Raw genomic sequence first — 461,373 nt, 5'->3', positions numbered from 1 at the left:
GGCAGGATCGTGACGACTTGGCGATTGAGAGTATTCAGAAGCTGAAACAGCTTGGTCTGGAAACCGGTGCGAACTTATGGCCTAACCACGATATGGAATTCTTCAAGAAACATAACGTTTTCCCGAACTTCTTTGAGTGATTGCGATGCAACTTAAAATCTTTAAAACCCTTTGGGGGTGTGACTTACCGATTGAACAGGCGGTTGCGCAAGCAATCGAAGCCGGGTTTCAAGGAATCGAAGGACGGGCGCCATCCGATACGCCGACACAATCGAGATGGTCAGCAGCTTTTGAGCAGGCCGGTCTGGATTACATTGCGGAAATCGTGACCGGAGGCGATTATGTGCCGCATGCCAACGCCACACCGGAACAGCATCTGCGCGATATTAAAGAAGGCATTGAGAACAGCTTGCCTTTGAATCCTTTGTTTGCGACGTGTATCGGCGGCTATGACGCTTGGCCGGAAAGCGAGAGTATCGATTTTTTCAAGGCGGCCATCGCTCTGGCGGACAGTTACGATTTACCAATCAATTTCGAGACGCATCGCAGCCGTTCGTTGTTCAACCCTTGGGTGACGCGGCGCATTGCCGAGGCGATTCCGGAGATGCGTTTCACGCTGGATATCAGTCATTGGTGTGCGGTCTGTGAGCGTTTGATGGATTCGGAAATCTCCGTCATCGAAACGATTTTACCTCAGGTCAAACACATTCATGCGAGGGTTGGATATGATCAAGGGCCTCAGGTGCCGCATCCTGCTGCACCTGAATATGCCAATGCCTTGCATTCGCACCAGGCCGTTTGGTCTTTGGTGTGGCAGACCCAGCAAGATGCAGGGGCTGAGCTGACGACTATGACGCCGGAATTCGGCCCGGACGGTTATCTGCATCTGTTGCCTTTCACTCAGGCGCCGGTCGCCGATCTCTGGGAAATCAACCAGTGGATGGGGCGGACCGAAAGAGCGCATTTCGAGAACTTCTCAAAACGATAGTCCGTTTTTAATTATTCCATTCGATAAGGAAAGAGTATGAACGCTTTGCCTGTGGTGGTGCTTTTTGGTGCCTCCATTCTTTGGGGGTTGACCTGGTTACCTCTTAAATATCTAAATCAATTAGGGTTTGACGGCATTCCGCTGACGATGTTCGTCTATCTGTTAATGTTTGTATTGATTGTACCTTTTGTTTGGGGGCAGCGTCGTTTTGTAACCAGTAACTGGAAAGCGTTAGTGGGTGTTGCTCTGTTGGGCGGCGGCGCTCAGTTGGCTTTTAATACCGCTTTGATTTACGGTGACGTCATTCGAGTGATGGTGTTGTTTTATCTGGTTCCGATTTGGGGCGTGTTGGGCGGCCGTATTTTTTTGCGTGAACAGGTCGATAACTGGCGTTGGTTAGGTGTGGGGCTGGCCATTATCGGTGCCTTTTTGATCGTGGGCGGATTCAATGCCTTCATTACGCCGCCTTCATGGATTGATGTTCTGGCTCTAATGTCCGGATTTCTGTTTGCGATGAACAATGTGGTGTTCAGGGCTTCGCAGAACGTACCGGTAAGACTCAAATTAACATCGATGTTTTTGGGGGCGTCGGTACTTGCGGGTAGCGTGGTCGCATTTCAGGGTGAAGCGGTTAATATGAATCAGGATTGGGAATCCTGGGGAGTTCTATTTTTGTACGCCGCGGTCTGGATGATGGTGGCGAATTTCGGAACCCAGTGGGCCGTCACGCATATGGAGACGGGACGCTCTTCTATTATCGTTATCATGGAGTTGGTGACGGCGGTCGTTTCAGCCAGTCTGATCCTTGGAGAGACGATGGCGTCGGTCGAAATGGTTGGCGGAAGTCTGATTTTGTTGGCGGCATTTATTGAAGCGCGCAGGGCGAAATAGTTTTTTTCGCACCAATGTGGCTTTTTGAACCAATTTGGACAATTTTTTTCGGGTTAATTTAAGTGAAAAAGTCTTAAAAAATGCGTTACATGTTGTTTTTAAAGGTTTTTTATTCATGTTGGCATGTAAACTGATTACTAATTATTACCTTTTGTGTAAATCGTAATAATTTTTTAGGAGGTACGATTATGTTGGGTGGCAAAAAAATTCTAGGTGCTTTGGCTGGATTGTTTCTTTCAGCTCAAGCGATGTCTGTAAGTGCAGAACCATTGAAAATTGGATACAGTGACTGGCCTGGCTGGGTTGCTTGGGAAGTAGCTGTTGAGAAAAAGATGTTTGAAAAAGAAGGTGTGGACGTTCAATTCGAATGGTTCGACTACGTGGCTTCTATGGACGCTTTCGCAGCTGGTCAGATCGACGCGGTTGGTATGACGAACGGTGACGCTTTGGTAACGGGGGCAACCGGTGCGAAAAGCGTTATGATCATCATGAACGACTACAGTAACGGTAACGATATGGTTATCGGTGCGCCGGGTATCAATTCCGTTAAGGACCTGGCCGGTAAGAAAGTAGGTGTTGAAGTAGGTTTCGTAAGTCACTTGTTGCTTTTGAATGCACTTGAAAAGAACGGTATGACCGAAGCGGATGTTGAATTGGTAAACGTACCTACAAACGAAACGCCTCAGGTTCTGGCTTCCGGTCAGGTTGATGCGATCGTTGCTTGGCAGCCAAGTTCCGGTTCTGCATTGCAGTTGGTTCCTGGTTCTAAAGCGATCTACACCAGTAAGAACGAACCTGGTTTGATCTATGACTTGTTGGCGGTTTCTCCGAGCAGCTTGGCTTCTCGTCGTGCGGACTGGGAAAAGGTTGCCAAGGTTTGGTATGAAGCGGTTGACTATATCAAGGATCCTAAGACTCAAGCGGATGCGATCGCAATCATGGCGTCACGTGTTGGTTTGTCTGCCGATGAGTACAAGCAGTTCATCGACGGTACTAAGATCCTGACTTTGGAAGAAGCAAAAGCGCACTTCAAGAAAGGCGACGGATTCGACTCTATTTACGGTTCTACCAAGATCTCTGACGACTTTAACATCGCCAACAAGGTCTACGATACACCGCAGAGCGTTGATGCTTATATCGATCCTTCAATCACAATGGGCTTGAAATAATCCCAGGGTTTGAAGTAAAGCTTTTAGCTTAAATATTTTCTTAATCCAGTCGTCGTGGTTCTCACGACGGCTTACTCCTATTAACCCCAAAAGCATGATGTACCTGACGACCTTATGGAGGTTGTGTGGTTAGGTGTATCTTGATTTTATTGCTCACAGAAGAGCGGGGAGAACAGTATGAATCAATGGCATCAAATGACATGGGAAGAGGTCGGCAAGCTAGTCGACTCAAACATGGATGCGGCCTTATTGCCAATCGGAGCAACCGAGCAGCATGGCCCTCATTTGGGTTGCGGCATGGATACGGAGATTGCCCATCAACTGGGTCTCAAAGTAGCCGAGAATACCCAAATCGCTTTATTGCCGACTTTACCTTACGGATGCTCGATCGGGCACTCACGACGCTGGCCTGGAACAATTGCCTTACAGCCTAAAACCATGATTGATGTGATCAAAGAGATAGGTGACTGGGTTTATGCTTCCGGTTTTAAACGACTGTTTCTGCTGAATAGCCACGTTTCCAATTTTGCGCCTTTGCGCTGTGCGTTGGAGATGTTGCGAGCGGAGCACGACGACTTCATGGTCGCGATCATTAATTCGGCTTCAATCAGTGAGCGTGTTAAGCAGAGGCATTTCGAAGATGCCGACGATTGGCATGCCAATGAAGCGGAAACCTCGTTGATGATGGCGGTAGCGCCGGAGTTGGTTCGGGAGGATCGACTGAAAGACAGTGACGATCCGGATCGAACCGAAGAGTGCGTGTTTTCGCATCCGGTCAACCGTACCAGTCTGAATGGCGTTACGGGCAAGCCGAGTCTAGCAAGTGTAGAGAAGGGCGAAGAACTGTTCGCCTGGATGGTAGAAGATTTAAGTGGAGTTGTGACGAAGGGTATGCAGGAAGAGCCGCCTTTGGCACACGGTTATTTTGAAAAAGTTAAAAGTTGAAAGAAGGTTGAGAGACAGATATGAACAGTAAATTTGATGTAGAAGATACGAAACGTAAATTACAGGCAGCGGGAGTTAAATATTGTATCGGTGCTTATGTTGACATCCATGGTATTCCAAAAGGGAAATTCGTGCCGATCGAGCATCTTGATCACATGGTTAAGGGTTCTGAGCTGTATACCGGTTATGCGCTAGACGGTTTGGGTCAGGAGCCTAACGAAGACGAGATTGCATCGGTTCCGGATCTGGATAGTTTGATCCAGCTGCCTTGGCAGCCTGAAGTGGCTTGGATGGCGGCGGACAACACGTTGCATGGCGAGCCGTATGAAATCAATACCCGTGTCGCACTGAAGAAAGTGTTGGCGGAAGCGGAAGAGATGGGCTTCGGTTTCAATTTGGGTATCGAGTGTGAGTTGTTCGTTCTGAAAGAGGAAGAAGACGGTTCTTTGTCTGTACCGGATAAGGACGATAAGTTGGTCAAGCCTTGTTATGACGTGCGCAGCTTCATGAACCGTTTCACTTGGTTGGACAAGATGGCGACCACCATTAATGATCTGGGTTGGGATTTGTACTCGCTGGATCACGAAGATGCCAACGGTCAGTATGAGTTTGACTTCCAGTACAGCGATGCCTTGACGATGTGTGACCGTTTCATTTTCTTCCGTTACATGGCGAAGCATTACGCTCAAGAAGAAGGGCTATTGGCGACCTTTATGCCTAAGCCTTTCGCGGATAAGACTGGTAACGGTGCACACTTCAATATGTCTTTGTTCGACAAAGAGACTGGAGACAACGTCTTCAAGTGTGATCCTAAAGACGATCCACGCGGATTAGGTTTGACCGAAATCGGTTATCAGTTCATCGCCGGTGTGTTGAAGCACGGTCCGGCACTGTGTGCCGTGTTCTCACCGACGGTCAACAGTTATAAGCGTTTGGTCAGACAGGGTGCGATGGCGACTTTCTCTTGGGCGCCGGTATTCAACTCGTTCGGCTCCAATAACCGTACTAACTCGGTACGTGTTCCGATGGGCGGTGGGCGTTTTGAATCTCGTAACGCTGATGGTGCTGTTAACCCTTATTTGGCAGCAGCCTTGGTATTGGCAGCCGGTCTTCAAGGGATTCGTGAGAAGTTGGATCCGGGCCAGGCTCAGGAAGAGAACTTGTACGAGTATACCGAAGAGCAGTTGGCTGAAAAAGGAATCGAATTCCTGCCTCAGAACCTTGCAGAAGCGGTTGAAGCGTTCGACAGTGATCCGTTTGTTGAAGAAGTGCTTGGGAAAGGACTTAAGGACGAATTCGTCAAGTACAAAACCATGGAATGGGAAGAGTACCACCGTACGATTTCTGCATGGGAAATCAAGCGATACAGCCACATGTTCTAAGTGTGATAATCGTTTGATTGTTAAAAGCGGCCATTATGGCCGCTTTTTTTGTATGTGGATCCCAGTAATTGATGAACCGCTTAATGTGATGCTCGGTGATGCTCGGCGTTTGGATTTTTCTGGGTGTTTATCTCAGCTCTATTTACTTCTTGCTAAATCTAAATAAGTTTAAGCTAAAGCTTATATAAATAGCATTGATTTGGCGTAAAAATTACTTAGTAGTATTGCGTATAAAGTTTTTGGTAGTATTTCATTGAAGGCTGTATCTGGTCTCTTTGGTATTCATGGCTCAGGCTGTTTTTAACCCGGGTTTTTTAACTAACCAGTATAAATTAAGGACGCAATGAATGAAAAAAATAGCTTTTATAGCCGTCAGCGCAACCATGTTCGGTTTAACTCTATCAAGTAGCGCTATCGCTAGTCCGCAGAAGGATGATCGTCAAATGTTGATTCAAGAGCAAATGGAGCTTCTGGCTAAGTCACAAAACTTGATGCAAGTAGAAATCCAGTCTCATTTCAAAAGGGCTCAAGCGATTCAAAGATATCAAATGTGTATCCAGACTGGGGCAAAAAAAGACGACTTTAGAGTGTGTAAAATGAAATTTAAAAAAGATCAAAAATTGCTGGATACTGAAGTGGCGAGTTTAAGAAAGCTCGATCAGTAAAACGTTGCATTTTAATTTTTTAAAAATTAATTTTATTGTAATCTTGCCCTGCAATTTTTCTATTGCGGGGCTTTTTTACGTTCGTGATATCTTATCTGTACAATGAAGTTCCTTCCGCCTTCTCGTATGAAGTTCTCCGGTTGATTAAAGTGAATTCAAATGTAATATCGTCTAGCAATGCTTAAACCGTAACGTGCCATTTTTAATAACTTATTTATTGAGAATTGACACGTTAGGCAAGTTTGGGCCTTGTATTTAAAGCCATGCGGTGTTGTTTGGATGGAGTTGATGGGCGTGTATGTCAGTTGTGACTGTCGGTGAATTGAAGTTAAGAATAATTCCCCTGTTTTTCATCATTTTTTTTGTCATAAAACTATAAACAAGTTTGAGGTGAGCTAGAATGGTATCTGGTTTACAATAGTACTTTCTATAAGGTTATATACAGTGAATCCGTCTGCATCTATGGTCAATTTGGTTTCCTCTCTTCGAACGTTTGTAAACACCCCCTCTCTAGCTAAATGGATGACGTATCTTCTGCTGGTGTTATTGGCTTGGCAGACAGGTGTGCTCGTAAGTGCCAGACTGAATGTGGTTGAGACTCCTACCTTACCTCAAATATCCATTGCTCCTCAGAAGGCCGTCAAGGTTCGCGGGGATGAATCTTTATTGTTTGGCAAACCGGAAGTGGAGTTGGTACAACCGGCCGGTGTGGCCGATGATGGCTTGTCTCCCTCCGAAGTGGATGCCAGTCGTTTACGTTTGAAACTGGTTGGTGCAATTGCGACCGAAGGCAAAGGCGTGGCGATAATCGAATCTTCGGGCAAGACCTTGGTAGTTGGTGAAGGTGAAGAGATCATGAGTGGCGTGGATCTTCTTAAGGTGTTTTCGGATCAGGTCATTATTCTGAATCGAGGAAAACGGGAAAAATTGATGATGGAAGAGGGCGGATCGAACTTGTTTGAGAAAGCCGGTCCTTCATCGAAAACCCAGCAGGCCTCTCCGGCTATGAGTTCGGCACATAAAGAATCGTTGAGACAGATTGGCGAGAACCTGCGTAGCAATCCGGTAAGCATTTCCAAATACATTCGTTTTCAGCCGATTAATGAAGGTGGTAAATGGGTCTCGGTCAAGATTTGGCCAAAGGCCGAGCCGGAACTTTTTAAAGAAATCGGATTTAAGGCAGGAGATTTGCTTAAGTCGATTAACGGGCGAACGATTAATGAGATGGCGCAAGAACCGAGTCTCTGGCAAGCTTTTTTGAATGAGAGCCATTTCTACCTCACGGTTGAGCGTGGCGGGCAGTTGGTTGATCTTTCAGTAGATTTATATTGATGCGTTTCCGCATCGAACGAAGACAAATGGGATGATGATGAATAAGTTAAGAACGATAGTAATGTCATTTGGATTGGCAAGCATGATGGTGGTTTCCGCCATGTTGTTGCCGGCGAATTCAGCTTATGCGGCGGAAGGGTTGAAACAGAACTTCAAAGACGCAGACATCTCCACCGTGATTGAGGCAGTCGCCAAGATCACAGGGCATAATTTCGTGATTGATCCGCGCGTCAAAGGTAAAGTTACTCTGATTGCTCCCGAACCGATGGCGCCGGATGCGCTTTATGAAACCCTTCTGACCATCCTGAATGTCCATGGTTATACCGCCATTCCAAGTGATAACGTTATTAAGATCGTTCCCGCTAATTTAGCTCGAGATCAGCTGCCTTACCGTTTGCCGGGTGAAGGCAATGAAGCTTGGGTGTCGGAAGTCATCACGGTAAAGAATGTCTCCGCTTCCAAGTTGGTTGCCGTGTTGCGTCCGTTGGTCGCCAAAGAGGGGCATCTGGTCGCTTTGGCGGAGAGCAATAAACTGATCGTCACGGATACGATCGCCAATATCAAACGTATCAAGAAAGTGTTGGCGCGTGTGGATGTGGACACGCAAAGCGGATATGAAATTATTGAATTGAAGCACGCTTCTGCGGAAGAAGTGGCCAAGACGTTAAGAAACATTTTACCGAAAGGCGCGGGCTCAACCGGTGCCAGAGTCAGTTATGACGAACGTTCCAACCGGGTTATTCTGGTTGGGGACGAAGCCAAACGTATGATGCTGCGTACGATGGTGGCGGATCTGGATGTGCAGGTCCCAACGCAAGGACGTGTCCAGGTGATTTATCTGCACTACGCCAAGGCCAAGGATTTGGTTCCGGTATTACAGAATCTTTCTACGAACCGTTCGCTTTTGTTGAGCGATGACGGCAGTCAGATTTCGATGGGTGACGTGGCGGCGCCTGCCGAAGGCGCGCAGGCTGCTGCAGTGGTCACTCAATCTTCCGGAAGTAAGGATAAAAAAGATCTTCAGGAACGCATCAGTATCGAAGCCGATGAACGAATGAATGCCTTGGTCATCAGTGCACCACCGGCCATGGTCAACGCGCTGAAAGACGTGGTTAAACAGTTGGATGTACGCCGTGCACAGGTGTTGATTGAGGCGATTTTTGTCGAGTTGACCGAAACCAAGGCCGCAGAACTTGGCGTTGAATGGGGGGCGAATGGACCGAACGGCGGCGGACTGGTTAATTTCTCTGGCACCATTCCTGCATTGTTAAGTGGAGATGTAGCGACACAGGTATCCGCAATTGGACGTGGTGTGACGACGGGGTTGGGCGAAATCGAATCCAATGGTTACGGTTGGGGAGCTTTGATCCGTGCGTTAAACAGCGATACCAACGCAAATATTCTGGCCACGCCGTCTTTGGTGACATTGGATAACGAGGAAGCCGAAATCGTGGTTGGTAAGGAAGTACCTTTCCAGACAGGAAGTTATACCAGTACCACCACCAGTGTCAGCAACCCGTTCACTACCATACAGCGTAAGGATGTCGGTTTGAAGCTTAAGGTCAAACCGCAAATTAATGAAGGTGATGAAATCTATCTGGATATCGATCAGGAGATTTCAGATGTCATTCCGAAGGCGGAAGCGGTCGATGTTCAGACATCAAAGCGTCAGATTAAAACACGCGTTATTGTTGGTGACGGTAACGTCATCGTATTGGGGGGGTTGATTCAGGAACGTGAAAACGAAGTGGTTTCCAAAGTGCCTGGGTTGGGTGATATCCCAGGTCTGGGCGCTTTGTTCCGTTCTAAACAGAACGAGCGTGAAAAGGTTAATCTGATGATCTTCCTTCGACCGGTCATTGTGCGTGATCGTGCGACCAGCGATTACTACAGCCATAAGAAATATACTCAGATCCAGAAAGAGCAGGATCATTTGGTGAACAAGTATGATTCCGAGCTGTTGAATGGCCTGCGTCCTCGTTTGCCGAGTATTGAACAATGGAAAAAGATGGAGCCAGCGACGCCATACGGTTCTCAAGACAGTGCCAAGAAGGATAAAGAAGAGTCCAAGTCGTCCGTGACCAGTATGTCGACCGAATCGATGCTTGAGAGAGATCTATGAACACCGAACTGGCTTTTTCGTTTGCCCGTACCAACGAAGTGGTGATGACGCCGCTGGAAGATGGTCGTGTCGGGGTTTTCTACACTCAGAAAACTCCAACATCGGCCTTTTTGGAACTGCAGCGTAGAGTCGAACAGGCCGAGAAGGCGGAGCAGTGCGACATCGTTTTCCAGCAACTTGATGAGCAAACGTTTGAACGCAAGCTTCAATCCGCCTATGCCGGAAGCGGTCAGAGTTCGATTGCTACGATCGACGAGTTCGAGAATGAAGACCTTGCAAGTGTCGTTGCCGAATTGGGCGAACCGGAAGATTTGCTGAACAGTGCCGATGATGCGCCGGTCATCAAGTTGTTGAATGCGATTCTGGCCGAAGCGATTCGTGCCAATGCGTCCGATGTGCATATCGAACCATTTGAAAGCCAGTTACGAATCCGCTTCCGTATCGACGGACGGTTGAGTACGGTACTGACACCCAAGCCGGGTATCGGAAGCATGTTGGTTTCCCGTATCAAAGTCATGGCGCGTTTAGACATTGCGGAAAAACGTTTGCCGCAGGACGGTCGTATTGCCTTGAAGCTGGGTGGCCGTGCCGTGGATTTGCGTGTTTCGACTATTCCGTCCAGCTTTGGAGAGAGGGTGGTAATGCGTCTGTTGGACAAGAGTGCCGGGCGTTTGAATTTGAATCAACTTGGGTTGTCCGAACCGATTTATGCCGGCATCCAGAAGTTGTTGAATAAGCCGCACGGCATTTTTCTGGTAACCGGGCCGACCGGTTCCGGTAAGACGACAACTCTGTATGCGGGACTGAGTCGCCTGAACGATACCCAGCGCAATATTATGACGGTTGAGGATCCGGTCGAATACAACATCGACGGCATCAGCCAGACACAGGTCAATACTAAAGCCGATATGACGTTTGCTAAAGGACTGCGTGCGATTCTGCGTCAAGATCCGGATGTGGTGATGATTGGTGAGATTCGTGATATCGAGACGGCGGAGATTGCAGTTCAGGCTTCGTTGACCGGACACTTGGTTTTATCGACCCTGCATACCAATACCGCCGTAGGTGCGATTACCCGTTTGCGGGATATGGGCATTGAGCCGTTTTTACTGTCATCCAGTTTGATTGGTGTTTTGGCTCAGCGTCTGGTGAGAAGATTGTGCCCTCATTGTAAGCAGGAGCATCAGGCTGATTCTGCAGAGTGCGAAACCTTGGGTGTCGATCAGGCCTTGATCTATCAGCATGTCGGCTGTGATCACTGTCAGCATACCGGGTATCAGGGACGTATGGGATTATATGAACTGGTCACGATTGACGATCAGGTTCGCCAGATGATTCATGCGGACGAATCCGAGTTGGATATCGAGCGTTATGTGCATAAGGATTCCAAATCGTTGCTGGAAAGTGGCTTGGATAAAGTTTTGAGCGGTGAAACCAGTCTGGAAGAAGTATTGCGCGTTACCCAGAACTAACGCTTTTTGAAGACGGATAAAGAGACAGATAGCATCCATGGCTGCATTTGAATACAAAGCGATGACCCCGGCGGGTCAGATGAAGAAAGGTCTGATGGAGGGAGATTCCGAACGTCAGGTCCGTCAAATGCTGCGTGAACAGAACCTGACTCCGGTTGAATTGAAGTCCATCGAACAGAAAAAGAATACTTCAAAAGGGGCGGTCTCTCAGTCACTCTTCGCACCGAAAATCCAAACTTCCGATCTTGCCTTGGCAACCCGTCAGCTGTACACGCTGTTGGATGCGGGTACCCCTTTGACTCAAGCTTTACAGTCCATTTCACAGCAGGCTGAATCCAAATTGATGCAGCGTTTTCTGGCCAATCTCCACACCCGGGTTTCGGAAGGTTATTCGCTGGCACATGCTCTGGAGAAATCGAATTACCGTGTCGGACAGGATTTCATCGCCACAATCCGAGCCGGTGAGGAGAGTGGCCATTTGGATAAAGTGTTGTCGCGTCTGGCGGATGCGATCGAACAGCGTGACCAGCTCAATAAAAAGATGAAAACGGCCTTGATCTATCCGATTCTGATGGTGGTCGTGGCTGTCATCATCGTCTTTTTCCTGATGGTTTACGTGGTGCCGAAAGTCGTTGGCGTATTCGATAACATGAACCAAACCCTGCCGCCTTTGACTCAAGGTTTGTTGACGGTCAGCGAATTCATCCAGGCACAATGGGGATGGATTCTGGTTTTACTGGCGGCTGCGATCGTTGGATTTAAAATGATGATGCGGCAATCGGCGTGGCGTTATAGAGTGCATCAACTGTTGATGCGGACACCTGGAGTGAAACGTTTTGTGATTTATTCAGCCACGGCGCGTTGGTCGAGAACGGTCGGTGTTCTGTTGTCTAGTGGTGTAGCGGCCACCGATGCTTTGAAGATTTCGGCGGAGGTCATGAGCCTTGATCCAATGAAACACGCGGTGGAAAAAATGGTCTCGCAGGTCAGGGAAGGGAAAAGAATCAGTGTGACCATGCAAGAAGCCGGTTTCTTCCCGCCGTTGTTGCTGAATCTGGTGCAGACCGGCGAAAGCGGTGGAGAGTTGGACAACATGTTATTGAAAGGTGCTGTGCATTACGAACAGGCGGTTGAAAACGCGGCCGGTACTTTGGTCAGTGTTTTAGAGCCGATGTTGATCATTGTCATGGGCGGTGTGGTTTTGACCATCGTTCTGGCCATTATGATGCCGATCTTTGAAATGAACCAAATGGTTGGTTAAAGCGTATTATTGAAACAAGACAGACATTGTTAGGAGAAAAAAATGGAAAACACACAAACACGGATTGAGGCGGTCAAAATCAACCGCCGAGCAGGGAAACAGAGCGGTTTTACCTTGATCGAGTTAATGGTGGTCGTGGTCATTCTGGCCGTGTTGGCGGCATTTGTGGCACCTAAGTTGATGGATCGTCCGGATGAAGCACGTATCGTCAAAGCCAAGCAGGACATCAGTTCGATCTCTTCGGCATTGAAGTTGTATAAGCTTGATAACTACGTCTATCCGACGACCGATCAGGGAATCGAAGCCTTGGTGAAACAGCCGACTACCGAGCCGCAACCGAAACATTGGAAACAGTATTTGGAACAGATGCCTATGGATCCATGGGGTAACCCTTATCTGTACCTGAGTCCGGGGGAACACGGTGATTTTGATCTGTTTACCTACGGTGCCGACGGCCAGGATGGTGGTGAAGGTGTGAATGCGACCATCGGTAACTGGAATATCCAATAATCCTTACGGGGATTGAAGCCTGTCATGACCGGGAAACGCGTTTCGCAAAGAGGCTTCACCCTGATCGAATTGATGGTGGTGGTCGTCATCATCTCGGTGGTGGTGAGCGTCGGCATGATGTCGCTAGGTTCCAACGAACAGGCGACGTTAAGAGCTGAGGAACGCAGCGTAAAAGCTTTGTTGAGTTATGTTCGCGACCAGGCCGCGATGAAGCAGAGACTGTACTTGGTGGCCGTTGATGAACAGGGGTTGAGCGCCTACAGTCAGCAACGCGGAAAGTGGGAGTTGGATTCGGACATCGCTCCGTTGAAATGGTCGGAGTCGCTGGTGGTCGAATGGAAAATCGACAATCAACAGTTCGCCCAGCAGCAGAATCTGCCTAAAGAGGGCTGGGTGTTCTGGCCAAGTGGCGATGTGATGGCGGGTTCGATCTTACTGAACATACGTTCCGATGCCGTCAATACACGGGAGCAGAAGCCGTCTTCCTATAGCGTACATTGGAATGGATTGTTGCAGTTCGACAGCAAGCCAGAAGATGGAGGAATGTAATGAACAGGCCTGCTCGGTTTTGCAAATGTAAACGTAATTGCCAAAAGGGATTCACTCTGATCGAAGTCATGGTGGCTCTGGCGGTGGTTTCGATTGCACTGGCTGCTTTGTCGCGGGCGATGGGGTTGACGGTCAGTAATCACAGTGCGCTGGACGAGCGGATTGTCGCCACTTGGGTGGCGGAAGACGAACTGGTGAGGCTGCAGGTTTTGCCTTCTAGCCGTCCGGAAGCCAAGCGTAAAGTTGAGATGCTGAACTGGAGCTGGGTGACCGAATTGAAAACCGAAGATACGCTGATCCCCGACATCAAGAAAGCGACCATGACGGTGACTCCGGAAGGTCAAAAAACGCCGGCAGCAACTTTGGTGACGGTGGTCGGCCAGTGAAAACAGATATAAACGGCGCCCGCTGCAACAAAGTAAAGTCGATGAAAGGATCAACATCAAGGCAGGCGGGATTCACTTTGATTGAACTGCTGATCGCTCTGACGATTTCCGCGGTGATCGCGGTGATTGCCTATCAGACGGTCAGTAGCGTAGTCACATTGCAAGACCGCACCGAGAAGCATGCCTCCGAGATGGAGCAGTTGCAGCGTGCGATCTGGTGGATGGAGCAGGATTTTATCCAGTTAGCGCCCCGCACGGTTCAGGATGGCTTGGGTGGTACCTTACCGGCTTTTCAGTACCGTCGCGATTTAGGTGTGGAGCTGACGCGCATCGCCGAATTTCCCACGCCTTATGGGATGGGCGGTTTGTTGCGCGTCGCTTACCGTTTGGAAGACGGAGTACTGTACCGTCTTGTATGGCCGGTTCTTGACCGTGCTCCAGATACGCAGCCGACCAAATTGCCTGTGCTGGAACATGTCGAGCGTTTTGAGATTCGGTTGTTGAACGCCAACAATGAATACGTGCGAAGCTGGCCGACTGAACAACAGGTGTTGACGGCACTGCCGAGATTAACGGAAGTGAGCTTGGAAATAGAGGGAATGGGTGAGGTGACTCGTCTGTTCATGGGGGCTGAGGCTGAAATCAGTGCGGTCGGTGTGCCATCGCAGGCGACGGATGCCGGAGAGGAAGAGAATCCATGAAGCCGGTTATCCATCCAATCCGAAAAGGTGACCGAAGCCGACCACAGAAAGGTTTTGCATTGTTGACGGTCTTGCTGATCGTCGCATTAGTGGCGACACTTTCGAGCCAACTGATTTACCAGCAGCACCTGACCTTGAGCCGCAGTACCAATATGTTGCATCAGGCCCAGTCGCTGTCGGTTGCTTGGGGGCTGGAAGACTGGGTCAAGAAAGGGCTGTTGTTGGATGTGAAAAACAACCAGACCGACCACCTGAACGAACTTTGGGCCCAGCCTATGTTTAAGGTGCCGTTTGAAGGGGGCGAGATTTCAGGGCAGCTTTACGATCTTCAAGCACGCTTGAACCTGAATAACGTTCAGGAGAGCGATAAAGAACAGCGTAAAGTTTGGCAGGCTATCATCAATCGTTGGGCTCTGTTGGTCGGTTTGGATGCGCCGCCTGCTGAGGTTTTGACCGACTGGGTGGACTCGGATGACGAACGTTTGCCCGGTGGCGCTGAAAGCGATACCTATTTGTTGATGCAACCGCCTTATCGTGCTGCCAACCAGCCGTTGGTGATGCTGGAAGAATTGAAGAACATCCAGGGATTGCAAAGCATAGATTACAAGGTCTGGCAGCAGATAAAACTCACGGCGAGTGTTTTGCCGACGGTGACAACGGTCAATGTCAATACAGCGGATAAAGTGGTGTTGATGGCTTTGACGGATTGGATGACAGAGTCAGTGGCCGATTCCTGGATCGCACAGCGCAAGAAGGAACCGGCCAACAGCGTGGAAACATTCAGGAGCTTCGTCGGACAGCAGACCGGAATGGAAGCGGAAGCAGTCAGTAAGGCGTTGCCGGATTGGATGCTGAGCGTCAATAGCGAGTATTTTTTATTGGATGGCCGGATCGACTTTGGCGAGTCGTTGCAAGGCGTATCGGCGATATTTTATCGGCCGGATAAGAAGCAAGTTAAGTTAGTGCAAAGGTGGTTAAGTGTCGCAGAAACACCCTGAAAAACAAGGATTGCAAGCTATGGAAGGATCCGAGATGCCGGTTGCGTTTCAACAGGTTCGGTTTGACCTGAGCGGAAGATTGCTGTTGGAGACTCCGGACGGAGAGGTTCAGGAAGCCGCTTTGTTCATCCAGGCTCAGGAAGGCCGAGAAGGCAAAGAGTCGTTGAAAAAAGCGTTCGCGGACGTTTCCGTGGTTTGGGTTCCAACCGAACAGGTTAGCCTGATGCAGCGCTTTGTGCCCGGAAAACGCCGCGCCGATTGGATGGCTGCCTTACCTTATGCGCTTGAAGAGTCTCTATCTGAGCCGGTGGAAAGTTTGCATTTTGTTGCTTTGGACCGTAATCCGGAAGACGAGGTCAGTGTTGCGGTGATCACTAAGGAGCGTATGCGACTATGGGTGGAACAATTGCAGCAGGTGGGGCTGGATCATGCGTTACTGGTGGCGGATTGTTTCCGGATTCCGCCGGTGGATGCGTCTGCAACCGAAGAAAATCAAAATGAACAGGCCTGGTCGGTTTATCAACAGAATAATCAGCGTCTGTTGGTACGAAGCGGAGAATTTCAAGGATTTGCCGCCAGTCAGTGCTGGTTTGATCAACTTAAACAACTGCACGTACAGCAGCATGGTGAAGTAAGGATTGAGTCTGTCGATGAGACCGTTTTGATCGAGGATTGCGCCACCGGCATCAAGGGTCAACGTAACCCTTGCCGGGCATTCAACCTACGCAGCGGGGAGTTTCAGGCGAAGGCGCAATCGAACGGTAACTGGAAAATCTGGCAATGGTCGGGGATTCTGGTCGTTGCCCTGATCTTCATCTATCTTTTGAGCCTGTATTTGCAGACCCAGCAACACCGGGAACAGGCTTCCGTGTATCAGGCTCAGACCGAAAAACTCTTCAAACAGCGCTTTCCGGAAGTGAAACGTATCATCAATATCCGTACCCAGGCGAAAACCGGTTTTGAACAGGGCGCTGCAGGCGCAGCGGCTATGGTTGGGCCGAGCCGGTTGATCAATCGAATCGAACCTGTATTCGCCCAATTTTCGAAGGTTAAGGTGGTCGGAATGGACTGGAAGAGCAGTGGCCGGCTGAGTTTTGACGTTCAGTCGCCGCAGGTGAGTGAACTGCAGGCGTTGGCACAAACGGCCGGTAAGGATTTGAAAGTGGAATTGAAAGTGAAGAACGTTTCACAAACTCTTGCAGAAGGAGTGTTGTATGTGGACGCAAATTAACCAGGCCTGGTCACAATTGGCGCAACGGGAACGCGCGATGATTGCCGGTATGATGGTGTTTCTGGCCGTTGTTCTGTTTTATTTGCTGGTTTGGTCGCCGATTCATAAAGGCTACGTCCAATCCATGCAGGGTGAACAAAAAGCGATGGCGGACTGGCAATGGTTGAACGAACAGGTGGTGAAACATCCTCGTACGCAATCCGCTGGAAGTGGATTGGTTTTTACGACGCAGTCGCAATTAATGGGAAGTATTCAGAAGACGTTACGTGATGAGAATTTACTGCCTTTTATGGAGAGTATCACGCCGAATGCTAAAGGGATCAATGTCGGCTTCAAGGAAGTTCCGGCGCCGCGTTTTTTCCGCTGGCTGTCTTTGTTGGAAAAACAGGGGTTGGTCAGTAATCGTTTGCAGGTAACGCCGGTTAAACAAGGTATTGTGCAGGCAACGGTTGGTTTCGAGGTGGGTAAATGATTCAAAAGCTTCTGAAAACGATTTCTTCAGCCGCTTGGCCGCTTCTGGTTTTTCTCTTGGTGTTGATTGGGTCTTTGCTGTATCACCTTCCTGCAAGTTGGGTCTTCAAGCAAATGGATATCCAGTCGCAATTGCCTAAGTCGATGCAGTTATCTGAGCCTCAGGGCACTTTATGGAACGGCCGAACTCAATTGCGTTTCTCGCAGTCTCCTCAAAGTGTGTTTTCTGCGGAACTGGATTGGCAGCTTAGTCCTTGGGCATTGTTGATGATGAATGCGAATTTAAGCATATCTTTGAACAATGCGCTTGGCGGAGCAAGCTGGAAAGTGAATACGGGTTTGTTGGATCAAAACCAAATCGAATTGAGCGACTTGGACGGGCAGTGGCAGTTGGCTGCTCTACAACCCTTTTTACCGAATGCCGTTCGCGGTTTCGGTCAGTTGAAGGGGCAATTGACTCTGCAGAAACTGGCTATGATTTGGGACGGAAAGCAGAATTGGTTGACGGCAGTCGAAGGTGAACTTCAAATCAGCGGGATGGACTTCATGGGAATGAAAATTCCAAGTTTGAAGGTTAAGCCGGAAATGAAGAATCAACAGGTTGCGTTGAATCTGATTGGTGGCGGAGCTGGCTGGGAATTGAGCGGCAATTCGCTGCTCGGTGCGAAAACGTTCCAGCATGATTTGAAGATTCAGGCCGACAATGCTAAGAGCATGCCGGATTGGGTCGATTTGATGATGCGAAAGAAAACGCCGGTTTTGGCGACCTTGGTGCAAAAAGGACGGTGGTAAGATGAAAATCCGGCGCGGTTATGTCTCGACTCTGTTTCTAACCGGCCTGCTTGCCGGGTGCGGTGGCGGAGGTGGTTCGGATACGCCGGTCGCGCCTGCGCCAGTTCCGGTTCCTGATGAGCTGATCAGCGCTATCAACGATCCGTTTGTCCAACATCAGTGGTATCTATATAACTACGGACAGGCGGCACTGAGTACTTCAAATACCGGCGGCACGGTAAACGACGAAGGTACCTATGCCGACATTCGGGTATTTGACGGTTCAGTGGATTCGGCCGCAGCCTATGCGAAGGGATATACCGGGGACGGTATTCAGGTTGCCATCATCGATAACGGTGTCGACATTGCTCATGAAGACCTGGCCGCCAACGTTCTGTTGGGTGCTTCCTATAACTTTTATTCCAGCAGTAATACCAAGGATCTGCATGATCCGACGCCACCGGCTACTGTAGCGAATCCGAGCGGTTATCACGGTGTGTCCGTCGCTGGGTTGGCAATGGCCCGGGGCGGGAATGAACTCGGCATCTGGGGCGTGGCACCGCAAGCTGAACTGGTTGGATATAACCTGTTGTATTCAAGTTTCGATCTGAATATGGAACTGGCGGCCATTGGATACTCAAGTGCGGTGTCCGCTTATCCAGAACTATATAGTGATCAAAGCATTGATGTCTTTAATATGAGTTACGGACGTAACCCATATCAAGGGACCAATGAAAACGCTTCGTATGATACTGCGATGATTGACGGCTATGAGTGGGGAACACAGAACCTGCGAGGTGGAAAAGGAGCCGTTTACCTCAAGGCTGCAGGGAATGAATACGCCGGCGGGACGGTATTCACATCATCTTGGTGCAAACAGGCAAACGACAATGGCCTGACCTGTTACAACGTCAATATGGAAAATCAGAACGTGAACCCTTTCCTGATGGTTATCGGTGGTTTTAATGCAGACGACAAGCGTTCAAGTTATGCCAATACCGGCTCGGCGCTATGGATGGTTGGTCCGGCGGGTGAATACGGTGTGGATCATCCTGCACTGGTCACCACTGACATGAGCGGATGCACTTACGGTTTCAGTCAGAACCAATCTACGGCCGATATATTGGGTTATCTACCTTATACTTCCGATTTCAATACCGGTGTGAACGGCACCGGCAACGAACAGTGTAATTATTTCTCTGCGTTTAACGGCACCTCGTCTTCGACGCCGGTCATGAGTGGTATTGCCGCTTTGATGTTGCAAGCCAATCCCAACCTGACTTGGCGAGACGTCAAATATATCCTGGCGACTACGGCACGGAAGCTTGATCCGAATCTGGCGGCTAAAACGCTCCTGCTTGGTGGGCAATTGGTCACGTTGGAACAAGGGTGGGTCAGTAATGCGGCAGTTAATCCGCATACTGGAAATCATTATCTATATAGTAATGCTTATGGCTTCGGAGCACCGGATACCAATGCCGCAATCCAAATGGCGCTGGACTGGAAAACCAATGGTACGACTATGGCGGCTCTGCAAACTACTGCCGATATTGTCGGTCCCGTTCCTACCGCAAATCAGATACCGGATAACAGCGCTGTTGGTTTGGTGCCTGCACCGTATGTAAATGTTGCAGATAACCTAGTTGTAGAGAGTGTGGAATTGACCTTGAGTATTAAAGACGTTGGTGATGTTTTATCCGAAGGCACGGCCGATAACAAAATTGATATGAGCGATTATCAGGTAGTCCTGCGATCCCCTTCAGGAACGGAAAGTATTTTACTGACGCCGTTTAATGCCTACAAAGCTGGTTACGATATGAACAGCTTGAAATTAATCAGTCACGCTTTTTACGGTGAGAGCAGTGCGGGTGATTGGACTCTGATAGTACGTGATTTAGATGGTGATGCTATCCTTTCCGATAAAAATATAATAGCGGACTCTGGTACCGGGAAGTTAACTGGTTGGTCGTTGAAGTTCTATGGTCACTAAGACAGGTAAAGAGTGAGTTTAAGTATGAAAAAATCAATTTGGACAGGCCTGTTGGTGGCAGCGGCGATATTACCGGCAAAAGGGTTTGCGTTTACTCAGCCATGTCAGTTAGTCGCTAAGATGGCGGGTCCTGCATATGAAAATCAGCCGAAACGGATCGCGAGTTTCACTCAGATGAAAGAGATGCCGGAAGAGTGGAATCTGACCCTGTTGGAACAAAACGGTGGTTGGTTCGTCTATGAGACCGACCAGAGTTGGTTTGACAAGGAGACCTGTGCCCCTGTGAAGAAATGGCATAACAATCAGTCCATCGAGTTCTCACCTGTGTTGCTTAACCGTTCGACCGGACGAAATGCGGTAATTACGCCGAGCTTCATCGTCAAGACCTATCAGAAATCTGATATCGATAAGATTTCAGCACGTTATGGTTTCAAATTGCTGACGATGTTGCCAAGAGGCGGTTCGGCTATTTTCGATGTCAGTGGCGTGACGTCTTACGACCGTATGTTGGAAGAGCTGGATCGGGACAAGGATGTGCAAGTAGCGGCGCCGGTGCTGTCGGAGCCTCAATACCGTCTGCGTTAAATCCGATTATTGAATAGGGATAGATTCCGGGCAGGCCTGCCCGGAATGCTCGATGTTTTTGAGTGCGGCGATTAGATTCCGTCGCTCTCTTCTACCAGCTTGTAGATGTCCAGGCGCTTCTTATTGCCCAGCTTCTCCAACGCTTCGTTGATGCGTTTTTCCAGATTGGCCGGATAATGTTCTTCCAATGTCAGACCGATGATCGGTTCTGCAATCTGTTCACCTTTGCTGTTGTAAAAATGCGTGGTTGGCGCCACCACGATGCCCTGACTAGGACCGAAAGTTTTCATTTCGACATCGTTTCCGGCGAAGTCTTTCATCATCCAGTGTTCCTTATCCAGAAGCACTTGTTGAAATTGGGCGTATTCCTCAATCGGAGTGGTTTCCAGAAGAGGGGTGATGATGTTCTCTTCCAGCATTTTACAATAGTTACACCAAGTTGCCGTGTAGAAAATGACCACAGGGACTTGGAATTTCTCTGCCACTTTGCCGGTTTTTTGCAGGTCCACCGCCAATGGCAGAACTTCACCCGCCTTGCCTGGCAGCGGTGCCAGAAGAAGGGCGGATACAATCAGTGTGAAAAATGTTTTCATTTTATTCTCCATGTCACTGCCATCATCGGTAGCGTTTTGGGTTTCGGCAGTTTGAGTTGAGTTCTTCAACATAAAACTTCATACCCTTCAAAGCTTCATGTTTGGAAAACTGGAAGCTTTGGCGGCTTTCGGCGCCGCACTCCCAGCTTCGATCACGTAACAGCGCGATATAGTCATTGTTATAGTGACTCGGATGCGATAAATAAAGGTATATACCGGTTCCATCCGGATTATATTTCAAATAAGCGCGTTCACGGTGGTTGTGATGTTTGTAATCGCGCATCTGTAGATCGATTTCCTTGGTCTCTCCACGGGCGATTAAAGTAGAGAAAGGTTGCAGTTGATAAATCTGTTTTTTGTAGCGGTATTCGCCGCCGTAGATGTTGAAACGTACAACATCTCCGCCGCCAGGGTGGCTGTACAAACGGTTGAGGCGTTCCTGTTCCTTGAGTTCCAATTGCTTATCAAGTTCGCGCTGTCTGGCATTGGCTTTGATGCTTTCCAAACGCTGGGTTTCACGGTATTCCTGCTGTTTGAGTAGCATCGTATGGCGTTCTTCTGGAGTGAGTTTCTGCCATTGTTCTTCACTCATGTTGAGCGGGTAAGGGCTGCTTGCGCAGGAAGCCAGTAACCAAGTGGAGAGGGATAACAAAACAATCTTTTTCATGGCAGCTCCATTACTCTCTAGAGTGTTGAATTGTGAGACTATTGCGTTTTAAAGCTTCATTTTTTAGCGATGAAATAACCGCCAACAACCAAAAGCCCGATTTGTGCCCATAAACCGTATGTCGGCTCAATTGGCGGCAGCATGCTCAGCGGTAGGAACAGTCCGGTGAGAACCAATCCAAGGCCAATCATGCGTTGCCGCTGTTGACGGTTTTGGGTACGAATTTCATCTTGCAGGGCGGTGATCTGTTCGGATTGTACGCCCACTCCGTTGTGCGCTAGCTTGTTTAGAGTGCTGTGAAGCAATCCTGGCATTTGCGGCGCCTGTTCGATCCAGAAAGGTAGGTTGGCTTTGATGTTTTTGATCAGGCTTTGCGGCCCGACACGATCCTGCATCCATTCTTCCAGGAATGGTTTAGCAGTATCCCACAGATCGAGTTCGTCATCCAGTTGGCGGCCTAAGCCTTCAATATTTAGTAAGGTTTTTTGCAGTAAGACTAACTGTGGCTGCACTTCCATGCCGAAACGACGTGCGGTCTGGAACAGGCGCATCAGGAATAGGCCGAAAGAGATTTCCTTTAACGGACGATCCCAGATCGGTTCGCAAACGGCGCGGATTGCAGATTCCAATTCGTTGACACGGGTATCTCGCGGCACCCATTCCGATTCAATGTGCAGTTCCGAGACGCGCAGATAGTCACGGTTGAAAAAGGCCAGGAAATTTTCTGCCAGATAACGCTGGTCTTCCGGCGTCAGTGTGCCCATGATCCCGAAGTCGATCGCTGCATAACGACCGTCCGGCAGGACGAAGATGTTGCCCGGATGCATGTCGGCATGGAAGAAATTATGCTTGAACACCTGGGTGAAGAAGATGGTCACGCCTTTGGCGGAAAGGTCGGTCAGGTCGATGCCTTGTTCGATCAGTTTTTCGGTTTCACTGATGCGTGTGCCGTAGATGCGTTCCATGGTCATGACGTTGTCGTTGGTGTGTGACCAGTAAACTTCCGGCACGTACAGCAGGTCTGAATCTTCGAAGTTGCGGCGTAGCTGGGTGGCGTTGGCTGCTTCACGCATCATGTCGAGTTCGTCGAGAATGGTCTTCTCGAATTCAGACACCACTTCCACAGGATGAAGCCGACGGGTTTCCTTCACCGCTTTTTCCAGCAGGCCTGCTAGGCTGAACATGATGCTGACATCTTGTTCGATGACCGGCTTGATGTCTGGGCGCACAACCTTGACGACTACGTCGATGCCGTTGTGTAGCGTTGCTGCATGCACCTGGGCGATTGAAGCCGAAGCCATAGGAACCGGATCGAAGCTGGCGAAAGCGTCTTCAACCGGCTTTTTCAATGCTTGTTCGATGATTTGTTTGGAGTGTGCCTCGTCAAACGGTGGGCAGTCGTCCTGAAGTTTGGTTAGTTCCACGGAGATGTCTTGAGGCAGCAAATCTTTTCGAGTTGATAACGCCTGTCCGAGTTTGATGAAAATCGGCCCTAACTCTTCTAGCGCGAAGCGGATGCGCTCGCCGCGGCTGGCTTTGGATTTGCTCCGCCAATTCCAAGGCAGCAACTGGTTGACGAATATCAGCCAGGCGTATCGGCTGTTGGACAGCACCATGCGGTCGATCTGGTAGTGCGTCAGCACTCGGTTGATTTTGATGATTCGCGACAGTTGTTTCAGTAGTTTCATTGAGTCGTGTTCTGTTAATGTGAGGCCGTCGTGGCGGATTTCAGTAAAGTGTCGATGCGGTTTTCCAGTGCGTCAACCGATTGATGGATTTGAACGACCTGTTGATTGAAGCGTTGCACTTGCGATTTGGTCGGCAAGGCGTTGATCTCGAATTGCAGGTATTCCTTTAAAGTGTCGCCGGCCTGTTGTTTGATGCCCTGTTTGGTTTGCATCACAGAGCGTGCGGCGTGACCAACCTTGAAGGCGATCAAGTCACCTGTGTAGTGCGACAAGTGTTCTTCCCAATCGATTTCCAAAGAGTTCAAAGCGTCGACGAACTGTTCCGCCAGCGGCTCGTCTCCATGGAAAACGGCTCCTTTCAGTTCTGAGGTCTGAGGTAGCGCCAACAGAGCGACCAGAGAGGTTTCGATCGTGGCATCGGCATCGCCTTGCAGATCGCTTTGCACACTGACGCCATAAGCCGTGAACAGCAGATGTGAGGTCGTTCCCAAGTCATTAAGCGTCAAGGTGAAAACCTTGTCCTCCAACGGTTTGAAGGCGGCGCCGTGTCCTTCATCAAGACGGATGGCTTCGTTGAGAATGAATTCCAACGCCTTATTGAGCATCATCAGTATTTCCAGCCTCGGTGCAATGCGACGATACCTTCGCTCATATTGAGGTATTCAGCCTTGTCGAAACCGGCATCAAGCATCATCTGTTTCAATGTGTCCTGATCCGGGTGCATACGGATCGATTCCGCCAGATACTGATAACTGGCTTCGTCGTCGGCAATCAGCTTGCCCATCTTTGGCAGGATGTTGAACGAGTAAAAGTCGTAAGCTTTGGCCAGCAGAGGCTGGGTGACTTTCGAGAATTCGAGCACCATCAGTTGTCCGCCCGGTTTGAGAACACGGTAGAGTTCTTCAAGCGCCTTGTCTTTATTGGTGACGTTACGCAATCCGAAGGCGATGGTCGCCAGGTCGAACGTATTGTCGGGAAAGCCCAGGGCTTCCGCATTGGTGATCGTGTAATCGACGTTGCCGGCGATGCCCTGGTTGATCAAACGGTCGCGTCCGACACGCACCATACTCTCGTTGATGTCCGCCAGCACTACGCGGCCGCTCTTGCCGACGCGTTTGGCGAACTCCTTGGTCAGGTCGCCGGTACCGCCTGCCAGATCCAGAACACTGTTGCCCGGACGGATGCCGCTGAGTTCGATGGTGTGGCGTTTCCACAGACGGTGAATCCCGAAAGACATGACGTCGTTCATGACGTCGTATTTATCGGCAACCGAGTCGAATACGCCTTTTACTTTTTTGACTTTCTCTTCAAGCGGTACTTCGCTAAATCCGAAATCAATGGTTTTCTTCTGCTGACTCATAATGGTTGCCTATGTTTGATAAGAGTGTTGTTCGGTTTATCGGCTTTGCGCCTTGAGACGCTGTAAATCTTCATGGTCGTGACCGGCACGCATCAATCTGCGCAGGTAGTCCACCCAGTATTCTTCTTGGTGTTTCCCCAGATCGTAGAGGCGTTCCCAGGTATAGATGCCGCTGTCGTGGCCGTCGTTGAAATGCAATTTCACTGCATAGTTGCCCACCGGGGTGATGTTTTCGATGTTGACGTCCTGCTTACCGACTTGAAGTACTTCTTGCCCAGGTGCGTGTCCGGTGACTTCCGCCGACTGCGAGTAGACCCGCAGGTACTCGCATGGCAGTTTGAAGGTTTCGCCGTTGTCGAAGGTGATTTCCAATACCTTTGACAGCTGGTGGAGTTTGATGTCGGTCGGATGCGGCATGACAGCGTCCTGTTCTTACAGAATGTACTGCGACAGGTCTTGATCCTGCGCCAGTTCGCCAAGACGTTCCTCGACGAACTCCGGAGTGATTTCGATAGCGGTACCGACTTTATCCGGAGCTTCGAAAGAGATCTCTTCCAGCAGTCTTTCCAGAACCGTATGCAAGCGGCGGGCACCGATATTTTCCGTGGTTTCGTTGACCTGGAAAGCGATTTCCGCAATGCGTTGGATGCCGCCGTTAGTGAAGCTCAAATCGACGCCTTCGGTTTTCATCAGGGCGATCGCCTGAGTGGTCAACGCCGCTTTCGGTTCGGTCAGGATTCGCACAAAATCTTCGACTTTCAGCGATTGCAGTTCGACGCGGATTGGTAGACGGCCCTGCAGTTCCGGAATCAGGTCGGACGGTTTCGCCAAGTGGAAGGCACCGGACGCGATGAACAGGATGTGATCTGTTTTGATCATGCCGTATTTAGTTGACACCGTCGAACCTTCGATCAACGGCAATAGGTCTCGCTGAACCCCTTCACGGGAAACGTCACCGCCACCTGCATCCTGACGCTTGGCGACTTTGTCGATTTCATCTATGAAGACGATACCGTTCTGTTCGACCGCTTCAATCGCTTGGGTTTTGATGTCTTCTTCGTTGACCAGGCGCTGTGCCTCTTCTTCGGCCAGTGCTTTAAGAGCATTCTTGATCGGCATCTTGCGCTTCTCTTTTTTGCCCTGGTTCATGCCTTCGAACATGTTCTGCAACTGCTGGGTCATGTCTTCCAGTCCCGGTGCTCCGAGGATTTCGACATGCGCTGGCGTCGCGCTGATGTTGACTTCAATTTCTTTGTCGTCCAAATCACCTTCACGCAGGCGTTTTCGGAATTTCTGGCGGGTTTCGGACATGTTGTCGTAACTGTCGCCTTCGCGACCGCGGGCCGGCGGCAATAGAATGTCCAGAACGCGTTCTTCGGCGGCATCTTCCGCCTGACGTTGGACTTTCTGCATCGCTTGTTCGCGGGTCATTTTGATGGCGTTCTCCATCAGATCTCGGATGATGGAATCGACGTCTCGCCCGACGTAACCCACTTCGGTGAACTTGGTGGCTTCGATTTTCAGGAACGGTGAATTCGCCAGCTTCGCTAGACGGCGTGCAATTTCGGTTTTACCGACACCGGTCGGCCCGATCATCAGAATGTTTTTTGGGGTGACTTCCTGGCGCATCTCTTCGGAGAGTTGAGTTCGACGCCAGCGGTTACGAAGTGCGATGGCCACTGCACGTTTCGCCTCACTCTGACCAACAATGTGGGTGTCTAAACTGTGAACAATCTCTTTTGGAGTCATCATGGGGTAAATCTATCCTGAATGTTTAACGATAATAGATGCATTATAAAGGAAAATGCTCTGGTTTGCGTATTCCCTGTGCGCGTGATAGATTTGCGTTTATAATCATTTGAAAACGTAATAACCATAATAAATATAAGGTGCCTGATGGGCTTGAAATTCACCAAAATGCATGGCTTGGGAAATGACTTCATGGTCATTGATGCCATACATCAAACCGTTAACCTTTCTTCCACTCAAATCAAGCGCTGGTCTGATCGACATTTTGGCGTGGGGTTCGACCAATTGTTGGTCGTTGAATCCACGGAAACCCCAGGAGTGGATTTCCGTTACCGCATCTTCAATGCTGATGGTTCAGAGGTTCAGCAGTGTGGTAACGGCGCACGCTGCTTCGCAAAGTTCGTTTATGACAAAGGTTTGACCGACCGGACCGAAATCCGAGTGGAGACCGCATCGGGTATTATCGTGCTGTATGTGGAAAATAGCGGTTGGGTGCGCGTGAATATGGGCGCGCCGCATTTCCTGCCACAAAAACTGCCTTTCGATATGCCGACTGAAAAAGAGGTCTATGATTTGGAAGTGAACGGTGAGGTGATTGAGATTGGCGCGGTTTCGATGGGTAATCCGCATGCCGTCGTCAGGGTTTCGGATATCGGTCAGGCGCCTGTTGCCAGTTTGGGTTCGGCAATCGAATCGCACGATACCTTTCCAGAACGTGTGAATGTCGGTTTTGCAGAGAAGGTGGACGCCGCTCATATTAAATTACGTGTTTATGAACGCGGTGCCGAAGAAACGTTGGCATGTGGGACTGGTGCTTGTGCGGCGATGGTGGTGTACCGTAACTGGGGTGAAGTGGGAGACGAAGTGACGGTTTCTCTGCCGGGCGGCGATTTGAAAATCGCTTGGAACGGTGATCGAGAATCGCCTGTTTGGATGACCGGTCCGGCCGAAACTGTTTTTGAGGGAGAAATCGAGAATGTCTAGCTTGTTGAACGACATCCATGAAGAGGATGTTGCAAACTTCCTGAACCGCAACCGCGAGTTCTTTCATGTGTTCCCCAACCTTCTCGACGAGTTGAGCATTCCCCACCCTGAAACCGGTAAGGCGGTTTCTCTTTTGGAAAGGCAGATCTATCAGTTGCGCAAGCAGCGCGATGAATTGCAAGTGGAAGTCGACACTTTGATTAACATCGCGGGTGAGAACGGCCAGTTATTCAACAAGGTCAAGGAATTTACCAAAGCCTTGATGGCCGCACGCAGCGAACAGCAGGCGGTGGACTGTATCATTGAAGAGATGCAGCAGCGTTTTCAGGTCGAAGAGGTTGCCTTGGTCTCCTGGGACGTACCTTCGACCAGTCTGCACGGCATTACCCAGCTGGGGATCAGTCAGACTTGGGTGGAGACTTTGAAGTCGACCTTGCAACCGGAAGAGCCTGCGTGCGGGCTGTTGGAAGATTCATGGCAGAAGGGCTTGTTCCATACGGACAAACCGATGCAGTCAGTTTGTTTGTTGCCGCTCGGGGAAAAGCGTGTTTGGGGCGTGTTGGCCTTGGGCAGTACTACCGACCGTTTCCACCCGAACCTCGGTACTTATTTTTTGAGAATCATGGGTGAAATGGTCACAGCCCGTCTTTCACACCTGTTTATCGAGTAATTCATCATGCAAGCCCTGGAAGCGTTTTTGTTGAATCTGAAACTGCAGAATCGCTCGCCTCACACCATTTTGAATTATCAGCGTGATATCGAAGCGTTTCTAGGTTTTTATTTTGCCGACGACCTGAGTGACCTGGACGAGAATCTTCATGACTCCAGTCGGAATTCCGGGCTTGAACAAACCTTGGCTAAATTCGACGGCTGGAACCTGGTCGATTCGGAAGCCATTCGTGCATTTCTCGGTTATCGCGTACAACAGGGCGTCAGCGCACGCACGGTCGCCCGTCAACTGTCTGCGATTCGTTCTTTTTATGATTTTCTGTTGGAAGAGGGGCTGGTGGCCAAGAATCCGGCGAAAGGCGTCAAATCGCCCAAACAACCTAAACCGTTACCGAAAAGCCTGGATGTGGACTGGACCCGTAAATTGTTGGAACAGCCTTTGAAGACTTGGCAGGATGTGCGTGACCAGGCTATTTTCGAACTGCTGTATTCTGCCGGCTTGCGTGTTTCGGAATGTACCGAACTGGATCTGACGCCGGGACTGGATCAAGTTCGCTCCGGTTGGGTATTTGTGTTGGGTAAAGGTCAGAAGGCTCGGTTGGCTCCGGTTGGCTCTAAGGCGCAACAGGCGATTGCCGAATGGTTGAAGATCCGTTCGGATTATGCCAAGGAAGACGAGCCGGCCGTGTTCGTCAATCGCAGCGGCCGTCGCTTGAGTGTACGAAGTGTACAGAAACGCTTGGACGAGCGTACGTTACAGGCAGGGCTTCCGACCAAAATGTCGCCGCACCGTCTGCGTCATGCCTGCGCGACCCACGTACTTGAATCAAGCGGGGACCTGCGTGCGGTTCAGGAGATGCTCGGCCATGCGAATCTGTCGACTACTCAAATCTATACCAAACTGGATCTTCAGCATTTAGCACAAGTCTACGATCAGGCGCATCCGCGGGCTAAGAAAAACAAATAAGTACAGTTCTTTTCTTTTCAAAGGAACGGGGCTAGTGGACGTTTTAAAAGCGGACAGGCCTGCCCACTTTTAAAACATCCAAATCGCTCGTCTATTCGACGGTTTTCATTTAGAATAGCCGCCAATATAAATGTAAATTTAAAGAATTTAAGGGTTTGAATATGTCATTTCATGGAACGACGATACTATGCGCTAAACGCGACGGTGAAATGGTCATCGGCGGTGACGGTCAGGTGACACTGGGGCACGTGGTAATGAAAGGCAATGCGCGCAAGGTGCGCCGCTTGTATAACGGCCAAGTGCTTGCCGGTTTCGCAGGTGCGACGGCAGACGCTTTTACATTATTCGAACGTTTTGAAGGCCGTTTGCAAGCCCATAACGGACAGTTGATGCGTGCGGCTGTGGAAATGGCTAAGGATTGGCGCACCGATCGTGCTTTACGCAAGTTGGAAGCGATGATGTTGGTGGCGGATCAGGAGAATATGTTACTGATTTCAGGAACCGGAGACGTCATTGAACCGCAGCACGACTTTATCGCCATCGGTTCAGGCGGCAGTTACGCCCATTCGGCGGCGCAGGCTTTGATGGAAAATACCGAATTGTCGGCGCGTGACGTAGTTGAGAAGTCGCTGAACATTGCGGCGGAACTTTGCATCTATACCAATCATAGCCTGACGATCGAATCGTTGAGTTCAAAAGAATAATTTACAAAGGAGTAATTTGGATGGAAGCCAATAAAACGGAATGTCAGTCTGAGCATCGACCTAGTAAGGCGGAAAGAATGTTTGAGTCTGCATTGTGGAACAGTCGTTTCGTGGTGTTGATTGCGGTCATTGCCAGTATGATTACGGCATTCGGGATTTTTTACCTGACGTCGGTGGATATTTTCTACACCATTTCTCATCTGGCCCATTATCACGAAATGGATGACGCGGGACGTGCATTATTGAAAGCACAGACAGTTGCGCATGTGGTCGGTTCGGTTGACGGTTTCTTGTTGGGGGCGATCATGTTGATTTTCTCCTTGGGGCTGTATGAGTTGTTCATCTCCAAGATCGATATTGCGGAAAGCCAGCATGGCGCGAGTAATATCCTGTTCATCAGCTCTCTTGACGATTTGAAAGACCGTTTGGCGAAAGTGATCGTGTTGATCCTGATCGTTATGTTCTTTGAACAGGCGATTTTCCTGAAGCCGACCGAGCCTTTGGAATTGCTTTATTATGCTTTGGCAATCATGATGGTGGCTTTGGCGTTGTATCTGTCGCATAAGGCTTACCACTGAGCTGTTTCGATCCTGCTGTTAGGAATGATTAAAAAAGCCCCTTGATTGGGGCTTTTTTATTGTCTAAGAAAACCGGGTGGTTGGAATTTGAAAGCCTAAAAGAAGGTTAGTCCAGAAGCGGTTTGATTTCGGCCAGTAGTTTTTTCAAAGCACCGGTGTTGTGTTCAAATGCCTGATGGGCTCTTTCTCCTGCGTTTTTTTGCAACTCAGGGTTGGAAGCCAGTTCGGTTAGAGTTTGCCCGAGGGCTTGCGAGTCGTCGACCAGAGTGATGGCGTCTTCTGTGATGAAGGTCTGGTAAAGCGCATTCAAGTTGGCGAAATGCGGGCCGGAAATAACAGGTTTGTTCAAGGCGGCTGGCTCCAGAATGTTATGGCCTCCGAACGGCACCAGACTGCCGCCGATGAATGCGGCATTGCAGGCTGCAAACCATTGCATTAATTCACCGACTGTATCGGCAAGATAGACCTGTGTGTCTGAATTAATGGCTTGTTTCTGGCTGCGGCGAGCCCATTTGAACGTACTTTGGTCGAGTTGTTCCGCAATCTCCCCGAAACGATCCGCGTGGCGAGGAACTAGGATAAGCAGTGCATCTGGATGGGTTTTAAGGAGTTGACGATGTGCCTGCAGCATCTTGTTCTCTTCGCTCGTCTCGAATTGTGACGGTGAATTCGGGTCGGCATGAGTGCTGGCGGCCACCCAGACGAAACGCTTCTGCAGTTCGTTTTGAGCTTTCCATTCGTTGGCTTTTTCCAACAGGCCTGCTGGGATTTCCATATCGAACTTGATGTTGCCAAGTGTCTTGATCTTCTGTGGTTCTGCTCCGAGCGCTTCAAAGGATTGGGCGTCGACTGGAAATTGTGCAGCGATGAAGCGGGCTTGGTTCAAGGCGTCCTTGAGCATTTTCCCGCCCCACTTTTTGTAGGCCTGAAAAGACTTCTCTTTAAGGCGTGCGTTAACAAGCACAATCGGAATATCGCGTTCTGAACAGGCCTGGTATAGATTGGGCCAGATTTCGGTTTCCACCATGATCACCAGTTTGGGTTGCAGTTGATCGAGAAAGCGGTTGACTGCAAACTTGAAGTCGTAAGGAATCATTTGATGTTGAATTTCGACCGGCGCGAACTGCAGCGCTTGAATGGCACCTTGGGTTGAGCCGTTGGTAACGGTCAAAGGTAGATCAGGGTGGGCTTCTTTAAGTGCATTGAGTAGAGGGAATATCGAACGGGTTTCGCCGACGGAAACCGCGTGGATCCAGATTCCACCGGTCTGGTATCGTTGGCGATTACGTCCGAAACGGGATGCAAAGCAGTCGTGAATTGGCGGCAAATCCGGGTATTGTTTGCACTGCGACTTGTGTTTTTTGCAGCGTTTCCAGCCCGAATAGGCAATCAATGGCAGTGCCACGGTGGTCAGGAAACGGTAGACGCCAAGTCGCATGGGGTTGCCCTAGCGGTTCAGATCGTAAATCTGGATGACGCCGACAATCTCGCCCGCTTCCTGAACCAGGAGTGAGGTGATTTTATACTGGTTCATCATCTCTTCTGCTTCGTTCAATCGTGCCTCACTGTTGATGGTCTTTGGATTCGTGGCCATCAGGTCGGCAGCTTTCTTGTTCATGAATTCACCGGGATCCTGTTCCATGTGACGACGCAGGTCGCCGTCGGTAATGATTCCTCGCCCTTGGTCGACGATGCACAATCCAAGGCGTCCCTCGCTCATGGCATGGATGACTTCGGTCACGGTTGCCGATGAAGGGATCATCGGAAGGTTGGCGGAAGTCATTTCGTGTTTGACGCGTACCAGCAGTTTGCGTCCCAGACTACCGCCCGGATGGAAGCGTGCGAAATCGTGCGGTTGGAAACCGCGAGCTTCCATCAAAGCCACCGCCAACGCATCGCCCATCACAAGTGTGGCGGTGGTAGAGGAAGTAGGCGCCAGTTGGTGCGGGCACGCTTCCTGGGGAACGGATATATTTAAATGGAAATCGGAATTATTCGCCAGGGTCGATTCAGGACGTCCGGTCATAGAGATCAGGACATTACCGTTGTCTTTAAGGAAAGGCAATAGACGGATGACTTCTTCGGTTTCACCGGAATTGGAAAGTGCCAGAAAAACGTCGTCCGGCGCCACCATTCCCAAGTCGCCGTGGAAAGCTTCGCCGGGATGCATGAAGAAGCAAGGGGTTCCTGTGCTGGCGAAGGTCGCCATGATTTTCTTACCGATCAGGCCAGATTTTCCCATGCCGCAAATGACGACACGTCCCTGAGTTTTAAGAATGGCCTCGACACTGCCATTGAAGTCGTCATCCAGAAGGTTTTTCAGGTGCAGTACCGCTTCGGCTTCGATGTCGAAAACGCGTTTTGCGATGGCTTGGTAATCTGTAGACATGGCTGTTCCGTTTAACGTTTAAATGGTTCTATTCATTGCTTTAGAAGCGATAACCTAGGTGAATGTTGTGAAAATCGGTTCCAGGGTTTGGTATTTCAATCCCTGCATTTGATATATGCAGATAACGGTAACCGAGTTCGAATTGCTTGTTCTTTATTCCAAGGCCGAAAATGTCGCCGAACTGGAATTGCGTGGATTTGAATTCGTTTTCGATCGTAGCGTCGTTCAAGAATTGTAGTCCAGCACCGGTTTCCATATAAAGATCGAATTTCGATAGTTTGTAGCTGTACTGGAAGACCGGTGTGATTCCCAGGATGTATCCGTCTTTGTTGTCCGCGTTTGAGAGTGAAGAACTCCAGCGGTTGGCGTTGATCTCCCAGCGGCCGCCGATTTCAAAGTTTGGAGATTCATAAAATTTCTCTTTCCAGTCGGCACCAAGGGCTATGCGGATGTGATCGATGGTGTTATCGGACCCTTTGTCCAGACTGAATGTCAGTTGGTCGGTATCGATGCCCGGAGACAGTGAACAAGGTGCTTTACCTTGATAACACGCCATACCGAACGAAATGATCGAACCGGCAATTGCCAATGTCATAGGATCGTTGTTCGATTGGCCTGCGGATGCATTCTGTGGGCCGATGAGGCAGAGAAATGATAATCCTGCTAGAAATAATTGCTTGAAGCGCAAAGAAATCTGTTTTTTCCAACTGTGCATTTAAGGCTTTCCTGATAAACTAACGCCCATATTCTAATCGATTTAACAAGGCCTTTGGGTAATTTAGAAGCGAATTTAAGGTCCTTGTAATTTGTAAATTAATGAGTTGTTTTTAATAAATATGATGCATGATTTTTCACAATCAAAAATATTAGTCGTGGGGGATGTGATGCTGGACCAGTATTGGACTGGTCGAGCAGGTCGCATCTCTCCGGAAGCGCCGGTTCCAGTCGTGAAAGTGGCGGGTGACGAAGTCCGAGCCGGTGGCGCTGCCAACGTCGCTTTAAATATCGCCGCTTTGGGCGCGCAGGCTCATCTGATGGGGGTGATCGGTAAGGATTCCCATGGCCAGCAGTTGGAAAACTTGTTGAGTGATGCTGGTGTGACTTTAGATTGGGCTTATTCTGAGAGCGGCACGATTTGTAAATTGAGAGTGTTGAGTCACCATCAGCAATTGATCCGTATGGATTTTGAGAATCCCATTCCGGTCGAACCGGCCCAGGAACTTGCCGATAAGGTGGCTCAGGTCGTTGGAAAATATGATGTTTTGGTTGTTTCAGATTACGCCAAAGGGGCGCTGCAGTTTGTGGAGCAAATGATTGCGGCAGCCAGAAAAGCAGGTGTTCCGGTATTGATCGATCCGAAGGGATTGGACTTTTCGAGATATCAGGGGGCGACTCTGATTAAACCAAACCAGGGTGAGTTTGAAGCGATTGCCGGAACCTGCGTCGATGAACAGGATTTAGTGGCCAAAGCCGAGCAGACTTTGAATGCGTTGGATCTTCAGGGCTTGTTGGTGACCCGTAGCGAACACGGTATGGCACTGGTTACCAAAGGCGAAAAACCTTATTTGTTGAAATCTCAGGCTCAAGAAGTATTTGATGTAACTGGCGCCGGAGATACTGTGATGGCGGCCCTGGCGACCGGTTATGCCAGTGGGATGACGATGCAGAATGCCGTACACTTGGCGAATCAAGCCGCGAGCATTGTAGTACGCAAGGTTGGAACTTCTACAGTTTCCAAGGCTGAGCTGGACGAAGCGATCAAGGCGTCGATGCGTCATCAAGGGTATGTGGCGATGAACGAGGATGAACTGTTGGAACTGGTTCAGTTGGCGCAAAATAACGGCGAGCGTGTCGTGATCACCAATGGATGTTTTGATCTGCTGCACAGCGGCCATGTCCGTTATTTGAACGAAGCTGCCAAGTTGGGCGAACGTCTGATTGTAGCGGTCAATACCGACGAGTCGGTACAAAGATTAAAAGGGCCGAGCCGTCCGATTGTGCCACTGGAAGGGCGGATGGAATTGCTGTCAGCATTGAGTTGTGTTGACTGGGTGGTGCCGTTCGATGAAGAAACTCCGGAGCGTCTGATTTGCAAGCTGAAACCGGATGTCCTTGTAAAAGGTGGAGATTATCGGCCGGAAGAGATTGCAGGTTCGCAGTGTGTTTGGCAGAATGGAGGTCAGGTTGAGGTATTGTCTTTCTGGCAAGGATATTCCACGACCAATATTGTAGAACGCATCCAGGAAGCGGAGCGTCAAGAAGCGTTGGATGAATAGAGAATTGTCATTGAAGGACGATAAACAGATAAGAATCGATTTTGCTCATGCGCTTGAAGAGCATCGGCGGGCGATTGACTCGGTGTTGGAGCAGTCGCAACAGATCGAACGGGCCGTTGAGGAAATTGTCACGGCAATCGAAGCTGGCGGCAAGGTCATTTGGCTTGGAAATGGTGGCAGCGCGGCAGATGCCCAGCACATGGCCGCGGAGTTGATGGTGCGTTATGCAAAGAATCGGCGTCCGCTTGCGTCGATCGCCCTGACTACTGACAGCTCTATTTTGACGGCTCACAGTAACGACTATGAATTTGAAACCGTGTTCGCTCGACAGATAGAAGGGTTGGCGAGCCCGGACGATGTGGTGATTGCAATGTCCACATCAGGAAAAAGCGCCAATGTCGTCAAGGCGATTGAGGCGGCCAAGCTCAAAGGGTGTTTTACGATTGTTATGACAGGCCGTTCGGATAGCCCTTCAGGCGCTTTGTCCGATATCTGTTTTCAAGTGGATACGGTGGAAACCGCCCGGGCGCAAGAAGCCCACAGTTTGATCAGTCATTTAATTTGCGAAGGGTTGGACTCGGTCTATGCGACGGAATAGGAATCTCATTCTCATTCCTTGCCTTGTGGATCGGCGATGGCATGACCCTGATAGGCATATGGAGGTCTAGATGTTATTTCTGGCGGGAGATATCGGGGGAACCAAAGCACTGCTTCAACTGATTGCATTTCGGCCAGAAACGTCTGAACGCACTCTGCTCGGACAAAACCGCTACCTCTGCCAAGACTTCGATTCCTTGGAATCGATTATTCAAACTTTTCTTTCCAGTCTGAACCTTTCTTCCAGTTTTATTGAATCCGCCTGTTTCGGGCTTCCTGGTCCTGTGAACGGGCGTATTGTGCAATTGACGAATCTGCCGTGGATTGTCGATGCCGATCAAATTGAACAGGCCTGTTCAATTCGTAAAGTTTCTTTTATTAATGATTTTCACGCCGCAGCGCTCGGCGTTCCGGCACTAGAACCGGATCAGGTGTTGCCGCTTTATATGCCGCCACTGCAAGAACAGGGGGCTCAATGCAAGATTTCGAATCATTTTCTGGTTATCGGAGCCGGCACCGGTTTGGGTGTTTCCCCCGTGTTTTACGATGGTGTTCATGTCCATCCGGTCGCTTCGGAAGGCGGACATTTCGATTTTGCGCCAATTTCCCAAACTCAGCAGCTTCTTCTGACGTGGCTCTGGCAACAATACGAACACGTTTCTTACGAGCGTGTGTTGTCGGGGCCCGGACTGGAAACCCTCTATTGTTTCTTTGAATTGTTCGATTGTCCAACGACCTATTCGCTGGATGATTCACAAAACCTTAAAAAAAATCGACTTGAAAATACGCAAAATAACCAAGTAGGTTTATTTATTGCTCAATCTTTAAAGCAGAGTGGATATCCTACAACCCCGACTGCGGCGGAAATATACCGTGCCGCGGAGCTAAATGACCCAATTGCCGTGAAGGCTTTGACCGAGTTTGTAACGATCTACGGTGCTTTTGTTGGTGCGTCTGCACTATTTTGGGGTGCTTCACAGGGAGTTTATCTGGCTGGTGGAATCGCAATCAAGATTTTTGATTGGATTAGAAAGCCTTATTTTCATCAGGCCTATATCGAGAAAGGCCGCATGTCTAAAATCGTTGAGAGCCGACCCGTCTATCTGGTTTCCGACGACACTTTGGGATTAAGGGGGGCAATGCAGCACAATTTGACGGATTGAAAACGCGCTAGACCTAAATAAGTTTCTGAAGTTCAATTCTAAATGGTAACCAGTTGGATTCAAGAGGGTATCTGCATGAAGTATTATTGTGAGACGAAATCGGCAACCGAATTAACGCGTAAGACGTTGGCCGTTGTTTTGGCTGGTGGGGAAGGGAGCAGGCTAAAGGATTTGACCCGGTGGCGGGCGAAACCTGCAGTTCCTTTTGGTGGCAAATACCGGATCATCGATTTCGTTTTGTCTAATTGCGTTAATACGGGTATCCGAAAAATAGGGGTGCTTACTCAATATAAGTCTCACTCTCTGATTCGCCATATTCAACGTGCCTGGAGTTTCATGCGTTACGAGGTTGGTGAATTCGTCGAATTGTTGCCTGCACAACAACGTATCGATAAGGATTGGTACAAGGGCACTGCAGATGCGCTTTATCAGAACTTGGACATCATGCGACGCCATACCCCTGAATATGTCCTGGTGCTTGGGGGCGATCATATCTATTCCATGGACTACAGTAATATGTTGGTGAAACACGCCAATTCCGGTGCGGATGTGACTATCGGCTGTATTGAAGTACCTAAAGAGGAAGCCAAGGGTTTTGGAGTCATGTCGGTGGATGAAAACATGAAAATCACCAAATTTACCGAAAAACCGTCTGACCCCGATTCGATGCCGGGCAATCCTGACGTGGCCTTGGCTTCAATGGGAATCTATGTGTTTTCTACTGAATTCCTGTATCAAAAATTGATCGAAGACCGTGACAATCCCGATTCATCGCACGATTTCGGTAAGGATATCATTCCATCAATCATCGAAGACTGGCACGCGCGTGCTTTTCCTTTTGTGAATGAAGAAGACGGAGAGCCTATGTACTGGCGGGATGTGGGAACGGTGGAGTCTTTCTGGAAAGCAAATTTGGATCTGTGTTCAATCGAACCTGACCTGAACCTGTATGACCGGGATTGGCCGATCTGGACCTATCAGGCACAAATGCCGCCGGCCAAATTCACGTTTGATGACGAAGGGCGACGCGGTGAGGCGATCGATTCTCTTGTAGCCGGTGGATGCATTATTTCCGGGGCTCGGATTAAACGATCAGTGATTTCCAGCGGTTCTCGCATTCATAGTTATTCTTTAATTAAAGATTCCGTATTGCTACCGCGAGTCGAGGTGGGGCGTAACTGTCGTATCCAGAATGCAGTGATTGACAAGGGAACCGTGGTTCCTGAAGGCACGGTAATCGGAGAGGATCCGGTTGAAGATGCGAAACGTTTTTATGTGGAAGAGTCGTCGGGAATTGTGTTGGTGACCCCGGACATGCTGGGTAGTCGATTACACATGATCCGATAAGCGGTTTTAATAAAGGTGGTGGCGGAAATGAAAGCGAAAAACACCAAAAAAATTAAAGTTGTGCTGTGTTGGCATATGCACCAGCCGCACTATCGAGACGGTTTGGACGGGGTTTATCGACTGCCTTGGGTGTATCTGCATGCAATCAAGGATTACACCGATATGGTGTGGCATCTTGAGAAGTGTCCAGAAGCAAAAGTGGTTGTGAATTTCGCACCGGTCTTGCTGGAGCAGCTCAGCGATTACGAGCAACAGATGCAGGCGTGGTTGGATTCGGGTACTCCGATGCAGGATCCGTTATTGAACCTGTTGGCTGGCGTTACACCGGTTCCGGACGACCTTAAGATGCGAGAAGAATTGATTGCGACCTGTCTGCGTGCCTATGCCCCGACCATGATCAATGTATTGCCGCACTTTCGAGAATTGGTGGAAATGGTGCAATCTAACAGTGCACCCGAAGGTATCGACTCTATCTGTGTCGGTTATCTGAACCAACAATTTTTTACCGATCTTTTGGTGTGGTATCACCTGGCGTGGATGGGTATCAGTCTGCGTCATGAAGACGCGCGCGTGGATCAATTAATGGCTAAAAAGCACAACTACAGCCTGGAGGATCAACGCCAGATCATTGAAATCATGGCCGATGCGGTTGGGGGAATCGTGCCACGCTATCGAGCCTTGATGGAAAACGGTCAGATTGAGATTTCGATGACGCCATACGGTCACCCGATCGTGCCTTTGATGATTGATTTTGCGAGTATGCGCGATGCTTTGCCGGATGCTCCTGCACCGCATTATCCAAGCTATCCAGACGGTTACGAGCGTTCAAAGTGGCATATGGAACATGGCTTTGAGGTTTACGAGCAACATTTCGGCTGTAAGCCTCAAGGGATTTGGCTGTCAGAAGGTGCGGTGAGCAGTGCGGCTGTTGGTTTGTTAGATGAATATGGAATTCGTTGGACTGCCTCCGGTGAGGGGGTATGGCGTCACTCCTGTGAAGCCTCGCACATCAATCAACACGATCTTCATAGTAAGAGGGCTCTTTATCAGCCCTTGCAGCATGCAGATCAGGACTGCGCCTTATTTTTTAGAGATGACGGCCTGTCGGATCTGATCGGTTTTCAATACAAGGATTGGCATCCGGATGATGCGGCGGCCGATTTTGTCCAGCACATGGAGAACATCGCCAATTTCCTGGGTGAAGACGCCGAAGAACATGTGGTGAGCGTCATTCTGGATGGTGAGAATGCTTGGGAGTATTACCCGGATAACGCGCACCATTTTTTATCGAGTTTATATACGGCTCTGAGTGAACATCCCCGGGTGCAGATGACCACATTTTCGGAAGCGTTGGATCAAGGCGCCAAGGTGCGTCATCTCCCGATATTGAAGGCGGGAAGCTGGGTCTACGGTTCATTTTCGACTTGGATCGGGGAAAAGGATAAGAATAAAGGGTGGGATTTGTTGGTCGAGGCCAAGCGTAGTTTTGACGAGGTAGTTAAGAGTAAGCGGTTGACACCCGAAGAAGTCGTTTTGGCAACGGAGCAACTGGCAATTTGCGAGGGTTCCGATTGGTTCTGGTGGTTCGGTGACTACAATCCGTCGGATTCCGTAAAGGATTTCGACCGGCTGTACCGGCGTCATCTGACCAAGCTTTATCAAATGTTAGGTGAAACGCCGCCCGAGGTATTGCATGTACCAATATCGGAAGGTGGCGGTAGTATGGAAAATTCAGGAACGATGCGACGTAATTAGGAATAATCTTCTGGCATGAGGTGAGCCCGTGAATAAAAGACAAGCAGGTGTATTGTTACATCCTACCTCTCTTCCTAACGAGGAGGGTAAGCCGGGACAGTTAAATGAACAGGCCTGGCGCTTTTTGGATTGGATGGAAACCTCCGGCCTGTCGATTTGGCAGATGTTGCCTTTGGGGCATCCTCATGAAGATCGTTCTCCGTATCAAGCCGTGTCAGCTTTCGCACTGAATCCGGCGTTGTTGCCGGATGACTGGCAGCTGTTGTGTGATGAGGCAGGGTTTACATCCTATCTGCATAACCCGCCGCACTGGCTGGAAGATTACGTTTTGTTCATGACTATTCGCAAGGAGCATCATTTAGCGAGTTGGATCGATTGGCCGCACGCTTTGAAAACGCGTGAACCGGAAGCGTTGCAGGCCTTTTCAGAAAAACATCAGGCAGCCGTTCAGGTTCTGAAACGGCAGCAATATGTATTGCAGAAAGTTTGGCGAAATCTGAAAGCGGATGCGAATCGTAAAGGGATTCAGTTGTTTGGCGACATGCCGATTTTTGTTGCGTTTGACAGTGCTGACGTCTGGGCGAATCCTAGACAGTTTAAATTGGATGAAAATCTCAATCCGACCGTGGTGACCGGTGTTCCACCAGATTATTTTTCAGAAACCGGGCAACGTTGGGGAAATCCGCACTACGACTGGGAAGTGATGCGGGCTGATCATTTCAGTTGGTGGCGAAAGAGGGTGGCGACAGCGCTTGAGGATTTCGACCTGGTTCGAATCGACCACTTCCGGGGCTTTGAAGCGGCTTGGGAAATCGATGCCTCTGAAGAGACGGCCATTAACGGACGATGGGTGGAGACTCCCGGTGTGGCCTTGTTGGATGCTTTGCATGAGGACTTTCCCAGCATGCCGTTGATTGCGGAAGATTTGGGAATCATTACGGAGGGTGTCATTGCGCTAAAAAACCGTTATCACCTTCCTGGAATGTCGGTATTACAGTTTGGTTTTAACGGCTTGCCGGATAATCCGCATTCGCTTGACGAGCAGGTGGAAAACTCAGTGACCTATACCGGTACGCATGACAACGATACGAGTTTGGGATGGTATGAAAGTCTGGACTCTGGAGCTCAAACTTGGGTGAAGGAACAGCTAGCCTTTCGGGTGGGAGATAAACTGGAAGCGTTAGCGTTGCCTAAGCAGATGCCCTGGCCATTGATTGCGGCGGCACTGGAGTCTGTGGCTCAGCGCGTGGTCGTGCCAATGCAGGACTGGCTGATGTTGGGGTCGGGGCACCGTATGAATATTCCCGGTGTGGCCGACGGAAACTGGATGTGGCAGTTTCAGTGGGAACAGGTGCCGGAAACGTTAGAGCGAGACATACGGGTTTTGGTTGAGGATTCGGACCGGTTATCGGGCGAATGAGAGAAATAATAACGGACGGATTTAAATAGCAGATGCAACTAATATCAAAGACGGTTCAAGCGGTATCAGAAGATGAAATCCTGTGTTTGCAACAGGGGCGGCATCATGACCCTTTTTCTTTGTTGGGGTGTCATGAGGTGCAGGGTGAATCGGTAACTGAACAGGCCTGGTCACTTCGTGCTTGGTTGCCGACAGCTGAAGAAGCTTGTGTATTGACACTTAATGATGAAGAGATTGAATTACAGCGTATCGAAGGCAGTGATCTTTTTGTCGCACGGATCGATGCCGAGCAGAAGTCGAATTTACCTGTCCATTACAAGGTGATGTGGAAGGAGGCGGACGGTTCCCGTCACAGCATGGTTTCCCCTTATACTTTTTTGCCTCAGGTGGGAGAGTTGGATTTGCACCTGTTTGCCGAAGGGCGGCATTGGCATGTGTATGAGGTGTTGGGGGCTCACCCTCGTTCGGTTGACGGTATCGCCGGCGTGCAGTTTGCCGTTTGGGCGCCGTCTGCGGAGCGAGTGTCCGTAGTGGGGGACTTCAACGGCTGGAATGGCCTGCGTCATCCGATGCGGGTTCGAGGCGGCTCGGGTGTGTGGGAGCTTTTCATCCCTGGGCTGCACAGGGGCGATATTTATAAATTCGAGATTCGTAACCGCCACAGTGGGCAGAGCTTTACCAAAACCGACCCTTACGCACAATCGATGGAATTTCGTCCTGCTACCGGTTGCATCGTGTGTGATTCGAAATATAAGTGGAATGATCAGGCCTGGTTGGATTACCGATCAAGCTTCGATTGGCAGTCATCGCCGATCAATATCTATGAGGTACATCTTGGCTCTTGGCAGAAAGCCGAAGACGGTGGGTTTTTAAACTATCGAGAGATTGCCCACCGGTTGGTTGAGTACGTTCAGTGGATGGGGTACACGCACATTGAGTTGTTGCCTGTTTCGGAGCATCCTCTGGATCAGTCTTGGGGATACCAGACCAGCGGTTATTTCTCGCCGACCAGCCGATTCGGTTCGCCGGACGATTTTCGGTATTTTGTGGATCACTGTCACCAGCATAATATCGGTGTTTTTCTGGACTGGGTGCCGGCGCACTTCCCTAAAGACGAATTTGCGTTGGGACGTTTCGACGGTACGGCGCTTTATGAACATGAGGATCCCAGAAAAGGGGAGCATCAGGATTGGGGGACTTATATCTTCAACTTTGGCCGGAACGAAGTGCGTAACTTCCTGTTGGGCAACGCTCTATATTGGATCAAGGAATTGCATATAGACGGTTTAAGGGTGGACGCAGTCGCTTCAATGCTGTACTTGGATTATTCTCGTGATGACGGGCAGTGGGTACCGAACGAGTTTGGTGGACGGGAAAATTTGGAGGCGATTGAATTTCTGCGTGTTCTGAATGAGGAGGTTCACGGTCAGTGTCCCGGCGCATTGGTGATGGCGGAAGAGTCGACCTCTTGGCCGATGGTTTCCCGACCTACCTGGATGGGTGGGTTGGGCTTTTCCATGAAGTGGAATATGGGGTGGATGAACGATACATTGAACTATTTCGAGAAGGAGCCGATTTATCGTCCTTACCACCATAACGAGCTGACATTTAGTCAGATGTACGCCTATTCTGAAAATTTCGTCTTGCCGTTGTCGCATGACGAAGTGGTGCATATGAAACGCTCTCTGATCGGCAAGATGCCAGGCGACGATTGGCAGAAGGCGGCCAACCTGAGGTTGTTGTTGTCTTATCAGATGTTGCATCCTGGGAAGAAGTTATTGTTTATGGGAGGGGAGTTTGCCCAGTGGACCGAGTGGAATGATTCGCGCGCGCTGGATTGGTATTTGTGCGATATGCCGCTGAACCGTGGTATTCAACTTTTGGCCAAGCAGCTGAACCATCTATATAAGAGCCACCCGGCGCTTTATGAACGGGACTTCGTCAGTGAAGGGTTTGAATGGATCGACTGCCATGATTATCAGCAGTCTATCTTGAGTTTTATCCGTTATTCGGAGTACGAAAAACTGGTATGCGTGTTCAATTTCACGCCAGTGCCGAGAGAGAATTACCGTATCGGATTGCCGCAACAAGGTACTTATGTCGAACTCTTCAATTCCGATTCAGAGGGATTTGGAGGGAGTAACATGGGCAACGGCGGTTATGTGCATACACAAGATCAACCATGGATGAATCAGCCGTGTTCGGCCGAATTGACGTTGCCGCCGCTGGGTGTGCTGGTGTTATCCGTGGAATGAAACCGTCGAACTTTGACGGGATGTGTACGGATTGTTCAGGATTATCAAACGATTAAATTTTAGGATGATGCATGAAAATACTTTTTGCTACTTCTGAGGCTCACCCACTGATTAAAACCGGCGGTTTAGCAGATGTTTCAGGCAGTTTGCCGAATGCATTGGCGGCCTTGAAGCATAAGGTTCGACTTGTCTTGCCTGCTTATGGTGATGTGATGGTCAAGGTTTCGAAGAAAAGCATTCGAAAAGTGGCTGAACTGGAAGCAGGCGGTTGTGGCCGAACATTCAGCGTGACCGTATACCAGTTAAAGGCGGGGGCGTTTGACGGTATTGACGTGCCTGTCTGGTTGGTGGATATTCCCGAGTTGTTCAGTCGGGACGGAAACCCCTATTTGGCAGATGACGGAACCGATTGGTGGGATAACGGAGAGCGTTTCGGCGTATTCTCCAAGGTAGTCACCGAGTTGGCGATGGACCGGGCCGGTTTGAAGTGGAAGCCGGATGTGGTGCACGTCAACGACTGGCAGACCGGCTTGGTGTCGGCATTGCTGAGTGTGGAAGAAGCTCGGCCTAAAACCGTCTTTACGGTTCATAACATGGCGTTTCCGGGGAATTTTCCGGAGTCACTATTTTGGCAGTTGGAGCTACCGTTTTCTTTGTGGAATATGGAAGGCGTCGAGTTTTGGGGGCATTTCTCCATGCTTAAGGCCGGTTTGGTCACCGCAGATTGGGTGACGACAGTCAGCCCGACGTATGCTAAAGAGATCTGCTTTCCGGAGTTTGCATACGGCTTTGAGGGTGTCTTGCAGAAGCGCCAGGAAGAGGGGCGTTTGCTAGGGATATTGAACGGTATCGATACCCATGTGTGGAATCCCGAAGAAGATGAGTTGATTCACCGTAATTACTCAATGGAAAAAGGCCGAGTCGCCGCCAAAAAGCAAAATAAGGCATTTTTGTTGAATGAAATGTCGTTATTGGACGGCCTGGATGAAAAGGTCGTTGCGAGGGATTTGCCGAGCTGGCTGGAAGCACCTTTGGTCGGCATGGTTGGACGCCTGGTTGAACAAAAAGGAGTAGACTTAGTATTAGACATCCTGCCCGATATTCTTGAAGAGACTAATGCCAATTTCATCTTTGTAGGAAGTGGTAACAAATATTTGGAAAAGGCTCTTCAGGAAATGGCGAAAATTTATCCCAAGCGCGTTTGGGGGTTTGTCGGGTATTCGGAGTCTTTGGCGCATCAGGTCGAAGCGGGGGCGGATATGTTTTTAATGCCGTCGCGTTTCGAGCCGTGCGGTTTGAATCAAATGTATAGTTTGGCGTATGGAACGCCTCCAATCGTCCACCATACCGGAGGACTGGCAGACACAGTTGTCAATGCCACGGATGAAAACCTTAAACGGGGTACGGCAACCGGTTTCGTTTTTTACGATCCGAGCCGTTATGCCCTTAAATCGACTTTGTTACACGCTTTGCACCTGTATGGCAAAAAACGCAGCTGGCAACAGTTGCAAAAAGCAGGGATGCAGCAGAATTTTGGTTGGAAAGCCAGTGCGAAGCACTATGTGAAACTCTACTCGGAGGATGTTTGATATGCCTACGTCACTGGAAGCGAAACGAATCGAAGTGGTTTCCGATATGTTGCACCATGTCGGAATGGAAAAAGAAGATATCGAAACCGATTTTCTTAAATATCTGTGTCATACGCTCGGGCGTAATATCAGCTCGGAAGATTATTACCTGTTTAAGGCCCTGTCTTATGCGACGCGTGACCGTTTGATGACGCATTGGAAGGCGACTTGGGAAGCCTATAACGAGAAGAAGCTTAAGAAGGCTTATTATCTGTCCATGGAGTTTCTGATAGGGCGTTCATTGACCAATAACCTGTTAAATCTGGGTGTTGAAACCGAAACCGAGCAGGCTATGTATGACTTGGGTCTCAGCCTTGAAGAGATCGAGGAGACTGAGCGAGATGCCGGTTTGGGTAACGGCGGTTTGGGACGTTTGGCAGCGTGTTTTATGGATAGCTGCGCGACGCTGCGATTACCTGTGATGGGGTACGGCTTGCGTTATGAATATGGGATGTTCCGTCAGATCATCCAAAACGGTTATCAGGTGGAAGAGCCTGATCACTGGCTGGGGATGGGGCCTTATCCTTGGGAGATACAGCGTGCAGAATACACCCAGGTGGTTAAGTTCGGCGGGGATTCTCGACAATATGTCGATCCGGTTACCGGAGAGATGACAGTTCACTGGGAGCATGCCGAGGTGGTATTGGCGATTCCGTACGATGTGCCGATTCCGGGGTTTAAGAATGAAACTGTAAACACGCTTCGTTTATGGTCGGCCATGGCTAAAGAAGGTTTTGATCTTTCCGAGTTCAATGCCGGTTCTTATCATGAGGCCGTTGCAAAGAAAGCGTCTGCGGAAAATATTACGATGGTACTTTATCCGAACGATAGTAGCGAGAACGGTAAAGAGTTGCGCCTTAAACAGCAGTATTTTCTGGTGTCGGCCAGTTTGCAAGATGTGGTCGGTCAGTGGAAGTCCCGTTATGGCAGTTTTGAGGATTTTGCTGAACACAATGCATTCCAGTTGAATGATACCCATCCAAGCCTTGCTGTGGCGGAGTTGATGCGTATTTTGGTTGACAAGGAAAAGCTGGGGTGGGAAGAGGCTTGGAAAATCACCTCCAGTACGATGGCCTATACCAACCATACTTTATTGCCGGAAGCGTTGGAGAAATGGCAGGTCAGTCTGTTCTCTAAATTGTTACCTAGACCGCTGGAAATCATTTATGAGATCAATCGACGCTTTTTAAGCGAAGTGGCGATGAAATGGCCGGGAGACACAGATCGACAGCGTCGAATGTCGATTGTTGACGAACACGACAATGTTTGCATGGCCTATCTTGCGATTGTCGGCAGTCATTCCGTCAACGGTGTAGCGGAACTGCATTCGACTCTCTTGAAGGAAGGTCTTTTCAACGACTTCTATCAGTTGTGGCCGGAAAAATTCAATAACAAGACGAATGGTGTTACCCAGAGACGTTGGTTGGCTGGGTGTAATCCAGGATTGCGTGCTTTGTTGAAGGAGCATATCGGTGAAGACTGGATCACCAACCTGACCGAGCTGAAGAATATTGAGCCATTGGCGGAAGATCCTAAATTTCAACAGGCCTGGTATGAAGTTAAGCAGGCTAATAAACAACGTTTGGCGGATATGGTTAAAAGTGAAGCCGGTGTTGAGTTAAACGTGGAATCCATGTTTGACGTTCAGGTGAAACGTATCCATGAATATAAACGCCAGTTGTTGAATGTCTTGCACGTGATTCATCTCTATTCCCGTATCAAGCGAGGAGAGATTGAGAACTGGACCAATCGCTGTGTGATTTTTGGCGGTAAAGCTGCTCCGGGTTACGCGATGGCGAAGAAAATTATTAAATTGATCAATAATGTCGCCCAAGTCGTGAATGCGGATCCAGATGTTGGAGACAAGCTCAAGGTTGTGTTCTTCCCGAATTATCGTGTTTCCGCTATGGAAGTGATTTGTCCGGGAACGGATCTTTCTGAGCAGATATCTACAGCTGGTAAAGAAGCGTCCGGAACCGGAAATATGAAATTCATGATGAACGGGGCCTTGACCATTGGTACTTTGGATGGTGCTAATGTTGAAATTCACGATGCTGTTGGAGAAGAGAATTTCTTCCTGTTCGGTTTGCACACTCCGGATGTTGAAGCGTTGCGAAGAGATTATCATCCGCAAAGTTATATTGACCAGAATTATGACCTGCAAGCGGTAATGGGATTGCTCGAATCCGGACATTTTAATCAGTTTGAGCCTGGTATTTTTAACGAGATCATCCATTCGTTGAAAAGTCCGACCGATCCATGGATGACATTGGCTGATTTTCAGAGTTATGTTACCGTCCAAGAACACGCGGCAAAAGCTTATCAGGATCGTTCGGGTTGGTTGAAAATGAGTATCGTTAATTCGGCTCGTAGCGGGATTTTTTCAACGGATCGCACCATGTTGGAATACAACGAAGGTATATGGCATCTTGAACCGATTGGTTAATAGTTAATTAAATAAAGGATTCTACGTATAATTAATTATGTTTTTTTGTGTGGTTAATAATTAATTTCGTAAGTTTATGCTATACTCTTTTGTTTTATTAATGGCTGTAATTAGGTTAGTTTGAGTCTATGTGTGGAATTGTCGGTGGCGTTGCCGAACGTAATATTGTTCCGATTTTATTAGAAGGTTTGAAAAGACTTGAATATCGTGGCTACGATTCATCCGGAATGGCTATTTTGGATGGAGGGCAAAGTATTCAACGAGTTCGGTCTTTAGGGAAGATCAAGCAATTAACTCAGAAAATTCAGGCGTTCGATAACGAGTTTAGCGGGCAGGTAGGGATTGCCCATACCCGTTGGGCCACACATGGCGTACCGGCCGAAAAAAATGCCCACCCACATATCTGTAATAATCGCGTTGCCGTTGTTCATAACGGTATCATTGAAAACTATGCCTATCTAAAACAATTGCAAGTAGAGCAGGGTTATCGTTTTACTTCCGAAACCGATACTGAAGTCGTTGCACATAGTATTCACTATTACCTGGATAAAAGTGGCGACCTTCTTGATGCAGTATCAAAAGCTATTAAAACTTTTGAAGGAGCCTATGCGATTGGGGTTATTGCTTTGGATGATCCCGATACATTGATTGTCGCTCGTAAGGGTAGTCCGTTAGTGATCGGTGTCGGGATTGGCGAGCACTTCATCGCCTCCGATGTGTCTGCGTTGTTGCCGGTTACCCAAAGTTTTATTTTTCTTGAAGACGGCGATGTTGCCAAGGTAACGCGCGCTGTGGTTGAGGTCTTTAATCAAGATGGCGAAAGCGTCGAACGACCGATTAAAGTGTCGAGTTTGACTTCTCATTCCGTTGATTTGGGCGAACATCGTCATTACATGCACAAAGAGATCTTCGATCAGCCACAATCCGTGATTGATACTTTAGAAGGTCGAATCACTCAAGATCATGTTCTTGTCTCTGCATTCGGTTACGAAGCGGAAGCTGTTTTCAAGTCGATAAAGCAAGTTCAAATTATTGCCTGTGGTACCAGTTATCATGCTGGTTTGGTGGCCAAATACTGGTTTGAAGATATTATCGGTTTGCCTTGCCAGGTAGAGGTTGCTAGTGAATATCGTTATCGAAATCCTGTCGTGTTGGATAATACCCTGTTTGTCACAATCAGCCAGTCTGGCGAGACGGCCGATACGTTAGCGGCCCTTCAACAAATAAAAGCCATTTCAAAGATTAGAAATATCCCCACATTGACGATTTGTAATGTACCTGAATCGAGTTTAACGCGAGAATCCGATTTTACCTTTCTGACGCATGCGGGGCCTGAGATTGGGGTGGCTTCCACTAAAGCGTTTACGACGCAATTGGTTGCCTTGTCTTTATTGCTGACCGCAATCGGGAAGTCTTTAGGTGTGATGTCTGAAGCGCAGGAACAGAAAATTGTTCATGGATTGCAGAAACTGCCTGGACTGGTTAAAAACGCACTTGAACATGAGAAGAAAATTAAGAAGATCGCGCAGTGTTTTGCGGACAAGGAAAGTGCGCTTTTTCTGGGGAGGGGTACTATGTATCCAATCGCACTTGAAGGGGCTTTGAAGTTAAAGGAAATCAGTTATATTCACGCCGAGGCCTATCCGGCCGGTGAACTTAAGCATGGCCCTTTAGCATTGATTGATGAACAGATTCCGGTTATTGCTATTGCTCCGAAAGACGACCTGTTAGAAAAATTGAAATCTAATTTACAGGAAGTTAAGGCTCGTGGCGGTCAGATGATCGTGTTTGAGGATGAAGAGTCGGATTTGAGCTCAGAATCCGAATTTAAAGTGATTAAAGCGACGACAAATGTCGGACGTATTACTGCACCGATTACCTTTAATATTCTTTTACAGCTTTTGAGCTACCATGTGGCTCTTATTAAAGGAACGGATGTGGATCAGCCTAGAAATTTAGCAAAATCGGTAACCGTAGAGTAAGTGTGGTAAAGGAAGTTGTATTGGTTTGAAAAATCATTCTATTTTGATAATCAAACGTTAAAAATAGTTTCGGTCTTGTATCCTTTTTAGAAAGTCGGTTTTGTTGGTGGTTTTAAAAACAGTGTTTGGTAAATGAAGAGTTGCGTGAATATGTTCAGAATAGGAACTGTCAAAGAGATAGATTGAGGTTAATGGTCAGGTAAATTGTATGAGTTCATTTCTAATAAAAACTACTTACGGTAACACGTTTAGTTCAATTCAAGGCGGTAGTGTTTTAGATTCCGCGTTAAAAAATAATTTGGTTTTTGAGTATAGCTGTAAAAATGGGCAATGCGGTGTTTGCAAAACTTCCTTGTTGAGCGGGAAAGTTGCTGAGTTAAAGCCTCAGTTGGGATTGTCATTGGAAGAGCAAGAGGATGGAAAGTTTTTAACTTGCTGTTGTGAAGCTAAAAGCGATATCTTGATTGACAGTGAAGACTTGAGTGCGCTGCATGGAATTGAAGTTAAGACTACTCCTGCTCGCATTAATAGCTTGAAGAAACTTTCACCAAACGTTGTTGAGGTTAGGCTTAGACTGCCTCCTACCGCTAATTTTAAATTTCTTGAAGGGCAATATATTGATGTCATCGGGCCCAATGCTGTTAGAAGAAGCTATTCAATCGCGAGCAGTTCTTTTGAAAAGGAAATTACACTTTTAATTAAAAAAGTAGAAGGTGGTGTCCTTAGTGAGTATTGGTTTAATCAGGCGAAGGGCAATGATCTATTAAGATTGGAAGGGCCGAAAGGTACTTTCTATGTGCGTGAGAATAAGACGGATATTGTCTTGTTAGCAACAGGTACAGGGATTGCCCCAATTATCTCGATATTGGAAAGACTCGATGCTGACGATAGTTTTGAACAAATGAATGATATATATCTGTTTTGGGGTAATAGGCACTCTGAGGATTTTGTATGGAAACCGGAATTTAAAAGGCTTAAGGTAAATGTGTCCTTAGTGCTTTCTGGTGAAAGTGATGAGTGGGAAGGAGATCGGGGTTATGTGCAAGAAGTTGCTTTGACCAAAATCGACGACTTTCAGCAAAAGCATGTCTATGCATGTGGTTCGAATGAGATGATCCTGACAGCAAAAAAAATGTTGATGGAGCAAGGGTTGCCTGAAAAACAATTTTATTCAGATGCCTTTGTGCAAAGTTTTTAATAAGAAGTAAATAGGAATTAATTTAATGAAAGCAGTGATTCTAGCCGGTGGACTTGGTACTCGTTTAAGTGAAGAAACAAGCACACGCCCAAAGCCAATGGTTGAGATTGGTGGTAAGCCAATTCTTTGGCATATTATGAAAATGTATTCTTCCCATGGTATTAACGATTTTGTTATTTGTTGTGGATATAAGGGGTATGTGATTAAAGAATACTTTGCGAATTATTTCCTACATCAGTCTGACGTAACCTTCAGTATGAAGGATAACCGTATGGATGTTCATGAAAAGCGTGCTGAGCCATGGACTGTTACTCTTGTGGATACAGGAGATGAATCAATGACTGGTGGACGTTTAGGTAGAGTCGCAGAATATATCCAAGATGAGGAAGCCTTCTGTTTTACTTATGGTGATGGCGTAGGTGATGTTGATATTAGTGCAACGATTGAATTCCATAAGAAGCATGGAAAGCAGGCTACCTTAACAGCAACCTATCCTCCAGGACGTTTCGGAGCTTTGGATATTCAGGACGGTCTTGTAAATAGTTTCAAGGAAAAACCTAAGGGTGATGGCGCCATGATTAATGGTGGATTTTTTGTTCTATCACCTAAGGTCTTAGAGCGTATTGATGGCGATGGCTGTGTTTGGGAGCAGGCACCATTGATGGGCTTGGCTAATGATGGTGAATTGATGGCCTACGAGCATCAAGGTTTTTGGCAGCCAATGGATACGCTTAGAGATAAGCACCATTTAGAGGATCTTTGGGATTCTGGCAAAGCTCCATGGAAAAGTTGGGAATAGTCTGATGGTCAATAAGAACTTCTGGAGTGGGAAAAAAGTTTTTTTAACGGGGCATACAGGCTTCAAAGGAAGCTGGCTTTCATTATGGCTGAGCTCCATGGGGGCGAAGGTAAAGGGGTATTCATTGGCTCCACCAACCACTCCTAGCCTATTTGAAGAGGCCAGAGTTGCTGAGAAGATCGAATCTGAAATTGGGGATATTCGAGACTTTGAAAAACTAAGTGCGAGTATGGTTGGTTTCGATCCGGATATTCTTATTCATATGGCCGCACAGCCTCTAGTCAGGCTTTCATATAAAGAGCCTCTGGAAACCTATGATACAAATGTAATGGGGACGGCAAAAGTACTGGAGGCGGCTAAAAGCTGTTCCAGCTTGAAAGCAATTGTTAGTGTAACTACTGATAAATGTTATGAGAATAAAGAGTGGGTGTGGGGATATCGAGAAGATGAACCTATGGGTGGTTATGATCCATACAGCAGCAGCAAAGGTTGCGCTGAGTTGGTTACGGCAGCTTATAGAAGATCCTTTATGCAAGAGAAAGGCGTAGCGTTGGCATCTGCACGTGCTGGGAATGTAATCGGTGGTGGCGATTGGGCTGATGACCGTTTGATTCCTGATATCCTTCGCGCTTTTGAAAAAGGCGAACCAGTTATTGTACGTAACCCCATGTCGACACGACCTTGGCAACATGTTTTGGAGCCATTGTCTGGATATTTGGTTTTGGCTCAAGCGCTTTATGAAAATCCGGAAGAGTATGCGGAAGGCTGGAACTTTGGTCCTTATGAGGAGGATGCAAAGCCTGTAGATTGGATACTGGATCAGATGGTGTCTTTATGGTCGGACGCAAGCTGGGAGTTGGATAAAAACTCGCATCCTCATGAGGCTGGTTACTTGAAATTGGATATTTCAAAGGCTAAATTTAGGTTGAATTGGCAGCCTACTTGGCGCTTAAAGCAAACATTGGAAAAAATTGTTAAGTGGCATCAATCTTGGTTGAACGAAGAAGATATGCAAGTTATATGCCTTGATGAAATTAATGAATATATGAGAGAAATGAAAAATGCAAACAACTGATGGTCTTAGAAAAGAGATTGCTGAACTTGTTAAACAGTACGCAGAACTGCAGTATGCTGAAAAAGCTTTTGAACCCGGCACATCGGTCGTTCCGCCATCCGGAAAGGTCATTGGAGAGACAGAGCTTCAGTATATGGTTGAGGCGTCGCTTGATGGTTGGCTGACTACAGGTCGTTTTAATGATCAGTTTGAGAAAGAATTGGCAGAGTTTATCGGTGTAAAACACTTGATTACAGTCAATTCAGGCTCTTCAGCAAATTTGGTAGCGTTTAGTGCATTAACGTCACCAAAGCTTGGCCCTAGAGCGATTAAGAAAGGTGATGAAGTAATAGGAGTGGCTGCAGGTTTCCCAACAACTGTAAACCCGATCATTCAGTTTGGTGCTGTTCCTGTATTTGTTGACGTTGATTTGAGTACCCACAATGTGAATGCAGATTTGATTGAGGCGGCGATTACGCCAAAAACAAAAGCAATTATGCTCGCTCATACTCTGGGTAACCCATTTAACCTAGCAAAAGTAAAAGAGATTTGTGAGAAGCATCACTTGTGGCTTATTGAAGATTGTTGTGATGCTTTAGGTGCTAAATTTGATGGTAAGCATGTGGGTACTTTTGGTGATATCGCAACCTGTAGTTTTTATCCGGCTCATCATATAACAATGGGTGAGGGCGGTGCTGTATTTACGAATGATCCAAAGCTCGCCGTAATTGCGGAATCGTTTAGAGACTGGGGTCGTGATTGTTATTGTAAGCCTGGATGTGATAATACATGCGGTACTCGATTTAATATGCAATTAGGCACTCTGCCGCAAGGTTATGACCACAAGTACACATATTCTCATCTTGGGTATAACCTAAAAATTTCAGACATGCAGGCCGCTTGTGGTTTGGCTCAGTTAAAACGTTTGCCGGAGTTTATTGAAAAACGAAATGCTAATTTTGACTATCTGAAAGAACGTTTGGCGAGTTTGACGGATTTTATTGAAATTACAGATGCAACTGAAGGTTCTACACCTTCTTGGTTCGGCTTTCCAATCACAATAAAAGATTCAGCGGGTGTAGACAGGGTTGATCTTACGAAGTATCTGGATCAGAGCAAGATTGGTACGCGTCTCTTGTTTGCCGGTAATTTAATTAGACAACCTTATTTCCAGGATGTAGAGCACCGGGTAGTTGGTGAGTTAACGAACACGGATATCACGATGAACCAAACTTTGTGGTTAGGGATTTATCCTGGTCTAGGTAAAGAGCAGTTAGATTATGTCGCAGAGAAATTAGAAGAATTTTTTGGTGTGAATTTTTAATGCAAGATTTGCGAACTATTTTATTAACAGGTGCGACAGGGTTTATAGGCAGTCACTTGCTTGAAACACTCTTAAACCAAGGACATAAGGTGATCGTTCTTAAACGATCATCGTCTAATTTATGGCGGATTGAACATTTGTTAAATCAAGTAAAAACCTATGATCTAGGAGTCGATTTACTTGAAAGTATTTTTGAAGAGCAACAAATTGACGTAATTATTCATTTGGCGACACTTTATCGTAAGTTCGATAATGGGCAAGAAGTTGATGAGATGATTCAAGCAAATGTTTCTTTTCCGCTTCAACTTGTTGAGATAGGTGTTCGAAAAGGTGTAAAAGCTTTTATTAATACTGGAACTTTTTTTGAATATGATTGTTCAATTCTACCTGTTAAAGAAACCTCAGAAGTAAGCCCTTATAATCTTTACGCAAAAACCAAAATTATTTTTGAAGAGGCTTTAAAAACCTATTCAAGTCAAATAGCGATTAACACATTCAGGCTGTTTTCACCTTATGGTGAAAGGGATAACCATAAGCTTGTTCCAATGATTATCAACAAAGCGATAAATGATGATGTTATTGAGTTATCTGAAGGTCTTCAGAAAATAGATCTGATTTATGTTAAGGATATTGTTCAGGCTTACGTTAAAGCAATTGAGCGATTACATTCTCGTGACTGGGACGCAGAATATGAAGTGTTCAATTTGGGATCTGGAGTTGCTTTGAGTATCCGGGATGTAGTTTCCGTTGTTGAAGAGTGTTTAGGCCAAAGTGTAAAGAAAAAATGGGGCGAACCTTCGCTTTTGGATATTCCAATTGCATTTGCCGATACTTCCAAAATACGTCAAGTATTGGACTGGGAACCTGAATATACAATTCATAAAGGTATAAAAAATACCATTTCTTATTATAAAGAGAATAGTCTGCATGGAAATTAAAGAAACTAATTTAGATGGGGTTTTTGAGATACAAAGTAAAAAATTTGAAGACCAACGAGGGCTTTTTGTTAAAACATTTCATTCCGATTTATTTAATGAGTCTGGTTTAGAGTGCGATTTTAAGGAAAGCTTTTATTCCGTCTCTAAAAAAGGTGTTTTAAGGGGAATGCATTTTCAGCAACCCCCGCATGACCACGCAAAATTAGTTTATGTCACTGACGGTGAAATACTCGATGTAGCGGTTGATATACGTAGAGATTCAGATTCCTTTGGAAATTTCTTTTACACGAAGCTTTCAAGTGAAAATGTAAAGTCTTTATATATGTCAAAAGGATTTGCACATGGTTTCTTAACTCTCTCAGAGTCTGCAACAGTGACGTATTTAACAACGACAGTTCACTCTCCTTCTTCCGACTCAGGGATAAGATGGGATAGTTTTGGTTTTGATTGGGAACAGATTTTTTCAAGAAATGAACTAGTAATATCTGATCGTGATTGCGCCTTTCCAAGTTTGTCTGAGTTTGGCGTTAGCAGTTAAAGATGGTTAGATTTTCAAAGAATATTTTGGCAAGTCTATCTGTCTTGACACAGGCTCTTGTCTTATTACTGTTAGTTATTTTTCATGGAACTAATACAGAAACCGATTTCTTGTTTCTTGCCTTGTCAATAGTTACGATTTCCCAACTTATTATTTTGATGCCATTTGATCAATTTATTGTCTATTTCAATAGAATCAAGTCAAGAGTTGGAATAAATTCGGCTATTGGTTTTTATTACAAAACATTTGTTTCGTCTGTTTCGACCAGTGTGGTTGTTGCCTTTTCTGTTTTTCTTGGACTTCAATTTTTTGTTAATTCGGGATTAGCTGACTTCATAAGTACAGGAGTTATGCATGGTTTTCTATTGGCGTTACCGGCCTATGCAATAATTGCGCTTAATGACAGGTTTTTTAACGCTGAAGGGGCAATTTTAAAGTCATACCTATTGGTTCTTATACCAAATATTGCGCTACTGGTAGGAGTGACTGCCTGGACGTTCGGGCAAGATTTAAGTGTTTATATTGTCAGCATTATTTATTCATGCATTATGTGGCTCGGAGCTATTGTTTCAACTATTTATGTTTGGAAGAGTAATGGCTTTTATTTCAAATGCGAATCCTGCGAGATAAAAGCTTTTGTAATTAACAGCTGTTTTATGAGGTTGGGGCACAACTTTTATACCATTTCCTTTCAGCTTATTACTAATTTCGTATTGTTAGGTTTTCAGGAAGGTGCTCTAAGTTTATTCAATTATGCATACAGGTCTATAATCGCTTTGTTTACCGTTGCTGTTGGGCCATCAAATAGAGTCTATATGTATGAGTTAGCCAAAAAAGCGGCCAATCAGAAAGTTTCAAACTACAGTGAAGTTGCAAATACTTATCTCAAAGAGTCGGTGAGTATTTATATATTACTTTTATCGTTCTTAATGATTCTAGTTTATTTGTTTGATTATTTTGATTTACAGTCTAATTTTTCTAATCTGAATTTAGATATGATTAATTACTTAGTCCTGACGGGAATAATTGGCGCTTGGCAGGCGATAGTAATTTTTGAATCAGTTTTTGTTGGAGTGTTAATTACTTCTACTAAAGCGAATGTATTTATTTTTGTGAATATTGTCTTTGCTTTGACTTTCTTTACACTGACTTTTTTTACTTCAAGGTTTGAGGATGTGATTGTATTTTCACTTTCAGGACTAACGGCTCAGGTAGCAAGTTTCTTGATGTATAAGTATTATGTGAAAAAAAAATTGTTTAGTGAGGAGGCCGTGTGTACCAACCGAAAGTAAGTGTCTGTATACCTGTTTATAATGGAGAGAATCACCTTCAAGAAACGGTTGAGAGTGTGCTGAATCAGTCGTATAGAAATATTGAAGTATTAATTCAAGATAACGCTTCTTCTGATGGAACGGGAATCATATTGAATGATTTATGTGATCTTGATGAAAGGGTTATGGTTGAAAGAAACGATTCTTTGGTAAGCATGGCTGCTAATTGGAATTTAGTGGTAAAAAGAGCTTCTGGCGACTATTTGGTCCTACTAAGTGCTGATGATTTGATTGAATCAAATTTTATAGAAGAATGTATCAGTGTTTTTAGAGATGAGCCGAATGTAAATATAGTATCTACTGAACATTTGTTGTTGACCCAAAAGGGGCTTAGAAAGAGGAAAATGCGCGTTCATGGTGGTAAGAGGCTAATGTCGTGTTCTGAGATTTTATTAAAAAACCCTTTTTCAATTAATTTCACTATGTTTGATCGGAGTTTTATAAAAAATAATCTTATGTCTAGAGGCGTTTTATTTAGAGAGCCTTATTTTACTTGCGATTATGATTTGTGGATAAGGCTCGCTTTAAATAATTCGGTTATATTTTTTATCGATAAGCCATTAGCAAAATATCGTGTGCATGAAGGGTCTTTATCCAGTAACGCTTTAAGGATGATAAAACATACATTGTTGGTTCTGTCAGCTAATAAAGAGGCTTTGAGTGAAAGATGTTCACCAGTATACAAATTAACCTTGTTTAGGTTGTTCCTAAGGACTGTAAAGTTGTACGTGAAAATCAAATGCTACGATACAAGAATATGGCGACTAATTTTTAATAGGATTATTCAATAACATGGAAGTGCCAATCACGGGATTGATAGCGATACTTTTATTGTTCCTTGCTTTATTTATTGGGCACAAGGCTTTGTTGGTATACGCTGTATTTTTTATGCCATTTTCAGCAGTTGCTGTTATAAATTTTACTGCATCGGAAAATACGATTTCATACCCGTTGTTTTTTTCATTAGCATACCTAATATCATTTTTAATAATAAAACTCAGGGTTGTAAACGTTATAAACTATAAATTTAGTTTGTTTGGGATGTTTTTTATTCTATATTTAATTGTTAGCAACCTATTTGTTCCGTACGTTGATCCCTCAAACTATTATGTAAATGAATTTTCTTATTTCCAAGTGGTTTATCTTGTTATTGGTGTGTTGCTGACGATTTCTATTGGCCTGGATGTTTATAAGTACGGATTTTATAAGGCAATATTAACAACGATTGCATGGTCCATGTTGGTAGTTAGTTTGATTGGAGAATACCAGTTTTTATCATTTACCTTTGATTTGTACTACCCTTCAGAAGTCTTCAATAATAGCGTAAATCCAAATGCACAAGGCTATACTGCCGTTCTTGAAAATGGGATGAAAAGAATATCATCTGTCTCTACTGAACCTTCGATATTCACACAGTGGTTGGTCGTTTGCTTTTCATTGTTTATTTTTATGAAAATATATGGATATAAGCTCGGCTTATTCACTAATATTGTGCTTATAAATTCATTTATAGTATTGATGCTATCAACTTCAGCGTCAGCATATTTGGGGTTGGTCAGTATGGCTTTGATTTCTGTTGGGTTATATGTATATAAAAGTAGAAGTGTACTGTTACTTGGAATAGTACTATTTTTGACTTTATTTTTAGTCTCAGCCTTAGCTCCATTTATATTTGATTTATTGGTGGTAAAGCTAGAATCATATTCTTTCATTGAAAGGTTTGGTTCAGTTGCTTTTGGGTGGGAGCAGTTCATTGAAAGTCCTCTGTTTGGCATGGGGTGGGGTGTTGTTACAGTACATAGTTTATTGGTGGGGCTGCTTGCGAATTCAGGAATAATTGGTTTTATGATGTTTCTGTATTGGACGCTTCGAGAAATGGTAGCCTCGATAAGGTTTTCAAAAGAAAAACTGGTATTGCTCCGGGCACAATCTGTATTGTTATCAATTCTCGTAATGATGTTTCTTCAAGTCGTGACTGGTTTCGTGTATACCTATTCATTTTTTTGGATAATTTTGGGGGTTTTAGTGGGAGAAAATTTACTTGCGAAGTCTTATAGGGTGCAGACAATAAAATGAAAGTATTGATGTTAACGGGTTCAGTTCCGCCGGAAGTGTGTGGTGTAGGAGACTATACAATGAACTTATCATCTTCATTGATGGCGAGAGGCTGTGAAGTTGATGTTGTAAAGTTTGACTTTTTTAGTTTTTTTAAAGTTTTAAAAAACAGAAAAAAATCCATTGTGCATATTCAGTACCCATCAATAGGTTATGGAATGAGTTTGTTGCCTCAATTGATGGCGGTCTTATCTCGTCCAGTTGTTACGATTCATGAATTTAGTCAAGTTCACATTTTAAGAAAGCTGGCGGAGTTACCTCTGTTGTTTTTTGCAAAAAAAATAATAGTGACGACAGAGCATGAAAAATTGTCGATTTCTAAGGTGTGGTCAAGATTTGGACGCAAAATAATTGTGATACCAGTATTGCCCGCATTTATGCCTAAAGAGGATGTGATTGAAGAGGCTGAACGAGAGGGTATTGCGTTCTTTGGCCTGATGCGTAAAGAGAAAGGTGTGGAAGAGTTTATCGAACTGTCCCGAAAACTTAATCAAAATTTTCGTTCTTTTCCTATCAATATATATTCTGCTATACCGAAGGGGAGTGAGGATTACTTTGATGAGATTAAGTCAATTTCAGGAGATTTAGATATCAACTGGCATTTAAATAAGCCTTTAGATGAGGTTTCTGAGGGGCTGATTCATAGTAAATATTCTTATTTATTTTTCCCCGATGGCGTAAGTGAACGGAGATCGTCTTTTATTGCAGCTCTTGGGCATGGTGTATTGATGTTGTCAAACTCTGGTGAAATGACATCGTCAAATTTACGGGAAGCATTTATTGATGTTCAATCTCCTGAAGCTGCATTAGGTGAACTTGTATCTCTAGAGGCTGACAGTAATAGGTATATAGAACTGCGACGAAGAGGTTTGAAGGCATTTGAATTTTATTCACCAATCAATATTGCGGATATGCACGTTGATATCTATAAAGATTTTCTAGGGGAAAAATGAAAGTTGCAATCATTCATGACTGGTTAGTTACTTATGCTGGTGCTGAACGCGTTTTAGAACAGATGATTAAGGTTTATCCCGAGGCTGATTTGTTCAGTATGGTGGATTTTATACCGGAAGAAGAACGTGGATTTATTTCGCATAAGGCAGTCCAAACCTCTTTTATCCAGAACTTACCTTGGGCTAAATCCAAGTATAGAAGTTATTTACCGTTAATGCCTCTAGCCGTAGAGCAATTTGACTTATCATCTTATGACCTTGTCATTTCATCTTCTCATGCCGTAGCTAAGGCTGTAATTACCGGCCCGGATCAATTGCATATCAGTTATATTCACTCGCCGATTCGTTACGCTTGGGATTTACAACATCAGTATTTACGTGAATCTGGTTTAAACAAAGGCTTGAAAGGCTGGGTAGCCAAGTATTTGTTGCACAGAATTCGAAAGTGGGACGTAGGGACATCTAATCGGGTTGATGTATATATCGCCAACTCAAATTTTATCAAACGTCGAATCGAGAAAGTCTATCGTAGAGATTCGGTTGTAATCTATCCCCCAGTATCTGTAAAGGATTTTTCATTTTGTGATAAAAAGGAAGATTATTATTTAACAGCGTCTAGGATGGTTCCTTATAAAAAAATGGATATGATTGTTGAAGCATTTACCAAAATGCCGAATAAAAAGTTGCGCGTGATTGGAACAGGCCCAGACTTTGCTAAAATTCAAAAGATAGCGAAAAATTTTGAAAATATTCAGTTGATGGGGTACCAGAGCTTTCCTGTTTTAAAAGATTCTATGGAAAAAGCGAAGGCATTTGTTTTTGCTGCCGAAGAGGATTTTGGTATTACACCTGTTGAAGCCCAAGCTTGCGGGACGCCTGTTATTGCTTTTGCAAAAGGAGGGGTGTTGGAGACGGTTCAGGGGTTAGATGAAGCAAATCCAACAGGTGTGTTTTTTAAAGAGCAGACCTCTTCTTCGTTATCTGAAGCGATAGATGTTTTTGAGGAAAACGCGCATAAGATTTTATATGAAAACTGTGAAGTTAACGCATCGCGTTTCAGTAATAAAAGATTCAGAGAAGAATTTAAAGAATTTGTAGAGAAAGAATATAAAAATTGGAAAGAAAGGGTATGAAAAAAGCAATTATTACCGGGATTACTGGTCAGGATGGGGCGTATTTAGCAGAGTTGTTGTTAAGTAAGGGATACACTGTTTACGGTACTTACCGTAGGACTGCATCAGTTAATTTTTGGCGAATCGAAGAGTTGGGAATTCAAAAGAATCCCAATTTACATTTGATTGAATATGATTTGACAGATGCGACTAACACAATCCGAATGGTGGCTGAAATTCAGCCTGATGAAATATATAACTTAGCTGCGCAAAGTTTTGTTGGAGTTTCATTTGATCAGCCGTTAGCAACTGCACATATTACCGGTTTGGGGGCTGTTCACTTGCTAGAAGCAATTCGAATTGTGGATCCGAAGATTAAATTTTATCAAGCTTCAACCTCTGAGATGTTCGGATTGGTGCAAGAGGTTCCGCAAACAGAAAGAACTCCATTGTATCCTCGTAGTCCTTATGGCGTCGCGAAATTATATGCTCACTGGATGACCATAAATTATCGCGAATCGTATGGCATTTTCGGATCTAGTGGTATTTTATTTAACCATGAGTCTCCATTGCGTGGGAGAGAATTTGTTACGAGAAAGATTACAGATACTGTTGCCAAGATTAAGTTAGGCATGCTTGATTGTTTGGAATTGGGAAACATGGATGCGAAACGTGATTGGGGCTTCGCTAAAGAGTATGTAGAAGGCATGTATTTAATGCTTCAAGCGGATAAGCCAGATACCTTTGTTTTGGCTACAAACAGAACTGAAACTGTCCGTGATTTTGTTCGTTTAGCATTTAAGGCTGTGGATATTGATTTGGAGTTTAAAGGCAAAGACGAAGATGAGGTTGCAGTTGATGTTGCAACAGGCAGAACGGTCGTTAGAGTAAATCCAAAGTTTTATCGCCCGGCAGAAGTGGATTTATTAATTGGCGACCCTCAAAAAGCCAAGGATGAACTGGGATGGGCACCGAAAACAACACTGGAAGAGCTTTGTGCAATGATGGTTAAGGAAGACGTGAGAAGAAATGAAGCCGGATTCTCATTTTAATAATAAAGTTCTGGTAACAGGTTTAGATGGTTTTACTGGGAGGCAGTTGGAACTATATCTGATTGAATCGGGCTATGAAGTTGTAGGGTTGGGTTCGGACTTAACTGATCGTGAATCAGTATTTAAAGAAGTTATATCGGCCAACCCAAATTTTGTAGTGCATCTAGCTGGAATTTCTTTTGCTGCGGAGTCGGACCACGAAGCAATATACCGAGTAAACGTTATCGGTACGATGAATTTGTTGGATGCTTTATGTCAGTTGCAGCAGCCTCTTAATAAAGTTGTGCTTGCTAGTAGTGCAACGGTCTACGGTAATGTAGAAAACGAGGTTCTGTCTGAATCATTGTGCCCGAAGCCTTTGAGCCATTATGGATGTAGTAAGTTGTCGATGGAGCATATGGCTCAAAATTATTTTGAAAAACTGCCAGTTTTGGTAGCTCGACCATTCAATTATACCGGGGTGGGGCATGCAGAGCAGTTTTTAGTTCCAAAGATTGTTAATGCATATTTAGCAAGAAAGAATGTTATTGAACTGGGAAACTTAGATGTGTCCCGAGAATTCAATGATGTACGGGACGTGTGCAAAATTTATATGGACTTGCTTGAATGTGATTTCCGTTCAGATGTAGTAAATATATGTTCAGGAAAAACAATAAGTTTATTACAAATTATTGAATTGATGAACCAGATTGCAGGCTATGAAATTAGTGTGAATATAAATCCAGACTTTGTTCGAGATAATGAAATTAAGAACTTATCTGGTGATGTAACCAAATTAAAAGACTTAGTCCAACCAACTTTCAGATTTCAAATTGAAGATACCTTGCGTTGGATGTATGGGAGTGCAAATGATTAATATTATTCTCTGTGGTGGTTCTGGTACACGACTATGGCCGTTGAGTCGAACGATGTTACCAAAACAATTTGTTCGACTGTTTGATGGTGAATCTCTTTTTCAACAAACGGTAAAGCGCAATGAACCTATCTGTTCTCGATTTCTAATCGTATCAAATACGGATCAATACTTTTTAGCTGTCGACCAATTGAATCAGATGATCAAAGAAAGTCCTGCTCATTTTTTATTGGAACCGGTAGGGCGTAATACTGCACCAGCTATAGCACTGGCATGTTTGAGTTTGGATGAGGATGATTTGGTATTGGTGACTACCTCAGATCATTTGGTTAAGAATCGTGAAGCCTATGAGGCTGCGGTAAGACAGGCAAGATCTCTGGCTGAAGAAGGGAATTTAGTAACGTTTGGTATTCATCCGACTTATCCTGAAACTGGATTTGGTTACATTGAAGCATCCGGAAATGATGTACTGTCTTTTAAAGAGAAACCTTCCGAAGAAGTTGCTCAGACTTATATTAATCAGGGAAATTATTATTGGAATTCAGGAATGTTTTGCTTTAAAGCTGGCGTTTTTTTGAATGAGTTAAAGAAGCATTCCCCTGAAATTTATCAAGCCTGTTTAAGTGCATTGCCTGACACTGATTGTGATTCTGAGATGAAAATTGATTTGGACCTAATGCGTATGATTCCTGAGGACAGTATCGATTATGCAGTCATGGAAAAATCGGACAAGGTTAAGGTGGTTGCTTGTGATATGGGATGGTCTGATTTAGGCAGTTTTGATTCACTGTATGATGAATTAAAGTCAGAATCTGCTCAAAATGCTGTTTTGGCTAGAGTTGAAAACTCTCCTGAGCCAATCTGTGTGGACTCGACCAATAATTTATTAGTTACGCGGGATCGTCAAATTGCTTTAGTTGATGTGGAAGATTTATTGGTTGTAGATACCACTGATGCGATTTTAGTTTCTAAAAAAGGCAGTTCTCAAAAAGTAAAACAAGTAGTTGCCCAAATTAAAAAACAAGCTCCTGAATTGGCCGAAATTCATCGTCTAGCTTATCGCCCATGGGGAACTTATGAGGTTTTGATTGATTCAGAGCAGTATAAGGTAAAACGAATAGTTGTTAAGCCAGGAAGCAAACTTTCTTTGCAGAAACATTTCCACAGAAATGAGCACTGGATTGTCGTTTCGGGTACCGCTACGGTTACCGTGGATTCAGATGTGTTTTTAGTTCGAGCTAATGAATCGACTTACATTCAAATGGGACAGGTTCACCGTTTGGAAAACCAGGGGAAAATTGACTTGGTCATGATTGAGGTACAAGTCGGTGAATACACTGGTGAGGATGATATTGTCAGAATTGAAGATATTTACGGAAGATAAAATGACAAAACTTTCATGTTTTAAAGCGTACGATATTCGAGGCAAGGTGCCCGATGATTTAAATGAAGAGTTGGCTTATAAAATTGGTCGTGCTTTTGTTGCTGAATTAAAAGCAAAAACGGTAGTCGTTGGTTACGATATTCGTCTAGAGAGCGAAGGGTTGGCAAGAGCCTTGAAGAGTGGTTTGACGGATTCAGGCGCTGATGTATTGGATATAGGTCTGTGTGGTACTGAAGAGGTCTACTTTTCAACATTCTTCCATAATGCAGATGGTGGAATCATGATTACCGCGAGTCATAATCCTAAAGGCTACAATGGAATGAAGTTAGTCGCTAAGGGCTCAAGACCTATTTCAGGTGATTCAGGTTTGAAATCGATAGAGTCTAGAGTGATTGCTGATGATTATGGTTCTAAACCTGAATTACAAGGTCAGATTACATCGCTCTATGATAAAAGTGACTATATTAGGCATTTACTCACTTACGTGGATCTCAACGCGTTAAAACCCCTGAAAATAGTGATGGATGCCGGGAATGGTTCTGCAGGCGTTGTCGTAAAACAAATTGCCGATAATCTACCTTTTGAGTGTGTCTTTGTTAATGAAACGCCGGATGGTAATTTCCCTAATGGTGTGCCGAATCCATTGATTCCTGAAAATCGATCGGTTACGGCGAAAGCTGTTAAAGAGTTTGGAGCAGACTTTGGAATTGCCTGGGATGGGGATTTTGATCGATGCTTTTTGTTTGATGAAAACGGAGAGTTTATAGAGGGGTATTATCTTGTGGGGCTGTTGGCAGAAACTTTGTTAGCGAGGCACCCAGGTGAAAAGATTATTCATGACCCTCGTTTAACTTGGAATACGATAGATCAAGTATCCGATGCAGGCGGTACTCCGGTGCAATCCAAAACCGGTCATGCATTTATTAAAGAGCGTATGCGTTTGGAAGATGCCATTTACGGTGGGGAAATGTCGGCTCATCATTACTTTAAAGATTTTGCTTATTGTGATTCAGGAATGATCCCGTGGTTATTGATTGCGGAGTTAATGAGTAAAACCGGAAGATCATTATCCTCTCTTGTGAACGAGCGAATGCAGGCCTACCCATGTAGTGGAGAGATTAACTATACTGTTTCTGACGTCCCTGCGGTTTTGGAGCGAGTGATGAGTTACTACTCCTCTCTATCCCCTCAAATAGATAAAACTGATGGTGTGAGCTTGGACTTTGGTGACTGGCGCATGAATATCAGAGCCTCCAATACTGAGCCTTTACTTCGCTTGAATGTGGAAAGTAGGGGAGATAAGGACCTAGTTTGGAAGAAGGTTAAAGAGATTGAAGGCTTGATCGTTTAATTTTCAGGTCTGTTGTAATGAAGCGCCTACGTTCTTAGTAGGCGTTTTTGTTTATAAAACCTTTAAAAATTGTTAATACGATGATTTTAATATCGAGCCATAATGACCAGTTATTAATATAGTGCAGATCGTATTCGACCCTTTTTTCCATTTTTTCTAAAGTATCGGTTTCACCGCGCCAGCCATTGATTTGAGCCCAACCAGTAATGCCCGGTTTGACCAGGTGGCGTTGCATGTATTTTGGAACCAGTTGACGGTACTCTTCGTTATGGGCCACAGCATGTGGCCTAGGGCCGACAATACTCATTTTCCCTTGTAACACATTAATAAACTGAGGCAGTTCGTCTAAACTGGTTTTTCGAAGAAACGCGCCGATAGGTGTGAATCTTAGATCGTTCTTAGTTGCTTGTTTTACTTTCGCTCCGTTGTCTTGTGTCGTCATTGAACGAAATTTATAGACTTTAATTTCTTGCCCATTATGGCCGTAGCGTTTTTGCTTAAAGATGATTGGGCCTGGAGAGGTCACTTTTACTGCTATGGCTAAGATAATCATCATTGGACTGATTAAAAGTAAAATTATGCTGGAAATAACGAGATCTTCCATGCGCTTTAATAGTTTTGCAGTCGTACTATTTAGTGGTGTGTCATAGACACTGATGACTGGAATTCCTTTAAGATCTGTCCATTTTGCATGCATTAGATCAAATGAAAACAGGTCTGGAATGTATTTGACTACCGTTGTGGTATCGGTAAGTTGATTCAATAACAGTTTGATTTTATTTTCCGCTCTCAATGGTAGGCATATATAGAGTTCATCAAATTTTCCACTTTTAGCATCGTTGTAGACTTGTTCAATTGTGCCTAAAACAGGAGTACCTACAATTTTTCTGTTCTTTAGTTCAGTGTTGTCGTCATAAAAACCGATTACTTTGTAGCCCAGCCACAGATTCTTCTGGATAACTGCGGCTAAATGTTGTCCAACTTTGCCTGCACCAACTATTGCGACTTCTTTATAGTTGTTGCCTTGCATGCGGTAGTAACTTAAAACTAGGCGGAGAAATAACCGGTATCCGATTAGAACCAGTGGTGTTGCAATTGCCCATAAAACAGTCAGCATTCGGGAATAGTTGCTGGCATCTTTGTATAGGAATGCGACGATAATAAGAATTCCCCATGTTATTACCCAGGCCTTTAGGACAAGCTGCATGCTGTTAAAAAAAGGTCTTCCCCGCCAATTTTGGTAGGTTCCTACCATTTGTGCAGATGTAACAAACACAAATCCACCCAGTATGCCCATTATGGTGTAGCGATCATGTATTGGGACATCGAAAATGTAGTTGGCAATCGCCATTAAAATGAAATATGGGATTACTAAGTCAATGAAACGGTGCAGCCATACAAAGCCTGAGGAGTCAGTTTGGATGTTCATGAGTATTCTTTGTTTTTATAGTTCTATGGTTAGGTTGTACATTGTACTTTTGAATAGCTTGCTGTTGTTAGAAAAATATATATTAGTATTTGTTGTTTTAAGCGAATCGTTAAATTTGAAATTTGGCTTGAAAGTCGTAATTTTCATGACGTTAAATAATTGGAGAATAGGGTGGGTATTGATAGTAATACTTAGTGAGTAAGTTGTAGTTCTGGCGTTGGCTGTCGGAATTGAATCTTTTAATAAAAAATTCAGATAAACGCCATAAAAATTCCAGATAATTGTTAGGTTTTTTCATAGAATAATATTACATTTTCTTTTGAATTTATTTGAAAACTATTTAGCGCGGAGAACAGTTACTGGTGTTTATTTTTGGGGAGAAAAAATTAAGGTGCGCGGGAGAAGTGTTGATTTTGCTTTTTATAAGCGTGTTTTGTTCCGTGTCAATGGCTGCAACTCCAAATTTGGAGCAAATTGATGTTTTTAAATCTCTGCCTAAAGAGCAACAAAAGAAACTTTTAGAGTCTCAAGGAATCGAAAGCGATGTTCTTAGCGGTCAGTTAAAACAACAACCTAAGCTTGAACCGGTAAAAGATACCGTAAAACCTCTAAAGCCTAAAGACTCGTCCCAAGACGATGCTCTGAAAAATACTACCTTTGATCTAAAACGATTTGGTTCGGAACTTTTTGCTGGTCAACCGACCACATTTGCTCCCGTTAATGATATTCCAGTTCCGACTGATTATGTGTTGGGGCCGGGGGATCAGCTAAAAGTTCAGCTTTATGGCGCGAAAAGTCAGATGTACGACTTGGTTGTCGATCGTAACGGTCAGGTAAACTTTCCGGAAATTGGGCCTGTAAGCCTCGCAGGATTAAGCTTCTCAGAGGCTAAATCAGTTCTTGCCAAGCGGGTAGAGAATCTTGGAATGGGGGTGAGTTCCAGTATCACCATGGGCGATTTACGCTCATTTAGAATTTTTGTGATGGGTGAGTCAAGAACGCCAGGGTCATACTTGGTAAGTGGGATGGCGACCATGACGCATGCACTGTATGTGAGTGGCGGGATTTCAGATATTGGTTCTTATCGAAATGTTCAGTTGAAGCGAAATGGACGTCTGATCGCGACTTTGGACCTTTACGATTTACTCGTGAACGGTGACACCAAGGATGACAGTCGACTTCAGCCGGGGGATACCGTTTTTATACCACCGGCAGGCAAGCTGGTTTCGATTGATGGTGAGGTTAACCGCCCGGCTATTTACGAATTAAAAAATGAAAAGAGTTTGAAACAGTTGTTTAAATTAGCGGGGGGCATTAAGCCAACGGCTTATTTGGACGCTGTCAACATTACTCGCATAGATCAAGCTGGTAATTCAATTGTTAAAAGCGTTGATGTTTCTATGTCAGAGGGAATGAAATCGGCACTTTCAGACGGTGATTCAGTGTCAGTGAAACGTGTCTCAAAGCAATTTGATAAGGTCGTAGAAGTTTTTGGTGAAGTTATCCATCCCGGTGTGTTTCAATGGGAGAAAGGCCTCACAATAGGGCGTTTGTTGTCTGACTATCAGGAATTTGAAAGGGCTGCGGACTTGACGTATCAAATTATTTTACGTCAAAAACAGGTTGGAGCTCCTTTTGAAGTAATCTCGTCTAACTGGAGTGCTATTCATAAAGGGTTACAGAAAGATGTAACTCTTTGGCCTCAAGATCGTGTGTATATTTTACCTCGAGATGATGCCGATGAAAGAAAAGAGGTGGTGGAAGAGGTTTTAGACAAGCTTAAACAGCAGTCAACTAAGAAGAATGTCGCTAAATATATTTCGGTCAGTGGAATGGTTCGTTTCCCAGGTGTTTATCCTCTTAGTGATGGTGATCGTGTTACTGACTTAGTAAGAGCGGCCGGTGGCTTGAAAGCCCAAGCTATGGTAAACGGTACGGATTTGGTTCGTTATGAAGTAGTTGATGGTGAAAAAAGGGCTATTGAGCGTATACATTTCAACCTTTCTAAGGCTGAGGAAGGGGACGCTAAGCATAACTTCATTTTGAAGCCTTATGATCAGCTAAGCGTTAAGCAAGTGTCCGACTGGAGTGATGCGGCACAACAAGTCACTATAAAAGGTGAGGTGCGATATCCTGGAACTTATACGATTGCTCCTGGTGAAACAATGGGATCCGTTTTGGAAAGAGCGGGCGGTTTTACCGAGTGGGCCGCACCAAACAATGCCATTTTTACTCGCAAACAGTTGAAAGAGCAAGAGGCTAGAGAGCTTAAGCAGCTGGCAATGGAATTAGAGAAGAATTTATTGTTAGCGGCTAGACGAGATGCGGGAATCATGGAAAACAACACAGCTGGTCCGGCTATGTTGGAGATGGGTGAAGCGTTGATTTCCAAAATTAAAGAGACGCCTGCAATAGGTCGATTGGTGGTCGGTTTTGATCCTAAAAATTATGAACGCTATAAATCAACCTTAAATGTTGAGATGCGCGATGAAGATGTTTTGTACGTTCCAAAGCGTTCCAATGAAGTAGTCATCATGGGAGAGGTGTCCCGTACGATATCCGTGGTTCATGAAGCTGGTAAGAGGGCAACGGACTATATTGCGATGAGTGGGGGCCTTAGCAAGCGTGCTGATAGTGATTCAATTTACATTGTGCATGGTGATGGTGCCATTGACCATCTTAAGTTAGGTTGGTTTTCAACTGGCAATGATATAGATATCTTACCGGGAGATACCATTGTGGTTCCAATGGATGTTGAGCGAATGAATCCGTTGATCACTTGGTCGAGTGTTTCAAAGATCCTAGCCAACTTTGCCGTTACCGGAGCAACGATGAAAGCAATTGGAGTGTTTGATTAATATGAATACTTCAAGAGATGTTCATAATGTTGAAGCAACACAACTGATGAGAAATCATCATATGCAAGTCAATGAAGATGAAATTGATTTGGCAGAATACTTCCAAGTTCTGTGGAAGTATAAATGGTTTATTTTATTGGTTAGTTTTGGGGTGGCTTTGGTTACAGCGATTATTTCGTTTCAAATCCCTAATCAATATCGGGCTCAAGTTGTTATGGTGCCTGTTAATTCGGCTTCATCTGGGGGATTGTCTAACCTTGCTTCCAAGTATGGGGGCCTAGCCAGCATGGCCGGAATCAGTTTGCCGGATTCAGGCGATGACCGAACAAGTCAGGCCCTTGGTGTTTTAAAGTCGAGAAAGTTTATTAATGATTTCATTGGTCGTCTGCAGTTAAAACCTGCTCTGTTTCCTGAAAGATGGGATGAAAAAACGTCTTCATGGAAGGTTGAAGCCCCGGGAGTGACTGAGCGATTAAGAGACTATATGGGCATGCCTAAGGGGCAGGCATTGAGTTACGATGGTCAGGAGTCTCTTGAGTCTGGTGAACCGTCAATGTGGGAAGCTTTTGAGGTCTTTAAGGGGCGGATTATGACGGTTTCTCAGGATAAAGAATCTGGTGCTATCACGTTGTCTATTCAGTGGTACTCTCCTGTTGACGTAAGAAACTGGGCAAATAGGCTTGTCGATGACCTTAATGACCGTTTACGGAATGAAATGATTGAGAATTCCGAAAGAACTATCAGGTATCTAAAAGAACAGATAAAGCAGACTAATTTATTGGAGTTACGTGAGATATTGTTTGGATTGATTGAGGAGCATGTAAAAAATATTACTTTGGCCAAGACAAACACCGAATATGTATTTAAAGTGATTGATCCGGCAGTCGTTCCCGAGGAAAAGTCTAAGCCTAAACGAGGGTTGATTATAGCGGCTGCGTTCTTTTTAGGTTTAATAATATCTTCTTTTATCGTATTTTTTAGAAATTGGAAGAGAAATACTTGCAACGCGACTGAAAAATTAGAGTCATAAGTTTTATTATTGGTTTCATATAATTCTGTTTTTTGCATCTTTAACGCGACTTCGTTAAAATTAGTTTACGCAATTTTACTTAATTGTGTGAATTGAATGAATAAGTGAGGGTGCTATTATGAATGTAAAAGTTTTGGCTTTGATGGGTGGTTTGCTGTTTTCCGGTATAGTAATGGCTAGCCCGGTTAATGTTAATTCGGCTTCTGTAGAAGAAATCGCTGCTGCATTGAAGGGCGTTGGGCCTGCAAAAGCTATGGCTATCTCAAGCTACTGTAAAGAGCAAAAATGTTCCAAGCCGGAAGATTTGTTGAATGTGAAAGGAATTGGGCAGGGAACCCTTGAAAAGATTAAAGACGACTTGCGCTTTAAATAACTCGATTTAATCCTGTCTTAAATTTAGCGTTAAGCGGTCCAAATGAAACTTTCAGAATTAAGATGTTTGATGCATCAATTTAGAGGCCTGGTAATTTTACCGGGCCTTTTTTGTTTTTGGCAGTTAGCAGTTGAATCTGTTTATGCATCTGAAAAAACTGATTTGCTTGAGCTTTCCACCTCTCATGCGCCTAGTTTGTTGCTTTTGAAAAGATATGAAAAAGGTAGAAATGTTGATGGGTGGTTGGTGAGTGAAAAGCTGGATGGTGTTAGGGCCTATTGGGATGGACATCATTTGATAAGTCGTCAGGGGAATGTTTTCCAGTCTCCGGAATGGTTCACGAAGAAATTTCCGCCTTTCGAGTTGGACGGCGAACTTTGGCTGGGTCGGTCTCGTTTTGAAGAGACCGTTTCCATTGTTAGGCGGAAAGAGCCGCATGAAGGATGGAGAAAATTAACCTATCAAATTTTCGAGGTGCCGAACCAGAAAGGAGGCTTACTTGAACGTTTGCAGGTATTGAAAGACTTTCTTAATGAATTTCCTTCCACTTATATTCAAATTATTCCCCAAGTAAGAGTGGACTCTGAGTTTGAGGTTGATAAACGTTTGAAGGCTGTACTTGTTGTTGGTGGTGAAGGGATTGTGTTACGAAACCCGGATATGCGGTATGAGGCCGGACGGTCTGATTCTGCACTGAAGGTGAAGTCTAAAGATGATGCAGAGTGTCTTATAACTGGCTATACAGAAGGAAAAGGGAAGTATCAGGGGCAGGTCGGCTCGGTACTTTGTAGGTTATTGGATGGGCAGTTTAAGGCATTGCGCACGGTGGAGGATCGTACCATTCGGATTGGAAGTGGTTTAAGTGATGCGCAACGAAAAAATCCGCCTGTAGTTGGTACGGTTGTAACCTTTCAACACAGCGGTATGACTAAGCGTGGCTTGCCAAGGTTCCCGGTATTTTGGCGAGTTAGAAAGGACTGGAATAAAAGCGAAAACAGAGAATTAAATCAACAAACCGAATGAGAAAGGAAAGTTGGTGTTTTTTAGTTTATGTTCGTTCCATATGAAAAAGCCCTGAAAATTCAGGGCTTTTAATTTTAAACAGGCCTGTTCGGATTTCTGGAATTTTTAATTGGCTTGCATGAACGCATCCATTCTGTCTAGAGCGTTTACCAGATTGTCCATGCTGGTCGCAAATGAAATTCTCAGGTGCTTATCCGCACCAAACGCGGAACCCGGAACGGCAGCGACCAACTGATCTTCTAAGATAGCAGCCGTGAAATCGGTGTCAGTGTCATAGCCTTTTATTTTCATAGCTTCAGAGACATCCATAAATGCATAAAAAGCACCAGCGGCGTGGATGCATTTGAATCCAGGGATCTGATTGATACGTTCAACCACAAACTCGTGTCGCTTTTTAAACTCTACCAGCATGGTTTGAATACAGTCTTGTGAACCGTTCAAAGCTTCGACAGAGGCCGCTTGTGAAATCGAGCATGGGTTGGACGTGCTTTGAGACTGTACCTTGCGCATCCCGGCAATGATGTCTACCGGACCGCCCGCATAACCGATGCGCCAGCCTGTCATCGAATAGGCTTTAGAAACGCCGTTCAATACGACGGTACGGTCATACAGGTCAGGACAAACTTCAAGAATGTTCGTAAAAGGCATATCACTAAGCAAAATATGTTCGTACATATCGTCCGATGCAACGATGATGTCAGGATGTTTCATCAATACGTCCCCCAGCGCTTTTAATTCTTTCGCAGAATAAACGGCTCCGGTCGGGTTAGACGGACTGTTGATGACGACCAATTTTGTTTTTGGAGTAATCGCCTGTTCCAGTTGTTCCGCTGTGATTTTGAAACCTTGCTCGATACCTGCCTCGACAATAACCGGTTCACCACCCGCCAGCAATGCCATGTCAGGATAAGAAACCCAGTAAGGTGCTGGAATGATGACTTCGTCGCCATCATTGAGGATCGCTTGGCACAGATTAAAGAAACTCTGCTTTCCACCTGATGAAACCAGGATCTGATTTGCTTGGTATTCGATGTGGTTATCACGTTTGAATTTAGCGATGATTGCCTCTTTCAATTCCGGCGTTCCGTCAACGGCTGTGTAGCGCGTCTGACCGCTTTCAATCGCACGAATCCCAGCCGCTTTAATGTGGTCCGGCGTGTCAAAATCAGGCTCGCCCGCACCTAAGCTGATGATGTCCTTCCCAGCACGTTTCAATTCGGCGGCTTTGGCGGTGATGATGAGTGTTAATGAGGGTTGTACTCGATTGACGCGATTAGATAGGGTTGCCATGTAATGTTTCTCTCGAAATAGGTGGAGCTTGTATAATAGATATTTGGATTTCGGTCTTATTTTATCTGTCTCTCAGAGACATTTCATAAAACTGTCATTCTACTGGATTTTAGCGAACTTTTTAAAGGATTTGTTGTGGCAAAAGCATTTGAATTGGTATCTCAGTATCAGCCGGCCGGAGATCAGCCGACCGCAATTGCGGAATTGGTTGAAGGTTTGGAAGATGGAGAGGCGTTCCAGACGCTTTTGGGGGTGACCGGTTCCGGTAAAACCTTCACTGTTGCCAATGTGATTCAGACCGTGCAACGTCCTACAATTATTCTTGCCCACAACAAGACATTGGCGGCACAGCTCTATGGCGAAATGAAGGGGTTTTTCCCTAATAATGCCGTGGAATATTTCGTTTCCTACTATGACTATTATCAGCCGGAAGCCTATGTGCCGGCCTCGGATACTTACATTGCTAAAGATTCCTCTGTCAATGAGCAGATCGAACAGTTACGTCTTTCGGCAACCAAGGCGTTGATGGAGCGTGAGGATGTCATTCTAATCGCCACGGTTTCAGCCATTTACGGTTTAGGGGATCCGGAAATGTACCTGAAAATGATTTTGCAGGTACGTTTGGGAGACGGTATTTCTCAGCGCGATATTCTCGCCAGACTGACTTCGATGCAATATAACCGGAATGATATTGAGCTTTGGCGCGGGACTTTCCGGGTTAGAGGCGATGTAATCGATGTATTCCCGGCTGAGGCCGAGGAGTATGCGGTTCGAATCGAACTGTTTGATGATGAAGTCGAAAGCATTTCCTGGTTTGATCCTTTGACGGGAGAGGTCGTAGCACGTCCAACTCGCGTGACTGTTTATCCTAAGTCGCATTATGTTACACCGCGTGAACGGGTCATGGAGACGGTAGAGAAGGTCAAGGTCGAACTGAAGGAGCGTTTGGAAGAGTTACGTTCGATGCATAAGCTGGTCGAAGCGCAACGTTTGGAAGAGCGAACCAAACTGGATATCGAAATGATGTTGGAGTTGGGATATTGCACCGGAATCGAAAACTATTCGCGCTATTTGTCCGGTCGCGAAGCTGGGTTTCCACCACCAACCTTGATGGATTACTTCCCTAAGAACGCTTTGTTGGTCATTGACGAGAGTCACGTCACGATTCCGCAGATTGGCGGTATGTATAAAGGCGACCGCTCCCGAAAAGAGAATTTGGTCAGTTACGGCTTCCGATTGCCGTCGGCATTGGATAACCGTCCTTTGATGTTCGACGAGTTTGAGCGTTTGATGCCACAGGCTATTTTTGTCTCGGCTACACCAGGTAAATATGAGGCGGAACATTGTTCGCATATGGTCGAACAGGTGGTTCGTCCGACAGGCCTGTTGGATCCGGAAATTGAAGTGCGTCCGGCCTTGACGCAGGTGGATGATTTGCTTGGTGAGATTCGTCCAAGAGTGGAGATGAATCAGCGTATTCTGGTAACGACCCTAACGAAGCGTATGGCGGAGAACCTGACCGAATACTTGGAAGATCATCAGGTTCGGGTACGCTACCTGCATTCCGATATTGATACGGTGGAACGTATCGAGATCATACGGGATCTGCGCTTAGGTGAGTTTGATGTGCTTGTTGGAATTAACCTGCTTCGAGAAGGTTTGGATATCCCGGAGGTGGCGTTGGTCGCGATTTTGGATGCAGATAAGGAAGGGTTCCTGCGTTCGGAGCGTTCTTTGATTCAAACCATTGGTCGAGCTGCTCGTAATGTTAACGGTAAGGCGATACTGTATGCAGATAAGATCACTAAATCGATGAAGACCGCAATTGACGAGACTGAACGCCGTCGTGCCAAACAGGTTCAGCATAACGAAAAACTCGGCATTACCCCGCAGGCTTTGAACAAAAAGGTCAGTGACATTCTTGAGGATTCTCCATATGCTGGAAAATCGAGTAAACCGTCTGCCCAGAAGAAGGTGGCTGAATCAGAAGGGAATTATAATCCAGAGTTGAAGCACCTTAAGCCAGCTGAGTTGGCAGGGCAGATCAAGAAACTTGAGAAAGAGATGTATAAGGCTGCGAAAGCGTTAGATTTTGAAGCAGCAGCTTCGCTTCGAGATCAAATCAAGACCATGAAAACGGCTATGGTCGGCGTGGGCGATCTCCGTTAATTTGGAAGTGGATTTAGTTACGGAGCCATACCATCCCAACAGGCCTGCTGAGATGGTGTGATGCTCTTATTATTCTTCGGTTTCTTCTTGCACCTTGAAATTCGCATCCAACAAATCTTTTTTAGCGATTTCAGGAATCGGAAGTTTACTTTCCAGTTTGATTTTCAGACGAAGGTTGTTCATAGAGTCTGCGTTTCGCAGAGCTTCTTCATAGCTGATCTTGCCGGCTTCATAAAGATCGAAAAGCGCCTTGTCGAAAGTCTGCATATTTTGATCTTCGGACTCTTCCATCAGCTTTTTGATGCCGGTGATGTCCGCTTTGAATATCAAGTCCTGCATACGCGGGGTGTTAATCATGACTTCTACCGCCGCGACTCGACCTCCTCCGATTTTCGGAATCAGACGCTGAGAAACCATAGCCTTTAAGTTTAAGGAAAGGTCCATCAGTACATGGTTGCGCTGAATCGGCGGGAAGAAATTGATGATACGGTCCAACGCCTGGTTGGTGTTGTTGGCGTGGAGTGTCGAAAGACAGAGGTGACCGGTTTCTGCAAATGCAACCGCATGGTTCATCGTATCGTCGGAACGGATTTCCCCGATCAGGATAACGTCCGGCGCTTGTCGTAAGGTGTTTTTCAGGGCCGCATCGTAGCTCTCGGTGTCTACACCGACTTCACGCTGGGTCACGATGCTCTTTTTGTGAGAGTGCACGAATTCGATTGGATCCTCGATCGTGATGATATGCCCGTCCGTCTCCATGTTACGGATATCGAGCAGACTTGCCAGTGTGGTTGATTTACCGGAACCGGTTCCCCCTACGATCAGAATCATGCCGCGTTTTGTGAGGATCAAATCTTTCAGGATCGGTGGTAGATCCAAGTCGTCGAAGTGAGGAATGTCGGTTAGAACCGAACGGATAACCAGTCCGGGTGTCCCTCGTTGAACAAAGACATTCACACGGTAACGCGCCGTTCCGGGAATGTGGTAGGCGAAGTTGCACTCGTGAGTTTCTTCAAATGTCTGCTTTTGATCTTCGTTCATCAGCGCGACGGCAAATTCTTTTGTCATTTCCGGCGTCAATTTCACCTCGGTGAGATGATGTAGACTCCCATCCTTTTTCATGATTACGGGACTGCCTGCCGTGATAAACAAGTCCGACCCCCTGTTTTGGGAGAAGTGGATGAGTAGTTTGTGCAGTTCTTCTTTTAGCTCGTTGGACATAGGTTTCTCCTATTTTCAGGCTAATGTTCGAGGGGCGGAATTTAAGCCATAAAACTTTCTTTATTAGCCGCTTTGGCTCTTGCCGTTTCCAGTGTAATCTTATGTTCGGAAACCAGGCGTTTTAAGTCTTGGTCTAATGTCTGCATACCTAATTGATTGGAAGTTTGGATGGTCGAATACATCTGCGCGACCTTGTCTTCACGAATCAGGTTTCGGATAGCGGCGGAGCCGAGCATGATTTCATGAGCTGCGATACGACCGCTTTCAACGCGTTTCAATAACGTTTGGGAGATAACCGCTTTTAAAGACTCGGAAAGCATGGCGCGAACCATTGCTTTTTCGTTAGCAGGAAAGACATCAATGATTCGGTCGATGGTTTTTGCGGCCGAGCTGGTGTGGAGCGTACCGAATACCAAATGTCCGGTTTCTGCTGCAGTCAGGGCTAGGCGGATAGTTTCTAAATCACGCATCTCACCGACTAGGATGATGTCGGGGTCTTCACGTAACGCCGCTCTAAGAGCATTTGAGAAACTGTGGGTATCACGATGCACTTCACGTTGGTTAACCAGGCAGCGTTTGGACTGGTGAACGAATTCGATTGGATCCTCGATGGTCAGAATGTGTGAGTTCTTACGTTCGTTGAGGTAGTCGATCATAGCCGCAAGGGTGGTCGACTTACCAGAACCGGTAGGCCCTGTGACCAGTACTATGCCTCGAGGGGTTTCAGCGATTTGTTTAAAAATCGAAGGGGCGGCAAGGTCGTCCAGTGTTAGAATCTCACTAGGGATTGTGCGGAATACTGCGCCGATACCTCGGTTTTGCATAAAAACGTTTGTACGAAAACGTGCAATATTAGTCAGTTCAAATGAAAAATCGAGTTCTTGGTGTTCTTCAAAACTTTTTCGTTGATCGTCATTCATAATGTCGTAAATCATTTTATGAATGGCTTCAGGTTCAAGGTCTGGAGTGTCTAAGCGCTTGATATCGCCGTCCAGTCGAATCATAGGTGGAAGGCCTGCGGAAAGGTGTAAATCCGAAGCGCCCTGTTGCGCACTAAACTCTAATAGTTGGGTGACATCCATGGGTTTGTTTCCTCAACACTGGTTTTGAATAGGTATGATTAAAATTCATTATAGAGAATAATGGTATTAAAGAGAATTCAATAATCTTATAAGAGTTTTTATATTTCCTATAAAAAATAAAAACCTTATACTGCGTAGCGAATTCAAATAACTGTTAAAATAGTATGCACTTATAGTAAAATGACGTATTAACGATATAAGAATAATAACCAAGCAGGTACTGGGAATAGTTTATGGATGATGTATCACGACCGATTGACAACTCATTAAATCATATGAAAGGAAGCGGTCAGATTAGGCAGGATGCCGATGAAATTGATCTGTTTGAATTGTGGAACAATTTGCTAAAAGAGCGTTGGTTGATCATTGCAATCACCGGTGTTGTGACGCTTGTAGCAGGTATGTATGCGTTTTTAACCACGCCTGTCTATCAGTCTCAAGCCTATTTTTTGCCGCCTTCTGTGGAAGATGTGCAGGAGATGAATGCGCTTAACTTGTTGACGAAAAAAGACTTTTATCAGCCAGACGATGTTTATGAGGATTTCATTAAGTATTTGAATTCTCGTGAAGTTCTAAAGCAGGTATTTAATCATTACGGTTTGGCTTCGCTGTATGAAAGTAAGCTGGATCAAGATGGCGAAGTTGATAAAACAGCACTTCTTAATAAGGCTTTTGAAGAATTCTCACAAGATCTTCAGCTGAAGTTGCCGAAAAAAGATGAATCGATAGAGGAAATTTCAGTTAATTTATCGTTAAAGTCGTCTCCTGAGAAAACGGCTGATATTTTGAATGCGATAGTAAAGTTGGCCGAAGAGAAGACGATTGCTCAGTATTTGAGAGATATTGAATCAGAACTGAATATTCGTAAGCAACGCATTAATGATCAAATTTTCAGTTTGCGTCAAATTGAGAAGGAGCGCCGTTTGGATCGTATTGTGCGTTTGCAAGAAGCGGCGAGTATCGCACATGACCTAAAGCTTTCCGAACCGGTTTCTATGGGCCCTCAAGTTAGGGTTCAGGGGGTTGCTAACCAGGGACTACCACTTTATTACCTGGGCTATAAACTTTTGGAAGCCGAGTTGGATGCTTTGAAAGTGCGCAAGAATGATGATCCGTTTATTAAGGATTTGCGAGGTCTTCAGCAGGAATTGGCCGAATTGAATGGTTTGAAGCTGGACGCTTCAAAGTTTGGTGTTGTAACGCTTGACCAGGCAGCTGAACCAGCAGCCAAACCCGTTAAGCCAAAGAAGACGCTAATTGTCTTGGTCGGGCTGGTGTTTGGATTAATGTTCGGAATATTTATTGCGTTAATCCGAAGCGGGTTAAAAAATCGTCAGGTTCAAGCTTAAACATTGAATTAAACAACGTAGAGTTTGAGATTGCATTGATGATTCACCGATGCATAAAAAACCGGCTGAAAGCCGGTTTTTTATGCATAAACGTCAGGCAAAATCTAATTGAATCCGATTTTATGAACGGTTGGTTCAATTCCTCTGGTCTTATAAGCTTTCCAACGTTCCCGTCCCATTTGCACTAGATATTCAGTTTGATCCAGAATTTCAATGGTTCTTTGATAGTAGGAAAAATCGTCCGAAAAGGTAGTATGAAGATTAATCAACACATCCTTGCACGGATGTTCAATTGTCTCACCATAAAGCTGTATGGGGGCTGGCACAGCGTTTCTGACACTGTGCACGATGAAGCTTTGTGGTTGATAATCCCATAGCGTCAGATCATAACGTAACGCCTCCTGTTCGTTTTTGAACCGCACGTCACAGCGACGTTTCTCGGATTGGATTTTCTTCAGAAGCTTGCTTAAAAAGAGCTCGCGTTTTTCAGGTTCCGTGCTGTTTAGGACATAAAACAGCACGTCCTTTTCACGATTTCCTTCAGTAGTTGTCTGCATCGTTGTTTTCCAGCTTCGAGCGAAGGTTTTCAGTTTCTGTTAGCAGGTACTGAACCACGGCCGGTACCGGGCGGCCGGTTGCACCTTTTTTATCTCCGCTTACCCAGGCCGTACCCGCAATGTCCAAGTGCGCCCACTTAACTTCTTTAGTGAATCGTGCCAAGAACTGTCCTGCTGTGATGGTTCCACCGGCGCGACCGCCGATGTTAGCCATGTCTGCAAAGTTGGATTTGAGCTGTTCGTCCCATTCTTCTCCTAGCGGAAGCTGCCAGAATCGATCATAGGTTTCCTGACCGGCAGCGAGCAGAGCATCAGCCATCGACTGGTCGTTTGCCATCAATCCAGAGACGTGATTTCCAAGTGCGATGATACAGGCCCCGGTTAAAGTTGCCATGTCGACGATTTTTTCAGGTTGATAAGTCTGCTGTGCGTAGGTCAATGCATCGCATAGAATCAGGCGTCCTTCTGCATCTGTATTCAGGATTTCAATGGTCTGTCCTGAAAGAGAAGTGACGACGTCACCTGGCTTGATGGCGTTTCCGGATGGCATGTTTTCGGTGGCAGGAATGACACCGACTACATTGATGTTAGGTTTTAATTCGCCGAGTGCTTTGAAAACACCTAGTACGGTCGCAGCACCGCCCATGTCGTATTTCATTTCGTCCATGGCTGCACCGGGTTTCAATGAGATTCCACCTGTATCAAAGGTAACGCCTTTACCAACCAAGGCAATCGGTGCTTCATCACCGGCTCCTTTATAAGATAAACAGATCATCTTAGGAGGGGTTATTGTTCCTTGAGCCACAGCCATGAAAGAGCCCATGCCCATTTCGATCATTTGTTCACGATCCAGAATATTGGTGTCAAAACCGTAGGTCTTACCAAGTTCGATCGCTGTATCGGCTAGATGCGAAGGTGTGCAAAAGTTGCTTGGCATATTGGCAAGGTCTTGGGTTAGCCCCATTCCAACTGCGGTGGCTTGACCTTGTGACGCAGCATTGGCCAATTCAACGGTTTCGGTTAACGGAAAGGCCATGCTGTTCAGTTTAGGCTCTTTGGGGTGATGCTCGCCGCGGCTTTCGTGAGCATAATCATAAAAACTCTGCTGGAAAATCTGGCTGTTTTGGCGAACCGACCAGGCCTGTTCAAAATTTTGAACGGAAATCAAAGCGAGTGCGTTCAATACATTCTGTGCACCGCTGTTTTCAATTGCTACGGCCGCGGCTTTCGTGGCTTCAAGATAGGTTTTGGTGGTTAAGCTTTCCGCTTTTCCAAGGCCAACAAGCAGGATGCGGCTCGGCGCAGAACCTGATGGCTGCATGACCATGAATGTTTTAGCGGCTTTGCCGGTGAAGTCTGCAGACTCATTTAATTGGACGATCATTTGGCTCAGGTTGGACTCTTTATCCAATTCTGTACAGGCTTCAGCTAATTGGCCGTCTGCAAATACCGGTAGGATGATTGTGTCGTAAGAGTTCAGTGTCGTGGTAGCATCAAAGCTAAAAGAAATACGTTTCATCTTGTTAAAAAGCCTTTGTTAGAGATTATTAATGACTTTGTTTTGTATAATGCGGATTATAACAGGCCTGTTGGGTTTTCAAATGTGCTGAAATTGCCGCTGAAAAAGGCCGAAAAATTATATTAATTCTACCATTGTAATGTTTCAGGGGATGCTTTTGCGAATTCTCGATCGATATTTGTTAAAAGAGTTGTTTGCGACCTTTTTCGCCGTTTTGGCGGTACTGTTGCTGATCACCTTTGGAACAGAAACCACTAAGCTACTGGCGTTGGCGGTAGAAGGTAAATTACCCGCTTCTGTCGTATTCCAAGTCCTGCTATTGAAAATTCCTCCCGCTTTGGAAGTCATTCTGCCTTTGGTGGCGTTGTTGAGTGTCATGTTAGCAGTTGGAAGGTTGTATCAGGATCACGAGATGGTGGTGATGAACAGTTGCGGTATCTCTCCCCGCTATTTTCAGAAGATGGTTTTCTGGTTTTTACTGCCGGTCGCGCTGTTAACCGCGTTGATTACCTTATATATCACGCCCTTGAGCTACGAAAAAGAATTGTCATTGGTCAAAGAGGCGCAAACCAGTGCACCGTTTGCCGGATTGGTCTCCGGAAAATTTAATGAACTTCCGAATAATAAAGGCGTGCTTTATGCACGTAAGATTGATGCGGATGGTCGCATGCTTGATGTTTGGATTCAATATAAAGGCGAGGATAAAGACCTGATTCTAACCGCACCACAAGGGCAGTTTGAGTGGATTAAGGAGCGTTTGGCTTTGGTGTTGTTGAAGGGCAAAAGTTATGAAGGCCTTCAGTCTAATAAAGAGACATTGACGGTTCAGCATTTTGATCGTTTTGAAGGGTATTTGCCGGAACTGGAAACCGCGGCCCAGCAGAAGGTCAAAGGCATCTGGGCGCCGACCTCGGTTTTGTGGAATTCAGAACGTTTAGAAGATAAGGCACTGATCCAATGGCGTGTGGTCGTGCCGATGGGGGTTTTGATTCTTGGCTTGCTCGGCTTGCGTTTGAGTAAGACGGGACCAAGAGAAGGGCGATTTGCCAAGTTGTTTATTGCGATCGTGCTGTATGTGATTTACAACCAATTACTGGTTACAGCGCGAGATGGCCTTTCCAGCGGAAGTATTCCTTTGTATATCGGGCTTTGGCCGATTCCGCTATTGTTCCTCTGGTACGCTTTGTATCTTCCGGGAAAGAAAAAATCAAAGAACGTTACCGCAACGAATGATATGAAGCCGCATGGGGGCCAAACTTTATGAACCGTATAGAGCGTTATCTGGGTCAGGTGGTGTTTACCCATACTTTGTTGGTTCTGTTTGTGTTGCTGGTGATTTTGGGATTCTCCGAATTTATGATTCAAGTCGGTAAGTTGACCGAGGAATACACGCTTGCGAAAGGCACGCTTTATACGCTGCTGAAATTGCCGGTTTATGCTTATGAGATTTTTCCGGTTGCCCTGCTGATCGGTTCCCTGATGGGACTCGGTGCTTTGGCGAATCAATCGGAATTGACGATATTGAGGGTCACAGGGTGGTCGGTAAGACGGATTTTGTTTGCGGTTCTAAAGACTGCAATGTTGATGTGGCTTGTGATGGCGTTAATGGGAGAGTTTATTGCGCCCGGCAGTGAGGCGTATTCTAAGAAGGTTCGTAGTGAAGCTTTACAGAAAGGCTTTTCTGTTGGTAGTGGCAGTGGGTTTTGGTTGAAAGATCTGAATCGTTACATTTATGTCGGTCAGGTGATTTCGAGTACAGAATTGAATCATGTTGAGATTTACACACAGGATTCCGGTGAGATCAGCCAGTTTCTTCAGGCGCAAAAGGCGACTTATTCCGAAGGGCATTGGGTACTTTCCGGGATTCTTCGTCAGGACATTCAGCTAAAAACCGTTGGAAAAACGAACGATGAGAAGTTGCCTTTACTTGATTGGCAGGATCAACGCATCAAATCGGAAACGTTTGACTTTCCTTTACAGCCGGAAGTGTTGGAGAGTTTGAATATAGAGACTCGGTACATGAGTCTTTTTGACTTGTACGGTTATATATCGTTTTTGAAGGAAAATGAGCTGGATTCCGAACAGTACCAATTGGCATTCTGGCGTAAGCTGGCCATGCCCTTGGTTGTCATTGGAATGATTGCAATTGTCTTCCCGTTGATCTTTGGTTCACAGCGCCAGGTGAGCATGGGGCAAAGGGTGTTTGTGGGGATTCTGATCGGTATGGGCTTTCACTTGGCGAATCAGATGTTTGGAAACCTGAGTGTGGTCTATCAATTACCGGCCGTAGTAGGAGCTTTTTTACCAGCCGGATTGATGTTGATGATTGCTATGGTGTGGTTAAAGAAGGTACGTTAACCGGATTCAATCGCTTTATTCTTCTACTAATTGACGGATGCTGTAAACGCCGGCTTTGCCAGCAAGTTTCTCCGCTAGAAAGGGCAGTGCCGTTTGCATTTCCTGCATGAGTGTCCAAGGTGGGTTGACCAGGATCATACCGCTTGATGTCATGCCTCGTTCTTCAGTATCCGCTTGCAGTCCCAGTTCAAACACTTGGATATTTCGGATGCCGCTGTTTTTGATTGAATCCAACATCTTTTCGATTTGTTTGCGTTTGACCACTGGATACCAAATGGCATAGGTTCCGGTTGCAAAGCGCTTATGGCATTGAATCAGTACCTCCACCACGCGATCATAGTCGGTTTTGACTTCGTAGGGCGGATCGATCAGAACCAATCCTCGACGCTCTTTAGGCGGCATTGCGCCGATAGCGCTTTGAAAACCGTCTTTGTTGAATATTTTTATACGGCGATCGTGTTTGAAGTTGCTGAGAAGTGTTTGCTGTTCACGCGGATGCAGTTCACAAAGCGACAAACGGTCGTATTCACGAAGAAGATGCGCCGCAAACCATGGCGAGCCGGGGTAATGCGATAAGGTTTCTGAATTGCTCTGATGTTGTCTATGGAACTCTTTGACACACTCGACGTAGTCATTGACCGATTCCGGCAGGCCTGTTTGTTCCCATAGAAGTCCGATTCCGTTTCGGTATTCGCAGTTTTTTTGCGCTTCATCCGAATCAAGACTGAAGCCTCCGGGACCGGAATGCGTGTCCAGGTAAAAGACCGGTTTCGGTTTTACGGTCAGGTAATTTAGAGTATGAACCAAAATGGTGTGTTTGAGTACATCGGCGAAATTACCGGCGTGAAAAGAGTGTAGGTAGCTTAGCATAACGCCTCAAAATGGCTGAATAGGGGAGTTATGTGAATTATAACGATTTGCATGGAACCGGGATTGAAAATCAGTGTTTTAGTTTCTTTTTTGCTATGTCGTCAATCAGGAATTGTTGAAAATCATCTGCTGTTAAAGGGTGGCTGAAATAGTAACCTTGAATCTCTTCGCATTGTTCCTGCTTTAAAAACTCCAACTGTTCAATTGTCTCAACCCCCTCGGCAATCGTCATTAATCCCAGGTTCTGCGCCAGGCTAATGATGGCCTTGACGATTGCACGGTCTTCCGCGTCGATGGTTAGGTCACGCACAAAGGAACTGTCAATCTTGAGTTTGGTCGCATTGAAACGCTTTAGATAGTTCAATGAAGAGTAACCGGTTCCGAAGTCGTCGATTGCAATTTTGATACCGTGCGCGTTCAGCTTGTTGATCATCTCGATGGCGGCTTCCGGATCTGACATGGCAACGGTTTCTGTCAGTTCCAGTTCCAGATATTTCGGTGAAACACCGGTTTCGGCGAGAATGTGTAGGACTTGATCCGGCAATTCTTTTTGGCGGAATTGGACTGCTGATAGATTGACGGCCATGACAAGAGGTGGGAACCCTTGATCAATCCAGGTTTTAAGTTGTTGTAGTGCAGTACGCAACACCCATTGCCCTATGCTTAATATCTGTCCGCTTTGTTCTGCAACCGGAATGAATTCCATTGGCGAAATGTTACCCAATTCCGGGTGGTGCCAGCGGATTAGAGCTTCTGCGCCAACGATTTGACCGGTTTGGGCACAGACTTGCGGCTGGTAATGCAGTTGAAATTCATTTCTAATGAGCGCCATGCGTAAAGCGCTCTCAATCTGCATTAAACGAGAAGAGTGTGCTTGCATTTCTTCTGTGAAGAACCGATAGGCGTTGCGTCCGTCTTGTTTGGCTTCGTACATGGCTGCGTCAGCATTTCTAAGCAGTGTATGAATGTCGTCACCATCTTGCGGGAAGACTGCAATACCAATCGACGGGGTGATGAATAGCTCATAGGATTCCACTTTGATTTGATCTGAAACGGAGTGAAGGATTTTTTCGGCAACGTGAGCGGAGCCGTCTTCTCCCGTCCCTGGCAGCACGATAATAAATTCGTCACCGCCCTGGCGGGCCAGGGTATCTTCCGCACGTAAAAGTTTGGACATGCGCCTACCTGTTTCGATCAGCAGTTCATCCCCTATGTGGTGGCCTAACGTATCATTGACGTTCTTGAAGTGATCCAGATCAACAAACAGTAATGCCAAAGGTGTATTGTGACGTTTTGATTCACTGATGGCATGTTGTAGTCGATCCATTAACAGTTGTCGGTTGGCAAGGTTGGTCAAAGGGTCGTAATGCGCCAGATGTTGAATTTTTTCTTCGGATTCTTTGACTTTGGATATGTCTGTAAACATGCCGATGTATTCGGTGGTATTGCCACGTTCGTCAAGTCCTCGGCTAATGGTCAGCCACTCCGGAAACACTTCTCCGTCTTTTCGGCGGTTCCAGACTTCGCCCTGCCAATGCCCCTGGTTATCTACGGTTTCCCACATGTTTTTATAGAATTGCTCAGAATGCTTGCCGGAAGCAAGGAATCCTGGAGTTCTTCCGAGTACTTCATTCGCGCTGTACCCGCTAATCTCGGTGAATGCCTGATTCACCAGAAGAATGGTCTTATCTGGATCGGTAATCATGATGCCTTCGCGACTCTGTTCAAATACTTTGGATGCCAGTTCGATTTGCGCTTCGGTTTTTTTGTGTTCGGTGATGTCCGAGGTGAATCCGTGCCATAGAACTGAACCATCAGGTTCTTTTTCGGGCATGGCGTTGGCGGATAACCATTTTATGGTTCCATCTTTGAATAAAACCCTGTATTCATGGTGCCAATGGGTCAAAGTGTCTGCGGATTTTTGAATGGTATCAATTACTTCTTGCCTATCGTCGGGATGCACAATTTCGAAAACTTTACTGGCATCTTCCTTTACATCTATCGGGTGTATTTGGAAGAGATCATAAAGGGCGTCGCTAATAAATGGAAAGCTGACATGACCATCCGGAGTCATCCGATACTGATAAATCATTCCAGGAAGGCGTTCTGCCAATTTTTTCAAGCGATCAAAGGCTTCCTGTTTGGCAGTTTCGGCTTTTTTACGGACTTTTTCATGTGCAAAACTGTTTAGAGCAAAACCGATGTCGGTCGTCATTTCGATTAATAGGTCTCGTGCGGGTTCGTCAAATGCTTCGAGCGTATCAGAGTAGAGGTTGAGCGTTCCTATGATTTTGTTATTTTGGTGAAGAGGGATAGCGGCGGAAGATTGCCAGCCAGCCTGAGAGCCTTTTTCATGCCAAGCGGAAGTTCGTGAATCATTGAGGAAATCCTGGCACCAATAGGGCCGATTTTCACGGAAAGCGATGCCTGTAGGCCCTTGGCCGGATGGTTCGTTTTCATCGATTGAAATTTCCAGCTCTTTCAGGTATTCGGAGTGTGCACCATAATAGGCCTTTGGATGAATTTTTTGAGAAGTTTTATCAATTATTCCAACCCAAGCCATCTTCATGCCGCCGTGTTTTACAGCCACTTCGCAGATTTTGTTATACAGGTCTTCTTCGTTGTTGCAACGGACGATCGCTTCGTTGATTTGGCTCATTGCGGAGTAGAGGAGGGTCAATCTTTCAAGTTGTAGTTCCGCTTCTTTACGTTTGGTGATGTCACGGGCGACTCCGAGAACTCCGATGACGTTACCGGAAGCATCTTTTACAGGCGTTTTGACCGTTGAGAAGAGCCCCTTGTAACCAGTGTCTGAAAACGTAAGCCATTCTTCGTTTTCTGTCGGTTTGTCTTGGTACATTGCATTGCGGTCGTGCTCTCTAAAGAAGTCCGCTAGTTTTTCGTCTACAAAGTCATAATCGGTTTTGCCGACGATTTCATGTTCTTTAGCGCCAAAGAATGATTCGAAGCTAGGGTTGCAGTTTAGATAAACGCCGTTGATGTCTTTGAGCCAAACTAAATCGGGTATGGTGTGAATTAACGTTAATAATTGATTTTGATTAGCGAGATTCTGTTCGGTTAGGTTAGTGAACTCTGTAATGTCTTGAATGGTCGCAAGGAAAAACTGAACGCTGCCGTCTTCATTTCGAATGCATTTGACATCTATAACTCCAAGGAGGGGACAGTCATCTTTGCATCTCAGGTGAACTTCTTGAATGAACCCGTCATAGTTTTGTTCTGTGATTAGAGAGAACTTTTCTTCTAGCAGAAGATGATTTTCAGGAGCAATAATGTCCGAAAAACGTTTTATGATCAACTCCTTGGATTCATATCCCAGCATTTCGGCAAGGTGTGAATTGAACCTCAGCCATTTTTCATGGTCGGGATCAAGGATGGCCATTCCGATAAAGGGAAGTTCGTAGAAATGTTGGAGTAGGTGTTCGGTTTGATTTTTTTCCGCCAATAGCTCCAAGCGTTGAGCTTGTCTTTGTTTCTGTAAAACCATAATGAAAGCGATTCCTACAATCACGATGGAAAGCAGGGTGATTAGACTGATCCAAAAGACTAGGTCATGCAGCGATCGTGTGGCTTCTTTTAAGTCCATTTTTGAAATCAGCATCCAGTCGGTGCCATCAACAGGATGGTACGCAGCGAGTACCTCAACGCCACGATAATCCTTGCCGGTCATTGTTCCTGAGTTTCTGTTTTGCAGCGCGATTGCGGCTGGAAGGTTGGGGTCTGTAATGGTGTGGTGCTTTAAATCCGCTTTTCTTTCAGCGGTTAGCTTTTTTAGTGGTGTTAAATGTTCAACTTTTCCTTGGTTGTTTCTAACTAAAATGGTCTCGCCGCTTGCGCTGTTCGTTGGCCAGTGCTGAAGGTACGGAAAAATGAACTGGTTCGGATCGATATGAATAAGTACAAGAGCAATAACTGGATCTTCAATTTTAGATTCATCGATTAGAGGTATGACATAATCCATATGAGCAGGATGGTTTTTGTCCATAAGGATGCCTGTATGTTCGATGGTTTTAAGCGTTAAACTTTTATCTTGTACTCTTAGGCTCTCTATGGAAGGTTCGTGAGGTTCTCCCACTTTAACCAATACTTCTTTATACGGAGATATTAAGATGATGGAGTTGTATTTATAAAGCTGATGTAACGCGCTGAATAATTCAGCGATCACCATTTTCTGTTCGGTTACTTTATTACCGTTAAGCAGTTGTTCGGTATGGTTAAGCAAGACTTTATTGGATGCGATAACCTTGGCAATATTGTTTTGTTCATGAAGCCAGTTTTCGATCTGACTGGCTTTTAAATCGGCAATCGCTGAAAGTTTGTTTAATGCTTGCTGCTGCATTTTAGGGCCGTGATTTGTAATGACGGTAACGGCGAATAAAGGCACCATTAGAATCAATAACAAAAATACCAACCAGGTACGAGACGGTTTTTCTCTGTTTTGCGATGTTGTACCAGGGGATGAAGCAGCCATTCTTTGCCTTGTGAATTCAATCTAATAAATACCAACATTATTATCTTAAATTAAAGTCTGGTTAAGTGTGTGGTTTTTGTTATTGATTGGGTTGTGATTTGTGTTGAAAAATTTGATCAGTTAGATTGGAGAGGGGAAGTATGTTAAAGGTGCGAGAGGTAAAGACAGAAGATATTCCTGTATTGGTTGAAATGGTGGGAGCGTTGTTGGATGAAATCATGTCGACGATGAACCAAGTGTATTTCAAGTTTGAGTATGAAGCTGCATTGAAACAGGCTAAAGAACTGATTGGTAAAGACAAGTATTTTGCATTGATAGCTTGGTTGGAAGGTGAGCCGGTAGGCATGATCGCAGCCTATGAAAGTTATGCACTCTATGCGCAAGGCGCATACGGCACAATCCCCGAGTGCTATGTGTCATCTAAATTCCGAGGAAAAGGCATTGGTAAGGCTCTGATTGATTCCGTGATCAAATTAGCAAAACAGAAGGGCTGGCACAGGCTGGAAGTGACAACGCCACCTTTACCGGAGTTTGAGTCCTCACTCCATTTTTACGAGCAGAATGGCTTTGAAATCTCTGGTGGAAAAAAGCTCAAACTATCTTTGTAAAAAGAAAATGGACCTTAAAATAAAAAAGCCAGGTTTCAAAACACTGTAAGTGTATGAAATACCTGGCTTTAGAATATGGCTCCCGATGCTGGACTCGAACCAGCGACATACGGATTAACAGTCCGGTGTTCTACCAACTGAACTAATCGGGATTAGTCGTTCAAGCAATCGCTTGATGTGTGCGTATTATAGGGAAATATCTTTCCCCTGCAACCCCTTTTTTAATTTTTTTTCATTTTTTGACGCTGATCTGCATTGGAGCCGTAGGCTTCAATATTAAGGTAAATATAGGCCACCTTAAATTCAAAATTATTCATATTCGTTTAGATGCTTGTTAAGTGTTATTAATTGCACTGTAAATCAAGCTTTTACTGGCTAAGTTTCCATTTGGATGGATTTTAAGCCGTTATAATGCATCTTATTTTCTTTGAATTTGTAAGGGTATTTAGGTGATAGGCTTTCGATCTAAGTTTTTTGTTGGATTGACAACATTTTCCACTTCATTTTTTTGCGCGACCTCTTCTGGCGCAGACATCTACCAAAACAGCGGAATGAGCTTTAAAGGAACGACAGGGTTGTTGCTTGTGCCGACAGCTCAAGTGATTGAGTATGGGGCTTTAGGTTACGGCGTGAATAACTTTTTATTTCCGGGTTACCCAAAAGACCTGGAAGCAGAAAATTATTATGTAACAGCAGGCGTCTGGAAAGGGTTTGAGGTTCAAGTTGGTCTTAATGAGTCTCATAGGCAAGGGGCGGATCCTAATAGATATAATGATTTTTATAGACGGGACTTGGTTGGAAATGCCAAATACAGTTTTGAACTATTCAGTCCTCATTTTAAAGTTGCCGTTGGTGGACAGGACATAGCGGGAAAGGTGATTAATTCTCGTCGGTATTATGCGGTTGGAACGTTGGCTAACGAACTTGGCTCAATCAGTTTAGGGTACGCTCGTAATCCGGACTCCAGCAACGCCAGCCATTTGGATGGGGTTTTTGGTGGGGTGCAATTGGAACTGCTGTATGGTTTCGCCGCTCTTGCTGAATATGATGGTCTATATAAGCGTGCTGGACTACGTTATCGTTTATCGAATCTTTTCGGCAGTCATGCTCACCTGAATGCACAAGCCAGTTTATTGAGCGATGCGCCAGATGAGGATTCCGTTGTTGGACTGTCACTCGTAGTTCCGCTGGGAGCGAAAGCTTCCGAAGTGGCCTCATCCATGGATGTGGAGAGGCCTGTTGAAAACGTTTCGCCTAAGAACGTGGATTCAGTCCCGGTTAAATATAAAGTGTTTCCAGAGGACTTTGCGAAAAGTAAACAGGATAAACCGGATTTGGACTTTTATCGGGTAAGTCTCGAAAAGAAGGAAGATAAAATTGAGAAAGACCTTGCTGATGAAGTCTCTTCAAATAAGGTAGGTATGTTTGCGAAAGCGGACTCGGTTTCAATCCAGACTTTGGTAAAAGACCTTGAGGATGCCGGGTTGCAATTTGTGGCGGCGAAGCAGGATGCAGACACATTATATATACGTTATCAAAACCGTGCTTTTGATTGGAGTGAGCAAGATGCTTTGGCTCAAGTTATTGCTTTGAGTTCTGGGTATGCAGATCAAAATAAGATCGCCAATTTGCAAATAGAGGTTTGGAGCGAGCAAAACCCGGTGCTTAAGGTTCAGTTAAGTCCAAATTGGGCTTTGGAAAAACCGGCAAATAATCATAAGTCTAGGTATTTTGAGCCGCACTTTGAACAGCTTGGCCTGTTTTCAGACCGCCAGTCTGATTGGGATGTTGAAAAGGGGCGGACGGAATGGGTCTCTGTGAAAGTGTCCCCGGTTCTGAGTAATACAATCGGTTCCGAGGTTGGCGTTTATCAATATTCCCTCGGGCTTAATACGGAAGTCAGTTCCGAGCTGTGGAAAGGTGGTCGAATCAGTATCAATCGTATGGATTTGCTGCATAACAGCTACCATTATGAATCAGGCGGATTCTTTGAAGGCTATGCTGTTCCTTCTGACTACATTCAGGCCGTACTGCAGCAGACATTGGTTCCTTTTAAAGGGTTTGTCAATACGGTTTCATATCATCACCCTTTGAAAGAGGGGTTGAATACCTATCAGTTGATTGATGAATGGCGTTATTACGGATTTGGTGGGCGTCATCAGATTTATGGCTACGGAGCTTATAGCTGGAGTGATAAGGGAGCCGCAAATTATCATGATGATTACTTTTACGGTTTTAACGGTTATGAGTATTTCTGGCCGGAACAAGGTATGTCTTTGAATGTAGAGCGAGGCACTTATGTTAATGAGGATTTGACCACTAAGTTTACGTTGAAATCCTATGTTGGTGATTCCCAGTTTAGGGCAAGTTTGATTCGTGAAGATTCCGGATATGAAAAAGTGTATGTTGCTTTGACTGTTCCACTGACACCAAGAAAAGCACTTTCTTTGGGACCTGTGACCGTGAGAGGAGAGGGTAAATGGAGGTATGGAATTCAGACGCTTACAGATGATCCGTATGATGCCGCATACAACCCGAATATCGGGGATTCGAAGTATAAACCTTTTGGTTTTTATGCCGCTCAACCCTACGAGCCACACGACTCTGTAATGGATTCCGGAAGGTTGACTCCTGTTTATTTAAAAAATACAAAAAAACAGTTGAAATCATTAGTAAAAAAGTGGTTAAAATAGGTAGAAATTTGAATAACAGCTTTTGGTTATATTAATTATGGGGAATGTCATGAAAAAAAGTTTAATTTCAGCAGCTATTTTGGCCTCTTTGGGGTCATTGACTTTGTCTGGTTGTTTCAGTAGCTCAAGCAGTTCTACAACTGCCGTAACTGGTACGGTAGTGGATTGGAATATTACAGATGCAACGGTGTGTGCCGATGTTAATAAAAACTACATTTGTGACGCCGGTGAGGCGAGTACTACTTCTGGGGCAGATGGAAAATTCACGTTGAATGTTCCTAATGATGTGACAGTCTATAACCTTTTGGCAAAAGGTGGTACTGATACTGCTACTAATCAGGCGTTTAATGGTGTTTTAGCGGCTCCGTCTACTTCACAATACATCACTCCAGTTAGTACACTCGGTGTAGTATACGGTTCTGGAGCTTTGGAACGAGTCAACTCTTTTTATGGTACGACTTTTACTAGCTTGGATGTTAACCCTATTGCTGATGCGGGCTTGTTTAGGGTTTCTCAGCAAGTTGCAACCATGTTGTCGTCTATGGCTGAGATTACTTCGAGAGTCACAAATGCCGGTACTTTGGATGGTACGGCGCAAGAGGAACGTTATAACTTCTCATTGGCTACTAAGGCTTTTGTAAACTATCTTAAAACGGACACGACTGGGACGAACTCTACCCAAAACTATGTGTCGGAAACACTTAAGAACGTTGCCTCTCAGCTAGTTACAGATACTACGTCAACTGCATACACTAATTTGCAGTCGACTCTTGTGACGACAAGCAGCACAGTGTATAACGCTGTGAATGATGTAAACGCGGCTTTGGTTAGCTATACGCCTCCAACTGACTCAACCATTCCAACGGTTGTTGTTAGTGCGCAAACAACGGCAGCGGATGCTGCGAATACGGCAGATGATAGCCTTCCGGCAACATTTACTGCAGTAACCATTACGGTTCCGGAAGATGCGGTAACTGTATCTGGTACTTCTGGTACTTCTGGTACTTCTGGTACGACGACTGTCTCAGGCGCACAGTAATCGATTCGAATTTCAAATTTAGAAATTTTGAATATAAGAAACCCCGTCATTTTGGCGGGGTTTTTTTATGTCTGAAAAAAGTGTTGGGGATAAAAATGGGAATGTATGGGTTGTAAATATAGAAATGATACGAGAGTGTGTAATCGTAATGAATTTTGAAGCGTTTTTGATGTAAAAGATTGGTACGACCGAGTGGACTCGAACCACCGACCCCCACCATGTCAAGGTGGTGCTCTAACCAACTGAGCTACGGTCGTACAATAGAAAGTGTATTTTTAAGTTGAGAACTTAAAAATGGTACCAGTGGGCGGACTCGAACCGCCACGCTATCACTAGCATCGGATTTTGAATCCGACGTGTCTACCAATTTCACCACACTGGCTTGTTGTGAAGATGCGCATTATAGGATCATGGAAAAGCAGTGTCAACCCAGTCAGACACTTTTAATGACTTTTTTGTTTTTATCCGTTTTTCGTAATTCCCTATTTTGCTATTGGCAATTTTAGTGGGCAGATAAAAATTAGTGTTTTGACTGATTTATAGGAATTATTAATAATCCATGTTCAAAAAAAGTTATAGGGCTAATTCCCTGTGGATTAAGGAAACTGCGAATGGCGATATTCAATACTATTGAAAATAAGGATAAATGGATGATCTATATCAAGTCGATCATTCTGGGAGCGGCGTTTATCATGCCGTTTGCTTATATTCAGTTTACGCAGATTCAGGCGGAGATGCGTCTTTCTTACTTTGTCATGCCGACACTTGCGACTCTCTTTGTAGCCATCCTGTTGATTAAGGTCAATCTGCTGCAGGCCAAGGTGATGAAAGAGCGTTCCTTGTTCAAGGCTGCCGTTGATTTTTCATTGGAGTTCACCTATATCCGTACCCTTGAAGGAGAGTATGAATACGTTTCACGAGCGGTGATGGATGTGACCGGTTACACGCAGAAAGAGTTTTATGACAATCCCAACTTTATGGATCGGATTATCCATCCGGATGATAAAGCGTATTGGTATGGCCACGTCCACAACGTGAATCACCATGGTGAACCGGAGAATATCGAGTTCCGCATCGTAACCAAAACCGGTGAGGTTCGTTGGATTCAGCACTTGTGCGGTGCCGTTCATGGAGCCAGCGGTGAGATTATCGGAATCCGTTCCACCAATATTGATGTAACCGAGCGCCGTTTGACCGATGACAAATTGAAGAAGATGGGGTTTTATGACCCTTTGACCAATTTGCCTAACCGTCGTTATATTTCCGATCATATGGCCGAATTGATCCTTCAGGATCAACTTGCGGAGGAGCATCAGGAGTTTGCGGTGATGTTCCTGGATCTGAACCGTTTCAAATACGTCAATGACGCGCACGGACATACGATTGGCGATGAGCTGCTTAGACAGGTGGCTGAACGCTTCCAGAGTGGTTGGGCGCAGAAATACAAGAGTGTGATCAGCCGTTTCGGCGGGGATGAGTTTGTGATTGTAAAGCAAGGCGGCGTGACGCCGACGGATATACAGAATTGCGTGAATAATCTGAACCAGCTGCTCGAAGAGGCGTTTGTCATTCAGGGACACAGCTTGAGTATCGGTACTAGTGTTGGGGTGGCCGTGTATCCACGTGATGGTATGACCTCGGAAACCTTGATCAAAAATGCCGATGCGGCGATGTTCCGTGCTAAGAACGAAGGTTTGAGCATGAAGTTCTTTTCACATGAGATGGCGGAGCATGCGTCGAATATGGTTGGATTGCAGTCGCAGCTTAAGAATGCACTGCAGGACGGGTTGATTCAACCTCACTATCAGCCTTTGGTGGACATGAAAACCGGCCAGACCATTGGTGTCGAAGTGCTGGCGCGTTGGATTACGCAAGACGGCAGTCAAGCGCCTTCACCGGCTGTGTTTATTCCGGTTTCGGAAGAAACGGGGTTGATCTGGTCGTTGAGTGAGATGATGATCTCGCAAGCGGGCCGTCAAATCATCAAGTGGCAGGAGCAGGGCGTGAAGATGAAGTATTCGATCAACGTGTCTGCCCGTCAGTTTGCCGATGACAATTTCTGTCATCAGGCAATCAACCAATTCAAGCGTTTGGGGGTGGATCCCGAGTCGGTTCAGATTGAATTGACGGAAACCATCCTGTTGAACAACATCGAGCGTAGTATTGAGAAAATCCAGCATCTGAAGGCCGAAGGGTTCTCGATCGCGCTGGATGATTTTGGAACCGGCTTTGCGTCTTTGCACTATTTGACGCTCTTCCCGTTGGATACGTTGAAGGTGGATCGCGCGTTCGTGGTCAATATTCTTGAAGACAAACGCCAGTATGCGATTGCCAAATCGATTATCAATCTTGCTCATGATCTGGATTTGGTGGTGGTGGCCGAAGGGATCGAGACCGAAGAACAGCGCAAACTTCTGGCGGATCTGGGATGTGATATCGGTCAGGGGTATTTATTCAGCCGTCCGGTTGCACCGGAAAACATTTCGTTAAGCCACATAGGTGGCGGCGGCGACAGCTTCATTCCTCAAGGTACCCGTATTCAGTAGCGCCTTTCGCGTTTGGGTAGGTGCTTTTACGAAACTGAACAGGCCTGTTTGCAATGAACGGGCCTGTTTGTAGGTCTATATCCTCTAAGCGCTTGAAAGCAGGTGGGAATTAGGCGAAAATAGCACGCTTTATTTTATGGACACCGTTTCGGTTTGGGTTCTCTCCGGCCGTGGTGATTTTCCCTGCGTGAAAAGACAAGACTTTTTCTTTGAATTACCGGACGAATTAATCGCTCAGCAGCCCGCCCAAGAACGACGCGGTAGCCGTCTGTTGGTATTGGATCCCAATGCCGAGGTTGACAGCAGCGTCGCTGATGCCCGGTTTCCCGATCTTTTGAACTATCTGAAAGCGGATGATTTGTTGGTGTTCAATAACACCAAAGTGATTCCCGCTCGTCTATTTGGCCAAAAATCGACCGGCGGTAAGGTTGAGTTGCTGATTGAGCGTGTTGTCGATGAGCACACCGTTTTAAGTCATGTTCGTTCCAGCAATGCGCCGAAACCCGGTGCCAGACTGATCATTGAAGATGCGTTTGAAGTGGAGGTGCAGGGACGTCAGGATGCGCTGTTTATCCTTAAGGTCTTGTCTGATCAGACCGCACTTGAACTGGTTGAAGCGCATGGTCATATGCCTTTGCCGCCTTATATCGAGCGTCCTGAAGATCAGCAGGAGGATAAAACGCGCTACCAGACGGTCTATTCCAGTAAACCGGGTGCGGTTGCCGCTCCGACGGCCGGACTGCATTTTGATGAAGCCTTGTTGGAGGACATTCGAAATAAGGGCGTTGATATCGGGTTTGTCACTCTGCACGTAGGTGCCGGTACTTTTAAGCCGGTACAGGTGGACGATATTTCCGAGCATGTGATGCATTCCGAGTATCTGGAAGTGGACGAAACGTTGGTTGAGCAGGTCAGGCAGGCGCGTGCGAAAGGCGGGCGAGTGTTTGCAGTGGGAACGACTAGTGTACGTTGTCTGGAAAGTGCCACGCTGTTCAGCTGCAGCGGTGAAATCGAGCCATATCAGGGGGAGACCGATATCTTCATCACGCCGGGCTATGAGTTTAAACAGGTGGATGGTTTGTTGACGAACTTTCATCTGCCGGAATCGACATTGATTATGTTGGTGTCTGCATTGGCTGGGTATCAACATACGATGCATGCCTATGAGCATGCGGTTGCGGAAGAGTATCGCTTTTTCAGTTATGGCGACGCCATGCTGATCTTGCCGAAGAACCCTTCGGCGGAAGTCTAAGGTGTTAAACCTGGGCAATAAGGAATAAGAATGGAATTTGAATTAGACAATACAGACGGTCGTGCTCGCAGAGGCCGGCTGAAATTTGAACGCGGGATAGTTGAAACACCGGCTTTCATGCCGGTTGGAACTTACGGTTCGGTCAAGGGGATGACGCCGGAAGAAGTTAAGGCGACCGGTGCACAGATCATCTTGGGGAATACGTTTCATCTGGCGTTGCGTCCAGGTACCGATATCATCGAACTGCATGGCGATTTGCACGACTTCACACACTGGGAAGGTCCGATTTTGACCGACTCTGGCGGATTTCAGGTGTTCAGTCTCGGAAAGATGCGCAAAATCAAAGAGGAAGGTGTGACCTTTAACAGTCCTGTCGACGGCGCCAAGATTTTCATGGGCCCGGAAGAGTCGATGGAAGTACAGCGCAAGCTCGGTTCGGACATCGTCATGATCTTTGATGAATGTACGCCTTACCCAGCCTCTCACGAAGTGGCGAAAGAATCGATGCAGTTGTCTCTGCGTTGGGCGAAACGTTCCAAAGATGCGCACGGTGACAGTCCGTCGGCTCTGTTCGGTATCGTACAAGGCGGCATGTATGAAGATTTGCGTGTTGAATCGATCGAAGGTTTGAAAGAGATCGGTTTTGACGGTTATGCGATTGGTGGCCTTTCGGTGGGTGAGCCTAAGGAAGAGATGATGGCGACGCTGGATTTCACCGAGCCGCACATGCCGAAGGATAAGCCTCGCTACTTGATGGGAGTGGGTAAGCCGGAAGATATCGTGGAGGCGGTACGCCGCGGTGTCGATATGTTCGATTGCGTTATTCCGACCCGTAATGCCCGCAACGGATTCCTGTTCACCTCGCAAGGCGTGGTTAAGATCCGTAACGCCAAACATAAGACGAGTCTGGAGCCGTTGGATCCACAGTGTGATTGTTATACCTGTCAGAACTACACGCGGGCTTATTTGCACCATCTGGACAAGTGTCATGAAATCCAGGGGGCTCGCCTGAATACGATTCATAATCTGCACTACTATCAGACGTTGATGCGCGGGCTGCGCGATGCCATCTCCGAGAATCGTCTGGACGAGTTTGTCGAGTCGTTTTATGACGGTATCGGCGAACCGGTTCCTGAACTGTAAGCAGGGTGATTGCAGGTCGTTGGAAACGAATTGCAATAAAATGAACAGGCCTGGTGATTTTTAGCAGATTTTTACAATAAGCTGTGCCACAATATGTGCCACAGCGAAACGCTTTTATATGATTTAGTTAGGAGGAAAACAGATGAGCTTTTTTATTAGCGATGCAATGGCGGAAGGTACAGCAGCGGCACAAGGTGGCGGCTGGGAAGGTTTGATCCCACTAGTATTGTTGTTTGTGGTGTTCTATTTCTTGTTGATTCGCCCACAGCAGAAAAAAGTAAAAGAACATAAGGCGCTGGTAGCATCGATGAAAAAGGGTGACGAAGTCGTTACTTACGGCGGTTTGGCCGGTAAGATTCGTGACTTGGGTGAGACTTTCTGTGATCTGGAAATCGCCGATGGTATTCTGGTCAAAGTCGAGCGTCAGAACATTTCACGCCTATTGCCAAAAGGTACATTGAAAGGCGAATAAGTTTTCGTGATTTTAGAAGAGGGGCAAACGCCCCTTTTGTTGTTTCATAATCCTTAAAAACTGGATTTTAACTATGTTTCAAGCACAACAAAAATTGATTGCAAACCGCTATCCGGCATGGAAATACGTGCTGTTGGTTTTAGCCACGGTCATCGGTTTGATTTATGCCATGCCGAACCTGTTCGGAGACGATCCTGCGGTTCAGATCTCACCGGCTAAATCCGTGACATTTACCTCCGAAACACAGCAGCAGGTCAGTCAAGTCCTTGCCTCGGCCGATCTGGCAATCAAGTCCTCCGTGTTTGAAAACGGTAATTTCCTGATCCGTTTCGAGAACACCGAAGACCAGTTGAAAGCGAAATCGTTGTTGAAAGATGAATTGGGGCGTACCGCTGTAGTGGCCTTGAACCTTGCACCTGCAACACCGGATTTCTTGACCGCATTGGGCGCGAAACCGATGTATCTGGGTCTGGATTTGCGAGGCGGGGTTCACTTCTTGATGGATGTTGATATGGACGCGGCGGTCGGCAAGGCCTACATGCGTTACGTGGACGAAGTCAAAGGCGTATTGCGTACCCATAAGGTGCGTTATATCGGTGCGGATTATGAAAACGAAAAGTTGTGGGTCAAGTTCAAGGATGTTGAAACCATGCAGGCCGGTTTGCAGGTTCTTCAGAATGAATACTCTGAAGATTTGAAGGCAACGGCCAGCCCGGACACCGCTTCTCCGATGGTGGAGTTGAGCTTGTCAGCGAAAGCGATCGCCGACACTAAGAAATTTGCGTTACAGCAGAACATCACAACTTTGCGTAACCGTATTAACGAATTGGGTGTGGCCGAGCCGGTGATTCAACAGCAGGGTGATCGCCGCATCGTCGTTCAGCTTCCGGGTGTTCAGGATACGGCACGTGCCAAAGAGATTCTTGGCGCGACGGCAACGTTGGAATTCCGTTTGGTTGAAGAGCGTGGCGATGCTCGACGAGCAGAAGAGACCGGCTATGCACCTCATGGTTCGAAACTGTACAAGTTCCGTGACGGAACGCCGATTTTGTTACAGCGTAGTGTGATTGTCAGCGGTGAAAATGTTATCAACGCCCAGTCCGGTATCGATCCTCAGCAGGGTTCTGCGATGGTTAACGTTACCTTGGACGGTGCCGGTGGACGTAAAATGTTGGCTACCACCAAGGAGAACGTCGGTAACCGTATGGCGGTGGTTTACATCGAAAATCGCGTCGAGACGATTGAACAGAACGGTGAAAAAGTCAAAAAGCGCATTACTACTAAGGACGTAATCAATGCGGCGGTCATTCGCGGACAGTTTGCGAACCGTTTCCAGATTACCGGTTTGGATTCGCCGCAAGAGGCACAAGACCTTGCGTTGTTATTGCGTGCGGGTGCTTTGGCCGCTCCGATGGAAATCGTCGAAGAACGTACGGTCGGGCCTAGCTTGGGTCAGGACAACATCGATCAAGGATTCATGTCGGTTGTCGTCGGATTTATTCTGGTGTTGATCATCATGGCATGGCGTTATAAGACTTTCGGTATGGTGGCCAATTTGGCGCTGACGTTGAATCTGGTGATTATCGTTGCGGTCTTATCCATGTTGCAGGCCACTCTGACGTTGCCGGGTATTGCTGGTATCGTTCTGACGGTGGGGATGGCTGTGGATGCCAACGTTCTGATCTTCGAGCGTATCCGTGAAGAATTACGAAACAGTTCCATTCAAACCGCAATCTATGCTGGTTATGAAAAAGCGTTCGTCACCATTGCCGATGCCAACATCACCACGTTGTTGGCGGCGATTGTACTGTTCAGTTTCGGAACCGGACCGATCAAAGGATTTGCGATCACTTTGTCCATCGGGATACTAACCTCAATGTTCACAGCGATATTGGGAACTCGTGCCATCATTAACGTCATGTACGGTAATAAGCGCGTTGAGAAACTGTCAATTTAGGATGCCGACATGAGTGAAACTACAATGGAAAAACAGATTGATTTTATGGGAAAACGTCATCTGGCGATGGCGTTTTCAGTGCTATTGATCATCGCCTCTTTTGCGGGGCTTTGGATTAAGGGATTGAATTTCGGTATCGACTTCACTGGTGGTACCTTGATTGAGCTTTCTTATCCGGAAGCGGTTGACCTGAATGAAGTGAGAACCGATCTAAGCAAAGCCGGATACGATGAGGCTGTCGCACAGCACTTCGGTTCCGCAACCGACGTGTTGATCCGTATTGCGCCACGAGAAGGTTTGAACTCGGCCCAGTTGAGCAACCAGGTTATGGATGCTTTGAAAGAGAGTACGGATGGCGACATCACTTTGCGTCGTGTCGAGTTCGTTGGACCTCAGGTGGGTGATGAATTGACGGAAGATGGTGCTTTGGCCGTACTGTATGCGTTGATCGGGGTTCTGATCTACGTTGCTTTGCGATTCGAGTGGCGTTTCTCGCTGGGCTCGGTTGCTGCTTTGGTTCACGACGTGATCATTACTTTGGGTGTCTTTGCATGGACTCAAACCCAGTTTGATTTGACGGTGTTGGCGGCGATTCTTGCGGTTATCGGTTATTCCCTGAACGATACGATTGTTGTGTTCGACCGTGTGCGTGAGAATTTCCGAACCATGCGTGAAGGTGAGCCTGTGGGTGTGACGAACACCGCGGTGAATCAGATGCTGTCGCGTACCATTATGACGTCCCTTACCACTTTATTAGTGTTGTTGGCGTTGTTCTTCCTAGGCGGTGAAATTATTCACGGATTCGCCTTGGCTCTGATTGTCGGTGTGGTCGTCGGTACTTATTCTTCGACTTACATCGCCAGTGCGATTGCAATCCTGTTGGGCGTGTCCAAAGAAGACTTGATGAAAGCGCCAAAAGAGGGTGTGGACAAAGAAGCTGAGGAAGCGGAATTACAGCGCTTGTTCCTTGAGCAGGAAGCGAAGCGCGAAGCCCGAGAGTTGGCGGCGAACGCAAAGAAATAAAGATATGAACAGGCCTGGCGGGTTTGCCGTCAGGAGCAAGCCAGGTAGCCTGCTACCTGGCTTTTTTATTTGAGAGAAAGCAAGATGTCATTACAATTGGAAACCAGTAAGCGCAGAACCTTTGCGATTATTTCCCACCCGGATGCGGGTAAAACCACCGTTACGGAAAAATTGCTGTTATACGGTGGCGCCATTCAGATGGCGGGTGCGGTCAAAAGCCGTAAGACCGACCGTGCCGCGACGTCCGACTGGATGAAGATGGAGCAGGAGCGTGGTATCTCGGTCGCCTCTTCTGTCATGCAGTTCCCTTATAAAAACGTGATGATGAACTTGTTGGATACTCCGGGTCACGAAGACTTCTCGGAAGACACTTACCGTACACTGACAGCAGTGGATTCGGCTCTGATGGTCATCGACGTGGCGAAAGGGGTTGAGGATCGTACCATCAAATTGATGGAAGTTTGCCGTCTGAGAGATACACCCATTCTAACGTTCATCAACAAATTGGACCGTGAAGGGCGTGATCCGATCGACCTGATGGATGAAGTGGAAGAAGTGCTGAAAATCAACTGCGCTCCTATGACTTGGCCGATTGGGATGGGCAAACGTTTTAAGGGGATTTATCACCTTTATAACAATACCATCCGTTTATTTGCACAGGCAGACGGCCAAAGAGCAGCTGAAGGTGAGCTGATTGAAGGTTTGGACAATCCTCGTCTGGATGAGTTGTTGGGCGATCAGGCTGAGGAATTACGTGATGAGGTTGAACTGGTTCGCGGAGCAAGTCATGAATTCGATTTGGACGCTTTCTTAAAAGGTGAGCTGACCCCTGTGTTTTTCGGCTCGGCTGTAAACAACTTCGGATTGCAGGAATTACTGGATGGATTTGCCCAGTATGCACCGCCGCCTAAAGATCGTGAAACCGAGACACGTCTGGTCAAAGCGGATGAAGGTAAGTTGACCGGTTTTATCTTCAAAATTCAGGCGAATATGGACCCTCAGCACCGAGATCGCGTTGCGTTCATGCGCATCGTTTCCGGAAAGTATGAGAAGGGGATGAAGCTTAAGCATGTGCGTATTGGTAAGGATGTGAAAATCGCCAAGGCGATTACCTTCCTGGCGAACAAGCGTGAGCAGGCAGAAGAGGCTTATCCTGGTGATATCATCGGTTTGCATAATCACGGTACGATCAAAATTGGTGATACCTTTACAGAAGGCGAAGAATTGAAGTTCACCGGTATTCCGAACTTTGCACCGGAACTGTTCCGCCGTGCCCAGTTGAAGGATCCGATGAAGATGAAAGCACTTCAAAAGGGGTTGACCCAGCTTTCGGAAGAGGGGGCGACCCAGCTGTTCCGTCCGATTGCCAACAACGATCTGATTTTGGGTGCGGTTGGTATCCTGCAGTTCGAAGTGGTGGCGCAGCGTTTGAAGGATGAATACAACGTGAGCTGTATTTTCGAGCCTGTGAATGTCAACACGGCGCGCTGGGTGATCGGCGATAAGGCGGAGATTGATAAGTTTCTGGCGAAAGTACGCGACAACGTGGCGTATGATGCGGCGGATCAGTTGGTTTATATCGCTCCGACACGCGTGAACCTGTCTTTGACGGAAGAGCGTTGGCCGAACTTGCAGTTCGTTGCGACACGCGAACACTGATCACAAAGTATAAATTCGGCAATAAAAAAGCCCTGCAGGATGGTTCTTGCAGGGCTTTTGTTGTTTTAGGCCTTTATGAATTCTCAGCAGGCCTGTCGAGAAGCATTAGATTTCGCTAATCAAGAACGTAACACGACGGTTTTGACGTTTGCCTTCAGGTGTTGCGTTACTGGCAATTGGACGCTCTTCACCGTAGCCATACGTGGTGATTCGATTGCTAGCGATACCGTTACGCATCAAATGCAAGGCGACACCTTTGGCACGGTTTTCAGATAGCTGTTGGTTGTAGGCTTTGGAGCCGTCCGAGTCGGTATGCCCCTCAATGTATACGCGAGTATTCGGGTGCTTGTTCAATGCATTGATAACCGGAGTTAAACGAGTCAATTCATAGGGTTCAAGATCTGCAGAACCTGAGCGGAAGTTGACGTTTTGAACGTTAACCTGAATGTATTCCTGATCCCCGATTTTAACGGCTTCGACATTTGTATTTGGGTCATTCGCTGTATCGGCATATACTTCGTCGTACACCGCTCTGGCAGTAATCCCTGTAATCGCACCGACGGCTACTTTACCGACGTTATTGTCTACGCCTAGCGCGTTAGCGGCCAATATGCCTCCAATACCTGCTGCTACGGTAAGAATGTTCTTTTCTTGTTCCCGCTCTTCGGCTGTCTTATTCGGGTTGGTTGAGCAGCCTGACATTACGCTTAACGCGGTGGTTGCCGCAACGGCGGCTAATAGTTTTTTATTCATGACGTTCTCCCGTAATGAAATGATTGTCCTGGTGGACGTAGATGAAATCTGTTGCCCTTATTTATAAGTAATTTTCGGAAATATTCAAGGGGGGCGGCTGAAATCTTAATTGTATTTAAAGGTTCTTGAGAAGCGTTTAGGCCATATGTCTTATCGATTTCGATATTGGGCAGGCCTGTTGGTTTTGTTTGAGCGGTTTACAAAAGAACGATTGTGGCTAAGCCGAGGAAAACGAAGAACCCAAGGGAGTCTGTAACGGTGGTTAACATGAGACCCGAGGCTAGGGCTGGGTCGATACGCATGCGTTGTAAAATCAATGGAATGCTAGCACCTGCTAAAGCGGCGGCAATTAGGTTGATCATCATGGCTGAAGCAAAAATTAGGCTTAGGGCTAGGTCCTGGAACCAGATAAGAACAGCAGTGCCGGTCAATACAGCCCAAATGAGACCGTTTAAGGCACCTACGGTGGTTTCCTTGATAAGTAGCGAGCGACTGTTGTTGCTTCCCAGTTTTCCGGTTGCTAAGGCACGGATTACGATGGTGGCGGTTTGAGTCCCGGCAATGCCGCCCATGCTGGCAATGATGGGCATCAATACAGCCAAAGCGACGACTTTCTCGATGGATGCGTCGAAAAAGCCAATGACGATTGACGCAAAGATGGCAGTAAGAAGGTTGATGCCGAGCCAGAAAGTTCTTCGTTTGGCGGCGCGGGCGGCCGGGGCGAAGATGTCTTCGTCTTCATTCAAACCGGCGCTTGCCATTTGGACGTGTTCACCTTCTTCACGAATGATGTCGACCACATCATCGATGGTGATGCGCCCAAGGATTTTGTTGTGATCGCTGAGCACGGCGATCGAGATCAGGTCGTGCTTTTCGAACAGGTAAGCGACTTCTTTTTCCGGAGTAAAAGCGCGAATGGTTGGTTTTTGAGTGTCGACTAAATCCGAAACTAAAGTGTCCGGATCGTGTGTAATCAGTGAGTTGATTTTGAGTGTACCGACATAGTGATCTTCACGGTCACGAACAAACAGGTCTACCATGGAGGGCGGCAATTCTCCTAGTTTGCGTAAATAGCGGAGTACAACATCTAGTGTGACATCGGCTCTTACTGCCACAAAGTCGGTACTCATTAATCCGCCGGCGGTGTCTTCCGGATAAGACATCGCCATTTCGACTGCTGTACGATCTTCCTCGTTTAAGGATTCAAGAAAGGTCTGTTGGTTTTCATCCGTGAGCGATTGAGCGATGTCCGCAATGTCGTCGGTTTCAAGATTTTCGGTAATCTCGGTCAGTTCATGGGGTTCGAGCTTCTCAAGTAAGATTGCTCTTACTTCGTCATTGGTGTGAGCTAGGATTTCCCCTTGTGCGTCTGGTGTGACATGTTGCCATAAGAAATGGCGTCCCTTTGGAGGGAGCGATTCTAGGATTTCAGCAAGATCTTCTGCGACCAGTTGCGAAATCAAATTCGGAATTTGAGCGGGGTTTTGTTCCTGTACTGCAGCAAGGATTTGTTCGGTAAGTTGCGCTTTGTTTGAAACAGTATTGGTTTGTACCATGGCGCCTCCTTGCTCGAATCGGTTGTTGAGTAACGGTTTTAATGTATTTTAGCAGGCCTGTATAACAATTAAATGAAAAAAATTGCAAGAGTACGATTTGTGTTAGCGGAACAGTGAGCCTTAAACGAAAAACGCCCAACTTAATGGGCGTTTTACAAGACAAAACCTAAAACGGTTTAAGCATCTAAGTGCTTATGCCATGTTCTTGACACCGCCGGATTTCTTGTTGTGGTCGCTCATCTTCTCTTTGTGTTTGATGATCTGGCGATCCAGTTTATCGACTAATCCATCAATCGAAGCATACATGTCTTCCGTGTCATGTTGGGCAAATAAATCCGCACCTGATGCATGAACAGTTGCTTCTGCTTTCTGCAGTTGTTTCTCTACTGTCAAGATAACGTGAACGTTTGTAACGTGGTCGAAATGACGTTCCAATTTACCAACTTTCTCAGTTACGTAGTCACGAAGTGCATCAGTTAGGTCCATGTGGTGACCGGTAATATTGATTTGCATTGTATCGCTCCTTTGTTCTTGTAATGCGATGTCGAATGTAACAAAAGCATTTTTTTATAAACCGAAATTTTCGATTTTTTGTCAAAACCACTTTTGTCTAAGTCAATTTCAGTATAACACCAACTTTGTTCAATTCAGCACTTATTGAAGGAAAATTATCCAAGAATAAGTTAAAGAAATTGACGGGTATTTATTTGTGACCGGAATGCTTAACGGAAGTCTTCGCCAAGATAAACGCGACGTACGTCTCCGTGGCTGAGAATCTCATCGGGTTTGCCTGATGCTAAGATCGTACCTGCATGGAGGATGTAGGCGTAGTCGCATACTCCAAGGGTTTCTCTAACGTTGTGGTCGGTTATAAGGACGCCGATTCCCTTGTCTTTAAGATGAAGAATAATGCTTTGGATGTCTTTGACCGAAATTGGATCAACTCCGGCAAATGGCTCGTCTAGGAGAATGAAGGTCGGTTCCATTGCCAAAGCCCTGGCGATTTCAACACGGCGTCGCTCTCCACCCGAAAGAGCCTGGCCGGGTTGTTCTAGAATATGACCTATCTGAAGGTCATCGATCAGGTGTTCGAATATTAAGTTGCGTTGGTCGGAATCGAGTTCCGGACGCATCTCAAGAATAGCGCGGATATTTTCCTCTACGGTCAGTTTACGAAATACGGAGGCTTCTTGTGGTAAGTAACCTATGCCCCGTTTTGCACGTTCGTGAATAGGAAGTTGACTGATTTCTTCATTGCCAAGGTAGATTTCGCCACTGTCGTTTGTTACAAGGCCGGTCATCATGTAGAAAGTGGTGGTTTTCCCTGCGCCATTAGGGCCTAAAAGTCCGACGACCTGTCCGTTGTACACATCAAGATCCACCGAGGTGACTACGGAACGTTTTTTATAACTTTTCGCAAGGTTTCTGGCATAAAAATGAGACACGAAGCGGATCCCTATGTTGTTTTCTGTTTATTTGGATTGAGCCGATTCCGGCATGATCGTGACCGAAATGCGTTTCTTTTCTTCTGGCGTGCTGTTGGCTTGCAGAGTTTTGTTTTTCATGTCGTAAAACAGTTCTGGTCCGGTTATCAACTGTTTGCCGGGCTGTTCCACCTTGGCGTCGCCTTTGAGTAAAACTGTTTTGGTGTTTGCTCGATAATCAATGAAGTCTGCTTTGCCATTAATCCAGGACTGCTCAGCTTGATCAAAACGCTTGAATTTGGCTGGTTTACCATCCACCTGAATCCATTCGATTTCACGTTTAGGGTGATGAATGGTGATTTTGTCGCCGTTTAAGGTCAGGCTGCCTTGAATAACCTCAACGTTTCCGGTGTAGACACTAATGCCTTGTTGATCCTGTATGTCGAGTGCGTCGGCTGTAATGTGGATCGGTTGCTCTTCATCAGGTGTGTTGGGGGTTGGTTGTGCTAAAGCGCTTAGGCTGATAAGTGAAAGGCCTGCGGCAATGGTCCAAAATGATGAAAAGGATTTTAACTGAATCATATATTGTCTTGCTCTATTGTCCCTGCGGATACTGTGGGTCGTATTGCCCTTTGACATTCGATAAAAGCTGGAATTGCTTCTTTTGAATGTCTGCTTTCAGTCCCGTTCCTGTGGTGATGGCACCGGGTTGAGTGATGGTTACGTCCTTTGGGCTTGAAATCTTTTGTGTATTCGCATTATAAGTGATGAATTCTGTCTGTAAGGTTTTATTTTGTGACTGTGTATTTACCTTGGCGTAAGGCAAATCGTATTGGGTGATAACGACGTTGCCGCTGAGGTCGATTTTGGATTCATTATAAGTTTCGCCGGATTGGCTACGGATCGTAAGTGTTTGTTGCGGTTGGCTGATCAGGATTCTTGGTTCAGCAAGTTCACTCTTCTTCAAAGCTTCCTGGTAGAACATGCTTTTGGCTTGGGTGATGGTGTTCTTGTGGTTATCGGTTTTATCCAGTTGCCAGGTGGTGGCGTTGAAAAGTTGCCAGCTGTAGTCGGTGGATTGCAAAGAGGAACCTTTGCTTGCGGTTGTTGTTGAAGTGTTTTGCTGAAAAGCAATCCAAAGAGCCAGTGCTGAAAGGAGGAGGGTAAAAAAGATAAAGCGGCTGTTAAGCATTTGTCTCTCCCTGTCCGTTCAGTCCGTTTTGGTTAATCTTGGATAGGTCTATTCTATACCTAATTACAGTGTTTCTCTCAGGAAAAAATCCATGTGTTGTTGCCAGGAACCCTGAGATTTCATGATGAGTTCGCAAGTTTCGCGGACACAGCCTTGGCCGCCAGGGAATTCCGATATGTGGTCGACTCTTGATTTTACCTCTGGGTCTCCATCAGCAGGGGTAACCGATAGGCCGATTCGGGTCAAAATCGGCAGGTCGAGAATGTCATCACCAATATAGGCGATTTCATCAAATTCCAATCCGAGTTCTTCAATGAGTTTTAAAAAAGTCGGAAGTTTGTCTGGCACACCTTGGTAGACGTGTTTGACTTTCAGGTCACGCATTCGGTTGGCAACCAGTTGGGATTTTCTGCCGGTGATGATGCCGATATCGATATTGGATTTCTGTAAGAGCACCATACCGTGACCGTCACGTGTATAAAAGGCTTTGTGCTCTTGGCCGTCATCGCTGTAATAAAGGTAATTGTTGGTAAGTACGCCGTCGACATCAAGAAGCAAGAGTTTGATTTTTTTGGCCTTGGCCATCAATTTTTCCGAAAACATGGCAATCCTTTTATTGAAAAGCTTAGGTTAAACGTTGGTTGAGCGGAAATAAAGTGAAACGAGGTAAGCGATAAAACCAAGAGTGAGTAAAACGCCTTTTGGAGTACTGATCACAGCTTGGCCTTTGCGGGGAATGGCAAGTAGTAACATGGCTAAGGTGAAGGCGAGCATTACCGGAATGTCCTCGCTCAGCACGGAATTTTCCAGAACCGAAGGCGCCAGTAGGGCAGGTACTGCTAAAACGGCCAGGATGTTGAATAGGTTTGAACCTACGATATTACCGATCATCAGGTCAGCTTCGTTTTTACGTGCGGCGGTAATGGCTGCGGCCAATTCCGGCAGGCTGGTGCCGATGGCGATGATGGTCAGACCGATGACGACTTCGGGAACTTCAAAATAGTGTGCGATTTCAACCGCGCCCCAGACCATCAGTTTGGCGCTCAACATTAAAATGATGAGGCCGCTAATCATCATTAGAACGGCTTTGCTGAGAGGGAGGTCAGGCATGGTGTCGACAGCTTGGCTGGTTTCGCTTGCAATCGGATCCTGAGGGTCAACTTCCTTGTTTACCTTGATCATCCATGCCATGACAATGACCAGGGCGCTGACGAGAATCAAGCCGTCAATAAAATCGAGATGGCCGTCAAGCAGTAATAGGTAGGCACCGACTGAAATTGCAAGTAGCACAGGTAATTCACGTTTGATTAATGTGGACTTAACCAGGACGGGTGAGATGATGGCGGTAATACCTAATACAAGTCCGATGTTGGCAATGTTGGAACCGATTGCATTACCGACGGCCAGTCCGGGACTGTTGTCTAGAGATGCGAGGGTGGCGACTACAACTTCCGGCATCGAAGTTCCGAAGCCTAATACGACAACACCTATGACCAATGGAGAAATTGAAAGGTGGTTTGCAGTACTGGCCGAACCGTCGATGAAAATGTCAGAACTCCATACCAATAGTGCGAGACCGACTATGAGAGCTATTCCGGGAATTAATAGGGATATTGCCATTTCGTAGTTCTTTAGTTTAAGAAAATATTAACCTTTAATTATAACGAATGTGGTTGCGATTGATAAAATTATTTTATAGATGGCGGAGGTCGTCGCATAGGATGTTAAACTATTCTGTGTTAATTTTTTATCCCGTTTTTTTGTGTTAATCGGAGCAGGTTGTGGATAATTTGCAAATTGGGACTTTTGGTTGGTTGCACGAGGATTGGCAAGGTTCATTTTATCCGGATGACATGCCGGAAGAGTGGCAGTTGGATTATTATAGCAATGCTTTTCGAGTGGTGTTGGTTCCTCAAGAGCAGTGGTTGAACCTGACTGAAGAAGAGTTGGAAGAATACGCTGACTGTGTTGAAGGTGAATTTGCGTTCTATCTAGAATTGCGGGAGTCTATGTCGCCACAAAAACAGCAACAGTTAGGTTTGATGAAACACGTGTTGGGCAGTTTGTTGTCCGGAGTTGTGGTGTTTTCGGAATCTTGGTTGCCGGATGCGTACTTGGAAGATGTTCCCGTTACTTTGGTTTCAGAATCTCTAGTTCTGCCGGGTTGGCAGTGGCAGGCGGAAGGTAAAATGATTTCGGGCGAGCCATTAGGTTTTGTCGGGGATTTGCAAGAAAGTGGGAAGTGGCAGACTGAATTGTTGAAAAGTTTTGTTGGTACTCTTCCCGAACAACTGCTTGGAGCACCGTTTTTTGTTGGAGGGGATGTTATCAACATGTCCCGAGTAGCCAATTTAAAAGTGGTGGGTGAAGTGTTGGGATATTAAACTTGGCCCAGCCGTTTCAAAATAATTTAGAATGTTGGTTCGTAGAATTGTTTATTTGGATCAGGTGATCCTGTTATTGAATGAAAATAGCCTGAAAATGGCGTGCCGCAAGTGGAGTGAAGATGCAATCTGAAACACTGATTGACATTCAGGGCCTGAGTTTTTCCAGAGGTTCCCGAAAGATTTTTGATAATTTGGATTTGGCGATTCCAAAAGGCAAGGTGACTGCGATTATGGGGCCGAGTGGAACCGGGAAAACCACCTTGCTAAAGTTGATCGCTGGGCAGCTCAAGCCAGAGTCGGGACAGATTTTCGTTGATGGCCAAAACGTTCATAAGTTAAGGCGCAGTAAGCTTTATGAATTGCGTCAGAAAATGGGGATGCTGTTTCAAAGTGGCGCATTACTCACGGACTTAAGTGTGTACGATAATGTCGCTTTCCCTCTTCGGGAGCATACTGATCTGCCGGAATCAATTATCTACCCATTGGTTTTGATGAAACTACAGGCAGTCGGTTTGCAGGGCGCGCGTGATTTGATGCCATCGGAATTGTCTGGTGGGATGTCGAGACGTGTCGCTTTGGCGCGTGGAATTGCCTTGGATCCCGAGATGATTTTCTATGATGAGCCATTTGTTGGACAGGATCCGATTACCATGGGTGTTCTAGTGGACTTGATTCGTAAATTGAACGACAGCTTAGGTTTGACCAGTGTGATCGTGTCGCATGATGTGCATGAAGTGCTGTCAATTGCCGATTTCGTTTGTGTGTTATCTGAAGGACGTATCATCGCACAGGGAACCCGTGATGAAATTTTGAATAGTGATTCCGACTATGTAAATCAGTTTATAAAAGGCCTTCCTGATGGGCCTGTTCCGTTCCATTATTCGAAAGAGAGTTATCAGCAGGCCATGCAGAATGGAGCGGTGAAATAATGAAATTGTTCGATCTTTTCTTTATGCGCCTCGAAGGAATGGGGAAACGTTTCATTGGCCTGTTGTCCGGATTGGGGCGAATGGCATTTTTTGTCTTCTCCATCATTCCGGCGATGCCTTTTGCTTTTATTCGTTTTGAATTACTGGTTAAACAAATTTATGTGGCGGGGGTTTTATCGCTCCCGATTATTCTGACGGCAGGACTGTTTGTAGGAATGGTGTTGGCCCTTCAAGGGTATAATATCCTTGTGGATTTCAATTCTGAAGAGATCGTTGGAACCATGACTGCGCTTTCCTTGTTGAGGGAGTTGGGTCCAGTGGTCGCGGCTCTGTTGTTTGCCGGTAGGGCTGGATCAGCTCTGACTGCTGAAATCGGTCTAATGAGATCGACGGAGCAACTTTCCGCCTTGGAGATGATGGCGGTTGATCCATTGAAGTTTATTTTTGCTCCGCGTTTCGCTGCCGCTTTGATTACCCTGCCGATGCTTTCGCTCATGTTTATTGCGATGGGTATTCTTGGCGGTTATATGGTTGGCGTTGGTTGGTTAGGTGTGGATGAAGGTTCGTTCTGGTCTCAGATGCAGGATTCGGTCGATTGGCGGGATGATGTGATGAACGGAATCATAAAGTCGGTCGCGTTTGCGGCGTTGATTGCGGTGATTTCGTTATTCCAAGGGTATGATGCGATACCAACTTCTGAAGGAGTTAGTAACGCTACTACGCGTACGGTGGTACATTCATCCTTGGCGGTTTTAGGTATGGATTTTATTTTAACTACTATGATGTTCAGCTAAAGGCATTGGAAATTAAAAAGGAATTATGGGAATGAAACGGCAACTGACAGTTGAAATTTGGGTGGGTGCATTTGTATTAATGACTCTGGTTTCCCTCGCCGTCATCGCTTTTCAGGTAAGCAATTTTAATAGCTGGAAAGAGAAGCCGAGCTACCAGATTTCCGGGTTGTTTAATAATATTGGTGGCCTAAAAGTACGCGCTCCGGTCAAAATTAGCGGCGTGGTGGTCGGAAGGGTAGTTGGAATCAGTGTTGATACAAAGACCTATCAAGCTCGTGTGCAAATGGATATCTACAAAGAATATAACGATTTACCGATTGATACGTCTGGTGCCGTTCTTACCTCCGGTTTGTTGGGTGATCAATATGTCGGCTTGGTTCCAGGAGCGGAAGAAGAATATCTAAAAAGTGGGGATCAGTTGGATATCACTCAGTCGGCACTTGTCTTGGAAGATTTGATCGGTCAGTTTTTGGTTAAGTTTAGCGGGGGAGAGTGATTATGTGCCGTTCCGGAATTTTAAGATTTAGAGAGTTGTTGATTCAGTCGATTGTTGGATTGACTTTGATGTTTGGTTTGACGGCATATTCTCAGGCGGAGGGGGCGATTCCACAAGATGATCCAGAGATTATGATCTCAGAACTTTCAAAGACTGTTGTCGCAGCATTGAATGAACAACGGAGTCAGCTTGAGGGCCATCCGGCAAAAATCAAGGAATTCGCGAACCACTATGTATTACCGTATGTGGATACCGAGAAAATGGCGCGTTATGTTATGGGGCGCTATTGGCGCACCACTTCCGACGAACAAAAAAACGCGTTTGTTAATGAGTTTACAACGACGTTGATGCGCTCTTATTCACAAAGTTTGTTGAAGTTGAAGATCAATTCGGTGACGGTCAAACCTAAGGTTGAGGAAAAGCCAGGAAGGGTGACGGTCTCATCTGAGGTGGAGCAGGCTGATGGTAACAAAACGGATGTCATCTACCGTGCCTATTTGGATAAGCACACACAAAAGTGGTTGATTTACGATGTGACCGTTGAAGGCGTCAGTATGCTGTTGAACTACCGTAAAACGTACGATTCCGAATTTGGAAAAAATGGTGTGGATGCCGTGATTGCTGCAATGAAAGAGAAAAATAAAGAATTCAATGGAGCGCTCGATGGCTGACACACCGCTAAGCCAGAATATCACATGGCTAGATTCTGAGACCTTATCGCTTCCTGCTGTGGTGACAGTTGAGACGGCTCCCGCTATCTTACGTCAGGTAGAGCGTGAAAAAAAGAATGTGATGGGTGTGGATTTCAGTAGTGTTACTCAAGCGGACAGCGTTGCATTGGCAATGTTGTTGGCTTGGCAGTCGAAGATTGAATCCGCTTTGAATATTACCGCTCTTCCTGATGAACTTAAAACCTTGGTCCATCTCTACGATCTAGAAGGCGTGTTGCACGTTTAACTGATTTTCCGCAGCAATATTTGACTATTGACGCCGGCTTCTGTGTAATGCGTTCGTTTTTATATTTATGTCACTCATAATTTCATCGATTAATAAGGTATTGAAAAGACAATGTCATCTGCAGTGCAGTTTCAACAGGTAGCTAAACAATATGGCGACTTTGAGGCCCTTAAGGGAATTTCTTTCGAGGTTGAAGAAGGGTCGTTCTTTGGTCTTTTGGGTCCGAACGGTGCGGGAAAATCCACTCTGATTAATGCCATGTCGGGGTTGTTGGTTCCATCTTCCGGTTCGATCAAGGTTCACGGGCATGATGTGGTGCAGGATTATCGAAAAACCCGTCGTTTATTAGGGCTGGTGCCTCAAGAGTTGATTTCAGACCCGTTTTTTAATATCCGTCAGTTGTTAGAGTTGCAGTCCGGTTATTTTGGGATAAAAGGTAAGTCACAAAAGTTGTGGATTGATGAGTTGCTGGAACGTTTGGCATTGGCGGATAAAGCCGAATCGATTACCAATGAGCTTTCAGGTGGCATGAAAAGACGCGTATTGATTGCGATGGCTTTAGTGCATAAGCCTCAGGTGTTGGTGCTCGACGAACCAACGGCAGGGGTGGATGTCGATTTGCGACATACCCTTTGGGAGTTTGCAAAGGAGTTGCATCAGAAAGGACACACGATCATTCTGACGACGCATTATTTAGACGAGGCGGAAGCTCTGTGTGAGAAAGTAGCGATCATGCAAAGGGGTGAAGTCAAAGCACTGGATACGACGGATGAGTTGTTGTCCAGTCATCCGTTCCGTTATGTTCGTGTGTCGGTGGATGAAGAGTCTGCGCCGCTGAACGACCAGTTGCAGTCACGTTTGGTTGAGTCCGATGCGTCGGGCTATCTATTTAAATTGGAAAAAGACATGGGAATGTCGGATATGTTAGGCATGATCCACCAAAGTGGTATTTCAGTAAAAGATATTCGTAGTCGTGATGCATCCTTGGAAGAAGTCTTTATGGAATTAACAGGAGCGGCTCAAGGATGATGGAGTTTAATTTTGCCGGTTGTTGGGCGCTGTTCGTTAAAGAAGTAAAGCGTTTTTATTCCGTTGCGGTGCAAACCATCTTCGCGCCGGTGGTTTCAACGTTATTGTATTTGTTGGTGTTCGGTCAAGTGATCGATACTCAGATTGAAGTGTTCAGCGGCTTGAGTTATAGCCAGTTTCTGATTCCCGGTCTGGTGATGATGGCGATATTGCAGAACGCGTTCTCCAATACCTCTTCAAGCTTAATTCAGTCGAAAATGCATGGAAATCTGACGTTTGCTCTGTTGAGTCCAATTTCACCTTTGGAGTTTTATTTGGCGTTCATTGGCGCTTCGGTAATTCGTGGTCTTGCGGTAGGAGCGGGTATTTTAATTGTGGGTATGTATGGGTTCGGTATTACGATTGATTCCCCAGCCTGGGTATTGCTGTTCGCGGTTTTAAGTGCGGCGATGATGGGCGGGCTAGGCATGTTGGCTGGGATTCTGTCGGATAAGTATGATCATTTGGCGGCGTTTCAAAACTTTATCATCATGCCGTTGACGTTCCTGAGTGGTGTGTTTTATTCAATTCATGCGCTGCCGGGTATCTGGCAGACAGTTTCACACTTTAATCCGTTCTTTTATATGGTGGATGGATTCCGTTACGGCTTTTTTGCCCAGTCCGATGTGACAGCATTGATGAGTTTGTGGGTTACGTCCGGGTTCCTGATCCTAATATCCTCGATAAATCTGATTTTATTGAATAAAGGCGTTAAAATACGCAAATAATTTTTTTGGAAGAGTGAAATGTCACCAGATAAGATCAAAGAACTGATTCAGGCAACCATTCCGGATAGTCAGGTTGAGACGTCCGGAGCGGATTGCAATTTTTCGATTGTCGTTACAAGCTCTGAATTCGAAGGGAAATCTCCGATTCAGAGGCATCGAATGGTAAATGATATTTTTAAGACTCAGTTTGAAACAGGCGAGCTGCACGCTTTGTCGATCAAAACCGAAGTGAAGTGATTCTGTTTAAGTTAATTGAGTTTTGTTGAATAAAGTATGGATAAATTAGTTATCAACGGTGGCGGACACCTGGAAGGGAAAGTCGAAATTTCAGGTTCCAAGAATGCGGCGTTGCCGATTCTGATGGGGTGTCTGTTGGCTGAAACGCCGGTTTCATTGTCGAATGTTCCTCATTTGAAGGATGTGACCACAACGATTCAACTGCTTGCATCGATGGGTGTGCAGGTGATGTTCGACGAGCGTTTGAATATTGAAATCGATGCTTCTGAAGTGACCGTTAAAGAAGCCGAATACGAGTTGGTAAAAACCATGCGTGCGTCAATCCTTGTTCTGGGACCTTTGTTGGCGCGTTTTGGTGAGGCGAGAGTTTCTTTGCCGGGAGGGTGTGCAATCGGTTCCCGTCCAGTCAATATCCATATTGAGGGGATGCAGAAGATGGGAGCGGACATTACTGTTGAGCAAGGGTATATTGTTGCGAAGTCCGGCCGCTTGAAAGGCGCAGACATTACCATGCATCCTGTTACTGTGACAGGGACAGAGAATCTGTTGATGGCTGCCGTTTTGGCTGAGGGTACCACCTATTTACGTAATGCGGCTCGCGAACCAGAAGTCGTTGATCTGGCCGAATTTTTGAATGCTATGGGCGCCAAAATTTCGGGTATCGGAACCGATGTGTTGGTGATCGAAGGTGTGGATCGTCTTACGGGTGTTGAATATGAAGTAATTCCGGACCGTATCGAAGCCGGAACGTATTTGGCGGCAGCGGCGGTAACCCAGAGCCGGGTTACCGTGACCAAGGCGAATCCAGATCATTTAACGGCTGTTTTGGATAAGTTCCGCGAAGCGGGTGCATTGATTGAAACCGATGGCGATAACATCACTTTGGATATGCGTGGCAAAAAGTTGAAACCGGTCAATATTGTTACCGATCCGTATCCAAAGTTTCCTACGGATATGCAGGCGCAGTTTTTGTTGATGAATGCCCTGGCCGAAGGTGAGTCGAGTATTAAGGAAACGATCTTTGAGAATCGTTTTATGCACGTATCGGAATTGATTCGTATGGGTGCCGATATCCGTGTTGAGGGTAATACCGCTCACATCAAAGGGGTTGAGAAGCTGAAAGGTGCGCCGGTTATGGCGACCGATTTGCGTGCTTCGGCCAGTTTGATTCTGGCAGGCCTGGTAGCGGAAGGCGAAACGGTTGTGAACCGTGTATACCATATCGATCGTGGTTACGAACTGATCGAAGAGAAGTTCCATAAGCTAGGTGCCCATATCTACCGCCTGACAAGTTGAGTTGGCGGTAACCGATAGAGAACAGAATTTTAATTTTAAGTTGTTGATGTCATTATGAAACAAACTTTGACCATAGCCCTTTCCAAGGGGCGTATCTACCAGGATACGGTTCCGTTATTGGAAGCGGCCGGAATCGAGCCGCTCGAGGATCCAAGCAAGAGCCGAAAATTGATCATTCCAACGAACCATGACAATGTTCGTTTGTTGATTGTACGAGCAACTGATGCACCGACCTATGTTGCGCATGGCGCTGCGGATATCGGAGTGGCCGGTAAGGACGTGCTGATGGAAGCGCCGGCAGACAATCTTTATGAATTGTTGGATCTGCAGATTGCAAAATGTAAGTTGATGGTTGCTGGTCCGGAAGTAGAAAAACCGCACGGTCATCGTTTGAAAATCGCAACCAAATATTTGAAATCCGCCCAGGCATACTATGCCGAGAAGGGTGAACAGGTCGATCTGATCAAGTTGTATGGTTCAATGGAAATCGCACCTTTGATTGACTTGGCCGACCGAATTGTAGATCTGGTGGATACCGGGAATACGCTTCGTGCCAACGGATTGGTGCCAATGGAGCACATTGCGGACATCAGTTCGCGTTTGATTGTTAACCAACACGCATATAAAACCAAATTTAAACAGATTAATGAAATTGTTAAACAATTCCAAACAGTGATAGAGAGTCAAAATGCTTAATATTCGTCGTTTATCTGCTAACGCAGCAGGCTTTAGAGAAGAATTGGATACTCTTTTGGCATGGGAAACCGTTTCGAATGATTCGGTGAACGATATTGTTAAAGAGGTTGTTAATAATGTTCGTACGCAGGGCGATGCGGCACTTTTGGAGTACACCGAGCGTTTTGATCGTTTGGCACTGAAGAGTGGTGCCGAGCTGGAAATTCCAATGGAGCGAATCAAGAAAGCGTTGGAAACTATACCGGCTGATCAGCGAGCAGCATTGGAGCTGTCTGCCGAGCGCGTCAAGGCGTACCATGAAAAACAAATTACGGAATCATGGAGTTATAGAGAAGCGGACGGAACCATGTTGGGTCAGCAGGTCACGCCTTTAGACAGCGTAGGGCTGTATGTTCCTGGCGGTAAGGCGGCTTATCCATCATCCGTTATCATGAATGCGATTCCGGCTAAGGTGGCGGGTGTTGAAACTTTGATCATGGTTGTTCCGACGCCGGACGGTGAAGTGAATGATATGGTCTTGGCGGCTGCAGCGATTTGTGGTGTTGATCGTGTGTTCACACTTGGTGGAGCTCAAGCGGTTGCCGCATTGGCATATGGAACGGAAACCGTTCCAGCCGTGGATAAGATTGTTGGTCCGGGGAATATCTTCGTCGCAACAGCCAAGCGTATGGTGTTCGGTACGGTTGGTATCGACATGATTGCCGGACCTTCTGAAATTCTGGTTTATTGTGACGGTAAAACCGATCCTGACTGGATTGCGGTTGATCTATTCTCACAGGCCGAGCACGATGAAGATGCCCAGTCGATCCTGGTTACTCAGGATGCCGAGTTTGCCGAGAAGGTCTATGAGAGTATGAACCGTCTGTTGCCAACTATGCCGCGTCAAGAAATCATCCGCAAGGCTTTGGATGATCGTGGTGCGATCATCGTAGTAGACGATGAATCTCAGGCTTTGGAGATGATCAATATCATCGCTCCAGAGCACTTGGAGTTATCGATTGAAGATCCTGAAGCTTTGTTGCCTAAGATTCGTCACGCCGGTGCGATCTTTATGGGTCGTTACACGGCCGAAGCTCTTGGTGACTACTGTGCTGGACCAAACCACGTTCTACCTACTTCACGTACAGCACGTTTCTCTTCACCATTGGGCGTCTATGACTTCCAGAAGCGTTCCAGCTTGATCATGTGCTCTGAAGAAGGTGCAAATGTTCTAGGACAGGTTGCCGGTGTACTTGCCGACGGTGAAGGTCTTCAGGCTCACGCAGCTTCAGCACGTTACCGTGTGAAAAGTTAATTTTCGACCCTTTGGTCAGATTGAAAAAAACCACCAGGCCTGGTGGTTTTTTTTGGGTAAAAGAAAGTGCCTGGGGAAATATTCTATTAAAACAGGGGAATCAAAGATGTTACGTGAAGAGTTAACGAGTTATCTGAACGATTATTTGAAGGTTTCGGAGTTTAAGGATTACGCACCAAACGGCTTGCAGGTCGAAGGTAAGTCTGAAATTCGGACGATTGTAACCGGAGTAACTGCTTGTCAGGCACTGATTGATGAAGCGGTACGTCTGAAGGCGGATGCGATTCTGGTTCATCATGGATATTTCTGGAAAAGCGAACCGGTTGAAATCGTCGGTTTCAAACAAAAGAGAATCAAGTCATTACTGGTCAATGATGTCAATTTGTTTGGTTATCACTTGCCGTTAGACGCCCACCCTGAACTGGGCAACAATGCCATGCTAGGTAAACTTTGGCGGTTACAGGATATCACACCTGTGCCGGGCCTGGTTCGCTTGGGGCGTCTGGATGCTCCCCTGTCCATAGATGACTTCAAGCAGCGGATTTCCGAATCATTGAACCGGGATGTCTTGCACTTGTCCGGCGGACCACAAGAAATCAATACGGTTGCTTGGTGCAGTGGTGGTGCGCAAAATTATATTGACCAGGCGCTGGCCTGGGAAGCAGACGTTTATATTAGTGGCGAAGTTTCGGAACAAACCACGCATTTAGCAAGGGAAGGTGGCATCCATTATTTTTCTGCTGGACACCATGCTACAGAGCGTTTGGGTGTTGAGGCTTTAGGGAAACATTTGGCTGAAAAATTCGATTTGGAGTGTCATTTTGTGGATATTGCCAACCCTGTGTAAAAGTTCTTATAAGATTATGAATTCCCTCATAGATAAAATTTATTTGGTGTCATATAAATAGATAATGATTCAAGTTTTGCTCTTATTTGGGTAAAATAAGCGGCATTTGCTTGTGAATAATAGGAAGACAAATATGTCGACGAAAGTACATAAGAGTAAAGGTGTTGATATTCAACGCCGGAAAATCCTAACGGGTGCGACAGGCGTTGTAGGCGCAGCGGGAGCTACCTTCTTGGCGGTTCCATTTGTCAGTTCTTGGCAGCCAAGTGAAAAAGCAAAAGCGGCCGGAGCGCCGGTTGATGTTGATATCAGCCAGCTTCAGCCGGGTCAGATGTTGACCGTGTCTTGGCGCGGTAAGCCGGTTTGGGTTGTCAGACGTACGCCAGAAATGCTGGAGAAACTTCCTATTTTGGATGCGCAGTTACGTGATCCTGCTTCTCAGCAGTCGGAACAGCCGGTTTATTGCCAGAACGAGACTCGTGCAATTAATCCGGAGTATCTTGTTGTTGTCGGAATCTGTACGCATTTAGGTTGTGCGCCTTTATATCGTCCTGCGATTGGTTCTCCGGATGTCGGAGCGGACTGGCAAGGTGGATTCTTCTGTCCATGTCACGGTTCGCGTTTTGATTTGGCCGGCCGTGTTTTCCAGTCGGTACCCGCTCCGACTAACCTTGAAATTCCTCCACACCATTTCATGACAGAACATTTGATTCGAATTGGTGAAGATCCACAGAAAGAAGGAGTTGCCTAATGTCTATTAAACATTCCGCAGATCAGGCTCCAGAACAAAAGAAAGGTTCCTTGTTAGGGTGGTTGGACCGTCGTTATCCGATCGTCAGTACATGGAACGAACACGTTGGCGAATATTACGCGCCTAAGAACTTTAACTTTTGGTACTTTTTCGGTTCCCTAGCATTATTGGTGCTGGTTAACCAGTTTATTACTGGTATCTGGCTAACCATGAGTTATAAGCCAAGTGCCGCCGAAGCATTCAATTCCATCGAGTACATCATGCGTGATGTCGAGTGGGGTTGGTTAATCCGTTATATGCACTCCACCGGAGCCTCTGCATTCTTCATTGTCATCTACCTGCATATGTTACGCGGGCTGCTGTACGGCTCCTATAAAGAGCCACGCGAGCTGGTGTGGCTGCTGGGTATGTTCCTGTTCCTGGTATTGATGGCTGAAGCTTTCATGGGTTACCTATTGCCTTGGGGGCAGATGTCTTACTGGGGTGCCCAGGTTATCATCTCCCTGTTCGGGGCTATTCCAGTGGTTGGACCGGATCTGGCTCTTTGGGTGCGTGGTGACTTCGTTATTTCGGACGCAACCTTGAACCGCTTCTTTGCACTGCATGTTATTGCTTTGCCATTGGTCTTGTTGATTTTGGTCTTTATGCACATCGTCGCATTGCATAAGGTTGGATCGAACAACCCTGACGGTATCGAAATCAAGAAATATAAAAATGAAGCCGGCCTGCCGATTGACGGGATTCCGTTCCATCCTTACTACTCGGTGAAAGACTCTATGGGCGCGGTATTCTTCATGGTGTTGTTTGCCTTTGTGGTGTTCTATTGGCCTGAAGGTGGCGGATACTTCCTGGAACCGCCTAACTTCGAACCGGCAGATCCGCTGAAGACACCGGCTCATATCGCACCGGTTTGGTATTTCACTCCGTTCTATGCGATTCTTCGTGCCGTACCGGATAAGTTCCTGGGGGTTGTCGCAATGGGTGGTGCAATCGCTGTATTGTTTGCGATGCCTTGGCTGGACCGTTGTAAGGTCAAGTCAATCCGTTACCGTGGCGCTTCGTACAAAATACTGTTGACCATGTTCGTAGTGAGTTTTGTTGTGTTGGGTTATCTAGGTACCCAGCCTGCGACACCTGAATTGACGAAGTTGGCTCAGTTGTTTACAGCGTTGTATTTTGGTTTCTTCTTCTTGTTGCCGTTCACTTCGGTTCTTGAAAAAACCAAGCCAGTACCGGAGAGGGTTAAGTAATGAAAAAACTTGTATGGATATTCAGTTTCTTTTTAGCACTACCGATTGCCGCACAGGCTGCCGGTGGTCCCTCTATTGAATTGGAACCGGCTCAGAACAATCTACGTGACCAGGATTCCCTGAAGCGTGGAGCGATTTTGTTCTCGAACTACTGTATGGCTTGCCACTCTATGAAGTATATGCGTTATAACCGTATCGCAAGGGATATCGGGTGGAGCAATGAAGAGATCGTCGAGAAAATGGCCTACAACATGAATAAGGTTGTCGACGATGTTAAAACTCGAATGTTGCCTGGTGTGGCCATGGAAGTATTGGGTGTGGAGCCACCGGATTTGTCTTTGATGGCGCGTTTGAGAGGTACTGATTATATCTATACCTTCCTACGCGGTTACTATCAGGATGAAAATGGTAAATGGGATAACCATGCTCTGGCAGGTACTTCTATGCCGAACGTCCTTGAAGGCATTCAGCGTCATGCTTCGGCGGAAGATTACGCTCAAGCGGCCCGTGATATTGCCAACTTCATGGAATACGCCGGTGAGCCCGCCAAGCTACAGCGTACCGAGCTAGGTTGGAAAGTAATCGCTTTCTTGCTAGTGCTGTTGGTGCTGACTTACTTCTTGAAGAAAGAGTATTGGAGAGACATCAAGCATTAAGCTTTGTTATTCCGAAAACGAGCCCGCATTACGCGGGCTTTTTTGTTTCTAGGGAAGTAAAATGGGGTGGTTAAAAATGAATGAATCGTTCGATAGGTGGTTAGATGGCGAAAGTTAAGAATGCTTATGTTTGTACCGACTGTGGTGCGGAACACAGTCAGTGGCAGGGGCAGTGCATGGCGTGTAAAGCGTGGAATACGCTGAAAGAGATCAAATTAAGTGCCGCCAAGAGTAAAGTCGCCAAAGCCGCTTCGGGTTATTCCGGGGCGACAGAAAACCAGGTCAAAGCCATTCATGAAGTCAATCTCGAAGAAGTACCTAGGATCACGTCCGGCATGTCTGAATTGGATCGGGTGCTGGGCGGCGGGATCGTGCCGGGATCGGTTGTATTGATTGGTGGGGATCCAGGGGTCGGTAAATCATCGATACTGCTACAGGTTATGTGTGAATTGAGTACACAGCAAAAAGTCCTCTATGTAACGGGTGAAGAGTCGCTTCAACAGGTAGCTATGCGTGCTAAGCGGATGCAGTTGCCGGACGAACAATTACGCCTGTTGACTGAGACGGATGTCGAGGCGATTGCGCAATCCGCACAGGACGAGCAACCTAAAGTGATGGTTGTCGATTCGATCCAAACCATGCAGTTGGCTGAAATCGCCAGCGCTGCCGGCGGGGTTTCGCAGGTACGTGAGACGGCGGCTTTTTTGACCCGTTATGCCAAACAGAACAATGTGGCGATCTTTCTGGTCGGCCACGTGACCAAGTCCGGTGAGGTTGCCGGTCCGCGAGTGTTGGAGCATATCGTGGATACGGTGGTGTTTCTTGAGGGTCAGTCAGACAGTCGTTTTAGGACCTTACGAGCAATTAAAAACCGTTTTGGTGCCGTTAATGAACTCGGTGTTTTCGCGATGACCGATAAAGGTATGAAGCAGGTCAAGAATCCTTCGGCTATTTTTCTTTCTCGCGGGGAAGAACCCGCTCCGGGTTCGGTTGTGATGGTGGTGTGGGAAGGTTCTCGACCTTTGCTGGTTGAGATTCAAGCGTTGGTCGATGAGTCCCCTTACGGTTCGCCAAGACGAGTGACGGTCGGTTTGGATCAGAATCGTATCGCTATGCTACTGGCGGTGATGCATCGTCATGGTGGGATTCAGGCTGGCGATCAGGATGTTTATGTCAATGTTGTGGGTGGCGTGAAGGTAAATGAAACCAGTGCCGATTTGGCGCTATTGTGCGCGATTCTTTCCAGTATGCAGAACCGAGCCCTGCCTCAGGATCTGATTGTGTTCGGAGAGGTCGGATTGGCGGGAGAAATCCGTCCTGTTCCTAGCGGGCAGGAGCGTATTTTTGAAGCGGCCAAGCATGGTTTTAAACGGGCGATCGTGCCGATCGGAAATGTCCCTAAAAACGGCGTTCCGGGAATGGAGATCACAGGGGTGAAAAGCTTGCAGCATGCGTTGGATGTTTTGTAAGTCCGGAATTTTATTGTGAATTGTAGGGTTGTTTGAAAGTGAGCAGGCCTGTTGGAAATGTAAAGTAGGCAAAAGCGCTATTTATTCCCTTTATCGGCCTTTCGGAATATTCAATCGACTTGGGCTTTTAGGGTGTTAAAATTTCGTAGTTTTAATTTTTTTACCCGTTGGAGTTTATATGATGTCTCTTCGATTTCCGTCAGCGATGACTGCCGTAGCCACTTTATTAACCCCTGTTGTTGCAGGAGCCTCAGGCTTTGCATTGATTGAGCAAAGCGCAAGTGGTCAGGGGATGTCTTATGCCGGTGCGGCAGCCAATTCGGAAGACGCCAGTGTCATGTGGTTCAATCCTGCCGCTCTGACAGATATCAAGGGGCGCCAACTGATTGCCGGTGGCCACGTCATTATGCCCAAGACTGAATTCACGAATAACGGGTCTTATGCCTTTTCATCGGGAAACTTGATTTCAGGAGACGGTGATAACGGCGCGACTGTGGGGTTTGTTCCCAATCTGTATTGGACGGACTCAATTGGTGATTATCAGGTTGGTCTGGGAATCAACGTGCCTTTTGGACAGCATGTTTCTTATGATTCGGATTGGGTTGGCCGTTACCATGCGACTGAAACCGATTTGAAGACCCTTAATATCAATCCGAGTGTCGCAAGAAAGGTAAATGAGAAGCTATCACTTGGCTTTGGATTGAACGCCCAGTATCTGGAAGTGGTGTTGGAGCAGAAGTTAAACCAATCCGCTTTGGGTGATGCGGATGCCAACGCCAAGGTGACCGGTTCTAATTGGGCGTATGGATATAACCTGGGCCTGATGTATAAGCCGACTGATAGAATCAACCTGGGATTGGCCTATCGTTCCGCGATGAAGCATGATGTGAATGGGCGTGTAGACTATACTGGGGTCAACAGTACCACGCCTTTGCCTTTGACCGGTTCTCCGACTCTGGCCGATATTTTCTATGATGCCGGCGTTTCGGCGAAGGTGAGTCTCCCGGCGACGGCCAGTCTGGCAGTCGATTATGAAGCGAGCTCCCAACTTCATCTGTTAGCCAGTTCCACTTGGACGGGATGGGGCGAGTACGATGAGTTGGTATTGTCATTCGACAATGGAGCACCCGATTCCGAAACCAATCAGAATTTCAAAGACAGTTGGCGTTTTGCATTGGGTGGTTATTATCAGCTAAATGACCGTTGGAAAATCAGAACGGGGGCGGCGCTCGATAAAACCCCTGTTCCCGACAAGTACAGCCGCTCCCCTAGAACGCCAGACAGCGATCGTACATGGATTTCTCTGGGTACAAACTACCGATACAGTGACAAGTTGTCGGTGGACGTCGGATACAGTCACCTCTTTGGTAAGAAAGGGGATGTTGAATACTCAACCGGTTCCAGCCCTCTTGGACCGAACGTACTCATAGGTTCTTATGATACGACTGTTGATATCGTCAGTGCCCAACTGGTTTGGAAGTACTGAGTTGATCGAATCCGGTCATACGGTTTTGAACAGGCCTGTTGAGTTTTATGGGCCTGTTCTGAACGTTTTATCTGGGTAAACTATTCGGCATATATTTTCGCCGAATCCAATAGTCCACACTGACGTATCTCCCACCGCCCAAAAAGAATAAGGCCAGTAACATGATGAAATAGGTGGCCGCCCATTCGATCCCGTTATTACTAACCACAAAATTGCCGTACTCGGTCAGCCAGTCATAGTGACCGTGAGTTTGAAGAATTTCCTTCGCTTTTTCAAGTCGTTCCATTGCGCCGGTTGCATGCTCGTTTGCCCAGGGTGAGTGCAGGTCGTGTATCGCCTGCCAGCCATGTTGCCAATGAACTGTTGTTGCGGCAACGATCATGGTAATCATAAGTGGGATGGTGGCCCAGCGCACGGCAAAGCCTAGAATGAGTGCGCAAGCTCCGAACAGTTCCGCGCCGGTCGCAAGAAATGCCATGACTGTGGGAAAAGGCAGTCCCAACCCCCATTCCTGATTGCCGAACCATTGTACGACATTGGAAAAACCGTTGGCCTTATGCATGCCCGCCATCAGGTAGATTGGGGCGAGGTAGAGCCGCAAGCTTAGCGATACGATGCTTTGAAGTGTCAGTGATGTGTGCAGTTTGTCCATCAGGGATTGTGCAAAAACGAATGGATTGATCATGTTTCTTCTCCCTAAGAGTCAGGTTTAGAAAGATCGATGTTGATCGTCTTGTTTTATGTTGACTTAAAATGGAGAGGAAAGCGAATTGAATGTATTAAGCGGGTGTATGAAAAATTCAATGAAATAAAACGGTTAGGTGTTCGGTCTGTTTCATTTCAGGGGGGATGGGGGAGGGAGTGTTGGGCTCCCTTTAAAAGTTAATTTGAAGCGTTTTGCAGGTGATTCTGCCACTCTGCAAACAGTTCCGGTGTGGTGGCCGCAAGTGCCGAACGTTTGACGACTTGCGGCACGACGACGACTTCATTCTCCAAAGTGCTGCTTTTTCCACCGGCTTCTTCAAGAATTAGCCAGCCTGCCGCGTAGTCCCAAATGTTTTGGGCGCCATGCAAATACACTTGACCGCGACCTGCTGCAATCCAGCACCAGTCGAGCGCCACCGACCCAAAGCTTCGCTGCGAAGCATAAGGGGGGAATTGTGCAAGGTTAGTTGATAACGGAGCTTTCAAGCGTTTGAAGTCGACGATGCTGCTGCATTGTTTCAAGCTGGTTTTAGCTGTGGTAGCTTTTAGTGTTTCGGTGTTAAGTTCCGCGCCCATTCCTTTGCGGGCCGAGAACATTTCATCCCGGCTTGGATCGTAAACCAGTCCGGCGACAAGTTCGCCTTGAATGATTAATGCCAGTGAAACAGAGAAGAAGGGGATTCCGCAGGCGAAGTTGCTGGTACCGTCAACTGGATCTAGAATCCAGCATCCTTGTTCGCTTTCCATGGCCGCCTGTTGTTCTTCAAGGGAAGATTCCTCCCCCAGAAATGCGAACTGAGGCCAATTTTGCATAAGGAATTCGGCCGTTTTGAGCTGCATCTGGGTGTCGGCTTCGGTGAGTAATGAGCCATCGTCCTTGGTTTCGGCGGAAACTTTTTCGAAACGTGATAGAACTTCCTGTTTGGCAAGTTCAATGATGCCTTGTTTTAGTTGGTTCCAAGTTTCATTCTGTTCAAAAGGATGGGACATGATTACACTCTTTTAATTTCTGGATACGTCGATCAATCTGATTTTCTCGATGGCGTTGGAAGACGTTTCAAGTACTTCCAAGACGTAATCGTCGATTCGGATACAGGTTCCGATATTCGGTAGGGACTCTAACTCTTCCTGAATCAGGCCGTTCAATGTTTTGGGGCCGTCGGTAGGTAGATCGAAGTCGTATTCCTTGTTTAGATCGCGGATGAATTCGCTGGCGTCGAATGTCCAAGAACCGTCTTCGTTGACGGCAATCATTTCAGGCTGTTTCGATTTTGCATCGGTTGACAGTTTCCCGACGATCTCTTCCAGCAGGTCTTCCATGGTCAAGAGTCCCTGGATGTCACCGTATTCGTCAACGATCAGTGCCATTCGACGTTTGTTCAGGTTGAATTTACCTAACTGTATATTGAGCGATGTCGTTTCCGGAACATAGTAAGCAGGCCTGGTCAGTTTCACCAAGTCTTTCAGGGTGACATCGTTGCGCATAAGGGTTGGCAAAGCTCTTCGAAGGTTCAATATCCCGATCAAGTCGTCATCGATCGTACCTCGGTAAATAGGGATACGAGTATAAGGGGATTTTTGAATCGCTTTTAAAATGCCATCGATCGGCTGGTCGATGTTGACGCCGTAAACTTCCTGTTTAGGGATCATGACATCTTCAACCGTTACGCTTTCCAGTTGCAGGATGCTGGTCAGCATTGAGCGATATTCGCCGGGTAACTGTCCGGTTGCCTCATCGATTAGAGTTTGCAACTCCTCTTGGCTGAGCTCGTGATGGTCGCTTTCCTTCAATTTGATACGGAACATTTTCAAGAATCCATTGGCGAAGAAATTAACGAACCAGACGATCGGTGACAATAGCTTTAGTAACGGTTCGAGGAAATAGGCGGCCGGGTAGGCGATCTTTTCCGGGTAGATGGCAGCGAGCGTTTTCGGCGCGACTTCTGCAAAAATCAGGATGACCAGAGTCAGTAAGCCGGCGGCAAGGGCGATTCCGGCTTCTCCTAGTAGGCGCATGGCGATGATCGTCGCAATCGAAGAAGCGAAGATGTTGACGAAGTTGTTACCCAGCAAAATCACGCCTAAAAGACGGTCTGGAGATTTAAGCAGTTTTTGGGCTTTTAAGGCCGCTTTGTTTCCGGATTTTGCTTGGTGTTTCAGTCGGTACTTGTTAAGTGCCATCATGCCCGTTTCAGAGCTTGAAAATAGAGCAGACAAGATAATGAGTAGCAATAATATGCCAAACAGTATGGGGAGTTCTAGGGAGTTCAATTGGGTTCAATTAGTTATGGATCGGATGAGAATTATAACTATTTATGAATATATAAAAAAGAGTTTATCGAAATTTTGTAGGGGGTCGGAATTAAAAAAAACGATTCTAACTCCCTATTTTTAAATGGATTCTTTATTTTACTGAGTCAGTCTGTAGAGGATGAGTTCCGTGCCGATGTAGCTGAGGATCAGAAAGATATAAGCCCAGATGGCGTATTTGGCAGCTTTTTGTCCGCGCCAGCCGCGTTGAAAGTGACCGATTAGAAAGGTCGCGTAAACTAGCCATGCGACGATGGCGAAAAAGGTTTTGTGGATCAGGTGTTGCGCGAACATGTCTTCGATGAAGAAAACACCACTCAAAAGTGCGAAACTGAGGAAGACAAAACCGATGATGATTAACTGGACCAGTGTTTTTTCCATGGTTTGCAATGGTGGCAGCGCATTCAATAGGGTGGACAGCTGCTTTTTGCGGAAACGTCTTTCCTGAATGCTGTATAGGATGGCTTGCGCGGTTGCCAGTCCCATGATGCTGTATGCAGAAACTGAGATCAGAACATGGCTTCCCAGCTGGTATGGCAGAGGGTGCATTTCATGCAGGCCGAAGGGCAGTAAAGTGGTCAGGGCGGCAAGTGGAAAAATGAAGATGCCAAGCGTTTCGGTCTGTTTGTTGATGTTGGTAATCAGTAGTATTGAACTGCCCAGCCAAGCGATCAGTGATAGACCGTTGCCGAACCCGAATTGGATCTGGGCACCGTGAAGTAACGTCGCGCTTAATGCCACGGCGTGGAAAATCACGGCCAAGGTTGCCAAGCTGAGAATTTTTTTACGTAACGGTTGAAGGGTCTGAGGTTGTATTTTCTGCCAAAGCAAGAAGCTGACGTAGAGGTAAAGTAGACTCGCTAACAGTGCGCTGAAGCCGCTTAGGATCATGAAGTTGCAACCTTAAAAATGAGTTGATCTGGTTTGGGCCGATTTCGAAACCGCAAAACAATACGGAGTCGAAATATTGTATGCCCCACTTTTGAGCATAATATTCGTTATAATAGCGGAATTAAAGTTTGAATAGAAGACTGCGCCGGTTTTACTGTTTTGGATTCGATTAGAATCCGTTGTGAACTTATCCGGCTGTCTGTGTTAGGAGTTGTTACGTCATGTTTGACAATCTATCGGATCGTTTGACGAAAACCTTTAAGGCCATAAAGGGCCAAGGTCGTTTAACAGAGAATAACATTAAAGATGCGTTGCGTGATGTGCGTCGCGCATTATTGGAGGCGGATGTTGCCTTGCCTGTGGTGAAGAGCTTCACCACGAAAGTGCAGGAACGTGCCGTTGGTCAGGAAGTCTCCACCAGCCTGAATCCAGGGCAGGCGTTCATTAAGATCGTTCGCGAGCAATTGACTGAAATCATGGGGAGCGAAGCGGAACCCCTGAATTTTAATGTCGAACCGCCAGCAGTCATTATGGTGGCAGGTCTACAGGGTGCGGGTAAGACGACTTCCGTAGCCAAGCTTGCTAAATGGCTAAAAGAGCGTGAAAAGAAAAAAGTGATGGTTGTGTCTGCCGACGTCTATCGTCCTGCGGCAATCAAGCAGTTGGAGACACTGGCTGAACAGGTGGATGTAATTTTCTATCCGTCTAGCGCCGAACAGGATCCGGTTGATATCGCCCGCAACGCACATCAGGAAGCGCGTAAGCAGTTTGTTGATGTATTGCTTGTGGATACAGCCGGTCGTTTGCATATCGACGACGAGATGATGCAGGAGATCAAGCATCTTCATAGCAACATCAATCCATGCGAAACCCTGTTTGTTGTCGATTCCATGACCGGTCAGGATGCTGCCAACACGGCTAAGGCATTTAACGATGCATTGCCTTTGACTGGTGTGATTCTGACCAAGACCGACGGTGACGCCCGTGGTGGTGCGGCGCTTTCTATCCGTGAAATTACAGGTAAGCCGATCAAATTCATCGGTGCCGGTGAAAAGACTGATGCACTGGAGACGTTCCATCCGGATCGTATGGCTGGCCGTATTCTGGGCATGGGGGATGTACTGAGCTTGATCGACGAGGCTGAAGCCAAAATTGACAAGAAGAAAGCTGAGAAGTTCGCCAAAAAGATTCAGAAGTCGGGTCAATTCGATCTGGAGGACTTTTTGGAGCAGTTGCAGCAGATACAGCGTATGGGTGGTGTCGGAGGCCTGATGGGCAAACTTCCTGGAATGGGACAGTTGAAAGGGCAGCTGGACAGCGAAAAAGCCGAGGGGGAGTTCCGTCGCCTTGAAGCCATTATCAATTCGATGACTCGTCATGAAAGAACTTTTCCGGCTGTCATCAAAGGATCGAGAAAACGTCGTATCGCCATGGGGTCTGGAACATCGGTACAGGATGTGAATAAGCTTTTAAAGCAATTTACCCAGATGCAGAAGATGATGAAGAAGGTTTCCAAGGGCGGTATGAAGAATATGATGCGTGGTATGGCCGGAAAATTGCCGCCGGGAATGGGCGGTATGGGCGGTTTACCGCCGGGAATGCGTTAATTCGGGCCTGCTGTTCGGACAATTTGACAGAATTTGGCCCTTTGCGAAATCTTTCAAGATTCGTAAAGGGCAAAAAAGCGGTTTAATTTTATGGATAACTGTTTGAAAAAGCAGTTTTTTGTCTGTATAATTCCGCTTTTCGCTCGTTTGTGGGTGAAATTTTAACTAGAAGAAATTGTTGGAGAGACTCCTCTTCATCGCCTGATTTAAATATTGGAGAATAAAATGGTTGTTATCCGTTTGGCCCGTGGTGGTTCTAAAAAGCGTCCTTTTTACAAAGTAGTAGTAGCTGATCAGCGTAATTCACCGACTGGTCGTTTCATCGAGCAGGTTGGTTTCTATAACCCAATCGCACGCGGCAATGAAGAAAAAATCCGTTTGGATCAGGCGCGTATCGATTTCTGGGTTGCTCAAGGTGCTCAGGTTAGCCCACGTGTAAAAAGTGTTATTAAAAGCGCTTAATTGCCACTAAAAAGAGCCGATAATTCATGTCTGACACTCAGGACGAGAAAATAATTGTTGGCCAAATCAGTGGTATCTTTGGTGTCCATGGTTGGGTGAAGATTTTTTCGCATACCGACCCGAGAGCCAATATCCTGTCCTATTCGCCATGGTGGTTACGCTGTAAAGGCGAATGGAAACAGGTAAAAGTTTTAGACAGTAAGGTACAGCAGGGCGGAAAGGCTCTGGTTGCGTTACTGGAAAATGTCCAAGATCGTGATATTGCCCGTGAGTACATGGGGTGCGATATCGCAATCGAGCGTTCCCAGTTGGTGAATCCAAGTGAGGAAATGTATTGGATCGATCTGATTGGTTGCGAAGTGTATACCGAATCGGGTGAGCTTCTAGGTGAAGTCAGCGGTCTGATTGAAACCGGCGCTCACGATGTACTGAGAGTGGAAGGTCCGCATAATGAATTGATTCCGTTTGTAATGGATGAGTTCATTCGCTCGGTGGACATCGAAAATAAAAAGATTGTGGTCGACTGGGAAGTGGAAGCGGAACAGTGAGATTTGATGTAATTACCTTATTTCCGGAAATGTTTCAGGCATTGACGGAGTCGGGTGTGAGTCGACGGGCACTGCAATCTGGATTGTACGATTTAAAAACCTGGAATCCACGTCAGTTTACGACTGATAAGCATAAGACGGTGGATGACCGTCCTTACGGGGGCGGACCGGGTATGGTGATGATGTATCAGCCACTTAAAGATACGATCAGCGCCATTAAGGCAGAGAGTCCGGGGAAACCTCATGTGGTGTATCTATCGCCGCAAGGGCAGCCGCTGACTCAGGATAAAGTCGCACAGTTGCTCCATTATGATCAGGTAACTTTGTTATGTGGTCGGTACGAAGGGGTTGACGAACGATTACTGATTTCAGAAGTGGATGAAGAGATCAGTATCGGTGATTTCGTGGTGAGCGGCGGAGAGCTTCCGGCGATGATGTTGATGGATGCCATCATACGTCTGATTCCGGGAGCACTTGGTCATAACCAGTCCGCCGAACAGGATTCGTTTTCGGACGGCCTGCTGGATTGCCCTCATTACACCCGCCCTGAAGTGGTGGATGAGATGACGGTTCCCAGTGTGTTGCTAGAAGGCAATCACGCAAAAATAGATGCCTGGAGACAGGAACAAAAGTTAGAGCGAACGAAAAAACGTCGCCCTGACTTGTTAAACAATTAGGGTTCAACCTCTGGCCGGCTTGCCCGGCGAATGTTGGATGAATGCAAAGGGAAATGGTATAGAAATCCCATTTCCACGTTCGGGTCCAGGGAGATTCGGACAAAAAATCGGAGAGCTTAAAGATGAGCGATATCATCAAGCGTATTGAAGCGGAACAAATGACTAAGGAAATTCCTACATTTGCTCCTGGTGACACAGTGATTGTTAAAGTTAAGGTTATCGAAGGAAAGAACGAACGTCTTCAGGCATATGAAGGTGTTGTTATCGCTAAGAAGAACCGTGGTATTAACTCTAACTTCATCGTGCGTAAGATTTCACACGGTGTTGGCGTTGAGCGTACTTTCCAGACTTACAGCCCATTGGTAGACAGTATTGAAGTTAAACGTCGCGGTGCTGTACGTCGTGCGAAGCTTTACTATCTACGTGACCGTTCTGGTAAATCAGCGCGTATCAAAGAAAAAGTGTAAGCCTTTTCGCAAAGCGATTGAGATTGAAAACGCCCTTAATTGGGCGTTTTTTGTTTCTGGGTGAAGCGAATAGTTACCGTGTCCTGTTATACTCCAACTTATGAGCACTAAAGAGTTTTCAGTCGAGCCGATTTCGGTATTCAAGGACTTTTTGAATTTCCTTGCCGTTTCAGAGGGATTGAGTCCCAATACCATTGCCGCCTATAAAAAAGATCTTCAGATCTATCAGGCCTGGTGGCAAAAGAGCCTCGAGAATCATGATATTCAGCGGGCGACTAAGTCGCAGATTGAAGGCTTCTTGTTAGATTTGCAGGCGCAAGGCCGTAAAGAAAAAAGCAATGCACGTCTGTTATCCACTTTAAAACGTTTCTATCAATGGGGCGTGGTTTACGGTCATTTAGATGCCGATCCGACAGGCCTGTTGAAAGCTCCTAAAATTCCAAGAAGTATTCCGAATGTCATCAATGAGAATCAAGTCGAGGACCTATTGAACCGACCGGATACCACGACGCCTTTAGGTTTGCGTGACAGGGCGATTCTGGAATTGATGTACGCTTCCGGCCTGCGGGTTTCCGAAGTGGTCGAGTTGCCGTTCGAACAGATCAATCTGTCGGCAGGTCTGGTTCAGGTGACGGGAAAGGGGAGTAAAGAAAGGATTGTGCCGATCGGTGAAGTCGCAATCGAGTGGATCGAACGTTATTTACAGTCTTCCCGTCCGGAACTGGTCAAACGTAAATGGGTTGAAACCTTGTTTGTTTCACGGATCGGAAGACCGATGACGCGTCAGACGCTTTGGCACAGGGTCAAGAATCTGGCTTTCGATGCTGGTATTCAGGGCAAGCTTTCTCCGCACAGTCTTCGACATGCTTTCGCCACCCATCTGATCAATCATGGGGCTGATTTAAGGACAGTCCAGCTTCTATTGGGTCACAGTGATCTATCTACTACACAAATTTATACCCATGTTGCCAAGGAGCGCTTACACCGTATCCATCAACAGCATCATCCTCGCGGATAGTCGTATTGTGAACCTCCGTGAATGTGTTATAGTGCCCCAACCAATTCAGACATATGAGTATTGTTTAATATGAATTTTTTAAAAAATATGGCTTTGGTATGCGGTATGGCGCTGTTTGCAGTCAATGCCGTGGCCGATGATAAGCAAGTGATACAGGATCAGTTAAAGAAGATTATTCCGAATGCGCCACAGGCGGATATTAAGCCGAGTGTCGTGCCAGGTTTGTATGAGGTGTCGGTCGGACCGATGGTGATTTACATGACTGCCGATGGTAAATATGCATTTAACGGTAGTCTGATCAATCTTGAAACACGCGAGAATTTAACGGATCGTGCGAAATCTGAAGCAAGAAAATTGGCCGTTGATAAGATTCCAACCGATTCAATGATTATTTTCCCGGCCAAAGGCGAACAGAAACACTATATTACCGTGTTTACAGACATAGACTGCCCATATTGCCATAAACTGCATCAAGAGGTGTCAGCTTTAAATGAAGCAGGCGTGACAGTGCGCTATCTGGCTTATCCACGCTCAGGTTTGGGATCGCCTTCTTATTTCAAGGCAGTTTCGGTTTGGTGCGCTGCTGACCGCACTAAGGCTTTGGATGATGCTATGAGCGGCAAGCCGGTTGCTAATAAACCCTGTGAGAACAATCCAGTTGCGAACCATGTCCAGCAGGCCCAGTATTTTGGTGTAAACGGTACTCCTAATATTATTTTGGATAATGGCCGTTTGATCCCGGGTTATGTGCCTTCTAAAGAGTTGCTTCAGATATTGGCCCGCTAGTATATTTGTAGTAAACCTGGTCAGTTAGAAATAAAAAAGCCCTCAAGTGAGGGCTTTTTTTTGTGATGGTGATTTTTAGATTTCACCCCATTTCTGGCGCTTTTTAGGTACTCTGAAAAAACGTCCAAGAAGCAAGCCGAGAAGCAGGACGCCACCACCTGTCAGGAACCATTGGCGTTTAATCGCATCTTCTGATTGATCGATTTGTTCACGCATAATGGCGTTTTCATCTTCTAGGCGGGAAAGGCGAGCTTTCATTTCCTGGTTCTGTTGATCAAGCTGAACGGCGTTACTGGAAATTTCTTTCAAGCGGGTCAGCTCTTGAGTGGTTTCAAACTTTTCTTGCTTGACAGTTTTAAGCTCGCTACTGGTTTCATTGAAACGGGTTTGCAGAGTGGTCAGTTCCTGCTTTAAATCGTTGTATTTCGCTTCAACTGAGGTGGTTTTCTTGATTTGGACTTCTAAGCGATCTTTAGCAATCGGCTGGTTTTCCAGCATGCTTGACGGCATCCATCCAATCGAATTGCGATATTCGATTTTGGCCCAGCCGGATTCATCAACTTCCAATAGTTTTACGGAAGTGCCCGACTTAAGCATGCGTGTGATGCGGTGCTTATGGCTGGCTCCTGTACGCATTGGGACTTCGAAAGTATCCGTAATATAGCGGGTGCTGCCCGTCGCCGGCGTTTCGACTGCCGAAGCCGGGGTTGCCGTGACGACCGCACCGATCAAAAGGGCTGGGATCAGTGCAAGAGACTTATAGCTGTTGGATCTTTTCATGTTGAACCTTTAGATTTTTCAGTGCTGTTTCATTGTCGCTCAATTTCTGACGTTCGTTGGCGACAACGGCTTCCGGTGCTTTAGCGACGAAAGATTCGTTGCTTAGCTTACCACTTAAACGTTTGATTTCACCTTCCAATTTTGCGATTTCCTTGTTGAGGCGACTCAGTTCCGCTTCTTTGTCGATCAGACCTGCCATCGGAATCAAGACCTTCATCTCACCGACCAGACTGACGGCTGATTCGGGAGCGTCAGCTTCGTTTTCTAGTACCGTAATACTTTCAAGTTTTGCCAATGTCTGCAGGAAAATACTGTTATTGTCCAGCCAACCCTGGTCATTTTCATTCAATCCAGCAAGCAGAACCGGGAGCGCCTTGCTTGGTGCAATGTCCATTTCAGATCGGATTTTGCGGACGCCAATAATGAACTGTTTAACCCATTCAAGTTCCGCAACCGCCTGGCTGTCGATCTTGGCCTCATCTGCCTGAGGATAGGGTTCAAGCATAATGGTTTCACCTTGTTTTCCTGCCAACGGTGCAACCGCCTGCCATGCCTCTTCAGTGATGAATGGAATGATTGGATGCAGTAAGCGTAGCAGAGCTTCCAGGGCGCGCACAAGGGTTTTGCGTGTACCGCGTTTGGCGGCATCCGAGCTCTCGGAACTGTTCAGGATTGGTTTGGATAGTTCCAGATACCAGTCACAGTATTCGTTCCAAGTGAATTCGTACAAGGTGTTAGCCGCCAAATCGAAACGGTAAGATTCGAAATGTCTGGCTACCTCTGCTTCTACTTCCTGCAGGCGTGAGGTAATCCAACGGTCTGCTAGAGAGAGTTCGCATTCAGCGCTTTCGTCCACACCGGTATCGTAGCCCTCGGTGTTCATCAGAACGTAACGGGTCGCATTCCATAATTTGTTACAGAAATTACGGTAACCTTCAGCACGGTTTAGGTCGAAGCGGATGTCGCGTCCTGTTGAGGCTAGTGAAGCGAAGGTAAAACGCATCGCATCTGTGCCGTACGCAGGGATACCGCCAGCAAACTGCTTGCGGGTAGCCTTTTCGATTTTGGCCGCTTTTTCAGGCTGCATCATGCCGTAAGTACGTTTTGAAACCAGGTCTTCCAGTTCAATTCCGTCAATCAGGTCAATCGGATCGAGTACGTTTCCTTTCGATTTGGACATTTTTTGACCTTCGCCGTCACGTACCAAACCGTGGACGTAGACCTGTTTGAAAGGTACCTCACCTGTGAATTTCAGAGTCATCATGATCATACGCGCGACCCAGAAAAAGATGATGTCAAAACCGGTGACCAGGACCGAAGTCGGATGGAATTTTTCCAGTTCAGGCGTCTTTTCAGGCCAGCCTAACGTAGAGAAGGTCCAAAGAGCCGAGCTGAACCATGTGTCCAACACGTCTTCATCTTGATTCAAGACAATGTCCGAGCCAAGATTGTGCTTCTCGCGAACTTCTTCTTCTGAGCGGCCGACGTAAACGTTGCCGTTATCGTCATACCACGCAGGGATTCGGTGCCCCCACCAGATTTGACGTGAAATACACCAATCCTGGATGTTGTTCATCCATTCGAAATAGGTGTTTTCCCAGTTTTTAGGTACAAATTCGATATCGCCGTTCTTGACCGCATCAATTGCAGGCTTTGCCAAGGATTCAACGGCGACGTACCACTGGTCGGTCAGCAAAGGTTCGATGACGGCATGAGAGCGGTCGCCGCGCGGCACCATTAAGGTGTGCGGTTTGATGTCTTCCATTAAACCGAGTTCTTCCAGATCCGCTACGATTTGCTTTCGTGCTTCATAACGATCGAGTCCTTGGTATTTTTCAGGCGCTTCTTCGTTGATCGTAGCGTCGATCGTGAAGATGTTAAGCATTGGAAGGTCGTGGCGTTTCCCCATTTCGTAATCGTTGAAATCGTGTGCAGGGGTGATCTTGACGCAACCGGTTCCGAATTCGAGATCGACGTAATCGTCGGCGATGATCGGAATTTCACGTCCGACCAAAGGGAGGGTGATGGTTTTGCCGATCAGGTGTTGGTAACGTTCATCGTCTGGGTGAACTGCAACGGCCTGGTCACCCAGCATGGTTTCCGGACGAGTCGTCGCGACGACCAAGTGGCCGGAACCGTCGCTTAGCGGGTAGCGCATATGCCACAGGTTGCCTTGCTCTTCTTCGGAAATAACTTCCAAATCGGATACGGCTGTGTGAAGAACCGGATCCCAGTTGACTAGGCGTTTACCTCGATAGATCAGGTCTTCATCATAAAGTTGTACGAACACTTCCTTGACAGCATTGGAAAGACCTTCGTCCATAGTGAAGCGTTCACGAGACCAGTCAGGAGAGGCACCTAGGCGACGCAGCTGTTTGGTGATGGTTCCGCCGGATTCTTCCTTCCATTCCCAAATCTTTTCAATGAAGGCTTCACGGCCGACATCGTGGCGACTCAAGCCTTTGGCGGCCAGTTGGCGTTCGACGACCATCTGGGTTGCGATACCCGCATGGTCCGTACCAGGTTGCCAAAGCGTGTCATTGCCCTTCATTCGGTTGTAGCGAATAAGGGTGTCCATGATGGTGTCCTGGAAAGCGTGTCCCATATGAAGGCTTCCGGTCACGTTCGGTGGCGGAATCATAATCGAGTAGGGCGCGGATTCGTCATATTTAGGCTTGAAGTAGCCCTTGTTTTCCCAGGTTTGATACCACTTTGTTTCAATTGTATTGGGGTCGAAATGCTTTTCCATCGGTCTCTTAATTTTTATATAGTAATAAGCCCAAAATTATAGCAAAGAGCAGGGAGGGTTGTCTGAAGTTCAGGAGATATTTTAAAAAAAGGCAAAAAAAAGCCGGTCATAAAATGACCGGCGAATGCTTCTAGGAGGAAGAAGGCATTAAAACATCTGTGCTTTTGGTTAACGCACTTAGCTACCTAGAAGTTGTAAAACGTTTCCGCGTGACTGGTTATTCTGAGCTTGCATCATCGCAGAGCTTTCATTGAGAATGCTTTGACGAACCTGTTCGGCGATGGCTCTTGCAAAATCGGTGTCGCTGATCTGGCTGCGGGTACTGAGTGCATTTAAATTTTGATTTGCCAGATTGTTGAGTGATGAAGTCAGGCCGTTTTGTTGCGCACCGAATTGACTGCGGTTGTTCAGAAGTTGCTCGTTGGCCAAGCTAAGGCCTTGCAATGCGGTTGCTGCGTTGGCCGGATTTGAAATATCCAGACCACTCAATCCCAATGAGTTTGGTGTGAGATTGGGTAGGTTGAGTGTACTGGATGAATCCGCCAGAGCAATGTCGACACTGGATGTGTCGGCATTTAACAGGTTGACGCCATTGAAGCTTGTGTTGTTGGCAGTGCTATTGATGCTGGCCAAGTTCTGTTGGAATTCCTGGTTGAGCATGTCACGTTGCTGCGAGTTAAGCGTGCCGTTCTGAGCCTGAATCGCCAGTTCGTTCATTCGCAACAGATTGTTGTTAATGCTCTCACTGCCTGCATCTGCCGTTTGAAGCAAGGAGATACCGTCATTAGCGTTGCGGCTGGCCATGTCCTGGGTATTGATCTGAGATGTCAGTGTGCTGACAACTGCTTGTCCCGCTGCATTATCGCCAGATTGATTAATTTGCGAGCCAGAAGCAATACTGCTATTGACCGAGGATAGGTTTGATATGTAGGCACTTGCTGGAATCGGGCCGAAAGATTCAATTGCCATAATCCAACTCCTAAAATTACAATGGTTTCTTTATTAAACAAATTGTACGCTTTTTAAAAGTCAAAGGAAAGAAAAATGTCTTGTTGTTCAGGGGGTTACTGTCAGTTCAAGTTTCCGGAAGGACCGCCCTTGGTTGATAACCCGGTTGCGAATATGAATGCAACCTACCAGTTTTTGCCTTATGGAACGCTTTTGGAAGAAGGTGAGGTGGTTCGTATTTGGATGGAATCCGGAAAAGCGAAAACAGTCATTATAGAAGAAAAGGTTCCATTAACGTTTACATCGGACGGTCCGGTTTCCGATAATGGAAATGAAGTGTTTCCCTGGCAGTTGGTTGCTCTGGATTCGGGAATTGCTTACGATGAATTGATGGGTTGGATCAATCACCCTTTGTATAATCCAGGTGAAAAATCGGTGCTGTTGAAGTACCGTCATCCGATAGAGGTGAAGCCAAGTTTGAAAATGACTCTGCTCAAATGGCTGTATAAGTTACGTAATCTATGACTATAAAGCATTAAGGTGTTTTTTCTAGGCCGCTGAAAAGCGGTTTTTTTGTTTTTCAGAAATGAAAAAGCCCCGATAAATCGGGGCCAAAACTTAAATTACAGAGGAGTAGTTTAAGATTTTTTGAGTAAGAGTTCTTATCGCTTAACGAACTCTGGGTAGGCTTCCATTCCACATTCAGACTGGTCTACACCTTCATACTCTTGTTCTTCAGTTACTCGAATACCCATTACTGCTTTAATGATGCTCCAAGTAATCAAACTTGTGATGAATACCCATGCAAAGATAACGACAGTACCAGTTAGCTGAGCACCAATTGTTGCATCACCGTTGGTGAATGTAACAGCGATCAGACCCCAGATACCTACGATACCGTGTACAGAGATTGCACCGACTGGATCGTCGATTTTGAATTTCTTATCCATGGCAAGGATAGCGAATACTACGATGATACCACCCACAAGACCGATTAGAGTTGCTTCCAATGGAGTTGGAGTTAGTGGCTCGGCAGTAATCGAAACCAGACCTGCAAGTGCACCGTTTAGGATCATTGTTAGGTCAACTTTACCAAATAGAATTTTAGAAATGATGATCGCACCGATAACACCACCGGCAGCTGCCATGTTTGTGTTAACGAAGATCATAGCTACTGCGTTCGCTTCGTCGATGTTTGAGATTTTAAGCTCAGAACCACCGTTGAAACCGAACCAGCCTAACCATAGGATAAACGTACCTAGGGCTGCTAGAGGTAGGTTCGCACCTGGGATTGCGCGAACTTCACCGTTTTCGCCGTATTTACCTTTACGAGCTCCAAGGACCAGAACACCAGCAAGGGCTGCAGCAGCACCAGTCATGTGAACGATACCAGAACCGGCAAAGTCTAAGAATCCTAGTTCATCAAGGAAACCGCCACCCCATTTCCAGAAACCTTCTACAGGGTAGATGAAACCGGTCATAACGATTGCGAAAACAAAGAAAGACATTAACTTCATACGTTCAGCTACGGCACCAGAAACAACAGACATTGCAGTTGCAACGAATACAACCTGGAAGAAGAAGTCAGACAAGTTTGAATAGTATGTGTCACCATTGCTTCCAAGTACATCCGCAACCGTGTTGTCAGCACCTAGAAGGAAGCTGATTCCTGGGATGTAAGAGTTGATGCTGTCGCCATACATGATGTTGTAACCAACCAGCATGTACATGACACAGGCAATTGCGAAAAGCCCGACGTTTTTAGCCAGGATTTCAGTTGTGTTTTTTGTACGTACCAGACCGGCTTCTAGCATGGCAAAACCGGCAGCCATCCACATAACTAGGGCACCAGACATCAAGAAGTAGAATGTGTCTAGTGCATAGCTGAGATGAGTAATTTGTTCCATAATCATTTCCCTCTCGTTAATTAAAGTGCGATATCGCCAGTTTCTTCAGTACGAATACGAATCGCTTGTTCTACAGGCATGACAAAGATTTTTCCATCACCGATCTTGCCTGTACGAGCTGCTGAACCGATTGCTTCAACAACACTTTCAACCTTGTCATCAGACACGGCAATTTCAAGACGTAGTTTTGGTAAAAATTCTATCGCGTATTCTGCTCCACGATAGATCTCGGTATGCCCCTTTTGGCGGCCAAAACCTTTTGACTCTGTAACGGTCATTCCGTGCACATCAACTTCGTGCAAGGCTTCACGTACATCATCGAGTTTAAAAGGTTTGATAATTGCAACAACCAGTTTCATACTAACCTCTCTGATTTGATTGATATAGATGTTTCGAACTTTTCATAACAATTTGCGTGCCATTTCTGTATAAATGCTCGTTTAATCAATGTCTTGCACAAAAATATGTGGTTTTATTGGGGCTTTAGGTGGTGATTATTCGTATTGGTGCTGTTAATTGGTGCGCATTTTGTTAAATCTGGTGCATTAAATATTGGGAAAGGAGTGGTGGTGCCTAAGGTAATTAGGGCGTTAATTATTCAATTATTGGCTTTGGTTATTCTAGCCGTTGGTGTTTATTTTCTACAGTTTGTGGTTTCTCCACCGTATCCGATATGGGTCTTGGTTGTTGCGCAGGGTGGGATTTCGGCGTTGCTGAGTTGTAAGATGGGGTTGCCTTGTTGGTGGCGCTGGATCCAGTTTTTGATGCCGGTCGCTCTGTATGTGGCGGTACTGTTGCAGGTTCCGTCTTGGTTGGGTCTGGTCGCCTTCATTGTCTTATGGCTGGTTTTTAGTAATGCCGGAAAGGAGCGTGTTCCTCTTTATTTGACGAATAATACAACGCGTCAGGCGCTTAAGACGTTGATTAAAAGAACGAAGGACGTTCGTTTTCTGGATCTTGGTTGTGGGTTGGGTGGAAATGTGGTCTTTATGAGTCATCTGGTCAATGTGACTCGTTCTGTTGGTGTTGAGACGGCTCCGATTCCTTTTGTTATCTCTAAATTTTTCTCTTGGTTGCGAGGCGGCGAGGTTTATGCAACGGATCTTTGGAAGGTTGATTTGAGTGAGTTTGATCTGGTGTATGCCTTTTTGTCGAGTGAGCCTATGCCTAAGTTATGGGAGAAGGTAAGGTCTGAAATGACTTCTGGATCGGTGTTTGTGAGTAACAGTTTTGCCGTGCCGGATGCGGAGCCAAGCGAAGTATGGGAGCTCGGCGATAGTAGGAAGACGCTTTTATACATTTACCGTATAGAGTGATGTCTACAGTTTAAATGTTCATTTAAGAATCCAACAGGCCTGTTGGGTTTATTTTAGAATTAAAATCTTCTGTTAAGTGCGTATCTATTTAGTACAGTGCAGTAATGCATTAAAATAATTAACTTAATAGAAAATAGAATAAAAGTCTGAAAGGGTGGGTATGGAATACAGCTTGCAGAATGCCATTGATTGGAGTCGTTTCGTTGAAATGGTCGGTCGTCGTTATCCCGAGGTTTTGGAAGAATCGCATTGGCGGCCAGATATGGCAGACGGTGAGTTGTACCGTCAGGTTTACGGATTGGTTCGAGGCTCCGAGGATGAGACTGTTTTAAAAAGACATTTGCGTCAACAGAGAAACTGGCAGATGACCCGAATCGCCATTAGGGATTTGACCGGTTTGGCCGACTTGCAAGAAACTATGAGGGACGTTTCCGACCTGGCGGATGCGCTGGTGGCTGCGGCTTTGGATTGGCATTACGAAAGATTTTGCGAGCGTTATGGTACTCCGATTGGAGCAGAGTCCGGAAAACCTCAGAAATTGATTGTACTGGGAATGGGCAAGCTCGGCGGGCAGGAGTTGAACTTCTCTTCGGATATCGACCTCATTTTTGTTTACCCGGAGCAGGGCGAGACCCAAGGGACTGGAAAAAGTATTTCCAATGATCAATTTTTTGTCCGGTTGGGGCAGGCACTAAACAAGTCTTTGGTTGAGGTGACGGAGGATGGCTTTGTTTACCGGGTGGATATGCGACTGCGCCCGTTCGGGGATGCAGGTCCATTGGCGTCGAGCTTTGCCGGAATAGAGCATTATTATGAGATTCATGGCCGTGCTTGGGAGCGTTATGCCTTGGTTAAAGCTAGAGCTATGGCGGGTGATGCTAAGGAAGCGCAATCGCTGTTCGATATTCTTCGTCCGTTCGTTTATCGTCGTTATGTCGATTTCAGTGCGATGGAGTCTCTGCGAGAGCTTAAGCAGATGATTTCGGCAGAGGTTAAGAAAAAAGGGATGCAGGACAATGTCAAGTTAGGGCCCGGAGGGATTCGCGAGATTGAATTCATTGTACAGGCCTTTCAGTTGGTGCATGGTGGTCGGGATCGTACTTTGCAGGGACGTGCTTTAACGCCGATGATGCAACAGTTATTGTCGTTGGGGTTCATCGAACAAGAGGTCTATGACGGTCTGATGGCGGCGTATACGTTCCTACGCCGTGCCGAAAACCGTTTGCAGGAGTGGATGGATCAACAGACCCATGATCTTCCTCGGGATGCCCAGCAGCAATTGGCCTTGGCCAGCTCCATGGGGTTTGAGGACTATGCCGGCTTTATGTCGGTTTTGAATAAGCATCGTGACTATGTTCAGGCTCAGTTCGTCGAAGTGTTTGCTACAGAGGAAGCGAGTGAGGAGGTCGGTGAATTGAGCGATTTCTGGTTGGGTGACATGAGCTCGATTGAGGGGCTGCACGATATCGAGTTAGCAGAAGCCGACATTCCCTCTTTTTTGAAACATCTGAACGATTTTAAATTGAGCCGCTCGGTCGGACGTTTGAGTAGAGATGGGGTGGAGCGTTTGAATGCATTCATGCCGTTGTTGATTGAAGCCTTGTTAAAGCATGGATATCTCGAACAGACGTTTGTAAGAGTTCTCAAGGTAGTTGAGAGTGTTGTACAGCGCAGTGTGTATCTAGTGTTGTTGAAAGAGAATCCGGTCGCATTGAAGCATCTGATCTCATTATGTGAGATCAGTCCATGGATGACGGATATGCTTGCCAAGTATCCTGCTTTGATGGATCAATTATTGGATGAGCGTGCGCTGTATGCGCCTTTGGACCTGCAGCAGTTGAATCTTGAAGTCGAACATCTGTTGGAAGAGGTTGGCGAAGATGAAGAACGTTTTATGGAGCAGATCCGACAGTGGCGCCATGCACAGGTATTTAGGGTTGCGGCTGCGGACGTGACAGGGAATGTTCCGATTATGAAGGTGAGCGACTATTTGACCTGGATTGCAGAAGCGGTTCTGAATGGAGTTGTCACTTTCGCATGGCGTTATATGCAAAGTAAAAATGGATTGCCTGGTGGTTTGGATGATGAGAGTGACCGTGATCCATTCCTGGTTTTGGGTTATGGAAAAGTCGGTGGTATCGAATTGGGATATGGCTCTGACTTGGATATTGTCATGTTGTATGAGGGGCTTAGTCCCAGTGCTTCCGCTGTCAATGAGCGAGGACGTAGTCTAGAGAACTCTTTGTATTTCGTGCGAATGGGTCAGAAGGTGATTTCATTGATGACAACATTGATGCCGGCTGGAGTTCTTTATGAGGTGGATACGCGTTTAAGGCCGAATGGCGCGTCCGGTTTGATGGTAACCGATCTTTCGGCATACAAATCGTATATAGAAAATAAAGCGTGGAATTGGGAACATCAAGCATTTGTTCGAGCTAGGCCTGTCGTGGGGGATGTACAGTCAAGAAGCGCCTTTAATGAATTCAGGCATGCATTCCTCCAGAAACAAAGAGATCCTCTGAGGGTGAGGGACGAGGTGATTGAAATGCGTCAGAAAATGCGGGAATCATTGGATAAATCTAATGATGAAGTGTTTGATCTGAAGCATGGGCGTGGCGGTATTGTCGATATCGAGTTTATGGTTCAGTATCTGGTGCTGGCTTTTTCGCATGATTATCCCGAGCTTTCCGAGTATACCGATAATATTCGAATGCTGGAGGCGATCGAGCGTGTCGGTTTGCTTTCGGTAGAGGATGTGGAGAGTTTGGTTAAGTCCTATAAGGTGTATCGCTCCAAATATCATCGATTGGCTCTACAGAATCAAAAGGCCTTGGTCGAGAGTGATTGTTACCTGTCAGAAAGAGAGGGTGTGATGTCGATTTGGAAAAAATTGATGGAAACATGATCGGGAGTGGGGAGAGTATATAAAGAGGCTTTCTGATTTTCGGAAGGCAAAAAAAAACCCGCTTAAGCGGGCTTTTTTTGTTCCATTCGTTCTTGATTAAGAAGAATAGTACATGTCGAACTCGATTGGGTGAGTCGTTGCACGGAAACGTGTAACTTCTTCCATCTTAAGTGCGATGTAAGAGTCAATTGCTTCATCAGTGAATACACCACCCACCTTCAAGAACTCACGGTCTTTATCAAGTTCCGAAAGCGCTTCGTCTAGAGAAGCACAAACAGTGTTGTAGGTTGCTTCTTCTTCTGGCTCTAGGTCGTATAGATCTTTCTCTGCTGGCTCGCCTGGGTCGATCTTGTTTAGGATACCGTCAAGACCAGCCATCAACGAAGCTGTAAATGCAAGGTATGGGTTAGCTGTTGGATCCGGGAAGCGTAGTTCAACACGACGTGAACGCTCAGATGGAGCATAAGGGATACGGATAGAAGCTGAACGGTTCTTACCAGAGTATGCAAGCAAGATAGGTGCTTCAAAGCCTGGAACCAAACGCTTATAAGAGTTAGTACCAGGGTTGGTGAAAGCGTTCAATGCACGAGCATGCTTCATCAAACCACCGATGTACCAGATTGCTTCTTGAGAAAGGCCTGAGTAAACGTCACCGGCAAAGATGTTTTTACCATCTTTAGATAGAGACATGTTGATGTGCATACCAGAACCGTTATCACCAACGATTGGCTTAGGCATGAAAGTAGCTGTTTTGCCAAGGGCGTGACAAGTGTTGTGAACAGCGTACTTAAGAATCTGAACTTCATCCGCTTTTGCAGTTAGAGTGTTACCTGCAACCGCCAACTCACACTGACCACCAGCTGCTACTTCGTGGTGGTGAGCTTCAAGTTTAAGACCCATCTCTTCAGCCATGGCGCAGATGTCTGCACGTACTTCGTGAAGTTGATCAACAGGAGGAACTGGGAAGTAACCACCTTTAACTTTCGGACGGTGACCCATGTTACCGTCTGAGTAAACTTTTTCAGTGTTCCATGCTGCTTCGTTACCATCGATCTTAACAAAACAACCGGACATGTCTGCACCCCAGCGAACGTCGTCGAAGATGAAGAATTCAGGCTCAGGTCCGAAGAATGCTGAATCTGCGATACCAGTAGATTTTAGGTAAGCTTCCGCTTTTTTAGCGATACCACGAGGATCTTTTTCATAAGATTCCATTGTTGCTGGTTCTACGATCATACAACGGATGATCAAGGTTGGATCGTTGGTGAACGGATCCATGTAGTAACCGTCAGTCTGAGGCATAAGAAGCATGTCAGAATCGTTGATGCCTTTCCAACCAGCGATAGAAGAACCGTCGAACGTTTCGCCGTCTGTGAAGAAGTCTTCATCTACTTTGTTGGCAGGAATAGTAACGTGTTGCTCTTTACCGTGTGTATCAGTAAAGCGTAGGTCAACCCATTTAACGTCATTCTCTTTCATTAAATCTAAGATTGCTTGTGGCATTTTATGTCCTTTCTAGCATGGTTTTGTAAAAATTAGTTTGTAAGAGATATTAGCTTGAACCGTGCCAAATTTCCAATCTTTTTTAGAAATATTACAAGTCATTGATTGAGCGTTATTTTTGCATGGCTCTATAAGGTGGGGGCCTTGTTGGTAAAGGGTGGGAAGTTGAACTCTTATGGTGCTGATGACATTTTTTGGTGCATATTTTGTGGCTTGATGCGTCCGATTAGTGGAGGTTTTAAAGTTCAAAAAAATGACATTTTTACGGGTAAAATGCAATGTAATTGTCACATTAAACATGTATAGTACCGCCCATAACAGGAAAAGTCAGTCCAAACAGGTTTACTACAGGTTGAAAAAATGAAGAGTAGTCATGCACAGCAAGCGTTGGATAAAGCGCTAAAAGGTCCTGAGTTTGAGAAGCGTGTAAGACGCAGAAATGCTAAGGATTCTGCTTCGGCATACGGGATAAGTATCGGCGGAATCGGTGTCATTTTGTCCGTATTGCTGATTATGTTCTTTTTGTTATATGTGGTTATGCCGCTGTTTGTTCCTGCAAAAGTAGAGAAGCACGAACAGTATGCTATTCCGGGTACACAGAATGAAACTACTCTATATTATGGAATAGATGAATATCAGGAAACGGCCTTACGTTTCACTAAGTCCGGTAAGCTATACGGATTTGATGTCGCCACCGGTAAATTGATTTCCGAAGACAGTCTGCCATTGAATGGTCAGCACATCACTTCTTTTACGGTCATTTCCGAGATCGATAATGTTTTGGCGTTTGCACTTTCCGATGGCACTGTACTAATAGCCAAATACGGGTATGGAGTCAGTTATCCGAACGACGTCAGAACGATCACTCCTAAAGTAGACTATCCCTTCGGTGAAGAGCCGGTTGAACTTGCTTCAGCACCAATCGAAAAAATCGCGGCAAAGCAAACGGATTCTGACTTGGTGTTCGCTTATAAACAAATGGGTTCCGATGAAGTCGTAATCAAACAGTATTCAAAAGTAGAGTCTATGTTGACGGATACGATTTCTTTGGAAGAAGGTTACGTAGGGACGTTTGAACTGAAAAATACCGCGGACTGGCTGGAGTTGGATGGCAGCATGCGTAACCTGTACGTCATCTCTAAAACCGGTGTGACAAATTACTATAATTTGAGCGATATCGAAAATCCGGCGCTAATCCAGCATGTCAATATGTTGAACAACGATGAGAAGCTGACAACAGTTCGTTTCTTGTTAGGAGACTACTCATTGATGCTCGGAACCGATAAAGGGAATGTCATTCAATGGTTCCCTGTGCGAGACAATAATAATGAATTCGCTTTGCACGAGATCCGCAGCTTTAAGGTTGGAAATTCTCCAATCCAGACCATTGCAATTGAAAAGAACCGTAAAGGGTTTGCGACGACCGACACGTCCGGTCAATTCAATCTATATCATTCAACGGCTGAACGCCATCTGAACAGCACTCAGGTGACGGATAAAGGCGCGGCCGGATTTGTCACAATCTCTAATCGCGCAGACGGAGCGTTCGTTGAAACTTCAGACGGGCAATTGGTTCATTACAAGATTGAAAATCACCACCCGGATGTTTCGGTTTCAAGCTTATGGGGTAAAGTCTGGTATGAAGGTTATTCCGAACCGGAATATGTCTGGCAGTCTTCATCCGCAAGTGTGGATTTCGAACCGAAGTTTTCTATGACGCCTTTGACGTTCGGGACAATTAAGGCGGCCATGTATTCCATGCTGTTCGCAGTGCCGATCGCAGTTTTGGCAGCTATTTTCACAGCGTTCTTTATGGATAAAAAGACCCGTCAGTGGGTAAAGCCATCCGTTGAATTGATCGAAGCCTTGCCGACGGTAATCCTAGGATTCTTGGCAGGCCTGTGGTTGGCTCCTTATATGGAGTCCCATCTTCCCGGCTTTTTCTCATTACTGATTGTGGTGCCGTTGGGTATTGTGATTTTCGGCCTTACTTGGTCTAAATTGCCGGAATCCATCCGTTTGATGGTGCCGGTCGGTAAGCGTGCCGTGCTGATGATTCCGGTTGTCATTGTTCTTGGTTGGCTATCGCTGCAATTGAGTGATCCTCTTGAAAATGCTTTCTTCGACGGTGATATGCGTCATTGGTTGACTTTTACGGCCGGAATTGACTTTGACCAACGTAACGCCATGGTTATCGGTTTCGCGATGGGCTTTGCCTTGATTCCGACGATCTTCTCGGTAACGGAAGATGCGATCTACAACGTGCCGAGTTATCTGATCAACGGTTCTTTGGCGTTGGGTGCCAGTGGTTGGCAGACTTTAGTTGGCGTGGTATTGCCAACCGCCAGCCCGGGGATTTTCTCAGCAATCATGCTAGGTTTTGGCCGCGGTGTCGGTGAAACCATGATTGTTTTAATGGCGTCCGGTAATACGCCTTTGATGGAAACCAACCTGTTCGAAGGGATGCGTACCTTATCCGCTAACCTGGCGGTTGAGATGCCTGAAGCAGCAGTAGACAGCTCGCATTATCGTGTACTGTTCCTATCCGGTTTGGTGCTTTTCATTTTCACGTTTATTTTTAACACCTTGGCCGAAGTTGTTCGTCAACGTATGCGCCGTAAGTACGGGTCGCTTTAGGGAGTTTATGGCATGAGAGATTGGTTTAAAAAAGGCGAACATTGGATTTGGTTTAGTGCCTCGACCGTCAGTATCAGTGTCGTATTGGTATTCGGTCTGTTGGCAATGATTTCTTATAAGGGCTTGATTCATTTTTGGCCGCATGATGTCTATCACATCGAAGTGAAACACCAAAATGGTGAAAAGGAAGTCATCGTTGGTGAAATGCACGACTCGAAGATGAAAGAGATCGAAGATCCGAATGCACCACACGGCAAGGCCGAGATTCCTCAATATCTGATCAAGACAGGTAACCGCGATGTTTACGGCATCGATTTTAGATGGGTAAGTAGTGCGGATGTTGTTGGCGGTGTCGACACACTTGAAAAAGATGTGGTGGTTATCGAACGTTATGAGTACGGAAACGTATATGGCCATATCCAGTCGATTACCGTAGACGGCAAAACGGTCACGGATCCTGTAAAAGCGCTGGCCATGCTTGAAGAACAGGTTGAGAAAGGAACCGAACTGCACGATGAGATCAAATATATCGAGAAGATCGAAATCGGTGCCATTAACTATAAAATCGAAGGTCTGCGTCTGGAAGAGAAGCGTCTTCGTGCAGGTGGCGACTTTACCGATAAAGACGCGGCCCGTCTTGATGCCGAACGTAAAGAGTATCAAGAGGATTTCGACAAGCATCACAAAAATGCACAGGCACTGTATCAGCAAGCGGATACATTGGGTGAAGTGGTACTTTCGATCGCCGGAAATAAGAGTCTGACGGTTCCTGTTAAGAAAATCGTCCATTTCTGGCAACCTAATAATTTGAACTTCGGGGAGCGAATCGGTTTCTTCTTCAGTGCGGTGAAGAACTTCCTGTTGGACGATCCTCGTGAAGCCAATACCGAAGGTGGGGTGTTCCCGGCTATTATCGGTACTGTCACTATGGTTATGTTGATGGCTGTATTTGTGACTCCGATGGGTGTGATTGCCGCAATCTATATGAGCGAATATGCAAGAGAAGGTGTTGTTCTTAAAATGGTGCGTATCTCGATCAATAACCTGGCTGGTGTACCTTCGATCGTATTCGGTATTTTTGGTTTAGGCTTCTTTGTTTACATTATAGGGTCGTCAATTGACGAGTTGTTCTACAGTTATGCCTTGCCAAGCCCGACATTCGGTAGCCCCGGCTTGCTGTGGGCATCGCTGACCATGGCTCTTCTGACATTGCCGGTTGTTATCGTTTCAACCCAGGAAGGTTTGTCACGTATTCCACGATCACTCCGTGAAGGTGGTCTGGCACTTGGCGCAACCAAGTCGGAAACCATTATGCGTATTATTTTACCGATGACAGTTCCGGCGATCATGACAGGTCTTATTCTTGCGATTGCACGTGCCGCAGGTGAGGTGGCACCGTTGATGTTGGTGGGTGTGGTCAAGTTAGCTCCTGAATTACCTCTGGACATGGTGGCACCGTTTGTACATCTGGATCGCAAATTCATGCATCTAGGTTTCCATATTTATGACGTTGGCTTCCAGAGTCCTAATGTCGAGGCTTCACAGCCTTTGGTTTATGCGACTTCATTGCTTCTAGTACTGATCATCCTTACCTTGAATTTAGGTGCGATCATGATCCGTAACAAGTTGCGAGAAAAATATAAGTCACTAGATAATTAATTTCATATAGACGTTTTTAGTAAAGTATTTAAAGATAACTTGATTGTCCGGCGTTGAATCGGGTTAAAAGGATTAAGTAAACATGAGTGAACAAAACATCAGCGTTGCTTTAGATCGTGATCACCGCAGCCTTTCGCTAGCGGAAGAGAAAGTCGCGATGGAAGTTAAGAACTGGAACTTGTACTACGGTACCAAGCAGGCATTGAAAGACATCAATATGATTGTTCCTGAACATCGTGTTACCGCATTCATCGGACCTTCCGGTTGCGGTAAATCGACGTTGTTACGCTGCTTCAACCGTATGAACGATCTGATTGACATCGTGAATGTCGACGGCGAGATGACCTTGCACGGTGACGATGTTTATGCAAAAGAAATGAATGTCGCCTCATTGCGTCGCCGAGTCGGTATGGTGTTCCAGAAGCCGAATCCGTTCCCTAAAACAATCTATGAAAATGTCGCTTATGGATTACGCCTTCAAGGCATTAATGATAAAGGCATCCTTGATGAGACGGTCGAATGGGCTTTGAAAGGGGCTGGCCTGTGGGAAGAGGTTAAGGATCGACTTAACGAGAACGCTTTAGGTATGTCCGGTGGACAGCAGCAGCGTTTGTGTATTGCGCGTGCGATTGCGATCAAGCCGGAAGTTTTATTGTTGGATGAGCCGACATCGGCCTTGGATCCGATTTCCACTTTGGCGATCGAAGAACTGATTTTCGAACTGAAAAAAGAATTCACGATTTTGATCGTGACACACAATATGCAGCAGGCTGCACGTGTTTCCGATTATACTGCTTTCATGTATATGGGCGAGTTGATCGAATATACGGATACTGACAGCTTGTTTACCAATCCGCAAATGAAGCGTACAGAAGACTACATTACCGGACGTTATGGTTAAGCATTATCCGTAAGGATATATGGATAGTCAGAGGAGAGGATAAATCATGGAAAGAACAGAATTTAAAAGCCATATTTCAGAACAGCTGAACCGTAACTTGGAAGACTTGTTTAATCAGGTTTTAGAAATGGGCGGATTGGTTGAGCGCCAGCTTGAAAACGCGGTTACTGCTGTCGAAAATTCCGATGTCAGTCTTGCCAAGGAAGTGCTTCAGATCGATAAGGTCATCAACAAGGAAGAGATGGAAATTGATCGTTTGTGTGCACGAGTTCTTGCTCGTCAGCAGCCGACGGCTTCCGATCTGCGTCTGATCATTATCGCAATTCGTATTGCGGTGGATTTGGAACGCATGGGAGATGAGGTGGTCAAGACAGCCAAGCTGGTGATCAAAATGGCCGATTCCGACGTTGTATGTTCAGAGCTTCCAGGGTACGGCGCATTACTTGAAATTACCTCTTGTGCCAATACCATGTTGAAGAAGGTCCTAAACGCTTTCGCTCGCTTGGAATTGTCGGAAGTAGTTAGCGTCGTTGAAGATGAAGAACGTATGGATAATAGTCTGAAAGCGGCGATGGTGGATGTGTTGGCCGGTTTCAATGCCCATGAGATCGCCCCAGAGTATTTGTTGGAGATGGTTTACGCCTTAAGAGCGAGTGAGCGAGTGACCGATCATGCAGCGAATATTGCGGAAAGTATCGTTTACCTGGTCGACGGGCGGGATGTCCGAAACATGGATACCGAAAAGTTGTCAGAACTTTTGAGTTCGATTGAATAAGTTTTTATCACGCTTACAAGTGAGTTGTAGACCCGATGAGTAAACAGACTATTTTGGTTATTGAAGACGAAGCGGCCATCAGGGATATGTTGAAGTTTACCCTGAGTTCTGCTGATTATACGGTGTTGGAAGCACCGAATGCTGAGCAGGGCTGGCAGATTGCTTCAGAAGCCATGCCGGATCTGATTCTGTTGGATTGGATGCTTCCCGGCGTCAGTGGTGTTTCATTGGCTCAGAGAATTCGCCAGAATGAAAAGACCCGTGCGATTCCTATTGTGATGTTGACCGCCAAGGGCGAAGAAGACGATCAGGTTCAGGGTTTTGAAGCGGGTGCGGACGATTATGTTGTCAAGCCGTTTTCACCTCGTGCTTTGGTGGCACGAATTCAAGCCTTATTGCGCCGCCAGGATCCGGAACAGTCCAAGGAAGACCGATTGGAGGCCGGGAAGATGCAGCTTGATTTAAGCAGTCACCGCTTCACGGTTGACCAGAAAGAAGTTAAGCTTGGTCCAACTGAGTTTAAGCTGATTCAATTTTTCATGACTCATCCGAATAGAGTCTATTCTAGAATGCAGCTTCTTGACCAGGTATGGGGTGAGAATGTCGTTGTAGAAGAGCGCACAGTGGATGTTCATATTCGTCGATTGCGTAAATTGTTGGAACCTGTCCTCGTTGCAGACTACATCCAAACCATTCGCGGATCAGGATACCGTTTTTCCGTTATTGAGGAATAGTCTTGTTCTCTAACGGTGTTTCAAGAGAGTTGACGTGGCTGATCACCACTTTGTGGGGTTTGTTGTTTTTCGGTTGGATCACCGGTCTTTGGGTAGAAAGCCTTCTGGTCTATCTTCTTCTGTATGTTGTACGCCAATTATGGAGTATGCACAAGTTTGAAAAGTGGATGGATAAAGGGACTCAAGCCAGCTTTCCTCCTGCTTCGGGTTACTGGAGTGAATTAACTTATCTGGTCTCTCGCAAGCAACGTGCTTTGGAAAAGCATGCCGATTTGCAGCTCTATAAGTCTGAACAGTTCAAAGCGGCGTCCATGTTGATTCCGGATGCCATCGTCTCTCTCGACCAGCAGAACCATATCGAGTGGTTCAACGCCTCTTCCAGAAAGATTCTCGAGTTACGCCGTCAGGATGTCGGTCGTAAAATTGAAGGTTTGATTCGTCAGCCGGAATTCATTCAATATCTAAAAGACGCTCAATATCAGAATGTGCTTACTATTCATTCTTTGCAAGGGATTCAAAGAACCTTTAGCGTTAAAATTATTCCTTACTTCGACAGTCACAAGCTGTTAATCGTAAAAGACATTACCGATCTTTATAATCTTGCGCAAATTCGCCGTGACTTTATCGCTAATGCTTCTCATGAATTGCGTACCCCATTGACCGTACTGAAAGGATATCTGGAGGCTATGATCGATACTCCAGGATCGCACCAGGATGTCTGGTTGCCGGCTTTGCAGACCATGGAGAAACAGTCGGATCGAATGAAAGCGATCATTGATGACTTGTTGACTCTGTCCAAGATGGAGTCCGAAACAATCGCCTCTAACGATGAGTTGGTCAATGTGCCGAAAATTTTAGCTGGATTGGAACGTGAGGCGGAACAGCTAAGTCAAGGGAAGCACCAGTTCGTATTTTCTGTTGAACAAGATTTGTGTATGACCGGCTATGTGGAACCGTTAAAAAGTGTATTCATGAATCTGGTGTCGAATGCAGTCAGATATACGCCTGACGGTGGGCTGATTAAAGTGACTTGGTACCACGATGAGGAAGGAGCGCATTATAAGGTTGAGGACAACGGTATCGGAATCTCCAAGGATCATATTCCTCGCCTAACGGAACGTTTTTACAGGGTGGATGCCGCTCGTTCGCGTGAAACCGGCGGTACGGGCCTGGGATTGGCGATCGTGAAACATATTCTTGAGCGACACGGCGCTAGTCTGCATGTAGACAGTTTGATTGGCAAGGGCTCCACCTTTCGATGTGACTTCCCTATAGATAGGGTACGGATTCAATAATCGGTTTGGTGTGCGGTTTAAAATAACCGCACCAATACAACCTGCCATTCTCTTGTTATATCTGCGTGGTTTCAGATTTAAAACTGAAGCATTTCCTTAATGGCAAAGAAGATCATCGCAGCCATCAACGCGGATGCGGGAACGGTGATAAGCCATGCCGCAACAATTTTCAAAAAAGCCGAACGTTTGACTAATTCTTTCTGATAGACCTTATTTAAAGATTTGCGCTCTTTTTTGGATAAGGAAACATCTGCTTCCTTCTGCTTGAGTTGGGTAAGCATTTCTTTCTTTTCCACAAGAGAGGCTTTTTCGAACTGTTGTATGAATCGATCGATTTCAGCCTGGTCTTGTCCTTGGTGATGGTCTCGGATTGCCTGAATGGTCGTCGCATAACTGCGTTTCAGGTATTCACGAAGAAAACCGACCCCAAAAATGCCGCCTACGGCGATGTGCGTGGAGCTGACAGGTAGCCCTAGCTGAGAGGCGATGATGACGGTGATGGCCGCCGCCATGGCAATGGAATAGGCACGCATTTGATCTAATTCGGTGATTTCACTACCAACCGTCCGTATCAATTTAGGACCGAACAGCATCAGGCCGAGACTGATGCCGATAGCCCCAATCAGCATCACCCATAACGGAATTTCTGCCTTGGTTGCGATTCCGTGAGTTTGAATGGCGTCATGAATGGCCGCCAGCGGGCCGACTGCGTTGGCGACATCGTTGGCGCCGTGGGCAAAGCTCAATAATGCAGCGGCAAAGATAAGCGGGATGGTGAAAAGCTGATTGACGCTGCTTTTACCGTTGGCGAGTGATGTCGCCTGACGGGTAATGAGTGGTTTGACGATAATGTGTACCGCAATTGCAATACCGAGACCGATGAGAAGCGCATATTCAAAATCGACCTTCCAGATTTTCTTGAGTCCTTTCATGATCAGGTAAGTGGAAAATGCCCAGGCCATGATCGCAATTAGAATCGGCAGCATGGTTTTGGCCGCTTCAATCATGTTGTCTTTATAGGTGATGCTTCGTTTGATCCAAAACAGGAAGAGTGCGGCGATGATTCCGCCAATCAATGGAGAAATCACCCAACTTGCAGCGATTGCGCCCATTTGGTTCCAGTTGGCGATATTCCAACCTGCCGCAGCGATACCGGCGCCGAGTACGCCGCCGACAATGGAATGAGTGGTTGAGACTGGGGCGCCAATGGCGGTTGCAATGTTAAGCCATAGGGCACCTGCAAGAAGAGCGGCGATCATTAGCCAGATGAAGGTGTCGCTGTCCGCAATCAAGGCTGGATCGATAATGCCTTTTTTGATGGTGCTGACTACGTCGCCGCCTGCAATCAGGGCTCCGGAGGTTTCGAAGATGGCGGCGATGATAATGGCTCCCGTTAGAGTCAGTGCCTTGGAACCTACTGCCGGACCGACATTATTGGCGACGTCATTGGCTCCGATATTCAGTGCCATATAGCCGCCGATCATGGCAGCGATTACCAACTCTATGCTCATCGAGCCGGAAGCAGTGGGTTGGTTTGCTGTGAATAGCATGATTAAAATGATAAACAGTAACGCAGAACCCAAACGAAACATTTCTCTACGTCCACGCTTCGTTGCGCTTTCTATGTCGTTGATATTGCGGAATTCCATAGCCTAATCTCTATCTTTAAAGAATCGGGATGTGTGGTAATATTGGATATTAACTGTCGGTCACATCGTGAGCTGTTTGGTATTTTATGGGGTTTTTAGTTGGTTGTCATGAATATGTAACAATTCCTTAAAAATACTGTTATAGCCACTCCCTATAATCTGCTCTGTGTTCAAAATTCATTTTGTTTCTACTTTGGAGAATATTTACATGATTAAACGTAATTTGCTTTTGGCTATGGGTCTTGCAGCTGCAACTGCTTCTCAAGCTGTTTATGCTGTTGACGCTGACATTCCTGCATACAACAAGGTTTCAGGTGTTTCTGGAAACATCAACTCTGTTGGTTCTGACACTTTGGCTAACTTGATGACTATGTGGGCGGAAGAGTTCAAGCGTACTTATCCTAACGTTAACATCCAGATCCAGGCAGCTGGTTCTTCTACTGCGCCTCCAGCTTTGACTGAAGGTACTTCAAACATCGGTCCTATGAGCCGTAAGATGAAGTCTAAAGAAGAAAACGCATTCGAGAAGAAGTGGGGTTACAAGCCTACTCGTATCGCAGTTGCTATCGATGCCCTAGCAGTTTACGTTAACAAAGATAACCCAATCAAAGGTTTGAGCATTCCTCAGGTTGACGCAATCTTCTCTTCAACTCGTAAGTGTGGTCACGCGTCTGACATCACTACTTGGGGTGAAGCAGGTGTTGAAGGTAGCCTAGCTCCTAAAGCAATCCAGCTTTACGGCCGTAACTCAGTTTCTGGTACTTACGGTTACTACAAGAAGCACGCTCTATGTAAGGGTGACTACAAGTCTTCTGTAAACGAACAGCCAGGTTCAGCTTCTGTTGTTCAGTCTGTTTCTGCTTCTGTAAACGGTATCGGTTACTCAGGTATCGGTTATAAGACAGCTGGTGTTAAAGCGGTTGCTTTGACTAAGAAAGAAGGTGGCAAGTTCATCGAAGCGACTACTGAAAACGCTTTGAACGGTTCTTACCCTCTATCTCGTTTGTTGTACGTGAACGTCAACAAGGCACCTAACAAGCCTGTTGAGCCAGTTATCGGTGAGTTCATCAAGTTGGTTCTTTCACAGCAAGGTCAGAAGATCGTAGAAAAAGATGGTTACATCGCGCTACCAGCTAAGATCGCTGCTAAGCAGTTGGAACTAATCAAGTAAGATTAATTCTAGCTTGAAATGAAAAAGCCCCGCAATGCGGGGCTTTTTTTTGCCCGTTGAAAATAAACTCAACAGGCCTGTCGGGTTTGAAATCCGATTAGATCAATTCGATTTCCACATCGGTTAAAGGAATCACGCTACAGGTTAGGATTTCACCGGATTGAACTTCATAGGCAGGGGATTGGATCTCTTCCACTTCGCCAGAAATTAAGCGTACCGCACAAGCACCACAGTTTCCGCCACGGCAGCTATAAGGCATGTCGAAGCCGTTTTCATCCAATGCTTCCAGCATTGAAAACTGTCCGTCAAATTCGCATTCGCCTTGTCCTACCACATTAATTTTTGCCATCTTGACTCTTCCTTTAATTGATTAATCCGTTCGTTATTTTATCAATTTTATTTATGACCTATTGGAGTAGAATATACAAAAATTTTATCAACCACCATTAAGAGCTTTATTAATCATTATGACCTGGCAGAACTTTCAACGGAAATTTCAAATCATCCGCGACAACAAAATGTTCGAGTTGTTTGTTATCTCAATCATCATTTTTTCTTCGTTGATGATTGGAATCCGTACTTATGAATTGCACCCCGTCGTAGAGAAAATTATTGTCTTTCTTGATTATGCAGTGACGTTGTTTTTCCTGGTCGAAATCATCATACGCATGGCGGCCGAACATAGAGTTCGCGATTTCTTCAAGAAAGGATGGAACGTGTTCGATTTCGTCATCGTGGTGGTCAGCCTGATCCCGATGGACGATTCCGAATACGCCTTGATTGCCCGGATGTTACGTTTATTCAGGGTAATGCGTCTTATCTCGTTCATTCCGGAATTGAGGGTGCTGGTCTCGGCACTGATCACTGCTTTACCGAGAATGGGTTATGTTGCCTTGTTGATGTTCATTATCTTCTATCTCTATGCGGTAATCGGCAATCTGCTGTTCTCTCAGATTAATCCTCAGTTGTGGGGGGATTTGGGAATCTCGCTTCTGACCTTGTTCCGTGTGGCAACGTTCGAGGATTGGACGGACATCATGTACGAGACAATGACCGTGTACGGCTTGAGTTGGATCTATTATATTTCGTTCATTTTCTTTTCAGCCTTCGTCTTCTTGAATATGATGATTGGGATTGTGGTCGATGTTCTGGATGAGGAGCATAAGAAGATGGAAGCCGAGAAGTTGGGCGAATCGCTAGAAGAGCATCTGACGTTTGAATCTCGGGTTGAAAACGAGTTGTCGGATCTGCATCGAAAACTCGATTTGTTACTCTCTAAACAAGAGCGTTAAATCCTTTTTTGAATAGGCCGGGGCTCGAATGAAAACCGGCTTAAAAGGATTTATTTCCTTTAAAATCCCCCATTTTTTTTAAAAAAATATGCTTAGTAAAAATAAAAGCATATCAAGGGTTTATCCATGTTTTACAGAAGGGTTAAACAACCAAGTTGTTGATTTTTAGATTTTTTTTGTTTATAATGTGCCCCAAGTAAATAAACCCAAAAGGTTATACTATCTTAATTACAGTTGTACTAGATACACTGTCATTTGCGTTTAGGCGCCCATCAATTTTAGACCAACGTTGGTCGAGTCTAATCCAAAGGACGAGTCCTGAGGAATCAATCGTATGGCATTCAATTCAGCATCTGGACCGAAGGGGTTCGGCTGGCTTGCGTATGTCCATAATCCGCTCTGTATCGGTATCGATACAAACTTCCTTTTTATTGCGATTGGTTGAACTATTCACCTTTAACAAAACTAGATTTTATTATGGAGACTGATAATACACATTCTGACAATGACGTCCTGTTCCGTAAGCCATCACTGGATGATGGTTATGCAATCTATTCTCTGATAGAGAATTCACCGCCACTGGATGTGAATTCATCCTATCTGTACTTTCTGCAGTCGGACCATTTCTCCGACACTTGTGTCGTTGCAGAAAAACAGGGAAAGATTGTCGGGTTCATTTCCGCTTTTTTCAATCCAAAAGATAAAACCGACCTGTTTGTATGGCAGGTAGCCGTCGATGCCTCTATGAGGGGTCAAGGGTTGGCTTTGCGTCTGCTCGAACAGCTGGTTCGCAACCAGTCGGATAATTCCGACTTCGCCCGAATCACGGCCACGATCAGTCCGTCGAACATCGCTTCGCAGAAACTGTTCAAGCGCTTCTCGGAAACCCACGGTTTATCGATTGATAAGGAAACTTATCTTGAGGCGAAACATTTCGGTGACCAAGGCCATGAGGCCGAGGAGTTATATACCCTCAAATCACCGGACAGCCAGCCATTCAAACACATTTTGTTTAAGCATTAATTTATAAAATTTACAGTAAAAAAGGATTCTTTATGTCTTTAGCTATTTTTGACCAATATGAGTCAGAGGTTCGTGGGTACGTACGTTCGTTCCCGACCATGTTCGAAAAATCCAAGGGTGCCGAAATCTGGGACGTAGACGGTAAACGTTACGTCGATTTCTTCGCCGGAGCAGGAGCCTTGAACTACGGCCACAACAACGATGTCGTCAATGAGGCCGTCATCAAGTATTTGCAAAATAACGGTATCGGTCATGCATTGGATATGGCGACCGTTGCCAAGCACGATTTCATTGAAACATTCGTGAACAATATTCTTAAACCACGTAACCTGGATTACAAGTTGCAGTTTGTTGGGCCTACGGGAACCAATGCGGTGGAAACGGCGTTGAAAATCGCCCGTAAGGTCAAAAAACGTACTCAGGTTATCTCATTCACCAACGGTTTCCACGGTATGTCGATGGGCTCATTGAGTATCACCGGTAACCGTTATTACCATGATGAAAACTATGGTGTGCCGGCTTATACGACCCAGGTGCCTTTCCATAATTATTTGGGGGCGGAAGTTAATACTATTGCTTACCTGCGTAAGATTTTGGAAGACGATTCCAGTGGAACCGAATTGCCGGCTGCAATCGTACTGGAGACAATCCAGGCCGAAGGTGGTATCAACGTTGCCGGAAACGAGTGGCTGAAAGAGCTTCGCCAGATCTGTGACGATTTCGACATTTTGATGATTGTCGACGACATCCAGACAGGTAACGGGCGTTCCGGTGACTTCTTCAGTTTCGAACGTGCGGGTGTTCAGCCGGATATCGTGACCTTGTCGAAATCGATCGGTGCGGGGCATCCAATGTCGCTGGTATTGTTGAAGCCGGAACTGGATAAATGGAGTCCAGGCGAACACTCCGGAACGTTCCGTGGTAACAACTTGGCGTTTGTGGCGTCCGAGGCGGCGATCAGCCGTTACTGGTCGGACAGCAAATTCTCTGAGGACGTTAAGCGCAAGTCGGCTTTGGTGGAAAAGAAGATGCGCGAGTTGGGTGATAAGTACTCCGAACAGATCAGCGACGTACGTGGTTACGGGATGATCTGGGGGATTGAATTCAAGGATCCTGAAGTGACCTCAACCATCTGTAGCACCGCCTTTGACAACGGATTGGTGATTGAAACCGCCGGTTCCGAAAGCCAGGTCATCAAGTTCTTGGGGCCGTTGGTCATCACTGACGAGCTGATTGAAGAAGGATTTGAGATTCTGGATCGAGCCATCGAAGAATCCATTAAATAATCTTAATGACTGTAAGGAATTAGAAATGATTGTTAAAAACTTGTATGACGACGTAATCGGTACGGATGCCGATGTGGACACCAAACAGTGGAACAGCCGCCGTTTGCTATTGGCCAAAGACGGTATGGGATTCTCTTTACACGATACAGTCATTAAGCCGGGCGAAGATCTGCATCTTTGGTACAAGAACCACCTGGAAGCAGTTTATTGCATAGAGGGTGAAGGTGAGATTGAAGAGAAAAAGGACGGTACCGTTCACCCGATTCGTGAAGGAACGGTGTATGCATTGAACGAAAACGACCAGCATATTTTGCGTGCCAACAAGGGCGTGCGGATGCGCATGGTCTGCGTTTTCAATCCTCCCGTGACCGGAAGGGAAGTCCATGATGAAGATGGTTCTTATCTGCTTCCTGATGATTGGAACGAGTAAGCGTCAAACCATTCCATTGCTTCCGCCGGAACCCACAGATTCTTGACAGGCCTGTTGGGTTTTCGGCCAAACCAACAAACATATTTGAAAGGAAACATGTCTTATTTAACAGTTGAAAAAATTGGTGGCACTTCAATGAGTGACTACCAAGCGGTTAGAGACAATATCATTCTTTATCCACAAGATCCGTATCAGCGAATTTTTGTGGTTTCGGCTTACGGCGGGATCACGGATGATCTGCTCGAGCACAAGAAAACCGGGCAACCAGGCGTATACGGTCTGTTCGCCAATGACGACGTCGAAGACGACTGGCGTATCGCACTGGATCAGCTCAGTCTGAAATTGAACAAAATCAATGCCGGTTTGTTTGCCGACGAGTCTTTGCGTTCAATGGCAAATGCCTTTATTGACGAGCGGATTGCGGAAACCAAACAGTTGCTGAATCATTTACAGGATTTATGCAGTCACGGCCATTTCTCTCTGGAAAATCATCTGCTTACCGTGCGTGAGCTGTTGGCCAGCCTGGGTGAGGCGCACAGCGCTTGGAACTTGGCTCATCTTCTACAGACGGAAGGGGTAAATGCACGTTTTGTTGACCTGACCGGCTGGCAGGCAAATGAAACTCTGTCGCTGGATGAGATGATTCATAAAAATCTGGGGCATATCGACTTCTCTAAAGAGTTGCCGATTGTGACGGGTTACGCGCACTGTAGCGAGAACTTGATGAATACCTTCGACCGAGGTTACAGTGAAATGACCTTCAGTCGCATTGCGGTGATGACTCAGGCTGCAGAAGCCGTGATCCACAAAGAGTATCATCTCAGCAGTGCCGACCCGAGATTGGTGGGCGAAAAGAATGTCGTTCCGATTGGTAAGACCAATTACGATATTTCGGACCAGTTGGCAAACCTGGGAATGGAAGCGATTCACCCGCGTGCCGCAAAAGGGCTTCGTCAGGCTCAGATCCCGTTGCGTATCAAGAACACTTTTGAACCGGAACACCACGGAACTCTGATTACCGACGATTATGTGTCGGAATCTCCGCAGGTTGAGATCATTGCCGGTATGAAGAACTTGATTGCGGTGGAGGTCTTTGACCAGGATATGCTGGGACAGCAGGCGAATTATGAACATGAGTTGCTTAATATCATTCAGCGCGTGAAAACACCGGTGGTCACCAAGGATTTCAACGCCAATACCATCACTCTATATGTGAACGCCAGCCTGAAAAAGGTCAAACGACTGACCGGACAGATTGAAACGGCCTTTCCGAGTGCGGCCTTGCGTACCCGTAAGGTTTCGCTGGTTTCCGCCATGGGAAGCGATATGGCGATCAAGGGGTTGTTGGCAAAAGCGGTTCAGACCTTGTATGCACAAGGATTGAATATAGAAGCGATCCATCAGAACACACGACAGGTCGAGATGCAGTTCATGGTTAATGAAAATGACTATGAAACCGCCGTTCGGGCGATGCATGCCGACCTGATTGAAGTCCACGACCATGGAACGGCAATATGCGCTCATTAATCCTATTCTGTGTTTTGATTTGTTTCTCTAGTTTTGCAAACAGTGCAGAGCGTCATGTGAAAGAGACTCAGGACGTCGAAGCGCTCGATGAACCAATGTATAACCCGTTCATCGAGCGTTATGTCATGGATGAACTCAGGCAGTTACGTGTCGATATGAATGATCTTCATGTTGAACTGACCAAAGAGGTGACCGACAGGGAATTGCATGCGACGACTTTGGCCGTCACCTATGCCTCGGACACCGTGACTTATTTCTTTTATCTGATTGCCGGAGTGAGTTCGATTTTGGTGTTGGTTGGCTGGAACTCAATCCGAGATATCAAGGAGAAAGTTCACAGTCTGGCGGATTCCAAGGTCAACGAGGTGATTCTGGAATACGAAAAGCGTCTTGAGCATCTTGAGGATGAATTGAACCGCAAGTCGAGAGGCATTACTAATGCTCAGAAACGTCTTACCCAGCATCAGGATATCCACAGTCTATGGTTGAAAGCGGGGCAGGAATCCATCCTCAGCAACCGTTTGGCGATCTATGACCAGATATTGATGTTGGATCCGGAAAACACCGAGGCGATGACCTATAAGGCCGATATCGCTCTGGAAATGAACGAACCGCAATGGGCGATTAACCTGTGCAATCAGGCGTTGAACATTGATGCCGAGAACAAGCACGCCTTCTACCAGTTAGCTGGAGCTTATGCTCTGTTAGGTAAAACCGCCGACGCAATTGAAAACCTGAGACTTGCCGTACAAGACACGGATGGTTACAAGGATCAGGTGAAAAGCGACCCGGTGTTTGATTCATTACAGGATGACCCGGAATTCCAGGCTTTGCTGAATGAATCCGAGGCAATTGAAAAAGGATGAACCGGTCAAAGTAAATGTGTGACCGGAAGGTATAAAAAAACCGCTCATACGAGCGGTTTTTTTTTGGCCGGTCAAATTGTCGGCGGAAGGCAAGGGAAGCTTACCAGACCAGAAGTTTGTATCCTTCTTCCTGCAATTCCATCAGCGCGGCGGCGCCGACTTCGGCGTATTCCGCAAACGGACGCATATCCGACTGTGACCAATGAACGGTATTCATGGTGTTACCACAGGCAATCCAACGGACGTTGTAGTCTTTGGCAAAGCTTGCCACGCGCTCATAGGTCAAAGGGTCCACCTCGCGTTTGGGTTCCTTAGCCAGAGCATGTAAGCCCGGACCGATCGCCACCACCGCGATGTCGACATTGTCGCCGTAGTATTTGATCATCGCCTGAATGGAGTTCAGAATCGCGTGTTGATATTCAGCATCGGCTTTGTTCCACATGTAGACGGCTTTGTGCTCAGCGGGATCACCCGGAAAACGGTCACTAGGCGGATTCTGTAGTTCCGGTACCGGTTTCAGTTTAAAGTCTTTGCCGGAAGTGGCATCAGCGGCCTGGGCCGTTTGGTTGAGTCCGACGAACAGTGCCAGACTGACAATCAAGGTATGGATTAGCAAGCGCATTATTGACTCCTGAAAAATAGATTCACATCAACCTATTATACTGGGCTTTTTTGATGTTTGTTTTGTATGCATCATAGAATCGCCTTATACTGTTGCCTCTTAAAGATTCGATCGCAACCGCGGTCAAACTCCGATCCAGAGAAGAAGAGAGAAACGTCATGCAGTTACAGCCACAGATCGAACAAGCCATTCGAGACAATTTTCAAATCGATTACATGGATTTGCAGAACGAAAGTCATATGCACGCCGGTCCGGCCAACGAATCGCATTTCAAGTTAACGTTGGTTTCCGAAGATTTCGAAGGTGTGAGCAAGGTGAAACGACAGCAGGCGGTTTATCGTGCGCTGAATGAGTTGATGCCGCAGTTCCATGCGTTGGCATTGCATACCTACAGCCCCGAAGAGTGGCAGGCTGTCGGTGTGGCTCCTGCTTCCCCGAAATGCGGCGGCGGACACTGAATTTAATATTGAACCCGGCAGGCCTGCCGGGTTTTTTGTTTAAAATTCGGGTAAACGGAATGGTGTGACAGCTCTGTTCACAGCTAATTCATTTACTCTTCGTACTCTTCCAGATAATCTTCCGGTGCGATTTCAGGGTAGTTCAGATACCAGACCCTTGTGAATTTGTCCGGATCCAGTTTGTTTTGCAGCAGAACGATTGCCTGTATGTATTGATCGATGTACAGATAACGTCCTTTGCGCAAAGATTGCCATAGGTGACGGTATTTTGCCGGTAGGAAGTGTTTGAAGTGCGGAATCAGCCCAAAGTCACCCTCCGCGTTCTTGATGCGTTCCATGACCAATTCACGTGCACGGATGCGGAATTGCTGGTCGTATTGGTCGAGCAGTTTGGCGACGAAATAGACAATACCGGCTGAAATCAGGAAGCTGGTAATCAAGTAACCGGAAAGGAAAGCGCCCAGTAAAGTGAACGCCACCAACAGTATCGCGCTGACCGGGATGGTCAGGATTGAAATCCACTGTTTGTTGCCTTTCAGCTCGTTGGCGAGTGCAGTGATATCAAATTGGTTGACATCAATCGCATGCAATCGACTGAGCATTTCATCCGCCATTGGGATGTTATGTTCGTTGTTGTGTTCGTTTTCCGTTGTATTCGTATCCATAGTGTCTTTTGAATCCGTACGTCCAATCTAATCGGGCTATTTTTCCGTTTTTTTGGTTTTCTTTTCTTTGGGTTTGCATTGTTGGTCACATTGAAAAGTGTGACGTTGCTTGCTTTCTAGACAGTAAGCAGTAAGCTTGCCACCCCATAGACATCCCGTGTCGGTCGAGTGTACCTGATAAGCATCCACTTCGCCTAGGGTTGACCAATGTCCAAAAAAAATCTCGTGTGTTTTGTTCTTGCGGTTGGGAAAGACGAACCAGGGTTGAAAGTCCGTTTCCTGTTTGCCGGGTTTGGATTTGAGTTTCAACTCCAGCTTGCCGGCGGCATCGCAGTAACGCATTCGTGCAAAGGCATTGACGATATAACGGATGCGCTCCCAGCCGCTCAGTCCATCGTTCCATTCGTCCGGTTCGCTGCCGAACAGGTGTTCGGTCACGAAGGTTTGCCAGTCGGATGACTGTAGATGCGTTTCGACTTCTTTGGCCAATTGCATGGCTTCGGGGATCGTCCATTGAGGTGGAATACCGGCATGCACCATCACTGCCTCGTAAACCGGATGGCTGACCATCAATGGTTGCTTGCGCAGCCAGTCCATCAGTTCGGCGGCATCAGAAGCCTCAAAAATCGGATCAAGGGTATCGGATTTAGACTGAAAGCGCTTCAAACCGGAATAGGCGGCAAGCAGATGAAAATCGTGATTTCCGAGTACCATCTCGGCACGGCCTTGTTCTTGCAGAGTTTTGACGAAACGGAGGCATTCAAGGGATTTCGGGCCGCGATTGACGATGTCGCCGACAAACCAGAGATGGTCCTGCTCCGGTTGGTAGTCGATTTGTCGGAGCAGGACTTGAAGCTCGTCGTAACAGCCCTGTAGATCGCCGATGACATAAGTTGCCATAAATGTGAAATCCCTTTATTGCCTAGCCCTGTGTACGCTTAACCTTGATTGTGCAGGCTTGCATATAGATTAGCAAGTCCGACGAATTGTTCAACCGTCAGGCTTTCGGCTCGTGCGCTTGGTTCGACGCCGCAGGATTCGATCTGCTCGGCATCCAGCCAGCCTTTCAAAGTATTGCGCAAGGTTTTACGTTTCTGGCTGAACGCCTGTTTGACTAGGTCGGCGAACAGTTTTTCATCGTCGGCGACGAATGGTTTGGTGCGATAGGGCACTAGGCGCACTATGGCGGAATCGACTTTCGGCGGCGGAGTGAAGTTCTCCGGGCCGACGGTGAACAGATATTCGGTTTCGCAAGCGTATTGCAACATGACGCTTAAACGGCCGTAAGCTTTGACACCCGGCTGGGCGGTGATGCGGTCAACCACTTCTTTCTGTAGCATGAAATGCATGTCACGAATGTGTTCTGCGTAGTCTAGAAGATGGAACAGAAGCGGACTGGAAATGTTGTAGGGCAGGTTGCCGACCACGCGCAGGATTTCTTCGTCTTCGTCCAACAAGGTGGCGTAATCGAAAGCCAAAGCATCTGTATGGTGCAGGTTGAATGCCGGATTGGATGAGAAACGGCGAGTTAAAGGACCGATCAGATCGCTGTCGATTTCGATGATGTCCATTTTTCTCACCACATCCAGAAGCGGTTCCGTCAATGCGGCTTCACCCGGTCCGATTTCAACCATATGGTCTTCGGGCTTCGGGCGTATGGAGGCGACAATCTGATGAATCACTTTCGGATTGTTGAGGAAATTCTGTCCAAATTGCTTCTTATGTTTGTGTCCGGCCATCGGTTGTCCTTGCGTCGGTTTCTATGTCGATGTTGAGGTTTAGGTCTCTGAATCTGTCTTGATTACGGTTGAGGTGCGTGAATCATCTCCAACGCGACCTCGATGGCATAACGGAAACTGCGGTCGTCGGCCTTGCCGCTTCCTGCCAGATCCAATGCCGTGCCGTGGTCGACCGAGGTACGAACGAATGGTAATCCAAGGGTGATGTTAACCGCATTGCCGAAGCCCATGTGTTTCAAAACCGGTAAGCCCTGGTCGTGGTACATCGCTACCACTGCATCGGCATGCGCCAGATACTTTGGAGTGAATAAGGTATCGGCTGGAAGCGGGCCATTCAGGTTCATGTCGGTTCCGAGTTTTTTCAGAACCGGTTCGATGACGTCGATCTCTTCACGTCCCATATGCCCGTTCTCTCCAGCGTGCGGATTCAAACCGGCCACTAGAATGTGCGGGTCGGATATGCCGAACTGTTCCGTCAGCGAACGGTGGGTAATGCTGAGGATTTCGGTCAGCAACGGCTGTGTAATCGCTTTTGGTACGTCGGCCAGTGGCAGATGCGTGGTCGCCAGGGCGACGCGCAATCCCGGAGTCGCCAGCATCATTACCACTCGATCGGTGCCACTGTCTTCCGCCAATAGTTCGGTGTGGCCGCTGAACGGTAATCCGGCTTCGTTGATGATGCCTTTATGTACCGGCCCGGTGACCATGCCTGCGAATTCGTCGTTCATGCAGCCCTGAATGGCACGTTTGAGCATGGTGACTACCGACATGGCGTTGGCAACGTTGAGCTGACCGGGCACGACGGTTTCAGTAACCGGAATGTGTTCCAAGGTCAATTGTCCGGCTCGGCTCGGTTTGGCTTCGGCCGTACTATCATAGGGTTGGATTTGAATATCCATGCCCAGTTGTTGCGCACGCGCTTGAATCACGTCGGTATCGCCGAGCACAACCAGTTCCACCGGCCAATCGGTTTGTGATAGTTGTAAAACCAGGTCTGGGCCGATCCCGGCCGGTTCGCCCGAGGTGATTACCAGTCGTAGGGTCATAAGATGTTCCTAAAGCAATTAATAAGCAGGCCTGTCGGCTTTGGAAAAACGGACAGGCCTGTGTTGTTTGTTGTCGAGGACGAGGAGTTCGTCCGATTGGGTTGTTATATGCGGATGTCGATAAACGCCTCGTCTTTTAGACGACGTAGCCAGATTTCAAAGGTCTCGTTTGCTTTACGCATACGGATCGCCTGGATGGCTTCTTGTTGCTGATTCGCTTTTTTGGCACTGTACTGACGTTCGGCTTCCAGGAAGAACAAAATCCAACCTTGTTCTGTGGCGATTGGCGCGGCCACTTGATTTGGAGAGAGTTCCGCCAGTCTGGCGCGCAGTTCGTACGGTAGTTCATCGACGGTTTTCCAACCCATGTCGCTGTTGGCGTTGACCTCTTCGGGGATGTCGGCGAAACGATTTTTCAGGGCGTTGAAAGCCTTTAAAGACTGTGTGTCGGCGACAATCTGCTGAATATCCATAGGTACTTCAGTTTGCTGCATCGCGTTATCACTTAGGATGATGAAACGATGCAGGTGGTATTGGGTTAGTAATTGGTCGTCTGCATCTCGTTTTTCCACCAGTTTAATCAAGTGGAAACCACTCGGACTGCTGATGACCTGGCTCACCTGTCCCGGTTCAAGCTTGGACAGTTCTTCTGAGAAAAAGGTCGGAATCTGGTCATTGTTCAGCCATCCCAAGTCTCCGCCGGATAAAGCTTTGCTGCCCTTGGAATAGCGCACCGCCAATTGGCTGAAAGACTCGCCTTGATTGATACGCTTTGCCAGATCGTTGATTTGGGCACGGGCTTCTTTTCGCTGTGCTTCAGTCGCTGATTCCGGCAGGGTGATTAGAATATGACGCAAGTGATATTGGTAGTGACTGGTGTCCAGACTGCTGCGTTTGAGGTAATTTTTGATCTCTTCTTCGGTGACCATGGTTCGCCCGATGACTTCTTGTTCGCGCAACTTTTGGATGAGCAGTTTTTCATGAATACTGTTACGCAAGTTGATGAAGCCATTTGGCATTTGCATATTTAGGCGGTTGCGCAGTTCCATTAGCGACATGTTGTTTTGCGTCGCGATCTGAACCAGTTTCTCATTCACTTCTTCGTCGGTCACGCTTAACCCAAGCTTTTTAGCGCGATCTTTTTGGAGCATTTCCAGAATGATGTTGTCCAACACTTTCAACTGCAATTGATGGATGTCGTTGACGGGAATCTGCTTGGCTCTAAGTTGTTGGATGGTTTCCAGGGTTTTTTGGTCCAGTTCGCTTTTTAGAACGATCTCGTCATTGACCACGGCAACCACTTTGTCCAATAGCTTATCCGCATGACTTAGGGGGGAGAATGTGATCAGCAGAGCGATCAGAGGTAAAAGCAGTTTTTTTGAAACCATTGTCATTACAAGACCTATTCAGTGTTTGAAATGTTTAATCATTCAAGTGGGTTAAAAATTCAGCTTGTTGCTTAAATATCTTTTAAACGAAGAGTCCGTGCTGCTCAAGCCTTTAAATTCGATTTGGAATTGGACGCTGTAATTATACAGACCATTTTCCAGTTGTGTCTCTTCTACCGAGAATTCTCCTGCCCAACAGCAGTCGTCATAACGCAATGCATGTTGGACTTCATTACGAACCTTGTTGGTGAAATCGTAGTTCCAGTAGGTTCCGACTTCCCAGCGTGGGGAGAGTTTGATAATGGCGCCGGCTGCCAGTGTGGACTTGGCATCCGGTAGATTATTATTGGTCAGCGTGTGGTTGAAAAGCAGTTTGCTGTTTTTGGACAGGTTCCAGCGCAGGCGGCTATTGGCGTTGACCAGATCGAGTTCTTCTTTGGAGAACTGACTGGTGGAGTAGAAGTACAGATCCGGAGTGGTCACGCCGAGTTTGACAAAATAGTCGGACTGTTCGTCGGTCAGAGGTTCGGTTCCGGTTAGTGTCACTTTGCGATCCGCCAGATAGTAGATCTGACCGATTCCCGCTTCCAGAAACGGTGCACCGGATTCCGTCAGAATCCTGCTCGTGAGGGCCGCAGAGACCTGAGTGGTGTCGCCGATTCGGTCGTAACCTGAAAAACGGTTTAAGGAGAACAGGTTGGAGAAATGCAAACTCTGGTTCGTGGTATCGAATAGCGGTACATGGGATTGGTCGACATAAGGCACATGCAGGTACTGCAATTCCGGCTCCAGCGTCTGGATGTAGTTGCTGCCCGCCAGGCTGAATTCCCTTTCGAAGATCAAACCGCCGTTCACGGCGTATTGCATGACGGTATGATCAAAGCTGTCTTGTCCTGTCGTGTTGTTACCGTTGTCATGCATCGCATAGCTCAAATGGTTGGCCGCCGCCAAGGCTTTCAGGTGCCCGTAGGACTGGCTGAGTGAGTAGCTGAGTTGCGGTACCAAGCGCGTGCGCAAAGCTTCCGGTTTGGTGTGGCTGCTGAGCGGTACGTCAAATTCGGTGGCTTCTCCTGCAAGATCGAATCGCAGATCGCCAAAGTCCTTGTTGTACAGCATGCCGACTTCCGGCCGTTTTTCATAGTTGACGGGGGCGTTATGCAAGCGCAGGTAGCTGTAGACTTGAGCGTAGGCCTGCAGGTTGTCCTGACGGTAGTTCAAGGTCATGTAACGTGGCGTACTGGACACGGTTTTAAGTTGGCTTTCCACCGGGATGTCGGCAAAGAAATTTTCGTCCGAGGTTTCATGCCAGAGTATGTTGCTGCTAAAACCGTTGCCCCAGTTCTGGTTGGCGATCAGTTTGGCGCGCCAGCGCTGGTCGATGGTGTCTCCGTAGACAACGTTGTCGCCGTCGAGATAGGCGAGTCCTTCGTCTGCGGTTTTGGCGTCATTTAGGGCGGTCAAGGTCAGTTCGGCTGAATGGCTGACCGGGCCACTTTTCTGCATATAGCGGAATTCGTTTTCCAGAACAGGTCCGCGTTGTTCCATATACATCAAGGTCAAGGTGTCGTCGTAATTCGGCGCCAGGTTGAAGTAGTAGGGCAGTTTGACGTAAAAAGAGGATTTCGCATCGGTAATTGATTTGTAGCCGCCGAATTCCGGAATCAGCAAGCCACTGGCTCGATCATCCAATGGAAAGTCGAAGTAGGGCGTGTAGAAAACCGGTATGTCGTGAAAGAACAGTACTGTATTTTTTCCGTATACTCTTCGTGTATTATTGTTGATTTCAAGATTCTCGAATTCCAGTTCCCAAGCGACCTTACCGGTTTTGATCTTTTGCCGGTTGTCTAATTGTCCCTGTTCGGCAAGTTGCTGGATCGGGCAGGTCGTGAAGGTGGCATTTTTCAAGTTCGCTACTTTCCGATTCTTGTCCAGATCAATGGTTTTTGCGTGGCCGTGGGCGCGACTCGGTTTGATTTGGTAACGGGTGGCGTTAAGCTGTGCGGTGTTTTTCTGCTGGTCAAATTCGGCTTGATCGGCGGTAACCAGGATGTCTTCACGGTGGAATTCCACTTGGCCGAAGATTTGCGCTTTTTTCTTTGCTTTTTCGTAGAGGATTTCGTCGCCCAGAACCACCATGCCCGGTTGGGTGATGACGGCGGAACCGGTCAGTTTAAGAAGATCGCTGTTTGGTTGCGTCAATTCGTCGGCTTCAAGCTCCGTCGGACGATCCTTCTGTTGAGACGGCGGCACTTCCTGTAATGGAACGATCCATTGCGGTTTACAGTCAATAGGATCTTGAGCCTGGGCAACAGGAGCGGTTGCAAGCAAACTCAACAGGCCTGCTGAAAACAGACTTGAGCGGCTACAACCTAATCGAAATAGGCGAAACTGGCGCTTTTCCCCGGTATTGACGGCTCCGGAAAGTCTGTGGAAGTGGCGAATCAAGTTTGACATCAAGCAGAGAATCATTAATTATTCGTAAATTGTTTATTTTAACCGAGTATTTCCTCTATGAATGAAAGATTTCAACGGATGTTGAAGTGGTTGGAAAATCAGCCTTTATTGCAGGGTTGTGAGGTTTCCGAACCGGTTCCGGCATCCAGTGACGCCAGCTTTAGACGTTATTTTCGTATCCAGGTCGATAGCCCGAATGCCGAGACGACCAGTTACATTATTATGGATGCGCCTCCGGAGCATGAAGATTGCCGTCCGTTCATTGAGGTATCAAACCAATTGGTGCGGATGGGACTGCAAGTCCCAGAAGTGCTGGCACAGGATCTGCAACAAGGATTTCTATTGTTGACCGACCTAGGCTCGACGACTTATCTGTCGGTATTGACGTCGGCGTCCGAGTCGGAAGCCGACAGTCTGTATCAGGATGCTTTGACGGCTTTGGTGACGTTGCAGAAGCAGGGGCATAAATCCGCTGAAGCGTTGCCGCCTTATGATGCGAAATTACTGGATACCGAGATGAACCTGTTTTCGGATTGGCTGCTTGCCACCCATTTGGAAATGCCGTTGGGCAAACTGGATTCGCAGAATTGGGCTGAGGTCAAAGACGTGTTGCAGAAGTCGGCCTTGAAGCAGCCTAAAACCTATGTGCACCGCGATTACCACAGTCGTAACCTGATGGTGACGCCAGAGCATAATCCCGGTATTCTGGATTTTCAGGACGCGGTACACGGTCCTTTGACGTACGATGCGGTCTCGTTGCTTCGTGATTGTTATATCGCCTGGCCGGCCGAGCAGGTGGTGGAATGGCAGAGAAGTTATTTTCTGCAGCTTTGCGAAGCGAATCTGCTGAGTAAAGATGAATGGAACGGTTTCCGTGAATCAATGGATTTGATGGGCATTCAACGTCACTTGAAAGCATCGGGTATCTTTGCGCGTCTGTATCACCGTGACGGCAAGGACGGTTATTTGAACGACATTCCTTTGACGTTGGATTACATCGTCAAGGTCGGTGCACAATATCCGCAGCTGAAGACACTGGTGGCGCTGGTGGAAACCCAGATGTTGCCGCATGCGATGTTGCAGAAATCCATCGCCTGAAAAGCGAAGAGCGAAGCCTAAGCAAGAGAATTTATGTCCAAACACACTGTAAAAGCGATGATTCTGGCGGCCGGTCGCGGTAATCGTTTGCGTCCATTGACCGATAGCATTCCCAAGCCTTTGGTGCCATTGTGCGGTAAGCCGCTGATCGAGTACCACATCGAAAAGCTGGCCGAAGCGGGGGTTGAGGAAATCGTCATCAACCACGCTTGGTTGGGGGATCAGATCGAAAACACTTTGGGCAACGGAGAGCGTTGGGGCGTCCGTATCCACTATTCACCAGAACCTGAAGGCGGATTGGAAACCGCAGGTGGCATCATCAAAGCCTTGTCATTGTTAGGTAACGAACCGTTTGTGGTGGTGAACGGTGATGTCTATACCGACATGGATTTCGCGCCATTGATTGAACAGGCCTGTTCATTTTCCGATTCCTCCGAATTACTGGCGCACTTGGTGCTGGTTCCGAGTCCGGAATTCAATGCGCAGGGAGATTTCGGTCTGAATGAAGAAAGCCGGGTTCAAAGTGAAGGCGGACACACGTTTGCCGGGTTAAGCATTCTCCACCCAAACCTGTTCGAAAATATGGAAGTCGATTTCATCAAACTTGCGCCAATTCTGCGCGAAGCCATGCAAGCCGGAAAGGTGAGCGGCGAACTCTATGAAGGGTTCTGGTCGGACATCGGTACGCATGAACGTTTGCATGAGGCCGAGCGGCTATTGTGTCCTTGAAACAGGCCTGCCCGGTTTCAGTTCTCCTAATTTAACTCAATAGTCATGAACTCCAATGAGCGTCTAGTCCGAATCAATAAATTCCTGAGTGAAGCGGGGGTCTGTTCACGCAAGCAAGCCGACCGTCTGATTGAACAGGGCGAGGTGAGCGTGAACGGAGCCACGGCCTTTTTAGGGATGAAGATTTGTGACGGCGATCACATCATGGTCGGCGGTGTGCCGATTGAAAGCAAACCCGATCCGATCTATCTTCTCTATCACAAGCCCGTGGGCATCACCTGTACGCACGATCTTTCGGTTGCCGATAATCTGGTAGAAGCCGTCGATTTTCCTCAGCGAGTGTTCGCGGTTGGCCGTTTGGATAAGGCCTCCGAAGGTTTGATGTTACTGACCAACGATGGTGAAATCGTCAATCGTGTTCTGCGTGCAGAGAACGCCCATCAAAAAGTCTATGCCGTGACGGTGGATAAGCCCGTAACGCAAGAGTTTCTTCAAACCATGTCGTCCGGCGTAGCCATACTGGATACGGTCACCCGTCCTTGCCAGGTAAGCCGGTTGGGGGAAAACCGTTTTGAAATCATCTTGACGCAAGGATTGAATCGTCAGATTCGAAGAATGTGCAAGACGTTGAGGTATCGAGTAACCCGTTTGCAGCGTCAGCGAATTATGCATCTTGAACTGGGTGACTTGCAGGAAGGGCAATGGCGCTTTCTGACGGAAGAAGAGAAGGGAACCCTGATAGGGCAATTGCGTGATTCCAGCAGTTTGGCCACCGCAGATTGATTCACTCTTAATTCAAGATAAGTTTGGATGAGGTTTTTCGGAAACCCGCCAGTTTTGTTCTAAAATGAAATTAAAGAAAATTCATTCAATAACAAAAGGAAAGCAGCATGAGCCATAAACATAAAGCGATTATTGAAAAAGTGTTTGCCCATCCGATTTCGACCAATATCGATTGGAAGAAACTGGAACATGCGCTGGAACATTTCGGGGCGGAAATTGAGATTTCTGCAGCCAATCGAGCGAAGATAGTCATTGGCGAGAATGAATTGGTGGTGAGCTTGCCTCATCATGGTCACGAGATTTCCGATAAGGATGAAGTGACTCGATTGCGTCATTTCTTGGAAGAGGTGAAGGTGACGCCGGATACGATTTGATTCTCTCAAAATAAAAAAGGCCTGGATTTCCAGGCCTTTTTTGTATGTAAGGAATCGTATCAGGAATTAGGCGGCCTGTTTTTTTGAGACCTGCCAGACAAACCAGCTGAAAACCGCTCCGCTGACAAACATCAGTAGCGAGTAGGTTACAGCCGGAATCATCATCGCTTCGTTTCCGATCAATGTACCGGCCACGACCAATGCCAGGGTACCGTTTTGAATGCCTACCTCGAAACCGATTGAGACCGACTGAGAATGCGACAATCGGCTCAATTTGGCCATCTGGTAACCAAGAACCAGTACAACCGCATTCAGTAGCAAAGTCGCCAGGCCTGCTTGGGCAAAGAAGCCCGCCATGTTGTCGGCGTTTTTCAGGACGATTAACGTGATGATCAGCAACAGGAACAGAATCGAGAACCATTTCAGTTGGTTTTCAATTTTGGCCGCGGCATTCGGCCAGCGAGACAGGACAAACATGCCCAGAGCGACCGGAATGATGGTGATGACCAGAAGCTGCACGATGGTTTTGATCACCGGTAAGTTGAATTCGGTTGCGTTACCCATGAAGTAATTCATGCTCAAAGCGGCGATGATTGGAATGGTGAAAGGGGTGACGACACTTACCACAGCCGTCAGACTGATAGAGAGCGAAACATCGCCTTTGGACAGGTACGTGAACATGTTTGAGGTCGCGCCACCCGGTGCCAGAGCGATAATCATCAAACCGACCGCGATTTCAGGTGACAAGTTTAGCGCTATGGCGATGATGAAGGCCGCGATCGGAAGCAGTATCATCTGTCCGATCAGACCGATGCCGACGGCTTTAGGGGATTGTAAAACGTTTTTGAAATCCATCAGGCGTAGGGAAAGCCCCATGCCGAACATGATCAGGAAAAGGGCGGCAGGAAGGATGACTTTGGTTAACAGATCTGGTGACATGAAATTTTCCGATTTTGTAAATTAAGTGGTTGGGATTGTATAAGACGGGATTGAAAACACAATCCCAGTTCCACCCCGTTAGCGCTGATGTTTTTTATGACGGTGTAAAAATTTTCAGGCGGATTTAGCCGTTCAGAGCGCTTCGTTGCCGACGACGGTCAGCCCGACGGACGTCCAGGCCTGCATGCCGCCACGGTAGTATTTAATTTTATCTGCCGGGTACCCCAGTTTGAGTAAAGCGAATTCGTTGGTTTTGATTTCAGCCGGGGTTTGCCCGCAGAAATGGCCGTTGCAGTAGGCGACGATGGTTTTGGCATGACTGAAATCAAGATTACCATTGGCGTCGGTTTTGACGTTGAAGTATTTTTCCAACGCTTCAATAGCTGAAAGTTCATTGTTGAAGGTCGACATTGGAACATTCACGGCCCCCGGTATCCGCAGGCGTTCGAACCAGATGGTCGGGCGGGTATCGACCAGAATGATGGATGGATCGGTCTGCATTCGTTGCATGTAGTCGATCACGTCCAGTTCCCCAATGGTTTCCACGCCGGGGGCGAGGTGCATGGGCTGTAAATGGCCGACGGTGGTGTTGGTGTAGAGGTCAGTCAAGGTGATGTTTGGATCCTGGTTTCTCTGGATGACGTAGGTTTTTCCTTGCAGGGTGACGGTAACCGATTTGACGCCTTCGGTCAGTTGTACTTCACCGCTTGGATTTTCGGCCAGAGTGCTGGTGCTGGTTAAAACAAGGGCAGCTAAAAGAACCACGCTGGAAAGTTTCATCGTTAGACTCCTTGGCATTTGCCTATTTTGGGTCGTAGCAGACACGAATTTGCGTGTTGTTTCCTAATTTGAGTTTAACCGATTGAAGTAATATTTGCCTAATACGACCATCAGAATCCCGCCGAGTATCAAGGAACCCGCCAGAACCAGTCTGAAGGTGACGGTTTCAGAAACAAAGAGTACGCCACCGACAACGGCCAAAACCGGCACCAGCAATTGTACGACGGCCGCTTGCGTGGCAGCGAGGCCGCCGAGTGCGGAATACCAAATAGCGTAACCGATGCCGGATGCCAGGCCGCCGGATAATGCCGCCAGCAGAATGCCTTCCGTAGTGAAGTGTCCGGAACTTAATGTGAAGGCAGCCAGAAGGATGACCAATGGCATAGTTCTGATGAAGTTGTAGGCGGTATCGGTTAAAGGGTTTTTGGAGCCTCTTCCCAGTAATGTATAAACACCCCAAGCAACACCTGAAATCGTCATTAAGATGAAGCCTTCGAGTGAAGGGGCGCTGACCCCGGGCAGAACCAGATATACAAAGCCGGAAAAGGCGACGAATATCCCGATCCATTCGCTGAAATGCAAGCGAGTTCCAGCGATAAGCGTGAGCAATATCATGGTGATCTGTACAGAACCGAACAGGATCAATGCGCCGGTTCCGGTTTCCAGGGTCAGGTAGGCGTAGGAAAAACAGATGGCGTATAAAAACAGCATCAGGCTGGCTGCCCAACTGCCTTTATGTCCGGTTTCAATGGATTTAGATTTGAACGAGATAATTGCCAGCAGTACGATTGCGCCAGACAAAAGTCGAACCATTGTGAATCCGGCCGCATCGATGGCGCCATTGTCCAAAGCCAGGCGGTTCAATACTGAATTGGCGGCAAAAGCGATCAGAGCTAAAACGGTGAATAGTGTGGTGGTGAGAATATTGGGGTGGCTGGTTTGTTTCATTGGGTTCCACTGATGACAGGTGTATCTGCAGGATTATAGTCGTGACAGCGTTTCCCCAGAAACAAAATTTCTTCCGAACACCAATCGCTTCTGCCAGTGTTAATCGGGTTTATTCCTGTTTCGTGTTTGGATCGATAAAGAAGTGAGTGACTCCTTTTATATCGACCGACGTGTTGTCATCACAGCGATGGTTTTGCAGAAACTCGAATAGACCGTCCGGGCACATCGGCTTAGCGAAGAAGTAACCTTGTGCGATATCGCAACCCATATTTTGCAGAAGATGCACCGTGTTGAGGTTTTCGATGCCTTCGGCTACCACGATCAGGTTCAAGTGGCGAGCCATTTGAATCGTATCTCCTGTCAGGCTTTCCAGTCGTTTGTCCGTGCTGAGTTTCTCAATGAATACCCGGTCGATCTTCAATTCGGTGAAAGGCATGCGTTTGATGTTTTCCAGTACCGCCGTTCCGGTTCCAAAATCGTCAATCGAGAGTTTAAAGCCTTTCAATCTTAGGCGTGCCAGAATGTCGAGTCCGGTCTTTAGATGTTGGATGGCGCTGCTTTCGGTTATTTCGATAATCAGGTTCTGGGGTTCGATTCCCATCACCCGAGCATGCGAAGCCAGTGTGTCCGGAAAATCGAGGCGGTTCAAATCCAAAGCGGAGACGTTGATCGAAATCGTGAAGTTCGGGTGGTTTTTGAAATAGGTTTGATAATCCTGTTCAAGGCGCTCAAGAAGCCGTTGAAGAAACAGTTCGTTGAGGCCGTTGGCCTCCATGGCGTCGATGAAACGATTCGGATAGATCAGTTGGCCGTTTCGATCTTTTATGCGTGCAAGGGATTCAAAACCGATTACTTCATAGTTTTTCAGGTTGATTTGTGGCTGATAGTGCAGAATCAGGCGAGATTCTTCCAACGCCTGACGGATCTCATCAGCCTCCATTTCCTGATCTTGGATTTTAGGTTTATTTTGACTTTCATCCTGATGGAAGAAGGACGATTTGAATTCGTTGATCAGGTTTTTAAGGTCCTGAATGCTGAAAGGTTTTTTCAGGGTCGGAAGTAATTTCAGTTCATGAGCTTCCGCCAGATCGTATGCTGTGCCTAAAACGCCTTCGTCATAGCCACTCATCAGTACAATGGCGCCCGTGTAGTTCCGCTCTGCAAGCGAACGGATCAGTTCCACCCCGTCTCGTCCCGGCATGTGCAGATCCAGGAAAATCAGTTGTGTGTCCGGGTATTTGGAAAGCTCACTTTCAAACAGTTCCGGCTGATGCAGGTAAGCAGCACCGATTTTGAGCATCTCTGCGACATCCGAAATCAATTCTCCGAAAGCGGGTTCGTCGTCCATAATGAAAATTTGAGTATCCATGATCATTCACTTCCTTGTAATGCTCTTTTGAGGGCGTCCTGAATGCCTCTTGATTGATATGGCTTGCGGACGAATACCAGGTTTTCCGGAAGCAGATGTCGGTTCTGGAGCATCTCTTCTGAGAAACCACTGGTCAAAATGACTTTGGTATTCGGATAGTCGGAGTGGATTATTTTGAACAACTCCAAGCCATCAATGTCTCCGGGCATAACGATGTCCGAGAAGACCAGATCGTAATTTTTCTTTTGCAGTTGTTCCTTGGCTTCATCGGCACTGTGGCAAACGTCGCATTCAAACCCTAATTTCTCCAAGAAGGTTTCGGCGACTTCCGCTAAATCGGGTTCGTCGTCGACCACCAGGGCTTTCATGCCGTGATAGTATGTGATTTCGTTCTCATTCAAATGGTCTGAGGAGAATTTTTCATCTCTATCCGACTTTTCGTTGACAGGTAAGTAGAGGTGGATGCTGGTGCCTTTACCTTCCTCGCTGTAGATGCGCATATGACCTTTGGATTGCTTAATAAAACCGTAAATCATCGCCAGGCCTAGCCCGGTTCCTTTGCCTTTTTCCTTGGTGGTGAAGAAAGGTTCGAGAACTTTATCGATGAGTTCTTTTGGAATCCCTGTGCCGGTGTCGGTGATGTCGATCAACACGTATTCTCCCGAAGGTACAGGCTCGGGCAGGGATCGTGTGTATTCTTCGGATAAAGTGACTTCGGATGCATTCAAGTAGATGGTGCCGCCTTCCGGCATGGCGTCGCGCGAGTTGACCGCCAAGTTGATCATCGCGTTGGTCAGCTCGTTGGGATCAACGGCGACCAGCGGTAAATTGTCTTCAATATTCAATTTGATCGCTACGCGGTCTTTGATACTTCGTTTGAGCATGTCCTGAAGCTCGTTTAGGAGCTGATTGAGGTCGACGGATTCAACTTCAAGGGATTTCTTGCGGGAGATAGTCAGCAGTTTCTGGGTCAGGTCGGCGGCTGACATGGCGGCTTTCTTGACTTGGCCGAGACGTTTACCGGCTTTGCTGTCCTCTTCCACATCCATTTCCAGCAGTTCAAGGTTACCCAGCATGATTCCAAGAAGGTTGTTGAAATCGTGAGCGATGCCACCTGTCAGTTGACCTAAGGCTTCCATTTTTTGAGTCTGGCGCATCTGTTCTTCGAAAACGGCAGGTGCGGTCACGTCGCGTACTAGGGTGATGGCTTTGATTTCATTGTCAGCCATGAAAGGGTCGATAAGGACCTCTAATAGCACTTCCGAACCGTTTGGGTGTTGGTAATGAAAAGGGCGGTTACGCGTGACTTTGATGCGTCTTGGAGAGCGATAGAATTCTTGCCGATAGGCACGGTGTTTTTCTCTAAAGTTTTCGGGCATCAAAGATTCAATCTCTTTTCCGACAAGGTACTCGGTTGGTATGCCCAGAATGGTCTCGATCATTGGGTTGGTTCGTTCGATGATGCCGGATTGGTTGACCACCAAGAGACCGTCAGGAACGGCGTTAATTAGTTTTTCGAATTGCTGGTTGGCTTCTTGCAGGTGGTTTTCACGTTTAGATAGGTTTTGAACCAAATAGCTGAGGCGGCTTCCGGTTCGAATTGAGTAAAGGGCGATAAGGGTCAATAGCACTGCGATGAGATATGGCCACTGATTTTGCCACCAGAAAGTGCCGATCATATGAGATTTGCTGAGTTTACCAAGAATGTACCAGGGGAGGTCTTTTGCTTGGGTGATGAGTATGTTCGCTGTTTGGTGGTTGTCGCAATCGCCCAGACTACAGATTTTGTGGAAAGCGTAGTAATCGTCATCTAGAGTGAATTCTTGGTTGTTTCGATTGTCTGTCAATGCGGCCCATAATGGCGGATCGCTATGTTGAATGGAGCTGTCGGGTTTATTGAACATGAACCCCCATTGGGTGACAGGTTGTGTGCTGAACAGGTAATATCCCTGGTTGTTGATCAACGAGAAGTCACCTGCCAAGTGGTCGAGTTGGTTTTCGATTCGGTCGAGCATCAGATTGGCATCAAAATTTAGAACAAGATAACCAATCACTTGTTGATTTGAGTAGCCGGTAATCGGTGTTGCGAAACGCAGCATCGGTTGCCAGGGCATTTCGATTTTGCCTTGTTCGACGTTCAGGTCCAGAGGGGACTGGTAAATGTCGCCCGGTTTGAGTTTTTCTGCGGCTGTGAAATAGTAGCGACTGGATTTGTCTTGCAACTTTTCTTCCGGAATGCGGAAGCTTTTACCGTTTTTGCGGTCGACGCGTACCACTTCATGGCCGGTTAGATCTAGGATGCGGATCTGGGCGTACCTTCGGTTCTGTTCGGAGAACATAACATATTCGTTACAGAGGTGGTTGTGAAGCGCATCGGAAGAGCCGAGTAGGACATCTTTGGCTTTGGTCTGATGACTCAGGTAGTTGATGTCGGCATAGACTTGGGATATTTCGTTGAGTATCGTACGATTGACTTGTTGCACCGCATTATTGAGCTGCTTTTTACTGGCATTCTCTCTCATCTGCTTGTCCATATAGAAGATGGCAAGCATCAATCCGATGATAAGAATGAATACGGGCAGTACGAACAGTATCTGTTGTCTATGCTTCATGGTGGTCCCTTGAAAAAACCGCTCAGTTATTAAGTTAATAATTTCAATGGTACGTAATTAATAATATTTATCTAATATAATTTACTTATGTTTAATGTGGAAGTTTTAATTATTAATAATCATTGAATTAGTAATTGTTGCAGTTTCTGTGCGTCGATTTCAGCCGAAGCTTCGACGAATGTTTTATAATGTTAGGCTGAATTTTTAGAGTTTTATCAGAAAGGATTATCGATATGCTGATGCTTGTTTCTCCCGCCAAGTCACTGGATGAAACCACTCCGGTTCAAACGGATATACATACTCAAGGTGTATTACTGGATCAGGCGGCGGAGTTGGTCGAGGAGTTGAAGCATATCGGTCCGGTAGAAATCGGACAATTGATGCATATCAGCGACAAGTTGTCGGAACTTAACTATGAACGTTTCCAAGCTTGGACCTTGCCGTTTCCGGAAGGCCAAGCCAAGCAGGCCGCCTGGTTATTTAAGGGCGATGTTTATCAAGGTTTGGACGCCTATTCCTTAAGTCCGAAAGGGATCGACTACATTCAAACCCATTTGCGTATTCTGTCCGGCCTCTATGGTCTACTGAAACCGTGTGATGACATGCTGCCGTATCGCCTGGAAATGGGAACTAAGTTCGAGAACAAGAAAGGCAAAGACCTGTATGCCTTCTGGGGCAGCCGCATCACGGAACTTCTGAATGCAGAACTGGCAGAGCAGGGAAGTAAAACCCTGGTCAATTTAGCTTCGAATGAATACTTTAAAGCGGTTAAGAAGAAAGAACTGAACGCTCGTATCATCACGCCGATCTTTAAGGATTGGAAAAACGGTCAGTATAAGATCATCAGTTTCTATGCCAAGAAGGCTCGTGGCTTGATGGCGCGTTATGCAGCGGATCATCAGGTTGAGAACGCTGAAGATTTGAAGTATTTCGATGTCGAGGGATATCAGTTCGCCCCGGATCTTTCATCAGAAACCGATTGGGTCTTTACCCGTAAGCTGGAAGATTGATCTGACGAATTAAGAAAAATTGGTTTTGAAATGAACAGGCCTGGTTTTCTTGATGAGAACCAGGCCTGTTTGGTTTTTAGAACGGTGGATTATTGAAGCGTGTCAGAGTCTTTTGCGAACAGAGCGTCAATGTCTTCCTGATTGAAACGCATGTGGAAATTACAGATTTCATTGTGGATCACGATTTCACCTTGCTCTTCCAATACTTTGCGAACTTCGGCTTCGCCTAATGATTTCAACATGTCTTCAACACGTCCGCGGTCTTGCGGACATTCATAAACCACTTCCTGGCCTTCGAACAGTTCAATCACTTCTTCGTGGAACAGACGGTGCAACAACTCCTCTGCAGGAAGCGTGGTCAATTCTTCGTCTTTGACCGTCGTGGTCAAATGAACGACGCGATCCCAAGCATCTTCATCCTGTCCATCGGTTTCCGGCATTTTTTGAATCAATACACCACCGATGTTGTTTTCATCCGCCGACAACCAGATTTTGGAAGGTAACTGTTCAGATTGGCTCAGGAAGGTTTCGAATGATTCGGCGATGCTGTCGCCTTCACGCGAAACGTAAGACTGGAAGTGATGCTGGGTCTGGATGTTTTCCATGGTCACCAGAATCTGGCCGTCTCCAAGCAGTTCGTCCAAAGAGGTCTCGTTTTCGATGGTGCGGTTGGTTTTGGCGACACCACGGATTTTCAGGTCGTGAGTGACTTCGACCACTAATAGCGTAATCGGCCCCGAACCTTGAACCTGCAGGGTGATTTTACCTTTATGCTTCATGCCGTTGGCCATCAGCACCGACATGGCCGTCAGTTCGCCCAGCAGTTTGACGATCGCCTGCGGATAATGACGGTCTTTCAGCATCGCCTGCCAACTGTCTTCAAGACGGATGTGCTGACCACGAATATTGAGTTCTTTAAATAGGAAACGTTGTACTGCGTTGTGTGACATGGTTCATTTACTCTTTATCTAAACGAAGTCATTATTAATTGGGTTAGGAGGCTGTCTGCACGGTTTCTTTGGCTTGCAGATCCGCGTGATAGGATGAACGTACCATCGGTCCGGAGGCAACGTTGGTGAAGCCCATCTCGTAACCGGCTTCTTCGACCTGTTTGAACTCTTCCGGCGTCCAGTATTTTTTGACAGCCAGGTGGAAGTTACTCGGTTGCAGGTATTGGCCAACGGTCAACATCTCAACATCGTGAGCGCGCAGGTCGCGCATCACTTGTAGAAGTTCGTCCATGCTCTCTCCAAGACCGACCATGAGCCCCGATTTGGTAATTACTTCCGGGTTCATTTCCTTGAAGCGTTTCAGCAGATCCAAGGAGGCCTGGTAATCGGCACCCGGGCGTGCTTCTTCATACAGGCGAGGGACAGTCTCAAGATTGTGGTTGAGCACATCCGGCGGCGCCTTCTGAAGGGTTTCCAGCGCCACGCTCAAACGGCCTCTGAAATCGGGAACCAAAGTTTCGATTTTCAGGTCAGGCAGGTTTTCACGCAGGGCAGTGACGCAGTTGTTAAAGTGCTGTGCGCCACCGTCACGCAGGTCGTCACGATCCACCGAAGTGATGACCACGTATTTGAGCTGCATGGCTTTGACAGTTTCCGCCAAGTGGCGAGGTTCGTCCTGGTTCAATGGTTTCGGACGGCCGTGTGTTACGTCGCAGAAAGGGCATTTACGAGTGCAGATGTCGCCCATGATCATGAAAGTGGCGGTGCCGTGACCAAAACATTCACCGAGGTTTGGACACGAGGCCTCTTCACAGACGGAGTGTAGGCCTTTTTCACGCATGATGTTCTTGAGTTCGGTGACACGGTGTATGTCTTTAGCCTTTGGAAGCTGAGCTTTGATCCAACGAGGTTTTTTAAGTTTTTCGGCATTGGGATCCGGGCGATGCTTCAGAGACTTGGTTTTGTACTGTCCTTTAGGCATGGCTTCATTGCGGGCCTTCAGACTTCCTCTGTTACCGATGGAGTCGATGCTGATTTCTTGAAACTGTGGAGGGTTTGACATAACTGGGAAACCGTTCAAAGCTATTGAGTGACCGCTTATTATAAAGGATTCGCGATCGAAACGCCGAATTTAAGGTTGAATGCCTTGAGTATGGTTGTTCAGCTTAGTTTGCAGAATATGGGTGAGCTGTGTCCCCAGTTCATCAATGTTTGGACAGGCCTGTTCCGGAAGGAAGTCGCATAGTTGTGCCATCTGCATACCTTGCAGGCCGCATGGGTTGATCATGAGGAAAGGGGAAAGGTCCATATTTACGTTCAGAGCCAAACCGTGATAACTTTTCTGCTGGCGGATTTTCAAACCCAAAGAGGCGATCTTGTCGTTGTTGACATAGACCCCCGGAGCATCGGCGCGGGCTTTGGATTCTATGCCGAAACCGGCCAGCAGTTCGATGATCGATTCTTCGATCAGGGTTACCAGAGCGCGTACGCCGAGTTTGGCGCGTTTCAGATCCACCAGGACGTAGACGATGAGCTGGCCGGGACCGTGATAGGTGACCTGACCGCCACGGTCGGTTTGAACCAGAGGAATTTCTTTACTGAGGTTCAGAAGATGTTCGGCTTTGCCGTTCAGGCCTTGAGTGAATACCGGAGGATGTTCAACAATCCACAGGGCATCACGCGTGGAGGCATCACGATTGTCAGTGAAATCCTGCATGGCTTGCCAGGTGGTTTCGTAGGGCTGTAGGCCGAGGTGTTTGATTTGCATGTCTGTGGATAAGCGGCGGAAAATCCGCCGATTGAAGAGAGGGTTACAGTGTCATCAACACCAGAGGGTGTTTTTTCAGATCACCGTAAATGCCGTGGATCTGTTCGATACAGGTGGCATAAAAGGTGATGTTCACCGAAATGAATTTCTTGCCTTTGGAGTCTCGGATATGGATGTTCTCACGAGAGACGCCTGGCGCATATTTCTGGGTGACTTCAAACACCAGGTCGATGAACTCTTCGGTGTTGTGCCCCATCGCCTTCAAGCAGTAATCGCACGGAAACTCAATCAGGCTCTCGTTGTCCGGGGTATGTAAATCTTTTGTCATGTGATTCCACTCTTCACAAAATGGAGTTCATCACGCAGATTCTGCGATGAACTCGGCTTTATAGGTCTGGTAGTGCTGACGCAGGTGTCGCCACATGGCACCAGGCTTGCCATCTCCTACCGGCTTACCATCCAGTTGTGTGACCGGGACAGCTTCTTTGGTGGAGCTGGTCAGCCAGATCTCATCGGCTTCCTGTAAGTCTGTCAGGGTTAACTCTTTCTCGATGAAAGGTATATGGTGTCCCTTTGCCACTTTTTCAATCACGGTACGTGTAACGCCCGGAAGCAGTTTGTTGCCGTTAGGCGGCGTGATCAAATTGCCGTCTTTGACAATGAATACATTGCTTGCCGTACCTTCCGAGATGGTGCCGTCGCGCGAGATCAGGATAGCATCGTCCGCCCCTTGCTGTTTGGCGGCCAGTTTCATCATGACGTTGGGTAGCAAGGTCAGAGCCTTGATGTCACAACGTAACCAGCGGATGTCATCCAGCGTAATCGCTTTGATGCCGTTTTCAACAATCTTGGCATCAAGTGGCTTCAACGGATTGGTATAAGCGTAAACCGTAGGCGTGATGCACTCTTCCGGCATGTGATCGCGCTTCATCTGAATACCGCGGGTCACCTGTAGGTAAATGAACTGGTCATCCCAAGGATGCTTTTCCACCAAGCCTGTCAGTAACGCGAACCACTCTTCGTCAGTCAAAGGATTGGCAATGCCAATCGCCTGCAAGCTGTTTTTGAGTCGTTGAAGGTGGCTTTCCCAAGCAAACAGTTTTTTGTGATAAACCGGGATGACTTCGTAAACTCCATCCCCGAAAAGAAAACCACGATCCTGCGTGGAAATCTTCGATTCGGCCATCGGCAGATATTCGCCGTTGAGGTAGACAATCTGCTGCATGACCGGAGATTCATTTTGACTCATTGAGTAACGTTTCCTAAACAGGTGGCTGGCGCCACAAATTAACCTTAATTTAATTAATCAAGAAAGCTGAACAACGAGCTGAACGTGCGTTTGATCTGATCGATCAGCTTTTTGAAGAACGAACCTTCTTCCACATTAGAAAGGGCAACCAAAGGTTGTTCAGCGATGACTTCACCGTTCAATGAAACCTGTAGTTCTCCAAGAGGCTGGTTGGTTTCAATCGGAGCGATGATTTCCGGCTCCAAAGTAGTTTCGATCTTCAGATCTTTATACTGACCACGTGGAATGGTGACATAAAGATCGTGTGCCAAGCCGACGCCCAGAATGTCCTTGCTGCCTTCCCAGACCGTGACATCGTTCAAACGCTGCTGGGCTTTGTATAGTGGATGGGTTTCAAAGAAACGGAAACCGTAGTTCAACAGTTTCTGGCTTTCCTGAACACGTTTTTCCATGCTGTTGGTGCCCAATACCACGCTAATCAAGCGCATATTGTCGCGCTTGGCGGATGAGACAAGGCAGTAACCGGCTGTCTCGGTATGTCCAGTTTTCAGGCCGTCAACGGTTGGATCCTGCCACAACAGTTTGTTACGGTTGTACTGAGTGATTCCGTTATAGGTGAATTTTTTCTCGGAGTACCATTTGTACTCTTCCGGGAATTTTGAGATCAACGCTTTGGTTAGAATGGCCAGGTCATGCGCTGTGGTGTAATGATCCGGATTAGGCAGGCCTGTCGCATTCATGAAGTGGGTGTGCTCCATCCCCAATGCTTTGGCATATTTGTTCATCAACTGGGCAAACACTTCTTCGCTGCCGGCAATGTGTTCGGCCAAGGCGACACTGGCGTCGTTACCCGATTGAATCACCATCCCTTTGATCAGGTCGCGAACCGATACCTGTTTGCCCACTTCGATGAACATTTTTGAACCAGGCATTTTCCAGGCTTTTTTACTGATGGTGACCATCTCGTCCATGCTCATGTTGCCGTTCGTCAATTCGTTGATGACGACGTAACCGGTCATGATTTTGGTCAGACTGGCCGGCTCAATGCGCTGGTTGGCGTCTTTTTCCGCTAGCACCTTACCGCTGTCGAAATCGATCAGCAGATGAGAGGTTCCCGCTATTTGCGGTGCCGACGGAACGACGTGCGGAATCACCGGTGCAGGCAGGGGTTGAGGAGCCGCCTGAACGAACAGAGGAGTTAATAGTAAAAAAAGAAGCATGAATCGAGATCTAAGTGTTTGCATAATCATCCACTGTGCTCTGTTTAAAAGCGTTTTAATGTTAAAAGGGTTTGACTCTTAAGCGCGCCAAATAAGGCTATTTCCTTGAGTGGGTTAATTTACCATATTCTTATATAAATCGAAATGACCTAGGCCGTTTAGATTTAATTGGACAGCATTTTTTTATGAGTGTGAATCGACATTAAAATACCGAAACTGATCATCAGAGTGACCAATGCACTACCGCCGTAACTCATCAATGGTAACGGAAGGCCAACGACAGGCAGTAGCCCACTCACCATGCCTATGTTGACGAAGACGTAGACGAAAAGTGTCATCATCAGGCTGGATGCGATCAGACGCGTGAAGTTGTCTTGTGCCTGTGAGGCGATGTAGAGGCCTCGTGCGATAACGAACACGTACATGCTGAGTAGAATGATGACCCCGATCAATCCGAACTCTTCGGACAGAACCGAAAAGATGAAGTCGGTGGTGCTTTCCGGCAAGAAGTCGAGGTGCGCCTGAGTGCTGCCCATAAAGCCTTTGCCTTCAATTCCGCCGGAACCGATGGCAATTTTGGACTGGATGATATGGTAACCGCTGCCTAGCGGGTCGGATTCCGGGTTGAGGAAGGTCAGGACACGCTGTTTTTGGTAGGCGTGCATGAAGTGCCAGACAATCGGCAAGCTGACAAGGGTGGTTGCAATGGCACCGAAGATAATTTTCCATGGCAGGCCTGCGAAGAATAGTACGAATAGCCCACTCATGGCGATTAATAGCGAGGTTCCCAGATCAGGTTGGACAACAATCAGTCCGGCCGTGAGCGCGATCAGTCCGGCGCCGACGAGCAAGCGTCTGTAACTGGGGGGAAGGGTGGAGTGAGCGAACAGCCAGGCCACCATCATTGGCAGTACCAGTTTCATCAATTCCGACGGCTGGAAACGAATCGGCCCCAGATTCAGCCAGCGTTGTGCTCCTTTACCGATGTCTCCGAACAGGATGACGGCAATCAGCATCAGGATGCCGAGTATGAACAGCCATGGGGTGAACAGGTAGAGTATGTTGGGTGGAATCTGAGCGAATACCAACAGTAGGGTCAGTGCGAAGCCGATGCGTATCAGGTGACGGTAGGTGACGTTAATGTCACCGCCAGATGCGCTGTAGACCAGCAGGGTACTGCCGGCCAGCAACATCAGAATGCCCAGTAACAGCCAGCCGTCGATATGCAGGATGTCGAGGAGTCCTTTGTTCTTGCGGTATACGTTATCAGATTGTGGAATGGTGATTTTCATGGTTCGGCATCTGTCTGTATAAGTTATGGAGTGTGTTCAAGGTATTTCTTGATCACATCGACGCCCATCGGCGCAGCTGTACGGCTACCGCTTCCACCGTTTTCAACAATCACGGCGACGGCAATTTTAGGGTCGTTCAATGGGGCGAAACCGATGAAAAGCGAGTGGTCGTGCAGGGACTTGTCGATGTTTTCGGCTTCATAGTCGCTTTCGTTCAGGCTGAATACCTGGGCAGTTCCGGTTTTACCAGCCATTTTAAACGGAAGTCCGACACCGTGTCTGCGAGCCGTTCCTCTCGCTCCATGCATGACGTTGCGCATCGCCTTGATGACGCGTTCCCAGTTTTTGATGTCTTTGATTTCGATTTGCTTGGGTGGTTCCAGTTCGGCGCTTCTCAGCAGGTGCGGTTGAATGATCTTTCCACCATTTGCCAAAATGGCAGTCGCTTTCGCGAGTTGAACCGGAGTGGCCAGGTTGTAACCTTGACCGATCGAACTGATGATGGTCTCGCCTCGATACCAAGGAAGGTCTTTGGTTTCACGTTTCCATTTTTGGGAAGGCAGTATTCCTTTAGACTCTCCGGGAATATCAATGCCGGTTAAAGAGCCGAATCCGAAAGGCGCCATGGAGTCGTGAATGGTATCGATGCCCATATCCAGGCTCAACTCATAAAAATAGGTATCGCATGACTGAGTGATGGCATCTTCCATGTCCATTAGCCCGTGTCCGGTGCGTTTCCAGTCGCGGTAACGATGCCCCATGTATTCAAAGTAGCCGGGATCGTAAATCTTTTTGTTCGGGGAGATGATGTTTCTTTCGATGGCTCCTAATGCAACGAACGGTTTGATGGTTGAGCCGGGAGGGTATTTACCGTTGATTCCACGGTTGATAAAAGGCTTGTTCGGGTTTTTCAACAGGGCTCTATAGGAGGCCTGGTCGATTCCATCGACAAACAGGTTCGGGTCGAAGGTCGGAACGCTGACGTATGCGAGCACTTCACCGTTTTTGGGGTCGATGGCGACAATCGAACCTCGTTTGTGGTTTTTGAACAGGGATTCGGCATACTGTTGCAGTTTGATGTCCAGTGTTAGCTGAATGTCTTCACCGGGGATGGACGGAGTGGTTTCGAGTTTGCGCAGGACGCGGCCGCGGGCATTTGTCTCCACTTGCTGGATGCCGGGTTTGCCGTGCAGTTTGTCCTCATAATAGCGTTCAATTCCGAGTTTTCCTATGACGTCGGTACCGCGGTAGTCGCTTTCGTTAAGATTGGTCAGCTCTTTCATGTTGATGCGGCCGACATAGCCGATTGCATGGACGCCGGTCGCACCGAATGGGTAGGTTCGTTTTAGACGTGCAGTCAGTACGACGCCCGGAAGGTCATAACTTTGGACTGCAAATTGCGCCGCTTCCTTTTCGGTGAGGCTATAGGGTAGAAGAATGGTTTTTGAACGACTGGTCTTTTTAAGCTTTTCGAAGAACTTATCGCGTCGTTCTTCCGTGAAATCAGGCAGAAGTTCAGCTATCTTTTTCTGGACAAGATCCATATCCTCGATTTTTTCACGGGTGAACTTCAAGGTGAAAACCGGTTGGTTATCGGCTAGCAGGATGTGATTCCGGTCGTAGATTTTCCCTCGTGTAGGGGGGATGGTTTCCACCGAAATTCGGTTGTCTTCGGCCATCAGATGATAGCGTTCGAAGTCGAACCATTGGAGATAAGCCATGCGGCCAATGAGCACAGAGAACAACGCCAGCACGAAGAACATTGCAAAGATAAGGCGGTTTCGGAACAGGCGTTTCTCGCTAAAAGCTTCCGCATCGCTGTTGAACTCTAAGTGTTCATGCATGATGAACCCCTAAGCGGTAATCAGTCTTTGAGTCACCCAACGTAGGCTGAGTGCCAGGATCGGCCAGGCGATTAAACTGGTGAAAGGCATAAGCCAATATTCGATTTTCTGATCCGAATCAAGTGTGGGCGAGAACATCACATAAGAGATGAACTGGTAGGCCATAAGGTAGAAAATGATGACGAACGCCTGCTGAAGCACCGAGTGCGATCGGAACAAAAGTCGGTAACGCAACATGATGAAGGTGATGACGATCAAAATCAGCGAATGGGCACCGAGTGTTGTGCCATATAAGGCGTCCAGAAACAGACCTAGCAGGAATGCCGATAGGAAATGGGTGTTTTTTAGGAACTGTGCGCTCCAGTACATTAAAAACATGAGCGTGAAAGACGGTGCGAGTAGGTTTGCGTCCTGCATACTCATCATCGTATCAAGAGTCAGCCCGAGGAAATAGGTGATCAGAACCAGCCAGCGCGCCTGTGAGAATTCGAGATCGATAAAGCGGTCAGTCATTTTGAATCTTCTTCTTTTCCGAGGTCAATATCAAGACCTTATGCGCCTGTCGGGAATTCGCTACTGGGGTGGCGATGACTTCCAGATAGGGTTCGCCTTCAACTTCGTTGATCTGGTTGACTTTAGCCACTGGGTAACCTGCCGGGAAAACATCTCCCAGTCCTGAGCTTTCAATCAGGTCGCCGACTTGTACCGAACTGTTTTTGGGAATGAACGACAGGGTGACTGAATCGTGACCGGTTCCTGTGAGGATTCCACGTTGCCCGGTACGCTGGATACGCACAGGGATTTGGTGGTCCGGGTCGGTAATCAACAGTACCCGTGACGTAGTCAAAGTGGTCTGGACGATCTGTCCCATGATTCCTTGTTCGTCGATCACGACCTGTTTTTCAGCGACCTTGTCCAACTGTCCCTTGTTTAGAGTGATGAACTGGGAAAGAGGGTTGCTGCTGAAAAACGTGACGGTTGCGATCTGTACGCTTTGCCCGTCCATTTTACCGGTTGTACCAAGCAGACCTTCCAAGCGTGAAATTTCCAATTCCATGTTGGTGTATTGCTGCATCTTGGCTTTGAGCAACAAAATTTCGGTTTTGAGTTTCTGGTTTTCGAGTTTGAGCTCGTCCATTGAGGTGAAGTCGGTGGTCACCAGGACATAGAACTGTTTTGGAAGGGAAGCGGCCTGTTCGATTGGGTTCAGGGTGGTAAGGAGCACGCTTCGGAAGCTGCCCATCAACTTGCCGTAATGGTCGGCGGCCATTAACGCGATAGCAAGAATAAATGCAATGACGAATTGCACTCCTTCTTGTTGCGGTGAAGATGCGTTAAGGTTGATGACTCAATCTCCCAAGTCGTTGAATGCCCGGATCTCGCAAACGACGTTGTTGTGGAATCCGGGCGGTGTTGTTACAGCCGGAAATTATTCGAACGAGAAAAGATCCAGGCCTTTTTCGTCCATAAGTTCTAGAGCGCGTCCGCCTCCGCGAGCAACACAGGTCAACGGATCGTCGGCGATGATGACCGGAATACCGGTCTCTTCCGAAAGCAGTGTGCTCAGGTTGCGTAACAGGGCACCACCACCGGTCAATACGATTCCGTGTTCAGCGATGTCTGCGCCCAATTCAGGCGGCGTGTTTTCCAAAGCGGTACGAACTGCGCTTACGATTGCTGAAAGCGGTTCTTGAAGCGCTTCAAGCACTTCGTTGCTATTCAGAGTGAAGCGGCGAGGAACGGCTTCGGCAATGTTGCTACCGTGCACTTCCATGGTTTCCGGTTCTACTTCGTGATAAGCGGTACCAATGGTCTTTTTAATCTTCTCGGCAGTGGTTTCACCGATGACCATACCGTAGTTACGGCGTACATATTTGATGATGGCGTCGTCGAAACGGTCACCACCGACTTTAACCGAGTCGGACCAGACAATACCGTTCAGGGATAGGGTAGCGACTTCCGTTGTACCACCACCGATATCGACAACCATGGATCCGGTTGGTTCGCTAACCGGCATACCGGCACCGATCGCAGCCGCCATAGGCTCTTCGATCAGGTATACTTCACGCGCTCCGGCACCCGCCGCAGATTCGCGGATGGCACGGCGTTCAACTTGTGTTGAACCGCAAGGTACACAGACAAGCACACGTGGACTTGGCTGGAAGAACTTGGCTTCGTGAACCTTACGGATGAAAGCCTGTAACATTTTTTCGGTTACTTCGAAGTCGGCGATGACGCCGTCTTTCATTGGACGGATGGTTTGAATGTCTTGGTTTTCTTTACCCAGCATCAGTTTTGCGTTTTCACCTACTGCAACGATTGAGCGGCTGCTGGATCCGCGACGGTTGTTGCGGATGGATACTACTGAGGGTTCGTTTAATACCATGCCTTTTCCACGCACATAGATCAGCGTGTTGGCAGTTCCCAGGTCGATAGAAAGGTCGTTTGAAAAAAGTCCCATTAATTTGCGAAACATGAAGTCGAGTCCTTGAAAAATAGGCAAAAATTAATCCAGTTATTCTATACCAACTTATCCTGTTTAAGTAGAAAAAAATGGGAAACATTTTCTAAAAAAAACTTATCCACTTAGAAACAGTTTTTTTGCGTTTATAAGCGCCAGATTTTATTGATGTTTTGTGCCGTTGGGCACGGTTTTGACGAATCCTAAAAAAGCCTATTTCTCTTTAGTGAAACCTTAAAATGTGGTATTTTACTCGGTTAAATTTTATTGAGATGTTTCGGTCTTGTTTTGGTTGCAAATGTTTTGCGTCAAGCGGCCGGAACGAATCGTCAGAATCCGATTAGGAGAAAGGTGTGTCTTTAGGAAAAACGGAAGTCGAATATATTTCTCGTTTAGCGGCCATCGCGGTTGAAGAGAATGAGGTGGATCAGGTTGCGGCGAAGCTTTCCAATATTTTGGATTTGTTCAAGCAAATGGAAGCGGCGGACACGGAAGGTGTCGATCCGATGGCGCATCCATTGGATCAGGTGCAGCGTTTGCGTGCGGACGTGGTGACCGAAGTGGATCAGCATGAGAAGCTGCAATCCATCGCACCTTCGGCTGAGAACGGACTGTATCTAGTCCCACAAGTAATTGAGTGAGTGAAGTTTTAAAATGCACAATTTAACCATTAAACAGATGAGTGAAAAGCTGCATGCAGGTGAAATTACCAGTGTGCAATTGACACAACATTATTTAGACCGTATTTCGAAATACGACGCTGAACTCAATGCTTATGTAACCGTGACTCCTGAATTGGCGATTGCTATGGCGGAAGAGGCCGATAAGATGTTGGCTTCCGGTGAAGCGGGGCTGTTGACCGGGATTCCGGTCGCCCATAAAGACATTTTCTGTACCGACGGAGTCAAGACATCTTGTAGTTCCAAGATGCTTGATAACTTCATCGCACCTTACGATGCGCACGTGGTGACCCAGTTGAAGAAAGCAGGCATGCCGATTCTGGGTAAGACCAATATGGATGAATTCGCCATGGGGTCTTCGTCGGAGAGCAGTTATTACGGGCCGACCAAGAACCCGTGGGATCATAAAGCGGTTCCGGGCGGTTCTTCCGGTGGAGCAGCGGCGGTGATCGCAGCCGGTTTGGCGCCGATGGCGACCGGTACTGATACCGGTGGTTCGATCCGACAGCCAGCTTCTTTCTGCGGGATTACCGGAATCAAGCCGACCTACGGTTCGGTTTCGCGTTTTGGTATTGTCGCTTATGCATCAAGTTTCGATCAGGCCGGACCAATGACGCGTTCGGCGGAAGATTCTGCCTGGATGTTGAATGCCATGGCCGGATTCGATGAGCGTGATTCGACTTCTTTGCAGCGTGAAGCGGTGGATTATGCGGCCGATTTGGGTCAATCATTGAAAGGGCTTAAGGTCGGTGTACCTGCCGAGTATTTCGGTGAAGGTCTGGATGCGGACGTAGAAGCGGTTGTCCGCAACGCCATCGCCGAAGTTGAGAAACTGGGTGCCGAAGTGGTGGAAGTCCACTTGCCGAACAAAGATTTGGCGGTTCCTTCTTACTATGTATTGGCGCCGGCCGAAGCCTCTTCAAACCTGTCTCGTTTTGACGGCGTGCGTTTCGGTTACCGTTGTGAAAATCCAAAAGATTTGCAGGACCTTTATAAGCGATCTCGTTCTGAAGGATTCGGTGCCGAGGTTAAGCGACGTATCATGGTTGGAGCCTATGCGCTTTCCGCCGGTTATTACGACGCTTACTATTTGAAAGCTCAGAAGTTGCGCCGCATGGTACGTGACGATTTCACCAAGGCGTTCGAGTCTTGTGACGTAATCATGGGGCCGGTTGCACCGACGCCTGCATTTAACATCGGTGAGAAGACCGACGATCCGACCAGCATGTATCTGGCAGATTTGTACACCATTCCGGTAAACCTGGCAGGCCTGCCAGGAATTTCGGTTCCGGCTGGTTTTGTAAACGACCGTCCTGTAGGGCTACACATCGTGGGTCCTTATTTTAGTGAAACCAAACTGTTGAATATTGCTCACCAATATCAACAAGTGACTGACTGGCACACCCGTATGCCGGCACAATATCAATAAGGCAGGGAGAGTTTACAGAATGAGTTGGGAAGTCGTAATTGGTTTGGAGATTCACGCGCAGCTGACTACAAACACCAAGATATTTTCAGGATCTTCGATCGCCTATGGCGCAGAGCCGAATACCCAGGCCTGCCCGATTGATGTTGGAATGCCGGGTATGTTGCCGGTACTGAACGAAGCGGTCATTGGTAAGTCGGTCATGCTAGGATTGGCATTGAATGCCGAAATCGGCCGTAAATCGGTGTTTGACCGTAAGAACTATTTTTATCCTGATTTGCCGAAAGGTTATCAAACCTCGCAGTTCAATTATCCGATTGTCGGTAAGGGAACGCTTGAGATTGAAGTGGACGGCGTCAAGAAGACCATTGGAGTGACTCGTGCACACTTGGAAGAAGATGCCGGTAAGTCGATTCACGGTGCGGTGCCTGGACAGACAGGGATCGATTTGAACCGTGCAGGAACTCCGTTGTTGGAAATCGTTTCAGAGCCGGATTTGTCTTCGGCGAAAGAGGCGGTGGCCTATGCCCGTAAGATGCACGAGTTGGTGCAGTATTTGGGGATTTGTGACGGGAACATGCAGGAAGGTTCTTTCCGTGTGGATTCGAACGTTTCGGTGCGTCGCCCGGGCGAGCCATTGGGTACGCGTGCAGAGTTGAAGAACATCAACTCGTTCCGTTTCATTGAAAAAGCAATCGAATTCGAGATCGAACGCCAGATTGAATTGTTGGAAAGCGGTGGGCAGGTTGTGCAGGAAACCCGTCTGTACGATTCCGAGAATGACGTGACCCGTTCGATGCGAACCAAGGAAGAAGCAAACGATTACCGTTATTTCCCTTGTCCGGATCTGTTGCCGGTAGTCATCACCGAGGAAACCATCGAAGCGATCAGCGCCTCGATGCCGGAATTGCCGGACGCCAAGCGTGCACGTTACGTGGCGGATTTTGGATTGAGCGATTACGATGCAGGTGTATTGACCGGGTCTCGTGACATGGCGGAATTCTTCGAGTCTGTGGTCGAGAAGACTGGTGGAAAAGACATCAAGTTGTGTGCGAACTGGATGATTACCGGTTTCTCGGGCGCCTTGAATAAAGACGGTTTGAGCGTCAAGGATGCGCCGGTTACTGCCGATATGATGGCTGGCATGTTGAATCGTATCAGCGACAACACCATTTCCGGCAAGATCGCCAAGCAAGTATTTGATGCGATGTGGAACGGTGAAGGTTCTGCGGATGAGATCATCGAAAGCAAAGGCCTGAAGCAGATCACCGATACTGGTGCGATTGAGGCTCTGGTTGATGAAGTGCTGGCGAACAATCCGTCTCAAGTCGAAGCCTATAAAGGCGGACAGGAGAAGATGTTGGGGTATTTCGTCGGTCAGATCATGAAGGCTTCCGGCGGCCAGGCCAACCCGGGTCAGGTTAACCAGATACTGAAAGCCAAGTTGAGCGATTAAGCAAAATGGAGAGGCCTGTTCAGTTTGAACGGGCCTTTTTTTTGATGAAAAAATCGTGAATGAAAGACTTGAAAGGTTATAAAAAAACCTTATAGTTACGATATATCGATTTGATCGTTAGTAATCGATCGTTAGCTACACACCTTCATCAAGGAGAAAAACATGAAGCGTATTGGTTTATTCATATTAACAAACATTGCGATTATCGCAGTCATCTCGATTGTGCTGATGGTTTTGAGCGCAATGGGTGTCAATGTATCTTCTCTACAGTCTGACGGCCGTGGGTTGGATTACACTGGTCTATTTACGTTTGCAATGGTAATCGGTTTTGCCGGTTCATTTATCTCTTTGGCGATGTCTAAGTGGATGGCGAAGCAGACGACCGGTGCACAAGTTATTACTTCGCCTCGCAATGCCGATGAACAATGGTTGCTTGAAACGGTTCAGCGCCAGGCTCAAAAAGCCGGTATCAAGTGTCCGGAAGTTGCAATCTACGATGGTGCGGCACCGAATGCGTTCGCAACCGGTATGACCAAGAACAGTTCTTTGGTTGCGGTTTCGACCGGATTGCTGCGCAACATGCGCCGTAACGAAGTGGAAGCGGTACTAGGACATGAAGTGGCTCACGTTGCAAACGGTGACATGGTGACCATGGCGTTGTTGCAGGGTATCGTAAACACCTTCGTTATCTTCTTTGCACGTATTGCAGGGCACTTTGTCGACCGCGTTATCCTTAAGAACGAAGAAGGTCACGGTATCGGTTATTTCGTAGCGTCGTTCATCTTCGAAATCCTGTTCGGTATTTTGGCAAGTATGATCACCATGTGGTTCTCGCGTAAGCGTGAATTCCATGCGGATAACGGTGGTGCCTATTTGGCCGGTAAGGAAAACATGATTGCGGCTCTTGAGCGTCTACAATCGATGACTCCGGGAGAATTGCCTGACCAGTTGGCAGCGTTCGGTATCTCTGATTTCAAGAGCAAGATGGGCGCGGCTTTCTCTTCGCATCCTCCTCTTGCTGATCGTATCGCAGCATTGAAAGCGACACCTCAGTCCGAGTTGCAGATCGCTTAATTTCAAGCGTATCGCTAAGTATAAAAAAGCCCCGAAATTGGGGCTTTTTTTATGCCCGGCATTTGAAGGTAAATGCCGGTTGAACCGATTGTGGAACTCGTTATTCTCCGGTTCCGAAGTTGTCGACGACGTAGTCGATGTCTTTGTCACCACGTCCTGAAAGGTTGATCAGGATGGTGGCTCCAGGGTTATCTTGAGCATGCTTCATTGCCCAAGCAACCGCATGCGAACTTTCCAATGCAGGAATGATGCCTTCAAGACGGCAGAGCTTGTAAAACGCATCCAATGTTTCGTCGTCGGTGACCGCATGGTAATTTACTTTCCCGATAGTTTTCAGGTAAGAGTGTTCCGGTCCGACGCCCGGATAGTCCAAACCGGAAGCAATGGAGTGCACAGGTGCCGGATTACCTTCTTCGTCTTCCAGAACCAGACATTTAAAGCCGTGGATCATTCCAGGCTTGCCGTAAGTCATGGTTGCCGAGTGCTCACCTAGGTTTGTTCCACGCCCTAAAGGTTCAACACCGTTGAGACTAACGTTCTCGTCGTCCATAAAACCGGCAAACATCCCCATGGCGTTGGAACCACCACCCACGCACGCACCGACCTGATCTGGAAGCTCTCCGGTCATTTCAAGGAATTGTTCGCGAGATTCATGGCCAACTACCGATTGGAAGTTACGTACCATGAGTGGGAACGGATGGGGGCCGACTACGGATCCGATCGCAAATAAAGCGGTGTCGGCTTGAGGAACGTAAGATTGGAAAGCCGAATCGACAGCTTCTTTCAAACTGCGTCCGCCGAAAGAAACCGGCACGACAGTGGCACCCATCAATTTCATACGTGTGACGTTCGGTGCTTCTTTAGCGATGTCGATTTCACCCATGTGAATTTCGCATTCCAATCCAAAGTAGGCCGCAGCCGTCGCCAGAGCCACACCGTGTTGTCCGGCACCAGTTTCGGCAATCAGTTTGGTTTTACCCATATGTTTCGCCAATAAAGCCTCGGCCATGCAGTGATTCAGTTTGTGTGCACCGGAGTGGTTAAGGTCTTCACGTTTTAAATAGATGTGCGCACCGTATTTTTTGCTCAGGTTATGAGCATAGTAGACCGGAGTTGGACGGCCTTGATAATGTTTGCGGATGTATTTGAGTTCGTTCAAGAAATCTGCCGAACGCCCTAATTCCATGTAGGCCTTATTGATCTCTTCAAAATGAGGGATCAGTTCTGGTGGTAAAAAAGCGCCGCCAAAATCCCCAAAATAACCCTCTTGATTGGGGAAGTTTTTCAAATAGGACATTCATTTTTCTCCTGTGATTATTTGTTGTTTATTACGCAGGATTAAGAATACACCGAATTGTTTTGTGATTGAACCTTCAGGTTTGAAAATGCTTTTTTAAAGATGTTTTAAAGAATGAATTTTTGTTCCGCAAGGGCATTTTTAATTTTAAATTTTATTTTTTTCAAAAAAAACCATCACGTTTCAAATCAAATTGACCTATGAATTCGTTCGTTATGTGTAAGGCCTGAAAAGCCCTTATTTACTGGTGTTACGGAAATTTTAGCGAAGTCTGATTTTCTTCATTCATAGAGAATCTTCAATAAATTCTATCGTTTCTTTCAATTAGTCAATAGACCATGAACTTTTCTAAGATTGCACTCGAATTCAATTCAACTCCCAAATAAAGGAGAGCATATTTATGGCAAGTAAAACGTTTGACGCTGGTGTACAGGATTACCAGCTGACATATTGGACACCGGACTACACTCCTCTAGATACAGATCTATTGGCTTGTTTCAAAGTTGTCCCTCAAGAGGGTGTTCCGCGTGAAGAAGCAGCAGCGGCTGTTGCAGCAGAATCATCAACCGGTACTTGGACGACAGTTTGGACTGACTTGTTGACAGACATGGAGTTCTACAAGGGGCGTGCATACCGAATCGAAGACGTACCTGGTGATAAGAACGCATTTTACGCATTTATCGCTTACCCGCTAGATCTTTTTGAAGAAGGTTCTGTTGTTAACGTACTGACTTCTTTGGTTGGTAACGTATTCGGGTTTAAGGCAGTTCGTTCACTACGTTTGGAAGATATCCGTTTCCCGATCGCATTCATCAAAACTTGTGGTGGGCCACCGGCAGGGATTCAGGTAGAGCGTGACAAGTTGAACAAATACGGTCGTCCTATGTTGGGTTGTACGATCAAGCCGAAACTTGGTTTATCTGCAAAGAACTATGGCCGCGCGGTTTATGAGTGTCTTCGCGGTGGTCTGGATTTGACCAAAGATGACGAAAACATCAACTCTCAACCATTCCAGCGCTGGCAGAACCGTTTCGAGTTTGTTGCGGAAGCGGTAGATAAAGCAACGGCGGAAACCGGTGAGCGTAAAGGTCACTACCTGAACGTAACGGCAGGTACGGTCGAAGAGATGTTGAAACGTGCCGAGTTCGCTAAAGAGCTAGGTCAGCCTATCATCATGCACGACTTCCTGACAGCTGGTTTCACTGCAAACACGACTTTGGCTAACTGGTGTCGTGATAACGGTATGTTGCTGCACATTCACCGTGCGATGCACGCTGTAATCGACCGTAACCCTAACCACGGTATTCACTTCCGTGTATTGGCTAAGTGTCTGCGTCTATCCGGTGGTGATCACCTGCATACAGGTACAGTTGTAGGTAAGTTGGAAGGTGACCGTGCTTCTACGCTAGGTTTCGTTGACCAGCTTCGTGAATCATTCGTACCAGAAGATCGTTCACGTGGTGTTTTCTTCGATCAGGATTGGGGTTCAATGCCTGGTGTTATGGCGGTTGCTTCCGGTGGTATCCACGTATGGCACATGCCTGCACTGGTTAACATCTTTGGTGACGATTCCGTTCTTCAGTTTGGTGGTGGTACACAAGGTCACCCAGGCGGTAACGCAGCTGGTGCGGCAGCAAACCGTGTGGCCCTAGAAGCTTGTGTTAAAGCACGTAACGAAGGTCGTGACCTGGAAAGAGAAGGTGGAGATATCTTGAGAGACGCTGCTCGTAACAGCAAGGAACTGGCAGTTGCTCTGGACACTTGGAAAGAGATCAAGTTCGAATTCGATACCGTTGACAAATTGGATGTGGGCTAAGAGCCCCCCTTTATTTGAATGAATCCTAACAGAATAAGGAGATAAAGATGTCAATGCAAACAGATGATTACCGTACACAGTACACGCTGGAAACCTTCTCGTTCCTTCCGGAATTGAATGCGGATGAAGTTTACGACCAGATCGTTTACATCATCAACCAAGGTTGGACTCCGGCACTTGAACATGAAGATCCGTCAAATGCGGCGGCTCATTACTGGGGTATGTGGAAGCTACCAATGTTTGGTACACGTGATCCAAATGAAGTATTGGCTGAGCTGGACGCATGTCGTCAAGCTTACCCAAATCACTTGATTCGTTTGATTGGTTATGACAACTACACTCAGTGTCAAGGACACAACTTTGTAGTTTACCGTCCTCGTGGAATGTAATTCACACGGACAACAAAACGAATAACGAGTGATTAAACGAGTCATAAAGACGAAATAGGAGGCTTTAGCATGAGTGTAAACAATGCTCAAAGTGGTCGAGCCGCAGCCATTGCGCGCCGCAAAGCTCAGGTGAATGGAAAAGGTGCTCAAGCATCTGCTGCTCCGGCAGCAATGCGCCAGCCAGCACCTGCTCCAGAGCCTGTTGTGGCGACAGCTCCTGCTCCTTCTCAGCCGTCTCGTCCTCGTCGTGAAGTTTCTGTTGCAACGGCGCCTTCCCCGGCGTCAGCAGCGGGACGTAACGCGGCGAAAATGAAGAGACAGCAGCAGAAAAACGGGAAAAATGCAGCTGAAGCGGCAAAGCCAATGCCTCACCCTAAGGCAAAAGCAAAGCAGAAGTCTGAAGAGCCGATTGTTGAACCTCGTCAAGCAAAGGCTGAAAAGCCGGTCGCAAGACAGAATCGACGAACAGTGGTGAAGCCTGAAACAGCCGTACAGTCTAACGGTCGACTTCAGTCGAAGGCGTATCGTCAGGCACAGGCTAAAGGTAAAGTCGGACAAACTGCATTCAAGTCTAAGGGCGGTAGTCAGTCAGGCGCCAAAGCGAAGTTAGCCAACCCGGACGCTTCGACACGCGAAATTGCCAAACAAGTTCGCGCAGAGAAATGTTCACGTGGCAAAGTCTGTTCACCAGGCAGTTCGCGACCAACTCGTCCACCAAGAAACACGGAATTACCTCAAAAAGTGGGTGAGTCTGAAACCCTAAGTGGTCAAACCGTTTCCGGGACGCAAGTCGGTCAGGGCGAAAAGAAAATGACAGGTGCTGAAACCGGTGCATGTCAACTGGTCAGTGGTACCGAGTATTTAGGTGCGGAAGAGTTTAACAAAAACTGTGACGCTCAACCGTCTGCAAAACCGGCGAAAGTGACACAAACACAGACCACTCGCGGTCAAAGTGTGAGCGGAACTTCGGTGGGTCGAGCAGAGAAGATGACTGGTAATGAGACCGGAACGTGTTCCGCCGTTACCGGTACCGACTATCTGCCGGCTGATCAAAGCCAGATGTACTGTGGTGCGACGCCGACAAAAGCGAAACAAAGTGGTTTTTCGGTGATGTCCCAGTCGTCACAAAAGACTGGCGGCAAAATCACAGGTGGTGATAACCGTAAGTCACAATCGACGACAATTAAGCCGAAAATCCCGGCGCAAGGTAAAGCACCACAGAAGGTGATGCCTTCACAAACGACCAAAGGTAACACGACGACCGGCACTCAAGTTGGGCGACAGGAAGCGGTAACCGGCGGTGAGAAAGGTGCCTGTCAGTCTGTAACCGGTACTGGCTATCAGGGAGCTGAAGAAGTTAAGGCTTGCGGCAATCCGGTGCCGGAAACCGCCACGAAAGTGACGGCTTCAGGAACCGGTAGCGGACAGAAGGTAACCGGCGATCGCAGCGGTAGCTATTACGGCATGACCGGGGCGGAAGCAGGTGACTGTAAAGCGGTTACAGGAACCCCTTATACGGGTAGTGAGCAATTTCAATTTTGTTCAAAAGATGAACAGATCGAAGTTCAAGTTCGCCAGCGTCAGGGGAACAACCCTTCGATTTCAGGTGTCCAGCCAGGACCTATGGGATTGACGGGGGCTCAAAAAGGAGCTTGTGAACTGGTTACCGGAACTCACTATCAGGGTGCGGATCAAACATCGATGGTGTGTGACACCGTCAATGCAGCCGCACCGGGAGAGTCGGATTTTCCGATGATGATGGGTCAGGCTCAAGCTCAAGTTCAAGCGGCGCCGATGAGTGTTTCCGAACCAGTAATGGAACAGGGATCACGTATCACAGGTGACGGTTGGGATAGAGGTTCTAAAGTGACTGGAACTGACGGTCCTTGGGCGGCACAGCGTAATGCTTCGGTTCGTGGTGCGACAAGACAGTCGCCGATGGGAGCTGCACAGTTTACGCCTGGTGCCATGTCCGAAGTGCCTATGAGTCCGATTACCGGATCTTCCGGAAATACGGAAACAGGCGCGAAGGTGACGCTGTCAGGCGGCGCTAGAGCGTAAACAAACTAGCTGGAAATTAACTGAATATTGGGTGTTTTGATGAATCGTTTAAAAAGAAATCATCGTCAAAAGTCATTGTTTTGGAAACCGATTGCGCCAAACCCTAACTGGCAGCAACAAAATCCGACTGCTCATGGATCGGCTGCCGGCGAGGATGGATTGAACCAAGTTGTTGAATCCGTTCAGGCTCAAACGGTTCCGGCGATGACAACCACCCATGCTTTGGTTGATCCAACGCAAAATGAAAAGTTGCGCAAATATGAAGTGGATATCAAATCCCGTTTCGATGATATCGAAGCGGTTTTGAAAGACATTTTGACAAAGCGTGATCAGGTGAATTTTGTCAGTTGGGCGAACCAGCAGCTATCTGCAAAGTTGGGTGTGAGATTATCGGAGCAGGATTGGTTATCTGGATTGGAGCTGCAAGCTCAAAATCAGAAGGGCTTTCAGGCTTTGTATTCGAAAACCCTCTTTGCCCAATTTATGAGGATGTCGGAAGAGTTCTTCATTAAAGATCCGCTAGCGGGTCAGCAAAAACAGGAAGCAGAGTGCATCTTTAGAGAAGCAGGTTTCCATGCGGTCGGGATTGCACCATGTGCAGACGGACGTTTGGCGCACATTCTAAGTTATGTACTTCGTTTACCTTACGCCTTGGCAAGACGCAAGGCGCACGCAGGCGTCATGTTCGATGTCAGCGAAAGTGTTAGAAACTGGGTGTTTATCGAGCACACGAGATTTCGTGAAGGTCAGCCAAATTCGGCGGATGAACCGACACGATACTTAAAGATTGCGGTATATCACTTTTCCAAGTCCGATCCGACCCACCAGGGTTGCGCGGCACACGGGAGTGATGACCAGAAAGCGGCGGCAGCGGCTTTACAAAAACTGAAAGATTTTAAACAAGCAATTGAGAACCGTTTTGGTTGCGGTTCCACGGTACAGACCCTGTTGTTGGGTTTGAATACTGACGACGACAGCATGAAAGTCCATATTCCGAATGAGCGTGGCGATGTGTGTCTGAATCGTTATGTCGAAACAGACCAGTTGTATCAAGCCACAATGAACTTGTCGGCGATGGATGCCTGGCAAAAGGTGGAGAAAGCGATTCAGGTCAGCAACCTGGAAAAAGGTTCGACTGCGCCTCAACCGGAATTGGTCAAACTGATCAGCTGGTTAATTGGAAACAATTTTTCGCAGATTGCTTATGTAAACCAATATGAAAACGGTTGTTACCGAGATATCGGACACGCCGAGCGCTTTATTGGCGTAGGAAACGGTTTCGAAGAAGTTCAGCTGCGTAACCTGAGTTATTACAGCTACCTCGATACCGTCGAAGAAGGCGTGAATGATGTGGATGTGGGGATCAAGATCTTCAAAGGCTTGAATGTCAAAAAAGGTTTGCCGATCCCAATCATCATCCGTTGCGATTATGACGGTCGGGTTCCCGGATCGAAAGACCGGGCAGTAGCGAAAGCGGAGCGTATCGAAGCCGCGATTTACAACCGTTATCAAGAGTTGGCAACGTCCGGATGGATTCAGACGCTGTTGACCCTGAGAGATAACACAGGTCGCCAGCCTGCAGAAAAAATCCCGGGCCTGGCGGATATTGAAGCAAACAAAGCATCGGCTTGAGACAGGAGGTAAACAATGAAAATTTATCAGGTGGATAAAACCCTCGTTTCAACCAACCGGATCGCATCCATGGAGCATAAACCTTTATTGGTTGTGCGTGAAAAAGAGGGTGGAAGCCCTCAAGTTGCGGTCGATCCGGTCGGATGCAAGCCGGGAGACTGGGTGATTTGTTGCGGAAGTTCGGCAGCACGTGACGCAACCGGTGTCAAAGGGTATCCAAGTGATCTGACCATCGTTGGAATCATAGACAAATGGGAAGCGCCACAAAATGCAGATACTTCAAGTTAAACAACAACTGGTGTTGACCAGCCGCTTGGAAGACTTGGGGCATTTACCGCTCAAAGTCTTGGCAACGGATGGGGGTGAAATCTTTGTTGCGATGGATCCGATTGGAACCAAAGCGGGAGACTGGGTTTTTACCATCGCGAATTCTGCAGCCAGAGACGCTGCAGGTGATAAACGACTTTTAACGGATTTAACGGTTGGCGGCATCATCGATGATTGGCAACCAGAACAGGCTTAAGTTTTAAGTAAAAAGCTCAAAGGAGAAAGGTATGAGTAGTGAATATGGTATTGCTTTAGGCATGATTGAGACCCGTGGTTTGGTTCCGGCGATTGAAGCGGCGGATGCAATGACCAAGGCAGCGGAAGTACGTCTGGTTAGCCGTGAATTTGTTGGCGGCGGTTACGTCACAGTAATGGTTCGCGGTGAAACGGGTGCGGTAAACGCAGCGGTTCGTGCCGGAGCAGACGCTTGTGAACGCGTAGGTGATGGTCTGGTAGCAGCGCACATCATCGCACGTCCACACAAAGAAGTGGAACCTGTATTAACCATTGATCAGAAATAACCGATTTTAAATTAAGACTTTGCAAAAGGAGAAAGACCATGAGTAATGAATATGGAATTGCTTTAGGCATGATTGAGACCCGCGGTTTGGTTCCGGCGATTGAGGCGGCGGATGCAATGACCAAGGCAGCGGAAGTACGTCTGGTTAGCCGTGAATTTGTTGGTGGCGGTTACGTCACAGTAATGGTTCGCGGTGAAACGGGTGCGGTAAACGCAGCGGTTCGTGCCGGAGCAGACGCTTGTGAACGCGTAGGTGACGGTCTGGTAGCAGCGCACATCATCGCACGTCCACACAAAGAAGTGGAACCGGTGTTGACCATCGAACAGAAGTAATAGAACAACGGTCCAGAATTTCTCAAAACCATTAAGTGATCGGTTTTGAGGGATTCGAAGACCAGTCGGCTTGTATTTTAAGGAGAAAAGTTATGAGTGAATACGGGATTGCTTTAGGCATGATTGAGACCCGCGGTTTGGTTCCGGCGATTGAAGCGGCGGATGCAATGACCAAGGCAGCGGAAGTACGTCTGGTTAGCCGTGAATTTGTTGGTGGCGGTTACGTCACAGTAATGGTTCGCGGTGAAACGGGTGCGGTAAACGCAGCGGTTCGTGCCGGAGCAGACGCTTGTGAACGCGTAGGTGACGGTCTGGTAGCAGCGCACATCATCGCACGTCCACACAAAGAAGTGGAACCGGTGTTAACGATTGGCAGCAACTCTGCAGGCCGAAGCTAATATTGACGGGGGCTTATTTTAGCCCCTGCTAAACCAGGAGGGAGACATGCGTTATTCGTCCAGAATGCCAGGAAGCGTCATGCCGGGTGCCGGTGCATATCCTCAAATGCCTCAAGCGCAAACTGCTGTTTCCAACAGTCAAATCTTGGGGTATCTGGGACGGGCGCTGAGTTTGGAGTTTTCCGCTGGTCAGCATTATCTCGCACAGGCTTCGTTGGCAAAATTTCGTCACGAAATCTCTTACGCCGAAGGGTTTGTTACTTTGGCTAATGAAGAGTTTCAGCATGCGAATCTGATTACAGATCGCATGGTGGCCCAGGGTGCCTTACCTGCGGGAAGTGTTTTACGTCCAGCGGGCCCAGCCAACAATATTGCCGAAGCTCTAAGAAGTTGTGAAGAGCGGGAAATCGCCCTGATTCAACTTTATTCGGAAGCCTCTCAATATTGTGCCAATTTCGGTGCGCAGGAAGACTACGCCCTGTTTAACCGTCTATTGGAAGAAGAGCAGACACAATTGGTGAGAGTTCAGTCTTGGTTGGATGATTATTTCCAAACCTTAAGGCAGACTTATCAACCAAATAGGAGCTTTGTATGAATGAAAGATGGAAACTGAAAGATAAGCCGGCTTCAATGGAAGCCCGTTTTGAATTTGAAAGTTTTGAAACGTTAAGAACGTTTCTGGATGAGTTGGCAGAACAGGCCGATCGATTGGAACACCATCCAAATATTAGTTTTGGAAGAAGTCACGTGTCCGTGATTATTTACTCCAGAACGGAAGGATTGGAAGAAATCGATTTTAATCTAGCGAACGGCATAGATGAAGGATTCCATCGTGTAACGAACCATTCGCAAGGAGTATGTGCATGACAACACCGCAGGATACAAATAAAACGGCGGAGTCAACCGCTCAAAAAGAGGTTTCCGCCAAACAAGAAGTTGGCGGGACAAACAGCACAAAAAAAGCGGCCACAACACAAAAAACAAGTGTTCAAAAGTCGGGTTCCGCACAAAGCAAATCGACTTCAAAGGCCTCTTCGACTCCAGCAAGACGCTCAACCGCAGTCAAATCGGTCAAGCAACCGTCTAAGGAAAGTGTCTCTAAAGACACCTCTGTTGAATCAAAGCATATTGCTGATCAGGTAAAGGCATTCTCAAGCAGAAGAGTCTGGCCTGATTAGAAATATACCGTCTTAATTAGGCGTTCAAACCGGAAGTCTTAGCCTATTGGGCAGTGCCGGTTCTGCCCATCCTTTTTTTGATTTTAGATTCATGTTTCGTCATGAGGACGTTTGCTGTTTCATGTAAAAAGATACATTGATTCAAGTCTATAGCAAGAAGAGAAAACTCCAATTTCTCAAAATGGCCTAAATTCAATACCATGGAAATCACCTTAATAAACCTGCGTGTTCAACCTGAGTAAGGGAGAAGTGAACACGGAAACTGTTAAAGAGAGACCAGTCATGCAATGGTGTGAAGAAGAGTATGAAACAGAAGAGTGGAGTTTGAGCTTTGCCGAGACAGACAATCGGCAAGTTGAAGATAAGCCTCGAGTGCTCCTGGCTGAGGAAAGCAATGATAAGCGCATTCAGATCATACCCCCGGATTGCCTGGAGAAAGAGCTGATTGAAATCATGCAGGTGCTCGGGATTAAAGAATATACGCTCTACGATGTTAGGGAAAGTGACCAACTACAAGGTTCGTTGACAGGTAGCAATATCATGTTTGTGGCACAAGTGAAAAACAGTACGTTTTCTTTGTTGTTGGACGAGCTAAGCCAATACATTCAGAAAGGCCATGACTTGATGGTTTTCTCTTCGGATGTAGAAGTCATGACGCGTTTTAATTGAGAAGTAAGATGACGTCTCCGATTATTTTAGCAACAGCCAACCCCAACAAAGTAGAAGAGCTTGAACCCATGTTGAGTCGGGCGGGCATTGTGACAAAGCCTCAAACCGAATTCTTTCGTGAAGAAGCCATAGAAGATGGTTTAAGTTTTGTTGAGAATGCAATCATCAAAGCACGTTTTGCCAGTGAAAAAACCGGTTTGCCCGCGTTGGCGGACGACTCCGGCTTGGAGGTGGAAGCTTTGAACGGTCAGCCCGGAATCTATTCCGCCCGGTACGCCGGAACGGAGAATGGTTCGGAAGAGCAGAATTTGAAAAAATTATTGAGTGATATGGCTATGTTGCCGTATCCACAGAGACAGGCCCGTTATTCATGCGCGGTTGTTTATGTTAAGCATTCACGGGATCCGATGCCTTTGATTGGTATAGGGCATTGGTACGGTGAAATTTTGATGAAGCCTCGTACAGGCTTTGGTATTGGATACGATGATGTTATGTGGATTCCCGAATTAGTAAAAGCGGTTTCTGAAATCCCGTTTGAAGTTAAAAATCAGATTAGTCACAGGGCCCGTGCGGTCCAGTCTGTGATTAACCAGTTAAACCAGTCAACGGGAGTGTCGGGAAGATGATTGAGTTACGTACTTATGTGTTTCTTGACTCCCTTCAGCCTCAATTGGCTTCGTATATGGGGACGGCTTCGATGGGGTTTTTACCTGTGCCGGGAGACTCTTGTCTTTGGATAGAGGTGGCTCCGGGGATGGCGGTACATCGCCTGTCGGACGTTGCCTTAAAGGCTTCGAATGTCCGACTGGGTCAGCAGATAGTTGAGCGTGCTTACGGGTCAATGGTCATTCACCATAGAGATCAGAGTGACGTACAGGAAGCCGGTGAACATATTTTAAGACACTTGAATACACACGAGTATGACCGACAGCAGTGCGTTGTCATGTGGAGTGAGATTATTCGCGGAGTGACGCCGGATCACGCTACTTTGATCAATCGCGATAACCGTAAGGGGTCAATGATTCTACCCGGGCAAAGTATGTTTATTATGGAAACCGAACCGGCCGGTTACATTGTATATGCCGCAAATGAAGCGGAAAAAGCAGCTAATGTCACATTGGTTGAGGCCCGTGCGGTCGGTGCCTACGGACGTCTTTTAATGTGCGGAAAAGAGTCGGATATTACCGAAGCGGCCAGAGCCGCGAATGAAGCGCTTAAACGTTTAACATGCCGTGCGTCATGATAATTATTTGTACAGCCTATAAGTAACTATTTGTATAGATTTGTGTATAGGGAATGTATTATTATTTTCCGCAAGTAGTTGATTAATAAATTAATAAAGATTTAAGTTATGAGTGAACAACAACCTATTCAACAACCGAAAAACTTTTTAATAAGGCACGCATCGTTGCGCCAGATTCAGGTGTTTGAATCGGTTGCGCGTAACCTCAGTTTTACCAAAGCGGCCGAGGAACTCTACCTGACACAGCCAACGGTTTCGTCCCAGGTGAAAAGTCTGGCGGAGGCGATCGGCATGCCGCTTTACGAGCAGGTTGGACGGAAAATCTTTCTGACCGAAATCGGCGAGGAAGTTGCCTGTAGTTGCCGGGATGTCATTAACCAGTTTTCTAATCTGGAGATGAAGCTTGATGATTATCGGGGCATGACCCGAGGTCGCCTTCGTGTGGCGGTTATGACGACGGCCAAATATTTCATGCCGTTGGCACTGGGTAATTTCTCAAAAAAATATCCGGATATCGATTTGGATTTAACGATTGCTAACCGTAATACCCTTTTACATCGGATTAAACGCAATCTGGATGATATCTATATTTTGGGACAGATTCCTCCAAGTGATCTTGATTTGGAGGTCATTCCGTTTGCCCCTAACCCGTTGGTAATCATTGCCAACAGCCAGAATGAATTGGTCGGCAAAAAGGTGACGCTCAAGCGCTTGTCGAAAGAGCCTTTTATTATGCGTGAAGAGGGTTCAGGTATCCGTTCGGCGGTCGAAAATGCGTTTGAAGCCAAGGGTCTAAAGGTCAATGAGAGGTTGACCTTGAAAAGTAACGAGGCGATCAAACATTGCGTCGCCGGGGATCTTGGCGTGGCCTGTGTTTCCAAGCACGCACTGTACTTGGAAAAGGAGCATGGTCCGATCTCTGAATTGGATGTCGAGGGCTTTCCGATCCAAAAACAGTGGAACATTGTCTATCCGCGAGGTAAGGAACTTTCGATCATCGCTCAGGAGTTTTTAAACTTTTTGAGAAAATCGGGAGAAGAGTTCATTCACCTGTAATTCAGAGTGCGTTTTTCACTATTTGAAAAGCGCATTTCTGATCCAAATTAACTGCTCTTTTTAGCCGCGAGGCATGTGTGTCACGGCGGTGGCATTTGCCAATCTTTGTTTGTGTCTGTTAAGTCTTTAAGCCCTTTATTTACGGGCTTTTCTGGGTTCTGAGCCCCTCTTTAAAAAACCATTCCGTATAGTCTATAGGTCGTATTCGATTTACCAATTTTTCTTTCGATTCGCTATCTCCTAATATTTAAAAAACATTCAAAAAACTCGAATTGCGTAAGGCAAGTTTTGCTTACCTGCATTCGATTGATAATTAAGGAGTCTTCTATGAATATGCAATGGATGGATGCCTCAATCATGTTGGTGATACCGACCATATATTTTATCGGGGCTTTAACCAACGAAAGACGTGCTAATTGGAAGTTGGCAGGCCTGATCAGTTTAGTGGGATTGTCTTTGACGTTGTTTATTGCCATATCGGTTTACTTTGGCTGGATTGACCGTTCGGAATCGGATGTATGGTTCGGTGTTTCCGGAATGAGTCTGGTGATGTTGGGACTGGTGAATTTCATCGCCTTCGTCAATATTCGTTATTCCAGTGCTTATATGGCCGGTAATGTTGAAGAAGAAAAACGATATCTACGTTGGTTGCTGGTTACCCTGGGGAGCGTTGCGACCGTTATTGTCAGTAACCATATGCTGCTATTGATGGTTGCTTGGATTGCGATCAGTTTGAGCCTGCATAGGTTGCTGGTTTTCTTCCCAAACCGTCAACGTGCCGTACTGGCAGCGCATAAGAAATTTATTTTTGCCAGAGTCGCGGAATCTTGTTTGTTGGGTGCGATTTTGATTCTGCACTATGAGCACGGTACTTGGTTCATCAGTGAGATCTATCAAAATGTGTCTTCGACAGATGAGTTGAGCAGAATGGACCAGTTTGCAGCGGTACTTCTGGCGATGGCCGCATTGGTAAAGTGTGCCCAATTACCGTTGCATGGTTGGTTGATTCAGGTCGTAGAGGCGCCTACACCGGTATCGGCATTACTGCATGCCGGTATCATCAATCTAGGCGGATACCTGCTCATTATTTTTGCACCTCTTATTGTGCTGTCGGACTTTGCTCAGTGGACCCTTCTGGTGATTGGTGGAATCACGACGGTCTTGGCCGCACTCGTGATGATGACGCGTGCTTCCGTCAAGGTGCGTCTGGCTTGGTCGACCATGTCTCAAATGGGATTGATGCTGGTCGAGTGTGCCTTGGGCTTGTTTGAATTGGCGTTGCTTCATTTGGTTGCCCACTCCTGTTACAAAGCTTATGCGTTCCTGAATTCCGGTTCAGAAGTCGAATCCAGTATGAAACGCAGACTTGCCAGGCCTGTTGCGCCTTCGGTAGGTGAGTGGTGGGTTGCAGGTGTCATCTCCATAGGACTGGTTGTTGCTCTGGTTTGGGCGTTCGCATTACCTGCACCATACAGTCCTTGGTTACTTTTCGCCATTGCTCTGACGTTGTTGATTGCCGAAAGACGAGGGCGCTTGACTGCCTCTTCGGTATTGGGAATGGTGGGACTCGGGGCCATTCTTCTGTTGGTTTACAGTTTGCAGAAGAGCGGAGCCAGCCTGATTGTGCCATCCATGCAGACCAGTGTTGGCTGGGAAGGGGATTTATGGATAGCCTTCCTTCTGATTCTTTTTATAGCGGGCTATCTACTGCTTCAATATCAAAGTGAACGTCCTTGGATAAAGAAGGTAAGGCGTGCTTTTTATGCCGGGTTTTATTTGGATGAGTGGGTCACCCGCTTGAATCTCAGAATTTATCCCACGAGATTGCCGGTGAGGTTTAAGCCCAAGAAATTACAGGTTCCCAAGGAGGAGTTATATCAATGATTTTGCATAAGGAAAAAGCTGCGGAAAGCGATGGCTTGAATCAAGCAAAGTTGCTGATGCCTGAGCTTTCGGAGAAACAAAAGACGGCTTTGAATGAAGCTTGTGGACGCATTGCGCCTACTTGGCCGTTGGATGAGTTGATTGCCGTTAACCCTTGGTGGGAAATGCGCGACCAGTCGGTTGCTAAAGTGTCGGCAAAATTGAGTGCTTTGAGCCAAGCTCAGTGTGTGATGCCAAAATCTTATTTTCAGGAAATCTGGATGGAAAGTCTGCAACCTCAGCATCTTCAGCAGGCAGCTGAAGAGATGGGGCACGATTATTCCGTTGAGAATCTTGAGCGTTATCTGCTCGAGGAAGACGAGCATACGCATTGGCACAATGTCAGCGACTTCGTCGACAGTGGACGGGACCGTAAATATAAGATGGCCTGGCGTGATGAAATCACTCATCAAATCAGTCAATTTTGTGCGGACTATTTCCGCTTGAATGAAGATCGAGAGGCCTATTCGGATCGCTATAAGGGGCTGTATCGTGAATGGCTGGCGACGACCCGTCAGGATAAGGGAATTGAAATCCTTATGGCGGAAGACGGTCTGACCGAACATTTCAACGATTTGCCTGAAGATCCGGAAACCCTGTTGGCGCAAGCTATTGTTGGTCTAGGCGTGCCTGATAATCAAATTGCCGACTATGCGCATGCGTTGTTGCTGGATGTGAACGGCTGGGCTTCTTGGGTGGCTTATTTGCGTTGGCAAGACCGTTTGAACGGTCATGAAAACGAGTTGATGACCGAATTTCTAGCCATCCGTATGGCTTGGGAGTGGGTTCTTTGGGGACACCAAAGAGATCGTGACCGCTCGGTGTTCAATGAACTTAAGGTTATGTGGCGTCACCAGATATGTATTTTGCCGGAATTGATTTCAATTCATGAGGCGGCTCAGGCCAAAGCATGGATTTGGCAAAGGGCGGCTGAAATCGCATTCCAGTCGGATCTGCATCAACAGTTGAATCATGCCAGTAAAGGAAAGACTCAGCTCAAAGAGGAACCTTCCGTTTTGCAGGCGGCTTTTTGTATCGATGTCCGTTCTGAAGTAATAAGACGCGCTTTGGAGGCGCAGGATGCAAGAATTGAAACGATCGGCTTCGCCGGTTTTTTCGGTTTGCCTATAGAGTATCAACCTATCGGGACGGATGTTTCCCGTCCTCAGCTTCCAGGGCTTTTGAAGTCTGGGATCAAGGTGACACCTGCTATTTCGGCATCGTCTAAAAACGAGACAGCCAGTGCCTTGAACCGGAAAGCGCGTTGGATTGAGTGGGGGAATGCTCCGCCGGCCACTTTCAGTATGGTTGAAGCGACAGGCCTGATGTATGCCTTTAAGTTACTGCGCAACAGTTTGTTTCCTGATGCGCATGCGAATCCGATCAATGAACTTCCGGCTACGGATGAGTTTGAAATGATTCAGCATGACTCTCCTTTAACGGTGGATCAGAAAGTGGATTTGGCGGCCGGTATTTTGCACGCCATGGGATTGGATCGAAATTTGGCTGAAACGGTGTTGCTGGTAGGTCACGGTAGTAGCAGTTGTAACAACCCTCATGCGGCCGGATTGGACTGCGGTGCCTGCGGAGGCCAGACCGGAGAAATCAATGTTCGTGTATTGACGTTTTTGTTGAATGACATTCAGGTTCGTAACGGTTTGGCGGAAAAAGGAATTGCGATTCCCGATGACACCCGTTTTATTGCGGCCATGCATAACACGACAACGGATGAATTTACCTGTTTCGGATCTAAAGGTATGGATGAACAGGTAAAGGAATGGCTCTCTAGAGCTACCGGTCTGGCTCGTCAAGAGCGGGCAGGCCGGCTGGGATTGAACCATCTGCAAGGGCAGAATTTGCATCAGATGATACAGCGCCGTGCCAAGGATTGGTCTCAGGTGAGACCTGAATGGGGTCTCTCTAATAATGCCGCTTTTATTGTGGCACCTCGTTCGAGAACAAAGGGTTTGAATCTGGAAGGCCGTGCCTTTTTGCATGATTACGATTGGCAACAGGATGAGGATTTGTCTTTGTTGACATTGATTATGACCGCTCCCATGGTTGTGACCAACTGGATCAATATGCAGTACTATGCTTCGGTTTGCGATAACCATGTCTACGGCAGCGGAAACAAAGTTCTGCATAACGTTGTTGATGGCTGTATCGGCGTGTTTGAAGGTAACGGCGGTGACTTGAGAATCGGGCTGCCGATGCAATCCCTGCACAACGGTGAAAAATGGATGCACGAGCCATTGAGGTTAAGCGTTTACATTGATGCTCCGTGGGAAGCGGTCGACAAAGTCGCGACTGAAAACGAAGTGGTTAGGCAGTTAATCGATAATGAATGGCTATATTGCTTTGTTTGGGGGCGTGACGGCAGCATTCGCCGTTATTTGAGCGGCCAGTGATTTTCACCCGGAAACGGGTGGAATCATGGTGGCCGTTTCTTGACGGCTATCGATTAGGCTGCTAATCGTTTTTGGGCTTCAGACTGAATGCGTTTGATCATGTGATACAGGCCTGTTGAACGGTTTGGGCTTAGCTGTTGCAACAGCCCGATCTTGCCCAGAAAGTCCAGTGGCGCTTCGGCGATTTCTTTAGGTGTGCGGCCGTTGTACACTCTCAGCAATAGGGCAATTAGCCCGGAAACAATGGCGGCATCACTTTTGGCTTGCATGTACAGATGTCCGTCATGTTCTTCAATGTGGATCCAGACTTGGGATTGACAGCCGTGAATGAGGTTTTCTTCTGTCTGGAAGGCTGAATCCAGTTGTTGCAGTTGCTTGCCCATGTCTATCAGGTACTTGTAGCGGTCTTTAGGATTGGCAAAGTGCGTAAAACGTTTGATTAAATCCGCTTGCACTTCTTCAATATTCTGTTTTGGCGGGGTGAAATCCACACTCGAATCCTCGGTTATTTTCAGTGGCGCTAATGATACCATTTTTGTGAAAGCATCTAAACTGCGGCAATTTTGATGTTTTTGAATTGGTTGAAATGGCGTTTTTAAATAGGGCAGATAAATGGGGAGAAATTTAATTCAAATGATAGCTGACGGGCACCTTGATCTGCCATTCGTTTCTTTGAATTTCTTTTGGAAAGGTATTGAAGTGGTTGTGCATCTTTTCCTGGATGATGGAGAGGGCCGCATTGTCGAGCATGCGCTTGCCGGAGCTGTTCAACAGCTGAAGTTTAATGATGTTGCCGTTTCTGAGTAGGGTGAATTGAAGGGTGGCGACGCCTTCCCAATGACGGCGTTTGGCCTGCCGCGGGTAAGTATCCTGGGCATGGCGGACGATTTCGTCACGTAAGCGGTTTAAATAAGCTTGTTCTGCAGTTGCAACCTGTTGGGTGCTGTATAGCGGCTTCGGTTCCGGCTTCGGTTCCGGCGTCGGTTCCGGCTTCGGTTCCGGCTTCGGTTGCGGCTTCGGTTCCGGCTTCGGTTCCGGCGTCGGTTCCGGCTTCGGTTCCGGCTTCGGTTGCGGCTTCGGTTCCGGCTTCGGTTCCGGCGTCGGTTCCGGCTTCGGTTCCGGCTTTGGTTCCGGCTTTGGGTCCGGCTTTGGTTCCGGTTTTGGTTCCGGGATGGCTTCTTGGAACATGGACAGCGTGACCGGTATGTTTTTCATCGGCTCAGTGGTTTTGAGGGGCAGTGAGTACAGCCAAAATCCTACGGCCAAGATGAGTCCATAAAGAAAAACGGTTAATACAAGGGCTTTGAATGAATTCGAACTCATTGTGCCGTGGCTTTGGTCAGTATGGTCAGGTTGTTGAGCTGTTGTTTTTTCAGGGCGTCAATGAGTTCGACAAAACGTCCGAAGTTTGCGTTTTTATCAACTTGAATCACAATGTTCTGCTGTTTGTCTAACTGGCTCAAAAAGCCCTCTAAAAGCGCCATATCCTGTGGCTGCTCGTTCAGATACAGTTGGTTTTCACGGTCGATGTGGAACTTGACCGGCTTTTCATCCGCGGGCGGAATGTAGGTTTGTGTGCTTTGGGTCTCCGGCAGTTCGATATTGAGACTGTCTTTGACGATAAAGCTCGCAGTCGTCAGGACGATTGCAAGCAAAACCAACATGACATCGATCAGGGGAATGACATTGATGCTGTCGAATCGTTTCATTTTGTCTCTTGCTGCGCTTTGAACTGGGATTGCATGACATCCACACGCCGCATCAGGCCGTTGTAGCTCATGATACTGGGAATGGCGATGGCGATACCGGCTGCAGTGGCTTTTAGTGCCAGAGCCAATCCGGTCATGATGGCGCCGGTGTCGATGGTTTGTTGGTGGCCCAGATCGTAAAAAGTAATCAGAATTCCCAGTACGGTTCCAAGCAGTCCGACGTATGGGGCGTTGGCGCCTATGGTCGACAGGGTGGTGAGATTACGGGTGGTGGCGACTTGAAGGAGTTCTTGGTGTGTGAACAGGTCGATGTTGATTTTCTTGTAAAAGAAAAGTCGTTCCAGCGTGATCCATAACGCGATGAAGCCCATCAGGCCAAGTATGCCGAAGATGGCAGCGTCTAAATAGAGTTTTAATAATTCCATAGGTGTGAGGTTACTTGCTTGGTAGCGGAATCGGAGCGGCCGCAGTGTTAGGTAAAAGTTAGCACGACAGTGTGCCAAATCCGATAAAACATTGCAATCTGTAAGTCTTTAAAAAGTATGACTAATTGCCACACTTTATTGCGATTTGGATTTTACAAGAGTATATTACCCAATCCAAATATTTCGAGTGGAAAAATAGGAGCAAGGTTGCTTATGAAACGTCGTGAATTATTGAAGTCGGCATTTGGACTAACTGCCGGTATGGTTGGTATGTCTGCATTGAAACCGCTTTATGCGAGTGATGACATGGTTGTCAGAGGGCCGGCTGTACCGGACGTCGCTTTTACAAAAGTCAGTGACCGCTGCTACTATTTGTTGGCGAAAGACCCTGAGCCAAGCCCGGAGAATTTTGGTTTTTTCAGTAATCCAGGTTTCATAGTGACTTCCGAAGGGGTTGTTGTTATCGATACTGGTGGATCGGTTCAGATCGCTGAAATGGTATTGCGTCAGATTAAAAAAGTGACTGATAAGCCGGTTGTTGCGGTCATCAACACGCACTACCACGGTGACCACTGGTTGGGTAACCACGCCTTTGTTGCAGCGAATCCGAATGTTGATATCTATTCACACCAAGTAGTAATTAATCAGATCAAGAACGGTTCAGGTGATTTCTGGATTGGTTTCATGCAGCGTACGACAGGTAACCTGGTTACAGGTACTATCGCGACGAGCCCGACGAAAGCATTGGCTGGCGGTGAAACTTTGAAGTTTGGCGATACGACTTTGAAAATCCATTATTTCGATAAGGTTCACACTGAATCGGATTTGGCGATCGAAGTGGTTGAAGACAAGGTCTTGTATTCCGGTGACATGATGATGCGCCGTATTGCCAATATGGCCGACGGTTCTTATGTCGGTTCGATTGCGGCGATGGACAAAATTAAAGCGTTGCCGGTTGATACTTATATCCCGGGTCATGGTCATCATGACGGAGAGAAGCTACCGAACGAGTTTAAGACGTTCTGTGAAACGATCTACAACGATGTTGCCAAGTATTACGATGAAGGTATGTCTGACTTCGAGATGAAGCCTAAGATTATGGAAAATCCTTTCATGAAGGACGTTGCAAGCCAATGGCCTGGTTATGACAGTACTCTGGGTAAATTTATCGTGGTTGCGATTGCCGAAGTCGAAAAGAACATGTTCTAAACCAATTCGGTTTTAACCGTTCGTTCGGCCAATAAAAAAGCCGGGTCAGATTGATGTCTGATCCGGCTTTTTTGTTTTTGGGAAACCGAACAGGCCTGTTCGGTTTTTTTAAAGGTCTTATTTACACTACGAAGTCTAGGATAGCGTCCAGTCCACGGTAGTTAATGGCTGTGTCGGCTTGTTCCTGAACCGCTGGTTTTGCGTGGTAGGCAACGCTTAAACCAGCTTCTTTCATCATCATGAGGTCATTGGCACCGTCGCCGACCGCAATTGTCTGGCTCATCAGAATTTCCATCTGTTGGCATAGTTCAATCAGGAAGTCGGCTTTGGCTTGCGCACCTACGATGTCTCCGACGACTTTTCCGGTTAATTTGTGTTCTGCCTTTTCCAAGGTGTTGGCTCGGGTGAAATCGATTCCGAGGCGGTCTTGCAGGCGCTGGGTGAAGAAAGTGAACCCGCCTGAAACCAAGGCAAATTTGATGTCTTGTTCTTTAAGCCCTTCAATCCAAGTTTCGGCACCAGGGTTTAGGGTCAAACGTTCGTCGTACACGTGTTGCAGGGCGGAGGTGTCCAATCCTTTAAGTAGGGCGACGCGCTCGGTCAAGGATTCTTCAAAGTTCAGCTCACCGCGCATGGCGGCTTCGGTAATCGCGGAAACCTGTGGTTTGACGTTGATGAAGTCTGCAATTTCGTCCACGCATTCGATGCTGATTAAAGTGGAATCCATGTCACTGATGACCAGTTTGACTTTCTTCGAATCAAAATTGTCCGGCAGGACGTTGATATCCAATTCCAGAGTCTGGCTCAACTCGTTTAATACGCTGCGTTCCGGCTGATTTTCGGTTTCTACACGAAAGTGGTTGTTGATCGCGGTGAGTTTGCCGAACTTGCGCTCAAGCGTTTTACTTTGTTCAAAGTTCAGGGTGTTGGAATGGATGATGATTGTTGCCATGAAATGTCCTGTTGGTTACTGCTTTGATGAAGCCTTAAAAGGGCTACTCTTCAATAATGGGCACTATTTTAGTCTTTGCCAGAACATCCTGCAAAGATTGTTGCTTAGGCGTCAGAAACAGGCCGATCCAGCCGAAAAGGCAAAACAGGACCGCCCAGATGAAACGGATATTGGCATTGTGTCGAGTGAGCAGATAGCCGTCATCTCTGATCAGTTTCAATTTCCAGGTTCTTAATCCCGGGGTTTGCCCCGAATTTACCCAGAAATAGGTCAGGTATAGATAGGTGATTGCTAGCAGGTAGAGCTGGAAGCCTAAATGGGCGGCCGGGCTGCTTTGAAGTTGCCCGCCTTGCCAAAGCACGTATGGAAGGGCCGCTGCGAACCAGACGGCACACAATAGAATGAAGTCGTACAATAGCGCGAAAATAATTTTGAATCGAGTCATGTGTTACGTCATTTATAATAATTGGCAATATTGTACACTTTCATAAAGTAGATGGTGTTTTTTGTCCTGCGACCTATGAGGAACTTATGAATTTACACGCGGAAGGGTTGAGTCTGAGTTGGATGGTCGGCAGTCTGTTAATTTGGGCAGGCCTGTTGGTTTGGTCGTTGCGGACGGCGCCTTGGTATAAGGTTCATAACGATAAAGAAGCGCAGCATGTTCTTCTCGGTGCATCCATGGTGGTTTTTTTGGTTTGGTTGTTCGGTGCGAGCATCGGTAACGGTTTGACGTTTCATTTTCTGTTTATGACGACATTGACTCTGATGTTTGGTCCCCAGTTTGCATTTATAGCGATGAGTTTGGCCTTGGTAGGCGTTACCCTACAGTCTGATTTGGGGTTTATGGCATTTGGGCTGAATGCGATTCTCATGGGTGTGATTCCTATTTTTATTACCTGGTGGATGGCCAGGTGGGCTTATAAGGTGTTGGATCACAATATTTTTGTGTTCGTGTTCTTCAATGCTTTTCTGTCCGCATCGGTCGGTATAGTGATGTCTTTGGGGGTTTCTGCTTTGGTGCTGTATGCGGCGGAAATACATAGTTACGATATATTGAAACAGAGTTTTATTCCGTATATTCCTCTAATGGCGACACCGGAAGGGTTTGTGAATGGAATGTTGATGACGGCTTTTATTCTTTTCAAGCCGGAATGGGTGAGTTCGTTCAGTGACCGAGAGTATTTCAAGTAGAGTAAAGATTCTGCAGATATAAAAAAACCGGCCTTAAGGCCGGTTTGTTCTCTAAAGGAGAGTAAGCCGTCGCTTATTTTTCCCAACCTGCTTTCAGGTCAGCGTATTTTTGCATCTGAGCGACTTCGGCGTGAGCTGTTTTTTGAGCTTCTTTTGCCATTTTAATTGCAGTTGCTTCATCACCTTTTTCTTTGGCCTTAGCTGCCAAGTCTAGATAATGATCAACATAGGCCAGTTTCATTTTTTTCTGTTTCCAGACATTGCCCATTTTTGCAGCTTCTGCGTGGGTTGCAGTTGCATCAGCAACGATTGCGTCATATGAATCTGAAGATGTTGCCATTGATGAGCATGCAGTTAAACCTAGAGCTGCAGCGATACCGGCAGCGATTAGAAATTTCTTCATTATTGTTTTCCTCCAGTTGAAAGAGCGCTATTTTAAAGCCAACCATTATTGTAATGGGTAGTTGGTCTAATTAAAAGCTTATTAACGAACAGTTTTTTTGCTGTTTTCGTCCTGTTGCATACGTTATTAAGTTTACCCCAGTCGTGTCAATCTTTATAATGGGCGCTATTAAATGAAAAATCGGTTATTTTTTATTTAAAAAATACAGTTTTTCTTCGTAAGTGGTTGATTTTAATTGTTTTTGTTAAAACGGTTGGTTGGGCCGTATTTTGTTAGAAAAATAACTGATTAGCCTATAAGTTTTATATTAAGGTAGAAAATGATGCGAATTTTACAAGAAGCTCTAACTTTTGATGATGTTTTATTGGTTCCGGCACATTCAACGGTTTTACCAAAAGACGTCTCTTTGAAAACAAAACTGACACGCAATATTTCTTTGAATATTCCATTGGTTTCTGCCGCGATGGATACAGTGACCGAAGCACGTTTGGCTATCTCAATGGCACAGGAAGGCGGCATCGGTATCGTCCACAAGAATATGACGGTCGAAGAGCAAGCACATGTCGTCAGAAAGGTTAAGAAATACGAGCACGGAGTTATTTTGGATCCGGTTACGGTCCAGCATACGGATACAGTTGCCCAAGCGATTGAGAAAACCAAAGCTAACCGTGTTTCTAGTGCGCCGGTTATGAATGGAACCGATCTGGTTGGTATCGTAACTAGTCGAGATATTCGTTTTGTCACCGACATGTCACAGCCGGTTTCTAAAATCATGACGCCAAAAGAGCGTCTGGTTACTGTCAAAGAAAAAGAAGACCCTAAGAAAGTATTGGATCTTTTACATGAGCACCGTATTGAGCGTGTTTTGGTCGTGAACGACGATTTTCAATTGAAGGGCATGATTACGGTTTCGGATATGATGAAATCTTCGGATCACCCGAATGCCTGTAAGGATGATAACGGTCGTTTACGAGTCGGTGCGGCTGTCGGAACGGGAGCTGAAACCGAACAGCGTGTTGCTGCTTTGATCGAAGCAGGCGTGGATGTGATTATTGTCGATACTGCACATGGTCACTCTCAAGGTGTATTGGATCGTGTTGCTTGGGTAAAACAGAACTTTCCTGAGGTTGATGTTATTGGTGGAAATATCGCTACTGCAGAAGCGGCGTTGGATTTGGTAAAAGCCGGTGCTGATGGTGTCAAAGTTGGGATCGGTCCTGGTTCGATCTGTACTACCCGCATCGTAGCCGGTGTTGGTGTTCCTCAGATTTCAGCGATTTCAAATGTCGCCAAGGCACTTGAAGGCAGTGGCGTTCCACTAATTGCCGATGGCGGTTTGCGTTTTTCTGGTGACGTTGCGAAAGCACTGGTTGCCGGAGCCTCCGCTTGTATGATCGGAAGTATGTTCGCTGGGACAGAAGAATCTCCGGGCGAAATCGAATATTACCAAGGGCGTGCCTATAAATCTTATCGTGGTATGGGTTCTTTGGGTGCAATGGCTCAACCGTCCGGTTCAAGTGACCGTTATTTCCAAGCTTCGAATGCGGAAGATAAGTTGGTTCCTGAAGGGATTGAAGGTCGCGTGGCTTATAAAGGTCCATTGGCGCCGATTATCCACCAATTGATGGGTGGTGTTCGTTCGAGCATGGGTTATACCGGTTGTAAGGACATTCCGACCATGAATACCAAGCCTTCATTTGTTCGTGTGACTTCGGCAGGTATGGCGGAGAGTCACGTTCATGACGTGACTATGGTTAAGGAAGCGCCAAATTATCGAATGTAAAAAAGTTCGATCACTCTAAGTTAAATTATTTTTTATACGTTGGAAAATCTATGACACAAGCAAACATTCATGAACATCGAATTCTGATTTTGGATTTCGGCTCTCAATACACACAACTCATTGCACGTCGTATTCGTGAGATTGGGGTTTATTGTGAAGTTGAGCCGTGGGATATTGATGCTCAGGATGTTGTCGATTTCGGCGCACGCGGGATTATCCTTTCAGGTGGTCCTGAAACGGTGACCGGTGACGATGCTCCGGCCGCTCCTGAAGTTGTGTTTGAATTGAATGTGCCGGTTCTGGGTATCTGTTACGGTATGCAGACCATGGCAGAACAGCTTGGTGGGAAAGTGATTAACGCAGCCGAACATGAGTATGGTTATGCTCAGGTTCGTGCCCATGGACATACAAAGCTTTTGAAAGATATCGAAGATCATGTGACGCCGGAAGGTTACGGCATGTTGGATGTCTGGATGTCGCATGGTGACCGTGTCGATGTGATGCCGGAAGGGTTTAAGTTGATGGCGAGCACGCCGAGCTGTCCGGTTGCGGGTATGGCCAACGAAGAGAAGAATTTCTACGGCATTCAGTTCCATCCTGAGGTAACCCATACCAAACAGGGTATGCGTATGATCGAGCGTTTTGTTGTCGATTTGTGCGGTTGTGAAAAGCTGTGGACAACTGAGAATATCATTGACGACAGTATCGCACGTATCCGTGAACAGGTCGGTTCGGATAAGGTGATGCTCGGGCTTTCCGGCGGTGTTGATTCTTCTGTGGTGGCTGCGTTGTTGCATAAGGCGATTGGAGACCAGTTGACTTGTGTATTCGTAGACCATGGCCTTCTACGCTATAAAGAGGGTGATCAGGTAATGGCCATGTTTGCTGAGAACATGGGAATCCGTGTTATTCGTGCCGATGTTGAAGACCGATTTATGTCGGCGTTGGCTGGTGAAGTCGATCCTGAGAAGAAGCGTAAGATCATCGGTCGCGAATTCATTGAGGTCTTTGATGAAGAGTCGGCTAAGCTGAAAGGTATTAATTGGTTGGCGCAAGGGACGATTTATCCGGATGTAATCGAGTCGGCCGGGTCGAAGACAGGTAAAGCAAAAGTTATTAAGTCTCACCATAATGTCGGTGGACTTCCGGAAGACATGGAGATGTCATTGATCGAACCGCTTCGCGAGTTGTTTAAAGATGAAGTTCGAAAACTGGGTGTGGCATTGGGATTGCCTTACGATATGGTTTATCGTCATCCTTTCCCAGGGCCGGGCCTTGGCGTTCGTATTCTCGGAGAGGTGAAAAAAGAATATGCCGATATTTTGCGTTTGGCAGATCATATCTTCATCGAAGAATTGGTTAAATGGGATCTTTACGACAAAACGTCGCAGGCGTTTACCGTGTTCTTGCCGGTCAAATCCGTTGGTGTTGTTGGGGATGCTCGTCGTTATGATTACGTGGTCGCGTTGAGAGCGGTTGAAACCATCGACTTCATGACGGCTCGTTGGGCACATCTTCCTTATGAGTTCCTTGAACATGTTTCCGGGCGAATCATTAATGAAATTCCGCGAATTTCGAGGGTGACCTACGATATTTCGAGTAAGCCGCCGGCAACCATTGAATGGGAGTAATGGCCACATATTCAGTAATTGCTGATGAAGGTGGCGATTAAATGAAAGGCCTTCTATATGAAGGCCTTTTTTGTTTTCGGGAATAGGAAATGACTGAGTTGCAGAGCACTTGTCCGCCGGGGTTGACGCAAGCGGAGGAAGATGAATTTTGGATGGAGCAGGCTTATTTGCTAGCCTTAAAGTCTCAGGAAGAGGGTGAAGTGCCTGTTGGTGCTGTACTGGTAAAGGACCATCAACTCATTGGGGAGGGATGGAACCGACCCATCCAAATGCATGATCCGTCCGCGCATGCCGAAATCATGGCATTACGGCAGGCGGGCCGCAGTATGGAAAATTACCGATTGATTGATACAACACTCTATGTGACACTTGAACCTTGTGCAATGTGCGCGGGTGCTATGGTTCATGCCAGAGTAAAAAGAGTGGTCTATGCGGCGGAGGATTTAAAAACCGGTGCCGCCAGTTCCGTTTTTCATCTGTTGGACAGTGATAAATTGAATCATCAAGTTGAGTTCTGTCACGGCGTACTACAAGAAAAGTGTAGCCGTTTATTGAGTGATTTTTTTAAGCAAAGGCGCCTAGAAAAAAAAGATCGAAAGCGTTTTGCCAATAAAATTCATGAACTTGAAACTTGATAGCAATAAGAAAAAATGCGAATATACCCCGCATAAGATTGTGTGCATTTGAAAAAAATTAAATGCAAAGAAAGTTTTGGGTCAACGGAGACTGAAAATAGATATTTTACAATCGGTGAGTTCTGATATTTATATGTTTATGTAGAGTGGGTTTCAAATAACGAATTATGCAAAAAAGTGTCGATCCAGCTGAAGGCATAACCACAATAAAAATTTTACCGGGTGAGTTTTATGTCACCAAGTTGAATGAACGCATCGAGACCGTACTGGGTTCTTGTATTTCAGCTTGTGTACGTGATCCGATTGCCGGTATCGGTGGAATGAATCATTTTATGCTTCCAGTAGATAAAGCCGTAGGTAGGCCCACTGAATTGTCGGATGCTAACCGTTATGGAAACTACGCGATGGAAAACCTTGTCAATGCCTTATTGTCGGAAGGGGCAAAAAGGGAACGCCTTGAGTTTAAGTTGTTTGGCGGCGGCCGTATTATGAGTTCGATGACCAATATCGGTTGGTATAACATCGGATTTGCATTCGATTATGTGTTTACGGAAGGCTTCAAAGTGGTTTCTCAGGATATTGGGGATATTTATCCAAGAAAGGTTCTCTATTATCCTTTGAACGGGCGTGTTAGGGTGCGACGCTTGAATCCGATGCACAATCAGTCACTTGCCGATCAAGAAAATCGTTATATTAATAATATTGGATCTAAGCCTGTTGAAGGTGATGTAGAACTATTCTAAGGAAATTACTATGGATATGATGGAAACATTCCGCCAAACTTATCTAGAAGAGAGTTTTGAGGGCCTGGATGTCATGGAAGCAGGCCTGCTCTCTTTACCGACAGGGACGCCGGATAATGAAAAAATAAACGAGATTTTCCGTGCCGCTCACTCTATAAAAGGCGGAAGCGGTACATTCGGTTTTATTGAAATTGCCGGATTTACCCATGTTTTGGAAACCTTGTTGGATGAGATGCGGGATGGCCGTCGAGATGTGACGCAAGAAGCTATTGATACGATGTTGGCCGCCGTGGATGTTTTACGTGACATGCTGACGAAGCTACAGGATCACCAGCCAATCGACGAGGAACGCGCCAACGAAGTCCAAAGTGCATTGGAACGAATTCTAGGCATGGAGAGCGAGGTAACAACGTCTGACGCTGTCGAGCAAGAATCTGTGTCAGAAGCCGTAGCGGAAAGCAACGGTGAATGGAAGATCAAGATTGTTCCTGAAAAGGAGCTGTTACAGACAGGTAACGAACCTCTACGAATTTTCCGTGAATTGGAAACGCTAGGGGATCTTAAGGTTGAGGCCGATACGAGCCAGTTACCAGATAGTGAAATCTTTCAGCCGGAAGAATTATATATTAAGTGGGATCTGACACTATCCGGTGATGCAGTTAATGAAGAAGACATCAAAGAGGTGTTTGAATGGATTGACGGCGATGGTGCCGAAATAACTGTGATTCCACCTCAGAGTGGCGGCGCGGAAGCGGTTACTCAACAGGAAATTGTCGAGGTTAAGAACTCAGTAGGCCAGGAAAGTACTTCGGAAGCGGTTAATGAGAACAAGGTTGCGAATATCCAAGCCTCAAGACCGACTGCAAATAAAGCAGGTGCTAAAGCAGCTGCAGCGCCAAAACAAGAAAGTTCGATTCGTGTCGATTTGAGTAAGATCGATCAAATGGTGAACTTGGTTGGTGAATTGGTTATCACTCAGTCAATGTTGAGCCAGTTTGGTGAGCAGGCTGAACAGGAACGAGGAAGCGGCGGAAGTGCCGACTGGATCGATAAATTGAAAGAAGGTTTGACACACCTGGAACGCCACACGCGCGAACTACAGGAAAGTGTGATGAACATTCGAATGTTGCCAGTTAGCTTCGCCTTCAACCGTATGCCTAGAATCGTACATGACGTTAGTCAGAAACTCGGCAAGCAGATCGACCTAGTGATGGAAGGTGAAGGTACCGAATTGGATAAGACCATGTTGGAGCAGTTGACCGACCCACTTGTTCATATCGTGCGAAACTCTATTGATCACGGAATTGAGAGTCCAGAGGTTCGTGCCGAAGCCGGTAAACCTGCGAAAGGGACGGTTAAAATGGCCGCGTTCCACGAAGGTGGTAACATCATGATTCAGATCACTGATGACGGTGCCGGTATCAATGCCGCGAAAATCGAACAAAAAGCGATTGAGAAAGGCGTTATCGAAGCAGACCACAATTTGTCCGAACCTGAGATTGTCGATTTGATTTTCCACCCAGGTTTCTCGACTGCCGAAGTCGTCAGTGATATTTCTGGGCGTGGCGTCGGTATGGATGTAGTGCGTCGTAATATTAAGGGCTTGGGCGGTTCCGTTGAAGTTCAGACGACTTTGGGTGTTGGAAGTGTATTCACAATTCGCTTACCTCTGACGCTTGCGATTCTTGATGGTCAGTTGTGTAAGGTCGGCAGCGAGACTTACGTCTTCCCATTGGTTTCCATTATCGAATCGATTCAGGTTGATAAGTCGTTGATTAAAGGAATTTCCGGCCAAGCTGAATTGTACAAATTGCGTGACGCTTATATTCCGGTTATTCGTTTGCACCAGAAACTGGGCATCAAAGATGCCTGTGAAGACCTTACTGAAGGCTTGCTTGTTGTTGTTGAAGACGGCGGAAAGCGTGCGGGTATTTTTGTGGACGATCTATTGGGACAGCAGCAAGTTGTTATTAAAAGTTTGGAAAGCAACTTTATGAAAATAGATGGCATTGCCGGTGCGACTATTTTAGGTGATGGTACGGTTTCGTTCATTCTGGATGTTAAAGAAGCGGTTTCAAGCCATAAGAACGGTTCGATGGCTTCCCATATGAATGTGGCGTAGGTTGATCAAATGTTTCATAAAATAAAAATAATAAAATAAGGAGTCAGGATGACTACCGGAACTGGAACTGAAGGGTTCTCGTTGGGTGCTGAAGAAGTTCAGCAGACAATTTTGATTTTAAATCTATCTGTCGCTCAAATTGATTTGTCCATAACCGAAGGGGATCATTCGGTTAATGCATTGATCGACTCTTTTACTTATATGTCAAAGCATATCGAAGAGATCCAGAAATCCAGTGAGGGGATTTTTGATTTGGTAGCGGATAACGAAGCGGCTCAGGCTTACAACGCGCTGTTGACGAGTGAGACAGCGGAGCTGGCTAATAAAATGCAGCAGGCGATTATCGCTTTTCAGTTTTATGATAAGTTGAGTCAGCGTCTTAATCATGTATCTCATGGGCTTTCCGGTTTGGCTGAAATTGTCTCCCATGAAATGCGTGTCAATAATCGCGAAGAATGGGAAGCATTCAAAAAGAGTGTGCGTAAAGGCACAACCATGCGAGAAGAAGAAGAGTTGTTTGAGCTTATTTTTGATCAGCATCTGCCAGTTGAAGAGGCCATTGATATCATGTGTTCCAGAATGCGGGAGCGTATGAATGAAAAGAAAGAAGAGAGTGTCGATGAGGATGAAATCGAACTTTTCTGATGCTGTTAGGCTTTAAGTTAAAAACCCCGTTTTACGGGGTTTTTTTATGTCCGAAATAAATTCACTTGAATACTGTTTACTGCTTATTTAGGTATAAAAAAATTAATGTGTCTTAATTCAAAAAAATTTATAACAATACCAAAGAGTTAATTCAGCGGAGACTGAATTTTTAAATATCAGCGAGGATATCAAATGAAAAAAACAACGACATCTTGGGCCAAAGTCCTGGTAAGTTTAGCGTTATTAACTGCGCCGATGGCGAGCTGGGCGGCTAATCATATGCCATTCATTTTAGGTAGCACAGCATCAGGCAGCGTAGTGGATGTTACAGCTCAGACGAAAGCCGCATTGAAAGCAAATGGATTTGAAATCGTAGGCGATTATGCGCCTAATTCGGATACTCAAGTTCTTGTTGTGACAAACAATGCATTGAAAGCAATCGCGGCTGAATCTGAAAATGGCGGATTTGGTGCGATGGAAAGGGTTTCAATTGTGAATAAGGGCGGGCAGGTACAAGTCAGTTACACCAACCCGGTCTACATGTGGAATGCCTATCGCATGAAAGGCGATATCAAGCCGGTTGAAAATGCGATGAAAAATGCTTTGGGTGCAACGAAAGAATTTGGTGCGGATCAAGGTTTGAGTGCCGAAGAGCTTCGTGAATATCATTATAAGATGATGATGCCTTATTTCGACGATCTCGACGAGTTGGCGGAATATGGTTCTTATGAAGAAGCGATCAGAAAAGTGGAAGCGGGTTTGTCGAGCGGCAAAGCGGGTGCTTCAAAAGTCTATCGAATCGACATTCCAGGTAAAAAAATGAGTGTATTTGGTGTTGCTTTAACCAATGGTGAAGCGTCGGACATGTATATCCAGGATAAGATCGATCTTGGCTCCGAAAGTCATGCGGCGCATTTCCCTTATGAAGTGTTGGTCGTGAACGATGAAGTGATTGCGTTAAACGGTAAATTCCGTATTGCTATCAACTGGCCGAGTTTGTCGATGATGGGGCAGGGAAGTTTCATGAGTATTTCCAATGCGCCGGATGACATTGTTAAAGCACTTGAGGCGGTCGCAAAAGACAAGAAAATAGATAAAGAAGACTCTGGATTCTAATCGATTTTCCGTTTGGATCAAAAAGCACAGAATCTTCTGTGCTTTTTTTGTTTTAGGCGCTTGAAAACAGCGGGCTACATCCCTATGAATCAGCAAACTTGATATAACCTTAAATTAACAAACAACATGATTGGAGATGAATTCATGAGTGCACAAGAAACCCATGCGTTTCAGACTGAAGTCAACCAACTTTTAAAATTGATGATTCACGCCCTTTATTCGAATAAAGAGATCTTTTTGCGTGAGCTGATTTCAAATGCTTCGGATGCTTTGGATAAGTTACGATTCGAAGCGGTTTCTAACGATGCTCTGAACGAAGGCGATGATGAGCTGGCGATCAGTATCGGTTTTGACAAGCAGGCGCGTACTGTGACGATTACCGATAACGGTATTGGAATGAGTCGTGACGAAGTCATTGCCAATATCGGTACCATCGCTAACTCCGGAACCAAGAAGTTTTTGGAAAGCATGACAGGTGATCAGGCGAAAGATTCCAACCTGATCGGGCAGTTCGGAGTCGGTTTTTACTCATCGTTCATCGTAGCCGACGAAGTCGTGTTGACCACTCGTAAAGCGGGTACAGCATCAGAGGAAGCGACTCGTTGGATCTCCAAAGGGGAGGGTGAATTCACTCTGGAGAACGTTGAGAAAGAGAAGAAGGGAACCGAAATCGTCTTGCACCTGAAAGAGGACATGGACGAATTCCTGGACGAGCACCGTCTGAAGCACATTGTGACCACCTACTCCGATCACATCAACTTCCCGATCAAGATGTTGAAGAGCGAGTGGGACGAAGAAGCCAAAGAGATGAAGGTCACTGACGAGATGGAGCAGGTTAACAAAGCGACCGCCATCTGGACCCAGTCGAAATCTGAATTGACGGATGAAGAGTACAATAACTTCTATCAGACCATTTCCCACGACTTCAACGAGCCGTTGGCGCATATCCATAACAAAGTGGAAGGGACTCTGGAATATACCTCACTGCTATACATTCCAAAGCAAGCCCCGTTTGACCTTTACGACCGTGACCGCCGTTATGGTTTGAAGCTATACGTCAAGCGTGTCTTCATCATGGACGATGCGGAACAACTCATGCCGACCTACTTGCGTTTCGTGCGTGGGGTGATCGATTCGGCGGATCTGCCATTAAACGTGTCGCGTGAAATTCTTCAGAGCAACAAAGTGGTCGACAAGATTCGTTCGGCCTCGGTCAAACGTATTCTTGACCAGTTGGCGAAAATGGCCAAGGCTGAAGATCAGACAGATTACAACACTTTCTGGGATCAGTTCGGCCAGGTCATGAAAGAGGGGATCGTTGAAGATTTCGGCAACAAGGACAAGATTGCCAAGTTGCTACGATTTGCGACCACGGCTAACGAATCCAGCTCTGAACAGCGTGTATCGTTGGAAGCGTATGTGGATCGTATGAAGGAAGATCAGGAAGCGATTTACTACATCACGGCAGATACCCACGCCGCCGCCAAAGGCAGTCCGCATCTGGAGATGTTCCGTAAGAAAGACATCGAAGTCCTGTTATTATCGGATCGTATCGACGAGTGGCTGGTTTCCCATCTGAATGAGTTCGAGGGCAAACCTTTGAAGTCAATCACGTCGGCCGACCTGAAAGAGTTCGATGAAGAAGCGGAGAAAGACCTTTCCGAAGACGAGAAGAAAGCGCGTGAAGCCTTGACTGGGAAGGTTAAGAAAGCCTTGGCAGATGCGGTATCGGACGTCAAGATCACTCATCGTCTAACCGACTCTCCTGCTTGTGTTGTCAGTGCCGAAGGCGATATGTCTGCGCATATGGCAAGATTGATGGAGCAGATGGGGCAGAGTATTCCGACCAAGAAGCCGGTATTGGAGCTGAACCCGGAGCACGCTTTGGTGAAAAAACTGGAGTCTTTGGAAGATGAGGCCAAGCTGCAGCAATGGTCACTGTTCCTGTTGGAGCAGGCTCAGTTGGCGGAGGGTGATCAATTGGATCAGCCGGCGGAATTCATCAAACGAATGAATGCCTTGTTGAGCGAGATGATCTGATTTTTCACATAAGGCGCTTTACGTTTTATTCGCCTTAAAATCGAAGCCCCGTAAACCGCACAGGCCTGGTCGGTTTACGGGGCTTTTATTTTGTGCCGCTTTCTAACTTCTCTGCAAGATTAGCAAGTTTATGGCACAATACCCGAAATTTTAAAATTCTTTAAATATCACACACTTATTGAACGCGAAAAGTTGAGTGGGGGTGGGGTGTTAAAACTGGGATAAGACATTGATTTCAACAGCAAATATCACCATGCAGTTTGGTGAAAAACCTCTTTTTGAAGACATTTCCGTAAAGTTCGGCGAAGGCAAACGCTATGGTTTGATCGGGGCGAACGGTTGCGGAAAATCCACTTTCATGAAAATTCTGGGTGGCGATCTCGAGCCGACTTCAGGAACCGTTTCGATCGACGAAAACGAGCGTGTCGGTAAGCTGAAGCAGGATCAGTTCGCTTACGAGCAGTACAGTGTGATCGATACCGTTATTATGGGGCAACCGGAACTTTGGGAAGTTAAAAGTGAGCGTGATCGCATTTATTCTTTGCCGGAAATGAGCGAAGAAGATGGGATGATCGTCGCCGACCTTGAAGTCAAGTTCGGGGAAATGGATGGTTATACCGCCGAGTCCAGGGCGGGTGAACTATTACTGGGCGTCGGCATTCCGGTTGAGCAGCATTACGGCCCTATGAGCGAAGTCGCGCCGGGCTGGAAACTGCGAGTGCTATTGGCGCAGGCTCTGTTCTCCGATCCGGATATCCTGCTACTGGACGAGCCGACCAACAACTTGGATATCGATACCATCCGTTGGTTGGAAGGCGTGCTCAATGATCGTAAGAGTACCATGATCATCATCTCCCACGACCGTCACTTCCTGAACAGTGTCTGTACTCATATGGCGGATCTGGATTACGGCGAACTGCGTGTCTATCCGGGGAACTATGACGAATACATGACCGCTGCGACTCAGGTGAGAGAACGTCTGTTGGCCGATAACGCCAAGAAGCAGGCACAGATCAACGAATTGAAAACCTTCGTCAGCCGATTCTCGGCCAACGCATCAAAGGCGAAGCAGGCGACCTCGAGAGCGAAATTGATCGATAAGATCGAACTTGAAGAAGTAAAGCCATCCAGCCGTGTGAACCCATTCATCCGTTTCGAACAGGACAAAAAACTGTTCCGTTTGGCGCTTGAAATCGAACATCTTGGTAAAACTTACCAAGAGAGTGATGGTGAGGACAATGTCGTCATCAAGGATTTGAGTATGATGCTTGAGGTGGAAGAACGCCTTGCCGTGATTGGTGAGAACGGAATCGGTAAAACCACTTTTCTTAAGTGTCTGGTGGGGGATACCGACTTGACCTCGGGTGAAGTTAAATGGTCCGAGAACGTCAAAATCGGTTATTACGCACAGGATCATGCAGAGGATTTCGAAGAGGATTTGAACCTGCTTGACTGGATGGCGCAATGGAAGCAGGAAGGTGACGATGAACAGGCGTTAAGAGCCGTTCTGGGACGTTTATTGTTTTCTCAAAAAGACATCGGTAAGTCCGTTAAGGTGCTTTCCGGGGGAGAGCAGGGACGCATGCTGTTTGGTAAGTTGATGTTGCAAAAACCGAACGTATTGATCATGGATGAACCAACCAACCACTTGGATATGGAATCGATTGAATCTTTGAACCAGGCTTTGGAAGAGTATCCAGGGACCGTAATTTTTGTTTCGCACGATCGTGAGTTCGTATCGTCGATCGCTACCCGTCTATTGGTGATGGATAAGAATGGCATTCAGGATTACCGCGGTGATTACGAGTCCTATCTGGCGAGTCTCGAAAAGTAAAGTTTGTTGGATTTATGAACGAACCATAAAAATAAAAAAGCCTGCTTAATGCAGGCTTTTTTGAGTCTTCACTTCAATCTTTATGGATTAAAATTCCATTAAAAGGTGTGGAGACCAATCCGGAATGAATTCACCGGCATCCGGGTTAGCGGCCATGTGATGTGCCGAAGCGGTTGCTGAGATTCCGAAAGTAAGCAATGCTGCAAAAATAATCTTTTTCATTTTCTTTTCCTTTTTTTCTTTTCACGTTTTCAACGTTTCTCAAGATCGGATATATCCGGTCTCAATTAAAATTCCATCAATAGATGTGGAGACCAATCTGGAATGAATTCGCCAGCATCTGGGTTAGCGGCCATGTGATGTGCCGAAGCGGTTGCTGAGATTCCGAAAGTAAGCAATGCTGCAAAAATAATCTTTTTCATTTTCTTTTCCTTTTTTTCTTTTCACGTTTTCAACGTTTCTCAAGATCGGATATATCCGGTCTCAATTAAAATTCCATCAATAGATGTGGAGACCAATCTGGAATGAATTCGCCAGCATCTGGGTTAGCGGCCATGTGATGTGCCGAAGCGGTTGCTGAGATTCCGAAAGTAAGCAATGCTGCAAAAATAATCTTTTTCATTTTCTTTTCCTTTTTTTCTTTTCACGTTTTCAACGTTTCTCAAGATCGGATATATCCGGTCTCAATTAAAATTCCATCAATAGATGTGGAGACCAATCTGGAATGAATTCGCCAGCATCTGGGTTAGCGGCCATGTGATGTGCCGAAGCGGTTGCTGAGATTCCGAAAGTAAGCAATGCTGCAAAAATAATCTTTTTCATTTTCTTTTCCTTTTTTTCTTTTCACGTTTTCAACGTTTCTCAAGATCGGATATATCCGGTCTCAATTAAAATTCCATCAATAGATGTGGAGACCAATCTGGAATGAATTCGCCAGCATCTGGGTTAGCGGCCATGTGATGTGCCGAAGCGGTTGCTGAGATTCCGAAAGTAAGCAATGCTGCAAAAATAATCTTTTTCATTTTCTTTTCCTTTTTTTCTTTTCACGTTTTCAACGTTTCTCAAGATCGGATATATCCGGCCTCAATTAAAATTCCATCAATAGGTGAGGAGACCAATCCGGGATAGAGTCACCGGCATCCGGGTTAGCGGCCATGTGATGGGCTGAAGCGGTTGCTGAGATTCCGAAAGTAAGTAATGCTGCAAAAATAATCTTTTTCATTTTCTTATTCCTTCTTTTACGTTGTAACGTTTTTTTAAAGGGGGCGTTCGACCCAGATTAAAATTCCATCAATAGATGTGGAGACCAATCTGGAATGAATTCACCAGCATCCGGGTTAGCGGCCATGTGGTGTGCCGAAGCGGTTGCAGAAATTCCGAACGTTAATAGTGCTGCTAGGATAATCTTTTTCATATTCATTTCCTTTCTGAGTGACTGTGTTGTCACAAATTTCAGTTGTTAATGGTTAAAAAAATAGTGATTTAAGTGTGTTTGCTTGTATGCAAAACGCAGCTTTAAAAATCACCGCTCGGGAAGTGTTTTTAACTAAATGGGAAAATTTTCCATTCGTTTCGTTGGGTGCCAGTATATGTGGGAAAATTTCCCATGTCAACATTATTTATGATGTTTTTTTATGAAATTTTGAGGAGACTTGGTTCCGTAAGTTGGACAGTGGCGTACTGACGCTGCCGTCATGCTAGAATTAAAAATGCTTCTGGGGCGCTTGAAGTCGGCGTTATCGATTTTAATGTCGTTTGAATCATGGATTAATCTTTATCGGGAAGGTATAAGTGAAACTATTATTGGCCGAAGACGAGGCTCTGCTTGCCAAGAATTTAAGTCAGCAATTATCCCAGCAGGGATTTGTTGTAGATTGTGCTTTAGATGGAGAAGAGGCGCTTTATCTGATCGAAGAGCACCCTTATGATTTGATCATTCTGGATCTTGGGTTGCCGAAGCTACCAGGCCTGTCGGTTTTACAGACCATGCGTTCAAATCAAAATCCGACGCCGGTGATTATTTTGACTGCACGTAATGCATGGCAAGACCGGGTGGAAGGACTTAAGTCGGGTGCTGACGACTATGTTGGCAAACCATTTCATTTTGAAGAGTTGCTCGCAAGAATTCAGAATGTGCTTAAGCGCACAACACCAGAGGCCGCTTTGGATCATTCCATCCAGATCAACGGTTTGACATTGAACCTGGAGAGTCAGCGTGTCGTCACGGATGATGGGGTGGAACACCCTCTGACCCATACCGAATTCCGTCTGTTGCGTTTTTTGATGAGCCACCCGAACAAATTGCTTTCGAAATCCGATATCATGGCTAAGATTGTCGATCAAAATTACGATCGCGACAGTAATGTTCTGGAGGTTTATATCCGACGTTTAAGAAAATTAATCGGTAAACAACGGATCGAAACCCAGCGAGGACAGGGCTATCGTTTTGTGGCGGAAGAATCATGAAATCTTTGGAAAAACAGTTACGTTACGCACTTACAATCAGTCTTGCGCTCTTGTTTGTGACCTTTTGGTGGGTGACGACTTATGCCATACACCAGCTGACTGAACAGTACATTGTTACCCGTTTGGAACACGATGCGGAAACATTGCTGAAACACTTGAGAGTTGAAAACGGCCAGTGGAAACTAACGCCCAATGCCGCAGAGGTGATTTACCAGCGACCCAAATCCGGACATTATTATCTGATCAAGTCCCGTCCTGTGAATCAAATTCCGACCATGCGTTCCCCTTCATTGAAAGGTTACGTTCTCTATGCTCCCATGAACGACGACCACAGCCGGGTTTATGAAACCCATGCACCTGAAAGTCTGTTCACGCTGGTGGTGAGGGTGCCTTTCGAAAAAGATGGTTCGAAAGGTTACTTGTTTGTTGCCGAAGACCATACGCCAATACAGAAAACTTTGCAGACATTCGACATATTGTTCGCTGTTTTCTCTCTGTCAGGCCTGTTGATATTGTTGCTTACTCAGCGTCGGATTCTCAAGCGCGGATTCGACAGTTTGCAACCGATAAAAGAAGCGTTGAATCAGGTTCAGGCTGGAAAGGAGGTGTCGATTCAGGCACAGGTTCCAAGCGAAATCGCCCCGTTGGTGGAAACTTTGAATCAGGCCTTGTCACAGCTGCATGCCCGTTTGGAGCGTTCGAGGCAAGCGACAGGGAATTTGGCGCATGCGTTGAAATCACCGCTTAACCTGATTTATCAGATGCTTGACGATGAACGCATGCAGAAGTTCCCCGAATTGCAGAAGCCGATGCAGGAGCAGGCTCAACGTATCTATGATTTGATTGAACGTGAATTAACCAATGCGCGTACGGCTGGAAGCGGTATGGCGTTGTCTACTTTCAAATTCCCCGACGATTTGAAAGATTTGACCGATACCATGCAGCAACTGTACCGGGATAAGGAGATCGAATTCCTATTGGATATCAGAGTGGCCGACTCTTTGCCTTTCGATCGTGAGGATATGTTCGAACTGTTGGGCAACCTCCTTGATAACGCCAGTAAATGGTGTCAAAAGCAGGTGCGTATCATAATTGAAACCGAACAGGCCTGGTTGGTTGTGCATATAGAAGACGACGGTATCGGTGTAGCCGATCATAGTATCGAACTCATGCAGCACCGAGGCGCACGTTTGGATGAATCTCAACCGGGGCACGGTCTTGGGTTGTCCATCGTTCATGGAATCGTCAAAGCCTATTCAGGTGAGTTGAATTTTACCCGCGGGCAACGTTTCGTTTCGCATCAGCCTGCTTTGTCCGGTCTTCAGGTTACGGTTCGTCTTCCTATGTATGCACTTTCCTGAACCCGGTTTGGAAAAGTTTTTATAAAAAATATTTATTTTCAGCTTCCTTTCAGTTTCATTTCTTAAAGTATGCCGTAATAACTCAAAATGGAGTTCTCATATGGATCAGCTTTTCATTACTCAAGCCAATCGGAAGAAAAAGGCGCCTGGCCTTAACCGCCTGGCAGTCGCAGTGTTTTTCTCATCAGCCTTTTTGGGGGGGAATACCCAGGCCCAAACACAAGTTCAAGCACCAAGTATGCAAGGTGTCTTGCAGGCCGTGATGGCTAAACAGCCGGAACAGATGAACGTCCAAAGCTATGCGTCACTGGTCAGTAGCAATCAAGCCGCGGCAAGATCTTGGTTCCCTAACGGGTCTAGCATGTCGGTAAGGCATGAGAGCGATGCTTTGACGGATGATACCGGTTTTCAAAGCTGGGAGGCCGGGGTCAGTTTCCCGGTTTTGATCGGTGACCAGTCGAATGCATACTCTAAACTGGGTGAAGTGTATCAGCAGCAATCGGAGCAATATCGAAGTTTATTGAATTGGCAGGCTTCCAAATTGACAAGACAATTGGTTTGGGATTTGAAGCTTGCCGAAGTGCAGTGGCATCGAAGCCAGCAGAATCAAGGGCTGGTTGCTGCTTTGGTCAATAAGGTCGAGAAGTTGGTCGCTGCCGGTGAAAACCCGCAGATGGATGCGGTTTTAGCCCAAAAAAGGTTGTTAGAGGTCGAGAAACGAACCGTGGAAGCGAATAATGCTTATGAACAGCAACTTGCAAACTATCAATTCTGGACAGGCTTTTCCGAGCTTCCATCTGATATTGAAGAACCGGAAGCGAAAGATTGGCAAGCCGTTCGTAAACAGTTGGAGAGCCACCCGTTAATGGTATGGGCGGATAGCCAATTGCAAAAGGTGCAGGCGAATAAGCTGCTTGTTCAATCTCAAGCGGTCGCAAAACCAAGTGTGTTTTTCGGTGCAAAATCGGAGCAGGACGATCAGACGGCGGCTCGCACCAGTTTGATGTTGGAACTGAGTTTCCCTCTTGGGAAGCCTGCTACCTATGGAACGGCTCTGGCTGAACAGAGTCAGTTGGTCAGCGAACAGCAAGTGGCTTTGCAAAAGACCAAACAGTCTTTGTCCAATAACGCGAGACAGGCCTTGCAGGCATTAGAGCAATCTAAAGCTTTGTTGAACGTTGCCCAACAGCAAGTGGTGGTAGCGAAACAGGCATTGGGCATGGCTGAAAAAGCTTATGAACTTGGCGAGACCAATATTCAGACATTGTTGGGTGTTCAAAGACAGATGTTGCAGGCCTTGTTGGAATCGGATCAGCAGCAAGTAATGGTACAACGCCAGGTTGCTTTGGTTTGGCAGGCTTTTGGTAAAGGTATAGAAACGGCTCAAGCCGAATAATAACGACACAAATTCGGAAGAGACGCATCGTGCAGTTTAGAGATTGCAAAGATGATCGACGGAATCAAAATTAGGAAAGAGACATGCAAGTAGAAATCTTTTTGAATCAATTCAATCGAAACCTCAAAAAAGGGGTGGGACTTACGATTTTAAGTAGCCTGTTGTGGGCAGGACAGGTCTCGGCTGCGGACACGGTTCCAGTAAATACCAGTCAGCAAGAGGCAATGGGGCTTCAGTTCCAGGCGCTTGAGCCTGCAACAGAAATGAGAAGTTACGCCTATCAGGCTAACTTGGCTCTGCCGGGTGCTCACATTCAACTGTTGACTGCGCCAATGGACGGTTTGGTTACGAAAATTATCCGCGTTCACGGTGACGTTGCTAAAGGCGAGCCTGTAGTGGAACTGATGAGTCCGGATCTGCTCAAGGCCCAGAAAGAGTATTTGGCCACTTTATCAGACTTGAAAGTTGTACGTCAGGAAGTCAAACGCGCTCGTAGCTTGATTCAATCAGGCGTGGTGTCCAAGAAACAGTTATTGGCGAGCGAAAGTCGCGTCACGACATTAACGCAACAGGCTCAGCAGCAGGAGCAGGATTTGCAGATGATGGGTATGGCCGATTCGTCGGTTTCCGAGTTGAAGAAAACGAATAAACTTCAGCCGGCCCTATTAACCATTAAAGCACCGGATGCCGGGCAGTTGTTCGATTTGGAAGTCAGTACCGGTATGCGTTTACAGATGAATCAACCGATTGCCAAGTTTGCTGAACTGGATGTTCTGGTGGCCGAGGTTTTCGTACCGATTGAGGATGCCGGAAAATTGCATGTCGGTCAAACCGCCCGAATCGTATCCAAAGGCGTGGACGGTGAGATTGCTTATATCAGCCATCAGGCCAACCCTATGACCCAGATGATTGAGGTTCACTGCAAGTTCCCGAATGCGGATAGAAAGTTGATTTCCGGTGCCTTGGAGGCGGTGCAGTTCGTAGAACCTCTACAGTCTTCCGAAGCGTTTAGCGTACCGTTGAGCTCGGTGATCGAAATGGATGGGAGATCTGTGGTATTCCTGCGTTCAGTGAAAGAGGAAGGTAAGATTCTGGTTCAGCCGGTTAAGCGGATGGACCAGGCGGATCAGACTTCGGTAATCTGGCTGCTGGGTGACAAACCGGCTAATCCGCAAGAATGGCAAGTACTGACGAAGGGTGCTGTAGCAATGTTGGCTGTGGTTTCCGCTTCGGAAGGGGAAGAGTAATCATGTTGTCACGTTTAATGGCTTTTTTCCTAGCCCAAAGAATGATGGCCCTGCTGTTGGCCGTTGGGCTGGTTTCCGCCGGTTGGATGGCGTTTCAGAAAACGCCGATCGATGCCTTTCCGGATGTTTCGCCGACGCAGGTGAAAATCATCATGAAAGCGCCTGGAATGACGCCTTCTGAGGTCGAGTCCAGAATCATCGTGCCGATCGAGGTTGAAATGTTGGGGGTTCCCGGACAGAAGATGTTGCGTTCCATGGGTAAATATGGGATCGCGGACATTACCATCGACTTTGTCGAGGGAACCGATATTTATTGGGCGAGACAACAAATCGCCGAACGCTTGTCTGGCGTCAGTCTGCCTGAGGGGATTTCCGGAGGTATTGCGCCGATGACGACTCCTTTGGGTGACATCTTCATGTTTACCATCGATGGCGACACATTGAATAACATGCAGAAGCGCGACTTGCTCGATTGGGTAATCCGTCCTGCATTGCGTGCCGTTCCGGGCGTAGCAGATGTTAACGCCCTGGGTGGCGAGGCAAGAACCTACGCGGTGGTGCCAAACAGCCAGAAAATGGCGGCGTTGAAAATTCCGTTCTCTGATTTGAAAACGGCGTTGGAAAGTAACAACCGTAACGACGGTGCCGGACGTTTGACTCAGGGTGAAGAGGCATTGCTGGTGCGTAGCATCGGTAACCTTCAGACGGTTGATGATATCGGTAATATCGTGGTGGCAACACATGGCAATCAGGTTATCCACATCAAAGATATCGCCGATGTTCGTGTCGAGGCTTTGACCCGCTACGGAGCGGTGACCGAAAACGGCCGCCACGAAGCGGTGGAAGGCTTGGTCATCGGTTTGCGTGGTGCCAACACCAGCGACGTTATTAAGGCTGTTCGAGATCAGTTGGAACAGTTAAAGCCAGCCTTGCCTAAAGGCATCAGTGTCAATATTTTCTATGACCGTGGGAATTTGATCGAGAAGGCGATTCATACTGTCTCTAAAGCATTAGTAGAAGCCGTTGTCTTGGTCGTGTTGTTGTTATTGTTGTTCTTAGGAAATGTCCGGGCTGCAATCACCGTGGCCTTGGTATTACCTTTGGCCGCATTGATGACCTTCATTTTCATGAACTGGTTTGGGCTATCGGCTAACCTGATGTCTTTGGGCGGTCTGGCGATTGCCATCGGGATGCTGGTGGATGCCGCTGTGGTGGTGGTCGAGAACATTGTCACCCATCAGGCTAAGGAAGAGCATATGCATCACGGGCGATTGCCTAAGCTGCATATCATCTATCGCGCTTTGCAGGAAGTGGCGGTGCCGGTTATTTCCGGTATCGGGATCATCATGATTGTATTCCTTCCGTTGCTGACTCTGCAGGGATTGGAAGGGAAACTGTTCATTCCGGTTGCGCTGACGATCGTCTTTGCCTTGGGAAGCGCATTGATCCTGTCGTTGACGATCATTCCGGTTATCGCGTCCTATATCTTGGGCCAAGCTTCTCACGAGTTGCCGTGGCTGATGCGCAAGGTGAGCCAGTTCTATCGTCCTATATTGCTGAAAGCGTTGAAGTACGACAAAATCGTATTGGCGATCGCATTTGGTGCTTTGGTTATCACCGGTGTGCTTTATACCCAGGTGGGTAAAACCTTCATGCCGCAGATGGATGAAGGGGATCTGATTGTACAGTTGGAAAAAATCCCTTCAATCTCGTTGGAAGAATCGAAACGCTTGGATATGCAGGTCCAGAAAGCATTGTTGGCTCAGGTGCCTGAAGTAGAGCGTATCGTAGCGCGTTTGGGAGCGGATGAAATAGGTCTGGATCCGATGAGTCTGAACGATACTGACAGTTTCTTGGTGCTAAAACCTCGTGAAGAGTGGCGCATGAAAACCAAAGAAGCGTTGATTGAAGAGATTCGACACGTGTTGGAAACCCAGTTTCCAGGGGTCAACTATGCATTTACCCAGCCGATTCAGATGCGAGTGGATGAAATGTTGACCGGTGCCCGCGGTGACGTCGCCGTCAAGATCTTTGGGGAAGACCCTCAGGAACTGACTGCAACGGCGGAAAAGATGGCCGCGTTGATTGAAACCATTGACGGAGCTGAAGACGTGTTCACCTCTCAGAACGACGGCATGAAATACCTACAGTTGAAGGTTGATCGTTATAAAGCAGGACGTTTGGGGATTTCGGTTAATGAATTGGAAGATCGTCTTCGCGCTTATCTGGAAGGGATGCCGATCGGCGGAATCTATCAGGGTAACCGCAAGATTCCGTTGATTATCCGAGCGGATGCGAAGGATAGGGCTTCCAAAATGGACTTCCTTAACCAGAGTATTGTTCTGGGTGACGGTCAGCGCATTCAGTTGAACCAGTTGGTGGATGTTGTTGAAGTGGACGGCCCGGTTTCGATCAAACGTGAGAAAGGCAAACGTTTCTCCGTAGTGGTCGCGAACGTCAGCGGGCGCGACCTGGTCAGCTTTGTTGAAGAGGCGAAACAGAAAACGGCACAGCTGGACGTGCCAGCAGGCTATTACTTTGTATGGGGCGGTGAGTTTGAGAACCAGCAGCGCGCTGCCCAGCGACTGATGGTGGTGGTGCCGATTGCCTTGATCTTGATTTTTATTATCTTGTTCACTACATTCCGTTCCGGCGTTCAGGCGACCATGGTGCTGTCCAACATTCCGTTCGCTTTGATCGGTGGTGTGGTCGCTTTGTGGATCACCGGAGAATACCTGTCGGTGCCTGCATCGGTCGGTTTCATCGCTTTGCTGGGGATTGCGGTATTGAACGGGGTGGTCATGATGAGCTACTTCAATCAACTGGTCGCCCAGGGTATGTCGATTGACGATGTTGTGGTCGAAGGCGCGATGCGACGTTTGCGTCCGGTCTTGATGACCGCGAGCATTGCGGCACTGGGTCTAATCCCCCTGGTCTTCGCAACCGGTCCGGGGTCTGAAATTCAGCGCCCTCTGGCAATTGTGGTCATCGGCGGGCTGATTACTTCGACGATTTTGACCTTGTTGATTCTGCCGATCATCTATCGTATGTTCGGCGTGAAATCATTGGGCTTGGTAAAAGCCTGATAGGCAAAGGATGGATAATATGACAATGGAATTCAAACAATTGCAGCCAAGCGACGATTGCAGTGTGGTGTTGCACCTGATTTTGCCTGCGTCGCAGGTGAACGACGTAGTCGACTGCCTGTTGGCGGAAAAGCCAAGCCTGTTCTTCTCGGTCGTGGATGTGCAAGGTTACGGCCAGCCGCAGGAACGTCTGACGGTTCGGGAACAGGTGGCCGGTTATCAACATAAGGTCATGGTGCAAATCGAGTGTGAACATTTCACTTGCAGGCAGATTATGGACAACATCAAGAAGGAGATGCCTACGGCGACCATCAGTTACCGTATTCTGCCGCTGTTCGATCATGGACAGCTATAAGTTTGAAGTTTTCGAGGGAGCAATCCCTCGTTAGACAAATAAAAAACCCGACAGGCCTGTCGGGTTTTTTATTTTATAGGAGCGTAAGCTCGAATTTAATGTGAAGGGGTTGCCAATTTCAATCCGACAACACCGATGATGATCAGACTGATGAACACCAGTTTCATGAGAGTCATACTGTCCTTGAAGATCAGCCAGCCTAGTAGGGCAATGATGGCGGTTCCCGCTCCGGCCCAAACTGCGTAGGCGACACCCATCTCGATTTTCTTCATCGCCAACCACATGAATGTGAAAGAGGTGATGTAGAACACGATGACAAACACCGTCACCAAAAGGTTGCTGTTCTGGGTGGAAAACTTCAGCGAAAGGGTCCCGGCTACCTCGAATACAATCGCTACCATTAAATAAAACCAATAAATCATGCTCAATCCGCCTTAATGAGTCGAGCGGTAGAGGATAGTGTTTCGTGGCGTGAAAAGCAACGGCAATACTGGATTGGTTTATTTTAGGCAAAAAAAAGCCCGCGGATCGAGTAATGGGCGGGCTGATAAATGTACTCTGAGGAGACTTAGACTACATGAAAATGGTTAAATTACATAAAGAATGTAAAAAAATACCATTTCTTAAGGATCGGGATGCAGTTTAAATGTAAAAATTTACCATGTCAATTTTTTTTTGTTATAATTTGCTCTATGAACGAGATTACTGATACCCAACAAACGGCTTTATTTAAAGCCATCAAAAAGATCCTTCGGCCATTGGTGAGTATGTTGCTGCGCCAAGGGATTACCTATACCTCTTTGATTGACCTGCTTAAGACTACTTATGTAGAAGTAGCGGATCAGCAGTTTGCTCTGGAAGGGAAAAAACAGACCGACAGCCGAATCAGTGTCCTGACGGGTGTGCACCGAAAAGAGGTGAAGCGAATCCGTGAACAGGAAGCTGCACCGATGGAAGCTAAGGAACGTAAAGCCAGCCTGAGTGCGCAACTGATTGCGACATGGTTGGGTAATCCGGATTATCTGGATGGCGACGGTCGTCCTAAAGCAATTCCAAGAACGTCTGAAGATAAAGAGGTGTCTTTCGATACCATGGTGCGTTGTGTGACTAAGGATGTCCACCCGCGCTCCATTCTTGACGAATGGCTGCATCAAGGCGTGGCAGCGATCGATTGCGATGGGTTGGTTCAGTTGCAAGAAGCCGGTTATGTGCCGGAAGAAGACTTTGAAGAGAAACTTTTCTTTGCAGGCAAGAACATTGGTGATCATTTAAGCGTGGTAACACATAACCTGGCTGGCGAGCAGACTCCGATGCTGGATCGCGCAGTGTATTATGGTGAACTAACCGAAAATTCGGTTAAAGAGCTGGAAGACTATGCGAAAGCCGCAGCATTGGAACTGCTTACTGAAGTTAACCAGATGGCCAGTCGTTTGCAGCATCGCGATCAGGAAGCGGAAACGAAGGCACACGCCATGCACTTCGGGACTTATTTCTATTGTTGTGAGCAAACTCAAACGGATTCCGACCGTGTTGTTGGTGCAGAGAAAGGAAATTCCAAGTGATGAATCCAGGCAGATGGTTTTATTCGCTGGTCGGTTTGTTTCTAGCACTGTTGCTTGCAGGGTGTTCGACTTCGGATAACGTTAAATCCAATCCAATGGGAGAGATTGTATTGATCTCATCTAACTCCGGATTTGGTGGAACGGGGCGTACTCAACAGGTGGCTTCGGTTTCCGAAGTGGATGCCGTGGGTCATAGCATGAATCTGGATAGCGGGTTCGGCGGCACAGGGCGTACCTCTTCAGGATTCGGTGGTACCGGTATCATCGGAACGATCGAAAAATTCGGTAGCATCTGGGTTAACGGCGTTGAAATCGGTTTGGGGCAAAAAACCAAAATTCACAGCAACATTCCGGGTGCTGTGAGCGGTTTGAAGGCGAGCGATTTGCGTATCGGTCAACAGGTCTGGTTGGAAACCAATTTGGATCAGGACAAGACGACAACGGCCAATATTCATATCTACTATCCGTTGGCCGGTAAGATCGAGACCATGACGGCAAAACCGATGGCGACCGAAGTCATGATCAATGGTCAAAGGGTCTACATTGATGAAGGTACCCGTCTGGCCAAGAACCTTCAGCTGAAAGTCGGTGAATTCGTACGCGTTAGCGGTTTGCCGGTATTCAGACAGGGAACCGGAGAACGTGAAAACGCATGGCAGGCGACTTTGATTGAGCCGCAGGAAGGAAACGTATCTTGGTTGAAGAAACAGCCGGATGTACAGTTTTCGGAGAAGGTGCAACGCATCGTAATGCAGGATAATTGGATGACGGCCTACAAAGCAGGTGAGTTGGTTCATGTGCCCGCCGGGCTGTCTTCTCAGCCGAAGGTAAAAATGATCGGCCCGAAAAATGTTGATGGTCAATTGGTGCCTGGTAATGAAGCCGGAACACAAGCGATGATCGGTACAATTAGCCGGGACGAGCGGAGTTCCGTCAGGCCTCTGCCTTCGATTTCCAATATGCGGACAGCATCCCCGCTTCACGCTCTGCCGACAGGTTCCGCCTCGGGCAGAAAGTAAATAAAAAAAACGCCTCAAAATGAGGCGTTTTTAGTATATTATACGCAATAATGTTTAATTCAATTTAACTGTAATGGAGTATTGAGCAATGAAGCGTTTATCAGCTATTTTATTAAGTGTTTCCGTCTTGTTCTTAGCGGGCTGTTCTGCTGAAGTAGGAAGTGAAGAGTGGTGCGCCGACCTTAAAGAGAAGCCGAAGGGCGAATGGACGGCTAATGAAGCAACCGATTTTGCCAAGCACTGTTTATTAAAATAATTTGTTTAAAGAATAGGTCTTTATCTCTATGAAGGTCGCATCCGTTCAACTCGATATTGTTTGGCAGGATACGGCCAAAAATCTCCAGCAACTGGATAAGTGGGCTAGCAAGGCCGCAGGAAACGGTTGCGATGTCATTGTTCTCCCCGAACTTTTTCATTCAGGGTTCTCAATGCAGGTTGGAGAAATTGCACAAACCATGGACGGTGATGTCTATCGCGCGTTAAGCCGCTCGGCTCAAACGCATCAAATCCATGTGATTGCCGGCTTTGCTAAAAAGCTGGCCTCTCAAGAAAAAGCCTTGAATTGTGCTTTGGTGTTTGACCGCCAAGGAAATCAACAGGCCTGTTACATTAAGAATCACACCTTTGATTTTGCTGGCGAAGGCGAGCATTTTCAAGCCGGCAGCCAGCAGGTTGAATTTGACGTCGATGGCACGCCTTGCAGTGTCTTTATCTGCTACGATCTGCGTTTTCCGGAGCTGTTCCGAAAAGTGGTACCGCAATCAGAAGTTATTTTCGTCATTGCAAACTGGCCGGATAGCCGTCAACTTCACTGGGAAGTTTTATTGCAGGCAAGGGCGATTGAAAACCAGTGTTATGTCGTGGGTGTTAACCGTATAGGTGAAGATGGTAATGGTTTGCACTATTCCGGTGGCTCAATGGTGATCGATCCATTCGGTGAGGTTCTGTCGCATGCCGGTCCCGAACAGGTTTGTCAGATGACCGAATTTCCTGTCTCTAAAGTCAAACAAATTCGTGATCGTTATCCTTTCTTAAAAGATAAAAAAATGCAGTAATCGTTACTTTGAGAAGTAACGTAAGCGCACCTGTTTTTCAAACTCGATAATCACGAACAGCATCATACCCACTGCCAGAATCAGAAGTCCATCTGTAACCGAAATGGTTTGCGTTTGAAAGATGCGCTGAAGAGAAGGGATGAAAGTGATCGCAAATTGAGCGGTCATGACCACGATGATGGCGATCCACACTTCTCTGGTGCCTTTAACCGCTTGCCAGCTCAACGAAACCGTATCCATATTTCGAATATAAAGCAGATGGAATACTTCCATCACCACCAACGTGTTAACGGCAATGGTGCGTGCCTGTTCGATTGTTTCCCCCCGGTTAATGGCATAGCTGTAGATGCCGAAAACCCCGGCTATGAACAGGGCACTCACGAGTATGATGTGCCAGATCAGAGTTCGGTCCAGCAGTGGTTGGTTACGGGGGCGTGGAGGCTGGTTCATCGTATGTTCGCTGGTGGGTTCAAATGCCAGCGCGATTCCCAGGGTTGTGGCGGTAATCAGGTTAATCCAGAGAATCTGGACAGGGGTCACTGGTAAGGTCATGCCTAACAGGATTGCCAGTATGATGGTGGCAGCTTCACCGGAGCTCGTCGGAAGTGTCCAGCTGATCACTTTCTTGATATTGTCGTAGGCCGTACGCCCTTCTTTTACTGCAGAGGCGATGGAGGCGAAGTTGTCGTCGGCCAGCACCAGTTCGGCAGCCTCTTTCGCTGCTTCACTGCCTTTGAGACCCATGGCGATACCTGCATCCGCACGCTTGAGGGCTGGCGCATCGTTGACCCCGTCTCCTGTCATGGCGACAGTCATCCCATGTGATTGCAGAGCCATGACTAAACGCAGTTTATGTTCCGGGCTGGTGCGGGCGAAAATGTCGGTTTCCAGAACTGCGCTTTTGAGCGTTTCGTCATCCATCTGTTCCAGTTCGTTTCCGGTGAGTACTTTTCTCGGATTTTGCAGGCCGATCTGGCGGCCGATTGCGGCCGCGGTAATGGCATGGTCTCCGGTAATCATTTTGACCCGGATGCCGGCCTGCCTGCATTCCGCTACCGAAGCGATCGCTTCGGATCTAGGCGGATCGATCAGGCCGATGATACTTAAAAGAGTGACGTCTTCATCAAGATCGGGTCTTTCGAGGATGGTATGGTCGGGGTGGATGGTTTTGATCGCAATCGCCAGCACCCTTTGACCCTGATCGGCAATCCTTTCGGCCTGTTTGTGCCAGAAATTTTTGTCAATCGGAATGGTTTCACCATTGTCCAAGCTCTGCGATTGACATAATTCGATGAGTTTTTCCGGTGCGCCTTTGATGAAAATGAAGGCATGGTTTTCATGATCGTGATTTAAGGTTGCCATGAATTTGTGTTTGGCATCGAAAGGGATCAGATCGGTGCGCGTCCAATGTTTGCGTTCCGAGGCGACGTCAATGCCGAGTTTTTCAGACAGTGCCAGCAATGCCCCTTCCATAGGATCGCCTTCGACTGACCACTCTTCCTGCCGGTTTTTAAGTTCGGCATCGTTGCACAGAGTGGTCACATGAGCAATTTGGTTGAGCAAAGGATGGATCGAAGGATCGATTAACTTGCCGTTTTGACGAATTTCCCCGATTGGCGCATAGCCGTCGCCGGTGATCTCGAATTGAGATTCAGCGGTCACTGCGCTGGTGACGCTCATTTCATTGCGGGTAAGTGTGCCGGTTTTATCGGTGCAGATGACCGAAACCGATCCCAGGGTTTCGATGGCTGGAAGACGTCTGACAATGGCATTGCGGTGTGCCATGGCTTTGACTCCCACCGCGAGGGTGATGGTCAGGACGGCAGGCAGGCCTTCCGGTATGGCGGCCACAGATAGACCAACGACGGCCAAAAACAGGTCTTCAAAGCTCTGTTCCTGAACGACGATACCGAATATCAATATCAGTACAGCGACGCTGAGAATCACAAAGGTGAGCCATTTGGCGAAGACGTTCATCTGTTCGACCAGCGGCGTGGTCAATGTCTCCACTTCGGACAAAAGGCCGCTGATACGCCCGATTTCCGTTGAGGCCCCGGTACCGATGACGACGCCTTTTCCCTGGCCGTAGGTTATCGTGGTGCCGCTGAATGCCAGACAGGAGCGGTCTCCAAGCGGTGCGTCAGCATTGACCGGAAGCGTTTGTTTTTCGACGGGCAAGGATTCCCCGGTCAGGATGGCCTCCTGAATCTGTAAACCGTGGCTTTGCAGGAGACGTAAATCAGCCGGGACTTTGTCTCCGGCCTCGATCAATACAATGTCGCCGGGCACCAGTGCTTCGCCGTCGATCGTGTGACGCTGGCCATCCCTGAGTACGGCCGCCTGTGGCGCAAGCATCTGGCGGATAGCGTCCATGGCTTTTTCGGCCTTACCTTCCTGTATCAGCCCGATGAGGGCATTGATCAGAACCACGGCGATGATGACTAGAGTATCGGTAATATGATCCAGTAACAGGGTGATGACCGCAGAAGCCAATAAAACATATATGAGGATGTTATGGAACTGCAGCAGAAAGCGCATCAACAAGCTACGTTTGCGAGGCTGGGGGAGTCGGTTGGCACCGTATCGGCCGATTCTATTATCCGCTTCTGTCGAGCTCAAGCCGCCAGCGTCGCTATCAAGTTCGGATAGCGTCTCTTGTGCGCTCAATTGATGCCACTGGGTTTTCGTACTCATATTTCTTTAGTCCTTGTAAAGGATTGAAACGAGATCGATTTCTAACGGCGGTTCAGGCCTTGGGCTAGGATTTAACCCGGTGATTCATTCGGGTTGTCAGAAATTAATAGCCTGTTATTTAGTACAATTTTAATCTTATAGTGATGGCCCTTTAAAGGCAAAATTAAAGTGCAGTGAATCTGGACAGGCCTGTTGAAACTTGCCTTATTTACGGAACAGTTTTTGGCTGATGCGATCGATCAATGAGCTGCGCTTAGGGTGTTGTTCCGTGCTCAGGAAATGGATTGGCTTCGTGGTGATCGCCTGGTCGATTGCTGTTTGCATTTCCAGAGGTTCGGCGTAATAGGCTTCGACAAAGGATTCGAATTTGACGCCGTCGACTTTGAATTTTTCCAGCCAGCGTTCCGCCTGGTTTTCGATGGATTCGGGCGCATCGTCCCGTTCTTCTGAATTAAGCTCTGAAGTGACTAAGTTGATGGCGGTGTCATCCTTCTGTTTCGCGTCGGAGAGAAGGGTCAGGTTGATTTCATGTTCCGAAAACTCAAGCAGTTTCTGAAGACGCTCAAGCGCTTCTTCAGGCGTTTGCGGTTGTTCAGGGGACGCCCTGAAGTGTTCCGGGTGGCCGTGCAGATCAAAGTGTTGCTCCAAAACCGGAATGGCTTCGTGGATTTCATGATACTGAAGTTCGGTCAGGAAATCTGCCAGTTTGACTTTGACGCTGACTTCTTCCTGCTTCGCGATCATGGCTTCGAGTTGGTCAGCCAGGTTTTGGAAGTCGATCAGCCGCTTATGTTCAAGCTTGTAAAGCTTGTCGTCGAATTGAAGTTTGAATTCGTCGATCCAGAATGTAATAACCGGAATGATCTGACGCATTCCCAGAAGTGGCTGGCTTAACATTTTATGCAGTTCGCTACCCATGGAATCTTCGGTCTGCTGGGGCTGCAATTCGCCATTATGAATGCTGCGCAGGCCGTGCTCCTGAATAAAATTGGCGGCAATGGTTTCGATGACATGGTAATTGAGATCCGACAGATCATTAAGTGCATCGCGACTGTTTACGGGTACCGTCATGAATATTCCTGACTGAAATAGAGGGAATTGATACGACATGATAGAAAATGCGTATTTATTCGTCAATATTTGTTTATAAGTATATTTGTACATAGGTATTTGATGGGCGTCAGAGAAGATCGGGTCTATAATTTCAACAGGCCTGTTGAAAAGGGTTGGTTGAGTGTTTGGAGGAGTATTTCTGTGCATGTGTTTACCTACGGTTCTTTGATGTTTCCGGAAGTGTGGGAAAGGGTGGTTAAGGAGCGATACCGCTCTCAATCCGCCCGAATTTTTGGAATGCGGAGTTTTGCGGTGTTGGACGAGCTGTATCCGGCGGCGGTGCAGGGTGTCGTCGAGGATCGGCTGGAAGGCATTGTGTATTTGAATGTTGAAGAACGTGATTTGTTGTCACTGGATCGGTTCGAGGGTGAGCAATATGTTCGCAAGAGTGTTGTTGCGGAGACCGAAGATGGCGAATCTCTATCCGTTCAGGTATATGAATTTAAATCCGAATACCATTCGCTTTTAGATACAAGTGAATGGGATGCGGAGCGGTTCCGTAGCGAATCCCTTGTCGAGTTTCTTCGCCGCGAGCAAGATGGTTTTTAATGATGGGAATGATAAAACGAACAGGCCTGTTCATTTTTGCAGTGATCAGGGTTTACTTAAATAGAAACGGGAACAGATTGTGTTTTTGTTCGTCGGTCAATTTTTCGACCGTTTCGATATTGCGTTCTGGAATCATTTCCGGATTGGGGTAGTGTTTTAACGCTTTTTCCAGACTGGCCTCACGAATCAGGTGCAATACCGGATAAGGGGCGCGGTTGGTCAGGTTCTCGCTGTCTTCCGGTTGCGTTCCTGCAAACTGGTAATGAGGGTGAAAACTGGCAATCTGGTAGGTGCCTGCCCAGCCGCCGTCTCCCAGTAGCGCTTCTGCCGAATCCAGAAAATCGTTGTAGTCGTAAAAGTCTTCCAGCATGCCGGGAATCACGATCAAAGTGGTTTCAACTTCCTGGGGCTTATGCCCGTCAAGATATTGCAGTTCGCCAAGTAAGTCTTCAAGCAGGCAGGCATCGTCCGTGCAATCGCTAACGGCAATTCGTACCTGATTGTCCAAATAAGGTTTAGAGGCAAAAGGGCAGAGGTTTAACCCGATGACCACCTGTTGCAGCCAGTTTCGGATTTGCAGTTCAACGTCGGATTGGTTAATCAGCATAAAACGCTCCTGGCGATTGGATGGCCTTAAATCACTTTCTGGATCAGGGTCGAGCTATTTTCAAGTACGACCGCTTCTCCGGAAGCGTGTTCGGTCACTTGTTCCAAGGTGTTCTTACGGGCGTCGTAAACGTAGAGATAGAGTTCATCGCCCGGCTGAAGAAACACCGTTTCTCCAAAGTGGGTGTAGCTGGTGGCACCCAGGCTGACCATGATCTGTTCCGGGTAGTGGCATTGCTTGATAATGGCAGGAAGATCTTCCAGTGGACCGAAGTCGCTCTGGTGGTTCAGTTGGTGGATAATCCACTCCAGCAGCTGGGTGTAGAAGTAGTTGTAAGTCAGAACCGGACTGTCTTCACCGTAGGCATGCAGCTGGCCGTCGCGCTTCAGGAAAGAGGCGATGTGAAAAGGATCCATTTCACCGCCGTTTTCAAAGCGGCTCAGCGTCAGGAATTGATCGGAAACCCCTTTGCTGCTTGGCCCCCAGTTTTTCTTCTCGCTGATCTTTTTGGCGCCTTCCTTGCGGATGGAGCAGTCATTGAAGGCCGAGAAGGCTTTGGGCTTCAAATCGCTGACGCCGCCATTGGCGTAAGTGACGTCGAACAGGACACAGACTTCGGCTTCCATATGCAGGTTGGCGTCCTGCTGCATATCCTGTGGATATTGAATTTCGTTGTGTGAAAGCGGGTAGGTGCCGACGAAACTCTCTGCTCCAGGGATGTAGTAGGGGAAGAGGCCTTTCGGTGCATTCTCGCTTTCGGTGGTGACATTGACAAAATCGGCGTTTTCGCCGGCCTGTTCCAGGTGGTGGGCGAAGTTGCCCGCCACACCGAAACAGAGGGTGTTGTGTAAATCAAACTTCATAATTTGGGGATGTGTCCTGATTATTTTTTGCCCAACATGCGTTTAAGCGTCTCGTCTTTATAAACGAAGTGGTGTTTTAGCGCGCCTGCAGTATGCAGCAGGATAACTGCAATCATGGCGTAACCGCCAAGTTCATGAGCTTCTTCTGCGATTTCATGCAGTGTTTCGTTTTCGCCAACGAGGGTCGGCAGTACGAACAGGTCAAAAAACGCGACGTCGTGGCCGCCAGAGTTGCTCATAATCCAGCCGGAAATCGGCATCATCAGCATCGCCAGATAAAGGATGCCTTTGGTGGCGTGACCGAGAATGTGTTCGAATTTACTGTAGGAGATCTGGCTAGGGTTAGGGCTGATTTTCAACCATACCAGACGTAGCAACATCAGAGCAAGCAAGCCGATACCTAAAGATTTATGCAAGTCGTAAAGGTCTTTCTTTTCCGGACCTCTCGGCAGGTCGCTCATGTAGAGGCCCAGTGCGATCAAGCCGATGAAAAGGAATGCCGAAATCCAGTGGTTGGCACGGCTGACCAAGCCATAGTGATTGATACCGTTTTTAAGTTCCATAATCTTCCTACCTGTCTATATGAAATAATTGAATCGTTTTTTATTAGTATTCAGTAAAGCAAGCCTTGCAGCTTCCTGCGAGCGTCGTTGACTAATTGTGGATTACTTTCGGACAACATGTCAAAGAGTTTCAGTAATGATTTTTGCGTAACGCCGTTTTTGTAGCTGCGATCTACAATAAAGAGCTTGAAAAGCGTCTGTATCGCCTTTTCGGGATGGCCGTTCAAAACCAGATAGGCAGCCAGGCCGTAAAGCGCATCCGGGTCATCTGGATTTTCGGCCAATTTCTGTTGAATGGTCTGGATGTCTTCCGACTCTTCGAGAATTTCCGAAAAGCTCATGATGCCGCTGATGTTTTTGCCTTCTGCCGAGGTCTGTGCCTCTTCAGGCAGTTTGTCGAACAATTCCTTGGCTTTGTCCAGGTGGCCGGTATGCAAGTACATGAGTACCAGATCCAGATGAACCTTGAAGTTGTTCGGATCGGCTTTTGCCGCTTCGCCGAGTAGTTGCACCGCATGATCGAACTGCCCGGCGATAAAGGCTTGTCTCGCCTGTTCGCGCAGCTGTTCAGACGGGTCTTGTTGGACGAATTGCTTCAACAGATCCCGGTACGCCTGTTCGGTTTGCAGTCCGGCCGCTTCGCCGACCATCTGGCCTTGGAAAGCAAGTTTATAGTATGGAATTTCCTGTACGCCAAAGTGTCCGACCATTTCAGCTTGTTGGCCGCCATTAATCTTGGCCAGAATAAACTGTCCGGCCATTTCGGCAGCCAGTTTTTCAAGAATCACATTCGCTTGAACGCTCTGTTCGTTGAGTGGATTCCAGAAGTGGATGAAAACCGGAAGCTTGGCCGAATGGCTCAGGATTTCCTGCAGGTTTTCTGGGGTGGTATCGGTAATATAGGCTTCAGACATAGGGGTTCAATCAATCTTTAAGTATGGCTTTGAGTTGGTACAGGGCATCCAGAGCCATTCTGGGTGTCATGTCGTTCGGATCGATTTCGTCAAGCGCTTCCCGCAACGCTTCCAGTTTCGGATCCGGTTCGGAATGGCCGAACATGTCGAATTGTTGGATAGTGTCCGCGGCACCGGAACGATCGTCTTGGGCAGTTTGGATCGTCTGGTTTTCCAGATTCGCCAGATGACGTTTAGCGCTTTGAATGACCTTTTGAGGAACGCCTGCCAGTGCAGCTACTTGAAGTCCGTAGCTCTGAGAGGCCGGGCCTTCCTGAACTTGGTGCAGGAACACGATTTTATCCTGGTGCTCGATCGCATCCAGATGGACGTTGACGGTATTGTTGAACTGTTCCGCCAGCGTGGTCAGTTCGAAATAATGGGTGGCGAACAGGCAGAAACCGCGGATATTGTTGGCCATGTGTTCGGCAATCGCCCAAGCCAGAGCCAAACCGTCGAAGGTCGAGGTACCGCGACCGACTTCGTCCATCAGAATCAGCGACTGTTCGCTGGCGTGATGCAGGATGTTGGCGGTTTCGGTCATTTCCACCATGAAGGTCGAACGGCCGGATGTCAGGTCGTCGGATGCGCCGATACGGGTGAATATGCGGTCGATAGGGCCGATCTGTGCCGAGTCGGCCGGTACGAAGCTTCCCATGAACGCCATTAGGGTGATCAAAGCCGTCTGTCGCATGTAGGTGGACTTACCGCCCATGTTCGGACCGGTGATGATCTGCAGTTGCCGTTGTTCGTCGAAATAGGTGTCGTTCGGGATGAACGGCTCGGAAGAGACCGCTTCAACCGTCAGGTGGCGCCCTTTGGAAATAGACAGGCCGGGTTCTTCAGTCAGGACCGGGCGTGTCAAATTAAGCGCCATCGCCTGAGTCGCCAGGTTGACCAATACATCCAATTCAGACAAGGCGCCTGCACTGGATTGCAGGGCTGACAGTGATCCGTTCAGGTTTTCCAGGAGCTGTTGATAAAGCCACTTTTCACGGGTTAACGATTTCTCGCCTGCACTCAGAATCTTGTCTTCAAAGGTTTTCAGTTCCGGAATGATGTAGCGTTCCTGAGCCTTCAATGTCTGGCGGCGTACATATTCCGCCGGAACCTGTTCGGAGTGCACTTTGCTGATTTCAATGTAGTAGCCGTGTACCCGGTTATAACCGACTTTCAGGGTATTGATGCCGGTACGTTCGCGTTCGCGCTGTTCAAGTTGCAGCAGGAAATCGCCAGCTTCGTTTTTCAGGTTGCGCAGTTCGTCGAGCTCGGCATCGTAGCCTTCGGCGATGACGCCTCCGTCACGGATTAGCATTGGCGGATTATCGGTGATGGCACGATCAAGCAGTTCCGCCAACTCGGGATAAGTGGCGATTTTTTCAGCCAGTTTTTGTAACTTTTCAACTTGATGCGAAGCGAGCAAGGTCTGTAAATCCGGCAAGCTGTTCAGGGCGCGGCCAAGTTGCAGCAGATCACGTGGACGTGCGGAATAGAGGGCTACACGGCTCAGGATACGTTCCATGTCACCAATCTGCTTGAGTGATTGGCGCAGCAGTTCGTCGTCTTGCAGGCTGATGATTTCCTCAATGGCGTCCAGACGTCCATTGATAATTTCTTGGTTGCGCAGGGGTTGGTTCAGCCAACGCTTAAGTAAACGGCTTCCCATGGCTGTGGCGGTATGATCTAAAATCGCCGCCAGCGTATTATGGGTGCCTCCGCTCAGGTTGGTGTCGATTTCCAGATTGCGGCGGCTGATGGCGTCGAGTACCAGTGTGTCGTCGGTCTGATAGGTGTTCAGACTCTGGATATGATCTAGCCCGTTCTGCAACATGGTTTTTGCATAGTGCAAGATACCACCTGCAGCAGCGGTGACCGCGGGCTTGGTATCACAGCCGAAAGCGACCAAATCTTGGGTGCCGAAGTGTTCGGTCAGTCGTTTTTTAGAACTTTTGACTTCAAAATGCCATGCCGGGTAACGAACCAGGCCTGCCCGGTTTAGAATCAATTCCGGCAAAGCTTCACGTAATAGATCATCGTCCGGCAGCAATAGTTCGGAAGGTTTGAGACGTTCGATTTCAGCGCTCAGTTGAGTTTGGTTTTCCAGTTGGGTGGCTTCGAAACGGCCGCTGGCAACGTCCAGATAAGCAAGGCCGAACAAATCGTTTGCCTGAGTGATTGCCGCCAATAGGTTTTCGGAACGGTCTTCCAGTAACGCTTCTTCGACCAGCGTACCCGGTGTGATGACGCGCACCACTTTACGTTCCACCGGGCCTTTGCTGTTGTTGGGATCGCCGACCTGTTCACAGATCGCCACCGATTCGCCGAGTTTGACCAGCTTGGCAAGATAACCATCCGCCGAGTGGTGCGGGATGCCGGCCATCGGAATCGGCTGACCGCCGGATTTGCCGCGGGCGGTCAGGGTGATGTCGAGCAGTTCCGCCGCTTTTTTGGCGTCATCGTAAAACAGTTCGTAAAAATCGCCCATACGATAAAACAGCAGATGCGAGGGGTGCTCGGCTTTGATTGCCAGGTATTGCTGCATCATTGGGGTGTGTTGAGTCGATTTTTCAGCCATGTTTTGTTTGCGCGAATTTTAATAATATGTAAAAAAGGGTATGCTAGGGCATATTAGATTGGATAGCAATAATTGGAGTGGCCAATATGGGATTTGAGACCTTGGTTTCTGAAGTTGGAAAGGCGTTGGTGGATAACGATTGCATGGTGGTGACGGCGGAATCTTGTACCGGAGGGATGATTGCTGAGGCATTGACGTCGATCGGAGGCAGTACAGCGTGGTTCGATCGCGCTTACGTTACTTACAGCTACGAATCCAAGAAAGAGATGCTTGGCGTAAATGAAGCGACCATTCAGAAAAAGGGTTCGGTCAGTCAGGAGTGTGTTCAGGAGATGGCACTGAGCGCCTTGCAACAGTCTCATGCCAAAGTCAGCGTGGCTTGTAGCGGGATTGCCGGGCCGGGCGGCGGAACACCGGACAAACCGGTAGGAACTGTATGGGTTGCCTGGGCGTTGCAAGGACATGAAACTGTAGAAACTCAGGTTTTTCTCTTCGACGGCGACCGTCAATCGGTCAGGGAGCAAACGACCGAAGCGGCATTGAAAGGAATCCTCAAGATTTTGCAGGATTGATCGACTCGCCCGGAAAGTGCAGAATCCCTGTTCATAACTCTAGGATTTAATTTTAAATTGTGGGATAATTCTGCGGCTGTTTAGGGAGTAAATCAAACGGCTGTAGCAATCCGTTTTATTCCCATGAACCGGGCGATTAAACCGAGACACCTAAAGCCTTTGTTTAAACGGAAATATGGATTCCGGTTAAACAAGGGCTTTTTATTGATGGGGCATCGGATTTGTGCGTTGACCGTTTTTAACGGGGCCTGTTCGGAAGACAGGTGGACGATGCCTACCCGGACACAAGCCGGATCGACGGAAACGAGCGAATTTAAGCCAATAAAAGGACCGTAAGAAGATGGATGAAAATAAGCAAAAAGCACTGGCCGCCGCTTTAGGTCAAATTGAAAAGCAATTTGGTAAAGGCTCAATCATGCGCATGGGTGACGAAGGTGTTGCCCGTGATATTGAAGCGGTCTCTACGGGTTCTTTGGGATTGGACATGGCGTTGGGTATAGGCGGTTTGCCGAAAGGGCGTATTGTAGAGATTTACGGTCCCGAATCGTCCGGTAAGACAACGTTGACATTGCACGCCATTGCGGAAGCCCAGAAGTTGGGCGGTACCGCAGCATTCGTTGATGCGGAGCATGCGTTGGATCCGATTTACGCAGAAAAATTGGGTGTGGACATCGACAACCTGTTGGTTTCTCAGCCGGATACCGGTGAACAGGCATTGGAAATCACCGATGCGTTGGTTCGTTCGGGCGCGGTCGATATCGTTGTTGTTGACTCGGTTGCCGCGTTGACGCCTAAGGCCGAAATCGAAGGTGATATGGGTGATTCGCACATGGGGCTACAAGCACGTTTGATGTCTCAGGCTCTGCGTAAGCTGACGGCCAACATCAAGCGAACCAACACCTTGGTGATTTTCATCAACCAGATCCGTATGAAGATCGGTGTCATGTTCGGTAGCCCTGAAACCACAACGGGTGGTAACGCGTTGAAATTCTATGCGTCGGTACGTTTGGATATCCGTCGTATCGGTGCCATCAAGAAAGGTGACGAGATTCTGGGTAACGAAACCCGAGTCAAGGTTGTCAAAAATAAGGTGTCGCCGCCATTCAAACAGGTGGAATTCGACATCCTTTACGGCCAGGGGATTTCGCGCGAGGGTGAGATTATCGATTTGGGTGTGAAAGAGAAATTGATCGAGAAATCCGGTTCCTGGTACAGCTACGACGGTCAGAAGATCGGTCAAGGTAAGGACAATGTCCGCCAGTATCTGATCGAGAACCCTGAGATCGCCGAGACCTTGATGGATCAGATTAAAGAAAAGATGATGCCGGCGAAATCCGGCAAAAAAGCCGCTGACGCTGAACTGGAAGCGGCCGCCGAGTAAGATTTGAAAAGCGCGGAAGAGTTCCTTCGGCAGCTCGATCTGCATAGCGGATCGGAGACGGTTCCGGCGAAGCAGGATGTCGATACCGATGCGGATTCGTTTGTTGGCTCGTTGAGCCGACAGATTGAATCCAAGGCGGTTGCTTTGTTGGCGATTCGCGAACACGGTGCCAAGGAATTGAAAGCCAAATTGCTGGCAAAATTTCCCGAAACGTCCGAGTTGCTCGAACAGGCGCAGGAACCACCAGGCCTTTTGAAAACCTTGGTGGATGATGTGATTGAACGTTGCCGGGAAAACAACTGGCAGAGCGACCAACGTTACATCGAACAGGCGGTTTCCAGCTTGATGGAAAAAGGCCAGGGGCCTTTGAAAATCCGTCAGAAATTACAGCAGGCCTGTGACGATTCGTCACAGATCGAGGCCAGTTTGGATTTGGATCCTGAAGATTGGCTGGCGGTGATGCGCGAAGTGTTATTGAAAAAATACGGCGAACTCGACAAACCGCAACAACGCAATGAACAGGCAAAGCGGATGCGCTTCCTACAAAGTCGCGGTTTCCCGGCGGAATGGATCTGGAAAGTCTACCGTTAACGGTTCGAATACGTTTTAAACAGAATTATTTTTATTGAATTAAGGTTTTTACCCTATGACCAGTGCAGAACTTAGAAAGGCTTTTATAGACTTTTTTGTTAAGCAAAACCATACCGCCGTGCACTCCAGCCCGGTTGTTCCTGCCAACGATCCGACCTTGTTGTTCACCAACGCGGGGATGGTGCAGTTCAAAGAGACGTTCCTGGGCCAGGAACAGCGTGAATATAACCGCGCCACGACGGTTCAGCGTTGTATCCGTGCCGGTGGTAAGCACAACGATTTGGAAAACGTCGGTTATACCGCTCGTCACCACACTTTCTTTGAAATGTTGGGTAACTTCAGCTTTGGCGATTACTTTAAGCGTGAGGCCATTCAGTTTGCATGGGAATTTTTGACCAAGGAATTGAAGCTGCCGGAAGAGAAGCTTTGGATCACCGTATTTGAAGAAGATCAGGAAGCGGAAGACATCTGGTTGAAAGAGATGGGTGTCAGTGCCGAACGTTTTTCACGTTGTGGCGCCAAAGACAACTTCTGGTCGATGGGTGATACCGGTCCTTGCGGACCTTGTAGCGAAATTTTCTACGATCACGGTGCGGATGTTGCCGGTGGTCCTCCTGGGTCTCCGGACGAAGACGGTGACCGTTATATCGAAATCTGGAACCTGGTTTTCATGCAGTTCGACCGAGCTGCGGACGGCACCTTGACGCCTCTTCCGAAGCCTTCGGTGGATACCGGTATGGGATTGGAGCGTCTGGCTGCGGTCATGCAGGGTGTGCATAACAACTACAACATCGACTTGTTCCGCGCTTTGGTGAAGAAAGCGAGCGAACTGACCGGTGAAAAAGATATGACGAACAGTTCTCTGCGCGTTATCTCAGATCACATCCGTTCTTGTGCATTCATGATTGCTGACGGTGTTCTGCCTTCAAACGAAGGACGCGGTTATGTATTGCGTCGCATCATTCGCCGCGCGATCCGTCATGGTTACAAGTTAGGCCAGAACAAGCCGTTCTTCCACCAGTTGGTCGGTACCTTGGTCGAGCAGATGGGCGAAGCCTATCCGGAACTGAAAGCGGAAGCGGCGAATGTCGAGCGCGCTTTGAAACTGGAAGAAGAGCGTTTCGCCGAGACGTTGGAAAACGGTATGAAGCAGTTGGAAGATTACGTCGCCGAGATGGACGGTACCGTGATCGAAGGCGATATGGCGTTCAAACTGTATGACACCTTCGGTTTCCCGGTTGATTTGACGGCGGACGTAGCGCGTGAAAAAGGCCTGACGGTAGACGAAGAAGGTTTTGCTAAAGCAATGGAAGAGCAGCGTGAGCGTGCGCGCTCCGCGAGCAGTTTTGCCGGTAGTGCCCAGACTCGCATCGACTTTGATGGTGAGACACAGTTTGTTGGTTACGACCGTGATGAAGCGGATGCCAAGATCCTGGCGATTTTCGTAGAAGGCGAGCAGGTTGAATCGGTTAACGAGGGAACAGAAGCCATCGTAATTCTAGGCAGCACGCCTTTCTATGCGGAGTCCGGTGGTCAGGTCGGTGACAGCGGAAGTTTGACCGAAGGGATGAACAGTTTCCATGTCAACGATACCCACAAACAAGGTAAATTGTTCTTGCATCACGGTAAGGTGACTGCGGGTACGATTCACGCCGGTCAAGAAATCCATGCAAAAATCAATATCGCGGATCGTCGTGCCAGCGAGAAGAACCACTCGGCCACGCACTTGTTGCATGCGGCTTTGCGTTCGGTTCTAGGTACGCACGTTCAGCAGAAAGGATCTTTGGTTAAGCCGGATCGTCTGCGTTTCGACTTCTCTCATTTCGAACCGATTTCCGGCACTCAGTTGCGCGAGATTGAGAAACTGGTCAACCACAACATCATGTTGAACGAACCGGTTGGTATGAACGAGATGGATATCGAGTCCGCTAAAGCGAAAGGGGCGATGGCTCTGTTCGGCGAGAAGTACGGCGATGTCGTACGTGTTGTCGATATGGGTGACTTCTCTGTTGAGCTTTGCGGTGGAACGCATGTCAACTCTGTTGGTGAAATCGGTCCGTTCCGCATTGTGTCGGAAAGTGGTATCGCTTCCGGTGTACGTCGTATCGAAGCTGCGACGGGTGAGCAGGCCTGGTCAATGATCTATGACGAAGACGCGCGTTTGGAACAGATTGCCGATGCGGTGAAGTCCGATAAGAATCTTGTGGCGGAAAAAGTCGCTCAGATGGTAGCCGATTATAAGAGCCTGGAAAAAGAGCTTAAGCAGCTCCAAGGCAAGTTAGCGGCTTCTCAGGGGGATGATCTTGCAGGCCAGGCGGTTGAGATTTCTGGCGTGAATGTATTGGCAGCCAAGATGGAAGGTGCCGATACCAACACCTTGCGTGAGACGTTGGATAAACTGAAAGATAAGTTGGAACCGGCCGTTATCCTACTGTCCGCAGTGGATGGCGAAAAAGTGACTTTGGTTGCGGGTGTGAGCAAAACCGCAACCGATCGCTTTAAAGCGGGTGAACTCGTCAACTTTGTGGCACAGCAAGTTGGCGGAAAGGGTGGTGGTCGTCCTGATATGGCGCAAGCCGGCGGTAAAGACCCAAGTAATCTAGATAAAGCACTTGCCTCGGTCCATGGCTGGGTAGAGTCGAAATAAGAAGAAAATAGAAAATAATGGCATTGATTGTTCAAAAATATGGCGGTACGTCGGTTGGGAATATCGAACGTATCCAGAACGTAGCGAATAAGGTCGCTAAATTTGTCGATGAAGGTCATCAGGTTGTGGTTGCGGTTTCCGCCATGAGTGGTGAAACCAACCGTTTGACGGCCATGGCTCAGGAAATCCAGACTCGCCCTTCCAAGCGCGAGATGGATGTACTGTTGACGACCGGTGAACAGGTTACGATTGCGTTGCTAAGCATGGCTTTGCAGGAGAAAGGGTATCCGGCAATCTCTTATACGGGATGGCAGGTTCCGATTAAAACGGATGACGTTCACAGCAAAGCGCGTATCGAGGAAATCGATTCGGAGAAAATCTTTGGGCAATTGAACGAAGGTAAGGTCGTTGTAGTTGCCGGTTTCCAAGGTGTGACACCGGACGGTGATATCACCACCTTGGGTCGAGGTGGTTCCGATACCACAGCAGTGGCTCTGGCTGCGGCCTTGAATGCCGATGAATGTCAGATCTACACCGACGTAGACGGTGTCTATACGACCGATCCTCGTGTGGTTCCGGAAGCGAAGCGTCTGGATCATATTACGTTTGACGAAATGTTGGAAATGGCCAGTTTGGGTGCCAAGGTCCTGCAGATCCGTTCGGTGGAATTCGCCAGCAAATATAATGTACCGTTGCGCGTGTTGTCCTCTATGCAGGACGGCGGTGGAACGCTTATTACTTCAGAAGAGAATTTTAAGGAAAACGAGATGGAAAAACCTCTGATCTCCGGTATCGCGTTCAGCCGCGATGAAGCGAAGTTGATGATTTTGGGTGTACCAGATAAGCCGGGTGTTGCTTACCAGATTCTTGGACCGATTTCGGATGCGAACATCGAAATCGATATGATTATTCAGAACCAGGGTGTCGACGGTACCACCGACTTTACTTTTACGGTTGCCAGAGGGGATTTGCCTGCGGCGTTGGAGATTCTTCAGAGTACTGCGAACAAACTGGGTGCCCGAGAAGTGCTTTCTGACGATTCGATCGTCAAGATTTCGATGGTAGGTGTAGGAATGAAGTCACATTCCGGAATCGCCAGTCAGATGTTCAAGACGTTGGCTGATAACAACATCAACATCCAGATGATCGGTACGACCGAAATCAAGATTTCTGTGATTATCGATGAAGAGTATCTTGAATTGGCGGTTCAGTCGTTGCACGAAGCTTTCGAACTGGATAAATAAAGTCGATTTCAGATAGAAAAAAGAACCCGCCTTGAGCGGGTTTTTTTATGTCTGGAAGAATTGAATCGATAAGTGTTAACGGATGCTAAAGAGATTAAGAATACAAATAAAACAAATCTTTATTACTATTTCATCGATTGATTAACGTCGTTTATGATTTTAGTGTTTTCTAATAAGTATAAATAATTACAAAAATTGTGGTTATGGTGTTTTAATGATTAACGAAGAGGGGTTACTTTTATATTCTTAGGAAAGGGGGATGATATGGAAAGTTCGATCGCTCGTTGGAAATGCAAAAAATTATCTGTTCTAGCCGGAATAGGATTGATGGCTGGAACAATGTTCGCACTTTCTGGTTGCAGTAGTGGGGGAGGAGATGGAATACCCGAAACATGTAATGTTCCACAAGAAGCTTCTCTAACGACGGCGGTCAGAATCGGGGGGGCGACTTCTTCCGTAAAAACCTTCAGTGATGCGGGTACTGAATGGACGGTGTTTAACCTTGCTAATGAGTTGAAAGTAACACAGGTCGGTACGACTAAAAGTGCCGAATACAGTATTAAAGTTGGTGGTTTTATCAAGGATATTGAGCTTGTTACGGAAGGTGGTAACCGATATGCCTTGTTGGCAATGGGAGATGAAGGAATCTCGGTTGTGAATATTACCGATCCCACAAACCTTGCTTTAACCACTTCTGTAAAAGTGAATTATGAACAGACAGGAATTACCTGGACAGAAGGGGGCGGAGACATTGTTCCCGACAATACCATTTCGACCACCCGCGCACCTATCAGTTCTTTGGCAGTCTATGATGACGGAGATATCAATACGCCATTGGAATTGATTATTGGTGATGAAGGATATGGATTACATAAGACGGCGTTGAGTAATCTGTTTGATGGGGTAAACGGCCGTGAGGCGGATGGCACCTTGAAGATCGACTCAGAGGTCTATACTTTGCAGTATGCCGGTGAGAACCCTTGGGGCGGCCCAAAAAGTTTAACTCTATTCGGTTCTGGAACGGGGCAGAGATTGTTTGTTGCACAGGGTTATTTGGGCGTGGGGATTTATGACCCCGCTACCTTGAAAAAAGTCGGGCAATACAATCTATATACCGACGAAACAGGAAATAACGGAGGTGAAGACTGGTTTATCAATATGAAGGTATCCAATGAAGTTCAAGGGACTTCCTATGTGGATGCGTGTACCGGCATGCCGAATTACAGTCAGGCCAATTATGAAATCCAGCAGGTCTGGCACAACAAGGTTGATGCGCCAACACCATGGGCGGATTTCGATCGTTACGGAAAGTATTACTATGATGCCCGTAAAGTGGCGGTTCAAACCTATACGGGAACAGGGCCAGACAAGACCATTGCATACATCGCATATGGATTGGCTGGTATGGTGGCCATAGATGTCACCGGTTATGAGAATTCAGGCGCGCGCGATAGCGTGTGTAGTGCCAATCTTGATAATACCAAGCCATTCCTTGAAGGAACCTATTTGGGGTATGCGCCTGCCGTTCCGGCACATGGGCCGGATGATCCAACCGGAGAGGAATCTAAGAGCTTGTTCCCGTATTTTGGTGCGGGGATGCTTAAAGAAGCCGGTATGGTTGATGTCAAAGTGGATGCTGCTAATAATCAAGTCTATTTCTCCGATCATTTCGCCGGATTAATGGTGATGGGTAATGCCGACAATCCAAGCCAGTGGCACGGCGTTAAGGGTGCCGGAGCCTATAATAATGACACGGATGGAACCTTAGGAAACCACTGGCCGGATTATGAGTTCGTGACTTCATATGACATGACTCCGATTCCGGAAGGTGAAGAAGAGATTCCAACCTATATTCACGAATCCCCTGTTTTGCTGGCGACAGGAGAGGTAAGTGGGCACGGTAACAGCTTTACCTTGACGAACGCTTTTGATTCTTCTGCGAGTGGATCGGTTGACGTAGCGCTTACCGCGGGCGGAGGCGGTTTGAATTTTATCGACATCGATTTTTCTGCCGATCCTAAGTATGCCGTGAAAGTGCATTTCGCCACCACCAATGAAATTGGTGCCGCAGCAGATGGCACGGCGACGCAAGAAATCAATATCGGTCACTCTGAAGGGGTCGATGCTTATGGAAATCTGTTGTTCTTGGCGGATGGGCCTCATGGTATGTCGGTCTGGAAAATAGCGGATGATGAGTGTAATGCAATCGATGATGTTCATTTGGTTGCCAATACCTTGCAAGATGAATATCCGGTTACCATTGGTACGGAAACGATTCAACCTACTCCGCACGCTTATGATGCGGTTGTGGACAGTGCTAACAAGTCTGTATTGGTCATGTCACAAAGTAAAGGGGTTCGTCGTGTCGATACTTCTGTAGAAGGTATAGTCGGTTCTCCTGTTCTGCTTTATCCTAAGCCAACGGATATCTTTGAGCACAATACCGATGGCGGAAACGTGGCCGGCCTGTCGATGCAAGACCATGCTTATGGCGTTGCGTTAAAGGGTAACTTGGCTTTCACGGCCGATGGTAGTAACGGGTTGACTGTTTACGATCTGAGTAAGGATCCGACGTATCCGGCGAGTGGTTACGTGGTTGGAAATATCGGTGGCGATACCGTATCTCAGCCTCCACTTGGTCAAGCTTCGAGTGTTGCGTTATGGGATGATTCCGAGGCTGGAAAATCCTATGCGTTTGTAGCAGCAGGAAGTAGAGGGGTAGGTGTTGTTGATGTCACCGATCCGGCGAACATGTCTTTGATAAAAGTCTTTGAGCCGAAAAAAGTGGAAGACGATTCAGTCGGTAAAGCGGATGGTAAAAGCGTTGTTGTGAAATTGGTAGGCGACTATGCAATTTTCACCTATGACAGCTTTGGTGTGGTGGAGTACAGAATTTCAGATCTGATTGCTCCCCTTCCTTTAGGTGTGACGGACCCTACCAAAATTTGGAAGAAGAATAATTATGACTTTAGACCGGACGTGACCGCTCGCTTTAAACTTCAAGATCCTACCTTCTTTGGTAGCGCTGAATTATCTGAACTGAACGGTGGTTCAGCAGGTATGGATATTGTTCAGGTTGATGGCAAGACATTGGTCTATGTCGCTTATGGTGACGCAGGTGTCATCAAAATAGACTGGACCATTCCTACGGCACCAGTATTAATGCAACATATTAATACCGTTGGTTCAGCTTTGGATGTTGTTGTGATCAATGGCCGTGCCTATGTTGCGGATAGTGGGGGCGGATTGACATTAATTAAATAGAGAATGGAGAAGCGGCCTCCTTTTAAGCTCATAAAAGGAGGTCATTAAAAAAATCTATCGAGGATGTTAAGGTTTTGTTATATTAGTAAAATCTTATATGCATTAATTGATTTAATCAATTATACTGACTCTATATATGGCATACACTGAAGTTGCATTAATATTGTGAGATTTATATGTTAGTTTTAACAAGAAAAGAGGGCGAGTCTCTTGTCATTGATGAAGATATTACTTTGACGGTGCTAGCGGTAAAAGGTGGGCAGGTACGTATTGGTATCAAAGCGCCCAAAGATGTGCCGATACATCGACAGGAAATATTGAATGACAAAGAGAACAAAGCAAAAGAAAATGAATCCGGTTCTTAAGGAATTTAGAACCGCATTCTAAAACAGGCCATGGTTCAGGCCGTTTTTCATTCCTGTATTTGAACCGACTGATGATCCATCCTTTAAAAAAAATACAGAAAGTCCCCAGTATAGGTTTACAAGCCCGCTTATAACTTGTATTATACGCGCCTGAAATAGGAGACGTGGCCGAGAGGCTGAAGGCGCTCCCCTGCTAAGGGAGTATGGGGTTTGTAGCTCCATCGAGGGTTCGAATCCCTCCGTCTCCGCCATTTCAAACTTAGAAAAAAATTAGTGAAAAGTTTTCTTGACAGTTTTATTAAAACTCCCTAGAATACGCCTCACTTTCAAAGCGCCCGTAGCTCAATTGGATAGAGTACTCGGCTACGAACCGAGCGGTTAGGGGTTCGACTCCCTTCGGGCGCGCCATTATTCCAAAGCCTTGTAAATCAAGCAGTTAGCGAAGATTTACAGGGCTTTTTTATTGCCTAAAATAAGCCAAATTTCCTGATTTTCCCACCAAACAATCCGGCAATAAGGAGGTTTTCCACCAGGTTTTGGTGTGAAAAGTTGCGTAATTCATTGATATTTAAGGAGTGACTACTAGGTTGCAAACCGAGTGTTTATATTGTCTATCTTTGAGTTGGCCATTGCATGAAGTGGTTACAATTATTTGCTAGCGTTGTAGGTTGTCATAAGCAGTTAACGGTTCTAGGAATACAGCTCATTGAAACCAAGCCTAATAAATCAAAAGAATTATTCCTAACTTTGGGATATAGTCGTTTTTAAAATCTATTCGCAGAAATGATGGAGGATGCCTTTTGGGAAAAAGTGAATTGGTATCGGTTTAGCAAAGTTTCAAATATTTTCTTTGTATATACGGAGCTATTGGCTTATCAACCATTTAAAGGTGTACTTGAATCTATAAAAAATCAACGTCCCCTGTGGAGTACATAGTTGGTAAGTTACTTTTTAAATTTATACGAAATATTCTTGCCCATTTTCCTGTGTTTGAAACTTGGGATGATGTTTGGGTAAGTCAAGAATTGTTAAATTGGAAAACAGAAGGCCTTACTGCCGATCGTTTTATGAAAAATTATGCTGGTCTAAAGAAGTGAAATATAGATTTTGGGAGCAGGAAAAGAAAATAATGACTTATATAAGTATTAGATTCCCAAATGAGTATAGTGATAGCAAGATATACCTAAAAGATATTTTTACAGAAAAAGATGGTGTAAGGTTTTGTTTAATTATGATGCGACAAATACTTGATACGCGAGGGGCGTTCCTTCATCAGGAGAAAGAGTAATATAGCGCTATTTATTGTAAGTTAGTGCTTCTGATGAGTTATATAGATATCATGTGGCTTTAGATTCAAATATCAGAGTTTAATGAGGATTGTATGTTAGCTAAGAATGATCTCATGACATTAGCACAGGCGCGTATTGATGATGCAGTGGTACTGTGTAACGCGGGTAAGTATTCTTCTGCTTATTACCTAGCGGGCTATGCAATAGAGTTAGCAATAAAAGCATGTATTTCTGATTTGTTTCAAACCGGAGTTATCCCGGATAAAGGCCTTGTTAATGCAACTTATGTGCATGATATAGAAAAGTTAGTGAATACTGCAGGTTTAAAGCCTGTTTTGCAGCAAAAATTGAGAGATGACCCTGAGTTTGCTGCATACTGGGGTATTGCTAGTCAGTGGAATGAACAAAGTCGATATAGTGTTACGGATCCAGTAACTGCCACACACTTAATAGTGTCCATTAATGACCCTGAACATGGAGTATTACAATGGCTGAAACAGCACTGGTAGAAAGTATAGTTGAAGATTCGATTGAGCTTATAAAAGAGCTTGATAATGGGGTGTATAAGCCTTCAAAAGTAATTTGGTATTACTATGATGATGTCAATTCTTGGCGCCTGATAATTGTAAATAACGAAATAGATAAACTTCTACCTAAAGAAGAGCCAAGAGCCTATAAAGTAATTGCTGAAGCCATAAATAAAAGGAATTTGTCATCACTTTCGATATCAGAAATTAAACTGATGAAAAGTGATAATCCTTTAATCGAAACTTTAAACTTTTTAGTGAAAACTGGACCGGACGGTTTTATCAAAGCAACCTTTACTGATACAACTATAAATGGGATTTTCATTAAAGATATGGTTATTCTGCGTTCCGCATAAAAGGTAAGTTGGATAGAGGTCAGAACTTTCCCACAAGGTCTATTGTAAACCGCGTATAAACAAGGCTAAATAGGAGGTGTTTTGTGGGAAAGTGTACAATAACCTATTGAGTTTAAATGATTGTTTTATTGGCTACGAACCGAGCGGTTAGGGGTTCGACTCCCTTCGGGCGCGCCATTATTCCAAACCCCCGTCACATGCGGCTTTCAGCCAAAATGGACGGGGGTTTTTTATTGCCTGAAATAAAGTCGCTAATTGCTTTCCATTAGCGTGGCGAACGCAGTGCTCATCTCCGACTCTTGTTGTAACGGGAACACGATGGCGTGATCCATTTCCAGTTCTACGCCGATTTTGGAGCCAACCGGATGGTCGTGATGGGAATGACTCATACAGAGGACCTTTTCTCCGTCCGGTAGTTTGAGTGTAAATAGGAAGTGTGATCCTCTAAAAGCACGGTTTGTCACTTCCAGTTTCCATTCACTGTCGTCGTTATGGCGAATATCATCCGGGCGCACAAGTACCGAAACTTTGTCTCCAATCGTTGCACCGAATGGCAAGCTGGCTTTGAGTAATCCGAGCTCGGTAAGCACTTGATGGCAGTCGCATACGGTTCCTTGAATCAAGGCGCCTTGTCCGATGAAGTCTGCAATGAACGGATGCGCCGGTTGGTGGTAAATGTTGTAAGGCGTATCCCATTGCAGCAACTTGCCGTCTTTCATGACGCCAACCGAATCGGCGATTGCGAAAGCTTCGTTTTGGTTGTGAGTGACCATCAGGGCGGTGATGCCTTCGGTTTTAAGGATCGACCGGACCTCACGGGCTAATGATTCCCGTAATTCGACATCCAGACCTGAAAACGGCTCATCCAGCAATAGAATGCCTGGCTTGGGTGCCAAGGCCCTGGCTAATGCGACACGTTGCTGTTGTCCGCCGGATAGCTCATGGGGATAACGCTTGTTGAAACCGGCTAGCCCGATGAGTTCCAGCAGTTGATTGATTCGCTGTTTGCGTTCTTTTCGATTGAGTTTTGAAATGCCGAATGCAATGTTCTTTTCGATAGTCATGTGGGGAAAGAGGGCATAATCCTGAAATACCACGCCGATATTGCGTTGCTCGGCCTCGAGCTGAACATCCTTGGATGAAATGAGTTTATCGCCCAGATAGATTTCGCCATCCTGGACGGGGTGAAGCCCGGCGATGCACATCAACAGGGTGGTTTTTCCGCAGCCGCTCGGTCCTAATAAACAACCGATTTCCCCTTCTTTTAGATTCAGGTCGATACGGTTAAGCACTTGGTTTTCCTGGTGACCGCTTATGATTTGATGGACTGTGAGTTTAGACATGACTTTTTCCAATAGCTTTACTCAAAAGGATGACGGGTATCAGGCCGGTCAAAACGATTAACAAGGCGGGCAGGCCTGCGTCTGCCAGACGTTCGTCCGAAGCCATCTCATAGGCTTTGACGGAGAGTGTGTTGAAATTGAAGGGCCTGAGAATGAGAGTGGTTGGTAATTCTTTAAGCACCTCAACAAAAACCAGCAAAAAAGCGACAAGTAAGCTGCGGTTGAGCAGAGGGAGATGGATTTTTAACAGTATCGTCCATCGGTTGGCGCCAAGGGTGCGTGCTGAATCGTCCATGGAGGGTTTGATTTGTTTTAGCCCTGATTCAACCGTTTGCAATGAAATGGAAAGAAAGCGGAAGGTATAGGCGAATACCAAGGCAAACAGCGTACCGGAAAGTAGCAGGCCTGTTGAGATGTTGAATGTATTGCGCATCCATGAGTCAAGTGTGTTGTCGAGCCAGGCAAAAGGGATCATGACGGCAACGGCGATGACGGTTCCCGGAATGGCGTAACCGAGTGTCACAATGCGTTTAGAGAGCCGGGTCGTACGGCTGTTGTGGATGCGTTGGACATAAGCCAACAGCAGTGCGATGGACGCTGCGACAATGGCGGTGATTGCGGCCAGATGGAAACTGTTCCAAATCAGTGTCAGGAATTCGGAATTGAAACCGGTTTCGGCATTTTGAATTGACCAGGTCAGCAGTTGTGTTGCCGGAATTAAAAATCCGAAAGCGACTGGAATCAGACAAACCATAAATGCCAAGCCGCTTTTGTGACCGGATAGCTTTGTGGCCGGTAGGGAAGCACTTTTTGTCCCTTGGGCAAAATATTCGGCTTTTTTTCTGGACCAGAGTTCGATAGCGATCAGGATAGAAACAAAGGCCAGAAGAAGCAGAGCGAGTTGGGCGGTGGTCGTAGTATCACCAAACCCTGTCCAGGTGCGATAGATACCTGTAGTGAAGGTTGGCACGCCAAAGTATTGTACGGTTCCGAAATCAGCAAGGGTTTCCATCAGGGCAAGTGTCACACCGGCTACGACGGCAGGGCGAGCCATTGGAAGGGCAATCACGAAAAACCGTCGGTAAGGTCCTGCGCCAAGTGTTCGGCTGGCGTTCATGATCTGCTGGGTGTTGCCTGAAAACGCCGTTCTGGCCAGCAGGTACACGTAGGGATAAAGTACGAGTGAGAGCATGACGATTGCGCCTTGCAAAGAGCGGACTTCAGGGAACCATGCATTGACCGTTTGTGGGTCGAAAAAAGCGCGTAAGGTGCTTTGAACCGGGCCTTCGAATTCCAGCAGGCCTGTGTATGTATAAGCGATGATGTAAGCGGGCATTGCCAAAGGTAAAAGCAGAGCCCAATGAAGTATTTTTTTTCCGAAGAAGTCGTGTTGGCTGATCAACCACGCTGAAGAAACGCCTAGAGTCAGGCTTCCTATTGTGACGCCAAACATGAGCCATAGGGAATTGATTATGTATTCCGGCAACAAGGTATCTACCAGGTGAAGCCAGTTCTCATTACCCGGTTCAAATAAAAAGCTGACCAGCACCCATAAGGGTGTGGTCAGCAGAAGGGTTGTAGTAACTGCGATTACGACCCATTTGTTATAGCGCGTTGTCATCTAGGTTTGGTATGCCTTATTTTAGCGCCAGCCGGCTCGGTCCATAATGCGAACCGCCTGTGAGTTGTATTCCCCCAGTTCTTTCAGATTAAGTGAGTCACTGTGGAATTGTCCCCATGATTTTAAGGTTTTGCTTAAAGTAGCCTCTTTGATCACAGGGTACTCATTATTTGCTTCCGCATACCAGGTTTGTGCTTCTGGAGACAGCAGGTAACGAATCAGTTTCAGAGCATTTTCCTTGTTTTTAGAGGCTTTGGTAATCGCGATGCCGCTGATGTTGATATGGGCGCCTCGGTCGTTCTGGTTGGGCCAGAAGACAGCCACCTGTTCAGCCGCTTTTTTCTGTGTTGAATCTTTTCCGTTCAACATTTGCGCCAAGTAATAGGTATTCACGACGGCGATGTCACATTGACCGGCTGCAACGGCTTTGATTTGATCACGGTCTCCACCTTTTGGTTTGCGCGCGAAGTTTTTTACCAGTCCTTTTGCCCAGTCTTCGGTTGACTGTTCGCCTTTATGAACAATCATGGATGCCACCAAAGATTGGTTATAGATGTTGTTAGACGAACGGATGCAAAGACGCTTTTTCCACTTTGGATCGCTCAGCGCTTCATAGGTGCTCAGTTCGGAAGGTTTTACACGGTCTTTGGCGTAGACAATGATTCTGGAGCGGGTGGTAAGTCCGATCCAGTAATGGTCAGGATCCTGTAGGTTGGAGGGCACAATTTTTTCGATGTCAGGCGTGATGGCCGGCTGTAGCACCATGGCTGTTTTGGCTCGATGCAGGCGACCTGCATCGGTCGTAATGAGAATGTCTGCCGGTGTGTTCGTGCCTTCGGTTTCGATGCGCTTCAGTAGCGCGTCGGCTTTACCGGTAATGAGATTTACCTTGATACCGGACTGTTTTTCAAAACGATCCAAAATCGGTTTGATAAGCTGCTCTTTACGGGCGGAATAGATGTTTACTTCTTCAACGGCTGCATAGACAGGCAGGCTTAATACGAGGGTAATAAAACCGGTCAAAAAAATCTTCATTTTTGTCTCCTAGCTTGGTTGATGTTTAAAATTGATATTGTGAATGATAATGGTTACTATTTGCAATATCAAGTGGTGGGAGGTTTTATTTTTGAAATAGTTTTCTTATAAAATTCCATCCAAGAGAGTCCTTGAATAGAATAGTGGCTATATGAATTAACTAAGTTAAGGGTGTGGTTATAAGATGCAATCCCAGTCTATGGATCCAAATCCGAGCAGGCCTGGTCGCTTGTATTATGTGATTGGTGCGTCGGGAGTCGGTAAGGACACCTTGATGGACTATGCACGCGAACGTCTGATTCAGGCACCGGTGATTTTTGCACACCGTTACATAACCCGTCCCGTGGAATTGAAAGGGGAGAATCATATCCATCTTTCAGAGGCGGAGTTCGCCAATCGTTTACGGCTTGGATGTTTCAAGTTTCATTGGAACAGTCACGGCTGGTCGTATGCGTTGGGAACGGAGGTGGATACTTGGTTGAATCAAGGATTGAATGTGGTGATGAACGGTTCGCGAGGTTATTTTGAACAGGCCTGTTCGCTTCACCCTGAATTGATTCCGGTGCTGATCACCGCTTCTTCTGAGACTTTGAGGGAAAGGCTGGTTAAACGGGGGCGTGAAAGTGTTGAGGAAATTGAGGAACGAATCGCCCGCGCCGCAGAATATGCTGTACCGCAGACGGCGTTGATGCGAACCATTGAAAATGAAACTACGATTGAAGAGGCGGGTGAGAAACTGGTTTCCCTGTTTAAGGAAGCGTAACGTAACGGAGTTATAACGTGTCTAAAGTGATGAATTTATTGAAATGGACAGGCCTGTTGGTTTTGTTGGGGTTAAGTTTGAATGTACGGGCGGAAATGCCGATTTTCGACAGTCATCTGCATTACGGTGGGGAAGACGTAAAGGCCTATGCGCCAAAAGAGATCATGGCAATTTTCGACCGAAGTCAGGTAACGCATGCTTTGATCTCCAGCACGCCGAATGACGGTACGGAAGCGCTGTATCATTATGCGCCGAAGCGCATTATTCCATTTTTAGGCGTTTATGAGACCTTGAAGGATAAGCGGGATTGGATGTATGACGAAACTGTTGTGGCCAAGGCCGAAGAGGCGTTGAAAAAAGGGTTTTATCGCGGATTAGGTGAATTTCATATCTTTGCTAAGGACAAGAAGAGTCCGGTATTTAAGGGGTTGGTAAAACTGGCCGAAAAACATGGTTTGATGCTTCAGGCTCATGGCGATGCCGAAATCATAGATGAAATATTTGCGATTGCTCCGAAGGTGACGGTCTTGTGGGCGCATATGGGAACACGTCCCGAGCCGGATTTTTTGCGCTCGGTGTTACAGCGTCATCCAGATCGTTTGTATATCGATACGTCCGTCAGAGATACGTTGTTGTTGGGGACCGATGGCTACTCGAAGCATCGCGGTTTAACGGACGAATGGAAAAAACTGTTCATCGATTATCAGGATCGTTTTCTTGTGGCGGTGGATACCTTTAGCGTCAATCGCTGGAATACGTTTGATTCGGTGGTGAAGGACATACGTTCCTGGCTGTCGCAACTGCCGGAACCGGTAGCCAGAAAGCTGGCTTACGAGAACGCCCGTAAGTTGTTTCTGGAAGAATAGGTTGGAATAAAAAAAGCCCTGCATCGCAGGGCTTTTTTGTGTGTAGCGCCAAACAGTCTCTTAAGGCGCAACGATGTTGACAGTTGCGGTTTCTCCCGCTGTGACGGTCACGTTCTGAGTTCCGATAAAGTGTAGGTCGTCACCGCTCACTTCGGTGTTTTCGGCATCGGCATGACAGGTGAATGACACTGTGTAGGTGCCGGCCGTCAAATATCCGGCTTCAAATTCATAGGAAGTGGTGTCGGCATTGTAGTTCACCAAAGCGGTCGATACCGGATCCGTTGCGCCGCCACTGATGTCAACCGGAGTTGCATCTGCGCCTAAATAGATATAAACGGCGTTATAGGTATTTGGATCTTCGTCCGAACAGGTCCAGTTATCCGCCAATGAGGTCAGTAATTGAGTCTCAACCGTACCGGCAATGTGTCCGGTGAGTGTGTCCTGCGTCAGGTGAAGCACCGGCTTCAGTTTGTACTCTCCGGTGCCTAGAACCACAATGGACTTACGTACATCGAAATCGACGGTGAATCCCACGGCTTGATCCGCTTCGACGACAATGTCGCCTTTCACTTTCAATCCGGTCTGCGATCCGCTTGGGATATCCAGCTCGTGATTACCATCATCCAGAGTGATATAGGAATCTTCAACACCATCCTGAACGGCATTTACGTGCAAACGGATTTCCGAATAGGTGCCGGCTTCAAGCGTTTGGCCTGTAAGTAATTCAATGTTTTGGGCACCTTGGAGTGTCAGTAGGTTAATGGATTTTGGTTGATCGAATGTGATGTCGATCCACTCTTCGGCTACTTCTGGATCGTCATTCTGCTTTTTGATGGAAACGCCGGTGAATTCAACCCAAACGGCCTGTGCTTCGTCGATTGGAGCGTCGGTCAAGCTCAAGTTCAGGGTTCCCGTGCCGCTGGAACTGGAAGAGCCGCCGCAGCCGGTGAGTAATAATGGCAGGGTAACGATGCCTATGGCTAATTTCTTCTTCATGACGATCTCCTTATTATCATGGTTGAAAGAACATTATAGCCATTACTTTTAATTATGGGAAATATTTACTTTTTATGAAGGTCATTGATTAATTTTGGGTTTGGATTGTTGGTTGTACAGGATTTTCGTAAAGTGGGTATAAAAAAAGCCCCGTAAAACGGGGCTTTTAGCATGGTTTAAATCAGAGGATTGCTTGTTATGGCAAAACGAATCCGATGGTTTCGTGTACTTCTTTAAGTGTTTTCTGAGCCTGCTCTCTAGCTTGATCGGCACCTTTTTTAAGAATGGCGCGCAACTCAGCCTCTTCTCCGCGGATTTCATGGAAGCGGGTTTGGATCGGTTCCAGATAGTCCACAACCAATTCACCGAGTTCGACTTTCAGGTGTCCATACATCTTACCTTCAAAGTGTTTGACCACTTCGTCGATCGATTTGCCGCTGATGACCGAATAGATGGTCAGCAGGTTGGACACGCCCGGTTTGTTTTCCACGTCATAGACGATTTCGGAACCTGAGTCAGTCATCGCTTTCTTGAATTTCTTGATGATCTTCTTAGGGTCATCCAGTAGGGCGATAAAATTGTCTTTGTTTTCGTCCGACTTGGACATTTTGGAAGTCGGGTCCTGTAAGCTCATGATACGTCCGCCTGAAGTGGCAGGTGGAATAAACGGCTCAGGCACTTTGAATACTTCTCTGCCGAAACGGTTGTTGTAACGAATCGCCAAGTCACGGGTCAATTCAAGGTGTTGTTTCTGGTCCGCTCCGACCGGTACCATTTCAGTCTGATATAGCAGGATATCCGCTGCCATCAGTACCGGGTAGTCAAACAGGCCGACATTGATGTTTTGAGAGTGCTTCTGCGACTTGTCTTTGAACTGCGTCATGCGGTTCAGTTCACCCATATAGGTCGAACAGTTCAGAACCCATGCCAATTCAGCGTGTTCCGGTACGTGGGATTGGATGAAAACCGTGCTTTTCTCCGGATCGATTCCAGAAGCCAGATACAGGGCGACAAAATCCAAGCTGCGGTTGTAAAGGTCTTTAGGATCCTGTTCTACCGTGATGGCGTGCATGTTGACCAGTGAGAACAAGCAGTTGTAATCGTCCTGCATTTTGACCCAGTTCTTGATTGAGCCGATGTAGTTACCGATCATCAGATCGCCGGAAGGTTGAATGCCGCTGAAAAGTGTTGGTTTGTTGTTTGTCATGACGTGTTCTTTAGTAATCGCGAATCTATGGTTTCTAGAAATTCAAATGGCCCTTATTTTCGCACTTTCTGAGGCGAATGACTAGTAATGAGCACTTAAAAGCCCCGAGATTAATCCGACTTAGAAGATGAACGGCAAGATTTTTTTGCTGGTGCGTTGATAGTCTTCATATTCCGGCAGTGTGTCGATCAGCATCTGTTCCTCGTAACTCAGTTTTACGAACAGGACAAGGGTTAAACCGGCGTAGAGAGCGAGAGCCAGCCAGCTTAGGTCAAGGATGACAATCGGCAGGAAGAAAAGCAGAATTGAAAAGTACATAGGGTGACGGATGAAGCGATAGGGACCGTGAGTCACCAGTTCGATTTCCGGCATCGGGTCGGGAACGATGTTGAAATGTCCGAGGTGCATGACGAAGACCGCCCATAATCCTATGATGATGGCCAGGCCTTGAACGCCTAAAACAATTTTATTCATGCTTAAAGGCAGGACCAATAACAAAATTCCGATCAGGGTAAATTGTAGTGTGACCAGTGAAAAGGAAAGGATGGGGTGTTTGATCTGGGTCATGAATCCGCCTGTCATTCTTGAAGGGTGTGATTAGGAATCAAAAAAACGTTGTCGAACGAACGACAACGCTTTTATTCTACCTTCGAATTCTCGGGGAGCAATAGACTTTATTCGTTGCTTTCTCCAAGATCGCCGCCTGTTATTTCGCGGTAGATATGAACGGCGTTGTTACGGTAGGTCTGTTCATAGACCGAACGATGCTTGTACATGGACTGATCGATTTTTTGGGCATCGGCTTCAGAACCTCCGGCATCGACGATTTGTTGAACTTGATTTTGCATGTATTTCAAATAGTCGTAAGTGTCTTCTTTCACTTTTTGCAGTGTGGCTGGTGCGCCGTGGCCGGGGATGACGGTCACGTCTTTCGGCATGGCGCTCATGAACGCTTCAAATGTCTGAGTCCATTTTAGGGTGTCCGTGTAGGAAAACAGCGCCAGCATGCGCTGGTTGTAAGCCAAGTCGCCCGGTAGGACAATCTTACGTTTAGGTAAGTAGACGATGGTGGAGCCGGGGGTGTGTCCCGGACCGAAATTCAATATTTCGACCTGCTCACCACCTCCGACATTCACCGTGAGTTTGTCGTCGAAGGTGGTGAATAGGTCGGAAACGTCTCTAGCACCTTCCGTCAGTTCGTGTCCGACGCGGGTTCCCCAGCTTTGTTTGATGCGTGCAAAAGCGTTGTGAAAATCGTTGTTGGCGACGCTGTGCGAGTAGAGGTGTTTGACGCCTTGGTCAACCCAGTAGCTAGCGCCCAGATAGGCGTGCCCTTGGCTGTTTTCGACGGCCAGCCATTTAACCGGTTTGTCGGTGATTTTCTTGATTTGCTGATGGAAAGAGTAAGCGATGGCCGGGTTGGCTCCACCGTTGAATACAAAAACGCCGTCTTCGAAAATAATGAAACTCAGGTTGTTGTTCAGGCCGAAATTGCTCGGGTTGTGCCAGATTAAACTGCCTACCACCGTATAGACACCGTCCGCGACTTTGATCGGTTCAGGAAGCGGTAACGCCTTCCCAATGTATCCGGCCGATTTTTGTACTTGCGCTACCTCTTTTTCGTAGGCTCGGATTGAAGCGTCCCAGCTTTCATTGCTTTGGTATTTCTGGATCTCTTTTGCGTAGTTTGCAAAGCTTTCGGTATAAGCATCAGAGGCGTTGACGTTGCTGGACAGAGCCATCGCGATACTGATGGCGCTAATAAGGTGAGTTTTTTTCATATTGTTATCTACTCTTGGTGGTTAAACAGCCGGATTTCAGGTGCGTTGAACGCTGCCTGCAACCGGTTTAGAAAAAAAGGTGTTTCGAACCAATACAAAACTGTATGACTCAGCCATATTCCATGGCATAAGAGACATGAATCTCGCCAGGAAGCAGTAATTAGCCAGAATCATTGCCGTGGTGCCGATGATCTGTAGGTAGAAAATGAAATACAGTGGTGGATAGAGCGCGATAATTAATAGCAATAGGTAAGCGATTCGAACTTGCACTGCGAAGTTTGAAATTTGTGGTGTGCGCAGGTAAAAATGAATGACTTGGAGCACATTCAGTGCGATGGCCGCTTGTAATGCAATTGGGTCGTAGAAAACCCCGATAATCAAAAGAAAGTCGGTAATGGCCCAGTAGACCCAGATGAGATTGAATTCAGGTTTAAACATTTAATTTTCCTTGTTTGAATCGACTGCGATACTTTTCCAGCAGGCCTGTGTGATTTCGTCCAGGTAGCTGTTAAGAGGTTTTTCCAACATGCCGTCAAGACCGAGTTGTATCAGTCTTAACACGCCACCATAAGAACTTGCCGCCGCGACCATGAGGTCCATCTGGCGTATGACACCTTCTTCCATTCCTTGCTGGATGACATTTCTTAATGTCATGAACGGCTGAGACGAACAGACCGGTTTCAGTTCCGGCATGAATTCTTTGTGTCGGGCGGTCAGAACGAATTGCATGACATGCGGGTGTTGTTCCGCTGTAGCGATCATCCATTTCGAAAGTGCGTAGTAGCGTTCCCAGCAGGTCGTGTGACGATCTAGTATTTCCTGCTGCTCACTTTCTATCTGCATCAGGAGGGTGGTCATCAACGTTTCCGCTATCGCTTGTTTGTCTTTGAAACCGTGATAGATCGAACCGGTACTAACGCCGGAATGTTTAACAAGATCCGGGATAGAGGTGTTGAAAAAACCTTTGTCGACGAATAGAACCAGCGCACTATTGAGTACTTTTAGTACCGTTTTTGAGTGGGCCTGGTGGTTCAGGTAATCCATGATTTTTCCTTTAAACGAATCTTTAGAATGATTGTTCTAGAATACATGTTCTAAACTCAGTGTCAATGATTTTCATTTGGTTGGTTGTTTTGCTTAAAGCTTACAAGTGAATAAAAGTTTCCTGCGGTGAAATACGTATTTTCTTACTTCATCTAAGTACTTGATTTAGAAAAAATAAATCTTTTTATTAAGCGTGAAATAAAGTAGACTTAGTGCAATTGGTTAAAATGAAAACGTTTTGCTTTTTACGGTTTTAGATTTTGTGTTTGGCAGACAGGGACGGATGCTGATTTGATTTATTTATTTCGTATTTTTGAAGATGGCCGTGGCGATTATCTGGAATTCATGAATCGTGAACAGGTAATTTCCTCTTTTACCGAACAGAGGGATCCCGCCAAATATCACTGGTCTACGGTATCCATTGTAGATGCGATGAACGAAGAGATTCGTTTTCCCAAGTTGCAGGCATTACAGGCGATGCGTAATCTTGGAGATGAGAGGGTTGTGCGAGTCGTCATTGAAGGGTTGTTGGAATGGTATTCACCTCACAACTCTCATGGGATTCCGTCCGAGTACACGGTTGCAATCAAGTTTTTCACTGACGAGTGTGCTCATCATCAATTGACGACCTGCCATCATGAGGTGTTTCATATTGCCGGAGAACCCCGGTTCCAGGCGCTCACCCAAGAGGTAATCGACAGTTTTCTTGATCGAGTACGGCAAACGCGAAGCAATCAGAAGCTGGATCGTTACCTGGATATGAATTTGCGTAAGCTTCGTAAATACGGGGTTCAGCCCATGTCGGTCAATGGATCTTACGTTGAAATTAAAGAGCAGGTTTCCAAGCAGGCGATTTCCTGCCCGTTTTTCAGTTCTTTTTTACAGGAATTGATGGATGTCTGTATTGAAAAAGAGGTGGAATTGCTTGGAGAGACCAAAGTCTATGAAAAAGTGATTTAAAAAGCCCAGCAAAACCATCTAATACTTTGAACTCTGAGGAAAAGCGGCTAAAATGGGCACTTAATTTTCAGACGCTAACTTACGGCATTCCATGCAACGAATCATTCGAAAAATCTCATCCTATCTATCCCATCGTAAAACTGCGAAAACTGCTGCACACATTCAACCCAACAAAACGCCAAGAATTATTTCCCGTGAAGAGCACGGAATTTCACGTCGTGATATTGATAAGTCAGCTCTGGATGTGCTGTACGGCCTAAAGCGCGCGGGTTATGAAGCTTATCTGGTAGGCGGTTGTGTCAGGGATTTGTTGCTAGGTTTGGAACCTAAGGATTTCGATGTTGTCACCGATGCCGATCCGGATGAAGTCAAAGCCGTTTTCAAGCGTCGCTGTCAGGTAATTGGAAGACGTTTCCGTCTGGCTCATGTCCGTTTCGGGCGTACTGTCATTGAAGTGGCGACGTTCAGAGGACAGGGAGACGGTGAAAATCGTCAGGATTATTTCGGACGTAAAGGTCGTTTGAGTGGCAAAGCCCGTGAGGTGGATGATTCCGGGCGTTTGGTGCGCGACAATGTATACGGCACCATTGATGAGGATGTCTGGCGTCGCGATTTCACCGTCAATTCTTTGTACTACAACATTAAAGATTTTTCGATTATCGATTATGCGGGCGGTTTGGATGACATTAAGTCCGGGCAGTTACGTTTGATCGGAGATCCGGTCACTCGTTATCGTGAAGACCCAGTGAGAATGATCCGTGCCGTGCGTTTTGCAGCCAAATTGGGCTTTAATATTGAAGCCAGAACCGAAGCGCCGATTGCTGAATTGGGACACTTGTTAGCGGATGTTTCGAATGCACGAATGTTTGAAGAGGTGTTAAAACTGTTTCACAGCGGTGCCGGTATTTCAGTCTTCGAGAAATTGCGTCACTACAACCTTTTTACCTATCTTTTCCCGTTGACCGAACAGATTTTGTCGGAAGAGTCGGAAGGCTTTCCACGTATGATGGTTATTGAAGCGCTCAAGAGCACGGATGAACGCATCCAAAGCGGAAAAACCGTCAATCCGGCTTTCCTGTTTTCCGCCATGCTGTGGGAGCCGATGATTCAGAGAAAACAGGTGCACCTTGATAATGGAATGGTGCATCAGGATGCATTGTATGCGGCGGCCAATGATGTGATTGAACAGCAGATTCGTTGTACGGCTATTCCAAAGCGTTTCACCGCTCAAATACGCGATATCTGGAATCTTCAGGGTCGCTTGACAAGAAGACAGGGGGCGCGAGCTCAGAAACTAAGTGAACATCCTCGCTTCAGAGCTGCCTATGATTTCATGGGGGTTCGTGCAGCAGCAGGGGAGACTGAAGTTCAGGCTTTGTTTGATTGGTGGACCGAATATCAAGAGAAGGATGCGGTTGAAAGGGTGGCGTTTGCCAACGCAGTGGAAAAAAAACCGCGCCGGTCTTCTCGTAAACCGCGCCGCAATCGAAATTTTTTACGAAAGCGCAGCCAAAAAAGCCGAGATGAATCTTCGCCGACTCTTGACGAATAATGAGTTGCAAGTGATGGAGAAGGTATATATCGGTCTTGGGAGTAATCTGGATAACCCTGCCGGTCAAATCGAAAAAGCGTTGCAGGCGCTTGATGCACTGCCGGAAACACGCTTATTGAAAGCATCCAGGTTGTATAGTTCGAAGCCTTTAGGGCCGCAGGATCAACCCGATTTTCTGAATGCGGTTTGTTTATTGGAAACCGCTCTTCCGCCATTAAAATTGCTGGATGCGTTACAAGCAATTGAACGTGAACAGGGGCGTGTCAAAAAACGGCACTGGGGTGAGCGCAGTATCGATTTGGATATTTTGCTTTACGGTCGAATGCGAATGGATAGCGAGCGACTGACTCTTCCTCATAAAGAAATTGCAAACAGGGATTTTGTGCTCTTGCCTCTTGCCGAGATTTCACCCGGTCTGACGATTCCCGAACAGGGTCAGGTCGAGAATTTGGTCGAGCGTTTGGAGACGACTTTTGTCGTTCCAATGGAAGCAAACACTCAGGTTTAAGAAGATTGGATTTTTATGCATAAGACACTGCAACAACTCAAGAAACAATATCAGAATGGTGAAAAAATCGTTTGTCTGACGGCTTACGATGCCAGTTTTGGTCATTGGTTGTCGGAAGCCGGTGTGGACGTGATTCTGGTTGGTGATTCTCTGGGGATGGTGGTCCAAGGTCATGTGACGACCTTGCCGGTGACGTTGGATGAAATGGTCTATCACACGCAAATGGTCCAAAGAGGAAATCAACAGGCCTGGTGTATCGCCGATTTGCCGTTCATGTCCGATTCCACCTTGGAAAATGCATTGCATGCCGCTGCTCGCCTGATGAAAGAGGGCGGTGCCAATATGGTGAAGCTGGAGGGCGGGGAGCGTGTGTTGCCTATGGTTACAGCTCTGTCGTCTTTGGGGATTCCAGTATGTGGTCATCTAGGCCTTTTGCCGCAATCGGTCGAAAAGCATGGTTACCGGGTGCAAGGTAAGGATTCCGATTCCGCCGAACTTCTGTTAGAAGAAGCGATGGCTTTACAGGAAGCAGGCATCGATATGCTGGTATTGGAGTGCGTTCCGAGTATGCTTGCGCAGGAAATTACCGCAAACCTTGCTATTCCTGTCATTGGAATCGGTTCCGGATCGGAAACCTCGGGGCAGGTGCTAGTATTGCATGACATGCTGGGCTTAACCGTTGGCAAGTCTCCCAAGTTCTCTAAGAATTTTCTGTTGGAAGGCGGTTCGGTTCAGCAGGCCTTGAGCGATTATGTGCAGGCGGTGAAAGCGGGTACCTTCCCGGAAGCGTGTCACGAGGTTGGTTGATGCAGATAATCAAGCAAGTCGAAATGTTGCGAACCCAGGTTCGTGAATGGAAATCAAAAGGGCTTAAAGTCGGCTTTGTACCGACGATGGGAAATCTTCATGCAGGCCATTTGAGTTTGATGAAGTTGGCGAGGGAGTACTGCGATAAAGTGGTCGTGAGTATCTTCGTCAACCCTTTACAGTTCGGCCCAAATGAGGATTTTGACTCTTATCCGCGTACTTTTGAAGCGGATCAGCAGAAAATGCAGACGGTCGGGGTGGACGTCGTTTTTTATCCGACGGTTGATGAAATGTATCCCTGTGGCCAAGAACAGACTCTGGTGAAAGTGCCTGAAAAGCTTACTGGTCTGCTTGAAGGGGCCAGCAGGCCTGGTCATTTTGATGGTGTGACCACGGTCGTTTCCAAACTCTTCAATATGGTTCAGCCGGATGTTGCCGTTTTTGGGCAAAAAGATTACCAGCAGTATTGCGTTATCGAACAGATGGTTCGGGATATGGCGATGCCGATTGACCTGATTAGGGGGTCGATAGCCAGGGACGAAGACGGTTTGGCTTTGAGTTCCCGTAACCAGTATCTGACTCCGGAACAGCGGGAAATTGCCCCTAAATTGTATGTGACGCTAATGGATGTATTGACGGCACTTGAATCCGGAAATCGTGATTTTAAAGCGTTGGAAAGCGCAGCGACACAGAGTCTGTTAGGCCTTGGCTTTGATGCGGTGGATTACGTCAAGATCGTGCATCCGAAAACGTTGCTTGATGCTTCACAGCAGGATTCAATCTTTGTGATTCTCGCTGTCGCAAGGCTTGGGCAAACCAGATTGTTGGACAACGTAGTTTTGGGCTAAAATCAATAAGCCTTATATAAATTGAGGTTTAATCTTACTGATGAGTTTCTCAACCCTGATCGGTCTGTTTGCAGGCATCTCCATTGTTTTGGTTGCCATGACAATGGGGTCTTCGATCACTCTATTTGTCAATATTCCCTCCGTAATGATCGTTGTTGGTGGGACGATTGCCGCCACAATGATCCGCTATTCAATGAAAGAATCCTTTTCTGCCATCGGCCTCTCGTTCAGCGTACTTAAAGTTGATAACCAGATCAAAGACCTGAATAAGCTGATCGACATCACTGAAGATTTGCTGAGAATCAATCGCCAGAAAGGTGTTTTGGGGATGGAGAATTATGAAATCAATCATGAATTCTACCGTGACGGGATTCGAATGCTGGTGGACGGTTATTCCCCGAATTTGGTCAATCAAGCATTGAAAGAAAAGAATCGATTGTTGGTCAGTGGCGCAGAAACCGGTGCCGGGGTATTTCGTGCTGTGGGTGAGGCAGCGCCTGCATTCGGTATGATGGGTACCTTGGTCGGATTGATTCAGATGCTTGCCAATCTGAGTGATCCGAGCAGTATTGGTCCAGCGATGGCGGTCGCGATGTTGACCACGTTATACGGTGCGATGATCGCCAATTTGTTTGCATTGCCTATGGCTGACAAGATAGAGTCCTGGGCTCAGGGCGAATCCTATCGGCAGATGATGATTATCGAGGCGATAGACAGTATTACGGAGGGGCATAACCCAGCGGTGATGCGTGATTTATTAGCCCCTTATTTGCATGGCCGAAAGAAGGTTTCGGACGATGGCTAAGAAAGCGGGTGGTCCGGCTTGGTTGATGACCTTTGCGGATCTAATGTCGCTGCTGATGGCTGTGTTCGTTTTACTTTATGCCATGTCCAGTCTTGAAATTCCTAAATATAAAGCGGCTGTTGAATCTTTGACCGATGCTTTAGGGCACGGTTCCGTTCTTTCTGACGAGCAGGCTGCTTATTTTCATTCTTTAGATGTCGGTAAAACAAAGTTTCCGATTGATAACAAGTCGATCAAAAACGAGTTATACCCGTTGTATCATGAGTTGATTGAAAACTTCTTTGGTCAGCGTGGACGTTCGTCAATCAGGATCGATTATATTAATCGCAGTGACGAGATCCGAGTGACGTTTCCCGAGCAAATTGCATTTGATCCGGGAAAGGCTGAACTGAAGCCACAATTCATAGACATGTTGAGCAACTTTGAGGGGTTTTACAAAGAAGATGTTTTGGTCAAGGTGATTGGTCATACCGACATGCGACCTGTGGTTGGGGGACGATTCAAGTCTAACTGGGAGCTTTCCAGTGCACGTGCAGCCAGTGTGATTGTGGAATTGGTTAAACGGGGAATTATCCGAGCATCTCAAGCCCAGGCTATCGGTTTGGCTGATACGGCTCCGCTTACGACAGGAACGACCGAGCAGGAGCTGGCAAAAAACAGACGTGTTGAGGTGTTGATTGTGCCTTTGGACGGCGGCCCGAATGTAAAACACTGAAAGGAATTTCAGTTATTTTAAACAGGCCTGCTCAGAAAGCTAGATATTGTTAATCAGCGGAAGCGTTTAAGTTTGTTAAACCGCTTTCATCATCTGGGTAGGGATGGTGTTGCGGGTGTGGCTGATTTTGTTTTCACCATCCACGTAAACCAGTTTCGGTTTGAACTGGTCGGCTTCCTCTTCACTCATTGAGGCGTAGGCCGCAATGATCAAAAGATCGTTCGGATTTGCCTTATGAGCAGCCGCTCCATTTACAGAGATGATGCCGCTGTGGTCTTCCGCACGGATCGCATAGGTTGTGAAGCGTTTCCCGTTGTTGATGTTGTAGATCTGGATCTGCTCATATTCGCGAATACCCGCGACTTCCATCAAGTGGCCGTCGATTGCGCAGGAGCCTTCATAATCCAACTCCACATGTGTGGCGGTGACACGATGTAATTTACATTTTAAGAGTGTTACTTGCATACTTATCTCTATGGTTCGTTGAATGGGATCACCATTACTCAGTTAGGAACTGATGCGCTCTTTAACCGCGAAATCTCATGTTGAGCGCGATATTATACCTTATACCGTTTTTTCGTCAAAAAAACATAAGATATAAAAAAACCCCGCATGATTGCGGGGTTTGGTAAGCACTAGATTGGCCCCATTCTAAGGGATCAACCTGTGTTTCGCATACCTGCCGCGATGGCGTTAATGCTGTTAAGTAGAGGTGTCAGCCAGATCGCTTTTTCCTCTTCACTTGTGTTTTCATCTTTGTAACGTCTCAATACAGCGACCTGGATGTTGTTCAAAGGTTCCAGGTAAGGCGTGCGACGGTTCAATGACAATGCCAATGCCGGGGTTTCCGCCATTAGGTATTCATTGCCGGTGATTTCAAGAATGCGCTTAACGCCGCGGGTATGTTCCTCAGCGATCATGTTGTAGATCTTCTGGGCATCATCCTGATTGCGGCCAAGCTTGGTGTATTCTGCACCGATCTGTAGATCAGTTTTGAAAAGTGCCATTTGGATGTTGCTCAACAAGCCTTTAAAGAATGGCCAGTTTTCATACATCTCTTTCAACTTGGCATCACCGTGTTCATTGATCCAGTTATCCAAAGCATAGCCGGTTCCTTGCCATGCAGGGAAGGTCAAACGAGCCTGAGCCCACCCGAAAATCCATGGAATTGCACGGATGGAAGACTTGGACAGGTTGCCTTTTTTGCGGTGTGACGGACGCGAACCGATGTTCAGCAAACCGATTTCGGTAACCGGGGTCGCTTCGTAGAAGAACTCGAAGAATCCTTTGGTGTGGTCGGTCAGTTCACGGAAGCAGTGTTCACCCTGATCTGCGAGTTGTTGCATGATCTCAAGGTGCTCAGGGTTGTCCTTCTTGGTCGGTTTGATCAAGCCTGTACTGGCTTTCATCAAGCCGGTGACACCAAGAGACAGCTCATACATCGCTGTTTCGGCGTTACTGTACTTGTATGACAATACTTCACCTTGTTCGGTGAACTTGATCGCACCACGTACCGTACCGGTCGGCTGTGACAGGATGGCATGGTGAGTTGGTCCGCCACCACGTCCGACTGTACCACCGCGTCCGTGGAATAGACGGCAATCGATGTCGTATTGATCGGCAACCGCCATGATGGATTGCTGCGCTTGGTACAAACTCCAAGCTGAAGACAGGTTACCACCATCTTTCGCGGAATCGGAGTAGCCCAGCATGATTTCCTGTTGGTTGCCGGAAGCGTGCAGCATGGTGCGGTATGTGCTATTTTCAAGCAACGAAGTAGTGACTGGAACGATGTGTTTCAAGTCTTCGATGGTTTCGAAAAGCGGGCTGATCTGAATGTCGCAGTATGGTTGTCCGGCGTTGTATCCGGCCAGACCTGCCTGGTGTGCAAGGAAAAGCACTTCCATAACATGGCTGGCTTCGTGCGTCATTGAGATCACATAGTTGTTGAATGCTTTCGGACTGATTTCTTTGCGCATTTTACGGATAACATTGAAGACTTCCAGTACTTCTTTGGTCATCTTGTCGAGCTTCAAATGCTGGGTATCAATGATTGTTGCAGATGCAACGTGACTCGCCAACAGTTCAAGCTTGTCTTCTTCCGATAGGGAAGGGTAGTCAATGTTTAGATGCGATAGCAAATCCGCTACAGCGTCGCTGTGAACATTGGATTCCTGACGGATATCCAAACGCATCAGGAAGAAACCGAATGTCTGAACCAGACGGATCAGATCCTGAAGATCGGCGTTTGCAACGTTTTCATCACCGTGTTCGCAAAGTGATTGGTGGATAAGTTGCAAGTCAGACAACAGCTCGTCTTCACTGGAGTAAGCAAAGCTCGACTTTTTGATCGGTGTACCGTTCAGCTTGGCTTCCACATAGTTCAAGTTCTGCTGTAGACGGCCGCGAATCAAGTATAGGAAACGACGGTAAGGTTCATCTTTAAAGCGCTCAGGGCGTTTTTTGAAGACAGTTTCCTGAAGGTCTGCATCCACGATGGTCGCTTTGTTCAACAAGTCCTGGTTGATGTCGCTGATGTAGCGAGAATGGGTCAGTTTATGACTCAGATCAAATACGCGGTTCTGATATTCATATAGAACAGAGCGAGTCTGAAGCAATAAGGCTTCTACTGTCGTGTCATGGGTTACAAAAGGGTTTCCGTCACGGTCACCGCCGATCCATGAGCCGAAGGTCAGGAAATTCGGTGTTTGAATGTTGTCGTCAGGGTAGAATCTAGCCAGTGCACGTTCCATGTAGCGATAAACCTGCGGTACCGCTGTGAATAGGGATTGACGGAAGTAGTAGATCCCGTTACGGATTTCATCCTGAACAGTCGGCTTCTGGCGACGGACTTCGTCGGTTTTCCACAGAACCTGAATCTGGTATTGAAGCTTGCGGATGACTTCATCCTGAGCGTAAGGGTTGTTATAAGCTTCCGCTTCATTAAGCTCGCCTAAAGTCAGGAAGATTTTACGAAGGTTTTCCATGACGGCACGGCGCTTGGATTCAGTCGGGTGTGCAGTGAAAACCGGGATGTAACAAAGCTTGTTAAGAAGCTGTTGAATCTCGTCCGCACTGAAGTTTTTGGCTTTGAACTCTTCAACGGTTTTCAGAACCGAACCTTCCCATAGTGGACCGTCCGATTTAAGCTGGCTTTGACGTTCGTGGAACTGGTGTTCCTCTTCCGCCAAATTGACCAGGCTGAAGTAGATGTTGAAAGCACGGATGATCAGAATGAGATCTTCCGGAGATTGCTTTTCGATAAAAGCGGTAAGTTCGGAGCGCAGTGCCGGATCTTCTTTGTCGTCCAGCTGGATGTAGCCTGTTCTTAGTTTTTCAATAGCGTCCAGGACAGGCTTTCCTACCTGCGTTTCAATAATTTCACCTAGAAGACTTCCAAGTAATTTCACTCTTGCTCTAAGTTGCTTATCTCGCTTTTCTGCAGCCATGTTAACTCTCAGTTTTTTTAAACACAAATTGCCGCTAATTATAACAGAATGTCAGACGGATTTTTGAAACTCTTTTGAGTCTGAATAGGATGCGAATGCAGAAGCGGTAAAGTGTGTAGTCTCTAAAGAAAAAGCCCCTTGGAAGGGGCTTTTAATGGGGCGGGCAATTTAGGATTATGCCTTGCTTTTTTCTTCGTATTGCTTGGCGCCGGCAAGGATTTCTTCGCGCGCGACGTCAACGTCTCCCCAGCCGTCGATTTTCACCCACTTACCTGGCTCAAGTGCCTTGTAGTGGTTAAAGAAATGTTCGATCTGCTCTTTCAAAAGCGGAATCTGTTCTACCGCAGTGATGTCTTTGTAGATCGGAGTCAATTTGTCGACAGGAACCGCAACGACTTTTGCGTCTTCACCACCGTCGTCGGTCATTTTTAAAATCCCGATCGGGCGGCAACGAATAACTGAACCAATCATTAGAGGGTGCGGTGTGACGACCAATACGTCGACCGGATCACCGTCGTTGGCCAAGGTGTCGTTGATGTAACCGTAGTTAGCAGGGTATTGCATGGTTGCGCCTTGAATGCGGTCAACCCAAACCAAGTCTGTGTCCTTGTCCACTTCGTATTTGATCGGAGAAGCGAACGCTGGAATTTCGATGATGACGTTAATGTCGTTTGGCAGGTCTTTCCCTGCTGGAACAGCTGAATAACCCATGGTTATATTCCTTAATTCTGAATTTAATGTCGTGTAAATCTAAAACACCCGCATAAGCGGGTGTTCACAGTAAAAGCTTGTGAGGTTAACGATTAACCTTTGTGGTAAGCCACTACTTTTTCAACTTCGTTTTTAGAACCTAGAACAACCGGTACACGATCGTGGATACCTTGTGGTTCTACGTCCATGATGTCCATACGACCAGTAGAAGAAGCACCGCCTGCTTGTTCAACGATCATAGACATTGGATTCCCTTCGTACATCAAACGAAGTTTACCGGCTTTTGAAGGATCGCGCTTGTCGTATGGGTACATGAAGATACCACCACGAACCAAGATACGGTGAACTTCGGCAACCATAGAAGCAACCCAGCGCATGTTGTAACGCTTACCAAGAGGACCTTCTTCACCTTGTAGACAGTCATCGATGTACTGCTTCATTTCTGGTTCCCAGAAACGCTGGTTAGACATGTTGATTGCAAACTCAGCAGTATCGGCAGGGATTGTAACGTTTGACTTGGTCAATACGAACTCACCGATGTTGGTGTCTAGTGTGAAGAAGTTTACGCCGTTACCGGTTGTCATAACTAGGATGACAGAAGGACCGTATAGGACGTAACCGGCTGCAACCTGGTTGCGACCGTTTTGTAGGAATACTTCTTGGTTGTCGCCAGACTTATCATCTTTTGCTTCCAATACAGAGAAGATCGTACCAACAGAAAGGTTAACGTCGATGTTGGAAGAACCGTCTAGAGGGTCGAAAGTGACCAGGAATTTTCCGTCAGCGTTACCTGCAACGGTGTAATCTTCCTCTTCTGATCCGATACCACGTACGTATGGGTTAGAAGTCAGGATGTCTTTCAATAGGTCGTTAGAGATAACGTCCAATTTCTTTTGAGTTTCACCTTGAACGTTTTCATCTTCCGTTGCGCCTAAGATGCCAGCTAGCTCACCTTGACCTAGTTTGTATGCGATATCCTTACATGCAACCATTACATCTTTGATAACAAGCTCTAATTCAGCTGAGATGCCATCGGCAGCTAATACTTGATCTAGTCGTTTCATCGAGATTCTCTCTATGTTTAATTGAAAAAATTGCGGCAATTCTATCATGTTGACTTTAAAAGGTACAAGTTCATAGCCCGACGCTTCGAAAAATTAACCTCAATTTTTGATGGTTATAAAAGATTGTTTTTTTATATCGGGTGGCTGGATTGGTTAAAATAGGCGGCTATAAAAAAAGCAGCAAAAGAGAATGTCATGAAATTTATCGTTAAATTATTTCCGGAAATTATGGTGAAAGGAACGGCGGTCAAAAAGAAAATGATCAGTCAGTTACATGACAATTTGCGGACTTTGTTGCTGAGAGTGGATCCGGAAATTCAAACCAAACGTTTTTGGGACAAAATCGAAGTGCAGGCGGATGATGCATATCTTGAAGCCGTTCGACGGATTTTGACTCAGACACCGGGGGTCGAGCAGGTACTGGAGGTTATTCAGCATCAGACAGGCAAGGAATTGCAGGACATTGCCGACAAGGTGGCTGAATATGCCGTGTCTTGGATTGAGGGCAAAACGTTTGTGGTGCGAGTCAAACGAAGCGGAACCCATGATTTTAGTTCTTATGAGGCGGAACGCTTTATAGGTGGGGTTTTGTATCAAAAGGGGAATCCTGCCGGAGTAGATTTGCACAATCCGGAGGTCAAGGTCGAAGTCGAGATTCATCAGGATAGCGTTAATATCGTCACGGCAAAACGAACAGGCCTGGGTGGTTTTCCAATGGGGTCGCAAGGCGAGTTGCTTTCATTGATGTCTGGCGGTTTTGATTCAACGATCGCAAGTTACCTAACGATGAGACGCGGCTTGAAAACCCATTTTATTTTCTTCAATTTGGGCGGCGCGGCGCACGAGATCGGCGTAAAACAGGTGGCATTATATTTATGGAGCCGCTTCGGTGCATCACACCGGGTCTCTTTTGTCACGGTTCCGTTTGAAGAGGTGGTCGGTGAGATTTTCCGTTCCACTCATGAGAGTTATATGGGTGTTACTCTGAAAAGATTGATGTTGATGGCTTCCGAGAAGGTCGCCAAACAGATGGGCATTGATGCGCTGGTAACCGGTGAGAGTGTGGCTCAGGTTAGCAGTCAGACATTAAGAAATCTGGCTGTGATCGACAGTGTGACCAATATGTTGGTGCTGCGTCCTTTGGCAACGATGGATAAACCGGAAATCATGGCGCTGGCGGATCGGATTGGTACCCGCCATTTTGCGGAAAGTATGCCGGAATACTGTGGTGTGATTTCCAAGAATCCGGTAACCAATGCTTCTTTTGACCGGATGGAAAAAGAGGCGGCACGTTTCGATTATTCCGTTCTGGATCGCGCGATTGAGTCTGCGGTGACCATTCCTGTTGATAAGATCATCGACGATGTGACCGAAACGGCCCATGTTGAGATTCTTAATGAGGTGCCGGGTAATACTGTGGTGATCGACATCCGTGCCGAGTCGGAGCAACAGAATCAGCCGTTAAAAGACGTCGAGTCCATGGCCATTCCTTTTCATGAGTTGAATCAGAAATTCGACAAGCTGGATCAGTCTAAACAGTATCTGCTGTATTGCGATAAAGGGGTGATGAGCCAGTTGCATGCTCAGTATCTTAAGGATAAAGGGTTTGATAATGTCAGGGTCTATCGTCCGGCGTAGACAGGTTCGATTGGTTTATTTGTTTTCGGCGGTTTGAGTGTTTGAAGAAACGTTAGGGTCAGGTGTTTCCGTATCGGGTGTTTGTTCATTTTCTTGCTCCATACGGGAAGCTTTGAGAATTTTTTTGGTGTCTGAGAGTTTTTTGTAGCTTTGCAGGGCGATTTTGGTTTTTTGTATTTTGGTTACGTAATCGACCGTTTCGTGGCCGATTGTGTTGCGGGCGACCACTTCGACGTTATAGAACCATTTATTTGGATCTAGCCCCATTTGCTGAGCTTTACGTTGCATTCTACGAACCCGTCCCGGCCCCGCATTGTACGCGGCGAGTGAAAAGTTGATACGGTCCTCGTCCGAATATTCATCACCGTTGAAATAATTATCCCTTAGAAACGCCAGATACTTGATTCCTGCATGGATGTTGTTTTCCAGGGATTTGATGTCCTTTATTCCCACATTCTTCGATTTTGCTGTGGATGGCTTTATTTGCATGATGCCGTAAGCGCCAGCTTGGCTGGTCAGCTTGGGATTGAATTTGGATTCTTGGTAGGCCTGTGCCGCGATCAGGAACCAATCAAATCCATAGAATTCCGAGTAGAGTTGGAAGTAGTATGACAGACAGTCGATTTTATCCAGCTCTGAGAGTAGTTGCGGCTGTTTGATCCAATAGGCGTTTTCGAAGTATTTTTTATAGACGCTGTTTCCAAGCAATCTTCCCGGTTTGGCGTAGGAGTGGATAAAGTGGTTGAGCGAAGCTTTCAGTTCCGGCAGATTACGATTGATCGCCCAAGCGATTTGCCCGCCGTGAAAAAACACCACGTCATCATAGACTTTCAGTTCTGGAAGCGTCTGTTTATAGATGTCGGCAATATGATTGTCGACAACCGTATATTGGTAGATGCCTGCGTTGACCATTTCAAGTATATCTTCCGCTTCCATTAGTGGATCGGCCTTAACGATCTCGATCGGCTCCAGACCGTTGAGACCGAGGAATTGATTGAACATCTGCAGGTGGATGATGTAGCTACTGCTTGCGACCACAATCACTTGTTTTCCCGACAGGTCTTCCAGTTTTTCTATAGGGTGAGCTTCCTTGTTGCTTACCAGAATTTCCTGTACATTTTCGATGTAGGGGTCTGTGAAGTCCAAAAACGCTTTGCGCTCCGGCGTGATTGTCAGTCCAGAGGCGATGATGTCGCCTTTTCCGTGAATGAGTTCCGAAAACAGTTGCTCGAAAGGTCGAACCAAAAATACCACGTGGGTTTTGTAGCGCTCTTTTCGAGGGCCTCGGTTTAGATAACTTTCGTAAGCTTTGAGCAGATCGTGCTCGATGCCGCGTTTTCCTTTTTTTGTATCGAAGAAGTTTGTGCGGTTGTTACTGACCAAAACCCTGAGGATTCGTCGTTGGCGGATCTCATCCAGGTCGCCGATGAAAGGCTTGTTGATTCGTTCTGTCAGAGAGGTGTTTTGGGGTGGCGCGTTTTGAGCGAGTGAAACCGGGCTTAGTGTGACCAAACCGATTACAAATATTAATATGTTAGTCGAGCGAGCTGTTTTAACCAAACTAGGCGCCATGGGAAATGATGAGTGATTCATTTTAGCCAAGTTTGAGACTGAGACAAGTCATAATTCATCTTTATATTGTGAGGGTTAGTATTAGTGTCATAAGGCTAAGATATAATTGCAATTGTTTATACTCCGTCTAAAGAAACGTTAAGATGTATTTAGTGGTTTGGCGCTTGGAGTGGAGCAGAAAATTTATGTGGGGTATGGCTTATGCGAAAGGTTGAATATGCGATTCTGGGAGCAGGTTCGGCGGGTTTGACCGCACTTGGAGTGATTCGAAAGCGCACGGATGATTTTGTGATTATTAATGGTGGCCATTACGGCACCACTTGCGCACGAGTCGGCTGCATGCCTTCCAAGACGCTGATTCAGTCGGCCAATCTGTTTCATAAACGGAGTGAATATGATGAATTTGGATTGGAAGGTGCTGAAGCTGTGTCGGTTGATGTGACAAAGGTGATGGAGCGGGTTCGACGTTACCGAGACCTTTTTACGGCCGGTGTACAGTCCGGTACGACAGATACCTTGAAGCCCGGTCAGTCAATTTCTGGTTTCGCCAAGTTTGTAGCTCCCAATCGGATTGAAGTGAATGGTGAAATCATCGAGGCGGAAAGAATCATCATTGCGACCGGCTCTCGACCTGTTGTACCAACTCCCTGGAAGGCGTTAGGTGATCTGCTTCACACGAGCGATACCATTTTCGAACAGGTTGACCTGCCCAAAAGCATTGCTGTGATCGGGTTGGGGGCGATCGGGTTGGAGATGGGACAGGCTATATCCCGTTTGGGAACCGAGGTGTACGGGTTTGAAATGTTGGAAAGAATTGGCGGGTTGTTTGTTTCCGAAGTGAATCAGGAGGCACAATCGTTGATTTCAAACGAGTTCCCGATGTACCTTGGTGAAGCCGCTCAACTTGAAAGAAGAGGCAACCGGGTACTTGTGAAAACGTCCAAAGTGGAAGTGGAAGTGGATGCGGTTTTGGCTTCTTTGGGGCGACGTCCTAATATTGACATGCTCGGTTTGGAAAAGGCCGGAGTTCCTCTGGATGAAAAGGGGATGCCGGTTTTTGATTTGAATACGATGCAAATCGGCGATCAGGCAGTCTTTATGGCTGGGGACGTCAATGCTTATCGCCCGATTCTGCATGAGGCGGGATATGAGGGAAAAATGGCGGCTTTGAATGCGGTGAATTATCCGGAAGTGACGGCATTCAGGCGCAAAGCGCCGATTGGGATTGCGTTTACCGAGCCGAATATCGGCGTATTCGGTACCTGTTACCATGAGCTGGATCCGGAAAAACTTGTGATGTCGACCTTTTATCTGAAGAATAATAATGTTCGTGCCATGGTGATGGCGGAAGATAAGGGAGTGATCTGTCTTTATGCCGACAAGCAGAGCAAAAAGCTGGTCGGCGGGGAAATGGTCATGCCGCATGCAGAGCATTTTGTTCATTTGCTGGCCTGGGCGGTGGAGAACGAAATGACTGTGGCGGAATTGATGACAATGCCTTTTTATCACCCGGTTTTGGAAGAAGTCATACAATCTGCAATCGAAAAGTTGTATTATGCGGCTTATGAAGATGAGGAAAGGGCGTCTTCGCCAGAATTAACAGTAATGCAATAAAAAGTAACCGTTTTTTGGTATAATGTTGCGAATTTTTATTAATTTAGCCCCGTTTGAACTCTGTTTTGTGTTGGATTAAGTGCACGATTCGAAGGGTCACGGGGCTTTAACTTAGATGGTATCGAGTGACTAGTCAACAATCTCAAGAACAACGTGATCCATATGCTCAGAGAGAAGCTGAGAAATATGAAAACCCAATTCCAAGCCGTGAGTTCATCTCGGAGACATTAGAGGCAGCACAGAAACCTTTGCGTCTTTACGAAATCGCCAAGCTGGTCGAAGTTCCTGAAGAAGATGAGGAACGTTTCGAGGCACTTTCCCGACGCGTCAAAGCCATGGTTCGAGATGGACAGCTTGTCCGTAATCGACGCGGTGCTTTCGGGCTGTTGCAGAAAATGGATCTGATCAAGGGGCGTGTTTTAGGTCATCCTGACGGATTCGGTTTCGTGGTGCCTGAAGACGGCGGTAAAGACCTGTTCTTATCTGAAAAAGAGATGCACAAGGTTTTGCACGGCGACATCGTCATTGCATCCGTAACCGGTGAAGACCGTCGCGGGCGTCGCGAAGGGATGGTGGTCGAAATCTCCGAACACGCCAACCAGCAGATTTTAGGGCGTCTGGCATTTGAAGACGGGTTGGCTTGGGTTAGACCGAATAATACCCGAATCACACAGGATGTCTTCATTCCGCAAGATGGACTGCTTGATGCTAAAGAAGAGCAGATCGTACTGGTCGAAGTGATTCATCAGCCGTCTTTGCGTTCCGGTCCGATCGGTAAAATCGTCGAAGTGCTCGGTGATTACATGGCGCCGGGGATGGAAATCGATTCGGCCATTCATGATCATTCTATTCCGAATACCTGGTCCGACGAACTTCTAAAAGAATTGGAAGCGATTCCGGATGTTGTAACCGAAGCGGATATGGAAGGGCGCAAGGATTTACGCGCTTTACAGCTAGTCACCATCGATGGTGAAGATTCCAAAGATTTCGACGACGCCGTATTTGCAAAACGCCGTAAGAACGGTTGGCGTCTGGTTGTGGCGATTGCTGACGTTTCACATTACGTTAAGCCGGGGACAGCTCTGGACAAGGAAGCGTATCTACGCGGTAACTCGGTTTATTTCCCGCAACGGGTTATTCCTATGCTGCCTGAAAAGCTTTCGAACGGACTGTGCTCGTTGAATCCTAAAGTGGATCGTCTGTGTATGGTAGCTGATATGTCCGTCAACGATGACGGAACCTTGGAAAGAACGCAGTTTTACCAAGCAGTTATGAACTCGAAAGCACGTTTGACTTATAACCAGGTACACGACATTCTTCAAAATAAAGACAGTGAATTCAGAAAGGAGTTTGCAGATCTTGTCCCGCATTTGGAAGAGTTGAATAGCTTATATCAGACTTTGGTGAAAGCTCGCGAAGAGCGCGGTGCTTTGGAGTTCGATACGGTCGAAACCCGAATTATCTTTGATGAGGCCCGTAAAATTGATTCAATCGTGCCGGTTGTTCGTAATGAAGCACACAAGTTGATTGAAGAATGTATGTTGATGGCTAACGTGGCTACTGCGCGTTATTTGAAGTGGCATAAGATGCCGATGCTGTATCGTGTGCATGAGTCGCCAACGGAAGAGCGTTTGAAGAACCTGAGAACCTTCCTTTCCGATTTCGGTCTGGAATTGGGCGGCGGTGACGAGCCGACCGGTCATGATTATGCCGCGGTCGCTGCAAAAGTTAAGGATCAGCCTTATGAACATCTTGTTCAGACGGTTCTACTTCGCAGTATGAATCAGGCGGTATACCAGCCGGAAAACAAAGGTCACTTCGGCTTGAATTACGAGCATTACACACACTTTACGTCACCGATTCGTCGTTATCCTGATTTGTTGATTCACCGTGCAATCAGTCATGTGTGGACTAAAAAAGGTTCGGCGGCATTTGCATACGATGACGCGAAGATGGCTGAATTAGGAGCGCACTGTTCGGATACCGAACGTCGTGCGGACGAAGCGACACGCGACGCCGTTACTTTCTTGAAGTGCGAATTCCTGTCGCATCGTTTAGGTGAAGAGTACGATGCGGTGATTACTGCAGCGACTAACTTCGGTCTGTTTGTCGAAATCGATCCTTTATATGTGGAAGGTTTGATTCACATTACTGAGTTGGGTGAAGATTATTTCCATTACGACAATGCACGCCACTGCCTGAAAGGTGAACGTACCGGTAAAGTCTACCGTTTAGGTGATCGAGTACGAGTTCAGGTTGCGCAGGTTAATCTGGACGAGCGAAAAGTCGATCTACGTTTTATCGCCGATGAATCTGCTACTGAAGAAGTGTCTGCTGAGGTGGAAGCTGTTGAAGGTGACGAACAGGGTGCTTCGGAAGATGGCGCGGAGAAAAAGAAGCGTAGAAAGAAGCGTTACTACAATAAGAAGAAACGCGGTTCCCGTAGCTCAAAAGGTAAATCGTGAAGCAGGACATCATTTATGGTTTGCACGCGGTTGAGAAGTTTGTCAAGCAATCACCGCATCTGGTCTACCGTTTAAGTGTCATCAAAGGCAGACTGAACAATCGCCAGCAGTCGTTGGTGGATCAGGCCAAATCTTTAGGTTTGACCGCTGAGTTCGTATCCAAGTCGGCATTCAATCAGGTCGACGGCAATCATCAGGGCGTCATGGCTTTGGTGGCATCAAGACCCGAAATGAACGAAAGCGATCTAGCTACATTGATTGAAAAGCTGGATCAGCCACTGTTCCTGTTTTTGGATGAAGTTCAGGATCCTCACAATTTAGGCGCTATCCTGCGAACCGCAGATGCGGTAGGCGTAGATGCCGTCATCATTCCAAAACACAATTCCGTCGGTATGAATGCGACTGTCCGTAAAGTAGCGTCAGGAGCGGCAGAAAACGTCAATCTGATTGTCGTTTCCAATCTGGTTCGTACCATCAAGGCGATGCAGCAAGAGGGAATGTGGATGATTGGTCTAGCTGGTGAAACGGATCAAACGATCTATCAGCACAATCTGACGGGTTCCATCGGTATTGTGATGGGGGCGGAAGGAAGCGGCTTGAGACGTTTGACGAAAGAAGCTTGCGACCATTTGGCGGCCATTCCGATGCAGGGTGTGGCAGAGAGTTTGAACGTTTCCGTTGCGACGGGCGTAGCACTTTACGAAGCTTACCGACAGCGTCACTTAGGATAATCGTTTCTAAACTTCTTCTTTTAGTGCTTCTTGCTTTGAATAGAAGTTCTTTTTCAAACCCGACAGGCCTGTCGGGTTTTGTTTTTTAGGGTTGTTAAGAGTTCTTATACCAGGTAAATGTCGCCTTTGTCATCTACTCGGACTTCAACCGCTTCTAATGCTTCATCCCAGCAAGGACCTTCAATGCAGACGCCGTCTTCGATTCTGAAGAAGGCATCGTGAACCGAGCATTTCATGGTTTTTTCAAAAGGATTGACGTCAATTTTGTAGGCTTCGTTCAGTGGTACGTCCTGATGAGGGCAGTTGTTCACATAGGCCTTCACGCCATCTTCGTATTTGATTAGAACCACCGAGTTCGGGCCGTTGTCCGTATCGACAACCATTGTCTTGGCGTTGCTCAGTTTGTTGATGTTGGCAATCGGCTTGGCAGGCTCCATGGCTTCAAGCAGGTTGTCTAACCCATGCTTAAGACATTTCTGTGCCGCTAACTGGCTTGCCGCTTTTACCGCTTCCGCTAAAGAAGAACCGGAAATCAGGTGGTGTATGACGCCTGCATTGAACGTATCGCCGGCACCTAAGGTATCAACAACCGGTGTGACCGTTTCTGCCGGTACGTGGGAAATGCTACCGTTTGCCGGGCATAACCAGGCTCCTTGATCCCCCCAGGTGCAAATCAGATTGCTGTTAGGCAATTGAGGCTGTATCGCCTTCAATAGCTCTTCACCGTTCGCATACCCCTTGGCGGAGGCGTAATGGTGTGAGAAAAAGATCAGGTTGGCTTGTGGAAGCAAGCTTTCAATCCCGTCACGAGGTTTTTCAACTTCAAGCGAAATAGGCTGGTGACTCAAAAAGGTTTTGGCGATATTGAGCATGCCTTGAAGGTTTTCTACATTACGCCCCTCAAAATGCAGCCAGTCGTATTCTTCGATTTCGATTTTCGCGAAGTGGTCGAAACTCAGTTCGGGAAGGTCACGGTAATGCACGATGGCTCGGTGCCCGTTTTGAGCATTGAGCGTGACGTAAGAGGTTGGAGTGCGTCCTTTTATAAAGCGCTGAATATGCTCAACGTCGATCTTACGCTCTTTGAGACCGTTGACTAATTGTTTGGCTTCGTTGTCTCCGCCAGTCGTTGTGCAGATTGAGGTTTCGTGTCCGAGCTGAGATAAAACGTAAAGTGAGTTGCTGACGTTTCCGCCGATTTGAGTATGGCGATGGCTGGCACGAAGTTCTTCGTCATCATGTAGGGCGTGTGGGACTTTTAAGATAATGTCTAAAACAGCGTTACCGATTCCGAGAATTTTTGCCATGTTGAACCTTTTCTGTAATTTGAAATGAACTTGTATTGCAGATGTGAAATTGGTGTGTATTTTAGCATAGTAGGCCTTTTTTGATCATAATTGGTTTGTCAAGTGGATAATTTTGGAATGAAGTGAATAAAATCATCAAAAAGCTTGACAAATAAATAGCCTGTTTTAGTTTTTATATCTAAATATTGTTTTATGTTTGGTATGTAACGTATTGTTTTGTATGAAATATAAGTAATTGTTTTTGGGGGCGTAAAATCATTTAATTAGCTTGTGCATTATCCACAGAAGCTGTGGATAACTTTGTGAGTAACGTAATAAAAAGCAACTTAAGTGCTTTAAATTAGCCGATAAATATTAAATTGCTTATTTTTTAAACAGTGGATTAAGTGCGTAGAAGATCAGGATGAATTCTTTGCCAGAATAAAATAAAAAATAAAAATGGTGTATCGGTGGTGAAAAAAAATTTAAAAGCTATACAATCATGTTTATGTACTAAATAGAATCGATGTTTTATGACCGACGTTAAAATGGCTTTTAACGCAAGTTGTTTGAATTGCGGCTTGCAAAAAATATGTTTTCCAACCGGGCTGTCTAAAACGGAGATGGATAAACTTGATGATATTGTGCAAAGGAAAGCGCCTTTGCAAAAAAATCAGATGCTGTTTTCCGCCGGTGATAAATTCACTTCTCTGTTTGCAATCCGTGCGGGAGTCATAAAGGTCTACTCTTTTTCGGATGGCGGGGAAGAGATCATTCATGGATTCTATTTGCCCGGCGATGTTGTCGGAATCGATGCGCTTGCGTCAAAAGTTTACATGTTCAATGCAATGGCATTGGATTCGACCAGTGTATGCGCCGTTCCTTTCGATGAATTGAGCGATTTATCACAAAAAATTCCCCATCTGAATCAGCAAGTATTTAATATAATGAGTAAAGAGGTGGTGGAAGGGCGTTTGCACTCTGAATTGTTGACCAAGAAGAATGCAGACCAGAGAATTGCACAGTTCATCTGGAGCATGGCAGAGCGTTTCAAAAGCCGAGGCTACCACTACCTTGAGTTTCGTTTAAGTATTCTGCACAGGGACGTAGCTGTTTACCTAGGTTTGACACCAGAGACGGTTTCCAGAATTCTGGCCAAACTTCATCAAGACAACGTTGTCACGTGGAAAAAGAAAGAATTGCAGATTCATGACGAAGTCGCCCTTAGAACTTTGGCCGGCAGTCATTTTTGTGATTCTAACTCCAGCGTAAAAGCTGTATAGTATGTATGGTTAATGTTGGTTTTACCTAAAAAGTTTTTTAAAAAAAGAAATGGATGGATGAAATGAAAGTACAAAGTTTAAAACTATTATTCTCAGCGGCTTTTCTAGGATTGATGCTTGCGGGATGTAGCTCGACTCCAACTGCAGAAGGCGATGCTGAAGCGGCAAATCAGGAAGTGATGGATAAGACCGTTGTCGAAACTTCGGTTGCAGATCAGAGCTCGGCTAAATCAACAGATTTGAATGACATGCAGGCGAAACTGGCTGGCATGGTTGTACGTTTCGATTTCGACCGTTCTGAAGTGAAATCTGAATTTTTCGATGTTATCAAAGCCAACGCGGAATACATGATGGCGGACAGCAGTGCGAAAGTGACTGTAAGTGGTCATTGTGACGAGCGCGGTACACGTGAATACAACTTGGCATTGGGTGAGCGTCGTGCGAACGCGGTTAAGGATGCATTGATCGCGGAAGGCGTGAGCGCAGACCGTATCACCGTTATCAGTTATGGTGAAGATAATCCGGTAGCGGAAGGTCATAACGAAGCGGCTTGGTCACAAAACAGACGTGCAGAGTTTTCATACTAAGTATTTCTGAAACAGATCAAACTTGGTAAAGCCTTCCTGACTTGTTAGTCAGGAAGGCTTTTTTGTTTATAATTCTTGTTTTTAAAACCAAATTAAAAAATTAAAGAGTGGTTATGAGTACAGAGGCCCCAACAGTCAATTATTTAGCAGATTACCAATCCCCGTTTTATTCAATCGAATCGGTATTTCTTGAATTCGATTTGCAACCTCAGCAGACGGTGGTGACCAATACCATGAAGTTGCGGGCGGAGCAGCCTGGACAACCGTTGGTCCTGGCGGGGGAAGAGCTTGAATTAATCAAAGTGCTGTTGAATGGAGAGGAGGTGACCGAGGCCTGTCGAGTTGATGATGAGACGTTGACTCTGGAAACGGAATTGCAGACATTTGAGCTGACGGTCGTCACTCAGATATCTCCGCAAACCAATACTTCTTTGGAAGGCCTGTATCGCAGTAGCGGAAATTACTGTACTCAATGTGAAGCGGAAGGCTTCAGAAAGATTACCTATTTTCTGGATCGTCCGGATGTTCTGACTTATTTCACTACTAAAATTGTCGCGGATAAGAAAGCGTGCAAGGTGTTGCTGTCTAACGGCAACTTGGTCGAATCTGGCGATTTGGAAGGCGATCGCCATTACGCCATCTGGGAAGATCCGTTCAAAAAGCCGTCTTATCTGTTTGCGTTGGTCGCCGGTAATCTGGAGCATATAGAAGATCATTTCATTGCGGCGGACGGTCGTAAGATTGTATTGCGTATTTATGTGGAAGAACGCAATATCGACAAGTGTCAGCATGCGATGGTGTCGTTGAAAAAATCAATGAAATGGGACGAAGATCGTTTCGGACTCATTTACGATTTGGACATTTACATGATTGTCGCAGTCGATGATTTTAATATGGGGGCGATGGAGAACAAAGGCCTGAACGTTTTTAACTCCAAGTATGTTCTTGCCAAACCGGAAACGGCAACAGATGTCGATTACGAAGGCATTGAAGCCGTCATCGGTCACGAGTACTTCCATAACTGGACAGGGAATCGTGTGACCTGTCGTGACTGGTTTCAGTTGACGTTGAAGGAAGGTTTGACGGTATTCCGCGATCAGGAATTTACCGCTGATATGCTTTCTCCGGCCGTGAAACGCATTGAAGATGTCCGTCGCTTGAGAAACAACCAGTTTCCTGAGGATGCCGGACCGATGTCGCACCCGATTCAACCCCAGTCTTATATCGAGATGAATAACTTCTACACCATGACCGTGTACGAGAAAGGGGCTGAAGTGGTCCGACTTTACCATACGTTGTTGGGCGAAGAAGGATTCCAGAAAGGGATGAAGTTGTATTTTCAACGTCATGACGGTCAGGCGGTGACCGTGGAAGACTTTAGAAATGCAATGGCGGATGCTAATGCTATCGACTTGTCGCAGATGCATAACTGGTATGTACAGTCGGGCACACCGACACTGCGTATCGAAGACCGTTACGATCCCGAGACCCGAACTTATACGTTGCAATGTCAACAATCTTTGCCGGAACAGGAAAGCGAATTCAAGCCGCTGTTGATTCCAATTAAGATTGGCTTGTTGTCAGAAAACGGTGAAGTCCTGACGTTCACGGTTCAGCCGGGTGTGGATTTCGAAACACTGAATGGGGTCGAAGAGGTTTTGCTGACCATGACGGAAGAGACGCAAACGTTCGTGTTTGAGAATGTCGAATCCAAACCGGTTCCTTCTCTTCTAAGAGGGTTTTCGGCGCCGGTATATCTTGAGTTCGATTATTCAGCAGAAGCATTGAGCCTGCTTAGCCGTTCCGACAACGATTCATTTGTACGTTGGGAAGCGTTTCAGACATTGGCTTTGAACGAAATCAAGCTTAATATCGGCCGTTATGAGCAACAGCAGGTACTGCAGGTTTCCGATGCCATGAAGGCTGCATTTAGCGGTGTTCTACAGGATCATGCTGCTGACCGTGCCTTGACCGCTTTGACTTTGACTCTGCCGGACCTAACGTATATCGGTGAACAGTTTGAAACCATCAATGTTGATGCCGTCTATGAGGTTCAACGTTGGTTGCGTATGCAAATGGCCGGTGCCTTTAAGGCTCAGTTGGAATCAGTTTATGCTGAACTGGCTGGACAACAAGGAGACTATCGTTACGATAAGGATGATATAGCGGGTCGTATGCTCAAAAACGTCTGTCTGGATTATCTGGTACTTTTGGAAGATCGCTTTACACTGGCAGAAGAGCAATTCAAGGCTCAGCAGAACATGACCGATGTTTTGGCGGCGCTCAATGGTATTGCGCACACCGACCACAAAAATCGACAGGCCTGTCTGGATGAGTTTTATCAGAAATGGATGCATGACCCATTGGTATTGGATAAGTGGTTCGCTTTGCAGGCCGGTTCGCATCATGTGCATGCGTTGGAACACGTTAAAGCGTTAGTATCGCACCCGGATTTCACCTATGAAAACCCGAATAGGGTACGAAGTGTGCTTGGAGTTTTCGGGCGTTTGAACTTGCTTGGATTCCATCGTGCGGACGGTGAAGGGTATGAATTCCTAGCTGACCAAGTGATCAAGCTGGATAAGATTAATCCTCAGGTTGCGGCGCGTATTGTCGCCCCGTTTACGCACTGGAAGCGTTATGACCAGCTTCGTCAGGGGCAGATGAAATCCGCCTTGAAAAAGATTTCAGCCGTAAAAGGGCTTTCCAAGGATGTGTTTGAGATTGTTTCCAAGTCGTTGTCGGCTTAGTGGAGCCTATGAGGGAACACGGTTTGATTAAAGTAGGTTGTTTTCGATTATGCTTAGAATAGATCGGTCAATCCGTTTTCCTTATTTTAAAAGGGCGGCACTCTGCTGCGCTTTGATATTGGCGGCGCCTGCGGCAAGCCTTGCCGGGCAGGAGGAAAAGCCGAAACTCTCTTTGCAACAGCAAATCGAACAGATCGATCAGGAAATTGTTTTATTGCGTGCCGAACTGGCGCGTAACAATGGTGATGTCGAAGGGCTCAAGCGATACATTCGAGAGCTCGACGAGATGGATTTGATTCCTGGCTACAAAGCACGTTTCGAATTGCTCAAGGCGTTTCTGAAAGAGCAGGAAAATAAGCCTAAACCTTCCGTTTCTGTTGAGGCGTCGTTTCACTTGCCGGATATGAATGGCACGGTGGTCGTATTGTTGCCGCTGAGCGGCGAGTATTCGGTTGTGGGTGAAACAATTCTATCCGGACTTACGGAAAACTGGCCGCTTTCGAAGCAGCCAGTCGTATTGGATACTGCGATTTACGATAACTTATTCGAGCTTTGGGAGTTGGTCAAGCTGTATTCGCCCGACTTCATTATCGGTCCGTTGGATCGGTCGCGTTCTCTGGCATGGCAAGCGTTAAATACCAATATTCCGACGCTTTACCTGAATCAGCTAGATCATTTCAATCAAAACGAAAAGGGACTCTCACCGAGTAAGATGTCAGGATTGCCACAGTTGCAGGCCTTTATTGAAAAAGGCGGCTATAACCACCTTCTTGTTCTTAAAGACCGTTCTGAACACTCCGAAAAACTCGAGCAGAAATTCCAGCAGGCCTGGTTGAAAGAGAACCCCTATACTTCTTATGAATCCATCGTCGTGACGGACAGGGTCGATCAGGCAGTCAATACTGCATTGAATATTCAAAGCTCCATGAGTCGTCATAACTGGCTGCAAAAGACCCTGCAGACCCGTCTGGAGTTTGAACCGCGTGCTCGTCAGGATATCGATGTTGTGATCGATTTTCTGAGCCGTGGGGACGCTGTTCAGGTGAAGCCCCTAATCGATTTTTACCATCTGAATCGTACCTTGAACTTATGGTACCCATCCGTCTATCCTTCCCGTTTAGAGCTTCAGGCACACCTTGGTGCCTGGCAGCAGACTTACGCCTTCCTTCCCCCTTATTTAACTCAAATGGACGACTCTGATGCCGAAGAAAATGTTATCGAAAGCAAAACTGGCCTGTTTTATGCTTTAGGAGAGTTGTCGGCAAAGATCGTCAATAATTTCCGCATTTTAGAACCCGAACAGATTATTGAATATTCGCCTTTAGGCGAGCTGATCAGCGATTCTTATGGAGAGTTGCAGTTGTTGCCGAACGTCTACTGGTTGGATGACAAGCAGTTGCAGCCAGTGCCGGAATTGCCGTTCCGCTTTTGATTGAGCGTGACTCCGGGATATTGAATATAAGGCTTGCTCCACTTAGTGTGGATGAAATTATTTTTTCCATAAACGATAAAAAAGGAAAAGTTTGTGGCATCGGTTGATGAAACTTTCGATCCTAATGATCTAGACAGTATTGATGCGTTACTTGACGAAGCCGAACAAGAGGTTTCCGAGAACCTTGAAGAAGAGGCGCTTTTGGATGAAGAAGCGGTAAGAACGCAGGATGTCGATGTTCAAACGGTCGAGCCAGAGAGTGAACCACAGATTGCCGATCCGGTAGAAGAGGTCGACCGTGTTGAGCAGGTCGACAATATTGAATCGGTTAAGAATTCAGAGCCTGCAAAGAGCTTGGATTCGGATAGTGAAGACTTTTTATCTAAGCGTGCAGCGGCACAAAACCAATCTAAAAATGGATTATCGGCGGCAGAGATGGATGCTATAAAAAAACTCGTTATTATTTTTGGATCAGTCATTATTGTTCTCGCGTTGGCTTTGATCGGGATTGGTATCTGGGGGGCATTATCCGCCTCAAAAGGACTGGATGAAGAGACGCAAGCGATACTGAATGAGATCAAGTCTGGAACAGAGCAGAATACGCTCGGTCAGGTATCCAGCTCTAAAGCCATGGAAACCATGGAAAAGAAATTGGATGCGCTGAGTTTCCAGATGGAGCAGATAACGGCGGATATTGCCGCTTTAGAAAGTAAAGTGAAAGTGTCTGCCGCTACGCCAGTGGCTATCGCTATACCGAGTGATTCCACAAAATCTCCGGAGGTAAAAGGAAGTAGTGTTCCAGAACCGGTTTCTGCCGGAGCCAGTGTCGCGAGCGGTCAATTGTCCGGAAAATTGAATTCCGTAGGCTATAAAGTGACCAAGGCGCAAAGACGGATCGACGAAGTGAATCGACGTGTCAAGAAGCTACAGGGACAATATGCCACGCTGTTGCATAGTGTAAAAGTGGTTGAAAAGCAGATCCTCGATCAGCAGGTAAAGGCCCAGAAAGAAAAAGAAGTGGATAAGAAAGCTCAGGAACAATCTGGTTATCAATATTCTGATCCAGATGGAGCTGGTTACGGTCAGGTTCAACCGGATACTTATCCTTAAATAGAAAGGTAAGCCGTGATGTTGAAGTGTCGCAATGTCATCCGGCCGGTTGTTCTGCTTGCGATTGTTCAGGCGGCAACGGGCTGCAGCATGATGGAACGCAGTCATTACCAGGTACCGGACTATTATGAAACCAGGTTGATCCCAGAAAAATATTCGGTCGGAAAGACCTATTATGTGAAAGATTTACGATGCAGTGCCGTTAACGGTGAATGTAACCGTTCGGATTTTATACAGCATCGAGAATATGAAAAACCTTATTATTTGAGTAAATAATGGAGAATGTCATGAAAAAAAGCACCTTTGCCTTAGCGGGTATATTAGTTTCGGCTTCGCTGGCGGGATGTTCAACTACTTCGCAAGTGTCAGGCAAGCCGGATCCATCGGCTTCGAATGTTCAAGTTTCGACACCGGTCGGAACCAAGGCGGCTGTGGTTTATCGTAAGCCGGAGCGCGTGAAGATTACTGGAATCGGTTACGGAGCTGAGAGTACTTTTTCAGCTTATACACCAGGTCAGCGCCGATTGATGGCGATTCGTGCCTCTAAGCTGGATGCTTATCGTGCGTTGGCAGAACAATTGTACGGAATCAAGATCGACAGTAATACGTCCATTTCAACGTTGACCGCTAAAAACGACAGTTTCAGAGCGCGTGTGAATGCAGTGGTTCGTGGAGCACGTGTCGTCAGCGTCACCCCGATGGCAGACAATAACTATGAAACGGTTTTGGAAGTGTATGTTGATAAACGTTTCTTCGAGGATACGTTCATCTACAGATCAGATTCTGCTGCGGATGTGAAGACGCCATCTGAAGTTTGTGTTACCTGTTACGAAGCTGGAGCTTATTGATTTTCCGTTAGAGGGAGCTGATGGAGTTTTTTCGGTTTCAACGGGTTAAGGGAGCGTGAAATGCGCAAGCAAAAAATCATAATTGTATCGTTGTTAATTGCCTTTTTCACTTGGATGGAGGTGGCTCAGGCCGCCAGTATCAGTACCCGAGTGAGAATTCTTGAGGGGAAGGTCTCGAAGCACGATAAAAAGATTAAATCGGAAGCGGCAGCACGTCAGGTTTATGAAAAGAAAGTCGATGGAAAATTAGGCGTGGTGGATGATCTTGAAAAGAAAGTAAAGAAAATTATGTCTGAGATGCATGCCGATAAAGCTTCCAAAGGCGATGATAAACGATATACCTATCCATAGTGCTTAAGAAATTGATTTTGTTGTTTACTCAAATAAAAAGCCCGGCGATACGCCGGGCTTTTTTTATATGTGGTGGGTAAAAGTTATTCGCCTTTTTTAGAAAGTTCGCGGCGTTCGTGTTGAGCGAATTCGATTTCCTTGGCCTGAATGAAAAACAGCAATTTTCTTCTGTCTTCTTCCGAAAGGTTTTGATATTCCAGGGCGACTCTATATGCATCGTCCTCGTCTTCGATGGGCGTAACTTTCACGACATCACATCGGACTAGAATCGGTGGTTCATTTTCAAGCGGTTTGATCAGAAGGTCGATCTTGTCGTTCAGAGTGATGGTTTCATTAATGTTGAAAGAAACCCCACCTCCACTTAAATTGACAAGGCGCTGAGGAATAGCACGGGTCAATTGGTTGGCGTCAATCGTCTGCATCATAAAATTGATCTTGCTGTTCATGGCGCTCAGAGCTGACGCAAGTAGACTGCTTTTAAGATTGATCTGTGCGACGACCTCGTTGATCTGTTCGTCAAGCTGAGCCAGGTTCTGCATGAAGTATTCTTCAATGTACTTGGAGTCCGGGGCTTCCGGTAGTGGAATTTTATCCAGCTCTTCTTCGGGCACAATGCGGAAACTGCACGGCATCATGACATCAATTCTAAAAAACAAACGTTGATCGCTTTTCATCTTGGCTCGCTTTAATCTTTTCTTCGGCTTGACCGAGTGGGGTTACTCATCAATAAATCGATAATGTTATCACGCAATAATGTGAATACGCGGAATGGAAACAGATTAGCAGAAACCAAGCCAACTGCAAGTAAACAGTAAAACCCAAAGGCGAGTTGGTTCGGGAAAAAGTTAAGCTTTACCTAGGCTGGAGCGGTTTTTGGATTGTTTGCTTTCGCCAGAGGAATCGTAGAGGTTTACATCCGATTCAGGCTGTTGAGTCAGTAAGTTGATCGAAACCTGATTGATGTTGCTGAGTATTTGAATGCTCATGCCGTTGGAAATATTCAGGTCGCTACAGGCCTGACTGAGTGTCAGCGCGTTATCCACTTTTTCTTGTAGCGTTTTGGATATGTTATTGAAAGCCTTGTCTTGAGCCAGTTTATATAAACTTACATTCGGGCTAAGTTGGCTGAATTGTTTTTCGATCGTGTCTGATAAAGACTGGATTTTTTGACTTAGAAGCGATTTTTGTTCGACGATTTCGACGAGCTTGTCGATGTCGTTCTGCTTTAGAAAATCCGACTCGGAATGAAGTAGGGCCTGAAATTCGAGCAATAGCTGACTTAACGCGTCAATTTGTGAGGAGAATTGCGTTGCGTTAAATCCGGCCAGCTCGTCCAGTTGCGTCATTTTTTATGCTGTAAGCACTAAATACTTGAGAAAAGCGCTTCTGACTGAATCAACTTTTCTGCGATTTTCTGAGGGTTCACTTGATAAGAACCGTCTTGAATCGACGCTTTTAAAGTCGCGATTTTGTCTGAATTGTCAATCGAGACATCTTTGGCTTTGTTTTCAAGGTCGCGTACCTGAGTCAACATATCAGTTAATGTGACTTTGTCGGTTGCGACATTTGAATTGCCCGCTCCCTGATTTACCGGCGCACCGGTTCTTTCCTGGGACTTAAGCTGTTCGGCATTTCGTCCGGAAGCGACGTTCGCGTTGAAATTTTTAATATCCATAATCTTTGGCCTCACACCCAAATAGTGGTAGTCATTCTACCAATTAATTCAATATTCTAATAGCGTTATCGGCGGCTTTAGAAAAGCTTTAATAGTTTTTTTAAATTTTTTTACGGTACATAGACAGTGTTGGGAGCAATAACGATGCCTTTTACGGTTTTTTTAGAAGAATTGTTTTCAACTTCAATCTGTTGGCGCTCCACACCGTCTTGTAAAGCCGTGCCTTTTGTCTTGACTTCAATGCCACCGATTTTGGAAACAATCGTGACCGTTTGTTTCTTGAAAACCAAGTAGGGCGGCTGCAAGTCCCGGATGCTGAGAATCTCGTTTGGCCCGATGGCCTTTTTAGCCCTCATTCCAATAGCTGTTTCCGTTGAAATCAAGCTGTTCGAACTGGCCTTTTTGTAAGGTACCAATATCCGTTTAACGTCTTCAGGTTTTATAACGGCCTGTTTTAAAATTCCTTGAGTGGTGATGACCACCGGAAGTTTGCCTTCAATGGTCGCGCTGACATAAATTTGCCATGAGGGCGCGTTGCATTTGACGCCGATAGTGATTCGTCCTGTGTATTTTGTCGGGTTTCTGTCACTGATTTCAATTGGTTTGCCACACTTGGGTAGCTTGATACGCTGACTGAGTTTTTTTAGATGAATTTGGGGATCATATAATTTTTGGTCAGTTTTTTGCTTGATGTAATCCATCACTTGATCGTATACGGTCTCAAGTGATTGAAATTCATTGGGTTGGCCGGAATTATCGGCGGCAAACGCGGATGTTTGACTGAACAAAACAATCCAAAATGCCAATGTGTAAAAGTATTTTTTCACCATGAGGGCAGTCTAACATGAGTTTCAAAGACTTTTAAGAGTGGCTTGCGTTATAGTAAGCAGGTTTAAACGCAATGGAATTACAGATGGATAAGGTGGCGTAACAATGTCTAGCTTTTTGAAAGGGGTTGACCAAAGAACTTCCTTGGCCGGTATGAACCGCATGGAGTTGCTATTATTTACCATTAAGGGGAAGCAGCTTTTTGGAATTAATGTCTTTAAGGTTAGGGAAGTCATCCGTACTCCACCTATTTCTCCGGTACCTAAAGCGGATCCTCGAGTGGTTGGCGTTTCAGATATTCGCGGTTTGACGATGCCGATGATCGATCTGGCCAAGGCGTTGGATCTGGAGCCTGTTCCGGAAGAGAATTACTCGGGGACTTTGACCATCGTAACGGAATTTAACAGTTCTGTTCAGGGCTTTTTGGTAGAGGACGTCGATCGGATCGTGCATATGCGCTGGGAAGACATTTTGCCGCCGCCGGAAAGTTTGCAGGGTGTCAATTATTTAACGGGTATTACGCGCGCTCGTGATCAAATCGTTGAAATCGTCGATGTCGAAAAGGTATTGGCAGAAGTTTCTGGCTTGCCGGAAGGTATGTCGGATGAGTTTATTGTTTCGCATAAAAATCAAACGCAGGGTCATAACTTTTTTGTGTTGGGTGCAGACGATTCGACGGTTGCGAGAACTCAGCTTAAGAATACGCTGGATAAGTTGGGCATCAGTAATCAGATTGTCAGTAATGGACGTAAGGCCTTGACGCTGTTGAAGGCTTGGGCGGACGAAGCGGAAAATGGAATGGGCAAGAAGGTGAGTGAACGCGTATTAATGGTCATTTCGGATATTGAGATGCCGGAGATGGATGGTTATACCTTGACCACCAGCATCCGTAAGGATGATCGCTTGAAAGACCTGTTTGTTGTATTGAACTCTTCTTTGAGTGGCGGCTTTAACGAGAGTCTGACCGAAAAAGTCGGAGCAAACGTTTTCTTGTCTAAATGGCATGGTGAAGAGCTGGCAAAGGTTATTGTTAACCGTATTGAAGACGTTAACAGACAAAGAAAGGTACTGGCAGAGGAAGCCTAGGTATGAAGTATAAGTGGCAGAATTCTCTGTTAATCGGTTTGCTGACGGTCTCTTCATGGTGTTTTGCTGCGGAAGATACTCAGCCGGTCACGGATTCGTTTGCTCCGGTTGCAGCAGAGGGGCATTGCGTTACGGTAACGGGATCCGCTTCTACCGAGAATGTAGATGAAGCTTTTGCAAGGCAGATGGCTATCCGTAATGCATTGAGTTTTGCCAGTTTGCAGAACAATGTCACAATCTCTTCCGATCAATCGCTTGAAAATTTCGAGTTGACCCGAGATGCCGTTCGTTTCACCTCCCATAGCAAGGTCAAGGCTTACCGGGTGATTGAAGAGGGTCTGGAAGAACCATTCGGCGAGTACGGCGAACAGAAAAAAGGCCCTTTACGCTATCAGGTGAAATTAAGCGTCTGTCTGACTGAAAATCCTCAGGTGTGCGAGAACCTATCAGGTAACCAGTATCAAACCCGATTGGCAATTGCACCGCTGGTGGTTGCAAAAAGTTATGCGGCAAGGGATATTTCAAATCTTATTCCAGGTTACCAGGTGGAATTGCAGCGTCGCTTAAAAGAGAACGGCTATCGCAATCTGACCATGCTTGACACTCAAATTGGGGTGGATGAGCAGGGTGTCATTTCTCCGAATCTTTCCAAAGAAGTGTTGGAGCCCATTCGTGACCGTACGGGGGCGCAATTCGTGTTGATGTCGGTGTTGAGATCCGTATCGGCTCACGCTGAAGACCACCCTTATCTGAATCAGGTTAAGCGTTTCTATAATCTGGAAGTAAAGCCGGACACCCGCTATATTGAAGTGGACTGGTATGTGGTTGATTTGATGAATCGTACTTTGGTCTATCAACAGAGAGGTGGTTTCGACGTCAAGGGTAAGGTGCGTGTCGGGCGTGACCGTCCGTTTGGCAGCAATGCATTTTTTGCCACTGATACCGGAATGGCGTTCCACGCTTTGTTGAACCAAGAGGTGAAAGACGTGGTTTCCTCATTGCGTTGTGAAGAGCTTGAAACCCAGGTCATCGATGTGCGTAACAACGAATATATCATTTATTTAAATGCCGATTCCGGTGCTAAGGCCGGCGATTCATTGGCGGTTTACAGTCGAGACGGTCGCAGTGTTCAGTTTCAGGGTGTTGACTTGGGAATGGACGAGAAGCCAAGCGCCTTTATCCGAATCAAACGTATTTTGCCACGTTTTGCGGTTGCCGAAATGGTGGCCAAAAAAGGTGTTATCCAAGTCGGTGACGTCGTTAAGGCTTGGTAAAGACCGATGCCGGACGCCCGTCCGGCACGCTTAATGAGCATCGTTTATCCTTTTCTTTTTTATCTACACCCCTTTTTTTCTTAAATGCTTCAGTCCTCAAGTACTGACTAAATCTTGTCGTCTTTTTCTAATTTTCCGAAAAGCCATGCTGAGTTGTTGATTTTTTTGCCGCTTTTTTAAGTGTCAAAAAAATGACCAGGCCTGTTGGATTTGAAAAATATTCAATTTCCTCAAGCTAAAGTTTTGATAAAGAGGCAGTAATCGGCCGCTTTTCAAAAAACTTTAGTCTTTTTTTTAATGAAAAGACTGTTTTTTTAGTTTTTGGCATTCGGATTGCTAAAACTCTTTGCAGAAAAACACGTTCATTTTGAATGTTTGAATAAGTGGTTGAACCGAAATTGAATTCGTTTCAACGAGTAAAGAGGAAGCAGTGATGGCAGAGTCTATTTTCGGTATCCATGAAAGAGCGCTACAAATTCGAACCGCACGCGGTGAGATTTTGGCGAATAACCTGGCGAACGAAGATACACCGAACTTCAAGGCAAGAGACATTGATTTTCGTCAGGCAATTACCCAGGCGCAGGAAAGTCTGTCCCAGTCCAAGCCGGATCTTGTTAAGACAAACTCTCGACATATCAGTGGATTCGCAGATGCGACAACTGAAAGCTTCTTGAAGTACCGGGTTCCGACACAGCCTTCACTGGATGGCAATACCGTTGAAACGCATGTTGAAAAAGCCAAATTTATGGAAAATGCCATGCAGCATCAAGCGACGTTGGAATTTATCAATGCCAAGATTACCGGTATTCGCGGCGCTTTGCGCGGTGAATAATTGATTTTGAATTTTTGATTGGAGGAGACGTAAAGTGTCCATGTTTAATATTTTAGATATCTCAGCTTCGGCGATGCACGCACAGACCGTGCGTTTGAATACCGTCGCCTCCAATATGGCGAATGCGGACAGTGTCAGCTCGAATAAAGACGAAACGTACCGTTCAAAGCAACCGGTTTTTCAGACGATTCTGGACCGTACAACTAACGAGCCAAAAGGCGGAGTAAGAGTTAAGGAAATCGTTGAGAGCCAGGCGCCGTTAAAGATGGAATATAACCCGAACCACCCAATGGCGAATGAGGAGGGGTATATCTTCCGCCCGAACGTCAATGTGGTCGAGGAGATGGCGAACATGCTGTCGGCCTCCCGCTCTTATGAGACGAATATTGAGGTGATGAACACCTCTAAACAACTTTTGTTAAGAACCATTCAGCTCGGTAAATAAGGAGATAGATCATGGCTGATTATTTACCCGATATTACAACAGGTAATAAGGATTATATGGCTGCGATGCAGCAGTTGTCGGATCCATCTTCCAGTGCGCCGAACAAGCAGCTTGGTCAAGCGGATTTCTTAATGTTGCTGACGACACAGATGCAGAATCAGGATCCGTCCAAACCGATGGATCCGACAAGCTTTGTGACCGACCTGACTCAGATGAGCCAGTTGGAGTCGACCAACAAGATGACGGAGTCGATCATGGCATTGACGACCGGCTTCCAAAATATGCAGACCCTGCAGGGGGCCTCATTGATTGGTAAGAGTGTTCAGGTGAACGGCGAGGAATTCTCTCATACTCAAGGACAAGATTCTCAGCTTACTCTAAATGCCGATCAGCCATTGACTGACGTTAAGTTGGTCGTTAGTGACAGTAATGGTCTGGTTAAAGAGATCGACGTGGGTGCATTGCAGGAGGGGGAGAAGATTGTTAGCTGGGATGGTTTGGATAACGTCGGAGTGGAGCGTGGGAGTGGTGTTTATTCATTGACTGCTTACGGAACCGATGAAAACGGCGATTTGAAATCTATCGACACGGTTGTCGCGTCGAAAGTGAATAGTGTGGGTGTTAACACGGATGGTTCGATTACCTTGACCCTGGCAACTGGGGAAAAGGTCGCAATGGATGCGGTAAGGGAAATTAGTGCCTAACCCCGTTTTTAACAGTTTTTAGAATTAACGGATATTTAAAAGAATTAAGACAAAATTTCTGAAGTTAAGTCAGATGTAGGAGAAAGTCATGGGTGTATCATTCGATTTAAATGCTTTAAGTGGTATTAACGCGGCCTCTACGGGGTTAGGTGTTATTTCAAACAACCTGGCCAACGCACAATCGGTCGGTTTCAAGGGATCTCGTGCCGAGTTCGCAGACATGTTCTCGGGCGCTCAGAACACGGCCGGTAACGGTGCGCGTGTTGCTGCTATTACACAGGACTTCAGCCAGGGAACGATCAACGGGACCGGACGAGAGCTGGATATGGCGATCGACGGGGAAGGGTTCTTCGTGCTGGAAGATCAGACTGGACGTTACGGTAATATCTATACGCGAGAAGGTTCGTTCAAGTTAGATAAAGACGGTTATCTGACTGATCAGGAAGGGAATAAAGTGCAGGGTTATCAATTGAACCTGGCGCTTTCAACTGAAACCAAGCCGGTTTTTGATACGACTCTTAGCTCGATTGACCTGGATGAATTGAACAAAACGCCAAAAGCGACCGATGAAATGAACTTCGACATCAACCTGGATGGTGAAGAAGATAACAACATCGATCCGGTCACCGGTGTTTCTGTTGGTAACGATACTGCGGCCAACCTTGATAAGTTGGTTGATATCGATACTGCGGCTGGCCCTTATGACGGTTTCCCTGACTTCTCTACCAATAAGATCATTCACGACTCTTTGGGTGGTGAGCACCGTTTGACTGCGAACTTCTATAAGAGGGATGTTGTTTCGGTTGCAAACTCCGATTTGACCTATGTGCCTGCGAGCGATTCTTATGTGGCTGCGGCAGCGGGTGCAGGGGATACAAAATATACAAGTTGGATCGTGCAGTATACGATGCAGGATTACAATGAAACCACCGGTCAGTGGGAGACTAGCGGACACCGAGCCGACCAGACAACTACACCTCCATCAGCCACAACTGAAGAAGGTCAGGTCTTTGAATTGAGATATGATACGAGCGGTAACCTGATTGATGTCAGAATGCCGGTAACCGCGGCGGGAGGTACTTACGATCCGACCAACATCATTGGGCAAGATAACACGAATGAACCTCTACCAGATATTATCAACGGTGGAGCTGCGGGCTGGGAAAGTGTTGGATCTCAGCCACAGCTGGATTTCATCATCGATACGCCGCTGACGGGAGCGAACGATCCATTAGGTAATCCAAACGATGCATCTACAATTGTAAATATCGATGCGAACTTGGGTGATATGACTCAGTTTGCCGGTACTTACAGTTTGCGTGGTGTGTCACAGAACGGTTATTCAGTCGGTGACTTGGTCGGTTTGAATACCGGTCTGGACGGTGTGATTGAAGCACGTTATTCGAACGGTCGTTCGGTACCGGTTGCCCAGTTGGCGTTAGCAAACTTCTCGGATAAGAATGCATTGCAGAAATTGGGTGGACAGACCTACGCTGAATCCTTTGATTCCGGTTTGGCTCAGTTGGCTAAGCCTGAAACCAGTGGTATGGGTTCTATCAATGCCGGTTCGCTTGAGTACTCTAACGTGGATGTTGCGACTGAATTGGTCAACATGATTCAGACTCAAAGAACTTACCAGGCTTCTGCTCAGGTAATCTCTACATCGCAAACGTTGACGCAAACAATCCTACAGCTATAAGTAATTATTAATTAAACGATTTCTGGTCTTGCCGGCAAATTCTTTGCCGGCCTTTTTGCCGCCCCGGCAATATCTACCCATATTAGTTTATCGGCCGCTTTCTGAATACTTTAGAAAAAACTTTTACCAAAGTTGGCACGGACAATGCTAAATACTCGTTGAAATAAAAAATAAGTGTCAAAACGCTAACACACTAGGGAAAACAATCACATCGAAAGTCGTTAGAACTTAAAGAATGTGTTTATCGGTTAAGGCGGGCGTCTGATTTTTGACGTTTCGTTTTAACCACTATTTTTGGACTGGAAACGATTTTTTGCTGGGAGAAACAATATGGATCGCATGCTATATATCTCAATGAGTGGCGCTAAGGAAGTCATGTTGTCGCAGGCGAATAACGCCAACAACTTGGCGAATGCCAATACAGACGGATTCAAGCAGGATTTTAATGAGTTTCGTGCCCAGCATGTACAAGGTCCAGGTTGGCAGTCTCGTACATACAGTCTGGATGAACGTCCGGCAACCGATTTTACGCCGGGGGCAGTAAAAGTGACCGGCCGCGAATTGGACGTCATGACGAAAGAAAACGGTTTTTTAGCCATTCAGACACCGGAAGGTGAAGAGGCCTATACAAGAACCGCCAGTATGCAGGTGACAGCCAACGGTGATTTGGTGGATGTTAAAGGCAATCCGATATTAAATACCGGAGGTGTGCCGATCAATATTCCACCTTCCAAAAGTATTACGATCGGTGACGACGGTACGATTTCGATCGTTCCGGCCGGATCTCCAAGTAATCAATTGGTGGTGCTGGATCAATTGCGTCTGGTCGAACCGGATTTGAAATCCCTCGAAAAGGGCGAAGATGGTTATATTCGCCAGATTCCTGGTGCCGGTGAGCTGATTCAGGGGAATGTAAAGGTCGTTTCCGGCGCTTTGGAAGGCAGTAACGTGAATACTGCGGAGGCGCTGGTGAATATGATTGAGCTTTCTCGTAAGTATGAAATGCAGGTCAAGATGATGTCGATCGCCAAGACCCACGCACAGAAGTCCGATCAGATTCTGTCATTAAGTTAAGTAAGTAGGTAAATACGATGAATAGAGCATTATATGTTGCAAAAACCGGTTTAGAGGCACAGCAGTTTCGCCTGGCCGCTATTTCGAACAACCTGGCCAATGCCAATACTTATGCTTATAAAGCCGGGCGTGCCGAATTCGACGACTTGATGTATCAGAATGTCAGGCAGCCAGGTGCCCAGGCAACACAGGATGAAGCCAATACACTGCCTTCCGGCTTGCAGCTGGGGACTGGGGTTAAAGCGATTGGGGTTCAGAAAATCCATACCCAGGGTAACATCATGGTTACCGACAATCAGTTGGATATTGCCATTGAAGGAAAAGGTTTCTTTCAGACCCTGGATTCCAATGGGAACTTGATGTACACCCGTGACGGTTCCTTTCAGGTGAATCAGAACGGTGATGTTGTCACCTCATCCGGCTATTTGTTGGAGCCGAATATCAATATTCCGCAGGATGCAACGAGCATTTCTATCAGTCGTGACGGTGCTGTGTATGTGACTCAGCCGGGACAGACGCAGCAAAACCAGGTTGGTCAGATCGAGTTGGCAACGTTCATTAACCCGGCCGGGTTGGAATCCATTGGGGCGAACTTCTATTCTGAAACCACCGCCAGTGGTGCACCAAACGTCAACAACCCGGAAACCGCAGAAGCGGGGAGTGTCCTGCAAGGATCGCTTGAAGCTTCCAACGTTAATACGGTGGAAGAGCTGATTGGTATGATCGAGGCGCAAAGAACTTACGAGATGAACTCCAAGGCAATTTCCGCAGCCGACGGCATGATGCAGTACTTGAATAACAATACCTAATAAATAAAAAAACAAATGACCAGATTGAGAGGGTAGTGATATGAGCACGGTAGTTAAACGTATTCAAAGAAATGGCTGGCTGGCGATAGTGTCTTCGTTGGTTTTAGCAGGGTGTAGCTCGACACCGGAGCGTGTTGATAATATGAGCTTCGAGCCGAGCTATCCTTTGAATATCCCTCAACAGACTCAAACTCAGAACGGTTCGCTTTATCAGGCAGGCGGTATGACCCTGTTCGATGACTCGAGAGCTCACCGCATTGGTGACATCATTACGATCAGTTTGACCGAAAGATTCGACGCCAAGAAAAAAGATGAAGCGAAGTACAACAAATCCAATAGTCAGGACTTTGGCGTGAGCACGCCTTTGAATATTTTTGGTAGAACTGCAGGGCAGACGGCTGCAGAGCTTGGAACTTTGGGCGTAGGTTACGGATCTAATGGTGCGTTTGCCGGAAAGAGTGATGTCAAACAGAATTCAAGTTTGACCGGTTCGATCGCCGTGACTGTGATTGAAGTGGTTTCAAATGGTAACCTTGTAGTTAGAGGGGAGAAACGACTGACCATTCACGAAGGTGATGAGTTGATTCAGTTCGCTGGAATTATCCGTCCTCAGGATATCCGTCCCGACAATACCATCGATTCAACGAAAGTTGCAGATGTGCGTTTGGTGTATAAGGATGTGGGGGTTTCGGGTGATACCAACCGTCCGAGTGCTTTGACGAGATGGATGAACAAGTACTGGCCAATCTAAGATTGTTTTGGTGACAGTACAAAAGTTTTTATTATAGTTTCCAAATTCTACTTTCACGCTCTATAGCGGACGGTTTGTTTGCAATAAATGTGTGAAAAATAACGTTTGTGAGAGTAGAATACGTTTTTACCGGCCTGTTTTTAATTATCTCCTTTTTGCAGGTCGGTTTTTTCTTTTAGTGCTGCTCGATCTTTTGATCGGGCAAGCCATTTTCTCTAAAGCTATTTGTATTTATTTTTCAATAGCTTGTCTTTGTTTTATTTTTTGTCTTTTGATACGCTTTAAAGTGTTGCCCCCTTTTTTGTAATGGAATTTAGCCGGTTTATGATTTGTCTCAAAGCAAGTTTAAAAACACAGGTTTGGCATAACCTCTGCTATGTTATCTTTAAACGTAAAATTGACGCGTCCGTTGAATGACATATGAATAATAAATACGGTGATAATGCCGACGAAAACGGGCGTTTGTATCGACACTCAGGGAGAAAGTTTATGTTGACCAGAAAGTTAGTCATTTTTTTGACGCTGTTGCTCATGTGGAGCACTCAGAGTTTTGCCGAAAGAGTGAAGGATCTGGCGAATGTCGGAGGAGTCCGATCTAACCAGTTGGTCGGTTATGGCTTAGTTGTGGGTTTGAACGGATCGGGTGACAAGACCCCTTTTGCCGAGCAAAGCTTGTTGAGTATGTTGAATAAGTTCGGAATCCATGTGCCGGCGGGCGTGAAAACCAATGCGAAAAACATTGCAGCCGTGGCTGTTCATGCGGATTTGCCTGCTTTTGCGAAGCAAGGACAGAAAATTGACGTGACGGTTTCATCTCTGGGTAACGCTAAAAGTTTGCGTGGCGGAACCTTGCTGTTGACTCCTCTGAAAGGGGTGGACGGAAATGTCTATGCATTGGCCCAAGGAAATCTTGTGGTTGGTGGTCTGGATGCAAGCGGGGCAGACGGTTCGCGTATCACGATCAATATCCCGAGTGTCGGGCGTGTCCCAGGGGGCGCGAGTGTCGAGAAAACGGTCAATACCGGTTTTGATCTCGGGAATACCATCACACTGAACCTTAAAGATGCTGATTTTACGACAGCAACCAACATGGTGAATTCGATTAATAAATTGTTGGGTGAGGGAACCGCAAGCGCGATTGACGGTGAGTCCATTGAAGTCATGGCACCGCGCTTGCCTAATCAGCGAGTCGCTTTTTTATCGGTTTTGGAAAATATCGATGTGACACCTGGTGAAGAAGCGGCTAAGGTGATCGTTAATTCAAGAACTGGAACGGTTGTCATTGGTCAAAACGTGCGCGTTAGTCCTGCTGCCGTTACCCATGGTGGATTGGTGGTTAAAATCGGTGAGCAGAATGCGGTCTCTCAACCGAATCCGTTTGCAGGTGGAACGACTGCGGTAACGCCACAAAGCAATGTAGCGGTAGGTTCGACCGGTAGCGGGCGTATGTTCGAATTTCCGGAAGGAGTTTCGTTGAACGATATCGTTCAGGCCGTTAATAAGGTCGGTGCTGCTCCGGGGGATTTGGTTGCGATTTTGGAAGCTTTGAAACAAGCCGGTTCGCTTAAAGCGGAACTGATGATCATTTAAGGAGAGCGGGCATGAGCGATTCAAATTTGCTGACATCGATGCCGAGTCAAACGGCGACATCCCAAGGGTACAACAACTATGCGGATGTCGGCGCTTTGAATGATTTGAAGAGGCAGGCTCGTGAGGATCAGCGGGCCGCCTTGCGTCCAGTAGCTGAACAGTTCGAAGCGTTATTCGTTCAACAGGTCCTGAAAGAAGCCCGTAAGGTGAGTTTTGATGATAATTGGTTGGACGGCAGCGACGGAGATTTTTACAAAGATTGGTACGACAAACAGTTGTCACAAGATCTTTCTGCTAAAGGAACTTTGGGATTTGCCGATAAAATAGTCGAGCAACTTGCCCCGCGCGAACAATCGGTGTCAAAAAGGGATGATTCATTTCCGAAGGACAGCGATATGAAGACGCAAAACATAGAAAAAGAATTGCCGACAACAGAGCAAGCACTCGCATTAAGAAAAATTAAATAAAAGCACTGAATTGTTCCAAAGTGTTTGAAGATTGACCAGATAAGGAATTTGATATGGCTGATATGCTGTCAATTGGTTCTAGTGCAGCCAATACATATAAAACTGCATTGGACGTTACGAGTCATAACATCGCCAATGTGAGTACCGAAGGGTACAGCCGTCAAAGAGCGGAAATCATGAGTAGCGCGCCTGGGCTATCAAGCGTTAAATTCAGTGGATCCGGTTCATATGTGGACACGGTCATGCGTATTCAGGCCGACTATATCCAGATGCAGTTGAACAGCAGTAACGCCTCCGTTCAGCGATATGACCAGCAGTTACAGCTTTCAAAGCAGGTAGAAGGTATTGTCTCGGGTACCGAAGACGGCGTTCAGGTATTTATTCAGAGTTTCTTTGACAGTCTTCAGGAAGCGGCGGATAACCCGACTTCCAGCACCAGCCGGCAGATGGTTTTGAACGAAGCCGGTAATATCGAAAGTCATTTGAATAACCTTTCAACGGTCTTCACCGACACTCAGCAACAGGTGAACAGCCAGATTAAAAGCCTGTCCGACGAAATCAACGACCGCCTGAAAACCATTCAATCGGTGAACGACCAGGTCGAAAGAGGATTGGCTTCAGGAAGCCAGCCGCCGAATGATTTGTTGGATCAACGAGATCAAGCAATCCTGGAGTTGAGCGGTTACATTGGAATCAAGACTTACCCTCAAGAAAACGGCCGTATCGACATCCACACCGCAAATGGACAGTTGCCGCTTTTGAGCGACAATACCATCACCGAATTGCAGGCCAAATTAGGTCCTTATGGGGATGAGAATCGCATTGAACTCTATGCCACTATCGGTGGTGAAGACAGAGTAGTCAGTGACCGTATCACCGGTGGACAGCTTGGTGGTATTCTGGATTTCAGATCGAATATGCTGGATGTCGCGCAGAATGAACTGGGTTTGACGATGAATGGCTTTGTGGCGTCCATGAACTGGCAGCATTATCAAGGTTATGATTTGAACGGCGATGCCGGTGGAAGCCTATTCGAGCCTTTGGCTTCATCGGCCATCAAAAATGCAAATAATGATGCCACTTCCGATGACGGTTCCGGTATTTCGATTTCATTCAACCCGCCTCAGCCAGCAGCCGGTTTTAACGGCGAACCACCATATACTCCGGCTACCCAGCCGGCGACTTACGGCGACAAGGAAGAGTATTTGCAGAATGCTTTTACCTCTATCGGTGAAATGGAACCGCGCGAATACTTGATGATCTATAATGGCACGACCGGTAATTTCGATGTTTATGATCGTCAGAATGAAAGTCTATTGTTGGGTTCATTCGCAAACGATCCTTTGAATCCGACCATTATCGACGGTTTGGAGTTTAAAGGAGATGGTGGAACCTATGCCGCCGGCGATCGTTTTATTTCCAAACCGCATCAGGATGTCCTGGATCAGTTCCATACTCTGATCACAGATTCGGATTTGATTGCTTCCAGAGGACAAAGTCAGATAGACTCTAACAATGACGGTTTGTTGACTGACGAAGTTCCGGCTCCGGCGGCGTACGGGGACAACGTCAATATTGCCAATATGGCGAACCTGCAGTCGAAGAAGATTCTACTGTCGGACAACAACGGTGCAGCGACCGAAAGTCTGTTGGGCGGTTTCGCAAAAATGACGAGTAATGCCGGGATGTATGTGCGAAGTTCGGAAATTCAGTTAAACGCACAAACTAATGTGCATGCACAGATGCTTAATCAGCGCGATTCCTTGTCCGGCGTAAGTTTGGATGAGGAAGCGGCGAACCTGATGAAATTTCAGCAGGCCTATGAAGCGTCCGCGCAGATTATTGCAACTTCCCAAAGTATTTTTCAGACCCTACTGGGTGCGGTAAGAGGATAAAAACATGAGAATTTCAACGAATATGTTTCACAGTCAGGGATTCAGTTCAATCCAATCGCATCAGGAAAACGTGTTGGATTCGCAGTTAAAGTTGAGTTCCGGGAAGCGTGTAAACAATCCGAGCGATGATCCTGTCGCTAATAGCCAGATTCAAGGTTTGAAGGCGATGATGAGTACCATCGAACAGTATGCCAAAAACGGACAATACGCTAAATCTCAGCTGGTACAGGAAGAGACGGCCATCACTGATACGATCAGTTCGCTACAGCGTGCGCGTGAGTTGGGGATTCAAATGCTCAACGACACCTATAATGCAGATAACCGCAAGGCGACTGCGGAAGAACTTGGTCAGATTATCGATCAGGTCAGTAATATGATGAACTATACCAACTCCGAAGGTGAGAAGTTGTTCGCCGGTAACAGTGTCAATGCGGAATTGGCGTTTGTTGAAGATCCGAATAATCCAGGATACTTCGCCTATATCGGAAGTACCAATGCGGTTGGTCAGGTCGCTTCGGACGGTTCGGCTGTATACGATCCCTTATCTAATTACGGTTCTCGTTTCGTTCAAATCGGCTTCGATGCCGATAACAAGGTGAATCCAGACGACCTGGGTGATCCTAGCCGGGTTCGCGTTTCCGATAACGGCGACAAGGTGTTTCAAGTTCAGAATATTCAAACCACATTTTCCGGAACCGGTACTCAGGATGCCAATATTCTGAATGTGCTGGTGGAATTCAAGGCAGCCTTGGATGCCGGTCTGCCACCACCTGAAACGGCCATTACTGACATCGACTCTTCTATTACTCAGTTGTCTCAGGTGAGAGCGGAGATTGGCGGTCGTCAAAACCGAATCCAGACTCAGTACGATACGGGTGAATCCTTCAAGATTGCTTTGGAAGAGCGTCGTTCCGGCTTAGAGGATATGGATGTGGTTAAAGGAATTAGTGAATTGACCAAGAATCAGAATGCACTTCAGATTGCTCAACAGGTCTTCAGTAAAGTACAGGGCATGTCCTTATTCGATTATTTAAGATAATTAGTTCTTTTAAGTTGGCCTTTGTTTTGCTAAAACCTCCTATATGGAGGTTTTTTTGTGAAAATAACTACGTCAATCTATGCGGCTTTGGTGGCGTCTTTTGTACTCTTGGTCGTTGCAGGCAATGCATTCTCTGGCTTTGCAGACTGGATGAGACAACATAGGGCGGTTGTGAATTCTCAGGTAAATCAACCGCTTGTGTCTTCCGGGATGCGAATGGTTAGTACCAATGCGGTTGTGGTAAAACCTCACCGTGAGGTTGTCGATCCCTCTGTCAAAAAGCCGTCATCCGATATTTCCGCTGTCGTAATTCCGGTCGCAACGATGCCATCCAGATTGCCTCAAGATATGATAAGCGAATCAAAACAAACTCCCATGGATGCAAAGAGGACTGTTGAAAGTCAGAAGCAGGTCGTGGCATCGTCAATGGAGGAACCGACGGTGGTTGTTTATGATGACGAGCTGTTGGTCGAGTTTCCACATTCGGTTTCAAATAAACGCGATATCAAACGGGCGATTTCGCGCCTTTTACTCAGTGATCGACCTTTTGCTGAAGATTTGCTGAGTAACAAGGCCTTATCATTCAAAGAAATACCGTATTTTTATAAGAAGGTTTTGGATCAGAATCATCGGGCAATACGTTATCCAGCCGATGCATTTGAATATGCTGACTATCTATTGGATTCAGAGCGTGTAGGGAAGATAGAGGATGAAGAGGGGCCTTTCGTCGTAGTCAGTATTCCGTTGGTGGATCCTAATTATCCAGATCAGTTTTTTCAGTATCGTGACTGGGTGACGGATTATGCCAAACAGTTCGATGTCTCGCCTGCTCTGGTATTTGCCATCATGGAGACCGAGAGTGATTTTCAACCGAAAGCGGTCAGTCGTTCCAACGCTTTGGGGCTGATGCAACTCAAGCCACAGGCGGCAGGTAAAGATGTCTATCAGTATGTTGACATGAGGAAAGGCCAGCCAAGCCGAAAAGACCTGTTCGATGCCAAGAACAACATCCGCATGGGAACCGCTTATCTGGGGCTGCTGGCGCATGATTATCTGGATCAGGTAAAGGACAAGGACAATAAAGAGTTGTTGGTGATCGCATCCTACAACGGTGGTTTGTCGACTGTACTTAAACTTTTCGGAGACACCGAGGAGCAGGCGGTTGAGCACATTAATCGCTTGCACCCTCGTCAGGTTTATCGTAAGTTACGTTTTGAACATCAGTCTGACGAGACACGGCGTTATCTGGATAAGGTGATGAAAGCGAAAAATAAATATCGAGCGATTTTCGAAGTCTAAGCCTTAGAAATGACAAATAACCAGGCCTGGTGAGTCCGATCGCTTCTCATTAAGGCCAATATTGAATATAAAAATTAACAACGGAAGTTGGCGTAAATGAATTATTGGCAAGGGAAACAAGTTTTGGTCACCGGTGCGGACGGGTTTATCGGTTCTCATCTGGTGGAAAGTCTGGTGGCAGCCGGAGCTAAGGTACGTGCTTTAGCGCTCTATAACTCCTTCAACGACTGGGGTTGGTTGGATCAAAGCCCGGTTATCAATGAAATCGAAGTGGTTAGCGGTGATGTCCGTGACCCGTTCCTGTGCAAAAAAATCACTCAGGATTGCCATACAGTCTTTCACTTGGCCGCATTGATTGCCATTCCGTACTCTTATATCGCACCGAATTCCTACGTCGAAACCAACGTCAACGGTACCTTGAACATGGCACAGGCCTGTTTGGAAAATGGTGTACAGCGTTTCATGCATACGTCGACTTCGGAAGTGTACGGTACCGCCCAGTACGTGCCGATTGACGAGAAACATCCGGTACAGCCGCAATCGCCGTACAGTGCGAGCAAGATCGGCGCGGATGCGATGGCGATGTCTTATTACAACGCGTTTGAAATGCCGGTCTGTATCGCCCGACCATTCAATACTTATGGTCCGAGACAATCCGCCCGAGCGGTGATTCCGACCATTATTTCTCAGATCGCCAACGGCATGAAAGAGATCAAGCTTGGCGATACTTCACCGACGCGTGATTTTAACTACGTTACGGATACCTGCCGAGGAATGATGGCGATCGCGCAGTCCGACAAGACGATCGGTCAGACCGTCAATATCGGCTCCAATTTCGAGATTTCGGTTCAGGATACCTTGGAGCTGATTAAAGAACTGATGGGAAGCGATGTGGTGTTCGTCCAGGACGAACAGCGTTTGCGCCCGAAAGATTCCGAAGTGTTTCGCCTATGGTGTGACAACAGTATGATTCGTGAATTGACCGGTTTTGAACCGGAAAATGACATTCGGACAGGCCTGTCGAAAACCATCGACTGGTTCACACAGCCTGAAAACCTGAAACGTTATAAAGCGGATATCTATAATGTCTGAAGCTTTTTCGGCCACCTATCCTGAAACCCAGAAGATTATCCAGGCGATTCGAACGCACTATCACACGGACGATTTTATTCCGTTGCACGCCCCTTGTCTGGGCGAACCTGAGAAACAAACCCTGAACGATTGCATCGACTCTACCTTCGTTTCATCGGTAGGGCGTTATGTGGATGAGTTCGAACAAATTATGGCTGATTTTACCGATGCCAATCATGCGGTGGCGGTGGTCAACGGCACGATGGGGTTGTTTCTTGGATTGAAAGTGGTCGGTGTTCAGCCGGGTGACTTGATTTTGACCCAGTCGCTGACGTTTGTCGCCACCGCCAATGCCATCAAAATGCTACAGGCCGATCCGGTGTTTCTGGATGTGGATGCCAACTCTTATGGTCTATCCGCGGATTCCTTGCAAGAGTTTCTCGGTGAACAGACTTGCCTAATCGACGGCCAGTGTGTGCATTCTCGCACAGGACGTGTAATCCGAGCTTGCGTGCCGATGCATACCTTGGGGTTTGCTTGCGAGATCGATCGTATCGTTGAAATATGCCATAAACACAATATTAAAGTAGTGGAAGACGCCGCCGAGAGTTTGGGCTCCTATTATCAGGGCCAACACACTGGGATCTTTGGTGACGTGGGTGTATTCAGTTTCAACGGCAACAAAATTCTGACAACCGGCGGGGGCGGGATGTTGGTGACCAATAACGAGGCATTGGCCAAGCATGCCAAGCATTTGAGCACCACCGCTAAAATTCCGCATGCCTGGTTGTTCGAGCATGATGAAATCGCCTATAACCTGAGAATGCCGAATTTGAATGCGGCTTTGGGTGTGGCTCAATTCAGCCGATTACAGGACTTTCTGGAAGAGAAACGGGCTTTGGCGGAAATGTATCGATCTTTAGGAGAGAAGCTAACAGGCCTGTCGGTTATGGATGGGTTGGAAGCAGGCCTGCCGAATTACTGGTTGAACGGAATTGTGTTTCATGACCCGGCGCAGCGTGATCGCTTCTTGGCTGAAAGTAATGAAGAGGGAATTCAGACACGACCTTTATGGACTCCAATGCATAAACTAGAGATTTATCAGGATTGTCTGCGTGGTGATTTGGATCAAACCGAATGGTTGGCCGAACGTGTCGTGAATTTGCCCAGCGGGGTGAAATGTAATGGCTAAAACGCCCTTGCTGTTGATTGGCGGCGGCGGCCACTGTGCTTCTGTCATTGACGTGATTGAAAGCACGCAACAGTATGAGATTATGGGAATTGTAGAAGCGCCGGGTGTCGAGAAATCGGATTTTCTGGGTTATCCGATTGTCGGTACGGATGACGATTTGGACGCGCTGATTAAGCAAACTCCGGATTGTGTGATTACCGTAGGCCAATTGCAGCGAGCGGAACTCAGGGTGAAGCTTTATGAAAAAGTGCTCGGTTTCGGTGGACGGTTACCGGTAATTGTTTCGCCGTTGGCGAGAGTGGCTCGTCAGGCTCAAATCGGTTTCGGAACGGTTGTCATGCATTATGCTCTGGTCAACAATCTGGCGGAAGTCGCCGAGAATTGTATTGTGAACAGTTACGCTTCGATTGAGCACGGCTCGAAAATCGGGGCGCATAGCCACATCTCTACCCGAGCAACCGTAAATGGAGACTGCCGCGTCGGCGAACGTTGTCTGATCGGTTCCTGCGCGACCTTGTTGCAGGGCGTGTCAGTCGCATCGGAATCGGTAATCGGAGCCAGTGCATTGGTGAATAAGGATGTTACGCAAAAAGGGACTTATTTGGGTATTCCTGCTCGAAAAGTTTCAAAAACTAAGGAATAGGAAAACAGATGCCGGTAATCGAAGAAAACGTTCAGTTCTCCACCACGCCCGACTTTGAGCTTGGTCTTGAACATTGTTCTCGCCAGACAGACTATTATCTGGCCAAACCCGTAGAGGCTCCGAAAGGATTGGTTGTGTACATTCCCGGTTTTGGTGGGGACGCTGGAGATTACCGTCATGTTTTTTGCAGGAAAGTTGTCGAACAGTATGGTTTGGCGGCGATGACGGTCGATTATCACTGCTTTTACAGCCGCCCGGAAATGGAGGGTTCTGTCATTTACGAAGCGGAAGACGTCGCTTTGATCGAGAAGTTATTTTTGCAATGCCAGCTCCCTTTTTCCGGGGATTCCGTTGAAGAAGGCATTAAGATCCTGAACGATCATCTGGCTAAAAACAATTTGCAAGTGAACATTACCGGAACCATGAAACCGGGGAAGAACGAATATCAGAACGGTGGGGTCATGCAGGCATTGGATATCATCAATGCCGTAGGGCATGTGTTGCAGAATCAGGATATTCCATCGGATAACATAATTCTGGTCGGTTCATCCTATGGTGGCTATATCGCTAATCTGGCTGCTAAATTCGCGCCTAAGACATTCCGGGCTGTGTTTGATAATTCTTCCTGGGCAATACCGCATTTCGGTTACATAGTCGGCCGAGAGTACGGCGTGCCGGAATTTAAGGAAAAATTGCACAGCAATGTTACGTTAAACCTGTTTATACGCAGTGCTTGGACCTTGAAGAAAGATTTGCCTTACACCTTTGACGGCAAGCGTTTCCATATCCGTTCATTCACGGAAGCACAGATAGAGCAGTATGCGGCCTATCGTCCGGAAACCTATTTTTATTTCATTCACGCTGTCGACGATAAGGTCGCTTCTACGGACGATAAAATTCAGATGGCCACTCAGATGATTGGCAATGGAATAGGCGTACAGATGGAAGTGATCGAACCTGACGATGTCGATGGGCAATACGTCAAAACGATCGCGCACGGTATGGGGCTGTCAATGCTGACTTTCTTTGCAAAAGCCTATGAGCATATTCAGGCCCATCAGGTTTCTTCCGAAAACGATTTCATGGAACAGTCTAAAGTGTCTTATGACTCTTCCGAATGCCGCTATGAATTCGATTTTTCGAACCTGCCTGTTACCGCAAAGGTGATTGAGGTTATGAGATGAGTGTCTTTATCATTGCAGAAGCGGGCGTCAATCATAACGGTTCATTCGAAATGGCCAAACAGTTGGTGGATGCGGCGGTGGACGCAGGCGCCGACGCTGTCAAGTTTCAAACTTTCAAAACCGAAAACCTGGTGACCGAAACCGCCGAACAGGCGGATTACCAGACGGAAAACACCGGCGTTAAAGAGAGCCAGTTCGCCATGCTCAAACGTTTGGAATTAAGTGAGCAGGCACACTTGGAACTGTTTGATTACTGTCGGGAAAAAGGCATCGAATTCATGTCGACTGCGTTTGACGACGATAGCATTGATTTTCTGCATGAATTGGGGATGAAGCGTTGGAAAATTCCGTCCGGTGAACTGCTGTCCATTCCTTACCTTAGAAAAATCGCCGCATTCGACCAGACGACAATTCTCTCGACCGGCATGGGTAATCTGGATGAAGTTGGTTTGGCGATTAAAACTCTGATTCAAGCAGGCCTGTCCAAATCCAATCTGACGGTTTTGCATGCCAATACGGCTTATCCGACACCTTATGAAGATGTAAACCTGCGAGCGATGCAGACGCTGGCTGAACGTTTCGAGGTTTCAGCAGGCCTGTCCGATCACTCTTTAGGCATCGAAGTACCGATTGCAGCCGTGGCACTTGGCGCAAATGTAATCGAAAAGCATTTCACTTTGGATAAAAGCTTACCCGGGCCGGATCATAAGGCGAGTTTGGAGCCGCAGGAACTCAAGGCGATGGTACAGGGCATTCGGCACATTGAAGTGGCATTGGGAACGGGAGAAAAAATCGCCTCTTCATCGGAGCAAGCGAACAAGTCCGTTGCGCGCAAACGTATTGTTGCGAGCTGCCGGATTGCAGAGGGTGAAATCTTTAGCGAATCGAATTTGACGTTGAAGCGCAGTGATCAGGGCTGTTTCGCTCAGCAGTGGGACGATTTGATTGGACAACCGGCACGAAAAGATTATGAACCGGGAGAAGGCATTGATGGTTAAGAAGATCTGTGTTGTGACTGGAACCCGGGCAGAATATGGACTCTTGTCAGGAATCATGGCTCGAATTCAACTGGAACCGGCATTGCAGTTACAGGTCATTGCCTGCGCTGCACACCTGTCCGAAAAGCACGGCATGACGGTTAATCAGATTTTGGCGGATGGCTTTCAGGTTGACCAGCGGGTTGAAATGCTAGAAGACACCGCCGAAGACAGTCAGCTTGCCGTTGTCGAATCGGTCGCGCGAGGTGTCAGTGGATTTGGCCATGCCTATCAGTCTTTGAAGCCGGACGTCGTTCTTGTACTCGGTGATCGCTATGAAATTCTGGCGGCGGCTCAGGCTGCGTTGTTGATGAATATTCCGATTGCCCATATTCACGGTGGAGAGGTGACTGAAGGTGCGGTCGACGAAGCGATTCGCCACGCCATTACGAAAATGGCGAGTCTGCATTTCACTGCGGCGGAATCTTACCGGAAAAGAGTGATACAGATGGGCGAGCGTCCGGACACGGTTTTCAATGTCGGTGCGCCGGGACTGGACGTGATTCATAAGATGGATTTTCTCTCCAGGGAGGCTTTGGAGGGTGATTTGAAGCTGAAACTGGATGCCCCTGTATTTTTGGTGACTTATCATCCGGTTACTTGGGGAAATACCCAGGGGGTTCAGGCCTTGGAGAACTTGTGTCTGGCATTGGAACATTTCGAAGAGGCGACTGTCATCTGGACAGGAGCGAACGCCGATGCAGAAGGCCGTCATTTGAACGATTTCATTCAAAACTGGGTGAGATTGACTCCTTTGAATGCGCATTTTGTGACTTCTTTAGGCTCATTGCGATATTTAAGTTTGATGAAATTGGCCGATGCCGTAGTTGGAAACTCTTCAAGCGGAATTATCGAGGCACCGGCAGTGGGTGTACCGACGGTCAATATCGGTACCCGGCAAAAAGGAAGATTGCGATCGCCTTCGGTCATCGATTGCGATGAATCCGCTTATTCGATTGAACAGGCTTTGCACAAGGCATTGAGTCCGGAACATAAGCAAGTTGCCGATAAAAAAACCAGTGTTTACGGTCAGGGTGAGAGTGCCAAGTTGATTTGCGATAGACTTGTACATTTTTCTGTCAGTCATTTGGCCGGAAAACCGTTTTATGATTTACCCCTTATACCGCCTTTAAGTGATTAGGAGAAAGTGATGAATCTTTTTGAGTGGCGACGTATTGCCGTGGACGAAACGGCGACGATCAAGGAAGCTTTGACGGTTCTTGACCGTGAAGCCCTGCAGATCGTATTGGTTGTGGATGCGGATGACGTTCTGCTGGGGACCTTGACCGATGGAGACGTACGCCGTGCACTTTTAAGGGGAGAAGGTTTGGACGGTTGTGTTACCTCTGCGATGAATTCGAGTCCGACTGTCGGATTGCAAAGTCAGACCGAGACCGCCTGGAAACGTAAGATGCTGGAAAAGTCGATTCGTCACTTGCCTATCGTGGATGCGGACAAGAAGATTGTCGGCTTGTATTACGACAAGAAAGAGGTGGCCAAACGCCTGAACCCGATTGTTCTTATGTTGGGTGGTTTGGGTACACGTTTACGTCCGTTGACGGAAAGTGTTCCTAAACCAATGTTACGAGTTGGAGATCGTCCGATACTGGAAACCATCGTCACTCATATTGCCGAACAAGGTTTTGTGAATTTTTATTTCTGTATCAATTATCTGGGTGAGCAGATCCGCAGTTATTTCGGTGACGGCAGCCAGTGGGGTGTGAACATCGAATACGTTGAAGAGGACGAGCGCATGGGGACGGCTGGTGCCTTGAGCCTGCTTCCTGAAAAGCCGGATTTGCCTTTTGTGGTCATGAACGGTGACCTCCTGACTAAAGTGGATTTGACCGCCTTGTTGGATTTTCATACCGAACACAATAATATCACCACAGCCTGTGTCCGAGAGTATGCGCAACAGGTACCGTATGGAGTGGTGGATATTGAAGGCACGCGCGTCAAGCAATTGGTAGAAAAACCGATTTATCGGTATTTCGTCAACGCCGGCATTTACGCTCTGTCGCCCGAAGCCATGGAAAAGGTTCCTGAACAGGCGTTTTACGACATGCCTACTCTGATTGAAGAGGTCTTGTCGGAAAAAGGCAATGTCGGCGGATTCCCGATTACCGAGTACTGGATGGATATCGGCCAGATGCCTGATTTCGAACAGGCGCAGGCGGATTACGAAATTCATTTCCAGAAAAGAAAAAATCAGAAATAGGTTAAATAATAGGTTCAGAAGTAAATGATGGAACAGAAAAAAATCAATGGTAAACGTGTTTTGGGGTTGATTCCGGCTCGCGGCGGCTCGAAAGGGATTCCCAAAAAGAATCTGTTTCCTATTATGGCGAAACCTTTGCTGCAATATACGTTTGAAGCGGCCAGGGAGAGCGGCGTGTTGGATCAGATCATGATCTCTACCGAAGACGACGAAATTTTGCACTTCGCCCAATTGCACGGTATCGACACCCGTTACCGACGACCACATTCACTGGGGACGGACAGCGCCAATACTGCCGATGTGGTATTGGACGTGCTGAATTGGTTGGAGCAAGTGGGCGAATATCCTGATATTGTTGTGCTATTGCAGCCGACATCGCCGTTGCGCTCCGCTGACGACATCAATCGAGCCGTTCAGGAGTTTGTTGATTCGGGTGCAGATTCCATGGTCAGTGTACATAAGATGGTTGAGCATCCATACAAAAGTATGTATCGCAACGAACAGGGCGAATGGAATTATTTGGCCAAACCATCCGAAAAAACCTACAGAAGACAGGATTACGACGATAACTATTTCACGATCAATGGCGCCTTTTATCTGATTAAGCCAGATTGGTTCAGGGAGCAACGGGCGTTTGTGATTGAGAATGAAACGGAGTTGTTTGAAATGAGTCCGATCGCCGGGATGGACGTTGATGAACTCGTGGACGTTTTCAAGGTCGAGGCCTATTTGAAAATGCTGTCGAACTGATTGGTTTAAATGCTGAATTGTTTTACTGGCGGCGTGGCATGAATGTTTTGTGTTTATAAGAAATTGAAGAATATTGAATTGGGAATAGTTGAGAATGGATTTTGAGTACGAAGTTGGAGCACCACGGGAAAACGCTTTTGGGGAAAAATATTACCCGACCGCGAATGGAAACCTATTTGAAAAAGCTTCGTCGGCAACCATTTTTGGACGCTATTTCAAAGAAACCTTTCATCATGAAAATACCCTTTATGTCATTGGCGGAACCGACTCAGGTTTGTTGCCCTTTTATTTGGCAGAACACTTCAAAGGGGAGCGTAAAGGCCGTAAGTTCATATTCATTGACTATGCGAGTTTGTCCAAAGAGACGGATTTCAGCGATCTTCCTGATTGGATAGAATGTTATCCCGCCGATTTTCCTTTGGGAGTCTTGAGTCAATCCGAAGTGGAATATATGGCATCCGGTAAAACGGCATTGATTAAATCCATTGCGGCGATCGATGCCAAGTACGATGAGCCCTATGGTCAGCTTTGGACTCATATTGAAGATGAATACCGAAAGCTGCTGTTCGCAGAAAACGTCACCAGCGTCACCCGCTCGTTTGTGGATGCCCAGTTGTTGAATCTGCACCGTAATATCAAGCCGGTTAAATTGCTGCAGGGTATGTTGAAGGACAGGGAAGTGTTGTTGGTCGGTGGTGGACCGTCTTTGGACAGTGCCATCGATTGGATCAAGGAGAATAGTGGCAAACTCGTTATTTTTGCTGCTGCACGAATTTCGGCGCGCTTGTTGAAAGAGGGAATCAAACCAGACTTTCTGGTTTCTGTGGATCCTCATGACCTTAGCTTCGATAATTCGAAGCAGATGTTTCTTTTTGAATCGGACACTGTTCTTTTGAACTGCCATCATATCAATCCGAAACTGTTGAACCAGTGGGCGCATAACAGCGTTTATTTCGGGGACTCATTGCCTTGGGTGAACGAAGAAAATTCCAGCTCTCCCGGGCCGACAGTTATTCACAGTGCGCTTCATCAAGCGGTTTTTATGGGGGCGAAAAACGTCTATCTGACCGGTGTGGATTTGTGTTTCTATCAAGGCAAAACCCACGCTTCGGGCAGTGCCGAAAGCGAGATTGGTAAGCTCGGCGTCAAGAACCTGACTACCGTCGAAACCTATTCAGGGGAAATGGCAGAGACCGATCAACCGTTTGCCAACGGTGTCGGCTCTCTGGCCTTTTTAGTAAAAGGTTATGAAACCTATGCGCCGGATTGCCGAGTTTATAACTTGAGTCCTTATGCAGCCAAAGTGGAAGGTGTCGAATACCGTGACAAAGAGACGGTACAGCTTGAAGAGCAAGCACCTAAGAAAGTATTAATGGATGAAATCAACTCTGTCTTGGATGTGGATTTGAAAGCGCTATTGAATCATCAGAAAACGTCTTTGAAAGTTTTGCAGAAAGAGCGCCAACAGCTTCGCGATGCGATCAAACTGTCCGAGGAGGGGATCAAGCAGGTTGCAAAGTATCAAGAGGATGCTTCCGATACGGCTCGTTTGGCCAAATCTAAAAATAAGTTAGACAAGAAACTTGGCGAGATGGGGGAAGTGCTTTATCACTACGGCATAGACTCTTTCAGAGAGGCATTCCGACCGGTCGAAGACGATTCGAAGATGTCTGAAGAGGAGATTCAGCTGACTCTGAACGCCTACTTCAAAGGGATGAAACAAACCTGTGAAGAATTTATAAAACAGCTCGATAAGTCTATTGATGTGCTTAAGAATCGAATGCTCGAATATGTTCCGGATTCCCATCCGGCCGATTTGCTGCCGATTTGGAAAAAACAATTTGAAACCGGACGTTATTTGGTTTGGAAGAAATATCATTCTGACGTCGCTTTAACCGAGGCTGATCATCTGGCGTTGGAAGAAGCCGCTGCAATTTTTGAAAAGAATATCAGTCAAAAAGACACGGTTCAAGCCAAACTTCTTAAAGAGCGAAGTGTTTCGCCGGTTGAGTTACACGGCAAGGCTTTAAGTGCTTATGAGAAACATGATTTGAAATCGCTGAATGAGATTGCACAGCAACTGACGCAGGTTGAAAGTTTTGAAGGAAAGCAGTTGGCATTTTTGGTTGAAGGCATGGTGGCGGATTTGCAAGCGGATGTGACCACCGCTCAAAATGCCTATGAACAGATCAACTTCAAACCTTTCAGACTGTTCAGTTTGAAGCGTTTGCTGAACTTCGCCATGAAAGCCGAACAGCATGAGAAGGTTTTGATCTTTCTTGAAAAGCTTTGCGAGTTTTCGCTGGAGTATATGTTGCCTTATGCTGATTATTTGTCACTTCTCGGCCAGAACGATTTTGCCTACGAGGTTTTGAAAACATTTGTAAAAGAGTACCCGGAACATTTCTCCGCTTTGTTGAAGTTAGCCGAACTTGCTTTGAAAATCGGCCGGAAGGACGAGGCGATTTCCGCTTTGCAGCAAGCCCAAGAGTTAGAACCGAACAATCCGCAAGTTCAGCACATGATCCAATTGTTAACTGCCGGTTAGGCGTGACGAGTCTCAAAATGAATTACTTGGTTGTCGGAGTTTTTGAGCCGTCAACCAGGGGATTTCATCCTCTTTCCCAAACGCTTATTTCCGTTTGACGATCTCCTCTCTTTGTAAAGAACCCAATCAAAGCTGGATAACTCTTCTGAAACCGCATTTGAATGGTTTCACATTCCGCCCAGTTTCCATTTCGCTTTCTAATATTTAATTCCTAAATCCCTGTGTGATTGCCTGTGGAACCTTACATTTGGTTTCCATCTGTCTATAGAGCGTAGAGTTTTCCTTTGGAAAGGCCGTGAATTTGTCGTTATTTCATACAATTACGGAAAAAATTTTATCGCTTTTTTGGGAGCGTATGTCTTGTCTGAAGGCCCCGTATTTTAAGGGGTGTAGAGTTTTTTTCGTTTTTAGAAGAGATCGGTAAGCAATTTTTTTCAAAAAAAAACATTTTCTTGGCTAAAGAAAAAATGGGGGTGCCGTTAAATAGGTTGAAGGCAAGAAACATTGCCTCGAAATTAAAAATAAAAACACAAGTTAAAACACAAGAAGATAGCAAGGGAGAACTTATCATGGCAATGGTAATTAACACAAACATGGGATCAATGAATGCGGTACGTTTGTTGGATCAAACTGCAAGCAATCAGACTACAGCAATGGAGCGTTTGACTTCAGGTCTAAGAATCAATAAAGCGGCTGACGATGCAGCCGGTATGGCCGTAGCGGAAGGTATGACTTCTCAGATCCGTGGTACGGATATGGCGATTCGAAACGCGAATGACGGTATGTCATTGGTCCAAACACTTGACGGTGCGGCAGAAGAAGTTGTAAGCATGTTGCAACGTATGCGTGAACTGTCGGTTCAGTCTCTTAACGGTACATACAGTGATGAAAACCGTAAGCAGATGAACGAAGAGGTCAAGCAGATGATGACGGAAATCGACCGAGTCGCCGTCACCACAAAATTCAATGGCGTTCAGGTAATGCAGAACGTAGGTACCTCCGGTTCAATCCTTTCCACCGCTCCAGGAACACTGAATGTTCACGCTGGTTGGCAGGTCGGTGCGGACAACAAGATTCCAATTTCAACCGCTAACTTCAATACCGGGATTTCAGGTTCTGGTGCGGGCGCAAACTTATTCGGATATTACACGCACTACAGCACACAGATTGCAGGTGGTGCACAGGTAGCGATTTCGATCAGAGAATCGGCCTTCAGTAAGGGGACGATCAGTACTCAAGCAGGTGCCTCTTTGATGCTGATGAAAATCGACGGCGCGCTATCGAATACAAATACATTGAGATCTAAATGGGGTGCTTTGCAAAACCGTTTGGAATCGACCGTATCGAACTTAAGCAACGTGAATGAAAACGTTAACTCTGCAAGATCGCAGATCAGAGATGCCGACTTTGCTAAAGAGTCAGCTGATCTAGCTAAGTCGCAGGTACTTCAGCAGGCTGGTATGAGCATGTTGAGTCAAGCGAACCAGCAGGGTCAAAACGTATTACAGTTGCTGCAATAAGAAATTAACCAACAGGCCTAACAGGCCTGTTGGAAAAAAGATTTGGGAATTTACCCAAACAGAACCTGCCAGTTTGTTGGTGGTGTACTAAAAGTTAGCGATCCAAACAGGATAAGACTGACTATTTTTCAAAAAGGAGATGTATCATGGCAATGGTAATCAATACGAATTTGGGTGCGGTAAACGCAAACCGAATTCTAGAAAGAACCGCTTTAGAGCAATCTACTGCGATGGAGCGTTTAACTTCAGGTCAAAGAATCAACTCAGCAGCAGACGACGCGGCTGGTCTAGCAATCAAAACTTCGATGTCTTCACAGATTTCTGGTACTGATCAGGCGATCCGTAACGCAAACGACGGTGTGTCTTTGGTTCAGACTATGGATGGTGCGACAGAAGAAGTTGTTGGTATGCTTCAGCGTATGCGTGAGCTATCTGTTCAGTCATTGAACGGTACTTACAGCGCAGAAAACCGTGGGCAAATGCAGGAAGAATTCACTCAGTTGATGTCTGAAATCGACCGTGTTGCTGTTACTACCAAGTTCAACGGTGTACAAGTTATGCAGAACGTTGGTACTTCAGGGTCAATTCTTTCAGCAGCAGCTACCCCTACTGGTATCCACGCTGGTTGGCAGACTGGTGCGGACAACAAGATCGATGTTTCTCTAGGTAACTTCAATACTGGTATCTCTGGTTCTGGTGGTGGTGCTAACATGTTTGGTTACTACACTCACTACAGTACTCAGGTTGCTGGTGGTGCTCAGGTTGCGATCTCTGTTCGTGAATCTGCTTTCAGTAAAGCAAACATCACTTCTCAGGCTGGTGCTTCTATGGCGATCATGAAGATCGACGGTGCCTTGTCAAACATCGGTACTATGCGTTCTAAGTGGGGTGCTTTGCAGAACCGTCTAGAATCAACCGTATCTAACTTAAGCAGCGTTAACGAAAACATCACTGCGGCAAGATCTCAGATTTCTGACGCTGACTTCGCGAAAGAAAGTGCTAACTTGGCTAGAACTCAGGTTCTTCAGCAGGCTGGTATGAGTATGTTGAGTCAGGCTAACCAGTCTGGTCAGAACGTATTGTCACTATTGCGTTAATATCGATTAGTGTAATTTAGTGAGGAGAGGCAGGTATGGAAATTAATTCTATGTCAACACCTGCTGCGGAAAACCTTAAAAGCTTGCAACCGGATTCTAAGCCGGCTGCAAGCCAAGAGGTTAAGAAGCAACAGTCTGATGCATCAGTCATCTCTCCAACCCAGAAAACTCAGCAGGAAACTGCAGTAGCGTTAAATGAGCAAGTTCAGAAATTGAATGAAAAATTACTGCATCTTGGTCAGGGACTCCTCTTTTCAGTGGATGAAAATACGCGGTCTTCAGTGGTTAAAGTAATTGATCGAAAGACTGATGAAGTTTTAAAGCAATTTCCGACCGAAGGTTCTTTGAAGATTATTAATAATATTCAAAATTACCTAGAATCGGTGCAACAAAGTGGCGAACGGACAAAAGAGGGTTTGACAGGCGTCTTATTCAATGAAATCATATAGATGGTAGATTTGATAAGGAGACGGGTAGTATGGCTGAATTAAGTGTTATACAACCTAGAAGTCTGGATAGTATCCCTGTTAGTAAGTCACTGACACCTGCGGCTTCGGCTGAGGGGCAGCAGATTGATCGGAACCGGTTGGCTCAGAGTGTTGAGCAGAAAACCGGAAACGTGAAGTCGTTGAACCCGGCGGAAGCCAAAGGCCAAATAAACCAAACCCAATTGGATTCGGTAATGAACGACCTAAATGTCCAGTTGGAAAAACTTCAAAATTATTTGAGGTTTGAAAAAGATGACCAATCCGAAAAAATGGTGGTCTTTGTCAAAAATAGTGAAACAGATGAAGTGATCCGACAGATCCCAACTGAAGAATTTTTGACGGTTTCTAAAAATATTACGAAATTTTTGGAAATGCGTCAGCAGTTACCTGATAAGGTAGCGACCCCAACGGGCTTAATTACAAACGAACAAGCCTAGTTTCAAGTTTCCCTTGTGTGTTTAGCGGTCTTTGACCGCTTTTTTTGTTTTATAAATACGCTAAAGTTTTTTTTAGTGTGACCGATACCTATAATAAGAATGGCATTTATGATGCTTTAACAATAAAGAAATAAAAATATTTTTGGACCAGGAGCGCGCTGTTATGGCTAATGAAATCGGTACTACGCTATTAAATACACTGACGAACAGTACATTTGATATCGGTAATATGTCAAAAGCTTTGGCAGAGGCAGAAGTTGCCGGTCCAAGAGCCATCATAGAGAAGAACCAAGAGAAAGTGTCGACCGAATTAGACGCTTTGAAGTTCTTGCAAACCAATTTACAGGCGTTCAAAACCTATGTAACGGATTTATCGTCGCCGGATATCTTTTCCTTGAAGTCAGGCACCTCTTCCGATGAAGGGGTTGTGACCGTAACGGCTGACAGCACGGCGGCTCTAGCGTCTTATCAGATTGAATCCAGACAGATTGCCCAGGCGCACACCATGGTCGCAAATAAGACCTATACATCTCCGTCCGATACCATTTCCAACGGCACGCTTAATATTCAGGTTGGCGGGCAGACTCATGCGATTACGGTTGATGCGACCAACAATACTTTGGAAGGGCTGCAGAAAGTCATCAATAATGGTGATTACGGAGTGACGGCTTCGATTATCAACAATGGTGGAAGTTACCAAATGATGTTCACTTCGAAGCAGACCGGTGCGGCCGGTGAAGTGAGTATTTCCGGTTTGGCCGATTTCGACACGAACGGTATGACTACGACTTCAGAAGCGCAGGACGCGGTGATGGTATTGAACGGTTTGACCGTTACCAGTGCGACTAATACGTTTGATCAGGTGATCGAAGGCGTTTCTTTTCAGTTGAATTCCGCATCTATCGGCAGCCCGAAAACGGTGACAGTAGGACAGGATACCCAGAATGTAACGGATACCATCAAAAGTTTTGTGGATGTGTACAATCAACTGGGTACGATTCTGGATGAGTTGGGAAGCTACAACAAAGGCGATTTGACCCAAGCGGAATTGGATTCTGAAGAGTACAAGTACTTTGGTGATTTGGCTGGTAGCAGTTTGTTGCGTTCGGTGAAATCCCAAATCGAATCTTCCTTGAGCGGTACGATCGGAGAGTTGACCAGTAATTATAATTCTTTGGCTTTGGTCGGAATTACGCTTAACAGCGATGGTATCTTACAAGTGGATGATACGATCCTGAACAACGTTGCAACAAACGATATGCAGGCTTTGTCGAATCTATTTTCAAAAGGCGGAAGCAGTAATGATCCTTTGGTGAACGTTTTAGCCGGTTCATCCAAGACTCAGACCGGTAATTATCAGTTGGACATCACACAATTGGCGGACAGAGCGACTGTAACGGGGGGGGCTGTAACCTTATCTACCGATGAGAGCGTTGCCGGAGACCGTGTTACAGACGCGACTGCTGCCTTGACTATCGACGCTGGTGCTTCTTTAAATCTACAGATCGGTGCGACGGCAAATCTGATCGACTTGTCTTCGATTGCCGGAACTTATGCTACCAAGGACGAAGTGGCAGCTCAGATCCAGACACAGATTGATGCTGTATTTGGTGCTGGAATCGCGACATTCGCTTACGACTCTAGTCAATCGCGTTTTGAAATCACTTCAGCTGCTGGTCAGGGAACCGCAGATGTTTTGAGTTCGACGGGACTGACCAATCAAGGATTCTCCGGCGGAGCATATGCGGGGCAGCAGTTAATTGATTTGTCGGCGGCGGACGCTTCCTTTAACGTCAAGGTGGACGAGTCGATTACTTCTGCCGTGACGATTCAGGCCGGGCGTTATACTTTGGAAGAGTTAGCGACCAAGATGACGAATAACATCAATTCCAACACCGATGTACAAGCGGCAGGCGCATCTATAAACATCTCGACTGCTGGAGGTGCTTTAACAGTGACTTCAGACCGTTTTGGGATTTTCTCGACCGTTGAATTGACAGGTTTTGCCAACTTCGCCAATGCCGGATTCACGGCTGACCTGACCGATATCGGGCAGAATGTGGACGGTACCATCACCACGGCGAGTGGAACCATGAATATTGGTGCTTATGCGGACGCGACTGACGGCCGTAAGGTAAAGGTCAGTGATTTTGCGGTTATTGCCGGAAACGACGCTGAGGTGAGAGGCTTGGAGTTCGAAGTTCTTGGTGGCGCTTTGGGCGCGCGTGGAACCATCACTTACGCACAAGGCTTTGCGAGCTTGATGGAAGATACTGTCGATGGCCTGTTCAAAAGCGATTTTGGTTTGGTTTCGGAAAGAATCAATAACTTGAATGATAAGATGGACAATTACGAAGAACGCAATAAGAAAATTGATGCGCGTTACGAGAAGCTTCTATTGAAATACCAGATGCAATTTTCTGCGCTGCAGTCGATTATTCAGAGCTCGCAGCAGACTAGAGATTATTTATCGGCAACATTTAGTAACAACAGCAGTAACTAAAAAAATAAAAGATTGAACGAGGGAAACATCCAATGAATATGGCAATGCGAAATAAATTTGCACAACAATACGCCTCAAACTTTGTTGAGACAGCTGTCTCCGAGGCGACTCCACATAAGTTGGTTGAGATGCTATACGATGGTGCTTTGAAGAACCTGAATCTGACTAAGGTGTTTATCGAGAAAAAAGACTTTGAGAAAAAGGCCGAATTTTCGAACAAGGCATTGAGTATTATTAATGCCTTACGTGCTGGTGTCGATATGGAAAATGGTAAAGACGTGGCCGGAAACCTTTATGATCTGTACGATTATTGTTATCGACGTGTTCTTGAAGCTTCGTCTAAAAATGATGTGGCGATGGTTGATGAAGTTATCGAGCATATCAAAACACTGAACGATGCGTGGAAAGAGATGCCTGAGATGATCAAACGTTCTTCAAAAGAACAAATTGAGCGTTTAAGAGCCTGATGGACTCTCTAGAAAAAACCAAAATTCAACTTCTGGCACATTCCAGAAACATGCTCAATTCCGCTCTTGAAGAGGATTGGGAGTACTTTTCTCAGTTGGATTCTAGTTGGCAAGGCCAATTAGAATCGGCTGTGTCTAAATATGGCCAGGAGTTGGATGTGATTGGTGCCCAGCTATTGGAAGATAATCAGCAAATTCAAAATTGCATTCTTCGAGCGCAGAAAATCCTTTCCACCGATTATGAAAAAAACACTCATGCAATGTCGGCGCTCAAAAAATATATGAAATAATTCCCTTCTAAAAAATATTGCCAAAATTTTGACATCGAGTAAAAAGCCGTATATAAAGGTTACCGTAGAGGTCAATTAGAAACGGCGGTTAGATGTCCCAAGAACTTTTATCTTCTTTAGTTGGCGATGGGCCAGCGATGCAAAAGGTTAAAAAACTGATTCTTCAGGTCGCACAGACGGACGCGACAGTTCTGATATTGGGGGAGTCCGGTACGGGAAAAGAGGTTGTTGCGCAATGCCTTCACTCTGCTTCCGCACGAAGTGGTAAAGCCTTTGTTCCAATCAACTGCGGTGCGATTCCCGGAGAACTTCTTGAAAGTGAACTTTTCGGTCATGAAAAAGGGGCGTTCACCGGGGCGATTACCGCTAGAAAGGGCCGCTTCGAGATGGCTGAAAAAGGCACTATCTTTCTAGACGAAATTGGTGATATGCCCTTGCCGATGCAGGTCAAGTTATTGAGGGTTCTACAGGAACGAAGTTACGAACGTGTTGGCGGCAATAAAAGCTTTCAGTGTGATGTCCGTGTTGTAGCGGCTACCCATAGGGATTTGGAAGACAATATTGCCGACGGCACTTTCCGAGAAGATCTGTTTTACCGTCTGAATGTCTTTCCTATTGAAATGCCGGCTTTACGGGAACGCCGTGAAGATATACCTGCCCTGTTCAATTTCATGTTTCAGAAAATTCAAGAAAACGGTCGTTTGATTCCTAAGATGACAGAAAAGGCCTTAATCGCTTTACAGCATTATGATTGGCCCGGAAATGTCAGGGAGTTGGGGAATCTTGCGGAACGTCTATCCATCTTATTTCCAGATTTGCCGGTTGATTATGACGATTTGCCGAGCCGATACCAGGTGACACTGCCTGAAGACGTCGAGTTGATTAAGGTTAAAGCGGCAGAACTCGAGAGTGCGCCAGAAGTGTCGGTTGCCGAGCAGCCGTCTACTGAGGCATCGGACAGTATTAGCGTTGTTGATAACCAGAAAAATGAGCAGTCTTCGGTTCAAGACTCGGCTTCAGACGGGATTTTCAATAACGCGCCGAATTTGAACGAAGGACTCGATTTGAAATCCTATCTCGTCGAGATGGAAGTGCAACTGATCCAAAAAGCACTTTCCCAGACCGACGGAAATGTCTCACAGGCTGCAAAACTGTTGCAGACAAATCGAACCACGTTAGTTGAGAAAATCCGTAAGTACGATTTGAGCTGACTAAGAAGCGGGAGAGCATCGTGTTGAATGAAGTGGAGAAAAATCGTTTAGTTGAGCTTGAACAGGCTTTCGAACTGTTTAACGAAACTTCTCTGCAGTTGACTCATGCTTATGAAGCCTTGCAGCAACAAGTGTCGGATCTGCAGATGCAGCTTGCTAAAAGCGATCGTGAAAAACGCCGGGTGGCGGATCGTCTAAGTCGTTTGTTGAATCTTTTGCCGGCCGGCGTCATTGTTTTGAATCAAAATGATGAGATTTTGGAAATGAATCCAAGTGCCGAAGGGATTTTGGGTGCAGATGCATTAGGTCGGAATTGGGACGTAGTGGTGATGAATGCGTTTTTGACCAGGAATGATGCTGGTGAATTAATCACTCATGATGAAAAAGTCTTCCAGTATTCCGAAACGGATTTGGATCAGGCACTTGGAAAAATCCTATTGATTCAGGATGTGACATCTGCAAGACACTTGCAGGATCACGTCAACCGTCATCAACGATTAAATTCCATGGGGGAGATGGCCGCTTCACTGGCACATCAGATCCGAACCCCATTGGCTTCCGCTTTATTGTACGTTTCCCAAATGAATTCCGAACAACTCGACGAGCCGAGGCGAGAGAAATTTGTAGGTAAAGCATTGCACAGTTTGCGGCATTTGGAAGGCTTGGTGAAGGATATGTTGCAATACGCCAAGGGCGGAAAGGGGAGCGAGCAGCGCGTCGAGTTGCGTCAATTGCTTGAATTGGTAAAGCATGCTGTGGAGCAGCAGGCTAAATTAACAGGCAGTGAGGTTCAGTTCGATTCATTTATACCTGGACTGGCCGTGACCGGTGATCAGGATGGCCTGGTCACCGCTCTGCAGAATTTGATCGGCAATGCCATTGATGTGGTTGGTAAAGAGGCTAAGGTTCAAGTGACCGTCAATAAGCTTGGTGATGACAAGGTGGATATCGTCGTCAGTGATAATGGCCCTGGAATTGAATCGGAAAATTTGGAAAAGGTCTTTGAACCATTTTATACCAGCCGGGCTAAAGGAACAGGTTTGGGCTTGGCGGTAGTCAGAGCGATTGCGGAAGCGCATAATGGGCAGGCCTGGGTGAAATCGATTCCGGGGTATGGTTCTAAGTTTGGAATCCGGTTGCCGTTGGCTGAAGTAAAGGGAATAGAATGAGTATCGCAAAAGTATTGATTGTCGAAGATGACCAAGAGTTGCAAGAAGCATTGGTGGATACTTTGTCCTTGAACGGTTTTGAAGCGTTGAGTGTCAGCAGTGCTGAAGATGCGCTGGTTGCTCTTGATGACGATATCGGAATGGTGTTTAGCGACATCCGTATGGACGGAATGGACGGATACACCTTGATGAAGCGTATCAGAGCAATCAAGCCTTATTTGCCGATTGTTCTGATGACGGCTTACGGTACGATTGAGCAGGCCGTAGATACGATGAAAGCCGGTGCTGTGGATTATATTGTTAAGCCATTTGAAGCCAACGTGCTGGTTGAAAAAGCCAAAGTCTATTTTAATCGTGATGCATCTAGTGAAGATGACTTCGTTGTAGCCGATCCCGCGACTCAGCAGTTGAAAAACATGGCAAAAAAAGTTGCTGAAAGTGATGCCAGCGTTTTTATTAGTGGTGAAAGCGGGACAGGTAAAGAGGTTTTAGCCCGTTACATTCATAACCAATCTTCCCGCAGTAAGCAGCCATTTGTTGCGATTAACTGTGCCGCTATTCCTGAAAACATGCTTGAAGCCATGTTGTTCGGCTATGAAAAAGGGGCATTCACCGGGGCCGCGAAATCAATGCCCGGTAAGTTTGAACAGGCCCAACACGGCACGATTTTTCTAGATGAAATCGGTGAGATGAAGCCTGATCTTCAGGCAAAACTGTTGCGAGTCCTGCAAGAGCGTGAAGTCGAAAGAATCGGCAGCCATAAAGTGATCCAGTTGGATGTTAGAGTACTGAGTGCCTCGAATGTATCGATGAAACAGGCGATTCAGAACGGAGATTTTCGAGAGGATCTTTATTATCGTTTGAATGTGTTTCCAATGCGCTTGCCTCCCTTGAGAGATCGCCCGAGAGATATTGCTGCGATTACTGAAAGGTTACTACAGCGACACTGTGGTAGAAACCGAATCGAGCCAATGGTGTCAGCGCCTGCGATGAAACAGCTGATTGAGTACTCGTGGCCGGGCAATATCCGTGAATTGGATAATGTCATCCAGCGAGCCTTGGTGATGATGTCGGGCGATACCATTCAGAAACAGGATATTTTGCTTGATTTGGAAGACGGGACGAACGAAATGTTTCATACCGAGCAGAGGGCGGATCAGTCCGATGCCGTTGACGCTTCAAGTATTGCAGGCAGTTCAGCAGAGATTAAGGATTTAAAGGCCCGGGAAATTGCTTTGATACTGGAAACTTTGCAGCAGAATAACGGGCACCGACAAAAAACGGCGGAGACTCTGAATATCAGCCCGAGAACTTTAAGGTATAAAATCGCCAAGCTTAAAGAGCAAGGTGTGGAAGTTCCGTAACCCTCTGTGTGGAAACGAGGGTGGATTTAAATGATATATCCTGTTGTTATCGACAGGAAAAAAAATAATTTAGCGAAACTGAGCAGGCCTGTTGGTTTTTTGACGTTTTTTTGGCATATCAATTGCTGTTAGTTTTGCATTATTCGTTATAAAATAATTCACTGTGACATAATAGAGTAACGTTATTGCCACGGTGGTTTTTGGTTATTAAATTGAGAAGTTCTGGATCGGATCGATTACAGAGTTGGAGTTCTAAGCCTGATGAGCACGATTGATACACAAAGTTTGATGTTACAGATGCGTTCTTTGGCGGCGCAGGCGGCAAGTAAGCCTGACGCTCCTGTTGAAGGTGTGGCACAAACCGGTGAAGAGAAAGCGGATAATTTTGCCGAATTGTTGGCTTCTTCCGTCAATGCCGTGAACTCACAACAGCAAAAAGCGGGTCAAATGAAAGAAGCATTTGAACGCGGTGATCTCGACGTTGAACTATCCGAAGTCATGTTGCAGGCTCAAAAAGCCAGTTTGTCGTTCCAGGCGATGACCCAGGTACGAAACAAGCTGACCGAAGCTTATAAAGACATCATGAATATGCCGATTTAATCGGTTTTTTGAGTTTACCAATTTTAACCGTAAAGAAGAAACACCATGGCTGATCCTCAAGCGTCATTTGATTCCTCTCTGAACCCGCAACAAGCGACAGGTGTGGGGTCGACGCTTCTAAATAATCTCATGGCGCTGTCCGTCGCCAAACAGGTCAGTCTCGTCATTGCACTTGCCGCTAGTATCGCCTTAACCGTCGGTATTCTACTCTGGTCGCAAAATACGCCTTATACTTTGCTTTTCGGCAGCCTGGATGCCAAAGATATCAACGAAGTGGTTCAGACGCTCGAACAGGAGCAGGTCGAGTATCGAATCGACCAGTCAAGTGGCGGTATTCTGGTGCCGTCGGATCAGGTTTATGCATTACGTTTGAAGCTGGCTGCTGCCGGTTTTCCTAAGCAGGCGGCCACGGGTTATCAATTGCTTGATGTCGAGCAAGGTTTTGGTATCTCTCAATTCAAGGAAACCACTCAATACCATCGTGCTTTAGAAGGTGAGCTGGCTAAAACCGTTTCTTCTATCAATGCCGTAAAGTCAGCTCGAGTAATGTTGGGTTTACCAAAACGTTCCGTGTTTGTGCGCAAGCAACAGAAACCATCGGCTTCCGTAGCGGTAAAACTTTATCCAGGTAGAAGCCTAAATGAGGAGCAAGTCAGCTCCATTGTTTATTTGGTGGCTTCCAGTATTCCTAATATGGACGTTAAAGACGTCACGGTTGTGGATCAGCGCGGGAATCTATTGACTGGAGATGCCCATTCAAGCGGTACCATGAATATGAGTATGAAGCAGCTCGACTATACTCGTACGGTTGAAGAAACGCTTTCAAATCGAATCATCAAGTTGTTAGCGCCTATCGTTGGCGGTGAGGACAAGGTTCGTGCCCAAGTCACAGCGGAGTTGGATTTTACCCAGCAAGAGCAAACCCGAGAGAATTATGAACCGGATCCGGAAGCAATTCGTTCAGAACAAGAAGTCAAAGAGATTAACCGTAATGAAGGGCCGACCGGAATTCCTGGTGCCTTGACGAATCAGCCTCCGCGAGCAGGAATCGCACCTGAAGAAGGTTACAGTGCAGAAAAGGATCCGAACCTAAGAAACTCCACTGAGAAGAAAACCAAGAACTATGAGTTGGACCGTACGGTCAGTCATATCAAAAATTCGGTCGGTAACATTCATCGTTTGTCTGTTGCGGTTGTCCTGGATGATAAGACGGTTCTGGATCAGGACGATAATGTCGTAAAAACTGCTTTGACGGATGACGAGCTGTTGCGTTACCGCCGTTTGGTAAGTGATACGGTGGGATTGGATGAGACCCGTGGTGACACTTTGACCGTTGTAAATGCTTCTTTTGTGGTCGCACCGCCGGAAGAGATAGAAATTACTCCGATCTGGCAGGAAAACTGGTTCTGGGATCTGGTTAAACAGTTACTGGCGGGTCTTGCTGTATTGATTATCATCTTTGGTGTGATTCGTCCAATGCTGAAGGATCTGGCGAAGAAAGAAGAGAGTATTTTGGCGTACCCTGAAGAGGTTCCGGAAGAGGAAGAAGAGGAACTTGAGAACGTCGACGAAATTTCCAAGGCGCTTGAACAGATGAGCGAAGAAGTTGAACAGACTGCCGCCGAATCGGAAGCGGAATCGAATGCCGAGCATGAGTTGCTTGAAAAAGTTCGTACTATGGTGGCTGCGGATCCGAAGGTTGCAGCCCATATAATCAAACAGTGGATGTCGGGGAATAAGTAAGATGCCAGATTCAGCCATTGAGGAGATGGGAGAAGGGAAACAGTTTAGCGGATTGGACAGTGCGGCAATTTTTCTGCTGGCACTGGGCAAAGACAATGCCGCTCAAGTGTTGAAGCACCTTAATCCAAGAGAAGTTCAGCAGATCGGTTCTGCCATGACTTCCATCGAGAACATTACACGAAGTGATATTCATAATGTGATGCAATCTTATCTTGATGAATTGGGTGAAGATGCGCTCGGTGTGGATCCAAACGAATATGCACAATCGTTGATGGCCGATGCGCTTGGCGAGAGCGGCGGACATTTGATGGATGCGGCATTGTTGGGCGATCAAGTGAAAGGCTTGGAGGCTTTGAAATGGATGCACCCGTCGACGATTTCCAACATGCTGCGTAACGAGCACCCTCAGGTCGTTGCGATTGTGTTGTCTTATTTTGATGCCGATCAGGCTGCAGAGGTTCTGAGAGGTATTCCAGAGCGCTTTCAGGCAGAAGTTATTTACCGTATCGCTACCTTGACGACGATTCAACCACGAGCATTGTTTGACCTTAATGATGTACTAGAAAATGCCTCTAATGATGGTGAAGGCGGTAAGTTGGCGACTATTGGTGGTGAAAAACGAGCGGCTGAAATCCTGAACTTGGTCGGTAGTGGTGTCGATTCCAGAATTCTGGATGATATTGCCGTCGAGCACGAAGATGTCAGTAAAGCGATTCAAGATAAGATGTTCGTCTTCGATGACATTATCGGTATCGATGACCGCGGTATCCAGACGATTGTTGCCGAGGTGCCTAATGAGGTGCTGATTGTCGCCCTGAAAGGTGCCGATAACGATCTTAAAGAGAAATTCCTATCCAATGTTTCCAAACGTCAGGCGGATATCATGCGTGACGATCTTGAGATGGGCGGACCTGTGAAACTCAGTGCGGTGGAAGAAGCTCAGAGAAACATCATTCAAATTGTTCGACGTTTAGCGGATGAAGAGAAAGTAGTGATGCCTGGTGGTGGTGAGGAGTTCGTATAGTGCCTGATAAGCAAGTTACGGATTCAAAAGAAACGGCCGAAGAGTCTGTGCAGGAAGTTACCAAGGTGATTCCTGCAAAAGAGCTGGAGAAACCACAAATCCGTACATGGCATCTTAATAATCTTGAAAAAGAGGTCGAGCAGAAAGCGCTTGAAAGAGAGCAAAAGGTCTATGACGACCTAAAGCAAAAAATGCAGCCTGAAATTCAACGCCAGACCGAAATCTTAAAAAAAGAAGCTTATGAGCTTGCCAAGCAGGAAGGCTTTGATGCGGGGTATGCAGAAGGTAAAGTGCTTGGAGAGCAGGAAGGTAAGGAAATTGCCTTGGTCGAAGCTGAAGAGACTCTGGCCCCAAAGATAGAACAGTTAAATGCTTTGTTGGAATCGTTGGATAAGCCATATAAGTTATTGGAAAAAAAGGTATTCGAGAGTTTATCCAATTTGGCTTTGAATATTGCAGAAGAAGTGATTCAGCAAAAGATTGGAGATAATCCGGATTGGGTTATGAAAATTATTCGCGAGTCTGTTTCAGCGTTAAACGATAGTTTAAGCCCGATAGAAATTTTTCTGAATCCCAAAGACTTCGACTTGATTTCTGAGCAAAGTACGAACTTTGCAGAAAATTGGAATGTACAGAGTAGTGATGCCGTTGAAGTCGGCACATGCAAAATCAAACAGGATTTCTCCTCGATTGAGCATAACTGGAAACACCGATTTGAAAGCATGAGTGTCAAGTTACAGGCGCAAGCTGTTGCGGATGCTGACAAACCGGATTCCGACGCCGGTTAATAATGTCGATAAACCTCTCTCCTGATCGCTTGCTATGGCAGGCCGCTCATACCATAATCATGCGCATTAGAAGTTAAACCAGGATTGTTTTCATGGATTTTGCCACACACATCAATCAGACAGTTTCTGGAAAGCTCGATCAGCTTTCTCAAGAAATCCATTTGCCCTCTTCATTAGTGGTTGAAGGGCGGTTGGTGCGTATGGTCGGCATGACTTTGGAAGTTGTTGGTACGTTCGCTCCGGTTGGATCACGTTGCCAAATCGTGAGTACTCAAGGCGATCCGATTGAAGCGGAGGTTGTCGGGTTTCATGATGACCGATTATTTTTGATGCCGATCGGCGATACACAAGGGTTGTCGCCAAATGCCAAGGTCGTACCAGTACCGGGCGGTGTAAAGGTGAAGGTCGGAACGGCAATGCTTGGTAGGATTGTAGACGGTTCCGGAAGCCCGCTAGATGGAAAGGGTTCAATCGAAACGACGGACGAAGTGTTACTTTCCGGACGGCGGGTCAATCCGTTAAAAAGGGCGCCGATTGAAGCCCCGTTGGATGTCGGAATTAAGGCGATTAACGGATTGCTGACATTGGGAAGAGGTCAGCGTGTCGGATTAATGGCGGGAACCGGTGTCGGTAAGAGTGTTCTGCTTGGTATGATGACTCGATACACTAATGCTGATGTGGTTGTGGTTGGCTTAGTCGGTGAACGTGGCCGAGAAGTGAATGATTTTGTACGGAACAACTTAGGTGAAGAGGGATTGAAAAGGTCTGTCGTGGTTGCGACGCCTGCCGATGACCCCCCTTTGATGCGATTGCATGGGGCTATGTTAGCCACCGCGATCGCCGAATATTTTCGTGACCAGGGGCTGAATGTTCTATTGTTGATGGATTCGTTAACCCGTTTCGCTCAAGCTCAGCGCGAGATTGCGTTAGCGATTGGTGAGCCTCCGGCCAGTAAAGGTTATCCGCCTTCGGTATTTTCTAAATTGCCTCAATTGGTTGAACGTGCGGGAAATGCACAAGTTGGAGCAGGTTCGATCACGGCAATCTATACGGTATTGGCAGAAGGAGACGATCAGTCCGATCCGGTTGTCGACTCCGCCCGAGGGGTGTTGGATGGGCACATTGTCTTGTCTCGTGAGATTGCTGACTCCGGTCGTTATCCTGCTATTGATATAGAGTCTTCGGTCAGTCGAGTCATGGTTGAGATCGTTCCTAAGGAGCAGATGGATCAAGCACGCCGTTTTAAACAATTGTATGCGACCTATCAGCAAAACCAGGATCTTATCAATGTTGGTGCATATCGAAAGGGCAGTGATGCCAATATTGATGCCGCCATTGCAAAACGCCCTGATTTAATGCAATTTTTATCCCAGCAGATTGATGAACGGTACTCGGTACAGGACAGTGTTGCCGAGTTGCAGAAGTCGTTGGGTTAATTTTTAACCATCTTTGTATTTCGGAGCTGCTTTGACGTCTCGCATTCAAAAGATTCAAACTTTGGTGGACCTGGCCGAAATTGAAGAAGAAAGGTCGGCAAAAACGTTTGCCGAGATCCAAGCTCAACATAAGCATCATTTGCAGCAATTGGAAATGTTGAAGACTTATGTAGAAGAGTACTCTCAGGCTAATGTGTCTAAAGGTCAGACGTTCCAACCTATTCAGATGCTTTCCACTCAGGCGTTCGTTGCCAAGCTTCAGCATGCGGTTCAAGCGGAGTCTGATAAGGTTGATGAGTTTTCCAAGATGGTGGAGCGTGCCAGAGAGGCATGGCTGGAAAAGCGGACAAGGATGAACGCATTAAAAAAACTGCACGGAAAGTTGGTGCAGGATCACCAGTTTAAATTGGATAAGCAAGAACAACGTTTTCTTGATGAGTTGAGCAGCCAGAATTTTAATAAAAAACAGTGATGATTTTTATAGGTTGTGAAAATGCGGCATGCATGTTGCTTTTTACTTTACAACTTAAAATAGAGATGTGGTGAAAAACACTATGTTAGAGCAGGTTTTATCAGACTTGAAACCATCGGGAGCAGTGCTTCAGGGAAGTAATGAACGGCAATCATTGCCAGGAAAAGGGGGCTTCGCGGCGCTTCTTGAATCGACGATTGCCCCTGAAGATGGTGCACGAACTCCTATGCCGGCCATGTCAGGTGCGCGTTCTGCCATGTTGTCAAATTTCCCGGTTGGATCTGAAGCCAATGGGATTCAAGTTGCCGATGAGCATGCGGCTGTTTCAGTTTTACCTGTCGAATTTGCCGGAGACGAGGCTTTGTCCGGGCTGATTGAGACGAAAGGCGCGGTAATGGGGCTTCAAGAAGGTGAGCCTTTAGTTGAAAGTATGAATCCATCCGATTTTAAAGGTGGTCAGGAAATTATTTCTTTTGTAAATTCCCAAGGAAAAACAATTTCAAAGCCACTGACGTTATCTCAGGGTGAACCAGCCCATATTCCGCAAGGTGTAGTCGGAGGGCTTGTAAAAGGAGCTGTTTCTGATGAGGCGGTGGATGTTGCCGATGCTCCTGTGTTGTCAGCAAGTGCATTGCCGCCGGAAAGTGTTGAGGCTCAAACTCTGACAGAATCGGATTTACCGGAAGGTGGCGTTTCCATTCCCGTTTCAAGTGAAACCGAAAATGAATTAATGAGACCTGTCGAGGTCAATTCAGCCGTTCAGCGCACCAAGGTTGAAGCGGATTCAGAGAGCCAGAGCCGCAATACGACGGCACCTGGTTATGCAGTGCAATCCCAGGTTCGTGTGGAACGGCAAACTCAAACGGAACATCCTGTGCATCCTCAGCATCCGGAACACCCTGACCAATCAAAAGGTTTGGCTTATGGACTGGAATCGTCTAAAGGTAAGATGAACGATGAAAATGATACAGATTTGGATGTGGCGAAATCTGAGGATGTGACAGGTTTGACACCTGTTGAGACTGATGCGTCTCCTGAAGAGGTATTGGTGGATACGACTTTTAGTGTTGAAGCTCAGGTTGACGACAAGTTGGTGAGCGATAAGGCGCAAGCCGATTCTGTGAGTGAAGAGGTGGATGATCAGCCTGTGCTTGTTGGTTCTGAGATGGAACCTTCCGAAGAGCATGTGATCGGTATGGCGACAGATGGTTTGGATAAGTCTTCAGCTTCTGTTGTAAAACCTGAAAACGGTTTATCCAATAGTGCAAACGGAGCAGCAGCCAATCATTCACAGCAATCGATGGCGAGAAATCATGTGTCTTTTGAGCAAGGTTCACAGAGCCATAATAGTCAACAAGGACAGCAAGGGCAAGGAGCACAGCATCAAGGGCAGCAAAATTCAGGTGGACAATCTCAACAGCAAGTTGCGCAGATGGCGCAAGCGTTTGTTCAGAATGTTCAGGCGGCCCGTCTGCAGAACGTGGAGCGTCAAGCACCTTTACAATTCAATACAGAAGGGGCTCCTGTTCTGGATTCTCCTGATGTGGAAGCGTCAAATAATTTGTTGAATTTGGATCGACGTGCACAATTGCCGCAAGGGTTGCAGTCGATTGGCCTGCCAGTTACCCATCAGAGATGGGGGCAATCTTTGGGGCAGCGAGTCGTATATATGGCAAACAATCAGATTCAGCAGGCACAAATTACTTTGAATCCTGAAAAATTAGGGCCGGTTCAGGTTAAATTGCACATCGATCGTGATCAGCAGGTGCATGTCGTCATGACGGCCCAGCACGGTGTTACGCGTGAAGCTATGGAAGCGGCGATGCCTAGGCTTAAGGAGATGATGGAACAGGCCGGAATCGATTTGGGTTCCGTGGATGTGAGCGATCAGCGGGAGTTTGCACAGGATTCTGACGGCAAAGATGGTGAAGAGCAGCTAGGAAACTCTTCAAACATGGTCGGCAGTACCGAAGCGGATGCGTCGGTGGGCGAATCGGATTCACAAACATATTCAACAGATAATCTTGTCGATTATTACGCTTAGGAGCATAGGATGAATTTTTTACAGAAAGGCTTGGTAATGTCACTTTTCATGCCGATGTCGGTAATGGCGGGTACGACTGAAGACGGACTTCCAACAGCTGGATTCATCGGTATTGCCGTAGTTGTTACGGCTGTAATAGTCGGAGCCTTGGTGTATCTGCTCTGGTGCAACAAGTCTGCTATTTGTGAGCAATCCGAATTGCTGAACGATTTGCAGGATGTTTTGAACAATGAATCTCTTGGAACGGTTCTGAAGTCACAGAACACTAATCCGAAACTGTTGAGTAGCTTGAACCGAGTACTTGAGCTGGCCCAGAATAAGGTTGCGGTTGCGATGGCTGAAAAGTCTCATGCCGATTCGCGCATTGCCGAACTGGAGTCACAGATCGAAGAGCTGAATGGTGCTTTGGCGGTGTGCTATGCCCAGCAAAGTGAGATGTCAACGGTCAGCTCTGCAAATGGTATAGATGGTCAAGATTTGGAGTTGGCGGCAAATAACCTGGAAGAGGTTGTTGGTTTATTGAGCCGCGGCTCTGCAAGTGGCATGCAGTCTTCCCAAAAGGTCGTTAGCGAAGTCAGTGGTTGGACGGAGGAAGTGGCCGAAGCTTCTTCTGTGATTAAACAGCTGGAAGAGGATAGCAGCAATATCGGAACCGTTTTGGTTCTGATTCGTGACATCGCTGAGCAAACCAACTTGTTGGCCTTGAATGCGGCGATTGAAGCGGCGCGTGCTGGTGAGCACGGAAGAGGGTTTGCCGTGGTTGCCGACGAGGTGCGGATTCTTGCCGGTAAAACTCAGCAGGCCACTACGGAGATTCAGACAATCATCGAAGAATTGCAGCAACGGGCTCGCAATGCCGTTGGAGTAATGGAAAACGGGCAGGAACGAGTTGAAGCGACACAGTCCCAGGCGATGAAGGTCAATGAGGCTCTGAGTGAGATTGCCGACAACTTGGTTAAGTTGAAAGAGGCCCAGGTGGCACTCTCGTCATTGGCACATAAGACGCACTGATTAGATTCATGAAGAGAGATAATAAAAAGAACAAGGTAAGGCCAGTATGAAAGCGATAGTCGGTACGCTGATTGTTATAGGTTCCCTGCTCGGAGGCTATCTTCCTCATGGAAGTATTGGGATTCTGATTCAGCCGTTAGAAGTGCTTATTATTTGTGGTGGTGCATTAGGTGCGTTTATCATCGCAAACCCTGGCTGGGTCATTAAGGCAGGCTTCGGTAGCAGTTTGAAGTTGGCGAAAGGTTCTCCGTATACCAAGGAGTTGCATTTAGAGTTGCTAGGATTGATGTTTCGCCTTTTCAATAAAGCGCGTCGTGAAGGGTTGATGTCAATCGAGGCGGATGTTGAAGAACCGCATTCGAGCGAATTGTTTAATAGTGCGCCTTTGGTTGCGGCCGACCATCATGCAGTAGATTTTATCTGTGACTATCTACGTCTTATGATTAGTGGTGCATCGAACCCGTATCAATTGGAAGATTTGATGCTCTTGGAGTTGGATATTCACCATCATGAGGCTTTGAAGCCGGCGGAAGCTATCAATAAGGTTGCGGAAGGTTTGCCGGCATTCGGTATTGTGGCTGCGGTATTGGGTATCGTTATCACCATGAGTTATTTGGATGCGGGGCCGATGGAAATTGCCCATCATATGTCCGTTGCTCTTGTGGGGACGTTTTTGGGTATTTTGGTTGCCTACGGTGTCGTAGCGCCGATTTCATCGGACTTGTCTAACAGGGCGAATGCAGGAAGTGCATTTTACGGTGTGATTAAGACCTGCTTGATGGCAAATTTAAACGGTTATGCACCTCAAGTAGCTGTGGAGTTCGGTCGAAAGGCCATTCCAGGGCAGGTTCGCCCAAACTTCCAGGAATTGGATGAATATCTGCAAACGCAAAAATAACCTTTGGTTAGGTCGTGTTTAGAGAGTCGAAATGAGTGACGAACAATCCATAATTATCAAACGCATTAATAAGTGCCCTCATGCCGCGCATGGCGGGGCATGGAAAATTGCATTCGCGGATTTCATGACCGCAGCGATGGCATTTTTCCTGATGTTATGGATTTTGTCGGGTTCGAACCAGCAGGATATGAAAGCGATTGCCGAATATTTCCGCGATCCGACTGTGATAGAGGCCTCGCCGGTGAAGTTGATTGAATCCAGTGAATCGGGACAGACATCCAATTCTATGATCGATATGGGCGGGTTCAAAGATGCGCCTAAGGCTGGAGAAGGTGATAATGACGGTGCTGAAAAAGCCAAAGAGCAAGCGCAGCTTGAGGCTATGAAGCAGGAGCTGGAGCAGAAAATTGAAGAAACGCCTGTTTTGGATCAAATGAAACAACAGATGAAAATCGATATCACACCAAATGGTTTAAGGGTGCAGATATTGGATGATCGTAAAAAGCCGATGTTCGCATCCGGGGTGGACATCCCCAGAGAATACGCCGCACAGCTGTTGAGGGAAGTTGGATCTGTGCTGGCCAAGTCGACGAATAAGATCAGTATTACCGGACATACTGATTCGGCCGGATATCATGATAATGCCGAATACACAAACTGGGAATTGTCGGCCGACCGAGCCAATGCGGCTCGAAGATTGATCTTACAGGGTGGTGTTGACGGCGGAAGAATTGCGCAAGTGGTTGGGCTATCAGATACAGTGCCATTTGATAAAGAAAACCCGTATAATCCTCGCAATAGAAGAATTAGCATTATATTGCTCACGAAAGAGGCTGAGGAACGTTTGAAGAGTCTTAGTGATGCACCCGAATTGACGGATTTAGAGAGCCAGTTGGCGAATCCAGAAAGTTTGAAATGAAAGAGTTTTCACTTAATTTAATTTTTTGTGTTTAAGGGATAGATATGGCTGAAGAAGAGGTTAAAAAAGAAAAAAGCGGCAAAGGTCTGATCATTGTCCTTTTAGTGATTTTAATCCTATTGGTGATTGGAATTGGCGTGTTGGCTTTCTTGCTATTGAGCGGAGGTGACAAGTCAAATGGCAATCACGTTGCAGAAACCGAAATGCATGCAGATGCCAATTACGGTGATGAGGGGGCTGCGTCGGCAGAGAATATGGGGCATGTAAAAACCTATTCCCCAAAGTATAAGCAACTTGAACCACCTGAGCCAAATACGCCTCCGATGTATTTCACTATGGATAAGTTCGTTGTGAATTTCAACGGTGACGGACAAGCCAAGTATCTTGCCGTGGATTTGAAATTCATGTCTTACTACGCAGGGTTGGTGGGTGAAAACGGTGAAATGGAACATTTGCGTCCAATTCTAAAAAACGATATCCAGCGTTTGTTGCGTAACCAGCACTACAACGATCTGAATACACCTGATGGCCCTGATAAACTTCGAGCGGAGATTTTGGCGACGGCTAAAAAGATTTTGGAAAAACATAACATTTATCCGGATCTTCTGGAAGATGTTTATATGACCCGTTTTGTCATGCAATAGTCGATTGGATAAGGCACAAGGTAATGGATGATATTCTAAGTCAAGATGAAGTCGACGCCCTATTGAAAGGTATGGGCGGTGGCGATGTTGAGACAGAAGGAGATGACTCCGGTGAGAGAGCCGGTGCCAAAGTGTACGACTTCACAAACCAGGAACGAATCGTTCGTGGGCGACTACCAGCTCTGGATATCATCAACGAACGTTTCGCACGTGGGTTTCAGCGGCATTTTAATGAGATGATCATGGCCAGTGTCGAAGTGACGCCGGGTGAAGTCAAAATCATCAAGATGATCGACTATCTGAGAAACCTGTTCGTTCCAACCAGTTTGAATATATACCGAATCAATCCGTTAAACGGGGTTTCGCTGTTCACACTTGATTCCAAGCTGATTTTTACGGCAGTGGACATCTATTTCGGTGGAACAGGCCTGCTGCCTTTCAAGATCGAAGGGCGCGAGTACACCCCGGTGGAAATGAGCATGGTTCGTAGTATTTTGGATATCTCATCGGAAAACCTGCGCAAAGCGTGGGGGCCGGTGATGGATATCGAAATCGAATATATGCATTCCGAAATGAACCCGAAATTTGCAGGTATCGTCGATCCAACCGATATGATTGTGGTCAGTCCAATCAATGTTCGTTTCGAAGGGGTTGAAGGACGTGTTGACATCGTCATGCCGTATGCGATGCTCGAACCGGTTCGAGATAAACTCGAAGAAGGAATGCAGAACCTTCAGGGAGAAAGTGATAATCGCTGGTCTCGCACATTGAAGGAAGAAGCCAAGAATATTGAAATCGACCTAAGTACGAATTTGCTTGAATTGCAAATGAATATGGACGATCTCATGAAGATGGAAAAAGGTGATATTATTCCGATAGAAATGCCTGAGCAAGTTACGATTAAGGCGGAAGGTATCGCCATAATGCGCGGCAAATTGGGTGAAAGTCAGAATAAGAAAGCCGTTAAAATTGAGAAAATACTGCATCATCCTGCTTATCAAGAGCGAAAGGTTGAAAATGTGAAGGAGTGGTACGATGAGTGATGAAGAGGATTTAAGTGCTTGGGGCGATGCGCTTGCCGAGCAGGCGGAAGCTGAAGGTGCGGCAGAGGACGACTTGAGCGCATGGGGCGATGCTCTGAATGAACAGGCAGAAGCTGAGGCAGCGACTGCGACTGCTGAAACCACTTCATTTGACGAGTTGGCGGCAAGCCGGGAAGATGGAAAAGAGAAGGTTGATCTGGATGTCTTGCTGGATATTCCCGTGACCCTTCAATTGGAAATTGGTCGGGCGAAAGTGTCGATCCGCAATCTGCTTTCTTATACGCAAGGATCCGTGGTTGAAATGGACCGTTTAGCAGGAGAGCCTTTAGATCTTCTTGTCAACGGTACTTTGATTGCCCACGGTGAGGTTGTTGTAATCAACGACAAGTTCGGTGTGCGTCTAACCGATGTAATTAGCCCTCAAGACCGAATCAAGAAGCTCAAATAATGGCAGGCCGATCTTTTTATCAAGATACATCGAGAGGTTTTTTTAAGCCTCTTTTTGCTATTTTGGGGTTGCTGATTTCACCACTAATTTATGCACAGGATGTGGCTAAGATTGGTGAGTCCGTAGCACAGCCGAGCGATTACTTTGGGCAAATTATGTTGTCACTTGTGCTGGTATTGCTTATTATCTTTATATCAGCATGGTTATTGCGGCGTTATGGGCGTTTTCCGGGCGTAGCGGACGGTAACTTGAAGGTTGTAGGCGCTTTGTCAGTCGGTCAAAGAGAGCGTATTTTGCTGTTGCAAGTCGGTAAAGAGCAGTTGCTGGTAGGTGTGACAAGTAGCAAGATTACGACACTGCATCAACTCGAAGAACCCGTGTTGGTTAAAGCGTCGGAGCCGATTTCCGGCTCGTTTGCACAGAGGCTTCAGGAAGCGCTGGCAAAGAAAAAAGAGACATCAAATAACCTTAACCCAAAAGAGGTCGGCGATATTTCCGGTGAAAGTCATTAAATTCCTACTATTTGTTCTATTAGGTAGCTTTCCTATCGTCAGCTGGGCCATGCCGGGAATTCCCGCGTTCACCGTTGAAACTGACGCGGCAGGTAATCAAGATTATACCTTGACGATGCAGATCCTGTTGTTGATGACGGGATTGACGTTGTTGCCGACGGCATTAATTGCCATGACCTCTTTTTTGAGGATTATTGTTGTGCTGGCCTTGCTGCGTCAGGCCTTGGGTACGTCGCAGACTCCGTCAACCAAGGTTTTGATCGCCCTAGCGATGTTTTTAACATTGTTCATCATGTCTCCGGTTTTGGATAAGGTTTATGATACGGCGGTTTCTCCGTATCTTGACGAACAGATACAGTTTAAGGAAGCGGTTGAAATTGGCTCCAAGCCGATGTATCAATTCATGTTGCAGCAGACACGGGAAGACGATCTGGGAATGTTTGCAGAAATGGCAGGTATTACTTTGGATGATCCGCAATCCGTTCCTTTTAAAGTTCTGATTCCTGCATTCATGACCAGTGAGTTGAAAACGGCGTTTCAAATTGGTTTCATGATTTTCATCCCATTTTTGATTATCGACCTGGTGGTGGCCAGTCTACTGATGTCGATGGGGATGATGATGCTTTCCCCGATGATCATTTCATTGCCATTCAAGTTGATGTTGTTTGTATTGATTGATGGTTGGGTACTGGTTGTCGGAACGCTCGCGAACAGTTTTGTCGTGCCCGGAGGTGTGTGATGCAACAGGAATTTGTTTTGACTTTAGGGCAGAGGATGCTTGAAGTGACGGCGATGTTGGCAGCTCCTCTGTTGATTCCTGCGTTGATCATCGGTTTGTTGGTAGGGATGTTTCAGGCCGCTACGCAGATCAACGAGATGACTCTGAGTTTTATCCCAAAGTTAGCCATTGTCGGAGCGGCATTGGTGATCTTCGGCCCTTGGATGTTGACGACTTTACTATCCTTTACTCGAGAGCTTTATGAAAATATTCCTGCTCTGATTGGTTAGATCATGACGTTTAGTTATGCGGAATTCTTACAGTTAATCGGATTGTATTTCTGGCCGTTTGTCAGAATCGGTGCGATGATTTCCATTCTTCCTCTTTTCGGCATCAGCGCCGTTTCTCCTCAAACACGTATCATGTTGACCCTTCTGATTACGATCGTGGTTGCGCCTACACTTACACTGCCGCCCCCTGTCGATCCTTTCACCTGGCTTGGAGTACTTTATCTGGTTCAGCAGATCCTGATAGGCCTGGTAATGGGAACCGTATTTTTAATCGTTTTTCAGGCTTTTGTCATGGCGGGGCATATCATTGCGATGGGAATGGGTTTAGCATTTGCGCAAATGGTGGATCCGGGAACCGGTGTTACATCGACCGTCGTTTCGCAATATTTCACAATTATCGTCACACTCTTGTTTTTGGCGATGAATGGCCACTTAGTGATGATTCAAGCCGTTGTCGACAGTTTTGATTATTTGCCGATTGGCACGCATTTTCTGAATCAGGAAAGTTTGAGAACGATCGTTGAGTTTGGCAGTTATATGTTTTCTGCCGGTGTATTGGTTGCACTGCCAGCGATTACAGCTTTGTTGTTAATCAACGTGGCGTTTGGTGTTGTCACTCGTGCAGCTCCGGCACTGAATATTTTTGCGGTCGGTTTTCCTGTAACCTTATTGGTCGGTTTAGTGATGTTGTCCTTAACCACGCCTTTGATTTTGCCGCATCTGCAAGAATTGGTGACTCGTTCGATTGACGTACTCGCCAGCTTGCGCTTGGTGGGCGGTTAAGAGGGAAGCGAGATGGCTGAGAACGAAGACGGCAGCGAAAAGAGCGAAGAACCCACCGAGAAAAAGCTTCGGGAAGCCAGAGAGAAGGGGCAGATACCGCGCTCCAGGGAACTGACTACGGTATTGATGACTCTATCGGCCGGTGTGTTTCTGTTGGTTTACGGCAGTGTCATGTTTTCCCACATCGAGGTTTTCACCATTCAGGGACTGAGTTTTGAGAGGGATGTGGCGTTCGACGAATTGAAAATGTGGAATGTTATTGAAGGGATGTTGCTGAGTTCCATATTCATGATTTTGCCTTTTATGCTTGTAATGGCTTTTATTGCCATCGTGTCTCCTTTGTTGTTGGGCGGCTGGTCTTTCAGTGCCAAGGCGATGGCGCCCAAATTAAGCAAGCTTAATCCGGTGTCCGGCATCAAGAGGATGTTTTCAGCAAAGTCGCTGCTTGAGCTTTTCAAGGCGTTGGCAAAATTCACTCTGGTTATCTCGATCGCGACGTTTTTCCTGTATAGCGTTTTTTCGGAAGTGGTCGGTCTTGCCGCCGAGCCTCTTAAACAGGCGCTTGCACATTCAGGCAGTGTGATTATTGAGGCCTTTATTTTCGTCAGCCTTTCCTTAATTATCGTGGCTTTGATTGACGTTCCATTTCAGTTATGGGATCACAATCGCCAGCTTAAAATGACTAAGCAAGAGGTCAAGGAAGAGTATAAACAGCAGGAAGGTAACCCTGAAGTCAAAGGAAGGATTCGACAGATTCAAAGGGAAATGTCTCAGCAACGTATGATGCAGAAAGTGCCTGAAGCGGATGTGGTCGTAACTAACCCGACTCACTATGCTGTTGCGTTGAAATACGATCCCGAAAGCATGCAAGAACCTGTTGTTTTAGCTATGGGAATCGATTTTATGGCATCACAGATTCGTACTATCGCGAAAGAGCACGATATTCCGGTTGTAGAAGCCCCACCATTGGCACGAGCTTTATACTATAATGCGGAAGTAGACCGTGCGATTCCTTATGATTTATTTAAGGCGGTTGCCGCGATACTTGCCTATGTTTACCAGTTGAAAGCCGGTAAGCCGGTGAACCAAACGAATTTTGATAATCTCCCTATTCCAGAAGAGATGAAGACAGAGTAGTTTCTACGAGAGAAAAGTGATTAAGAGACAAGATGGATCTTCAACAGCTGTTCGCAAATATTAAGCAGAATTTTACTCGTGGATTAGGGGTGCCGATCGCCGTTCTTGCATTATTGGGTATGGTTACGATTCCGTTGCCGCCAATGTTGCTGGATGTATTCTTCACTTTTAATATCGCTTTATCTCTAGTGGTTCTGATGGTGACGCTCTATGCTAAGCGTCCGTTGGATTTCGCCATTTTCCCTACCATTATCTTATTGGCCACGCTTTTCCGTCTTGCATTGAATATCGCTTCCACGCGAGTGATTTTATTGGAAGGGCATCAGGGAGGTGCCGCTGCCGGTCACGTCATCGAAGCGTTTGGCGAATTTGTAATCGGCGGAAATTTTGCCGTCGGTTTGGTGGTGTTCGCAATTCTTGTGGTAATCAACTTTGTGGTTATCACGAAAGGTGCCGGGCGAGTCGCGGAAGTTAGCGCGCGTTTCACTTTGGATTCGATGCCCGGTAAACAGATGGCGATCGATGCGGATTTGAATGCAGGGTTAATTACACAGGAGCAGGCTCAGGAACGTCGCCGTGAAATCGCTTCCGAGGCTGACTTTTACGGTTCGATGGACGGTGCTAGTAAGTTCGTCCGTGGTGATGCCGTTGCCGGTATCATCATTCTGTTCATCAACTTGATCGGTGGATTTGCGATCGGGATGGGGCAGCACGATCTGGCGTTTTCAGATGCGATTCAGGTGTATACCATTTTGACACTTGGTGATGGGCTCGTCGCACAGATTCCTGCTTTATTGCTTTCCACTGCGACGGCGATTATCGTGACCCGGGTATCGGGAGATCAGAAGGATATGGGGGAACAGATGCAGCTGCAAATGTTCGCCAACCCTCGTTCCTTGGGGATGACCGCTGGTATTGTCGGAGTGCTTGGTTTGATTCCGGGCATGCCTAATCTGGCATTCTTGTCATTTGCGAGTGTTGCCGGTGCAGGCGCTTACCTGATACATAGAAAACAGCAGACCGCTCCTGAAACAGAAGCTGAAATTTTTGAAGAGGAGGAGGCAGAAGCCAAGCCTCCTGAGTTGAGCTGGGATGATGTACAGACTTTGGACGTATTGGGGCTTGAAGTCGGATACCGTCTGATTCCGATGGTGGATAAGTCGCAAAACGGTCAACTTTTGGAACGTGTAAAAGGGGTCCGTCGAAAGGCATCACAGGAGCTCGGATTTTTGGTTCCGCCGGTTCACATTCGGGATAATTTGGACTTAAAACCAAACCAATATAGAATTATGCTCATGGGCGTCAACATGGGTGAGGGAGAGGTTTTTCCCGACAAAGAATTGGCAATCAACCCTGGTCAGGTGTTCGGTGAGGTGGCCGGTATGGCAACCAAAGATCCGACATTTGGCTTGGATGCTGTATGGATTGACGTAAAAGACCGTGATCAGGCTCAGGCTTTGGGATACACCGTGGTCGATGCCAGTACGGTTGTTGCAACACATATCAGCCAAGTTGTTCAGGATTACGCGTACGAATTGCTCGGGCATGATGAAACCCAGCAGTTATTGGACAAACTCAAGCAAACCTCGCCTAAACTTGTGGACGAACTGGTTCCCGATCGATTGTCGTTGGCTGTTTTGGTTAAAGTTCTGCAGAGTTTGTTGCAGGAGAAAGTGGCGATTAGAGACATGCGAACCATTTTAGAAGCGTTGACTTCCAGAGCTTCTGTCACTCAAGATCCTAATGATTTGACTCAGTTTGTACGGGCCGCACTCGGACGATCGATTGTCCAGGATATCTTGGGATCGGAATCTGAATTGAAAGTTATTACGTTGGAGCCAAGTCTGGAACAGTTGTTGCTACAAGCTACGCAAGGTGCGCCAGAGGGTCAGTTGGCCATTGAGCCTGGTTTGGCCGAGCGTTTGCATTCGACGTTGAAAGAAGAGTCGCAAAAGCTAGAGATGGCGGGGCAGTCGGCGGTATTGCTGGTGGCGCCGCAGATACGCTCGCAATTAGCACGTTTATTTAGATACAGTTTGCCGACGTTGCATATTTTGGCTTATTCTGAGGTGCCAGAAAATCGACAGATCAGTGTGGTAGCAAATGTAGGACAGGGAGGCTAAGTTGAAAATCAAACGTTACTTTGCCCCTAATATGCGTCAGGCCATGTTGTTGGTGAAAGAAGAACATGGCGATGATGCCGTTATTTTATCGAGTCGGACGACGGATGAAGGCGTTGAGTTGGTAGCGGCTTGTGATCCGGAAGCGCAGGACTACCAACAGCAAAAAGCCGCGCCGGAAAAGTTGGGAAGCAGTTATCTTTCTCCTGAAACTCCGTCCAGCATGAAAAAGGAACAACAAGAACCGGTCGCCGCATCACCGGAATTGAACAGTATGGCTCAAGAGTTGAAAGCTGTGCGTGCCATGTTGGAAAACCAGCTTTCCGGTTTGGCGTGGGGTCAGAACGAGCAAGTGAATCCCGAAAAAGTCGGGCTGATCAAACGTCTGATGCGGATGGGAATTGGCTGGTCTTTAAGCCAGAAACTGGTCGAAAATATCGTTATGCAGAGTGAGCAGGCCTGGTCGGAAATCCTTATGGAAATGGAGCAGGGTATTCCGATCGAGGAAAGAGATGTTCTCGAGCGGGGAGGAATTGTCGCGCTGGTGGGGCCGACCGGAGTGGGTAAGACGACGACAATCGCTAAAATGGCGAGTCGTTTTGTGATGAGAAATAGCCCTAACCAACTGGCTTTGATAACAACCGATTGTTATAAAATCGGTGCCCAGGCCCAGCTTAAAACATTTGCCGATTTGATCGGTGTGCCGGTGCATGTGGTAAATGCGCAGGGCGAGCTCTATGCACTATTAGCGTCATTGAGCGATAAGAAACTGATTTTGATTGATACGGCCGGAATGAGTCAGAGAGACCTACAATTGTCGCAGCAATTGACCTCGGGACATGATGGTATAAGCACTGTCAGAAATTACTTGGTAATGTCCGCTGCGACACAACTGAATGTGATGAAAGACATCGTCAAGTCTTTTAATCAGGTTGGATTGCAGGGCTGTATTCTGACCAAAGTTGATGAAGCCGTGCAGTTAGGTAACATTTTGACCGTATTGATCGAGGAGCGACTTTCAATCGCTTATATGTCTGACGGGCAACGTGTCCCCGAAGATTTGACACCAATTAAAGCCAGGGAACTAATCGACCGGGCTATCGTGCTGGGACAACAAAGTTCAAACACACAACAGGATGAAAGTGCACTCCGAATGGGAATGGGGAAGGAGATATCTGATGCTCAATGACCAAGCAGCGGGCTTGAGAGCTATGCAATCTAATCAAATGCAGACGTCAAAGCCGGCCGGAAAGCCGGTGAGAGTAATTGCGGTTGCAAGTGGTAAAGGAGGGGTTGGTAAAACCAATGTCTCCGTGAATCTAGGGATTTCTCTGAGCAAAATGGGAAATCGCGTATTGTTGATGGATGCTGACATGGGGTTGGCAAACGTGGACATCATGCTTGGGTTGCAGACTAAATACAATCTGGCTCATGTGTTAGACGGTGAAAAGACCCTGAAAGAGGTAATAGTAGAAGGTCCGGCCGGGTTGAAAATTATTCCGGCGGCTTCTGGTGTTAAGCGGATGGCTCAATTGACTGCTATGGAAAATGCTGGAATAATTAACGCCTTTTCCGAACTCAACGGCGAGTTGGATGTCCTCATTATCGACACCGCTGCGGGCATCGCAGATAGCGTGGTCAGTTTTTGCCGCGCCTCACAGGAAGTGGTGGTGGTGGTAACGGATGAACCGGCCTCTATTACGGATGCTTATGCGTTGATCAAGGTGTTAAGCCGAGACTATCAAGTAACGCGTTTTAGACTGTTGGCCAATATGAGTCGCTCGCCGCAACACGGCCGTCAGCTTTATGACAAACTGGCTAGAGTCTGCGAACAGTTCTTGGATGTCTCTCTTGATTATTTGGGATCCGTGCCTTATGACAATGACTTGAGAGAGGCTGTGCAAAGACAGGTTCCGGTCACGATTCACCAGCCTAACAGTGGCGCAGCCAAGTCGTTTAAAGAGATGGCTTATGCCATTGATTCATGGCCAGTGCCTCAAGGGGTGACAGGGTATTTACAGTTTTTTGTGGAAAGCTTATTTCAATCAGGCCATTAGGAAGCGTGCATGAGTGCAACCGATGTTTACACAGCCGTACAAAAAAATGCATCCCAGGAAGGGGTGCAGGATATGGAACAGTATTTGCCGCTTGTAAAACGCATCGCTTACCATCTTAAAGGAAGGTTGCCGGAAAGTGTTTTTGTCGAAGACTTAATTCAATCAGGAATCATCGGCTTGATTGAAGCGATGCAGAAGTTCAATGCGAATCAGGGGGCAAGTTTTGAAACTTATGCCGGTATTCGAATTCGTGGCGCGATGCTTGATGAAATCCGAAAAGGCGATTGGACACCTCGTTCGGTACACCGTAAATCACGTGAGGTCAGTGACGCAATCAATCGACTGGAGTCGAAGAACGGGCGTGAAGCGAAAGACAGCGAAATTGCATTGGAGCTTGGTGTTTCTCTGAACGAATATCATGCGATCTTGAGAGATACGAACGGCGCTCAGTTAATGTCGATTGACCAGCCAGATCACGAAGAGTTGTCGGAGGACCGTATTCTTGGGTCTTCTCCCAATCCATTTTCGGAATTGGCGGAATCAGGGTTCCAAGAAGAGTTAGCGGAGCAGATTATGCAACTTCCCGAAAAGGAAAAGTTGGTGATGGCTTTGTATTATGACGAAGAACTCAACTTGAAAGAGATTGGTGAGGTGCTTGAGGTGAGTGAATCCCGAGTGAGCCAGATTCACAGCCAGGCAATCAAGCGTTTAAGATCGAGACTGGCAGATTGGATTTGAAATTTATAAAAGAAATGGACTTTTAAGGAAAGCGAAATGCAGATTAATAGAGATATGAATATTTTGGTTGTGGATGACTTTTCAACCATGCGTCGTATTGTAAAGAACCTACTGAAGGAATTGGGATTCAGTAAGTTTGATGAAGCGGATGACGGAGCAACCGCGTGGCCGATGGTTCAAAGCGGAAAGTATGATTTCATCGTCAGTGACTGGAACATGCCTCAGATGACCGGAATAGACTTGTTGCGTCGTGTTCGTGCAGACGAAAACCTGAAGAATACCCCTTTTCTGCTAATCACTGCCGAAGCCAAGCGCAGTCAGATTCTAGAAGCGGCACAGGCCGGTGTTGACGGGTATATTGTGAAGCCGTTTACAGCGGCAACACTTAACGAGAAAATTCAGAAAATATTCGCACGCGTTGCTGAGAGACAGTAAGTTTGTATCAGTACTGAATTTAATAAAAGCCCCTGGCTGTCATCTGCACAGTAAGGGGTTTTTTTTTGACCAGAGGAAGGACTATGACATTCGCAACCAAAATAGATAAAGATAAGGTGCAAGCGTTATTACTAGCAATCGAGAATGACCAGGGTGATGAGGCGGCTCAACTGGTTGATGAGTTGACCAAGATTCGCGAAACTGAACTGCACGAGCAGTTAAAGCAGCTCACTAGAAACCTGCATCAGACGCTGGACGACCTTGGTGAAGATACTCCAATTTTACTGCACGCCAAACACGACTTGCCGGATATTGCTGAACGTTTGCAATATGTTGTAGACGAAACCAATAACGCAAGCAATAACACATTGAATTCGGCTGAAAATGCACTGGGGCTGCTGGAGCAACTAGAGACGTTATCTAGTGATGAGGATTTGTCTCAAGAACAGGTGAAGCCGGTTTTAGAGAAGATTAATCATGAGTTGACAAATATCATGTTGGCACAGTCTTTCCAGGATTTAACTGGACAAGTACTTAACAGAGTTATATTGATTATGACGGCTTTGGAAGATTCGTTGAAAGATTTGATTGCGCGTTCCAAACATGAATATGAATCGATTCCAGAGAGAGTTGAAAACGAACTCGATCAAAAGGCTCAGGAAGAAAAGGGTATGGGGCCAAACGTGACTCAAAAATCCAAATTGGATACTGTTGAATCACAGGCGGATGTCGATGATCTCCTGGACGATCTTGGGATTTGAACATTCAAATGTAACAATCCTTAAATTCCGGAACCATTCGTGGCATAGTGATTGCTTTTGTTAATTCATTAATTAATGTAGCGGCATTGACGTAGTCAGTGTGAGTTCACGAAATAGGTGATAAGAGGTATAGGTTGTGGATGAAGATATTTTACAAGACTTTTTAGTTGAAGCGACCGAACTAGTAGACCAGCTAAATGAGCAGTTGGTAGATTTGGAGCAATCTCCGAGCGATCGAGATTTGTTGAATGCTGTTTTTAGAGGTTTCCATACTGTTAAAGGCGGAGCTGGGTTTTTAGGGATTACGCCTTTGATTGAGGTGTGTCACCGTGCAGAAAATGTCTTTGATAAGATTCGTAACGGCGACATTGAATACGATGCTGCTGCCGCAGATGTGATTTTAAGAGCGTTTGATGTGATTAACGACTCGATTAATAAATTGAATGAAGGAAGCCGGGATTTGCCGGAAAATGATCCATCTTTGTTGGCTGAGTTGGATGCTTTGACCAAGGGAGCGTTGATGGAAGTCCCAGAACCGGCCGAAGCCACCGCCTCTAGTGAACCTGTTTTACAGTTGGAGGAAGGGTTGGATCCCGATGGAGATATCACGGACGAAGAATTCGAGGCATTGTTAAATCAGCGTGATTTGATGCTTGAAGATGCCGATTTTGCACAGGAAGCTCCAAGTTCGGCACCGAATGTGCCAGAGCTGAAGCTTGATGAAGGATTGGATCCTGATGGCGAAATTTCTGATGATGAATTTGAAGCACTTTTAAACCAGCGTGATATGTTGGAAATGGCGGCAATGGAAAGTGCGCCAGAACCAGCAGTTGAGCCGATTGTCGAGGCAAAACCTGCCGCACCGTCTCCTAAACCACAGCCTGTTCCTACGTCTTCGGAAGCTTCAGGAGGGGTTAAAGCGCCGGCTAAAAATGCAGCCGAATCGACTGTTCGAGTCGATACAAAGCGTTTAGACGAAATTATGAATTTGGTTGGTGAATTGGTTTTGGTGAGAAACCGTCTCCTAACACTTAGGTCGAGTCAGGGGAATAATGAAGATCTTTCTAATGCAGTAGCGAATTTGGATCATGTCACAACCGATCTGCAGTCATCGGTTATGAAAACCCGTATGCAGCCTGTTAAAAAGGTTTTTGGTCGTTTTCCACGAGTGGTTCGAGATCTTGCTCGTAAGCTTGGTAAAGAGATTGAGTTAGAGCTCCGTGGAGAAGAAACGGATCTGGATAAGAACCTGGTTGAAGCTTTGGCAGATCCATTGGTTCACTTGGTCCGTAACTCGGTCGACCATGGTATTGAGATGCCGGAAGATCGTGTGAAAGCGGCTAAACCTCGAAAGGGAACAGTTATTTTGGCCGCAGAACAGGAAGGTGACCATATTCTGCTATCGATTACGGATGACGGTAAAGGGATGGATCCAGATGTACTTCGACGTAAAGCGGTCGAAAAAGGATTGATGGATGAGCTGACGGCGAATCAATTAGACGATAAAGCGGCTTTTGAATTGATTATGTCAGCCGGATTCTCGACGGCAGAGCAAATAAGTGATATTTCAGGCCGCGGCGTAGGAATGGATGTTGTTAAAAGCATGATCACCAAGCTGAATGGAAGCATTGATATCCATTCAGTATTGGGTGAGGGAACGCGTATGAGTATCCGTGTTCCTTTGACATTGGCAATCCTGCCGACTTTAATGGTTTCGTTCGAAGAAGACAACTATGCAATCCCGTTGACCAGTGTTCAAGAAATTTTTGATTTTGAGCCAGATAAGACGAATAAGATCGATGGGCAAATGATGGTTAGACTGCGGGAAAAAAGTATCCCGCTCTATTTTTTGGCTGAGTGGCTGAGACCAGATCGTGTTAAGGACAGTTATGAAGATGATAAGGTAGTAATTGTTTCGATCGGTAATCAAAAAGTCGGCTTGGTTGTAGAGCAAGTTAATGGTCAGGAGGAAGTCGTCATCAAGCCGTTGGGCGTGATGTTGAAGAAGGTTTCCGGTTATGCAGGGGCGACGATCACGGGGAATGGTAGTATTGCTTTGATTTTGGATTTGCCTGGCGTGATTCAGCGTTTTCAGTATTGATGGAGTGAAGTTATGAATGAAGGTATTCAACAGGAGTTAGCTGAAAATCGTGCGTCGTCGGTTTCCGGTTTGGATGAAGATTCAAGCTATATGGGGCCGAGTGCTCGATGTGTTCTGTTTACTTTGGAAGACGAAATTTACGGCATTCACGTCAAGAAAATACGAGAAGTATTGCGAGTCGGAAAAATTAGGAAAGTGGCTGGAACTTCTTCCAGTGTATTGGGAGTGATTAATGTTCGAGGTGTGATTGTAACGGTTTTGGATACTCGTATTGTTTATGGGATGCAGCCTAAGCCGGTTACGGATTTATCACGAATCATAATTGTTGAGTTGGATGATGAGCAGACAGTAGGGATGATGGTCGACTTTGTGATGGAAGTAAAAGATATTCCTGAAAGTAAGTTGGAACCACTCTCATCTACAAAGGATAATGCTTCCCGCTACATTCAAGGTATTGCACACTATCAAGGAAACGTCATTATTCTGATAGACGTCGATAGCATGTTGAAAGAATTGATCTAATAAAACTGCACCATCTTAATAAAGGGTGGTGCGCTACACCATATTCTCCCCGCTAAGATTCCTCGCTTGAGCCCGGTTTATATTATTTTTTGCCGGGAATCGGTTTGTTATTCAGCTGATAAGCGAAGATAAGTACTTGAGCGACCGCCTCATATAATACTTCCGGAATTTCATGGTTTAATTCGACTTGGCTGAGTAGCTCAACCAATTGTTCGTCTTGCTGGATGGGGATGTTGTATTGTTCGGCAGTTTCGATAATTTGCTGCGCAATGTGCCCGGACCCCTTTGCTGTGACAACTGGCGCACCCTCTCCTTCATACTGAAGTGAAACAGCAACTTTGTCGCTTAGAGAGGGGGGGTGTTTTTTCATGGTGGGAACGCAAGCTTAGAACGTTTGCGTTTCGTTTAGATCAGAGCTGTAAGGCTTCGGAAAGCCCTATCTTTTCAGCAGAGCTGGTAAAGAGTTCGTTGGTATTCTGCCACGTGATGTTTTTGTTGTCTTGTTGTGCAGAGTTAATCAGTACGAGTAGTGCCTGTAATCCGCTCGTATCGATAGATTCGACCGCTTTAGCGTCGATAATGACATCGATACCAGAATCCCGTAACGATTGGTTTAGCTCGCTAAATGTACTGTCAATGGCGTGGATTGTCAGGTTTTCAGGAAGGGTAATGGTATCTGCCATCTTATTCACCTATGTGCAATTAAGCGGTTAAAGATAAATCCCCCTCAATTCCGGTGTAAGGAAAGGGTTGAAGGGGCGTTCAGCTTGTTATTAAAGCACTCTTCCGATGACTGAAAGCAGTTTTTCAGGGCTAAACGGTTTTACAATCCATCCGGTTGCTCCCGCTTCTTTTCCTTTAGTCTTCATGTCGCCAGAGGATTCAGTCGTAAGACATAGAATCGGAGTGAATTTGTAGTTAGGTAGAGCACGTAGAGCCGTAATGAGTTCGATACCGTTCATGTTGGGCATGTTGATATCGGTTACGATCAAGTCAAATTGATTTTGTTTGGCGATATCTAGTGCCATTACACCATCTTCTGCTTCGGTGACGTCATGTCCCGCAGATTTTAGTGACATGCTTACCATTTGTCGCATGGATTTAGAATCGTCTACAGCTAAGATTTTTGACATTGTTACTCTCTCACGGTCTAAATTTTTTTAGTAATTAAAATTTGAAAAATTGAATTTGGTCAATCTTATTCTTTGTTTATCGTCTGCTTAATCAGGGCAAGAATACCATCGTTGATAAGTTGATCCACATTTAGTACGACAATCATTTTTTCTGCCACTGTCGCTAAACCATTCACATAATCCGTGTGAATGGAACCATTCATATCTGGAGCAGACTGGATTTCTGATTCATTCAGCGAATAGACATCTGAAACACCATCAACTACAAGTCCAATGATTTTTTGAGAACCGTTCGGATCTTGCGCACGCAAAATAATTACAACGGTTGAATCATTATAGGTGATGTGTTCCAAACCAAATCGAACTCTTAGATCGATAATAGGAACGACAGCACCACGTAAATTGATGACACCCATTACATAGTCGGGTGTATTAGGGATAACGGTTGTTTTTTCCCAACCTTTAATTTCTTGAACAGTTAAGATGTCGACGCCGTACTCTTCTTTTCCTAAAAGGAAGCTGAGAACCTGATTGTCTTGATCGTTTTTTTGGTCTATTTGCTCTTGAATGTTTTCAAGATTTGTATCCATAATCTGTCGCTCTATTCGTTGAAGCTATATGCCCACTAAATTACCTTATTCAAATTAAAAGGTCTAGTCTTAATCGCTTTAATTTTATGGGAATAATAAAATGTTTATGTCGATCATGTAGTCGACATGCTAGAACATCCTGTACGGCACGTATTTTTTCTTATTTTACGCCGAGGTGCGTATGTTAAACGTGTACATCGATTAAAGCAACCTGTGTGCTTAAAGAGGATTGTTGCGGTTTACTCTTTACAACTTGAATGGCGGGGACGTTTAGCCCAAGTTGTTGCAGCTGTTCCTGTAGTTGTGGCAGGCTTTGTTGTACCAACTCTTCAAGCTCAGGGGTTTCACACCATAGAAAGCAATTTAGGTTCTCTTGTCCCTCATTTAAGTTCAGTTTTGCAATGAGTTCCCCTTGTGGAATGTCCATGTTCAACAGGATTTCCCAAGAGGCCTGTTCATTTTGTTTTCTTTTATGGATGGCAAGTCGAAAGTTTTCTATTTGATTCTGATTGGCTATTGGTAGGTCGATATTAAGAAGCAGCGGGTTTTCGAATAACTGTAATTGTTGGACGGTAAGTTTGTTTAGGGCTTGAGTTAGCAGTTGGGTTAATTGTTGCAATGGTTTTGAATTAGGGTGTTTTGCGAGTTCGTTCAATGCCTGTTGCTGAAGTTTAAGTAATCGAGCCTTTGCGTCAGATGAAAGCGATTCTTTATTTGCTTGATTTAAGAGCTTGTTTTCTAAAAATACGCCGCTGTTGGTAATTTGTCGTTTTAGTTCTTTGTCGTCGAATGTCTGGGAAGGTCTTATAAGTTGTTCCAGTATTTGAGCGATCGCTGTCTGTATGTTTTGCGGTAGGGACGGAATCGTTGCCAAGTTTTGAAGGACTTGAGTGATCGGCAATTGGTTTCCGATGAATTGCTTATAACCGTTTTGAAGTGTTGTTTGCTGTAGCGCTGCTTGCGTATTCTGTTGCTGCGCTGCGTTTGGTTTTGGAATGGTTAGTATAATCGTCGGTTGCGTCTGTTTGACTTGGACTTGAAGCTGTCCGGTGGTTAGTGAAGTGAGTTTGTTTTCGGCAATGATGGTTTGCTTTCCAATTTGCAATTGTGCCTGATCACCGTTCAGTTGTTTGACGGTAATTGTCAATGACTGACCGATTTTAAGGTTTAGATTGGCTAAAGCCTGGGTCTGTTTTAAATGCAAGCCGCCAGTGTTTAACTGAGATATATTTACCATCGTCACAAATTTTTAGTTATATTTCTTAATATCATGCAGAAAAATGTGGATAATATCATTCGCTATTTTACTTAGCTGCTGGTATTTATTAATGATATAAGAAATTAAGTTACAGGGTTCTCTTAAATATGAATGATCGGGAGTTCGAATTCACTGAACAAGATTTTTCCAGAATTCAAAAACTGGTATATGACTTCGCAGGTATTGATTTAAACGAATCGAAAAAGAATTTGGTGTATAACCGTCTTTCAAAGCGTATACGTTTTTTAGGTCTACAGAGCTTCGGTCAGTATTTAAACTATGTAGAAGAACAGGGTGAAGCCGAGTTCGTCAATCTAATCAATTCCATTACCACTAATCTTACCTTCTTTTTCCGAGAAAACCATCACTTTGAATATTTGGCTCAAGTGGTCGTGCCAAAGCTCCTGGAGACAAATAGGGCAACAAAAAAAATACGTGTTTGGTCGGCGGGGTGTTCAACTGGGGAAGAACCGTATTCAATTGCGATTACGTTAAAGGAATCCGCGCCTGAAGGGTGGGATGTGAAGGTGATTGCGACAGATTTAGATACGACAGTTGTGCAAACTGGCAGAGCGGGCGTTTATAATATCGACCGCCTTAAAGGGGTTTCGGAAGCGCGAAAAAAACGTTGGTTCTTAAAAGGCACCGGAAAACAGGATGGCTTGGTCAAGGTTAAACCGGAATTACAGTCTATGATTGAATTCGGTCAGATCAACTTGATGAACGAATGGCCTCTGAAAGAACAGATTGATGTGATTTTTTGCCGTAACGTCGTCATTTATTTTGATAAACCGACTCAAAGTCGTTTATTTAACCGCTATGCGGATCTTTTGCCGAGTCATGGACATTTGTTTATTGGCCATTCTGAGTCCTTGTATAAGGTGTGCGACCGCTTTGAACTCATGGGACAAACGATCTATAGGAAGATCAATTAGTTTGTTTTAGCGGTTAACGCTGTTGAAGATGGAAGGGATGTATATGACAAAAATAAAAGCCTTAATTGTGGATGACTCGGCATTGGTTAGACAGATGCTGCAGGAAATGTTGTCCTCCGATCCGGCTATTGAAGTGGTCGGTACTGCTTCCGACCCTTATATGGCGAGAGATAAAATTAAGAAACTGCACCCGGATGTTTTGACGTTGGATGTCGAGATGCCTCGAATGGATGGTGTGACATTTTTGAAGAACCTGATGCGACTGCATCCAATTCCAGTGGTGATGGTCTCAACTCTGACAGAAGTGGGAGCGGACGTGACATTTGAAGCCTTGGAAATGGGGGCTGTTGATTTTGTTGCAAAACCTAAAATAGATCTAAAGAACACATTTGAAGATTATACAGCGGAAATTTGCCGCAAGGTTAAAACGGCAGCTCGAGTCAGTAAACCGATGTTGGAGCGTAAATATGCCCGGTATAGTGCTAATGTGAATAAAAAACAGACCGTTGATCGTTCATTACCAACTTCGGTTACACCTTCAATGAGGGTTGAGGGGAAGTTTACCGCCGATGCCATTCTGGAAAAAAGACCGTTTGATGCTCGACACTTAAAAAATATGAAAGACAAGGTGATTGCCATAGGTGCTTCTACCGGTGGAACCGAGGCGATCAAGGAGGTTCTGATGGGACTGCCTGCAAGCACTCCGGCCGTCGTTATTACGCAGCATATTCCTGAGGCGTTTAGCCTTCCTTTTGCAAATAGAATGGACACTATTACGGAAATGAAAGTCTATCAGGCAGAAGATGGCCAACCGATTCTTCCGGGGCATGTCTATATTGCGCCAGGTGGAAAACACCTGTTGGTCGAGAGAAGGGCGGGTGGATATGTTTGCCGCTTGAATGACGGGCCGCCGGTTAATCGCCATAAACCGTCTGTTGATGTCATGTTCCGTTCGGTTGTACAGAATGTTGGACCGAATGCCATCGGTGTTTTGTTGACGGGAATGGGAGATGATGGCGCCGCAGGATTAAAAGAACTGCAAGCGGCTAAAGCTCCAACGATCGCGCAGGACGAAAAGACCAGTGTGGTGTGGGGAATGCCGGGAGAAGCGGTTAAACTTGGCGCAGCGGATAGCGTGTTATCTCTCGAAGAAATTTCTAAAAAAATTCTCGATCTTGCAGTTAAATAGCGTAATCGATATTTCAATCAGCCCCGAAGTTTTTGGCATATTACCTGCTTAGAGTTTGCTAAGGTTTCTGGGCGAATCAGAATGTTTGAATTCTGGTTCCACATAATAAAAACAAGAGTTAAGGATTAACAACATGCTTCAAGTCATGAAGGTTTATTGGGCTGCATGGTTATTGACAGCGATCGGTGTGGGCATCAGCTTTTTAGATATTCCCTATATCGCTCCGGTGATAATCATTATTATTTCTTTGGCATGGACTTCGCAGGTGGCAATAGTTGCCAGAACGCGCGGCGATTCCTCAGAAAAAAACCCGGAACCTGTTTCTTTACCTAGCAAAGTGATGGAAGGAAGCGTTTCAATTGCCACGGCAAACCACTCATTGGAAACTGTCGTTGGTGATTATGAAGAGGTGATAGAGCACGAAATCGAAATTATCAACGAAGAACTTGATCAGGTGAAAGAGTTGATCGCGGAAGCGATCGAAACTTTAAACAACAGTTTTTCCAATTTACACGACCAGACTCAGGCAGAATACAAAATGGTTCTTTCGCTTCTGGAAAACCTAGGTGGTGGTGAAAGCTCAGAGCATATGAGTGTTCAGAGATTTTCTTCAGAAATTAAGGTTGTGTTGCAATATTTGATCGATTTGCTGACGGATGCGAGTCAACGAAGTACTCAGACGGTTTCCAAAATTGATGATATGGTTGGTCAGATCGAAGCCATTTTTATCCTGCTGGAAGATGTAAAAGGTATTGCGGATCAGACTAACTTATTGGCTTTGAATGCGGCAATCGAAGCGGCGCGTGCCGGTGAGGCCGGACGTGGTTTCGCAGTGGTAGCAGATGAAGTTCGTAAACTTTCATTGAACTCTAACCTGCTCAACGAACAGATTCGTAAACAGGCTGAAAAGGCACGCGGTACGGTTGATCAGGTGCGAAGCATTGTCAGTGAGACCGCCTCCAAGGATATGGAACATGCCGTTTCTTCGCAAAGTAAAGTCGATGGTATGTTGAATGACCTTGAAGAAATGAACGGCGGTATTTCAGAAAAACTCGGTGATATTTCCGGAGTGATTTCAGAAATCGAGATTAGTGTTTCCAATGCGATGCGTTCGTTGCAGTTTGAAGACATTGTTCGCCAGTTGGTTGATCAGACGATGCATCATTTGGCGAATTTGAATGAGTTCTCGAATAAGATTAACCAGTTCGTGGAAGAGAGCAAAAATCTTCCTGTTGCAAACGAAGCGGAACATAAGGAACGCATCGATCAATTGAAATTGGTTCTATTGCAGCAGCGTGATTATATGGAAACAAACCGTATGAGACGTGTGCAGTCCGAAAGTATGGATGAAGGCGATGTTGACCTGTTCTGATCGGTTTTAGGTTTAAATAAAAAAGCTCCGAAAAGGAGCTTTTTTTATGTCCGGATTTTTTGAGAGTTTTTAACTCATGCCGCCCATTTGATCGTTCCACAAACTTCCGAAAATCAAACTGAAGAAAATGCCGGTAGCGAAGACGATATACCAATAGCGGCGCATTCTCTTTGCATATTCGGGTTCATCATCCGGGCGATCTTTGAAGAAAACAAACAGAAAACCGATTGCGGAAATAAATCCGGCGATATTAGCGAGGTAGTAATAATCGGTCAGCATTGCTGTAGTGCCAAGAGTTAAAATCACGGCATAGGTGATAAGCAATGGTCTCATGGAAAACTCCTTGTAACTTATTGAAGATCGCAGTTCGATGGCCTATTGTATTGAATTTGGTTTTGTTCGGTAAACTTTTAGCAATTAATCCGTAATGAGATGGAGAGATTAAATGTACAAACTCTGTTTTTTTGTACCGGAATCGCATTTAGAGCAAGTCAAAAATGCCTTATTTTCAATCGGTGTCGGTAAAATCGGGAATTACGATTGTTGCTGTTGGCAGGTTAAGGGGCAGGGACAGTTTCGGGCCTTGTCAGGAAGTCGGCCATTTATCGGTACAGAGGGTGAAGTGGAAACGGTTGAAGAATATAAGGTTGAGATGGTATGCAGTAATGATTTGATTGAAGAAGCCGTTTCGAGACTGCTTGAATCTCACCCTTATGAAACGCCTGCCTATGAGGTTTTTCAGATGGTGGATGTCTGAAACAGGGCGGATTTACAATCAATCGGAGATGCGTTTTTTCCTGCGTCATTGATAATGTTAATGCTTGTCTATAACGTTGATTTATCTAAGGATAAGAAAAAACATATAAGGAAAAATTGATATAGGGGAATGATTATATTAGTATGGACTCTGTTGTTTAACCAACACTCCTCTTGAAGAGCAACTTCATTTAGCCTGCATTAGGTAAACCCAGTTAACTGTTGTTCAACTGGGTTTTTTTATGCCTGAAGGGTAACCTTATTTGGCTTTATCGAATTTAATCAATTCCACTGTAAAGATCAGGGTTTCATTCGGCCCGATTCGATCGCCAGCGCCTTTTTCTCCGTACCCTAGTTTAGCCGGAATATAGACTTCCCATTTTGCGCCGGCATTCATCAGTTTCAAAGCTTCCTGCCAACCTTTGATGACATTGCCCAACTTAAACTCAAGTGGTGTGCCACGATCATAAGAGCTATCGAAAACGGTGCCGTCAATCAATGCCCCCTTGTAGTGCGCCGTAATCATATCGTCTTCTGTCGGAGAAGGGCCCTTTCCTTCAGTAATGATTTTATATTGCAAACCACTGGAGGTGGTTTTTACGCCTGGCTTAGTCTTGTTTTTGGCAAGAAATTCCTCACCGGCCTTGGCATTTTTTTCAGCTTGGGCTTTTCGTTCTTCCATGCGTTTTTGCATAACGGCTTTTTTGACTTCGTTGACCGCCGTTTGCATCTCTTCTTCCGTCAATCGTAAAGGCTTTTGGTTCAGAACGTCTTCAAGCCCAAGCGTCAAAGCTTTGATGTCAAGATTGACACCTTGTTGGTGAAGATTCTTAGCGATGTCTGTGCCTAAAGCATAACTTGCTTTCTGATCGGTGGTTTTCAATGCAGGATCCGCGGCCTGTGAGACGTTTGCCATGCTGGCAACGCTTAAACCGATTGCTAGGAGCAATGTTTTTTTCATGGTGTTTCCTCTGTCTTTGTAATAAAGAATAGAAAAGGTCGTCACACTTTTCAGGCGACGATTTCAGGTATAAAAAAACCACCGTATTCGGTGGTTTTTAAAAATGATTGGATTATTCTTCCAAGTATTTTTCGGCGTCCAGCGCAGCCATACAACCTGCACCAGCCGATGTAATTGCCTGCTTGTAATGTTGATCCATTACATCGCCGGCTGCGAATACGCCAGGAATGGACGTTTGAGTTGCATTACCTTGCAGGCCACTTTGTACTTTAAGGTACCCGTATTCCATTTCCAACTGGCCTTCAAAGATTGAAGTGTTAGGCGTGTGCCCGATGGCGATGAAGACACCGGCCACGTCGATCTCTTTAGATTCGCCAGTCTTGTTGTTCTTCAAACGCAATCCGGTCACACCCATGTTGTCGCCCAGAACTTCTTCCAGTTCACTGTTGAATTCGATATTGATGTTGCCGTTTTCCGCTCTTTCATGCAGGTGCTTGGCAAGAATTTTCTCCGAACTGAATTTGTCTCGACGGTGAATGATGGTTACCTCAGAAGCGATATTTGATAGGTATAGTGCTTCCTCGACCGCTGTGTTACCACCACCGATAACCGCGACTTTTTGATTACGGTAGAAGAAACCGTCACAAGTTGCACAAGCTGAAACCCCTTTACCTTTGAAAGCTTCTTCCGATTCCAAGCCAAGGTACTTGGCCGAAGCACCGGTTGCGACGATTAGCGCGTCACAAGTGTATTCTCCCGAGTCACCAATCAGTTTGAATGGCTTGCTGGTCAATTCTGCAGTATGGATGTGATCGAAGATGATTTCAGTTCCGAAACGCTCGGCGTGCTTTTGCATACGTACCATTAGGTCAGGACCGGTCAATCCTTCAGGGTCACCAGGCCAGTTGTCCACTTCGGTTGTCGTGGTCAATTGTCCGCCTTGCTGCATACCGGTTACCATTACCGGCTCAAGGTTGGCACGTGCGGCATAAACGGCAGCCGTATAACCTGCTGGACCAGAACCTAAAATAAGTAATTTGCAATGTTTTGTAGCCATGAAACGTTCCCTTTTAGCGTTTTGATTGAGAGTGGAGTAAACATATCTGGCGGTTAATATAAACCAAACGCAACAAGTGTTTATTCTTCTCTGTAATCTATAAGTAATTAACTTTGCTGATGTGCTAAAATTTTAGCAGTTTTTAATCGATAAACTAGACCTAACTATGAATAATATAGACGAATCTAGTCTTTAAATTAGCTCTTCTATTTCAATATCCGTAATTGGGTGAATGACGTAGATGATGAGTGTAACAGAGAATCAGAGTTTTCGATGACCTTTAAGCCAGTCAAATCTCCAGTAAAAGAAGAATCCGTTCAAGAAAATAAAAAAACCGCTTCCGGTCAGTTTAACTGGGTGTTGAAGGACAGCCTTGTGTTGAGCTGCATCGGTTTGGCCTTTTTTCTGTTCATTGTTCTATTCAGTTATGATCCGCAGGATCCCGGATTTGATTCCGCCGGCGGTGTCCATGAATTAAAGAACTACGGTGGGAAAACAGGCGCTTGGTTGTCGTCGATGATTTTATATGTATTTGGAATATTCGGCTTCCTGATTCCATTCGGTATCTTGCTGGCAGGTTGGGTGACATTGAAGATACGTTCCGGCAGTGAGTTGGATTATTTCCGTTTCGGAGTCAGCCTGTTGGGACTGCTACTGTTAATCTCGTCCGGAGCCGGTCTGGCGAACCTGTATATGGAACCGGATAACGCTTTGATACAGTTGCCGTATTCGGCTGGCGGAGTATGGGGGTATGAACTTAGCAGCTGGCTGGTTTCAGGGATCGATCTTTTGGGTTCGACCTTGGTACTGCTGGTACTGTTTGCGATTGCCTTTAGCATGTTGAGCAGTTATTCGTGGCTGACGATTATTGAAGTGACAGGACGTATGGCAGTAAAGCTGGCTGAAAAGGTCCAAGCCCAAGTCCAGGATAAAGCCCAGAATTCTGAAAAGATGCAATCCTGGGTCAAGAAAATCGATTTGAAATTGGCCTCGCAAAATTCGGCAGGCCAGGTGGGTGAACTTTCAGCCAAGAGTTCGGTCTCGGAACCGAAGAAGCCGTTAGCTAAAATGCTCGGCGCTTTCAAGAAAACCGAAACGGCTCCTGTCAAGCCGGCCGCCGACAAAACAGTGGCCGTGGATGATTTTGATGCCATTGATGTCGACACGGATGGACCAAGCCTACAGACCTCTGTCAATAAGGTAGATGCGGTCGACGATATTACTCCGGAACTGCCCTCGCAAACTCCGGTGGGCGTATCCGAATCGCTTATGGAACGAAAGTCCGAGCCAAAGGCTGGGAATCTTTCGCATGTGAAAGTAGGAACCCGTCAAACCCCGACTTCGACAATGCCGATTGTTGAGAGGGGCGATTTGCCGAGTTTGGACCTTTTAGATCCTCCGCCGGATTATGAGGAAGGGTTCTCGGAAGACGACCTGAAAGGGCTTTCGAATCTTCTTGAGCAGCGTTTGCTCGAGTTTGGCGTTACGGTTAAGGTCGAATCGGTTCAGCCCGGACCGGTTGTCACACGTTTTGAAATTTTGCCGGCTCCGGGGGTTAAGGTCAGTCAAATCAATAATTTGGCCAAAGATTTGGCTAGGGTTTTATCTGTGCAGTCGGTACGCGTCGTCGATATTATTCCGGGCAAGGCATTTGTGGGGATCGAGATTCCTAACGAGCAGCGTGAGCTGGTCAGCTTCAGGGAAGTGTTGGCTTCGGATGAATTCCAGCGCGCCAAGTCGCCGCTGACAGTTGCCTTAGGTAAAGATATTTCCGGTAAGCCGGTCGTGGCGGATATTGCCAAAATGCCACACCTTTTGGTGGCCGGTACCACCGGTTCCGGTAAATCTGTGGGGGTCAATAGTATGATCCTAAGTTTGCTGTATAAGAGCCGCCCTGATGAAGTTCGCTTGATCATGGTCGATCCGAAGATGCTTGAGCTTTCCATTTATGAAGACATTCCACATCTGTTGACGCCTGTGGTGACCGACATGAGCGATGCAGCGAATGCCTTGCGCTGGTGTGTGTTCGAAATGGATCGTCGTTACCAGTTAATGGCGAAAATGGGCGTTCGAAACATCGCTGGATTCAACCAGAAGGTTCAGGCTGCAATCGACAAGGGCGAGCCGATTATCGACCCGATGTATCAACAGGCGGCGAATTTTGGTCATGAACTCGGCGAGAAACCGCCTACGCTGGAGCCTTTGCCGTTCATCGTCGTCGTGGTGGACGAATTTGCCGACATGATCATGGTAGTTGGTAAGGAAGTCGAGCAGTTGATCGCCCGTATCGCTCAGAAGGCACGTGCAGCCGGAATTCACTTGATCTTGGCCACTCAGCGACCTTCGGTGAATGTCATTACGGGTCTAATCAAGGCGAATATCCCGACTCGTATTTCGTTTATGGTTAACACCAAAATCGACTCACGTACCATTCTCGATCAAGGTGGGGCAGAACAGCTTCTCGGGATGGGGGACATGTTGTTCCTGCCGCCGGGTTCCGGTAGCCCGAGACGTGTTCACGGCGCTTTCATGACCGACGAAGAAGTCCATAAAGTAGCGGAGTTCATTAAATCCCAAGGCGCGCCGCAATACTTGGAAGCCATCACGCAAGGACCGACTTCGGATTCCGGCGGTGAAGGCGGTTATGAAGATGCCGAGCAGGATGCGTTGTACGATGAAGCCGTGGAGTTCGTCATACAGGGACGCCGGGTTTCGATCTCGTCAATCCAGAGACGCTTCAAGATCGGATATAACCGTGCTGCGCGTATCGTTGAGACGATGGAAGCGGCCGGAGTGGTTTCGAGCATGCAGTCGAACGGTAACCGTGAAGTATTGGCGCCGAAACCGCAGGAATGATTTTTCGGGTTTAACGCTCTACTTAAATAATGAACAAATACATACAAGAGTTTTTAATGAAATTTAGCAATCCCTTTACATGGCTGGCCGTGCTGGTTTTCAGCATTTCCATGCCGACCTATGCGCAGTCCGAACTGCAAGATTACGTTAACCAACTGAAAACGTTCAGTGCCGATTTCGAGCAGGTGCAGCCGGATGAAGAGCGTTTCACCTTGAATGCATCGAGCGGTAATTTCAAGTTGGAGCGCCCTGGGAAACTGGTTTGGAATTACATTAAACCTGAACCGCAGAAAATCGTCGCCGACGGTGTCAACCTTTGGGTACAGGATGACGATCTGGAGCAGGTCTCCGTGCGTCCGATCGAAGACATCAAATCCGAGATTCCGCTGAGCTGGTTGCTATACGACGAACCGATCGAAAACCGTTTTAAGATCATTGAGGAAGGTTCGCGCCACGGGAGTATGCGGTTTAACCTGACGCCAAAGGAAGCCACCTATTTTCAGAGCATTGAAATCGTTTTGAGAGACGGTCAGATGACCGAAGTGTGGATGTATCAGAGTGCTGACAATGTTACTCGTGTTCGATTCAAGAATATTCATATGAATGAAGCGGTTCCGGCGTCTGAATTCAATTATCATCCGCCTCAGGGATACGATTTGGTAGGGCAGCCGCAATAATGAGCCTGTACCAACCCTTATCGGACCGGTTGCGGCCACAGACTCTTGAAGAGTATGTCGGTCAGAAACATCTGCTCGGACCTAACCGGGCCTTGTCACGGATGTTCGATTCCGGCAAATTGCATTCCATGGTTTTCTGGGGACCTCCGGGCACCGGTAAAACCACCTTAGCGCGTTTGATCGCCAAACATTCCGATTTGCAGTTCATCAGCCTTTCGGCGGTATTGGACGGGGTTAAAGACGTCCGTGCTGCGGTTGAACAAGCCAGATTGCATCGTGAACAATTCAAACAGGGCACACTGCTGTTCGTCGATGAGGTGCACCGTTTTAACAAGGCGCAGCAGGATGCGTTTTTGCCGTTTGTCGAAGATGGAACTTTTGTTTTCATCGGTGCAACGACTGAAAACCCGTCGTTTGAACTCAACAACGCTTTGTTGTCGCGTGCCCGTGTTTACGTGCTGCGCAGTCTGGACGAATCCGAACTGGCCGAAGTGTTGGAACGCGGAGTCGGCATGTTGTCCGATGATCTGGAAGCTTCCGCCGGTTCATGTCTCAAAGTCGAAGAAGAAGCGAAAAGCCTGTTTTTGCAGGCCGCCGACGGTGATGCCCGTCGTTTGCTGAACCTTTTGGAGCAGGCAGTCGATTTTGCCGAACCGGATGAGGAAGAGACAGGCCTGTTGGTTTTGTCTGCCGAGCACTGCAAAGAAGTGGTTCAAGGCGGTTTAAGACGGTTTGACAAAGGTGGTGAAGCCTTTTACGATCAGATTTCGGCTCTGCATAAATCCGTTCGCGGTTCCGATCCCAATGCAGCGCTTTATTGGCTGGTTCGGATGTTGGACGGAGGTGTGGATCCGCGTTACCTGGCCAGACGTTTGATCCGCATGGCCAGCGAAGAGATCGGTAACGCCGATAGCCGCGCATTGCAACTGACGATCAATGCGGCTGAAGCTTATGAGCGCTTGGGATCACCCGAAGGCGATCTGGCTTTGGCTCAGGCGGCGACTTATCTGGCGGTCGCACCGAAGTCGAATGCCGCTTATATGGCTTACAACGCGGCATTGGCGGATGTGAAGGAACATGGCTCTTATGAAGTGCCGTTGCATTTGCGTAATGCACCGACCAAGTTGATGTCGGAACTGGATTACGGCAAGGGTTACCGTTATGCGCATGACGAGCCGGAAGCCTTTGCGGCGGGCGAGTGTTATTTCCCGGAAGAGATGGCAGAAAGAGATTATTATCAGCCTGTGGACCGCGGCTTGGAAATCAAGATTTCCGCCAAGATGGAGCATCTTCGCCAGCTAAATGCCAATGCGATTTATAAGCGACGTTCGTAGCGGTTTACAAACCGGTGACAATGAATTTTTTGAGTAAACAGGGTGTTATGAAATGACAGGACTTGCATGGCTTGCGATTGCCGCAGGCGGGGCTTTGGGAGCAGTTTCCCGATTTGCCGTATCGCATCAGACCTATCAGTGGTTTGGGCGCGATTTCGCATGGGGAACGTTGTCGGTGAATCTAATCGGTTCCTTCATCATGGGCGTGGTGGCGGTACTGCTTGTGGATAAACTGGGTGCATCCAACGAGTGGCGCTCTTTCATTATGGTCGGTTTCCTCGGTGCATTCACCACCTTTTCAACCTTCTCGTTCGAGACCATGCAGTATATAGAAGTTGGTGAGATGAATAAGGCATTGGCTAATATCGCCGTCAGTGTCATTACCTGTCTGGTGGCCGTCTGGTTGGGCATGCTGGCCGCCCGTCAGCTCTAAAGTTTTTCCGAAAACCCTTCAACTGCAATCAGTTTTTTTACAGCCGTGGCACTTCTCGTCACGGCTTCATTAAATCTCCCTTTACGGGGATAGAAAATCTCGAATCTCTTTTCTTTTCAAATATATAGTATAGTAATTATTGCGAATCGCTCCGTACCCGGTTCTGTGAATCGGCCATGTGAATCACGTCTACTTCAGGGATGCCGACATGACTCAAGCGACAGAATCGATCAAATACACGCCTCTATATGATTTTCATAAGCAGTTAGGCGCCAAGATGGTGGAGTTCGCCGGTTACAGTATGCCGGTTCAATATCCACTCGGAATCAAACAGGAACACCTTCATACCCGTGAAAAAGCCGGGTTATTCGATGTCTCTCATATGGGGCAAATCTTGTTGAAAGGTGAGTCCGCTGCCGCCGAACTGGAGAAACTGGTTCCTGTAGATATTGTCGACTTGCCGAAGATGAAACAGCGTTATGCGTTGTTCACCAATTCCCGTGGCGGGGTTCTCGACGACCTGATGGTGACCAATATCGAAGACGGTTTGTTTCTGGTGGTGAATTCGGCCTGCAAGCAAAAGGATGTCGAACATCTCAAGCGTCATATTCAGCATAAGTGTGATATCGAAATGCTTAAAGATCGATCCTTATTGGCTTTGCAGGGGCCGGCTGCAGCGGGAATCATGGCGAAACTGGCGCCGGAGTCTAGTCAAATGGTCTTCATGACGGCCGCGAACCTGGTGTTGGATGGGGTGGAATGTCTGGTGACCCGTTCGGGTTATACCGGGGAGGACGGTTTTGAAATCTCTTTGCCTTCCAGTCATGCGGAACATCTTGCCCGTCTTCTTTTGGAAGAGGAGGACGTGGAGATGATTGGTCTGGGCGCGCGGGATACCTTGCGCCTTGAAGCCGGATTGTGCCTCTATGGCCACGACCTGAACGAAAACATCACGCCGGTTGAGGCCGGCTTGACTTGGGCGCTTTCCAAAGAAAGACGGAAAGACGGAAAGCGACCGGGTGGTTATCTGGGGTTCGATAAGATTTTCGAACAGTTGGAGAAAGGCATTCAAATGAAGCGGGTCGGCCTGCAGCCGGAAGGCAAGATTCCGGTGCGCGAAAATTCCATTATTGTCGACGATGACGATCAGATCATAGGCAAGGTCAGTAGCGGTGGGTTTGGTCCCAGTGTGGGCGGACCTGTCTCGATGGGTTATGTGCCAATCGAATCGGCTAAAGAAGGAACCAAATTATGGGCGCTGGTCAGAGATAGGGCAATACCCATGCAGGTCGTGCCGTTGCCGTTTATGAAAACGCATTACTACCGGGGATGATACGTCCCGTTCATAAAAATAAGAGCAGTAAACATCAAAGGAGAGGTGACTGTGAGTCAAATAAAATACAGTGAAGAGCATGAATGGGTGGAAGTAGGTGACGATGGAATCGCGTCGATTGGCATTACCGATTTCGCACAAGCTCAGCTGGGCGATTTGGTTTACATCGAATTGCCGGAAGAGGGTCAGGAAATCCAGAAGGGAGAGTCGGTTTCGGTCATCGAATCGGTTAAGGCGGCCAGCGAATTGTATGCGCCGGTCAGCGGTACAATTGTTGAAGTCAACGGCGCCTTGGACGAAAAACCGGAATTGGTCAATCAGGATGCCATGGGCAACTGGTTCATCAAGGTCAAATTGTCGGATGCAGATGAGCTAGACGACTTGATGGATGAAGCCGATTATAAAGACAGTATCGAATAGTAATTAGGCAGTAATTTAACACTTCGGCAGGAGGTTTTATGGCCAAAACCGGATTCAAAGAATTGTCTTTATTGTCGCTGGATGCACTGCAACACAGCGATGAATTTGTTAACCGTCATTTGGGTCCGGATGAAACCGAACAGGCCTGTATGTTGGAAGCTTTGGGACTTTCTTCGATAGACGAATTGCTGAACAGTGTCGTCCCCGAATCGATTCGCCGTCATGACGACATGATGCTGTCAGAAGGTATGACCGAGCCTCAGGCTCTCGCTAAACTCAAAACCATCGCGTCAAAAAACATCGTCAATCAATCCTATATCGGCATGGGCTATTACAACACCCACACGCCGCCGACCATTCAACGTAACATTCTCGAAAACCCGGCCTGGTACACCGCTTATACGCCTTATCAGGCGGAAATCTCTCAAGGCCGTCTGGAGGCGATGCTCAATTTCCAGACCATGGTGTCCGACCTGACCGGAATGGAACTTGCCAATGCATCTATGTTGGATGAAGCCACCGCCTGCGCCGAAGCGATGACGCTCTGTCAACGTATGAGCAAATCTAAAGGAAAGGTGTTTCTGGTGGCCGAAGATTGCCACCCGCAAAATATCGCCGTGGTTAAAACCCGCGCCGAGCCGCTCGGCATTGAAGTGGTGGTGGCGAATCCGTTTGAACGCATCGACGATTTGGATCTGTTTGGTGTGCTATTGCAGTATCCCGGAACCGACGGCAAGGTAAAGGATTACACCGATCTGATCGAACGGGCACATCAGAAAAAGGCATTGGTGGCGGTATCGGCAGACCTGTTGAGTTTGACGCTGTTGAAACCGCCGGGTGAAATGGAAGCGGATGTTGTGGTCGGCAATACACAGCGCTTTGGTGTGCCTTTGGGATATGGTGGCCCGCACGCAGGTTATATGGCAACTCGTGACGCCTTTAAACGATCCATGCCCGGACGTTTGATTGGCGTTTCAGTCGACAGCCGGGGAGAGAAGGCCTATCGATTGGCTCTGCAAACCCGAGAGCAACATATCCGCCGAGAAAAGGCCACCAGTAACATCTGCACCGCCCAAGCATTGCTGGCCGTCATGGCAAGTATGTACGCGGTCTACCACGGCCCGCAAGGCCTGCTCAAAATCGCCTACCGAGTGCACCGTTTGACCAGTCTGCTGGCAGACGGTCTGGAAAAGCTCGGTTATTCAATTAATCACGATTGTTATTTCGATACCTTGAGCATCCATGTTTTCGACAGAGCTACTCAAGTTTTTGAAGTCGCATTGGCGCATGGAATCAACCTTCGTTCTCTTGATGAAAGCAGCATTGGAATCTCCCTGGATGAAACCACTACCCTTGAAGACGTGAAGCAGTTGTGGGAGATTTTTGCCGGTGAAAATAGTGCTGAGTTTGATGTAACTGAATTGGAATCTCAATCTCAATCCCTAGAAACGCTGCCGGATTCTCTGTTGAGACAGTCGGAGTTTCTGACGCATCCGGTTTTTAATTCCTATCATTCGGAAACCGAGATGATGCGCTATATGCGCCAGTTGGCAGACAAAGATCTGGCATTGGACCGCGCTATGATTCCGTTGGGTTCCTGTACCATGAAACTGAATGCCGCGGCCGAGTTGATGCCGATTTCATGGCCGGAATTCGCCAAACTCCACCCGTTTGCGCCAAAGGAACAGACGCAGGGTTATCAACAACTATTCAAAGAATTGGAAGCCATGTTGTGCGCGGCTACTGGCTACGATGCGGTCTCTTTGCAACCGAATTCCGGAGCTCAGGGAGAATACGCAGGCCTGTTGGCCATCCGGGCGTATCACCGAAGCCGAGGCGAAGGGCATCGGGATGTCTGTCTGATTCCCGCCTCGGCGCACGGAACCAATCCCGCTTCGGCGCAGATGGCCGGAATGCAGGTTGTAGTGGTGGCAACTGCGGAATCCGGCGATATTGATCTGGACGATTTGCAGACTAAGCTCGAACAATATTCGGATAAGTTGGCGGCGATTATGATTACCTATCCTTCGACTCACGGTGTGTTTGAAGAGAATGTAAGAACCGTTTGCGACCGGGTACATCAACACGGCGGGCAAGTCTATATCGACGGCGCCAACATGAATGCGATGGTCGGCGTCTGTGCGCCCGGCGAGTTTGGTGGCGACGTTTCCCACTTGAATCTACACAAGACGTTTGCGATTCCGCATGGGGGAGGTGGCCCGGGTGTAGGGCCAATCGGCGTCAAGAAACATTTGGCCGAATTCCTGCCTGGGAATGCGTTGGAGGCGGATATGGATTTATCTCAACACGTCGGAGCAGTTTCTTCGGTTCTCCAAGGGAGTGCCGGTATCTTGCCGATCAGTTGGATGTATATTGCCTTGATGGGCAAGACCGGGCTGACGCAAGCGACGGCAACCGCGATTCTAAACGCCAACTACATTGCCGCACGGTTGGGTGAGTATTATCCAATCCTCTACAGTGACGCGAGAGGTCTTGTGGCGCACGAATGCATTATCGACCTGCGACCAATCAAGAACGACACAGGCATCAGCGTCGACGATGTCGCCAAGCGGCTGATCGATTACGGTTTTCATGCACCGACCATGTCGTTTCCCGTAGCCGGAACCTTGATGATTGAACCGACCGAATCGGAATCAAAGGTAGAACTGGACCGTTTCTGCGACGCCATGATCGCCATCAAACGGGAAATCGACGCTGTGGCTTCCGGCGAATTGGACGGCGAAGATAATCCTTTGATTAATGCTCCGCACACGGCCGATCATGTGATGGCCGATGAGTGGCCGCACGCTTACAGCCGGGAACTGGCGGCTTATCCGTTGGCTTCTTTGAAGCATAACAAGTATTGGCCGCCGGTAGGCCGGATCGACAATGTTTACGGCGACCGCCATCTGGTTTGTGCTTGTCCGCCGATGAGTGATTATCAATCCTGAATCCGGCCCGAAACCAACAGGCCTGTTCAAAATCTTTTCGTTCTGTTTGGAAGTTGGTAAATCCCGTCGAATATGGCGTGTAATTGCGCTATCGGCGGCGCGAATTGATGTTAGAATAATTCGCAAAATTCAAGTCGTCCTGAGACGGCGGAAAAACAGAATAATCAAACACAGAGAGTCACCATGTTAGATGCTAAGCTACTGAGAACCGAGCTGGAAACGGTTGCTGAAAAATTGAAAACTCGCGGTTTTGAATTGGATACCGCGCAGATCGAAACCTTGGAAGCGCAACGTAAAGAGTTGCAGGTTAAGACACAAACCTTGCAGGCCGAACGTAACAGCCGTTCGAAAGGCATCGGTAAAGCGAAAGCACAGGGTGAAGACATTGCACCGTTGTTGGCGGAAGTAGCTGATTTGGGCGACCAGTTGGAAGCGGCTAAAACCGCATCCGATGAAGTTGAAGCAAAGATCGAAGAGATCTATGCGAGCATCCCTAACATTCCTCACGAATCCACGCCGATTGGCGGTGGTGAAGACGACAACGTCGAGATTCGTAAGTGGGGTGAGCCAAAAGCATTTGATTTTGAAGTCAAAGACCACGTCGATTTGATGGAAGCCCGCGGTTGGTACGATAACGATGCGGCGGTCAAAATCGCTTCTTCTCGTTTCTCTGTGTTGAAAGGTTCGGTCGCCAAGCTGCAACGCGCCTTGACACAGTTCATGTTGGATACGCATGCGGAAAGCGGTTATGAAGAAGTCTATGTGCCTTACATCGTCAACCAGCACAGCTTGCGCGGAACCGGGCAATTGCCTAAGTTCGAGGAAGATCTTTACAAGCTGAGCAAGCACGAAGAACATGACACCAACGATCGTGACTTGTATCTGATTCCGACTGCGGAAGTACCGATCACCAACCTGCTACGCGACGAGATCATTGATGAAGCCGACCTGCCTATCCGTATGGCTGGCCACACGCCTTGTTTCCGTTCCGAAGCGGGTTCTTACGGGCGTGATACCAAAGGTTTGATCCGTCAGCACCAGTTCGAGAAAGTTGAGATGGTACAGATTGTTCACCCTGAAAAGTCGTACGAAGCGTTGGAAGAATTGACCGGTCATGCCGAACTGATTCTTCAGAAACTGGGCTTGCCTTATCGTTTGATGTCGTTGTGTACTGGTGATATCGGTTTCTCGTCCGCCAAGACCTATGACTTGGAAGTTTGGTTGCCGGGGCAGAGCGCATACCGTGAAATCTCTTCGTGTTCAAACTTCGAAGACTTTCAGGCACGTCGTTTGATGGCGCGCTACCGTTCCGGTAACGACAAGCCGCAACTGGTTCACACGTTGAACGGTTCCGGTTTGGCAGTAGGCCGTACTTTGGTTGCGGTACTTGAAAACTACCAGAACGCCGACGGCAGCATCACCGTGCCGGAAGCCTTGCGTCCATACATGGGCGGTGTTGAAGTGCTTTAATGACGCTTTGATGTGATTTGATAAAAAGACCAGGCCTGCCTGGTTTTTTTATGCCTGCGATTCGGACTCTTTAAAATCGAAAAACACCGATTCAAAGTCGGCGACTTTGGAATTTTTGATCTCAATTCCTTCGCCTTCAAGTAATTCTACTTTCTTGTCTTTTCCCAGAGCGTAATCCCCAATGGCGCCATCGCTGTTGACTACACGGTGACAGGGCACTTCAATTAAAAACGGGTTTTTCGCCATCGCTGATCCTACTGCACGGTAGGCTTTGCTGTCCAAAGCGTCGGCAATCGCTTTATAGGTCGTGACTTTGCCTTTTGGGATGCGTTTCAACAAATCGTAGCAACGTATTTGAAAGGGCGTAGGGTTCGATTCGGGCTTTGAAGTTTTCATGATTTTCAACAGGCCTGCTTAAAAATTCGGGTTCCATGACAATTGTATATTTTTTTACAAAAATATGAACGAAACGCCTTGCAAAAAACTCTGGGGGCTCTATAATACGCCACATCAAACATTGGTGGACTGGCTGAGCGGTTGAAGGCGGCGGTCTTGAAAACCGTTGTAGGTTAGTAGCCTACCTGGGGTTCGAATCCCTAGTCCACCGCCATATTCTTAAAACCCGCATTGAGATTGCTCAATGCGGGTTTTTTTATGTCTCATTTTCTGTTGCAAAATTCCAAGCTGATTAGGTATCGGTGTTTTTCGATTTAGCGTTTTCCGGAAAGCATATTCTGCCTTTACCACTCTGTTTGGCTGCGTACATGGCGTCATCGGCCATATCGATCAGTTTCTCAAGGTTGTTGTGATGACTCGGATACATGGCGATACCGATACTCACGCCTAGCTGTAAGATGCATTCGTCGATATGAATCGGGTCTTGGATTTTATTTAGCAGTTTTTCGCCCAGGTGGGCGGCATGTTTTTTGTTGGACAGTTTAGGCGCGATAAGTGCAAATTCGTCACCGCCCAAACGGATCAGAACATCGTGTTCGCGTACGCTACCCTGTAATCGCTTAGCGGTAATTTTTAATACTTCGTCACCTATGTGATGGCCATATTTATCATTGATGGGTTTGAAGCCGTCCAGATCGAAGAAAAATACGGCATAGGGAATCGACTTATCCTTAGGCAACACCATGTTTAAACCCTTTTTCTGATCTAGGACGTGGCGATTAAACAGGCCTGTGAGTTCATCGTGGAAAGCCATGTAATGCGTTTTATATAGCAGGTACTGCTTATCCCGGTGATAGGTCGCCAAATAAAACGACAGTAAAGACAAGAAAACCAATCCGACGAGCAGGTAGGGTACACCGCTTTGCAGAGCTTTGTGAGTGTCGGTATAGAACTGGGATGCAGGCAGGAACGAGACAAGAATCCATTGATAGTTTTCCAGTTTTGTCTGGGTTTTGAAATAGGTCTTGCTGAAGTCGTAGTGCCAGCTTCCTGTGAGGTCTTTTGGAGTTAGAGGCAGAAGGGTTTTAAAGCTATAGACGCCAGCGGGAGTGCGGATTTGCCCTGATTTTTGCCTTAGTATTTGCTGCCAAATTTTGGGGTGTTCATTGGCAAAAGAGACCTTTTTTTTGTCGTCAAACATGAAGCCCCACTCTTTTTCCTTGTCAGGTCCTTTCAGCCAGTAACCGTCATGATCGAGAAGCATCAGGGACGAGCGGGAGTCGAGTACTTTGGAGCCGAAATTCAGGGCATCCAGTAAGCGTTGTCCGAAATAGTTCATGATAACCATGCCCTGTGGACGTTCGTTGGCATCAAACAGGTGCATACCAACTCTTATGATGGGTTTGAAAGGCCGTTCCACTTGGCCGTGATCAATGTTCAAGTCCATCCGGGAAACATAGATGTCATTTTGATTTAACGAGGCGATATCCTGAACATAATAACGGTCGGCTTTGTTTTGTAATTTATCTTCTCTTTCAACACTGGCGATGCCGTCTTTGAAATTGATGCGGATGACTTCCTGTCCGTTATTATTCAGGTAACGTATTTGGTCGTAACGGCCTCGGGTTTGCGAAATGGTTAGGTAGGTATCGGTTAATTGTGACTTGATTAATCGATCAGACGCCTCGGTAGACAGGATTTGTTTCGATATCGGTAGCGAGGCAAGGGTGAGCAGGTCAGACAGGGTCGTTTCGTACTCCTTAAAGATCGAAGTTTCATGCAAGTCCAGTTGGTTGAGTTCCTGGTGTTCTTGGTATTTGAGTTCCTGATCCGACTTAACGTTGTACCAACTGCTTAAAATCAACAGAACCGCCAATAACAAACCGCTGAAGGTGAATAGGAATTGTTTTATCAGAGCCTGTTGCTTGGGAGATAGAATTTGATTGAACATAGGTTTAGTAGTCTGCCTGGATAGGGCCTCTTCTGCTGGTAATCTTCCCGTCCCTAGTTCGATTGACAGCGGTGATTCTGATTGTATTAATCCGGTTTTAAGCAAGTATACTCATACTCACCGTAAGGTGTCTAGGCGGAACTTAACGTGATTGGCGGTTCTGGAGGCGGTTACGAATGGTTTGCCAGACATTAAGCCAATGAAAGTGAGCGATGAAAACATAGAGTACGCTGCCGATCATGACGCCTAACAGGACGTTGCCGAAATAAAAGGGTTGCCAGATGTGTGGGAAGACGGTGGTAAACCATTCCTCGGAGGCGATCGGGATGTTTGACGACATGTCGTATAGATCGGGGGTGCCCATGATGAATACGCCGAACTTATAGCCGCCGTACCAGATCGGCCACATGGTGATCGGGTTGGTAACCCACGCCAAGGCGGTTGCCAGTGGAATGTTAGCGCGTAGGTAATAGGCAAACACCGACCCTAAGACCATCTGGAAAGGAACCGGCAACATCATGCAGAATGCGCCGATGAAGCCGGCGCGAGCGAAAGATGTGCGGTCCCCGGCCCAATAGATACGGTCCTTGAAGCGGGGGAAATATTTATTCAAGAAAACCGACTGCTTAGTCTTGCGGCCGATTTGATGAATTTTCAGGCGAATATAACGAAACATACCGAATATGATAGCAGAGTTTTTCCATACTCTTATGAGGCTTTTTCCTCTATTTGTATGAAAAAATGATGGAAAAACAATTATTTGACGGCTTTATATTCCGACAGTTTCGGTTCAACGATTTCGAACTGAAGCGGGTAGATGTCCGGCAGTCCGTTTTTATATTGCATCGGGCGTTCGCCTTCAATCAAAGGTTGCAGATAATCCAGAGCAGCCTGAGTGACGTCCATGCCGTCTTCGCTGATGAATTCATCGGGCACACGGTATTCCAAATCGGCCACAGCAAACAGGTCGATGTTCTTGAAACGCCATTTCAGAGGGTTGGTTGCGGTTACTTCGACAACCGGCAAGACGCCGTGTTCGCCGTCCAGTGCCGCTTGAACCGCTGCTTTTCCGGCACCGTAAGCCATTTCCCAGTCGGTTTGAGAAACCAGATGGCTGGCTGCACGCTGCATGTAATCGGGAACAGCGCTGTGGGTTTTGCAGTCGAATTCCTTGTTGACGATTTTGGCGATGGTATGCGCAACGCCGCCAAGCTGGGTGTAATCCTTTAAATGGGTGTGCTCGACGTTTTCGATGGAAATGTACTCACCGTTCTCATCGGTCAGTCCTTCGGAGACGATACAGGTACAGTAACCTTTGGTTTCCATGAAATAACGAACTTTGGTAAGAAATTCCTCACGGCGGAAAGGGCGTTCGGCCGGAAGAACGATCAGCGGGACATCCGGAATCTGATTTTTGATCAGCCCGCCTGACAGCGCTAGCCAACCAGCGTTACGGCCCATAGCTTCGATGCAGAAAAAGCGCGTTGAGGTATTGTGCATCGAATACAGATCCAGCGTCGATTCAAGCAGGCTGGTTGCCAGGTATTTCGCCGCACTGCCGAATCCCGGACTGCAGTGGGAAAGCGCCAGATCGTTGTCGATGGTTTTAGGAACGCCAATGCAGATGACCGGATGGCCGTGTTCCGAACAGTAGTCGGCGACTTTCTGCGCCGTTACCATCGAACCGTTACCGCCGTTGTAGAAGAAATAACCGATGTCATAAGTGACGAAGATTTCCAGAACGCGCTGGTATTGCGCTGGATTTTCGTCGATTGGGTCCAGATCGAAACGGCAGGCCTCAAAAGCGGCTCCAGGCTGGTTCTTGATGCGATCCATCACGCTGTCGGACAGTTTGCTGACATCGACTAACTGTTCTTCAAGCACCCCTTTGATGCCGTTAATGGCGGCGTAGATTTTGCCGAAAGTTTCAGGGTGCGCCTGGCACATTTCGATCACGCCGGCGGCACTGGCGTTGATGACCGATGTCGGGCCGCCCGCCTGGGCGAAAAGTACGTTTTTTGAGGGCTGGTTGTGTGAAAAGGTTGCGCTCATTACTCTGGCCTGTCGATTTTATTGATGGGCATTATAAACGAATTGAACAGGCCTCTAGGTTGCTTTTTAATGACGCTTGAGCACCAGATTCCCTTGTTCGATTTGCAGGCAGGTCTGCCCGGATAACAACGATTTTAGTGGCTCGACGATGAGCAGGGCGCGCCAACCGTTGAGATCGGCGTTTTGTTCGTTACGAATCATTTTAACCAGTTCGGACTTGTGAACCAAATTATGGATATTGATACGGTAATCCAATGCAACCTGTTGGCAGTAAGTCATGCACAGGTTGACCAGTGTTTCTTCCTGAGGCTCAACCGGCGCGTCTTTCGGTTTGGGTTTCGGCCAGCTCTCGGGAGAAGAGGCAAATACCCGGTCGATGCATTCGATCCATTCCGACCCGTAATCGCGAACGGACGAGGATTTTACGTTTGGCACTTTGTAGAGCGCTTCGACGGTTTGTGGCGGACGTTTGGCGATGCCGATAATGACCTCGTCGCTCATGACCCATTTCTTCGGTTGGTTATGTTCAATGGCAAAACGTTCGCGCCATTCGGCCAAGGCGTTGACTATGGCCAGTTGCTTGGGTTTGAAATTGCGCACGCCTTTGACCTTTTCACCGGCCATTGTCGGATCGATTTGGTATAAGGATTCGTCGAGCAGGGTGTCGCAGTCTTGTTGAATAGCGGTCGTCTGCTCCGGCGTCAGGTTCTCGATGAATTTTTCATACAGCGGCGCCAGATAACGTACGTCGTCGATGGCGTACTGGATCTGTTCTTCCGTCAGTGGACGGGCATGCCAGTTGGTACGGGTCTGGGTTTTGTCCAGTTTGTGGCCGAGTTCGGCTTCTACTACACGCGCAAAGCCCGCTATATCACCGTGTTTGAAAAAGATTGCAGCCAGTTGGGTGTCGAAAATTGAAACCGGCATTTTGTTTGCAAGTTGATACAATACCTCAATATCCTGACGGGCTGAATGAAAGACTTTCAGCAGGCCTGGTTCGGTCAGAATGTCGACCAGCCCTGTGAGTTGGCCGTTTTCCTGAATCGCCAGCGGGTCAATAATCGCAACTTCGCCTAGATTGTCCTGAATTTGCACCAGGCTCAGTTCGGCAAAGTAGGTGTCGGTGCGAACGAATTCAGTATCGATGGCAATCCAGTCGATATCGCTGTGTTCGATCAGGTGCCGACTGTAACGGTTTAGTTCGTCTTCGGTTTGGATAGAAAGGTAGGCTATGTTTTGCATAGCAAAAGTGTAAGAGCAACCTCGGTAGAGAGCAAGGATAATTGTGTGAAAAAGCAAAAGATTCATATTTTGGGTATAGCGGGCACATTCATGGGGGGCATCGCCCAGATCGCCAAAGCGATGGGACACGATGTCTCCGGTTCGGATAAGGCCATCTACCCGCCAATGAGCACACAGTTGGAACAAGCCGGTATCGAGGTCAGCGACGAGCAGGATTTGGACTTTTTGAAAGCGGAGCCGGATGCGGTTGTGATCGGTAATGCGTTGAGCCGCGGCCATGTTGCCGTTGAAGCGACTTTGAACGCACAACAGGTTTATACCTCCGGCCCTCAATGGTTGGCGGAGACGATTCTTAAAGACCGTTGGGTGGTGGCGGTTGCCGGAACGCACGGCAAAACCTCGACCGCGTCGATGGTGGCTTGGATTTTGGAATATGCCAAGCTTAATCCCGGTTTTTTGATTGGCGGCGTGCCTGAGAATTTCGGGGTATCGGCCCGTTTGGGTGATTCGCCGTTCTTTGTGGTGGAAGCGGACGAGTACGACACCGCTTTTTTCGACAAGCGCTCCAAGTTTGTTCATTACCATCCGCGTACCTGTGTTTTGAATAATCTGGAGTTTGACCACGCCGATATTTTTGATTCGGTCAAAGATATCCAGAAACAGTTTCATCATCTGGTTCGAACTGTACCGGGCAACGGTTTGATTGTGATGCCCAAGGACGAATCCAATCTGGACGAAGTCATTGAAATGGGGTGTTGGACGCCGGTTGAAAAGCAGGGCGCAGCCGCCGAATGGAGTTACAAACTTTATGAAGACGACGGTTCGGAGTTCGAAGTGATGTTCAAGGGGCATTGTATGGGACGCGTCAAATGGTCGATGACCGGTTTGCATAATGTCCGCAATGCGTTAAGTGCCATTGCCGCTGCGGTGCATTGCGGCGTGCCTGCCAGAACCGCGGTGGACGGACTGTCCGAATTCAAAGGAATCCGCCGCAGAATGACTTTGATCGGTGAAGCGAACGATATTCGGATTTACGATGATTTTGCACACCATCCGACTGCCATCGCCACCACTTTACAGGGAGCGAAAAACCAGCTGAAAAAACTCGACAGGCCTGGTCGATTGGTTGCGGTATTTGAGCCGCGTTCCAATACCATGCGCATGGGGGTTCATGCGAAAACCTTGCCTGCGGCATTCGACGAGGCCGATGCCGTTTATGCGTTCATCGATACCGCTTGGAATTGGCAATTACCTTTGGATGCATTTAAAGAGCCGGTGACGGTAGAGCACGAATACGAAAGCCTGTTGCAACGCTTAACCGAAGAATTGCAGCCGAACGACACCGTGGTGATTATGAGTAACGGTGGTTTTGGCGGTATTCACAGCAAACTGTTGGCCGCTCTGGAAAATCGCTAATGTGGGCTTTGCTGGAAATTGGCATTCTGGTTTTGGTGGTGGTTTGGATCGTCTGGATGATCAAGCCACCTAGTAAGAAGTAACAAAAAGTAAGAAAAGGATAGGAGCTTCAAGTATGTACGGTTCTATTGAAGTTCCGCCGATTCCCGAACGCTTTGAAGCACTGGTAAGTCAGGCTTTAAAGGCAGAACCAACGATCAGTGAATATCAATTGATGAAGCATTTGTCCGCGAACGGCTTGGTTGAATTCAAACCGGATTTGGAACCGTTGACGATGTTCCGTTCTCATTTCTTATTATTCCATCTGCTTTATCGTCTTCAAGATCGTTGGCATGAAGAAGGTCAAGGTTGGTTGAGCATTCATACCACTGACATCCACTTGGAACCCGATGCGTCTTTTTCACCTTCGTCCAATCCTTTGCAGTCTCAACTGCGAGAGAACGATCCTATCAAATCTTATTATCTGGACTACCAGGAGTTCTTAAATACACAAAAAGAAGATGTGTTGGGATTGCTGGACGATTTCTGGCGGAGAATGGCTGGTCTTCCGGCTTTATCTATTGATGCGACTTCTAGATCGGAGGCAATGAAAACTTTGGGGTTGGAGGAGGAGTCGTTATCTTTGCAGAGTGTGAAGCAACAGTTTCGTACACTGTGTCAGCAGCATCACCCTGATAAGGGAGGCGATCCAAAGATGTTTAGGCGGATTTGTGATGCCAAAGATATTTTAGCTATGAGTTTAAAGTCGCCTTGAATAGGTCAGCGACTAACTAGAAAAATCTGATGGATCGAGCATAAAACTGATTTTAAACAGGCCTGTTCAAAATTGAAGAGGCGGTACGGCAGGCTTGTTTGGTCTCTGTTAAGGCTACCGAACTTGATTGAGTGAAAACTCTTCGGTTGAGAGGGCGCGACCAGGTCGGTAGGCTTCAATCAAGGCGTCAGACCACATTCTGACCCTTTCGGGCAAGCCGTTGTCCAGATAGGTTTGAACCTGTTGCCAGACGGCCTGTTTAAAACTTTCCGAAATACCGGCTTCTCCATTCAAATTGTCCGCACTGAAGTGAAACTGAAAGTTGGCAGATTGCGAGAAAATCCATTCCAGAGCTTGCGGTTTGACTTCCACCTTTTCAAATTCAGCCTGTTGATCGGCGGTTCTTCCGTCTGGCTTGTACCAGTAACCGAAATCTTCCAGTAAACGTCTTTCCTTACCTGCAACGCACCAGTGTGAAATCTCATGCAAAGCGCTGGCGAAGAATCCGTGCGCGAAAATAATGCGGTGATGAGGGTGTTCGTCGTCTGCCGGACGGTAGATCGGTTCCTCTTCGCAACAGACCAGTTCTGTGTTGTAGGTTGGAATGAAAAGGTCGTTAAACAGTTCAACGACTTGTTCGGGTGTGTGTTTCATGGTCTTGTGAAAGCTAGGTGTTGTTGGGGTTGGGTAGGATGCATTTAAGGAAAGGGTGAAAGCATTCATTTGAACGCTTTCATCCCCCAAGATTGGATTACAGACGAGCCATTACGCGTCGTGCCGCGTCGATGGTTGCGTCGATGTCTGCTTCGGTATGCGCTGAAGAGACAAAGCCGGCTTCAAAGGCCGAAGGTGCCAGGTAGACACCTTCATCTAGCATGCCATGGTAGAAGGCTTTGAAACGTTCCATATCGCCTTGGGCGACTTGTGCATAGCGGCTGATGTTTTTCTCTTCACTGAAGAAGAAACCAAACATGCCACCGACCTGGTTGGTGGTGAATGGAATGTTGTTTTCATCCGCAGCGGCCTGCAAGCCTTTTACCAAACTGGTAGTCATGGCTTCAAGCTTGTCGAAGAAACCTTCTTCGCTGATCAGTTCCAGAGTTTTCAAACCGGCCGCCATCGCAATTGGGTTACCGGAAAGCGTTCCCGCTTGATAGACCGGACCAAGTGGGGCGATGTGTTCCATGACTTCACGTTTTCCGCCGAAAGCCCCAACCGGCATTCCGCCGCCGATGACTTTACCGAACGTAGTCAGATCCGGCGTGACGTTGTAACGGCCCTGCGCGCCGGTCAAGCCGACACGGAAACCGCACATGACTTCGTCAAAAATCAAAACCGAACCGTGCTGGTCACAGACTTCACGCAGAGTTTCAAGGAAACCTTCTTCCGGCGGGATACAGTTCATGTTTCCGGCAACCGGCTCAACGATGATACAAGCGATCTGGTCGCCGATTTCAGAGAAGACTTTTTTTACTTCTTCCGAATCGTTGTGTGTCAGAGTCAGGGTCTCTTCCGCCAAAGCGGCAGGGACACCTGGTGAAGATGGCACGCCCAGGGTCAAAGCACCGGAACCGGCCTTAACCAATAGAGAATCGGAGTGACCGTGATAACAGCCTTCAAATTTGACGATCTTGTCGCGACCGGTATAACCGCGAGCCAGACGGATTGCCGTCATGGTGGCTTCGGTACCCGAGCTGACCATACGAACCATGTCGATGGAAGGGATCAGGTCGCAGACCAGGTCGGCCATCGTGGTTTCGATTTGGGTCGGAGCACCGAACGACAGACCATCTTCCGCTTTGTCCTGTACGGCCTTGATGACTTGAGGGTGGGCGTGACCAAGAATTGCCGGACCCCATGAGCCGACATAGTCGATATAGCTTTTATCATCTTCATCGACCAGATAAGCGCCTTTGGCGGCTTTAAAGAATACCGGATCACCGCCGACGCCTTTGAATGCGCGCACAGGTGAGTTTACACCGCCGGGAATATGTTTTTGGGCGGCTTGAAATAGGTCGTGTGAATTGCTCATCGGGTTTCCTTTAATACTTGATCTGATAGGTCTGGACTTAGAGGTTCGGGCTCATTTGCTTAATGCGTTCGCTTACGATGTCGAACTGAACTTCACCGATCTGTTGATAGACGATGTTACCGTTCGGAGCGATCAGGAAGCTGGTCGGCGTCAATAACACTTCGCCGAACGCTTTGGATAGTTTGCCGTCGGTGTCCATGACGAAAATAAATGGATAGGGATTACTCTGAATGAATTTCTGGACTTGCGATGCAGGGTCGTATTGCATGGAAATTGCAACCAGCTCAAAACGGTCACCAAGCTCCTGTTTCATTTTGGCCAGATGGGGCATTTCGGCAATACAACCAGGACAGGATGTCGCCCAGAAATTGACCAGTACCGGTTTTTTAGGATGACTGAGGTCGATGCTTTCTCCCTGAGTGTTCTTGACCGTGACAGCCGGAGCTTTGCCAAGACCATCGGAAAAGACGGTGAAATAAAGCAGGGTGGACAGTAGGACGATGACTAGAAGTCCGAAGAGTTTACTACCAATGTTTTGCATAGGATCGAATCACTTTTGTATGGAGGTGAAAAACCTAAAATACCTATAAACAAAAATCGGGTCTACATTGAAGCAATGGACCCGATTCAAATTAACGCTATTTGCGGATGAGCGTTTTACTCAGCCGTAATGGTTTCGACACCATTTGCTGTTCCGCAAAGGAAAATGTCCGCTTTACGTGCAGCGAACAGACCGTTGGTGACGACACCGACAATGCTGTTCAATTCGTTTTCCATGGCAACCGGGTCTGTGATTTCAAGGCCATGGATGTCTAGGATGACGTTACCGTTATCAGTGATGAAACCATCACGAAGAACCGGTTCGCCGCCGAAGCGCTTGACGATTTCACGAGCGACGTAGCTGCGGGCCATTGGAATGACTTCCACAGGTAGCGGGAATTTGCCTAGAACGTCGACCTTTTTGCTGTCGTCTGCGATGCAGACAAACTTCTTGGCAACCGCCAAAACGATTTTTTCACGAGTTAGGGCGCCACCGCCGCCTTTGACAAGGTGCAATCCCGGATCGGCTTCATCGGCACCGTCGATGTATACAGACATTTCAGCGACCGAGTTCAGATCCAAAACAGGGATACCATGACCTTTCAGACGTTCCGCAGTTGCTTCGGAGCTGGCGACGGCACCTTCGATAGAGCCTTTGATTTTAGCCAGTTCGTCAATGAAGAAGTTAGCGGTTGACCCTGTGCCCACACCGATGATGGTATCCGGCACGACGTATTCGATTGCCGCTTGAGCAACTTTTTGTTTTAGTTCATCTTGTGTCATGATTATCTCTCTAATTATGTTATTGATTTATTTTGTCGTTATTTTTTGTGGCGTAATTGTAATCAATAACAGTGTGGTTGTATAGCATTGCACTTTGACTGTAAGCACGTCATAAAAAGCAGCCGGCAAGAAGCCGGCATGCTAATGAGAGGGAACTCTCTCGGGATTATTTCGCGTGCTTGTATAGAACCGGTGGTGGTTCGACAGCCGGTTTCTCTGCGATCAGTTTAGGAGGCATTTCGCCTTCCTTACGCTCATAGCTTGAAACGATCATTCCGGATTGCGAAACATAGTATTTGTCAGGATATACGTGAACCGCTTTGAATGTCATAGGACGAATCTGGCGTGACTGCTCAGCAATCGGCTTACCTAAAGACATATACATTCCGCAGATGGTTGAGCTGCTTGCAACGGTTTTGGTTGGCAGGCGATCTAAATCCTGGTAGCTCAGTTGGCCGCGTTTGTTCAGTTCATCAAAATAGGCTTTTTTCTCTTCTTCGGATTTCAGTGTCGAGTAGTTCACACATAGATCCAAATTTTTCATTTCGCTGATATCGCTTTCTTTCGCTTGAGCCGAGCTAATCATCAAGCCTGAAATCAAGATGCCGTAGAAGCTTTTCTGAATGTTCTTTTTCATTCTATGTACCTATTATTGTTAAGGTTTTTGCTAGGTAAAAGGCCAGATAGTCTACCCCTTACCCATGAAAAAATCCAGTTTTTTACAACCGGACTTAGTGCATGTCGCCATGATTATGCTGCATCGGCATAGTCATCACTTTCAAGGATTTAACCGGCATGGAGATGGCTTTTTGGCTGCCGTCTTCGAATTTCAACTGCATTTTAACGGTATTTCCCATTTTTAGAGGTTCTACCGGTTCGATCAGCATGATGTGCAGACCGCCTGGTTGAAGTACGGTTTCACCGTGTGCTGGGACGGTGATGCTATCGATTTTGCGCATGCGCATGACGCCGTCATCGTTACTGTGAGTGTGCAGTTCCACAATTTCCGCTGCTTTTGAAGCTGCTTCAACCAGCTTGATGTCCTGATCGCTCTGATTGCTCAGTGTCATGAAGCTGGCGCTTGCAGGTGCGCCTGGAGGCACTTCACGGGCATAGGCTCCGCTGACCTGAATCTGTTCCGCTTGATCTGCATAAACGCTGAATGAACTGAAAGACGCGGCTGCGCCCAAAATGAATGTGGCCAGTTTGGTTTTATAGGAGGTGTGGAAAGACATGTATTAATTCCTTTGTTTATAAGCCCCAAGTTGCAAAGCAATCGGAGACGATATTGAGAATAAATGGTGGTTATTGTTTATTTTTCAAGGTATTTCCGGATGGTTTTCACAAAATTGTCAGGATTGGTTGCGTGTGGCAGTTGTTCCCGAAGTTGGCCTTGTTGGTCAACCACATAAGTGAAAGCAGAGTGGTCGACAGAATAGTTTGTGCCGTTGTTCGGGTCGTCCACCTTGGCGTAGACCACGCCGTAACGTCGGCTGACTTCAGCGATGGTGTCCGGGTCGGAGGTTAAACCGATAATGCCTGCTTCAAAGTAATCCGAATATTGCTTCAGGCGTTTCGGCGTGTCTCTTTCCGGGTCGACTGAAATGAACAGGATTTGGGTTTTGGCTTTTTCCTCTGCTGTCAGTCTTCGGTAAGCGACGGATAGGTTTCCAAGATTGGTCGGGCAAATATCCGGGCAGTAGGTGTAGCCGAAATAGATCAGTACCAGTTTGTTCTTGAAATCGCTTAATGAATGTTTGCCGTCTGCAGCATTGAGAGTGAAATCACCACCGTGTGGTGCATCGCTTGAAATCAACTTGACTGGTGTTGACGAGTTGGAATGACTTGGAATGAAGAATGACCCAATGCCTAGAAGGATTCCTAAAACTATGACGGAAATCAGGTATTTGGTTTTCATTTTCAAAGTCCTTTATATAAATCAAAAAACCGCCAATAGAAAGAGATTCCATGGCGGTTTTCGATAATCATATCACTAGTTGCTTAAAATCTTGCAGTGACTTTTGCCCAAACATTACGTCCGGGCTCATTAACCTTGTATAGATTCCCGCTGACAGGATCTTCACGGTTAATGTGGTTGTAGTAAGCGTGGTCGAATAAGTTATCAACTCCGGCCGATAGTGCAAACGTTTTATTCACGTTATAGCCTGCATAAAGGTCCACTGTGCTCCAAGCTGGAGTGGTCTTTTCGTTGATTACGTCATAAACCTCGTCCTGTTCGGTTGCAAAGTTGAAACGCCCACCGGCATAAAGTTTATTGGTGTAATACTCTGCGAAGACGTTTCCGGAAAGCGGCGTCATGCTTGCAAGGTTGGTATTATCCGTGGTGTTGTCACCTTTGGTCAATGCAGCATTGAAACCTGTTTTGAAAGCGTGGTTTACGAAGTAAGTGGCCGCTAATTCCAATCCGTAGATCGTTGCGTCTTTATTTATGTAAACCGCAGAGCCGGCTGCATTCTTGGTTCTCAAAATATAGTCTTCAACTTGGTCGTAGTAAGCCGTTGCACTGACATCGTAGGCTTTGGTATTACGGCTCACTCCTATGTCGATCTGATTGTGTTTTTCAGGGTTCAAGTCCGGGTTTCCGACCCACCACATGGAAGGCATGGCTCCGCCTTTATTCATGAAACGTTCGGTTGCGTCAGCGGTACGGGTTGTATGGCTGATGCCTGCAAACCAGTTAACGCCGTTGTCATAACCGCGCTCATAGCGTGCCAGTGCGTTCAAGTTTCCTTCTTCGACCGATGTTTTTCCGGAGTAGTCACTGTTGGCGTTGGTGTACAGGTTGGTCGCCATCATATTAACGTCACGTGCTTCGGCTTTGACTTGGTCGTAACGTAAGCCGAGAATGACTTTTTGGTTGTTGCGGAATAGAGAAGTGCTTTCTGCGAAAACGCTGTTCTGTTCTGTTAAAACGTCCGGCCACATCTTGAACAACAGTGCATCCGGATCAGGGTAACGGTTATACAATGAAGCCACTTTCTGTTCGGATTTCAGGATGACACCGTAATCCAATTTTGTGTGACCCAACTGGCTGGTTAGTGTCACTTTACCACCGGTGGTTTCGGTTTTGGATGGGGTTTCCATCAGTTTAGTCGCATCTATTGGAGTACGAAGTTCAAAGTTGTTCATTACGTGTTCGACGTTTGACTGGTAGGCTTCGATTTTCAAACCTTGCAGGTTTTTTGCCAGGTTTTTGCCTTCATAGCTAAGTCGTTTGATTTCTGCATCGGAAAGTGGGGCATCCATACTTGCACCTTGGTAAAGTGCATCGTCTGTGCGGCTCTTTTCATAGGAGAATTTGAATTCGTTGTTCTCATCCGGACGCCATCCCAGATCCAGATGCCCCTGCTGACTTTCATAGCTTGAACGGACTTCGTCTCCATTACCGTCCTTATAGTTGTCCGCCGACTTTTTCGAGCCTTGAAGAACCATGTATAGCTGGTCGCTGCCGACAGCAACTTTGGCATTCAAGTCCTGAGTCAGGCCGTTTGAACCGGTGGCCGCGCTGATTTCACCCTGGTAAGGTTTACCTTCTTCAAAAGTCGGGGCTTTGCGTTCGAAAAGGATGGTTCCGCCGGTTCCGCCTGCTCCATAAAGCAACGATTGAACCCCTTTAATAACGGTGACGTCGTCGTAACTGCCGACTTCGGCATAAGAGGTTGGAGGATCCATACGGTTAGGACAACCACCAGCAATTTCAGCACCGTCTAGAATAACGTTCAATTGTGTGTTTTGTTGACCACGGATCTGGACGTCCAATCCGTGTCCGCCCATGCGGATGGCGTCGACGCCATTAAGTTGACGTAAGATCTGACCTGTTTCCGTATTTCCAGTGTGTGTCAATTCTTCAGTGCCGTATGTTTCCTGTTGGGAAGTTTCTTTTTTCTCGACCACTTCGACCGTAGAGATGTCCGCTGCCAATACCGCCGTTGGTGCGGAAAGTGCGCTTAGAATTGCAATGGATAGTTTTTTTCTTGAAAACATGTTCAGACCTTTAAATAGGTTAATAGTTGGTTAATTTTTGGGGTATTTTACTCACCCGAACTGATGCAATCGTTGAGATATTCTTAAGGCTTTTTACAGGAGTCTTGAGAAATATTTGATTGCATGACATCGATCAATTTTTAGGCATTTTTTTCATAGGCTTTATCGTCTTTTATAAATGCTATAATGGCTCGCAGTTTTATAGCTTAAACCCTGTATCGCAGTTCTATTATCAAAGAGCCTAAGGAAATTGAATGCCAGAAGAAATTTTGCGCCGAGTGTTAACCGTTCCAGTTTATGACGTTGCTGAGGAGACTCCGTTAGAAGTGGCTCCGTTACTGTCTAAACGTCTGCAGAATAAGGTCTGGTTAAAGCGCGAAGATTTGCAGCCGGTGTTCTCATTCAAATTGCGCGGCGCCTATAACTGCATGGTGAATCTGTCTGATGAGCAGAAACAGGCGGGGGTGATTGCTGCTTCGGCTGGAAACCATGCACAAGGCGTTGCCTTGTCAGCTTCCAAAATGGGCATCAAGGCGACTATTGTCATGCCGAGAACCACACCTCCAATCAAGGTCAATGCAGTGAAGAACTTGGGTGGGAATGTTGTCTTGCACGGCGATACTTACGACGAGGCCTCAAAACACGCCAAACAGTTGATGGTAGAAGAGAGCCTGACTTTCATTCATCCGTATGACGATCTGGACGTTATTGCCGGGCAGGGGACGATCGCTCTTGAGATGCTGCGTCAGCACAGTAAACCGTTTGATGTGATCTTTGTTGCGGTTGGTGGTGGCGGTTTGATCTCCGGTGTGGCGGCGGTCATTAAACAGGTTTCTCCTAAGACACGTATTATCGGTGTAGAGCCGGAAGATGCGGCTTGTATGACTGAAGCTCTTAAGGCTGGTGAACGTGTCGTACTGGATCAAGTCGGTCTATTCGCCGACGGAGTGGCTGTCGCCCAGGTGGGGGAGATTCCTTTCCGGATCGCGCAGACCTGCGTTGACGAGATGGTGACGGTGAAAACCGACGAGATCTGTGCCGCAGTCAAGGATATCTTTGAAGATACACGCGCCATTGCAGAACCAGCGGGTGCGGTCGCTTTGGCGGGTATGAAAAAGTTTGTCGAGAAGTACGAAGTGTCCGGCTTGGAAATGGCCGCGATCGTCAGTGGTGCGAATATGAACTTTGATCGTTTGCGTCATATTTCGGAACGTACCGAATTGGGTGAAAAGCGTGAAGCGATTTTTGCCGTTACCATCAATGAAGAGCCGGGCAGTTTCAAACAGTTCTGTGAACTTTTGGGTGGACGTCGTTCAATCACTGAATTCAATTACCGTTACTCCGATCCGAAGAGCGCCGTAGTGTTTGCCGGAGTGCGAACCGAAGGTGGCCGCCCTGAACGGGAAGCGATTCTGAACGAACTGGTTTCCAAAGGCTATGCGGTCGAGGATATGACTGACAACGAGATGGCGAAGCTACACCTGCGCTTTATGGTCGGAGGGCATGCCAACGGCGTTAAGAATGAATTGCTGTACCGTTTCGAGTTTCCGGAAAGACCTGGGGCTTTATTGCAGTTCCTATCGCAAATGAGCGAAGAGTGGAATATCAGTCTGTTCCATTACCGTAACCACGGTGCGGCATATGGTCGTGTTCTGGTCGGTGTTCAGGTGCCACCGGAACAAAGCGATGACTTTGAAGCCTATTTACAAAATCTTGGCTACCGATATGTCAATGAGCAAGATAATCCCGGTTATGGACTGTTTTTGAAGTCTAAGCAGTAGATGTCGAACAGGGCAGGAATAGAAAAGTAGGGAAGTATGTTTTCAACAGGCCTGGTCGGAAAGGATGCTTTCCACCAGGCCTGTTTGGTTCCGATCGGCTGGAAAGCACCTCAGTAGCTTATTTCAGCTGGTCACAGATGTGTCCAGTGCTCTTGCCTTGTTCATCCAACTCAAGGGTCGGGAATTTTGGCATGAAACCTTGCTGTTGCATTTCTTTACTACAGGCTTGAATACGTGTGAAAGTTTTGGAGTTCTGCATCTCTTTGCTGAATTCCAGTGCTTTTTCCTGAGCTTCTTCGCGTTTCCCTGCGCCACATAAGTCACGCAGTTCATTTTCAATTTGATTTAGATGTGCTTGGTTTTTTTGCAGTTCGATTTCGTCGATTTCCTGCAGGCATTGCTGCATCTTATTCATTTGATGAACCATCTGCTGCATGTGGGCATTGTCCAGTGAAGACATGTTTTCCGCAAGAGCTTGCGGCAAATAGGTCAAAAACCAACCTAATAATAATGTACGAAAAAGCGTATTCATAACCTCTCCTTTGTGTTGTGTTTGAGGCGTGTGGAAGCAGCAGGGCTGCAAATGTTCAGGATGCGTGTTTCTTTTCAGGATTCTCGCAAAGGTTGAACGTGATTCGGATCAATTGCGGCGGGTGCCGGGAATGTCTGTGTTTGTTTCGGTGCATTCCCGGTTTCGTGAATGGATCAGTGTTCAGACTGTCTGAAATCACTCAGACGTTTAATCAGGTATTCCAGATCGGCGCGTTTCTCTTCTTTTTCATGCACTTTCTCTTCGATGAAGTCCACAACCGGAATGTGCAGCTTCTTCTTGTCGAGTCTGTTGATGTTGCTGATTCCGCCTGGATTCAACACGTTCACTTCAAGGATCTTGTCACCGATCATATCGACACCGACGAAATATAGACCGTCGGCCGCTAGACGAGGACCGATTTTTCGGCATACGGCCATCTGGGAGTCGGTCATCTTGTACTTGTGGGCGGTGCCGCCTACCTGTATGTTGGCACGGACATCACCTTCCGGCGGCTTGCGATTATAGGCCCCAAGGAATTTGCCGTTCAGCATCAGGACTCGGACGTCTCCTTCTTCGGCCCCCTCGATGTACTCCTGAATGATGATGTAGTTGTCGTCACCCTGGCCGTGGATGTAGAAGTCGAGAATCGAGTTGATGTTGGATTGCGCGTTCTTCTCCAAAACGATGACACCATGTCCGCCTGAACCGACCAACGGCTTCAAGATGACTTTGTCTCCAGGCATTTCATCGATCGTCTGACGGATAAATTCCTTGTTTTTGGAAACGTAGGTAATCGGCAGGAAGTTGTTATGCGGATCGTTGAACGTCGTGGTGTACAACTTGTTATTGGCTTTGCGTACGCCGTCGATGTCGTTGAGGATGACGCATTCGTCCTTGATCGCGTCCAGGAAGTTGAACATGATTGGATCGATCGGCGGATCTTTGCGAATCATCAAACTGTCCAGCCCGTGCAGAGGCGTCAGGGTCTGTTTGAACGACACTTTCTTATAGAATTGGACGATGTTATCGGGAATCTTCTCCATCTTCTCAACCTTTTTGATATAGCCGTAAGCGATGTTATTGCGTACGGTCAGGTTCTTGGGGTAGAGAATGAATACGTTATGACCACGTTTCATACACTCGCGAATGATCAAGATGGTCGAATTTTTGGTCGGTTCGATTTTTTCCCAGTCTGCAATGATAAAGCCGATATTCATCAGTAGTTACCTATTATAAGAAGGCTAAAAAATGTGAACAGCAAGTGTGTTCGAGAAGTGATGTGTTGTCCACTGAAGGGTGGTGTTCAGATAGAACGAATTATCGACCAATTTACAGAAATGTAAAGAGAAGCGTGCTTATTTTTGCTGAATCTGGGTGAAAAATTAGCGATGCAACGTTGGAAATAGATGAAGTCTTAGATTTGTGTCAGGGGAAACTGGTCTGCCGGTGATGCCGGCAGACAGGGTATGAAAGAAGGAGTTAATCCGCTAAAAGGTCCAGTTGCGCTTCGTCTCTCTGATCCTGGTTGATACGGCTGGCGATCGGACCGCTCTGATTGCGGTATTTCGCATCTTCACGTTTGTTATAAGGTTTGACTGCCGCACTGGATAAGGTTTCGAAGTTGATGGCGCAGATATCCATTCCCGGACGCAATGCCAGTGGTAACTTTCCGCTGTTGAAGATTTCCAGCACAATCTGACCGTGCCAGCCCGGATCGATTCGGTGTGCAGTGACGTGTACCATCAATCCCAGTCGCGCAAGGCTTGAGCGGCCGTCCAGCCAACCGACCAAGTCGTCGGGGATGGTGACGGACTCAGCGGTGGCCGCTAGAGCCAGTTCGCCCGGGTGTAGGAAGAAAGCTTCGCCTTCCGGAATAAGGATTTCCTCGCCCATGACCGTGTCCATGATCTTTTGCATCTCGTCCTTCGGTCCGCTTAGATCGATGTAAGGGGCGGTATGATCGTTGAAAACGCGAAAGCGGTTATCCAACCGTAAATCGACACTGATGCCTTTTATCTTATCTTGAGACGGTTGCGGCTCAATGCTGATCTTGCCGACTTTAAGGTATTGGATAATGTCGCGGTCGCTTAGTTTCATAGTGTTTCAGGAAGCTCTTCTAATAAAAGGGTGATGGTTTTATCTTTTTCGATATTATAAACGTCAATTCGTCCCGGGAAGTAGTCATATGACGGTAATAGCCAGACTTTTATTTTGGCTTTGCTGGTTTCGAATTCAAATCGTTCCGCATCAACGGTGGTTTCAAGGTCGGCCAGTTCCAGTGATTCGATTGGGTTGGAATCAGAGATATCTACCGCTTCCTGCAGATTGGTGTCTTGCAGATGGAATCCGTTCAAAGGTTGTTTGTTGAGTTTTGCGTATTGCAGGGCGTAAGCAATGGAAACCATGTCGTAGAGTTTTGGCTGTATCGGCCAGAAACGCTCTTTTTCCACATAATTCACTCGAACCGGCATTGAGTCGGTTTTCACGAAATTAACGGTTTTGAGTATCTTGCCCTTTTCGGAAGTGCTGCGAGTGATCTTCTGGTAACTTTGCCAAGCAAAACCGCTTTCGGTTTGTTGCAGGTGGATGATTTCTTCGGTTTTCTCGTGCAGGAACCAGCTGGCGATTCCGCTGGGAGAAGCGGTCGCCGTCAGTGTGCAATTTTGTTGCTCACAGCGAAAGGTCTGTTGGGATGTTCCGAGTTTGATGTCAAAGGCATCGACTTCGTAACTGGCTTTGAAGTCTTTGATGACCGCTGCACTGGCATTCATTGGTAACGAGATGACCAGGCCTGTTAATACGCCAAATAGAGCGTGTTTCAGTTTCGAATGAACCGAATTGACTGTTTTACGGCTAAAAATTTCATCGGACATGTTGCGAAGACTCCCTTAAATGAAAGCAACGTAGCGTACCGCAATCTTAACCCAGTTGAGATTCCGCATCCTGTATCGATTCCAGTATTAACGGTTGGGCGAGTGGTTGCTGATTATACCAGACCTTGCCGTTTTCAAATTTCAACTTGCCTTCGGCAAACCATTGAATTACTAACGGATAAGCTAAATGCTCATTACGGTGGATTTTGTGTCTCAGGCTTGTGGCATCGTCTTTTGCCTCAATGTTGACCGATGATTGCAAAATGATCGGGCCGCCGTCCAGTTCCGGGGTAACGAAGTGGACGCTTAATCCGTGCTCGGCATCGCCTGCGTCAATCGCTTTCTGGTGCGTGTCCAATCCCGGGTATTTCGGCAACAGAGACGGGTGGATGTTCAGCATCCTGCCCAGATAGTGCTCGGTAAATCCGTTGGAAAGGATGCGCATGAAACCGGCAAGGACGACCAGATCCACGTTTCTATCGTCGATCTCTTTTTGGAGTTCGGCATCGAAAGCAGCGCGGTCGGGAAAATTGCGGTGATCGATTGCGATGTGTTCGATACCGGCGTTTTCGGCACGCACCAGGCCGTAGGCATCGGCCTTGTTGGATAACACCAGAACGATTTCATAAAGGTTGGGATGGTGTTTTTGATGCTCGATAATCGCCTGAAGATTGGAACCACTTCCGGAGATAAGAACGGCAATACGCAATGGTTGTTTCATAGGGTCGGTTTGTTTGAATGGTCATGAGTAAAAGGCCACCGGATTGAACGTATGTCGAGAAGAGGAGGCCTGATAGTCGGTCGGCAAGATGGACTGGCCGACCTTTTAGGGTGATTATCCCTTAAATAGCGAGACGCTTGGTTCCGCTTGTGCGGACGTTTCGATTTGTCCGATGACGGAAACGCTTTCACCCATTTGTGTCAATAGGTCGATCGCTTTCTGCTGGTCGTTTTGGTCGATGACGATGACCAAGCCGATACCGCAGTTGAATGTGCGGTGCATCTCTTCGTATTCGACGTTACCGGCGTCTTCCAGCCAATCAAAAACGGCAGGGCGGTTCCAGCTATTGGTGTCGATTTTGGCCATGGTGTTTTCCGGCATGACGCGAGGTAGGTTTTCCAGCAGGCCACCACCGGTGATGTGTGAAACGGCATGAACCTCGACCGACTTCATTAGTTCTAATAGGGATTTAACATAAATCTTGGTCGGTGCCATCAACGCGTCGATTAGCGGCTGACCGTCGATGTCTTGCTGTAGGTCGACACCGGAGACTTCGATAATCTTGCGGATGAGTGAGTAACCGTTCGAGTGTGGGCCGCTTGACGCTAAACCAAGCATGACGTCACCGGCTTTTACCTTAGTACCGTCGATTAGGTCGGATTTTTCAACGATTCCGACGCAGAAACCGGCTAGATCGTAATCGCCTTTTGGATACATGCCAGGCATTTCAGCGGTTTCACCACCGATCAGCGCACAGCCAGACTGCAAACAACCTTCACCGATGCCTTTGACTACGTCCGTAGCGACGTTTACATCCAACTGGCCTGTGGCATAGTAATCCAGGAAGAACAAAGGTTCCGCACCCTGTACGATCAAATCATTGACACACATTGCCACCAAGTCGATTCCGACCTGATCGTGTTTGCCGCTGTCAATTGCAAGACGCAACTTGGTCCCGACACCATCGGTACCCGATACCAAAACCGGGTTTTTATATTTGTCCATTGGCAGTTCGAACAAGGCCCCAAACCCGCCGAGAGAAGCGGAAACTTCCGGGCGTGCCGTTGCTTTGGCAATGGGTTTGATAGCATCGACTAATGCATTTCCTGCATCGATGTCGACACCGGCATCTTTATAGCTGATCGATTGGTTGTTTGAAGTCATAGCGTTTTTCTAATTTCCAATTAAAAGGCTTCGTTAATGCAAAGTGCCACAGTCAGCCAGTACAGAGGCTTTTCGAAAGGAGGAAGGGCCTTTGTAAAAGTCTCTATAAAAGTCTCTACTGAGTACACAAAAAATATTATGATATTGTAACGAAAATTTAAGAGTCAGATATGAGAAGTTTTATTCTAATCGTTTTAATCTTTGCATTTAGCGGTTTAAGTGCGGTGCAAGCACAAGAGGAAACTAACGGAGCGTCGGAACTATTCACCATTGTTGAATCGTTCGATCCCGAAGTCGACGATGCCGGAAATGTGGTGGAAACTCCAAATCTGAACGCTAAGATCCATCAAGGTATGCGAGATCTGTTGGTTCGCCTGACTGGTGATGGCGGAATTTTGCAGACTGATGACGGGCGTGATTTCGTTAATCAGGCCAAAGCTTGGCTAAGCAGTTATCATTTTGCACCTCGCAAAGAGGAAGGCGTGGTGGTCGGTCAGAACTTGGTGTTGGAGTTTGACAGACAGCGACTGCTTGAAGTCTTTCAACGTAACAGTATTTTGATCTGGCCGAGTTCTGAGCGGCCGACAACACTCGTGATGGGGTCGTTTATAGAAGCTGGTTCGGTGCTGAAACTTAATCCGGAAGCGTTGAGTTACCGTCCGGATATCGAATTCCGTAGCTATCCAAAATTGCTTGCTCTGCCTTTGCAATTCCCTACTTATACTTCTGATTGGCTTCAGCCACAGGCCGGACAGCTTTCTGCCGAGCAAATTCAACAGAGTTTGGGGCAATTCGATAGCCAGTATTTACTGATGTTTGAACTTTCTGGACAGCCTGAACGTGATTATTCACTGACCTGGCGGGTATACGGACAGAACGGTGAAGAGTATCTGAGCGGGAGCAATCATGGCAATCGTGTACAGCCTTTAATGAATTCGATGTTTGACCGGATGATGGCCAGTTATTCTTATGGATACCGCCAAAGTGCAAGTATGATGGGGGTCGCCGTTTTGGGAATGGATCAGTTGGCGAGCGCCGAGCAGTTGATTGATGTTGAAAATTTCCTGAAAAGTCAAAAGCCTGCGATTCATCAGGTTTCTTTACAGGCGGTAAAAGGCAGTCGAGCCGAGTTTGAAGTCGTTTATCAAGGGCGTTATGATGACGTACTGCAGATTTTCAAGCGAATCGAGAATAGCAAGCTGGTCGATGAAAGTGCCTTGACTGGAAAAGTGGAAATGAAAATGTTGGGCTTGGCCCAGAGACCGGAGACGCAATTGATCGATTTGTCTAAAGAATTTGAAGAGAATATGAGAGAGGGGCAATAACACGTGTTTGTACAGATGCCCCTTAAAATCGGTTTGCGAGACGACGCTTGTTTCGAAACCTTCGTGACGGAACAGGAATCCCTGGCGGTTGCCTTGAATTCACTGCAATCGGCTCTTAAGCAACCTAAAGGCAATGCTTTTTATCTGTTTGCGGAAAGTGGTGCCGGCAAGACGCACTTATTGCAAGCCGCCTGTCGTTACGTGACCGAGAAAGGTCAAGCCAGTGTTTACCTACCAATGAACGATTCCAGTCTGCCGTTGATTCCCGATGTATTGATCGGTTTGGAACGGACGCCGTTGGTTTGCCTGGATGATATGGAGCATATTATTGGCAATGCCAAGTGGGAACTGGCTCTGGCCAACCTGCTGACTAAATCCAGTGTACAGGGTCATAACGTCATTCTGGCCGGTGAGAAGTCGGTGGTCGATTGGTCTCTGGCGACACCGGAGTTGACCAAGGCGTTAATGAACGTTCTGCCGATCAAACTTTCGGCGTTGAATGAAAAAGACGAGATTATCATGGCCTTGCAGAGACATGCCAAGCGTCTTGGTTTCGAGTTACCGGTCGAAGTCGGCAATTACCTTATCAAACAGTTCTCGAACGATCTTCAGGAATTGCTTGCAGTGTTGCAAATGTTGGAGCAGGCGACCTTGGTTGAAAAACGGCGTTTGACGTTGCCGTTTGTGAAGAAGGTTCTGGGTCATTCATAAGGTGATCCATACGGAAACCCGGCCAAGGAAAGCCGGAAAACGAATGAAGAATTTTGAACAGGCCTGGTAGGAACGCCGGGCCGACCAAAAAATGAAAGGATTTTGAATGAAGTCGCGGTTTTTTGAAGTAAGTATGAAACGTTTCAATCTAAAAAAATATCTACACATCGTCGCTACGGCCTGTCTGTTAAGCATCGCTTCCTCGGCTTATGCCGAACCTCCAAGCAAACCGATCGAATTTGTCGATCTGGACGGCAAAGCCTCTCTATTGTCTGATTACAAAGGTAAGTGGGTCATTCTGAACTTGTGGGCAACCTGGTGTCCGCCTTGTCTGGTCGAGATTCCCGATCTGATCATGTTCCATGAAGCGCATAAGGATAAAGACGCCATTGTCATCGGTGTGAATTACGAAGATAACGATCCGAAAAAGGTCAAGGCGTTCGCGGACTCTCAGATGATTAACTATGATGTTGTTCGTTTTAAACAGAAAATTGATGGGAAAACTTCGCCGTTAGGGCCATTGCACGGTTTGCCGACTACCTATATGGTTGCACCGGATGGCACCGTTGTGGCTGCAAGAACGGGGATGGTCGACCAGAAGATGCTTGAAGAGTTTATCGAGCGTTTCTCAAAGATGAATAAATAATTTAATCAAATTGAAATCTTAGAGATGCAAAAGGCCCTTTGAGGGTTGCGGTTTAAAAGGAAAATCGGAATGAAAAAATGGATCTTAACCAGTATGGCGTTTTGTTTTATGGCTTTGAGTTCGCCGAGTTGGGCACAGGGCGGAAATTTTTTCGATGAGTCTTTCGGAAATTATCAGGAAGAATTGGAAGTTGCCAAGGAAGCCGGTAAAAAGGGAATCTTCATGTTTTTTGAAATGGACGAGTGTCCGTTCTGCCACCGCATGAAGACGACGATAATGACGGAACCCGACGTGATCAAATTGTACAAAGAAAACTTTCTAACGTTTCAGGTTGATATCGAAGGCAGTAACGAAGTGACCGATTTTGACGGGACTGTCTCAACGGCACAGCATATGTCGGAAAAGAAATACCGTGTCCGCGCCACGCCGGTGATGATGATTTTTGACCTGGACGGCAAGCCGATTTTGAAATACACCGGGCCGACCCGTACCAAGGAAGAATTCAAGTGGTTGGCGAATTACGTGATTGATGGGGCGTACAAAGAGATGCCTTTTACCAAGTACAAACGTGAAATGAAGCGAGCAGATCGTGACTAAGCGAACTTTATCCGGATTGTCCGTCCGACCCGTAAAAACTGGACTGCGCCGACTCGGTGTGGCACTGGCGTTAGCGGTGAGCAGCACTGCACAGGCCGAATTGCCGAACCCGTTGACGTTGGATTATGTGTTGTCAGCGCCGTTGGCAGAACTTCCTCAGTTGAGTCTTCAGCAGGCGAAAATGAACAAATTGCAGTCGCAGATGGAATCGCAAGATGCCCAGGACGGCTTGCAGTTGGATATCGTAGGGCGACTGGCTTGGCGTGATTATGCCGAGAAGACCGAAGATTACCATCTGGCTGCCTTGCATGCTAAACAGACGATTTACGATTTCGACAGAAACCAACATAAATTAGATGCCTTGGCTGCAAGTCGTGATGCCGAAAATACCCTTTACGGCGATACGGAACAGCAATTCAAACTTCAGTTGATGCAGGGTTATTTCAATGTGTTGTTGGCGGACTTTCAGTACCGGATTGATAATGAAGGCATGGCCGTTGCCTATGTGGCTTTGGACAAAGCGAAAGACCGTCTGGAACTTAAACGTATTTCGGATGTCGATTACCTTCAGATTGAAAACGATTATCAAAAGATTCTGGTCAAACGTCAGCGTTCTGAGATGAACCAGCTGAAAACCCGAATCGCACTGGCTAATATGCTGGGGCAACCGAAAGCGCGTCCTGATGAATTGAGTTTTCCAAAGCTTGAGAATTACGCCAAACGCAATGATAAAGACTTACAGTTGGACAGCCTGCAGCAACAGGTATTGGAACAGAATACTCAGTTAAATGCTTTGAAGCAGCAGTTGCAGGCGGCACAATTTCAGTTACAAAGTCAGCAGGCCGGTAATAAGCCAAATATCAGTTTTGATGCATGGGCCGGAAAACTGTCCAGTTATCCGGAGATTCGAGAGGGTAATTGGAACATCGGTTTGACTGTGGACGTGCCTTTGTACGATGGTGGTTTGACTTCCGCCAAGGTGAGCGAAGCCAAGGCCGACATGCAAGCCATACAGGCCAAAATGAGACTGCTTGAACAACAGTTACGCGATGAAGTGGCCGACCTTTATTTCCAGCTGAAGATGCTTCAGGCTGAAAAGAAACAGAATCAGGCGTTTGGCGATTATGCGGATTTGTATTTGGATTACAGTCGCGCCTTATACGAAAACGAAACTGCAACCGACCTGGGTGACTCTATGGTACGTCTTTCTGAAGCGAACTACCAGCAAGTGGCCTGGAAGTTCAAGCAGGCGCTGCTATGGGCCAAACTGGACTATTTAATGGGCAAAGAGATGTTTTCCGCTAAGGCGGACGTTCAGCCTTCAAGAAAACAAGAAGATTCCTCTTCCGAGCCAATGCAAGGAAACCAATCATGAAATTATCGTTCTGTCGTAACTCGATTCATTCTCTATTCGGTACCGTTATTTTCAGCGGTCTGATGGCGTTGACATCAACGAATGCTTTTGCCGAGAATGTGACCATTGGTGCTTTGGTCAGTGGTCAGGTCACTAAAGTGAATGTAGAAGAAGGTCAGGAAGTCAAAGCCGGAACCGTTCTGTTGGAGATTGATCAGAACCGCTACAAAGCGAAACTGGCGTATCTGAAAGCCGAGTTGGCGGTTAAGAAAGCGCAGTATGAAGATGCTAAGATTGAATTGGATCAAGCTTTGGACCTGTTTGACCGTACCGTGACCGCAAAACGTACCCTGGATGCCGCACAGTTACAACACGACGTGGCAAAGGCCAATGTGGATAAAGCACAGGCAGAATTGAAAATGGCCCAGTCATGGGGGCCATATTTTAAAATCAAAGCGCCGTTTTCCGCTAAGGTTGTGAAAATTCACGCTCCTATGGGAACGACCGTGTATAAAGAGAATAACCCGCTGATCGAACTGGAAACCAAGTAATCGGCAGTGATGAAACCGGCTGCTCAATATGGCGGCCAAGAATCAATAATCAACCAAGAGACGTAACCATGTTATCGACCCGCATTCAATATGGGATGAAATACTGGCGTTTGGCCATTCATCTGGTGTTCAAAACTAAGCATTTTGGCGTGAATAATTTATGGTGGGCCACACAGCCTTCGGCCATCGGGTGGCACTGGTATCAGATTCTTTGGGGTATTCTCACCGTGATGCCGATCGTTCGGAATTATCAGTCATTGAAGGTCCGCAGTTGCCTTGGTTGGTTGCCTGAAGCGGAATGTCTGGCCTTGGGATTCAAGCCTAAAACCTAACTAGGAGTCAGTGTCGTGATGCAACCAGATATCGAACAACGTCAATCTTCCCGTTTTTCACGTCATTTTATTGTCACTGATTATGACGATGTCGGGTTTTCCGAGCCTTTTGATGGCTTCGACGTCAACCTGACCGGTTTGAGTTTTTGGGTCGATGAAGTAGATCTGTTCTATCCAAAGCAGTTACTGAGTTTGAGGGTGAAAAACCTGGATAACGAAGAGGTGTACCGCTTGGAGGGTGTGGAAGTGATTCACATTCGAGCTGCAGAAGGGCGGTATATCTGTGGTTGCCATATCACACACGTTACCAGTTCTCAGTTGTTGGCGCATCATCGCCTGGTCATCATTGATGAAGAAGATGCTTTAGTCTCTTTGGCTGTCAGCGAAGTTTCCGAATTTGATTTCGTGGAAGATGGATCCTTATTGTCGACAGACCAGTCTGATTATCAGGAAGCGGGCATGGCTCTGAATCTGGCGGTTTCCCAGTTGGATACCGGACGTCTGTTGGGTGAAAAACTCTTGAAGCAGATGAAAGACAGTTTGGAAAAAGTACAGGAAACTGCTTTGAAGGCCGAATTGAACGGACAATTTAGAGAATTCACGCTGGCCTATCGTAAGATGAGTGAAACCACTATGGCGCTTGGCATGCTGGCCAAGTTGTTGGCGCACACCCCGAATGAGGAAGAAGATAAGCAGGCTTGGAAAACCATGGTTGCCGATTTTGAAAAACGTTTTCTAACTGAAGAGCAGCAGATCGCTTACGATTTCATGCACCAAGGTTTAAGCGCACAGGAAGCGTTGCAGATTGCCGGAGAATATCTGGACGAAGAGTAGTTTGTTTTCGACAGGCCTGTTGGGTTTGTTACAAACAAACGATTACAAATAGGTGTCAAACCAATCTCTGGCCGCAGTCGCGGCCTGTTGCAGCGTCCCGGGTTCTTCGAACAAGTGGGTCGCGCCTTCCACCGTCTTCAATTCACACTTCGCCTGCATAGCGCTTTGAGCAAGCAGGTTGAGTTGCATAACTTCATGATCGTAACTGCCGACAATCAACAAGGTCGGAGCCAGCACCTCGGGTAAAGACTCCATCGCCAGATCCGGGCGGCCGCCTCGGGAAACCACGCATTCAACTTCATTGGGTCGGGCCTTGGCTGCATTCAATGCGGCGGCCGCACCGGTGCTGGCACCAAACAGACCGATCGACAATTTACCTAATTCAGGGTGTTCGCTCAACCAATCGACGGTGGCAATCGTTCTTTGGCTTAACAGGTCGATATCGAACCGGTATTCACGGGTGATTTCATCCACCTGGTTTTCCTCGGCAGTCAGTAGGTCGAATTGAAGCGTTGCCAGGCCTGTCTGATTCAATAGGTTGGCAACATAGTGATTACGTGGGCTGAAACGGCTGCTACCGCTGCCATGGACGAATACAACCAGACCGGTGGCGTTTTGCGGAACGGTTAAGATGCCTTCGAGCTTGACATTGGCGGCGTCGATGACAATTGTTTGTGGCGTATCCATAATCGTGTTCCTTAGTCTTATCATTCTTGCCAGGCCTGAGAGAGCTGTTCAGTGACTTCTTCGTCGCTTACCTGGGAAAAATCGTTATACCACTGGCCGATGGAGGAGAAAGGTTCCGGCTGAATCGGGCAGATCACTTCGTCTACCTTATTGCGTAAGGCATAGACGGTATCCGGTGGAGCAACCGGGACGGCGACGACAATCGATTTTGGGTTCTGTTGGAGCACGGCGTCGATTGCGGCATGCATGGTCGATCCGGTTGCCAGGCCGTCATCTACCAGAATGACCGTTTTGCCTGACAGTTCAGGGTGGGGGTGGTCTCCACGATAAGCTTTTTCCCGTCGTTTCAACTCTTCGCGCTCTTTCTGTTCCACTTCTTTGATGGCATCGTCGCTGATGGCATAAGCCCTAATCACTTGTGTGTTGAGGACTTTGATTCCGCCACTGGCTATCGCGCCCATCGCCAATTCTGGAAAGCCGGGACTTCCCAGTTTTCTTACCAGCATCAGGTCTAAAGGCGCATTCAGATACTTTGCGATTTCATAAGCGACGGGTACGCCGCCACGTGGGAGAGCAAGTACGATCAGATCGTCACGTCCTTGATAGTTTTGCAGATCTTCTGCCAGTTCTTTTCCGGCGATGGTTCGGTTGGGAATGGGAAGTTGCATCACACCTCCTTGTAATCCGTAAGGGGAGCAGGGAATGAAATTTAAGCTTAAAAATCGTCTGGAGATTTGTCAATTAAATAGCATATTTTATGCAAGGTTATTAAGTGTTTGTTGTTTTAAATCAATAATTAATCGGGGATCTGCTTTTATTCCTGATAGAGACTTTGGTTGTCGTTCAAGGCCAACCAACCGCGAACGATTCGATAGATAATCCAGATTGCGTTTGCCATGAGGATGACGTAGCCGATGAAAATAGGGGCGGTTGCCAGACCGATCAAGCCCCAAAGCAAGCTGAACCAGAACGTTCGAATCTGCCAGCGGAAATGTGTGGCAATCCATGTGTTTGCGACGTCATCCCGTTTGACGTAATTGATGATCAATCCGATCAGGTAAGTGACGACGGTCACGAAACTGAATGCTTGCAGTACATAGACCACCAAAGCCACGTTCTTGGCGGACTGTTCCAGTTCCGAGAGGGGTGGGTGAGCTGAGGTATTGTCGGTAGCCATATTACTTTCCTGTCGTTTCGTCGTTTGAAAAGGCTGCGTTCAGTATACTTAATCTTCACCCATTTTGAATAGTGAATGAACTCCCTTATTCGTGGCGTAAGGCGACGATTGGATCAAGCCGGGCGGCTTTGCGGGCCGGAAAATATCCGAAGATGACACCGATCAACGCAGAGAACGCAAAGGCCATAAGGATTACCAACGGATTGAACACCAGTGGGATCGACATGACGACTGAGAAGATGTAAGAAGCGATGACCGCCAGCAGGATTCCAAACAGGCCTCCGAATGAGGAGAGTACAATCGATTCGACCAGAAATTGCAGCAGCACTTCTTTTTCCAATGCGCCAATCGCCAATCGGATACCGATTTCACGGGTTCGTTCGGTAACCGATACCAGCATAATGTTCATGATTCCGATGCCGCCGACCAGTAGACTGACCGCAGCAACCGCACCGAGTAACATCGTCATGACTTTGGTGATGTTACTCAGCATGCTGGCGATTTCCTTCATGTCGGTGACCGAGAAGTTATTGTCTTCATTGGGCGAAAGGTGGCGGCGTTCACGTAGCAAACGTTCGATTTTGGTTTTGTATTCAGCGGTGTTCAGACCTTCCTGGATTGCGACTTGAATACGACCGACGTCGCTATTCCCGCTGATTCGGCGTTGAAACGTTTTCAACGGCATCAGGATCAAGTCATCCTGATCCGAGCCGAAAGAACTCTGGCCTTTTGATTCCAGTACACCGATCACCTGACAGGCCATTTTGTTGAAACGGATTTTGTTGCCAACCGGATTCAAATCACCGAACAGCTCTTTCTGTACGGTGGTTCCGATAACGCACAAAGCACGGCCTGAACGCACCTCGGCATCGGTAAAGACCCGTCCGAATTCGGTATTCCATTCGCGGACGGTGAAGTATTCTAGTGTGGTTCCGTGCACGGTTGTCGACCAGTTTTCATTGCCGTAAACCGCTGTCACGGCAGAACTCGATATGGGGGCGGCAGCTTTGACACCACGAATATCCCGTTCAATGGCAAGCGCGTCGTCCAGTTTAAATGATGGTGAGGCGGATCTTACCCCCATGCTTATTCTTTGGCCGGGGCGTACGCTCAGAAGGTTTGAACCCAGGCTTGCGACATCTTGGGTTACCTGCAAGGTCGCACCGCTTCCCAGTGTCACCATGGTGATGACCGACGCTACCCCGATGACGATACCGAGTACGGTCAGAAAAGAGCGCATCAGGTTGCGGCGTATTTCACGGATGGCAAGGACCAAAGCGTTCCAGATCATGCTTCCGCCTCCTCTTTCGAGACGATGCAACCGTCTTTGAACAGGACTCGGCGGTGGGCATATTCCGCCATGTCTTCTTCATGGGTAACCATGATGATGGTAATGCCTTGCTTTTGATTGAGTTCCGCAAGGATTTCCATAATTTCGATTGAACGGGCGGTGTCCAGGTTCCCTGTCGGTTCATCGGCCAGCAGGACTTTGGGTTGGGTGACAATCGCGCGGGCAATGGCCACGCGCTGTTGCTGTCCGCCTGAGAGCTCGCCGGGGGTGTGGTCGACATAGTTTTCCAAACCGACGGTGGTCAGAGCATGCATCGCCAGTTCATGACGTTCTTTAGCAGACATTCCACGATAGATAAGCGGTAGCTCCACATTTTCCAGTGCCGAGGTGCGGTTGAGCAGATTAAAACCTTGGAAGACAAATCCAAGATAGTAGCGACGTAGCAGGGCGCGTTGTTGCGTTGTCATCTCTTCAACCTGTATGCCGTCAAACAGATATTGACCGGAAGTGGGTGTGTCCAGGCAGCCCAGGATATTGAGAGCAGTCGATTTTCCGGAGCCGGAATGTCCCATGATGGCAATAAATTCACCGGGCTGAATACTTAGGTCAATGCCCTTAAGAACGGTGGACTGAGCCAAACCGGTTCCGTAGGTTTTGACGATCTGGCGGAGTTCGATCAGTGGCGTGGCCATCATTTTTTCTCGTTGACGGTATCGACGATGACAGCTTGGTTCAATTTCAACCCGCTGATAATCTGCGTGTTCACGCCGTCGGTCATGCCAGTGCTGACGTCAACCATGACGGGTTGATTGTTTTCCAGTATCCAGACATGAGGCGTGGTGTTGTTGGCTTTTTTCTTTTTAACTGCACGCGGTGGTCGAGGAATCAGTTGGCTGAGAACGCTTTTTGTCGCTTGAGTATTTGAGGCTGGCGGTTCAAAACGCAAGGCTGTGTTAGGAACCAATATGGCGTTTTCGACACTGGCGATGGTTATATCCGCTGTCGAGGTCATGCCCGGTCTTAGTTTGCCATCCGGATTATCGACGCTCAAACGCGCCTGATAGGTGACGACGCCGTCCACAGTTTGCGAGGCTAGGTGTACTTTTGTGATGGTGGCCGAAAAAGTCTCTTCGGGATAAGCGTCTACGGTAAAGGTGGCTTTCTGTCCTGACTTGACCGTACCCACATCGGCTTCGTCGATATCAAGCAGCAGTTCCATTTGCGTCAGGTTTCTTGCTAAGGTGAACAGCACTGGTGCCTGTAACGAGGCTGCCACAGTTTGCCCGGGATCGATTTCGCGTGACAGGACTACGCCGTCAAACGGTGAATGGATGGTGGCTTTACGGAGTTTGTCTTGTTGCAATGCCAGAGTCGCTTTCATTTGCAGTAATTGTGCTTTACTCGACTCCAGATCCGCTTCGGCTTTCAGGTAGGCTGATCTGGCTGTATTCAGTTCCTCTTCTGAAACGAATTTACTCGGAAGTAGTTTCTCTTTTCGCTGAAAGGTGGTTTTGGCTTCGGATAGCCCGATTTGCGCCTGTTTTACCTGCGCTTTGGAGACTTCGACGTTAGCCTGAGCCTGCTTCACTTGTGCTTCCAATGTGGTGGTGTCGAGTTTCAGCAACACTTGTCCGGCTTTCACCAGATCGTTTTCTTCCACCATCACTTCCTTGACGGTTCCCGATGTTTCCGAACTCATGTCAACGGCGTCAAGCGGCTGCAGGGTTCCAGTTGCCGTGACTTTTACGGTCAGATTGCCCTGAAAAGTCTGTTCCATTTCATAGCGGTAACCGCCGTTACTGCTGGATTGAATTTGCAGGTAATACCATGCGGCTGCGCCAAGTACGGAGATGACAACAAGAATCAGCAACCAGCGTTTCAGATGCGAACTTTTTGGCGAGGTTTTGAGGATATGATTTTTTAAATCATTGTCATTCGGCGAGTCGGACATGGTGCGATCCTTTGCAATGATAAATGTCTGATATCAATCATACACGCAGATAAAAACCCGGTCTAGAATAAGTGTAATCAATATTACTTTTTTTGATTTGAATCAAAAAATGGGGTCTGAATTCCGAACAGGCCTGTTCAGATTGTGGGTAGGAATAGAATGGTGATTGAACCTAAAAAGGCGGTTTGATTCAATCACCCGTAGCTTGTGTACGGGCGATGAAATCGTTAGGGGGGGGGGGTTAAGAATTGCGTTTTCGGCGTGCGCGGCGGGCTTTCTTCTCTTCTTCGCGGGCTTTCTTTTTCTCTTCTTTCTTCTGTCGCTGGATCTCAACCTGTTTGAGTTCTTCTTCCATCATCTCGGGCGTTTCCAGTGTGATTCCTCCGAGTTTGAAGTCACGGTACTCCATGATCAGGATGCGTGAAATCTTGTCCAGATCGACCATGCCTCCGGAGCGCAGACAGCCACGTTTGCGCCCGATCTCTTCCAGAAATTCGATGTCACTGTGCGGCAATTCATCCAGTTCAAAACGTGATTTAAGCTGTTCCGGATAGGCCTGCATCAGATATTCGGCAGCGTAGGAGGCAATGTCCGGCAGTTCGAAAGCGGTTTCCTTTATTCCACCTGTGATCGCCAGGCGGTATCCGCTGTTTTCGTTTTCGATGTTAGGCCAAAGCATACCCGGCGTATCGATCAGGGTGATGTTGTCTTCCAATTTGATGCGTTGTTGGTTTTTGGTGACCGCCGGCTCGTTCCCGGTTTTGGCAATGGTGCGTCCGGTGATGCTGTTGATCAGGGTGGATTTACCAACGTTGGGAATCCCGATAATCAGTGCATGAATGGTTTTGACCGTATTGGCTTTTTCGGGTGCCATTTTTTTGATCAGGCTCAGTACCTGTTCGCGTTTATCGGATTGTTGTGCGTTGAACGCCAGGGTTTGCACGCTTTTTTCGCGCTCAAGGTATTCCTGCCAGGCCTGGGTCTTTTGCGGGTCGGCCAAATCGGTTTTGTTAAGGATTTTAATGGTGGGCTTATCTTTACGAATTTCTTCAATCAGCGGATTTTGGCTGCTGAACGGAATGCGGGCATCCAGCACTTCGATGAAGACGTCAACCTGGTTAAAGATTTCACGAACTTCTTTTTGGGCTTTGTGCATATGCCCCGGATACCATTGAATTCCCATTATATTTTCCTCAAGCTTCTGATGGGTGGATTATAGCGTTTTAAGCAGGTTTTATGTTTTTAATTGGGGTTATGTCTTGCCTGCTTCTGATGCGAAAAATAAAATTTGGATAACTGGTGTAGAATTTTGTGTATAAGTAGTGTATTGTTAAATCGAGCCGTTTAATTCCCAGTGATTCGCTGGGTTATTAAGCGGTTCGTGAGGTAAGGTCTTTAACTTTTTGTATTGTTTTTTTAAGTCTGCTTAATTTGTTTAAGGAGGGAGGCTATGGCGACAGTATCAAGTTTACAGCCTAAGATTTTATCTCAATCGGGGGAAATCAAAGAGTTCGGTCAGAGAGAGGCACACCATTCGGGTGGTAAAGTGTGCCAATTTCAATCGAAAGAAGTGGATATGATGCCCGGAGACTGGGCGGAAACGGGGAATCCGTCTCCTTATGAGTTGCGGGTGACATTACATACCTGCAAACGTTTGTGGCAACTTAATCAGGATGCATTGTCGCATCCGGATTGTGACCGTGAAGTCACTCTGGAAAATATTAAGGTTCTGGAGAAGCTTTACATTATTTTGATGGATTATTTGGTGGAATAACCATCGTTCAATGTCATGCCTCCTAACCGTCGGTTAGGAGGTTCTTCACTTTCATTTCGTTTCTGTGCAACTTCACTTGTTGCTCTTTCATACTTTTCGGGTTTTGGGATCCTGCCGGTAGTACTCTGTTAACTGTTCGTATACCTTCGGGAAGTGGTGGTTGAGATTTTCCGGTGCTGTAAAGAAGTATTCACTGCATACGGCGAAGAATTCAGCCGGTGAGGTGGCCGCATACGCATTGATGTCTGGGCGATGACCTCGTTCGATCTGCTGTTGCAGGTGTTCGAATGCGTCGCTGAAAGCTTGTGTCCAATCTTCCCTGACCATTTTGGGATGCAGTGGCGGCATGCCGTTGGTCGTGCCATTGAGCATGTCGAGTTTATGTGCGAATTCGTGTATTACGACATTGTGTCCGGAATGCGGCGTTCTAAGGTTGGAGTAGATCATTTCCCAAGATAGGATGACCGGACCTTTCGACCAGGCTTCACCACCCAGAAACTGTTCCTCGTGTGAGACCAGGCCGATTGAATCGGTGATGTTTCGGTTCACCTTGAACGCCACAGGATAGATGATGATGTCCCGCCAGCCGTCATAGCAATTCAGTCCCAGATTCAAGATAGGCAAACACGCTTGGGCGGCGATGCTGACCAACATCTCTTGCGAAAGCCTGAACTCTTGGGTCGCGATGAAATTTTTATGATAAAGAAACAGGGTGCTCAATTCCCGGAGATGGGCTTTTTCGACCGCACTCAATCCTTTGAATAGAGCATGACTCATCAGCGAATGCCAGACATCGTGCGGTATCGGGTGTCGATGCAGGATATAACGCGTTCTTAAGTGACTGAACCATTTCAGCGGATTTGCATTCAAAGGACGGTTTCCAATTAAGTTCTTGATTTATTCGAAGCGTATCACAGTTTTTAAATTCCGTGTTAGGTGCTTAGCCGAATGCTTATCTGGATTAATCTAAACGGCGATACCGGAGGTGACAGCAGGCTTGATTGTTTCGGTTAAAACGCCCATGATAAGACTCAAATCGGTAATCAACGAGGATTGGAAATGGCTTCCGGAATTTTTGTCATATTGGACGATATAGCAACCTTATTCGACGACGCGGCGACCATGACCAAGGTTGCGGCCAAGAAAACCGCCGGCGTGCTTGGAGACGATCTTGCCGTTGGAGCCGAACGGGCTTCCTGCTTCAGAGCTTCGAGAGAACTTCCGGTTTTATGGGCCATCACCAAGGGGTCGTTTAAGAATAAGCTGATTATTTTGCCGATCGCCTTTCTGTTAAGTGCTTTCGCGCCTTGGCTGATCGTCCCGATATTATTGGTGGGGGGCGTTTACCTGAGTTTTGAAGGGGCGGAGAAAATCTATGAATACCTGTTTCATAAAAAAAACGCGGAGAAACCCGTTGCCGAGAAAGAAGAGAGCCGAGCTGCGATTCTCGAGCAGGAAAAAAGCAAGATTAAATCCGCTATTTTAATGGACTTCATTCTGTCTATCGAAATCGTCATTCTGGCGTTGAGCGCCGTCTCGGAACAAACCCTGCCGGTTCAAATCGTGGCGGTGACCGTGGTGGCTTTATTGGCAACGGTCGGAGTCTACGGAATCGTCGCTCTGTTGGTGCGAATGGACGACGCGGGGCTTTATTTATTGGAGACCGCCGAAAACCTGAAAGGCCTGAAGCGCACCATTACCGTAAAGACCGGAAAAGGATTGATTCTGGCTCTGCCTAAAGTCATTCGTTTGCTTTCAGTTGTTGGAACCCTGGCGATGTTACTGGTCGGTGGCGGTATCTTTGTACACAATTTGGAAGTGGTTCACCACGCAGTCGATTTTATGCCGATAATCTTAGCCGAATTGTTGATTGGAGCCGTAATCGGAGCGCTTGCACTAGCTGTAGAGAAGATGTTTCATGCGGTCTTTGCAAAGACGGTTTCGTGAAAGCGGTTTAGTACGAGGGAATAAAAAATCGGCTTTTATTGCCGCTTTTTTACTGCTCGCAGGTTATTCCAATTCTTCTTCGATGGCTTCGACTCTTTTTTGACGATGTCCTGGTTTGGCTACAATCTCCAGGTAGAAGCTTTCCAGATTATCCGCTTCGGCTTGGCTGATTGCCTTGTCGATTTCAGCGACGTGAATCACAACACTGTTTTCCTGATCGGCACCGAACCGGCAATCGAAATCCCAGAAATCCGCATCCTGCGGCAACGGCTTGTTGCGTTCTCTTTTGATGTATTTTTTGACCTCGTGTTTGATGGCTTCAACCAGTCTGGCAGGGGCGATTTTTTCGTGGGTCAACTTAAACGTTTTTTTCATTGGAATCTCGAATAGGGTGGGCAAATGCCGGTGGAGGAGGTAATTAGAGAATTATAAGTTATTTTGTGAAATGGCATCGATTTTCCGTGAACTGGTGACATGGAGAACCTTCTGAAATCCGTCTTTCCTGCTTGGGTTGTTTGTTACGACTGATCGCCAAAATGACGTTTTTTAATCCACAATAGATGGTAACCGTGAACGGTTTTGATTGGACCGACAACGGTGTTCAAAGGTTCTTCGAAAATGGCGTTTTCGAGTTCAGTCACAATTACGCCGGGTTTGGTCAAACCTAAATCCCCGCCAATTTTGGCGGAAGGGCAGAGCGAGTGCTGTTTCGCCATTTTCATAAACTCTTCCAAGGTGTGAATCTGAGATTTTAAATCCAAACAGGCCTGCTCGGTTTCCAGCAAAATGTGATGCGCTTTGGCGCGTGAATCCGGATGCAACATCGTATCTTCTTTATTTTTTGATTATTTTTAGAGGTTTTTACGAATTTTGATTTTAGCCTAATTTAAGCATTAAATCAGTATGATCGGCTAATCGAGGTTTGAGGGTTTGAGCAGGCCTGCAGGAATTGTCATTCAATGAATTATTAAGTGACTGAATCAGGTTGTTGAGACTTTTTTATTTTACTAAGTGTTGTTGAGTGTGTATTAATACTAATTAATACTAGTTGTGTGTTAATTAAATCCCGATTCGCTGACGAGGGATTACGCAAGCGACGACGGTTCTATACCAAGTGGTTCAATCACAAAGAAAGGTTTTTGACTACGACAATGAGGGTCATAACATGAAACGATTCATGATTTCTGCTGCCTTGGCCGCTGCAACCGCTGCGGTTACTTTCTATACCCCGGCATCGTCCGCCGAAGTAGGCGTTACAATCTCGGTAGGCCAGCCCGGTTTTTACGGGGTGATTCAATTAGGCGATTATCCGCGTCGACCTCGGCTTATTTACGATCACCCGATTGTTGTTGATCGTTCTCCGTACCGCCGGCCTCCGCTATATTTGCATGTTCCACCGGGGCATATCAAACATTGGAGAATGCATTGTAGGGAATACAATGCCTGCGACCGACGCGTCTTTTTTGTAGATAACGATTGGTATAACCGTGAATATGTTCCGCATTATCAGCAGAGACATCGTGACCGTTACGAAGAGCAATATCGATATGAGAATCGCAAGCACTTTGATAAACATCAACAGCGTCATGACCCGCGCTATGAGAAAGATAGAAGATATCGTGATGATGATTATGACGATAGAAAGTATCGGGACGATGACCGCTATAAAAAGGATCGGGATAAAGAACGAGATAAAGATCGGGACCGTCGGGAAGATCGACGGGATTAACCGGGTTGGATATTTATAATGTTGATGCTCCGATGTTCTTTAGACTTCGGAGCATTTTTTTGTTTTTTTTCAGTAGAGCTTCAACTTCGGTTTGACTCGTTTTTCGATAAATCCGGTCAGCATGATCCAGAAGGTTTTCCATGCGCCATGAATAGCCAACTGGTGTTGTCTATACATACTGGCGTAAATCCATTGCGCGACTTTTCCTTCGACTTTCCAATTCTTATGAAAGAGTTCGTCCAGCAGGCTTCCAAGAGTTTGAAAACGACTTAATGAAATCAATGTCCCGTGATCGTGGAACTGAAAGGTTTCCAAAGGCGTGCGATTGATTTGCGCTTCAATGTTCCGGCCGCAGGTTTCCGCCATTTGGTGTGCCGCTTGTGCGGTGGCAGGTATCATGGGTCTTGAGGTCACTTCATCCAATAGTACGGAACAGTCGCCGATGGCGTAGATGTTTTCTTCACCCTTTACTTGCAGGGTGGGTGTGATTTCGATCTGATTGATACGGTTGGTCGGTAGATCGAGTTCAGCGAGAAATTTCGGTGCTTTGACACCGGCAGCCCAGACGATCAGATCGGCTTCATAGGTGTCGTCTTCGGTCGTCAGGCGGTTAGCGGTCACGCCTTTGACGACGGTGTTGGTGTGAATTGTCACGCCTTGTTCGGTCAAGGTGCGTTGTGCCTTTTCTGAGATGTTTTCGGGCATGAAGGGAAGGATTCGATCGGTTGCTTCAATCAACGCTATATTCAAACTTTGATGATGGATGCGGTGGATGCCGAACTGTTCCAGACGATCCACCGCATTGTAGAGTTCGGCCGCCAGCTCGACGCCGGTTGCCCCGCCGCCGACGATGGTGATGCAAACCTGATCGTTTTTTTGGCTCTCTTCGGAATATTGCAGGAAACGGTTAAGGAAAGAGAGGTGGAAATCCTCTGCATCTTGTGAGGTGTCGAGTGTGAAGCAGTTTTCCTGTACGCCTTCTAATCCGAAGTCGTTGCATTTTGCGCCGATGGCAATGACCAGATAATCGTATGGCAGGGTGCGTTCGTCCAGAAGTTGTTTGCCGTGATGGTCGATGAATGGTGCAAGAGTGATGGTTTGGGCAGACTTGTCGAGGCTTTTGAATGCTCCAAGGCGGAAATAGTAGTGATTTTCGGCCGAGTGGGCACGGTAGCTAAGTGCTTCGCGTCCGGTATCGAGAGAACCGGATGCGACTTCGTGCAGCAGAGGTTTCCAGAGATGAACCCGGTTCGGATCGACAAGAGTGATTCTGGCAAGCTGCTTTTTGCCTAGCGAGTGGCCAAGCTGTGTGGCAAGTTCGAGACCGCCGGCGCCACCACCGACAATGAGGATGTCGGGACATTTTGTGCATTCGGGTTGAATCATGATCACTCCTTCCCGTGAGACGGGGTGTCGAGTTGCTCAAGTGGATTTCATATCACCCAGAGTTTTTCATTGTAATCCAATGAAATTAATATGGTAGTTAACTCTTTTATTTTTCATGAATTTTTTCATGTCGGGTTGTTTTAAGATGGCAAAAGATTAAAACAATCTATTTTCCCTGTATGACCGGCAAGTGGTTAAATTGAAATGTGGAATTACGAAGGGGAGCAAGAGTGATGACGGAAAAATCGGATGGAAATATCACCAGCTTCAAGCCGAAAGAGGTAGAGATGATGATGTCGGACTGGGCTTCTCCGGGTAATCCGACGCCTTATGAACTGCGGGTGACCTTGCAGACCTGTAAACGGATTTTGCAGGAAAATTACGATGCACTGGAATGCGAAGGTTGTGATCTGGAAAAGACGAAGCAGAATATCAAAGTGTTGGAGCGCAACTACATGGTTTTAATGGATTATCTGGTTGATCGATAATGCTGAAGGACCGTATCTTCATTATCGGCAGGCCTGTTGAAAATGCGGAAGCCGTTTATTCGTTTTGCAATGCGGTTTTAGCATCTAGGTAGTCCAGACCAAGTGCTTCTGCAACAGAACGGCAAGTGACGTGGCCTTTATAGATATTCAGACCTTCACGGAACAAATCGTCTTTCAGTAAAGCTTGTTTGTAACCTTTATTGGCTAGGTCGAGTATGTAAGGTAGGGTGGCGTTGTTGAGCGCAAAGGTGGAAGTAGTCGGTACGGCGCCCGGCATGTTGGTCACGCAGTAATGCACTACGCCGTCGACTATATAGGTCGGGTTTTCATGCGATGTCGGACGGGAGGTTTCCATGCAGCCACCTTGATCGATCGCTACATCGACGATGACCGATCCGTTTTTCATTTTCTTGATGTGTTCAACGGTCACCAGTTTGGGCGCGCTGGCGCCGGGAACCAATACGGCGCCGACGACCACATCGGCTTCCAACACGTGTTTTTCAAGTGATTCGGCTGTGGAGTAGATGGTTTTGACGCTGTTGCCGAATTGCATCTCTATCGTGCGCAAAGCATCGAGGTTACGGTCGAGTACCACTGTTTCGGCCCCTAAGCCAACCGCGACCTGTACGGCATTGCGTCCGACGGTTCCGCCGCCGATCACCACCACTTTGGCGGTTTCAACACCGGTCACGCCAGCCAGCAAAACGCCGCGGCCGCCGTACATTTTCTGTAAAAAATGTGCGCCTACCTGCATCGACATGCGTCCGGCGACTTCGGACATTGGTGCCAATAGTGGCAAACCACCGTGACGGTCTTTGACGGTTTCATAAGCGATACAGACAGCTTTGCTTTTGATCAGCTCTTGGGTTTGTTCACGGTCGGGGGCAAGATGGAGGTAGGTGAACAGAATCTGGCCTTCCCGCAATATAGCGCGTTCATTCGGTTGCGGTTCCTTGACCTTGACGATCATATCCGACTTTTCAAATATTTCGGCAGGGGTGTTGGCAATCTGTGCGCCAACCTGAAGGTAGTCGTCGTCGCTGAATCCAATTCCAGCCGCTGCTTCGGTTTCAACCAAGACTTGATGGCCGTGATTGATCAGTTCACGGACATTGCCTGGCGTCATGCCGACTCGGAATTCGTTGTTTTTGATTTCCTTGGGAACACCTACCTTCATCGTTCAATCCTCTTTGATTAAAACGGTTGCCGAAAAGTTGTCTATCAGCACTTAGTGTATCTTAATTCCTCAATGGAATCAGTAGATTGATTTCTAGTAGTGTGAAGTGTGGTTTTCAATGGGTATAAAACTGTTATGGATGTAATTCCCATTGATTTTGTTGAGAAATTTTCAAAAGAGAGGAGTAAAGTAGAGGTTAGTCAGGTCAGTAACAGAGTCCGCATCACCGTTGGATGCGCTTAAGTGATTGCTTAAGGAGTTGCCCGCTATGAAGCGAATCGCACGATGGTCTGTTTTACCGCTGTTGTTAACGGCAACGGTTTTTCTGCTTTATGATATTTCTTCACATTCCGCACAGGCCGGAACCGGTACGGTTGTGCAACTTTCCATCAATGACGCCATCGGTCCCGCCACGGACGACTATATCGAACGTGCTCTGAAAGGGGCGGAGAAAACCGATGCGGAATTAGTTGTCATCCAAATGGATACGCCGGGCGGACTCGATTCGGCGATGCGCGGCATCATCAAAAATATCGCGAATTCCGAAATTCCGGTCGCAACCTTTGTCGCGCCGACTGGTGCCCGTGCAGCCAGTGCAGGAACCTATATCCTTTATGCCAGTCATATCGCCGCAATGGCACCGGGAACCAACCTGGGTGCGGCGACGCCTGTTCAGATTGGCGGCGTTTTCCCTCCGGATCCAACCAAAATCGATAAAGACAAGCCGGGTGAGGGAGACAATAAAGACACGGCGCCCCAGAACGTTCAGGATGCCTCCAAGAGCAAGGCGATCAACGATGCTGTCGCTTACATTAGAGGACTGGCAAAGTTACATGGCCGGAATGCGGAATGGGCGGAGCAGGCGGTCAGACAGGCGGCGAGTTTGCCTGCCGATGAGGCTCTAAAATTGAATGTGATTGATCTGGTTGCCAAAAACATGGACGACCTGTTGCAGAAATTGGACGGTCGTAAAGTTACGATAAACGATGAGACCCGAATACTGAAAACACGTGGTGCGACGGTTATCCAAATCGATCCCGATTGGCGCAGCCGTCTTTTGAGCGTCATTACCAATCCCAATATCGCCTATATCCTGATGCTGATCGGCGTATATGGATTGATTCTGGAATTCTACAATCCCGGTGCGGTTCTGCCGGGAACCATCGGTGCGATTTCGTTGTTCCTTGCCTTATATGCCTTCCAGTTGTTGCCGATCAATTATGCCGGTATGGCGCTGATTTTCCTTGGTGTTGCGCTGATGGTGGCCGAGGCCTTTGAGCCGAGTTTCGGAATGTTGGGTATCGGCGGGGTCATTGCGTTCGTGATGGGATCAATCATTCTCATCGACACCGATGCGCCGGGCTACGGCATCGATATTTCCATTATCTTGACCTTCGCCATTGCCAGTTTCGTAATCCTGTTCACCGTGGTCAGTCTGGCTTTGAAAGCACGTCACCGTCCGGTAGTCAGTGGTATCGAAGAACTGATTGGAGGGCAGGCGAGGGTTGTCGGTGATTTTGACCGACAAGGAACGGTGGTGATCCACGGCGAACATTGGCGGGCAGTGAGCGAAACGCCGTTACATAAAGACCAAATGGTCAAAGTGAAAGAAATTGATAACCTGACTCTCACTGTAGAGCCATTAGAAGTTTCAACAGAGGAGGATAAAACATGACGGCTTATTCTATGTATATCGTCATCGCACTAGTAGTGTTGTTTTTTGCCAGTGCCATTCGGATTTTGCGCGAATACGAGCGTGGAGTTATTTTTCTATTGGGACGTTTCTGGAAAGTGAAAGGTCCCGGTTTCATCATTGTCATTCCGGTTATCCAGCAGATGGAAAGAGTGGATTTAAGAACCATCGTGATGGATGTTCCCAGTCAGGATGTCATCTCAAGGGATAACGTTTCGGTGAATGTGAATGCCGTGGTGTATTTTCGCGTGATCGAACCCGATAAAGCCATCATCCAGGTAGAGAAGTTCTATGAGGCTACCAGTCAGTTGGCGCAAACCACGTTAAGATCTGTGTTGGGGCAGCATGAGTTGGATGAAATGCTGTCGGAGCGTGAACGCTTAAATGCGGATATCCAGAATGTTCTTGATCAACAGACCGACGCTTGGGGAATCAAGGTCAGCAATGTTGAAATCAAACACGTTGATTTGAACGAGAGCATGATACGAGCGATTGCCAAGCAGGCCGAGGCGGAGCGTAACCGACGCGCCAAGGTCATCCATGCCGAAGGGGAGATGCAGGCGTCTGAAAAACTGTTCGAAGCTGCGCAGATTCTTGCCAAGCAGCCTCAGGCCTTGCAGTTGAGATATTTGCAGACGTTGACGGAAATCGCCAACGAACGTTCGAATACGATCGTTTTTCCGTTGCCGATGGAATTGATCGATTCGCTTTTGAAAAAAGAGAAATGATTCGATGACCGACAGATAGGGGCGGAAGAGTGTTATATCAATTGGCGGCGGATTTCATTGTATTGCTGCACTTTGTGTTTATTCTGTTCGTGCTGTTTGGCGGTTTTCTGGTATTCAGGTGGCCTTGGATGTTCTGGTTGCAGGTACCCGCAGCCGTGTGGGGCGCGTTGATTTCATTGATTGGTTGGACTTGTCCGTTAACACCGATGGAAAACAGTTTTCGGCAAGCCGCAGGTTCGAGTGAAGTCTATAGCGGAGGATTTATTGACCGTTATTTAGTAACGTTGGTTTATCCCGACGGTGCTACCCGAGAGATGGCGGTTGCCATGGGCATTGCGGTGATTGCAATAAACGTGGCGGTGTATATCTGGTTTGGGGTCCGCCGAAAAAGACAGACGAACCCTCTTTCTAAGGTACGAACCGATTAGCGTTGCGAGGCTTTGATGAACTCGCGGGCGCGATTCACTTTGTCGATGCAGTTTGGGTATTTCCCGAATTGTTGTTGGATTTTAGCCGCACTCAACAGGCCTGCTGCTTTGGTGTATTCAACCGTGCCGTCGAAACCATTGGTTTTTGCATAATCCAGTTCTTGATAAGCAGTTTTTAAACCGTTTTCACATTGCAATGCTAAGGAGCTGTTCGGGTTGTTGGCACATCCGGCCATTAGTAGGGTGAACAGTGATAATACAAGCAGTTTTGTGCGCATCTTCAATACCTCGTCTTGATTTTGTAGTGATGTTACGTCGGTTTCATTCTAACCGATAAAAAGTGAAAATGTTCCTTGTATTACTTGTGGTTAATTGTAACGACGACCTTGCCTCTGGTGAGGCCATTGCCGTAATAACGCATGGCCTCGGAAGTCTCCTCAAGAGTAAAGCGTTTGTCGATGATGGGGCGCATTTTGTTGGCTTCATAGTAGAGTTTCAACAGCTCCAGTTTTGAGTTGGGTTTCAGCATTAATATTCCCATCTTTTTCTTTCCGAATAGCGAAATCAAAGGGCCAAGTAAAATCGACTGCATAGCCAGACGGTTGCTTCCGCCAAGCATCACGTAATGACCTTTTGGATTGAGAACGCGTCGGTAGTCGAAAAGAGAGTGAAACCCTTTCACGTCCAGAATCAGGTCGTAACGTTGGGAGTCTTGGGTGAAATTCTGCTTTTTGTAGTCGATAGTGTGGTCTGCACCGAGCGACTTGACCAGATCCATTTTCGCTTCGCTGCAAACGGCCGTGATTTCGGCACCGTAGGATTTAGCGATTTGAATCGCCACTGTGCCGGCACCGCCTGAAGCGCCGTTAATCAGAACTTTCTTGTTTTGGCCTTCATCTATTTTACCCTGAAGCAGTCCCTGCAAAGCCAGCAGGCCTGCTTGGGGCAGACAGGCGGCTTCATCAAACGGCATGTCTTTTGGTTTTAGGGAAAGGGCGTTCTCATCGGTGCATAGGTATTCGGCAAAACCACCCCAGCCACTTGCGGACAGGTCGCCAAATACTTCATCACCAACCTGAAAGCGTTTGACGTGATCACCAACCGCTTCAACCCGTCCGGCGATGTCGCATCCGAGAATCGGAATCTTGGTTGGTTTGAAAACACCTGCCATCCAGCGGTTTACGAACGGAGTGGCTGTTAATATCGCCCAATCCCAGTCGTTGATTGATGTTGCATGTACCTTAACCAGTACTTCGTTGTTTTTGGGAGTTGGCCGTTCTACCTCCTTCAATTTTAGGTTGTCAGGGGAACCATACTTTTCCAAAATCACCGCTTTCATGATTGCATTGGTCCTGTTGGGATTGTCTCGTGTGTATTTGCCTGTATGCGGATGACGACATTGCCGGTTTTGTGTCGCTGTTCGACGTAACGGTGTGCCTCGGCTATCTCTTCAAGCGGGTAAACCCGGTCGATAACGGTTCGGAGCTTGCCGTCTTCCATTAATGCTTTGAGATACTCCAAGTCGTCCTGTGTATATTTGGCTAATTTAGTCAGAATCCGTTTGTTTCCAATCAAGTTTGTCCAGATGCCTCTGGCTAGTTCGGAAACGGTTGGATTAGCCAGAAGGTATCGGCCATGCGGTTTCAATGAGTCCAGACACCATGAAAACGGACTTTTGCCGATGGTGTCGAAGATGACGTCGTAATGTCGGTTTACCTGTGTGAAATCTTCTTTCGTGTAGTCGATGACGTGGTCGGCGCCCAATGATTTGACCAGATCGGTTTTCATGGAACTGCATACCGCAGTGACTTCGGCACCGAAATGTTTGGCGAGCTGTACGGCATAGGTGCCGATGGTACCAGTCGAACCGTAAATCAGAACGGATTCACCAGGCTGGATGTTGGCTATTTTGAGAAAGTGCAGGGCATTGGTTCCTCCGACGGGAACGCAACAGGCCTCCTCAAAACTCAGGTTGTCCGGTTTAATCGATAGGGGGGCGGTTTCTTTAAGGCATTTGTATTCGGCATAGGTCCCGAAACTAAAATTTGGCACTCCAAACACCGGGTCGCCCGGTTTGAAACGCGTTACTTTCTGACCGACGGCTTCTACTTCACCGGCCAGTTGTTGACCGAGTATTTTGATTCGAGGCTTAAACAGACCGAAAAGCGGTCTCATGATGTATAGGAGGCGATTGTGCATGTGATAGCGGCGCATTTCGCAGTCACCGGTTTCAACGGTAGTGGCGAGGATTTTGACGAGAACTTCATTCTCTTTGGGCACCGGCGTTTCGACTTCCTGCATTTGAAGTACGTCCGGCGCTCCATAGGCTGTCCAAACAATCGCTTTCATGACTCACCTCAACAAAGGTTGATTGAAAGCCAGTATCGCTTAATCGTCCGAAATTTTCAATTACCCGTTATATAAGGTCTTGTATTCCAAGAGATTTACCAGATATAGGCACTCGATTTTTTACCCAAGACACGAAGTTCAAATACGTTGGAGCAGGCGCGTTGGGCGACGCCATAGCAGACATGCAGTGGCATCAGATGTTCTTCCCTAGGTTGACAGTAGCGAGCAAAAGGCGCCTGTTCCCAGTTTTCAAGTCGTTGGGTGCGTTCCTTTTCATCAATGTCGGGATTGGAACATGTGTCGATGAGCCAGGCTTCAAACGATGCGTTCATGTTTTCAGCCTCTGCATTCGGCGGGCTGAAAAAAGCGCGCATGTTGTGGAATGAGAAACCGGAACCGATGATGAGCAGGTTTTCATGACGAAGTTCCGACAGCGCCTGACCAATTCGAATGTGCTCTTTTGGATCTAATGTATTGACCAACGATACCTGAATACAAGGAATGTCCGCTTCCGGATACATGATTTTCAAAGGCACGAACAAGCCGTGGTCGAAGCCGCGCTGGTCATCCAGTTCTGCCCCCAATCCGTGTTTGTTCAGCAACGAATGGATTTCCGACGCCAGCATAGGATTACCCGGAGCGGGATATTCGATCTGGTAGGATTCGGCAGGGAAACCGCTGTAATCGTAGATCAAAGAAGGATGAGCGCCGCTGGTGATGGTTGGCTTTTTAGCTTCCCAGTGGGCACTGATCACGATAATGGCGGACGGTTTTTCAATCATTCCGGCCATGGCTTTCAGGTTCTCGACCAATTCTTTGTGGCCAATGTCGCCAAGCAAAGGCAATGGCCCGCCACCGTGTGAGAGAAATAATGCGGTTGGTGCTTGAGGAGAAATTGTACTGTTCATGATCGCTTCCTTGGTTAAGGTTTTTCATGAATTCAGTGTAAACCTTTCAAATCCCTTGAATGTACGTGGATAATTAATTGATCTTTGCCTTAATGAGAACATTGAAGCTCGGCATGAAAATACAAAATATTATCTTTGTAACGTGGACTGGACTGGCTTGTTTGGTTGTTAAAGTTGATGGAACTCTTTAAGAAATTCTTTTCTATCTTGTAGAAACTTTCTATGTTCTTTATGGTTAAGTGGACGTTTTTTTTCATGGAAGGCCGGGGCGATAACGCCCCAGTTAGAATTGCGCGTAAAGTAAACGACTACGTCGATATCGCTGCCTTCCCACTGATTTAAAACGACGTGATCGTCTCCCGAGGCCTCTACTGACTTCACTTGTATTCGGTAATAATTTGGACCATCGGAAATGAGAAGGTCTGTTTTGTGTCCATGATCCAAAATGGGAATGAATACCTGCCAACCATCTTGCATCAGCCAACTGACGACCATACTCTCATAGGAAGAATTCTTCATGGCCTGATGGGTTTTACTTTTTGTTTGAGTCATTCTTCTTGGCACTTAGGGTATCCTCGAACGCTACATTGTTAATACGTATCGTATGTTAGTTATCTTATTGATGTCAATGGGGTTTTTTGGGACTTGAGGGGGCTTATTAGAAACCGAACAGGCCTGTTCAGTTTTGATTGGGCATAAAAAAAGCGGCATCAAGGCCGCTTTTTTAAGTTCTGGTTAAGTTGAAACTACTTGCCCAGTTTTTCCATCAAGAAGTCGATGAACCCTTCCTGAGCGATGTCTTGCGATTTTTCGTCGCGACGGTTTTTGTATTCCAACATGCCGTTGTCCAAGCCGCGCTCGCCGATGACGATTCGGTGCGGGATACCGATCAAGTCCATGTCGGAGAACATGACGCCCGGACGTTCCGCGCGGTCGTCCAATAGCACTTCAACACCTTTTGCCGTCAACTCTTTGTAAAGCTGTTCGGCGACTTCCGCCACTCGAGGCGATTTGTGCATCTGCATCGGTACGATACAAACCTGGAACGGCGCAATGCTTTCCGGCCAGATAATGCCTTTGTCGTCGTAGTTCTGTTCGATGGCAGCGGCAACAACACGTGTCACACCGATACCGTAACAACCCATTTCCAGAATCTGGGAACGACTGCTCTCATTCTGAACGCTGGCGTTCAACGCTTTTGAGTATTTGTTACCCAACTGGAAGATGTGGCCGACTTCGATACCGCGACGGATTTCGATCTTACCGTTGCCGCATGGGCTTGGGTCGCCTTTGACGACGTTACGGATGTCTGCAACCAAAGTCGCTTTGGCATCACGATCCCAGTTGGCTCCGGTGAAGTGGTAACCGTCTTCGTTGGCACCACAGACGAAATCTGCCATGTTGGCCGCTGTGCGGTCAACGATAACCGGAATCTCCAAACCAACAGGACCGATAGAACCTGCCGAACAACCGGCGGCGGCTTTGATTTCTTCGTCACTTGCCATCTCGAATGGTTCGGCAACCAAGTCCAGTTTCATTGCTTTGATTTCGTTTAGTTCGTGATCGCCTCTGACAACCAGAGCAACAACCGGAGCTTCTTCGGTCGCGCCTTTGACCAGGATGGTTTTGGCGACGACTTTCTTTTTCAGCTGTAGGAAGTCGCAGACTTCTTCGATAGAGTGTTTGTTCGGGGTTTCGACTTTGGTCAGTTCCGCCGAAGGCGCAGGGCGTTCGCCGCGCGGTGCCAAGGCTTCCGCAAGTTCAACGTTAGCCGCGTAGTCGGAACCGGTCGAGAAGGCGATGTCGTCTTCACCCGAATCGGCCAGTACGTGAAACTCATGTGAACCTTCACCACCGATGGAACCTGTGTCGGCTTGTACAGGACGGAAATCCAAACCAAGACGGGTGAAGATGCGGTTATAGGCATCGTACATCTCGTCGTAGGTTTCCTGAAGACTGTCACGATCCATATGGAAAGAGTAGGCGTCTTTCATGATGAATTCACGTGAACGCATCACACCGAAGCGTGGACGGATTTCGTCACGGAATTTGGTCTGGATCTGATAGAAGTTGGCCGGCAGTTGCTTGTAGCTACGGATTTCACGGCGTACCAGATCGGTAATGATCTCTTCATGCGTCGGGCCCAGTGCGAAGTCACGCTGGTGACGGTCTTTGAAGCGCAGTAGTTCCGGGCCGTAGTCTTCTGCACGGCCGGACTCTTCCCATAATTCAAGCGGCTGAACCACCGGCATCAACAGTTCCTGAGCGCCGGAGCGGTCCATTTCTTCGCGGATGATGGCCTCAACTTTTCTCAGTACGCGTACGCCAAGCGGCAGCCAGTTGTACAGGCCTCCGGCTAAAGAGCGGATGATTCCGGCACGAATCATCAACTGATGACTGATGACGACGGCATCGGATGGGGTTTCACGAGTAGTGGAAAGCAGTAGGTTGGAGGTTTTCATTGCAAAGTATTACCTTAAAAACTGAAAGAATAAATTTGCGCGTATTTTAACATGAGCGAAGGCGGCGGCGCGGAGATTGTTGGCGAATTAAGGCATTCTATTCGCGATCTTCTCCGCAGCCGTAGTCGGTCAGACGCAAAAAGGCCTCGAACTGATCAACTGGAAGCGGTGGAGAACAGTAATAACCCTGATAAGTATTGCAGCCGATTTTAACCAGATAGTTGATTTGATCCTGGGTTTCGATGCCTTCGGCGACCACGTGCAGTTTGAGCGTGTGGGCGAGTTTGACGATGGTTTCGATGAAGATGGAACCCGTTTCGTTGTTAAAGTCATCCATGAAAGATTTGTCGATCTTAAGGGTGTCAATCGGTAGGGCTTTCAAGTAGGCCAGAGAGGAATACCCTGTACCAAAGTCGTCCAGTGAAATGGAAACCCCAAGATCTCGGATATTATTGAGCGAACTCAGATTTTTCAGGGAGTTTTCCAGAAACACCGATTCGGTCATTTCGATGTCGAGTTTTTGAGGATCGATTCCGGATTGAATGATGATTCTTTCGAACTTATCGTCGAAGTGGTCGTCCAAAAACTGCACTACGGACAGGTTGACCGAGAGTTGGATATCGGCCAGCCCTGAGGTTTTCCATTCGATTTGCTGCTGTACCACGGTTTGTAGAATCCATTCGCCGAGTTCGACCATCAGGCCATTCTTTTCGGCAGCCGGGATGAAGTCGTTCGGCGGAATGATGCCTTTTTGCGGATGAATCCAGCGTATCAAGGCTTCGGCACCAACGACTTGGTGGCCATCGGTACTCATTTTAGGTTGATAAAACAGTTCGAATTCGTTGTTTTTAATCGCCTTGCGCATACTGTGTTCAAGCTCGATTTCTTTAAGGACTTGTTGGTGCAGCGCTTTGGTGAAGAATTTAAATTGGTTTTTGCCAAGCTTCTTGGCTTCGTACATGGCGATGTCCGCACTTTTCATCAGGCCGGTGATGTCGGTTCCGTCTTGAGGGTAGAAAGCGACGCCGATACTGGCCGATACGCGGATCGGATGCGATTCGATGATGTGCAGTTCACTGATACGGTCAATAATTCGCTGGATGATATGAGTCAATTCGAAATTGGTTTTGTAATGGCTTAAGACGATGACGAATTCATCGCCTCCGACTCGGGCGATGATGTCGTATTCCCGGAGTACATGATGGATCAGGTCGGCAACATTCTTGAGAAGTTCGTCGCCGATGTCATGACCCAAAGAGTCGTTGACGACCTTGAAGTTATCCAGGTCGATGAAGACGATCGCGAATTCCGAATTTTCGCGTGACGCTTCCGAAATAAGCCAGCTGAGCCGTTCATTAAGTTGACTACGGTTAGCCAAGCCGCTGAGGCTGTCGGTTCTTGCCAAACGGTAGAGTTCTTTTTTCTCATGTTCGAGTCGTTGAAAGGTCTCTTCCATGGAGCTGCGGACATATTCCAATTCTTTCAGTTTGAATGGTTTAGGGCGTTTTTCCTGGCTGTAGGCAAAGAGCCTTAGGGATTCCAAAGGGGTGGTGATGTAGTTTCTTAGAATAAGCCATAACAGGCCCAGCCCTAGCATGGGGAACAGGCCGAAAAACAGCAGGTAGTTCATCTGGTTCTGGGAAAAGTAGTTACTGATGTATTTGTGATCTACATAGGTGAACAGGCGCAGTTTAGCGGGTTTGTCCTGCATGAAAAAGTCGATGTCGGACTCAAAAACACGCTGTTCGAGCAGCTTGCTGGTTGGAATGTTATTCAGGGTCGAAAGTGTACGTTTTCCGGGTGGGATTGTCGTGATGGCCGCGTCGGTTTTGATGAGTATTTTGTTGCCTAAGGAAACCACCATATTGGTAATCAGTGGGCTGCTGGCCACCTTTCTATTCAAGAGAGATTTGAATGAGCGAATCGATTCGATTCCCTGCATCTCCGTCGAAATGATATAGGCCGTTTCGGAGGTGTCATGACGAATGCTTTCCATGATCAAATCGGTTTTCTGTTGCTGATCTTTCAGGAAATGGTAGAAGAAAACCGAGTAGAACAGGGTAATGATGGCGACGATTGCCGTGATGACAAAGTGATGAATGGACAGCATCTACAGGAGATCCCTCGTTGGGAACAGGGCCTCATCCAGTCGTTCGACCAGTTTGGGATCTAACTCGTTGTTGAGCCATACAATATCTTCCAGACTCGAAAGGAATTCGTCATAGGTATTGTTTTCAAGGTAAGGTTTGACGCGCTCGTAAAATTGTTTGGGATGATTCTCCAGATCGTAAATGGCTCGGTCGATCAGTGATTTCAGCTGCTTGAACTGTTCGTTATGCAGTTTGAAAGTGTCTTTGGTCGTATAGAGTGCGTCAAGAACCAACAGGTCGAGGCCGTCACGAGTGGAAGCGAGAGTTGTGAATCCGCTTTTTTCCAGACTGTGGTTGTAGGGAACATAGGTGACGACGATAGAAGGACCCGGATCGAGGTTGTTCTTTAACTCGGAGACGATTTTAAGTTGATCCCCATTGATGTAGTTAAAGGTTTTGTCCTGCAACTTGTGGCGTTTGACGAAGTCCTTGAAGACAAGTTGGTTGACGGAATTGATTTCCAGGTAGACATTGATGGGGTCGGCGGTCTCTCGCAACGATTTCTCGCTACGGTTGCTCATGACGACGTCCCCACCATTCGAACGGTCGAACATGATGACGGGAATGAGATTGGGATTTTTCTGATGAACTTGATGGTATTCGTATTGCGTTCCTGTAAAGGCGTCGAGACCGGAATACTCGTAGATGTGCATGCTTTCACCTAGTGAAACCACGGTAGAAAGCTTGATATTAAGTGGTTCCAGCCAGCCGTTGGCCTTGGCGTAAAACAAAGGTGAATAGCCTATCCATGAGTTGGCGACGATTTTGAGTGACGGTTGCTCCTGGCTACTGCAGCCTAACAATGCCATTGCAGCAAAAAGAAAGAACGTCTTAACCATTTTCATACTCATCAACCATTTAATACCACAAAATGTGTTGATATTAACTTTATCACAACCAATATGGAGAAGACTACGTTTGCTTTAAGTTGAAAGGGTATTTTTATACGTATTTTTGTTTAATTCTTCGTATCGGAACGCACGACGGAAGTGATTGGGCCTCCCGGTGCTTGTTCCACGGGCATCAATTCGATGCGGTTGATGTTGACGTGCGCCGGCTGAGCCAGAATCCAGCGTACCGATTCGGCAACATCTGATGATTTTAAAGGTTGTAACCCCTGATAGACCCGGTCGGCCTTGCTTTCATCCCCTTTAAATCGCACCAGAGAAAATTCACTTTCATTGAGCAAACCGGGTTCGACATTGGTTACCCGGACGGCTGTTCCTAGCAGGTCGCTTCGTAGATTGACCGAGAACTGTTCGACAAAGGCTTTGGTTGCACCGTAGACGTTGGCGCCTTTGTAGTGGTAAGTTCCGGCAATCGAGCCGATGTTGATGATGTGTCCATGATTGCGTTCTACCATGGCCGGCAAGAGTTGTCGGGTCAGGTAGGCAAGGGAAAGGCAGTTGGTCTCTATCATGGTCTGCCAATCATCCCAGTCGCTCTCGTGTGCTGGATTGAGTCCAAGAGCGAGTCCGGCGTTATTGATCAGGACGTCGATGTTTGCGAAAGGTTCGGGCAGCTCTGCCAGTTCTTTTGCCAGTGTTTTGTGGTCATTGATGTCGCAAGCAATTACATGGCATTCCGTTTTCAGTTGGTTTTTCAGTTGTTCCAGACGTTCTTTTCTGCGGGCTAGAAGAATGAGTTTTATTCCTTGTTCGGCGAGTGTTTCGGCAATGGCTTTTCCTATGCCGGAAGAAGCGCCGGTAATCATGGCGACCTGATAGTTCATGTAAAGATTCTTATTGTTGTATTGAAGTTAACCTATTTTAAAAAAGCCTGTGAGTAATGAAAACCAAAAATGGCTTTTAAAAAACCGGCAGGCCTGTTGAAAATGAAAAAAATAACAAAATCAAAAAGGTAACTAATAACCCATGTTTTAGTATGGATAAAATAGCGTATTGCATAAGAAAAACTTTCATCTTTTTCACGACAACTTGTAAGGATATGCGTACAATACCCACAATAAAATAAAAGTTACTAAGAGTTAAGTTTGGGATGAACCAATCCATAAAAATCAGGGATCTGTTTTTTGTTATTGCTGTGGTTGAAATTGTATTGATGATTGTCATTGTCGTGTTGCAGCAGCATAACACCAATTTAAAAACCAAGTTAAGTGAGGCGCAATCAGACCGCTATGAAATGCACAAAGCCGCGGTCTCATTGAAATCAAGTTCCGATGAGTTGACGCGTTTCGCGCGACTGTATGTGGTGACCGGCGACAAAACCTATAAAGAGAATTATCAGAGAATTTTGGATATCCGTAATGGCCTGTCTGCTAGACCCGAAGGTTATGATCAAGTCTACTGGAATTACCTGGAGCCTTTAAGAAGCCGTATTCATCCAGATGGTCAATCTCAGTCTTTACGGTCACTGATGGCGTCACTGCCATTCACAAAAGTCGAATATGCAAAACTTCAAGAAGCGGAAGACAAGTCTAATGTTTTAGTCGGCATGGAAACCAAAGCGTTTAACGCCATGATTGGGGTGTATCAGGACAGTCAGGGAAATTATACGGTTCATGGAAAGCCCGATCAGGATTTTGCGATTAAGTTGCTGCACTCCAATGCGTATTTGTTGGAAAAACAGGCCATTATGCAGCCGATTGACGAATTCATGAACAGTTTGGAAAAGCGTACATTAAATCAAGTGCGTGCTTTAGAGAGTCGATTTGTTATCGTTGATAACTGGCTGAAAGTAATCATTCTGATATTTGTTTTTACCAATATTTTTGTATTCCTGTTTTTGAATAAACGTATTCGTGAAACCAAAGATTCCCTGAAAGAGTCGGAAGCGTTTCTGGCTAAGATTTTGGATAGCACGGTTGATGGTCTGATTACGGTTGATGAAAGAGGGATTGTCGAGAGCTTTAACCGAGCATCTGAAAAAATGACCGGGTACGGCAGGAACGAAATGATTGGTAACAATATCAGCATTATCGTTCCTGAAACGTCCGATAACGGAAAAGATAGTTTTATCAAAAATTATTTAAGAAACGCCAATAAACAGCAATCAAATGTGTTCGGTTATACCTTGGAACAAACACTGGTGCGAAAAGACGGTGCCGAAATCCCCGTTGCCATTCGAGTCAGTGAAGTCCGGTTTAAGGATCATCGGGTTTTTATCGGTTTGATTCAAGACATTACCGAAATGAAAGAGGCCGAACGGATTATGGTCGAAGCCAAAGAAGCGGCGGAAGCGGCGACTAGACTGAAATCCGAGTTTCTGGCCAATATGAGTCATGAGATCCGTACGCCGATGAATGCGATTATCGGTATGTCTCACTTGGCGTTGCAGTCTGAGATGCCTTCCAAGGCGCGAAATTATGTTTATAAAGCGAATCAATCGGCGGAGATGTTGTTGAGAATCATCAACGATATTTTGGATTTCTCGAAAATTGAATCTCGCCAACTAAGCATTGAACATACGCCGCTCTCTTTGTGGAAAGTGGTGGAAGATGTGATTGACGTAGTAGCCTTGTCGGCGCAAAGAAAGAATGTTGAATTGTTCTACTGGATGGATGCCGACATGCCTACCGAATTCGTAGGTGATCCATTGAGACTGGGGCAGGTTTTACTGAATTTGGTTGGCAATGCGATTAAGTTCACCAATCCCGGCGGCGAGGTCAGTCTGCATATCTCGATCGATGAGGATAAAGAGGGTTGTACGGTACTGCACTTCTCCGTTAAAGATACCGGTGTTGGGATGTCACAAGAAGCGCAAAAGCAGCTGTTTCAACCGTTCTCCCAAGCGGATGCTTCGACGTCTCGTGAATATGGTGGTACCGGTTTGGGGTTGGCTATCAGTAAAGAGTTGGTCGAAATGATGGGCGGCGAGGTCTGGGTTGAAAGTGAAAGAGGGAAAGGCAGTGATTTTCAGTTTACGGTATGCCTGGAAAAGCAACCTAAACAACGACCTATCCAGATTATCGGCAATGAATCCGTGCTTGAGGGCTACAAGGTGTTGGTTGTCGATGATAAGGAAATTTCCTGTAGTGTTGTGACCAAGATGTTGAAAAGCTTCGGTTTTGGGGTTGAAGTGGTAGGCAGCGGTACTGAAGCCATAGAACGTTTGAAAGAGGCGGTTATTTCCGAGCCGTTTGAATTGATTGTGATTGATGACCAGCTTCAGGGAATGAGTGGGGTCGAAACGGTTGATGCGATTCGCAATGAGGATGAAATTACGCCACAACCTCCGATACTCATGATTGCCCCACATGAATTGAAGGAGAGTATCAATGCGCAAGCACTGGGCATTGAATCGATTTTGGATAAGCCGCTGACGTATTCCAACCTTCATGATGCGGTCACTGAAATATTCCAATCCGAGCTGAAGGCCAATCAGGAAACTCAGAATGTGACTGCCGAGGCTGCAGCCAGACGGCTGAGAGGAACACACATTCTTCTGGTGGACGATAATGAAATCAACCAGAAACTTGCTGAGGAACTGTTGAACAGTCAGGGCATCATCGTTACGGCGGCAAGCAACGGTTTGGAAGCGTTGAACCTGATTGAGACTCAGGATTTTGACGGCGTTTTAATGGATTGCCAGATGCCAGTTATGGATGGTTACGAGGCTGCAAGAAATATCCGAAGTGAGTTGGGGTTGAAGAACCTGCCGATCATTGCATTAACCGCTAATGCGATGTTGGATGACAGACAAAAAGCGATTGATGCGGGCATGAACGACTATATCGCCAAGCCGATCAGGCCTGCTGAAATGTTCAATACCATGGCCCGATGGATTGAATCGCCGGATTATTCGGAAGACAAATTGGATGTTGCAGCTTTAGAAGAAACTGAAAAAAGTAAACGTCAAGTGGATCACCAGTGCTTGGAAAAGGATTTCGCCACATTGGATCTACCTGGGGTGAACAAGGCGAAAGGCTTGGTGACGACCAACGATAATAAATCGCTTTATTTCAAATTGTTGTCGAGGTTTGGGAAGAATCAGGGAGAGTTTGAGAACCAATTTAAACAAGCAGCCGAATCCGGAGACTGGCAGATGGCTTTGCGTTTGGCTCATACCTTGAAAGGCGTGGCCAGTAGCATTGGCGCGACTGAATTACAGGATCGGGCCGATAAGTTGGAACGTAACTGTCATGAGGATGTGGACAAGACGTTATTGGACGCTTTATTGACGGATGTAATGGATCGTTTAAATCCTTTGTTGGAAGCGCTTTCGGCTTTGGACTGCTTTAAGACAGAAAAGAAGATTGGTGAGTATGCAGTTGATTGGAAAGCTCTTCAGAAGACGCTGGTTCAGTTGAAATCACTGCTTGAAGATGACGATGCGAAAGCGATTGAATTCGTCAAACAGTTGCAACAGCAAAGTGGTTTGGATGCGGGTCATGCAGATATCGTTCAGCTGATTCAGCATATTGAAAGTTATGATTTTGATGCAGCGATCGAAACGATGGCAAAGTTGGAAGTCGAATTAGCGGAAAGAGGGGATGACGATGCGTGAATTTGAAACGTTCAAAGATCGTAGTGAGGGACTCCCGAGCTTTTTTCGACGATTCCTGGTTGCGGGCCATGACTTTAGCGAAGACGAGGAAATGTTGCAACACCGGATGAAGACGCTGGTGTTGGTTTCGTTTTTAGCGGTGTGCATGCTCATTGTCATGTCGACGATACGCTATTTCCAAGGCTATCTGACGATGGCTGTAACGGAATTTGCTTTTATCATCGTCATTTCGGTTTGTTATTACCTGCTTTATAGGGACAAAGCTTATTACACCTTTGCCTCAAGAACGATCCTGACGATGGCTACCCTTGTTGCCTTGTTAGTCATGCACAGTGTTCCCGAAAGTGACGCGCGTATTTTATGGCTTCAGGTTACGATGATTCTGGCGTTCTTTTTCAGGGGGCGTGATGAAGGGTTTATCTGGGCCGTATTTCTATTGTCGGCCTTTGTTTTGATTGAGGCGGTTTTTCCCGGAAGCTTTTTCCTGTCATCGGTGGATTTTTATACCGTTCTAATCAATTTTTCGTTGATTCTGGGCGTGATGGCTTGGCATGAAAAGATCCGAAACCAGAGAGAACAACATCTTTTGGGTACCACAAGCCTTATGGAAGCGATGGTCGTTGAGCGGACGAAGGAGTTGGAACAAGCTAAAGAGGAAGCGGAAATGGCATCGAAAGCGAAGTCAAACTTTCTCGCCTGCATGACTCATGAGGTGCGGACACCATTGAATTCAATCAAGGCCATGTCGCAATTGGCATTGGATACGGATTTGGATAGCAGCCAGAGAGAATATATTGAAAAAGTGCAGGGTGCTTCCCATGAGTTGCTTAAAGTGTTTAACGAGTTGATCGACTTTTCGGATCTGGAAGCAAACCGAATGGAATTGGATCTTAGGCCGATTCGTCTGAACCGTTTGATTGATGAAATCAATGAGTATGTTTTTCTTCGGATGAAGCATAAAAACCTGGCTTGGGAACAGTTTATCGATGATAGGGCACCAGACCTAGTGATAGGGGATTATGACAAGATCAAACGGGTTTTATTGAGCCTTTTGGATAATGCCATTAAATTTACGGCAGCCGGTGGCACGATTGAGTTCTTTGTTAAAACGAGCGAAGAAAATCCTGATGCAGAAGGGCGAACCGAATTGTTGTTTCTGGTTAAGGACAGTGGAATCGGTTTAACGCCAGACCAGCAGAAGCTATTGTTTCTGCCGTTTAGTCAGGTTGATAGCTCCATGACACGAAAGTTTGGCGGTATCGGTTTAGGGCTAGCGACGTCAAAGCGTTTGGTTGAATTAATGCAAGGTAAACTTTGGGTTGAAAGTGTGTACGGAGCGGGCAGTACTTTTTGTTTGAGCCTGCCTCTGAAAAAAGAAGAGTCGCCGGTTCGTTCTAGGCTTTTATCGGCAGGAACCGAACTAGATGATCAATCTGCCGATTTGAATATAGAGGCTACCCAAGCTGCATTGATTACAGCTGATTTTGACCGTTTGGGCTATGACAGGCTTTTCAAGGAACTGAAAGTTTTACTGGAAGAGCATGACTTAGACGCACTACAGCACACCAAGAAATTGATGGCTCTGGATGGGATGAACTCCCAAGCGGAAGCATTGCGGACTTTGAATGACCAGATCAAGAAATATGAGTTTGAAAAAGCGCTTGAAACTCTAATTGAATTTAATGAACTGATCTACGAAGAATACGAGAAATCAAAGGGATAGAACAAATAATGACCGAACTGGATACCACGGTACTTGTAGTTGACGATACGCCCGAAAATATCGATATCCTAGCCAGCGTTTTGCAAGACACTTATAAAATCAAAGTGGCTATTAATGGTGAAAAGGCGTTGCAAATCGCTCAGAAAAAGCCTCAACCAGATCTTATTCTGCTCGATGTCATGATGCCGGTTATGGATGGCTATGAGGTATGCATAAAACTTAAGGCCAATCCTTTGACTGCGAACATTCCCGTTATTTTCATCACGGCTTTATCCGATGAGGAAAATGAAGAGAGAGGGTTGAAGCTCGGCGCCGTCGATTATATTACGAAGCCGATCAGTCCGATGATTACCAAAGCCCGGGTAAGGACGCATCTGGCGTTGGCCAACCAGAAAAAGGAGTTGGAGCGCCAAGTTGCAGAAAGAACCAAAGATCTTCAGCGGACTCGTATGCAGATTATTCAAAAACTGGGACGTGCAGGCGAGTTCAAGGATAATGAGACCGGCATGCACGTCATGCGCATGAGCCATTATGCGCGTTTGATCGCTGAGTCGGTGTTTGACGGTCCGAATGAGTGGACGGATCTTTTGTTTCAGGTCGCTCCCATGCATGACATTGGCAAAATCGGTATTCCGGATAAGTTGTTGCAAAAGAACGGTCCGCTTGATGAGCGTGAGTGGACGCTAATGAGAAAGCATCCGTATTTTGGAGCGGAAATCATAGGTGAACATGAATCCGGGATATTGGCAATTGCGCATGAAGTTGCATTGAATCACCATGAGAAATGGGACGGTACCGGGTATCCGAATCGTCTTAAGGGTGAAGATATTCCATTGAGCGCACGAATTGTCGCGATTGCGGATGTGTTTGATGCCTTAACATCGAAAAGGCCTTATAAAGAAGCATGGCCGGTTGTGGATGCCGTTGAACTGATTCATCATCAATCCGGAAGGCATTTTGATCCCAATTTGGTGACTCACTTCAAGAGTGTATTGCCGGAGATTCTGAAAGTGAAAGAAAAATTTGCGGATCCCGGTTCCCAATACCTTGAACTATAAAATGAAAAAAGCCCCGATTCGGGGCTTTTTTTATTAGCTTGAAGGTCTTAAAACTTGAAGCCTTTCAGAAGGTTTTCTTTGAGCTGATCTTCAAGTTGCTTTTTCACTTCTTCTTTTTTCTCTTCTACTTTTTGTTCCACTTCCTGCTTGGCCTTTTGTTCAAGCAGAGAGCCGAGATCGAGAGACACTTTCGGACCTGTTAGGGCTCCTTTGAGTTTGATTGGGATGGTCAAACCATTCAAATCTTTCAGGTCTTCACCACCTTGGCCTTTGTCACTGGCGACGATCTTGGTTTTGACAAGGTAGTCCATATCTTCTTTAACCAAATTTACCTTACCTGATCCGTTGATACGCATGTAAGGCGCTTGTGCCAACAGTTTTTTGGTGTCGACCACGCCATTGGTGATTGCCACTTCGCCAATCAGGGAGCTGAAGTCGGTTTTAAGCTCTTCCTGTGAACCTGCCGCTTGTTGCCCTGCGATTTTGGCTTTGGCCTGACGGATGGATTGTGCCAGGTTGAAGCCTTTGACTGCACCGTCTTTCAGGTCGACCGAAGCCGTTCCGTTCAGATTTTGTTTGAATTGGGATAGTTTCGTTCCGCCAGTGGTGATGTCGGCGTTGACCGCACCGGTCCCGCTAAGACGGTCGTTATCGGTGAGTGCCAGCAAAACATCGCCTACAGGTACGTTTTTAGCATTGGTTTTGAATGCGTATTTCGGCTGTTGACCTCGGACATCGAGTGACCCAGAAGCCAATAGACTGGTTTTGAAAATGTCCATTTTCAATGGATTGATATTAATCAAACCGTTTTGTCCTTTGACGGTTGCGACGATATTCTTTGGATTGAGTTTATCGTAAGTGACGTCACCGGCTTTGACAGTTCCGTTAATGGTCAAATTTCTAAGCATTTCCATCGGAAGAGTGACCTCGAAATCTTCAGAGGGCGCTTTGGATTCGGCTTCAGGCTTTTCAGGTTTAGGCGGTAGATAGCGGTTCAAGTTGATTTTATCCAATCCCAGGTTGAAGCCAATATTCGGTTTTTCGAAGTTCTTGAAAGTGGCGGAGCCTTTCAACTGACTATCATCCAGTTTGACCAAGATGTTCTTGGCATTGACTGCTTGGGTTTTGCTGTCGAAGTCGACGGCAAGATCCGCAGAGGCTTTGGTCAGACTGGTTTTATCCGACATGTTGTCGATCGCCGCAATTTGCAATCCAAGTTGTTTGAAGAGCTTGCGCAGGTTGGTTTCGCCAACGGAGAGCTTAGAGGCAACCTTTGGTTGGTCTTTAAGTTGAGTCACGTTGACTTGGCCTTTGGCCGATAGATCCAATGCTTTCAAGCTGATGTTATTCAAGGCGGCGGTTTGCGCAGTCAGGTTCAAAGCCGGTTGAGTGCTTAAGGAAACATGTGCTTTTCCGTTCGGCAGGCTGTCTCCGGTTAAGTCGCCCTGCAAGGCAAGCGGGCCGGATTTGAGGATCTGTTTTTCCATGGAAAACTCGGGATTGTTCAAGCTCAGGTCGCCTTTAGCGGTTTTCAGAGCGAAGTCAGTGGCGCCTTCCATATCATAGGTCAGTTTGACGGTGCCGGCTCCGAATACCTTTTGTTTGACATCGGTTTTGACGTCGGAGATTTGCAGTTTCCCTTCCAGTTTTTTGGCAGGGAAGTCCTGACCGCCTTTAACTGAATAACTGAGCATTAAAGACGGTAGGTCGATCTGTTGCTGTTCCATAGCGAGTTTGAGCGAAGGAAGTTCTAATTCTGTGATCACGCTTTGAACAGGAAAATCCTTGCCCTGCAATTCGTTGTTCTGTTTTAGGTTTTTGATTTCAAGTTGTCCGTCCTGATCGATTTTAACTTCGGCGGAAAGCGTGGTTTCCGTTGTCAAGTCTGGGTTGGTGACTTTTGTGTTGGCTTTTAGATTGAGGTTGAAGAATTGACCGAAGCTGATCGAGTCAGAAGTCAGTTCAAACGGAGTCAGTTCGACAGTCTGCTGGTTGAGTTTGTCATCCCAGCGAATGTAGCTGTCGCGAATATCAAGTCCGCCAAAGCTTAGGGAGGCCAGTTTCTCCATTCCGCCTTCATCTTTGATGTCACGGTCTTTTGTCTCTTTACCTCCGCCCTTGGCGACTAAGTCATCCCAGTTGGTGACGCCGTCGGCGTTGCGTTGCAGGTCAAGGGTCAAACCGTGTAGCGTGAGAGTGTCGATTTCCAATTTGCTTTTTAGAAGGGGGAGAATGGCTACGCCGATGTTGACCTCTTTGACTGAAGCGAAGGGTTTGTCTCCGAAGCCTTCGGCATTACTCATCTGTGCGTTTTGTAAACTGAGCCCGAGACGCGGGAAGAACGAAAGGTTCATGTCACCGATTGTCAGGTCGCGACCGGTCTGTTCGCTGACGAATTGGGTGATTTCTTCGCGATGTTCATTAGGATCGACGGTGGCGACGATAATCGCAATCGCGGCGATGAACAAGACGATTAAGCTGACGAATCCGATTAGAATTTTTTTTAGTAGGCTCATGAGCGATCTCCCGGAGTTTTTACATCTTTGTAGAAAGGCTGCTTGAGTGAAAATAGTTTCAAGAGCTTAACCTGATAATTGTTTCATCATAAATGACCAATAAGTGAAATTACCAGCCTTTTTTAGTTTGAATTGGGATTGGATTTATTTAGTAGTTCGTCCAGTTGTTTCTGATGCAGGCGGCTGAGGATGGTTAATCCAGCGATGGAACCTACTAAAGCCCAGAACATGTCGGACTGGGTATCCCATTCGTACCCTTGGGTGCCGAGAAAGGCCTCGGCGGCTTCGTTTGAAACCAAGGCCGTTGCCCACTCAAGCAGTTCGTAACTGGCACTGACGGCGAGTACGAAACAGACAATGAAAAAGTTTTGCCAAGCAGGCCGGTTGAAAACCTCGAAACGAATCAATATTTCGCGGGCAATGATGGCAGGGACAAATCCTTGTGTGAGGTGGCCGAGTTTATCGTAATCATTTCGGGCCGTTCCGAGCCAGCTTTGAATGTCGTTGAAAAGCGGGACTTCTGCATAGGTGTAATGGGCCCCTACAAATAGGATGCAGGCATGGAACAGGATGAGAATGTAAGCCAAAGGCGTTAGAGGGAAACGTTTATGGGTAAGTAGAATGAGTAGTAGCGCTACTAATGCCGGAAATGCTTCCAGAATCCATGTGATTCCGTCTTTTGGCGCAATGGCGGACCAGATGAGTACACCAAGGAAAATCAACAACCATATTGTTTCTTTCATTCTGATTCCCCTGTTACGAATGGTGTATGAGGCGGTTGCGCTTTGTTTCAGAGTACTAGGTTCGACAATTCAAATATCACGAAACCGCTACTGACGATAAATCCAACCAAGGGTACCCAGCGCGGTATCACCAAATTACCGTAAGGAGCGGGTTGGTGTTTTTTGATGCGCCATAAAGCCAAGTTTACCATTGAAAAAACCGCCAGCATAATGATTGAAGTGGCTTGTGCCAGACTGGAGAGTTCTCCCAGCAGAGCCAGAATCAACACCACTAGGCTGGCCGTAAACGTTGAGATGACCGGGGTATGGGTTCTTGCATTGACCCGGCAGAACGGTTTTGGGATCAATCCCCGGCAACTGAGTCCGTATAAGACTCTGGAAGCCATGATGACTTGAATCAGAGCGCCGTTGATGATGGCGAACATTCCGATGAAAGTGATCAGGGTTGCACTGTTGCCGGTGTGGTGTTCATAGAGAAGGGCCATAGGCGCTTGGCTTTTCGCCAGTTCAGCCGGCGTAAAGGATAGCAGGGCGATGACCATGATGCAGATGTAGATGATGGCCGTGATGGACAAGGTCAGGAGTATTGCCCTGGGTAGGGTGCGACTGACGTCTTTGACTTCTTCGGCGACGTCCACCATGTCTTCAAATCCTATAAACGCGAAGAAGGCGAGCAGAACCCCGGAATAAATCAGAGATACCGATGTGAAACTCAGATCGGGAATGAAGTGCGGGCCGATCTCCCCGAGGTTTTCCAGACTGGGCAGGCCTGTGTAAATGATCAACAGTAAGCCGCCGACTTCAATCAATGTAATCAGGCTGGCGATGAAGACCGATTCGGCAATTCCCCAAGCGGCCAATGCGCCTATGAGGAAGACTAAAATGATGATGTCGATTTGTGGATGGATGGGAAGGAGTTCGGACAGGTAGCCGATGAAACCATTGACCAGGGCCGACGCCGAAACCAGTCCTGCAAGGGCGACCAGTAATCCGACCAGAGTGGAAAATCGATCGGAGTCAAAGCCTTGTTTGACGTAAAGAGCGGCACCGGCTGCTTGAGGGTATCGACCGGAAAGTTCGGCAAACGACATGGCTGTCATTCCGGCAAGGATGGCAGCAACTAAAAATGCAGCCGGAGCCAAATAGCCGGAAATACCGGCCAGCTCACCCACCAGTGCGTAAATTCCGGCTCCGATTGTGGTACCTAATCCGTAGAGAACCATTTGCGGTAAGGAAAGCGTTCGATTGAGCTTTGGAGTTTCCACAGTTATTTCATTCGATCGTCTGTTTTATGGGGCTGCAAAATAGAATTTGGAATTTAAGTGTAAACCAATCATGTTGTTTGTGATGATGATTTTACACATATATTCGTGAGTCACTTATGTAGGCTATTTCAAAAAGTTAACCGTTCTCCCTGATTTTGATAAGTATATTTTATTAACCCTAATGAAAATATAGTTTGTATATTTTTTGGTTTCAATTCAAACTGAAATTGGTTTGTATGTTTAATAACCTTATAAAAAACAATGATATAGGCAGGTTGGAATATGGAGCCTTTTGATGACTATAAGATGATCGTTGATCGGAATGTCATTACTTCTGCGACCGATTTGCATGGAACCATTTTATACGCCAGTGAGGCGTTCTGCAGAATCAGTGGGTACAGTAAGCAGGAATTGATTGGTCAAAGCCATAATATTGTTCGTCACCCTGATATGCCGTCTTCGATCTACCGGGATTTGTGGAAGACAATTTCTCGCGGTGAAGTTTGGCGGGGAGAGTTGAAAAATAGGCATAAGAGCGGCAGCAGTTACTGGGTGGAAGTTGAAATCTTTCCGAACTATGATTTGCTCGGTCAAAATGTTGTCGGTTATACCGCTATTCGTCGTGATATTACCGACCGAAAACGTGCCGAAGCGTTATCCCAAACTGTTGAGCTCAGTGAAAAGAAACTGGACGAGTATCTTGACCTGATCGACGAAAATGTCATCACTTCATCAACGGATCCTTATGGAACCATC

437 protein-coding genes and 6 tRNA genes (2 of these 443 running past the window's edge) are annotated in these 461,373 nt (G+C 47.0%); 286 read left to right on the top strand and 157 right to left on the bottom strand.

Going from position 1 to position 461,373, the window contains the following annotated elements; translation table 11 throughout:
• The 21 genes from QCB45_RS04960 to QCB45_RS04860 all read left to right on the top strand — a co-directional run.
• Window positions 1-140, top strand: partial view of an N-acyl homoserine lactonase family protein gene (locus QCB45_RS04960; RefSeq protein ID WP_279419741.1) — the end only. It extends 643 nt beyond the left edge of the window; 140 of the gene's 783 nt are visible here — the last part of the coding sequence; the start codon falls outside the window, past its left edge; it ends in the stop codon at window positions 138-140.
• A 5-nt stretch (window positions 141-145) separates the two neighbouring features.
• Window positions 146-988, top strand: a complete 843-nt coding sequence (locus QCB45_RS04955) for a sugar phosphate isomerase/epimerase (RefSeq protein ID WP_279419740.1) — start codon at window positions 146-148, stop codon at window positions 986-988.
• A gap of 36 nt (window positions 989-1,024) precedes the next feature.
• Window positions 1,025-1,879: a DMT family transporter gene (locus QCB45_RS04950; RefSeq protein WP_279419739.1), complete on the top strand. Its 855-nt coding sequence runs from the start codon at window positions 1,025-1,027 to the stop codon at window positions 1,877-1,879.
• A 188-nt stretch (window positions 1,880-2,067) separates the two neighbouring features.
• Window positions 2,068-3,048: an ABC transporter substrate-binding protein gene (locus QCB45_RS04945; protein WP_279419738.1), complete on the top strand. Its 981-nt coding sequence runs from the start codon at window positions 2,068-2,070 to the stop codon at window positions 3,046-3,048.
• A gap of 177 nt (window positions 3,049-3,225) precedes the next feature.
• Window positions 3,226-3,993, top strand: a complete 768-nt coding sequence (locus QCB45_RS04940) for a creatininase family protein (protein ID WP_279419737.1) — start codon at window positions 3,226-3,228, stop codon at window positions 3,991-3,993.
• Window positions 3,994-4,013: 20 nt separating this feature from the next.
• Window positions 4,014-5,375, top strand: a complete 1,362-nt coding sequence (gene glnT, locus QCB45_RS04935; protein WP_279419736.1) for a type III glutamate--ammonia ligase — start codon at window positions 4,014-4,016, stop codon at window positions 5,373-5,375.
• Between the two features lie 347 nt (window positions 5,376-5,722).
• Entirely contained in the window at window positions 5,723-6,040 is a 318-nt protein-coding gene (locus tag QCB45_RS04930; protein ID WP_279419735.1) for a hypothetical protein, read from the top strand.
• Between the two features lie 444 nt (window positions 6,041-6,484).
• Window positions 6,485-7,372: a type II secretion system protein GspC gene (gene gspC, locus QCB45_RS04925; RefSeq protein WP_279419734.1), complete on the top strand. Its 888-nt coding sequence runs from the start codon at window positions 6,485-6,487 to the stop codon at window positions 7,370-7,372.
• Between the two features lie 61 nt (window positions 7,373-7,433).
• Window positions 7,434-9,494 carry a type II secretion system secretin GspD gene (gene gspD / locus QCB45_RS04920; protein ID WP_279419733.1) on the top strand — a complete coding sequence of 687 codons (2,061 nt, stop codon included), beginning with the start codon at window positions 7,434-7,436 and terminating at the stop codon, window positions 9,492-9,494.
• Window positions 9,491-10,966: a type II secretion system ATPase GspE gene (gene gspE, locus QCB45_RS04915; RefSeq protein WP_279419732.1), complete on the top strand. Its 1,476-nt coding sequence runs from the start codon at window positions 9,491-9,493 to the stop codon at window positions 10,964-10,966. Before gspD ends, gspE begins: the two co-directional genes overlap by 4 nt.
• A 37-nt stretch (window positions 10,967-11,003) precedes the next feature.
• Entirely contained in the window at window positions 11,004-12,227 is a 1,224-nt protein-coding gene (gene gspF, locus QCB45_RS04910; protein ID WP_279419731.1) for a type II secretion system inner membrane protein GspF, read from the top strand.
• A gap of 42 nt (window positions 12,228-12,269) precedes the next feature.
• A complete protein-coding gene (gene gspG, locus QCB45_RS04905) occupies window positions 12,270-12,737 on the top strand; it encodes a type II secretion system major pseudopilin GspG (RefSeq protein ID WP_279419730.1) in 468 nt (155 codons plus the stop codon).
• A gap of 24 nt (window positions 12,738-12,761) precedes the next feature.
• Window positions 12,762-13,286 carry a prepilin-type N-terminal cleavage/methylation domain-containing protein gene (locus QCB45_RS04900; RefSeq protein ID WP_279419729.1) on the top strand — a complete coding sequence of 175 codons (525 nt, stop codon included), beginning with the start codon at window positions 12,762-12,764 and terminating at the stop codon, window positions 13,284-13,286.
• Window positions 13,286-13,672, top strand: a complete 387-nt coding sequence (gene gspI / locus QCB45_RS04895) for a type II secretion system minor pseudopilin GspI (protein WP_279419728.1) — start codon at window positions 13,286-13,288, stop codon at window positions 13,670-13,672. The genes QCB45_RS04900 and gspI overlap by 1 nt, the downstream gene beginning before the upstream one ends.
• Window positions 13,673-13,713: 41 nt before the next feature.
• Window positions 13,714-14,373: a type II secretion system minor pseudopilin GspJ gene (gene gspJ / locus QCB45_RS04890; RefSeq protein ID WP_279419727.1), complete on the top strand. Its 660-nt coding sequence runs from the start codon at window positions 13,714-13,716 to the stop codon at window positions 14,371-14,373.
• Window positions 14,370-15,371, top strand: coding sequence for a type II secretion system minor pseudopilin GspK (gene gspK, locus QCB45_RS04885; RefSeq protein WP_279419726.1), 1,002 nt, complete (start codon window positions 14,370-14,372; stop codon window positions 15,369-15,371). The genes gspJ and gspK overlap by 4 nt, the downstream gene beginning before the upstream one ends.
• Entirely contained in the window at window positions 15,352-16,602 is a 1,251-nt protein-coding gene (gspL, locus tag QCB45_RS04880) for a type II secretion system protein GspL (protein ID WP_279419725.1), read from the top strand. Before gspK ends, gspL begins: the two co-directional genes overlap by 20 nt.
• Window positions 16,586-17,074: a type II secretion system protein GspM gene (gene gspM, locus QCB45_RS04875; RefSeq protein WP_279419724.1), complete on the top strand. Its 489-nt coding sequence runs from the start codon at window positions 16,586-16,588 to the stop codon at window positions 17,072-17,074. The genes gspL and gspM overlap by 17 nt, the downstream gene beginning before the upstream one ends.
• Window positions 17,071-17,865 (top strand): type II secretion system protein N, encoded by a 795-nt coding sequence (gene gspN / locus QCB45_RS04870; RefSeq protein ID WP_279419723.1) that lies wholly within the window; start codon window positions 17,071-17,073, stop codon window positions 17,863-17,865. The genes gspM and gspN overlap by 4 nt, the downstream gene beginning before the upstream one ends.
• A gap of 1 nt (window position 17,866) precedes the next feature.
• Complete coding sequence (locus tag QCB45_RS04865; protein WP_279419722.1) at window positions 17,867-19,834, top strand: S8 family serine peptidase; 1,968 nt, start codon at window positions 17,867-17,869, stop codon at window positions 19,832-19,834.
• Between the two features lie 24 nt (window positions 19,835-19,858).
• On the top strand, window positions 19,859-20,419 hold the full coding sequence (locus tag QCB45_RS04860; protein ID WP_279419721.1) for a hypothetical protein: 561 nt from the start codon (window positions 19,859-19,861) through the stop codon (window positions 20,417-20,419).
• Window positions 20,420-20,490: 71 nt separating this feature from the next.
• On the opposite strand, the gene QCB45_RS04855 is transcribed toward QCB45_RS04860, so the two are convergent.
• Genes QCB45_RS04855 through hslU form a run of 7 tightly spaced genes read right to left on the bottom strand, consistent with a single transcriptional unit; the run spans window position 20,491 to window position 26,488 of the window.
• Window positions 20,491-21,012 (bottom strand): hypothetical protein, encoded by a 522-nt coding sequence (locus QCB45_RS04855; RefSeq protein ID WP_279419720.1) that lies wholly within the window; start codon window positions 21,010-21,012, stop codon window positions 20,491-20,493.
• Window positions 21,013-21,034: 22 nt separating this feature from the next.
• Entirely contained in the window at window positions 21,035-21,679 is a 645-nt protein-coding gene (locus QCB45_RS04850; protein ID WP_279419719.1) for a hypothetical protein, read from the bottom strand.
• Between the two features lie 56 nt (window positions 21,680-21,735).
• Window positions 21,736-23,367 (bottom strand): ubiquinone biosynthesis regulatory protein kinase UbiB, encoded by a 1,632-nt coding sequence (gene ubiB, locus QCB45_RS04845; RefSeq protein ID WP_279419718.1) that lies wholly within the window; start codon window positions 23,365-23,367, stop codon window positions 21,736-21,738.
• A 14-nt stretch (window positions 23,368-23,381) separates the two neighbouring features.
• Window positions 23,382-23,975, bottom strand: a complete 594-nt coding sequence (locus QCB45_RS04840) for an SCP2 sterol-binding domain-containing protein (protein ID WP_279419717.1) — start codon at window positions 23,973-23,975, stop codon at window positions 23,382-23,384.
• Window positions 23,975-24,727 carry a bifunctional demethylmenaquinone methyltransferase/2-methoxy-6-polyprenyl-1,4-benzoquinol methylase UbiE gene (gene ubiE / locus QCB45_RS04835; RefSeq protein ID WP_279419716.1) on the bottom strand — a complete coding sequence of 251 codons (753 nt, stop codon included), beginning with the start codon at window positions 24,725-24,727 and terminating at the stop codon, window positions 23,975-23,977. The genes QCB45_RS04840 and ubiE overlap by 1 nt, the downstream gene beginning before the upstream one ends.
• Before the next feature lie 36 nt (window positions 24,728-24,763).
• Complete coding sequence (locus QCB45_RS04830) at window positions 24,764-25,144, bottom strand: DUF971 domain-containing protein (protein WP_279419715.1); 381 nt, start codon at window positions 25,142-25,144, stop codon at window positions 24,764-24,766.
• A gap of 15 nt (window positions 25,145-25,159) precedes the next feature.
• Window positions 25,160-26,488, bottom strand: a complete 1,329-nt coding sequence (gene hslU / locus QCB45_RS04825) for an ATP-dependent protease ATPase subunit HslU (protein WP_279420012.1) — start codon at window positions 26,486-26,488, stop codon at window positions 25,160-25,162.
• Between the two features lie 135 nt (window positions 26,489-26,623).
• Between hslU and dapF the strand changes: the two genes are divergently transcribed.
• From dapF to QCB45_RS04800, 5 genes are all read left to right on the top strand, one after another.
• Window positions 26,624-27,460, top strand: a complete 837-nt coding sequence (gene dapF, locus QCB45_RS04820) for a diaminopimelate epimerase (protein WP_279419714.1) — start codon at window positions 26,624-26,626, stop codon at window positions 27,458-27,460.
• Window positions 27,453-28,130 (top strand): DUF484 family protein, encoded by a 678-nt coding sequence (locus tag QCB45_RS04815; RefSeq protein WP_279419713.1) that lies wholly within the window; start codon window positions 27,453-27,455, stop codon window positions 28,128-28,130. The genes dapF and QCB45_RS04815 overlap by 8 nt, the downstream gene beginning before the upstream one ends.
• Window positions 28,131-28,136: 6 nt before the next feature.
• Window positions 28,137-29,096 (top strand): tyrosine recombinase XerC, encoded by a 960-nt coding sequence (locus QCB45_RS04810; RefSeq protein ID WP_279419712.1) that lies wholly within the window; start codon window positions 28,137-28,139, stop codon window positions 29,094-29,096.
• A gap of 161 nt (window positions 29,097-29,257) precedes the next feature.
• Complete coding sequence (hslV, locus tag QCB45_RS04805) at window positions 29,258-29,800, top strand: ATP-dependent protease subunit HslV (protein WP_279419711.1); 543 nt, start codon at window positions 29,258-29,260, stop codon at window positions 29,798-29,800.
• Between the two features lie 20 nt (window positions 29,801-29,820).
• Window positions 29,821-30,378, top strand: a complete 558-nt coding sequence (locus QCB45_RS04800; protein WP_279419710.1) for a YqhA family protein — start codon at window positions 29,821-29,823, stop codon at window positions 30,376-30,378.
• A gap of 106 nt (window positions 30,379-30,484) precedes the next feature.
• Here the strand turns inward: QCB45_RS04800 and QCB45_RS04795 are convergent, their stop codons facing one another.
• From QCB45_RS04795 to QCB45_RS04785, 3 genes are read right to left on the bottom strand one after another with little or no spacing between them, the layout of a single operon-like run.
• Entirely contained in the window at window positions 30,485-31,816 is a 1,332-nt protein-coding gene (locus QCB45_RS04795; protein ID WP_279419709.1) for a 3-deoxy-D-manno-octulosonic acid transferase, read from the bottom strand.
• A gap of 9 nt (window positions 31,817-31,825) precedes the next feature.
• Window positions 31,826-32,767 (bottom strand): KpsF/GutQ family sugar-phosphate isomerase, encoded by a 942-nt coding sequence (locus tag QCB45_RS04790; protein ID WP_279419708.1) that lies wholly within the window; start codon window positions 32,765-32,767, stop codon window positions 31,826-31,828.
• Between the two features lie 40 nt (window positions 32,768-32,807).
• On the bottom strand, window positions 32,808-33,482 hold the full coding sequence (locus QCB45_RS04785; protein WP_279419707.1) for an acyloxyacyl hydrolase: 675 nt from the start codon (window positions 33,480-33,482) through the stop codon (window positions 32,808-32,810).
• Between the two features lie 121 nt (window positions 33,483-33,603).
• Between QCB45_RS04785 and hldE the strand changes: the two genes are divergently transcribed.
• The 25 genes from hldE to QCB45_RS04660 all read left to right on the top strand — a co-directional run bounded on the left by hldE (window position 33,604) and on the right by QCB45_RS04660 (window position 65,638).
• On the top strand, window positions 33,604-35,043 hold the full coding sequence (hldE, locus tag QCB45_RS04780; RefSeq protein WP_279419706.1) for a bifunctional D-glycero-beta-D-manno-heptose-7-phosphate kinase/D-glycero-beta-D-manno-heptose 1-phosphate adenylyltransferase HldE: 1,440 nt from the start codon (window positions 33,604-33,606) through the stop codon (window positions 35,041-35,043).
• On the top strand, window positions 35,036-35,641 hold the full coding sequence (locus tag QCB45_RS04775) for an SIS domain-containing protein (RefSeq protein WP_279419705.1): 606 nt from the start codon (window positions 35,036-35,038) through the stop codon (window positions 35,639-35,641). The genes hldE and QCB45_RS04775 overlap by 8 nt, the downstream gene beginning before the upstream one ends.
• A 70-nt stretch (window positions 35,642-35,711) precedes the next feature.
• Window positions 35,712-36,803, top strand: a complete 1,092-nt coding sequence (gene glk / locus QCB45_RS04770) for a glucokinase (protein ID WP_279419704.1) — start codon at window positions 35,712-35,714, stop codon at window positions 36,801-36,803.
• Between the two features lie 75 nt (window positions 36,804-36,878).
• On the top strand, window positions 36,879-38,150 hold the full coding sequence (glgC, locus tag QCB45_RS04765; protein ID WP_279419703.1) for a glucose-1-phosphate adenylyltransferase: 1,272 nt from the start codon (window positions 36,879-36,881) through the stop codon (window positions 38,148-38,150).
• Between the two features lie 27 nt (window positions 38,151-38,177).
• A complete protein-coding gene (locus QCB45_RS04760; protein ID WP_279419702.1) occupies window positions 38,178-39,905 on the top strand; it encodes a glycoside hydrolase family 57 protein in 1,728 nt (575 codons plus the stop codon).
• Between the two features lie 28 nt (window positions 39,906-39,933).
• Window positions 39,934-41,325 (top strand): 4-alpha-glucanotransferase, encoded by a 1,392-nt coding sequence (malQ, locus tag QCB45_RS04755; RefSeq protein ID WP_279419701.1) that lies wholly within the window; start codon window positions 39,934-39,936, stop codon window positions 41,323-41,325.
• A 32-nt stretch (window positions 41,326-41,357) separates the two neighbouring features.
• On the top strand, window positions 41,358-43,580 hold the full coding sequence (glgB, locus tag QCB45_RS04750; protein ID WP_279419700.1) for a 1,4-alpha-glucan branching protein GlgB: 2,223 nt from the start codon (window positions 41,358-41,360) through the stop codon (window positions 43,578-43,580).
• Between the two features lie 71 nt (window positions 43,581-43,651).
• On the top strand, window positions 43,652-45,169 hold the full coding sequence (gene glgA, locus QCB45_RS04745) for a glycogen synthase GlgA (RefSeq protein ID WP_279419699.1): 1,518 nt from the start codon (window positions 43,652-43,654) through the stop codon (window positions 45,167-45,169).
• Between the two features lies 1 nt (window position 45,170).
• A complete protein-coding gene (locus QCB45_RS04740) occupies window positions 45,171-47,654 on the top strand; it encodes a glycogen/starch/alpha-glucan phosphorylase (RefSeq protein WP_279419698.1) in 2,484 nt (827 codons plus the stop codon).
• Window positions 47,655-47,782: 128 nt separating this feature from the next.
• On the top strand, window positions 47,783-49,636 hold the full coding sequence (gene glmS / locus QCB45_RS04735; protein WP_279419697.1) for a glutamine--fructose-6-phosphate transaminase (isomerizing): 1,854 nt from the start codon (window positions 47,783-47,785) through the stop codon (window positions 49,634-49,636).
• Window positions 49,637-49,844: 208 nt separating this feature from the next.
• A complete protein-coding gene (locus QCB45_RS04730; protein WP_279419696.1) occupies window positions 49,845-50,834 on the top strand; it encodes an FAD-binding oxidoreductase in 990 nt (329 codons plus the stop codon).
• A gap of 25 nt (window positions 50,835-50,859) precedes the next feature.
• Window positions 50,860-51,633 (top strand): glucose-1-phosphate cytidylyltransferase, encoded by a 774-nt coding sequence (gene rfbF, locus QCB45_RS04725; RefSeq protein ID WP_279419695.1) that lies wholly within the window; start codon window positions 50,860-50,862, stop codon window positions 51,631-51,633.
• A gap of 4 nt (window positions 51,634-51,637) precedes the next feature.
• Window positions 51,638-52,708 (top strand): CDP-glucose 4,6-dehydratase, encoded by a 1,071-nt coding sequence (rfbG, locus tag QCB45_RS04720; protein ID WP_279419694.1) that lies wholly within the window; start codon window positions 51,638-51,640, stop codon window positions 52,706-52,708.
• On the top strand, window positions 52,695-54,011 hold the full coding sequence (gene rfbH / locus QCB45_RS04715) for a lipopolysaccharide biosynthesis protein RfbH (RefSeq protein ID WP_279419693.1): 1,317 nt from the start codon (window positions 52,695-52,697) through the stop codon (window positions 54,009-54,011). Before rfbG ends, rfbH begins: the two co-directional genes overlap by 14 nt.
• Window positions 54,011-54,949, top strand: coding sequence for an NAD(P)-dependent oxidoreductase (locus tag QCB45_RS04710; protein WP_279419692.1), 939 nt, complete (start codon window positions 54,011-54,013; stop codon window positions 54,947-54,949). The genes rfbH and QCB45_RS04710 overlap by 1 nt, the downstream gene beginning before the upstream one ends.
• The gene (gene rfbC / locus QCB45_RS04705) at window positions 54,939-55,487 is read left to right on the top strand and encodes a dTDP-4-dehydrorhamnose 3,5-epimerase (RefSeq protein WP_279419691.1); all 549 of its coding nucleotides are present in this window, start codon (window positions 54,939-54,941) and stop codon (window positions 55,485-55,487) included. Before QCB45_RS04710 ends, rfbC begins: the two co-directional genes overlap by 11 nt.
• A 2-nt stretch (window positions 55,488-55,489) precedes the next feature.
• A complete protein-coding gene (locus tag QCB45_RS04700; protein WP_279419690.1) occupies window positions 55,490-56,779 on the top strand; it encodes a hypothetical protein in 1,290 nt (429 codons plus the stop codon).
• Window positions 56,761-57,609, top strand: coding sequence for a glycosyltransferase (locus QCB45_RS04695; RefSeq protein ID WP_279419689.1), 849 nt, complete (start codon window positions 56,761-56,763; stop codon window positions 57,607-57,609). Before QCB45_RS04700 ends, QCB45_RS04695 begins: the two co-directional genes overlap by 19 nt.
• 1 nt (window position 57,610) lies before the next feature.
• Complete coding sequence (locus tag QCB45_RS04690; RefSeq protein WP_279419688.1) at window positions 57,611-58,894, top strand: hypothetical protein; 1,284 nt, start codon at window positions 57,611-57,613, stop codon at window positions 58,892-58,894.
• Window positions 58,891-59,886: a hypothetical protein gene (locus tag QCB45_RS04685; protein ID WP_279419687.1), complete on the top strand. Its 996-nt coding sequence runs from the start codon at window positions 58,891-58,893 to the stop codon at window positions 59,884-59,886. Before QCB45_RS04690 ends, QCB45_RS04685 begins: the two co-directional genes overlap by 4 nt.
• Window positions 59,883-61,019 carry a glycosyltransferase family 4 protein gene (locus QCB45_RS04680; RefSeq protein ID WP_279419686.1) on the top strand — a complete coding sequence of 379 codons (1,137 nt, stop codon included), beginning with the start codon at window positions 59,883-59,885 and terminating at the stop codon, window positions 61,017-61,019. Before QCB45_RS04685 ends, QCB45_RS04680 begins: the two co-directional genes overlap by 4 nt.
• Entirely contained in the window at window positions 61,016-62,050 is a 1,035-nt protein-coding gene (gmd, locus tag QCB45_RS04675; protein WP_279419685.1) for a GDP-mannose 4,6-dehydratase, read from the top strand. Before QCB45_RS04680 ends, gmd begins: the two co-directional genes overlap by 4 nt.
• The gene (locus QCB45_RS04670; RefSeq protein WP_279419684.1) at window positions 62,028-62,906 is read left to right on the top strand and encodes a GDP-mannose 4,6-dehydratase; all 879 of its coding nucleotides are present in this window, start codon (window positions 62,028-62,030) and stop codon (window positions 62,904-62,906) included. The genes gmd and QCB45_RS04670 overlap by 23 nt, the downstream gene beginning before the upstream one ends.
• Entirely contained in the window at window positions 62,899-64,287 is a 1,389-nt protein-coding gene (locus QCB45_RS04665; RefSeq protein WP_279419683.1) for a mannose-1-phosphate guanylyltransferase/mannose-6-phosphate isomerase, read from the top strand. Before QCB45_RS04670 ends, QCB45_RS04665 begins: the two co-directional genes overlap by 8 nt.
• A gap of 1 nt (window position 64,288) precedes the next feature.
• A complete protein-coding gene (locus QCB45_RS04660) occupies window positions 64,289-65,638 on the top strand; it encodes a phosphomannomutase (RefSeq protein WP_279419682.1) in 1,350 nt (449 codons plus the stop codon).
• A 34-nt stretch (window positions 65,639-65,672) separates the two neighbouring features.
• On the opposite strand, the gene QCB45_RS04655 is transcribed toward QCB45_RS04660, so the two are convergent.
• Entirely contained in the window at window positions 65,673-67,067 is a 1,395-nt protein-coding gene (locus tag QCB45_RS04655) for an undecaprenyl-phosphate glucose phosphotransferase (RefSeq protein WP_279419681.1), read from the bottom strand.
• Between the two features lie 404 nt (window positions 67,068-67,471).
• Between QCB45_RS04655 and QCB45_RS04650 the strand changes: the two genes are divergently transcribed.
• From QCB45_RS04650 to QCB45_RS04635, 4 genes are all read left to right on the top strand, one after another.
• Window positions 67,472-69,925, top strand: a complete 2,454-nt coding sequence (locus QCB45_RS04650; RefSeq protein ID WP_279419680.1) for an SLBB domain-containing protein — start codon at window positions 67,472-67,474, stop codon at window positions 69,923-69,925.
• 1 nt (window position 69,926) lies between these two features.
• Entirely contained in the window at window positions 69,927-70,955 is a 1,029-nt protein-coding gene (locus QCB45_RS04645; RefSeq protein ID WP_279419679.1) for a Wzz/FepE/Etk N-terminal domain-containing protein, read from the top strand.
• Window positions 70,956-71,073: 118 nt separating this feature from the next.
• Window positions 71,074-71,328, top strand: coding sequence for a helix-hairpin-helix domain-containing protein (locus QCB45_RS04640; RefSeq protein WP_279419678.1), 255 nt, complete (start codon window positions 71,074-71,076; stop codon window positions 71,326-71,328).
• 42 nt (window positions 71,329-71,370) lie between these two features.
• Window positions 71,371-72,351 carry a DNA ligase gene (locus QCB45_RS04635; RefSeq protein WP_279419677.1) on the top strand — a complete coding sequence of 327 codons (981 nt, stop codon included), beginning with the start codon at window positions 71,371-71,373 and terminating at the stop codon, window positions 72,349-72,351.
• A 105-nt stretch (window positions 72,352-72,456) separates the two neighbouring features.
• Here QCB45_RS04635 and QCB45_RS04630 read toward each other — a convergent pair whose 3' ends face one another.
• A complete protein-coding gene (locus QCB45_RS04630; protein WP_279419676.1) occupies window positions 72,457-73,641 on the bottom strand; it encodes a pyridoxal phosphate-dependent aminotransferase in 1,185 nt (394 codons plus the stop codon).
• 135 nt (window positions 73,642-73,776) lie between these two features.
• Here QCB45_RS04630 and uvrB point away from each other — a divergent pair, with 135 nt between their 5' ends.
• Window positions 73,777-75,810 carry an excinuclease ABC subunit UvrB gene (uvrB, locus tag QCB45_RS04625; protein WP_279419675.1) on the top strand — a complete coding sequence of 678 codons (2,034 nt, stop codon included), beginning with the start codon at window positions 73,777-73,779 and terminating at the stop codon, window positions 75,808-75,810.
• 69 nt (window positions 75,811-75,879) lie between these two features.
• Here the strand turns inward: uvrB and QCB45_RS04620 are convergent, their stop codons facing one another.
• Together QCB45_RS04620 and QCB45_RS04615 are read right to left on the bottom strand one after the other, a co-directional pair.
• Complete coding sequence (locus tag QCB45_RS04620; protein ID WP_279419674.1) at window positions 75,880-77,031, bottom strand: PilT/PilU family type 4a pilus ATPase; 1,152 nt, start codon at window positions 77,029-77,031, stop codon at window positions 75,880-75,882.
• A gap of 41 nt (window positions 77,032-77,072) precedes the next feature.
• Window positions 77,073-78,113, bottom strand: a complete 1,041-nt coding sequence (locus QCB45_RS04615) for a type IV pilus twitching motility protein PilT (RefSeq protein ID WP_279419673.1) — start codon at window positions 78,111-78,113, stop codon at window positions 77,073-77,075.
• Between the two features lie 233 nt (window positions 78,114-78,346).
• Between QCB45_RS04615 and QCB45_RS04610 the strand changes: the two genes are divergently transcribed.
• Window positions 78,347-79,462 carry a Wzz/FepE/Etk N-terminal domain-containing protein gene (locus QCB45_RS04610; protein ID WP_279419672.1) on the top strand — a complete coding sequence of 372 codons (1,116 nt, stop codon included), beginning with the start codon at window positions 78,347-78,349 and terminating at the stop codon, window positions 79,460-79,462.
• Between the two features lie 104 nt (window positions 79,463-79,566).
• On the opposite strand, the gene QCB45_RS04605 is transcribed toward QCB45_RS04610, so the two are convergent.
• Both QCB45_RS04605 and QCB45_RS04600 read right to left on the bottom strand, forming a co-directional pair.
• Complete coding sequence (locus QCB45_RS04605) at window positions 79,567-80,019, bottom strand: DNA polymerase III subunit chi (protein WP_279419671.1); 453 nt, start codon at window positions 80,017-80,019, stop codon at window positions 79,567-79,569.
• A complete protein-coding gene (locus tag QCB45_RS04600; RefSeq protein WP_279419670.1) occupies window positions 80,003-81,538 on the bottom strand; it encodes a leucyl aminopeptidase in 1,536 nt (511 codons plus the stop codon). The genes QCB45_RS04605 and QCB45_RS04600 overlap by 17 nt, the downstream gene beginning before the upstream one ends.
• 157 nt (window positions 81,539-81,695) lie before the next feature.
• On the opposite strand from QCB45_RS04600, the gene lptF reads away from it, so the two are divergent.
• Both lptF and lptG read left to right on the top strand, forming a co-directional pair.
• The gene (gene lptF / locus QCB45_RS04595) at window positions 81,696-82,802 is read left to right on the top strand and encodes an LPS export ABC transporter permease LptF (protein WP_279419669.1); all 1,107 of its coding nucleotides are present in this window, start codon (window positions 81,696-81,698) and stop codon (window positions 82,800-82,802) included.
• Window positions 82,799-83,896, top strand: coding sequence for an LPS export ABC transporter permease LptG (gene lptG / locus QCB45_RS04590; protein WP_279419668.1), 1,098 nt, complete (start codon window positions 82,799-82,801; stop codon window positions 83,894-83,896). The genes lptF and lptG overlap by 4 nt, the downstream gene beginning before the upstream one ends.
• 15 nt (window positions 83,897-83,911) lie before the next feature.
• Here lptG and rlmJ read toward each other — a convergent pair whose 3' ends face one another.
• Together rlmJ and QCB45_RS04580 are read right to left on the bottom strand one after the other, a co-directional pair.
• Window positions 83,912-84,766, bottom strand: a complete 855-nt coding sequence (rlmJ, locus tag QCB45_RS04585) for a 23S rRNA (adenine(2030)-N(6))-methyltransferase RlmJ (protein ID WP_279419667.1) — start codon at window positions 84,764-84,766, stop codon at window positions 83,912-83,914.
• Window positions 84,767-84,836: 70 nt separating this feature from the next.
• Entirely contained in the window at window positions 84,837-89,255 is a 4,419-nt protein-coding gene (locus tag QCB45_RS04580) for an EAL domain-containing protein (RefSeq protein ID WP_279419666.1), read from the bottom strand.
• Between the two features lie 140 nt (window positions 89,256-89,395).
• Between QCB45_RS04580 and QCB45_RS04575 the strand changes: the two genes are divergently transcribed.
• Window positions 89,396-89,863: a GNAT family N-acetyltransferase gene (locus QCB45_RS04575; RefSeq protein WP_279419665.1), complete on the top strand. Its 468-nt coding sequence runs from the start codon at window positions 89,396-89,398 to the stop codon at window positions 89,861-89,863.
• Between the two features lie 76 nt (window positions 89,864-89,939).
• Here QCB45_RS04575 and QCB45_RS04570 read toward each other — a convergent pair.
• A tRNA-Asn gene (locus QCB45_RS04570) sits at window positions 89,940-90,015 on the bottom strand.
• A 399-nt stretch (window positions 90,016-90,414) separates the two neighbouring features.
• Between QCB45_RS04570 and QCB45_RS04565 the strand changes: the two genes are divergently transcribed.
• Together QCB45_RS04565 and QCB45_RS04560 are read left to right on the top strand one after the other, a co-directional pair.
• Window positions 90,415-92,556, top strand: coding sequence for a YjbH domain-containing protein (locus QCB45_RS04565; RefSeq protein WP_279419664.1), 2,142 nt, complete (start codon window positions 90,415-90,417; stop codon window positions 92,554-92,556).
• A gap of 49 nt (window positions 92,557-92,605) precedes the next feature.
• Complete coding sequence (locus QCB45_RS04560; protein WP_279419663.1) at window positions 92,606-93,595, top strand: hypothetical protein; 990 nt, start codon at window positions 92,606-92,608, stop codon at window positions 93,593-93,595.
• 180 nt (window positions 93,596-93,775) lie between these two features.
• Here the strand turns inward: QCB45_RS04560 and QCB45_RS04555 are convergent.
• Window positions 93,776-93,852: transfer RNA gene (locus QCB45_RS04555), tRNA-Val, on the bottom strand.
• 38 nt (window positions 93,853-93,890) lie between these two features.
• A tRNA-Leu gene (locus tag QCB45_RS04550) sits at window positions 93,891-93,977 on the bottom strand.
• A 229-nt stretch (window positions 93,978-94,206) separates the two neighbouring features.
• Here QCB45_RS04550 and QCB45_RS04545 point away from each other — a divergent pair.
• The 7 genes from QCB45_RS04545 (at window position 94,207) to QCB45_RS04515 (ending at window position 103,647) form a co-directional block, all read left to right on the top strand.
• On the top strand, window positions 94,207-96,141 hold the full coding sequence (locus QCB45_RS04545; protein WP_279419662.1) for a GGDEF domain-containing phosphodiesterase: 1,935 nt from the start codon (window positions 94,207-94,209) through the stop codon (window positions 96,139-96,141).
• Window positions 96,142-96,328: 187 nt separating this feature from the next.
• The gene (queA, locus tag QCB45_RS04540; protein ID WP_279419661.1) at window positions 96,329-97,393 is read left to right on the top strand and encodes a tRNA preQ1(34) S-adenosylmethionine ribosyltransferase-isomerase QueA; all 1,065 of its coding nucleotides are present in this window, start codon (window positions 96,329-96,331) and stop codon (window positions 97,391-97,393) included.
• A 30-nt stretch (window positions 97,394-97,423) separates the two neighbouring features.
• Entirely contained in the window at window positions 97,424-98,536 is a 1,113-nt protein-coding gene (gene tgt / locus QCB45_RS04535; protein ID WP_279419660.1) for a tRNA guanosine(34) transglycosylase Tgt, read from the top strand.
• A 142-nt stretch (window positions 98,537-98,678) separates the two neighbouring features.
• On the top strand, window positions 98,679-99,008 hold the full coding sequence (gene yajC, locus QCB45_RS04530; RefSeq protein ID WP_279419659.1) for a preprotein translocase subunit YajC: 330 nt from the start codon (window positions 98,679-98,681) through the stop codon (window positions 99,006-99,008).
• Between the two features lie 73 nt (window positions 99,009-99,081).
• On the top strand, window positions 99,082-100,965 hold the full coding sequence (gene secD, locus QCB45_RS04525) for a protein translocase subunit SecD (protein ID WP_279419658.1): 1,884 nt from the start codon (window positions 99,082-99,084) through the stop codon (window positions 100,963-100,965).
• Between the two features lie 9 nt (window positions 100,966-100,974).
• On the top strand, window positions 100,975-101,988 hold the full coding sequence (secF, locus tag QCB45_RS04520; protein WP_279419657.1) for a protein translocase subunit SecF: 1,014 nt from the start codon (window positions 100,975-100,977) through the stop codon (window positions 101,986-101,988).
• Between the two features lie 84 nt (window positions 101,989-102,072).
• On the top strand, window positions 102,073-103,647 hold the full coding sequence (locus tag QCB45_RS04515; protein ID WP_279419656.1) for a peptide chain release factor 3: 1,575 nt from the start codon (window positions 102,073-102,075) through the stop codon (window positions 103,645-103,647).
• Window positions 103,648-103,752: 105 nt separating this feature from the next.
• Here QCB45_RS04515 and QCB45_RS04510 read toward each other — a convergent pair whose 3' ends face one another.
• From QCB45_RS04510 to QCB45_RS04475, 8 genes are all read right to left on the bottom strand, one after another.
• Complete coding sequence (locus tag QCB45_RS04510) at window positions 103,753-104,400, bottom strand: OmpA family protein (RefSeq protein WP_279419655.1); 648 nt, start codon at window positions 104,398-104,400, stop codon at window positions 103,753-103,755.
• A 197-nt stretch (window positions 104,401-104,597) separates the two neighbouring features.
• A complete protein-coding gene (gene mgtE, locus QCB45_RS04505; protein WP_279419654.1) occupies window positions 104,598-105,956 on the bottom strand; it encodes a magnesium transporter in 1,359 nt (452 codons plus the stop codon).
• Between the two features lie 192 nt (window positions 105,957-106,148).
• On the bottom strand, window positions 106,149-106,469 hold the full coding sequence (gene raiA / locus QCB45_RS04500) for a ribosome-associated translation inhibitor RaiA (protein ID WP_279419653.1): 321 nt from the start codon (window positions 106,467-106,469) through the stop codon (window positions 106,149-106,151).
• A gap of 209 nt (window positions 106,470-106,678) precedes the next feature.
• Window positions 106,679-107,401, bottom strand: a complete 723-nt coding sequence (gene lptB / locus QCB45_RS04495; RefSeq protein ID WP_279419652.1) for an LPS export ABC transporter ATP-binding protein — start codon at window positions 107,399-107,401, stop codon at window positions 106,679-106,681.
• A 27-nt stretch (window positions 107,402-107,428) separates the two neighbouring features.
• A complete protein-coding gene (gene lptA, locus QCB45_RS04490; protein WP_279419651.1) occupies window positions 107,429-107,962 on the bottom strand; it encodes a lipopolysaccharide transport periplasmic protein LptA in 534 nt (177 codons plus the stop codon).
• A 13-nt stretch (window positions 107,963-107,975) separates the two neighbouring features.
• Window positions 107,976-108,572, bottom strand: a complete 597-nt coding sequence (gene lptC, locus QCB45_RS04485; RefSeq protein WP_279419650.1) for an LPS export ABC transporter periplasmic protein LptC — start codon at window positions 108,570-108,572, stop codon at window positions 107,976-107,978.
• A 63-nt stretch (window positions 108,573-108,635) separates the two neighbouring features.
• The gene (locus tag QCB45_RS04480) at window positions 108,636-109,175 is read right to left on the bottom strand and encodes an HAD hydrolase family protein (protein ID WP_279419649.1); all 540 of its coding nucleotides are present in this window, start codon (window positions 109,173-109,175) and stop codon (window positions 108,636-108,638) included.
• Between the two features lie 27 nt (window positions 109,176-109,202).
• Window positions 109,203-110,192, bottom strand: a complete 990-nt coding sequence (locus tag QCB45_RS04475) for a calcium/sodium antiporter (protein WP_279419648.1) — start codon at window positions 110,190-110,192, stop codon at window positions 109,203-109,205.
• Between the two features lie 161 nt (window positions 110,193-110,353).
• On the opposite strand from QCB45_RS04475, the gene QCB45_RS04470 reads away from it, so the two are divergent.
• The 18 genes from QCB45_RS04470 to QCB45_RS04385 all read left to right on the top strand — a co-directional run bounded on the left by QCB45_RS04470 (window position 110,354) and on the right by QCB45_RS04385 (window position 125,913).
• On the top strand, window positions 110,354-110,956 hold the full coding sequence (locus QCB45_RS04470; protein ID WP_279419647.1) for a hypothetical protein: 603 nt from the start codon (window positions 110,354-110,356) through the stop codon (window positions 110,954-110,956).
• A gap of 122 nt (window positions 110,957-111,078) precedes the next feature.
• A complete protein-coding gene (locus tag QCB45_RS04465; RefSeq protein WP_279419646.1) occupies window positions 111,079-111,888 on the top strand; it encodes an ATP-binding cassette domain-containing protein in 810 nt (269 codons plus the stop codon).
• Entirely contained in the window at window positions 111,888-112,682 is a 795-nt protein-coding gene (gene mlaE, locus QCB45_RS04460) for a lipid asymmetry maintenance ABC transporter permease subunit MlaE (protein ID WP_279419645.1), read from the top strand. The genes QCB45_RS04465 and mlaE overlap by 1 nt, the downstream gene beginning before the upstream one ends.
• A gap of 31 nt (window positions 112,683-112,713) precedes the next feature.
• Window positions 112,714-113,178 (top strand): outer membrane lipid asymmetry maintenance protein MlaD, encoded by a 465-nt coding sequence (gene mlaD, locus QCB45_RS04455; protein WP_279419644.1) that lies wholly within the window; start codon window positions 112,714-112,716, stop codon window positions 113,176-113,178.
• A gap of 2 nt (window positions 113,179-113,180) precedes the next feature.
• Window positions 113,181-113,849 (top strand): ABC transporter substrate-binding protein, encoded by a 669-nt coding sequence (locus tag QCB45_RS04450; RefSeq protein ID WP_279419643.1) that lies wholly within the window; start codon window positions 113,181-113,183, stop codon window positions 113,847-113,849.
• Window positions 113,842-114,135, top strand: coding sequence for an STAS domain-containing protein (locus QCB45_RS04445; RefSeq protein ID WP_279419642.1), 294 nt, complete (start codon window positions 113,842-113,844; stop codon window positions 114,133-114,135). Before QCB45_RS04450 ends, QCB45_RS04445 begins: the two co-directional genes overlap by 8 nt.
• Window positions 114,136-114,246: 111 nt before the next feature.
• A complete protein-coding gene (locus QCB45_RS04440) occupies window positions 114,247-115,164 on the top strand; it encodes an ABC transporter ATP-binding protein (RefSeq protein ID WP_279419641.1) in 918 nt (305 codons plus the stop codon).
• Complete coding sequence (locus QCB45_RS04435) at window positions 115,161-115,931, top strand: ABC transporter permease (protein WP_279419640.1); 771 nt, start codon at window positions 115,161-115,163, stop codon at window positions 115,929-115,931. The genes QCB45_RS04440 and QCB45_RS04435 overlap by 4 nt, the downstream gene beginning before the upstream one ends.
• An 18-nt stretch (window positions 115,932-115,949) precedes the next feature.
• Complete coding sequence (locus QCB45_RS04430) at window positions 115,950-116,168, top strand: BolA/IbaG family iron-sulfur metabolism protein (RefSeq protein ID WP_279419639.1); 219 nt, start codon at window positions 115,950-115,952, stop codon at window positions 116,166-116,168.
• A gap of 36 nt (window positions 116,169-116,204) precedes the next feature.
• Complete coding sequence (gene murA, locus QCB45_RS04425; protein WP_279419638.1) at window positions 116,205-117,464, top strand: UDP-N-acetylglucosamine 1-carboxyvinyltransferase; 1,260 nt, start codon at window positions 116,205-116,207, stop codon at window positions 117,462-117,464.
• Between the two features lie 54 nt (window positions 117,465-117,518).
• Window positions 117,519-118,160: an ATP phosphoribosyltransferase gene (gene hisG / locus QCB45_RS04420; RefSeq protein ID WP_279419637.1), complete on the top strand. Its 642-nt coding sequence runs from the start codon at window positions 117,519-117,521 to the stop codon at window positions 118,158-118,160.
• The gene (hisD, locus tag QCB45_RS04415; RefSeq protein ID WP_279419636.1) at window positions 118,153-119,454 is read left to right on the top strand and encodes a histidinol dehydrogenase; all 1,302 of its coding nucleotides are present in this window, start codon (window positions 118,153-118,155) and stop codon (window positions 119,452-119,454) included. Before hisG ends, hisD begins: the two co-directional genes overlap by 8 nt.
• A gap of 106 nt (window positions 119,455-119,560) precedes the next feature.
• Window positions 119,561-120,301, top strand: a complete 741-nt coding sequence (locus QCB45_RS04410; RefSeq protein ID WP_279419635.1) for a Nif3-like dinuclear metal center hexameric protein — start codon at window positions 119,561-119,563, stop codon at window positions 120,299-120,301.
• 133 nt (window positions 120,302-120,434) lie between these two features.
• The gene (petA, locus tag QCB45_RS04405; RefSeq protein ID WP_279419634.1) at window positions 120,435-121,052 is read left to right on the top strand and encodes a ubiquinol-cytochrome c reductase iron-sulfur subunit; all 618 of its coding nucleotides are present in this window, start codon (window positions 120,435-120,437) and stop codon (window positions 121,050-121,052) included.
• Entirely contained in the window at window positions 121,052-122,302 is a 1,251-nt protein-coding gene (locus tag QCB45_RS04400) for a cytochrome bc complex cytochrome b subunit (RefSeq protein ID WP_279419633.1), read from the top strand. The genes petA and QCB45_RS04400 overlap by 1 nt, the downstream gene beginning before the upstream one ends.
• Window positions 122,302-122,958, top strand: coding sequence for a cytochrome c1 (locus QCB45_RS04395; protein ID WP_279419632.1), 657 nt, complete (start codon window positions 122,302-122,304; stop codon window positions 122,956-122,958). Before QCB45_RS04400 ends, QCB45_RS04395 begins: the two co-directional genes overlap by 1 nt.
• Window positions 122,959-123,062: 104 nt before the next feature.
• On the top strand, window positions 123,063-124,427 hold the full coding sequence (radA, locus tag QCB45_RS04390; RefSeq protein WP_279419631.1) for a DNA repair protein RadA: 1,365 nt from the start codon (window positions 123,063-123,065) through the stop codon (window positions 124,425-124,427).
• A gap of 178 nt (window positions 124,428-124,605) precedes the next feature.
• Window positions 124,606-125,913 (top strand): outer membrane protein transport protein, encoded by a 1,308-nt coding sequence (locus QCB45_RS04385; protein WP_279419630.1) that lies wholly within the window; start codon window positions 124,606-124,608, stop codon window positions 125,911-125,913.
• 67 nt (window positions 125,914-125,980) lie between these two features.
• Here QCB45_RS04385 and QCB45_RS04380 read toward each other — a convergent pair whose 3' ends face one another.
• The 4 genes from QCB45_RS04380 to ccsA form a co-directional block, all read right to left on the bottom strand.
• On the bottom strand, window positions 125,981-126,598 hold the full coding sequence (locus QCB45_RS04380; protein ID WP_279419629.1) for a DoxX family protein: 618 nt from the start codon (window positions 126,596-126,598) through the stop codon (window positions 125,981-125,983).
• Window positions 126,599-126,795: 197 nt separating this feature from the next.
• Window positions 126,796-127,608 carry an inositol monophosphatase gene (locus QCB45_RS04375; protein WP_279419628.1) on the bottom strand — a complete coding sequence of 271 codons (813 nt, stop codon included), beginning with the start codon at window positions 127,606-127,608 and terminating at the stop codon, window positions 126,796-126,798.
• 12 nt (window positions 127,609-127,620) lie between these two features.
• Window positions 127,621-128,850, bottom strand: a complete 1,230-nt coding sequence (locus QCB45_RS04370) for an HlyC/CorC family transporter (RefSeq protein ID WP_279419627.1) — start codon at window positions 128,848-128,850, stop codon at window positions 127,621-127,623.
• Window positions 128,851-129,027: 177 nt separating this feature from the next.
• On the bottom strand, window positions 129,028-129,819 hold the full coding sequence (gene ccsA / locus QCB45_RS04365; RefSeq protein ID WP_279419626.1) for a cytochrome c biogenesis protein CcsA: 792 nt from the start codon (window positions 129,817-129,819) through the stop codon (window positions 129,028-129,030).
• Window positions 129,820-130,040: 221 nt separating this feature from the next.
• Between ccsA and ffh the strand changes: the two genes are divergently transcribed.
• From ffh to QCB45_RS04330, 7 genes are all read left to right on the top strand, one after another.
• On the top strand, window positions 130,041-131,426 hold the full coding sequence (gene ffh, locus QCB45_RS04360; RefSeq protein WP_279419625.1) for a signal recognition particle protein: 1,386 nt from the start codon (window positions 130,041-130,043) through the stop codon (window positions 131,424-131,426).
• A 225-nt stretch (window positions 131,427-131,651) separates the two neighbouring features.
• Entirely contained in the window at window positions 131,652-131,888 is a 237-nt protein-coding gene (rpsP, locus tag QCB45_RS04355; protein WP_279419624.1) for a 30S ribosomal protein S16, read from the top strand.
• A 26-nt stretch (window positions 131,889-131,914) separates the two neighbouring features.
• Complete coding sequence (gene rimM / locus QCB45_RS04350) at window positions 131,915-132,436, top strand: ribosome maturation factor RimM (protein WP_279419623.1); 522 nt, start codon at window positions 131,915-131,917, stop codon at window positions 132,434-132,436.
• Window positions 132,433-133,113 (top strand): tRNA (guanosine(37)-N1)-methyltransferase TrmD, encoded by a 681-nt coding sequence (gene trmD / locus QCB45_RS04345; RefSeq protein WP_279419622.1) that lies wholly within the window; start codon window positions 132,433-132,435, stop codon window positions 133,111-133,113. Before rimM ends, trmD begins: the two co-directional genes overlap by 4 nt.
• 122 nt (window positions 133,114-133,235) lie before the next feature.
• A complete protein-coding gene (gene rplS / locus QCB45_RS04340; protein ID WP_279419621.1) occupies window positions 133,236-133,580 on the top strand; it encodes a 50S ribosomal protein L19 in 345 nt (114 codons plus the stop codon).
• Window positions 133,581-133,680: 100 nt separating this feature from the next.
• Complete coding sequence (gene xerD, locus QCB45_RS04335) at window positions 133,681-134,598, top strand: site-specific tyrosine recombinase XerD (protein ID WP_279419620.1); 918 nt, start codon at window positions 133,681-133,683, stop codon at window positions 134,596-134,598.
• Between the two features lie 69 nt (window positions 134,599-134,667).
• Complete coding sequence (locus tag QCB45_RS04330) at window positions 134,668-135,384, top strand: thioredoxin fold domain-containing protein (RefSeq protein WP_279419619.1); 717 nt, start codon at window positions 134,668-134,670, stop codon at window positions 135,382-135,384.
• Between the two features lie 75 nt (window positions 135,385-135,459).
• Here QCB45_RS04330 and QCB45_RS04325 read toward each other — a convergent pair whose 3' ends face one another.
• From QCB45_RS04325 to QCB45_RS04315, 3 genes are all read right to left on the bottom strand, one after another.
• The gene (locus QCB45_RS04325) at window positions 135,460-136,164 is read right to left on the bottom strand and encodes a TIGR04211 family SH3 domain-containing protein (RefSeq protein WP_279419617.1); all 705 of its coding nucleotides are present in this window, start codon (window positions 136,162-136,164) and stop codon (window positions 135,460-135,462) included.
• Entirely contained in the window at window positions 136,142-138,913 is a 2,772-nt protein-coding gene (locus QCB45_RS04320) for a valine--tRNA ligase (protein WP_279419616.1), read from the bottom strand. The genes QCB45_RS04325 and QCB45_RS04320 overlap by 23 nt, the downstream gene beginning before the upstream one ends.
• Before the next feature lie 177 nt (window positions 138,914-139,090).
• On the bottom strand, window positions 139,091-139,882 hold the full coding sequence (locus tag QCB45_RS04315) for a flagellin (protein WP_279419614.1): 792 nt from the start codon (window positions 139,880-139,882) through the stop codon (window positions 139,091-139,093).
• A gap of 75 nt (window positions 139,883-139,957) precedes the next feature.
• Between QCB45_RS04315 and QCB45_RS04310 the strand changes: the two genes are divergently transcribed.
• Window positions 139,958-140,386, top strand: a complete 429-nt coding sequence (locus tag QCB45_RS04310) for a hypothetical protein (protein ID WP_279419613.1) — start codon at window positions 139,958-139,960, stop codon at window positions 140,384-140,386.
• Window positions 140,387-140,523: 137 nt separating this feature from the next.
• Here QCB45_RS04310 and QCB45_RS04305 read toward each other — a convergent pair whose 3' ends face one another.
• Entirely contained in the window at window positions 140,524-141,768 is a 1,245-nt protein-coding gene (locus QCB45_RS04305) for an ammonium transporter (protein WP_279419611.1), read from the bottom strand.
• Between the two features lie 20 nt (window positions 141,769-141,788).
• Window positions 141,789-142,127 carry a P-II family nitrogen regulator gene (locus QCB45_RS04300; RefSeq protein WP_028486102.1) on the bottom strand — a complete coding sequence of 113 codons (339 nt, stop codon included), beginning with the start codon at window positions 142,125-142,127 and terminating at the stop codon, window positions 141,789-141,791.
• Window positions 142,128-142,337: 210 nt separating this feature from the next.
• On the opposite strand from QCB45_RS04300, the gene QCB45_RS04295 reads away from it, so the two are divergent.
• Entirely contained in the window at window positions 142,338-143,084 is a 747-nt protein-coding gene (locus QCB45_RS04295) for a hypothetical protein (RefSeq protein WP_279419606.1), read from the top strand.
• A gap of 160 nt (window positions 143,085-143,244) precedes the next feature.
• On the top strand, window positions 143,245-145,989 hold the full coding sequence (gene glnE, locus QCB45_RS04290) for a bifunctional [glutamate--ammonia ligase]-adenylyl-L-tyrosine phosphorylase/[glutamate--ammonia-ligase] adenylyltransferase (protein WP_279419604.1): 2,745 nt from the start codon (window positions 143,245-143,247) through the stop codon (window positions 145,987-145,989).
• A 96-nt stretch (window positions 145,990-146,085) separates the two neighbouring features.
• On the opposite strand, the gene glnA is transcribed toward glnE, so the two are convergent.
• Window positions 146,086-147,492 (bottom strand): type I glutamate--ammonia ligase, encoded by a 1,407-nt coding sequence (gene glnA, locus QCB45_RS04285; RefSeq protein ID WP_279419603.1) that lies wholly within the window; start codon window positions 147,490-147,492, stop codon window positions 146,086-146,088.
• A gap of 360 nt (window positions 147,493-147,852) precedes the next feature.
• Here glnA and QCB45_RS04280 point away from each other — a divergent pair, with 360 nt between their 5' ends.
• The 6 genes from QCB45_RS04280 to phoR all read left to right on the top strand — a co-directional run bounded on the left by QCB45_RS04280 (window position 147,853) and on the right by phoR (window position 155,493).
• A complete protein-coding gene (locus QCB45_RS04280) occupies window positions 147,853-150,129 on the top strand; it encodes an ABC transporter permease subunit (protein ID WP_279419600.1) in 2,277 nt (758 codons plus the stop codon).
• Between the two features lie 12 nt (window positions 150,130-150,141).
• Window positions 150,142-151,788, top strand: coding sequence for a phosphate ABC transporter permease PstA (gene pstA, locus QCB45_RS04275; protein ID WP_279419598.1), 1,647 nt, complete (start codon window positions 150,142-150,144; stop codon window positions 151,786-151,788).
• A gap of 82 nt (window positions 151,789-151,870) precedes the next feature.
• Complete coding sequence (pstB, locus tag QCB45_RS04270; RefSeq protein WP_279419596.1) at window positions 151,871-152,689, top strand: phosphate ABC transporter ATP-binding protein PstB; 819 nt, start codon at window positions 151,871-151,873, stop codon at window positions 152,687-152,689.
• A 46-nt stretch (window positions 152,690-152,735) separates the two neighbouring features.
• Window positions 152,736-153,464 (top strand): phosphate signaling complex protein PhoU, encoded by a 729-nt coding sequence (gene phoU / locus QCB45_RS04265; RefSeq protein ID WP_279419594.1) that lies wholly within the window; start codon window positions 152,736-152,738, stop codon window positions 153,462-153,464.
• A 35-nt stretch (window positions 153,465-153,499) separates the two neighbouring features.
• Entirely contained in the window at window positions 153,500-154,198 is a 699-nt protein-coding gene (gene phoB / locus QCB45_RS04260; protein ID WP_279419592.1) for a phosphate regulon transcriptional regulator PhoB, read from the top strand.
• Between the two features lie 2 nt (window positions 154,199-154,200).
• A complete protein-coding gene (gene phoR, locus QCB45_RS04255; RefSeq protein ID WP_279419590.1) occupies window positions 154,201-155,493 on the top strand; it encodes a phosphate regulon sensor histidine kinase PhoR in 1,293 nt (430 codons plus the stop codon).
• 77 nt (window positions 155,494-155,570) lie between these two features.
• Here phoR and QCB45_RS04250 read toward each other — a convergent pair whose 3' ends face one another.
• Window positions 155,571-157,142, bottom strand: a complete 1,572-nt coding sequence (locus QCB45_RS04250; protein WP_279419587.1) for an inorganic phosphate transporter — start codon at window positions 157,140-157,142, stop codon at window positions 155,571-155,573.
• A gap of 208 nt (window positions 157,143-157,350) precedes the next feature.
• Between QCB45_RS04250 and QCB45_RS04245 the strand changes: the two genes are divergently transcribed.
• Complete coding sequence (locus tag QCB45_RS04245) at window positions 157,351-158,313, top strand: phosphate ABC transporter substrate-binding protein (protein ID WP_279419584.1); 963 nt, start codon at window positions 157,351-157,353, stop codon at window positions 158,311-158,313.
• Window positions 158,314-158,410: 97 nt separating this feature from the next.
• On the opposite strand, the gene QCB45_RS04240 is transcribed toward QCB45_RS04245, so the two are convergent.
• On the bottom strand, window positions 158,411-158,662 hold the full coding sequence (locus QCB45_RS04240; protein ID WP_279419581.1) for a 2Fe-2S iron-sulfur cluster-binding protein: 252 nt from the start codon (window positions 158,660-158,662) through the stop codon (window positions 158,411-158,413).
• 118 nt (window positions 158,663-158,780) lie between these two features.
• Here QCB45_RS04240 and QCB45_RS04235 point away from each other — a divergent pair, with 118 nt between their 5' ends.
• From QCB45_RS04235 to QCB45_RS04210, 6 genes are all read left to right on the top strand, one after another.
• A complete protein-coding gene (locus QCB45_RS04235) occupies window positions 158,781-159,605 on the top strand; it encodes an ion transporter (RefSeq protein WP_279419579.1) in 825 nt (274 codons plus the stop codon).
• 477 nt (window positions 159,606-160,082) lie between these two features.
• On the top strand, window positions 160,083-160,628 hold the full coding sequence (gene ectA / locus QCB45_RS04230; RefSeq protein ID WP_279419577.1) for a diaminobutyrate acetyltransferase: 546 nt from the start codon (window positions 160,083-160,085) through the stop codon (window positions 160,626-160,628).
• A 32-nt stretch (window positions 160,629-160,660) separates the two neighbouring features.
• Window positions 160,661-161,914, top strand: a complete 1,254-nt coding sequence (ectB, locus tag QCB45_RS04225) for a diaminobutyrate--2-oxoglutarate transaminase (protein WP_279419574.1) — start codon at window positions 160,661-160,663, stop codon at window positions 161,912-161,914.
• 25 nt (window positions 161,915-161,939) lie between these two features.
• On the top strand, window positions 161,940-162,344 hold the full coding sequence (locus QCB45_RS04220; protein WP_279419571.1) for an ectoine synthase: 405 nt from the start codon (window positions 161,940-161,942) through the stop codon (window positions 162,342-162,344).
• A 96-nt stretch (window positions 162,345-162,440) separates the two neighbouring features.
• Entirely contained in the window at window positions 162,441-163,871 is a 1,431-nt protein-coding gene (locus tag QCB45_RS04215) for an aspartate kinase (RefSeq protein WP_279419569.1), read from the top strand.
• The gene (locus QCB45_RS04210; protein ID WP_279419566.1) at window positions 163,859-164,737 is read left to right on the top strand and encodes a hypothetical protein; all 879 of its coding nucleotides are present in this window, start codon (window positions 163,859-163,861) and stop codon (window positions 164,735-164,737) included. The genes QCB45_RS04215 and QCB45_RS04210 overlap by 13 nt, the downstream gene beginning before the upstream one ends.
• Window positions 164,738-164,837: 100 nt before the next feature.
• Here the strand turns inward: QCB45_RS04210 and QCB45_RS04205 are convergent, their stop codons facing one another.
• On the bottom strand, window positions 164,838-165,359 hold the full coding sequence (locus QCB45_RS04205; RefSeq protein ID WP_279419563.1) for a DsrE family protein: 522 nt from the start codon (window positions 165,357-165,359) through the stop codon (window positions 164,838-164,840).
• A gap of 158 nt (window positions 165,360-165,517) precedes the next feature.
• Here QCB45_RS04205 and QCB45_RS04200 point away from each other — a divergent pair, with 158 nt between their 5' ends.
• Window positions 165,518-165,817 carry a BolA family transcriptional regulator gene (locus QCB45_RS04200; RefSeq protein ID WP_279419560.1) on the top strand — a complete coding sequence of 100 codons (300 nt, stop codon included), beginning with the start codon at window positions 165,518-165,520 and terminating at the stop codon, window positions 165,815-165,817.
• A gap of 92 nt (window positions 165,818-165,909) precedes the next feature.
• On the opposite strand, the gene QCB45_RS04195 is transcribed toward QCB45_RS04200, so the two are convergent.
• From QCB45_RS04195 to lptD, 6 genes are all read right to left on the bottom strand, one after another.
• Window positions 165,910-166,482, bottom strand: a complete 573-nt coding sequence (locus QCB45_RS04195; protein ID WP_279419558.1) for a hypothetical protein — start codon at window positions 166,480-166,482, stop codon at window positions 165,910-165,912.
• Window positions 166,483-166,518: 36 nt separating this feature from the next.
• Entirely contained in the window at window positions 166,519-167,382 is an 864-nt protein-coding gene (locus tag QCB45_RS04190; RefSeq protein ID WP_279419555.1) for a symmetrical bis(5'-nucleosyl)-tetraphosphatase, read from the bottom strand.
• A 38-nt stretch (window positions 167,383-167,420) separates the two neighbouring features.
• On the bottom strand, window positions 167,421-168,221 hold the full coding sequence (gene rsmA / locus QCB45_RS04185; protein WP_279419553.1) for a 16S rRNA (adenine(1518)-N(6)/adenine(1519)-N(6))-dimethyltransferase RsmA: 801 nt from the start codon (window positions 168,219-168,221) through the stop codon (window positions 167,421-167,423).
• Between the two features lie 62 nt (window positions 168,222-168,283).
• Window positions 168,284-169,267, bottom strand: coding sequence for a 4-hydroxythreonine-4-phosphate dehydrogenase PdxA (gene pdxA / locus QCB45_RS04180; RefSeq protein WP_279419551.1), 984 nt, complete (start codon window positions 169,265-169,267; stop codon window positions 168,284-168,286).
• Window positions 169,268-169,371: 104 nt separating this feature from the next.
• Window positions 169,372-170,661, bottom strand: a complete 1,290-nt coding sequence (locus tag QCB45_RS04175) for a peptidylprolyl isomerase (RefSeq protein WP_279419549.1) — start codon at window positions 170,659-170,661, stop codon at window positions 169,372-169,374.
• Between the two features lie 45 nt (window positions 170,662-170,706).
• Window positions 170,707-173,109: an LPS assembly protein LptD gene (gene lptD / locus QCB45_RS04170; protein ID WP_279419546.1), complete on the bottom strand. Its 2,403-nt coding sequence runs from the start codon at window positions 173,107-173,109 to the stop codon at window positions 170,707-170,709.
• A 57-nt stretch (window positions 173,110-173,166) separates the two neighbouring features.
• Between lptD and QCB45_RS04165 the strand changes: the two genes are divergently transcribed.
• The 4 genes from QCB45_RS04165 (at window position 173,167) to QCB45_RS04150 (ending at window position 176,093) form a co-directional block, all read left to right on the top strand.
• The gene (locus QCB45_RS04165) at window positions 173,167-174,207 is read left to right on the top strand and encodes a phosphotransferase (protein ID WP_279419544.1); all 1,041 of its coding nucleotides are present in this window, start codon (window positions 173,167-173,169) and stop codon (window positions 174,205-174,207) included.
• Between the two features lie 33 nt (window positions 174,208-174,240).
• Window positions 174,241-174,936, top strand: a complete 696-nt coding sequence (murU, locus tag QCB45_RS04160) for an N-acetylmuramate alpha-1-phosphate uridylyltransferase MurU (protein WP_279419542.1) — start codon at window positions 174,241-174,243, stop codon at window positions 174,934-174,936.
• A 45-nt stretch (window positions 174,937-174,981) separates the two neighbouring features.
• Window positions 174,982-175,719, top strand: a complete 738-nt coding sequence (locus tag QCB45_RS04155; RefSeq protein ID WP_279419539.1) for a pseudouridine synthase — start codon at window positions 174,982-174,984, stop codon at window positions 175,717-175,719.
• 107 nt (window positions 175,720-175,826) lie between these two features.
• Window positions 175,827-176,093: a hypothetical protein gene (locus tag QCB45_RS04150; protein ID WP_279419537.1), complete on the top strand. Its 267-nt coding sequence runs from the start codon at window positions 175,827-175,829 to the stop codon at window positions 176,091-176,093.
• Window positions 176,094-176,159: 66 nt separating this feature from the next.
• Here the strand turns inward: QCB45_RS04150 and QCB45_RS04145 are convergent, their stop codons facing one another.
• From QCB45_RS04145 to QCB45_RS04125, 5 genes are all read right to left on the bottom strand, one after another.
• Complete coding sequence (locus QCB45_RS04145; RefSeq protein ID WP_279419535.1) at window positions 176,160-177,032, bottom strand: bile acid:sodium symporter family protein; 873 nt, start codon at window positions 177,030-177,032, stop codon at window positions 176,160-176,162.
• 132 nt (window positions 177,033-177,164) lie between these two features.
• Entirely contained in the window at window positions 177,165-177,812 is a 648-nt protein-coding gene (locus QCB45_RS04140) for a rhodanese-like domain-containing protein (RefSeq protein ID WP_279419533.1), read from the bottom strand.
• A 63-nt stretch (window positions 177,813-177,875) separates the two neighbouring features.
• Window positions 177,876-178,760, bottom strand: coding sequence for a DMT family transporter (locus QCB45_RS04135; RefSeq protein WP_279419530.1), 885 nt, complete (start codon window positions 178,758-178,760; stop codon window positions 177,876-177,878).
• Window positions 178,761-178,869: 109 nt separating this feature from the next.
• Window positions 178,870-180,129, bottom strand: a complete 1,260-nt coding sequence (locus QCB45_RS04130; RefSeq protein WP_279419527.1) for an EAL domain-containing response regulator — start codon at window positions 180,127-180,129, stop codon at window positions 178,870-178,872.
• A 2-nt stretch (window positions 180,130-180,131) separates the two neighbouring features.
• Window positions 180,132-182,741: a response regulator gene (locus QCB45_RS04125; protein ID WP_279419524.1), complete on the bottom strand. Its 2,610-nt coding sequence runs from the start codon at window positions 182,739-182,741 to the stop codon at window positions 180,132-180,134.
• A gap of 233 nt (window positions 182,742-182,974) precedes the next feature.
• On the opposite strand from QCB45_RS04125, the gene yaaA reads away from it, so the two are divergent.
• Window positions 182,975-183,751, top strand: coding sequence for a peroxide stress protein YaaA (gene yaaA / locus QCB45_RS04120; protein ID WP_279419521.1), 777 nt, complete (start codon window positions 182,975-182,977; stop codon window positions 183,749-183,751).
• Window positions 183,752-183,840: 89 nt separating this feature from the next.
• On the opposite strand, the gene QCB45_RS04115 is transcribed toward yaaA, so the two are convergent.
• From QCB45_RS04115 to QCB45_RS04065, 11 genes are all read right to left on the bottom strand, one after another.
• Window positions 183,841-184,701, bottom strand: a complete 861-nt coding sequence (locus tag QCB45_RS04115) for an Hsp33 family molecular chaperone HslO (RefSeq protein WP_279419519.1) — start codon at window positions 184,699-184,701, stop codon at window positions 183,841-183,843.
• A gap of 43 nt (window positions 184,702-184,744) precedes the next feature.
• A complete protein-coding gene (lipA, locus tag QCB45_RS04110) occupies window positions 184,745-185,764 on the bottom strand; it encodes a lipoyl synthase (RefSeq protein ID WP_279419518.1) in 1,020 nt (339 codons plus the stop codon).
• 69 nt (window positions 185,765-185,833) lie between these two features.
• Entirely contained in the window at window positions 185,834-186,469 is a 636-nt protein-coding gene (lipB, locus tag QCB45_RS04105; RefSeq protein ID WP_279419516.1) for a lipoyl(octanoyl) transferase LipB, read from the bottom strand.
• Window positions 186,470-186,512: 43 nt separating this feature from the next.
• Entirely contained in the window at window positions 186,513-186,797 is a 285-nt protein-coding gene (locus QCB45_RS04100) for a DUF493 domain-containing protein (RefSeq protein WP_279419513.1), read from the bottom strand.
• 30 nt (window positions 186,798-186,827) lie between these two features.
• Window positions 186,828-187,718: a D-amino acid aminotransferase gene (locus QCB45_RS04095; RefSeq protein ID WP_279419510.1), complete on the bottom strand. Its 891-nt coding sequence runs from the start codon at window positions 187,716-187,718 to the stop codon at window positions 186,828-186,830.
• A 53-nt stretch (window positions 187,719-187,771) separates the two neighbouring features.
• Window positions 187,772-188,962, bottom strand: a complete 1,191-nt coding sequence (locus QCB45_RS04090) for a D-alanyl-D-alanine carboxypeptidase (protein ID WP_279419509.1) — start codon at window positions 188,960-188,962, stop codon at window positions 187,772-187,774.
• Between the two features lie 140 nt (window positions 188,963-189,102).
• A complete protein-coding gene (gene rodA, locus QCB45_RS04085; RefSeq protein ID WP_279419507.1) occupies window positions 189,103-190,230 on the bottom strand; it encodes a rod shape-determining protein RodA in 1,128 nt (375 codons plus the stop codon).
• A gap of 23 nt (window positions 190,231-190,253) precedes the next feature.
• On the bottom strand, window positions 190,254-192,074 hold the full coding sequence (gene mrdA, locus QCB45_RS04080; RefSeq protein WP_279419506.1) for a penicillin-binding protein 2: 1,821 nt from the start codon (window positions 192,072-192,074) through the stop codon (window positions 190,254-190,256).
• Between the two features lie 9 nt (window positions 192,075-192,083).
• Window positions 192,084-192,587 (bottom strand): rod shape-determining protein MreD, encoded by a 504-nt coding sequence (gene mreD / locus QCB45_RS04075; protein ID WP_279419503.1) that lies wholly within the window; start codon window positions 192,585-192,587, stop codon window positions 192,084-192,086.
• Window positions 192,580-193,383 carry a rod shape-determining protein MreC gene (gene mreC / locus QCB45_RS04070; RefSeq protein ID WP_279419501.1) on the bottom strand — a complete coding sequence of 268 codons (804 nt, stop codon included), beginning with the start codon at window positions 193,381-193,383 and terminating at the stop codon, window positions 192,580-192,582. The genes mreD and mreC overlap by 8 nt, the downstream gene beginning before the upstream one ends.
• A gap of 120 nt (window positions 193,384-193,503) precedes the next feature.
• Window positions 193,504-194,550: a rod shape-determining protein gene (locus QCB45_RS04065; protein ID WP_279419498.1), complete on the bottom strand. Its 1,047-nt coding sequence runs from the start codon at window positions 194,548-194,550 to the stop codon at window positions 193,504-193,506.
• Between the two features lie 338 nt (window positions 194,551-194,888).
• Here QCB45_RS04065 and gatC point away from each other — a divergent pair, with 338 nt between their 5' ends.
• The 4 genes from gatC (at window position 194,889) to htpX (ending at window position 199,171) form a co-directional block, all read left to right on the top strand.
• Window positions 194,889-195,176 carry an Asp-tRNA(Asn)/Glu-tRNA(Gln) amidotransferase subunit GatC gene (gene gatC / locus QCB45_RS04060; RefSeq protein ID WP_279419496.1) on the top strand — a complete coding sequence of 96 codons (288 nt, stop codon included), beginning with the start codon at window positions 194,889-194,891 and terminating at the stop codon, window positions 195,174-195,176.
• A gap of 13 nt (window positions 195,177-195,189) precedes the next feature.
• On the top strand, window positions 195,190-196,644 hold the full coding sequence (gene gatA / locus QCB45_RS04055; protein WP_279419495.1) for an Asp-tRNA(Asn)/Glu-tRNA(Gln) amidotransferase subunit GatA: 1,455 nt from the start codon (window positions 195,190-195,192) through the stop codon (window positions 196,642-196,644).
• Window positions 196,645-196,663: 19 nt separating this feature from the next.
• On the top strand, window positions 196,664-198,097 hold the full coding sequence (gatB, locus tag QCB45_RS04050; protein WP_279419492.1) for an Asp-tRNA(Asn)/Glu-tRNA(Gln) amidotransferase subunit GatB: 1,434 nt from the start codon (window positions 196,664-196,666) through the stop codon (window positions 198,095-198,097).
• 162 nt (window positions 198,098-198,259) lie between these two features.
• Window positions 198,260-199,171 carry a protease HtpX gene (gene htpX, locus QCB45_RS04045; RefSeq protein WP_279419489.1) on the top strand — a complete coding sequence of 304 codons (912 nt, stop codon included), beginning with the start codon at window positions 198,260-198,262 and terminating at the stop codon, window positions 199,169-199,171.
• Window positions 199,172-199,271: 100 nt separating this feature from the next.
• On the opposite strand, the gene trpB is transcribed toward htpX, so the two are convergent.
• Window positions 199,272-200,468, bottom strand: a complete 1,197-nt coding sequence (gene trpB / locus QCB45_RS04040; RefSeq protein ID WP_279419487.1) for a tryptophan synthase subunit beta — start codon at window positions 200,466-200,468, stop codon at window positions 199,272-199,274.
• A gap of 400 nt (window positions 200,469-200,868) precedes the next feature.
• On the opposite strand from trpB, the gene QCB45_RS04035 reads away from it, so the two are divergent.
• From QCB45_RS04035 to QCB45_RS03950, 18 genes are all read left to right on the top strand, one after another.
• Window positions 200,869-202,284 carry a form I ribulose bisphosphate carboxylase large subunit gene (locus QCB45_RS04035; protein ID WP_279419485.1) on the top strand — a complete coding sequence of 472 codons (1,416 nt, stop codon included), beginning with the start codon at window positions 200,869-200,871 and terminating at the stop codon, window positions 202,282-202,284.
• A 47-nt stretch (window positions 202,285-202,331) separates the two neighbouring features.
• Window positions 202,332-202,673 (top strand): ribulose bisphosphate carboxylase small subunit, encoded by a 342-nt coding sequence (locus tag QCB45_RS04030; protein ID WP_279419484.1) that lies wholly within the window; start codon window positions 202,332-202,334, stop codon window positions 202,671-202,673.
• Window positions 202,674-202,742: 69 nt separating this feature from the next.
• Complete coding sequence (locus QCB45_RS04025; RefSeq protein ID WP_279419481.1) at window positions 202,743-204,734, top strand: CsoS2 family carboxysome shell protein; 1,992 nt, start codon at window positions 202,743-202,745, stop codon at window positions 204,732-204,734.
• A gap of 39 nt (window positions 204,735-204,773) precedes the next feature.
• The gene (locus QCB45_RS04020) at window positions 204,774-206,366 is read left to right on the top strand and encodes a carboxysome shell carbonic anhydrase (protein WP_279419478.1); all 1,593 of its coding nucleotides are present in this window, start codon (window positions 204,774-204,776) and stop codon (window positions 206,364-206,366) included.
• 15 nt (window positions 206,367-206,381) lie between these two features.
• The gene (locus tag QCB45_RS04015) at window positions 206,382-206,654 is read left to right on the top strand and encodes a carboxysome peptide A (RefSeq protein ID WP_279419477.1); all 273 of its coding nucleotides are present in this window, start codon (window positions 206,382-206,384) and stop codon (window positions 206,652-206,654) included.
• Window positions 206,635-206,889 (top strand): carboxysome peptide B, encoded by a 255-nt coding sequence (locus QCB45_RS04010; RefSeq protein ID WP_279419476.1) that lies wholly within the window; start codon window positions 206,635-206,637, stop codon window positions 206,887-206,889. Before QCB45_RS04015 ends, QCB45_RS04010 begins: the two co-directional genes overlap by 20 nt.
• A gap of 31 nt (window positions 206,890-206,920) precedes the next feature.
• Window positions 206,921-207,214, top strand: a complete 294-nt coding sequence (locus QCB45_RS04005; protein WP_279419471.1) for a BMC domain-containing protein — start codon at window positions 206,921-206,923, stop codon at window positions 207,212-207,214.
• A gap of 38 nt (window positions 207,215-207,252) precedes the next feature.
• Window positions 207,253-207,546 carry a BMC domain-containing protein gene (locus QCB45_RS04000; RefSeq protein WP_279419465.1) on the top strand — a complete coding sequence of 98 codons (294 nt, stop codon included), beginning with the start codon at window positions 207,253-207,255 and terminating at the stop codon, window positions 207,544-207,546.
• 92 nt (window positions 207,547-207,638) lie between these two features.
• Window positions 207,639-207,944 carry a BMC domain-containing protein gene (locus QCB45_RS03995; RefSeq protein ID WP_279419464.1) on the top strand — a complete coding sequence of 102 codons (306 nt, stop codon included), beginning with the start codon at window positions 207,639-207,641 and terminating at the stop codon, window positions 207,942-207,944.
• Between the two features lie 46 nt (window positions 207,945-207,990).
• A complete protein-coding gene (locus tag QCB45_RS03990; protein WP_279419463.1) occupies window positions 207,991-208,539 on the top strand; it encodes a ferritin-like domain-containing protein in 549 nt (182 codons plus the stop codon).
• Complete coding sequence (locus QCB45_RS03985; protein WP_279419461.1) at window positions 208,536-208,811, top strand: 4a-hydroxytetrahydrobiopterin dehydratase; 276 nt, start codon at window positions 208,536-208,538, stop codon at window positions 208,809-208,811. The genes QCB45_RS03990 and QCB45_RS03985 overlap by 4 nt, the downstream gene beginning before the upstream one ends.
• Window positions 208,808-209,122, top strand: coding sequence for a hypothetical protein (locus QCB45_RS03980; RefSeq protein WP_279419459.1), 315 nt, complete (start codon window positions 208,808-208,810; stop codon window positions 209,120-209,122). Before QCB45_RS03985 ends, QCB45_RS03980 begins: the two co-directional genes overlap by 4 nt.
• A 249-nt stretch (window positions 209,123-209,371) precedes the next feature.
• The gene (locus QCB45_RS03975) at window positions 209,372-209,791 is read left to right on the top strand and encodes a hypothetical protein (protein ID WP_279419458.1); all 420 of its coding nucleotides are present in this window, start codon (window positions 209,372-209,374) and stop codon (window positions 209,789-209,791) included.
• Window positions 209,792-209,799: 8 nt separating this feature from the next.
• Window positions 209,800-210,417, top strand: a complete 618-nt coding sequence (rdgB, locus tag QCB45_RS03970; protein ID WP_279419457.1) for an RdgB/HAM1 family non-canonical purine NTP pyrophosphatase — start codon at window positions 209,800-209,802, stop codon at window positions 210,415-210,417.
• On the top strand, window positions 210,414-211,034 hold the full coding sequence (locus QCB45_RS03965) for a BMC domain-containing protein (protein ID WP_279419454.1): 621 nt from the start codon (window positions 210,414-210,416) through the stop codon (window positions 211,032-211,034). Before rdgB ends, QCB45_RS03965 begins: the two co-directional genes overlap by 4 nt.
• 108 nt (window positions 211,035-211,142) lie before the next feature.
• Window positions 211,143-212,090: a LysR family transcriptional regulator gene (locus tag QCB45_RS03960; protein WP_279419450.1), complete on the top strand. Its 948-nt coding sequence runs from the start codon at window positions 211,143-211,145 to the stop codon at window positions 212,088-212,090.
• 327 nt (window positions 212,091-212,417) lie between these two features.
• On the top strand, window positions 212,418-213,974 hold the full coding sequence (locus QCB45_RS03955) for an NADH-quinone oxidoreductase subunit L (RefSeq protein ID WP_279419442.1): 1,557 nt from the start codon (window positions 212,418-212,420) through the stop codon (window positions 213,972-213,974).
• Entirely contained in the window at window positions 213,971-216,421 is a 2,451-nt protein-coding gene (locus tag QCB45_RS03950) for a DUF2309 domain-containing protein (RefSeq protein WP_279419429.1), read from the top strand. Before QCB45_RS03955 ends, QCB45_RS03950 begins: the two co-directional genes overlap by 4 nt.
• Window positions 216,422-216,474: 53 nt before the next feature.
• On the opposite strand, the gene QCB45_RS03945 is transcribed toward QCB45_RS03950, so the two are convergent.
• From QCB45_RS03945 to exbB, 4 genes are all read right to left on the bottom strand, one after another.
• On the bottom strand, window positions 216,475-216,912 hold the full coding sequence (locus QCB45_RS03945) for a SufE family protein (protein ID WP_279419423.1): 438 nt from the start codon (window positions 216,910-216,912) through the stop codon (window positions 216,475-216,477).
• Between the two features lie 133 nt (window positions 216,913-217,045).
• Window positions 217,046-217,687: an energy transducer TonB gene (locus QCB45_RS03940; RefSeq protein WP_279419418.1), complete on the bottom strand. Its 642-nt coding sequence runs from the start codon at window positions 217,685-217,687 to the stop codon at window positions 217,046-217,048.
• A gap of 53 nt (window positions 217,688-217,740) precedes the next feature.
• Window positions 217,741-218,130 carry a biopolymer transporter ExbD gene (locus QCB45_RS03935; RefSeq protein ID WP_279419416.1) on the bottom strand — a complete coding sequence of 130 codons (390 nt, stop codon included), beginning with the start codon at window positions 218,128-218,130 and terminating at the stop codon, window positions 217,741-217,743.
• A complete protein-coding gene (gene exbB / locus QCB45_RS03930; RefSeq protein ID WP_279419414.1) occupies window positions 218,127-218,555 on the bottom strand; it encodes a TonB-system energizer ExbB in 429 nt (142 codons plus the stop codon). The genes QCB45_RS03935 and exbB overlap by 4 nt, the downstream gene beginning before the upstream one ends.
• A gap of 213 nt (window positions 218,556-218,768) precedes the next feature.
• Between exbB and QCB45_RS03925 the strand changes: the two genes are divergently transcribed.
• Window positions 218,769-219,764, top strand: coding sequence for an MBL fold metallo-hydrolase (locus QCB45_RS03925; protein WP_279419412.1), 996 nt, complete (start codon window positions 218,769-218,771; stop codon window positions 219,762-219,764).
• A 121-nt stretch (window positions 219,765-219,885) separates the two neighbouring features.
• Here the strand turns inward: QCB45_RS03925 and serB are convergent, their stop codons facing one another.
• The gene (gene serB, locus QCB45_RS03920) at window positions 219,886-220,716 is read right to left on the bottom strand and encodes a phosphoserine phosphatase SerB (protein WP_279419411.1); all 831 of its coding nucleotides are present in this window, start codon (window positions 220,714-220,716) and stop codon (window positions 219,886-219,888) included.
• A 43-nt stretch (window positions 220,717-220,759) separates the two neighbouring features.
• A complete protein-coding gene (locus tag QCB45_RS03915) occupies window positions 220,760-221,161 on the bottom strand; it encodes an RDD family protein (protein WP_279419409.1) in 402 nt (133 codons plus the stop codon).
• Window positions 221,162-221,247: 86 nt separating this feature from the next.
• Here QCB45_RS03915 and QCB45_RS03910 point away from each other — a divergent pair, with 86 nt between their 5' ends.
• Complete coding sequence (locus QCB45_RS03910) at window positions 221,248-221,910, top strand: energy-coupling factor ABC transporter permease (protein ID WP_279419407.1); 663 nt, start codon at window positions 221,248-221,250, stop codon at window positions 221,908-221,910.
• 73 nt (window positions 221,911-221,983) lie between these two features.
• Here the strand turns inward: QCB45_RS03910 and QCB45_RS03905 are convergent, their stop codons facing one another.
• Window positions 221,984-222,313: a hypothetical protein gene (locus QCB45_RS03905; protein ID WP_279419406.1), complete on the bottom strand. Its 330-nt coding sequence runs from the start codon at window positions 222,311-222,313 to the stop codon at window positions 221,984-221,986.
• A gap of 322 nt (window positions 222,314-222,635) precedes the next feature.
• On the opposite strand from QCB45_RS03905, the gene guaB reads away from it, so the two are divergent.
• The 9 genes from guaB to QCB45_RS03860 all read left to right on the top strand — a co-directional run bounded on the left by guaB (window position 222,636) and on the right by QCB45_RS03860 (window position 234,862).
• A complete protein-coding gene (gene guaB, locus QCB45_RS03900) occupies window positions 222,636-224,096 on the top strand; it encodes an IMP dehydrogenase (protein ID WP_279420011.1) in 1,461 nt (486 codons plus the stop codon).
• Between the two features lie 50 nt (window positions 224,097-224,146).
• Entirely contained in the window at window positions 224,147-225,727 is a 1,581-nt protein-coding gene (guaA, locus tag QCB45_RS03895) for a glutamine-hydrolyzing GMP synthase (RefSeq protein ID WP_279419403.1), read from the top strand.
• Window positions 225,728-225,816: 89 nt separating this feature from the next.
• A complete protein-coding gene (tadA, locus tag QCB45_RS03890; RefSeq protein WP_347710069.1) occupies window positions 225,817-226,362 on the top strand; it encodes a tRNA adenosine(34) deaminase TadA in 546 nt (181 codons plus the stop codon).
• 167 nt (window positions 226,363-226,529) lie between these two features.
• Window positions 226,530-227,105 (top strand): chemoreceptor glutamine deamidase CheD, encoded by a 576-nt coding sequence (gene cheD, locus QCB45_RS03885; RefSeq protein ID WP_279419394.1) that lies wholly within the window; start codon window positions 226,530-226,532, stop codon window positions 227,103-227,105.
• Window positions 227,106-227,115: 10 nt separating this feature from the next.
• Window positions 227,116-229,227, top strand: a complete 2,112-nt coding sequence (locus tag QCB45_RS03880) for a chemotaxis protein CheA (protein ID WP_279419392.1) — start codon at window positions 227,116-227,118, stop codon at window positions 229,225-229,227.
• Window positions 229,228-229,275: 48 nt separating this feature from the next.
• Window positions 229,276-229,872: a hypothetical protein gene (locus QCB45_RS03875; protein WP_279419390.1), complete on the top strand. Its 597-nt coding sequence runs from the start codon at window positions 229,276-229,278 to the stop codon at window positions 229,870-229,872.
• A gap of 192 nt (window positions 229,873-230,064) precedes the next feature.
• Window positions 230,065-230,988, top strand: coding sequence for a hypothetical protein (locus QCB45_RS03870; protein ID WP_279419389.1), 924 nt, complete (start codon window positions 230,065-230,067; stop codon window positions 230,986-230,988).
• 144 nt (window positions 230,989-231,132) lie between these two features.
• Window positions 231,133-233,028, top strand: a complete 1,896-nt coding sequence (gene htpG, locus QCB45_RS03865) for a molecular chaperone HtpG (RefSeq protein WP_279419387.1) — start codon at window positions 231,133-231,135, stop codon at window positions 233,026-233,028.
• A 229-nt stretch (window positions 233,029-233,257) separates the two neighbouring features.
• A complete protein-coding gene (locus QCB45_RS03860) occupies window positions 233,258-234,862 on the top strand; it encodes an ABC-F family ATPase (RefSeq protein ID WP_279419386.1) in 1,605 nt (534 codons plus the stop codon).
• Window positions 234,863-234,949: 87 nt separating this feature from the next.
• Here the strand turns inward: QCB45_RS03860 and QCB45_RS03855 are convergent, their stop codons facing one another.
• The 7 genes from QCB45_RS03855 to QCB45_RS03825 form a co-directional block, all read right to left on the bottom strand.
• Window positions 234,950-235,084, bottom strand: coding sequence for a hypothetical protein (locus QCB45_RS03855; RefSeq protein WP_279419385.1), 135 nt, complete (start codon window positions 235,082-235,084; stop codon window positions 234,950-234,952).
• Between the two features lie 65 nt (window positions 235,085-235,149).
• Window positions 235,150-235,284, bottom strand: a complete 135-nt coding sequence (locus QCB45_RS03850) for a hypothetical protein (RefSeq protein WP_279419385.1) — start codon at window positions 235,282-235,284, stop codon at window positions 235,150-235,152.
• 65 nt (window positions 235,285-235,349) lie between these two features.
• Window positions 235,350-235,484, bottom strand: coding sequence for a hypothetical protein (locus QCB45_RS03845; protein WP_279419385.1), 135 nt, complete (start codon window positions 235,482-235,484; stop codon window positions 235,350-235,352).
• 65 nt (window positions 235,485-235,549) lie between these two features.
• On the bottom strand, window positions 235,550-235,684 hold the full coding sequence (locus QCB45_RS03840) for a hypothetical protein (RefSeq protein ID WP_279419385.1): 135 nt from the start codon (window positions 235,682-235,684) through the stop codon (window positions 235,550-235,552).
• A 65-nt stretch (window positions 235,685-235,749) separates the two neighbouring features.
• Window positions 235,750-235,884, bottom strand: a complete 135-nt coding sequence (locus QCB45_RS03835; RefSeq protein WP_279419385.1) for a hypothetical protein — start codon at window positions 235,882-235,884, stop codon at window positions 235,750-235,752.
• A 65-nt stretch (window positions 235,885-235,949) separates the two neighbouring features.
• The gene (locus tag QCB45_RS03830; protein ID WP_279419383.1) at window positions 235,950-236,084 is read right to left on the bottom strand and encodes a hypothetical protein; all 135 of its coding nucleotides are present in this window, start codon (window positions 236,082-236,084) and stop codon (window positions 235,950-235,952) included.
• Between the two features lie 57 nt (window positions 236,085-236,141).
• Window positions 236,142-236,276: a hypothetical protein gene (locus QCB45_RS03825; protein ID WP_279419382.1), complete on the bottom strand. Its 135-nt coding sequence runs from the start codon at window positions 236,274-236,276 to the stop codon at window positions 236,142-236,144.
• Between the two features lie 377 nt (window positions 236,277-236,653).
• On the opposite strand from QCB45_RS03825, the gene QCB45_RS03820 reads away from it, so the two are divergent.
• The 6 genes from QCB45_RS03820 (at window position 236,654) to QCB45_RS03795 (ending at window position 244,773) form a co-directional block, all read left to right on the top strand.
• Entirely contained in the window at window positions 236,654-237,328 is a 675-nt protein-coding gene (locus QCB45_RS03820; protein ID WP_279419377.1) for a response regulator transcription factor, read from the top strand.
• Window positions 237,325-238,689, top strand: a complete 1,365-nt coding sequence (locus tag QCB45_RS03815) for a sensor histidine kinase (RefSeq protein WP_279419374.1) — start codon at window positions 237,325-237,327, stop codon at window positions 238,687-238,689. Before QCB45_RS03820 ends, QCB45_RS03815 begins: the two co-directional genes overlap by 4 nt.
• Window positions 238,690-238,789: 100 nt before the next feature.
• Window positions 238,790-240,085: a TolC family protein gene (locus QCB45_RS03810; protein ID WP_279419372.1), complete on the top strand. Its 1,296-nt coding sequence runs from the start codon at window positions 238,790-238,792 to the stop codon at window positions 240,083-240,085.
• Window positions 240,086-240,168: 83 nt separating this feature from the next.
• Entirely contained in the window at window positions 240,169-241,332 is a 1,164-nt protein-coding gene (locus tag QCB45_RS03805) for an efflux RND transporter periplasmic adaptor subunit (RefSeq protein ID WP_279419370.1), read from the top strand.
• 2 nt (window positions 241,333-241,334) lie between these two features.
• A complete protein-coding gene (locus QCB45_RS03800; RefSeq protein WP_279419368.1) occupies window positions 241,335-244,418 on the top strand; it encodes a CusA/CzcA family heavy metal efflux RND transporter in 3,084 nt (1,027 codons plus the stop codon).
• A 19-nt stretch (window positions 244,419-244,437) separates the two neighbouring features.
• The gene (locus QCB45_RS03795) at window positions 244,438-244,773 is read left to right on the top strand and encodes a DUF3240 family protein (RefSeq protein ID WP_279419367.1); all 336 of its coding nucleotides are present in this window, start codon (window positions 244,438-244,440) and stop codon (window positions 244,771-244,773) included.
• A 95-nt stretch (window positions 244,774-244,868) separates the two neighbouring features.
• Here the strand turns inward: QCB45_RS03795 and QCB45_RS03790 are convergent, their stop codons facing one another.
• The gene (locus tag QCB45_RS03790) at window positions 244,869-245,195 is read right to left on the bottom strand and encodes a multidrug efflux SMR transporter (protein WP_279419365.1); all 327 of its coding nucleotides are present in this window, start codon (window positions 245,193-245,195) and stop codon (window positions 244,869-244,871) included.
• 270 nt (window positions 245,196-245,465) lie between these two features.
• Here QCB45_RS03790 and QCB45_RS03785 point away from each other — a divergent pair, with 270 nt between their 5' ends.
• From QCB45_RS03785 to QCB45_RS03770, 4 genes are all read left to right on the top strand, one after another.
• Window positions 245,466-246,335 carry a DUF6502 family protein gene (locus QCB45_RS03785; protein WP_279419363.1) on the top strand — a complete coding sequence of 290 codons (870 nt, stop codon included), beginning with the start codon at window positions 245,466-245,468 and terminating at the stop codon, window positions 246,333-246,335.
• On the top strand, window positions 246,335-247,354 hold the full coding sequence (locus QCB45_RS03780; RefSeq protein ID WP_279419361.1) for a DUF5666 domain-containing protein: 1,020 nt from the start codon (window positions 246,335-246,337) through the stop codon (window positions 247,352-247,354). The genes QCB45_RS03785 and QCB45_RS03780 overlap by 1 nt, the downstream gene beginning before the upstream one ends.
• 88 nt (window positions 247,355-247,442) lie before the next feature.
• Window positions 247,443-247,610, top strand: a complete 168-nt coding sequence (locus tag QCB45_RS03775) for a DUF3012 domain-containing protein (RefSeq protein WP_279419357.1) — start codon at window positions 247,443-247,445, stop codon at window positions 247,608-247,610.
• A 28-nt stretch (window positions 247,611-247,638) separates the two neighbouring features.
• Window positions 247,639-248,409, top strand: coding sequence for a nitrilase-related carbon-nitrogen hydrolase (locus QCB45_RS03770; protein ID WP_279419354.1), 771 nt, complete (start codon window positions 247,639-247,641; stop codon window positions 248,407-248,409).
• A 3-nt stretch (window positions 248,410-248,412) separates the two neighbouring features.
• Here the strand turns inward: QCB45_RS03770 and QCB45_RS03765 are convergent, their stop codons facing one another.
• Entirely contained in the window at window positions 248,413-251,103 is a 2,691-nt protein-coding gene (locus QCB45_RS03765) for a cation-transporting P-type ATPase (protein ID WP_279419352.1), read from the bottom strand.
• Window positions 251,104-251,307: 204 nt separating this feature from the next.
• Window positions 251,308-252,174: a hypothetical protein gene (locus QCB45_RS03760; RefSeq protein WP_279419351.1), complete on the bottom strand. Its 867-nt coding sequence runs from the start codon at window positions 252,172-252,174 to the stop codon at window positions 251,308-251,310.
• A gap of 183 nt (window positions 252,175-252,357) precedes the next feature.
• On the opposite strand from QCB45_RS03760, the gene QCB45_RS03755 reads away from it, so the two are divergent.
• Entirely contained in the window at window positions 252,358-252,765 is a 408-nt protein-coding gene (locus QCB45_RS03755) for a gamma-glutamylcyclotransferase (RefSeq protein ID WP_279419350.1), read from the top strand.
• A 52-nt stretch (window positions 252,766-252,817) separates the two neighbouring features.
• On the opposite strand, the gene QCB45_RS03750 is transcribed toward QCB45_RS03755, so the two are convergent.
• From QCB45_RS03750 to mutS, 5 genes are read right to left on the bottom strand one after another with little or no spacing between them, the layout of a single operon-like run.
• Window positions 252,818-253,372 carry a DUF1415 domain-containing protein gene (locus tag QCB45_RS03750; RefSeq protein WP_279419349.1) on the bottom strand — a complete coding sequence of 185 codons (555 nt, stop codon included), beginning with the start codon at window positions 253,370-253,372 and terminating at the stop codon, window positions 252,818-252,820.
• A 26-nt stretch (window positions 253,373-253,398) separates the two neighbouring features.
• Window positions 253,399-254,235 (bottom strand): DUF5718 family protein, encoded by an 837-nt coding sequence (locus tag QCB45_RS03745; RefSeq protein ID WP_279419347.1) that lies wholly within the window; start codon window positions 254,233-254,235, stop codon window positions 253,399-253,401.
• 20 nt (window positions 254,236-254,255) lie between these two features.
• Window positions 254,256-254,798, bottom strand: coding sequence for a cytochrome b (locus tag QCB45_RS03740; protein ID WP_279419346.1), 543 nt, complete (start codon window positions 254,796-254,798; stop codon window positions 254,256-254,258).
• Window positions 254,799-254,848: 50 nt separating this feature from the next.
• A complete protein-coding gene (locus QCB45_RS03735; RefSeq protein ID WP_279419344.1) occupies window positions 254,849-255,712 on the bottom strand; it encodes a tetratricopeptide repeat protein in 864 nt (287 codons plus the stop codon).
• A gap of 10 nt (window positions 255,713-255,722) precedes the next feature.
• On the bottom strand, window positions 255,723-258,326 hold the full coding sequence (mutS, locus tag QCB45_RS03730) for a DNA mismatch repair protein MutS (RefSeq protein WP_279419341.1): 2,604 nt from the start codon (window positions 258,324-258,326) through the stop codon (window positions 255,723-255,725).
• Between the two features lie 86 nt (window positions 258,327-258,412).
• Here mutS and QCB45_RS03725 point away from each other — a divergent pair, with 86 nt between their 5' ends.
• The 11 genes from QCB45_RS03725 (at window position 258,413) to QCB45_RS03675 (ending at window position 270,562) form a co-directional block, all read left to right on the top strand.
• On the top strand, window positions 258,413-258,898 hold the full coding sequence (locus QCB45_RS03725) for a CinA family protein (protein WP_279419340.1): 486 nt from the start codon (window positions 258,413-258,415) through the stop codon (window positions 258,896-258,898).
• A gap of 340 nt (window positions 258,899-259,238) precedes the next feature.
• Complete coding sequence (gene recA, locus QCB45_RS03720; RefSeq protein ID WP_279419337.1) at window positions 259,239-260,279, top strand: recombinase RecA; 1,041 nt, start codon at window positions 259,239-259,241, stop codon at window positions 260,277-260,279.
• A gap of 3 nt (window positions 260,280-260,282) precedes the next feature.
• A complete protein-coding gene (locus QCB45_RS03715) occupies window positions 260,283-260,870 on the top strand; it encodes a regulatory protein RecX (RefSeq protein ID WP_279419335.1) in 588 nt (195 codons plus the stop codon).
• A gap of 55 nt (window positions 260,871-260,925) precedes the next feature.
• On the top strand, window positions 260,926-263,517 hold the full coding sequence (alaS, locus tag QCB45_RS03710) for an alanine--tRNA ligase (RefSeq protein ID WP_279419333.1): 2,592 nt from the start codon (window positions 260,926-260,928) through the stop codon (window positions 263,515-263,517).
• A gap of 17 nt (window positions 263,518-263,534) precedes the next feature.
• Window positions 263,535-264,761, top strand: coding sequence for an aspartate kinase (locus QCB45_RS03705; RefSeq protein ID WP_279419330.1), 1,227 nt, complete (start codon window positions 263,535-263,537; stop codon window positions 264,759-264,761).
• Window positions 264,762-265,025: 264 nt separating this feature from the next.
• The gene (locus QCB45_RS03700; protein WP_279419328.1) at window positions 265,026-268,025 is read left to right on the top strand and encodes a hypothetical protein; all 3,000 of its coding nucleotides are present in this window, start codon (window positions 265,026-265,028) and stop codon (window positions 268,023-268,025) included.
• A 176-nt stretch (window positions 268,026-268,201) separates the two neighbouring features.
• Entirely contained in the window at window positions 268,202-268,390 is a 189-nt protein-coding gene (gene csrA, locus QCB45_RS03695) for a carbon storage regulator CsrA (RefSeq protein WP_279419326.1), read from the top strand.
• 158 nt (window positions 268,391-268,548) lie between these two features.
• Window positions 268,549-268,641, top strand: a tRNA-Ser gene (locus tag QCB45_RS03690).
• Window positions 268,642-268,721: 80 nt separating this feature from the next.
• Window positions 268,722-268,798: transfer RNA gene (locus tag QCB45_RS03685), tRNA-Arg, on the top strand.
• A gap of 994 nt (window positions 268,799-269,792) precedes the next feature.
• Window positions 269,793-270,188, top strand: coding sequence for a HEPN domain-containing protein (locus QCB45_RS03680; protein WP_279419325.1), 396 nt, complete (start codon window positions 269,793-269,795; stop codon window positions 270,186-270,188).
• Window positions 270,167-270,562 (top strand): hypothetical protein, encoded by a 396-nt coding sequence (locus tag QCB45_RS03675; protein WP_279419324.1) that lies wholly within the window; start codon window positions 270,167-270,169, stop codon window positions 270,560-270,562. The genes QCB45_RS03680 and QCB45_RS03675 overlap by 22 nt, the downstream gene beginning before the upstream one ends.
• A 251-nt stretch (window positions 270,563-270,813) precedes the next feature.
• On the opposite strand, the gene QCB45_RS03670 is transcribed toward QCB45_RS03675, so the two are convergent.
• From QCB45_RS03670 to QCB45_RS03660, 3 genes are read right to left on the bottom strand one after another with little or no spacing between them, the layout of a single operon-like run.
• Window positions 270,814-271,905 (bottom strand): ABC transporter ATP-binding protein, encoded by a 1,092-nt coding sequence (locus QCB45_RS03670; RefSeq protein ID WP_279419323.1) that lies wholly within the window; start codon window positions 271,903-271,905, stop codon window positions 270,814-270,816.
• Window positions 271,898-273,526 (bottom strand): iron ABC transporter permease, encoded by a 1,629-nt coding sequence (locus QCB45_RS03665; protein ID WP_279419321.1) that lies wholly within the window; start codon window positions 273,524-273,526, stop codon window positions 271,898-271,900. Before QCB45_RS03665 ends, QCB45_RS03670 begins: the two co-directional genes overlap by 8 nt.
• A gap of 21 nt (window positions 273,527-273,547) precedes the next feature.
• A complete protein-coding gene (locus QCB45_RS03660; protein WP_279419318.1) occupies window positions 273,548-274,561 on the bottom strand; it encodes a Fe(3+) ABC transporter substrate-binding protein in 1,014 nt (337 codons plus the stop codon).
• A gap of 184 nt (window positions 274,562-274,745) precedes the next feature.
• Here QCB45_RS03660 and phnN point away from each other — a divergent pair, with 184 nt between their 5' ends.
• Together phnN and QCB45_RS03650 are read left to right on the top strand one after the other, a co-directional pair.
• Entirely contained in the window at window positions 274,746-275,324 is a 579-nt protein-coding gene (phnN, locus tag QCB45_RS03655) for a phosphonate metabolism protein/1,5-bisphosphokinase (PRPP-forming) PhnN (RefSeq protein ID WP_279419316.1), read from the top strand.
• Window positions 275,325-275,341: 17 nt separating this feature from the next.
• Complete coding sequence (locus QCB45_RS03650) at window positions 275,342-276,190, top strand: amidohydrolase family protein (RefSeq protein WP_279419313.1); 849 nt, start codon at window positions 275,342-275,344, stop codon at window positions 276,188-276,190.
• A 60-nt stretch (window positions 276,191-276,250) separates the two neighbouring features.
• On the opposite strand, the gene QCB45_RS03645 is transcribed toward QCB45_RS03650, so the two are convergent.
• The 6 genes from QCB45_RS03645 to QCB45_RS03620 form a co-directional block, all read right to left on the bottom strand.
• A complete protein-coding gene (locus QCB45_RS03645) occupies window positions 276,251-277,186 on the bottom strand; it encodes a DUF4382 domain-containing protein (RefSeq protein ID WP_279419311.1) in 936 nt (311 codons plus the stop codon).
• A gap of 196 nt (window positions 277,187-277,382) precedes the next feature.
• Window positions 277,383-278,393, bottom strand: a complete 1,011-nt coding sequence (gene trpS, locus QCB45_RS03640; protein ID WP_279419310.1) for a tryptophan--tRNA ligase — start codon at window positions 278,391-278,393, stop codon at window positions 277,383-277,385.
• Between the two features lie 120 nt (window positions 278,394-278,513).
• On the bottom strand, window positions 278,514-278,960 hold the full coding sequence (locus QCB45_RS03635) for an isoprenylcysteine carboxylmethyltransferase family protein (RefSeq protein ID WP_279419308.1): 447 nt from the start codon (window positions 278,958-278,960) through the stop codon (window positions 278,514-278,516).
• Window positions 278,961-279,067: 107 nt separating this feature from the next.
• Complete coding sequence (locus QCB45_RS03630) at window positions 279,068-280,174, bottom strand: MBL fold metallo-hydrolase (RefSeq protein WP_279419306.1); 1,107 nt, start codon at window positions 280,172-280,174, stop codon at window positions 279,068-279,070.
• A 36-nt stretch (window positions 280,175-280,210) separates the two neighbouring features.
• Window positions 280,211-280,612, bottom strand: a complete 402-nt coding sequence (locus QCB45_RS03625) for a hypothetical protein (RefSeq protein ID WP_279419304.1) — start codon at window positions 280,610-280,612, stop codon at window positions 280,211-280,213.
• Entirely contained in the window at window positions 280,613-281,218 is a 606-nt protein-coding gene (locus QCB45_RS03620; protein ID WP_279419301.1) for a TetR/AcrR family transcriptional regulator, read from the bottom strand. It abuts the gene before it with no gap.
• Window positions 281,219-281,509: 291 nt separating this feature from the next.
• On the opposite strand from QCB45_RS03620, the gene QCB45_RS03615 reads away from it, so the two are divergent.
• From QCB45_RS03615 to QCB45_RS03585, 7 genes are all read left to right on the top strand, one after another.
• Window positions 281,510-282,178, top strand: coding sequence for a hypothetical protein (locus QCB45_RS03615; RefSeq protein ID WP_279419298.1), 669 nt, complete (start codon window positions 281,510-281,512; stop codon window positions 282,176-282,178).
• A 91-nt stretch (window positions 282,179-282,269) separates the two neighbouring features.
• A complete protein-coding gene (gene pcnB / locus QCB45_RS03610; RefSeq protein WP_279419296.1) occupies window positions 282,270-283,730 on the top strand; it encodes a polynucleotide adenylyltransferase PcnB in 1,461 nt (486 codons plus the stop codon).
• A 13-nt stretch (window positions 283,731-283,743) separates the two neighbouring features.
• Window positions 283,744-284,238: a 2-amino-4-hydroxy-6-hydroxymethyldihydropteridine diphosphokinase gene (gene folK, locus QCB45_RS03605; RefSeq protein WP_279419293.1), complete on the top strand. Its 495-nt coding sequence runs from the start codon at window positions 283,744-283,746 to the stop codon at window positions 284,236-284,238.
• Between the two features lie 15 nt (window positions 284,239-284,253).
• Window positions 284,254-285,045: a 3-methyl-2-oxobutanoate hydroxymethyltransferase gene (gene panB / locus QCB45_RS03600; protein ID WP_279419291.1), complete on the top strand. Its 792-nt coding sequence runs from the start codon at window positions 284,254-284,256 to the stop codon at window positions 285,043-285,045.
• A complete protein-coding gene (gene panC, locus QCB45_RS03595; protein ID WP_279419289.1) occupies window positions 285,045-285,893 on the top strand; it encodes a pantoate--beta-alanine ligase in 849 nt (282 codons plus the stop codon). The genes panB and panC overlap by 1 nt, the downstream gene beginning before the upstream one ends.
• 40 nt (window positions 285,894-285,933) lie before the next feature.
• Window positions 285,934-286,698 carry a MotA/TolQ/ExbB proton channel family protein gene (locus QCB45_RS03590; RefSeq protein ID WP_279419288.1) on the top strand — a complete coding sequence of 255 codons (765 nt, stop codon included), beginning with the start codon at window positions 285,934-285,936 and terminating at the stop codon, window positions 286,696-286,698.
• Entirely contained in the window at window positions 286,691-287,413 is a 723-nt protein-coding gene (locus QCB45_RS03585) for a flagellar motor protein MotB (protein WP_279419285.1), read from the top strand. Before QCB45_RS03590 ends, QCB45_RS03585 begins: the two co-directional genes overlap by 8 nt.
• Window positions 287,414-287,488: 75 nt before the next feature.
• Here the strand turns inward: QCB45_RS03585 and panD are convergent, their stop codons facing one another.
• The 4 genes from panD to QCB45_RS03565 all read right to left on the bottom strand — a co-directional run bounded on the left by panD (window position 287,489) and on the right by QCB45_RS03565 (window position 292,637).
• Window positions 287,489-287,878 (bottom strand): aspartate 1-decarboxylase, encoded by a 390-nt coding sequence (gene panD / locus QCB45_RS03580; protein ID WP_279419284.1) that lies wholly within the window; start codon window positions 287,876-287,878, stop codon window positions 287,489-287,491.
• Window positions 287,879-288,072: 194 nt separating this feature from the next.
• On the bottom strand, window positions 288,073-290,862 hold the full coding sequence (gene ppc, locus QCB45_RS03575) for a phosphoenolpyruvate carboxylase (RefSeq protein ID WP_279419282.1): 2,790 nt from the start codon (window positions 290,860-290,862) through the stop codon (window positions 288,073-288,075).
• Between the two features lie 174 nt (window positions 290,863-291,036).
• On the bottom strand, window positions 291,037-291,573 hold the full coding sequence (ppa, locus tag QCB45_RS03570; protein ID WP_279419281.1) for an inorganic diphosphatase: 537 nt from the start codon (window positions 291,571-291,573) through the stop codon (window positions 291,037-291,039).
• A gap of 92 nt (window positions 291,574-291,665) precedes the next feature.
• A complete protein-coding gene (locus QCB45_RS03565; RefSeq protein ID WP_279419279.1) occupies window positions 291,666-292,637 on the bottom strand; it encodes a class 1 fructose-bisphosphatase in 972 nt (323 codons plus the stop codon).
• Between the two features lie 195 nt (window positions 292,638-292,832).
• Here QCB45_RS03565 and thiI point away from each other — a divergent pair, with 195 nt between their 5' ends.
• Window positions 292,833-294,275 (top strand): tRNA uracil 4-sulfurtransferase ThiI, encoded by a 1,443-nt coding sequence (gene thiI / locus QCB45_RS03560; RefSeq protein ID WP_279419277.1) that lies wholly within the window; start codon window positions 292,833-292,835, stop codon window positions 294,273-294,275.
• Window positions 294,276-294,290: 15 nt separating this feature from the next.
• On the opposite strand, the gene QCB45_RS03555 is transcribed toward thiI, so the two are convergent.
• The gene (locus QCB45_RS03555; protein ID WP_279419276.1) at window positions 294,291-295,787 is read right to left on the bottom strand and encodes a transporter substrate-binding domain-containing protein; all 1,497 of its coding nucleotides are present in this window, start codon (window positions 295,785-295,787) and stop codon (window positions 294,291-294,293) included.
• Window positions 295,788-296,048: 261 nt separating this feature from the next.
• Between QCB45_RS03555 and QCB45_RS03550 the strand changes: the two genes are divergently transcribed.
• The 3 genes from QCB45_RS03550 to rlmB all read left to right on the top strand — a co-directional run bounded on the left by QCB45_RS03550 (window position 296,049) and on the right by rlmB (window position 300,657).
• Window positions 296,049-297,461: a dihydrolipoyl dehydrogenase gene (locus QCB45_RS03550; protein WP_279419274.1), complete on the top strand. Its 1,413-nt coding sequence runs from the start codon at window positions 296,049-296,051 to the stop codon at window positions 297,459-297,461.
• Between the two features lie 125 nt (window positions 297,462-297,586).
• Window positions 297,587-299,926, top strand: a complete 2,340-nt coding sequence (gene rnr / locus QCB45_RS03545) for a ribonuclease R (protein WP_279419273.1) — start codon at window positions 297,587-297,589, stop codon at window positions 299,924-299,926.
• The gene (gene rlmB / locus QCB45_RS03540; RefSeq protein ID WP_279419270.1) at window positions 299,923-300,657 is read left to right on the top strand and encodes a 23S rRNA (guanosine(2251)-2'-O)-methyltransferase RlmB; all 735 of its coding nucleotides are present in this window, start codon (window positions 299,923-299,925) and stop codon (window positions 300,655-300,657) included. Before rnr ends, rlmB begins: the two co-directional genes overlap by 4 nt.
• A 104-nt stretch (window positions 300,658-300,761) precedes the next feature.
• Here rlmB and QCB45_RS03535 read toward each other — a convergent pair whose 3' ends face one another.
• Entirely contained in the window at window positions 300,762-301,964 is a 1,203-nt protein-coding gene (locus QCB45_RS03535) for a PfkB family carbohydrate kinase (RefSeq protein ID WP_279419269.1), read from the bottom strand.
• 512 nt (window positions 301,965-302,476) lie between these two features.
• On the opposite strand from QCB45_RS03535, the gene fnr reads away from it, so the two are divergent.
• The 8 genes from fnr to QCB45_RS03495 all read left to right on the top strand — a co-directional run bounded on the left by fnr (window position 302,477) and on the right by QCB45_RS03495 (window position 310,304).
• Entirely contained in the window at window positions 302,477-303,226 is a 750-nt protein-coding gene (fnr, locus tag QCB45_RS03530; RefSeq protein ID WP_279419268.1) for a fumarate/nitrate reduction transcriptional regulator Fnr, read from the top strand.
• Between the two features lie 62 nt (window positions 303,227-303,288).
• Window positions 303,289-303,813, top strand: coding sequence for a peptidoglycan-associated lipoprotein Pal (gene pal, locus QCB45_RS03525; RefSeq protein WP_279419267.1), 525 nt, complete (start codon window positions 303,289-303,291; stop codon window positions 303,811-303,813).
• 113 nt (window positions 303,814-303,926) lie between these two features.
• Window positions 303,927-306,563 carry an aminopeptidase N gene (gene pepN / locus QCB45_RS03520; protein ID WP_279419265.1) on the top strand — a complete coding sequence of 879 codons (2,637 nt, stop codon included), beginning with the start codon at window positions 303,927-303,929 and terminating at the stop codon, window positions 306,561-306,563.
• Between the two features lie 49 nt (window positions 306,564-306,612).
• Window positions 306,613-307,995, top strand: a complete 1,383-nt coding sequence (locus tag QCB45_RS03515) for a hypothetical protein (protein WP_279419264.1) — start codon at window positions 306,613-306,615, stop codon at window positions 307,993-307,995.
• A 93-nt stretch (window positions 307,996-308,088) separates the two neighbouring features.
• Complete coding sequence (locus QCB45_RS03510) at window positions 308,089-309,105, top strand: hypothetical protein (protein ID WP_279419262.1); 1,017 nt, start codon at window positions 308,089-308,091, stop codon at window positions 309,103-309,105.
• Between the two features lie 18 nt (window positions 309,106-309,123).
• Window positions 309,124-309,381, top strand: coding sequence for a hypothetical protein (locus QCB45_RS03505; RefSeq protein WP_279419261.1), 258 nt, complete (start codon window positions 309,124-309,126; stop codon window positions 309,379-309,381).
• 11 nt (window positions 309,382-309,392) lie between these two features.
• On the top strand, window positions 309,393-309,953 hold the full coding sequence (locus QCB45_RS03500; RefSeq protein ID WP_279419260.1) for an LPP20 family lipoprotein: 561 nt from the start codon (window positions 309,393-309,395) through the stop codon (window positions 309,951-309,953).
• A gap of 60 nt (window positions 309,954-310,013) precedes the next feature.
• Complete coding sequence (locus QCB45_RS03495) at window positions 310,014-310,304, top strand: hypothetical protein (protein ID WP_279419258.1); 291 nt, start codon at window positions 310,014-310,016, stop codon at window positions 310,302-310,304.
• A gap of 83 nt (window positions 310,305-310,387) precedes the next feature.
• Here QCB45_RS03495 and QCB45_RS03490 read toward each other — a convergent pair whose 3' ends face one another.
• From QCB45_RS03490 to flgA, 4 genes are all read right to left on the bottom strand, one after another.
• A complete protein-coding gene (locus QCB45_RS03490; RefSeq protein WP_279419257.1) occupies window positions 310,388-310,978 on the bottom strand; it encodes a PilZ domain-containing protein in 591 nt (196 codons plus the stop codon).
• Window positions 310,979-311,149: 171 nt separating this feature from the next.
• Window positions 311,150-311,650 (bottom strand): flagellar protein FlgN, encoded by a 501-nt coding sequence (locus QCB45_RS03485; protein ID WP_279419256.1) that lies wholly within the window; start codon window positions 311,648-311,650, stop codon window positions 311,150-311,152.
• A 17-nt stretch (window positions 311,651-311,667) separates the two neighbouring features.
• Complete coding sequence (gene flgM / locus QCB45_RS03480) at window positions 311,668-311,979, bottom strand: flagellar biosynthesis anti-sigma factor FlgM (protein WP_279419255.1); 312 nt, start codon at window positions 311,977-311,979, stop codon at window positions 311,668-311,670.
• A gap of 110 nt (window positions 311,980-312,089) precedes the next feature.
• Window positions 312,090-312,680 carry a flagellar basal body P-ring formation chaperone FlgA gene (flgA, locus tag QCB45_RS03475; RefSeq protein WP_279419253.1) on the bottom strand — a complete coding sequence of 197 codons (591 nt, stop codon included), beginning with the start codon at window positions 312,678-312,680 and terminating at the stop codon, window positions 312,090-312,092.
• Between the two features lie 232 nt (window positions 312,681-312,912).
• Between flgA and QCB45_RS03470 the strand changes: the two genes are divergently transcribed.
• The 59 genes from QCB45_RS03470 (at window position 312,913) to QCB45_RS03180 (ending at window position 374,204) form a co-directional block, all read left to right on the top strand.
• The gene (locus tag QCB45_RS03470) at window positions 312,913-313,893 is read left to right on the top strand and encodes a chemotaxis protein (RefSeq protein WP_279419251.1); all 981 of its coding nucleotides are present in this window, start codon (window positions 312,913-312,915) and stop codon (window positions 313,891-313,893) included.
• 2 nt (window positions 313,894-313,895) lie between these two features.
• Window positions 313,896-315,167, top strand: coding sequence for a hypothetical protein (locus QCB45_RS03465; RefSeq protein ID WP_279419249.1), 1,272 nt, complete (start codon window positions 313,896-313,898; stop codon window positions 315,165-315,167).
• A 433-nt stretch (window positions 315,168-315,600) separates the two neighbouring features.
• Window positions 315,601-315,999 (top strand): flagellar basal body rod protein FlgB, encoded by a 399-nt coding sequence (gene flgB / locus QCB45_RS03460; protein WP_279419248.1) that lies wholly within the window; start codon window positions 315,601-315,603, stop codon window positions 315,997-315,999.
• A gap of 34 nt (window positions 316,000-316,033) precedes the next feature.
• Window positions 316,034-316,444: a flagellar basal body rod protein FlgC gene (gene flgC / locus QCB45_RS03455; protein ID WP_279419244.1), complete on the top strand. Its 411-nt coding sequence runs from the start codon at window positions 316,034-316,036 to the stop codon at window positions 316,442-316,444.
• A gap of 11 nt (window positions 316,445-316,455) precedes the next feature.
• Complete coding sequence (locus QCB45_RS03450; protein WP_279419242.1) at window positions 316,456-317,148, top strand: flagellar hook capping FlgD N-terminal domain-containing protein; 693 nt, start codon at window positions 316,456-316,458, stop codon at window positions 317,146-317,148.
• Window positions 317,149-317,236: 88 nt separating this feature from the next.
• Window positions 317,237-318,847, top strand: a complete 1,611-nt coding sequence (locus QCB45_RS03445; protein ID WP_279419240.1) for a flagellar hook protein FlgE — start codon at window positions 317,237-317,239, stop codon at window positions 318,845-318,847.
• A 330-nt stretch (window positions 318,848-319,177) separates the two neighbouring features.
• The gene (locus tag QCB45_RS03440) at window positions 319,178-319,921 is read left to right on the top strand and encodes a flagellar basal body rod protein FlgF (RefSeq protein ID WP_279419238.1); all 744 of its coding nucleotides are present in this window, start codon (window positions 319,178-319,180) and stop codon (window positions 319,919-319,921) included.
• 17 nt (window positions 319,922-319,938) lie between these two features.
• Window positions 319,939-320,730: a flagellar basal-body rod protein FlgG gene (gene flgG / locus QCB45_RS03435; protein WP_279419236.1), complete on the top strand. Its 792-nt coding sequence runs from the start codon at window positions 319,939-319,941 to the stop codon at window positions 320,728-320,730.
• A 40-nt stretch (window positions 320,731-320,770) separates the two neighbouring features.
• Window positions 320,771-321,481, top strand: coding sequence for a flagellar basal body L-ring protein FlgH (locus QCB45_RS03430; protein WP_279419234.1), 711 nt, complete (start codon window positions 320,771-320,773; stop codon window positions 321,479-321,481).
• Window positions 321,482-321,970: 489 nt separating this feature from the next.
• Window positions 321,971-323,071 (top strand): flagellar basal body P-ring protein FlgI, encoded by a 1,101-nt coding sequence (locus tag QCB45_RS03425; protein WP_279419232.1) that lies wholly within the window; start codon window positions 321,971-321,973, stop codon window positions 323,069-323,071.
• Window positions 323,072-323,082: 11 nt separating this feature from the next.
• Entirely contained in the window at window positions 323,083-323,538 is a 456-nt protein-coding gene (locus tag QCB45_RS03420; RefSeq protein ID WP_279419230.1) for a rod-binding protein, read from the top strand.
• A gap of 53 nt (window positions 323,539-323,591) precedes the next feature.
• On the top strand, window positions 323,592-325,433 hold the full coding sequence (gene flgK / locus QCB45_RS03415) for a flagellar hook-associated protein FlgK (RefSeq protein ID WP_279419228.1): 1,842 nt from the start codon (window positions 323,592-323,594) through the stop codon (window positions 325,431-325,433).
• Between the two features lie 4 nt (window positions 325,434-325,437).
• Window positions 325,438-326,472: a flagellar hook-associated protein FlgL gene (gene flgL / locus QCB45_RS03410; protein ID WP_279419227.1), complete on the top strand. Its 1,035-nt coding sequence runs from the start codon at window positions 325,438-325,440 to the stop codon at window positions 326,470-326,472.
• Window positions 326,473-326,529: 57 nt separating this feature from the next.
• On the top strand, window positions 326,530-327,771 hold the full coding sequence (locus tag QCB45_RS03405; protein WP_279419224.1) for a murein transglycosylase domain-containing protein: 1,242 nt from the start codon (window positions 326,530-326,532) through the stop codon (window positions 327,769-327,771).
• Window positions 327,772-327,867: 96 nt separating this feature from the next.
• Window positions 327,868-328,863, top strand: a complete 996-nt coding sequence (locus QCB45_RS03400) for an NAD-dependent 4,6-dehydratase LegB (RefSeq protein ID WP_279419222.1) — start codon at window positions 327,868-327,870, stop codon at window positions 328,861-328,863.
• Window positions 328,856-330,034: a LegC family aminotransferase gene (locus QCB45_RS03395; protein ID WP_279419220.1), complete on the top strand. Its 1,179-nt coding sequence runs from the start codon at window positions 328,856-328,858 to the stop codon at window positions 330,032-330,034. The genes QCB45_RS03400 and QCB45_RS03395 overlap by 8 nt, the downstream gene beginning before the upstream one ends.
• The gene (locus tag QCB45_RS03390) at window positions 330,027-330,677 is read left to right on the top strand and encodes an acetyltransferase (RefSeq protein WP_279419219.1); all 651 of its coding nucleotides are present in this window, start codon (window positions 330,027-330,029) and stop codon (window positions 330,675-330,677) included. Before QCB45_RS03395 ends, QCB45_RS03390 begins: the two co-directional genes overlap by 8 nt.
• Before the next feature lie 8 nt (window positions 330,678-330,685).
• Window positions 330,686-331,861: a DUF2920 family protein gene (locus QCB45_RS03385; RefSeq protein ID WP_279419218.1), complete on the top strand. Its 1,176-nt coding sequence runs from the start codon at window positions 330,686-330,688 to the stop codon at window positions 331,859-331,861.
• A complete protein-coding gene (gene neuB, locus QCB45_RS03380) occupies window positions 331,858-332,859 on the top strand; it encodes an N-acetylneuraminate synthase (RefSeq protein WP_279419217.1) in 1,002 nt (333 codons plus the stop codon). The genes QCB45_RS03385 and neuB overlap by 4 nt, the downstream gene beginning before the upstream one ends.
• Window positions 332,831-334,039 (top strand): UDP-N-acetylglucosamine 2-epimerase, encoded by a 1,209-nt coding sequence (gene neuC / locus QCB45_RS03375; protein ID WP_279419215.1) that lies wholly within the window; start codon window positions 332,831-332,833, stop codon window positions 334,037-334,039. The genes neuB and neuC overlap by 29 nt, the downstream gene beginning before the upstream one ends.
• A gap of 9 nt (window positions 334,040-334,048) precedes the next feature.
• Complete coding sequence (locus QCB45_RS03370; protein WP_279419213.1) at window positions 334,049-335,116, top strand: nucleotidyltransferase family protein; 1,068 nt, start codon at window positions 334,049-334,051, stop codon at window positions 335,114-335,116.
• 24 nt (window positions 335,117-335,140) lie between these two features.
• On the top strand, window positions 335,141-335,866 hold the full coding sequence (locus tag QCB45_RS03365) for an acylneuraminate cytidylyltransferase family protein (protein WP_279419212.1): 726 nt from the start codon (window positions 335,141-335,143) through the stop codon (window positions 335,864-335,866).
• Window positions 335,867-335,960: 94 nt separating this feature from the next.
• Window positions 335,961-338,414, top strand: coding sequence for a 6-hydroxymethylpterin diphosphokinase MptE-like protein (locus QCB45_RS03360; protein WP_279419210.1), 2,454 nt, complete (start codon window positions 335,961-335,963; stop codon window positions 338,412-338,414).
• Window positions 338,415-338,983: 569 nt separating this feature from the next.
• Window positions 338,984-339,934 carry a flagellin gene (locus tag QCB45_RS03355; protein WP_279419207.1) on the top strand — a complete coding sequence of 317 codons (951 nt, stop codon included), beginning with the start codon at window positions 338,984-338,986 and terminating at the stop codon, window positions 339,932-339,934.
• 146 nt (window positions 339,935-340,080) lie between these two features.
• Window positions 340,081-341,031, top strand: a complete 951-nt coding sequence (locus QCB45_RS03350; RefSeq protein WP_279419203.1) for a flagellin — start codon at window positions 340,081-340,083, stop codon at window positions 341,029-341,031.
• Window positions 341,032-341,066: 35 nt separating this feature from the next.
• Window positions 341,067-341,480, top strand: a complete 414-nt coding sequence (locus QCB45_RS03345) for a flagellar protein FlaG (protein WP_279419202.1) — start codon at window positions 341,067-341,069, stop codon at window positions 341,478-341,480.
• Window positions 341,481-341,509: 29 nt separating this feature from the next.
• Window positions 341,510-341,956, top strand: a complete 447-nt coding sequence (locus QCB45_RS03340; RefSeq protein ID WP_279419201.1) for a flagellar protein FlaG — start codon at window positions 341,510-341,512, stop codon at window positions 341,954-341,956.
• A 163-nt stretch (window positions 341,957-342,119) separates the two neighbouring features.
• On the top strand, window positions 342,120-344,459 hold the full coding sequence (fliD, locus tag QCB45_RS03335) for a flagellar filament capping protein FliD (RefSeq protein ID WP_279419199.1): 2,340 nt from the start codon (window positions 342,120-342,122) through the stop codon (window positions 344,457-344,459).
• A gap of 32 nt (window positions 344,460-344,491) precedes the next feature.
• Window positions 344,492-344,926 (top strand): flagellar export chaperone FliS, encoded by a 435-nt coding sequence (fliS, locus tag QCB45_RS03330; protein WP_279419197.1) that lies wholly within the window; start codon window positions 344,492-344,494, stop codon window positions 344,924-344,926.
• The gene (locus QCB45_RS03325; RefSeq protein ID WP_279419196.1) at window positions 344,926-345,216 is read left to right on the top strand and encodes a hypothetical protein; all 291 of its coding nucleotides are present in this window, start codon (window positions 344,926-344,928) and stop codon (window positions 345,214-345,216) included. The genes fliS and QCB45_RS03325 overlap by 1 nt, the downstream gene beginning before the upstream one ends.
• 92 nt (window positions 345,217-345,308) lie before the next feature.
• Window positions 345,309-346,427 carry a sigma-54 dependent transcriptional regulator gene (locus QCB45_RS03320; protein ID WP_279419194.1) on the top strand — a complete coding sequence of 373 codons (1,119 nt, stop codon included), beginning with the start codon at window positions 345,309-345,311 and terminating at the stop codon, window positions 346,425-346,427.
• Between the two features lie 20 nt (window positions 346,428-346,447).
• Entirely contained in the window at window positions 346,448-347,596 is a 1,149-nt protein-coding gene (locus QCB45_RS03315; protein WP_279419193.1) for an ATP-binding protein, read from the top strand.
• A complete protein-coding gene (locus QCB45_RS03310) occupies window positions 347,593-348,960 on the top strand; it encodes a sigma-54 dependent transcriptional regulator (RefSeq protein ID WP_279419192.1) in 1,368 nt (455 codons plus the stop codon). Before QCB45_RS03315 ends, QCB45_RS03310 begins: the two co-directional genes overlap by 4 nt.
• 261 nt (window positions 348,961-349,221) lie before the next feature.
• A complete protein-coding gene (gene fliE, locus QCB45_RS03305; protein ID WP_279419189.1) occupies window positions 349,222-349,560 on the top strand; it encodes a flagellar hook-basal body complex protein FliE in 339 nt (112 codons plus the stop codon).
• A gap of 45 nt (window positions 349,561-349,605) precedes the next feature.
• Window positions 349,606-351,303 carry a flagellar basal-body MS-ring/collar protein FliF gene (gene fliF, locus QCB45_RS03300; RefSeq protein ID WP_279419185.1) on the top strand — a complete coding sequence of 566 codons (1,698 nt, stop codon included), beginning with the start codon at window positions 349,606-349,608 and terminating at the stop codon, window positions 351,301-351,303.
• Between the two features lies 1 nt (window position 351,304).
• The gene (gene fliG, locus QCB45_RS03295) at window positions 351,305-352,327 is read left to right on the top strand and encodes a flagellar motor switch protein FliG (RefSeq protein WP_279419183.1); all 1,023 of its coding nucleotides are present in this window, start codon (window positions 351,305-351,307) and stop codon (window positions 352,325-352,327) included.
• Complete coding sequence (locus QCB45_RS03290; protein WP_279419182.1) at window positions 352,327-353,115, top strand: FliH/SctL family protein; 789 nt, start codon at window positions 352,327-352,329, stop codon at window positions 353,113-353,115. The genes fliG and QCB45_RS03290 overlap by 1 nt, the downstream gene beginning before the upstream one ends.
• Window positions 353,116-353,207: 92 nt before the next feature.
• Window positions 353,208-354,551 carry a flagellar protein export ATPase FliI gene (gene fliI / locus QCB45_RS03285; protein ID WP_279419180.1) on the top strand — a complete coding sequence of 448 codons (1,344 nt, stop codon included), beginning with the start codon at window positions 353,208-353,210 and terminating at the stop codon, window positions 354,549-354,551.
• A 31-nt stretch (window positions 354,552-354,582) separates the two neighbouring features.
• Entirely contained in the window at window positions 354,583-355,023 is a 441-nt protein-coding gene (fliJ, locus tag QCB45_RS03280) for a flagellar export protein FliJ (protein WP_279419178.1), read from the top strand.
• Window positions 355,024-355,093: 70 nt separating this feature from the next.
• Complete coding sequence (locus QCB45_RS03275) at window positions 355,094-357,067, top strand: flagellar hook-length control protein FliK (protein ID WP_279419177.1); 1,974 nt, start codon at window positions 355,094-355,096, stop codon at window positions 357,065-357,067.
• 9 nt (window positions 357,068-357,076) lie between these two features.
• Window positions 357,077-358,078: a methyl-accepting chemotaxis protein gene (locus QCB45_RS03270; RefSeq protein ID WP_279419175.1), complete on the top strand. Its 1,002-nt coding sequence runs from the start codon at window positions 357,077-357,079 to the stop codon at window positions 358,076-358,078.
• A gap of 46 nt (window positions 358,079-358,124) precedes the next feature.
• Complete coding sequence (gene motA / locus QCB45_RS03265) at window positions 358,125-358,976, top strand: flagellar motor stator protein MotA (protein WP_279419173.1); 852 nt, start codon at window positions 358,125-358,127, stop codon at window positions 358,974-358,976.
• Between the two features lie 31 nt (window positions 358,977-359,007).
• Complete coding sequence (gene motB, locus QCB45_RS03260; protein ID WP_279419172.1) at window positions 359,008-359,895, top strand: flagellar motor protein MotB; 888 nt, start codon at window positions 359,008-359,010, stop codon at window positions 359,893-359,895.
• Window positions 359,896-359,939: 44 nt separating this feature from the next.
• Complete coding sequence (locus tag QCB45_RS03255) at window positions 359,940-360,539, top strand: flagellar basal body-associated FliL family protein (protein WP_279419169.1); 600 nt, start codon at window positions 359,940-359,942, stop codon at window positions 360,537-360,539.
• 23 nt (window positions 360,540-360,562) lie between these two features.
• Window positions 360,563-361,582, top strand: a complete 1,020-nt coding sequence (fliM, locus tag QCB45_RS03250; RefSeq protein ID WP_279419167.1) for a flagellar motor switch protein FliM — start codon at window positions 360,563-360,565, stop codon at window positions 361,580-361,582.
• Window positions 361,575-362,030, top strand: a complete 456-nt coding sequence (gene fliN, locus QCB45_RS03245; protein WP_279419166.1) for a flagellar motor switch protein FliN — start codon at window positions 361,575-361,577, stop codon at window positions 362,028-362,030. Before fliM ends, fliN begins: the two co-directional genes overlap by 8 nt.
• Before the next feature lie 155 nt (window positions 362,031-362,185).
• Window positions 362,186-362,542, top strand: coding sequence for a flagellar biosynthetic protein FliO (gene fliO / locus QCB45_RS03240; protein ID WP_279419165.1), 357 nt, complete (start codon window positions 362,186-362,188; stop codon window positions 362,540-362,542).
• Window positions 362,529-363,281, top strand: coding sequence for a flagellar type III secretion system pore protein FliP (fliP, locus tag QCB45_RS03235; RefSeq protein ID WP_279419164.1), 753 nt, complete (start codon window positions 362,529-362,531; stop codon window positions 363,279-363,281). Before fliO ends, fliP begins: the two co-directional genes overlap by 14 nt.
• On the top strand, window positions 363,281-363,550 hold the full coding sequence (gene fliQ / locus QCB45_RS03230; protein ID WP_279419163.1) for a flagellar biosynthesis protein FliQ: 270 nt from the start codon (window positions 363,281-363,283) through the stop codon (window positions 363,548-363,550). The genes fliP and fliQ overlap by 1 nt, the downstream gene beginning before the upstream one ends.
• A 3-nt stretch (window positions 363,551-363,553) precedes the next feature.
• Window positions 363,554-364,333 carry a flagellar biosynthetic protein FliR gene (fliR, locus tag QCB45_RS03225; RefSeq protein ID WP_279419162.1) on the top strand — a complete coding sequence of 260 codons (780 nt, stop codon included), beginning with the start codon at window positions 363,554-363,556 and terminating at the stop codon, window positions 364,331-364,333.
• A gap of 12 nt (window positions 364,334-364,345) precedes the next feature.
• Entirely contained in the window at window positions 364,346-365,470 is a 1,125-nt protein-coding gene (gene flhB / locus QCB45_RS03220; RefSeq protein WP_279419161.1) for a flagellar biosynthesis protein FlhB, read from the top strand.
• Between the two features lie 32 nt (window positions 365,471-365,502).
• Window positions 365,503-367,593, top strand: a complete 2,091-nt coding sequence (gene flhA, locus QCB45_RS03215) for a flagellar biosynthesis protein FlhA (protein WP_279419160.1) — start codon at window positions 365,503-365,505, stop codon at window positions 367,591-367,593.
• 1 nt (window position 367,594) lies between these two features.
• The gene (flhF, locus tag QCB45_RS03210) at window positions 367,595-368,779 is read left to right on the top strand and encodes a flagellar biosynthesis protein FlhF (protein WP_279419159.1); all 1,185 of its coding nucleotides are present in this window, start codon (window positions 367,595-367,597) and stop codon (window positions 368,777-368,779) included.
• The gene (locus QCB45_RS03205; protein WP_279419158.1) at window positions 368,769-369,647 is read left to right on the top strand and encodes a MinD/ParA family protein; all 879 of its coding nucleotides are present in this window, start codon (window positions 368,769-368,771) and stop codon (window positions 369,645-369,647) included. The genes flhF and QCB45_RS03205 overlap by 11 nt, the downstream gene beginning before the upstream one ends.
• Before the next feature lie 9 nt (window positions 369,648-369,656).
• The gene (locus tag QCB45_RS03200; RefSeq protein ID WP_279419157.1) at window positions 369,657-370,385 is read left to right on the top strand and encodes an RNA polymerase sigma factor FliA; all 729 of its coding nucleotides are present in this window, start codon (window positions 369,657-369,659) and stop codon (window positions 370,383-370,385) included.
• 42 nt (window positions 370,386-370,427) lie between these two features.
• A complete protein-coding gene (locus tag QCB45_RS03195) occupies window positions 370,428-370,820 on the top strand; it encodes a chemotaxis response regulator CheY (protein ID WP_279420009.1) in 393 nt (130 codons plus the stop codon).
• A gap of 83 nt (window positions 370,821-370,903) precedes the next feature.
• On the top strand, window positions 370,904-371,581 hold the full coding sequence (locus QCB45_RS03190) for a protein phosphatase CheZ (RefSeq protein WP_279419155.1): 678 nt from the start codon (window positions 370,904-370,906) through the stop codon (window positions 371,579-371,581).
• A gap of 136 nt (window positions 371,582-371,717) precedes the next feature.
• On the top strand, window positions 371,718-373,682 hold the full coding sequence (locus QCB45_RS03185; RefSeq protein ID WP_279419153.1) for a chemotaxis protein CheA: 1,965 nt from the start codon (window positions 371,718-371,720) through the stop codon (window positions 373,680-373,682).
• A 12-nt stretch (window positions 373,683-373,694) separates the two neighbouring features.
• Window positions 373,695-374,204: a chemotaxis protein CheW gene (locus QCB45_RS03180; RefSeq protein ID WP_279419152.1), complete on the top strand. Its 510-nt coding sequence runs from the start codon at window positions 373,695-373,697 to the stop codon at window positions 374,202-374,204.
• A gap of 82 nt (window positions 374,205-374,286) precedes the next feature.
• Here QCB45_RS03180 and QCB45_RS03175 read toward each other — a convergent pair whose 3' ends face one another.
• The 5 genes from QCB45_RS03175 to QCB45_RS03155 all read right to left on the bottom strand — a co-directional run bounded on the left by QCB45_RS03175 (window position 374,287) and on the right by QCB45_RS03155 (window position 377,164).
• Entirely contained in the window at window positions 374,287-374,574 is a 288-nt protein-coding gene (locus QCB45_RS03175; RefSeq protein ID WP_279419151.1) for an EscU/YscU/HrcU family type III secretion system export apparatus switch protein, read from the bottom strand.
• 40 nt (window positions 374,575-374,614) lie between these two features.
• Complete coding sequence (locus tag QCB45_RS03170; RefSeq protein ID WP_279419149.1) at window positions 374,615-374,887, bottom strand: STAS domain-containing protein; 273 nt, start codon at window positions 374,885-374,887, stop codon at window positions 374,615-374,617.
• 90 nt (window positions 374,888-374,977) lie between these two features.
• The gene (locus QCB45_RS03165) at window positions 374,978-375,337 is read right to left on the bottom strand and encodes a response regulator (RefSeq protein ID WP_279419147.1); all 360 of its coding nucleotides are present in this window, start codon (window positions 375,335-375,337) and stop codon (window positions 374,978-374,980) included.
• Between the two features lie 65 nt (window positions 375,338-375,402).
• Complete coding sequence (locus tag QCB45_RS03160; protein ID WP_279419145.1) at window positions 375,403-375,927, bottom strand: chemotaxis protein CheW; 525 nt, start codon at window positions 375,925-375,927, stop codon at window positions 375,403-375,405.
• A 184-nt stretch (window positions 375,928-376,111) separates the two neighbouring features.
• Window positions 376,112-377,164 (bottom strand): flagellar hook-length control protein FliK, encoded by a 1,053-nt coding sequence (locus tag QCB45_RS03155; protein WP_279419144.1) that lies wholly within the window; start codon window positions 377,162-377,164, stop codon window positions 376,112-376,114.
• A 128-nt stretch (window positions 377,165-377,292) separates the two neighbouring features.
• Between QCB45_RS03155 and QCB45_RS03150 the strand changes: the two genes are divergently transcribed.
• From QCB45_RS03150 to QCB45_RS03140, 3 genes are all read left to right on the top strand, one after another.
• Complete coding sequence (locus tag QCB45_RS03150; protein WP_279419142.1) at window positions 377,293-378,120, top strand: protein-glutamate O-methyltransferase CheR; 828 nt, start codon at window positions 377,293-377,295, stop codon at window positions 378,118-378,120.
• A 43-nt stretch (window positions 378,121-378,163) separates the two neighbouring features.
• Window positions 378,164-379,309 (top strand): chemotaxis response regulator protein-glutamate methylesterase, encoded by a 1,146-nt coding sequence (locus tag QCB45_RS03145; protein WP_279419140.1) that lies wholly within the window; start codon window positions 378,164-378,166, stop codon window positions 379,307-379,309.
• A gap of 133 nt (window positions 379,310-379,442) precedes the next feature.
• Window positions 379,443-380,681 (top strand): methyl-accepting chemotaxis protein, encoded by a 1,239-nt coding sequence (locus QCB45_RS03140; protein WP_279419138.1) that lies wholly within the window; start codon window positions 379,443-379,445, stop codon window positions 380,679-380,681.
• 69 nt (window positions 380,682-380,750) lie between these two features.
• Here QCB45_RS03140 and QCB45_RS03135 read toward each other — a convergent pair whose 3' ends face one another.
• Window positions 380,751-381,014, bottom strand: coding sequence for a hypothetical protein (locus tag QCB45_RS03135; protein WP_279419136.1), 264 nt, complete (start codon window positions 381,012-381,014; stop codon window positions 380,751-380,753).
• A 112-nt stretch (window positions 381,015-381,126) separates the two neighbouring features.
• Between QCB45_RS03135 and QCB45_RS03130 the strand changes: the two genes are divergently transcribed.
• Window positions 381,127-381,438, top strand: coding sequence for an NGG1p interacting factor NIF3 (locus tag QCB45_RS03130; RefSeq protein WP_279419134.1), 312 nt, complete (start codon window positions 381,127-381,129; stop codon window positions 381,436-381,438).
• A 258-nt stretch (window positions 381,439-381,696) separates the two neighbouring features.
• Here QCB45_RS03130 and QCB45_RS03125 read toward each other — a convergent pair whose 3' ends face one another.
• Entirely contained in the window at window positions 381,697-382,398 is a 702-nt protein-coding gene (locus tag QCB45_RS03125; protein WP_279419132.1) for an FKBP-type peptidyl-prolyl cis-trans isomerase, read from the bottom strand.
• 112 nt (window positions 382,399-382,510) lie between these two features.
• Window positions 382,511-383,455, bottom strand: a complete 945-nt coding sequence (gene trxB / locus QCB45_RS03120) for a thioredoxin-disulfide reductase (RefSeq protein WP_279419131.1) — start codon at window positions 383,453-383,455, stop codon at window positions 382,511-382,513.
• A 273-nt stretch (window positions 383,456-383,728) separates the two neighbouring features.
• On the opposite strand from trxB, the gene QCB45_RS03115 reads away from it, so the two are divergent.
• The 8 genes from QCB45_RS03115 (at window position 383,729) to serS (ending at window position 394,929) form a co-directional block, all read left to right on the top strand.
• The gene (locus QCB45_RS03115; RefSeq protein ID WP_279419130.1) at window positions 383,729-386,311 is read left to right on the top strand and encodes a DNA translocase FtsK; all 2,583 of its coding nucleotides are present in this window, start codon (window positions 383,729-383,731) and stop codon (window positions 386,309-386,311) included.
• Window positions 386,312-386,367: 56 nt separating this feature from the next.
• Entirely contained in the window at window positions 386,368-386,988 is a 621-nt protein-coding gene (lolA, locus tag QCB45_RS03110) for an outer membrane lipoprotein chaperone LolA (RefSeq protein ID WP_279419128.1), read from the top strand.
• Entirely contained in the window at window positions 386,988-388,322 is a 1,335-nt protein-coding gene (locus QCB45_RS03105) for a replication-associated recombination protein A (protein ID WP_279419127.1), read from the top strand. The genes lolA and QCB45_RS03105 overlap by 1 nt, the downstream gene beginning before the upstream one ends.
• Before the next feature lie 52 nt (window positions 388,323-388,374).
• Window positions 388,375-388,755, top strand: coding sequence for a fluoride efflux transporter CrcB (crcB, locus tag QCB45_RS03100; protein WP_279419125.1), 381 nt, complete (start codon window positions 388,375-388,377; stop codon window positions 388,753-388,755).
• 208 nt (window positions 388,756-388,963) lie between these two features.
• Window positions 388,964-390,088 (top strand): glycine cleavage system aminomethyltransferase GcvT, encoded by a 1,125-nt coding sequence (gcvT, locus tag QCB45_RS03095; protein WP_279419123.1) that lies wholly within the window; start codon window positions 388,964-388,966, stop codon window positions 390,086-390,088.
• 51 nt (window positions 390,089-390,139) lie between these two features.
• On the top strand, window positions 390,140-390,508 hold the full coding sequence (gene gcvH / locus QCB45_RS03090) for a glycine cleavage system protein GcvH (protein WP_279419121.1): 369 nt from the start codon (window positions 390,140-390,142) through the stop codon (window positions 390,506-390,508).
• A 38-nt stretch (window positions 390,509-390,546) separates the two neighbouring features.
• A complete protein-coding gene (gene gcvP, locus QCB45_RS03085; RefSeq protein ID WP_279419119.1) occupies window positions 390,547-393,459 on the top strand; it encodes an aminomethyl-transferring glycine dehydrogenase in 2,913 nt (970 codons plus the stop codon).
• A 183-nt stretch (window positions 393,460-393,642) separates the two neighbouring features.
• Window positions 393,643-394,929 carry a serine--tRNA ligase gene (serS, locus tag QCB45_RS03080; RefSeq protein WP_279419117.1) on the top strand — a complete coding sequence of 429 codons (1,287 nt, stop codon included), beginning with the start codon at window positions 393,643-393,645 and terminating at the stop codon, window positions 394,927-394,929.
• Window positions 394,930-394,977: 48 nt separating this feature from the next.
• Here serS and QCB45_RS03075 read toward each other — a convergent pair whose 3' ends face one another.
• The gene (locus QCB45_RS03075; RefSeq protein ID WP_279419115.1) at window positions 394,978-395,325 is read right to left on the bottom strand and encodes an MGMT family protein; all 348 of its coding nucleotides are present in this window, start codon (window positions 395,323-395,325) and stop codon (window positions 394,978-394,980) included.
• A 123-nt stretch (window positions 395,326-395,448) separates the two neighbouring features.
• Between QCB45_RS03075 and QCB45_RS03070 the strand changes: the two genes are divergently transcribed.
• A tRNA-Ser gene (locus tag QCB45_RS03070) sits at window positions 395,449-395,539 on the top strand.
• A 78-nt stretch (window positions 395,540-395,617) separates the two neighbouring features.
• Here the strand turns inward: QCB45_RS03070 and QCB45_RS03065 are convergent.
• From QCB45_RS03065 to QCB45_RS03050, 4 genes are all read right to left on the bottom strand, one after another.
• Window positions 395,618-397,276: a GGDEF domain-containing protein gene (locus QCB45_RS03065; RefSeq protein ID WP_279419113.1), complete on the bottom strand. Its 1,659-nt coding sequence runs from the start codon at window positions 397,274-397,276 to the stop codon at window positions 395,618-395,620.
• Between the two features lie 142 nt (window positions 397,277-397,418).
• Window positions 397,419-397,952, bottom strand: a complete 534-nt coding sequence (locus tag QCB45_RS03060; protein WP_279419112.1) for a DUF2062 domain-containing protein — start codon at window positions 397,950-397,952, stop codon at window positions 397,419-397,421.
• A gap of 80 nt (window positions 397,953-398,032) precedes the next feature.
• Window positions 398,033-399,328 carry a 6-phosphofructokinase gene (locus tag QCB45_RS03055; RefSeq protein WP_279419111.1) on the bottom strand — a complete coding sequence of 432 codons (1,296 nt, stop codon included), beginning with the start codon at window positions 399,326-399,328 and terminating at the stop codon, window positions 398,033-398,035.
• A gap of 66 nt (window positions 399,329-399,394) precedes the next feature.
• A complete protein-coding gene (locus tag QCB45_RS03050) occupies window positions 399,395-400,570 on the bottom strand; it encodes an HRDC domain-containing protein (RefSeq protein ID WP_279419109.1) in 1,176 nt (391 codons plus the stop codon).
• A 45-nt stretch (window positions 400,571-400,615) separates the two neighbouring features.
• Between QCB45_RS03050 and mpl the strand changes: the two genes are divergently transcribed.
• Both mpl and QCB45_RS03040 read left to right on the top strand, forming a co-directional pair.
• Entirely contained in the window at window positions 400,616-401,986 is a 1,371-nt protein-coding gene (mpl, locus tag QCB45_RS03045; protein WP_279419107.1) for a UDP-N-acetylmuramate:L-alanyl-gamma-D-glutamyl-meso-diaminopimelate ligase, read from the top strand.
• Between the two features lie 115 nt (window positions 401,987-402,101).
• Window positions 402,102-402,740, top strand: a complete 639-nt coding sequence (locus QCB45_RS03040; RefSeq protein WP_279419106.1) for a DNA-J related domain-containing protein — start codon at window positions 402,102-402,104, stop codon at window positions 402,738-402,740.
• A gap of 114 nt (window positions 402,741-402,854) precedes the next feature.
• Here the strand turns inward: QCB45_RS03040 and QCB45_RS03035 are convergent, their stop codons facing one another.
• The 8 genes from QCB45_RS03035 to QCB45_RS03000 form a co-directional block, all read right to left on the bottom strand.
• Window positions 402,855-403,463 carry an elongation factor P hydroxylase gene (locus QCB45_RS03035; RefSeq protein WP_279419104.1) on the bottom strand — a complete coding sequence of 203 codons (609 nt, stop codon included), beginning with the start codon at window positions 403,461-403,463 and terminating at the stop codon, window positions 402,855-402,857.
• Between the two features lie 28 nt (window positions 403,464-403,491).
• Entirely contained in the window at window positions 403,492-404,772 is a 1,281-nt protein-coding gene (gene hemL, locus QCB45_RS03030) for a glutamate-1-semialdehyde 2,1-aminomutase (RefSeq protein WP_279419102.1), read from the bottom strand.
• Between the two features lie 37 nt (window positions 404,773-404,809).
• Window positions 404,810-405,313, bottom strand: coding sequence for a TlpA disulfide reductase family protein (locus QCB45_RS03025; RefSeq protein ID WP_279419100.1), 504 nt, complete (start codon window positions 405,311-405,313; stop codon window positions 404,810-404,812).
• 116 nt (window positions 405,314-405,429) lie between these two features.
• On the bottom strand, window positions 405,430-406,095 hold the full coding sequence (rpiA, locus tag QCB45_RS03020) for a ribose-5-phosphate isomerase RpiA (RefSeq protein WP_279419098.1): 666 nt from the start codon (window positions 406,093-406,095) through the stop codon (window positions 405,430-405,432).
• 166 nt (window positions 406,096-406,261) lie between these two features.
• Window positions 406,262-406,732: a hypothetical protein gene (locus QCB45_RS03015; protein WP_279419096.1), complete on the bottom strand. Its 471-nt coding sequence runs from the start codon at window positions 406,730-406,732 to the stop codon at window positions 406,262-406,264.
• 94 nt (window positions 406,733-406,826) lie between these two features.
• Window positions 406,827-407,330, bottom strand: coding sequence for a copper chaperone PCu(A)C (locus QCB45_RS03010; RefSeq protein ID WP_279419095.1), 504 nt, complete (start codon window positions 407,328-407,330; stop codon window positions 406,827-406,829).
• Between the two features lie 77 nt (window positions 407,331-407,407).
• Window positions 407,408-408,013, bottom strand: coding sequence for an SCO family protein (locus QCB45_RS03005; protein ID WP_279419093.1), 606 nt, complete (start codon window positions 408,011-408,013; stop codon window positions 407,408-407,410).
• A gap of 83 nt (window positions 408,014-408,096) precedes the next feature.
• Entirely contained in the window at window positions 408,097-410,100 is a 2,004-nt protein-coding gene (locus tag QCB45_RS03000) for a TonB-dependent receptor (protein WP_279419091.1), read from the bottom strand.
• A 254-nt stretch (window positions 410,101-410,354) separates the two neighbouring features.
• On the opposite strand from QCB45_RS03000, the gene ilvA reads away from it, so the two are divergent.
• Entirely contained in the window at window positions 410,355-411,881 is a 1,527-nt protein-coding gene (ilvA, locus tag QCB45_RS02995) for a threonine ammonia-lyase, biosynthetic (protein WP_279419090.1), read from the top strand.
• A 118-nt stretch (window positions 411,882-411,999) separates the two neighbouring features.
• Here ilvA and QCB45_RS02990 read toward each other — a convergent pair whose 3' ends face one another.
• The 6 genes from QCB45_RS02990 to purM form a co-directional block, all read right to left on the bottom strand.
• Entirely contained in the window at window positions 412,000-412,413 is a 414-nt protein-coding gene (locus QCB45_RS02990) for a hypothetical protein (protein WP_279419088.1), read from the bottom strand.
• Between the two features lie 173 nt (window positions 412,414-412,586).
• Window positions 412,587-413,630, bottom strand: coding sequence for a glutathione synthase (gene gshB, locus QCB45_RS02985; protein WP_279419087.1), 1,044 nt, complete (start codon window positions 413,628-413,630; stop codon window positions 412,587-412,589).
• Between the two features lie 262 nt (window positions 413,631-413,892).
• A complete protein-coding gene (dcd, locus tag QCB45_RS02980; RefSeq protein WP_279419086.1) occupies window positions 413,893-414,510 on the bottom strand; it encodes a dCTP deaminase in 618 nt (205 codons plus the stop codon).
• Window positions 414,507-415,286, bottom strand: coding sequence for a DUF3108 domain-containing protein (locus QCB45_RS02975; RefSeq protein WP_279419084.1), 780 nt, complete (start codon window positions 415,284-415,286; stop codon window positions 414,507-414,509). Before QCB45_RS02975 ends, dcd begins: the two co-directional genes overlap by 4 nt.
• A 46-nt stretch (window positions 415,287-415,332) precedes the next feature.
• Window positions 415,333-416,007 (bottom strand): phosphoribosylglycinamide formyltransferase, encoded by a 675-nt coding sequence (purN, locus tag QCB45_RS02970; protein WP_279419082.1) that lies wholly within the window; start codon window positions 416,005-416,007, stop codon window positions 415,333-415,335.
• A gap of 114 nt (window positions 416,008-416,121) precedes the next feature.
• Window positions 416,122-417,171, bottom strand: coding sequence for a phosphoribosylformylglycinamidine cyclo-ligase (purM, locus tag QCB45_RS02965; protein ID WP_279419081.1), 1,050 nt, complete (start codon window positions 417,169-417,171; stop codon window positions 416,122-416,124).
• Between the two features lie 170 nt (window positions 417,172-417,341).
• Between purM and QCB45_RS02960 the strand changes: the two genes are divergently transcribed.
• The 8 genes from QCB45_RS02960 to QCB45_RS02925 all read left to right on the top strand — a co-directional run bounded on the left by QCB45_RS02960 (window position 417,342) and on the right by QCB45_RS02925 (window position 423,521).
• Window positions 417,342-418,496 carry a DUF2066 domain-containing protein gene (locus QCB45_RS02960; RefSeq protein ID WP_279419080.1) on the top strand — a complete coding sequence of 385 codons (1,155 nt, stop codon included), beginning with the start codon at window positions 417,342-417,344 and terminating at the stop codon, window positions 418,494-418,496.
• A 3-nt stretch (window positions 418,497-418,499) separates the two neighbouring features.
• Window positions 418,500-419,207: a DnaA regulatory inactivator Hda gene (gene hda / locus QCB45_RS02955; RefSeq protein ID WP_279419078.1), complete on the top strand. Its 708-nt coding sequence runs from the start codon at window positions 418,500-418,502 to the stop codon at window positions 419,205-419,207.
• 106 nt (window positions 419,208-419,313) lie between these two features.
• Window positions 419,314-419,853: a TlpA disulfide reductase family protein gene (locus QCB45_RS02950; RefSeq protein ID WP_279419077.1), complete on the top strand. Its 540-nt coding sequence runs from the start codon at window positions 419,314-419,316 to the stop codon at window positions 419,851-419,853.
• 69 nt (window positions 419,854-419,922) lie between these two features.
• Window positions 419,923-420,450 carry a thioredoxin family protein gene (locus tag QCB45_RS02945; protein ID WP_279419075.1) on the top strand — a complete coding sequence of 176 codons (528 nt, stop codon included), beginning with the start codon at window positions 419,923-419,925 and terminating at the stop codon, window positions 420,448-420,450.
• Window positions 420,443-421,825 carry a TolC family protein gene (locus QCB45_RS02940; RefSeq protein WP_279419073.1) on the top strand — a complete coding sequence of 461 codons (1,383 nt, stop codon included), beginning with the start codon at window positions 420,443-420,445 and terminating at the stop codon, window positions 421,823-421,825. Before QCB45_RS02945 ends, QCB45_RS02940 begins: the two co-directional genes overlap by 8 nt.
• The gene (locus QCB45_RS02935) at window positions 421,822-422,355 is read left to right on the top strand and encodes an efflux RND transporter periplasmic adaptor subunit (RefSeq protein WP_279419071.1); all 534 of its coding nucleotides are present in this window, start codon (window positions 421,822-421,824) and stop codon (window positions 422,353-422,355) included. Before QCB45_RS02940 ends, QCB45_RS02935 begins: the two co-directional genes overlap by 4 nt.
• A 68-nt stretch (window positions 422,356-422,423) precedes the next feature.
• Window positions 422,424-422,687, top strand: coding sequence for a hypothetical protein (locus tag QCB45_RS02930; RefSeq protein WP_279419070.1), 264 nt, complete (start codon window positions 422,424-422,426; stop codon window positions 422,685-422,687).
• 18 nt (window positions 422,688-422,705) lie between these two features.
• Window positions 422,706-423,521 (top strand): PilZ domain-containing protein, encoded by an 816-nt coding sequence (locus QCB45_RS02925; RefSeq protein ID WP_279420008.1) that lies wholly within the window; start codon window positions 422,706-422,708, stop codon window positions 423,519-423,521.
• Window positions 423,522-423,563: 42 nt separating this feature from the next.
• On the opposite strand, the gene QCB45_RS02920 is transcribed toward QCB45_RS02925, so the two are convergent.
• The 7 genes from QCB45_RS02920 to ylqF form a co-directional block, all read right to left on the bottom strand.
• Window positions 423,564-424,208 carry an alpha/beta family hydrolase gene (locus QCB45_RS02920; RefSeq protein ID WP_279419068.1) on the bottom strand — a complete coding sequence of 215 codons (645 nt, stop codon included), beginning with the start codon at window positions 424,206-424,208 and terminating at the stop codon, window positions 423,564-423,566.
• A 20-nt stretch (window positions 424,209-424,228) separates the two neighbouring features.
• Window positions 424,229-424,876, bottom strand: a complete 648-nt coding sequence (locus tag QCB45_RS02915) for a phosphoribosyltransferase (RefSeq protein ID WP_279419067.1) — start codon at window positions 424,874-424,876, stop codon at window positions 424,229-424,231.
• Between the two features lie 146 nt (window positions 424,877-425,022).
• A complete protein-coding gene (locus QCB45_RS02910) occupies window positions 425,023-425,385 on the bottom strand; it encodes a hypothetical protein (protein WP_279419065.1) in 363 nt (120 codons plus the stop codon).
• Window positions 425,386-425,470: 85 nt separating this feature from the next.
• Complete coding sequence (locus tag QCB45_RS02905) at window positions 425,471-426,676, bottom strand: ABC transporter permease (RefSeq protein WP_279419064.1); 1,206 nt, start codon at window positions 426,674-426,676, stop codon at window positions 425,471-425,473.
• Window positions 426,673-427,371, bottom strand: coding sequence for an ABC transporter ATP-binding protein (locus tag QCB45_RS02900; protein WP_279419063.1), 699 nt, complete (start codon window positions 427,369-427,371; stop codon window positions 426,673-426,675). Before QCB45_RS02900 ends, QCB45_RS02905 begins: the two co-directional genes overlap by 4 nt.
• On the bottom strand, window positions 427,368-428,627 hold the full coding sequence (locus QCB45_RS02895) for an efflux RND transporter periplasmic adaptor subunit (RefSeq protein ID WP_279419059.1): 1,260 nt from the start codon (window positions 428,625-428,627) through the stop codon (window positions 427,368-427,370). The genes QCB45_RS02900 and QCB45_RS02895 overlap by 4 nt, the downstream gene beginning before the upstream one ends.
• Before the next feature lie 241 nt (window positions 428,628-428,868).
• Window positions 428,869-429,810: a ribosome biogenesis GTPase YlqF gene (gene ylqF / locus QCB45_RS02890; RefSeq protein WP_279419055.1), complete on the bottom strand. Its 942-nt coding sequence runs from the start codon at window positions 429,808-429,810 to the stop codon at window positions 428,869-428,871.
• 267 nt (window positions 429,811-430,077) lie between these two features.
• On the opposite strand from ylqF, the gene QCB45_RS02885 reads away from it, so the two are divergent.
• Complete coding sequence (locus QCB45_RS02885; protein WP_279419053.1) at window positions 430,078-430,401, top strand: hypothetical protein; 324 nt, start codon at window positions 430,078-430,080, stop codon at window positions 430,399-430,401.
• A gap of 87 nt (window positions 430,402-430,488) precedes the next feature.
• Here QCB45_RS02885 and QCB45_RS02880 read toward each other — a convergent pair whose 3' ends face one another.
• Entirely contained in the window at window positions 430,489-431,271 is a 783-nt protein-coding gene (locus QCB45_RS02880) for a zinc-dependent peptidase (protein WP_279419052.1), read from the bottom strand.
• A gap of 189 nt (window positions 431,272-431,460) precedes the next feature.
• Here QCB45_RS02880 and QCB45_RS02875 point away from each other — a divergent pair, with 189 nt between their 5' ends.
• On the top strand, window positions 431,461-432,348 hold the full coding sequence (locus QCB45_RS02875; RefSeq protein ID WP_279419050.1) for a DUF808 domain-containing protein: 888 nt from the start codon (window positions 431,461-431,463) through the stop codon (window positions 432,346-432,348).
• A 63-nt stretch (window positions 432,349-432,411) separates the two neighbouring features.
• On the opposite strand, the gene QCB45_RS02870 is transcribed toward QCB45_RS02875, so the two are convergent.
• Together QCB45_RS02870 and QCB45_RS02865 are read right to left on the bottom strand one after the other, a co-directional pair.
• A complete protein-coding gene (locus tag QCB45_RS02870; RefSeq protein WP_279419047.1) occupies window positions 432,412-432,723 on the bottom strand; it encodes a DUF6172 family protein in 312 nt (103 codons plus the stop codon).
• A 143-nt stretch (window positions 432,724-432,866) separates the two neighbouring features.
• Window positions 432,867-433,172: a peptidylprolyl isomerase gene (locus QCB45_RS02865; protein ID WP_279419046.1), complete on the bottom strand. Its 306-nt coding sequence runs from the start codon at window positions 433,170-433,172 to the stop codon at window positions 432,867-432,869.
• Window positions 433,173-433,513: 341 nt separating this feature from the next.
• On the opposite strand from QCB45_RS02865, the gene QCB45_RS02860 reads away from it, so the two are divergent.
• The gene (locus QCB45_RS02860) at window positions 433,514-434,077 is read left to right on the top strand and encodes a hypothetical protein (RefSeq protein WP_279419045.1); all 564 of its coding nucleotides are present in this window, start codon (window positions 433,514-433,516) and stop codon (window positions 434,075-434,077) included.
• A 69-nt stretch (window positions 434,078-434,146) separates the two neighbouring features.
• Here QCB45_RS02860 and QCB45_RS02855 read toward each other — a convergent pair whose 3' ends face one another.
• Window positions 434,147-435,463, bottom strand: coding sequence for an NAD(P)/FAD-dependent oxidoreductase (locus QCB45_RS02855; protein ID WP_279419044.1), 1,317 nt, complete (start codon window positions 435,461-435,463; stop codon window positions 434,147-434,149).
• 233 nt (window positions 435,464-435,696) lie between these two features.
• On the opposite strand from QCB45_RS02855, the gene QCB45_RS02850 reads away from it, so the two are divergent.
• Window positions 435,697-435,951, top strand: a complete 255-nt coding sequence (locus QCB45_RS02850) for a hypothetical protein (protein ID WP_279419042.1) — start codon at window positions 435,697-435,699, stop codon at window positions 435,949-435,951.
• Window positions 435,952-436,006: 55 nt separating this feature from the next.
• On the opposite strand, the gene ald is transcribed toward QCB45_RS02850, so the two are convergent.
• Complete coding sequence (gene ald, locus QCB45_RS02845; protein WP_279419040.1) at window positions 436,007-437,128, bottom strand: alanine dehydrogenase; 1,122 nt, start codon at window positions 437,126-437,128, stop codon at window positions 436,007-436,009.
• Between the two features lie 268 nt (window positions 437,129-437,396).
• Between ald and QCB45_RS02840 the strand changes: the two genes are divergently transcribed.
• From QCB45_RS02840 to QCB45_RS02830, 3 genes are read left to right on the top strand one after another with little or no spacing between them, the layout of a single operon-like run.
• Window positions 437,397-438,803, top strand: a complete 1,407-nt coding sequence (locus QCB45_RS02840; RefSeq protein ID WP_279419037.1) for a nodulation protein NfeD — start codon at window positions 437,397-437,399, stop codon at window positions 438,801-438,803.
• Window positions 438,800-439,549 carry a slipin family protein gene (locus QCB45_RS02835; protein WP_279419035.1) on the top strand — a complete coding sequence of 250 codons (750 nt, stop codon included), beginning with the start codon at window positions 438,800-438,802 and terminating at the stop codon, window positions 439,547-439,549. Before QCB45_RS02840 ends, QCB45_RS02835 begins: the two co-directional genes overlap by 4 nt.
• Window positions 439,550-439,578: 29 nt before the next feature.
• Window positions 439,579-439,977, top strand: coding sequence for a DUF2784 domain-containing protein (locus QCB45_RS02830; protein ID WP_279419034.1), 399 nt, complete (start codon window positions 439,579-439,581; stop codon window positions 439,975-439,977).
• Here the strand turns inward: QCB45_RS02830 and QCB45_RS02825 are convergent.
• From QCB45_RS02825 to QCB45_RS02785, 9 genes are all read right to left on the bottom strand, one after another.
• Window positions 439,974-440,255 (bottom strand): hypothetical protein, encoded by a 282-nt coding sequence (locus QCB45_RS02825; RefSeq protein ID WP_279419032.1) that lies wholly within the window; start codon window positions 440,253-440,255, stop codon window positions 439,974-439,976. The two genes, QCB45_RS02830 and QCB45_RS02825, sit on opposite strands and share 4 nt — an antisense overlap.
• An 80-nt stretch (window positions 440,256-440,335) precedes the next feature.
• Window positions 440,336-441,316, bottom strand: coding sequence for an NAD(P)-dependent alcohol dehydrogenase (locus tag QCB45_RS02820; protein WP_279419030.1), 981 nt, complete (start codon window positions 441,314-441,316; stop codon window positions 440,336-440,338).
• Complete coding sequence (locus QCB45_RS02815) at window positions 441,313-442,326, bottom strand: NAD(P)-dependent alcohol dehydrogenase (RefSeq protein WP_279419028.1); 1,014 nt, start codon at window positions 442,324-442,326, stop codon at window positions 441,313-441,315. Before QCB45_RS02815 ends, QCB45_RS02820 begins: the two co-directional genes overlap by 4 nt.
• Before the next feature lie 95 nt (window positions 442,327-442,421).
• Window positions 442,422-443,234, bottom strand: coding sequence for a class III extradiol ring-cleavage dioxygenase (locus QCB45_RS02810; protein WP_279419027.1), 813 nt, complete (start codon window positions 443,232-443,234; stop codon window positions 442,422-442,424).
• A 168-nt stretch (window positions 443,235-443,402) separates the two neighbouring features.
• A complete protein-coding gene (locus QCB45_RS02805) occupies window positions 443,403-443,798 on the bottom strand; it encodes a hypothetical protein (protein WP_279419025.1) in 396 nt (131 codons plus the stop codon).
• Window positions 443,799-443,980: 182 nt separating this feature from the next.
• Complete coding sequence (locus QCB45_RS02800; protein ID WP_279419023.1) at window positions 443,981-445,696, bottom strand: proline--tRNA ligase; 1,716 nt, start codon at window positions 445,694-445,696, stop codon at window positions 443,981-443,983.
• A 97-nt stretch (window positions 445,697-445,793) separates the two neighbouring features.
• A complete protein-coding gene (locus QCB45_RS02795; RefSeq protein WP_279419021.1) occupies window positions 445,794-447,806 on the bottom strand; it encodes an EAL domain-containing protein in 2,013 nt (670 codons plus the stop codon).
• Window positions 447,807-448,691 (bottom strand): hypothetical protein, encoded by an 885-nt coding sequence (locus tag QCB45_RS02790; RefSeq protein ID WP_279419018.1) that lies wholly within the window; start codon window positions 448,689-448,691, stop codon window positions 447,807-447,809.
• A gap of 113 nt (window positions 448,692-448,804) precedes the next feature.
• Window positions 448,805-449,578 (bottom strand): SDR family NAD(P)-dependent oxidoreductase, encoded by a 774-nt coding sequence (locus tag QCB45_RS02785; protein WP_279419017.1) that lies wholly within the window; start codon window positions 449,576-449,578, stop codon window positions 448,805-448,807.
• A gap of 266 nt (window positions 449,579-449,844) precedes the next feature.
• On the opposite strand from QCB45_RS02785, the gene QCB45_RS02780 reads away from it, so the two are divergent.
• The 3 genes from QCB45_RS02780 to QCB45_RS02770 are packed head-to-tail and all read left to right on the top strand — an operon-like array spanning window position 449,845 to window position 456,093.
• The gene (locus QCB45_RS02780) at window positions 449,845-453,312 is read left to right on the top strand and encodes a response regulator (protein WP_279419016.1); all 3,468 of its coding nucleotides are present in this window, start codon (window positions 449,845-449,847) and stop codon (window positions 453,310-453,312) included.
• Entirely contained in the window at window positions 453,305-455,035 is a 1,731-nt protein-coding gene (locus tag QCB45_RS02775) for an ATP-binding protein (RefSeq protein ID WP_279419015.1), read from the top strand. The genes QCB45_RS02780 and QCB45_RS02775 overlap by 8 nt, the downstream gene beginning before the upstream one ends.
• Window positions 455,036-455,043: 8 nt before the next feature.
• The gene (locus QCB45_RS02770; protein ID WP_279419014.1) at window positions 455,044-456,093 is read left to right on the top strand and encodes an HD domain-containing phosphohydrolase; all 1,050 of its coding nucleotides are present in this window, start codon (window positions 455,044-455,046) and stop codon (window positions 456,091-456,093) included.
• Window positions 456,094-456,140: 47 nt separating this feature from the next.
• Here QCB45_RS02770 and QCB45_RS02765 read toward each other — a convergent pair whose 3' ends face one another.
• The 3 genes from QCB45_RS02765 to QCB45_RS02755 form a co-directional block, all read right to left on the bottom strand.
• Window positions 456,141-458,609 (bottom strand): AsmA family protein, encoded by a 2,469-nt coding sequence (locus QCB45_RS02765; RefSeq protein WP_279419013.1) that lies wholly within the window; start codon window positions 458,607-458,609, stop codon window positions 456,141-456,143.
• A 122-nt stretch (window positions 458,610-458,731) separates the two neighbouring features.
• A complete protein-coding gene (locus QCB45_RS02760) occupies window positions 458,732-459,352 on the bottom strand; it encodes a DUF2238 domain-containing protein (protein ID WP_279419012.1) in 621 nt (206 codons plus the stop codon).
• Window positions 459,353-459,399: 47 nt separating this feature from the next.
• Window positions 459,400-460,617: an amino acid permease gene (locus QCB45_RS02755; protein WP_279419011.1), complete on the bottom strand. Its 1,218-nt coding sequence runs from the start codon at window positions 460,615-460,617 to the stop codon at window positions 459,400-459,402.
• Between the two features lie 282 nt (window positions 460,618-460,899).
• On the opposite strand from QCB45_RS02755, the gene QCB45_RS02750 reads away from it, so the two are divergent.
• Window positions 460,900-461,373, top strand: partial view of a sensor domain-containing diguanylate cyclase gene (locus QCB45_RS02750; protein ID WP_279419010.1) — the 5' portion only. 804 nt of this gene lie beyond the right edge of the window; the window shows 474 of its 1,278 coding nt (coding positions 1-474); the start codon lies at window positions 460,900-460,902; its stop codon lies off the right edge, out of view.

Origin of the sequence: Thiomicrorhabdus sp. ZW0627, from assembly GCF_029767005.1 — a bacterium.
Taxonomy (GTDB): Bacteria; Pseudomonadota; Gammaproteobacteria; order Thiomicrospirales; family Thiomicrospiraceae; genus Thiomicrorhabdus.
This window is presented reverse-complemented; position numbering and strand designations above follow the sequence as displayed.

Excerpts from the sequence above, each read along its gene's own strand:
- phoB (WP_279419592.1), top strand. The coding sequence starts at position 153,500 with ATGAGTAAACAGACTATTTTGGTTATTGAAGACGAAGCGGCCATCAGG.
- QCB45_RS03010 (WP_279419095.1), bottom strand. The coding sequence starts at position 407,330 with ATGTCTTTCCACACCTCCTATAAAACCAAACTGGCCACATTCATTTTG.
- gspD (WP_279419733.1), top strand. The coding sequence starts at position 7,434 with ATGTCATTTGGATTGGCAAGCATGATGGTGGTTTCCGCCATGTTGTTG.
- QCB45_RS03470 (WP_279419251.1), top strand. The coding sequence starts at position 312,913 with ATGTCTAGCTTTTTGAAAGGGGTTGACCAAAGAACTTCCTTGGCCGGT.
- QCB45_RS04900 (WP_279419729.1), top strand. The coding sequence starts at position 12,762 with ATGACCGGGAAACGCGTTTCGCAAAGAGGCTTCACCCTGATCGAATTG.
- QCB45_RS03880 (WP_279419392.1), top strand. The coding sequence starts at position 227,116 with ATGGATATGATGGAAACATTCCGCCAAACTTATCTAGAAGAGAGTTTT.
- hldE (WP_279419706.1), top strand. The coding sequence starts at position 33,604 with ATGATGCATGATTTTTCACAATCAAAAATATTAGTCGTGGGGGATGTG.
- motB (WP_279419172.1), top strand. The coding sequence starts at position 359,008 with ATGAGTGACGAACAATCCATAATTATCAAACGCATTAATAAGTGCCCT.
- QCB45_RS04630 (WP_279419676.1), bottom strand. The coding sequence starts at position 73,641 with ATGGCAACCCTATCTAATCGCGTCAATCGAGTACAACCCTCATTAACA.
- QCB45_RS04760 (WP_279419702.1), top strand. The coding sequence starts at position 38,178 with ATGAAAGCGAAAAACACCAAAAAAATTAAAGTTGTGCTGTGTTGGCAT.
- mlaE (WP_279419645.1), top strand. The coding sequence starts at position 111,888 with ATGAAATTGTTCGATCTTTTCTTTATGCGCCTCGAAGGAATGGGGAAA.
- QCB45_RS03160 (WP_279419145.1), bottom strand. The coding sequence starts at position 375,927 with ATGGATACAAATCTTGAAAACATTCAAGAGCAAATAGACCAAAAAAAC.
- QCB45_RS03105 (WP_279419127.1), top strand. The coding sequence starts at position 386,988 with ATGAGCCTGTACCAACCCTTATCGGACCGGTTGCGGCCACAGACTCTT.
- QCB45_RS03965 (WP_279419454.1), top strand. The coding sequence starts at position 210,414 with ATGATTGAGTTACGTACTTATGTGTTTCTTGACTCCCTTCAGCCTCAA.
- QCB45_RS03925 (WP_279419412.1), top strand. The coding sequence starts at position 218,769 with ATGAAACGTCGTGAATTATTGAAGTCGGCATTTGGACTAACTGCCGGT.
- neuB (WP_279419217.1), top strand. The coding sequence starts at position 331,858 with ATGAGTGTCTTTATCATTGCAGAAGCGGGCGTCAATCATAACGGTTCA.
- serB (WP_279419411.1), bottom strand. The coding sequence starts at position 220,716 with ATGGCAACAATCATCATCCATTCCAACACCCTGAACTTTGAACAAAGT.
- QCB45_RS04615 (WP_279419673.1), bottom strand. The coding sequence starts at position 78,113 with ATGGATGTCACCCAACTATTAGAGTTTAGTGCGCAACAGGGCGCTTCG.
- QCB45_RS03190 (WP_279419155.1), top strand. The coding sequence starts at position 370,904 with ATGACATTCGCAACCAAAATAGATAAAGATAAGGTGCAAGCGTTATTA.
- QCB45_RS04465 (WP_279419646.1), top strand. The coding sequence starts at position 111,079 with ATGCAATCTGAAACACTGATTGACATTCAGGGCCTGAGTTTTTCCAGA.
- QCB45_RS03365 (WP_279419212.1), top strand. The coding sequence starts at position 335,141 with ATGATGGAACAGAAAAAAATCAATGGTAAACGTGTTTTGGGGTTGATT.
- QCB45_RS04670 (WP_279419684.1), top strand. The coding sequence starts at position 62,028 with ATGAAGCCGGATTCTCATTTTAATAATAAAGTTCTGGTAACAGGTTTA.
- QCB45_RS03660 (WP_279419318.1), bottom strand. The coding sequence starts at position 274,561 with ATGAAGATTTTTTTGACCGGTTTTATTACCCTCGTATTAAGCCTGCCT.
- QCB45_RS03035 (WP_279419104.1), bottom strand. The coding sequence starts at position 403,463 with ATGAATGCTTTCACCCTTTCCTTAAATGCATCCTACCCAACCCCAACA.
- QCB45_RS04010 (WP_279419476.1), top strand. The coding sequence starts at position 206,635 with ATGCAGATACTTCAAGTTAAACAACAACTGGTGTTGACCAGCCGCTTG.
- pstB (WP_279419596.1), top strand. The coding sequence starts at position 151,871 with ATGAGTGAACAAAACATCAGCGTTGCTTTAGATCGTGATCACCGCAGC.
- rplS (WP_279419621.1), top strand. The coding sequence starts at position 133,236 with ATGAGCGATATCATCAAGCGTATTGAAGCGGAACAAATGACTAAGGAA.
- QCB45_RS03515 (WP_279419264.1), top strand. The coding sequence starts at position 306,613 with ATGCTTAGAATAGATCGGTCAATCCGTTTTCCTTATTTTAAAAGGGCG.
- QCB45_RS04790 (WP_279419708.1), bottom strand. The coding sequence starts at position 32,767 with ATGTCTACAGATTACCAAGCCATCGCAAAACGCGTTTTCGACATCGAA.
- QCB45_RS03345 (WP_279419202.1), top strand. The coding sequence starts at position 341,067 with ATGGAAATTAATTCTATGTCAACACCTGCTGCGGAAAACCTTAAAAGC.
- QCB45_RS02800 (WP_279419023.1), bottom strand. The coding sequence starts at position 445,696 with ATGAAAACCTCCAACCTACTGCTTTCCACTACTCGTGAAACCCCATCC.
- QCB45_RS02915 (WP_279419067.1), bottom strand. The coding sequence starts at position 424,876 with ATGCAACTTCCCATTCCCAACCGAACCATCGCCGGAAAAGAACTGGCA.
- QCB45_RS03760 (WP_279419351.1), bottom strand. The coding sequence starts at position 252,174 with ATGACGGTACCCGTAAACAGTCGCGATGCACTTAATGATCTGTCGGAT.
- mgtE (WP_279419654.1), bottom strand. The coding sequence starts at position 105,956 with ATGGTACAAACCAATACTGTTTCAAACAAAGCGCAACTTACCGAACAA.
- QCB45_RS03815 (WP_279419374.1), top strand. The coding sequence starts at position 237,325 with ATGAAATCTTTGGAAAAACAGTTACGTTACGCACTTACAATCAGTCTT.
- QCB45_RS03765 (WP_279419352.1), bottom strand. The coding sequence starts at position 251,103 with ATGAGTACGAAAACCCAGTGGCATCAATTGAGCGCACAAGAGACGCTA.
- QCB45_RS02875 (WP_279419050.1), top strand. The coding sequence starts at position 431,461 with ATGGCTTCCGGAATTTTTGTCATATTGGACGATATAGCAACCTTATTC.
- QCB45_RS04100 (WP_279419513.1), bottom strand. The coding sequence starts at position 186,797 with ATGACAAAAGATTTACATACCCCGGACAACGAGAGCCTGATTGAGTTT.
- QCB45_RS04395 (WP_279419632.1), top strand. The coding sequence starts at position 122,302 with ATGAAAAAACTTGTATGGATATTCAGTTTCTTTTTAGCACTACCGATT.
- QCB45_RS03810 (WP_279419372.1), top strand. The coding sequence starts at position 238,790 with ATGGATCAGCTTTTCATTACTCAAGCCAATCGGAAGAAAAAGGCGCCT.
- lptG (WP_279419668.1), top strand. The coding sequence starts at position 82,799 with ATGAACCGTATAGAGCGTTATCTGGGTCAGGTGGTGTTTACCCATACT.
- QCB45_RS04030 (WP_279419484.1), top strand. The coding sequence starts at position 202,332 with ATGTCAATGCAAACAGATGATTACCGTACACAGTACACGCTGGAAACC.
- gcvP (WP_279419119.1), top strand. The coding sequence starts at position 390,547 with ATGGCCAAAACCGGATTCAAAGAATTGTCTTTATTGTCGCTGGATGCA.
- fliG (WP_279419183.1), top strand. The coding sequence starts at position 351,305 with ATGCCAGATTCAGCCATTGAGGAGATGGGAGAAGGGAAACAGTTTAGC.
- QCB45_RS03005 (WP_279419093.1), bottom strand. The coding sequence starts at position 408,013 with ATGAAAACCAAATACCTGATTTCCGTCATAGTTTTAGGAATCCTTCTA.
- QCB45_RS03310 (WP_279419192.1), top strand. The coding sequence starts at position 347,593 with ATGAGTATCGCAAAAGTATTGATTGTCGAAGATGACCAAGAGTTGCAA.
- lptC (WP_279419650.1), bottom strand. The coding sequence starts at position 108,572 with ATGCTTAACAGCCGCTTTATCTTTTTTACCCTCCTCCTTTCAGCACTG.
- QCB45_RS04175 (WP_279419549.1), bottom strand. The coding sequence starts at position 170,661 with ATGACAATGGTTTCAAAAAAACTGCTTTTACCTCTGATCGCTCTGCTG.
- QCB45_RS04645 (WP_279419679.1), top strand. The coding sequence starts at position 69,927 with ATGAATACTTCAAGAGATGTTCATAATGTTGAAGCAACACAACTGATG.
- QCB45_RS02785 (WP_279419017.1), bottom strand. The coding sequence starts at position 449,578 with ATGAACTATCAGGTCGCCATGATTACCGGCGCTTCTTCCGGCATAGGA.
- QCB45_RS03585 (WP_279419285.1), top strand. The coding sequence starts at position 286,691 with ATGGCTAAGAAAGCGGGTGGTCCGGCTTGGTTGATGACCTTTGCGGAT.
- gspI (WP_279419728.1), top strand. The coding sequence starts at position 13,286 with ATGAACAGGCCTGCTCGGTTTTGCAAATGTAAACGTAATTGCCAAAAG.
- mlaD (WP_279419644.1), top strand. The coding sequence starts at position 112,714 with ATGAAACGGCAACTGACAGTTGAAATTTGGGTGGGTGCATTTGTATTA.
- QCB45_RS03490 (WP_279419257.1), bottom strand. The coding sequence starts at position 310,978 with ATGAAAAGCGATCAACGTTTGTTTTTTAGAATTGATGTCATGATGCCG.
- QCB45_RS04850 (WP_279419719.1), bottom strand. The coding sequence starts at position 21,679 with ATGAAAAAGATTGTTTTGTTATCCCTCTCCACTTGGTTACTGGCTTCC.
- flgL (WP_279419227.1), top strand. The coding sequence starts at position 325,438 with ATGAGAATTTCAACGAATATGTTTCACAGTCAGGGATTCAGTTCAATC.
- QCB45_RS04145 (WP_279419535.1), bottom strand. The coding sequence starts at position 177,032 with ATGTCACCAGATCTGTTAACCAAAGTCATCCTTCCTGCCGCCCTTTTC.
- fliS (WP_279419197.1), top strand. The coding sequence starts at position 344,492 with ATGAATATGGCAATGCGAAATAAATTTGCACAACAATACGCCTCAAAC.
- QCB45_RS03355 (WP_279419207.1), top strand. The coding sequence starts at position 338,984 with ATGGCAATGGTAATTAACACAAACATGGGATCAATGAATGCGGTACGT.
- QCB45_RS02850 (WP_279419042.1), top strand. The coding sequence starts at position 435,697 with ATGACGGAAAAATCGGATGGAAATATCACCAGCTTCAAGCCGAAAGAG.
- QCB45_RS03050 (WP_279419109.1), bottom strand. The coding sequence starts at position 400,570 with ATGCAAAACATAGCCTACCTTTCTATCCAAACCGAAGACGAACTAAAC.
- gspJ (WP_279419727.1), top strand. The coding sequence starts at position 13,714 with ATGAAAGGATCAACATCAAGGCAGGCGGGATTCACTTTGATTGAACTG.
- QCB45_RS04320 (WP_279419616.1), bottom strand. The coding sequence starts at position 138,913 with ATGGAAAAGCATTTCGACCCCAATACAATTGAAACAAAGTGGTATCAA.
- QCB45_RS04125 (WP_279419524.1), bottom strand. The coding sequence starts at position 182,741 with ATGAAGCATAGACAACAGATACTGTTCGTACTGCCCGTATTCATTCTT.
- QCB45_RS04610 (WP_279419672.1), top strand. The coding sequence starts at position 78,347 with ATGGATGATGTATCACGACCGATTGACAACTCATTAAATCATATGAAA.
- flgB (WP_279419248.1), top strand. The coding sequence starts at position 315,601 with ATGGCAGAGTCTATTTTCGGTATCCATGAAAGAGCGCTACAAATTCGA.
- recA (WP_279419337.1), top strand. The coding sequence starts at position 259,239 with ATGGATGAAAATAAGCAAAAAGCACTGGCCGCCGCTTTAGGTCAAATT.
- QCB45_RS04580 (WP_279419666.1), bottom strand. The coding sequence starts at position 89,255 with ATGGCTGCTTCATCCCCTGGTACAACATCGCAAAACAGAGAAAAACCG.
- panC (WP_279419289.1), top strand. The coding sequence starts at position 285,045 with ATGCAGATAATCAAGCAAGTCGAAATGTTGCGAACCCAGGTTCGTGAA.
- QCB45_RS04700 (WP_279419690.1), top strand. The coding sequence starts at position 55,490 with ATGGTTAGATTTTCAAAGAATATTTTGGCAAGTCTATCTGTCTTGACA.
- QCB45_RS03350 (WP_279419203.1), top strand. The coding sequence starts at position 340,081 with ATGGCAATGGTAATCAATACGAATTTGGGTGCGGTAAACGCAAACCGA.
- QCB45_RS04640 (WP_279419678.1), top strand. The coding sequence starts at position 71,074 with ATGAATGTAAAAGTTTTGGCTTTGATGGGTGGTTTGCTGTTTTCCGGT.
- QCB45_RS03590 (WP_279419288.1), top strand. The coding sequence starts at position 285,934 with ATGAGTTTCTCAACCCTGATCGGTCTGTTTGCAGGCATCTCCATTGTT.
- QCB45_RS04095 (WP_279419510.1), bottom strand. The coding sequence starts at position 187,718 with ATGAGTCAAAATGAATCTCCGGTCATGCAGCAGATTGTCTACCTCAAC.
- QCB45_RS03990 (WP_279419463.1), top strand. The coding sequence starts at position 207,991 with ATGCGTTATTCGTCCAGAATGCCAGGAAGCGTCATGCCGGGTGCCGGT.
- glgC (WP_279419703.1), top strand. The coding sequence starts at position 36,879 with ATGAAGTATTATTGTGAGACGAAATCGGCAACCGAATTAACGCGTAAG.
- QCB45_RS03140 (WP_279419138.1), top strand. The coding sequence starts at position 379,443 with ATGCTTCAAGTCATGAAGGTTTATTGGGCTGCATGGTTATTGACAGCG.
- QCB45_RS03875 (WP_279419390.1), top strand. The coding sequence starts at position 229,276 with ATGACTACCGGAACTGGAACTGAAGGGTTCTCGTTGGGTGCTGAAGAA.
- QCB45_RS02760 (WP_279419012.1), bottom strand. The coding sequence starts at position 459,352 with ATGAAAGAAACAATATGGTTGTTGATTTTCCTTGGTGTACTCATCTGG.
- QCB45_RS03535 (WP_279419269.1), bottom strand. The coding sequence starts at position 301,964 with ATGGCAAAAATTCTCGGAATCGGTAACGCTGTTTTAGACATTATCTTA.
- rfbG (WP_279419694.1), top strand. The coding sequence starts at position 51,638 with ATGGTCAATAAGAACTTCTGGAGTGGGAAAAAAGTTTTTTTAACGGGG.
- QCB45_RS02870 (WP_279419047.1), bottom strand. The coding sequence starts at position 432,723 with ATGAAAAAAACGTTTAAGTTGACCCACGAAAAAATCGCCCCTGCCAGA.
- QCB45_RS04475 (WP_279419648.1), bottom strand. The coding sequence starts at position 110,192 with ATGGCAATATCCCTATTAATTCCCGGAATAGCTCTCATAGTCGGTCTC.
- QCB45_RS03165 (WP_279419147.1), bottom strand. The coding sequence starts at position 375,337 with ATGTCAAAAATCTTAGCTGTAGACGATTCTAAATCCATGCGACAAATG.
- QCB45_RS03465 (WP_279419249.1), top strand. The coding sequence starts at position 313,896 with ATGAAGTATAAGTGGCAGAATTCTCTGTTAATCGGTTTGCTGACGGTC.
- QCB45_RS04385 (WP_279419630.1), top strand. The coding sequence starts at position 124,606 with ATGATGTCTCTTCGATTTCCGTCAGCGATGACTGCCGTAGCCACTTTA.
- QCB45_RS04380 (WP_279419629.1), bottom strand. The coding sequence starts at position 126,598 with ATGATCAATCCATTCGTTTTTGCACAATCCCTGATGGACAAACTGCAC.
- pal (WP_279419267.1), top strand. The coding sequence starts at position 303,289 with ATGAAAGTACAAAGTTTAAAACTATTATTCTCAGCGGCTTTTCTAGGA.
- QCB45_RS03735 (WP_279419344.1), bottom strand. The coding sequence starts at position 255,712 with ATGTCTGAAGCCTATATTACCGATACCACCCCAGAAAACCTGCAGGAA.
- QCB45_RS03040 (WP_279419106.1), top strand. The coding sequence starts at position 402,102 with ATGTACGGTTCTATTGAAGTTCCGCCGATTCCCGAACGCTTTGAAGCA.
- QCB45_RS03645 (WP_279419311.1), bottom strand. The coding sequence starts at position 277,186 with ATGAAGAAGAAATTAGCCATAGGCATCGTTACCCTGCCATTATTACTC.
- QCB45_RS03340 (WP_279419201.1), top strand. The coding sequence starts at position 341,510 with ATGGCTGAATTAAGTGTTATACAACCTAGAAGTCTGGATAGTATCCCT.
- pepN (WP_279419265.1), top strand. The coding sequence starts at position 303,927 with ATGAGTACAGAGGCCCCAACAGTCAATTATTTAGCAGATTACCAATCC.
- QCB45_RS02925 (WP_279420008.1), top strand. The coding sequence starts at position 422,706 with ATGCAACCAGATATCGAACAACGTCAATCTTCCCGTTTTTCACGTCAT.
- fliE (WP_279419189.1), top strand. The coding sequence starts at position 349,222 with ATGAGCACGATTGATACACAAAGTTTGATGTTACAGATGCGTTCTTTG.
- mutS (WP_279419341.1), bottom strand. The coding sequence starts at position 258,326 with ATGGCTGAAAAATCGACTCAACACACCCCAATGATGCAGCAATACCTG.
- QCB45_RS03620 (WP_279419301.1), bottom strand. The coding sequence starts at position 281,218 with ATGGATTACCTGAACCACCAGGCCCACTCAAAAACGGTACTAAAAGTA.
- QCB45_RS03845 (WP_279419385.1), bottom strand. The coding sequence starts at position 235,484 with ATGAAAAAGATTATTTTTGCAGCATTGCTTACTTTCGGAATCTCAGCA.
- QCB45_RS03130 (WP_279419134.1), top strand. The coding sequence starts at position 381,127 with ATGTACAAACTCTGTTTTTTTGTACCGGAATCGCATTTAGAGCAAGTC.
- purM (WP_279419081.1), bottom strand. The coding sequence starts at position 417,171 with ATGACTTCAAACAACCAATCGATCAGCTATAAAGATGCCGGTGTCGAC.
- QCB45_RS03450 (WP_279419242.1), top strand. The coding sequence starts at position 316,456 with ATGGCTGATTATTTACCCGATATTACAACAGGTAATAAGGATTATATG.
- hisD (WP_279419636.1), top strand. The coding sequence starts at position 118,153 with ATGCTTAATATTCGTCGTTTATCTGCTAACGCAGCAGGCTTTAGAGAA.
- QCB45_RS03985 (WP_279419461.1), top strand. The coding sequence starts at position 208,536 with ATGAATGAAAGATGGAAACTGAAAGATAAGCCGGCTTCAATGGAAGCC.
- fliO (WP_279419165.1), top strand. The coding sequence starts at position 362,186 with ATGTTGTCACTTGTGCTGGTATTGCTTATTATCTTTATATCAGCATGG.
- QCB45_RS04930 (WP_279419735.1), top strand. The coding sequence starts at position 5,723 with ATGAAAAAAATAGCTTTTATAGCCGTCAGCGCAACCATGTTCGGTTTA.
- QCB45_RS03870 (WP_279419389.1), top strand. The coding sequence starts at position 230,065 with ATGAAAAAAACAACGACATCTTGGGCCAAAGTCCTGGTAAGTTTAGCG.
- QCB45_RS04280 (WP_279419600.1), top strand. The coding sequence starts at position 147,853 with ATGAAGAGTAGTCATGCACAGCAAGCGTTGGATAAAGCGCTAAAAGGT.
- QCB45_RS03485 (WP_279419256.1), bottom strand. The coding sequence starts at position 311,650 with ATGACGCAACTGGACGAGCTGGCCGGATTTAACGCAACGCAATTCTCC.
- QCB45_RS04220 (WP_279419571.1), top strand. The coding sequence starts at position 161,940 with ATGATTGTTAAAAACTTGTATGACGACGTAATCGGTACGGATGCCGAT.
- QCB45_RS04315 (WP_279419614.1), bottom strand. The coding sequence starts at position 139,882 with ATGGCAATTGAATCTTTCGGCCCGATTCCAGCAAGTGCCTACATATCA.
- QCB45_RS02990 (WP_279419088.1), bottom strand. The coding sequence starts at position 412,413 with ATGAATACGCTTTTTCGTACATTATTATTAGGTTGGTTTTTGACCTAT.
- ilvA (WP_279419090.1), top strand. The coding sequence starts at position 410,355 with ATGCCAGAAGAAATTTTGCGCCGAGTGTTAACCGTTCCAGTTTATGAC.
- fliR (WP_279419162.1), top strand. The coding sequence starts at position 363,554 with ATGACGTTTAGTTATGCGGAATTCTTACAGTTAATCGGATTGTATTTC.
- thiI (WP_279419277.1), top strand. The coding sequence starts at position 292,833 with ATGAAATTTATCGTTAAATTATTTCCGGAAATTATGGTGAAAGGAACG.
- QCB45_RS04135 (WP_279419530.1), bottom strand. The coding sequence starts at position 178,760 with ATGAAACAAACCAGCCACCCCAATATTCTCACCACCACACTATTCACC.
- QCB45_RS02895 (WP_279419059.1), bottom strand. The coding sequence starts at position 428,627 with ATGTCCGACTCGCCGAATGACAATGATTTAAAAAATCATATCCTCAAA.
- QCB45_RS04155 (WP_279419539.1), top strand. The coding sequence starts at position 174,982 with ATGAACTCCAATGAGCGTCTAGTCCGAATCAATAAATTCCTGAGTGAA.
- flgM (WP_279419255.1), bottom strand. The coding sequence starts at position 311,979 with ATGGATATTAAAAATTTCAACGCGAACGTCGCTTCCGGACGAAATGCC.
- QCB45_RS04140 (WP_279419533.1), bottom strand. The coding sequence starts at position 177,812 with ATGAAACTTTCCAGCGTGGTTCTTTTAGCTGCCCTTGTTTTAACCAGC.
- QCB45_RS04865 (WP_279419722.1), top strand. The coding sequence starts at position 17,867 with ATGAAAATCCGGCGCGGTTATGTCTCGACTCTGTTTCTAACCGGCCTG.
- yajC (WP_279419659.1), top strand. The coding sequence starts at position 98,679 with ATGAGCTTTTTTATTAGCGATGCAATGGCGGAAGGTACAGCAGCGGCA.
- QCB45_RS03425 (WP_279419232.1), top strand. The coding sequence starts at position 321,971 with ATGTTGACCAGAAAGTTAGTCATTTTTTTGACGCTGTTGCTCATGTGG.
- QCB45_RS03995 (WP_279419464.1), top strand. The coding sequence starts at position 207,639 with ATGAGTGAATACGGGATTGCTTTAGGCATGATTGAGACCCGCGGTTTG.
- ubiB (WP_279419718.1), bottom strand. The coding sequence starts at position 23,367 with ATGAAACTACTGAAACAACTGTCGCGAATCATCAAAATCAACCGAGTG.
- QCB45_RS03180 (WP_279419152.1), top strand. The coding sequence starts at position 373,695 with ATGAATGAAGGTATTCAACAGGAGTTAGCTGAAAATCGTGCGTCGTCG.
- QCB45_RS04660 (WP_279419682.1), top strand. The coding sequence starts at position 64,289 with ATGACAAAACTTTCATGTTTTAAAGCGTACGATATTCGAGGCAAGGTG.
- QCB45_RS04665 (WP_279419683.1), top strand. The coding sequence starts at position 62,899 with ATGATTAATATTATTCTCTGTGGTGGTTCTGGTACACGACTATGGCCG.
- dcd (WP_279419086.1), bottom strand. The coding sequence starts at position 414,510 with ATGAAACTAAGCGACCGCGACATTATCCAATACCTTAAAGTCGGCAAG.
- QCB45_RS04130 (WP_279419527.1), bottom strand. The coding sequence starts at position 180,129 with ATGGATACTCAAATTTTCATTATGGACGACGAACCCGCTTTCGGAGAA.
- QCB45_RS03385 (WP_279419218.1), top strand. The coding sequence starts at position 330,686 with ATGCCGGTAATCGAAGAAAACGTTCAGTTCTCCACCACGCCCGACTTT.
- QCB45_RS03840 (WP_279419385.1), bottom strand. The coding sequence starts at position 235,684 with ATGAAAAAGATTATTTTTGCAGCATTGCTTACTTTCGGAATCTCAGCA.
- fliM (WP_279419167.1), top strand. The coding sequence starts at position 360,563 with ATGGATGATATTCTAAGTCAAGATGAAGTCGACGCCCTATTGAAAGGT.
- QCB45_RS04510 (WP_279419655.1), bottom strand. The coding sequence starts at position 104,400 with ATGAATAAAAAACTATTAGCCGCCGTTGCGGCAACCACCGCGTTAAGC.
- QCB45_RS02770 (WP_279419014.1), top strand. The coding sequence starts at position 455,044 with ATGACCGAACTGGATACCACGGTACTTGTAGTTGACGATACGCCCGAA.
- rlmJ (WP_279419667.1), bottom strand. The coding sequence starts at position 84,766 with ATGCTAAGCTACCTACACTCTTTTCACGCCGGTAATTTCGCCGATGTA.
- mrdA (WP_279419506.1), bottom strand. The coding sequence starts at position 192,074 with ATGCATGAACACTTAGAGTTCAACAGCGATGCGGAAGCTTTTAGCGAG.
- QCB45_RS04605 (WP_279419671.1), bottom strand. The coding sequence starts at position 80,019 with ATGCAGACAACTACTGAAGGAAATCGTGAAAAGGACGTGCTGTTTTAT.
- QCB45_RS03150 (WP_279419142.1), top strand. The coding sequence starts at position 377,293 with ATGAATGATCGGGAGTTCGAATTCACTGAACAAGATTTTTCCAGAATT.
- QCB45_RS03855 (WP_279419385.1), bottom strand. The coding sequence starts at position 235,084 with ATGAAAAAGATTATTTTTGCAGCATTGCTTACTTTCGGAATCTCAGCA.
- lptD (WP_279419546.1), bottom strand. The coding sequence starts at position 173,109 with ATGTCAAACTTGATTCGCCACTTCCACAGACTTTCCGGAGCCGTCAAT.
- QCB45_RS03390 (WP_279419219.1), top strand. The coding sequence starts at position 330,027 with ATGGCTAAAACGCCCTTGCTGTTGATTGGCGGCGGCGGCCACTGTGCT.
- QCB45_RS03395 (WP_279419220.1), top strand. The coding sequence starts at position 328,856 with ATGTCTGAAGCTTTTTCGGCCACCTATCCTGAAACCCAGAAGATTATC.
- fliQ (WP_279419163.1), top strand. The coding sequence starts at position 363,281 with ATGCAACAGGAATTTGTTTTGACTTTAGGGCAGAGGATGCTTGAAGTG.
- flgK (WP_279419228.1), top strand. The coding sequence starts at position 323,592 with ATGGCTGATATGCTGTCAATTGGTTCTAGTGCAGCCAATACATATAAA.
- flgA (WP_279419253.1), bottom strand. The coding sequence starts at position 312,680 with ATGGATTACATCAAGCAAAAAACTGACCAAAAATTATATGATCCCCAA.
- ectB (WP_279419574.1), top strand. The coding sequence starts at position 160,661 with ATGTCTTTAGCTATTTTTGACCAATATGAGTCAGAGGTTCGTGGGTAC.
- raiA (WP_279419653.1), bottom strand. The coding sequence starts at position 106,469 with ATGCAAATCAATATTACCGGTCACCACATGGACCTAACTGATGCACTT.
- glgA (WP_279419699.1), top strand. The coding sequence starts at position 43,652 with ATGAAAATACTTTTTGCTACTTCTGAGGCTCACCCACTGATTAAAACC.
- QCB45_RS03725 (WP_279419340.1), top strand. The coding sequence starts at position 258,413 with ATGGGATTTGAGACCTTGGTTTCTGAAGTTGGAAAGGCGTTGGTGGAT.
- QCB45_RS04785 (WP_279419707.1), bottom strand. The coding sequence starts at position 33,482 with ATGCACAGTTGGAAAAAACAGATTTCTTTGCGCTTCAAGCAATTATTT.
- QCB45_RS03670 (WP_279419323.1), bottom strand. The coding sequence starts at position 271,905 with ATGTCTAAACTCACAGTCCATCAAATCATAAGCGGTCACCAGGAAAAC.
- QCB45_RS02835 (WP_279419035.1), top strand. The coding sequence starts at position 438,800 with ATGACGGCTTATTCTATGTATATCGTCATCGCACTAGTAGTGTTGTTT.
- QCB45_RS04740 (WP_279419698.1), top strand. The coding sequence starts at position 45,171 with ATGCCTACGTCACTGGAAGCGAAACGAATCGAAGTGGTTTCCGATATG.
- QCB45_RS03750 (WP_279419349.1), bottom strand. The coding sequence starts at position 253,372 with ATGCTGATTAACCAATCCGACGTTGAACTGCAAATCCGAAACTGGCTG.
- QCB45_RS04685 (WP_279419687.1), top strand. The coding sequence starts at position 58,891 with ATGAAAGTATTGATGTTAACGGGTTCAGTTCCGCCGGAAGTGTGTGGT.
- QCB45_RS02930 (WP_279419070.1), top strand. The coding sequence starts at position 422,424 with ATGTTATCGACCCGCATTCAATATGGGATGAAATACTGGCGTTTGGCC.
- QCB45_RS04545 (WP_279419662.1), top strand. The coding sequence starts at position 94,207 with ATGGCGATATTCAATACTATTGAAAATAAGGATAAATGGATGATCTAT.
- QCB45_RS03175 (WP_279419151.1), bottom strand. The coding sequence starts at position 374,574 with ATGAAAAAACACCCCCCCTCTCTAAGCGACAAAGTTGCTGTTTCACTT.
- QCB45_RS03075 (WP_279419115.1), bottom strand. The coding sequence starts at position 395,325 with ATGAAAACTTCAAAGCCCGAATCGAACCCTACGCCCTTTCAAATACGT.
- QCB45_RS04575 (WP_279419665.1), top strand. The coding sequence starts at position 89,396 with ATGTTAAAGGTGCGAGAGGTAAAGACAGAAGATATTCCTGTATTGGTT.
- QCB45_RS04410 (WP_279419635.1), top strand. The coding sequence starts at position 119,561 with ATGTTACGTGAAGAGTTAACGAGTTATCTGAACGATTATTTGAAGGTT.
- QCB45_RS03400 (WP_279419222.1), top strand. The coding sequence starts at position 327,868 with ATGAATTATTGGCAAGGGAAACAAGTTTTGGTCACCGGTGCGGACGGG.
- QCB45_RS02960 (WP_279419080.1), top strand. The coding sequence starts at position 417,342 with ATGAGAAGTTTTATTCTAATCGTTTTAATCTTTGCATTTAGCGGTTTA.
- QCB45_RS03910 (WP_279419407.1), top strand. The coding sequence starts at position 221,248 with ATGAATTTACACGCGGAAGGGTTGAGTCTGAGTTGGATGGTCGGCAGT.
- QCB45_RS03145 (WP_279419140.1), top strand. The coding sequence starts at position 378,164 with ATGACAAAAATAAAAGCCTTAATTGTGGATGACTCGGCATTGGTTAGA.
- QCB45_RS03700 (WP_279419328.1), top strand. The coding sequence starts at position 265,026 with ATGGAAAGTTCGATCGCTCGTTGGAAATGCAAAAAATTATCTGTTCTA.
- fliN (WP_279419166.1), top strand. The coding sequence starts at position 361,575 with ATGAGTGATGAAGAGGATTTAAGTGCTTGGGGCGATGCGCTTGCCGAG.
- lolA (WP_279419128.1), top strand. The coding sequence starts at position 386,368 with ATGAAATTTAGCAATCCCTTTACATGGCTGGCCGTGCTGGTTTTCAGC.
- QCB45_RS03680 (WP_279419325.1), top strand. The coding sequence starts at position 269,793 with ATGACATTAGCACAGGCGCGTATTGATGATGCAGTGGTACTGTGTAAC.
- purN (WP_279419082.1), bottom strand. The coding sequence starts at position 416,007 with ATGAAACAACCATTGCGTATTGCCGTTCTTATCTCCGGAAGTGGTTCC.
- guaB (WP_279420011.1), top strand. The coding sequence starts at position 222,636 with ATGCGAATTTTACAAGAAGCTCTAACTTTTGATGATGTTTTATTGGTT.
- ubiE (WP_279419716.1), bottom strand. The coding sequence starts at position 24,727 with ATGAGTCAGCAGAAGAAAACCATTGATTTCGGATTTAGCGAAGTACCG.
- rfbC (WP_279419691.1), top strand. The coding sequence starts at position 54,939 with ATGGAAATTAAAGAAACTAATTTAGATGGGGTTTTTGAGATACAAAGT.
- ppa (WP_279419281.1), bottom strand. The coding sequence starts at position 291,573 with ATGGGTTATTCAGCTGTTCCAGCAGGGAAAGACCTGCCAAACGACATT.
- ectA (WP_279419577.1), top strand. The coding sequence starts at position 160,083 with ATGGAGACTGATAATACACATTCTGACAATGACGTCCTGTTCCGTAAG.
- pdxA (WP_279419551.1), bottom strand. The coding sequence starts at position 169,267 with ATGACCCTACGACTGGTAATCACCTCGGGCGAACCGGCCGGGATCGGC.
- QCB45_RS03785 (WP_279419363.1), top strand. The coding sequence starts at position 245,466 with ATGAACGAGATTACTGATACCCAACAAACGGCTTTATTTAAAGCCATC.
- QCB45_RS03740 (WP_279419346.1), bottom strand. The coding sequence starts at position 254,798 with ATGGAACTTAAAAACGGTATCAATCACTATGGCTTGGTCAGCCGTGCC.
- secF (WP_279419657.1), top strand. The coding sequence starts at position 100,975 with ATGAGTGAAACTACAATGGAAAAACAGATTGATTTTATGGGAAAACGT.
- QCB45_RS03805 (WP_279419370.1), top strand. The coding sequence starts at position 240,169 with ATGCAAGTAGAAATCTTTTTGAATCAATTCAATCGAAACCTCAAAAAA.
- dapF (WP_279419714.1), top strand. The coding sequence starts at position 26,624 with ATGGGCTTGAAATTCACCAAAATGCATGGCTTGGGAAATGACTTCATG.
- fnr (WP_279419268.1), top strand. The coding sequence starts at position 302,477 with ATGACCGACGTTAAAATGGCTTTTAACGCAAGTTGTTTGAATTGCGGC.
- ffh (WP_279419625.1), top strand. The coding sequence starts at position 130,041 with ATGTTTGACAATCTATCGGATCGTTTGACGAAAACCTTTAAGGCCATA.
- QCB45_RS03270 (WP_279419175.1), top strand. The coding sequence starts at position 357,077 with ATGAATTTTTTACAGAAAGGCTTGGTAATGTCACTTTTCATGCCGATG.
- QCB45_RS03825 (WP_279419382.1), bottom strand. The coding sequence starts at position 236,276 with ATGAAAAAGATTATCCTAGCAGCACTATTAACGTTCGGAATTTCTGCA.
- flhB (WP_279419161.1), top strand. The coding sequence starts at position 364,346 with ATGGCTGAGAACGAAGACGGCAGCGAAAAGAGCGAAGAACCCACCGAG.
- glnE (WP_279419604.1), top strand. The coding sequence starts at position 143,245 with ATGGAATACAGCTTGCAGAATGCCATTGATTGGAGTCGTTTCGTTGAA.
- QCB45_RS04215 (WP_279419569.1), top strand. The coding sequence starts at position 162,441 with ATGTCTTATTTAACAGTTGAAAAAATTGGTGGCACTTCAATGAGTGAC.
- QCB45_RS03635 (WP_279419308.1), bottom strand. The coding sequence starts at position 278,960 with ATGACCCAGATCAAACACCCCATCCTTTCCTTTTCACTGGTCACACTA.
- htpG (WP_279419387.1), top strand. The coding sequence starts at position 231,133 with ATGAGTGCACAAGAAACCCATGCGTTTCAGACTGAAGTCAACCAACTT.
- QCB45_RS04300 (WP_028486102.1), bottom strand. The coding sequence starts at position 142,127 with ATGAAACTGGTTGTTGCAATTATCAAACCTTTTAAACTCGATGATGTA.
- QCB45_RS04375 (WP_279419628.1), bottom strand. The coding sequence starts at position 127,608 with ATGTCCCATCCTTTTGAACAGAATGAAACTTGGAACCAACTAAAACAA.
- glk (WP_279419704.1), top strand. The coding sequence starts at position 35,712 with ATGTTATTTCTGGCGGGAGATATCGGGGGAACCAAAGCACTGCTTCAA.
- rpiA (WP_279419098.1), bottom strand. The coding sequence starts at position 406,095 with ATGACACAAGATGAACTAAAACAAAAAGTTGCTCAAGCGGCAATCGAA.
- QCB45_RS03015 (WP_279419096.1), bottom strand. The coding sequence starts at position 406,732 with ATGAAAAAGAACATTCAGAAAAGCTTCTACGGCATCTTGATTTCAGGC.
- QCB45_RS03915 (WP_279419409.1), bottom strand. The coding sequence starts at position 221,161 with ATGACTCGATTCAAAATTATTTTCGCGCTATTGTACGACTTCATTCTA.
- hemL (WP_279419102.1), bottom strand. The coding sequence starts at position 404,772 with ATGAGCAATTCACACGACCTATTTCAAGCCGCCCAAAAACATATTCCC.
- gatB (WP_279419492.1), top strand. The coding sequence starts at position 196,664 with ATGAGTTGGGAAGTCGTAATTGGTTTGGAGATTCACGCGCAGCTGACT.
- guaA (WP_279419403.1), top strand. The coding sequence starts at position 224,147 with ATGACACAAGCAAACATTCATGAACATCGAATTCTGATTTTGGATTTC.
- QCB45_RS02920 (WP_279419068.1), bottom strand. The coding sequence starts at position 424,208 with ATGGATACGCCACAAACAATTGTCATCGACGCCGCCAATGTCAAGCTC.
- lipA (WP_279419518.1), bottom strand. The coding sequence starts at position 185,764 with ATGTCAAACCCTCCACAGTTTCAAGAAATCAGCATCGACTCCATCGGT.
- QCB45_RS03320 (WP_279419194.1), top strand. The coding sequence starts at position 345,309 with ATGTCCCAAGAACTTTTATCTTCTTTAGTTGGCGATGGGCCAGCGATG.
- QCB45_RS04205 (WP_279419563.1), bottom strand. The coding sequence starts at position 165,359 with ATGCGCTTGCTAATCCATACCTTGATTGTCAGTCTGGCACTGTTCGTC.
- lptA (WP_279419651.1), bottom strand. The coding sequence starts at position 107,962 with ATGATTCAGTTAAAATCCTTTTCATCATTTTGGACCATTGCCGCAGGC.
- fliI (WP_279419180.1), top strand. The coding sequence starts at position 353,208 with ATGGATTTTGCCACACACATCAATCAGACAGTTTCTGGAAAGCTCGAT.
- QCB45_RS02860 (WP_279419045.1), top strand. The coding sequence starts at position 433,514 with ATGAAACGATTCATGATTTCTGCTGCCTTGGCCGCTGCAACCGCTGCG.
- QCB45_RS03770 (WP_279419354.1), top strand. The coding sequence starts at position 247,639 with ATGAAGGTCGCATCCGTTCAACTCGATATTGTTTGGCAGGATACGGCC.
- QCB45_RS03000 (WP_279419091.1), bottom strand. The coding sequence starts at position 410,100 with ATGTTTTCAAGAAAAAAACTATCCATTGCAATTCTAAGCGCACTTTCC.
- QCB45_RS02825 (WP_279419032.1), bottom strand. The coding sequence starts at position 440,255 with ATGCGCACAAAACTGCTTGTATTATCACTGTTCACCCTACTAATGGCC.
- pcnB (WP_279419296.1), top strand. The coding sequence starts at position 282,270 with ATGCAACGAATCATTCGAAAAATCTCATCCTATCTATCCCATCGTAAA.
- QCB45_RS03935 (WP_279419416.1), bottom strand. The coding sequence starts at position 218,130 with ATGAAACGATTCGACAGCATCAATGTCATTCCCCTGATCGATGTCATG.
- QCB45_RS02765 (WP_279419013.1), bottom strand. The coding sequence starts at position 458,609 with ATGAGCCTACTAAAAAAAATTCTAATCGGATTCGTCAGCTTAATCGTC.
- QCB45_RS04635 (WP_279419677.1), top strand. The coding sequence starts at position 71,371 with ATGAAACTTTCAGAATTAAGATGTTTGATGCATCAATTTAGAGGCCTG.
- alaS (WP_279419333.1), top strand. The coding sequence starts at position 260,926 with ATGACCAGTGCAGAACTTAGAAAGGCTTTTATAGACTTTTTTGTTAAG.
- QCB45_RS03980 (WP_279419459.1), top strand. The coding sequence starts at position 208,808 with ATGACAACACCGCAGGATACAAATAAAACGGCGGAGTCAACCGCTCAA.
- QCB45_RS03055 (WP_279419111.1), bottom strand. The coding sequence starts at position 399,328 with ATGAGCGCAACCTTTTCACACAACCAGCCCTCAAAAAACGTACTTTTC.
- QCB45_RS03625 (WP_279419304.1), bottom strand. The coding sequence starts at position 280,612 with ATGTTTAAACCTGAATTCAATCTCATCTGGGTCTACTGGGCCATTACC.
- QCB45_RS04440 (WP_279419641.1), top strand. The coding sequence starts at position 114,247 with ATGTCATCTGCAGTGCAGTTTCAACAGGTAGCTAAACAATATGGCGAC.
- QCB45_RS04655 (WP_279419681.1), bottom strand. The coding sequence starts at position 67,067 with ATGAACATCCAAACTGACTCCTCAGGCTTTGTATGGCTGCACCGTTTC.
- rodA (WP_279419507.1), bottom strand. The coding sequence starts at position 190,230 with ATGAAAATCACCATTCCACAATCTGATAACGTATACCGCAAGAACAAA.
- QCB45_RS03135 (WP_279419136.1), bottom strand. The coding sequence starts at position 381,014 with ATGAGACCATTGCTTATCACCTATGCCGTGATTTTAACTCTTGGCACT.
- QCB45_RS03025 (WP_279419100.1), bottom strand. The coding sequence starts at position 405,313 with ATGCAAAACATTGGTAGTAAACTCTTCGGACTTCTAGTCATCGTCCTA.
- QCB45_RS03675 (WP_279419324.1), top strand. The coding sequence starts at position 270,167 with ATGGCTGAAACAGCACTGGTAGAAAGTATAGTTGAAGATTCGATTGAG.
- QCB45_RS03420 (WP_279419230.1), top strand. The coding sequence starts at position 323,083 with ATGAGCGATTCAAATTTGCTGACATCGATGCCGAGTCAAACGGCGACA.
- murA (WP_279419638.1), top strand. The coding sequence starts at position 116,205 with ATGGATAAATTAGTTATCAACGGTGGCGGACACCTGGAAGGGAAAGTC.
- QCB45_RS03440 (WP_279419238.1), top strand. The coding sequence starts at position 319,178 with ATGGATCGCATGCTATATATCTCAATGAGTGGCGCTAAGGAAGTCATG.
- glgB (WP_279419700.1), top strand. The coding sequence starts at position 41,358 with ATGCAACTAATATCAAAGACGGTTCAAGCGGTATCAGAAGATGAAATC.
- QCB45_RS04945 (WP_279419738.1), top strand. The coding sequence starts at position 2,068 with ATGTTGGGTGGCAAAAAAATTCTAGGTGCTTTGGCTGGATTGTTTCTT.
- QCB45_RS04065 (WP_279419498.1), bottom strand. The coding sequence starts at position 194,550 with ATGTTTCGCAAATTAATGGGACTTTTTTCAAACGACCTTTCTATCGAC.
- glnA (WP_279419603.1), bottom strand. The coding sequence starts at position 147,492 with ATGCCACAAGCAATCTTAGATTTAATGAAAGAGAATGACGTTAAATGG.
- QCB45_RS03775 (WP_279419357.1), top strand. The coding sequence starts at position 247,443 with ATGAAGCGTTTATCAGCTATTTTATTAAGTGTTTCCGTCTTGTTCTTA.
- trxB (WP_279419131.1), bottom strand. The coding sequence starts at position 383,455 with ATGGCTACAAAACATTGCAAATTACTTATTTTAGGTTCTGGTCCAGCA.
- tadA (WP_347710069.1), top strand. The coding sequence starts at position 225,817 with ATGACTGAGTTGCAGAGCACTTGTCCGCCGGGGTTGACGCAAGCGGAG.
- QCB45_RS02795 (WP_279419021.1), bottom strand. The coding sequence starts at position 447,806 with ATGCTGTCCATTCATCACTTTGTCATCACGGCAATCGTCGCCATCATT.
- QCB45_RS02790 (WP_279419018.1), bottom strand. The coding sequence starts at position 448,691 with ATGAAAATGGTTAAGACGTTCTTTCTTTTTGCTGCAATGGCATTGTTA.
- pstA (WP_279419598.1), top strand. The coding sequence starts at position 150,142 with ATGAGAGATTGGTTTAAAAAAGGCGAACATTGGATTTGGTTTAGTGCC.
- QCB45_RS02935 (WP_279419071.1), top strand. The coding sequence starts at position 421,822 with ATGAAATTATCGTTCTGTCGTAACTCGATTCATTCTCTATTCGGTACC.
- QCB45_RS04165 (WP_279419544.1), top strand. The coding sequence starts at position 173,167 with ATGAATGAAAGATTTCAACGGATGTTGAAGTGGTTGGAAAATCAGCCT.
- QCB45_RS04025 (WP_279419481.1), top strand. The coding sequence starts at position 202,743 with ATGAGTGTAAACAATGCTCAAAGTGGTCGAGCCGCAGCCATTGCGCGC.
- QCB45_RS03170 (WP_279419149.1), bottom strand. The coding sequence starts at position 374,887 with ATGGCAGATACCATTACCCTTCCTGAAAACCTGACAATCCACGCCATT.
- QCB45_RS04480 (WP_279419649.1), bottom strand. The coding sequence starts at position 109,175 with ATGTTTTCGGAAAAATTGATGGCCAAGGCCAAAAAAATCAAACTCTTG.
- yaaA (WP_279419521.1), top strand. The coding sequence starts at position 182,975 with ATGCTGATGCTTGTTTCTCCCGCCAAGTCACTGGATGAAACCACTCCG.
- ald (WP_279419040.1), bottom strand. The coding sequence starts at position 437,128 with ATGAAGGTAGGTGTTCCCAAGGAAATCAAAAACAACGAATTCCGAGTC.
- rdgB (WP_279419457.1), top strand. The coding sequence starts at position 209,800 with ATGACGTCTCCGATTATTTTAGCAACAGCCAACCCCAACAAAGTAGAA.
- rpsP (WP_279419624.1), top strand. The coding sequence starts at position 131,652 with ATGGTTGTTATCCGTTTGGCCCGTGGTGGTTCTAAAAAGCGTCCTTTT.
- QCB45_RS03065 (WP_279419113.1), bottom strand. The coding sequence starts at position 397,276 with ATGTTCAATCAAATTCTATCTCCCAAGCAACAGGCTCTGATAAAACAA.
- QCB45_RS04795 (WP_279419709.1), bottom strand. The coding sequence starts at position 31,816 with ATGCGACTTGGCGTCTACCGTTTCCTGACCACCGTGGCACTGCCATTG.
- QCB45_RS02945 (WP_279419075.1), top strand. The coding sequence starts at position 419,923 with ATGAAAAAATGGATCTTAACCAGTATGGCGTTTTGTTTTATGGCTTTG.
- gatA (WP_279419495.1), top strand. The coding sequence starts at position 195,190 with ATGCACAATTTAACCATTAAACAGATGAGTGAAAAGCTGCATGCAGGT.
- csrA (WP_279419326.1), top strand. The coding sequence starts at position 268,202 with ATGTTAGTTTTAACAAGAAAAGAGGGCGAGTCTCTTGTCATTGATGAA.
- QCB45_RS04195 (WP_279419558.1), bottom strand. The coding sequence starts at position 166,482 with ATGGATACGAATACAACGGAAAACGAACACAACAACGAACATAACATC.
- QCB45_RS03495 (WP_279419258.1), top strand. The coding sequence starts at position 310,014 with ATGCGCAAGCAAAAAATCATAATTGTATCGTTGTTAATTGCCTTTTTC.
- QCB45_RS04245 (WP_279419584.1), top strand. The coding sequence starts at position 157,351 with ATGATTAAACGTAATTTGCTTTTGGCTATGGGTCTTGCAGCTGCAACT.
- QCB45_RS04400 (WP_279419633.1), top strand. The coding sequence starts at position 121,052 with ATGTCTATTAAACATTCCGCAGATCAGGCTCCAGAACAAAAGAAAGGT.
- QCB45_RS02810 (WP_279419027.1), bottom strand. The coding sequence starts at position 443,234 with ATGAACAGTACAATTTCTCCTCAAGCACCAACCGCATTATTTCTCTCA.
- petA (WP_279419634.1), top strand. The coding sequence starts at position 120,435 with ATGTCGACGAAAGTACATAAGAGTAAAGGTGTTGATATTCAACGCCGG.
- rfbF (WP_279419695.1), top strand. The coding sequence starts at position 50,860 with ATGAAAGCAGTGATTCTAGCCGGTGGACTTGGTACTCGTTTAAGTGAA.
- fliF (WP_279419185.1), top strand. The coding sequence starts at position 349,606 with ATGGCTGATCCTCAAGCGTCATTTGATTCCTCTCTGAACCCGCAACAA.
- QCB45_RS03905 (WP_279419406.1), bottom strand. The coding sequence starts at position 222,313 with ATGAAGAAATTTCTAATCGCTGCCGGTATCGCTGCAGCTCTAGGTTTA.
- gspM (WP_279419724.1), top strand. The coding sequence starts at position 16,586 with ATGTGGACGCAAATTAACCAGGCCTGGTCACAATTGGCGCAACGGGAA.
- folK (WP_279419293.1), top strand. The coding sequence starts at position 283,744 with ATGGAGAAGGTATATATCGGTCTTGGGAGTAATCTGGATAACCCTGCC.
- phnN (WP_279419316.1), top strand. The coding sequence starts at position 274,746 with ATGCAATCCCAGTCTATGGATCCAAATCCGAGCAGGCCTGGTCGCTTG.
- QCB45_RS03565 (WP_279419279.1), bottom strand. The coding sequence starts at position 292,637 with ATGAAACGACTAGATCAAGTATTAGCTGCCGATGGCATCTCAGCTGAA.
- trpS (WP_279419310.1), bottom strand. The coding sequence starts at position 278,393 with ATGACAAACAACAAACCAACACTTTTCAGCGGCATTCAACCTTCCGGC.
- QCB45_RS04800 (WP_279419710.1), top strand. The coding sequence starts at position 29,821 with ATGGAAGCCAATAAAACGGAATGTCAGTCTGAGCATCGACCTAGTAAG.
- QCB45_RS03960 (WP_279419450.1), top strand. The coding sequence starts at position 211,143 with ATGAGTGAACAACAACCTATTCAACAACCGAAAAACTTTTTAATAAGG.
- QCB45_RS03360 (WP_279419210.1), top strand. The coding sequence starts at position 335,961 with ATGGATTTTGAGTACGAAGTTGGAGCACCACGGGAAAACGCTTTTGGG.
- QCB45_RS04000 (WP_279419465.1), top strand. The coding sequence starts at position 207,253 with ATGAGTAATGAATATGGAATTGCTTTAGGCATGATTGAGACCCGCGGT.
- lipB (WP_279419516.1), bottom strand. The coding sequence starts at position 186,469 with ATGCAAATCAAACACCTCGGCCTACAGCCCTACGAAACCACCTGGCAA.
- serS (WP_279419117.1), top strand. The coding sequence starts at position 393,643 with ATGTTAGATGCTAAGCTACTGAGAACCGAGCTGGAAACGGTTGCTGAA.
- QCB45_RS03550 (WP_279419274.1), top strand. The coding sequence starts at position 296,049 with ATGCGAAAGGTTGAATATGCGATTCTGGGAGCAGGTTCGGCGGGTTTG.
- QCB45_RS04560 (WP_279419663.1), top strand. The coding sequence starts at position 92,606 with ATGAAAAAAAGTTTAATTTCAGCAGCTATTTTGGCCTCTTTGGGGTCA.
- QCB45_RS03830 (WP_279419383.1), bottom strand. The coding sequence starts at position 236,084 with ATGAAAAAGATTATTTTTGCAGCATTACTTACTTTCGGAATCTCAGCA.
- QCB45_RS02905 (WP_279419064.1), bottom strand. The coding sequence starts at position 426,676 with ATGATCTGGAACGCTTTGGTCCTTGCCATCCGTGAAATACGCCGCAAC.
- tgt (WP_279419660.1), top strand. The coding sequence starts at position 97,424 with ATGGAATTTGAATTAGACAATACAGACGGTCGTGCTCGCAGAGGCCGG.
- panD (WP_279419284.1), bottom strand. The coding sequence starts at position 287,878 with ATGCAAGTAACACTCTTAAAATGTAAATTACATCGTGTCACCGCCACA.
- QCB45_RS03800 (WP_279419368.1), top strand. The coding sequence starts at position 241,335 with ATGTTGTCACGTTTAATGGCTTTTTTCCTAGCCCAAAGAATGATGGCC.
- QCB45_RS04115 (WP_279419519.1), bottom strand. The coding sequence starts at position 184,701 with ATGTCACACAACGCAGTACAACGTTTCCTATTTAAAGAACTCAATATT.
- QCB45_RS03630 (WP_279419306.1), bottom strand. The coding sequence starts at position 280,174 with ATGAAAAAAACTCACCTTATTAGCGCCATCAGTATCGCGATGGCTCTG.
- QCB45_RS04710 (WP_279419692.1), top strand. The coding sequence starts at position 54,011 with ATGCAAGATTTGCGAACTATTTTATTAACAGGTGCGACAGGGTTTATA.
- QCB45_RS04730 (WP_279419696.1), top strand. The coding sequence starts at position 49,845 with ATGAGTTCATTTCTAATAAAAACTACTTACGGTAACACGTTTAGTTCA.
- QCB45_RS03505 (WP_279419261.1), top strand. The coding sequence starts at position 309,124 with ATGTTGAAGTGTCGCAATGTCATCCGGCCGGTTGTTCTGCTTGCGATT.
- QCB45_RS04620 (WP_279419674.1), bottom strand. The coding sequence starts at position 77,031 with ATGTCCAACGAGCTAAAAGAAGAACTGCACAAACTACTCATCCACTTC.
- QCB45_RS04330 (WP_279419619.1), top strand. The coding sequence starts at position 134,668 with ATGAATTTTTTAAAAAATATGGCTTTGGTATGCGGTATGGCGCTGTTT.
- QCB45_RS03955 (WP_279419442.1), top strand. The coding sequence starts at position 212,418 with ATGAATATGCAATGGATGGATGCCTCAATCATGTTGGTGATACCGACC.
- QCB45_RS04015 (WP_279419477.1), top strand. The coding sequence starts at position 206,382 with ATGAAAATTTATCAGGTGGATAAAACCCTCGTTTCAACCAACCGGATC.
- radA (WP_279419631.1), top strand. The coding sequence starts at position 123,063 with ATGGCGAAAGTTAAGAATGCTTATGTTTGTACCGACTGTGGTGCGGAA.
- QCB45_RS03835 (WP_279419385.1), bottom strand. The coding sequence starts at position 235,884 with ATGAAAAAGATTATTTTTGCAGCATTGCTTACTTTCGGAATCTCAGCA.
- QCB45_RS02840 (WP_279419037.1), top strand. The coding sequence starts at position 437,397 with ATGAAGCGAATCGCACGATGGTCTGTTTTACCGCTGTTGTTAACGGCA.
- QCB45_RS04035 (WP_279419485.1), top strand. The coding sequence starts at position 200,869 with ATGGCAAGTAAAACGTTTGACGCTGGTGTACAGGATTACCAGCTGACA.
- QCB45_RS03850 (WP_279419385.1), bottom strand. The coding sequence starts at position 235,284 with ATGAAAAAGATTATTTTTGCAGCATTGCTTACTTTCGGAATCTCAGCA.
- QCB45_RS03255 (WP_279419169.1), top strand. The coding sequence starts at position 359,940 with ATGGCTGAAGAAGAGGTTAAAAAAGAAAAAAGCGGCAAAGGTCTGATC.
- QCB45_RS04515 (WP_279419656.1), top strand. The coding sequence starts at position 102,073 with ATGTCATTACAATTGGAAACCAGTAAGCGCAGAACCTTTGCGATTATT.
- trpB (WP_279419487.1), bottom strand. The coding sequence starts at position 200,468 with ATGTCCTATTTGAAAAACTTCCCCAATCAAGAGGGTTATTTTGGGGAT.
- QCB45_RS03500 (WP_279419260.1), top strand. The coding sequence starts at position 309,393 with ATGAAAAAAAGCACCTTTGCCTTAGCGGGTATATTAGTTTCGGCTTCG.
- QCB45_RS04435 (WP_279419640.1), top strand. The coding sequence starts at position 115,161 with ATGATGGAGTTTAATTTTGCCGGTTGTTGGGCGCTGTTCGTTAAAGAA.
- QCB45_RS04310 (WP_279419613.1), top strand. The coding sequence starts at position 139,958 with ATGTCTTGTTGTTCAGGGGGTTACTGTCAGTTCAAGTTTCCGGAAGGA.
- QCB45_RS03780 (WP_279419361.1), top strand. The coding sequence starts at position 246,335 with ATGAATCCAGGCAGATGGTTTTATTCGCTGGTCGGTTTGTTTCTAGCA.
- QCB45_RS04190 (WP_279419555.1), bottom strand. The coding sequence starts at position 167,382 with ATGGCAACTTATGTCATCGGCGATCTACAGGGCTGTTACGACGAGCTT.
- QCB45_RS04950 (WP_279419739.1), top strand. The coding sequence starts at position 1,025 with ATGAACGCTTTGCCTGTGGTGGTGCTTTTTGGTGCCTCCATTCTTTGG.
- QCB45_RS03705 (WP_279419330.1), top strand. The coding sequence starts at position 263,535 with ATGGCATTGATTGTTCAAAAATATGGCGGTACGTCGGTTGGGAATATC.
- QCB45_RS04305 (WP_279419611.1), bottom strand. The coding sequence starts at position 141,768 with ATGGAACAAATTACTCATCTCAGCTATGCACTAGACACATTCTACTTC.
- gcvT (WP_279419123.1), top strand. The coding sequence starts at position 388,964 with ATGACTCAAGCGACAGAATCGATCAAATACACGCCTCTATATGATTTT.
- hslV (WP_279419711.1), top strand. The coding sequence starts at position 29,258 with ATGTCATTTCATGGAACGACGATACTATGCGCTAAACGCGACGGTGAA.
- ccsA (WP_279419626.1), bottom strand. The coding sequence starts at position 129,819 with ATGATCCTAAGCGGCTTCAGCGCACTGTTAGCGAGTCTACTTTACCTC.
- QCB45_RS04775 (WP_279419705.1), top strand. The coding sequence starts at position 35,036 with ATGAATAGAGAATTGTCATTGAAGGACGATAAACAGATAAGAATCGAT.
- QCB45_RS03325 (WP_279419196.1), top strand. The coding sequence starts at position 344,926 with ATGGACTCTCTAGAAAAAACCAAAATTCAACTTCTGGCACATTCCAGA.
- QCB45_RS04600 (WP_279419670.1), bottom strand. The coding sequence starts at position 81,538 with ATGAAACGTATTTCTTTTAGCTTTGATGCTACCACGACACTGAACTCT.
- QCB45_RS04200 (WP_279419560.1), top strand. The coding sequence starts at position 165,518 with ATGCAGTTACAGCCACAGATCGAACAAGCCATTCGAGACAATTTTCAA.
- panB (WP_279419291.1), top strand. The coding sequence starts at position 284,254 with ATGCATAAGACACTGCAACAACTCAAGAAACAATATCAGAATGGTGAA.
- gspF (WP_279419731.1), top strand. The coding sequence starts at position 11,004 with ATGGCTGCATTTGAATACAAAGCGATGACCCCGGCGGGTCAGATGAAG.
- gspN (WP_279419723.1), top strand. The coding sequence starts at position 17,071 with ATGATTCAAAAGCTTCTGAAAACGATTTCTTCAGCCGCTTGGCCGCTT.
- glmS (WP_279419697.1), top strand. The coding sequence starts at position 47,783 with ATGTGTGGAATTGTCGGTGGCGTTGCCGAACGTAATATTGTTCCGATT.
- gspG (WP_279419730.1), top strand. The coding sequence starts at position 12,270 with ATGGAAAACACACAAACACGGATTGAGGCGGTCAAAATCAACCGCCGA.
- mreD (WP_279419503.1), bottom strand. The coding sequence starts at position 192,587 with ATGACTGACCGCTTTATCGATCTCGAATTCTCACAGGCGCGCTGGCTG.
- gspK (WP_279419726.1), top strand. The coding sequence starts at position 14,370 with ATGAAGCCGGTTATCCATCCAATCCGAAAAGGTGACCGAAGCCGACCA.
- QCB45_RS04450 (WP_279419643.1), top strand. The coding sequence starts at position 113,181 with ATGTGCCGTTCCGGAATTTTAAGATTTAGAGAGTTGTTGATTCAGTCG.
- rimM (WP_279419623.1), top strand. The coding sequence starts at position 131,915 with ATGTCTGACACTCAGGACGAGAAAATAATTGTTGGCCAAATCAGTGGT.
- QCB45_RS04325 (WP_279419617.1), bottom strand. The coding sequence starts at position 136,164 with ATGAAAAGATCCAACAGCTATAAGTCTCTTGCACTGATCCCAGCCCTT.
- rfbH (WP_279419693.1), top strand. The coding sequence starts at position 52,695 with ATGCAAACAACTGATGGTCTTAGAAAAGAGATTGCTGAACTTGTTAAA.
- murU (WP_279419542.1), top strand. The coding sequence starts at position 174,241 with ATGTCCAAACACACTGTAAAAGCGATGATTCTGGCGGCCGGTCGCGGT.
- rsmA (WP_279419553.1), bottom strand. The coding sequence starts at position 168,221 with ATGGCCGGACACAAACATAAGAAGCAATTTGGACAGAATTTCCTCAAC.
- QCB45_RS04020 (WP_279419478.1), top strand. The coding sequence starts at position 204,774 with ATGAATCGTTTAAAAAGAAATCATCGTCAAAAGTCATTGTTTTGGAAA.
- QCB45_RS04210 (WP_279419566.1), top strand. The coding sequence starts at position 163,859 with ATGCGCTCATTAATCCTATTCTGTGTTTTGATTTGTTTCTCTAGTTTT.
- QCB45_RS04150 (WP_279419537.1), top strand. The coding sequence starts at position 175,827 with ATGAGCCATAAACATAAAGCGATTATTGAAAAAGTGTTTGCCCATCCG.
- QCB45_RS03430 (WP_279419234.1), top strand. The coding sequence starts at position 320,771 with ATGAGCACGGTAGTTAAACGTATTCAAAGAAATGGCTGGCTGGCGATA.
- QCB45_RS02885 (WP_279419053.1), top strand. The coding sequence starts at position 430,078 with ATGGCGACAGTATCAAGTTTACAGCCTAAGATTTTATCTCAATCGGGG.
- gmd (WP_279419685.1), top strand. The coding sequence starts at position 61,016 with ATGAAAAAAGCAATTATTACCGGGATTACTGGTCAGGATGGGGCGTAT.
- QCB45_RS03060 (WP_279419112.1), bottom strand. The coding sequence starts at position 397,952 with ATGTTTCGTTATATTCGCCTGAAAATTCATCAAATCGGCCGCAAGACT.
- QCB45_RS04940 (WP_279419737.1), top strand. The coding sequence starts at position 3,226 with ATGAATCAATGGCATCAAATGACATGGGAAGAGGTCGGCAAGCTAGTC.
- fliD (WP_279419199.1), top strand. The coding sequence starts at position 342,120 with ATGGCTAATGAAATCGGTACTACGCTATTAAATACACTGACGAACAGT.
- QCB45_RS04855 (WP_279419720.1), bottom strand. The coding sequence starts at position 21,012 with ATGAAAACATTTTTCACACTGATTGTATCCGCCCTTCTTCTGGCACCG.
- phoU (WP_279419594.1), top strand. The coding sequence starts at position 152,736 with ATGGAAAGAACAGAATTTAAAAGCCATATTTCAGAACAGCTGAACCGT.
- QCB45_RS03665 (WP_279419321.1), bottom strand. The coding sequence starts at position 273,526 with ATGACAACGCGCTATAACAAATGGGTCGTAATCGCAGTTACTACAACC.
- QCB45_RS02865 (WP_279419046.1), bottom strand. The coding sequence starts at position 433,172 with ATGTTGCATCCGGATTCACGCGCCAAAGCGCATCACATTTTGCTGGAA.
- cheD (WP_279419394.1), top strand. The coding sequence starts at position 226,530 with ATGCAAAAAAGTGTCGATCCAGCTGAAGGCATAACCACAATAAAAATT.
- QCB45_RS04830 (WP_279419715.1), bottom strand. The coding sequence starts at position 25,144 with ATGCCGCATCCGACCGACATCAAACTCCACCAGCTGTCAAAGGTATTG.
- QCB45_RS03745 (WP_279419347.1), bottom strand. The coding sequence starts at position 254,235 with ATGAAGTTTGATTTACACAACACCCTCTGTTTCGGTGTGGCGGGCAAC.
- exbB (WP_279419414.1), bottom strand. The coding sequence starts at position 218,555 with ATGGAATTATTAAAACTCTATTTAGACGCTGCCATCTTCGGCATACTT.
- QCB45_RS03115 (WP_279419130.1), top strand. The coding sequence starts at position 383,729 with ATGACCTTTAAGCCAGTCAAATCTCCAGTAAAAGAAGAATCCGTTCAA.
- QCB45_RS04815 (WP_279419713.1), top strand. The coding sequence starts at position 27,453 with ATGTCTAGCTTGTTGAACGACATCCATGAAGAGGATGTTGCAAACTTC.
- QCB45_RS04235 (WP_279419579.1), top strand. The coding sequence starts at position 158,781 with ATGACCTGGCAGAACTTTCAACGGAAATTTCAAATCATCCGCGACAAC.
- QCB45_RS04005 (WP_279419471.1), top strand. The coding sequence starts at position 206,921 with ATGAGTAGTGAATATGGTATTGCTTTAGGCATGATTGAGACCCGTGGT.
- QCB45_RS04565 (WP_279419664.1), top strand. The coding sequence starts at position 90,415 with ATGAGCTTTAAAGGAACGACAGGGTTGTTGCTTGTGCCGACAGCTCAA.
- flgG (WP_279419236.1), top strand. The coding sequence starts at position 319,939 with ATGAATAGAGCATTATATGTTGCAAAAACCGGTTTAGAGGCACAGCAG.
- QCB45_RS03155 (WP_279419144.1), bottom strand. The coding sequence starts at position 377,164 with ATGGTAAATATATCTCAGTTAAACACTGGCGGCTTGCATTTAAAACAG.
- QCB45_RS04690 (WP_279419688.1), top strand. The coding sequence starts at position 57,611 with ATGGAAGTGCCAATCACGGGATTGATAGCGATACTTTTATTGTTCCTT.
- htpX (WP_279419489.1), top strand. The coding sequence starts at position 198,260 with ATGAAGCGTATTGGTTTATTCATATTAACAAACATTGCGATTATCGCA.
- QCB45_RS02855 (WP_279419044.1), bottom strand. The coding sequence starts at position 435,463 with ATGATTCAACCCGAATGCACAAAATGTCCCGACATCCTCATTGTCGGT.
- QCB45_RS04090 (WP_279419509.1), bottom strand. The coding sequence starts at position 188,962 with ATGCAAACACTTAGATCTCGATTCATGCTTCTTTTTTTACTATTAACT.
- ppc (WP_279419282.1), bottom strand. The coding sequence starts at position 290,862 with ATGGCTGCAGAAAAGCGAGATAAGCAACTTAGAGCAAGAGTGAAATTA.
- motA (WP_279419173.1), top strand. The coding sequence starts at position 358,125 with ATGAAAGCGATAGTCGGTACGCTGATTGTTATAGGTTCCCTGCTCGGA.
- QCB45_RS03445 (WP_279419240.1), top strand. The coding sequence starts at position 317,237 with ATGGGTGTATCATTCGATTTAAATGCTTTAAGTGGTATTAACGCGGCC.
- flhA (WP_279419160.1), top strand. The coding sequence starts at position 365,503 with ATGGATCTTCAACAGCTGTTCGCAAATATTAAGCAGAATTTTACTCGT.
- xerD (WP_279419620.1), top strand. The coding sequence starts at position 133,681 with ATGAGCACTAAAGAGTTTTCAGTCGAGCCGATTTCGGTATTCAAGGAC.
- neuC (WP_279419215.1), top strand. The coding sequence starts at position 332,831 with ATGAACCGGGAGAAGGCATTGATGGTTAAGAAGATCTGTGTTGTGACT.
- QCB45_RS03205 (WP_279419158.1), top strand. The coding sequence starts at position 368,769 with ATGCTCAATGACCAAGCAGCGGGCTTGAGAGCTATGCAATCTAATCAA.
- QCB45_RS03200 (WP_279419157.1), top strand. The coding sequence starts at position 369,657 with ATGAGTGCAACCGATGTTTACACAGCCGTACAAAAAAATGCATCCCAG.
- QCB45_RS02975 (WP_279419084.1), bottom strand. The coding sequence starts at position 415,286 with ATGTCCGATGAAATTTTTAGCCGTAAAACAGTCAATTCGGTTCATTCG.
- QCB45_RS04955 (WP_279419740.1), top strand. The coding sequence starts at position 146 with ATGCAACTTAAAATCTTTAAAACCCTTTGGGGGTGTGACTTACCGATT.
- QCB45_RS04840 (WP_279419717.1), bottom strand. The coding sequence starts at position 23,975 with ATGATGCTCAATAAGGCGTTGGAATTCATTCTCAACGAAGCCATCCGT.
- QCB45_RS02820 (WP_279419030.1), bottom strand. The coding sequence starts at position 441,316 with ATGAAAGCGGTGATTTTGGAAAAGTATGGTTCCCCTGACAACCTAAAA.
- QCB45_RS02815 (WP_279419028.1), bottom strand. The coding sequence starts at position 442,326 with ATGAAAGCGATTGTTTGGACAGCCTATGGAGCGCCGGACGTACTTCAA.
- QCB45_RS03790 (WP_279419365.1), bottom strand. The coding sequence starts at position 245,195 with ATGATTTATTGGTTTTATTTAATGGTAGCGATTGTATTCGAGGTAGCC.
- QCB45_RS02780 (WP_279419016.1), top strand. The coding sequence starts at position 449,845 with ATGAACCAATCCATAAAAATCAGGGATCTGTTTTTTGTTATTGCTGTG.
- crcB (WP_279419125.1), top strand. The coding sequence starts at position 388,375 with ATGACAGGACTTGCATGGCTTGCGATTGCCGCAGGCGGGGCTTTGGGA.
- QCB45_RS03125 (WP_279419132.1), bottom strand. The coding sequence starts at position 382,398 with ATGAAAAAAACATTGCTCCTAGCAATCGGTTTAAGCGTTGCCAGCATG.
- QCB45_RS03370 (WP_279419213.1), top strand. The coding sequence starts at position 334,049 with ATGAATCTTTTTGAGTGGCGACGTATTGCCGTGGACGAAACGGCGACG.
- QCB45_RS02910 (WP_279419065.1), bottom strand. The coding sequence starts at position 425,385 with ATGGCTACCGACAATACCTCAGCTCACCCACCCCTCTCGGAACTGGAA.
- QCB45_RS03950 (WP_279419429.1), top strand. The coding sequence starts at position 213,971 with ATGATTTTGCATAAGGAAAAAGCTGCGGAAAGCGATGGCTTGAATCAA.
- QCB45_RS02950 (WP_279419077.1), top strand. The coding sequence starts at position 419,314 with ATGAAGTCGCGGTTTTTTGAAGTAAGTATGAAACGTTTCAATCTAAAA.
- secD (WP_279419658.1), top strand. The coding sequence starts at position 99,082 with ATGTTTCAAGCACAACAAAAATTGATTGCAAACCGCTATCCGGCATGG.
- hisG (WP_279419637.1), top strand. The coding sequence starts at position 117,519 with ATGAAACAAACTTTGACCATAGCCCTTTCCAAGGGGCGTATCTACCAG.
- gspE (WP_279419732.1), top strand. The coding sequence starts at position 9,491 with ATGAACACCGAACTGGCTTTTTCGTTTGCCCGTACCAACGAAGTGGTG.
- glnT (WP_279419736.1), top strand. The coding sequence starts at position 4,014 with ATGAACAGTAAATTTGATGTAGAAGATACGAAACGTAAATTACAGGCA.
- QCB45_RS02900 (WP_279419063.1), bottom strand. The coding sequence starts at position 427,371 with ATGATGGCCACGCCACTGATCGAACTCCGCCAGATCGTCAAAACCTAC.
- QCB45_RS04680 (WP_279419686.1), top strand. The coding sequence starts at position 59,883 with ATGAAAGTTGCAATCATTCATGACTGGTTAGTTACTTATGCTGGTGCT.
- QCB45_RS03795 (WP_279419367.1), top strand. The coding sequence starts at position 244,438 with ATGACAATGGAATTCAAACAATTGCAGCCAAGCGACGATTGCAGTGTG.
- QCB45_RS02775 (WP_279419015.1), top strand. The coding sequence starts at position 453,305 with ATGCGTGAATTTGAAACGTTCAAAGATCGTAGTGAGGGACTCCCGAGC.
- gshB (WP_279419087.1), bottom strand. The coding sequence starts at position 413,630 with ATGAATATCGGCTTTATCATTGCAGACTGGGAAAAAATCGAACCGACC.
- ylqF (WP_279419055.1), bottom strand. The coding sequence starts at position 429,810 with ATGGGAATTCAATGGTATCCGGGGCATATGCACAAAGCCCAAAAAGAA.
- QCB45_RS04810 (WP_279419712.1), top strand. The coding sequence starts at position 28,137 with ATGCAAGCCCTGGAAGCGTTTTTGTTGAATCTGAAACTGCAGAATCGC.
- QCB45_RS04430 (WP_279419639.1), top strand. The coding sequence starts at position 115,950 with ATGTCACCAGATAAGATCAAAGAACTGATTCAGGCAACCATTCCGGAT.
- QCB45_RS04860 (WP_279419721.1), top strand. The coding sequence starts at position 19,859 with ATGAAAAAATCAATTTGGACAGGCCTGTTGGTGGCAGCGGCGATATTA.
- QCB45_RS04240 (WP_279419581.1), bottom strand. The coding sequence starts at position 158,662 with ATGGCAAAAATTAATGTGGTAGGACAAGGCGAATGCGAATTTGACGGA.
- QCB45_RS04250 (WP_279419587.1), bottom strand. The coding sequence starts at position 157,142 with ATGGAATTCCGCAATATCAACGACATAGAAAGCGCAACGAAGCGTGGA.
- QCB45_RS04445 (WP_279419642.1), top strand. The coding sequence starts at position 113,842 with ATGGCTGACACACCGCTAAGCCAGAATATCACATGGCTAGATTCTGAG.